Raw genomic sequence first — 461,373 nt, 5'->3', positions numbered from 1 at the left:
GTATTATAGCCAAAAAGATAAAGAATGTGTTTGTAAATAACACATCCAGCCAGAGCTTGAACTTCTTAACCCGAGCTTTAACTTGCTTAATATCCGGAGCTCATGTTATCAGAACTCATTGGATCAAACTTTATAGCCCGATCGTATACGATCTCTGAGTAGGCTGGCCCGGTTTTTGTAGTGTTTTCCATATAGAGTCTCCAGGCAATGAAAAGAGGCTTATCCAGTTCTATACCATAAGCTCCTTGACCATAAGGAACTTCGTAGCAGTATTGATCATCCTCACTGCAGTTCCTGGCGAGCTTGTAAACATACAGGTATTTCGCATTGGGATTGTCAGGGAGATACTCCTCAGCAGACCCGCTGAAATCCTCATCAGTGATTGCTCTGACACCGTTCCACCCATCAGCTCCGTATATTACGAAGTTCGAGTACGTCGCCTTTCCTGTAGCTGCATGGTTTACTCCATAGACAATTATGAACTCATCTGTATCGTTTCCCAGAGTAATTCCAGGGTCTCTCAGGAAAGGATAGTACTGCGATGTGTCAAAGAAAGGAGGTGTAGGCGAAGAGATACTCTGGTTTGCTGTCCAGAGATAGCACGCGTCGTTAGCTGGACCCAGGACATTTATACCTCTCTGGATAGCATCAGTCCCTATAGGAACTGTCTGACTGGTTGGAAGCTCTGTGGCATTTGATTCGTTATACTTGTCAAGAATCGCAATCCTTAGCTCTTCGAGATCATCCATGAGGTCAAACTCTGTTTGCCCGGTTCCGCGGACCCTTAGCTCTGGATAATCATACGGGTCAAGCTGAGTAGTGTTATTGGGAGTAATCCGGAAAACAGTACCGGTTGAATTATTGATGTAATTCTCACCAGCCTGGGTGTCATTGAACAGGGCCGGGCGGATAAATGAGGCAAATGTATCTGAATCATTCTCCACGCCCATGTTCAGTATGACAGAGGGAAGAACCTGGGTATTAATTATATTGTCCAAATATCCTGCAGACTGGGCAGCATCCCGGATGCGCTGGTCAATGCCTCTGTCAGCAGTAATGATTATTATTGTAGTTTGATTGAAAGGATTTCCAGACGACCCATTTGGAGTTCCTTCGGTTTTGATAACAAGGTTATTAATCGTATCTGCTAAGGTAGCAAAGATCCATCTTCTCTCGTTCCCAATTGTCCTGTGTATCACAAAATTTTCGTAGCTGAAGTACCTGCACTCCGGAGGGGTCCTTCCCACGAAAACAACGGCTTCATCAGGACCAAGGTTCCAGAAAGGAGTTGTATTCTCTTTTACTCCAAGCGTGCTGGTTATTTCAGAAATCTGTTCGTCTACTTCATAACCAAGCGCCGGTGGAACATAATATATCAGATATTTTGTAGTGGGATTGTTTCCGTATGCAGAAGGCAATACTCCTTCCTCAAATAGCCTGAGAAAATCAAAAAACCCCAAGTCACCTTCCTGTACGGTGAACCCATCCTGTTCTAAAGCCTGTTGAAAAGCCTCTGTGTCATTTACCTCTGTGTCATTTGTTTCCATATTCTGTGCAAGGGCAGTTCCTGTTAACAGTATAAAAGAAATGCCAATTATTATAGCTATTATATATTTTTTCATATATAACCCCCAAGTTAATTTTTAATTAAATATATTAAAAACTTTGGTGGAGCGTTAATTAAACTTGGATAGTTTATCTGTTGGTTGTTCAAATGATTCCCTACTCTCATCCTGTTTTGATTTGCTCCTTTTCATTAATAATAGTGTCATAGAAATACCCAAAATATAAACAAAACTTTAAAGTCTATCTTTCATGTCATAGTCCAGAAATTGCGATCTCAACCACTCCAAAAGACAAAATTATTTTCCAATGATTTCAACATGAAAAATTCGGAGTAACTATGGATATGATGTCCCATCCAGCAAACAACAGATATTTCGTTCCTGCCTTATGTCTTGTTTATTTAGGAGACAAAAACGTAGTAGATAAAAACAAAGTACGGCTCTGGCATTATAGCCAAAAAAACAAGGAATGTGTTTGCAGTAACACATTCAGCCAGAACTTAAACTTGCTTAATATTAGGAGCTCATGTTACCAGAATCATTTGCGTCGAACTTTATAGCCCGATCATATACGATTTCTGAGTAGGCTGGCCCGGTTTTTGTAGAATTCTCCAAGTAAATCCTGAAACCAATAAAAAGCGGCTGATCAAGCTCTATGCCACGAGCTCCCTGACCATAAGGAACTTCGTAGCAGTACTGATCATCCTCACTGCAGTTTCTGGCGAGCTTGTATACATACAGGTATTCCGCGTTTGGATTATCAGGAAGATATTCCTCAGCAGATCCACTGAAATCCGCATCAGAGATCGCTCTAACTCCATTCCATGTATCTGCTCCGTATATTGCGAAATTCGAGTACATCGCCTTTCCTGTAGCTACATGGTTGACCCCATAGACGATTATGAATTCGTCGGAATCATTGCCCAGAGTAATTGCCGGGTCTCGCAGGAATGGATAGTACTGCGAGGTGTCAAAGAAAGGAGGTGTCGGCGAAGAGATAGTCTGGTTTGCTGTCCAGAGATAGGCTGCATCGTTATTGGGACCCAGGACATTTATACCTCTCTGGATAGCATCAGTCCCTACCGGAGCCCACACACTGATTGGGAGCTCTGTTGCATTCGATGCGTTATATTCTTCGAGAATCGCAATCCTTAATTCTTCGAGATCATCCATGAGGTCAAACTCTGTTTCCCCTGTTCCGCGGACTCTTAGCTCCGGATAATCATATGGGTCAAGTTCCGTAGTGTTGTTGGGAGTAATCCGGAAAATAGTTGCAGGTGTATTATTGATGTAATTCTCTTCAGCCTGCGTGTCATTGAATAGAGCTGGGCGGATAAATGAGGCAAATGTATCGGAATCATTCTCCGAGCCCATGTTCAGTATGACCGAGGGCAGCACCTGGGTGTTAATTGTATTGTTCGAGTATCCTGCAGATTGTGCAGCAGCCCGGATGCGTTGATCAATGCCTCTGTCAGCAGTAATGATTATCACCGCGGTTTGATTGAAAGGATTTCCAGGCTGACCATCTGGAGTCCCTTCAGTTTTAATAACCAGATTATTAATCGGATCGGCTAAGTTAGCAAAGATCCATCTCCTCTCGTTCCCAACTGTCCTGTGTATTACGTAATTATCGTAGCTGAAGTACCTGCATTCCGGAGGTGTTCTTCCCACGAAAACAACAGCTTCATCAGGACCAAGGTTCCAGAAAGGAGTTGTGTTCCCACCTATTCCAAGAATACCTGTTAATCTAGAAATACGTTCATCTACTTCATAGCCAGGTGCTGGCGGAACAAAATATATCAGATATTTCGTGGTTGGATTGTTTCCATACGCAGAAGGCAATATTCCTTCCTCTAATAACCTGATTGTATCAAAAAACCCCAGGTCACCTTCCTGTACAGTGAACCCATCCTGTTCTAAAGCCTGTTGAAAAGCCTCTGTGTTATTTACCTCTGTGTCATTTGCTTCCATATCCTGTGCAAGGGCAGTTCCTGTTAACATTATGAACAAAACGGCAAGTAGTATAACCAGCAAATAATTTTTCATATCCTATTCCCCCTGTCATCTAATTTATTCTCGCAAAGAATTACATTTAAAAAAGAAGAATGCACTTAAAAAGAGAGAATCTCTCTCAATGTCTTCCAAGACTGTATGCTTTTGATCTCCTCAAAAATGAAATGTAATTCTTTATAATCGATACTATAATTATCAATAAATATATTAGAAACCTTGGTGGAACGTCAACTAAACTTGGATAGTTAATCTGTTAATTGTTCAAATGATTCCTTATTCTCATCCTGTTTTCACCTGTTCTTACTTCGTTAAAATAAAGTATAGAAATACCCAAAACAACTAAAAATTTTTAAGCATATTTCTCATATTATACCCCAGACAACCAATAATAAATACTGCTTTCTAATACCCCTGGCAACTCCACGCTCGACGAAGGAGAGCGGCCTTTCCGTAAAAGCTGCAAAAAAGGTGAATTTCTTGAATTTTAGAAGAAGACCCTATTAGAAGAGCCCTAAAAACCAGTTAAAACCTGAAAATTATTCATTTTAATGTTCTAAATAGCAATAGTATAATAAAATAAGGCTCTGGTATTATAGCCAAAAAGATAAAGAATGTGTTTGTAAATAACACATCCAGCCAGAGCTTGAATTTCTTAACCAAAGCTTGAACTTGCTTAATATTAGGAGCTCATGTTACCAGAATTCATTGGATCAAACTTTATAGCCCGATCGTACACTATCTCTGAGTAGGCTGGCCCGGTTTTTGTAGTGTTTTCCATATAGAGTCTCCATCCAATGAAAAGAGGTTGATCCAGCTCTATGCCACGAGCTCCCTGACCATAAGGAACTTCATAGCAGTATTGATCATCCTCACCGCAGTTCCTGGCGAGCTTGTAAACATACAGGTATTTAGCATTAGGATTGTCAGGAAGATATTCCTCAGCAGATCCACTGAAATCTGCGTCTGTGATTGCTCTAACGCCGTTCCATGTATCTGCTCCGTATATTGCGAAGTTTGAGTACGTCGCCTTTCCTGTGGCTACATGGTTTACTCCATAGACAATTATGAATTCATTGGTATCATTGCCCAGTGTAATTTCTGGATCTTGCAGGAATGGATAGTACTGCGAGGTGTCAAAGAAAGGAGGCGTAGGCGAAGAGGCTGTCTGGTTTGCTGACCAAAGATAGGCTGCATCGTTGGTAGGACCTACTCCATTGATTCCTCTCTGAATAGCATCACTCCCTACAGGAACTGCCTGACTGGTCGGAAGCTCTGTTGCATTCGATGCGTTATATTCTTCGAGAATCGCAATCCTTAATTCTTCGAGATCATCCATGAGGTCAAACTCTGTTTGCCCGGTTCCACGTACCCTCAGTTCCGGATAATCATACGGGTCAAGCTCAGTAGTGTTGTTTGGAGTAATCCTGAAAACAGTTGCAGGTGTATTATTGATGTAATTCTCTTCAGCCTGCGTGTCATTGAATAGAGCTGGGCGGACAAATGAGGCAAATGTATCGGAATCATTCTCCAGGCCCATATTCAGCATGACTGAGGGAAGCACCTGGGTGTTAATTATATTGTCCGAATACCCTGCAGATTGGGCAGCATCCCGAATACTTTGATCAATACCTTTGTCAGCCGTGATGATTATTACCGTAGTCTGGTTGAAAGGATTTCCAGGCTCCCCATCTGGAGTTCCTTCGGTTTTGATAACAAGGTTGTTCACCGTATCTGCTATGTTAGCAAAGAGCCATCTCCTCTCGTCCCCAATTGTCCTGTGCATAATGAAGTTATCGTAGCTGAAGTACCTGCATTCCGGCGGTGTTCTTCCTACAAAAACAACAGCTTCATCAGGACGAAGGTTCCAGAAGGGAGTTAGGTTCCCGCTCACTCCAAGCGTGCTGGTTATTTGAGAAATTCGTTCTTCTACTTCATAACCAGGTGCTGGTGGAACAAAATATATCAGATATTTCGTGGTTGGATTGTTTCCATACGCAGAAGGCAATACTCCTTCTTCCAATAACCTGAGTAAATCAAAGTAAGCCAGTTCACCTTCCTGTACGGTGAACCCATCCTGCTCTAAAGCCTGTTGAAAAGCCTCCGATTCATTTGTTTCATTCTGTGCAGTTTCATTCTGTGCAAGGGCAGTTCCCGTTATCATTGTGAACAAAACGGCAAGTAGTATAACTACTAAATAATTTTTCATATACTATATCCCCCTGTCATCTAATTTATTCTCGCAAAGAATTGCACTTAAAAAAGAAGAATTACATTAAAAAAGGAAGTATCTCTTCAACATCTTCCAAGACATTACGTTTTTAATTCTTCCTAAAAATTAAGTGTAAATCTTTGCAATCGATACTATAATTATCATTAAATATATTAGAAACCTCGGTGGAACGTTAACTAAATTTATATGGTAAATTTGATAACAGTCTGCATGATTTATTACAATAGCAGCAGATTGTAAATACTACTTTTCATGACCCCAGGCAACCTCACGCTCGACGAAGGAGAGCGGCCTTTTCCACGAAGTTTGCAAAAAAGCAGAAATTCTTGTATATTATCAAATGATGCTGAAAAAAAGTTGAATTCAGAAAATTGTTCTTTTTAATCGTTTGAAATAAAAAGATTTATTTTCTAACGCCTTCAATACCAAAAAGATATTGGAGGAGTTTATGGATCTGGTAGCCCTTGCCCAGCAAGCGACAGATATTCTCGTTCCCGCCTTATCTGCCCTGTGTATTGCAGGAAAACCTGCATCAGATAGAGGCAAGGAAGTCCTTGTAGATATGATCTATGAAAAAGCATTTGAAAAACTCGGTTCAGAGGGTGGAAAAAGAGCACAGGCTATACTGGAGAAAATAAGTCCAAGAATGAGTGAATCCTTTGAAAAAGCACTCACAAAAGTTTCCAGAGACTCCGAAGACCCAAAAGCAAAGGAAGAGCTTCAGCAGGAAATCCTGAAACTACTTAGAGAAAATCCAGAGCTTGCCAGGGAAATCGAATTTACTATAAATCTCAATGTGGAAAATGTTGATCAATTCGCAGTAGGAAATTACAATAATTTCTTCAACTTTGAAACGCCTTCCGGTGACGAATTCATCAAGATAATTGAATACCTTGACCAAAAAAGAAAAGAAGCGGTGAATCAGGAAATCCTGACTCGTTATAATCCTTCAACGCTACCGAAGTATCCAAACCGATTAAAAGAGTTCGTTACCGAAAACCGTTCAGAAGAATTAATAAAAGCCCTTACATACCTCGAAAATCACCAAATTTTACTAATCAGTGGAGTTGGTGGTGTTGGCAAGTCTACTTTAGCAAGAGCTCTTGTAGATCTCAGACCCGTAAACGTTCCTGAACCTTTCTGGTTCAGCTTCTATGATAATCAGGATGCAAAACTGGGTGATATTCTTGAAAAAATCGCCGCTTACATGAATGCTCCTGAAATTGTATCATTTAAAGCCGAAAGAAGAGAACCAGGAAAAACTGATGTCGACAAACTTACTGGCGAACTTCATAGAAGGAGCGAAATCTGGCTCATTTTCGATGACCTTAGCACCATTCTTGAAGATCAACATTTTGCAGACAAAGGAATTGAACTTATCTTTTCATCCCTGCGATACAACACCCATAACGCAAAAGTCATCGTAACAAGCCGGATTCTGCCAATACTTGAAAATGGAGAAAGTCTTATTGATAGGATAGAGGATGAGGAAAAGCAGCACCTCAACGGTTTAAGAAAGGACTTTGCAGTTGACTACCTTGCCGGCAATGGACTTGACAAAGTGGAACCCGAAAAGCTGGAAGAACTGGCAACAGGTGTTGATGGTCATCCCCTTGCTTTAAAGTTACTTGTGGAGCTGGTAAAGGAATTCGGTGTGAAGGATACGCTCGAAGACCTGAGCATGTATCAGGAAAGTAAAGATGATACCATCAAAAAGGCAAGGAAATTATTTGACAAACTGGCAGGTGAAGAAAAAGAGCTTCTTGAGCGTGTCTCGGTTTATCGTGGATCTGTGGGTCTTGAAGGGCTCAAGGAAGTGTTTACGGAAAACACTCCAAAAAATGCCGTCAGGAAGCTTATCGATAAATCCCTTCTCGAAACCAACCACAATAGTAGTTACTGGCTCCACCCCCTTGTTCAGGAATTTTCCTACGATGATCTTGAAAATAAAAAAGAAGCTCATATGCTTGCAGTAAAATATTATCTTTTATTCTCACTACCAAAAAATCCAACCAAGAAAGAATATATTCGGTCAGCTATCGAAGCTCATTACCACGCTTGCAAAGCAGAAGAGTACGATCTGGCAGCAAATATCATATGGATGTATAATCTCCCCGATCTCCTAGACCTATGGGGAAATTCAAGAACCCTGATCGAAATTTACGAAAAATTATTACCAAAAGACCACTTCAAAGATGAAACGCTTCTCAATAATAGATCGATTCACGGATTTATTCTTGGAAACCTGGGGAGCGCACACAGTAATCTGGGAGAGCCGAGAAAAGCAATTAAATATTCTGAACAGGCACTGAAGTTTGTAAGAGAAACTGGAAACAAACGCGAAGAAGGCGTAGCCCTTGTAAATATAGGGAACGAATACTGTCATCTGGGCAAGCCAAAAAAAACCATTGAATACTATGAACAAGCTTTAAAAATTTTAAGAGGGGTAGAAGACCGGCGAGCAGAAGGAAATTTGCTTGGAAATTTGGGAAACGCACACAGTGATTTAAGAGAATCAAGAAAAGCAATTGAGTATTACGAACAAGCTCTTAGAATTGCTAAAGAAACAGAGGACAGACGCGCAGAAGGATATTTGCTTGGAAATTTAGGGAACGCATATAACGATCTAGGAGAAACTAGAACAGCAATTGAATATTTTGAACAAGCAATTAGTATTTTGAGAGAAATGGGGGCTAGGCGCGGAGAAGAAAACCACCTTGGAAATCTGGGGAACGCCTACCGTCGTCTGGGTAAGCCCAGAAAAGCAATTGAATATTACGAGAAAGCACTGAATATTTCAAGAGAAATTGGAGATCAACGTGGAGAAGGGAATCACCTTGGAAGATTGGGAGTAGTATACAGTGATTTGAGAGAGCAAAGAAAAGCAATTGATTTCTTGAAGCAATCCCTAGCTATAGGAAAAACGATTGAAGATCCAAGAATAATTAGGCTTTGCGAGAAGAAATTGAAGGAACTTGAAGGGGCTGAAGGTTGATTTTTATTTTCTGTTCTAATTTTATGGGAAAAGCCGTTTGCGAAGCAAACGGGGACGTTGCCTGGGGAATATACAAATTGGAAACCCGACCATGAAGTGAAAAGCAAGAAGCAATAACTTTTCGCTAAGGATACAGTAGTCAACAAGTATTTTATTTCAAACCCAATAGCTAAGAAATTGATTTGCAGAACCGCAATCCAAGTAACAAAAATTTCTGTAAAAGTCACAAGTAAAATCAAAAACCCCAAAACCAATAAACTATTAAATAAGCAGCCACAAACCTTACCTGCAATTTTTACCGAACCTTAATTTCTTAACAATCATATTTTTGCTCAGATAGTAAAGGTGTAACTATGCCCCATATAATGGAATTACTTGGAAAAACAAGAGTCGTCGTAAAAGATGGAAAAGTTATCGAAGTAGGAGAGCCTGAAGTCAAATGGTGCCCCCTCTTTGCCAAGATACGCGGGATCCAGAAGATCACCCCTGAAGAAGTAAAGAAGAATATGGAATTCAGGATCAGCGATTTCGGGATGTTTACGGACAAGCGTCGGCTGGAACTCGAGGATTTTGTAGGGTTTGGAGCATCTGAAGTTATGATGACAGGCCTGAGCAGAGGTTTACTTGACACAACCGTAACCGCCTGTGAAGGCGCAGGAACTGTTATTTCCAATAACCCAACCCTTGTTCAGGGCATGGGCGGCAGGATGTCCGGTCTGGTCGAAACCGAGCCCATTGAAGGCATTATAAACGGGATTGCCGAACGTGGCGGAATTGTGCTTGACCCCTCAACTGCCGTAATGGATCCGGTTGCAGGAGTGAAAAAGGCAGCCGAACTCGGATACAAAAAGATTGCAGTAACCGCGGCTTTCGGTGAAACAGCAAAAGAGTTACGGAAGCTTGAAGCCGAACTCGGGCTTGATTTGATAGTAATTGGAGTACATGTTACAGGTTTAGACAGGGAAGAAGCCCTGGTACTTGTTGAAAACTCGGACATCGTGACCAGCTGCGCTTCAAAGCCCATCAGGGATCTTGTAAAGCCCCTTGCTCAGGTTGGAACTGCTGTACCGCTTTTCGCCCTTACTCAGAAAGGAAAGGAACTTGTGATCGAAAGAGCAAAGGATATCAAGAGCCCACTCCTGATCAATACCATGAAGCTGCCTGTGCTTCCTGAAGAAAAACAGCCCAGAGATCTGAAATAAAAACGGCGCCAAAACCGTTATTACTTTTTTTCTTTTCTTTACCTTTCTTACATTTTTTAGTTTTTTCTTTTTCCATTCTTCTATTTTTTAGTTTTTTTCTTTTTCCTTTCTTCTATTTTTTAATTTTCTCCTTCTTCCTCTCTTTTTGTCAACAAAAAATTCATACGCAGCATTTTCTACGATAAGGTTATATTTTTTAGAATTTATGAATGTTCTATTTCTGAAAAAGTATTGCTTAAAGTTCCAGGGAAGATGAAATGACTGCCGTATTAAATGACAGAGAGCCTAAAAACATAACTCTTGAAGAGAGAATTATCACCGAAAAAAACAAGCTTTTACTCTTCATAAAAGAAAGGAATGATTACATCAGGAATCTGCCTGAAATTGAAAAAAAAGCATTTATTGAGTCAATACAGAAGGTAAAGGAAAGTAAAGACAAAATAGAGAGGTTGCTGGTGAAGAAGGACATCAAAAGAGGCATTGACGACCTTCTTTTTTCTTTTGAAGACCTTCCTCTTTTCGGAAAAGAATACTGGTTCATGAAATTCACAGCCGATGACGGGTCCAGGCGCCAGTTTTTTGTCACTTTCGGCAGGAGCGCAGGGGATACTGAAGTCAATGGCAGATATGTAGAGAATAGCAGGATAATAGACGATAAAACAGATGGGTATTTTGTCTCCTGGGCATATGATGAGAAAAAGCTAAAACTCACTGATGATCTGGGAGTCATTGAAGTGAAAGATGACAGGGTGACCTGCTCCAACAAAGATCTGAAAGCGAATTTTTATGGGTCGTTTCCTAAATATATGCTTGATATTTCAAGCAGCGGCAAAAAAATCTGCTATTTAGATATAAGGGAGCCGGAGAATAGTAATTACAATTCAGAGGTGGCTGAAAACTTCAGAGGCTTATTCGGTTATAGGCTCGCTAGCCTGTATTTCGATTTCGAGGGTGTGCTGCTTGATAAGAATTTCTCCGGAAAGTGCTATGCACAGAAAGTAATTGTCGTCGGACCTTTTATCCCCTGGAAATGGTCGAGAATCATTTTCATGAACGGGTCGATTCTAACCTACTATATCCCGAATATCGAGATTGGAGGATTAGAATACGAGATACGCAATTTCATGGAATTCTATGACACAGAAAACAAAAAGATGCACAACTTCAAGAAGGCAAAAGTGTACGAGTACCCGTCAGAAAAAGGGGATAAAAGATGGGTTATTACCGCTGAAGAAGGCAAAGTATTCATGGTCATGAAGAGCTATTGCAAGGAGTCTTTCAGTTTTATGAATAACTTTAATTTCAGTTATATAGAGAACCTTGTCGATGTCGTTGATTTCCAGATCGAGACCGATGATAAAGTTATAACATTAAAGGAAACCGGTAGTGGATTGGGCATGGTTGAAGATACATCAGGATTCGGAATATGATTTAATAGAATTCTGCTTTTTTCGCGGATTTGAGCATATCAGGTGCTGAGTATACAGGCTCCTGAAGTCCATTTTTTTCGGGCTTAAGGAAAAGATAACTATTTATAGGGATCGGGGCTCAGGTAAGGTTACACCCGCTACACCCACCCGCTGAGACTGCTGCTTTCTCTGGCTCAACCATATAATATTTCTATTATCATTTTTTTATATAACGAAAAAAGCCGCATACTACTTTCTTACTATACTCTGTTTCCTGAGTAAATTTGAGATTCCATTTTGGGGCAAAGAAATCTATACTGATCTAATTTTTTTGCATTAGATCAGATTACTTCTAAGACAGGGCCCTTAAGGTTAAAGTGCGAATTATTAAGGCAGGAATCACAATATTAAGTAATACGATTTCTTCAAGTCTTGGAAGGTGTGTTTCAATATGCCTCATATAATGGAATTAATGGGGAAAGCCAGGGTAGTCGTAAAAGACGGAAAGGTCGTTGAAGTTGGAGCTCCGGAAGTAGAATGGTGCCCTCTCTTTGTCAAGCTGCGCGGAGTCCAGAAAATGACCCCGGAAGAAATTAGGAAAAACATGGAGTCTCGGATCAGCGAGTTAGGGATGTTTACGGAAAACCGCAAGCTTGAATTTGAGACAACTGTTGTTGCTTTTGGCGCCTCAGAAATAATGATGAGCGGCCTCAACAGCGGTTTCCTTGATACAACCGTCACCGCCTGCGACGGCGCAGGAACAGTGATCTCCAGCAACCCGGCTCTCGTCCAGGGAATCGGAGGCAGGATGTCAGGCCTGGTCGAAACTGAGCCGATAGATGCGGTCATCAAAGGTATCGAAGAGCGCGGAGGAACCGTACTCGACCCCTCAACCGCATCCATCGACCCTGCAGGCGGGGTAAAAAAGGCCGCAGAAATTGGCTACAGGAAAATCGCAGTTACAGTTGCAGATGCCGGAACCTCCAAAAAAGTCAGGGAAATCGAATCCGAACTCGGGCTCGACCTGCTCATCATTGCAGTACACGTAACAGGTGTCAGCCGGGAAGAAGCTCAGGGGCTGCTGGATAACGCGGATATTGTTATCAGCTGCGCTTCCAAACATATCAGGGAACTTGCAAAGCCTCTTGTACAGGTGGCAGCTGCGATCCCTCTCTTTGCTCTCACGCAGAAAGGAAAGGAACTTGTGATTGAAAGGGCAAAGGATATCGAAAGCCCGATTTTGATCAATACCATGAAACTTCCGGTTTTGCCGGAGCATAAGCAGCCGAGAGAATTAATTTAAGGGCAGTAACCTGCTCTTTTTACTTATTCGTTGTAAGAAACATCTTAAACGTAAAGAATATTTAGAGCGTATTCAGGGTGTAAAATCAACCTTCATCCCATTTATTTCAACTTTCATCCCATTTATTTCAACCTTCACCCTTGACAGAGGAAAGGAAGAGATATTGATTAAAAGGTTAACTACCAGGATTCTGGTTTCTTATCTACTCTTTATGAAAAAAAGAGACGAATTTTGATTGAAATGGACAAAACAGATAAAAATCCATTTCTGATTAATTTACCGGGTTTTCCGAACTGCTTATTTCTGGCAGCCCGGGTCCCGGAGATTTGATTTGAGAGCAGCAACTTATCATTTATTATTTCTTATTCCGTTTTTTAGTCATTATTCCGTTTTTTAGTCATTATTCCGTTTTTTAGTAATTATTCCGTTTTTTAGTCATTATTCCGTTTTTTAGTCATTATTCCGTTTTTTAGTAATTATTCCGTTTTTTAGTCATTATTCCGTTTTTTAGTAATTATTCCGTTTTTTAGTAATTATTCCGTTTTTTAGTCATTATTCCGTTTTTTAGTCACGATTGAGCTCTTAATGTTACAAATTTGCTGTATTTTCCAATTTTAGAAAGTCTTGAATCTTGATAAGCTGCTGCTGAGAGGGTTGGCTTTCAGGTAGTGATTGGTCTGTTTTTACTGCCTTGCACCTTTGGACGGTTTGCGTTCATATTTTTCGTCCTTCTTTGCATAGATTGCTGGTGATGGAGCTTTTGCCTGGGGTTTCCCATGTGCTGCTCCTGCCTTCTGGGTATCACCGATTGTCTTTGTCATAAATAAACACCTCTATATTTTATATTTTAGATAAGTGCTTAATTATTCAAGAAACTTTTATAGAGTCAACTTATTAAACTATAATTGAACTTACCATTTATAATTGATCTATAATAAATTTAAGAGCAGCAGCTTATCTTTTATTAATTCTTATTCCGTTTTTCAGTCACGATTGAGCTCTTAATTTTACRAATTCACTGARTTTCCCAGTTTTTGGAAGTCTTGAATCTTGATAAGTTGCTGCTGAGAGGGTTGGCTTTCAGGTAGTGATTGGTCTGTATTTACTTCTTTRCACCCTTGGACGATTTGCTATCAGCTTTTGCGTCCTTTTTTGCAGATTTTTCCGGTGCTGGAGCTTTTGCCTGGGTTTTTCCACTAGCGGCTCCTGATTTTTGAGTATCACTTATTGTCTTTGCCATAAATAAACACTTCTTTACTTATATTTTTATATAAGTGTTTCATCTCATAGAATTATTTATCAAATATAACTGAACTTACCAATCTATAGTCTATTTACGATGGATTTAAGAGCAGCAACTTATAATTTATTATTTCCTTATCCCGTTTTTTATTTATTATTCCGTTTTTTATTTATTATTCCGTTTTTTATTTATTATTCCGTTTTTTATTTATTATTCCGTTTTTTATTTATTATTCCGTTTTTCAGTCACGATTGAGCTCTTAATTTTACGAATTCACTGAGTTTCCCAGTTTTTGGAAGTCTTGAATCTTGATAAGTTGCTGCTGAGAGGGTTGGCTTTCAGGTAGTGATTGGTCTGTATTTACTTCTTTACACCCTTGGACGATTTGCTATCAGCTTTTGCGTCCTTTTTTGCAGATTTTTCCGGTGCTGAAGCTTTTGCTGGTGTTTTTCCACAAGCAGCTCCTGACTTTTGAGTATCACTGATTGTTTTTGCCATAAGACACCTCTGATTTAATATATTATATAAGTAGCAATTATACTCTTTTAAATATATATATTAGTTTCTAACCCAAATGTTCACTTATTCAAAAAACTTGTATATGATCAACCTATCAAACTATAATTGAACTTACTAATCTCTAATCAATTTACGATGGTGACACTATACACTCAAATAATCTTATCCCAAAATGTTGGTTCTTCAGTCACTTTTACTTCGGCCCTGTCCATATATCTTCTTCAGGTGCATTTGAGAACAAACAGAAGCAAACTATGTTACTGTAATAAGCACTGCCTTTACAAAACAAAGTATTTTAATGAATCATTGAATTAATTTGATGTAAGAAGCCTGGTGAAGAGTGAACTTTATCTTTTTCCTTCCAACTTTCCAACTACTCCAGAGAAATCAAGTTCAGTTTCAGATTTTTCTTTTTCCTGCGTTTTTTTCTCAACTTTTTCTACCCTTCTATCGATTAAATACTCTCCAATTGGTGTGACAAAACCAACAAGAATTCCGAGCCCCAGAAAAATATAGACTACAGTAAAAAGCTTTCCGACATCGGTTTTAGGTGTAAAGTCTCCATATCCCACAGTTGCCAGCGTAATAACTGAAAAATAGAAAGAATCAAGCCAGCCCCAGCCCTCAACAGAATGATAGAAAAGAGTGCCCGTAGAAAGGGTTAGTACAACAAGATACAGTAGGGATCGGAACTTAGGGTCCTTAAGTAGTGTCCTTAACGCCTTTAAAAGCATTACTATCGTAAAAAGAAATGGTATCGTAGCCTTTCCCCCTGACTGCTTAAACTACCTAAATCTCTTTCCCCTTATTCTAAATAAAAGAGGTTGTAGAACCCTTTCTCCTTCATATGTTTCCTTTAAGGCTTAAAAAGACATCTATGAAGGAGATAAAACCGTGTTAATAGGAAAGAATCAAGCTTGAAGGTAATAAACACATGGTTTGAAGTAATAGATTCATGGTTTGAGGAAATAAACCCATGAGTTATTCCATTGTAGAATAAATCATGGGTATCCGAAACTGCTGGCCCTTAAAAACACAGGCAATCATTGCGATCCCACTTCCTGAAACCTTTCCCGAGAAGATACAGGGCAACAGGAATCAGCAACAGGTCTACAAGCGCATAGTATGTTCCAAACATGGACAGGATTATGTTAAGCATAAGGAGCGGCATAACTGAGAGCGTATAAAGAGCAAAGTTCTTTCCGTTGTAGAGGTTAATTGAAGGGGAAAGCCCTGTAAGGTAAACAAGTACCGAAACCATGTAAAGTGAGATCGTGAGGAAAAGCAACAGGGACGGGATCAGGGACAGAGGGTCTTTTTGAAGGGCGAGCAGTGCAAGAATTACCAGTGGGACCAGGTTAAGGATAAGATAGCTGTTCAATTTACTCTTTATCATGTCAGAGACCTTCAGGGGGAGAAAGGCATAGGAAGCAAAAATATCATACTCGGTGAGCCAGTTATACATTGAAGATGAAAGCACTCCCAGCACCAGGGCAAAAAGTGTAAGTGTGTTCAAAGCCGGTATAACCCTCCCGAGAGCGGACAGCAGTATCCAGACTAGCAAAAGAGGCAGCACGAAAGAGAAAATAACTTTCCCGATCCCTCCTTCACTTCTTTTAAGGTCAAGGGAATCTTTCGCAACAAAGGCCGCGTACCTGTACGGACCCAGATACCTGCAAAGCTTTGAAAAGGAGTTGGAAAAGCTCTTCTGTGCCTGAGGGAAGTCAATTTTCAGGAAAATAAGCGACATAGCGGAAGGAGCAAGGATCAGAACACCGGAAAGCAGGAGCTGATTTTCGGAAGGGACAAGGAAAAAGGAGAGGCTTGGCAGGGCATAAAGAGTGTCCTGGCTCAGGTTTCCGGAAGTATGGAGCAGGAGAAGAGAAGCAGCAAACAGACAGAAAAGAGAAATCTTTCCTGAGTGAGCGTAAATGGTAGACAGGAAGAATACTGCAGAAATTCCTATCATAAAAGAAATAGAAAGAGTAAGAAGAAGAGTTAGAATGGTTGAAGGAACACCGAAATTACCTGCAGGAACAAAAACTGCAGCAAGGGCAAAGCCTGCAACAAAGGGCAGGATGTAAAGGACAAAATAGTACACAATATCCTTTCCAAGGAAGTTAGCAAAGATAAACCTTTCAGAAACAGGGAGCACTCTTGAAGAATATGCAATCAGACTTGCCTGCCCGAAGCGGCGGTTCATTAATTCGCGGCCCATAAGCCCGAAAGCACCCACCATGCCCCCCACAAGCAGGAAAAGGTAATGCATCCCGAGAGCTATCTGTGCATCAGTAATGATCTCCCTGAACACAGGCAGGACCAGGCTTACAAAAAATGTAAACAGGAAAATGAAGACCGGAAATAAGGCAAAACCACTGTGCCCGAAGAGACTTGAATGCATCCGCCACTCTTCTTTAATCATACTTTTGAAAATGTCAAACATAAAATCCCTTCAGTCAATTGTTTTTATACTCACCGTTTTTCTTACTTGCTATTTTTTACGCTTACTTTTATGCTTGCTTTTTCCACAACTGTTTTTGCTCACACAGGTGACTGTCTTCTAATAAATTCTGTTCTTACATCCCTGAGCAGTATTACAGGTAGCAACAGATAGGTATTAGAGAACAGACAATATGTTACAGGATATTATAAAATTTAATTAAGTTGCTATTTATATAATTAATACCATAATTGTTCATGTAATAAGAATAATAATTACAATTTACATACCGAGTTATATAATAATAACAATAATAACGATAATAGTAATAATAACTTATATGCTAGGTCATATAAGTATTCATATAATTATTCATATAATCATTCATATAATTATTTACATAAATATATAAATGACTATTTTATGGGCCTCCCAATAAAATATTATATAAAGTATTATCAGGCTATTGCCGAGACTCTTTTTAAAGTTCCCTCCAGCATATCTTTTGAAATTCCTTTTCGTTTGCTGACAAGCTCCAGGAAAAACTCTTCAAAATTTTTACCCTGAAGCACGGGGTCGTCAAGGCGGCCTTTATAAACCAGCTTTCCTCTGTAAATTATTCCTATACTTGTACAGATTTCTTTTGCAATTTCAAGGATATGCGTGGAAATGAAAACAGTCCCCCCATTCCTCACATAATCCTGCAAGAAGTCCTTAACCTTTCTTTGCATTACAGGATCAAGATTGATAAGTGGCTCGTCGATAATGGCAAGTTCAGGCTCGTGTAAAAAAGCCTGGGCAAACATGAGTTTCTGCCTTGTACCCCTTGAAAGGTCTTTGCATAGTGAATTTTTCTGGTCCCCAAAATCGAAGAATTCGAACCATTTCTCGCAGACTTTTTCATAATGTTCCATTTTTCGAATCTTTGCAACAAAATGCAGATACTCTTCTGCAGTCAGAAAACTTGGGGGGGTTTCCTGTTCCGGAATAACGCCTACAAGCTCCCTGACCCTCAGAGGATCTTCGAGTACATTTATGCCGTGCACTTTAAGGGTACCGGAGGTTGGCTTTATTTGCCCTGTAAGCATTTTGATCATAGTTGTTTTTCCGGAGCCATTTGGGCCCAGGAGACCAAAAAGCTCACCTTTCCCGATAGAAAGGTCTACGCCGTCTACTGCTTTCGTTTGTCCGTAAGATTTAGAAAGACCCTTTACCTCAATCATATTTTCAGGCTCCTTCAAAGTGGTAATTCAGGTTCTTCAAAGTCGTAATGCTCCAACAGTCAAATAACTCTTATCAAATACTCTTAATATATTTTTAAACCTTTCTATGTTCCGGAGTACTATGAGAAATCTCCCGGCATTTTTAATCCTGTACTCAAAAGTCCTTATTTTAGTCCTTATTTCATAAGAGTGTTTGAACTATACAGGCATAAAGGAATATTAATCTTCATAATATATATTTACTAGTTCCCTATAAGACTCTTTAATAATTATTTTGTATACAATGTATATAGGGATTGCGAGTACCATGCCGAGGGGGCCCAGGAGCTTGGAGGCGGCAAGTGTTAAAACCACACTTAAAAGCGGGTTAATATTCACTTTTTCCGAGATCATGAATGGAATGAGGTAAAGGTTGTCAATTAGCTGGGCAATAATAACCGTTATCACTGCAAGGAGAGCTGTCATCGGACTGGCGATATAACCCACGATAACAGGAGGGATTGCCCCCAGAAGAGGGCCAATATAAGGAATAATATTTAGAAAACCTGCCAGGATGCCCAGGAAAAGCCACCCGTCAATACCTGCCAGATAAAACCCTATACAGCAAATCAGACCGATAATAGCAGACTCAAGCATTTTAGCACTGAAGAAATCCTCAAGCTCACGGCCTATACTTTTTAAGGCCCTGACAATTCCATCCGCATGTTCAGGAGGAGCGTAGTACTGAATGTAGTTCCCTATTTTATTATGGTGCTTGAAGTATACACCAAACATGAGAGGAATTATCAATATGCCGGTAAAAAAATAATAAGATGCCTTCGAAACAAGATCGGCAATCCCTGAAAAAATAGTATTTCCTATTTTTTGCAGATCCTGAGGTTTAATAACTCCGGAATCCACAAGTTTTGAAAGCTCGGACTCGTGTTCTGAAAAAAGGGCTGAAGCTCCGCTTGCGTAGTCCTGCTGTATGCTGAAATCCCCTATAAGGACTCCAAGGCTCTGGACCTGACTGCCCAGAAGAAACAGGAAAGCAAGCCCTGCACCTGTAAGCAGGATTAGACTCACTACCTTCGATTGCAGTTCGGAAACCTGTTCATGCACCTGTTGAATGCTTTTATAACTTTTTCCGTAATCAAGATAAGGATTGCACCTGCTATGAGGACTATGAAAATGTCCTCAAAATAGAAAAGTATTGCAAAAAAAAACGTGAAAAGTATAGTTGTTAATGCCGGAAACTGCCATATGTTCCTGTTGGTACTGAGAGGCATGTAATCCTACCTTTAAAATCTTACCTGGTTATTGTCAATAAGAAGTTTTTAGTGTCCAGATAGTTCCTTAAAAATATAAATAGTAGCTCCTTTCAGTCCGTTAAAATTGAAAAAATAAGAGATTCTGAACTACTTCTGCATCGACAGGGAAAAAAGAATCTTAAGAGTCTGATATCTTCCGTTCCTCTATTTTCAGGCCCTTTTCCGTTCCTCTATTTTCAGGCCCTTACCCTTTCCCCATAGAAACGTTCTGAAGCAAAGTTATTACTTCCAGGAGTCAGGGAATTCAGTTCACTGGCGGTTTCACTTAAAGAAAGCATAAAGTCTGCCCTTATCCTTAAAATTAGCTTTTCTGGCTGGATGCAGCAAAAAAGGGTTGGTTCGCCTTCGATTATCCTGATGTAGCCTTTTTTCTCCATTCCTCTAAGGGTTCCATAGATCTTGGGTCTCGGAACTCCAGCATTTTCAGCAATTTCACTGGCTTTTGCCTGCCTCAGGCAGATAAGTGATGCATAAATTTTGGCTTCGTTGCCTGTAAAACCCAGTTTCTGAAGGTTCTCAACAAGCTTAAGAGTCATTAGGGTTTCCTCCGTCTTTCACGCGCTAAAATGTGATCTATCTGGTATTCTTCATAATTTAACGGCTTAATTGACCAATAATTTCACATAGCCAGTAATTTTCCAGAATCAGATCGCAGCCGCCTTATTCAGGCAGTCCGGCTGAAATCAATTTTCCGCAGGATTTTTACCATGGTCTCGAGGCTATGCATATAATCCTCAACGTCCTTATTATCCACAAACTGAAGGATTTCATCAGCCATTTCAGTGGTAATCCGGTTTAAACAATTATAATAATCAAGCCCTTTTTCGGTAAGGGAAACGAGCACCTTTCTCCTGTCACCAGGGTCGGTCTTCCTGAACACAACCCCTTTCTTTTCAAGGTCGTCAACCATCCTCGTTAAACTGCTCTTTTCCATTCCTGTGTATTTTCCAAGAGTAGAAGGCATAATTTCTCCTTCTGTCCCTATGATTTTAATTACCATTGGCTGGTTCTTGCTCAGTTCCCTGAACTTGCCTGCAATTTTTTTCTGAAAGGTCTGCTCAAAAATCAGGTTATCGAGAGCATCTCTTTCCATTGACAGAAGGATTATTTTACTCAATGTTGCCTCATCCATTTCTTTAATCATCCCTTTTTGCGGATCTTTCGGATCCTTCTGAGCCCTTTCCCTAAAAAACTGGCCCATAATTTTTAGAATTATAATGAATTATCATGATATACGTTGAATTTTCAATTATACTAAATTGAATAATTGACATTTGTATGGTTGATAACTCAACTAATATCTGATGGCATATAAATATTCCGATACTTTCTCAAACTAAGCTTAAAAATAATATTTTATTCTTGTTCTTTCTTCCTCTTTCTGGAAAAGATCTTGCGCCTGCATCGAGTATGACAAGAGCAAGGGAGTAAGCCTGGGCTTAATTAAGAAATCCTGTCTGATTAATACCGGATGCAATTATATCTCATTTGGAGATACGAATCTGTATCTGCCCAGCTCCCAAACATGTCATTCAGGGAAAAGAGAAATAGGGGAGAGAGAGCCTGAGTCGTATTTTTTCCAGGGACCTGTGTGCTCTTAGTAAAGTCCCATAGATCAAGTAACCTTGAGTTCATGCTATTTTTCTCTCTCCAGACCGTACAATTTTATCCAGATCCTGCTTACTCATGTATTGATAGGTCCGGTCAGATGCTTTTTCCTTAAATCCTGTAATCTCTCAAAAATTCCCAGCTTCTTTCCCCGATAACTGTCCATCAGGACGATAAGAGGCGGGAAGATCACAAAGGTTACAACCATTGCGAGGAGGACATCTATTACCGTAATCAGTCCGAAACTACTCATCATCGGGAATGGCGAAGCGATCAGGGCTGAAAACCCAAATACAGTTGTAGCTCCCGAAGCAATAAGAGCTGTGCCTGTAGTAGACGAGGCCTGATATATGGCATTCACAGGACTCATTCCGGCATCCCTTTCCTCAAAATAACGCTCCATCATCAGAATTGAATATTCGGACCCGACTCCAAGAATCAGAGAGCCCATAACTGCAGTCATAGGGTTGTATGCAATATTCAGGGCCGACATTACAAGACCTGACCAGCCGATTACGACCAGCATGGGGATAATGGGAGAAAGAGCCTTTACGATATCCCTGTAAACAATCAGGAGGCCCACAAATACAAGGAGAACCCCGAGCAGGGTCATCTGACTTCGGCCTGTTGTAAGCCCGGAAACCATATCAATGGTAACTACCGAGCTGCCTGTAACCGTAACAGAAACTCCAGGAGGCGGCTGCATCCACTGGACGTCTGTCAGGACAATATCTCGAAGCTCCTCAATTCCCGTAATTTCAAGATCTGCCATAGCAGTCCCGATGTCCAGGTTAATATGAAGCAACTGGTTTCCTTCGATGTATTCCTGCTTTTGACTTTCCGGAATTTCATTGTATATTGCCTGTATTTCTCCAGAGGTCGCGGGGATTGTCCCGCCGTTTCGTTCCTTTACGAGGTCCACTATGCTTGAAGCACTGTAAATATGCCCTCTGTTTTCAACTTCATGCTGGGAAAACTCATCCATCCATTCCAGCAGTTCCGGATTACTTGCATCATCGACTTTCAGGATAATATTAAGGTGGTCTCCGGATCCCGACAGGAGACTCTGCATGTTTTTGTAGTTGATAAGGGAAGGCATGTCCTGTGGAATCATAGAGTTAGTATCAGTCTGGATGGGAATTGACTGATCAGCATAAAGCCCGGCACAGCAGGTCAAGAAGGAAATTACAAGAATCAAGGTAGAATATTTGAGGGTAAGACCTGTGAGTTTTTTCAGAATATTTTCAATTGCTCCGGGTCCATTTTTGCCGTTTTTACCTGCTTTACCCTTTTCTTCCCCTTTCTTCTTAAACAGCCCATAAGGATTTTTTCTGGAGATCCAGTCAAAACTGTAAAGAGTAACCAGCCCGAAAAAGAGCGAAGAAAGGTAACACATGATAACACCGATGAGCAGGAGTTTTCCGAAGTCCTGGATCATGGGGACAACTGAAGTAAAAAGCGCAACAAAACCAAGCGCTGTCATTATAAGGGCAACCAGTACGGCAGGTGCGGTGTTCTTGATCGTAGAGACAAGGGCCTGCGAAGAAGTATTGCCTCTCTGGATTTCCTCTTCCATTCGGTTGTGGAACTGGATGGAATAATCAATTCCGAGACCGATCAGTATCGGAAAAGCTGCCATGGAAACCATTGTCATTGGCACGTCGAGGTATCCCATGACCCCAAAAGTAAAAAGGACTCCAAGCAACACAACAGGAAGCGGAAGCAGTCCCCATCTGACATGCTTGAAAACAAGGAGAAGGACGACTACCATAAGGATTCCGGCGATCCCGAGCAGCATGCCCATACTTGTTCCCATTTCACTTTCAATGTCAAGCACCAGCGAAGGCCTGCCTGTGAGAGTCAATTTGTAGCCAGGGGGAAATTCAGATTCTTTTAATGAGATTTCTATATTATTGATAATGTCTTTCTGCTGCTGGCTCGTACTGCTTCCTTCGATCTGGATAACTGTGAGCATGTGGGTCTCATCAATCACCAGGCTCTCGAAATATTCCGGGTAACTCTCCATCATCTCCCGGACCTCCCGGTCAGAATCCGGAACATTTGACCTTCCGGACTCAGCATAGTTAATTTGCTTCAGGATGGATGCAGCGCTTGAAACCTTGGTGACTCCGGGAACCATCATAGCTTGCTGCTCCAGCCTGTCGGAGGCTTTTGCGAGGGCTTCGGTTTTCACATCATTTCCCTCGACCATCAAAACGATGCTCTCTGTACTGAAGGTGTTCAGGAAAAGGTGGTTATAGTCCTTATACAGCTGCGAATCCTTCGACACCTGAGTCTCGGTTCCGGATGCCATTTCGATGTATTGGGCTCCCTGCAAGGATAGCAGAACCAGCATAAGTACGACAGCCAGTATGACTGCACGGTTGTTCAGAACAAAAAGTCCTAGTTTTTCAAAGATGTTTTTTATAAGGAATCCCCCTTAGGAGACTTGTTTTTAGTTGAGTCTGTTTTTCAATCAAGTTTTCAATCAAGTTTGTTTTTCATCCACTTCATTTTATATTACTCAGGACAGCCACGGGACAAACATTACCAAAGCAGCAGCTAACAGGCATTGGTTTTGCTGCAAAATATCCTGAGCAGAACCTGAAAAAATGCGCTGAATTCTTTTTAACACTTCATCCCCAGTCCTGCAGATTCTCCTGAAGACAGGGCTTCATTTTAAGGCTTAAAGCATGGAGTCCACAGAAGGTTTCATCCAGAGAAAGCAAAAAATTAGCTCTGATTCTTGAGATCAGTTCCTCCGGACGTATGCAACTGAAATGAATCGGTTCCCCTTCAGTTATCTGTACGTATCCTTTCTCTTCCATCCCTCTCAAAACTTTGTACACCTTGGGTCTGGGAACCCCGCTTGTTTCATAGATTTCCCTTGCAGTTGCCGTTTTCATACAAACAAGGGTGGCATAGATCTTGGCCTCATTTTCCGTAAAGCCAAGTTTCTGAAGGTTATTGATCAATTTCAGGGTCATGCTTTTTCCTCAGGAAAAAAAGCTAAAAATGAAAGTCCTATATTGATTCGACGTTAATTCCGGTTATTATTGACTCCGGGGCTTCGAGACTTCCGGCTCCCTGCTTATTTTCTACTTTCCATTACAGAATCGATTTTTCTCAGGACTCGCAGCATTGTTTCAAGACCTTTTTCGAAATCCCTCAAATCCTGCTCTTCAACCAACCCAAGGATTTCGGTAGCCATCTCCTCAGATTTTCTATTAAGGAAATCATAACACCGCTCTCCTTTTTCGGTCAGGGAAATAAGGACTTTTCTCCGGTCTTCAGGATCGTTTTTTCTCCTGACAAATCCTTTCTCTTCCAGGGAATCCACCATTCGTGAAAGGCTACTCCTGTCCATTCCCACATACGTTCCGATAGTAGAAGGCATGATTTCCTTTACCAATCCAATTATCATGATAACGAGAGGCTGGTTTTTGTTAAGTTCCTTGAGTTCGGAGTTTTGAGAGGCGGCTACTTTTTGAAAAAACCGATCTTCAAATAATTTATTGTGAAGCGTTCGGAATTCAAGATCCATTAGCCTCACTTTTTTAGCGCATTCAGGGTCCATGTTTCCTCCAGGGATTTACGAGCAAGAACTGGTGATAATTTAGTATAAATGAAATTTCAATTGTAAAGATACAGACAGTTAGAATTCTGACTGATGCAAAATCAACAAACGTATGGTATTCGAGATGATGCAATACTATTTAAAAATATCCGTCAACAAAATTTGCCTGCTTATTCCGGAATTTATCCTGAAATTGAAAAGTTTTCTGAAAATTCTACCGCAGTTAGTTTCACTCGCTTCGCTCGCTCGAGGAGACTAATTATGGACAATTAACGTTATTTTTCTCTTCGCTCAAGAATCAAATTATAGATTTTTTTTACCCGTACAACGTTACACTGTACCAGGTCGTTTTTGTTACGCTTGACGCAGGAAAGCTGTCTTTTCAAAGAGAAGAAAAAAAGAAGAGAAAAACCCTGAAAGTAAAAACGATGAGAACGCTTTTGAGTTAGAAAGAAAGAAAAACAGATCAAGAAGACATAAATTTCGGTCTCATCTCTCTTTCAAATATGTTTTTCTTTCTTTTTTTGCAGGACTGCCAGACAAACTGGCGGAGGCGTTGATACATACCTGAAATTAAGAGTGCCTGAAATTAAGAGCTGGTTTTCGGTGTTAAGAAAAGCATCCTCTGATCTTAGGGGCATTTATTCAGCATATTGTTTCTCTTAATTTCGGTATTGGTTTGCAGATTGTTTTTTACCAGACTGGCAGGCCGGCCCAGAGCCGGTGCGGTGCAGGGAGAGAAAAAAGATAGATTTTCTTCTGGATTCAGGAAGAGATCAAATAGCTAATCAAGGATCATCAATGTGAAGAAAGCTTGAAGAACAATTTTTTTTCCTTTCATACAGCCTTTGAATTTTTTGAAACTATATTGAGTAAGCTTTTTGAAATATCGGACAAAACATAATTGCAAGCCTTAAAATAGAATCAGGCTAAAGACTTAGAAAATAGGCCGAAAACAGCCTTCGAAAAACTCTTTTACCCCGGAACTACTTCATAACTTAAACCATCTTGTAACTTAAATTATCTCACAACTGGAAAGATCTCATGTCTAGTGAACTACTCCTCCCTGTCCAATCCGGCAAACCGGATCGTCTGAGGGAGGGGCTTCCTTGAGACTACTCAGCCTAAAAACAATATCTGAGCGATCCTCTTCCTTCATCCCCCTCTCTAATGAGAGCGAGTCCAGAGGCTCTACCCTGCGTTCCGCAGGTGAAGAAAAATCAAAGTGGAAGATATGAGTGTGATGATGCTTGAGATGCACAACGGCTTGCGGCTTTCCCCGCCTTGTTCCCGATCCCTTCGGGAGTTGTCACATCCTGTTTGCCCACTTCCTAGCTTGGTTCTCGCTTCAGATTGGGGTGACAATGCAACAAGAACTATATGGTTTCAAGGAAGAATAAATTTATCAGATTCAATAAAAACAGAAGGTGTGGAAGTTGACGGCTTTCATCCCCCACCTGCCACTTCCGGTAAACCGGAAGTGTCGAGGAAGGGAACTTCCCGCCTTATAGTTAAAAACAAAAAAGAAAAAATTAAAAACAAAAAAAGATAAAATTAAAAAGAGAAAGTAAGAGCCTTTTCAGGCTCATTTTTAAAAGAGCAATTTTTTTCCCGATTCTCTAAAGTTAAACTCCTTTGTCTCCAGATTAAGTCCCTACTATAGCATTTCGGGTGTCTTCAGAAAGCTTAAGATCAGTGGTGGAAGATACCCTGTGGGCAGACAGCGATTTCTGGACATGAAGCACATCAACTCCCCCTGACAAACATGCTTCCGAACTCACACGCCCACAACTCCGGCAATAGTAGAAAACATTCGAACCCATTACCTGGCGTTTTAGCCTGGTCTCACATACACTGCAAAACTTATGAATACTGGAATTTTCCATTGAAACTCCTCATCCATAAATCATGATTGAATCGAGCCTTGCAGTGCCTATTTTTGTCCAGTACTTACAAATATTACAATACTGGGTCTTGCCGTCTAAGCTCAATTTTAGTTTGGCATGGCATTTTGGACATATTTTTAGATGTTTCGTGAATAAACCCCCTTGAATATCCATTTTTAAACCTCAGTTTTAAGTGGTAAAAAGCCCGACAAAACCGATGAGTTTCCCTGACAGTACCTTAAAACGACCTGATATAGGATACCCCGCAATACAGAGAAAGCAGTCGACCTCTAACCCCTGAAGTTAACAATTTAAAAGCCTTTTTCGACCTTTATACTGAAATTAATCGAATTCCCCCGGACAGAGCCTCAGATAAAGGCGTTTTAAGCTAACTGAACATGTACTGCTTAAAAATTAGATCTGCCCGATCTCGCTGCATCAATGCTACAACAAGTAATCAAATATATTATTCCTGAAAGGATATAAGTTTTGGCTCGAAAACAATTATTGTTATATGTGATTAGAAGGCAAAAGGATGCCATTAGAAGAAATACTATAAAAAGAGAGCAGAAACAGATAGAGAAAAGAAGGCAAGTACTGAACTGCTTACACTGGTTGAATGAATGATAAATCCAATGTTGATTGGATAAAAAACTTCAGTTAAACGTATGTTAAATTCAATAGTTATCGAATTAAGATATCTGTCGAATAATCACTGAAAGAATATGATTAAATAAAGAAAGATTTTGATCGGGCATCAACTGGAAGAGATTAATAAAAATATTAAGTTAACAGGACAAAGATGTCGGTTTAATGGTTAGTGAAATCGATATTAGTGAAATCAATGTTAGTGAAATCAATGTTAGTGAAATCAATGTTAGTGAAATCAATATTAGTGAAAGCAATATTAGTGAAAGCAATATTAGTGAAAGCAATATTAGTGAAAGCAATATTAGTGAAATGAATATTAACTAAACTGATCTGGAACAGATAAAGATGCTGATGAAAAAGAGCGGCTACCGGTGTAATGAAGATTTGCGTCACAGGACCCTTTATAAATATCCATAAGGCTGCCTATAAAAAGAGTTTCAAGCGAAATATATAAATACCATTATCGCTTTAGGAATGTTCGCGACAGGGTAAGTAAAAAAGAACACACCCGATCATATAAGCCGCTTTAACTCAGTTGGTAGAGTGTCTGGCTGTTAACCAGAATGTCGTAGGTTCGAGCCCTGCAAGCGGCGTAAGACTTTTGCATATTTCACAGCGTTTTTTCAGGAAAAATAGAAACACTTGCAAAAAGTTTATTATTAAAGCCGTACTAAAACTACTAAGCGTTATAGAAACCAGAACGGGCCTGTAGCTCAGTCAGGTTAGAGCGCTCGGCTCATAACCGAGCGGTCACCGGTTCAAATCCGGTCAGGCCCATAAAATTTACCCATAAAATTTATATCCTAAGAATCTCCTGTATGAGAAGGTTCAAAGGTAAAAAATCGAAAATGGAACATTATTCCAATCAGAAAGCCGCTTTAACTCAGTTGGTAGAGTGTCTGGCTGTTAACCAGAATGTCGTAGGTTCGAGCCCTGCAAGCGGCGTAGAAAATCGGACTTTTTTTTAATATTTTGTTTTTAATATCTATTTCCTTGAATATTATAATTCTTTCATTAGTTGTTCTTTCATTATTATATCTGGAGCTTTGGATTCTATTTCTTCATACTCAAACCGGTGATTGTCTGGATTTTTAATTTTTCCGAAATGCTTAATAATCCATAATCGAATAGTTTTTTCATACTAAGCAGTAAGGATTGGGAGATATCAGGAAGTTTTGAACAGGGGAGAATTCCTGATGTAACATGCCATTAGTCTAACTGAGAAAATTATTAAATATAGTGGGAAAGAATAAAGTAAATAAATCATTTCCGGTGAATAAAGTAAATGAATGACTTCTGATGAATAAAGTAAATAAATCATTTCCGGTGAATAAAGTAAATAAATCATTTCCGGTGAATAAAGTAAATGAATGACTTCTGATGAATAAAGTAAATAAATCACTTCTGGCATTACTACTATCTTCTAACTAAATTATTCTGATACTACTCTAACATCCAGTTGACTGCTACTCAATCAGACTGAGGTTTATACACATGGTTTCAATTAACAAAGAGGACGTAATCGTACCTTTAGATGTCCCGAAAACAATGCGCGAGACATACACGAAAAACTACATGGAAATTACAAAGGGCAGCGGAAGGCTGATGCTTTTTGCTGGAGACCAGAAAGTTGAACATTTAAATGACGACTTTTTCGGAGAGGGAGTCCCTGAAGATGACGCAGACCCTGAACACCTGTTCAGGATTGCGTCTCAGTCAAAAATAGGGGTTTTTGCAACCCAGCTCGGGCTGATTGCCCGCTACGGTATGGACTACAGGGATATACCCTACCTTATAAAAGTAAACTCCAAAACCCACCTGGTTGAGACCGCGCAGGCTGATCCTTTTAGCAACCTCTGGTATGATGTTGACCAGGTAGCTGAGTTTAAGGAAAACAGCGGGCTCAATATACTTGGCGTTGGGTATACAATCTACCTTGGCAGCGAGTTTGAAGCCGAGATGCTCGTGCAGGCTGCCCAGGTAATTTATGATGCCCACCAGCATGGAATGTTATCTGTACTCTGGATCTACCCCCGCGGAACTGCCGTAAAAGATGAAAAAGACCCTCACCTGATTGCAGGGGCAACAGGAGTAGGAGCCTGCCTCGGGACTGACTTTGTAAAGGTTAATTACCCGAAAAAGGAAGGGGCAAAATCTGCAGAGATTTTCAAGGAAGCCGTCAAAGCAGCCGGACGCACCAGAGTAGTTTGCGCTGGCGGTACGAGTGACGAAGCCGAAACCTTCCTTAAAAAGCTCTATGACCAGATTCATATCTCCGGAGCCGAGGGGAACGCAACCGGAAGAAATATCCACCAGAAACCCCTGGCTGAAGCTGTTCGCATGTGTAACGCTGTCTACGCCATAACCGTTGAAGACTCAAGCGTTGAGGAAGCCCTGAAAATTTATAAAGGTGAATAAGCAGGCGTAGAGACCTACAAAACTGTACGCAAAAACTAAAGAATCCTGTAACACGGACAGGCAACAGGAATAAAACTCTTCCATCCGGGACCGATAAAAGGGGGCAACCGGAGCGCTCAGAGAATAACCAAGAAAAAATAAAAGCGGCATCGAATAAAGAATCAAATATCAAGGCAGTGTAAATATGCAAATCCCGGACCATAAGACGAAGATCGTCTGCACAATAGGGCCTGCCTCCTCTTCGGAGGAGATTCTCAGGCAGCTTATGCTTGCGGGCATGAACGTGGCAAGGATAAACTTTTCCCATGGAGACTTCGAGAGCCATGCCAGGGTTATCCGAAGCGTACGTAAGGTCGCAGAAGAACTGGACAGGACAATTGCAATCCTTGCCGACCTGCCTGGCCCGAAGATCCGTATAGGCAAGCTAGAGAAAGAACCTATTATGCTCCATAAGGGAAATCTGATAACCCTTACTGTTGACGACTCACCGGGAAACGAGGAGCGTATTCCTGTCAACTACAAACAGCTCCCTGAAAGCGTATCTCCCGGAAGCCTCATTTACCTGAGTGACGGGTTCATCCAGCTCCGCTGCTTGGAGATCTCGGGAAACGATGTTCTTTGCGAAATTATGATAGGGGGAGAGCTCTATTCCCATAAAGGGTTAAACCTGCCAGGAGCGAAAATTTTCCTTGACCCAGTGACCGAAAAGGACTTCAAAATCCTTGAGTTTGCCCTTGATGAGGAAATAGATATGTTCAGCATCTCTTTTGTAGAAAGTGCCGAAGATATCCGAAAGGTCAGGAATTTTGCTGCGTCCAGGGGAAAGCAGGTATACATAGTCTCAAAAATAGAACGCAGGCAGGCTGTAGAAAATATTGAGGAAATTCTTGAAGAAACCGATGCCCTTATGGTCGCAAGAGGAGACCTGGGAGTCGAGATTCCCATCCAGGAAGTCCCTTCAGTCCAGAAAGAACTTATCCAGGGGTCAAAGCTCCTGGGAGTTCCTGTAATTACCGCAACCCATATGCTGGCTTCCATGACCGACAATATAAGGCCTACACGAGCCGAAGCCACAGATGTTGCAAATGCCATCCTTGATGGGACGGATGCTGTCATGCTCTCGGAAGAAACCGCAGTTGGGAATTATCCTGTGGAAGCCGTTGAGATGATGGCAAAGATTGCAAAGACCACTGAAAACTGGCGTTCCCGGACGAAATGGGGGATCGATACAATGATCAAAGCCATAACTTCCAGAAAAATGTCAGTTGACGAAGTGATCACCCTCCAGGTCTATGAAGCTCTGCAGAAACTGCCTGTAGCAGCCGTACTGACCCCTACAAGGAGTGGGGCAACCCCCCGCAGGATCTCACGCTTTAACCCCGACCCATGGATCCTGGCTTTCAGCCGTGTCCCCAAAACCTGCAGGTTCCTTTCCCTATCCTACGGCGTTTATCCGGTTATTGTGAAGGAAACAATTGAAAGCTGGGAAAATGAGACCATCGAAAAAACAAAAGAACTGGGATTTGCAGAAAGCGGAGATATTGTAATTTTAACCCAGGGGCCCGCTTCCGGAAAAGCCGGAGGCACAAATATGCTCAAGATTCTCACCCTTGACTGATGCTCAAGATCCTGACTAACCTTGACTGAATTTATGATCGGGCAGATAACTTCAAAAAACTGAAATCAGGCTTAAAAACTGCAATTATCCGGAAAATTCTTTCCTGTATTAGAAAACGGATGTGAACACTATTTTTATAATATAATAACAATACAAATATAATGGCAATAGATTTAGATACCATGTGTGTTTTTTACATTCAGAATAATTTACCTTATGTTATGAGGTTTCATTTATGAAACGAAAGGATCCAGCAACAAAAAATCAGAAGTATCTGGCTATCTTCCTGGCCGTAACAATGTTTCTCTCTGCCTTTTTGATATTTTTCACGGCCGATTCGAAAACAGATAACAATGACGTCCCCACTTCAGAAACTGGAGAAGAACTTATTACAGTCCCGTTTTCCCAGGTCCAGGGCAAACATGTCCAGCACGAGTTTAACTCTATTATTGACGGATTGGAAATGTCGCCTGACGGAGTAACGAGTGCAGTTTATGTTGACCTCCAAAAAACAGAAGGAACCCCCTTAGAAACAGTCTTCGGAAACAGGCAGACTATGAATGTTTCCTTCTCTTACGGCGCTGATGTCACGAAGAGATACGGTGCAAGTTATGGCAATGAAAGCGGCTTTGAGCTGCACCAGATTCCGGAGCAAAAAATTAGCATGCCCCTTGATACGCAGGTAATGCCATATCAGGGATATCAGATCCTTGACCGAACAAACAGTACCTACAACATCTGGAACGTTGTCGGAAGCCCTGCAATAATAGGTCCCATCCAGAGTGTGGTGAGCGTAATCGGTATTCTTGAAGGAAATGAAACATCTACTAACGAATATGACCAGATTCTGAGCCAGGCGGACCCTGAAGGAAGCATCTATCAGGAAGTAGCCAAAAGAACAAATTCCACTACTGATATGCCCGCCGAACAATACTACAGAGACCTCAAAAAGCTGGATGACGGAAGTTACACGCAGACATCTGTCTACCTTAACCCGGATCCTGAAGTAAATGAAAAAATCACAGCTTACCAAACAAACTCGAGTGAACGTGGGGTTACCTACAACGTAACTACCCTGGATAATATTACCAAACTGGTAATAAGCTCAGACTTCGAGAGCCTGTACAATGAAAGTATCCTGCTTTCAATATAAGCAGGTAAACTTTCTTCTTTAATTTTTTATTTTTATTTTCTATTTTTTCTGGCATCCTCAGGCTTTCTTTTCCGCACATACAGGATTGAAACCGGCCTGCGACTAAGGGATACCAAAAATCATGGAAAGAATATTCCCAGGCTGAGAAACACCTCCTTCACTAGGAGACTATTTTTTTGATCCGCGTTTAGAGGACTTTTGGGAAGATCGCTCTCCTTGATTGAGCAACTGTACCAATATTTAAAAATTAGTCCTCTTGAGCGAAACGGAGTGGAGCGAAAAGGACGCGTACTCCCGAGGCGCAATTCGGGCGAGGTGCAATTCGGGCGAGGTGCAATTCGGGAAGGACAGCAAAAGTAGGTTGAATAAATATAGAAAGAGAACGTGATTAAATAAAAGTGAAAAATGAGGTGAGGCTCTGGGACTTTCCAGCTTACTTGAAAGGATTTTCCTGAAAAAGATAGATGGCAAGAACTCCCATGACTGGTTTGAGCAGGGGGCAAAAGAAAAAGACCCTCCAAAAAAGGTAAAATACTTCAGAAATACCGTAAAGCTAAAACCGGAGTTCGTAGGCGGCTGGACCGTGCTTGGGAATGCTTATGCCGATATGGGAGACTATGAAAAGGCTATGGAATGTTACAACCATGCCCTTTCGATCTGCCCGCGATATAGAGAAGCAAAGTATAACAAGAAGAATCTGGAGAAAAAAATGGGAGAAGCCGCGTTAAAAACAGGAACATAAAAGAGGCACGAAATCCAGAAAAATCAGCCTCCATGAGGAAGCGATAAGATGAACTGAAAATGAAAAATCAAAGACCAGCTTATTTGCAATTTCCACAGTAAAACGGCAGGAAAAAAACTCTTTTTTCAGTATGATTGTTTCTGTTTTTTTCAAACAGGGAAACAATGAACATCACTACATCAATTAACATCACTACATATTTCTATCGACCCGGCGTATATTCAATGGGAAGTGATGCCATTGGCTTTTCTGGATAAACTGTTCAAGAAGAAAATCGAAGGAAAAACAGTAGAAGAGTGGTACGGGCTTGCAGTAGCAGAAACTGACCCGGAAAAGAAAATCGAGTATTTCGATAAGGTCCTTGCGTTAAAACCTGACTTTGCAGGAGCCTGGAACCTCAGAGGGCTTGAATTTGTGGTTCTGAAAAGGTATGAAGAAGCCATTGCCTCTTTTGACAAAGCCCTTGAAATAAGGCCCGGCTATCCGGAAGCAAGGTACAATAAAGAAGATGCCGAAACCGAATTAAGAAAGATCAGGGCAGCAGAAAATCCGGTTGAAGAAAATAAAGAAGGATCATCAGAGACATAAAAGGGCAAGGAAGAAAAAAACAAAAGGAAAGGGAACAAAAGGAAAGGGAACAAAAAGAAAGGGAACAAAAAGAAAGGGAACAAAAAGAAAGGGAACAAAAGGAAAGGGAACAAAAGGAAGAAGAAACAAAAGGAGAATGGGCAGAAAGTTAAAAACAAAAAGAGATTCGGACAGGTAAATTTTGCCTGACCGCCGGGACCACGTATTTGCGAGAAAACACATCTATTTCTTCCCACGGCTCAAGGCCTGAAGCCCGAGTTTTACAGGTCCGGGAAGTTTTCCGCACTGCATGACTTTCATCTGTTCAGGGGAAATAAACTTGAAAGCAGCATTCATGAGGGCATCGGATTTCATAATGCCGTCCATTATCTGCCTTGCCTGTACCGAAGTTTCAAGAGCTGAACCGAACTGAGCTCTCCAGCGCCTGTCATATTCTTCAAGCTTGCATTTTCCGGCTGCAAATTCAGCTGCAGTTTCCCCTGCAATTTTTCCGGCAATCATGGCAGGAGGGATTCCCCCTCCGTTTGTTGCGATAATGTGCCCGGCAGCGTCCCCTACAATAAGAGAATCTTCAGTTGCAGTTTTTGCAGGGGCTCCGTTGACAGGGATGATTCCTGCAATAACATTCATGATGACGCTGTTTTTCAGTTTTGAACTTGCCATAGGATGATCCTTCATGAAACGGTGCAGATACTCTTTTGCAGAAACCCCTTTTTCAGCCATTCCGTTTCTGATTCCGATTCCTACATTTGCCCGGTCCCCGCCCTCGGGAAAAATCCATGCATAACCACCTGGGACATAATCTTTTCCGAAATACATCTCAAGGGCATCAGGGTCGATATCAACGTTCCTGACCTGGTATTCAATGGCAACAGAGGTTTCCTTTAATTCGGGTTTCATGGCAAGACCTTTTGATTTTGCGACCAGGGAGTTTGGGCCGTCAGCTCCGATAACTGCTTTTGCCTTGATTTTGTGCTTCCCGAAAATTCCCGAGGTCTCAACAGTTGTGCCCTCCACTTTTGTCACACGCGTTTTTATCATAAGTTCAGCCCCTGCCCCTGCCGCCTGCTCAGCAAGGAACTGATCATACCTGCGCCGGTCAAGAACAGCCCCTTTTACAGCAAATTCTTTTACATTGCAGTTTGGAGGAATAATGCGCTGGGTCTTGATCGTCTGCAGCATACAGGAGTCAGGATATATTATAAGCGCTTCAGGCAGGTCAGCATCGGGTAAAAGAGCCTTAACCTCCGAGGCGTCCGGGAGAAAACCTGCACACTGAATCGGGTTTCCGATTTCCCTTTTTTTGTCAAGGAGAAGGACGGAGGCTCCACCCCTTGCAGCATACAGGGCAGCAGTGGAACCTGCAGGGCCTGCGCCCACCACTATGAGGTCATAAGAGGCTTCTGGAATCATGAAAGGGTCTTCCTGTTGTTTATTTTTGCCTCTGCAATTTACTGAGGAATTGTTTATTAATCCTTTCCTGAATCCAAGAATTATAAAGATAATTACAGGAAATATTCGATTTATGGAAAAATTTAAATATTATAAGATAGTACAACGGTTACCGGCTTCCGGTAGCTGATGAGAAACAAATAAAGGAGAAAGGTAAAATGAGACAAATAGCAATTTATGGAAAGGGCGGTATCGGAAAATCAACTACCACGCAGAATCTTACTGCAGCCCTTTCAACTATGGGAAACAAAATTCTTCTTGTAGGATGCGACCCGAAAGCAGACTCTACCAGAATGTTGCTTGGCGGCCTGAACCAGAAGACCGTACTTGATACTCTTAGAAGTGAAGGAGACGAAGGAGTCCACCTTGAAACTGTGGTACAGCCAGGTTTTGGCGGCATAAAATGTGTTGAGTCCGGAGGGCCAGAACCAGGTGTAGGATGTGCAGGTAGAGGTATTATTACTTCCATCGGATTGCTCGAGAATCTGGGGGCATACACCGAAGATCTTGATTATGTATTCTACGACGTGCTTGGTGACGTCGTCTGCGGAGGCTTTGCCATGCCTATCCGCGAAGGGAAAGCCAAGGAAATCTACATCGTGGCCAGTGGAGAACTGATGGCCATCTATGCAGCAAACAACATCTGCAAAGGGCTTGCCAAGTTTGCCAAAGGTGGAGCCCGCCTGGGGGGCATTATCTGCAACAGCAGGAATGTAGACGGAGAACGAGAACTCCTTGAGGCATTCGCAAAGAAACTGGGAAGCCAGTTGATCCACTTCGTGCCCAGGGACAACATTGTCCAGAGGGCGGAGATCAACAGAAAGACCGTAATTCACTTCGACTCTGAATGCAACCAGGCCAAAGAGTACCTGACCCTTGCCAATAATGTCCAGAACAATACCAACCTCGTTGTCCCGACCCCTCTCCCTATGGAAGAATTGGAAGCTATGATGGTGGAATTCGGAATTGTTGAGCTGTAACTGTCAAAATGGTAACTGCTGAAACAAATAGAGGAGCTGAAAAAGATGCAAATGATAAGAGCAATCATCAGGCCGGGAATGGAGTCAAAGGTTGTAGAGAGCCTTGAAAAAGAGGGCTGCATTTCCCTTACAAAAATGGAAGTCTTCGGGCGAGGGAAACAGAAAGGGATCCACATTGCGGATGTGCACTACGACGAACTGCAGAAGACCCTGCTCCTGATGGTAGTCGAAGACGAACACAAGGACAAAGTCATACAGACCATAATGGAATCTGCCAGGACCGGGAAGTATGGGGACGGAAGGATCTTCGTAAACCCGGTCGAAGAAGCCTACACCATAAGGACTGGAAAGCCCGGACTTTAAACCGGATTTTCGGAGGAAAAATTCCGTGAAAGAGATTACGGCAATAATCAGGATGAACAGGGTTCAGAAAACCAAAGATGTCCTGCTGGAGTGCGGCTTTCCTTCTTTTACCGTAAGAAGAGTCATGGGCCGCGGAAAGCAAAAAGGGCTTTGCTTTGAGTTTAACCCGCCCCTGCCTGACCCGGAAAAGGAAGCTGAAACCTGCATCCGTTTCATTCCAAAACGCATGTTCACAATCGTTGTCGACGACTCAAGTGTAAACGAAGTAGTTCAAAAAATCATTGAGGTAAACCAGACCGGGCATGTAGGAGACGGAAAGATTTTCGTGACAAACATTGGCGAAGCTCTCCGCATCCGGACCGGAGAAAGCGGAGATGTGACCGTTAACAAGGAGCTGGTATAAATGGGAGCGGAAATAGGTTCGGGAATTGAAGACAAACAGCAGCTTATCGATGACATGCTGAAGGTGCTCCCGGAAAAGGCTGCGAGGAACAGGAGAAAACATATAGTTGTCAGGGACTGTTCCGCCGAACAGCACATCGAAGCCGATGACAAGGTAATCCCGGGAATCATTACAAACCGCGGGTGCGCTTTTGCCGGTTCAAAAGGTGTGGTTTTCGGACCGATCAAAGATATGGTACACCTCGTCCACGGCCCGATAGGCTGCGCATACTTTACCTGGGGAACCAGGAGAAACTTTGCAAAAGCAGAGGAGGGTGGAGATAACTTCATGAACTACTGCGTATGCACGGACATGAAGGAAACCGATATCGTCTTTGGAGGAGAAAAGAAGCTCAAAAAAGCCATTGACGAAGTTATGAAAATCTTCAAGCCCAAAGCAATCAGTATCTCTGCCACCTGCCCTGTAGGACTTATAGGAGACGACATCGAAGCTGTTGCCAGGGAAGCCGAAAAAGAGTATGGAATCAAAATTATCCCTTCCAGATGTGAAGGATACAGAGGAGTAAGCCAGTCAGCAGGACACCACATTGCCAGCAATGCTCTGATGGAAAACCTGATAGGAACCGAGGAACTGGAAAACCCTACTCCCTTTGACATTAATATCTTCGGGGAATACAACATAGGCGGAGATCTCTGGGAAATCCAGCCAATCCTTGAAAAAATCGGGTACCGGATCGTTTCAAGCCTGACAGGAGACGGCTCGTTCCATAAAATTGCACAGGCTCACAGGGCAAAGCTCAGTATCCTGCTCTGCCACCGTTCCATCAACTACACGAACCAGATGATGGAAGAAAAATACGGGATTCCCTGGTTGAAGGTCAATTACGTAGGCACGAAGATGACCGCCAAATCCCTCCGGAAAATGGCACAGTTCTTTGAGAACCCGGATCTTACCCGGAAGACTGAGGAAATCATTGCCGAAGAAACCGCAAATTATGCGGATGAGATCGAGAGGTACAAAAAGAAACTGAAGGGGAAAACCGCTTTCATCTACTCCGGAGGTTCCAGGAGCCATCACTATACTAATCTCTTCGAAGAACTGGGCATGAAAGTAGTTGTTGCAGGCTACCAGTTCGCCCACAGAGACGACTACGAGGGCAGGCAGATCATCCCTCAGATGAAGGGAAACGCTCTTGGATCAATTCTCGAAGATGTGCACTACGAAAGGGACGAAAATGTCGAGCCCGCAATCAGCCCGGAACGGATTGAAGAGCTGAAACAGAAGCTTGGACTTATGGAATATGAGGGGCTATTCCCCGAAATGAAAGATGGAACCATTGTCATTGACGACCTCAACCACCACGAAACCGAATTCCTCTTAAGAACCCTTAAACCCGACATCTTCTGTTCAGGGATCAAGGACAAGTACTGGGCCCAGAAACTCGGGGTCCCCTCAAGGCAGATCCATTCGTATGACTACAGCGGCCGCTACACTGGCTTTTCCGGGGTTGTGAACTTCGCACGGGACATAGATATGGCTATGCACAGTCCCACCTGGAGATTCATACGTCCGCCATGGAAAGGAGAAGAAGCAGAGTAAGGAGGGAGAAAAAAATGTTAGATTACACCCCATGTGAAGAAGTAACTAGAGAAGCAGTAACTATCAACCCTGCAAAAATCTGCCAGCCAATCGGCGCAGTCTATGCTGCCCTTGGTGTGCACAACTGCATGCCGCACAGTCACGGATCACAGGGCTGCCTCTCATACCTGCGCATGTGCCTGAGCAGGCACTACCGTGAAAACTCGGTTGGAACGACCAGCAGTTTCTCTGAAGGAACCGCTGTTTTCGGAGGAGCAGCAAACCTCAAGGAAGCCCTCGAAAACCTGACTACAATCTACAAACCCGAAGTAATTGCTATCCACACCACCTGTGTAGCAGAAACCATAGGCGACGACGTAAACACCATCGTAGAAGACGTCCGGATGGAAGAGCTTATAGACCCGTCCATAAAGATCTGTGCAGCCTCCACTCCAAGTTATGTGGGCACCCATATTACTGGCTATGACAACATGGTAAAGTCCTTTGTGACTACTTTTGCCAGAAAAAGCAAGCCGAACGGGAAACTCAATATCATCCCTGGCTTTGTGGAACCTGCTGATATCCGGGAAATGAAACGCATACTCTCAATCATGGGGATCTCAGGTATAGTCTTCCCGGACACGACTGATGTCTTTGACGCTCCTCTCACCGGAGAACAGGGCATGTACCCGAAAGGTGGGACTCCGATAGGGGATATAGAAGATTCCGCAAACTCCGTGGGAACAATCGCTCCCTGCAGGATGGCAGGAGGGTCTGCAGCAAAGGTCCTGGAAAGCCGCTACAAAGTCCCGGCAAAAATAGGGCCCACCCCAATAGGGATAAGAAACACTGACCGTTTCATCATGAATGCAGCAAAACTTGCCAGTGTGGCGATTCCCCCCGAACTTGAAGACGAGAGGGGAAGATTGGTTGACATGATGACTGATGCCCACCCCCACTACCATGGAAAAAAGGTAGCCATTTACGGGGACCCGGACATAATCTCAGGGCTTACGAGCCTTGTGCTGGAAATGGGTATGGAGCCGGGTGTTGTCCTCACCGGGACCCAGAATTCAGAGTTTGAAAAAGAAGTAGAAGGACTAATAGGTTCCGAGTACCCGGACGCCGATATTATTTCGGGAGGGGACCTCTTCATGCTCCACCAGATCATCAAGCGAAAGCCCGTGGACCTCCTAATCGGCAACACATATGGGAAATTCATATCAAGGGCAGAGGATGTGCCCCTGGTCAGGGTAGGCTTCCCGATCATGGACCGGGCAAACCTGCATTATTTCCCGATCATGGGGTACGCCGGAGCTGCACGACTGGTGGAGCGCATAGGAAATACCTTGCTTGACAGGAAAGACAGAGATGCGCCAGACTGGCTACTCGAGACCATTCAGTAAGGAGCCTGGCTTTAAGATAACTGATTCCCGGAAAAACAAGAAGTTTAAGCTGAAAAGTAAGACTGGGAAGTTAAAACCTGGAAATTAAAACCTGAAAGTTAAAACTGATAATTTAAAAACGGGAGAAGTGGAAAACCGCCGCTGCAAACCTGGAAACAGAAGCAGAGGGGAGTGAAAGAGATGATTGAGAAAACCGGGATAGTGGATACTCTCGAAGAAAGGCAACCATACATTACCAGAAAGCAGGAAAAGGGACAGATAATCCCCCTTGCCTGTGACAATAACTCCCTTGCAGGAGCCATAAGCCAGAGGGCCTGTGTTTATTCTGGAGCCAGGGTTGTCTTAAACCCCGTAACCGACGCCGTCCATCTGGTCCACGGCCCTATTGGCTGCGCAGGTTATACCTGGGATATCCGGGGCGCAAAGTCCAGCGGGATTGAAACGAACCGCAGCAGTTTCAGCACGGACATGAAAGAGATCGATATCATATTCGGAGGAGAGAAAAAACTCTCAAACGCGATCGACGAACTGGTGGGCATCTACTGCCCCCCGGTGATCTTCGTGTATTCCACATGCATTGTAGGAATTATCGGAGATGACCTTGATTCCGTATGCAAAATAGCAAGCAAGAAGCATAATATCCCGGTACTCCCAGTAAAATCCGAAGGATTCAAAGGCAACAAATCCGACGGATACAAAGCCGCCTGCGACGCTTTAAAGCAACTAATCAAAAGACCTGAGAAAGATAAGGCTGCAGAAAAGAAACCCGGAGTAAACCCTGGATTAAAAAAACCGAGGATCAACATCCTCGGGGACTTCAATGTTGCAGGAGATGTCTGGCTCGTAAAACCTCTCTTTGAGCAGATGGGAATCGAAGTCATAGTTTCCATGACCGGAGATTCGACTGCAAAATCCATCTCAAGAGCTGCAGAAGCTGACCTTAACCTGGTACAGTGCAGCGGGTCAATGACTTACCTTGCAAAATGGATGCAGCAAGAGTATGGGATTCCATATTTAACCGTGAGTTTCTTCGGAATCGAAGACATCTCCATAGCCCTGCGAAAGACTGCGGAATACTTTGGTTCAGAAGAAATGAAAAAGACAGCAGGAGAAATGCTGGAGACCGAAACGAACCGGATAATGCCTGAAATTTCCCGGGTTCGAGAGAGAGTCAAAGGGAAAAAGGCAGCCATCTACATGGGAGGACCTGCAAAAGCCCTCACACTTATCAAAGGCTTTGCAGAGCTTGGCATGGAAGTGGTTATCATCGGGACCCAGACCGGGAAAAAGGAAGACTACGAGCAGATCAGTTATTCTGTCCGGGACGGAACGGTCATTGTAGATGACGCAAACCCCCTGGAACTTGCCGAACTGCTCGTGAAACAGAAAACCGACCTGATGGTTGCAGGTGTAAAAGAGAGGTTTATCGCGTACAAGTTGGGTGTTGCTTTCTGCGACTTCAACCACGACAGAGTGGTGGAGTTCGAAGGCTTTGACGGCTTTGTAAACTTCGCGAAGGAAGTGGATGCCTCTATCAACAGCCCCGTATGGAAAGCTGTCAGGCAGCGGATTTTGAAACCCGAAGCAGTGAAATCAGAAAGGTCAGCAGGAAAAGAAAATATAAAAAATATTTTCGGAGAGCCATGCGCAAAAGAATGTAAAGACATGGCTGTGGACCCTGAGTTTTTGCGCCAGAATGAGGATACTGCAGTTGAGAGTCAGGTATGAGGAGGCATTGAAATGACGAAAAGAAACTATGCTACTGTGAACCCCTGTGTCATGTGCCAGCCCATGGGAAGTGCTCTTGCTTTCAAGGGAATTGAAAATACCATGGTCCTCTACCACGGCTCCCAGGGCTGCAGCACCTACATGCGCCTGCACCTCGCCCACCACTTCAGGGAACCTGTGGACATTGCATCAAGCTCTCTCAGTGAAAAAGGGGCTGTCTACGGAGGCAGGGAAAACCTGAAAAAAGGACTGAGAAACGTTATCAACAGGTATAGCCCGAAGGTAATAGGTATTGCAACCACCTGCCTTGCCGAAACAATTGGGGATGATGTCCCTGCGATTATAAGGGAATTTAAAGAAGAGGAAGGGATCGGAGATGATCTTGAAAAAGATATTATAATCGTTCCGGTTTCCACTCCCAGTTATGGGGAAAGCCATGTAAGCGGGTACATAAAAGCCCTTGATGCAGTTGTCAGGAAATTTGCGGAAAGTCCGGAAAGTCCGGAAGGTCCGGAAAAACCGAAAATCCCTGAAGACATCGAAATCATGGATTACATGGAAAACATGGAAATTATAGAGTATACGGAAATCCTGGAAAAAGAAAAGGCAGAGGAAAACTCCCAGGAAGCAAAAAATCCTGATATGAAAGAAATTCTGAATAGGAAACTCAACCTTATCCCTGTCGAGAGCATTTCCCCGGCTGACGTGAGGGAACTGAAAGAAATCCTTGCAGAAACTGCAGGAGATTACATTATCCTGCCAGACATTTCCGAGACTTTTGATGCACCCCTGAGAGAAGAGCTCCCTAAAATTGCCCCCGGTGGCACCAGGCTTTCCGAGATTGCAGATATGCCGAACAGCCGGGCAACTCTTGGCCTGGGTGTTGTCAGCACGAATCTGGCACTGAAATATCTGGAGGAATCTCACTGCGTTCCAGGGCACAGTGTTCCAATCCCGATTGGGCTTCTGAACACTGACAGATTCTTTACGGAACTGATCGGCATCATTGGCTGTCCAATCCCTGAGAAATACCAGAAAGAAAGGGGCAGGCTCCTTGATGCCATGGTGGATATGCACAAGTACCTTTACGGGGTAAAAGCGGCTGTCTACGGAGACCCCGACACTGTATTTAGCCTGACTACTTTCATGCTGGAACTCGGAATGAACCCGGTGCTTGTAGCAACGGGAAGTAAAAGCCGGGACTTTGGAAAGAGAATAAAGCAAATCTTCGAAGAGATCAGGCCGGAACTACAACCTGTGATTCTGGACGGGATTGACTTTGACAGCCTCAACGATGCAGTCAGCGAATGCAGCCCTGAAATCCTTATAGGAAACTCAAACGGGAGATACATTGCCAAGGCACGCGACATCCCCCTTGTAAGGGTTGGCCTGCCAATCCACGACAGGATAGGCGCACAGCGCATCCTTACTGTCGGATACAGGGGAGCCCTGGAACTTCTGGACAGGATCACCAACACCATCCTTGAAGCTACGGATACTTTCACCGTACCTGTACAGGTAGAGCCAGCGGCATATGCAGGCCAGGGAGAAAAAGATGAATGTATAGAGGGAGCTCAATGAGCGAAAGTAAAGCAAAAAAACTGGTACTTCCGGCTCTTGCAGCAATTCTCTGTCTCTTCATATTTGCCTTAATTGCAGTTTCCCCCGGAGCAGAAGATCAGCCGACAACAATTACTGTTTCGGCTGCTGCAAGCCTCACTGAAGCTTTTACTGACATTGCCAGAGAGTTTGAAGCAGATCATCCGGGTACAAAGGTAGAACTGAACCTTGCAGGTTCGGGAACGCTTAGGACGCAAATCGAATCCGGAGCTCCTGTTGATATATTTGCTTCGGCTTCTGAGAGTGACATGAACCTCCTCTCTGAGAAAGGTCTAATTGAAGAAAGCTCAAGAAAAGACTTTGCAGCAAATACTCTTGTAATAGTTATGCCTGAAAAAACCGGCTCTGAAATTCCGAAGACTTTAGAAGATCTGGCTGCAGGGAACATAGAAAAAATCGCGATAGGAAACCCTGAAACTGCACCGATAGGGAAGTATACGAAACAGGCACTGCAAACAGCAGGAGTCTGGGATGAAGTTGAAAGTAAAGCCATCTTTGCAGATACAGTGAAACAGGTGCTGACATATGTAGAAACCGGAGAAGCCGATGCAGGTTTCGTATACGAGACAGATGCTGAAAACGGGAAGAAAAAGCTTTACGAGATAGCATTTACAGTTCCGGTCAGTGAACCGATTTCCTATCCCGTAGCAGTGATAAAAGACTCAAAGAATAAAGAAAAAGCCCAGGAATTCGTTGATTTCGTTACCGGAGCCAGAGGACAGGAGATTCTGGCAGAGTACGGCTTCAAAGAGCCATAAATACAGAAATTAGAAAATCAGAATCATAGGTTTAAGAAAATCATAGGCTGAAGATTCCCGGAAGGATGAAAAAGGAAAGGATCATATTCAGATTTTCAACAGAACAAAACCAGAAAATTGGGAAGGGATTTGATGGAAACGCTTCAGGTGGTCATGAGCCCGCTTATGCTTACTCTCAAAATTGCTGCAGTTTCAACTTTCTTTGTGGCATTTCTGGGAATTCTGATCGCCTACGTGCTGGCAAAAAAAGAGTTTACCGGAAAATGGCTGGCTGACGTGCTTGTTACCCTTCCCCTGGTTCTGCCTCCAACCGTGACCGGGTATATCCTGGTTATTTTGCTTGGAAAAAAAGGGATCCTTGGAAGTGTCTTTACCAAACTCACGGGCAGTGGGATACTTTTTACATGGCAGGCAGCAGTTATTGCAGCTTTTATCGTATCCTTACCCCTGATGGTGAAGACTGCTTCGTCTTCAATAGGAGCAGTGGATAGAAGCGTCGAGGAAGCTGCCTGTATCCTCGGCAGGAGTGAACTCGAAACCGCACTCTTCATAACCCTCCCCCTTGCAAAAAAAGGAATTGTTGCAGGCTGCGTCCTGAGTTTTGCAAGAGCAGTAGGGGAATTCGGAGCAACCCTTATGGTTGCGGGGAATATACCGGGAAAAACGAGTACAATGCCTCTTTCCATATATGGGGCGTACCAGACCGGGAACAGTGAACTTGCGGATCTGCTGGTAATTATCCTGGTTGTGATTTCCCTCGGTACGATTGCGGTTACGAGCAGGTTAGGTGAACGATAAAAGTCGAGAGTGAAAACAAAAGTAAAAGAGAGCGTGAAAGCGAGAGCATGTAACGGGAATAGAACAGAAAAAGGATAAAAGCAGGTGAGATCAGGAATGACTGTTGAAGTTGATATTGAAAAGAAATTCTATGGAAGAAAACATGGGAAAAAGGCGGAAAATCCCAGCTTTTCAATGCACTGCAGCTTTGATGCCAGTTCCGATTTTATGGTCCTTTTCGGTTGTTCGGGGTCAGGAAAAACCACAGCTCTCCGCTGCATTGCAGGACTTGAGAACCCTGATTCAGGATCTATCAGGATTAACGGTACCATCTACTTCGACAGCAAGAAAAAGATAAATCTGCCTCCCCAAAAAAGAAAAATCGGGTACATGTTCCAGGAAAACGCCCTATTTCCACACATGAATGTACGGCAAAACATTGAATTCGGGTTAAAAGGCCTGAGCTCCATGGAAAAGAAGGAGAGAGTTAACGAGATGCTGGACCTTGTTGGAATTGAAGAGTTTGAGTTTGCCTATCCGGACGAACTCTCTGGAGGCCAGAAACAGAAAGTTGCTCTTGCCCGGGCTCTTGCACCCGACCCGGAGATCCTGCTTCTGGACGAGCCATTCTCATCCCTGGATACCGTTGTTCGCCTGAAACTGAGAAAAGAACTGCGTACGATCCGGAAAAGGCTTGGAATTCCTGTAATTTTCATTACGCATGACCCTGTAGAAGCCTTTACCATGGCTGACGGGATGGTTGTTTTTGATTGTGGCAGGGTGCAGCAGATGGGTTCCCCTGAGGATGTGTTTTATCATCCGAAAAGCCGTTACGTTGCAGAACTCGTTGGCTTTTCAAACCTCTTTGATGATGCTGTGGTAGAAGGTCACGGCAAGGGAGACGAATGCACTTTCCTCTGGACTCTTGGCACTGAGATTACCGCCCCTTATATAGAACGCATGGCAGGAGACAAAGTTAGCTGGGGCATCAGGCCCGAAAATATCGAGCTTGTGGACAGAAGGAATGTACATAACATTCAGAAGGAAGACCGGAAAAACCTGTTCGACGGCGTGATAATGAACGTGGTAAACAAAGGCACCAGCCGGATCATGTCTCTCATACTTAAGGAAAGCGAAGATGTCCTGAAAGTAGAGGTTGCAAACCACGTCTTTGACTCATTAAAAATAGAGACCGGAGACGAGTGCATGGTCAGGCTAAGGACTTCGGATATGATTGTTTTCTAACCCGAATTGCGCCTCGGGAGTACGCGTCCTTTTCGCTTCGCTCCCCGAATTGCGCCTCGGGAGTACGCGTCCTTTTCGCTTCGCTCCCCGAATTGCGCCTCGGGAGTACGCGTCCTTTTCGCTTCGCTCCCCGAATTGCGCCTCGGGAGTACGCGTCCTTTTCGCTTCGCTCAAGAGGACTAATTTATGTAGGACTTACGCACTTGAGATCCGAAATCAAACACAATAGACATTGTAGTTAACTCTAGTATTTAGACAGTTAAAGGTTTAAAGCTATTGATTTCTCGTTTCAACCGCGTAAGTCCTATTATGGAAGAATTAATTAAAAACCATAACTCCGCCATCTATAGGGAATAAGTAATTCCAATTCATAAATTTCCAATGTCAATCGCCTCTAATATGAAAACTTTGGTTTATTATTTACATTCTCTAATAGGGAATATATCATTTTGAAAAAAATGAATTGCAATATGTCTCTCGATTCGGAATATGAGGCCAATATTCAATACTTATTCCCTAACTCATCGGAGTTAAGGTTAAAAAATAAATTCCCCAGACAGACAAGATGCCCAGGGGTAATTTCTGCTGGTCAATATTGTTGAGTGGTCTGGTTCAGGTCTTCAATGTAGGTTCCTGCCCCGAGCCACCAGGTCTCGTCTACTTTCTGGACGTAGCTCATTTTTGGTTCAAGGGTCATGTTGCGGGCAGGGTTGTAGTAATGGTAGAAGAGGAAACCTCCTCCCTGCTGCGCGAGGAAAATCTCGACCTTTGTATAATTAACACCGTAGGGATCCTGGAGACCGGAAAGGTCAGTTCCAATCAGCTGGGGCTGATAGGGGAGCGCCAGAGTCGTTCCGTTATAATCGAAGGCATAGACATAGAGATTGCCACGGACGAAAGTCCCGTTCAGGTCATTGAATTCCGCAATCGACGTGTCCTTTCCACTCGTATTGGCATACTCAATCGCCTCCCCGACAAAGGATTTCAGGCTCTCTCTAACTTCGGGATCCATCCCTACTCTAACGATAGGCGAGTCCTCCTGCGAATCGTAGATGCCAGCCCCGAGGATCCAGCTCTGGTTCACCATCATTACATAGCTGAGTTTCTGTTTGACTGTGAAATTATCTGCAGGATCTGCATAGAGATACCGGACGAAGCCTCCACCGGACTGTGCAGTGGTGACCAGGTTCTGGATGTATGAGGTGCCATTCGCGTCGGTGGCGTTCCACCGATTTGTCCCGAGAGTCTCGGACTGGAAGGGCAGAGCCAGCGTGGTGCCGTTTATGTCGTATGCGAAGATATAGAGTTCGCCGTCGACAAACTGGCCGGTCTGGTTGTTGAACTCACGAAGAGCAGCTTCCTGTCCGTTTACGTGCGCATATTCGAAGGCTTTCTCGACGAATGCAACGAGCTCCTCAGGAGATGCAGTGGAATTGTTAGCCAGTGTTACTTCAGACTGGTTCTGGCATCTCTTGTAATTGCCGCTGCATACAATGTAGGAGTTCCCATCGCTTCCCTGGGTTAACCTGTAGTAAGTGGTCTTATAGTACAGATTCGTCTGGACAGGATGCATATAGATGTAATCCACCCAGCCAGTCCCATTCTTCAGCGCTCCTTCTAAAATTTCGTCACGGAACGGTTTACCAGTAACATCTGTCTTGCCCTTGAAGTTCTTACCGACAACCTGAATGTTGTCTGCATGAGCAACTATGGTCAAATTCACATCGTATACGAAGACGTAGAGACTCGGATCCTCATGATCCCTATACGGCGCTTCGCCTGCGTTGATGCGCCGGAACGTATCGGAGGTATTATTCTCGATTGCTGCGGCGGTTGTGTTTACAAGCTCTACCACCGCGTCATCAGTGAATGTCTGCCCTGTGCATCCAACCCCGAGATTCCGGTAGATAATCCGCTCATAATCGCTGACTTCCTGCTCGTCCTTCTGACCTCTCACCGTCTCGAGTGCCTGCTGGAAAGCGCCGACCATTGTGTCCGGGACATCCTTACTGAAAATATAGTAGAAGTCACTCTCACTCAGAGTATACACGATCTCATAGGCATTGGGATCCGCTGCAGTCTGCAGCATCTGATGCCTTCCGGCGAGATCTCCCGTTGCCCACATGTCGATCTGACCTTCTTCCAGCATCCTGAGGAGGTCTTCGGGTTTCTGGCCGTTGACGATTTGCGGTGCATTCACGCCATGGCTGGTGAGAAGGTCATTTTCGATGGAGGCCTGTACCACACCGATCCTGTACTGATTGAGATCCTCAGGAGAGGATATTGTAATATTACTGCTCATCGGCGCATAGATAACGAAACTGGCACTGGTAAAAGGTCCTGCCCACTTATAGAGGAGCTCACGTTCTGGTGTGCGGACAATGGAGAAAAGCACCGTACTGGTATTGTTTTGCGCTGTCTGGAAACCTTCTGCCAGGGGGACAATGCGAACATCTGCCCGTGAGCGGTTCACACCGATGTTTTTGAAGACTGCTTCGAGTACCTCGACAGAGATACCGGTGACGTTCCCGTCCTCCTGGTAATTGAAGGGAGCCCATTCTTCGGTCAGGTAATTGAGCTGGGCAAGGCCGACAGATGGAATATGCTTCCCGAGGATCCGCTCATGCGTGCTGATGCCCGCTGCATCTTTTTCCTGTTTGGCGGCATCGAGTGCCCGCTGGAAGGACTGGATGACTGAATCGGGAACGTCTTTATTAAAGGCATAGTAGAGGTCCTGGTTCTCTAATTGATACACAACAGTGTAGGAGTAATAGTTCCCTGTTACCTCTTCGGTGAAATACCTGCCTGCATCCTCAGGACATGCCCAGAGGTCGATCTCACCGTTCTCTAGTCCGGCGATGTTTGCGGACACGTTACTTTCGGGAATGATCTGACTCTGGTTCACCCCAATATTGAGCAGTTGCTGAGTCGCTACATCATTGGCGATCACTCCGATGCGGTACTCCTTCAGATGTTCAGGGCTCTCTATTGTGATCCCACGGTCTCGCTTTGCAAACAGAACGTATCTATCAGAATAAACAGGTCCAACCCACTTGAATAACTGCTCCCGTTCGGGAGTCCTTGCTGTAACGAAGAGAACCGTATTATTCCGGGTGAGAGCAGCCTGATATCCCTCATTCCAGGGAACAAGGTTTATCTCCTCCCGTGCTACTTTCTTCCCCATCTTTTCGGTGACCGCTTCAAGGAGATCAACTGAGATACCTTTCAGCGTACCGTTTTCCATGTAGTTATAGGGCGGTAGCTGTTCTGTATAGTATGTCAGGTCGGCCGACATTGTGGTGTTGTTCATGTCTGCAGATGCAGCTTCAGATTCCTCAAGGCATCCGGTAGCTGAAAGCAGCGCTCCAAGCATCACTGTAATAAGAACAAGATACATATATCGTAAAGATAGCGACATGAGAAAAGTCTACTATCAACATATAAATACCGATACTAAATACTGATACTCATCACCATTTGCAAAAGAACGCCCTTTTGAGGGGATACATGGCTAAGATTGGAGTGTGCAATATCCCGCGAACAGGCACTCTTTTTTAAATATCTATCATATTATATACATTCGGGCTTATGTATTTTGGCATGTCAATCGATATTATCCTTGGAAAACTGATGTAAAAAGCGATTGAGCAGACGAAAGGCTTTGCCGAGCGGAACGCCAGGGGGGAGGAGATCATCCGGGCATTGGGCAGCAAGTTTCTTGCCAATTATTATACACTTGGCCGGTACGATTTTGTGATCATCATTGACCTCCCATCGGAAGAAGCAATGGTAAAGCTCCTGCTTGAAGTAGGGAAATGGGGTACGATAAGTACGGAGACCCTGACCGGAATGCCGCCAGAGCTGATGATCGAGTGGCAGCGGGGATATGATAGGAGCTCGGAAATTTGAAAGTTATAGAGTGAAAGGATCTTAAGAGGACAAAAAGAAGATAGATTAAAAACAATTCCATTGATCATTGGTTAAGATATTTTATCACCTTTATAAAATCGATTTTATGGCAGAAATTGGCCTCAAATTTTAACATATTTACCTGAAATCGATATCCTGCTCCAGTTCAAACACCCTTTAAATTTTGGACATTTATCCTGTGAATGGATGCAATCTATTATGATTCCTCACTTAACCGAAGACGCATGAAAACAATTCTAATCCGTAAATTTATTTACCATATCGGGTCATCCATTTATTCACCATATCGGATCATCCATTTATTCACCATATCGGGTCGTTCTTATCACGCTCGACGAAGGAGAGCGGCCTTCCCCTCAAAAAAGAAAAAGAGAAGAGGAAAATAAGAATTATTTCTGAGCCGATCCCAAAACTCAGAACCATTTCTCTAAATTGCGAATTTAGAGTAATCAATCGAGTTTTTGATCGCGAAAAACAGTTCTGAGATTCTTATTGATTTAGAGTAAACCTGGTTTTGGGATGAGCTCCTTATTACTGCTCTCTTATTACTGTTTTTTAAGCCTTTTCTCTTCTTTTTACTTCTTTTCTCCTTCAACTTTTTCTTCCATATTTCTTCCTTCTTTTTGGGAATGACCACCAGATAAGCTGACGGGGACATTTATGTAATCCATGTATCTGAGATCAGTTTTCGGTTTCAAAATAATGGTTCAAAGAAAATGTTTCTCAGGGAAAGTTGAGCATGTTTAAATATCTATTTTTAACTGCATAAAAGGTCTCTTTATTCTGACTCTTACAACCTTATTCGTGTTACTAAATCGGTTTTGTTACATCCCATACTCGCAGTATTTCCCATTAAAAAAAGAGAAAACAGAGCTAAAAAATTGGCGTGTGTGCTGATATAAATGCAGATTGAAATGAGATTTCGGAGTAAGGGAGAATAGTCCTGATCAAATAGAGTTTATCGAAACCGGCAGCTCGTGTAATGCAATAGGTTTACTCTTGAAGCCAGACTTTTAAAAATAACACTCTGACATTTCAAGAAACAAAGTTTCTATAAATATATATTATTCAGCCGCCGTATCCCCCCATAAATAATCAAGTTGGTTCATTTATCACAGTTGGCAAATAATAAAGGAAGAGTAAGAGGAAAAAACATGAAAACGAATTTTTTATCTATTCTACTAATGCTTGTTGCCACCATTACAATAATAGCCATACCAGCAAGTGCAGGAGAGGTAACCATAACCTTCGATGAAGGTCGGTTAGATGCAGGCGACGAAATCGGTAGTACTTATTCGGACCTGGGAGTAATATTCTCACCGGGAGCAAAAATTATTGATACCAAATTTGGGTCAGGAGAAGACTTAGGATTCTGGAATCCAAATAATCATATTACTACAATATATTTTTCACCTGCTGTAAAGTCGGTTTCAATAGAGTTTGAGGACGCGATTATAGGTAATATGGACGCACTTCTTGTAAATGGAGAAAAACTTTCCACATCTAAATGGAATTGGCTTATCACAACAAATACACTAAGAATTGAAAGTAAGACTGAAAACATACAGAAAATCGAAATCTCAGACGGCAGTCAATGTATAAATTTGATCAAATTCGATAACCTGCGTTATAACCAGATCCCTGAATTTCCTACTGTTGCATTTCCGATTGCTGCAGTGATTGGTATGATGTTTATATTCCAGCGCAGGAAAAACTAAACTTTTGAGATGGATTGAAGGAAAGTCAGCGCCATATTCATTTGTCTGACAGTCTTTAGATCCATTTTTTAGATTATTTTTCCTGATTTATCTTCTTTTACACGGTTTTAGTCTCTTTTTACGGCTTTCAGGACAACTGCTCCTTCCAGATTTTCCGTTTCCACACTAAAACCTACGTCCTCAAAAAGCTCTTTCCATTCAGCTTCCGAGAGTTGCGGCCCGTGATGGTGTTGATGTGCCAGCGGCTCAACTGCAGTTAATGACCCGCCTTTTTTCAGCACTCTCTTAATCTCAAAAAGCGCGAACTTAATATCTTCAAGGTGGTGAAGCATGAAAAAGCAGCTAGCAGCATCCACCGATCCCCTTTCAAAGGGAAGGGCATATGCACTCCCTGTCCTGAACTCAACATTTTCAATGCCGAGGACTTCGGCATTCATCTGTGCCTGACCTGTGAGTGAATCATGGAGGTCAATGCCATAAACCTGTGAATCCGGGTTATTCTTTGCAATCTCCAGAGTAAGGCTCCCGAAACCGCTGCCGATATCAAGGAGGGTATCTCCCTTTATTCCCGGGAGCACGGCAGGAAGCACCTGTGCTCTTACACGAGCCATGCGGTCTTCAGGGAATTCCGCCTTTTTTGCCTTTTCTGCGTCTATTGATATAAAAGGAAGGATAGCATAGACTTTAGAGCCGTTAACAGCCATCAAGCCCCGCACATAAGCACCGCAGGTCTCAGCTATGACCAGTTCTACAACGGAAACTCCGACATCCCTGCAAAAGCGCAGGTTCCACTCTTCCCTTTTTTCAGGAAATCGGATATTCAGGGGCGTGTGCACTACAATATAATGTGAATAGTCCGGGCTGAAATATGCTGATACGGACTCGGGTTCGTTAAGGCGGATTTCGCTTATGCTTTCCCTGAAAAGGGCGAGAATTTGCAGGGCAGTTTCATCTGCTTCATTTCTTACGCTTCCGATTTCTCCAAACATATCCCTGAATTTGTTTTCAGAGAATAAAAGCTCTCTTATGGGAAGCTGATAAGAAAACGGCATGTTGCAGGCGAGGAACATGTATCGGGCCTGTCTTTTTTCAGATTTATTTCGAGTTTATTCAATTTATAACCTGGTTTAATCGAGATTAATAGAGTTTAATTCTACATACTTTGAAAGTTCCTTCTCCAAACTATGTAAATATTTAATATCAATTACGACATAGTTAAATAGTATCAAACCGGATAAAAGATACCTGTTGGTGGTCGCGATGAAATATGTAATTGCAATAATAAGGCCTGAAAGGCTTGATGCTGTCAAACGAGAGCTTCAGAGAGTTGAAGTCAACAGATTGACAGTATCGTCCGTTTCCGGTTATGGTGCTCAAAAGGGGCATCTGGAAATCTACAGAGCAATGGAGTTTGAAGCAAATCTTCTTGAGAAAATCAAGCTCGAAATTGCAGTAAATGATGAATTCCTTCAGCCAACGATTGAAGCAATTAAAACGGGAGCAAAGGGCAATGACGGGTATATCGGAAGCGGCAAGATATTCGTGCTCCCACTTGAGGATGTTATAAGAATCCGCACAGACGAAAGCGGATCTGCTGCTATTTGAGGTGGACAAGAATGACTATTGTAGCAGCAGATACCGTATGGGTGTTGATTTCATCTGCACTCGTTTTATTAATGCTTCCAGGGCTCGCACTATTTTACGGCGGGCTGGTTCAGCGTAAGAATGTCCTGAGCAGTATGATGCACTCATTTGTTGCAATGGGCGTAATGGCTCTCGAATGGGTGATAATAGGCTACTCGCTTGCTTTTGGAGAAGGCAACGGGTTTATAGGCGGCCTCGATCACATATTCCTGCGGGGAATTGACCCTTACTCGGTAACAGGTACAATCCCCACATATGCATTTGTTGCATTTCAGGGAATGTTTGCAATAATCACGCCTGCCCTAATTTCAGGGGCCATTGTAGGGCGTGTCAAGTTTAAGTCATATATCGCGTTCATTGCACTCTGGGGACTTATTGTCTATGCACCTGTCTGCCACTGGGTCTGGGGCGGCGGATTCCTTACAGGGGAAGCTCTTGACTTTGCAGGCGGTACAGTTGTCCATGTAATATCAGGCATTTCCTCCCTTGCAATTTTGCTTTTCCTTGGCAAAAGGAGAGGTTACGGAATAGACTCGATAAAACCGCATAATGTTACTCTTACTCTCCTAGGGACCGGGCTTCTCTGGTTCGGATGGTTTGGGTTCAATGCTGGCTCGTCCCTTGCTGCAAATGAGATCGCAGCCCTTGCATTCATCACAACACTCATAGCTCCTGCAGCTGCAGGGTTTGTCTGGATGGCACTGGAATGGAGCCATTTAGGGCGTCCTACTGCCCTCGGGTTTGCAACAGGCATCCTGGCAGGGCTCGTTGCAATAACACCGGCTGCAGGTTTTGTTACCCCTATGGCAGCAATCCCGATAGGTGCGGTTACAAGCTTCATCTGCTACCAGGCCGTAATGCTCAAAGCAAGATTCGGTTATGATGACTCCCTTGATGCTTTTGGGGTTCACGGAGTAGGTGGAATAACGGGAGCGATTTTAACAGGCGTATTTGCAAGTGTCGGGTCTACCGGGCTCCTCCTCGGTAACTCCGAGCAGCTGCTGCTCCAGATAGAAGGCGTTGTCATCACACTTCTCTACGCAAGTGTCTGCACCCTTATCATCGGGTTTGTACTCCATAAGACGATAGGCCTCAAAGTTACTGAAAGTGAGGAAAATATCGGGCTTGACCGGACACAGCATGGTGAAGCAGCATATAACATTTAAGTACAGGTAAATATTTGAGTGCAGGTAAACCCACCTGTACCTTTCTAATTTATTCTGTGCTACGGATAGAAAGAGATCAACTTTCCAAACTAACACGCCTTCTCTGAAAATAATACATTCACCATGGAAAACTAATACATCTTTCTGAAACTAATACATCTTTTCTGAAATTAATACATCTTTTCTGAAACTAATACATCTTTTCAGAAAAGAATACTTTTTCTCTGAAACGAATACTTTTTCTCTAAAACGAACACATCTTTCCTGAAATTGATATATTCTTTACAGTCAATTTTTTCCCGAATTTCACCCGGTCTTTTTCTGTCTTTTCAGTATTGTTCAGCTCTTTCGGGGTCAGTTATTCTTTGAGATTTATTTTAATACTTTTATTTTTATTTGTAAAAGTAGAAAATATTAAGTAGAATAAAGTCGGAAGAAGGTAAGAGATTTGAGGCTTCCTAGTTATCATATAAAAAAGATGGGATGAAAAGATGTTAAATACTGGTTCAACAGGTTTTATGCTGCTTGCGACAAGTCTTGTGATGCTTATGACCCCTGGTCTGGCATTCTTTTACGGAGGGCTTGCCTGTAAACGAAATATTTTAGGAATTATGATGCAGAGTTTTGTTTCTCTCGGGCTGACAACTGTTTTATGGTTTTTTGTCGGGTATTCTCTGTGTTTCAGTGGAGGAGAAGGTGCAATTTTAGGAAACCTGGACAAAATGTTCTTGAATGGGATTGCTCCTACTGATATGTTTGGAAATGCGGGATTCCCTGAACTCGTTTTCGTGGCTTACCAGATGATGTTTGCAATCATTACCCCGGCTCTGATTACAGGAGCATTTGCAAACAGGATTACTTTTAAGGCCTACATTATTTTCCTTGTCGTCTGGCAGCTCTTTGTTTACTATCCTTTTGTCCATATGATCTGGGGAGGCGGCCTGCTCGCAGAAATGGGAGTTATTGACTTTGCAGGCGGGATCGTGGTTCATGCGACAGCAGGATTCGCAGCTCTTGCCTCAGTCTTTTTCGTAGGCTCAAGGAAGTATAAAGATTCGAAGCCAAACAACATTCCCTTAATGGCTATCGGAACTGCACTGTTATGGTTTGGCTGGTACGGATTTAATGCTGGCAGTGAACTCAATGTGGATGGAATTACCGCACTTGCATTCCTCAACAGCGATATAGCAGCTTCTTTTGCGGCTATTACCTGGATGATAATAGAATGGTTAAGGGAAGCAAAACCAAAATTTGTGGGGCTTATGACAGGAGCTGTTGCAGGTCTTGCGACCATTACCCCTGCAGCAGGTCTTGTTTCCTTACATGTGGCTGCATTAATGGGCATCATCGGAGCTACTGTCTGTTACTTTGCGGTTCATATCAAAAACAGGATGGAATGGGATGAYGCCCTTGATGTCTGGGGCGTTCACGGAATCGGAGGAGTAACAGGGACAATTCTCCTTGGAATCTTTGCATCAACGGTTATAAATCCGGCAGGYGCTGACGGGCTGCTTTACGGTGGCACTGCATTCTTCATCAAAGAAGTTGTGGTTGTTGCAGGTGCTTCGGTCTATGCATTTGTATTTACATACATCATGCTGATGCTCATAAATGTAATAACTCCGGTCAAGGTTTCAGATGAAGAAGAGCTTGCGGGTCTGGATATATCTATGCACGGTGAATGTGCCTACGATGCGATTCACTGATAAAATCCCTTAAAATCGCAAAAATGAATATCTTAAATGAAAATGAATATCTTTATCCATAGTAAACGGACTTACAAAACAGATTTCTCTAAACAAGAGTTCTTTAAGAAGAAGTTCTTTTCAGCAGGTTTGCTTGATTAAGAGAAAGGAGTTAGGATAAACCCTGGCCCTTACATTTTTCCGTTTTTTTCCCATTTTAATAGTCTGCAGCCTATCTTATTTTTCTGGAAACCGATGATCGAAGAATTATCGTATCAGTCTTTTTTGAGATTGAGATTCGGGATTTTTAAAAAGTGGATTACAGAATTAATAAGAAGAATCGAACTTCATTTTTGAGAAAAAATCTGCCTGATAGCGACGAGTATCAGGAAAAAAGTGTGGGATTAAATTTAAAATTCTTGCAGACGCTCCTCTGTATACGGCACCGGAAAAATTGACCGTGACCGTGATCAAAAATGAGGAAGAAGCCGGCAACTTTAAAAATACGAAGTTTTAAATGAAAGTTTTATGAAAAAAATTTAGTAAAAGAAATGAAAATCCTCACCTACTTTAAGCCAATACATTTTTCAACTACAAGTTGTTTCGAGCATTTTATCGGCCCCTTTTCCGCCTTTTCGGTACTGATATAGCCTTATTTCTTAACCCTTTTTACCGGAAAACCTGTTTTGAGATTAAATTTTGCATCAAAAGAGTGAAAAGAGTTAAATAAAAGGAGCTAGGAAAAAGGTAGCGTGTATGAGGCTTCCGAGTTATTGTATAAAAAAGATGGGATGAAAAAATGTTAAATACTGGTTCAACAGGTTTTATGCTGCTTGCGACAAGTCTTGTGATGCTTATGACCCCTGGTCTGGCATTCTTTTACGGAGGGCTTGCCTGTAAACGAAACATTTTAGGAATTATGATGCAGAGTTTTGTTTCTCTGGGAATAACAACTATTTTATGGTTTTTTGTCGGGTATTCTCTGTGCTTCAGTGGAGGAGAAGGCGCAATTATAGGAGACCTGGACAAGATGTTCTTGCATGGGATTACTCCGCTTACTCCATTTAAAAACGCGGGATTCCCGGAACTCGTTTTCGTGGCCTACCAGATGATGTTTGCAATCATTACCCCGGCTCTGATTACAGGAGCATTCGCAAACCGGGTTACTTTTAAGGCTTATCTTATTTTTCTGGTCGTCTGGCAGCTTTTTGTTTACTATCCTTTTGCCCATATGGTGTGGGGAGATGGCCTGCTTGCAGAAATGGGGATTCTTGACTTTGCAGGCGGAATAGTTGTTCACGCGACAGCAGGAGCTGCAGCCCTTGCCTCAGTCTTTTTCGTAGGCTCAAGGAAATATAAAGAATCAAAACCAAACAGCATTCCCTTAATGGCTATCGGAACTGCACTGTTATGGTTTGGCTGGTACGGCTTTAATGCTGGCAGTGAACTCAATGTGGATGGAATTACCGCACTTGCATTCCTGAACAGTGATATTGCAGCTTCTTTTGCAGCAATCACCTGGCTAATAATAGAATGGTACAGAGAAAGAAAGCCAAAATTTGTAGGATTCATGACAGGAGCAGTTGCAGGTCTTGCAACAATTACTCCTGCAGCAGGCCTTGTTAGTATGCCTGTGGCTGCGTTAATGGGTATTATTGGAGCTATTACCTGCTATCTTGCGGTTCATATCAAAAACAGGATGGAATGGGATGATGCCCTTGATGTCTGGGGCGTTCACGGAATCGGAGGAGTAACAGGGACAATTCTCCTTGGAATCTTTGCATCAACGGTTATAAATCCGGCAGGCGCTGACGGGCTGCTTTACGGTGGCACTGCATTCTTCATCAAAGAAGTTGTGGTTGTTGTAATTACTTCAATCTACGCATTTGTATTTACATACATTATGCTGATGCTCATAAATGTAATAACCCCTGTAAAGGTTTCGGATGAGGAAGAGCTTGCAGGTCTGGATATCTCAATCCACGGCGAATGTGCCTATGATACGGGAGTTTTCTGAAAAAAATCTTGTATTGGCAGGTTTATTTTATTAAGCAAAAGTTTGGCTAAGTTAAGGGGTCAGGGCAAACCTCAGCCCCTCTTTTTTCAGTCTCAACTGCCTTCTGGCTTAACTGCACCACTGACTTAACTGCCGCATGTATATCTTTTTCACAGGAACTGGCACTAAGAGACTTTCGTATCAAGCTTTTTTGATATCAGGCTTCCGGCTTTTTAAGAAGTGAAGTACATAATAATTACAAGAATTAGAATTAGAATCAAAATCAGAATTAGAATTAGAATCAAAATCAGAATTAGAAATAATTAGAGTTGCATGGATTTAATTTGATTTTTAGGAAATGTATTCTGAAATCAATAAAACATCATAAAGTTAGGGGTTAATATTTCAGGATTCTTAAAGGTGTTGAAGATGCCGGGAAACCCAAATGAGATAAAGCTAGTAAATAATGCTATGTCCAATGCTACTAGAAGGAAAATTATGAACTTCCTTGTAGATGGCGATAGAACAGTCGAGGAAATCGGAGCTGCAGCTGGGAAAGCTATGCTCGACTTCCATCTTAAGCTCCTGCAGCAGGCGGGCCTTATAGAGCTAAAGGAAGAAACTGCAGGCTTGACCGAATATGGCAGGAACTTCCTGAAAGGTAAAGAGGAAAAAAACCAGGGAAAGAGTGCAGACCTTTTACAGGCTAAACCTGTAGAGATTACAGAGGTCAGGCAGCTTTTGCCCTGCATAGCAGATTCTTCGAAGTTCAGGATAATTGCAAACATGGCTCCGCCGCTGGGAGGAGTTCTCAAGGTCCTGGAACCTATTTTCTCCAGAGGCAGGTATTCGGATGGGATAGGCGCTCTTATAATACAGCAAAATGAGGTCATTACTACCATATACGGCACTGGAAAAGTTACCATGACCATGATCAAAAGCGAGGAAGAGGCTAGAGATAGACTGGAGAACCTGAAGAGCACTCTCAATGAAGCAATCGCAAAAGGCGTTGCTCCGGCCCCGCGGGAAAAAATCAGGGTCGAACCCATGGAGATCTACAAATACCTGCCCCAGACCAACTGCGGAAAGTGCAGCGAGCAAAGCTGTTACACCTTTGCAATAAAGCTCATGGGAGGGGAGGTCACCCTGGACAAATGCACACCTCTCAAAGAACCGGGCTATTCAACCAATTTCGAGCACCTGCAGGTCCTGAGTGCGTATATTTGAACAGAATGCATTGAGCTGCAGTTAGTTAAAAAACGTTACTTTAACCAGGAGTCTTTGAAGACATTAACCATAGTACTCGCTGACAGTCCTTATATTTCCGAATACGCTGAAATTACCTGAAAATGCAAAGAGCGCATTTAAACAGCAACAAGTTATGTACCTGTATATAGTGCTATTTCAAAAAGATCAGAATTTATTCTGTTTTAGCAGCACAGGCAAATTTTATCCGGGATCGTTGAGAAAGGGACTGTAATCAGGACCGGGGAATGGCATATTGCTGTAAAAGGTTGCAAAAGGTTGCCTGGCAGAAATAGCTTCACCAGGTGTTAAGGATGCCGGAAAACCCCAATGAGACAAAGCTCGTAAACTTTGCGATGGCCAATAGTACCCGACGGAAGATAATTAACTTCCTGGAGAATGGTTCTAGAAGTACCGGAGAAATAGGAGAGATAATCGGGGAGGCTACACTTGACTTTCACCTCAGGATTTTGCAACAGGCAGGTCTGGCTGAGTTAGAAGAAGAGACTGTGAAGTTGAGTGAATACGGCAAGAAATTTCTGAAGAATAAAACAGGAAAAGCTGAGGAGAGAACAGCAGACTTTTCTCAGGCAAGGCCAGTGGAGATTGTTGAAATCAGGCAGCTTTCGCCCTGTATAGTAGATTCCTCAAAACTCAGGGCGAGTGCAAACATGGTCCCACCTCCGGGTGGAATCCTGAAACTGCTTGAGCCTCTTTTTCCCAGAAGTAATTATTCGGATGGAAAAAATAGCCTGATAATTCAAAAAGGAGAAATTATTACAACTATCTACGGTAGTGGAAAAATCTCCATCAGGATGATTAAAAACGAGAATGAAGCTAAAGAAGAGCTTGAAAGCCTGAAGAGCACCATCAATGCGGCTATTGCAAAAGGTGTAGCCCCAGCTCCCAGGAAGAAGGTTAGGGTTGAGCTCATGGAGCTCTACAAATACCTGCCCCAGACCAACTGTGGCAAGTGCGGCGAACAGGGGTGTTACAGCTTTGCCATCAAGCTTATGGCCAGACAGATCGCTCTGGACAGGTGTACGCTCCTTAAAGAACCGGAGTACGCAAATAATCAGGAGCAACTACAGGTTTTGGCCGATTACATCTGAGCCCTATTAATTAACATAGTTTATTCGGAGGAAATTTTGAAGACGCTTACCATAGTGCTTACTGACGGCCCTTATATTTCCGAATACGCTGAAATTGCCTGTAAAATAGCCGAAAGCGCACTTAAACAATATCAGGTGAATATATTCCTGTACATGGACGCAGTGCATATCCCCAAAAAGAGTCAGAACCCGTCCTTTTTTACCAGCGCAGGCGAACTTTTCACAGGACTTGCAGAGAAAGGAGCTGTGATCAGGGCCTGTGCACGGTGTGCTGCTGCTAGAGGTTATATTGCAGAAGAAGAGACAGCGAACGGAAATAACTGCGAAGATTATATACCCGGAATAAAAATTTCCAGTCTCTACGAACTTTCAGAGATGCTGAGTAAAAGCGATAGAGTAATCTCGCTATAAAAATAAATTAAGATAAGCTCGTCAAAATGGGTTTAGACCAATGAGATCGGTTTTCTATTTGCTGGATACTGCCCCATACGGCAGTGAAAAAGCCTTCGGAGCACTGAATGCGGCTGCAGTAAGTCTTACAAGGATGCATGTGACTCTCGGCCTTTATGGAGATGGAGTTTATCTTGTAGTTGCAGGCCAGGACAGCAAAAAGCTTGGAGTACCAAACCTTTCAGATATTCTCTATTCATATGGGGAGTTAAGAGTACTTGTGCATGAACCCTCGCTGGTTGATAGGGGCCTTTTTGAGGAGACCCTGATAGAGACCGTGGAACTTGTTGATGAAGAGGACTTTCTCGAAGCAATGGAAAGCTCGGACTGCGTTATTCCGATTTAAAGTGACCTGTTAAATCGGCAGTACTAAAAATTGGCAGCTATCAAGAAGAAACAGACACGGAGAATAATATGGAGCAAGAAGAATATGATATATTCCTGCTGACAAAACCTCCCTTCAGTCCGAGATCGGAGATATGCCTCAAACTTGCTGCTCGCTCCGAAAATTCCAGAATTTACCTTGCAGGAGACGGGGTCTACCATCTGTTTTCCGGAATAGAGAGACTGACGGGCTGCGAGATTTATGCCTGCCAGGAAGATCTCGAGGCAAGAGCAATAAGGGACAGAGAAAAAGTTACAGTTCCAGACAACTTTTACGCTGCTTTTATAGAGGATGTAATGGAACACTGCAGGAATATGTATACATTTTAAACAAAAGTTAGCAGATAAAAATACTAATAATAAAGGGTCACCGGACAGGACGGTACTATATGACCGAAAAGCTCTCACCTGAAATTATTAAGGAATTAGAACGAGTGAGCCGGCTGCATGAGCAGGCAGTCTGTGACCACGAAAAATGCAGGGAATTTAGCGAAAAGCTATCCGACCTTCTGGTCAGGCTCGAGGATATGAAATTTTATAAGACAGCGGATAGGCTGATGAGCGTCCTTATAAACTGTAGCCCAAAAGAGGCTTCCCATTGCGAAAAAGCAACGCTTGTAGGGGAAATGATAAAAGATGTAGCAAAAGAGGCACAGATGGCAGCAGGTAAATGAGGATTGAAATCTGGACTGAAACAAATATTTACCCTCGATTTAAGCTTTCAGGACAAGCGTGTCAGTTCAGTTTTCTTCCCGCAGATTTAACGTGGGATATAGAACATTACAAAAACGCCCACAAGTGCAATCAATGCCCCTATAATTTCATATCTGTCAGGTTTCTTCTTATCGACAAGAAAGCCCCAGATCAGAGAGGAAATAATAAAAATTCCTCCGTATGCGGCATAGACCCTGCCGAAATGTGCAGGCTGAAGAGTTGGGATAATTCCGTAGATAGCCAGTATCAGCCCGCCCAGAAGCCCGAATACTGCTCCTTTATTTTCTCTTAACCACAACCAGACAAGATATCCGCCGCCGATTTCAAACAGGGCAGCCAGGAAAAACAGGGCAAGGGAAATTCCCGGGTCGATCATAAAGCCTCCTCCTTTCTTGGCCAGTAATAGATAATCGAGACTCCGATAAGAATGATCAGGGCGCCTATCAGATCATAGGTATCAGGGGGCGTTTTGTCGAAAATCCAGCCCCATAAAAGAGACACGACAACAAAAATGCCTCCGTAGGTCGCATATATCCTGTGGAAGTATGATGGCTGGAAAGTGGGTACGACACCATATAGAAACAGGACTGCTGCCCCAAGAAATGCAAAAACCAATTCTCTGCCTTCACGCAGCCATAACCACATAAGATATCCGCCTCCGATTTCAAAAACACCTGCAAGGATAAACAGGAGAATAGTATACAGAAAGCATCTTTTTCGGGATATGCATGCGGATTCGACTTTAATTTTCATGTCTTAAAAATTGTGAATAATATATATAAACAAACTCATAAGCGAAAGCTCCCTGCAGAGTATGAACAGAATCGCTGGAGTTCCAGAAAGAGATTATAAAGATTGCAAGCTGGAGAGTAAATACACGCCGGAAAAATTGTTTCAAATATATTTGAAATAGGAAATTTTATATAGGTTCTTTCAAATACATTTGAAATAACAGGAAAAATCTGGAAAATATCCCTGGTGGAAAAATGACTCTTGATTATATCACTTATCTCATATCAGTAGGGCTTCAGTCAGTACAGGAATACATGGCGCTCCATGTGCTCATGTGCCTTGTACCTGCTTTTTTTCTGGCAGGCGCAATAGCTTCCCTCTTTTCCAAAGAATCGGTGCTGAAGTTCTTCGGAGCGGACGCCCCCAAATATGTCTCGTATACGGTAGCTGCTGTTTCGGGCTGCCTCCTTGCAGTTTGCAGCTGTACGGTGCTCCCCCTCTTTGCAGGAATATATAAACGGGGGGCAGGTATAGGTCCTGCAACCACGTTCTTATTCTCCGCTCCCGCCATCAATATCCTTGCAATTGTCTATACGGCAAAAATCCTGGGATACGACCTTGGAATAGCCCGCGCCTTTACAGCAATTACTCTTTCCGTTCTTGTTGGTCTGATGATGTCCTTTGCGTATGAAGGGAAAGTAACCGAACGCAAGTCCATAAAGACTTTCGGAGAAGAAGAGCACAGGCACAACGTCGAACTATTTGTTTTGCTAATTGCAGTCCTTGTAGCGCCAGAATTGATGTCCTCCTGGGGCTGGAAGTATACAACTCAGCTGCTTGCCTGGGCTCCCATGATAGGGCTTACAGCATTCCTGTCTTTCAAATGGTTCTCAAAAGAAGAACTTGAAAGCTGGATGGGAGAAACCTGGTTCCTGATAAAACAGATCACACCCCTGCTTCTGCTGGGAGTTTTCTTTGCAGGAATTGCAGTTGTCGTACTCCCAAAAGAATACGTAGCAGCTCTTGTAGGAGGAAATTCCCTGAATTCAAACTTTATTTCCTCAGTAGCCGGAGCTCTCATGTATTTCTCCACCTTAACGGAAGTGCCAATCATCAAAGCCCTTACGCTGCTCGGAATGGGAGAAGGACCTTCCCTTGCCATGCTCCTTGCAGGTCCGGCACTTAGCCTGCCGAATATGATAGTTATCAACAGGATAATGGGAGCAAAAAAAGGCATGACTTATATCTTCCTGGTAGTATTGATTGCAACCGTTTCGGGGTATATATTCGGAGCCATGTTTGTGTGAAATAGAAACCGAATCAAATCCAATCAAATATAATCAAATCTAATCAAATATAATCAAATTTAATCAAATATAATCAAATTTAGTCGAATCAAATCCAATCAAATCCAATCAAATCCAATTAAATCAAATAAAAGTAATATCATAAATAATTTCAAAAAGCTTACATCTAAACGTATCGCAATAAATGACTAAAGAGAATTAAACAGCAGGTGAAAAAGTGAAAATCGAAATACTGGGTTCAGGCTGTTCTAAATGCAACAAAACAAAAGAACTTGCCGAAAAAGCCGTAAAGGAAACAGGCGTGGATGCGGAAATTGTCAAGGTAGAAGATTTTGACAAAATTCTGGAGTACGGAGTCATGATTACCCCTGCCCTCGTTATTGACGGAGACGTCAAAGTCGCAGGTAAGGTCCCAAGCGTGGAAGATATCAAGAAATGGATCACAAAATAAGTTAAAATGGATCACCAGATGAGCTAATTATTAAAAATAGAAGGAGAAAAAAATGGCAGACGAAACTAAATGTTCATGCGGTTCGGCAAATGTAGCGATTTTCCCCTGCGTAGGGGCAGCGAATGTTGGACAGCTCTCAAACAAAGTTGCAATTGAACTCGAAAAGCAGGGGATTGGAAACCTGATGTGCACAGTCGGGATCGGAGCCAGAGCTCCGGGGCTCATGAAGTCTGCGGAAGCTTCTGACAGGATTATTACAATTGACGGCTGCCCTGTAAACTGTGCAACAAAAACTCTTGAACTTGCAGGTTTCAAGATTGACCGCCAGATAGTGGTTTCCGAATTAGGAATTAAGAAAACCAAGGACAGAGATCCAAAGGACGAAGAAGTCGCCGAGGTTATGGGAAAAGTTATGGAGATCCTGCAATCCGAATGATCTCCACTCTATTTTTATTTAAGTATTTCACTCTAATTTCCCTCTAATTCTTATTATACTGTTTTAACTGTTAATCAAATTTACAATCAGTTTTTAATCCATTTTCAGCTTTCTAATTATCTTTCAAGCTGTTTAATTATCTTTCGAGCTTTTCAATTTTTTGAGGTCCTTAACTGATTTTTTAAGGCCCTATTTAATTCCATGTAATTAAAAACTGGAAAGGTATATATTCTCATATATCAAGATATATTGATATGAGTGAAGAAGAAAATTTACAGCTCTTCAAAGCCCTCAGCGAAGAAACCAGATACAAAATAATAAAAGTCCTGCTGGACGGGGAGAAATGTGCCTGTGAAATCCCGGAATTGATCGGCAAAACTCAGTCCAATACCTCGATGCACCTGGCAAAACTGCAGGACTGGGGCATTGTCAAGGCGAGAAAGGACGGAAAGATGAGACTTTATTCCATAGATGACGAAAAAGTCCGGAAGATTTTGAGAATAGCAGAAGAATAAATCCTTTTAAGTCCTTTTTTTCAGCTGCAATCTTGATATTCCGGAAACTCCGGAATAAAATCCCATAAATCTCCACAGAGTAGAAACATAAAGATTTAATAACGGCAGCAATCGCAGCCGCTTTCACATGAGGGAAGGATGTTCTGGTTGCCCCTTTCTACTTCCCAGCATTCAAAGCAGAGTTTTACCGTACCAATTTCTCTGTGCTTAACTTTGAGCAGCGAATTTTCATCCTTTCCACAGATAGAGCATTTTACCATGTTAGAATCCTCTTTTAAAGTATTTTTCCGGGAAATTCATGAAGACCTTTCCACCCTTTTTCGGCAAACTTTCTGACTGCTTTCTGAACAGATATATTTTCCAGACCTATTTTGAGTTTCTGCTGCACCGGGTACCAAACCCGGAATCAAATATCTTATGAAAATGCCTCCTGAGACAAAATCTCCTGTAAATAGAAAAGTTTATATCAAAACAATATCATATCAATATATATTGATATAATGTTTAGTAATATATTCAGCAGATTGAGTATCCATAAATCGTAAGAATCTAATAGAAAAGAAGGAGCAAATAATGGCTGACATCTTCTATCCTCTCCAACTGATTGCTGACAAAATAACCTATGGAGTTTTCGGGATTGCACCCGATACTAACCTTGCAGCCAGTGTTAACTTTATAATTTATGATGTAATGAAAATTTTCGTCCTGCTGGCTGTAATGATTTTTGCTATCTCTTATATAAGGACGTATATAACACCGGAAAAGACAAGAAAAGTGCTCGGAGGGAAAAAAGGTCTTCGATACCACTTTGTGGCTTCCCTGATAGGGACTGTTTCGCCATTCTGTTCGTGTTCGTCCGTACCTCTCTTCATAGGGTTTGTTGAAGCAGGTGTTCCTCTTGGGGTCACTTTTTCTTTCCTGATCACGTCTCCTCTGGTAAATGAGGCAGCAGTTGCCGTACTCTGGGCAACTCTGGGCTTCAAGGCAACAGCACTCTATGTGGTGTCAGGTATTGTACTGGGCGTACTTGGCGGCTATCTGATAGGTATCCTGAAGCTTGAAAAGTATGTAGAAGAATTCGTCTATAAAATAAAGGTGGGCCAGAAAGCTTCGGAGCCTGAGAAACTCAATGTCAGAGAAAGAGTAGGTATCGCCTTTGAAGGCGTAAAAGAAATCGTGGAAAAGGTATGGATCTACGTGATCATAGGAGTCAGCATAGGAGGGCTCTTCCACGGATATGCGCCTGAAGGAATTCTTGAAAGGTATGCAGGTGAAGATAACCTGCTTGCAGTGCCGATTGCCGTCCTTGTTGGCGTACCTCTTTACTCCAATGTTATGGGTATGATCCCTATAATAGAAAGCCTGATTGGAAAGGGACTTCCGATAGGGACTTCTCTGGCATTCCTGATGTCGGTTACTGCCGTGTCCCTGCCTGAGATGATTATCCTCAAAAAAGTGCTGAAAAAAGAATTGATCGCAATCTTTGTCTCGATCGTCGCCGTATCAATTATTTTTACAGGATACCTGTTTAATTTGCTGCTGTGACCCGTACTGCAAAGCGGCAATAAAATCAGTATAAGAACAGAGAAAGGATAGAGGAGATAAAAATAGAGGAGATAAAAATAGAGGAGATAAAAATAGAGGAGATAAAAATGAAAATTGAAATTCTTGGAACCGGATGTGCAAAATGTAAGAAAACAAAAGAAATCATCGAGAAAGTCCTTGCTGAAACGGGTAAGAAAGCTGAAGTCGTTAAAGTGGAGAACTTTGAAACGATCCTTAACTATGGCGTGATGATCACTCCTGCAGTCGTGGTTAATGGAGAGGTTAAACTTGCAGGCAAGGTTCCGGATGAAAAAGAAGTAAGGAAATGGATAGCCTGACTTTTTAACGTATCAAAGGCATCTTTTGGATTATTTTTCCTTCTTCTTTATTCTAGCCTTTTTATTCCGATTTTCAGAGTCCCTTTGTCCCGGTTGTTTTTTTATCCGGCTATTATCTTTATCCGAGATCCATTTATCCTGTTATATGTTATTTCTTTTCTTATCCCGGTATTTTTTATCCCGTTTTCGATTATTCCTTATTTTTTATCCTATATTCTTTTATTTTAGATCCTGTCAACGCTTCTACCTGCTTTTTGCCCGAAAACAGAGTGTCTGCATGGCTTGTGTCTGCATGGCTTATTTATACTGACAGAAGGATACTTAAAAATAGGTTGAAGGAAAGTAGGTTTGAAGGGGACGCCAAAATGAGCTTTAAAGGGACAGTTTAGTGAAAGCGCTAACATTGTATCCTGAGATAGGGGGCACCAGATTGATTGAAACAGTACTTGTTCCTGCGGACTTTACAATAGAAACGGAAGATTTGCTCGGCTGCATAGGGGAACTTAAAAACGCCGGCCTGAAGAAAGTTATCCTGCTGCATGTGGTGGACATACATAAGAGCCAGGGGCTTGCCCCTATGTTTGAACGAAATGCAGAGAAGAGAATTGAAGATTATGCAGGCTTTGCCAGGGAACTTGAAATTGAAACCGAAACCCTGGTGATAGTAGGAGATATAAGAAAGACAATTGCAGAGGTTGCAGACCGAAAAGATGTTGATGCGATAATAATGGGAGCCACAACTAAAGGATTCATAAAGGGAAAGCTCCTCGGAAGAACTACGGAATACATAGCACGCAGTTCAAAGAAAATACTTCTGGTTGAAAAGTACGACGCTCTGAAAGAAGGAAAAGAAGTTTATGAGAAGGCATGCAGGGCAACTTTCTCCAAAGTCCTTGTGCCTCTCGACTTTTCAAAAGAGGCAATGAAAGCGGTAGAACAGCTTCAAGAGTTTGAAGGGATAGTAAAAGAGGTTCTGCTTCTGCATGTAATAGATGATATAAAAGATATGGACCTGGTGGATGAACAGAGAGCAGAGGCAAAAGAAAAGCTCAGGAGAATAAAGGAACGGCTTGCAGGCATAAAGAGCCAGTTCCTCGTCGTTGAAGGAATTCCATCAGATGAGATAGTAAAATTTGCCAGCATAGAAGATGCCACCCTGATCATGCTGACTGCCCGTGGGAAAGGGACTTTGATGGACCTGCTGCTCGGGAGCACGGCAGAAAGCGTACTCCGAAAAACCACAAAGCCCGTGCTGATTATCCCTGCAAGCAAAGAGTTTGAGGGAGAAGATTGGGATGAGGGGGAAGAATATGCCTGAGGGCGATGAAGAAAGGGAGCTGGATTTTTTTAGTAAATATCTTTCTTTATGGGTCGCAATCTGCATTATTCTCGGAACCGTAATAGGCTATCTATTTCCAGGTTTTGCGGGAACCCTTGGGGGTATTGAGATTGCAAACGTCTCGATCCCGGTGGCTGTTGTACTTTTGATCATGATGTACCCCATTATGCTTAAAATTAATTTTGAAGAAATCCTGAAAGTTGAAGCAAATCTTAAACCCCTCCTCCTTACACTGGTTGTAAACTGGGCAATCAAGCCCTTTACAATGGCTTTTGTTGCATGGCTTTTTATGCGCGTATTCTTCGAATCACTGATCCCTGCCGACCTTCAGGCGCAATATATTGCAGGCATGATCCTGCTGGGCCTTGCCCCCTGTACGGCTATGGTGCTTGTCTGGACATATCTTGCAAGAGCCAATATTAATTATGCTTTGATTCAGGTCTCGGTAAATGACCTTATTATTCTGGTCCTTTTTGCTCCGCTGGGAAAGTTCCTCCTGGGGGTCACAACTGATTTTCCGGTTCCTCTTATGACAATCTTCGTCTCTGTCCTGTTTTATGTGGCAATTCCTCTCGGCCTTGCTGTGCTGACAAGGCAGGTTGTGATAAGGAAAAAAGGTGTTACCTGGTTTGAAAATAACCTCATCCGAAAAACTCAATGGATCACTCCTGCCGGACTTTTAATAACTCTGGTTCTGATTTTTATATTCCAGGGAAATAACATTATAAATTACCCCCTCCACATCCTTCTGATCGCAATTCCCCTCGTACTGCAGACTTACCTGATCTTCGCGATCGGGTACGCAGGAGCAAAATACCTGAGAATCCCCTACAGAGAAGCTGCGCCTTCAACTTTTATAGGTGCCAGTAATTTCTTTGAACTGGCAGTGGCAGTAGCCTTAATCCTTTTCGGAATGGAATCCGGGGCTGCTCTTGCAACCGTTGTTGGAGTGCTTGTAGAAGTGCCTGTTATGCTTTCCCTTGTGAAAATTATGGACAGGAAAAGGGAAAAATTCAGGTTCTGATCGAAAAAAAGAGAAAACAAGAAGCAATACGGAAACGAGCAGAAAGCAAAAAAGTACAAAGGGAAAAGTGGAAAGGGAAGAGTATAAAGGGAAAAGTACAAAGGGAAAAGTGGAAAGGGAAGAGTATAAAGGGAAAAGTACAAAGGGAAAAGTGGAAAGGGAAGAGTATAAAGGGAAAAGTACAAAGGGAAAAGTGGAAAGGGAAAAGTACAAAGGGAAAAGTACAAAGGGGAAAAGTAGAAAGGGAAAAGTGGAAAGGGAAAAGTACAAAGAGGAAAGTAGAAAAAACTGTAAAGTTAGCTGATGAGTTCGAATTCAAAGCTTCAGCTCTTTATTCAGTTTCCGCAGCAGCACCCTTTCTCTGTTTCGGATTTCTGTTCTTCCTTTTTCTCTTTTTCCGGCACCTCAGGCTTTTTCTCTCCAAAGACAATGTCATAAACGTTTTCGCCGTAGATGTTTGTCCAGCCTAACTGAGAACCTCCGGCTATAAACATAGCAACAGCGATTGATTCGGCAATTTCTTTCTTGCTTGCCCCGTGAGCAACAGCCCTCTGGGAATGTACATCAACACAGAACTGACAGCGCATAAGGACTGAGGAGGCAATTGCTATAAGTTCCTTGGTCTTGCGGTCAAGTTCTCCACCTTCAAAGATAGAATCTCTCAGTTTTCCGAATGCTTCAGCAGTATCAGGAAGTATTTCGTTCATGAATGGCATTTTATTCCTCCACTTAATTCTACAATCTTAGTTTATAAAATACAGAAAGTCACATATCAAGTTTCATTGATATTCAAAACATCAATATTAAAAGAAAGATAATAAAAAAGAAATAGAAAAAAGTCCTTGTAGAATACTCAGGGAAAATTTTAGAGCTCATCCCAAAACAAATTTTATTCTAAAATCCTTAAAGTTTCAGAACTATTTTCCACGATCAGAAGCTTGATTGATTATTCGGAATTTGAAATTCAGAGGTGCGATTTTGAGTTTTGAGGTCAGCTCTTAAAGAATCTCGAAATCCACGATAAAAGAAGAAATCGTAAGCGAATAATAGATAAAGGTGACAGATTGACCGAAATTACAGTAAATTCTACGATCTGCGGTTTTACCCATAAAATTAAGGGGAGCATGAAAGGCGACAAGATTATTGTAGATATCGAAACCCCATGTGAAAAAATAAAAAAGCTTTCGCATATGGAAATTCCCATGATGGAAACTCTGGATATCAAGAATAATTATGTGATTGATAGAGCACAGAAAGCCCAGTGTTCCTCAAACTGCCTGGTGCCCTGTGCTGTACTTAACCTCTGCAAGCTGGAAAGTGGTTTTATGGCAAGGTCTCTTGCAAAAAAAGCGGGTAGCATCAGTATCGAATTCAATAGTGTCTGAAATTGTATATCAATATCAACTTCGCTTACTTTGGAAGATAATCTTTTTAATTGGATAGGATTTTGTATATTAATATCAACTTCGTTTACTTTGGAAGATAATCTTTTTAATTGGATAGGATTTGAGGACTGGTTGCTTTGCAAACCACTTTCCAGTTTTTATAATTTCTACATTACGGCATACTTTGGGTTTGTAGAAGCTGAGTAACAGCATTTTTTAACACCTTACCCTGTTCCTACCCTGTTCAAAATCAAGTAATTTCTCATGTTGCTCTTTGCACTTCGATCTTGGGAATACTATTATTGTTTCATAATATGTGCTTACTGCATATTCTTTTCCTTTTTAATCCGAAGTCCTGGAACTCAGAGAGAAATAATATAACCAATATTTTAGACCGTATAGTTTGGTCTTTGAGTTTTCATGTTTTGACTTCTTCAACTTTAAAGTTACTTCCAACGATTTTCTCCATCATGTATCCTACGAGTATAAACAGCGGCAGTGCTATTAGTGTCCTTAAAACCGTAAATTTTATCCCCAGATAACCTATCTCTATCCCAAGCATAGGTAACTTCATGGATGAAAAAGCTCCTAAATAAATGAAAATGTTTCTTACAGATGCACCTTTTTTGCATAAAATATACGCAACCGGGAATGCCCCATAAAGCGGCCCTGCCTGAAGCATTGCCAGCAAGATAACTAAAAAAATGCCTTTAACTCCGGATTCTTTACCTATATGCTTCTCAAGCGCTTCTTTTGGAACCCAAACATCAAAGAGTCCGATTATTATGAACAGGAAGGGAATAAATGAAATCATTTCTAAAAAGAATTCATTAAAATTGGAGTATATAACAAGACCTGGCTTAAATCCTATGAAATATGAACCTATAGAAAAGATAACAAACAGTATAACCCATATATAGTTTTTCAGGTATTTCTTCACATTAACCAGCCCATAAAAATGCCTATTATTATTGCCGCAATTAGATTCAAAAAGTTCCTCAGTATTGCGGCTTTCTTGCCAAAATATTTTATTTCAAGAGGCAATGTGACAACTCCTACCATCATCATTGTAGTCATAAAAACTGCAACGACAGCATAAGTTGCACCCTGCTGAAGTAAAGTAGCAGCCAGGGGATATGAGATAAAACCTGGTATCAGAGTAATTGACCCGATAAATGCAGCTATCCCAAAACCATACCACCCAGAATTAGCTCCAAGATAACGCACAATTAAAGGTTCAGGGATGAAGAAAAGCATTATGCTTATAAGAATTAAAATATTGAGGAACGGATGAAGAATATTGAAGAGCATTCTTCCGCCCTTCTTCAGACCAAGAAATGTCTTTTCTCTATCTAAAACGAAGGATAAAAGTAAACTTACCCCGGTCAACAATCCAAAGATAAATGTATTGCTAAACACCATTTTTCTCCGACCATCTGGGAATGTACATGATTTTCCGCCAGGAAACGAGAAACGACTTCATGATATTGAGATGTGTTGATAAATCCGTAAATTAGCTTTTTCAGGCTCGAAATTTCAATTCCATTTCAGTTTTCATAACGATATCCGCCTCGTTTTCCGGTTCTTCAGATCTTTCCTCCCAAAAAATAGGCCCATACATGTTTCTACCATACATGTCTATCCAGCAGAACCGTGAACCTCCGGATGTCCTAAGGACTTCAGGAAGCATACCGTTCTGTATATACACAAAATTTTTCTTATCCTTATGTTCCCGTTTAATAGTAAAGTGGGCTCCGATTATCTCTCATTTGTCTAAAATTCAAGGCATTCCTTTCTATTGCTGGTTTTTGACTAAAATATTTATTTTCAAAAAGCAATGCGATAATTCCTACCACCAGTACAGCAGTTATAAAAACTTCAATAAGAGTATATGTTATGCCTGGCTTAAGTAAAGTACAGGTAATGGGATGTAATAAGAAAACGGGTAGCTGGGTAATTGATCCAGAAAGTGCAGATGTTCCAAAACCATACCAGCAAGAATTGGCTCCAAGATAACATACAGCTAAGGAGTTAGGGACGAAGAAAAGTATTATTTTTATAAGGATTAAAATATTGAAGAAATGAAAAAGAGCTTTAAAGAGCTTTTTTTTGACTTTATTTAAGCTAAGAGGTATCTTATCTCTCTCCGAAACAAAAAATCGAAATAAACTTCCCCCTTTCAAAGACCAAAATATAAAAGTGTTACTAAACATTACTCTTCTCCGATTGTTTGGAAATTGCCCGGATTTTGCTCTTTGATGCATAACTTCTATTATTATTTCAAATAAATTTGAAATAACATATATAAAGCTTTCTATTTCAAATCAATTTGAAATAAGCTACTTAAACTTCCAGATATGAAAAAGGATGCAGGAATATGACATAATTCTTTATGGGTCAGTTGTGCACAAGTTATTATGTTTATGCAAAGTGTTCAAACAGGAAATTGTTCAAATATATAATAGGTATGGTCGTTTTCGACCCGGAATGTAATCGATTTGTCCTGCTCTATTGTATAATGGAGAAATTTATCTGATGTGCTATCGCAGACCCGAGTATACTCTCCAGATCTTATATTTACATTTACCAGGGCATAAGAGCTGTTTGTATGCGCCTTAAACATAGTAGAGTTCTCAGTATATTGCAGGATGTCAAAAATAGCCTCACAGGTATTGCGATTTATTTGGCCGTAATCATAAAAAGAGACTATGGATGCGTTGTTAGAATTGTAATTGTCCACCCAGCTTCGGAATTTTGAACTGCTAATTGAGTATTTTATGGCTGGCTCCAGATCAAGTTCATGGGTGAAAGCCGGATACACCATGCCTGCCCTGGATGCCGGTTCCCACCATGCCCAGGTATCGTCATCCAGGTTCCCAACATCTTTTTCCGCATGAATTCCCGAGTCCCCGTTTCTCCAGAACATCCCCAGGTTCTCATACGCGTAAATGGCATGCGCAACATTGTCCCTGTTTCTCATGGAGCACCAGCTTGTTGGTTTTCGCCCGATTTTCTCATGAACATACAGATATCCCTCATCCATTACTTTATAAGCCTGCTCAGGAGGAAGGTTATTCAATTCTTCAGAATAGTGCACCCCTGCATCCCAGGAATCATTGAAAACCAGACTGCGCAGGTATTCAAGATCGGGCTCACTGCACTGTTCAAGAAGCTCGATATCAAACCAGATTGTTCCTCTGTTATTTTTGCTGTTAAGATAACGTATACCCTGCTCGGTTGTATTTCGAACATGAGGACCATCAAGTCCGAAAGGAACTAACCTGCCATCTCCAATTGCGGTTATGAATTTTCGGTCTGCTCTCTGGCTGATATTGTTTACATTGACATCAATGTACGTTCCTTTTCCAGTGATAAAAGCTGTGAACTTGATATACCCGTTTGAAAAATCAACATATGGCAGTCTCTGCCTCTCAGAATTATAAAAAGGAGTCAATATATATTTACCATCTTTCGTAGAGATGGTATTTGTCTTGTTGCATCCATCAAATGTAATTTCAAAATCCAATTTCTCTGCGGCATTCCCGATGTGTATGGAGTCAAAACCGAGATCTCCAGAAGAGTTTTCAAAATAACTTTTTAAAATAACCTTCTTGTTTATTTCCTGAATTATCAGTTTTGAACCCGGGCTGTTAAGTTCAACAAAACTATGGTTATCATCCGTATTTACATCCATTGAGATCTGGTAGGTACATTTAACCATTGGCGTAAGCCCGCAGATGTAGAGGGATCCGGCCTGTCTTGGCTGCCCACGATAGTGAATAAGTGGAAGAGAAGCGGTTTCGCAGAACCTGTGAGCATCTGAAATCTCCATTAAATTTCCGGAGTGCCTGTGTATTCCAGAACTGACAGAACCAACGATAGTATCTGCAACCGGAAGTAAACTGCAAGGAGATAAACAGGGGCTTCGTGTAGTTTTATATTTTAGCCCTTTTGAAATACTGCTATTAAAAAGAATCTGCGGCCTCAGTGTCCCATAAATTGTTGAATATAGCCGATCATAAATCTTGCTCCCCTGAAGTTTTGCAATGAAAATATTATTCGGAATACTGCTGGTTTTAGAGTAATCCTGCGAAAACAGGGTGATGAAACCCTGATTAATATTTTCAGGGCTTTCCGGATTAACTGTGCCAGGGGAAACGTCAATTCCTCCAATGCAGAATAACTGGATAATAGCTGGGAAGAAATGCCTCAAACGACCGAAAGAACTGTGCTAATTGATACACCGCTGTACTCATGATATTATTGCATGGTACTTGTATTCGTAATACATGGACTGTACGTACTCCATATCAAAACCATGTTTATTTGCAATACTTTCTATTGTACAGGGCTTGTGAGTATATCCTAGAATATCTTTTGGGCGATTTTTCAAGATTGCTGATATAATGGTGAGAACTTCAAAACCTATTTTGCGAAAGATTTTCCAGCATCCGGCATCTCGTGAGAATAGCCCTATTTTCCATAATGGATATAAGCGAGGATCAAGTACGTCAAAAAAGACTATTTTACCCCCTTTATTTAGATGCCTTGACGCATTGGCAATAAATTTGTCAATTTCTTCATCTGTGAGGTACTGAATCACCCCAGCTGCAGTTATCCGGTCAAAGGAGGAATCAAGCTTCTCCCAGACAGTTTTATCGTCAGCAAGGATTAAATCTATATTTCCATGATTTCTTTCCCGGATTTTTTTACTTGCTTCATCAAGCATTGATGCGGAGAAATCGACTCCTACAAGTTTTTCATATTCCGGTGCATAATAAACCAGGAGCTCTCCGGCACCGCAACCAAAGTCAAGAAGTGTTTTGCCCCCATCCAGATGAAAGAGTTTTTCTTTAGCTTCTTTGAAAAGGAATTGCTCAGCTGAAGACCTGTGACCTCCGCTTCTCCTATTTGCAAAGAATTCTTCCCAGACATTTTTTGGTTTTGACATTTCATACCCCTGAGTCTTAATTATAATACTTTTCTCCATACGACCAGGGCTTTACACGGATAATTTAGTTGGTGTTTAAGCTCGCTGATTTTTTCTCCAAGAGAAGAGAATAGTTAATTTCACTCATTTGCACATAAATACTTATAGATTTCGGACTAAATATCCTTTTTCCTATATTATTAAATTTTTATAACTTTATTGCTTTCACCCTTTGTTTTTAAAAATCGCAACCGCTGAAGCTCGATTGATATGAAACTGGAGAGATACTTGAATGTGACTAATTTTGCTCTCGAGCGTACGATATCCAGAGTTATTTCAAAGGTATTTGAAATAAGCTATATAAAAATTTCGCTATAAAATATGTTTGGAAGATATGGCTGAACATTCAATTAAAAAAATAGGAGATCACTTAAAACATTCAGCAGATCACTTAAAATATTCAGCAGATAACTGAATATTTTATGTATCTATTTCAGTAAGAGGAAACTGAATAATTTTATGGACCCATTTCATGTAGAGGGAAGATAGACTGAAAATGACAAACAATGGAAATGACAAACAATGGAAATGGCAAACAATGGAAATGGCAAACAATGGAAATAGCAAACAATGGAAATGAAACCGCAAGCGCATTTTTCCTCAAATACTTGTTAGCGGCATGGTCCTGAATTTTATTCATTCATTCCTTGGATAGAGGCATAATTCTTGTAAAACTACTTTTTGAATCCGGCATCTTTATATTTCATATCGATGTACTTAAATATAAGCATACTATGATTTGTTTTAAATTGAGGTGTACGTAAATGGGAAAATTAGGGAAAAACTTGCTTGGAAAGCTTGTTGGAAGCGATAAAAGTTGCTGTTGTTGCGGCCCTTCTATAGTAAGCGTCAAAAAAATAATGGTTGATGGCAAAGATATGGATATTGCCGGGATGGACGAGGAGCTTGAAAAATATCGTGCTGCTGGCAAGGCTCCAGAGGATATAAACAGCGAAGAACTTATGCGAAACCTTGCAAAAATAAATGAGATTTCAGAAGAAGAAATGGAAAAATTTAAAGTTGCAGTGCTGAAAGAATATAAAATATACTGGCAGGAGAAGAAAGTGTAGACATATCGATATAAATGGATATGAAATATTGCCACATCCTGATAAGAATATGGTTATGAGGTATCAGAGATGAACATTAAATGCTCAATCTGCGGAAAAGAAGACTCGTTATTCCGGGCTAATCATAGGGACCTGGGAGCCATAAAACTATGTGCAGGATGCTGGTCGAAAGAACATAGCAAGGAGAAGTTGCTTCCTTTAGAAGATAAAGGCAGCTGCTGCAGATGAATCAATAGGAACCGAAAGGAAATAAGATGTAAACAGGAGATCAGGTGTGGATAAAAGAAAGAGTGAAGTGGAAATAGAAAGATTGAAGCGTTTTATTTTTGATCGGGATCAGTTAGAGGTAAGGACGCAGAGACTCAGTTCTCTGGTAAATGGGCTTGATGAAGAGGCATTACATTCGGAATCCAGGATCTTTAAAGCCCTTGCGGATATAAATCGACTCAAGATTGTAAAATTATTGAAAGAAGGAGAACTCTGCGCCTGTGAAATAACGGTTGCCCTTTCCAATTCTCAATCCACTGTTTCCCACCATCTGTCTGTATTGAGAAATGTAGGCCTGATCAAAGAACGAAAAGAGGGAAAATGGTCTTACTTTCGCCTGTCGGATGGAGCAGTTATTGAGATGCTTAACCAGGCAAGGTTGCTTACTGAGGAGTAAAACTCTGGTAAAGTTCCCTTTTTAGAAGTAAAATTCGGAGAATTCGAGGGCAGAATTGAGCCCTTTGAAAACGGTTTAATTTTTAGAGGTGTCGGGTTCCGGAGAAAATCAGAATAATTTGGTTTCCAATAGCTGAAGCTTTGGGTGATTTCAAGGAAAAATAAATTTTGCAGGAAGATCAAGATGTTCTGGAATAATTTAATTGTAGCGGCCAATTTCTTCGTTGAAATCGCCGTAGAGCTTATTGTTTTATTTATAGGGATAACCTTTCTGGTGGGGCTGATCCAGGAGTATGTGCCGGAAGAAACCATAAAAAAAGCTATGGGAGGGAGGCACAAAGTAATAGGCAGCATATTTGGGGCAGGATTTGGTGCTCTCACCCCCTTCTGTTCCTGTTCAACCATACCGCTTCTCCTGGGAATGCTCAAGGCTGGTGTGCCTTTTGCTGCAGCAATGGCATTTCTGTTCTCATCGCCCTTGTTAAACCCGGTGATAATATCCCTGTTTATCATTTTACTGGGCTGGAAGATAGCTGCTCTCTATTTTGCCATTACCTTCGTGGCTACAATTGTTATTGGCCTCTTGCTTGACGGGCTTGGCTTCTCAAGTCAGGTTAAGTCGGTGGCCGTTGTACGAAACAGTTGTGATTGTAAACAGGCAACAGACGCGAAATCAAGAGTACAGAGGGCTGTAAAATTCGCATTTAGCCTGTTCCGTCAGCTAGTGCCTTATCTCCTTCTTGGAGCAGGTATCGGCGCATTTATTCACGGATTTGTACCCACGGATATTATCACCCGCCTTGCCGGACCGAACAATCCTCTGGCAATTCCTGTGGCTGCAATTGTCGGCATTCCCATCTATATCCGGGCAGAGACCATGATTCCCATTGGACTTGCACTCATTGAAAAGGGAATGAGCGTGGGAGCCGTCCTGGCATTGATAATTGGCGGCGCAGGAGCCAGCATACCCGAGTTGGCCCTTCTTTCAGCCATCTTCAAAAAAGGGCTGCTGGCAGCCTTCGTGGCGACAGTCTTCACCATAGCCATAGCTACGGGATATCTTGCAAATCTGCTGATACTATGAAAGCTGTCAAAAAAGAGCCAGGAATAGTTCAGGCAAACCCGGAAACCTAACATCATCTCCCAAAAATCCGGTAGACCCGGTCTTTATCTCATCTCTGACCTGCTGGAAGACCTTGAACTGGTTCCCCCTCAAACCCACACTGTGGCAGGGTCCCTGAAACTTCTGTTAGTTACTTCTCTTGCTTTGGAAGACTTGGTAGGAAGCTCTTGATGCATATTGCAAATAGCACAGGTTGAACTTCTCTTCTGTGCTACTTTTTCCTCTGTGTTACTTAGTGTTCAGGATGAAGTTTCACGTTTTCGAAGTAAAGGTCTCAGAAACTACTGAAGTGATTCTGATAGACCATAAAAAAGCCGACTGCCAGAATTATAAGGCCTGCAGCTTTTTTTAAGGGAAAACTGTGTTTTGAGAATCTCTGAAGCCTTGTGGAAGAAAAGTTTGCAGAATAAGCAACAAAAAGCATTGGAATAGAAAAGCCAATGGAATAGATAAAGAGCATCAGCGCTCCATACGTAACTTTACCTGAAACTGCGACCATTGTCAGGATAGACCCAAGTACTGAACCCACACACGGAAGCCAGACAATCCCTAGAGAAAGACCAAGCAAAAAGCCCCCGAAAAGCCCCTCCTTTTTGGAATTTGCAAGTGAAGAAAAATTTCCAAAAACATTGAAAATATTGAGGTCAAAGAGCAGTGAAATACCCATTGTGATCAGAAGAGCTTCGGCAAAGATATAAAGTAGATCGAGATAAGCCGTGAGTGTTGCTCCGAAAAGGGAGGTGATGATTCCCATGCTGGTAAAGGAAAGAGACAGCCCCAATACAATTGCAAAGGGCCTGAACTTTCCTTTTTCAGTTGAATAAGCAAAAACTGCCGGAATTACGGGAAGGATGCAGGGGGAGAGGACGCTGACAACCCCTGCAAAGAAAGCAGCAACCGGTAGAAAGTCGGAAAACATAGGTTTACTCCTCTATATTTCTGGATTCGATAGCTTTCTCAAGAGTCTCTGAAAGGGTTTCTTTATCAGCAACACCCAGGAACCTTGCACTCGCTCTCTCCGAACTTTTGCTTCCGTCCTGCCGTATGTACATGTACTTACCGTCCTCAATGCCTGTAATAATACAGGTATCCGGAATGACTCTTACTCCGAACCGTGCTGCAAATTCAGGGTGCTCTTTGACATCAATAATCATGATTGAAGCAGACTCCTTATACAGAGGAAGAAGCTCCGAAAGTACCTGTTCCTGCTTTTGACAGGGAATGCAGCTTTTAGACCCAAGTTTCAGCACAACAGGGCCTTTTGTAAGGGCTTCATCAATCTGGCTCAGATTCGTAACCTCAATCAACCCTGTTTCACTGCCGGAATCATCAACATCCGCGCAACCTGAGCTGAAAAGAAGAAAACAAAAAATCACCAGAAAGAAAAGCGATTTTTTCAAAAAGAGCGGAAACCAAAAAGAAAGACGTTTTTTAGTCTGTATATTATCTAATAGCTTCATTGTAATTCTCCAAAAGCCTTCAGGTTTTTAAGTAAGAAACAGTAAATGAAATATTTAAGATTAAAATGTTAATAAAGTTAATGTTAACAGTGTTATAAATATCTTGTCCGAGTTGCACATACACCACACATATGCAAAATAATCTAAAAGGTTAATATCAATTCAATGACGTTGTAAATAATGTTGTGACTTAAAAATTATGTAATTATCAGGGTATTCTGGCACCATTCATCCAAGAAAGTTTTCCTGGTTCTACCAATTGAATTCAGGATTTGTGATAATAAAGAACTGCAAGGTAGACATCAAGAAATCTTGATATGAGATCAATAAAGGACTCACAGTTAGAGAAAAAATCAAAATATAAATAATAATATGTTTGATATCAAACAAAATTGATATGAAAATCCTTATTTAGAAGCTTAACTTCTTTTATTTATGAGCTATTGCTGCCCTGCGGACCCCGAGAAAAAAAAGGAATGGGAAGAGAAAATGCTCCAGGAAATAGATTTTCTGGACAACGATATTAAAAAAGCCAGCGAAATATTCAGTGCTCTCGGGCATCCGATAAGATTAAAAATTGCTTATTTTCTCTCACAGAGAGAACACTGTGTCTGCGAGCTGATATTCAAATTAAACGAGAGGCAAAACCTTGTTTCCCATCACCTGTCTATCTTAAAAAACTGCGGAATCATCGAAGCCTATAACAGCTCAAAATGGCGGTTTTACAGACTGAACCCTGAATTTGCAGGTATTTTGAAGACTATATCTCAGATGCAAAATAAAAAGTCCGAATAAAAAAACCCTATCCTAAAAGCCCTTTTTTAATTCGCAGCTACTCCATGCTTTCCACCAGTTTACCTGATGATTCTTTAAAGAAGCAAAAAGAGCACGAAAGCAAGTGTTTTTATTCTTACCAGCAGTTTGTTCGCAGCTTTTATTTTTTAATTTTTCTCTTCTGTTTTGCAGCTCATTTTTTCTCTTCTTTTTTACGGGAAAGACTGCTCTTCTTCGTCGAGCGTGATAAGAACGACCCGATATAGCGAATAAGGCCGGGCGGATCAGAAACATTTGTAATTGAATTGTTCTTAATTTAGAGTCTATCCGAAAAGCCCTACTGCTCTAAACATTGTTATGCGGAAATGAGCACAGAAGCATAATCCTATTTTTTCTTATCATATTCTCGTAGTTGTGTCCAATTTTTCGTTTTGTTTTTACAGCACATTAGCTTGTATTGCGATTATTTTACTTTTCGGATAGGTTCTTAGTCCTCTTGAGCGAAACGGAGTGGAGCGAAAAGGACGCGTACTCCCGAGGCACAATTCGGGCGAGGCGCAATTCGGGTAAGCGCATTTTGGAAAATAAAATCTGTGATTTTATAAATTAGTCTGCTTGAGCGAGCGAAGCGAGTGAAACAGACCTCGTGCTCCCGAAGCGAAACTCGGGAAGCGAAACTCGGGAAGCGAAGCTCGGGCTGCTCCGCACTTGGCTTTTACTCCTCACAGCAACAGGAGCAGTCCTCTTCATCTTTATCTTTTTCAAAAATCTTGTCGTATATATTTTCACCATATATATTAGTCCAGCCGAGCTGCGATCCGGCAGCAACGAAGGTGGCAACTGCGATTGCTTCGGCAATTTCTTCCTTTGCAGCTCCTGCAGCAACTGCTCTCTGGGAATGTACATCAACACAGAACTGGCAGCGCATAAGGACTGAAGAGGCAACAGCGATTAGTTCTTTTGTTTTGATATCAAGGAAACTGTCCTTGAAAATAGAATTTCTCATCTGTCCGAAAGCTTCAGCGGTTTCAGGTAACATTTCATTTAAAAATGGCACTTAAATTCCTCCGGGTTAGTGAAAACGGAATAAATATATTCAAAACACGTAACATGTCTCAGTTACCAATCAGGGCTCAGCGCCCGGGCTTTCTGCATAGAGTAGTATTCCAGCGCATTTCACCGCTACGGGATTCGGACTTATGCGTGTATAGAAGGTCTTCGTCATCGTCAGGAGTATTTGTAGGGGTATTCTTTTCAGAATTTTCGTCCTCTGCCAGAGTGTCCTTTTTGTCTTCCATTATCCAGTCTCCTTAGCTCGATAGTTTTTAAGCAATGCTTAACTTCTGCTTAGTAAATATTGAAAATAAGACTTTAAAAACACGTGGGCGGGTATCAAAAATAATTGATGTAAAGAAACACCAAGTGGTGTATGATTTAAATATCAGGTAAAGCCTGTGAATAAAAAGTCAGGAAGATTAAAACGTGTCTCCGAGCTTTTTCAAACCCAGAGCCTGCACGCAGGGCGGGTCCAGCCCATCGGGATATCAGCTTCCAGTCTTCCGGTTTTGTCACAAATCCTGTTTTCAAGCCTGCCTTCAATATTAAAACCGAGTTTTTTATAGAATTCGATAGCTCTCTTATTGCTTTCCCTTGCGATAAGTTCGACCCTCATGATCTCAGGGTGCTTTGATTCCGTTTCCCTCAAAAGGGTTCTGAAGAGAATTTTACCTATCCCTTTTCCCTGATAGTCAGGATGCACTGCAATTGTCAGGTCGCTGAAGATATGTGCAAAAACCTTTATGCCGGGATTATAAGTATGGACCTCACCAATGAGAACTTCGGGATTTTCGGGATCCTCAATTGTCAGAATAATACCTGATTCAAGGCTTTTTTCAATGAAGTTCCTGACATATGCTTCCGTAACCTCATCGGCTTCCCTTGCGATTCCGCCCGAACGGGATGCAACAGTTCTGTAAAGGGCTGCAACTTTGTGCAGGTCCGAAGGTTTGCCTTCTCTGACAGCGTATTGTATTTCCATTTTATTCCGACCCCCTATTCTAAGAAAAAAATCCGTGTGCCAGTATTAAAGTATATCCGTACAGCACATTGAGAGAGCCTGGAGACACGTCGAATGATGAGTAAACCGGAAAGAGAAACAAAGAAGAAGAGGATTCAGGACATGGAAGTGACCATATCACGAAAATAACTAATATATAAACTGCATTATATATGTGCATATCAGGCTTTACTTGCGTCATTTATCACTTTTGAAAAAAGGGGAATTTGCTATGCCTATAATGACCATTATCGGGTGCAGGATTTTTGAAGACGAAGTCGTACACCTCATCGAAAAAGAATCCGGACTTGACAGGGTTATAGTTCTTAAGAACGAAAACAATGCAGGACTTATCAGGAAACTGGAAGAAAACGGGAATTCCTATATTGTTCTTCCAATTGAAGAAATCCGTAGAGTATTAGAAAGAAAAGAGAGAAATGAAGAGAGAAAAGGAGAAAAAAGGGAGGAAAGCAGCGGTTTAACCCTTGTCGTTAACCTGCTGGAGTTTGCACTTGATGGTTTTCCGGACAGATTGCGAGAAGCAGTCTATGAAACCATTGAAGATATGAAAAAGTACTCTGACGCAGTACTGCTCTTATACGGCCTTTGTGGAAATGTGCTCGGAAGCATTGAAAAAGATTTTGAAGCTTCAGGCTTTCCGGTCTTTATCCTGACCGATAGGGGAGGAGAAATTGTAGATGATTGTGTGGGAGCCGTGCTTGGGGGCAGGGGAGCTTTTCTTTCGAAACTGAAGTCAGAGGGAACTGGCACCTATTTTCTAACGCCCGTGGGAGCAGCTTACTGGAAAGAGATGCTGGTCGCATCAAGGATCACACCTGATCCGGAAAATATTGAAATGACAAAAATGGTTTTTGACTATTCAGGCTACAAAAATGTCGCTAAAGTGGATACAGGGCTTCATTACGAAAAAGAGTTCGAAACTAAAGTAAGAGAATTTGCAGAAAGTTTCGGGTTTGAGATTGTGGATATGGAAGGCAGTCCGGATCTGATTGAAAGGTGCTATGAAAGGGCTAGGGAAGAAGTCCTTAGAGGAAAAAAGAGAGGAAATGAGGAGGGAGATGCTCCGTAAGGCATCCAGAAGCTTCTCCGATAAAGAGTAATTATGGAAAAAAATAATCGTAGCAGAAAGAATTAGTTAACCTTTTATTATTTCCTTTCACACCTATTATTCCGGAAAGATTAGAAACAGGTAAAAGAGAAAGTGAAATAGTAGAGGATATGGAATAATAGAGAATGTGAATAATAGAGAATGTGAATAATAGAGAAGTGTAAGTAATAGAGAAAATGAACAATAAAGAATATGAAATAATAGAGAAGAGTAAGTAACAGAGAAAATAAACAACAGAGAAAGTGAATAGTATAATAAATAGCAGGAGATGACCCTTGTAGATGGATACCTCTTCTTTTAACTCCGGCTCCGAAACGAACTATGACAAGCAGTGGGCTTTTGAGATTGCATATTTTATCCAGCACACGGGCACAATTCTGCAGAATCTGGGAAGTTTTTTGAACACCGGGGACTATGTTGAAGCCCGGGTACTGGCTGCAGAGATGAAACAGAGAGCAGAGTATGAAAAAACTCTCCAGCCCGATTTCAGGACTTCGGATTATTTTGTACAGGCTCGCAGGCTGTTTAACAGCTTTCTGGATGAGTGCGTAAATTTTGCAGAACTCCTGAGGGTCACAACCATCCAGGAAGAAACAGGATGCGAAGAGCTGCTGGACAAACCTGAGCAGATCAGAAATTCCATAGACAGGTTGAACCTTTTAAAGGAAATGCTGACAGACGAGCTTCATCTTAAGGGCTGGTACTGAGTCAGCCGTGACCTGTAAGAATTAGTATATTTAAAAGACAACAGGTTTTTTATTCTGGACCTGGAAACTTTCAATCGCGAATTTCCCCTGATTTCAAAGCTTCTTCTGAGAGATTACTGCCCGAAAGGTAGCAAAGAATTATATACAGGAAAGGGGTGTAGTGTGTATCCACTGGAGTAAAAGACCACTGTCTAATTACTCATTTGCCTGTATCACGGGGAAGAATTCAAAAGTGTCCGGAACTTATCCAAGAAAGCCATTTTTTTGCTGTATAAGTTTATGAATATTAATTCTGAATTTCCCTGGTTTTAGGCAACTTTTCGCAGTCCCGGGGAGATCAACCATTTATACGGCATGTTTACCTGTTTTTAGCGGTATCATGTACCTGTGTTGATAAGTGGACTTTTCCGTAAAGGAAACTGCCGGGCATGCTGCAGACAGTATGCAAACAGCAGGTCTGCAATCTGCAAGACCTGTAGAAAAAATAATTGTAAATTATAGAGTGAGTATATGGAAAAATTAGCAAAATTTAAGGCGCTTGGGCTCTCGGACAGTACATTGAAAGCCCTCAAAAAGAAAGGGTTTGAAGAACCAACCCCGATTCAGGAAAAGGTCATCCCGCTTTTTTTGAAAGGAGAATCTGATATTATAGGGCAGGCTCAAACAGGCACAGGAAAAACGACAGCCTTTGGAGCCCCCATTATAGAAAAAATTCCTGAGAAATCAGGACACGTTCAGGCAATAATCCTGACCCCTACAAGGGAACTCGCAATCCAGGTTTCAGAAGAGCTTAACTCCATAAAAGGAGATAAAAAGCTATTCATCGTCCCTATATACGGCGGGCAGTCCATGACACAGCAGCTTCGCGTGCTGAAAACCGGTGTGGACATTGTTGTAGGGACTCCGGGAAGGGTCATTGACCACATAGAAAGAAAGAGCCTCAATCTCGAACATATTTCGTATTTCGTACTTGATGAAGCCGACGAAATGTTGAACATGGGCTTTATTGACGACATAAAGGAAATCTTAAAGGCAACAGGGCCGAATAAAAGGATGCTTTTCTTTTCAGCCACAATGCCAAAGGCAATCCTTGGAATCGTCAAGAAGTACATGCAGAACTACGAGCATATTACAATTGAGAAAGAAGAGCTTACTGCAACCCTGACCGAACAGATCTATTTTGAAGTTCAGGAAAGCGATAAGTTTGAAGCTCTCAGCAGAATCATCGATATCGAAGACGAATTCTACGGGCTCGTTTTCTGCCGGACAAAAACCGACACCAGCCAGCTTGCCCAGAAACTCAGCGATAGAGGTTATTTAGCCGATGCCCTGCATGGAGACCTCTCCCAGCAGGAGCGGGAGAAAATCCTGAATAAGTTCAGGAAGCAGAAAATAAATATTCTCGCAGCAACCGATGTTGCAGCAAGAGGCATCGATATCATGGACCTGACCCATGTCATCAACTATTCCCTGCCCCAGGACCCTGAGTCCTATGTGCACAGAATCGGAAGGACAGGAAGGGCAGGCAAACAGGGAACTGCTATCACTTTTGTTACATCCACGGAGTTCAGGCGGCTTACCTACATAAAAAAGACTTCAAAGTCCGAAATGAAAAAGGGACGCCTCCCCGAAATAAAAGATGTAATAAAAGCCAAAAGGACGAGAGTAAAAGCCGAACTTGAAGATACTATAAAGACAGAAGAATATGGCGACTGCCTTGAGATGAGCGAAAAACTTCTTGAGGAGTACCCTGCAGAGAAAATTCTGGCTGCTCTTTTGAAATACGCTTTCAAGGAAAAGTTCGACGAGAGCATGTACACGGAGATTTCCGGCGGCAGCTCCTATGTTGACAAAAAAGGCAAAACCAGGCTATTCATAGCCATGGGAAAAGTCGACGGTATGAGCCCGGAGAAACTGGCATATTTCATCCAGGAAGAACTCGGGGACAGCGAACTGATAATAAGGGACGCAGAGATTTTCCCGCACTTCTCCTTCATATCCATACCCTTTGCCCAGGCTGAAGCCCTGCTCGAAATCTTCAAAAACAAGAGAAGAGGAAGTAAACCCTTCGTGGAACTTGCCCAGAAATCCAGGGGAAGAAGCTCCGGCAGTCCAAATAACGGAAGCAGCAGAAGCGGTGGAAGCAGAAGCGGTGGAAGCAGCGGAAGCAGCGGAAGTGGTGGAAGTAGGCCCAGAAGCGAAAGCAGGCCAAGAAGTACGAAAAAATAATTACTTCCTTTTTTAAATTTTACTTTTTCAGGGTTCCCGAGGCTGCAAAGCTTCAGGGAGTCCGGCAAATTTCGGGTGTATATTTCATAATCCTGATCTTTATTTTTAGATAAGTTTTTTTCTTTGACCGGTAGTTGTTTTGTTTTGTTTTGTTTTGTTTTGTTTTGTTTTGTTTTGTTTTGTTTTGTTTTGTTTTGTTTTGTTTTGTTTTGTTTTGTTTTGTTTTGTTTTGTAGTGAGCCGCTTGAAGTTACAAAATAGATTCTTAATGTTTTCACCAGTGGATTTGTCCCGTTAACAAATAAATGAAGTTCCGCATAGCAAATGGATAGTATTATTTAATGCAGTAAAAACCAGCCTGCATGTAAGAGTACCAGAACAACTCCACGGTCTTGAACCCTGTTTCTCTCAGCAGTTTCAAATGTTCTTCGACAGTTAGGGGGAAATACTCCGTATCGAAGCGTTCAAGATGTTTCTCTATCTCTTCCTCGTTCCTCCCGCGGGCTAACTGAAAATTGCCCCAGTATCGTTTTCCTATGGTGACACCCTCTTCCGTTAGTGGCCTGATATTCTCGAAAGTAATGTAGATTCCATCGTCCTTAAGCAGATCATAACATACTCTGGTGGCTTTTGTCCTGTTTTCGCGGTTAAGATAGTGATGGCACTGTATAGCAGTAATGACGTCTGGTTTTTCCTCAAATTTATGAGAGAATTCCTGGGTAGGGGAAGCTTTCAGAAATTCCAGCCTTCCGGCAGGGCAGGAGGATAGTTTTTGCTTTGCCTGCTCCAGCATTCCTTCCGAAGGGTCAAGTAAAAGGAATTTTGTAGAGGGAAACTCCCTGATAGCTTTGTTGATCAGGGAGCCCGTTCCGCATCCGGTATCCATCCATACATTCGGGCTTGAGGGAAGCGATTTGACAAGGCTTATAGTTTCCTGATGAAAGGACGAATAGTAAGGGAGAACATCAGAGATCCGAGCATCGTAATCCTCAGGAAGATGAGGAGTAGCGTTCTGGGTAGGTTTTGTAAAAGTCATAGCAGTAAATTCCTTATAATTCATCTTAAACTCATTATTTAATTGAAGGCTATTCTATTTTTAGGACGTGAAGTAATAATGGTTTTCCTTAAAAGAACACCATCCACTACACCCAAACCCCAATTCAAGCCTCAGAAATCATATAATAATAGAATTTACGCTTATTCAATAAAAAAGTAAAATAATAATCGCATAACCGCTTCAGGTTTCAAGCAATCCAAAAGAAAAATTGAAAAATAAATTTAAAAACTCATTTTTCAAATTGAATTGTCACCTTTGTAAAGCCTTCCGTGCGTTGAGCAAATTCTCTGTAAGCATCAGGCGCTTCTTCTATGGAAATCTTGTGGCTTACTATAAAGCTGGGCTTTGCCACTCCTGCAATTATCATGTCTCTGAGCATAACAATGGTCTTCTTCACCGGAGTCTGGCCTGTCCCAACGGTTAAGCCTTTTTCCCAGAGCTGTCCAAAAGGCAGAATGTACTCTCCTTTCTTGGCACGTTCATTGTAAGCTCCAGGGTCATCCGCCGTATAAACCCCGATAATTCCAAGGTGGCCTGTGGGATTGACTAACCTCACCAGGTCGCTTATCACCTGGGTTGGGTTCTCTCTTGAAGGGTCACTCCTGTCCCTAGCCTGATAGCCGACTGCATCTATGCCGCACATGACTCCTTTCATTTTCTCCTCACCTGGTAACAACGACTGCACAATTGAAGGGTTTCCGGCCCTTAACATCTGTATCATGGTTACCGGGTCACTCTTGGCAATATCAATGTCGGCACCTATACTCTTAGCAAGGTTCTCTACACTGGACACTATTCCCTGTAGCTTTTCCTCGCCTGGCAAGATAGTATCCACGGCTGAGTGCTGAGATCTTAACGCCTCAATCATGGCTACCGGGTCACTCAGGGTAAAATCGATAGGTATAGCACCTATACTCTTCGCCAGCTTCAACCTCTCAGGTATATAATCGACCACAAATACCTGGCCTGCCCCCTGCAGCAACGCGGAATAAGCTGCGAGCAAACCTACGGGTCCCGCCCCGAAAACCGCTACAGGCAATCCGGGCTGCACCATGGCAAGCTGTGTGGCGAAAAAGCCTGTGGGGAAGACATCAGCCAGCATGACAAAATCATCCTCCCATTTATCTCCAGGCGAGCCAGGAAGTTTGGTGCAATTGAGGTCGGCAAACGGCACTCTCAGCAACTCAGCCTGTGCCCCTTTATACGGGCCCATTTTGGCATATCCGAAAGCTCCACCCGCATTTTCGGGATTAACAGTCAGGCAGGCGCTGGTAAACCCCCTGATACAGTTTATACAATGCCCACAGGAGATGTTGAAAGTGACGACCACCCGGTCTCCTTTCTTAAAGGAGGACACAGCATCTCCCACTTCCTCTATGACTCCAAGAGGCTCGTGCCCCAGCACTTTACCCGGCTTTTCAATAGTTCTTCCCTGATACATATGAAGGTCGCTTCCGCAAATACCACTTGAGGTAATCCTGACTATAGCATCTGCAGGATGCTCTATCTTTGGATTTTCTACCTCTTCCACAGCAACCTTATTCGGTCCCCTATAAACAACAGCTCTTATAAAATCACCCCGATCTGATAAGGGTCCTCTGCCTGTAAAGGTTTTCTACTAACTTTTTACACCTGTTCTTCAAATACAGAGTAACCTTTACTATAATAGCTATTTTTATAATAGTTACATTATAAAAAGTGTCTGAAGTTATATATCTGTTGCAGAATTTAATTTAAGGGTCTTAAAATACAGTATGTGTTTAACAAGCAGTAATTATCCAGACCTTATTCCTGGCCAGGTTCTTTAACTGCTCCTTACAGGCTCTTTAAGTGCTCCCCATACAGTAACAAAGGAGGCAAGAAAATCATAGAATTTTAAAGCTTCTTCTTTAAATCCCTGTAAGTTTGCAGGGAGTATGACGGATTCTTAAAAAGAAAAAATGGATGAAAAAGATAAGCTATCAAAGATAGCACATTTTTTACACCCTAAAAGACTCAACCCATTCAGGCCTTTCAGGAGGATCATTTGCCAGCATTTCTCTCCACTCTTCATCAGTCAATCTTTCCCCCGAGGGCTGCCAGAATTCATAATAACTCATTACAGGCCCTGCTCCGAGCACGATCCTTCCGTCAGGCTGTTTATACGCTACTATTATCAGGTCCAGTTTCCCGGTCCCTTCTTCCAGAACTTCGCCGGAAGACGTATAAACATCTGCAACCAGAATGGAGCTCTGGGACTTTATATCCACGTTCTCAAGCATTGGAGAAATGTTCTGGCCAAAATTTCTGATAAACTCATACTCTTCATCTGTCAGCTCTTTGTTTTCAAGTTCTTTAATCGAGATTTAGAGCAGTTTTTCAAGTGTATTTTCAAGAGTTGTGAAATCCTTATCCGACTTTTCATCAAGCACTTCCATTTCAGCTAGCCCGGTATGTGCCATTTTAGTAAGGGCAAGCATTCTGGCATAGAACTCAGGTACTGGCTCAACATATCCCTGAACAGGCTTTTCTTCCGGAATACGGGGAGCACCCATGAAGTAGGTCTGCTTTGCATAGAGGATAGTATCATGCCTGAGTTCAGTCCATGAGGCAAGAGCTGTGTTAAGCTGCTTATCTTCCCAGGCTTCGGTCTGCATAAAGGTAGGATAACCTTCTGGATAACTTACAAGGAGAGGCTTTAAAGCATACAATTGAGACCAGTAGAGGTTTTTGTTCCAATCATCTTCATCAAAAGCTCCAAACTCATTTTCCAGAGAGAGGTAGCGGCTTTTGTATTCTTCATTTTCAGAAATACCCAAGTTTTTCAGGTATTCTTTAGCTCGTTCAGAACCAAGGAGATCCATGATATTCAGGGCAGGAGGATTGAGTCTCTGGAGAATATAAGAATCCGGTACATAGCGCTGACCCATAAACCTGAATCCTTTTGTGGCTTCAAGTGTCTTGTTTTCAGTTTCTGAGTCTGCCGGAATTATTTCCCCTGTTCCGCCGTAGAGTTTCGGGCCTTCATATCTTTCCAATTCTGTTTTCAGCGCTGTAAGATTATTGTTATCGAAACTTATTTCTTCTCTATTATTCCCAAAAACGGTATCCAGAGCTGTTGCATATTCATAGAGTCCAAGGTCATCGGAAAAACCGACATAGAAAGCTGTTACGTTGTAGATCCGGTCCCATCTATCCCGAAGGTTTTTGTCCTTATCAAAATGATCAGAAATCAAAAGAGCCTGTATGGTCTGAATTTTAGCTTCCTTTTCCAGACCTTCTGCAGCTAATTCTTCTACCGTTGATTCTTCTGCAGTGATCACGTCTGACTGAAGGAGCATACTTATTCTACCGTGCCACATCATGGCCTTGAAGTAATTCTTCAAGATTTCCGAGTGAGTGTAGTGTCCTCTGGGCACATACTGAGAATAGTCTTCCTCATAACTGAAAATTGGAGAGGCTGCAAAGCCTTCGTGAGCTTCTATCAAGCGTATTTCGGCTTCTACATCATCTTTTACGAATGAAGGAACTTCGACACTATATTGTTTCATATCCCGAGGATCGAAGGGTATAACTTTTTCTGGATTTTCCCATGACTGCTCTGTTTGTTCGGGTTTCGGCTGGAGAAGACTCAAAGCAACGGCAAAGTAGACAACATTTTTTCTTGCAGCTTCTGTTATTTCTTCAGAATCATTGTCCTTCACTGACATGTTATAATCATCTATTGAGGCTTCAAGCAGAGCTTTGTCAAGATTCCAGAGTTCATCGTAAAACTCCTCTTCTTCTACCCGTTTTAAGGTCTCGTCAAACTGGATATGGTAAAGATGAAGAAGAGAATCTGATGTGATAAAAATAGGAACATCAGCTACTTTCAGATCCCTGTAAGTATAATTTACCAGTATCTGCCCTGTTGTGCGTAGGTTTTCGGTATTTCCATTTTCAATTACAACAAATCCATTTTTGAATAATAAATTCTTGCTTTTGTTCGTCAGAGAAATTTTCTGGGTGAAATTGTCATAATTTGCAATTTCGGAGGCCTGTAGAGGTAAAGAATAAGGGGAAACAATTGCTTCGAACTGCAGGCTTTTTTTACTGTAATATTCGGAAAAAGAGTTTTGCTTTTCAAGTTCAAGGGTAGTATTGGTCTTTTCTGAGAAGTTTTCCCCAAGAGCAGTTTCTACTGTAGTATTGGATGAACTGCCCTGATTGTCTGTTACTTCGTCCAGTTTGGCTTCTTTTATTGGTTCACTACTGCTGCCAATACAGCCGGATCCAGATATAAGTGCCGTCACCAGCAGGAAAATAACTATCAATGCCCTTATTTTCAAGTAAAATACCTCACATCTTGATTCAAGCAAGAAAACTCAGAAAGAACTAAAAAATTAAAGTTCCCCGGAAAGCAGGATCAAGCAAGCCTTAAGTACACTCAAAACTGGCATAACCCTGCCTCAGGAGTATGGAGTTCAGGCGAGTTTGGAAAGTATATTTGAACTCCATAATTAACTTTTGATATACTCTATATAAGTTTTCTAGCCAGATCGTCAAACTGACAGTTTTTCATGTTTCTCCAGAGCTCACAATTGCTCCTTGATCTTTGATTGTTTGAGACCCTGGACAGAAAGCATATATATGTCCACAACTGCAGTCGGTATTTTTTTTCACACTGAAAAAATAGAAATCTTCGGAATTTACAGCCCTTTAATCCGATTTAACACAAAATCACAAAATACTCTACTTTGCGATGAGTTCTGGTTATATATTTTGTTTGCAGGCGAATTATTAAATTAGAAAAAGAGTTACTGTCCCCGTATCCTGCACCAGGGCATACTCGGGACTAATAAAAGTAGTCAGACTCGATCTGGAGTGATCATTTCAGTATAATACAGGTGCTGCCATACAGATGCTGCTGGTTATTTACGAAACCCACCGAAGAATTCCTGCAGATCCTTTGCGTATAATTCAGGCACTTCCCAAGCAGCAAAGTGGCCACCAAGGGGCATTTCCGTAAAATGCTTCAGATTCACATTGCGTTCAGCCCATTCGCGTGGCAGTGGAGCATCCAGTGGCATGTGTGCGACAGCCGCAGGGACACTGCTGCGTTTCCCCCGGTCTGGTGATGGCATCGCATGAGCCATTTCATAATATACACGAATAGAGGAATTGATGGTCTCGGTTACCCAGTAGATCATAATATTGGTAAGCAGTTCATCTCTGGTGAAACGCTCCTCGATATCTATAGAAGCCCTTGCGTTCATGAAACTTAATATCCACGCCGCCAGACCTACCGGGGAGTCGTTCAGGCCGTAAGCAAGACTTTGCGGCTTTGTAGATTGGACCATATTGAAGGCTCCTTCTTCCATCCACCATTTTTGAATGAAACTCGCAAATTCCTGTTCTGCCGGAGATAGGGTAGAGAAATCGGTACTGCTGTCCGGATATCCGACATCAGTCAGGTGGATAGCAATTAACAGGTCAGGATAGTTAAGTGCCAGAGATCTGGTAATAAGTGTGCCGTAGTCACCGCCAGCGGCTGCAAATGTTTCGTATCCGAGTACTTCGGTCATGAGTTTTACCCACAAATCTGCAACAGCATCTTCTGTCATTGCCTTGTGGTCTGAAAAGCCATATCCTGGAATTGAAGGTACAATTACATCAAAGGAACTGTTCGGATCGCCCCCATAACTTGCAGGGTCGGTCAGCATAGGAATAACCTTATGGAACCGATAGAACGAATCAGGCCAGCCATGAGTGAGGATAATCGGGATCGGTGCCGGACCTTTCCCTCGCTCGTAAATAAAATGGATGCCTGTGCCATCAACCTTAGCACGGAATTGATTAAACCGATTGAGATCTGTCTCCTGAGCACGCCAGTCGTACTTATTTTGCCAGTAATCTACCAGACCTTTAAGGTAGTCCAGGTTTGTACCATAATCCCAGCCAGCGCCTTCGACTTCATCCGGCCAGCGAGTTCCTGCGAGCCGCTCCTTAAGATCCTGAAGTACAGCCTGTGGAATATCTATGTGAAACGGTTGAATTGACATATTCCTCCTAGACTTTTACTTAATGCATTACTGTGATTTCCTGATAACAATCGTCACCCGTTACTTGGATGGCTGACGATAAGTTCGGAAGAATGCTCGCATATCCTCTGCCATGAGCTCTGGAAATTCCATTGCTGCAAAGTGGCCGCCGTGAGCCAACACCGTCCAGCGCTGAATGTTCTTCAAGTTGCGCTCAGCAAATTCACGTGGAGGTACCGGGTCTATATCTTTAGGGGGAAGAGCGAGTCCTATCGGCACGTAAACCTGCTGATCCGGCTTGAGCGAAGGCGATATCCACTCCTCGCGGTAACTGATTGCGCGAACTGAAGGGCCGCTTACCCAGTAGAACATGATGTTGGTCAATAGTTCGTCCTTCGTGAAGATCTTTTCAAGATCACCATCACAGTCGCTCCAGGAACGGAACTTCTCAATTATCCAGGCGGCATAACCGACAGGCGAATCGTTCAAAGCGTATGCGAGAGTTTGCGGCTTTGTCCCTTGCAGCATTGCGTAAGCACCCTCTTGAAAGCCCACAGTTTGCAGCGTCTCAAGATACTGCTTCTCCGCCTCGGAAAGATTAGAAAAGTTGGCCTGCGTAATGGAAAAGCCAAGATCGGTAAGATGGAGGCCAATGATAGACTCGGGATGATGTACACCCAGCAGTTGAGAAATCGGACTTCCGCCGTCCCCACCCCCTGCAGCAAAATGTTCATAACCTAGCTCTTCAGTCATCAACCGCCAGCACAACTCAGCAATCTGCTTCAGCAGCTGCTTTCTCGGTGCTTTCGATACATCTGAATAGCCGCCAATTAGCGAAGGTAAGATTACATCAAAAGAATCATAGAGGTCACCTCCGTATTTTGCTGGATCTGTGAGCATTGGAATCAGCTTGAGATAGCGGCAGATCGAGTCTGGCCAGCCATGGAAGAGGATAATTGGCATTGGGTTAGGACCCTTACCATGTTCGTAGATGAAGTGGATTTCCTTACCATTTATTTCAGCTTTGAACTGCGCAAATTTATTCAGTTCTGCTTCCTGTTCGCGCCAATTGTACCTGTGCTGCCAATGGTCGACAAGTTCCTTCATATAATCCAGGTTTGTGCCATAGTCCCAGCCAGCGCCTTCGACTTCATCCGGCCAGCGAGTTCGTGCAAGACGTTCCTTGAGATCCTGAAGTACAGCCTGTGGAACATTTATTTGAAATGGTTGAATTGACATACACCCCTACACCTTTTGAAATCCATTTTTAGAAAATATATTCAAGATCCTGAATAATAAGCTTTCAGTTCCCTTTTTATAAAGATGAGCTTTGCAGTTCCTGCGAAAAATGCATTCTGAGCCAGTGCCGAAGTTTCAATTCCTGTTTTAATGGGCCTTGATTATGAATCAGTAAAAGATGGACTGAGTATAATTAAAAAAATATGGTAAGCTTTTGTGCTCTCTTTGAAGTTTACTTACCCTCGTGAATAACTTTATGCAATTCTTGTAAAATGAGCTAGAAGAAATGATTCAACTTAAAACATTATTGATATCTTTAACAACCCACTGAATAGAAGAGCCGTAAGATGCTATCTGTGTGTATCCACATGGAGTCACTTCCAAGGTTTGTCCAATTGGCTTTAGAGGTAAACTCTACTGCTTATGAATGGAAAGACGAAATTAAATCTGGTTTTTCAGGCGGGTCTTCTCCAGTATTTCCCTCCATCTCCCCATCATTCTAAGATAATTAACGGGTCCTTAAAAGTAACGATTCCTTAAAAGAGTACATCCAATTTTTATCTAAATCAATTTTATCTGACAATCCAGTTTTAAATCCGAATTTACCTGAATTTTGCAGGATAGAGATAAAAAGTCATGATAAAAATCGCTTTTAATCTCTGATTTGATGTTCACAGTGATAAGCAATTCCTTTTATCTGATGTTCGGTATACCTAACCCACAATCAGTTTTAACCAAGCTAAACTATTGCACTGAAGTATCGGATTGCAATAAACCCAAAAACAAAAATAAATACAAAAAGGAGTCATTTTCTTATGCATTATAGCCTTGGAATTGATGCGGGAGGCACCTACACCGATGCAGTGCTCGTAAGGGACTCGGACGGAGAAATTGTAGACTCAAATAAAGCCCTTACTACCTATCCTGACCCCCTCGCCGGCATTAAAAACGTAATTGATGGCCTTAATTCGGAGTATCTCGAAAACGTAAAACTTGTATCGGTTTCCACCACGCTGTCCACAAATACCATACTTGAAGGGACAGGTTTTCCAGTAGCCCTGATTCTAATAGGGGATCACCCTCTTGAAAAGGAACTTCCAGCAGAGCATGTGCTCTTTGCCAGAGGAGGGCACAACCACAACGGAGAAGAAGTCTCTCCTCTTGACCTGGAAGCCATTGAAAAATTTGCCCTGAGCGTAAAAGACAAAGTATCAGCTTTTGCCATATCCTCCTATTTCAGCACACGCAACCCTGAACACGAGCTTAAAGCAAGAGACTGCGTACTGAAACTTGCAGGGCTGCCTGCGGTTTGCGGACATGAGCTCTCGCAGGAACTGGGAGCCTACGAAAGGGCAGTTACAGCTTTTCTCAATGCACAGCTGATTCCTGTAACCAGGCAGTTTGTAAAGTCCATTATTGCAGATATGATGGAAAGGGGGATTAACGCAAGGCTACTTATGCTCAAATGCGACGGTTCAGTTATAGGGATAAGGGATGCTCTGCAAAAACCAATAGAAACAATCTTTTCAGGCCCTGCGGCAAGCCTTGTAGGGGCTTCTTATCTTTCAGGGCTGAAGACATGCGCGGTTGTGGATGTAGGGGGAACAAGTACCGATATATCCTCAATCTGCATGGGGGTCCCTGACCTGAGCGACGAAGGAGCTATTGTTGGAGGCTGGAAGACAAGGGTCCGGGCAATCAGAATGGAAACAACAGCTACAGGCGGAGATAGCCATGTCTGGACCATGAACAGAGAGCTCCATCTGGGACCAAGAAGAGTTGTGCCCCTCGCAGTGGCTGCAGTGCAGTACCCGGATTTTCTAAATAACCTCAAAAGGACACAAATGCCCGCCAGAGAAGACCTTGGTGAAAATATCCAGCCCACAAAGTTTTTTGTCAGGTCAGGCTACACTGCAGGCGAACTCAGCAAAGCAGAAGCCGAAGTTCTGGAAGCTATCGGAGAAGAGCCTGTTTCCGTAAACGAAATCAAAGCCCTTATCAGAAAGGACCTTCACCCTCAGACTCTGGACTCCCTCATCAAAAAACGCCTCGTCCAGGCAATTGGCTTTACCCCCACCGATGCTCTGCACGTGCTCGGGGAATATACAGTCTGGAATGAAGAAGCTTCCAGAATAGGTGCCGAAAGGCTTGCAAGGCTCATGCGAATGACACCCGGAGAGTTCTGTACCTCCGTAAAAAAGAGAGTCGCAAGGAACATGGCGCTTCACCTTCTCTCATATATCCTGCAGGGAGTACCGTACGCAGCCATTGAAAAAATCCTGGACGGGAACTATCCTGCAAAATTCAAGCTGGGAATCCCCGTTGTCCTGCTAGGAGGCCCTGTGCGAGCACACAGGAAAGAACTGGAAGAGTTAATAGATGCTGAAATTCTCGTTCCTGAACATGCAGAGGTGGGAAACGCAGTAGGAGCTCTTGCAGGAAAAGGTATCAAAAGAGTGGAAATTTTGATCAGGCCTGCAAGTCTGATGTCTCCGGATAAAGATTTCCTTGTCTTTGCACCAGGAGGCAGGATGAGGTTCGATCTCTATGTAGAAGCCCTGAATGCCGCAATCGAGCTTGGGAAAAGACTTGTTACGGACTATATGAGAGACTGTGGCCTCAGCGGAAACCAAATTGAGATTTCTATTGAGAAAAAGACTATCTCGCCTGAAGGCTGGAACCACCCCCCTATGGAGACAAATCTGCTCGTAATGGGAGTGGGAATGAGGGGGCTGCCTGCCTGAAACAAATCTTTCAAATCTCAGGCCTTTTTCTTTCTTATTTTGAAGACCGGCAGATTAGAACCAGTGGACAGTGATTAGTAGGCAAGAATTAGTGGCAAGGATTAGTAGGCAAGAATTAGTAGGCAAGAATTAGTAGACAGGGGTCAGTAGATCCAAACATTTTCTAAAATGTAGGTTTCAGCTTTTAAGCGATGGGTTAAAAAAATATATAGTATAATATCCTTAACTAAATAGAAGACAGAGCCTGTTACTAGAAAGGAAATAAATATGAGGATCCTGCTGATAGCCGATATCCACGCAAACCTTGAAGCCCTCCAGACAGTTCTTGGTGTTCCGCACGATAGAGCAATCTGTCTGGGAGATATAGTGGACTACGGGCCTGACCCTGACAAATGCATAGATCTTCTGCAAAAAAAGAACATCCCAACCATCAGGGGCAACCATGATAACGCTGTTGCCTTTAAGGTAGACTGCCAGTGCGGATATAAGTACAAGCATCTCTCAATTGCAACGCGGGAATACACATGGGAAGTTCTCGATAAATCACAGATGGAATACCTGAAGAAACTCCCGCTTCTGATCAGAGAGGAAATTGACGGGAAAAAGCTTTACCTGACCCATGCAAGCCCACGCTCTATGTTCGAATACATAAGACCCGAAACTTCGGATGAAGAAATTATGGAAATGATTAAAGAAGCGGCAAAACCTTTAGATGCGGACTTTCTTGCTATCGGGCACTCCCATATTCCAATGAACAGGAAAATCGGTGACCTTACAATTCTAAATCCGGGCTCCGTGGGCCAGCCAAGAGATAGGGATACTCGGGCAGGCTGTGCTGTTTTCGATACCGAAACAGGAGAGACGAAATTCTTACGTCTGGAGTATGACATTGATGCAGTCTGCACAAAAATTGAAGAACGGATGCATCATGCAGAGGAACTGACAGGCATTCTCAGACGGGGTTATTGAGGGTAAACAGGCCCGCATAAATAGAAAAACTCGGACTGAGTAAAAAGTTCAGATTGAGTAAAAAATTCAGAAACTTATGGGATTCAGGCCTCTTTTATAGCCCTAACAATTTTTTCTATGTACTCGGGTTTCACATCCGATGGTCTGGTTTTTTCAATCCCGAGTTCGGTAACCGTAAGATAAACTTCGGCCTGAATACCGGCTTCATCAAGCTTTTTTGTAGCGCACCTGTCCGTACAGCCGTTAAGAGCCAGAATTTTGAAGCCTTCGGATAACGCATCTTCAACAGCAAATGTCCCTTTTAGCGCAGCTGCAGCCCTGTAAAGGTCAGGCCTCCTGAAAGCAAGGGTTGACGCTGCCTGCATGGTGAGCTTCCCGGTATTTGACAGGCCAGAACAGGCAAAAATGAGAGTACTTCTCCTTTTTTCAGAAGGAGTCTTCGCCTCGTTGATGCTGCCTGGCAGGGATTTTTTTTGTTCTAGAGGTTCTTTTTGCTCTTTTCCTTTCGATTCCATTGTTATTACAACCTTTAGGGGGAATTGTTTCAAAATATATTGAAATAAAAATAGGTCATTCACCTTTATAGGGTTGATGTTTTGATTAATAACAAAAACACCAGCCGACTTACCTGAATTGCGTCTCGCCCGAATTGCGTCTCGCCCGAATTGCGCCTCGGGAGTACGCGTCCTTTTCGCTCCGCTTTGCTTCGCTCAAGAGGACTGATATATGATTGATTGCAGTGAGTTTAGCTCGAAAGGACTAATTTATAAAGTTTTCTGAGCCTTACAACCTTATTTGCTGTACCGGGTCGTTCCTGTTACGCTCGACGCAAGAGAATAGTTTTTTCAGACAAAAGGAAGAGAAATGAATGGGAAAAGCTAGAAAGTAAAAATTACAGAAAAAGACCATCGGTAAGAATAGCATTCGCTTTTCTTTTGACGGGCAACATGAGAAGCTGGCGGAGGCGCTTTTTATTGCCAGCCAATCAGGTACGGCGGTAGCGCGAAAAAAGCTAAAAAATCTTAAAGGAGCCGGGAGCCGTCAGTTAATCTCAAGTTCAGTAATCTCAACGTTCAGGTTTGCAATCTCAAGGGTTGCAACCGTAACTTTTCCTGACAGCACTCCTGAACATTCCCCTGGATTTATCACCGGAGTCCCGTCTATCATTTTGACGCCCGGGTCGTGAGTATGACCCCTGACCACAACATCGAAATCCCCTGACCTTGCAAGGGCTTTGACCAGCGACTCATTTGTCCCGTGCAGGAGGGCAATATGCAGTCCGTCAATTGTCAGGTCCCCAAAATCCCCGCAGGAGACAGCCCCTATTTCTTCAAACCATTTTGTGAGGGTCACTTTATCCCCATCATTGTTCCCGAAGACAAAATAGAGTTTTGGATTTAGTTCTTTAAAGGCTCTTACCGTGAAAGGAGAGATGATATCCCCTGCGTGCAGCACCGCTTTTACCTGTTTTTTGTTGAAGAACTCCACAGCTTTCCGAATAGCTGCAAGGTTATCGTGCGAATCCGAAACAATTCCTATCAAGTAATCCCACCTCCTATAATATTAGATCATCTGAATATTTAATACTGCCCCGGGGTTCTCAGAAAAGGGAACTCTCCAGCCAGAAAGGCAGCTATTTTTAAATATAAGTTACGGGTATTATCTGAGTAGTCTCTGAAGAATACCACAGGAACCCTGGTAGAATAGTAGAACAGGAAAATGTTCCATAAAATTAGAGTTAGTGAGTTAGGAAATGAAAGCTATAACCCTCCTGAGCAGCGGGCTTGATTCGATTGCAGCTCTTGCGATTGCAGCCGAGAGCCTGGAAATTGAGATGGCAATTACCTTTGATTACGGGCAGCGGGCAGGACAGCGGGAAATCGAATATTCCCGAAAAGTTTGCGAACATTATGGAATCGAACACCGGGTAATCAAACTTGACTGGCTTGCAGGGATAACACACACATCTCTCGTAAACAGGGACGAAGATGTTCCTTCCCTGTCTTTTGAAGACATTGATGAAACTGCACCTGCCGCAATTACCGAAGCATCTGCAAAAGCTGTCTGGGTCCCTAACAGGAATGGGGTCATGTTGAATATTGCAGGAAGCTTTGCCGAAAGCAGCGGCTGTGATTACCTGATTGTTGGCTTTAATGGAGAAGAAGCCGGGACCTTCCCTGACAATTCCCTGGACTATGTACGGGCAATGGACCGCGCCTTTTCTTATTCGACTCAGAACGGAGTGAGAGTGCTGGCTCCCCTGATCAAGCTGGAAAAAACAGAAATTGTAAGAAAGGCTCTTGAAGTAAAAGCTCCCCTCGAGTACAGCTGGAGCTGCTACCATGGTGAAGAAACTCCCTGTGGAGAGTGCGAAAGCTGCGTTCGCAGGGTAAGGGCATTCAAAAACGCAGGCGCAAAAGACCCGCTTCTGGAAAGGTGTGGAATCTAAATCTCAAAAATCCACCGATCAAAAAGCTGCAAAGTCCTCCACTTAATACAATGCATCACAGAAAGAGTTACAGAGCGATTTTCATGAAGTGTATCATCTTACCCGAAAAATATGACTATGACGGGAGCCAGATTTCTTCCCTCTGGGCATACAACAGCTTCGGAGTGCAGGAAGACTCGATTATTATTTTCAGAGGGGCATGTGACGTAAAAATCGAGCACATGATTGACCTTGAAGACCGCAGGGCAAACGAGTCTATCTGGTCCGAAGACATGGTGAGTTTCATTATCGAACATTTCGATTCTACTGACCTGAAACTGGTCTATGCGCGTCAGCGTCTTTTTACCGCGCTTGTAAGGGAACACCTTGCCGGATTGGGAATCTCCACCTCAAGGAAAGGAGATGACCTTTTCCTCGAAGGAAAAAAACTGACCGTTTCAATTGCCAGCACCTCGGCTGTTTCGCAGAAGATCCACTTCGGCATCAATGTTTCCCATGAAATCTACGGAAACCTGAGAGAAGCCGGAATAGGGGACAATGAAGGCATTGTTCGATTCATGAAGGAAATCGGGGAAACCTATGTAAGGGAATTTGAGGACATAGAAAAGGACCTCAGAAAATCCCGGCCTCTCGGAGTGGTATGAATGTCTTCTTCAGACAAAGAGTCCGCTCAAGTAAAAGAGATATTCTGCTCTGTGCAGGGAGAAGGCCCGTACGTTGGCACAAGGCAGGCTTTTGTCCGATTTTCAGGCTGCAACCTCAATTGCAACTACTGTGATACGAACTTTGCAAACCCAGGGACCTGCGATTATGAAAAAGTAGAAGGAAGCGGCATTTTTGAAAAAGTTCCGAACCCCATAAGTGTCGAAAAGCTGGCATCTATGCTGCAGCCTTTTAATAAGCTCCATTCCATTTCCCTGACAGGAGGAGAGCCTCTTCTGCATGCAGATTTCATAGAGAAACTGGACCTTCCCGTACCTCTGTACCTGGAATCAAATATGACCCTGCCTGAGCAGGCAAGGAAATTGCGTGAGAATATCGCATATGTTTCCGGGGATTTTAAACTCCCGGAAGCCATTCGAGACATTTGCCCTGAGACCCGGGAAGTACATGTGGAAAATACAATCGAATGCTTTAAACTCCTGAGAAAAAACAGCTCAAGAGACTGTTTTTGCAAGGTGGTAGTGGGCAGGGACACAATGCCCGACTCCGTGGTTCTGGCTGCCGAAGCAATAGCTTCCTATGTATCCTGTATAATCCTCCAGCCAGAAACACCTCTGGGTAGTGCCATAAGGACTCCAAGGTTTACGCAGGCATCCATACAGACTATTTTAAAGCTACAGAAAAAACTGCTTGAGCTGACCGACACGCGCATTATTCCGCAGACCCACAGGATGTGGGGTTGCTTATAACCGTAAAAGAGGATTCTAGAAAAGGTCCGACGAAGGGTCCGATTAAGCGTAAAATAATAGTCAAAAGTGGAATAACAGTCAACAGACGAAATAAGAATCGATAGACAGCGTAGTTAAATGGCAGGAGCAGTAAGATCAAAAAGGGATGAATAAAATGAAAAATATGAGATTGGGAATTATTGATTACATCGACAGCGCCCATTATCTTCCAGGGCACGGAAAATGCGGAAGAGTACATGGCCATACATATAAAATTGAGGTAGTGGTAGAAGGGGAAGTCAGGGAAAACGGGATGGTAATTGATTTTTATGACCTTAAAAAAGGCATTAAGGAAACCCTTCAAGAATATGACCATACCCTGTTAAACGAACTCATAGAGTTCCCAAGTTCCGAGCATCTTTGCCAGAGTATACATTCCCGCCTTCTGGAGAGGTTTGGCTTTCCTCTTCTGGTAAGAGTCTGGGAAGGGGAAGGCAAGTGGTGTGAGATGGACAATTTTTCGGATTGAAAAAGCGGAATACCACCTCGGATTCTACAGCGATTCTAAAATGTTTCTAAGGGATTAGAATAAGTTTCAAAGATGTCCCGAAATGGTTCTCATTGATTCCACAATATTCCACAATATATATCAAGGGGCGGTATCATAGGTGCTTTAGACATTTAGACATCTTAAAATCCCCTTTACTGAGATCTTACTTCACTTTTAAATTCCGAACGGAGGAGAATAATTTGCCAGAAGAAAACCAATCTATAAACAAGAACAACAACGGTTCCATACTTGGAGAGGAGCTCCTGAGAAAGATTTCCGAGCACCCCTGTTACGACAAGAACGCCCAGCATAAATACGGGAGAATCCACCTGGCTGTGGCCCCAAAATGTAATATCCAGTGCAACTTTTGCGTCCGGGAATTCGACTGCGTAAACGAGAGTCGGCCAGGAGTTACCAGTAAGGTTCTGACTCCGGAGGAAGCACTTGAAAAGACAAAGCAGATCCTGGCAGAATATCCTTTTATCAAGGTCGTTGCAATCGCAGGACCTGGCGATCCTCTGGCCAATGATGAAACTTTTGAGACCTTTGAACTTATAAGAAAAGAGTTTCCCGAAGTAACTCTTTGCATGAGCACAAATGGGCTCCTGCTACCCGAAAAACTGCAGGACATGTTGCGTGTGGGAGTCTCCACATTAACGGTCACGGTAAACGCAATAGATCCCGAAATTCAGGCGAAAATCGTGAACCACATAGTATACCACGGAAAGGTTTACAGGGGAGTTGAAGCTGCAGAGATCCAGATTAAAAACCAGCTTGATGGGATAAAGGCAGCCATTGATGCAGGAATTGTCGTCAAGGTCAACACTGTGCTTACCCCGGGCATCAATGACAAACACGTGGTCGAGATTGCCAGAAAACTCAATGAACTTGGGGTTTACATTATGAACGTTATGCCCCTGATCAACCAGGGAGCTTTTGCAGATATCGAACCTCCGACAGCCGAAGAGAGGAAAGCCGTTCAGGAAGCCTGTGAGCCTTACGTTATGCAGATGCGCCACTGCAGACAGTGCAGAGCCGATGCTTACGGGCTCCTTGCCCAGGACATGTCGCAGATGAGCGAAGAGCGCAGAAAGGTTATAAAAATCCAGACAAAAGAAGATATGGAAAAAGCAAGAGAGATTCTGGAAAAGAACGGAAAAGAAGAGTCCTGTGAATAAACTTATTTTTTTCAGTTCCGGGTTAAAAATAGTTCTGACATCCGGAGCCAAAAAGGCGGAGTTAAAGAACTCCGCTTCTCAGACTTATTTTTAAAAGCGTTACTCGAGGGTGATTGCTCCATTCGGGCAGGCATCTTCACATGCACCGCAGTCAAGGCATTCATCTTCGTCTACAACTGCAATATCATCGTCACTGAGGGAAATTGCAGCTGCAGGGCATTCATCTATACAGCTTCCACAGCCTGTGCAGGCATCTGCATCGATTTTTGCTACCATGTTTTTCACTCCTTATTTCATCAAATTGAGACTTTTATAGACTTGGAATTATATTAGGTTGACATATTAGGAGATAATAATTTAATAAAAAGCTGTCGCTTCCATTTCCCGGAACAAAGAAAAAAACAGATAAAGGATGACCTGAATTACATACCGATCATAATACCTCTCATTGACCAGCTATTAAGAAAAATGGAGAGGTCAAGCTTATTGAATATGTCAAGCTTATCGAATAGGTAAAGCTTATCGAATAGGTAAAGCTTATCGAATAGGCAAAGCTTGTTGCAAAAGTAAAGCTTATTGAATAGGTTAAGTTTGTTGCAAAGGTAAGACTTATTGAATATTCAAGGATTATTGAGTAGATCAGTTTATAAATGCGGCAATTGTTACCGTCAGCTCACAATTAATTTATCTATACCTTACCATTGACCTGCAATAAGTTTATCATTAGCTACCAGTACTTTGCCATTAGTTTCTGTAACTTATCGCAACTCTGACGTTAGATCATCATTTTATTGCTGTCTTATTATTAGTTTGCTTATTGTGATCATACCGTTAATTTATTGTTTAACCAGCAGTTATACAATTTAAAAACAAACAGGAAGCCTTTGATTGAACCTTGAAGAACTAGCAGAAAGGATAAAGAACTTCGAAGGGGTTACCCGAAAAAGACAGATTGAGGATATAGTTTCTATCTTCGAAGCCGTCCGTCCTGAATATGGGAACGCTATCGTTGATTTTGGGGATGACGCCGCAGTTATTGATATAGGAGGAGATGACGTAATCCTCTTTGCAGCAGACGGAATCTGGGGGCGGCTGCTGGATGCAAGCCCCTGGTGGGCGGGTTACGGGGCTGTGGTTGTAAACATAAATGACATTGCAGCCATGGGTGGAAAACCCCTTGCCATGGTGGATATTGCCTCTGCAAATTCTCCTAAAGCCTGCAGGGAACTGATGGAAGGGCTGGCTGAAGGAGTAAGGAAATTCGGAGTTCCTGTAGTTGGGGGACATGTCCATCCTGATACGCAATATAATTCTCTTTCCGTTGCTATCATAGGGATTGTCAAAAAAGACTGCGTGATCAGAAGCGATACCGCAAACCCCGGAGACCTGGTAATTGCAGCCTATGATATGGATGGTAAAATCGGTCCGAATTCCCCTTACAGCTGGGACACGACTTCTTTTAAAGAACCTTCAGTGATAAGGGAAAGCTACCTTGTAACCCAGGAAATAGCAAAGAGAAAGCTTGCAACCGCGGGCAAGGACATAAGCAATCCCGGGCTCATAGGAACTCTCGGAATGCTTTGCGAGACGAGCAGGGTAGGAGCCTCAGTGAATCTGGAGAAAGTTCCCAGACCGGTGGATGTGGACTTTGAGCAGTGGCTGAAAGTGCACCCGGGAACAGGCTACGTATTCACTGCAGACCCGAAAAAAGCAGAAGAGTGCGTAAGTGTTTTTGAAGCGGCAGGGCTCACAGCTGCAGTTATAGGAAAAATCGAAGAAGGACCAAAACTCGATATACACGATCAAACAGGCAGGATAACTGTTTTTGACTTTTCAAAAGATAGTATTACAGGCATCGGTTCCGAATAATCGTGACTTTACCGCATCTTCAGGATTTATTTCAAAGAAAAAGATATTTTTTGCTGAAAAGTGGTTATTTCACTTATTCAGCACATGTTATTTAGAGCCTATCCGAAAAGTCAGTAATGCATGTTGAAAAGTCACAATAGGTCCATAATGTCAGAGTATCCGTTCCGGTTTTGCATATTGCATATTGTAAAAGTTATAGCAGGTAACCACTTTTCGGATAGGCTCTTAGCACATGTTATTTAGCACATGTTATTTAGCACATGCTCCTATTGCTTTTATTCCCATCTGACCTGGCCCGCGCAGGCTTACTTGCCTTCGACCCAGGCCTTCATTTCCTTATAGAGAAATTCTTCAGCAGCCTGAACCTTTTCAAGAGGACCGCGAAGAGCGAGAATTTCTCTTTCCTCACTGTTTGCAATACCAACGGGCATCTTCCGCGTTACGGGCTCAAGAGCAAATTCTTCCACAAGATCGTAAATTATGGACACAACCGTACCAGGGGGGATCAGCAGATCATAGAGCTCTTCATGTTCCAGATTTGTACCTATCCCAGCAGCTTCATTCTGCTTTTTGGCAATTAAATCTTCAAGATTGAGTGTTTTGTGCATCAAGGGTCACCTTCTTCTTTTATTGATTACAGTTGCTGACTACTATTTACCAGACAGTAAACTGATTCTAATCAGATTAAATCGAATTAATTTTATCTAAATGTATTGAAGCAATTGATCGAATGTATCAGAATAATTCAAAAATTTTTAAAATCCTTTTGTATGATCCAGAGTACTGACGTCCAGTCATATCTCTTTTTTGTATGAACCTATGATAAGTATAATCATATTTATGGTTGCTTCTTGTGAGTTGTACCTGCAGTTGTAAAAACCAAAGCAGAAGTGAGGGGCAGAAAGCATGTACGTACTGACAGCGGCTCTCAAGTATTATTTCGTCCAGTCAAGGTATTTTTAGAAAAATCCGACAATTATAGATTAGAGCTATTTATAATTAAGCTATTAAACTGAGTATCAATGTTTTAAACCCGGTACATCTGTTTTTCCTCGGAATAGACTGTTTTTGAACCGGATCTTTGAACCAGAGCTTTGAACTGGATCATATTTTTGGCTTAAAACCTGATTAAGATATAGCTGCAGCATTAATTACAGCAAATTAATTTTACAGCAAACTGATTATAGCAAACTAATTGTAGTAAACGAATTATAGAAGACAGAAAACAAGTGTTCTTAAGGAATAATAAATTAATAAATATGAAGCAAAAGTGCGGAGAGAGGAGGCCCTGGAAATTAATTCATTTTCCCGGATCATTTATTCCGACTGCTCCGGATTATCAATGCAGCTCCCGGGCAAAACGGCTCTGAGCAAACTTTATCTGAGATGAAAATATCTTATAAGAGGATAGCAATGCAGAAATATAAGTTAAAACGCGGCTTTAAACCCGAGCCTGACAGAATCTTCCAGGTAATGCAGGATAGCTTCCCTGGCGAAATCACCCAGAACGGAGGACGTTTTGAGACATCATATGGGGCAATGTCCAGGATAACAGTCTGGATAGAAAACAAAATGCTCTATGTGGACACGGTTTCCGATGTAACTGTAAAGGACGACGCAATAATCCTGCAGACCAATAAGGCTTACCGGGATTTTCTCCTCAATGCCACCGGCTACACGGCAAAAGAGCGGTTGAAGCAGGCTAAAAAAGAAGTCGGAGAGGAATAATCTCCTGACTGCTCATTCTTATTTTACATAAAACAACATCCTGCAGCCCTTACCTGGAGGTATCGTTCTGGAAGCAGATTTCCTTGAAAAACTGAAAAGCCTTGAAATTCCCACATGCCTCCGGGTCTGCTGTGGGACCGACGGTTCTGTAACCTTTCTCCTTGAGATCATGACCCGAAAAACTGTAAACGTAAAAACCGAGTCTCAATACATAGTCAAAGCCGATAAAGAAATGGCTGACCTTCTCGGAGTGGAAGAGGGCAGCGACGTAAACAACAGGACAGTCCGGCTCTCTGCAGGAAATACAGTATTTGTCCAGGCAAGGTCGCTCTCCCCCCTCGAACGCATGCCTGCAACCATGAAAGAACAGCTAATGCGTGCAGACATCCCCATAGGCAGGATCCTGCGCAGCCACAACCTCGAGACAAGGCGCGACATGGGAGAACTCAAAGTCCTTAAAGGAGAAAACACCTTTGACGGAATCCCGGTCCTTTCCCGCTCCTATAAAATTGTGCATGACAACCAGGTCCTGATGTGGATCAATGAACGCTTTCCCATCGATGAGCGCTGGAAGCTCTAATAGACCTGAGTTCCTGACCTGAAGTCCAAACATGAAGTCCTAAAAAATAAATGTCAAGAAACCGGCAATTTTCTCTGCCATTTCTCCGAATTTTTTAGGATAAAACCCCATATTTTTAGCCTGTAACCGGATTTTTCCCGGAATGCAGCCAGATCAGTCGAAACCTTTATATCTCTGGTGTGATATTTTGGAGATGCTCTTACAGCAACAGTGCCTTGGTGGCTTAGGGGTATAGCGCGTCCTTGGTAAGGACGAGGTCGCGGGTTCAAATCCCGCCCGAGGCTTTTTTCTTTTTTGTTTAAAGCCCACTTATTCACTGGAAGAAGTGGTACAGTAAATGTGGATATTTATAATTACAGTTTTTAGAAGAGGCTAGAATCGCTAAGTAAGGCACCGATTTCTGACAAGAACAAGAAATTGATCTTAGATTTTGCTGATAACTGTTTTACCGAGCGATTAGATCAACATCGTATTTTGAAATATATTTCAGTCCTGAAAATCATTGCTTTGAAACTTCAGCTTGACCTTGACAAAGTTGAAAAAAGAGATCTTTTTATATATATCTCTGAATTGGAAAGGTCAGATAAAAGTCAATGGCTAAAACATGACTATAAGGTAGCTTTAAAAAAATTCTATAAAAGATACCGCAAGTAAGAAAATCCTGAGCTTACACGATGGATTAAGACCACCTAAAGAAGAAAGATTAGAAGCTTCCATAGAAGATGTTGACTGAATTAGATGTTTTGAAGTTGATAGAAGTGCTGAGCATGAAAGAGATCGGGCAATAATTGCTTTGTAAGGGGACATCGGAGCAAGAATTGGAGAAATTGGAGAAATTGGCACTCTACATATCAAACATGTTTCTTTCGATAAACACGGAGCAATTAGAAGCGTCAAGGGAAAGACGGGATATAAGCGAGTCAGAGCAGTTGGAGTGTAGGATACTTGAAAGCCTGGATTGAAGTACATCCAGAAGGATACTATCCAGATGCTCCTCTATGGGTTACACTGAAAAGTAAAGAAAATTCGTTGAAACCAATGCAATATGGGGCAATAAAATGAAGCTACAACGAATAGCCAAGAAAGCAGGGATTAACAAAAAGATCCATCCTTACTTGTTCCGACACTTTCGCTGCACCTACATGGACAATTACTTGACAGAAGCTCAGATGAACATATATTTTGGCTGGACTCAGGGCTCAGATATGCTAGGAGTATACGTTCATTTGTCAGGCAGGGATGTAGATGACGTTTTAAAAGCTAATGAAGTCAGCGAAAAAGATACATTAACCATAAACTCCGTGCAAAAGGGACGAACTAAAGAGAAAGTTAAACGATTGCATCTTTGGGCACACTATAATTGAAAATAGTGTTCCTGGTTTAAACTTATTGAATTCTTTCTGGTCATGATACGCAAAAGACTTTTGGTCTATTTCTGATCTCAGGGACATATAGCTTCTATTTTTCAAAATCAACGATTTAAAGTGATCTATTCTCTTTTCTGATTTTCAGATTTGCAATACTCTAATCTCTGTATTGGGACAGTACATTTATTATTTCGAAGGCTACGGGGCATACCCATGGGTTTGGTAAATTTGTCGTATGTTTTGAATAAGTAGCTTTTGATATAGCAAATCTATATTTAGATTTATAAAAGATTATATTGTAGCTGTTAATCAGCCTTTGTTAAGCGTAGTGATTACTTCTTGGCTCCGGTTAACTCGCGTTAAATATCTGTTCTGGAGATGTAATCTTGTATATTTAGTTCAGACTATCATTGTTTATCTAATTATATATAAATAAGGTATTGTTGTTCTAGTTGTATATAAATAAGGAGTAGAAATTGCCCTTTAGTTTACACTTTGAAGTTTTAGGTGTGGATAAGGTGTAATTTCTGAAAAAAGGATGAATTTAAATGGAAGAAATTGGTGAAATCACTTTAATTGAAGATATTGACTTTGAGTCGTATTTTCAATGATGGTTTCTTTGTATCTGATTCCCTCACTTATGTTAGTATCATTTGAAATTCTCACGTTTTTGTTTGTACTTATATTCCTTTCAACCCTATCCATTTCTTTAGGCAAATACTCTAAAATTAAAGGACTATAAAAGCCAAGCTTTAAAGAAAAGATTTAAAGGCCATCAATGAATAATCTTTGTTGATATTTTTATGACTTTTAGAGAGAGTGAAAGATTATTAAGGGGAAATAAATGAAAGATAAAGAAGAATCATATTCAATAGCTTTAACTGCAATAGCCTTCTTTTTTATTTTCTTAATTTCTTTGTTACCTATTGCATCGGCGACTAGTTCTCAAAATTCCTCCCCTATGGCTCAACATGCATACGTTACAAACTACGATAGCAATGCTGTCTCTGTGATTGACACTGTAACAAATACTATTACGACTGTAGTGAATGTAGGAGCCTATCCTTGGGGGGTTGCAATAAACCCAGAAGGGACGAAGGTATATGTGGCAAAAGCTGATGGGAATGTTTCTGTAATAGACACAGTTACAAATAATGTTACAGCCACAGTGGAAGTTGGGTCCAGTCCTTACGGAATTGCAGTCAGCCCGGATGGAACAAAGGTATACGTGACGAACAATGGCAACCTTAAATTTCCTGGCAAGACCGTTTCTGTAATTGACACAGCAAACAATACTGTTACAGCTACGATAAATGTAGGAAACTGGCCTTGTGGAGTTGCAGTCAGCCCTGATGGAACAAAGGTATATGTAACGAATTCGAGTAGCCCTGAAGTTCTCAACAATTCTGTCTCTGTGATTGATACTGCTACAAACACTGTTATATCTACAGTGAATGTAGGATCCTATCCTACAGGAATTACAGTAAATCCAGAAGGAACAAGGGTATATGTAACTAAAGGTAGTAGCAACACTGTCTCTGTAATTGACATAGCAACAAACAAGATTACAGCTACAGTGGACGTAGGAATCATTCCCTTGGGAGTTGCAGTCAGCCCAGATGGAAAAAAAGTATATGTAACTAATCTCGGTAGCAACAATATTTCTGTGCTTGACACAGCTGCAAACAACGTCACAACCACTGTAAATGTAGGTATCAGACCTATAGGTGTTTCAGTCACTCCTGATGGAAAAAAAGTATATGTGGCGAATTCCGATAGCAACACTATTTCTGTAATTGACACAGCTACAAACACTGTTACCGCCACAGTACCTGTAGAAGGCAGGCCTATTTCTTTTGGGCAGTTTATAAGCTATGTCCCAGTAACAGAAATACTCCCTGCAGCTGTGCCTAACTCGAATGTTACCAGCGGCTATATCCCTCTTTGCGTCCAGTTCACTGACCTTTCCCAGAACATAATCTCAAGGATCTGGGATGTTGGCAACGACGGAACTATTGAATCCACTGATGCGAGCTTTGTTTATGAGTTTAGTTCCAAAGGAACTTATCCAGTGAGGCTCACCGTAACCACTGAAAGCGGCAGTTCCTCTGAAGTAATAACAATAAGTGCACTGAGAAAGAGCAGCAGCGGCAGCAGTGGAGGTGCTGGTGGTTCACCTGAGCCTCAAAAGAACGTTGAAGTAAAGGAACTTTCCCAGGTCTTCATTACAAATGACAAGCCCATAAAGTTTGATTTCACAAGGAACGCAACCTCTGTCATATATGTGAGCTTTGACTCAAAGAAGACGGTTGGCAGGACAACAACCATTGTTGAGATGCTGAAAAACAAATCCACGCTTACCCCGAACTCCCCCGAAGGTGGAGTATACAATTATCTCAATATCTGGGTTGGCAACAGCGGATATGCAACTGAAAAGAATATAGAAAACACAGTTGTTTGTTTCAAGGTTGAGAAATCCTGGGTACAGGATAAACACATTGACCAGTCTTCTATCGCTCTGAACAGGTTTAACGATAACAAGTGGAATGAGCTACCAACCAGTCTTTCAGATGAGGATAACCAGTATCTGTATTTCACAGCACAAACCCCTGGATTATCTCCTTTTGCAATAACAGGTAAGACAATAGTAGAAAAAGCTGACACTGAAATACCGCCTGAATTTGATACTAAAGATATTGAGAACAATGGAAGTTCAACGATAAACGTTGAGCAGGAACCAGAAAAGGAACAGAGTACAAGAATGCCTAGCTTTGAAATTGTTTATGGGATATTAGGGCTGCTTGGATCATTCCTGTATAGAAGAAGATAAAGCAGGCTAATCGTAATTGGGAGTCGCTGATCAAATCTAGCTAACCAAGATAAATATGCCCGCTTGCCAGATTTGAAAATTATTTTTTAACAATGATTCGCCTGTATAGTCTGGTTTGGCATCTCCTTTAGGATTGTCTTATAAAAGGTTCTGTGTTTCAAGTGTAATTCTCAAGACAACTCATGCGAATAGGTCTTTATGAACACATTATATCACTGCCAAGGGAAACACCACCTGTATAAGGACTAGAATGTGTGAAAGTTAAGGCATGATAAAAAGATCTTAAAGGCATTTACTGAACTATATTTTGCTTTTTACACTTTCTTTCATCAAGAACACTTAGAACACTTGTAATGGGAGGGGGTAAATACAGAGAAAGAGAAAATAAGAAATAAATTATTTCTTCCTCCCCTCCCTCTGAATTATATAGACTCTCCTAATTAAAAGCGTTCCATCTGTTGAGAAAAATAACGAAAAGAGCTAGAAAAAAGAGAAGAATATGAACAGATTTGAAAAATCAGTTCTGTTTTTTCCATGTATATAGTATTGTCTCAGGCACTTGACCCTGATTTTTGCCCAGGAATTAAAAAAAATTAAGGGCAAAATAAGGAACAAAGTTTAGAGACAGGGATTTCCGTTTAGTCTCTTTCTTTCTCCTCTTCAAGGTTCATAAACTCATCATAACATGTGATACAGATATATTTATCTTCGGGGCATGTTTCTTTAGAGTCCAACCTGGGACCGCCAGGTTTTGTGGTTCCTACCTTTAAGATATAGAAATGCTCACCGAATTCGACGGGCTGCCCACATCTCGAACATAAGAAGGGTGGATTCTCAACCGAATCAGCTGCACACTCAACGCATATCAGATCGGACTTATCCCCGTGAACATCCTTGAATTTTATTGGTTTCATATCCTGGCTGGTATCGACGACCAGCACATCTTCCAGCAGTTCCCGACCACAGATATTGCAAAATTCCTTCATTTTGTCGCTTCCCTTCATTATGTCGCCTCTATTCTTCAGAGTATTTCTCACAAATCCAGTACCAAGCCTGCAAGAGGTTTTATTATTCCCGTTTTTCACTTAGTTTTATTCCCCTTTTCGGCCCTTATATAATTTATATCGGGCTAGATATTTAAAAATATTGTTATTTTAACGTGTTGTCACTTGATTTAGTATTCTCACACCAGAGATTTCCTTTCGCCCTGCAGAGAATTATATAAGGAACTTTATGAGGAGAGTTTTGAATATTGAAGGTCCCTAATACATTAAATTTACTAGAAATTACAATAAATAAAAGAAGACATTAAACACTAAGTTTCTGTAGTTTTACTGGAAAACTACTTCCTGGTAGCTTAGAGGTATAGTGCGCCCCTGATAAGGACGAGGTCTTAGGTTCAAATCCTGCCCGAGGCTCTTTTCACTCTCAGTTTCAGAATGGGCACATAAATTAAATATTTCTGCACGTTTGGAATCTATGAAATGTGCAGTAGAAAACATGATAGAATTCATAGGAGATCCTTGGAGTAAAGGAGAATAAAAAATGACGGATGATAAACACACGATTTTAATTTATTATCATGATGATAATGACGGACTCTGCTCAGCCGCTGTCGCTGCGAATTACTATGACCGGGATGAATTTGCCATAAAGTTTGTTCCAATAAATTACGGCAAAGAGTCGTGGAATGAGGAAGAAATAAGGGCAGCCGAAAAAGTATGGCTTGTTGATTTTGCAAGTGACAGAATGGATGAATTCGTAAAAGCCTGCGGGTCTAAACTGATATGGATAGACCATCATAAGACCGCTATGGAGAAATTTCCGGACCTGTGGAATTCAAGTAATATTCCGGGAATCAGATCCATTGAAAAAGCAGCCTGTGTACTTACATGGGAGTTTACGCATCCTGAATATGTTCCGCCTCCTGCAGCTGTTGCTTATATTGGTGATAAAGATATATGGAAGTTTGAATACATTGAGACCAGGGCTTTCAGTGCAGGTTTCAGTCTGATGGTGAAAAACCCTGATGATAGCGCATGGGACGCGCTTCTTGGTTCCAGTTCCGAATACGAAGATATTGTAAATAGAATGGTATCTATCGGTGAATTACTCCTAGAAGCTCAAAATTACAAGCTTCAGAAAGCCTTCGAACGTGGGGTAGATTGCACTTTTCATAACTGGAAAGCCAGGCTTGTGAACACTACCGGGAACATCTCCGAGCTTGGAGAATTCATTTACAAGAAGCCCGAATATGATATTGCTATTATGTGGCAGGCTGTAGAGGATATGGTAGTATTCAGCCTGAGGTCTGATTCAGGGAATCCCGACTCACCTGATTGTGCCGAAATTGCTCAGCAATACGGCGGTGGAGGGCACAAGAATGCTGCTGGATTCCAGAAAAAGAATATGGATTTTCCACGTTTGCTTTTTTGTTAGATCTAAAAACGAGAAATAAACTCGTTATATCTGATTTAAAAACCTTTATCATTTTTAGTTTCAGTGGCTGGCTCTACGACCAATTTTCCTCTACCCGATGAACGGGAAAGTCTCATTAGAGTTAAAAGCTGAAAGAGATTAAGGATTAAAATAATTTAACCATATTTTGAAAAAAACTGTATTATGAAAGAAAGTGGAATTTGAAGCAAAAATAGAAAATTGGAGCAAAAAATAGGACGTATAATTTGAAAAAATCGTTTTTGTTTCTTATTTTTGGCTTTTTGAGATCAATTTAGTAAATGTGATATAACTAGTATCTCCGGAATACTATCTAAATAATATTAGTCTAATGAGATAACTATTTATAACAAGTATATGTACCTTATATTAAGGCACAATCAAAAAAGAACACAACAGTGGGGAAAAAACATGAAAATAAGAGTAGTTAGTTCCAGAGAAGAAATCTTTACACTTAATCCGAATGAGCGTCTTGTTCACCTGGCTTTCAGGCCTTCGAACAAGGACATCTTTGGACTGGTTGAAACATGCCCCAAGATTGAGGTAATCCAGTTACCTAAATCTTACATGCGCACGGTCTCAAAGTCCATAGAGATATTCCTCCAGATGCAGAGAGTCCAGCTTCTTGAAGGGGATGTCTGGGGACACAGAAAGGACATTAACGAATATTACGCAATTCCATATTCAGTGATTGAAAAAATAAAGGATATGAAAATCGAAGGTAAAGCCACTGAGGAGATTGAGAAAAAGGTTTCAAGGGAAAGCAAACTGAACCCTGGAATGGTCGCTTATATCCTGACAAAAGAAACTCCTGTCTGAACAAACAGAGAAAATTAAATTAGAAGGTGTTTAATGGAGATTAGATAGGATAGAAATGGGTTGATCTTTCATGTCTAATCTCCATCAATTTCCAGCTTAAATCTTGATCGCTCTTTTTCCGACCATATATCTTTCTCCGGAATCCCGGAATATAAGTTATTGAAACTTTTCTCCTCGAAGACAGTTTTAGACGACTGACATACATTGTAGTTGCTTAGAACCTGACAGACTCAAACTGTAAATCGATACAAATTTAAAACCAAATCAAGGAGAAACAGAAAGTATCTCCCTCGCATAGTAATGTTTATTGTAATTTAAAGACGATTAATCGTATATGGCAGATATCGCGGGTAGAAGAGACTTACGAGAAGCTGATCTTAAAGGTGCTGACCTTCGAGGAATTGACTTTCAAGGAGCTAATCTTGAAAAGGCTAACCTTATAGAAGCTAACCTCAGCGAAGCTAACTTTAAGGGCGCTAACCTTAAAGGGGCTGACCTTTTTGAAGCCAACCTTGAAGAAGCTCACCTTGAAGAGGCTCACCTTATATGGGCTGACCTCAGATGGACTAACTTTAAAACAGCTTACCTTGAAAAGACTCATCTTGAAGGGACTAAACTTGAAGGGGCGAATTTTGAAAAGGCTAATCTTAAAGAGGCAAACCTTGAGGGGGCTAACCTTATAAAGGCTAATCTTAAAGGAGCGAATCTCGAAGGAGCAAGCCTTAAAGGAGTGAATCTTGAAGGAGCTAACCTTGAAGGGGCAAACCTTGAGGCGGCTTTCCTTGGAGATGCTTACGGTTTATCATTTGACCAGCTTTCTAAAGTGAAAACACTCTATGATGCAAAATTAGACGAAAGACTCCTCATGCCATTAAAAGAGAAGTATCCTGCCCTTTTTGAAAAACCAGATTAATTGAATGATCAGATATTACCGAAAACATCATTATGTTTTTTTATTTCCTTATTCTCCAAAAGCAGCCTAATGTTTAAGCTGTTATTTTCCTTCTCCCGGGTCAGCGCTTGAATCTGGGCTGTTTGCTTTGCATACCCTCGTTTAGGTTCTTAATCTAAAGTGGAAACTAGCATCAGACAGTTTCAATAATAATAATAATAATAATAATAATAATAATAATAATAATAATTCTGAAAAGAGTGTATGCCGATTGGCCTCCAGATGATAAATGAGACATCAATCGGCAAAGGTGCAGAATATTTAGGTATTTAGACGATATTTAAAATAAGCTTCTCATCTATATTAGAGCTTTCAGGATAAATAACATTATAAACTGATAATTTTCAAAGAACCTATAATACTTGAAGAGCCTATATTGACCGGAGATCTACAATATATAAGTCATGAAATAGAACAGGTATAGAAAGTGCCCAGATCTTTGTGGGTAGGTTCACCCGAAGCTTATCTTTTTTACAAACCAATTAAACCCTCTATAATTTGCATGAAGAGTTTTTATATTTCTAAAGCTAGCTCATAATAAAACAAGGAGTCGCCTGTCCCTCTTACATACAAGGAAAGATTATCATGGAAATATCACGGAAAATCAATAAAATCAAAATAGCCTATTTTTCCGGGACAGGAAGTACAGCCCGGGTTGCTGATGCCCTTGAAAGGGAGTTTACCGCGCACGGTATATCTGTTATAAAGCTTGAGATAAGGGCAGGAAATATTGTTTCCGGTGATAAAGAGGATCTGTTGATACTTCTATTTGCTGTTCATGCGTTTAATGCCCCAAAGATTGTATATAAGTGGATTGACAGCCTGTGCAGTAACAATAACAGGCCAGTTCACGCTGCCGTGATATCTGTTTCCGGGGGCGGGGAAATGACACCAAACACAGCCTGCCGCGTAAGTTCTATACGCAAACTGGAAAGAAAGAACTGCAAAGTTGTTTATGAAAAAATGGTAGTAATGCCTTCAAACTGGTTTGTTAAAACAGATGACAGGTTAGCTATCAGACTGCTTGAGATCCTGCCATCAAAGGCTAAGCGTATCGCTGACGACCTTCTGGCAGGGGTTGTATACAGAACCAGGCCGAAGCTCATAGGCCGCATATTCTCCAGGGTAGGGGAAATGGAAAAAACGGGAACAAAGTTCTTTGGGCAGAAAATCAGGGTAAATGAGAACTGCAATGGCTGCGGCTGGTGTGAAAAGAAATGTCCTGCAAATAACATCAGCATATTGGACAACAGACCGATTTTTGGTAGGGAATGCTTCCTTTGTTTGAAGTGCATCTATGGATGTCCCAATAAAGCCCTTAAGGCGGGAACATTCAAATTCATCATCCTGAAAGAGGGATACGATCTCAAAGCTATCGAAAAGAGAATGAAAGGCATTAAACCAGCTCCTGTAGAGAATCTAGCTAAAGGATATCTATGGAAAGGGGTAAAGGAATACTTGCTTGAAGATTGACTTCTAGCACGCTCCGTCCATCTGAAGTTTGAATTTTTTCTGCAAACTGAGGGGGCATAACCAGAAGCAAGATCGTTTATCTCTATATTTGACAGTATTTATGGCTGGCACTCGGAGAGATGACCAACAAGGAATTTACTATATAATCGCTTTGTCAGTTAACGAGATCAAAGCTGAAATAGAAAGACTGCAGACGAAAAAGGAATTCTTTCGTTTTCTGAGTAAAAGAAAAATCTGTTTTGAAACAAGATAGAAAGATAAAGGCTGTCAAAATGAAACACAACAACCCTGCTGAAAGCAGATAAATGTAGAACTTTATGTTTGCTTTGAAATTTTTAATATCGCGATATAATTTTTTATGGAACAATTTTTGATAGAATTAATTTAAAATAATTTATGTTATTATTATATGCTGGAGTTGGGAAGTAAGGTGGGGTATAATCTACCACATAAAGAATCACCTGGAGGGCGCTGATCCTTTCTTCGGATCAATTTGCTTGGGGGAGCAAAATATTCGAAGAGGCTGTATTGGGGGATACAGTACGGATGCAGTCCCTCTGGGTTTCTTCTTACTATTCTTAATCTATTCTGTTTTCAATTCTCTTTTTCAGTCCTTTTTTAGTCCTTTTTTAGTCCTTTTTCAATTCTCTTTTTCAATCCTATGAATGTAATTTAAATTTTTCGAGTTTTATCTAAGATTCTTTTTTATTAGTACCTTGGACTCAAGACTCACGTTTAAGTAGGTATTTAAATAAACCTGTTTTTTATTACGCAACGTTATATAATGTATAGGTTTTTATGCATCGGAATTAATAAATATCGATAGTAGCATATAATACTGATAAGTTTTTCTGTTTGCCAGTATAAGAGTATGGAAACCCTTCTTCATAAAAGAGAATTCATAAGCACCTGCGGACTTGAAAATCGATTAAAATATTTCATAATAACTTATTTATAAAAAAAAGTGCTGCCAGATGACGATAATAAAGAAGTAAAAAGCTTAAAAATTGTATTGGGGAGAAAAATTGGCAGGTAGCGAGACAGGGAACCAGGTTTCAGGTGGAGAACAGGAAATGGTTTTACGATCAATTTTCCGATTATTTTCCGATTATTTTCCGATTAATTACCGATTAATTACCGGGTCTGAGAAGCCAGAGAGATACAAAAAAACAGACACAAAAAGATTTATGAGAAATTGCTCACCGAATATTGAATTGGATTTAATCTGTATTTAATGGTCGAAGAAGGTGTAGAATGGGAGAAAGCCTGAGAAAATCCGGTATTGACGTTATTGGAGATGTGCCCTGGGGAACGCACTTCTGCCAGTTCTACCAGACAAGAGAAGATCTGGTGGGTATACTTGTTCCCTATTTCAAAGCAGGGTTGGAAAATAATGAATTCTGTATTTGGGTTACATCACAAGTCCAGGATATAGAAGAGGCAAAAGAAGACCTGAAAAGAGCTATTCCTGCAATCGATGCTTACATGGAAAAAGGGCAAATCGAGATTATTCCTTATACGGATTGGTACCTGACAGAGGTTACTTTCGATCCGGAGAGAGTCTTAAACAGCTGGGTCGAAAAACTCAACAGTGCCATGGAAGATAGCTATGAGGGTTTGAGGTTCGGAAATACTTTATGGCTGGAAAAAGAGAACTGGCACGGCTTCGCGGGCTATGAGAAAGAAGCAGACAATATAATCGGCAACCATCGTATAATAGCTCTATGCACCTATTCCCTCGACAGGTGCAAAGCAACTGAGATCATCGATGCGGCCATCAACCATCAGTTCTCTTTAATCAAAAGGGAAGGAAAGTGGGAGCAAATAGAGAGTCCCAGGCTCAAAAAGGCGGAAGAGACAGTTTTTCAGGCTTCAAAAGAAGCAGAAGCTAATTTAAAAGAAGCACATGACAACTTAGAAAAACTGGTTGAAGAGCGAACGGTGCAGCTTGAGAAAGCTTATAAAGCGTTGAAAGAAAGTGAAGAAGGACTTGCGGAAGCCCAAAAAATGGCTCATATAGGGAGCTGGACCTGGAATATCGCAACAGGTGAACTACAATGGTCAGATGAAGTTTATTGCATTTTCGGACGTGGACCTCAGGAATTCGGATCAACTTACAATTCTTTTTTGAAGTATGTACACCCTGAAGACAGGGACTATGTCATTGATGCCATTAAGAAAGGGTTAAGTGAAGAGCCGCAGAGCATTGATTATAGGATTCTCCTGCCTGATGGAGAGGAACGTACTGTCCATACACAGGCCGAAATTATTCTCGATGAAAACAACATCCCTGTTAGAGCAAAGGGAATAGTTCAGGATATTACCGAGCGCAGGAAGACAGAAGAGGCGCTGAGGTTATCAAACATTTATAACCGCCGTCTGGTTGAAGCTAGTCTTGACCCCCTTGTAACCATCGGGCTTGACGGCAAGATAGCGGATACGAATGTAGCTACGGAATTGATCACCGGATATTCAAGGGACGAGCTGATCGGGACTCGTTCTTCGGATTATTTCACTGAGCCTGAAAAAGTCATTAAAGCGTATAAACAGGTGCTCGTGCAGGGAGAAATCCGGGATTACCCTCTTGAAATCCAGCACAGGGATGGGTATATAACGCCCGTTCTGGTTAATGCTTCAGTATATAAAGACGAAAATGGGAAGGTTAGAGGGGTTTTTGCATCTGTACACGATATTACTGAACGTAAGAAAGCAGAAGAGAAAATCCAGATGCTGGCGAATGTTGTGGAATCATCGGACGATGCTATTATAACCAAGTCTCTTGATGGCATGATTACAAGCTGGAACAGGGGAGCGGAGCAAATTTACGGTTATTCTGCTGAAGAAGTCCTGGGAAAAAACGTATCGATAATTGAGCCGGAGAATCTTAAAGGGGAAACAAAACAGTTAGCTGAAAAGATTGAACAGGGAGAAAAGATCCACCACTCAGAAACTTTGAGGTTAAAAAAAGACGGTACAATAATAAATATTTCGATAACTCTCTCTCCGGTTTTTGACGTGTCTGGAGAACTTATTGCCGTTTCAACGATTGCCAGGAATACTACCGAGCGCAGGAAGGCAGAAGAGGCACTCAGGCTATCAAATATCTATAACCGCAGCCTGATTGAAGCCAGCTTGGATCCTTTAGTAACCATAGGGCCTGATGGCAAGATCACAGATGTAAATGCAGCTACGGAATTGATCACCGGATATTCAAGAGACGAACTGATCGGAACGGACTTTTCGGACTATTTCACAGAACCTGAAGAAGCCAGTAAAGGGTATCAACAGGTGTTCGTGGAGGGAGAGGTCCGGGACTACCCTCTTGAAATCCAGCACAGGGACGGGCATATAACTCCTGTTTTGTATAATGCTTCGGTTTATAAAGACGAAAGTGGAAAGGTCATAGGGGTTTTTGCTGCTGCACGGGACATTACTGAGCTTAAGAAAACAGAAGAAGTGTTAAAACAAAAAATGGGAGAGCTTGCCCGTAAAAGAGAAATTCATCATCGGATCAAAAATAACCTGCAGGTAATTTCCTCCTTGCTCGCCCTCCAGGCTGAAAAATTAGGCAGTAAAGAATATATAAAGCGCTCGGAAATTCTCGAAGCTTTTCGAGAAAGCCAGGATAGGGTGGCATCCATCGCTCTTATCCATGAAGAATTGCACGAGGGCGGAGAAAGTGATACCCTGAGCTTTTCACCGTATATTGAAAGACTTGTTGAGAACCTTTTCCATATATACAGGTTTGAAAACGTCGACATCAGATTGAAAACAGATATGGAAGAGGATGTGTTCTTTGATATGGATACTGCGGTCCCGTTAGGGATAATTGTTAATGAACTTGTGTCCAATTCCCTGAAACATGCTTTTTCCGGCAGAAAAGAAGGAGAAATCCAGATAAAGCTTCACAGGCAGGAAGTTTCCAGGAGTAAAAGAAGTAGCTATGGCAGCCGCAGAGAAAGAGATATCAAGAGAACTGAGTTTACCCTAATAGTTTTGGATAACGGGGTTGGCATTCCAGAAGCAGTCGATTTTGAAAACTCAGATACCCTTGGATTGCAACTGGTAAGTATACTGGTAGAACAGCTGGACGGAGAGCTTGAATTGAAAAGAGATAACGGAACGGAGTTCACAATCAGAATCAGTGTAAGAGGTAATTCGTGACTCCAGAAATTAACTCCAGAAATTAACTCCAGAAATTAACTCCAGAAATTAACTCCAGAAATTAACTCCAGAAATTAAGGGCCCAGAAGTAAAGCGATATAAATGGCTACACAGAATGTTTTTAAAAAATAACCCCCTATACCTAAAATGGGGGAAATAAATGCCATATAAAAGTAATTCTGAACTGCCGGAGACCGTTAAGGAAAACCTGCCTGAACACGGTCAGGATATCTACAGAGAAGCATTCAACAGCGCCTGGGAAGAATACAAAGACCCTTCCGAAAGGAAAGGGGATGCTTCAAGGGAAGAAACTGCACACAAGGTCGCCTGGAGCGCAGTCAAAAAGAAGTATGAGAAAGACTCTAAAGGGAACTGGGTAGAGAAGGACTGAATTTTTGATTTCCGGAACCTGACATTTTTATTTCTTTTAGATTTTTTTCCGTCCGGATTTTTTCCTGCGGTTCTTTTTCTTTGAGATTATTTTTTTAAGAATTAGAATCTTTTAAAAACTAGTGCTTCGATTCCAAATAAATTCCTTATTTAATGGGAAAATTGGTGACTATTGATATATTCAAACTTCAACTTTTGTGAACATACTTCGGAATCACAATACTAGAGTCTTTAAGAACTGGAACTTTTTAAGAATTGAAGTTTTTAATAAGAAAAAATAAAAATGAAAAACTAGAATTCGTATCATTTGTATATATCGTGTTTTCAGGATTATGATCTTCGATCATACTCGATTTTATCCACCTCAGGAACACTGGTAATTGCAATAATGTTCTGTACCGCAAGCGTGCCGGTAATTACTACATCCGGACCTTCCTGAATATCTTTAATCTTAAGCCCGTTCCCTTCCAGGGCAACTGTTACTTTTTCAAGAATAGCATCTTGTTCCAGAAGGACTCTAACTTTGACACGCTCTTCAGATCCCAGTTCAAGCTTATTTTTGACTATTGAAGTCAATTCAGCAGAAAGTTTCGATGAAGTCAATTGTATCCCCCATATTCATTTTAATTGCTTTACCATAAATATCTGGCTATCCTTCATCCTGCTGTACTGAAAGTGACATGCCTGCAAGTAAAAATCAGGTTTATTTATAAGAACAGGGAGAGAAGAGCTGAAGACGACGAGCTGTTTATGTCGTATTTAAACTACATACCTATTCTCGAAAAAAGGAATCGCTCAAATAAATGTATATTCTAAGAAAAGGTATATCCCCAAAACAATCTAACCTAGCTTTATATTAAGCAAGATATTTATTTAAATACAGAAAGAAATGAGCTTTAGAAGGGGCAGGAACTTAAAGAAGATGGATGGATACCAGATGACATTAGGGAAAAAAATGAAAATATCGCCCTATGAAATAATACTCTGGGTAGCATTAGCCGGTCTGCTCTATATAATCAGCCGGAGCAACTACCTTCTCTTCCATACTCTGGCAGAATTATTCAGTATATATGTAGCGTACGTCGTCTTTCTCATAGTATCGAAATCAAAAACCCGCCTGGAAAACAGGTATCTTATACTCATAGGAGTTGCTTATTTCTTTGTTGCGAACCTGGATCTGCTCCATACATTTGCATACAAAGGAATGGGGATTTTTCCTCAGTTTGATTCAAACCTTCCCACCCAGCTCTGGATAGCCGCAAGGTACATGGAAAGTATCTCCCTGCTCGTAGCTCCACTGCTGTTAAAAGATTACAAGGCAGAAAATAAAACAGGAGATACAGGAGCAAGAGAAAAAAACAGGTTCTTCTGGCAAACTTTTCTCATATATACAGTAGTTATGGCTGGTTGTATTCTCTCAATCTTTATTATCGGAAACTTTCCCGATTCTTATATTGAAGGTTCCGGACTTACTCCTTTTAAGATTGTAAGTGAATATGTTATATCACTAATTCTCTTCTGTTCACTTATTCTTTTATACACAAAACGAGATCGGTTCGAAACCCATGTTTTCAGGCTGGTAGAAGCATCAATAATTGTCACAATCCTCGGAGAACTCGCTTTTACTCTGTATGTAGATGTATATGGGTTTTTCAACCTTCTGGGGCACTACTTTAAAATTCTTTCTTTTTACCTGATTTACACAGCTATAATTGAGACAGGATTTGAGGCACCTTACAGCCTTCTGTTCAGGGAGCTTAAAAAGAGTGAGGAGGCATTCAAGCAGAGAACAATTTTCCTCGAGGATGACCAGGGCAGGATCTACAATATGCTCGGTGTAAAGATAGCTGATTCCAAAGGCATACAGGAGCTGGAAAAGAATCAGATGCTGGAAAGAGATCGGATAAAACAAAAAAACTACAACTCGCTCATGTATAATATAAAAGGGTTTATAGGGTTCAGGCTTGACAGGAACTTTGTGCCCTTGTTCATAGAAGGAGAAATCGAAGAAATTACAGGCTATAGTAAGGAAAATCTCCTTTCCGGCAAGGTTAGATGGGAAGAAATAGTAGTGCCTGAAGATCTGCACATTATTCTTGAAAGCATGAAAAGGTTTACCTCTAACCCGGACCTTTCTACCGAAATTGAGTACAGGATACGCAGAAAAGATGGAGAAGTAAAATGGGTAAGCGTAATACTGCAAAAGCTTCCGGCAAATTCCGGATTGTCTGGAGAAATGCAGGGTCTCATTCGCGACATTACAGAGCGTAGAAGAGCGGAAGAGGTACTGAAAAAAATAGATGAGGCACGCATAAAAGAAATTCATCACAGGATTAAGAATAATCTGCAGGTGATCTCTTCCCTGCTCAGCCTTGAAGCTGAAAGGTTCAGCGACAAAAAAATGCTTGAAGCCTTCAGGGAAAGCCAGAACCGTGTTACCTCCATGGCTCTTATCCATGAAGAGCTGTATAAAGGAAACGAAATCGATACCCTTGATTTTGCAGCTTATCTCCAAAAACTGACTGCAGACCTGCTTGGTTCATACTCCGTACAGAAAGATAATATTAACCTCAAACTGGACCTTGAGAAAGTTTATCTTGATATGGACACCGCAATACCCCTGGGCATAATTGTTAACGAACTTGTTTCCAACTCCCTGAAGCATGCTTTTCCCGAAGGGACCGAAGGCGAGATCCGTATAAGCCTTTACAAAGTGGATAGTTTTGCCTTAAATATCCGGAGTTCAGGACTGGATAAGGAATGCGTAGATGAGAGGAATCTGCGATTCATATTGAGCGTAGCTGATAACGGGAAGGGAATTCCGGAAGGTGTAGACTTCAAAAATGCAGGGTCTCTCGGGCTCCAGCTGGTAAATATTCTTGTTGATCAGATTGACGGATGCGTAGGGATTAGAAGAGATCAGGGGACAGAGTTTACAGTCCTGTTCGGAGGCTCAAAAAAGTGAATAACCGTCTGGAAATAAAAATCAGTTAAAATATCCTGAAAAGGAGAAAAGCCTGTAGGTTAAAAAAGCCTGTGACTTAAAAAAGCCTGTAGACTTAAAATCCTGTAAGCTTTATTCAGGCAAAAATTAAGCACAGGATCACAGGTTCTTCGGCCTGAAATAATATTTTGATGAGATTGAATATTTGGCAGCGGGGGAGTTACTGCTGAAAATCGCAAATCTAAGAATTTTTTTATATTTTTTCCAGACCAGGGGTTTGGAAGCGGTAAAAGAGTAATTTCACTCAAAATAGACACCGGAAAACAGACATAGGAAAATAGAAAAAGGGATTAATATTGTAAACAACACCTTAACGTATCTAAAAAGAGGTTTGCAGGACTTTAAGAGGTTTACAGCGTTTTAGAGAGTTTTTCAGAACATTCTGTTAAACAAAGTTTACAGCATCAGCTTCGAAAAACTTGTACACTTTCGCATAACGGAGAACCTCAAGATAAAAGTGCCACAGAATTGCGTTTTACAGGTAGTTTTAGCAAGAAAGAAAAACTGAAAAACGAGTCATAATATAAAGTTACAAAACAACGAAAATAAAAAAGTAATTAAAAATAAAAAGTAATAAAAATAAAAAAGTAACAAAACTTTAAAAGTAATAAAGCTGTAAGAAGCTAAACTTAAAAAGTAACACAAATAAAAAAATAATAAAAATTACGAAGCAATAAAAATTAAAAGAAAATAAAATGGGAAGAGCCTGAAAATAATTTTCAGAGGCTCATGCAGTAACATCCTTTCTGAGGATGTATGCAACCATTTCAGGGTTCAGTTTGCTCTCCCTTGAGACTTTTTCTTCGATAGCCTCAGTGGATTTGCCTTCAATTTTCAGTTCCTTTATCTCCTCAATTATAGAGGAAGGAATACGGTAATATTCGTTAATGTCTTTCCTGTGACCCCAGACATCTCCTTCGATGAGCTGGATGCGCTGCATTTCAAGGAACATCTCTATGGACTTTGAGACCGTGCGCCTGTATGATTTGGGTAACTGGATTACCTCAATCTTGGGGCAGTTCTCAACCAGGGAAAAAATGTCCTTGTTCGAAGGCCTGAAGGCCAGGTGAACTATTCTTTCGTTTGGATTTAATGTAAAGATTTCTTCTCTAGAACTCACAACCCTAATTTTCAAAGTTTGTCCTCCCGATCTATTGATTTTTTTTCATTTGATAGTAAAAAATTCTTCATTAAATATTTTTCTATAATTACATGATTTATTTAGAGAGAACTAGTATTTACATTCTTTCTTTTATTTTCGTGTTTATCATAGAAACATAACGTAAACCAGTATGATGAGCGCCATTTTATTTAACATATTAAAAAAAGCCCAACCAGACCGTCTGAAAAGTATGATAAATAAAATCAACAAAAAATCAGGATATTATCAAAACAATATTTGTTTTGTCGCAGGTCAGGGCATTTCCAATATTTTGTTATGTAGCTAGATAAAGTCCAGGTTAAACCTGGTGTTTTAATAAATTTTTCTTTGGGTCTCTCTTTTGATGAAGTTCTCAATACAGATTCACCTTCAAGATTGAACATATTTACCTCTGTGAACTTTAGTATAAACTCATCCGGATTATATGTGCCCAACTATCCAATTATACATCTAATTCCTAATGATTAATTTTCAGCTAAGATTTTAACGAACTCTAAACGTTAGCAAACTCTAAAACTGTAGCGAATTCTAAAACTGTAGCGAATTCTAAAACTGTAGCGAATTCTAAAACTGTAGCGAATTCTAAAACTGTAGCGAACTCTGAAACTGTAGCGAACTCTCGTGACTCAGGATATGTCCCAGAACCGAATTTTCCTGTGTTTGTGTGGGTTTCCTTTTTTGCGAGTAAAAAAGAAAGAATCTGGAGAGAGTTAAAATCCTGAGAGCCTATCGATTTTTCCAGGGGATCGGATTCAGATTTATTATCAATAAAACAATCTTTAATAAAGTTATCTATTTAGTGTAATAATACAGAAGAGCTATCTTATCAGAAAGAGATACAAGAAGACCTGTAGAACCGAGAAAAAGATACAGAGCAAGAGAATTACTTAGAGAGCTGATCCCAAAACTCAAACCATATCACGAAATCTCAAATTTAGAGATAATCAGTCGAGCTCCTGAGTAGGAAAATGGTTCTGAAACTCTTATTGATGTGATAGAAAACTGGTTTTGGGATGAGCTCAGAAAGAATATACCTGAGCATGTAGTAACTGAAAAGATGACTTCATAATTAAAAAATAATCTCGTAACTAAGAAAAATATCTTGATAACCGAAAAAAACCTGGGAACTGAGGGAATAACCTGGAACTGAGAGAATACCTGGGACTAAGGGAATAATCCAGAATCTGGAAGAAAACAGAGCCCGAAATAATTAATCAACGAACCTGAATGTGAGAAAAATATACTTAAAATAGTGTGGTACTGCTTCGGGAAGGATTGAAACGCTTCACCGAAGAAAACCAGAACTTTTTTCAGTCAAATTGAAAAACTTCAAGACAGCATGGGCACAACAAATTTGGCGACTCCATACAGAAGTAACAGAAGCAAAAGCTGAATGAAGATCACGTCAAGATAGTAACTTTTGGACTTCAGTCCTTTTGGCCTGTCCTGCTCATTAGCCGGATCTTGTTTTCTTTTTTTTGCGTTATTGTCGCCTATCTGAGATTTCATTCCTTCCGTCACTTGAGACCACCTTTAATCCGATTTACAATCATTTTTTAGTATTAATAACCTTACTCTGATATTCATTTCCTCTGCAATCAACCCGGGACCATTAATGGCACGATGAAAACGTAGACTATATACAGGATCGCAATAAACAAAATATGCATAAAAACCAGGTCCAGTACCCAGGCTTTTACCCTGATATTAACCAAATATGTTTTCCCTCCGATTGAATTATCCTGTAAGTGTCTAGAACTTCCTCTCGCAAGCAAAGGCTGATAGAATTTTAAAGGTATTTCAGCCAATCGGCGGCACTATCAATAGCACAGAGGTAGTAAAAGGCCTTTAAAGCATGACTTGAGTGAAATTACATCCAGGTAAATAAGCATTTGTATTGATAAATTGAAATAATTTCTCCTGAACACTTAGCTTTAAACTGATATCATTGTTCAGCCCAAAACCAGATGATACGCATTAAGCTGATTTTGTTTATTCGGTTTTATTGAATGATTTCAAAGCAGGGCTTTAATTTCAGCTCTGTAATTTTACCTACCCAGGAGTTTATTAATATAAATTGATAACTAAAAAAATCCTGTATAGATGGATGTAGCTAGATTAATTATTCTTTGTGAAGCAACTATATAACAGCTTCGATTATGTCGAAGAAGCTAAGAAGTAAATTAATGAATAATCATTATAAAAATACTATCGATACGGTTTCAAAATTTGAGAGTTATAAAGGTAAAAAAGAAGAATAAGAATTATGAACTTATTTCTCTCATTTTAATCCTTCCTTTTCATCCTTATTTCACTTAGAGAACCTTTTGTAATACGCTGAAATATTCAGCAGAGCATATGAGGCTCCGAACTAAAACACCAAACTAAGCTTCAAACTAAAACTCCAAACTAAGCTTCACACTAAAACTCCAAACTAAGCTTCAAACTAAAACTCCTTACTAATAATTCCCTTAAAACTAATTAACTGGCGTGCCGGAAAGTACATTATATCCCCTGCCGGCCGTTTACTCCTACTTACCACTTAATAAATTTCTGAGAGAATAACATAACTTTTATTAAATGTTATACATATTATACTCCAGAAACTAAGACTGTTATGAGGCCCATGCATGGAAGACCCTGTTGTTGCAAAAATAAAAAACCAGTTCATGAAAGAAGGAAATCCAGCAAAGATTCCACTTATGAGCGGGAAGCAGTTTTTCGAAGCCCGAGTTGAAGAGGATGGAATCTACGTTGATAACCTGAAAAACCAGCCATTTCTACAATGGGAGATATTTTCCGAAACTATTAATTTTCTGCAGAAAAATGGAGGTCAGGCAAAAAAAGGAAACGCAACAGGCTGCAGGCTGGGAGATCCGAACCTTGACCTGAGTACCGTGGAAGGGTATATTGCCAGTAAAGTCTATGGCTGCAAGGAAGGAGATACTGTACTGAAAAGGATTACGCCGATAGCTTCCATCCTTGCCTGGGCTGAGATCTGTGAAAACTCAAGAGGACAGGTCTGCCTTATTTCGGAAAAAAAAGAACTTCAAACTTTAGAGTCCAAAAAAACTCATTTTGAGACCGATAATTCCGAAATGGCTATTCTTGAGGCAGATATTCCGGAAAAAAATCTTCCTGGAATAAATCTCAATGAGACAGGCCTTTTTGAAGAAGATATCCCTGAAGAAGATATTCCTGAAGAAGATGTTCCTGAAAAGGATATCCTTGAAGAAGATGCTCCTGATAAAGGCTTCTCTGAAAAAGACTTCTCTGGAAAAAGGATTTCTTTTACTCCGGCAGTAGAAGAAATTAGAGAAAAAGACGAGATAAGTTCTCTTTATACCCAGGTCGCAGGCAGTGATACCGGGTTAAATAGCCTGGAAATAAAACTTTCAGAAAGCCTGCAAAAAATAAAGGAAATTGAGGAACAGTTTGCAGGCAGGGACAGAGAAAACAGCAGGTTACAGGAAGAACTTGAAATAAAAACCGAAAAAATAGATGGCCTTAAAAAGTCTCTATCGGATTCGGAAGAAATCATAAAAAATCTTGAAGAAAGCCTCGCAGGCAAAGCAGTTGAACTCAAAGAATTTGAAAAGCTTATCTCCGAAAAGGGAGATGAACTGGAAGAGTTTGAGAAGGAAATATCTGAAAAGAAAGAAAATATAAGAAACTTTGAGAACTGCCTTTCTAAAAGAGATGAAACTATAAAAGACCTGGAGAATCAGTTAGTTCAAAAAGATGAAGCAATAAAAAGGCTTGAAGGTCGGATTACTAAAAACAATAGCATTATTGAAGAACTTGGAACCAGACTGAACGAAAAAGAAGAGATTGTAAGCTTTTTTGAAGCAGAGCTTCAGGAAAAGAACACAAAGCTTCAAGAATTTCTTGAAGAACTTGCAGATAAGGATACGGAAATAGAAAAACTTCAGTCAAAGCTGAGTGAAGAAGAAAACGAGAGAAATAGCCTTGATAGGGCACTGGAAGTAAAAGCTGAAGAAATAAGGGCACTTCAAGAAAAGTTCCTGGCAAAAGAAAGGGCTATGGAAAAACTTGAAGAAAGCATTTCAGTGAAGGACAGGGACCTTAACACTCTTGCCGGAGAGGTTATTGCAAAGAGTGGAGAAGTAAAGAGAATTGAAGAAAAGCTCACCGGAAAAGAGAGAAAGATAAACACAATAGAAGCCATGCTTGCCTCAAGCGAAGAAAAAGTCAGAAAGCTTGAAAAGCAACTCTCTGGATATGTAGGGGAGGAGAAACTTGCAGGGCAGCTCAGGGAAAAAAACGAGCTAATAAGACAGATCAAAGGAACACTTGTAAGCAAAGAGGAAGAAGTTTCCAGGCTTAATGACGAAAATAGGAAGTATAGGATGCAGCAGAAATTTGAAGCTGAAGGGTTAAGACAGATAGAAGAACAGAAAGCCTCAAGGAAATGGTGGAAACGCCTGTAAACCGGAAATAAAATGGTCTCCTTATACAAAACACTTATTGAAAATCTCTCTAAACCTTGTTCAGTTCAGGCCTTTCCGGGAATGTAGTAAGAAAAGAACTATGAAGCAGATGAAGAACCATATCAGGGCTGATTTTCCTGAGGCTTGTTATCTCACCGATTATCTCTTCTTCAGTCCGACCCTGAACTTCCAGTTCCTTTATCTTTTCAAGCACATAAGACGGTATTACAAAATAGTTGTTAAGGTCATGCCAGTGCCCGCTCACATCTCCCTTTACCAGGTGAATTCCTGAAGATGCAAGGTACATTTTAATAAATTTTGAGAGCCCCTCATAGGAAGATGCGGGAAGCTGAAGTATTTCAATTCCGGGACAGGTCTTGACCAGACTGAAGAGATCCCTGTCCGAGGGCCGAAAAGCAAGATGTACTGCCTTTTCCTCGTGTTCCAGGCTAAGGATTTCATCCCTGCTGGTTACCACTCTAATCCGTATACTACCTAGCCCCATTTATGCTCCCACTCCTATGTAAGCACGGATCATTTATTTAATTTTGTATTTCTGTTTTTCGGATCAAATTTCAGTATGTTGAATGAGTATGCTCCAGATAAGGAACATCAGAAGTGGCGAAAGTTAATTTTAGATCCCGGGACTTAAGTGCTTCCAGCATCATCGAGCTCTTTTGAATATGTTCCAAGCCCAGCTGCTACAGCCTGCCCAAAGGAAATGCAGCCGTCTCCACACGGAACACTGCGGTGCGTAAGAAATTCAAAACCTGCTTCCTTCACAGTTCCTGCAATGCATGAAGTAATATGATCATTATAAGCAACCCCTCCACTCAGGCCTATCTTCTCAAAACCGTTTTTCGCAGCAAGGGAGATGGCAATTTCTGAGATTCCTTTTGCAAGGTTCTCTTCAACTGCAAACGCAAGGTCAGCAGGGGAATACTTTCCACCGGAAAGCTCATAAACCCCCAGAAGGAGCTCAGTCGTATCAAGCACAGAGGTTCTGGACTGTCCCCAATTTCTAAAAACCAGAGGGAGGTCTGGTCGATGAATACTTTTCTTTGCTGCAGATTCAAGCTTCATTGCAGGCTCTCCTTCATAAGTCCTCACTTTGCATATCCCTAGAAGCGCCGCAGCCGCATCCAGCACTCTCCCTGCGCTGCTACTCGTGGTAACATTTATTTTTCTTTGAAGCTGCTGCATAACTGTAGAAAACTCCTGTTTTTCCAGGGGGAAGTAGAGAGGCAGTTTTTTCAGTTCTTCTTCTCCAAGCCTCCCTGACAGCATGCCCAGGACCATGCGGGAAGGAGTTTTTACGGCAAGGTCTCCCCCTGGCATAGGTTGGGGAAGCAGATGTCCCAGGCGCTCGTATCCGAAATAGGATGAACCCAGAAGTTCCCCTCCCCAGACTGTCCCGTCTCTGCCGTACCCGGCTCCGTCAAGGGCAATTCCCAGGACCCGGGAGTCAACTGGCAGGGAATTATCAGCCATAAGGGCTAGGATATGGGCGTAGTGGTGCTGGATCCGAAGTGTTTTTTCTCCACCTTTGCTCAGTGCAAATCGGGTTGTATTAAAAGCGGGATGCAGGTCACAACCCCAATTGAGAGGCTCTATACCCGTAAGTCGGATCAGGTGCTCGAAAACTTCAGAGTGATACCTGAAGGTCTCCACATGATTGGTGTTTCCTATGTACTGAGAGATGTAAGCCAGCTTTCCTTTTGCCAGAGTTACCGTCGAGTTCATTTCAGCCCCCACTCCTGCAGAAGCTTCGACTTCAAAAGGCAGCTCTACAGGTTCGGGAACAAAACCTCTGGAACGCCGAATAAAGGCTTTCTGTCCGTTTACAACCCGGATAACCGTATCGTCGTTTCTGTTTGCAATAACCCTGTTGTGCAGCAGGTGAAAATCCACAATCCCTTTAAGTTTTTCAAGCGCTTCTTCATTTTCGACAATCATGGGCCGTCCCGGAAGATTTGCAGAGGTCATAACGTATACAGAATCCGGCATGAGGTCAAAAAGCAGGTTCTGTGTGCCTGTATAGGGTAGCATGACCCCTATGTTGTGCAGACCGGGAGAAACTGATCCTGCCAGTTTGAAGTCTTTTAATCCGGGAAGCACGGTTATGGGGCGGCGGGGAGATATGAGGCATTTCCTGCCTGAATCTCCGGGTTCTGCAAAAGACTCTACAACCTCGGTATCTTTTGCCATGACCGCAAAAGGCTGCTCCGGACGACCCAACCGTCTTCGAAGTTCCTGTACGGGCTTTTCTTTTCGGGCATCGCAGGCGATATGAAAGCCCCCGAAACCCTTGACCGAAAGAATTGAACCCTGCTGGAGAAGGTCAGAAGCTGTTAAAATTGCTTCATAACTCTTTGCGAGCACTTTCCCACGAGAGTCCGAAAGCCAGAGTTCGGGTCCGCATTTCGGGCAACAGACAGGCTGGGCATGATGCCTCCTGTTGAGAGGATCGGTATATTCAATATCACATTCCTTGCAGAGAGGAAAATCTGCCATGCTTGTATTTTCGCGGTCATAGGGAAGCGTACGGACGGTAGTATAGCGAGGGCCGCAGTTTGTACAGACAGTAAAAGGATAATGGTAGTACCTGGAAGAGGGATCAAAGATCTCCAGCCTGCACTCCTCACAGATAGCCGTATCCGGAGGAATTATAGAGTTTTCAAAAGCCCCGGGTTCGCTGTGTATGATAATAAATTTTGAATAACCGAAAAAAGAGACAGTGCTGACTTTAATTTCTTTAAGTCTGGCAAGTGGAGGCTTTTTTTCAGGAAGGTCGGAAAGGAAATTTTGAATATTTATCTCGTATCCCTCTATAAGGATCTCCACGTGATTTCCAAGATTTTTCACGTACCCTGAAAGCCTGTGGGCTTTTGCAAGCTGGTATACAAATGGGCGAAAGCCGACACCCTGCACCGTGCCGGTCACATGAAGAAGTCTGGCTTCGTTTTGCATGAGGAAATTAGGATTGATATTCGTCGTTAAAATAGCTTTCTAACGTTAATCAGACCAGAGGAAGATAAAAAATAAACAGAAAAGAAAATATGCTGTGCCGAACTCAAAAAATAATTGTCCTGAAGTTCAGGTCAAGGTAAAATTCGGAAAGATCGTTCTTAACATAATGATGAACCCTAAAACCATCATTAAAAGGGAGATCCGCCAGGCTGCCTGCAGCAGGCGGGCCTGGTTTTCGGGTTCACCTAATTTAGTTATTGCTCTTTCAACCAGATTCGGTCGATCCTTACACGCTGCCATATTCAAATCAAGTTAATTATTTCATTCTCGCCTTGACTCTCTTCAGCCGGAAAGTATTCTCCCTTTCCATCTCCTCAAGGACGAAGCGGATGTACTTCATGGTTGCAATGAGCTCGGGAATTACTTTGAATTCGAGAGCGTTCACACGCCTCTTTGTCTTCTCGATCTCATTAAGGAGCCTTTTCATTGTTGTTTCAAGCTCAGCGGCGGTTATGATCTTTTCTACCAGGTCCTCATAGGCTTCTGCAGTCTCATCGATGTATGAGTTTGTACCGATGATACCGTATCCCCTCTCATAGAGGGATTTGCGGACTCCGGTAGAGCTGATCTTTGGCACCACAACACCCATGATGTTATGCCCTGAAAGCTGGATTTCGGGGGATCGCTTTGCTGTAAAAGCAGTTGATCTGACTGCAACCATTCCATTCACAGCACAGGCGAGATTGATTTTTCCCCTGCCGTTTTCATAAGCAGCGTCCAGCTCAGTTCTGACGTTCCTTGCCTCATTAAGGATCTTAAAGAACTCAAGAATAAGACCGTCTCTTTTCATCTTAAGGAGCTTGTGCCCGCTTTCAGAGAGCTTGATTTTCTTCTTGAGCTCGATTAGCTCCGACCGAGTTGGTTTTACGTCTTGAGCCATGATAATCACTGAGCCTTTTTATGTGCAGGATGGTATTTCTGGATGTACTTGTTGTCAATCCTACCCAGCTGGTTCATTGGCAGGTGCGCAAGAATGCCCCATCCGATGTCCAGGGTATCTGCAATTGTCCTGTTTTCGTTTTTGCCCTGTGTAACGAATTTCTGTTCGAAGAGGTCAGCAAATTCAAGGAACTTGACGTCTCTCTCAGACAGAGCTTCTTTACCGACGATAGCCACGAGACCTCTCAGGTCACGACCTTCTGCATAACCTGCGTACATCTGGTCAGAAACGGCTTTGTGGTCTTCTCTTGTCTTGCCTGCTCCAATACCGGAGTTCATCAGCCTCGACAGGGATGGCAGCACATTGATTGGCGGGTAGATACCTTTCCTGTGCAGTTCTCTGGCAACCACGATCTGGCCTTCGGTAATATACCCGGAAAGGTCAGGAATCGGGTGGGTAATATCGTCACCAGGCATCGAAAGAATCGGAATCTGGGTAACGGATCCCTTGGCTCCCTTGACAATACCAGCACGCTCGTAGAGTGTTGCAAGATCAGTGTACATGTAACCCGGATACCCACGACGGCCAGGCACTTCATTACGGGCGGCACCCATCTGACGGAGAGCTTCTGCATAGTTAGTTATGTCAGTCAGGATGACGAGAACGTGCATGCCGTGCTCATATGCCAGATACTCGGCTGCTGTCAGGGCCAGACGTGGGGTGGTGAGACGCTCAACAGCAGGGTCGTCTGCCAGGTTAAGGAACACAACTGCCCTTTCCAGAGCGCCTGTCTTTTCAAAGTCGCTCATGAAATACTGGGCTTCTTCATTGGTGATACCCATTGCAGCAAAAACCACTGCGAACTCTGCTTCGGATCCGGGCACAGAAGCCTGCCTTGCAATCTGCAGGGCAATTTCGTTGTGTGGGAGACCTGATGCTGAGAAGATAGGCAGTTTCTGTCCACGGACCAGGGTGTTTGTTCCGTCGATTGTGGAGATGCCAGTCTGGATGAAATCCTTTGGAGGCAACCTGGCGTATGGGTTCATTGCAGCCCCATTGATATCCAGCATTTGGTCTGGCACAATCCTTGGCCCACCATCCAGAGGGTCACCGGCACCTGAAAGGATCCTGCCGAGAAGGTCAATGGATGCGGGAAGCTTCAGGGTTTCCCCTGTAAAGACTACACCACAATCCTTGTCCAGACCGCCAGTACCTTCAAAAATCTGGATAACCACTAGGTCTGTTGAAGAGTCCAGCACCTCGCCTCTGCGGGTAGTTCCGTCAGGCAGGTTGATAGTAACGATTTCTTTATAACCTACAGGCTCTGTTTTCTGGATAAAGACAAGAGGCCCTGCAATCTGAGTGATTGTCTTATACTCTTTTACCATATTACCTACCTCTCAGGGATGCAAACTCCTTATCCATCTTTGCTAGGACTGCGTTCATAGAAGCATCGAAGTTCTCCTCAAACTTAACCTTAGGAAGCTCATCCTTAGATGACATCTTGACAATTTCCGAAACCAGAACACCCGATTTCAAAGCTTCCTGTGCATCGTCTCCGAACTTCATGATTGCCTTCATGATTTTGTACTGTTCAGAGAACGGGCTGTAAGTATCTATTGGATGGAATGCATTCTGCTGCAGGAAAATTTCCCTGATCATACGGGTAATTTCAAGCAAGAGCTGCTGATCGTCTGGAAGAGCGTCGGAACCTACAAGCTGTACAATCTCCTGCAGTTCGGATTCTCTCTGGAGCATTTCCATTGCTCTTTCCCTCATAGACACGTAGTCAGGAGCCACATTATCAGTAAACCAGCCGTCGAGATCTTCCTTGTACAGACTGTAACTGTTCAGCCAGTTGATAGCTGGGAAGTGCCGCCTCTGAGACAACTTGGCATCGAGAGCCCAGAACACTTTCACGATACGCAGGGTATTTTGCGTGACAGGCTCTGAGAAGTCACCGCCAGGAGGAGATACTGCGCCAATAACAGTAATGGAACCTGTTTCACCGCAAAGGGATTGTGCAACACCGGAACGTTCGTAGAATTCGGCGAGCCTTGCAGACAGGTATGCCGGATAACCTTCTTCACCAGGCATTTCTTCCAGACGGGAGGAAATTTCTCTCATTGCTTCTGCCCACCTTGAGGTGGAGTCTGCCATGAGGGAAACGTCTAATCCCATGTCACGGTAGTATTCCGCAATGGTGATCCCTGTGTATACAGATGCTTCTCTTGCAGCCACAGGCATGTTTGAAGTGTTAGCAATAAGAACAGTACGCTCCATGAGTGGCCTTCCGGTCTGCGGGTCTTCGAGTTCGGGGAAGTCGTGCAGAACATCTGCCATCTCGTTTCCTCGTTCACCACAACCTATGTAGACCACAATTTCGGTGTCACTCCACTTTGCAAGCTGCTGCTGGGTAACAGTCTTTCCGGATCCGAAAGGCCCGGGGATTGCAGCTGTTCCGCCTTTTGCTACAGGGAAAAGTCCGTCGAGGATTCTCTGTCCTGTAACCAGAGGCTTTGTGGGCAGTAGCTTTTTCGCCACAGGTCTGGGTCTTCTGACAGGCCACCTGTGCATCAGTTGCAGCTCGGTCCCGTTAGTCAGAGTACAGACAGTGTCTACAACAGTGAAGTTTCCGCTCTTAATTTCGGAGATTGTACCTGAGACATCCGGGGGCACCATGATTTTGTGTTCAATATTCACGGTTTCCTGAACAACTCCGATTGTTTCTCCACCTTTTACAAAGTCGCCTTTCTTGACGATGGGTTTGAATTCCCAGATTCTTTTGTGATCAAGTCCGTCTGCACTGACACCTCTCTGGATGAAGCTGCCCATCTTCTCAAGCAGAACGTGCAGAGGCCTTTGAACTCCATCATAAATACTGGAAAGAAGACCCGGACCAAGTTCCACAGACAGAGACATTCCTGTAGTTGCACAGGGCTCCCCTGGCTTGACGCCTGCGGTCTCTTCGTATACCTGGATGATGGTTTTTGGCCCTACTATCTGGATGACTTCACCCATTAAACCTTCATTACCGACTTTGACCAGGTCATACATTTTTGCCTGCAAGCCGATGGCGGTGACGACAGGCCCAGCCACACGATAAATTTCACCTTTTACTTCCACAAATCAACACCTACCGCTTGTTTTATTTTTTCTCTTAAACTCATTGAGCCTGTCCCGCTGCCTCCCAGGGCTACTACTGTGGGCTGGACAGACTCATTCAAGTTTTTCCTTAAACTTTCCGGCAGATTACCAATGTCATCATTATGCATTACAAGAATCCCGATACTCTTATCTTCAAACACCGATTTTACCGCGGACTCGGTGGTTGGGTTATCAGTAGTTTCATAAACTTTTCTGATACCAGCCAGCCTGAAGCCCGTGACAAACTCGCTCTTTCCGATCACTGCCAATTCCATTAGATAACCACCAACTGGTCTTTAATTAGCGTATCATCGAGGCTAGCCTCCTTGCCTCTGAAAATGATCCGGAGGTTGCTGACCTCGTTATTTTTATGGATAATATAGTCCATAATAGGTACAATTGAGATCGGAGATACATGCGAGTAAGTGGTTGCAGATTCAAGATAGTATCTTATGAGCCTGCTTTCAACAATAGTCAGAGAAGCCGTCTCCAGACCCGCGACACTTGAAATTGCATCCCAGTACTGAGTTTTTCGAAGTTCATCGATAAACTGTTCATAGGGAAGCGATGCCAGTTTCTCGGGCTTAAGCTCCAGGCCACCTTCGATCATAAGGGGCATGATATCATCAGACTTCTCGACTCCTGCTTTTTTGAGCCTGAAGAGGTTACTCAGGTTCTTGACATCGACTTCGAGTTTGATGAACCTGGCAAAGAGCTTACGGTCCTTGGATCTTGGTTTTCCGATTGCGGCAAACAGGCTTGAATAATACATCTTGTCAAGCTCGTTTTCTATATACGCCAGGTTAGTTCCGTCAAACTCCTGCAGCAGGGGATAGTAGTCAGTCTCTTTCAGGGTATCAATGACTTCCTGATATGTGGCCTTGGCTGCAAGTTCTGACAGGAAGGTATAAGTAAACTCCCCGGCAGAAATAAGAGACTCGAGGATGTCCTCAACGGATGCATTGTAAATTTTCCCGCGGAGAAGTGTTTTTACATTCCAGATGTCATATCTTCGAAGATATGCAGTGATCAGGTAATTCAATTCTCCTGAGGTGATCCTGAGCAACTTATCATAGGTGAGCGCAAGATTTCTGTTTAATGCATGTTCTGCCAGATCGCCACCGCTGTATTTCATTGCCAGTTCGTCAACGTCGTTTTTGTATTCAGACTCTTGGATAAAGCGGGTGATTTCATCAATACCCATATTGAGAAGCCGCGGATATGTTTCTTTAGGAAGCAGCTTACTCTTCATCGCACGGACACGGGTTACGGCATAAGCATAGTTAGAAGTGCCTTTTTTCTTCTTATCGGATTTTCGGTAGGGGTTTTTTCCCCAGAGTCTCTCCAAAAGCCGCATCGAAAATCACCCGTATAAAATATCAGATATCTGCTTCAATGAACGCTCATACACGTTTTTCAGGATTGAATCATATGTGAAGTCTAACCTGATTGTCCTGTCTTCGTTTTCAATAACAACGCCGCCGATAGAGTCTATGTTACCAGCATAAGTTAATGAAGATAATTTCCTGACGGTCTCTTCTGAAGCCTTAGAAGAATAAATTCTAGCACCGCTAGCCTCATACTTGTTAATAATATGCTTCAGCAGCTCTTCTTTTTTGGACGCCGGCATTGACTTGATGCTTTCAACTGTCTGGCTATAAACGCTATCTAGAAGTTCCTTGCGCTTGTTAAGCGTAATTCTTTTTACTTCCAGGTTTGCACTTGATATAACCTGCTGGTGCAGCTTTTGGAGGTCCTCTTCCACCTTGGCAAGGCTGTCCCCGAGCATCTTCTTCTGTACTTCTTTAGCCTCATTTGTGATCTCGGAGGCCTTCGCATCGGCTTCGGTTTTTATACGTGAAACCTCGGCTCTTGCACCCTCCTGGATATCTTTTATAACGATCTCTAGTCCCATGCTTACACCTCCAAATAAATTTAGAGCAAAAAAGTGCTCTAAAGCTTAGAGCAGAAACTCTAAGCTGCTTAGAGTGCAACGATACCTAAGGGGAAACTTAGAGCACATAACCACTCCAACTCCGCCTGGCAAGGAAAAAACACCCAGAGAAGCTCGGAGTGATGCTCTAAGAAATTTAAGAGCGAGATGCGCTCTTAAATTTAAGCAGAATTGATAAGCAATGCAACGACAAGACCGAAGATAACGATGGTTTCAGGAATGACAGTAAGGATAAGACCCTTACCGAATAACCCTTCGTTTTCTGCCATAGCGCCGATTGCTGCGGTACCGATTTCCTTTTCAGCCCATGCAGATGCAAGCCCAGTTACTGTGATTGCGAGTGCTGCACCGAGTGCTTTCATTCCGTCTGCGTCCAGGAAAGGTCCACCAACTAATTCTTCTCCTACCATGTTTTTATTCCTCCGTGTATTTTCTTATGTATCCGAATGGGTTGTACTTTCTGCCCCCGCCTTCGTAGAATTTTCCGAAGAACTCTACGTACTGCAACCTGAGTGCGTGCAGCCCGGGAGCGATGATACTCAAGACAGTGTTAAGAGCATGTCCGAGTATAAACACAAGTATTGCAGCTACTGCTAAGAAACCGATCTTGGAGTGATCAGACCAGATCATTTCAAAAGCAATATCATTGACCGTTGAAGCGATGTAAATCGAAGACAGACCGACTGCGATAATACGGGCATACGACAATGCATTACCCATAAGAGATGGCAACTCAATCGGACCTTTGATACCTTCACCCATGGTGAGCATCACAATTCCGAGAACAAGAATTCCAGCACCGACGTAAGCCAGTCCCGAATTGCCGCCAAGGTAGCCGATAGCTGCAACGAGTGCACCGAGCTGAATAACAAGCCAACTGCCTTTTTCAAGAACCGCATGCTTCATTCCGTGGTGCCTGGAGATGTTTGCAAATCCGAGCAGGAACCCGAGATTAAGTTGAAGCAGTCCTATTGTGACAGTTGCTGCAATCATAGTCATTACCATGTGAGTCCTGTGGACAGGGAACGTAAATTCCTCGCCTCCGAGCCCTTCAAACAGAACAATAGTTTCCCAGCCAGGAATCAGGCCCGGAACTACACCGTGCGCAGTATGAAGACTCGCTAACGAGAACCCTAAGAACTCGCCATAAATAATTCCGAATATAAATGTTGATATCTGACAATAGATCAGAATGTCCATGAGAGGCTTCACTGCATCTGACTTTACTGCCTTTTTGACAGCCAGTGCAATTGCTCCCAATATCAGTGCATATCCGATGTCTCCGAGAATCAGCCCATACATCAGTGGGAAAGTAATTAAGATCACTGAGGATGGATCGAGTTCAGTATACTTGGGCCTGGAATACAGGTCCATGATCTGCTGCATCGGCGCTGCAATTTTTGAGTTGTTGTACTCAACAGGGACATGCTCCTCTTCCTCTTCATCAATTTCGAGGCTTGTGACGTATGCCTTGCCATTAGTGGCACTGTTGACTGCACTGACAACTTTGTCATAATCCTCGGTTGGAGTCCAGCCTTCGATTATGAATGCGTTTGCAGATGTAGCTATTCTTAGAGGCAATTCTGCCTTCTGACTCTCGATGCTCAAGATCTCGTCACTGGCAAGGATGAAATCGGCATACTTGGCTTTCAAGGATTCGATGTCAACCCTTAAGGACTCGATCTTTCTGGTGACTTCGGCTTCTTTCTGTTCGATAAATCTTAACAGCTCGCTTGGGACACCACCTCTTTCCGGAACTCTGAGTTCTCTGAATCCAAGATCCTGAAGTACTTCGTAAACTCTGTCGGCATCGCTTTTGGCTACAAACAATACGACCGCTTTTGATTGAGGGTCATAGTACAGTTCATAAGCTTTGGTGATGCTTGAAATCTGACTTCCATCCAGGCTTCCTTTTACCATACCTGCGAAAACCTTAAGGCTCTCGTAGCCACGGTAATCATCGAAATCAAGATTGATGGACAGATAAGGCAGGATCTCCCTCTTCTGGGAATCCAGGTCTTTCAACTCATTATCAAGCTGAGCAATTGATTCTGTTTTGGTTGCAATTGCCCTGTCCAGCTCATTCAGCTTCGAATCAAGGTCGCGCAGAACAGAGTCAGTTTTCTGAACTACCGGTTCTTTTTTTACAATCCCCAAATAATTGGCGATAGAACGGATCTTCACAAGCTTTTTCGAGACTTCTTCTGCGTTTTTCAATGGCTTGCTGATCTTAAAACCAGACTCGTCTTCGACAAAATCTTCAATATGAAAGAGATTCGTATCATGCAATGAATCGATGGTTTCTTTTAGAATGCTTTTATGCCCGACAATGACGGCCCTTGTCATCTCTTTAGGTCTACTCATTAAGGACCGCCCTCTCAAACTCCTGTACTAGGTAATTGACGGATTTGTCGATATTAGCTTGAGCTTTTTGGGACATGGCTAATGCGTTTTTTTCACCATCGTTGACGATCTTATCTCTTTCCTCCAGGATCTTTTCTTCACCTACTTTAAAAGAGTCTTGTGCAGCTTTATGTGCATCGGTTTCGGCCTGCCTCAGGATTTCCCTGGCTTCAGCCCGAGCATCGGAGATGCGCTTGTTTTTGGAATCAATGGCATCGTCAACCATTGATTTAGCGCTCTCTTCCGCTTTTTTTATTTCGGATAAGATTTCATTTTTAGCCATGTGAATCTCCGTCTCTCAAAATTTAATATATAAATTAATAATTAAAAATCCCTACTCCAATGGAGGTAGTTAACAAATCCTTCGCGAAAGAACTATATAACAGCTTCGGTTTTGTCGAAGAAGAGAGGAATAATTATAATGATTATTAGTTACATATCAAATTGGAAGGGAATTTTTAAGAAATTTAGTAATATAAATAGCAAAATATATGGTTTAAATCCAAAAGATTAAATATAACAGTAAAAAATAATTAAATAGAAACAGTAGAATATAATTAATTGGTAAAAAATACTGACTCTTACCTGCATAAAAGGATAATAAAGCCATAAAAATAACTATTTCACATTAATGTTTTAATAGATGGTTTGAAGGTCATTTTAAAATAAATGTGAATTTACAGCTTTGATTTAAGACTTTGTAAAATAAATTACATGCCAGTATTAGCCTTAAAACACAGACAGCATTGCTTTTAGAAGTAGGAGATTTAAAGCGATTTTAAAAAAGAAAAAAATGAATTTATTCAGGGTGAGAGATAGAACAATTTTTTAAAATAGAAAATGTATTTTCGAGTAATGTAAACCATTTTTCACAAAGGCAAACAAGTTATTTTTAGAGGTGTATGGATCTCATTTAAATAGAGATTTTATTCAGAATATGTATACAAAACTCAGGGAATGAAAAATTACTGCTCGGAGACAGGGAATAAAAGAGAGTAATTCCAGAGAAAGATTCGAAATAAAGCTTTTATTATTCGACAAAAGTTTAGAAAGAAAATGAATAAATAATAATTGAAAAATTCCCATCAAACCTTAAAACATAGAGAAAATACTGCAGAAAAATATGAAGACAAAAGAGAAAAAAGAGGGAGTAATGTAAAAAAAATCCAAAAAAAAGAGATCCTGAAAAAGCAGGAAAGCCGAAGTAAGTAAAATTTCCTTTTAAAGCGAGAAAGGAAATTACTTAAGCCTATAAGGGATCCTGGCTCCTTTGGGGATAGTATGTATATACTCCTTCCGGAAGTCAGGGTTTCGCATCATACAGTAAGCTGCGTCATCCTTCTTGTAGGCATTATGCTTCCCCATGCGTTTCCAGATAGTTTCAAGGGGCTCTTCGCAGATATTGCCAAAAGAGAGTGGGGTATATGCACAGGGCATAACCTCTCCATCCGAAGCGGCATGCATCCAGCGCCTGCCGGCAAAGCATCCGAAAAGTTCAGGACCCATAAAATAAGGAAAAGCTGTTACCCTTGGGCCTTCGGGTTTGCTGTTCATAGCTTTCTGGAATGTCTGAAGCCTGGATACATCCTTCTCGCTTATTACCTCATCCTCATGTTCAAGCCAGCGCCCTACTGCAATGATCTCATAGATAGACATTTCCGACATTTCCAGATCGGCTGCAAGGGAATAGAACTCCTCAAGATCGTCGATATTATGCGGAGAAACAACCACAAACGCGTCAGTAAGGATTCCTGCAGCGCCTGCATTTTTTATTCCGTCAACCGCATCCCGGTATGCGCCGCTCCGGCCCCTGATACGGTCATGCTCAGCTTCAAAGGGACTGTCCAGGCTGATCCTGGCAGCGTACAGGCCTGCATCTTTAAGTGCTCTTGCCCGCTCTTCGGATAGCTTGAAGCCAGAAGTAAAACAAGTGGCAATTGCCTTTGTCTTGTCTACCCTGGATACCATCTCAACGAGATCGTTTCTGAGCATCGTCTCTCCGCCGTCAAAGGAAATCAGATAGGCTCCGAGGTCAAGGCTCTGGTCCACAGCATTACAGATCTCATCAAGGGTCAGTTCCTTTTCAGGTTTGATATCGGCTGCTCCGCAGTGAATACACCGGTTTGGGCAGCGGGCAGTAATACCTATTGAAAATTGGTCAGGAACCCGCTTCTTCCTTATGGCTGCAATTTCAGCGCTTATGGCCCGGCTGAAAACAGGACCCGGGATAGGAGGAATCCAGGTAGAAAAAATAATCTCGTCTTCACTTATTGAAATGGGTTTTTCTTCCGCAAAGATGTTGTTTATACGTTTCAGAAAAGGTTTTGCAAGCTGGGAAAGAGGGCCCTCTGCATCGAGAACCAGTTTTTCATTTTCTGTGCTGGCATTTACCTTAATCACCGGACTATCATATACTCGCATGGATACACCTGATAAAGTTAGTGGCAAAAGCTGGAACTTTTTAAGTTTGAATTAAGAAACTGAATTATATCATTTTTGGCATTATATAAATAGAAGTTCGGCAAAATCAATTCATTTTTCAGGAAAAGTGAGATTTAGTCAGACATTCTCAAGCATGTCAACGGTAATATAATCGGTTATCTGAAAAAGTTTGTTCCTTGCCGGACATTCTCGGAATGTCCCCAGGGTTTCTTTTGCGGCACTAACGTGCAGCTTTACAGAATCCATAGACTTCTTTAAGGCTTCTTCCTTTGACATGTTTCTCATGTAGATGTGCGGCAGGGTTTCAGATGTGAATTTAGACTCTTTACCCTCGACCACTTCAAGAAACTCAAGGATATCGTCAACAATCTGGTATGCGGTTCCGAGAGCATTACCGAAAAAGCTAAAACGTTCTGCAAGCGTCTCATCAGCTCCTCCCGTATAAGCCCCGATGGATGCACTGATTGCGAATAAAGAAGCCGTTTTCTTATAGATGCATTTGAAATAATCGCTCTCTCCGAAGTTATCATCATCAAGCCTCAGGTCAAGGACTTCCCCTTCAGCCATATCCATTCCCGCCTTTCCGAAATCTCGAACTACCTTTTCCCCATAAGGAGAAATGAATGCAATTGATTTTGCAATAAGATAGTCTCCACAGAGCAACGCTCTGGAAGGCCCGAATTTCTCAGGGGCAGAAGGCATATTTCTCCGGATAAGCCCCTGGTCCAGCAAGTCATCGTGAATTAAGGAAGCCGAGTGCATCATTTCAACGGCAAGGGCTGCATTAAGACTCCGGGAATATGAGCCTGAACAGATCTCACTGACCAGAAGGAGGATAATTGGTCGAATTCGTTTTCCACCGGAATGACAGACATGCCCAACCATTTTTTTTAAGCCGGAGTCCTCTATTCGGGCAATTGAGTCCTCGATCCCGGCTTCTACATATCTGTATTCTTCCCATTCTTCAATATTCATCAATATTACTCCGTATACTTTGACGGGCATCCGGTAACTATCTTATTTGCCTCAAACGTAGATTCGGAAATCATTGTTCCGGTGATGGTCACCTGTTTTCCTTCGGCAAGATTGGGAGGGAGATCTCCTACATAATTCACATGTATCTTAAGGTTTTCATCATTTTCGTCTTTCAGTTCAAATGACGTTATGCCAGGAGATTTTTCAAGGCTTCCATCCTCTACAATTCCCATGGCATTTATAATCTGGCCGGTATAACCCTGAGGGTCAGAGAGAAGCTCGGATACCGCAAGGTATCCGTCTGAAGAGTCAACTCCATATAACCCTATAAGGAACACACCAGCAATAAAAGCAACTGCAAGCAATGATTTCTTTTTTTTATTCATACTAAAACCCCGTATAACTCGATCATTACATTAACCTTTTGTTGAACTCTGCATAATTCTTAAGTAATGAAAGGAGGTACACAAATATGAGTACCCAGCTGATTGCAAATGCCAGAATAAAGGGTTCCATTTATATCACGTCTTTGCACTATCAGTTTCTTCAACTCACCTTTGAAGCCAGGGCAGTTTAAGAGAAGAAAGCTAGTTTTGAGAACTTATGTCTAGCCCTATATAAGAGTATATATTCCTTATCAGAGAAATAAGATTCCTGAAAGAAAAACAGGAAAAAAGTCAAAGTTTTACTCTAACAGTAAAAATAATAATATTGATTTTACTCTTAAGAGGAGAATATTATTTTTGCAGTAAAAGCATGATATCTGCAAATTTATAAATCAGAATCTTTGCAAAGCAGATACATCGAAATTAAGCGTTTTTCGTTCAAGATGTAGCAAAAAGAGATGAATTTAACCAGAAACTCTGCTTCTATTAAGGATAAAAATATTATATAGTTAAAGATATATTTGGTTGAATTTACTCTGAAGTATTAGTATTAAAAATCCAATTTTACAGCAGGCAGGGTTGACAATAAAATAAAACTGCGTGTATAAAATTAAGATATATAATAATCATGATAATTCGGCAGGCACTTTACATGATTCAATATCATTAACCTGGATTTGCGGGTTTGAAACCTTAAACGAAGTAATTCAGCAAAATATGGTTGAGTTAATGGACAAAAGCTTCTATTTGAACGAAGAACTGTAAAAATGTTGAAGTGAATAGACAGAAAAATAAAAAATTGGTATGATTAAAGGCTGGATATATTAAAAAGGCCAGATATCTACTTTTGACTTTATTTGTAGTTGTCCTCTTTTCCGAAAATACCTGATTGCTACCTTTTAATGGTGTATTTTCAGACATAATGATATGTTGTCATAACTTATCCACTGCTTTTATTGCTATATTGACCCAAAAATGATGCAATCTCCTTTATCTACAGAATGGTCGATAGCCTACCTTTATTTATCTATTCAATTTCATCTGGATCTCAGTTTATCTGGATCTCAGTTTATCTGGATCTCAGTTTATCTGGATCTCAGTTTATCTGGATCTCAGTTTATCTGGATCTCAGTTTATCTGGATCTCAGTTTATCTGGATCTCAGTTTATCTGGATCTCAGTTCATCTGGATCTCAGTTTATTGTATCTAAATTTATCTGAAGAAATTACCAGACAGGATAGGGAAGACATAGGAATGTTTGGATTGAAAGATGGCTTACGGATTTAAACATAAATCAGGAGTTTTTTTGTCGACGACAGGGAAGTTACAGCCCTGCATTATGCAGAAGAAAGATCCAGAGAGCTATTTTCTAATGTTCGGAATAGTCAACCATATCAACCAATTAACCAGAACTACAGATAGTCAAGAAGAGAATAATGAGAGCTAACCTTGAAGATTTCATAAATACCGGAGAAAATTATAGTAAGGGAAAAAGGGAAATATATCACAGTAACACATGATATTATAAAAAAATATCAAATGTCAAGCGAAAACGTTATATTTAACAAATACCTCTAGATGTGTTGCAGTTTGCGTTGATGGTCTAGTGGCTATGACTTGGGCCTTCCAAGCCCAAAACCCGGGTTCGAATCCCGGTCGGCGCATTTAACCTTTTTCAAAGATTTTTAATTCTCCTTTCTCTATTTTACCACTAAAAAAGACAACAATATTGCGAGGGTTGCCCAGCCAGGTCAAAGGCGATGGGCTTAGGACCCATTTTCGTAGGAATTCGTGCGTTCGAATCGCACCCCTCGCATTTCTTTTTAAATAATGTTTATTTTAACTTTCTGTTCTGCATTTTTGTAAATGCTTATTCAATGAAATAAAATCAGTTTGATAAAGATTTTCAATCTCAAGAGAAGCATTTATAAAGTATATAGTTAAGCATTTATTTATATGATAAATATTAATATAATTGTTTAAATTGGGGGTAAATCCATAAAACATATGGAAGGTGAAAGGGTATGAGGGCGAGTGCCAGTAATATACAGGATGTATTAAAAGATGTACAGTTTCCAGCGAGAAAGGAGGAAATCATAGAGCAGGCTAGAAAACAGAATGCTCCTAGCGAGATAATAGAAAATCTACAACAGCTTCCCGATCAGACGTATAAGTCAGCGGAATCTGTTATGGACCCTCTTCAGAAAGGAATTGGCGGTGTAACGAAGGGAGTATCCGAATCAGTCGGTTCTATTCTGGGAGGAGTTGGCGGTGTGACGAAAGAAGTATCCGAATCAGTTGGCTCCCTTCAAAAAGGAACTGGCGATGTGACTAAGGGGGTCTCCGAATCAACAGGTTCCCTTCAGAAAGGAGTTAGCGATGTGACGAAGGGTGTATCCGAGTCATCCGGTTCTGTTCTGACAGGAGATATATTGAAAGGTATGAAGTTTCCAGTGAGAAAAGAGCAAATTTTACAATACGTTAGAGGACAGAATGTCACTAACGACGTAATTGAAGATCTGCAAAGGCTTCCGGACAGGGAATACGAGTCAGCCGAATCTGTTATGAAAGCATTGGAAGCATCCGGCAAGCAGTCCAGCCAACAGGCTGGTGGAGGCGGAGGAGGAAAGAGTCAGGGCTTTGGCGGAACCGGTACTGGTGGATCAGGAGGAGGAGGCCCTTCGACTGGAGGAAGCAGCCAATCTTTCGGAGGAAGAGGAGGAAAATAAATCCCTTTATCTGCGTATGAGTACGCAGGAACCGTTAGATATCAAGTGACAAGAGGATTAAGTTTCAGCTCATTATGTTTCAATGCATCAGATTTCAGAGAGTTAAATCTCAATTATACTGAATATTCAGTATGAGAAATATCAGTATTATAATTAATGTCGACTAAAACTCAAGAATGAAAAATGATCGGATTTACCCCTGATCAACTTAAAACAAAAACCTGTAGAATCTAGCAGCTTTGTAATTTCGCTTTTATATATTTAATTCGTTTTTATGGGTTTTAACTTGAATCCTGCAAGGGTTTTTAATTTCTAGATTTTTAATTTATGTTTACTCCGGTTAGTTCCGAGTTAATCCTGCTCTTTTCAGTGAACCTTTATGGATTTGGTTTCCATTTACTCGAGACCCTGGCCGAATATTTCCGGATAAACGGATCAGGGCTGTTGAAGAGGTTGATCAAAAATCTCGTCTTCGCTCTCCTCAAGGGATTCCAGAGCGCCCCCTAAAAGTCCGGACTTTATCAGCATTTTTTCTATATAAAGCCAGAAAAACCCGAGTATGAAGCCTATAATTGAGCCTACAAACACATCCGAAGGGAAATGAACTCCGATAAATATCCGGCTCAAACTTACCGTAAAAGCAAATGCCCAGACTAAAAGTTTAAACTTTCCTGCTCTTGGATGCAAAAACATAGCCAAAGCAAAGGACATAAGAGAATGCCCGCTCGGCATCGAGTATCCTGTGGCACAGGCAACAAAACGAATAGCTTCAGGTCTTGGGACTGCAAAAGCAGGCTTAAGAGCCATTGCTAAAGCCCATGACGAGACAAGTAAGGCAAGGAAAAGTATTGTTTCCTGCCTGCCCCTGTAATAAAAGAGAGTGGCAAGGATAAGGAAAAGAAAATAATCGAATTGGAGGCTTACAAATAACATAAGAGGGTCAAGAAAGGAGAAAGAATTCAGGAGTGTCAGAACATAGTAATCAAACTGAGAGACCATTGACAAGCAGGATCACTTCTTATCTTTGCCGGGTGCCGGGCTAAAACCGATTACCTTACAAGTTAGGTTTAATCAATTAGATTACTTTCGGATATCAAACTATTTATTATTGATATAATTTCCATATTTTGCATATCCGGATTTTCTCTTACAGATACTTTCTTGCTAGATACCTCTCCGGGTTTGAATGCTCGACAAGTTTTCCGTTTTCCAGCAGGGATACCGAACCGTGACCGCAGCAAACAAGGCATCTTTTGCCCTTCTTTACAAGTTCGTTATCAAGTTCCACTATAAGGGAAATGAGAGCATTTCGTTCCTCTCTTGCAAGGCTGCTGTCCACATTCACCGATGTCATGAGGTAATCAGCCAGGATATTATATTCAGTCCTCTCCGGGCTCAGGCTCCTGAAGTTGATCACTGAATCCTGAGGGAAGACAAGCCCTTCTTCAGGACACAGGTAAAAGATTCCCCCATGCATATGTCCCCCAAGACCCTCAAGAGCTTCAAATTCAAGGTCTCCTATCCTGAAGCGAGCAATAATAGGAAAAGCGCTTCTTCTCTTAGTATCTTCATCCTTAGCTGAGATATCCGGGAAAAGGATTACATTTGAAGGAGGAGTGAACCTTGAAAAGAGGTTAATCATTTTTGTATAAACCTCTTCCAGAATACATCCCTGATTGCTGGACCCATAAGCTCTGCTGGTTTCCCTTGTGATTTTAAGGGTTTCCTCATTGAGGAAAGAGGGAACGGAAAAATAGCCTGCAGCCCCACAATGGTCAGCATCTGCATGAGTAATGTAGATCCTTTTAAGCAGGCTAAGATCCCCAAGCCCGTATTGCTGGAGCATATTTACGACATCCGGCTGGTATATGCCATAGCCCGTATCGATCATTACTCTTTCTTCAGGAGTGTCGAAAAGATAGATATTTCCCCCGCAGGGAAGCTGGAAGCAAAAAAGTTCAATGCCGTCCTTTATCCTAACCCTCTGCACATCGGCATAAAAATCTTCTCCGGATGTCCGGCTAAGTGTGTCTCCAACCTTAAGGATATTCTCAAAGACTTCAACAGGGTCTTTCCGCAGGTTAGAGAGTTCCTGAGCGATATGATTCATGTCGTGCAGGAATTTCATTAAAAAGGCATCTTCTGCATTTCCGACATAGTTCCTCAGCTTCTGGGCAAGCCTGAGATAAAAAACCGTATTATCGAGTTTCTCTCCTGTTGTGTCATACTCAACAATCTCAAGCCTGTACTTTGATTTGAGCTGGTTCAGGAGAGCATCAATAAGGCTGGCATTTTCAATATTCAGGCTCACAACAAGTCTTTCAGAATGTTGCCCCCGGTCGTCGAAATCAAGGAAAGTTATATTTGCCTCTGAAGAGGTGATATGGTTCAGGAAATCAAATAAGGCTCCAGGGCAGTTAGGAAGATAGACATTGAACTTAAGAAAAGCTACAGGCTGCAAAGAGGTCTGGAGGTAACCTATTCTTTCCAGTTCCTCACGGATTTTTTCATAAGCCTTTGAAGCAGTTGCCACCTCAAAAAAGACGATATTCCTGTCGATTCTCCGGTCATACTGGATTCGGTTGATATTCCCTTCATACCGCGTTATAATCTCGGCTGCCCTGTGCAGTGCTCCGGGCTTATCAGGCATGCAGGCAATAAAAGAGAATTGTTCCATGAAACATCCCCTGAGCAGACAAAAAACGTTTTTTTAAACTTATAAAATCCTGCCTTACTTTAAAGCTTTCCTGTTTTCGTGAAAGGGAAAGGAAAAAAAAGAAAAGAAAGTAAAATACAGTAAAATAAGTAAAATAAAGTAAAACAAAATAGGAAATTCAGCACTCAAGCAAGACAGGAAACAGTCCAAGAGCTTCGAAAGCTCCCGTAACCTCAGAAAGAGGATTCTTTTCCCGGTAAAAAAGATGAGATCTGCAAGAACAATCCGTGCACCCGAATCCTTTAGCAGAATCTCCTCCAAGCCTGCGGGCCAGTTCACACTCAAGCCGGGAAGAAGTGCGGGCACAAACTGCCCACGCCAGTTTAAATGAAGAGTTCAGGTGGAGGTAATCCACGTGCCATCTGGGATCCTTATCTCTTTTCAAAGAAAGGTCAATATGCCTTTTTACTCTCTTCATGCCCCCTGATCCGAGCGCTGAGCCTGTGTAGATATGAAAACCTTCAGAAAACGAAAAAGTGCCCTTTTTTCCTACTTCAATTATACAATCCCTGTTTTCAAACACCAGACAGTAAACACCTTTTTCGGAAAAGTCCATTTTTAAGACCTCAAAATCTCAGGACTTTATTTCATCCCGGAAACCAGAAAATATTTCTCAAGCAGAGGATCCACCATTTGCTCCAGTATTTCTTTACCATTCAATGACTTAATCCAGAAGGAAGGCACTGCTTTAATTCCAAGCCTTGTCCCAAGAATTCCGCCTGCAACACTGCCTACTGAATCCGAATCTCCAGTTATATTTACAGCAGTCTGGACTACTTTTTTATAGTTATCAGGATAACGCAGGATGCAGAAATAAGCAAGAGCAAAAGTCTCATCCGCATACCAGCCCTGTCCGATTTTCGGGAGAGCTTCTTCGTCACTCAAATTACTATGAGCAAGGTCATAAGAGCCTTTGAGAGCTTCCGTAAACTCATCAGAAATTCCTTCCGTTACCCTGAGAAGAGGTAGAAACATATCTTCCGGAGCTACTCCATCAAGAGCCAATTTTACGGAGTATGCTCCTGCAACCGAAGAAGCGTCTGCAGTAGGATGGGTATGAGTTATTTTTCCGGAAATCGAAGCCGCTTTAATCAGTTTTTCAGGATCATTTTGGAAAATGAAGCCAAGAATTCCAACCCGCATGAGGCTTCCACAGGTTTTCGAATTTAGTCCGGATTCAGTCCAGTGAATTCCATCTTTAAGACTCAAAGCCGCACCCTTTGTAGTTGCTCCTGCCCCCAGGTCAGGCTCGTCCAGCCAGAGGATAAGTTCTTCTGCAATTCTATCCATAAGCTCGGGCAGTTCAAGTTCAACTCCATGCAGGATCCCTCTGGCAAGTACAAGCATCAACTGAGTGTCATCGGTCCAGAAAGCATCAGGAGCTAATTCGAGAATTCCCTGTTCTCCGTATTTCTCTTTTATCTGCTCAAGGGTCAGGAGCTCTACGGGGCGGCCGAGGGCGTCAGCACAGGCTGTGCCGAAGAGGTAGCCTCGGAGTTTGCTTTTGAGATCAGGAGCAGCTTGCATATTTCTTGTACTCATTATTTCAATTCCAAAATTCAAAAGAGAAATGTAACTATTATGTATGACTAGGTTTACTTATAGAGCTTATCCCAAAACTCAAAATTTGCTTCTATAGTCTCATATTTTAAACAGCCAAGAGATTCTGATTATGAAAGCAATCCTGAATAATTCTGAGAATTGGGATTAAAACTGATTTTGGATAAGCTCATATGTTGTATAGTAGAACTTACGCAGTTGAACAATAACAGCAGCATGAAGTACCAAATTTTCTAAAACATATTATTCATGTAAAGAGCTCATGCTTGTTCTTATGTATCAAGTGCGATTTTGTTCTTTGGCTGAAAGTGTTCTTAAGTATTTTCATTTTATGGGCATGTTATTTGAGGAACATCATGTGCGTTTTTTGGAATGATTTTTCTTAGGTCGTCTAGACCTACACAGAGAGGTAGATTGTCATTAACCTGTTCTTCTACCGTTGACTGGATCTTGGGAGTAATGACAGGGTCTATTTTTTCTTTAAGAAGAGCTAAAATGGCCTTTGAAATTTCTTGCTGGTACGGTATCTCAGTATGTATATTTTTGTTCTTCCATTCCAGTGTAAAGTGATCTACAAAAGATTCAGAATAAGAAATCTGGAACTTGGTTATTTTGATACACTCCAAAGCTAATTTCTTATCATTAATATGGGCAAATAATGAGATATAGGCATTATTTGACTCAACGTTTTTTGCATGTATAATGGCTGAATACTTTAACTCACTCGGTAATGGTATTGAAATCCCATTACATTCTATTTTTTCCACATTACCTTTTACGTTGCATTGAATTTCAGAACCTAGCTCCGCATCAATTTGTACATTTCCGACTATAAAGGAGCCTTCAAGCTTTTTAGGGCAGTTGGTGATATTTGCTTTTTCTATGCTCATAATTTCGAAGCGTGAAATTGATAGTGAATGAAGACCTTTAAGACATGAAAAGTTATAGTTCACAGTAGCCGTGCACTCATTAGAAATTTTCACTGAGTCTTTACCAGAACCCGCGTCCTTCATCGGGTCGAGTCCTAATTGTTTAATATAATCTGGTATAATTCTATTGATGCCTACGATGTTAATTTCAATAAATTCGTTTAAAAGATCAATAATTGGGTTCTCAGATACCATAATTAGTTTACACCTCTCATTTTGTTATGTTTAAGACTTACGCACCTGAAGTACAAAACTAGGCACAATCGGTGTTGTAACTGAATTAAGGATTTGGAAAGTTGAGGGCCTAATGCTATCGATTTTTCAGTTTAACTGCGTAAGTCTTATTTAGTACTTCAATACGCAAGTCCTACTAAATACAAACGGAGAGCAATTATGACTTAACTTCAGATGCATATTAGTACGTTAGAGATCATAGTTAAAAATTGATTTTTAACAAAATATAGCTAGCTGTTGACTATTTGCTTCTAAAGATAAGTCCTACAATTGTACAGTAGACTCCGATTCAATAATCTATAGAAGCTTCGAAAGTTGTATCCTTTTTTATACTCCAGTAAACATCAACATGTATAGTATCTGTACCCCAACCCTTAGAGTATTTGACTGTCCTTTTATCACCTTTTTTTAATCCGGATTCATCAAAGTGTACTTTTTTTATGACTACCCGCCAGCTACCTTCGTCTGGAGCCGTGATAGTTCCAGTAACATCACGGCTTAGAGGGAAAGGAACAGGTACGGGTTTATCTATTGATCCATGACCATTTATTACATGTATCAAGATTGGAATCGAGCCATTTGATATCAATTCATCTTGCAATACATTTCCTAGTTTTCTCATCTGCTCTTCGTTTATTCCTGTTCTTTCCATGACAATTTGATCAAAATTTGTCAATTTTTCACCTTCTTATTTAATCAACTTTATCAATACTATACTAAATTGGGAGAAAAAATCCATGTGCTATTTACTCTGTTGAGCTGAAAAAACAATATCATTAAACTTGAAACAATATAAAATACTGAACCAATAGTAACATGAATTTGCTTGATTTAGTATTCCAAGTGCACAAGTCTGAGTATATTATTTTCACTTCAACTGCGTAAGTCCCACAGCAATTTTTTGCTGTGAACAAAGCTAAATAAAATACGCAGGTAAAAATAGGTTATCCAGATAACGTATGTGCACACTGCGCATGATTTGTTTGACGCGTAGATAGAAAAAGTGAAAGATTAATCCCACAGTAATTCTTTACTGTTAGCTGTGCTAGAATAAAATACGTAAGTAAAAATAGGTAATACGGATAATATACGTTTAGTATGCGTACAATACGTTTGATATGCGCATGAGAAATTAATGAATTCAAAAAGAGAATGGAACTACTGGATGTATTTTTTTGAACACCCACCGCATTTCCACTACAATCTCGCAGAGACACTGGGAATTATTAAAAAAACATGCCGAAAAATACGAAACACAGCAAAAAGCCCTGGAGTTTGCATTAGAAAGTCTGGAAAAGAGCTCAAAACAGATTCAGGAATTAACCCTTGAAGAGAAATATTGGATGCGCCTTAGAAGGGCAAAATCACTGGTTATCATTGAAAAGACTGCATTTAAATATCTAATAGAAACCACTGATATCGAGTTCCTAGATAAACTTTTTAGCCAAAACAAAACGATAGAATATACAATTGAGCTTTACTTTCAAAAGTCTCTTGAGGAATGCAGCCTAAATGAAGTTATAGACGGTCTAGTTATTAATCTTAACATAACTAACTGGGTTGATACTATAGAATATACAGATAACGGAGGCTATTATAAGCTTATAATCACGCATGGTCTTGGTTTTGCATTTTCGAAATTACTTGCAACTTCAATTGAAAACATGTTCAAAACTTATGGAGTCAAGGCAGAGAGTGTCGTTTCAGTAAAAACCATTTTCATGAAAATACTTAAAAATTAGCAACTTGTAACCTGAACTTCACCTATATTTGATAACCTATCACTGATTCATTCTTTTGATGTCGTTTTTTACCGGAATTAAATATTTTCCTCTTTTTAGATGTTGATGTCTATGCGCCTGATATAGATAAAATAAAAAGATGTCTGTTTAGATTTAGATGTTCAGATGTTTAGATTTTTAAAATTTAACGCAATTAATCCCTGAGTTACTGTAAAAGTTCTAAACATACAGCATAAAAGAATTATGAAAAAAGGTGTAAAAAGGAAAAGTGCTCCGATGGGGATTTGAACCCCAGTCGCAGGAGTGAGAGTCCTGAATGATTGGCCGAGCTACACTATCGGAGCACGCTGTCAATATGCTCTGCCACTAAGGCAGCATACCTTCAAGTGATTTATAAAATATAAACCTTTCGACTGATATTTAAAAAAATATTAAAACTGCCAGGCAGACCTGTGCCTTACCCGGCGAGGGCAGGAGGGAGATAGCCCCTCAGCCCGGAATAAAATCCCTTTGTTTCGGTTTCGATCCGGTTGAGATCCGGTTGAGATCCGGTTTCGATTCCGTTTGAGCTTTAGCAGGGTTAGACGAACATAGCCTGCGGAATTGTCGGCTCCTTCACGTTTACGACCTTGTCGTAAGCTTTGAGGAAATCTGCCATAGCTATCTGTTTCCCACGCCTGCGCAGGACAAAAATTCCGGCTTCTTTGACAATTACGTTTATATCTGCCCCGCTTCTTCCTGACAGGACCTTTGCAAGCTTCTCAAAGTCCACGTCATCGGCAAGTTTCATCTTGCGAGTGTGGATTTTCAGGATCTCGATTCTGCCCTTATCATCGGGAAGCGGAACTTCAATTGACCTGTCAAACCTGCCAGGTCTGAGAAGGGCAGGGTCAAGCAGGTCAATCCTGTTTGTTGCCGCAACCACTTTTACATTGCCTTTCGGATCAAAACCATCCATTTCGGCAAGGAGCTGAAGCATTGTCCTGTTTACTTCTGCAGAGCCGCTTGTCCCATCGTAGGTCCTCATGCTGCCCACTGCATCGATTTCGTCTATGAAAAGAATGCTTGGGGACTTGTCCCTTGCAAGCTGGAAGATGTCCTTAACGAGCCTTGAGCCTTCCCCGACGAACTTCTGGACAAGGTCAGAGCCTGACATCCGGATGAAGGTGGCTTTTGCCTGAGAGGCTATGGCTTTTGCAATAAGGGTTTTTCCCGTACCTGGAGCGCCGTGAAGCAGAACACCGGATGGAGGTTCAATTCCCAGGTCCTCGAAAAGCTCGGGCTCTGTAAGAGGAAGTTCTACACTTTCACGGACTTCCTGAAGCACCTCATCCAGCCCGCCAATCATGCTGTAGTCTACACCCGGAGAGTTTATAAGCTCCATAACCTGAGCTCTCACATCGGCAGCCCTGCTCACTATGGAGATGATTGAATAAGCCCCGTTTACAGCAACCCTCATTCCGGGCTCTATTTTTCCAAGGCATTCTTCAGGGATCTGCGTGAGGACTTCCTGGTTGTTTCCGTGCTGCCTGATAAGGGCAATTTCCCCATTTACCTCGAGAATAGTTGCAATGAAAAGCGGAGGTTCAGTGAGCTGTTCCAGATGGGCTTTTAATTTATTAATCTCCTGAAGGTGCCTGCCTGTGGCTACACTGGCTTCAAGGAGCCGTGCCTTCATATTTTCGTTCTGGACCTTGAGTATCTCTATCTCGGTTAAGAGAGACTTCACATCCTCAGGACTGATCTCCCCGCACTCAAGCTCAAACTCTACCCTGGATTTGATATCTTCCAGGGATGATCTTATGGCACTGTCTTCTGACATTTGAAAACACCTGTTTTATCGAATAAAATTGATTTGAATATCTGGTTTCAGGTTAATCGAGTTCTAAATGTGTGTTATCTGGTTGATTTGGTTGATTTGAAGACCAAAGGTCTACGAATAAATCGGTTTGCAGGTAATATTCTGTGGCTAACAGGGTTTTAGTAACTACCCTGAGAACTTAGCAATTACCCTGCAGATCTCGTCCGGATATACAATTCTTCCGGGAGATGCTTCCGTTACCTTCAGGGCTTTTACAAAAAAGCAAAAGCCTGAAAACTGGCCAGAACGGAACAATACTTATCATGACTATTGCCCTTCAAAGGGCAATTGCATGTTACCCGGTACAGGACAATTTATACATATGCTTTTTACAGGATAGTTTACATCAAAGGTTAAAATGCAATCGAAGAGGTTCTTATCGTGTTCACAGTATATATAAGATGCCGGAAATAATTATGCATACATAAATATAAAAAGGATATATATAAGTTCCTGCAATACCTGTAGCCCATTGCCGACCCCTGTTAAATTGCTTCTTAATACTCACTTAATATACATCAGCTTTTTTGTTTCAGACACTCTATAATTCTTCCGATTAATTATACATAACTGTCATTTTTCAATGTCACGGCATTTCTCCCTGAAAGATCCAGAATTTAAGAAGCAGAGGCAAAATATAATGATATTTTTATACGACTCTGCCCCGGGGTAAGAACGATATAAAAACATTCCGATATAAAGATGCAGAATCCCGGGCTGAAAAGTGGCAGCCTGGCACAAATAGATAAATAAGATCCGGAACTTCAACGTATTAGAGAGTATCCCTCTCTATTTTGTGCATAGTTCCTCAATAGAGAGAATAAAAAGTATAAACTCGTCTACATACCTAAAAAATTCAAAGGATAGATTTAATAATAAAAGCATAATATCATTCCACATGCGTGCATCAGAAGATTTTCTAAGAGTAGGCGCAACAGTCACATTTATTGGCTTTATTATAGTATTGTTAGGTATTGTTCTCACAATGTTACAGCATCCCGCAAGTACTCAAATGGGTGGACTGATCATGCTCGGGCCTATCCCGATAGTATTCGGCTCTGCCCCCGAAATTACAACAAATATGCTTGGGCTTGGGTTATTAATAACGATTCTTTATCTATTCCTGTGGAAGACGAAACGTTGACTGGGAACTTACTTGTTTTAACTGGAATTTTCATTATACTCTTCGGGTTTTTAATACTTATAATCGGGACAGCCATAGGCATGCGCGAGAATTCTAAACCTGGAGAAGGATATTCAAAAACAAGAGGGAGGTTCGGAAAAGAAGCTAATTCAGGAGATCCTTTCGGTTTTGAAGGAACCGATGATAAAGATTCTCGCACAGGAAAAGTCGGATCAAGGATAAGGGGTGGAGGAGTAATTATGCTCGGCCCGATTCCGATTATCTTCGGAAGCGATGGAGAAAGTGCAAAGACAGCAACGATCCTTGCGATAATCCTGATGATTCTCAGTCTGCTTATTTTCAGAGGTATAATACTCTAATTTGCCTGCATTTGAATTCAAATATTTATCTGTCCTGTTTCAAAGCTAACCTGTTTTCAAAGTTAACCTGTTATCAAAGGTGCAGAGTGCGAACTTCCCACTGTCGAGCTGACACCCTCCGAGGAAGAGGACTTCTTACTGTGCCTTCTTCCTTCATATCTAATACTCCCTGACCCTTATCCTGCCACTTTGTAGTGTAGCTGTTGCCTCACGATATGAGAAAAATCACGTCATGAATTGTTTCGATGTGTCCGGCCTAATTATTATACTTTAGATCTGCGGCTGGTCCCACAATAAGGATTAGACAACTTAGAAAATTATGATACTTCCCGGTTGAAGGGATAGTTTCAGGATTTGGGGAGTTTGCCGCCAGTTAATTTCAGAAAAAGGAGTCAGGGCACTTAAATGGCATACGGACTTAGAAAATAACACATTGAGGGATTTCGGGTTGAAAATGCCCGGAACCGAAGCCAAATATACCGGACAAAACCTTATTAAGGTTAAGCCCGATTCAGGGCTTATGTTTACGATAATCACAGGCGCGCAGTTCGGTGACGAGGGAAAAGGCAAGATTGTCGACCTTCTTGCAAAAGACTATGATATTGTTGCCCGTTTCCAGGGTGGGAACAACGCAGGCCATACAGTAAGGGTAGGAGATGAGGTCTACAAACTGCACCTGATCCCCTCAGGCATCCTGCTTGATGCCAGAGTCCTGATCGGGCCTGGGGTTGTCCTTAACCCTGAAGTTTTAGCTGAAGAAGCAGAAATGTTTGAGAAGCATGGGATAAAAGTAGATTCAGAAAAACTCGGAGTAGACGCAAAAACCAGCATCATAATGCCTTACCATATCGAACTGGACGGGCTTAGAGAAGCTGCAAGGGAAACAAAAATAGGAACCACCAGGCGCGGAATCGGCTATGCCTATATTGATAAGGTAGCAAGAGACGAGATCCGCATGGCTGAACTTGCAGACAGGGAACGTTTCCTGAAAAGGCTTGAAGAGCTTGCTCCTCAGAAAGAAAAAGAAATCGAGGCAATGGGCGGGGACCCGAAGATCGTCAGAGACCCGGTCCTCATAGAAAGATACCTTGAACTGGGAAAAAAATTTGCTGCCTATATTACGGATGTTTCACGGGAAATCAATCAGGCTCTCGATGATGGGAAAAATGTAATGGCCGAAGCCGCTCAGGGCACCCATCTTGACGTTATCCATGGAACCCAGAAATTCGTAACCTCTTCTTCTACAATTGCAGGCTCTGCATGTGCCAACCTGGGAGTAGGGCCTACGAGGGTCGACAGTGTTATCGCCATAGTAAAAGCCTACATAACGAGAGTTGGAGAAGGGCCGCTTCCAACAGAACTTACCGGAGAGCTGGGAGAAAGGATACAGAAAGCCGGAGGAGAGTTCGGAACAACCACAGGCAGAGGCAGGAGATGCGGCTGGTTTGATCTTCCGCTCCTTAAAAAGGCTATTGCCCTTAACGGATATACGGAAATTTCCCTCACCAAACTGGACGTGCTTACAGGCCTTGACACTATAAGGATCTGCGTAGGATACAAATATAAAGGAGAGAGCCTGGACTATCCTCCGGAACTTACAGAAGACCTCGGGGACTGCAGTCCTGTATATGAAGACCTTCCTGGCTGGAAATCCGACCTGACAGAAGTGAAAGCTTATGGAGAGCTTCCCGAAAATGCCAGAAACTATGTCAGAAGGCTTGAAGAACTTATGAAAGTTCCTGTCAATTATATATCTGTAGGCCCGGGAAGAGCACAAACATTTAAAAAAGAATAATATAATTCAGTAAACTTGCCCCGGCAAATTACCGAAAAATGTATATATCAACCAATACGTTTATCAACCCCATTTTCCAGTTTAGACTAAATTCATATTAACCGGCATTATCGGGCCTTCTGGCCCAAATTTTAAGAGTCCGTAGCCAGCTTAAAGACCAGCAATGGACATCTCGGAAGAGCAGAAGAGTTACCTCTTTTCGAGAACAAGAGTTACATTCCTGACAGATTCGGGGGAAGAATCGGCGCTATCTCCCGAATCTGCAAAACTAACGTAATTTGCATAAGGAGGAGAGCATGACAACAGTATTCGATGTCCCTGCAATGGAAATGATCGAAAAGCTTGCAGGTATTCTTAAAGAAAATGAAAAGATCGTTCCCCCTGAATGGGCAGGGAACGTGAAAACCGGAGTTCACAAAGAACTTCCCCCGACCAATGAAGACTGGTGGTACATCAGGTGCGCAGCAGTCCTGAGAAAGATCTATACCGACGGACCAATCGGAATCGAGAGACTCCGATCCGTATATGGAGGAAAGAAGGACAAAGGTGTCCAGCCCTCCAGCAAGGCAAAGGGCAGCGGTTCTATTGCCAGAAAGACAGTACAGCAGCTTGAGGCTGCAGGCTTCCTGCAGAAGGTAAAGAATGGAAGGGCAGTATCGGCAAAAGGGCGTTCCATGATGGATAACGCAGCACACGAACTTAAGCAGGAACTGTTAGAAAAGATTCCTGAACTTGCAAAGTACTGAAAGAGAAAATCCTTCAGAAAGGTGTCTGAGAAATTCGGATTCCCTTTCATATATTATTAATCATATTCCAGAAAACCGGTTTTTTCGGTGATTGCCATGGCTAATATGGATGATGAACTCGAAGAAATCCGAAAAAGACGACTTGCAGAAGTCCAGAGGCAGCAGGCACAGCAACAGCCGTCTGATATGCAGGCGGCGTACCAGCAAGAGCAGGCAAGAGCTGAAATGGAAGCTCAGAAGCAGGCTATACTGAGGCAAATTCTCACTCCCGAAGCAAGGGAACGCCTGACAACTCTGAAGATGTCAAGGCCGGCCCTTGGGGAACAGCTTGAGATGCAGCTGATCTCGCTTGCCCAGAGTGGAAGGCTCCAGTCTCAAATCGATGACGAGCAGCTGAAAACGCTCCTGATGCGGATGCAACCAAAGAAACGCAAGACGTCCATAACCCGGGTTTAAGCACAATGAAAGTCTCGGTCCTCTTTAGTGGAGGTAAGGACAGTTCACTCTCTGCCCTTTTGCTGGAGCCGTTTTTTGAGGTCGAACTCGTAACCTGTAACTTCGGATTGCTCCCTACAGGAGAAATCGCAGCAAAAACTGCTAAGGAGTTACATTTTCCACACAGGGTCCTTTCTCTTGAGCAAGAAATCCTGGAGAAGGCATACGAGATGGTACTGAAAGAAGGGTTTCCGAAAAGCGCCATCAATTATATCCACGAAAGAGCTGTCGAATCTCTTGCTCTGGATCCGGCAGTTAAACTGATTGCCGACGGAACAAGGCGAGATGACAGGGTTCCGGTGCTTTCGATCTCACAGGTAAGAAGCATTGAAGACCGACTGGGAGTTCAGTATTTCTGCCCCCTTAAAGGATACGGCAAAAAAGTTGTGGATTCTCTTGTCGGATGTTACCTGAATGTTGAACAGGGTCCGAGTGAGAGTACCCAGAAAGCGGATTATGAAACAGAACTAAGGGAGTTAATCCGGCAAAGACAGGGAGAGGAGAAAATCAGGGAACTGTTTCCTGTTCATTTCCAGTCCCATGTGCTTTCAAGGAAGAAATTTCCCTGAAAAAAGAAGCAGATACGTTTGAAAACTGAAAGCCTCCCTGAAAGGGAAAAGTCTGGAATAAAGATTTATACAATAATCGAGTTATATTCAACCCCTATACTGCTGCAGATTAACCACAGACTATCATAGAATTTATAGTATATGGTTTACAGGCCTGCCGATTCATTCCGGCATGACAGAGCCGCAATTACATAAGGGTTGAAATCACGATCAGCTAATTTACCGGATATAACTAATTAATAGAATCAAATTACTTAAGTCAACAGGTGTGGTCCACTTGAGTCATAACATGAAAGGACAGAAGAAGCGTCTTGCAAAGGCGCACAAACAGAATACGCGAGTCCCGGTGTGGGTTATTGTGAAAACTAACCGGAAGGTAGTGAGTCATCCCAGGCGCAGGCACTGGAGAAGAAGAAGTCTGGATGTAAAATAAGCGAGGATGGTGGGAAAAAATGGCAGACGACATGGTTAAAGAACAGATCTATACTATTCCCCTCAGAGAGACAAGAAAGGTCCCTTCATGGAAAAGAGCCAACAGGGCAGTTATTGAAATAAGGGGTTTTCTCGTAAGGCACATGAAAACCGAATTGACGCAGGTTAAGCTGGACAAATCCATCAATGAACGTCTCTGGGAAAAAGGCTGTGAAAAGCCGCCTCTCTCAATCCGGGTACGGGCTGTGAAATTCGCAGATGGTGAAGTACAGGCAGAACTTGCTCAGTAAATACACCAGATAAAGCGAAAAGTCAAAGAATATGATTCGAACAGTGGATATCTACGATACCCCGATAATCGGGGTTTTTGCAACCTGCACCGAGGATGTTGTCCTCGTTCCCCCTCTGACAAAACCGGAGGTCTGCGCTATACTCGAAGAAGCGCTGGGCGTAAGGGTCGTCGAGACTCTTATAAATGGAAGCCTTGTAGTGGGAGCCCTTTCCAGAGGCAACTCAAACGGTTTTCTGCTTCCATACGGATCCGATGCCGAAGAGATGCAGAAGCTCACCGGCGTTCCTGCGGGAACTCTTCCGGACAGACTGAATGCAGTAGGAAACATTGTGCTTGCAAACGATTCCGCCGCCCTTGTTCACCCCGAACTGTCAGATATGGCTCTGGAAGCCATTGCCAAGACCCTTAAGGTGGACGTTTACAGGGGAACAATTGCCGGGATTAAGAATGTAGGGATGGCAGGAGTCGTTACAAATAAAGGACTTCTGGTGCACCCTAAAGTCACAGCTTCGGAAAGAGAAACTCTGGAAAAGATCTTCGGACTTCCGGTAAACATAGGAACTACTAACTTCGGAACCCAGATGCTTGGTTCAGGCCTGCTCGCGAACTCAAAGAGCTTTGTAGCAGGCTCTGAAACAACAGGGCCGGAACTCGGGAGAATCGAAGACGCCCTTGGGTTCCTGGAATGAGCTCATATCATCCATCTGTTCCAGAACAAAGTTACAGCAAGAGAGTGGTAATGATGAAGAGTTTTATTGTTAAAGGCAAATTTAAAGCAGGAAATACCTGGGAAAACTTCACAAAGAAGATCGAAAGCCAGAACGAAAAGAATGCAACCGATAAGACATACTCGATCTTCGGAAGCAAGCACCGCGTTAAAAGAGGCCAGGTCCAGATCGAAAGCATAATAGCTGAGGAGTGAAGGATATGGCAGAAGTCAGTGAAGAGATCAGGAATCTGGCAGCCAGGCATCAGGAGTTCCAGAGGCAGGCTGAAGCGCTCAGGCAGGAGATGAGCATGGTACAGGCTTCCATTTCCAGCTGCGATCAGACCATTGTAACAATAAATGAGTTGAAAGCAGCTTCGGAAGCAGGCAAAACTGCGGAAACGATGGTTCCGGTAGGTTTTGGTTCTTATGTTTATGCTGAAGTCAAGAACGCAGACCGAGTGATTGTTAATCTCGGTGCAGGCTTCAGTGCAGAGGAAACTGCAGAGGAAGCTATCGAAACTCTGAACCGCCGCAAAGAGCAGCTTACGAAAATCTTTGAACAGATGAATGCTTCACTGACTAGACTCGCACAGGGTATGCAGGCCCTTGAAGCAGAAGCTGCAAAACTTCAACCTGGCCAGGCCTGAAAAAGTCCTGGCTCAGGAAAAAGTTAACGGATTCGAGAACTCAGAAACCGCATTAAAAAATCGAAGAGTATTTAAGAATAAATAAATATATCATTAACTTAAATAAATATATCATTAACTTAAATAAGTATATCATTAACTTAAATAAKTATATCATTAACTTAAATAAWTATATCATTAACTTAAATAAATATATCATTAACTTAAATAAATATATCATTAACTTAAATAAATATATCATTAACTTGAATAATTTCAAATTTCATTAATTTCATTAACTCTAATTACCTAACTGATAATTGCTTACTGATTTCAATTACTACATTAAACCTCAATTACCTATTTTTTACGGAATCTTTTCGGGATGGATCCTGTGTTCAACAAATTTAAAGAGAAACTTGGGAGTTTTAAGAAGGCACTCAGCAAAACGATCGATGAAAAGGCAGTAGAAGTCGAACCAGTAATTGTTGAGCAGGTGCCTGAAAGCGAAGAAAGCCTTGAAGAGGAAATTGAACCGATAATTGAAGAGGAAACCATCGAGGCTGCCCTGAAAGAAGAAAGCCCCGGAGCCGAAACTGGAACAACTGTTTCTCAGGAAATCGCCCGTGTTTCAGTAGAGGATGTGAAGAAAGTTGAATACAGGAAAAAAGTTGAAAGCAGAAAAAAGGCTGAAGAGAAAAAAGTAGAAGAGGAAAAATCTCCCGAAGAGAAAAAGTCTTTTTTCAAAAAGGTCATCCCGAAAGTAGGGTTTGCTCAGAAAGCTAAAGCTCTCGTGTTTAACAGGGAAGTATATCTGGATGCTAAAGACCTGGAAGAGCCCCTCTGGGAACTCGAAATGGGCCTTCTGGAAAGTGATCTTGCCCTGTCGGTTTCCGAGGCTGTTGTCGAGTCCGTGAAAGACCAGCTTACAGGTACTACAAAAAGGATTGGAAGTAATACCGGAGAGATAGTTGAGGCAGCTCTGAAGAAAGCAATCCTTGATATTGTATCTGCTAATACCTTTGATTTTGATGATTATGTAAGGAACCGGCAAAAACCGGTTCATATAGTCTTTGTAGGGATTAACGGAACCGGAAAAACAACATCCATTTCAAAGATGACGCATAGACTGCTTAAATCTGGTTATTCCGTAATTCTTGCTGCAGGAGACACGTTCAGGGCAGGCGCTATTGACCAGCTGGGGATTCATGCAAGCAGACTTGGGGTAAAGATGATCAAGCATCAGGCCGGAGCCGACCCCGCAGCTGTTATTTATGATGCTGTCCAGTATGCAAAAGCACATAAAATAGATTTTGTGCTCTCTGATACGGCAGGCCGCATGCACACAAACATGAACCTTATGGCCCAGATGGAGAAAATCTGCAGGGTTAGTTCTCCGGACCTTATTATCTTCGTGGATGAAGCCGTAGCTGGAAACGATGCAGTAGAAAGAGCTTCTCAGTTTAATGATGCTGTCCCGATTGACGGGTCCATCCTTACAAAAATCGACGCCGATGCCAAAGGAGGAGCTGCCATATCAATTGCCTACATTACAGGCAAACCGATTCTCTTTTTCGGGATAGGCCAGGGCTACGAAGACCTTAAAAAATTCGATCCCGAATGGTTTGTGGACCAGCTTTTCAACCAGTAAAAATCCTCAAGTTTCGGGAATTAGAATCCAGGCAGTCAGCCATCAGTAAACTGGAAGCTACCGGTAAACAGAAAAATAGAAAAATTCCCGAAATCTTTTCCGGGATTTTAACTTGCAAAAAAAGTATTGCAGAAGTAATACTGCAGGTTTGTTTAGAAAGGTAGAGTCATTTCAGTAACCTGAAAGCTCCTGGATTTTAAGGCTCTTCGGGAATTATGATCCAGGCTATAACATAGCCAACTATTCCAATCCCTTGCAGAGAAAGGAGGACCCATAAAAGCCTTATAAGCGTAGGGTCTACACCAAGGTATTCGCCTATGCCCCCACATACACCGGCAATAATCCTGCTTCTCTTTGACCTGTACAGTTTCTTCATTATAACTACCTCCACTCCAGGAAAACACCCGGGGTTACCTGAAAGATATCCGACCGTCTAATTTACCGGGTTCCGTTTAATTATACCGGATTTTATATGATTTTCCCCATATAATGGATTGATTATATACGATTTATAAGTAACTCACCAGTTTGCTGAGTTTGTCGAAGTCATCGAGATTTCAGGCTTTAAACTTAACCTGTGAATCAAGAAAGACTTTCTATCAACGTTCTATCAGATACTTACCCACTCACTCATTATCTCTTCAGAGAACAGGTTTTCACCGATAGCCCGCACGTATACCCTGAAAGTCTCTCCCCCAGGCACTCTGAGCCCTTTTGCAGCAAATTGATAAGCTCCTTCCGGTTCGACTTTAACAGGATCACTTTCTATCTGATCCCATACCCTATTCTCGTCATCAGCCTGAAGGGCAACATAAACGGTGGTATTTTCAGCTATTTCGGAACCTACGTTTCTCAAAGTGACATTAACATCCACGACCCCTTCTTTTTGCGAGTACTCGCACTGGGCTTTGAAATCAAGATTTACAAGGGGTCTTCTGTACACAGGGATGACCTGAACTGGATCGTCCTTGTACTCTACAGGCATCTCTCCTATCTGCCAGTTGCTCCCCGTAGTTTCCAGATAGTAGTAACGATTGTTTTTATATTCGAAACCCCTGCCCTCCTGTTTGGAGTCACATCTTATTCCGAGAGCCATATGCTCCGGGAGTTCGAGGAGGACGACATCGTATCCCATCTCCTGCAGGATTGCTACGGAAAGGATGGAGGTATCCTCACAGTCCCCCCCATTATCATAAAGGGTCTCATAAGGAAAACGAGGGTACTGGTCATATCCGGAACTTGCAAAGTCTGATGTGTAGTTCAGTGACTGGATAAAAGAAACACAAAGACCCGGCACCTTGTTTTCTTCAAGTCCGTACTCCTTTGAAAGGGAAAAGAGAGTATCTGCAATACTTTTAATCAACCAGTCATCATACGGATCAGAGGCAAAAAGGTCATAATCCCTTTTGCGCGTCCTTGACTTGTAAGCATCATAGAGCTTATCGTCAAGCAGTAAAGTAAGATGCCATCGGTAGCCTTCATAGTTCCATGAGTAGGTTCTGGAAGATTCCCCTGGTGCTATTGACTCTTCCGTGACCAGACTATCAGAAATCTCAATATTTTCATTTTCTGCTTCCAGCAGGCTCTTCTGAATTCCTTCGTTGCCAGAATCCCCGGAGACCTCAGAAAAAGGCCAGAAGAAAAGAACCCCGGCCAGATAAACGAGTAAGAAAAGAAAAATCAGTTTAATTCTAGCTTTCATACTTAGCGCCCACCCACAAATACCTTAATAAAGTCCTATTTCCAGAGATCTTCTCTTAAGTGGGACTCTATCGGATCCACTTCCATCAGATCTTCAGGATATGGTTCGAAAAAGGTCTGATGCATAAGGTAGCTATTCTCAAAACGTATGATCCATGACCTGATTGTGTTTATTGCAGGACAGAGAGAAGCCCTTCCTTCCCTGTACTTCTCAACCCAGTCCAAAAATAGGGTTTTCTCACCGCTCGAAAGTTTATCCGAAAAATGCCCGAATGCATGCATTAACACATTGATGATGGAGGTGTATCTTGGAGCACTGGAGAGAGCACTGTACAGATGTTTCTCATAGTCGGAAGCCAGCTCTTTGAAAGGCTTGCCCTCTCTGTTTGCAGCAATCTCGCCTAATTTACGGAGTTCTGCCTGATTATAAGCCATGAGAAGCAGTTTGTTCTCCGTGTGGAAACTTATCAGATCTTTCATATTACCTTCGGACTTTACCTTCCGAAAAGCTGCCAGTGTAAAGAGTTTTGTGAGAAAATGTTCTTTTATCCGGGCATTGCGGAGCCTACCTTCGTCCTCAATAGCAAGGAAAGAGTACCTTTCCAGAACCGCACCCCCAAAATATCCCGACGTTTTTCCAACTGCCCCTTTTCCCTCAACAGACGGGTAAACCTTCACATCCTTGAGCCCGCAGGAGGGAGACCTGAACTTCATTATGAAACCGTCCACATCTTCTATAGAGTCAAGGAAACAGGTACAGAAAGTTTTCATTTTCTCAGTGACATCCTTCCCGCTCGAGGGCTGAACAAGTCTGTTTTCTCCTCTGTCAAGGATTATCCTCACCGGATTTCTTGGGACTCCAAGCCCTATTTCTACTTCTGCACAGACAGGCAGGAAATCAACGTACTTCTTAAGTTTTGCCACAACATGACTGCTAATCATATCTCCGTTATATCGGCAGTGATCGAACTCAAGGCACCTGCTAACGACAACCTTCGGCCGAGAAAACTCTCTCATTTAACCCCCATACAAAAAGGAGTTGCTTGCATAAATTGCTTTCCAGACAAAAAAGAGCATGAGACATATTCAGAAGATAAGTGGAAATATTATAAAAAGAGATTATAAAAGCAGTATTTCCAGAAAAGGGGGCTTTTTCCCGTTATTGGTAAGAGATATATAACAACGGGAAATAATAGTTAGGTAGTTTATGGGGACGATTAAGGGAATAGATAGTACTTTTCAGGATTAAGTACCGGTAGCCTGAAATTGCGCTTTTGATAACGTAAAAAGATTGCAACCTAAAGTATGAGGTGAGAACATAATAGAAGCAACATCCGAGCAGATACACATGCCTCTCATTGGAGAGGATGCCCCTTCGTTTACTGCAGTGACAACACAGGGAACAATCAATTTCCCGGATGATTATAAAGGGAAATGGGTTATTCTATTCAGCCATCCTGCAGACTTTACTCCCGTATGCACTACAGAATTTATGACCTTTGCCAGTATGCAGGACGAGTTCAGGGAAATGAACACTGAACTTATAGGTCTCTCCATAGACAGCGTCTTTTCCCATATTGCCTGGCTGAAGCGAATAGAAGAGAAAATCGAATATAAAGGGATGAAAAATCTCGAGATCAAATTCCCGGTGATAGAAGACCTGAAGATGGATGTCGCGAAGAAATACGGCATGATCCAGCCAAAAGCCTCGACCACGCAGGCTGTAAGAGCCGTATTTATTATTGATCCTGAGGCAAAAGTCAGGACAATACTCTACTATCCGCAGTCAACCGGAAGGAATATGCAGGAGATCAAGAGAATTGTGATTGCTCTGCAGAAAAATGCGGCTGAAAAAGTCGCAACCCCGGCTAACTGGCAGCCAGGAGATGACGTAATCATTCCGGCTCCGAATACAATGGAAGGAGTGAAAGAAAGGCTTGGGAAGGAAGAAGAAGGCAGGTGCTGCCTTGATTGGTTTATCTGCCTGAAAAAAGATAGCAAAAAATAACTTAAAAACAGTAAAAAACGTTATTTTATTTTTTAGATAGGGGTTTTATTTTAGATAGGGGTTTTATCTTTCATATAGGAGCCTCGCAGAGAGCAGGTTTTCGGGCTATATTCAGTAGGCTATTCCCACCTGCCTCTTTCAGAGTCGAGAAAGAGGGTATTCCCGCCTTATGTAAAAGAATTTGAAGAGGAACCTCTTACCCCCATAAGAGATCCCCCATGGCGAAAGGAGAAGGTCCAGGACTCCATTTCGCCATAATTCATCGCAATTTATGTTCAGCTCGTTCTCGTCTCAGTTTTACAGTTATCATGATTCCAAGTTCACTGACGCATGTAGCTATGAATGGAAAATTCATAACTCCAGGAACCTGAATATTGATACACTGAGATAAGAGTATCTTCAGAACTGAAACCCAGGCATGCAATATGAAGTATAACCCCCATTAACCTCAGTTATGCATGCTTAGCTTAATTGTCAGGTAGAAAGTAATATTGAAACCACTGATATATAAAATTTATCTGTATCTATAATAATTGATCATTAACTATTTGAAAAAAATTAGAGAAAAATAGCAGAAAGAATGCCAGAAAGCAGAAAAAAGAAAAATTTGTCTCGAAAACCCAATTTTATCTTAAGAAATTTACGCTTTGAAAACTTATAAAAAAGAAGCAGAATGAATGAAAAAAAGAAGCAGAATAAATGAAAAAAGAAATAGAATGAGTGAAAATTAAGAGAAGGAAAGAAGCTGATTTTATTTCTTCCCAAGTTCCTTGGAGCGTTCACTTGCTTTTATGACAGCATTCATAAAGGCAGCTCTTATTCCGGCTTCTTCGAGGGCGTGAATCCCCTGAATAGTAGTTCCGGCGGGAGATGTAACCATATCTTTGAGTTCTCCGGGGTGCATGCCTGTTTCAAGTGCCATTTTTGCGGCTCCCAGTACAGTCTGAGCTGCAAGGGTAAGGGCACTTTTCCTGTCCATCCCCTCAAGAACCGCCCCGTCAGCCATAGCCTCTATGACCGGAAAAATGAAAGCAGGACCGCTTCCCGAAAGCCCTGTAACGGCGTCCATCAGAGATTCCGGCACCTGGACTGCTGTGCCAACCGCAGAAAAAATCTCAAGGGCAGCTTTCTGGTCTTCGGGAGTTGCGTTCTTTCCAGGGGAAATTCCCGAGGCCGCCTCTGAGACTGTGGCTGCTATATTTGGCATAACGCGCACAACCCTCGTGCCTTCGAGAAGAGCATCCTCGTAAGTGGAAAGAGGTACTCCTGCAGCAATTGATATCAAGAGTTTTTCTGAGGTTATTTCATTTTTCAGATTTGAAAGCACCGAGCCAAGGGTCTGGGGTTTTACCGCAAGAATAAGAATATCCGATTCCCGGACAATAACAGCATTATCGGTCGATATCCGGATTCCCAGCTTTGCCTGTAGCTCTTTTAAAAAAGGCTCGTATACATCGCTTGCACCTATATTTTCGGGTTTTACAATTCCGGCTTTAATGATGCCCTGCATGAGAGCAGAACCCATTTTTCCTGCCCCGATGAATCCTATTTTTCTATCTGTCATATGTAAAATCTCCTTATTTCCAGAAAAGTAACTGTAAATAAACTATAAGTTTGAAAGAGAATGCTTCAGAAACCCATTTGCGGAGGTTAATTTCAAACGCATCTGCATGCGTTACCTGTCGAAGCTCCAGAGAACCCGATATTACCGTTCAAACTCTCAAAATCGGCATACTTGTTTTCAGGACTGATACTTGTTTTCAGGACTGATACTTGTTTTCAGGACTGATACTTGTTTCCAGGACTGATGCTTGATTCCAGAATTAATACTGTGATTCTGAAATATATTCACAAAACTTCATTTTTGAATTCATTCATTACTAATTTCTTGTTAAATAATGAATTATTTTGGAATCGAAGCGACAGAGGCAATCCGGGAACTCTTCTTGAGTCCGATAGGTTCAGTTTAACTCTTCCAATATGCCAATGTTTTCTTTTTTTATAACGTTGTTATAATTATTATAGCCCAGAATGCTTTCAATCTGGTCTGTATGAGTTCCTTTTATTTTGATTAGTTCTTCAGAGGTATAGTCTGTTATCCCTTTTGCAAAGATTTTGCCTTCACATTCGAGTTTTACAACATCCCCTCTATCAAATGTCCCTTCAACGTCCACAACGCCTGCCGGGAGCAGACTGTTTTTCCTGAGAACCGCAGCTTTTGCCCCTGAGTCCACGCGGACAATACCGGAAGCCCGGGCAAGAATAATCCAGCGAGCACGGTTTTTCTGAATATGCCTCTCAGCGAGAAAAAGAGTTCCTATTTCTTCTCCGGAGACAATCTTCAGAATAACATCCCCTACATCACTATTTGCAATCACGACATAGCAGCCTGCCATGCTGCAGATCTTTGCAGCTTTTATCTTTGTCCGCATCCCTCCTACGCCCTTGAAACTTGTAGGGTCACCCCCGTAACTTTCGATTTCAGGTGTGATCTTTTTTATAAGAGTCAGAAGTTTTGCATCACTATGCGTTTTTGGGTTCCTGTCAAAGAGACCGTCAATATCCGAAAGGATGATCAGTAGGTCAGCATCAATTTTGCTTGCAACCATTGCAGAGAGTTTGTCATTGTCCCCGAAGATTGCTTCAATCTCGTTTGTACAGGTACAGTCATTTTCGTTTATTATCGGGACGACACCATATTCCAGAAGGGTCGAGATGCTGTTTCTCAGGTTAAGATAGGTTATTCTATCGGAGTAGAATTCATAGGTGAGAAGCATCTGAGCTACTTTCATCCCGTATCTGGAAAAAGCCCTGCTCCAGTCCTGCATCAGTATGCTCTGCCCAACAGCTGCAGCTGCCTGCCTTATAGGGATTTCACGAGGTTTAGGGGCTATGCCCAGCTCGTTAAGTCCGACACCTATTGCTCCCGAACTTACAAGGATTACTTCTTTTCCCTGTTTCCGAAGCTCAGATACCTGAGCAGCTATGCTTTCCATGAAGGCCGGGTCAATGTTGCAGTTTTCCTTTGTGTGGTCGCAGCCCTTTCTGGTGATCGAAGAAGTTCCAATTTTAATAACGATTTTATTAACATCACGGAAGAATTGTTCTCTATCTATCAATGGAAGTGCCTCTTAATGTTATTTGGAAGGCGACTGCAGTTGATCTCAGCCGCATCCAGGATTTCCGGTTTTTGCACTTAACCTGCGTGGTATTTCAATTCAAATATATAAACATATCATAAATATTCAAGGATGTATTAATTTACATCCTCGAACTTAAGGTCAAGCTTCCTGTGGGTATAGGGTTTTGCGTTTTCTCCTGCATAGTCTGCAACAACCTGGCCTTTACCCATGAGGATATACTTGTAAATCAGCAGCCCTTCCATGCCAACAGGTCCACGGGAGTGGATCTTATTCGTACTAATCCCTACCTCGGCGCCTTTTCCATAGCGGTAACCGTCTGCAAAACGTGTTGAGGCATTAACCATAACGCTTGAAGAATCAACAAGCCCTATGAATTCTTTTCTCCGCGAAGCATTTTCCGTAATTATCCCATCCGTGTGATGGGAGCCGAAGGTATTTATGTGGTCAATTGCCTCCTTTATCGTATCTACGAGTTTTATTGAAAGGATAAGGTCGTTATATTCAAGGCTCCAGTCCTCTTCAGCGGCTCTTGAGAGAGGAGAAAGCCCCTTTTCTGTAAGTCGGGAATAGCTGTCCTTGTCACAGCGCAGTTCCACTCCTGCCCCGAGATACATTTCTGCCATCTTCGGCAGGAAAGCATCTGCAATCCCGCGGTTTACAAGAAGAGTTTCAATGGCGTTACATACTGCAGGGTACTGGACCTTAGCATCAAAGCAGACCTTCCAGGCTGTGCTCAGGTCTGCAAACTCGTCCACGTAGATATGGCAGATCCCGCTCGTGTGCCCGAGTACCGGGATTTTTGTATTATCCTGAATGAACTTGACAAACTCATTGGAGCCTCTTGGGATCAGGAGGTCGACATATGCATCAAGGCTCAAAAGACTCATGATCTCTTCTCTGGTTTCCATTAGCTGGAAGGCGCCTTTCGGCATACCCTCTGTAGATTCTATGGCTCTTACAAGAATATCAAAAATAATGCGGTTTGACTCCCTTGCTTCACTCCCGCCTTTAAAAATAGTTGCATTCCCGCTCTTCAGACAGAGTGACATCACTTGAGGCACTACGTCTGGCCGGGATTCGAAAATTACTCCTATCAGACCTATAGGGCAGCTTATCTGATAGAGGATCAAATCGTCATCCAGCTCGAGTGTGGAAAGGGTATCTCCTACAGGATCCTTGAGCTTTATTACATCCCTGATTCCTGCGATCATCCCGTCAACCTTTGAGTCAGTGACCTTAAGCCTGTCCACAAGTGCCTGGGTAAGCTTTCCTGCTGTTTTTAGTCCGGCTGCATACTCAATGTCCTTTAAATTCGCCTCAAGGATAACTTTTCTTTCCCTGTCCAGGGCTTTTGCCATGGCCTCAAGTGCCCTGTTTTTTATCTCTTCACTTACACTGGAAAGCTCAATTGAAGCTTTTTTTGCCGTAACCACTTTAGTTTCAATATCTTCAGCCATATATTCACCGTCTTTATGTAATAACCTTGAACACTTCAACCGGATAGATTGATATCAAATAGACAGACATCCAATAGACTGATGTCCAATAGTTGATGTCCAATAGAATGATAACAGGTTCTTAAACCGAATCCGATCTATCTAGCCAGCTACGGGATCAAAGATTCACATAATATTTAGCTAACCGGGATATTAAGAAGAAGGACTCAGTCCACAGAATATTTGAGTTTTTTCATACACATAGATGAAAAAAGAACACAGAGAGTCCTATGATAAATATTTTTGTATACTGTTTCGGTATATGATATGGTAAGGTTCTAAATAAAAGATACCATTTGGTGAAGTAGTTTTTGTTTTTTTGATAAAATAGGATCAGTTAAATTTATATATATTAGTATTTTTATACAAGTCAAAATGATATTTAGTAAGTATATAAAAATATATAAGGCTGAAGAGCTCGTTTATTTAATAGTTAACACTGATAAAAACTTCATTCAGGCTGAGACCGGAAATAAAAAATCTAGTTTACAAGATTTAAAAAAAATAGTATTATATTATTAAAAGAAAAAAATATTATTTAAAAAACGCAATTAAAATAAGGCTTAAAGTAAAGTTATCTTGTGGAGGAAATATTATTTCAAAACGAATATATATACGATGCATATAACTATAGAATATGCGGCTTCATTTCATGGAGATGCATACTAAATCTTGAAAAAAGAGATTCTGGAATACCCCTGTAATTTTTGAGCATATTCTGCATAAGAAAGAAGGCGGACAAAATACTACGGCCCCGGAAATGGTCATTTTTAGCATTATTAATATGATGAGGATGCCGCATTCGCCCGGAATAAATCATGGTCGTCTACTAAGCCGTTTCATACACAAAGTTTATTATAGGGGCAGATCCATATCGAAATGGGGATAACTTCAGTAGATTGGTGGTGTGTAAAAAATGAAATCATTCGCATTAGTCCGGACAGACGACTCGGATAAAGTAAAAATAGCATTACATGACCTAGAACGATACGGACATATTCAATTTTCAGCTACTCCTAAATGTATAGAACCTAACTATGCTGATGAGCTTCTTGTAAGTGTAATGGGCGTATCACTCAAGTCAAAATGCAACTCTGCAGCCCTTGTAGAGTTGAATAACCACGCTGGAGCAGCTATAAGCAGGTTGAAGAAGATTCACCCCCCTGCGCATATAATTATTATCAGTCCAAGGCATAAAATGTTTGAAGAGCTGGCTGGCAAATTTCAAAAGTATCCGGAGTTCGACAGAACATTCAATCATCAAAAGAACCCGCAAAGTATGGATATGATTCAGGAAAAAGGAGAATCGTCCAATCCAATGCATAAGGAATAAGGCTTCCTCTTTTTTAAACTGTAATAAGTATTAACTTTTACTACCTTTTTCTCTCAAACATACCGGGAAAAAGGGAACTCTATTTTTAGAGATTAAAAAACCTCAATTTATCTAATTAGACTAATTACCTGTTCTAATTGTTAATTGTCAAATCTAGCATTTGTTTCATATTCCTGATTTTATCTAATTAGACTAATTACCTGTTCTAATTGTTAATTGTCAAATCTAGCATTTGTTTCATATTCCTGATCAAAAGATGAGCCTGTTTTTGACCTGAGTTTGGAAACGTAAGTGTACAGGCTTTCTATGTCTTTGATTTCTTTCTGTGTTATTAGCTTCAGTTTATTTCGGATCTGAAGTTCAGGCTTTACCCCAAAACTTCCGAAATATTCTGAAAGTTTGGCGGCAAGCAGGTCACCTCTCCGATCCCAGTCTGTCAGTATAATGACCTCACAGCCAAGCCTCGCTATCCTCTCAGAAAAATTAAAAAGAGAGTGCCGGGTTGCAAGTTCGAAGCTGCCTTCAATGCCAAGCCGCTTCATGGAAAGAATATCCCTTTTTCCTTCAACAATAATTACTGCTCCCCTTTCAGAGTGTTCTGAAAGTTCTAAGAGCAATTCTTCAATCCTTTCCAGTCTTTTTCGGTAGATTTCAAGATCAGTCACGTTATTCTGCAACCTTTTTCGTTAAACAGGAGATATAGTCAGAGGATTACTCTTTGAGTCCGAAGATTATTCTTTGCAATTGTGTCTTTATTCGGCCTTTATTCGGCCTTTATTTATTTAAGCGGGCTCCAAAAACAGAAACAGCCTGTTGATAGGAGACCCCTTTTATCAGTAAGGACTTTTTGCTGCTTGTGGCTCCGTTGCTTATCAGAATATCCGAACTGCTAATCCCGAAGAGTTCGGCAAGGCTCTCAATAAGTTGTTCATTTGCCTTTCCTTTCTGGGCGTTTTTAGTCAGCTTTACTTCAATTCTCCTGCGCCATTCATTATAGCCGCTTGGAACGGAAAGCGACCTGGAACCCGGAGTGACTTCGATATCAATCATAACACCGGAATCCAGAGCTTTTATTGCCTCTTCGAAGGACATGTGTGTCATCTTTTTGAAGATATAATATAAAGCAGTAACGAAGTAACCGCAACAACTGGCAATGAGAATCATCAAATTAACAAAAATAGCCGGAAACTAATAAGCTGTGAATTAGGGGCTGACAAAATCAGAGTCAGCTAATAAAGCGTGCATTTTGGATCACTATAAAAGTTATTGTAAGCTATTTTTTATGAAAAATAGATTTGTGTAGAATAGTGCTGTGGCCCGGACGCACTAACTCCGAAAGATCATCCTCTGGTTTTCCGCAGTCCCTTTCAGTTACCCTCGTGCCGGGCAGTGTCACACTATCGATGTATCGCATTGGGGTTGTCTGTACACTCACAGTTAGGATTTACCATTATCTCGTGCAAGGACCTATACAATGCGACTGGCAGTTATATATAATTACTAACTTATAAATATGCCGGTAAAAAGGACATCGTTATGTGCAAATATAATTAAAAGAATCCGTTTAAAACATAAGAAAAAAGATTCTGGATGCCCGGAACAGAGAAAGATGTCAAGATAGTATAAAAGGGGCTTAAGGAAAAGTTATATATGATGTATATGTTTGGTCTTCCATTAACTGAGCACAGGCGTTTGATGATCAGCAGAGGTGCGTATATATGTACGGCACTGAACAGATAATTTCCGGAACAATTATTGCAGGTCCCGAACTGGATCCCATAGAGGGGTACATTTGTGTAAAAAACGGGATTATCACGGAAGTTGGAGAAGAGCGTACATATTCTGCAAATATAATAGCTCCCTGTTTTGTCAATGCCCACACCCATCTAGGAGATTCAGTTTGCAAAGACCCTCCACTGGGAAATGCTTCCGGTTTTCGGGTTCAGAGAGACCTTGACTCTCTGGTAAAGCCGCCGGATGGATTGAAACACAGAATCCTCAGGGAAACTTCCTATAAAATACTTATCGAGTACATTAGAAAGTCCCTATTAGACATGATTGAGACAGGAACCTGTGCTTTTGCGGATTTTAGAGAAGGAGGAGTTGTAGGAGTTGCAGCCCTCAATAAAGCTCTTGAGGGACTTGAACTGCACTCCCTTGTATTTGGTAGACCTACAGAACCCGAGCTACCGTTGGGGGTGGTGCTTGCCGAAGTAAGAAGAGTTTTATTGCACTCCGATGGACTTGGAATAAGCGGAGCAAACGATCTCGATATGGAACTCTTGCAGGAGATTACAGCCTGCACACGAAATATAAAAAAGCTCTTTGCAATCCATGCAGGGGAAAAGAACAGAAGTGACATTGAAAAAGCCCTATCTCTGGAGCCCGACCTGTTGATTCATCTGACACAAGCCACAAAAAAAGATCTTGATGAAGTAGCTCAGACAGAAATTCCAGTTGTTGTCTGCCCGAGGTCGAACTTCGTAACAGGAGCAGGCATGGCACCAATAGCTGAAATGCTTGAGGCTGGAATCCGGGTAGCAGCAGGTACAGACAACGTAATGTTAAACTCTGTAAATATGTTTGCTGAAATGGAGTTTATGTCCAAAGTATTTTCGATCGAAGATAGGCAAGTATTTAAAATTTGCACACTTAATGGTTCTTTTGTAATGGGGCCTGGTTCCACGGGTTCTATAGAAAAGGGGAATAAAGCTAATTTGATGATCTTGAACGGGAGTTCAAACAATCTGGCAGGGATAAAGGACCCTATAAGTGGAATCACAAAGAGGGCAAGGCCCGACGATATATTAGCGGTGCTTCATTCGTAAAGAAAATGGAGAGCAAGACATGACGAGCGAGTTTTACCGGAATATAGTAATTGCAACAGACGGATCCGAGAATACCCAGAGGGCAATTTCTTACGGAATTGAGATTGCAAAACTCAGTGGGGCTATAGTTCATGCACTTTATGTAGTGGACACATCTTCTTTTTCTTCAATACCGATGAGCTCGGACGGCGGCTGGGAAGCAATGTTCGAAATCCTTAGAAAGGAGGGGGAGAGAGCTGTTTCTGCCGTGAAGTATCAGGGAGAGGCTGCAGGAGTAGAGATAAGAGAGGTTGTATGGGAAGGGAACCCGAGTAACGTGATTATCGAGTTCTCAGAAAATAACAATATTGACCTGGTAGTTATGGGGACACTTGGAAAAACCGGGCTTGACAGGTTCCTTCTGGGAAGCGTTGCAGAAAAAGTGGTCAGAAGCTCAACCGTTCCGGTAATGGTTGTCCGGAGTGGAGAAACAAGCTGATAGTGCCATCAACTTGAAGCCTTTTGAAGAAGAAGCGATATAAGAAAAAATCCAGGATTCAGAGGACAACACAGGTGTAGATCAAATGCCAAAAAACATCTTCATAGAAGATATCATGGTAAGGGACGTCGCATGCGCGACCTTGCCTGGTTCCAGGGACGAGGTTCTTAAAATTCTTAAGAACAAACACATCTCGGGAGTGCCGGTACTCAAAGATTCCAAAGTAGTTGGAATCGTGACCAGGACAAACCTTTTACAAAACCCTGAAGAAGAACAGCTTGCCCTTCTTATGACACGAGATCCGATAACCATATCCCCTGGATCGGACCTGCAGACTGCCGCACGCCTGCTCCTGCAGCACGGCATCAGAAGGCTTCCTGTGGTTGATAATGGAAAGCTCGTGGGACTTGTTACGGTTGCAGACGTCGTGGGCACAATTGCGGATATGAATATTGATATTCCGATCAAGGACTATGTGGAAACGGAAGTAGTTGCAATTTATAGTGAAACACCTCTGCCGGTCGTAGCGAGGATTATGGAGCTTGCCGGTGTTAAGGCTGTGCCTGTACTCGATGCTGCCCTGGAACTCATAGGGATCATTTCGGACAGGGACGTCATCTCTGCGAGTATTATTGAAGACAGTGTGGAGATGTCGGACATGTCCGCAGGTCAGGACGACGATGCCTGGACCTGGGAATCCATGCGAGATACCATGAGCATTTATTACAGTGTGTCCAGAATTAAGGTCCCCAATATGATCGGAAGCGATATCATGATCCGGGAACCGATCACAGCTACTTATATTGCATCAGTCAGCGACTGCGCAAGAAAAATGAAGCGTAACAGGATCGACCAGATACCGATCATTAATTCAAACCGCAAGCTTCAGGGCCTCTTAAGAGACCACGACCTCCTGAAGCCACTGATAGACTTTGAATAAAATAGCTTAAATGTCTGACTGAAATCAGTTTTGAGCCGGGCCAGAAATAGTTCAAACCCCTGCTCAAACTTATCTCAGTCAAAAAATAGAAGTAGACTGAAAAAAAGCCTGAAGGAAATAGACTTGAAGCCAGGTGCCAGGTCTATTCCAGAATTCCAGTGCGGAAAGACGCTTTAAAATAGAGCACCTCAATTTTTCTCAACTTAATACTTTTTTCAGGAGCCATAAAATGAACAGGCCCTTTATTTTTATAAACTCTGCTATGTCAGCTGACGGCAAGCTCTCAACAAAAGAGAGAAAGCAGGTAAAGATCTCCGGAAGACTAGATTTTGAGAGAGTGGATGAGCTCAGAGCTCAGGCAGATGCGATCATGGTAGGGATAGGAACCGTACTTGCCGATGACCCAAGTCTCACTGTAAAATCTCCTGAAAGGAAAGCCGCAAGAAAAGCTGCCGGAAAAAGCGAAAATCCGGTAAGAATTATCGTGGATAGTGTCGCAAGAACTCCTCTAGATGCTGATTTATTCAAGAAAGGAGAAGGGCTCAGGATAATTGCTGTTTCAAATTCAGCCCCCGCAGAAAAAATCAAAAGTCTGGAAGAAAAAGCTCTGGTCCTTAAAACAGGAGACCTTAAAGTTGACCTTACAGAGCTTACGGCAAAATTAAAGGAAATGGGCATAAACACACTCATGGTCGAAGGAGGTGCGACCCTTAACTGGGGCATGCTTTCCGCAGACCTTGTTGATGAGATATATACTTTCGTTGGAAACCTTATCATAGGAGGAAAAACAGCCCCGACTTTTACGGACGGGGAAGGTTTTACAGAAGCCGAACTTCTTGGGCTTGAATTGCTTTCGGCTGAAAAAATAGAGGACGGAATACTTCTTAAATGGAAGGTTAAAGGGAAAAGGAATTAGACTCTCCTCTTCTAACTTATTTTAGCAAAATATCATTTTTAATCTTATTAAGTGAAAAATTAATTTTGTTTACAGCAGAACACTTCATAAAAGTAGATAAACAACTGATGTAAACAACTGATATAAACAACTGATATAAACAACTGGTAGATAAACAGCTGGTCCGTCCAGTGAATTGAGGAAATCTGTCAGTTTTACCTATCTGCCTCAACGGGTATATTTCTGACCATGTGAGTTGTGATCTGACTCAATAGAGTACATTTTTGACTCCAGGTTACATGTTTGACTCTGCCGGTTACCTTTTTGATCCAGACCTGAGCTTTTGCATTTCAAACCCGCCTCTGCAGTATACGAAAACTTCCAGCTCGCATTTCCCTTTAAGAAATTCCCGCATTCTGCGGTCATAGATCTTCTGGACATGTTTAAGACCATTCTTCCTGAAATGAGCCTGTAAAGCTTCGAGAAAACCAATCATCTGTTTGAGATAAGCTTCTTCATAAGCCCTGGTCTCCTGTGAAATTGCTTCGCAGGTTGAATCGTCGAGTTCTGAATGATAACTCCCGTGCTCGTTTAAGCCGCTTATCTGCCGCCAGTCTACTTTTCCGGTTTCATCGGCTTCCCTGTGAAGCATATGGGGATATACTCTGCAGATTGAAGGGCGGCTTCCATAGATCCTGCACTTTTTGTTTTCCAGGAAAATACAGGAGCCGTCAGGCTTTGTTTTCAGGGCATAGCCTGAAACATAGAACCTGCCGTTCTGGTCGCAAAATTCGTAATAGGGAGCAGGAGTGACGGCATCCGGATCTATTTGCTGTATAATTTCAAGATCTGAATCAAGCAGGAACACATGGTCATTAAACTCTTTAGTACAGCAGCGGGCACAGAGTTCACACCTGAATCCCAGTTCTTTGATTATGCCGACAAACTCAGAGTCCGGGAAGCTTATTAAATCCCCAAGTTCCTCTCGCGCGTCGGCAAGCCTGATTTCAATAGGATTGTTTTTTACGGAAATCACCTTTTCAAAAGAAATACTGAATATTTGTCCTGCTATTCGTCTATCCTGCTATTCATCCTGTTTATAGCACCATCTGAGTAACTGTACAGTTCCACATGGATTTATATGCATTTTCCAGAGGTAGAATTATTTATATCTTACGCATATCTGTTACATTTTATGCCTGGATTTTGGGCTATGTCCGTAACATTTAATTACTAGCATTTCTCTTTATGATAAACTCAAGGCTTGATGAAACTTATAATTTCTTACTTTCAGGCTTCAAGGAATATCAAGTATTCCGATTAAGATTATTGACAGATTATCGATTTGACACATTATCGAATCAAAATACCTCTATTGCTAAAACACTGCTGAGGAAAAAAATCCGCGGCAAACAGCAGTGGTCAGCAATAAGGCAAATATGGTATGTGAATAAATCACCTGTAAATTAAAGCAAATACAGAATAAATTCAAATCAAAATCAACGAGGAATGATAATGGGCAAAACCGGCAGCATTGATTGGGTAAAGGTAAAAGGCAGAAAAGGCAGAGTAATTAAGGTCCCGAAATCGAAAGCTCAGAAAGCACACCCAGGACCTTCACAGCGCTTCACCTCTTCAGGTCACAAGAGGCGCTTCATAAGAAGATCTGCAAAAGCCCTTGTAAAGTAATTTTAAGGGCTTTTCTATTTTTACCTTTTTTTTAGTTATATTTTTTAGCTATTTGCCAGCCTTTTTTACGTGAATTAAAGGAGCTAGTTTACTCCAAGCAATACCGACCTCGAATCTCCAGAACCCTATTTTAATTGATGTTTTTAAATTCACTGCTTCTAATAGCTGATGCTTCATAAAAAGAACAAATTAAAAGTAATAACTTAAGCAGACAGAAAAACTTGAAATAACCATTTAAAATATTCTTCATCTGATCTTCTTCATCTGAACCTTCTTCATCTGAACCTTCTTCATCTGACCTTCTTCGCCTGCCGGAGGAATAATTTCAAGATCAAAACCTGAGAGCAAGATACGCAATGCTTACCCCCATGAGGCAGAGAATAACATTTAGAAAGATATTGAGAAAAAATGAGATGTTTTGCCCTTCTTCGAGCAGCTTGAAAGTTTCATAGGCAAAGGTTGAAAAAGTTGTGAAGGAGCCGAGAATTCCTATGTTCACCAGATAGACCATTGATTCGGGCTCAGAGGAAAAAGTAAGGAGAGCAAGCACCATACTGCCCAGAAAATTTACTATAAGGGTTCCTGCCGGAATATTCCGGATTTTTGGTATACGGCTTGAGACAGTATAGCGGAGAGACGCCCCTATAAAGCCGCCCGTACCTATCAAAAAGAGCTCACCAAGGCTTGAAACGGGAAACATGATCAGGTCTCCCTGTTCGAGAGGGCTTTTATAACGCTCCTGCCAAAGAATACGCCCGTAAGGGTCAGAAAGAGATTGGCACTGATGTTTCCAAGGGCAGGAATAAAAGGCATGCTGAAAGACTGGACTGCAAATGTAGAGAAGGTCGTAAATGCTCCCATAAACCCGGTCCCGAATGCGATCTTTCCTTTAGGGCCTATGAATCCCAGGTACTCAGTGTCATACATTATCATGCCCAGCATGAAACTCCCTAGTACGTTTACAGACAGGATGCCAAGCTGCCCTTCCACAAGCTCGCAGAGTAAAAATCGGCAAACTGCTCCCAGAAAGCCGCCAGCTCCTATTAGAAAAATCTTGTCCATTTCTTTATCTGGAGAGGGCATTTTCTTCACTTATATTGTTAGTAAAAAATGGAGTAAAGGACGGTTACGTTGTTCCTTCTACCTCCTGTTAGTATAAAGTTTTATTCATTTCCAGAGAGCGAAAAAATAAAAAGAGTTAGCCGAATTCGTCTCTGTTTATCTGTTTTATTGATGAGGAAGACAATTATTCGATAAGGAAGACATCTACTTCCTGTCCTTCCTCATAGCCTTCCACATGCTCAGGAACGAGTACATAACCGTCAGCCTTTGCAACCGAACTAAGAACTCCTGCCCCAGCCCCCATAAGCGGGCGCACCCTGTCCCCTTCAAAGACAACGCGGATGAAGTTGACGTACCCTATTTTCGAACTTATTTTTGCAGCCAGGCGCTTTCGAAGGACAATTTCCGGCATTTCAGGTATCGAGCCCAGTTTTCGGATTCCAGGGCGGACAAAGAAATAAAGGGCAACAAGACCGGCAACAGGGTAGCCTGGAAGACAAACCACTGGAGTTTTACTTATCACACCAAGGGCTGCAGGTTTTCCAGGGCTGAGACCGATGCCGTGAACAAGCAGTTTTCCCAGGGACTCCACAACTCCCGGAGCATGGTCTCTTTTACCGACCGAAGTCCCACCTGAGAGGAGGATCATGTCAGCGTCAAGGTTTGCCTCTACTGCTTCTTTTATGCTCTCAGGGCGATCAGGCACGATCCCTGTGCATCTGGGAATCCCACCCCACCGGTTCACATAAAGGGCAGCCATAAGCCCATTGGTTTCAATTACCATCCCAGGAGGGGGAACTTCGTCAGCTTTCTCACGGCTTACCAGCTCGTCTCCTGTAGGGATAATTGCAACCACAGGTTTTCGAAAAACACTCACCCTGTCAAGCCCGAGGGATGCAAGGACTGCAGCATCACAGGGACGAAGGAGATGCCCCTCTTCAAAAACCAGATCTTCTTTTTTTATGTCCTCTCCAACCTGCCCGACGTTCCTTCCAGGATAAACCTGAGCCCTTATCTCAACCATATCCCCGGTTGTAACAGTGTCCTCAACCATTACAACCGCATTAGCCCCGTCAGGCAGGGCAGCTCCGGTATGAACCCACATAGAAGTTCCTTCCTCTATACTGTCAGAAAGCTGTAAGAGCACGGGATTTGCAGGAGAGGAGCCCTGCGTATCAGATGCCCTTACAGCGTATCCGTCCATTGCAGCACGCCTGTAATGAGGGACGTCCCTCCCGGAAACTACAGACTCTGCAAGTACCCTGCCCGCACAGGCTTCAAGTGGCACCTCATCGGTATGCCTGAGAGGGGAAATGCTTTCAAGGAAAAGCTGTAAAGCTTCATCAACTGAAGTGCGTTCTTTGAATATCCTGCCCATATCCTCGCCCCTGGAAAAAATCATCCCCCGGAAACAGGAGGCAGAACTCCAATTTCATCCGAGTCCTTAAGGAAAGTGTCAAGCCCTTCAAGGTGCCGGACATTATTTCCGTTGATCAGGACATTAATAGAGCCGCAAAGGACCGGGCTTTCATCCTTTTCATCTAACTTTTCAAAAATAAGGTTTTTTAACTCAGGATATCTCTCAGTGAGGGATAAAAGGACATCGATAACCTTTTCTCCGGAAAGCAGGAGTTCAGGTGTGCCTGCTGCCTCACGCAGATTTGCAAATAACTTAACCTTTACTTCAGCCATGAGGAAGACTATTTCATCCTACTCCTTAAATATACCTATGCCTCATAAGAAGCAGTCATCACCGGAAGGTTTGGGAAACAATGCAGCAAAGTCCAGATAACGAAACCGCAAATTCATCGGGGCTCCCGGATAAAAAGTACTGGCTTCTCGGGTTTCTGATTGTGTTTTTTGCCCTGACGCTCAGGCTATTTAAGCTTGGGGAGAGGGTTTTCCATCATGATGAAAGCGTACATGCCAGTTTTACCCTCAAACTGCTCGAACACGGAGAGTACAGTTATAATCCAGCCTACCATGGTCCTTTTCTCTTTCATTCTACTGCAGCCATCTTCCATTTTCTGGGAGTAAATGATGCAACAGCCCGCCTGGTTCCTGTCTTTTTCGGAGTTGCAACTCTTCTTTTGCTCTTCTTGCTGAGAAAAGAACTGGGAAAAAACGGAGTGCTCTGGTCAATGTTTCTGCTTGCATTTTCTCCAGGCATGGTATACTTCTCAAGGTTCTTCAGAAATGATATGATAATTATATTCTGTACCCTGGCTATTGTTGCAGGCGCATTCCGCTATCTCGACAATATTCACAGCTCAAAGCGATACCCTTACGTCATCCTGGCAGCATCGTCTCTTGCCCTTGCCGTGTCTTCAAAAGAAAATGCCTATCTTATCATCCTCATTTTCGGGGCTTACGCCGGACTGGGCTTACTATACTGGATTTATTCAGACTGGAAAAAAGAAGGAGTGGGGCTGCAGAAGACTCTTCTCCGTAAAATTTCAGCTCTTTTACCTTACCTTCCTGAGCTCCTTCTTTCAGGAGCATTGTCTGTTTTTATCATATTGTTTTTTTACTCCAGCTTTTTCAGGAACGATGTATCCCTGTTTTCAATCGTGGAAAGAGCTTTTAACCACTGGATGGAAATGCACAGGATAGAGAGGATAGGAGGTCCTTTTTACTATTATCTCCCCATTCTTTTTAGATATGAGATTCCGGTTATACTCTTTGGGACTGCGGGCTTTATCCATTTTCTGGAAAATAAAGGGCGAAGTAAAGGACAGAATTATTCATTTTTCCTTTTCCTCTGTTACTGGGCACTTACCAGCCTGCTGCTCTATTCTTATCTGCAGGAAAAAGTCCCCTGGCTTGTCGTACATATCATCCTGCCTTTCGGACTCCTTGCAGGAGCTCTCCTTGGAGAGGTATTTTCCCGAGATACTGAAGGCGGAAAACCGAAACAGGCAAATTATTCTGGCAAAACCAGCACATTACTGGCAGGAATTCTGGCGCTCACTCTGCTGATCTTTATAGGTCAGTGCATTTCAGTAAACTACTACCGCAGTATGGAACCGACTGAACTGATCACATACACGCAGGCCTCTCCAGAGATTCGCGAGCTCATGGAAAAGATAGAGGGATTCGACCGAAGGCCTGAAACCCTGAGGCTTTACGTGGTCGATCCGAATCAACTGTACTGGCCCCTGCCCTGGTACCTGCGAGACTATGAGAAAATAGGGTACTCTTCAAAACTACCCGAGAGCAGTAAATATGATGCTATAATCGTGCCCATATCCTATGATATGTACAGGGAAATCCCTGAAGAAGAATATTCCTCTTACAACTTTACTCTGCGCCCGGGAAGAGATTTCACCCTCTATTATAAGAACAAACTTGAAAAAACCGAATAATCCTTTTCCAGGCAGCGAAACTGAAATTCTGGGTTTTTTATATAAATAAAGATTCACATAGTAAGTGTAGGAACAGAAAGAATCAGGATATAAAGATAGCTGTAGTTGGGGTGTTCATGCTGGTAAAGAGTTTTACACAGGGAAAAAACTCTGGGAAAAACGGCATCGATAATGCAGAACCTGAAAAAAGTTTCCGAAAAGGAGACGAACTTTCTGAAGCTTCTCAGGAATCTTCTCAAAACTCAGAAGCATTTTTCGAATCAATCGTTAAGGGATCTGAAGGCTGCCTCTGGATGACGATTGAAGAGCTTATGACCAGAGACCTGGTAACAGTAAATGAAGATGCACCTGTTGAAGAAGTATTCTCACTTTTTGCAAAACATCCTTACCATACCCTGCCAGTAGTTAATAATAAAGGGGAGCTTGCAGGCATTATTGACCTGGACATCATTCTTGAGATTCTACTTTTGTGCCTGATGCCCAGAGAGAAACACACGCCTTTTACAGCTAGAAGGTCTCTGGGAGAAAATGCAAAAGAAATCATGATTAAGCATCCTGTGACAATCTCTCTGAAATCCACACTGAAGGATGCCTCTGATCTTATGATGAAGCACAGGTTTGACCATATATGTGTCAATGATGATGGAAAACTTGTAGGGATCATATCCAAGAGAGACCTAGTAAAAGAGATTTGCAGAAGAAGAAAAAAAGAAGGCTCTAAGGAAAAAGAGGACTGATAAAGGAGAATTAGAAAAAGGAGGTAAAGAAGGGAGTTAAAGAAATAAAGGCTAAGAGGGAAGTAAAAGGAAGTGAAAGACGCCTCCGAAGAGTCTTAAGTAACAGACAATTTAGACAGGGTTGAGATAAGAAAAAGTAAGGGGGTTACAGCCATAAGTGCTCTGTTTCAAATATTATTTCTTATTTTCAGCGTGAAAATACTGGGTGAGGCAGCAGAGAGAATTGGTGTCCCCTCAGTTATGGGAGAGATTCTGGCTGGAATATCATTTGGAGTACTTTTTCTTGACATAGAGACCGAAGTAATTGCCTTCTTTGCCGAACTCGGTTCGATTTTTCTTCTTTTCACTGCAGGATATAAAGAGGTTAACTTCAAGGAACTGAAATCCGCATCATTAACTGCCCTTGTTCCTACGCTTTCCCAGATTATTTTTGCCTTTGCTTTCGGTTTTTTACTCGGAAGGATTTTTAATTTTACTTTTCTTCAGAGCCTTTTTATGGCGGTTGCTTTCAGCCCGACAAGTATAGGGGTGGTGATCAGGACCCTCATAGACCTGAATTATCTTTCCAGCAAGCCAGGTACAGTAATGCTCTCCTCGGCGATCCTGGATGATATAATAGGGATTTTTTTGCTCTCTGTAGTGGTCACCTTTGCCCGCTTCAACCGTGCGCCTTCAATTCTGGGTATTCTTACGATTGCAGGAAAAATTCTGCTTTTTCTGCTGATTATGTATATTCTCGGAAAATACTTATTTCCCAGGATTTTTGGCTATGCTCAGAAAATGCATGCAAAAGAAACAGTATTTTCCCTTGTGGTCATGGTAGCCCTTTTTTCTGCCTATCTTGCAGAGTTTTTTGAGCTTCATGCAACAATAGGAGCATTCATAGGAGGAATATTAATCTCGGAAATCCCCCTTGCCAAGCTCCAGGATGTGCAGAGCAAAGTAGAAGGGCTAGCTTATGGAATTTTGATCCCACTCTTTTTCGCATTCATAGGCTTTTCAATTGACCTGTACACCCTGGGAAATACAGGCCTCTTTGCTCTCGTGGTCATCTTCCTCGCCCTCTCAGGAAAGCTAATAGGGGGTTTTATAGGATCAAAAGCTATAGGTTTTGATTTTTACGAGAGCTTTATTTTCGGGGTAGGAGTCATGCCCAGAGCAGGGGTAGAACTTGTCGTGCTAACCATAGGCAGGGACCTGGGGATCATTAATCAGGAAATATTTTCGGCGGTAGTGCTTATGGTGGTTATATCCATTCTGATTTCACCTTCAGCGTTGAAATTTGCAATTCAAACTGAAAGAAAAAATAAAACAGATAGAGAAATAAGTGTGGAATAAGGACACAACTATCCAAAATGGAAAGGAAATAGGGTATGCTATTAAGACTTAGAGCCGGAAAAGATACCCCATTTTATACATATTCCTTTTGATCAGCGCTCTTCCTAGAGTTCAGGTACTTTATAATCTCCACCGAAATGAGTGTGGTGGAAGCTAAAGCCAGTATGACTCCCCACTCAGAAAGTGAAAGGGGAACTGTCCTGAAAGCAAATTGGAGGAACGGGACGTAAATCACCATCAACTGCAGGACCACTGTGGTCAGGACCGCATAGACCAGAGCTTTGTTTGTAAAAAGCCCCAGAGAAAAAACTGAATACTTATCAGAACGCCAGTTAAATGCATTGAACATCTCTGAAAAGACCACGAGTGTAAAGACCATAGTCTGCAGTTTCGAAATAGAAAAACCATTATCCAGGGACCAGACTAAAAGTATCAGTGCCTGAGAGGCGATAAGCCCTCCCAATCCCAGCCCGGCAACGATTTCACGGCGGGTGATAAGCCCTTCCTTAACGTTCCTTGGCTTCTGTTTCATAAGCCCCCTGTCAGGAGGTTCAACAGAAAGAGCCATCGGAGGGAGACCATCCGTTATCAGGTTAATCCACAGGATCTGTACGGCAAGCAGAGGAAGGATCTGCCAGCCTAGAATTACTATGAGGACAATAAGGACTTCTCCTATATGGGCTGTAAGTCCGTAGGTGATGAAATTCTTAATGTTCTTAAATATATTTCGTCCTTCTTCAACCGCTGAGACAATGGACGCAAAGTTATCATCGGTCAGGATCATGCTTGAGGCTTCTTTGCTGACGTCAGTGCCTGTAATGCCCATTGCTATGCCCATATCAGCAGCTTTCAGGGCAGGCGCATCATTAACCCCGTCTCCGGTCATTGCTACAACATAACCCTTCTTCTTAAGAGCTTTTACCACCCTCAGTTTATGAGCAGGATAAACCCGAGCGTAAACCGAGACCTTTTCAACTCTTGCCTCAAATTCGCTCTCGTCAAGGCTGTCAAGTTCCGAACCAGTAAGAGTAAGGTCGTTTTCTTTCAAAATCCCGAGTTCTCTTGCAATTGCAGCTGCTGTAACCTTATGGTCTCCAGTTATCATTACAGTCTTTATGCCGGCATCCTCACAGGTTTTGATTGCAGCTTTCGCTTCTTCTCTTGGAGGGTCTCTCATGCCAATTAACCCTGAAAAGACCATGTCTCCTTCGACCTTTTCTGCAGGAATTTCCCCGGAAGAGACTTTTTCTGGAGAAAAACCTTCATCAAACGAACGGAAAGAAAGGGCCATAACCCGCAGAGCCTGATTAGCTAGTTCTTTAACCTGCTCGGAGATCTCCTGCTTCTGTTCTGGAGTTAAATCTTTTATTTCACCGTTGAGAAGAATCTTTGTACATGAGCCAAGAATTACCTCAGGAGCTCCTTTTGAGAAAGCCACGAGCTCGGAATCCAGAAAGTTGCCCGGACCGTCTTCCAGCTTATTGAAGGTTGTCATTCTCTTACTTTCGGAAGAGAAAGGGATTTCCGCAAGTCTCGGATACTTTCGATCAAGTTCGGATTTTTCAAGTCCAGCCTTTGCCGCAGCGACTACTAGAGCTGCTTCTGTCGGATCCCCTGTAATTTTCCATCTATCTTCTTCTTTATAAAGATTTGAATCGTTGCACAGAGCAGCCCCGAGTAAAAGTACTCGAAGATTCTTATCATCCTCCGGTACTTCTGAATCCTCTTTTTCTGAATCCCCTTTTTCTGAACTGCCTTTTAGAAATTTCCCCTCAGGATTATACCCGACTCCCGTTACCTTGAGAACCGTCCCATTAACATATATCCCCTCAACCGTCATTTTGTTCTGAGTGAGCGTGCCTGTCTTGTCGGTACAGATAATATCCGTAGCACCCAGGGTTTCTACTGAAGGCAGTTTTCTTATAAGGGCATGCCTTTTGACCATGCGCCTTATCCCGAGCCCTAGCCCTACTGTGACGACTGCAGGAAGGGCTTCAGGAATAGCGGCAACTGCGAGCGCAACGCCCCAGAGAAACATGTCGATAGGGGGAAAGCCGGAAAAGACGCCGAGCACTGCAACAAAAGCTACGATTACAAGAGTTGCCGCGCCAATCCACCTGCCGAATTTATCAAGGCTTTCCTGCAGAGGGGTTCTGGACCTTTCGATTGTCCCGAGAAGCCCGGCAAGCTCTCCAAAAGAAGTTTTCATGCCTGTTGTCGTTACAACAGCTTTTCCTCTTCCATAGGCAACTGCAGTCCCTGCATAGACCATATTTTTTCTGTCAGCCTCAGGAGTGTCAGCAGGTAGAGCATCGGGAGTTTTCTGGACAGGCACAGATTCCCCTGTGAGCGAGGACTCATCGACTTTGATGTTATACTCTTTAATTACCCTGGCATCTGCAGGGATGCGGTCTCCGGTCTGAAGCAGAAGAATATCACCGGGAACCAGTTCTGTTGATGGGATCTTTTTTTCAGCCCCATTCCTTATTACTACTGCTTCCGGAGATGTCAAGGACTTAAGAAGTTCGATCGCTTTTTCAGCCCTGTACTCCTGCACAAAACCTAGAATTCCAGCAAGAAAAACAGTAAATAAAATCACTACTGCATCAATGGCCTCACCGAGTATAGCCGACACAATGGAAGCAATTATCAGGATAGCAATTAAAATACTTTTGAATTGTGATAGAAGAAGTCGAAAGATAGGGACTTTTTCTTTTTCTTTAAGTTCATTTTTTCCATATTCTTCCAGTCTCTTTTCGACTTCTCCGGAGTCCAGGCCTTTTTCTGATGTCCTGAGCTTCTCAAAAACCGAGCTAATTTCCTGATCGTAGTACAACCCTTACCCTCACTTCTTTTTAATGAGACATCTCTGAACTTAGCATGTCCTGTGCTTTAATATGAATGAGTTTAATGTATATATAGCGGTTAGACACATCGATATGCAAAGGGGTTTTTATGTAATTTGCAATTCTACAAAATATTTTCCTGGAAAAAAATGTTAAATCTATCTATTTCTCTATATAGAAATCACATATTGTAAATACCAATTATCAGGGATTAAAATACCAATTATCAGGGCTTAGTTTAAAAAAATTTAAGGAACGGAAGGAAAAAGTATAGCATGAAAATAGTAATAATCGGAAGCGGGCTTGCAGGTTTGTCAGCAGGTTACAGACTCTGTAAATCTAACGAAGTAATCGTTTTTGAAAGAGATCCGGATATTGGGGGAATGGCAGCAAGCTACTGTCTGGAACACTCCGGAAAAAAATATTTTATTGAAAGGTACTACCATCATATATTCAGAAGTGATTCCGAACTTCTTACCCTTATAAAAGAACTCGGGCTCGAAAAGCAGATGCTGTGGCTGGAAGCAAAAAACGCCTATTTCGTGGACGGTAAAAACTACCCTATGAATACACCTTTTGAGATCCTGCATTTTAAACCTCTTTCCACGCTTGACCTGGTAAAGCTTGGCCTGCTGGTCTTCAGGATCAGACTGATAAAAGATACAACTCCTTATGACAGGATAAAGGCAAAGGACTGGATTCTCGATACTGCAGGAAAATCCGTGTACGAAAACTTTTTTGCTCCTCTTATGAAAAGTAAATTCGGAGACAATGCCGACAGTGTTTCTGCTGCATGGCTTATCGGAAGGGTGAAAATAAGGTCTGATAGGGGAAAAGAAGGAGAGAAACTGGGGTACATGCGAGGAGGGTTTAATTCCCTCGTAGAAGCCCTGGCAGGGGAAATAACTGCAAACGGAGGAGAAATTAGAACAGGCAGGGAAGTAACGGAAATTGTGATTAAAGACAATGCCGTACAGGGAGTGGTAACTGGTGGGGAATTCATCGCCTGCGACGCAATTATTTCAACTGTAGAACCAGTGGTATTGGATGCAATCACCGGAGGCAAGCTTGGAGCTCTGCATGAAACCCTAAGGGATATCCGTTATCAAGGAACAGCATGTGCTCTGATAGGACTTGACATAAGGCTCATGAAAAATGGAAATTACTGGTTGAACATAAAAGCAGATGTGCCTTTTGGAGCCGTAATCGAACATACTAATTACGTGCCTTTTGAAGATTATGGAGAACACCTTGTGTACATAACATCTTACTTCCAGAACGAAAAGAGCAATCTCTGGACACAAAAAGAAGAAGATGTTATAGAATCCTATATGAAAGGGCTTGAAAGAATGTTTCCCGAATTCTCAAGAAGTAGAGTTCACTGGACAAAGCTCTACCGTAGAATAGATACTGCTCCCGTATACGAACAGGGTTATCTTGAAAAAGTACTTCCTTTTGCTGCAGGTCCTTACGGACTCTACCTTGCAGGAATGTTCTCTTCAACCAATTACCCGGAAAGGAGCATGAACGGCTCGGTGAAAGCAGGGTTTGAATCGGCGGAGCTACTCATGAAAGAAAAAGAAATTAAAAATAAATAACAAGAAACTAAAACCCGGTAAAAAAGAAAGTAAAAAGCAGCAGGTGGAGTGAGTAACTTATGAGAAGCTGGAAAATAACAGAGAAGTAAAATGACCAGAAAAACAAGCAGAAAAGTGGTTTCGGGATCAAGAAAAGTATTCCCAACCCAGGCATACTTTCTATAGCATCAACTTTTCTTAATATTATTGGCTATACTGTTGTTTTTTCACGCTTTACTTGCGGGCCGGTTGTATACCAGCACGGCGAAAGGATAAAAATAGGAGAATCTCTTTTCGAGTACGCTGAATAATATTAATTGATTTATTGGGGACCATTCAGGCTTAAATATAAAATCTGAAAAATAAAGTTATGTATATTAATGAGAATATTTAACTCAAAACAATCCCTTCGGACGAACTATTATATAGCCTAAGGGATGATATTATACTGTCTGTGCCTGCAGAATTTCTTTCTGCAAGGCTACCTGTCTTACCGGGTCTGTCACTCTTGGGGATTTGAAAGTGGCAGATAAAGGAGAGGCAGAGAAAACTTAAAAAATGTTCAGAATTTCGCCGTAAAAAGGCTTTTTGGGGGCGCACAGGTCATACCCGCAAGGGTTGGCATAGGGCAACATATATGTTTTCCATTAAGCCCGATCTCTCAAAAAATAACCCGGATGCTGAAAAGAAGCTGCCTGAGCTTCCGGGAAGGGGTATTGGTGGCATAAAAATAAAAGGAGTGGTAAAAGATGTTATTCATGGACGTTAGTACCTGGGATCCTTCGAATCGTGATAGAATCCTTGAACACTTTAAGAAACTTGAAATTCCCGAAGGAATTGATGTTATCAACCAGTGGGTTGACCTTTCCGGAAACCGTTATTACATTCTTTACGAAGCAGAAAGTGCCGAGGCTTACGGAGCCTTCAACCTGCCATGGTCCGATGTCTGCGTGATTGACAGCGTCCCCGTAATGGAAGCTTCCGAATTCATGCAGCTTCTGCCCAAGTACAAAAAGTAAGCTGCAAAGATAAAACATCAGTTTACTTATCAGTTTACTTAAAAACTCGGTGAGCCGGCTGATGGAGGCTCATCGAAAATCTTTATTTTATGGCTTTCAAACGAAAGAACTTATAGATTTTGCTCGATTAAATTCTGTTTTATTAAACTCTGTTTACCAGGTTCTGTTTACCAGATTCTGTTCACCAGATTCTGTTTTTGCCTAGTCTGTAAGGTATTTAGTCTTCAACCTTTTAGCATCAAAGTCTTAACAAAGGATTTTAACAGCCAGCTCCGGTATTCAGGTTTTTAACATTATGGTTTTGGTTTCCAGATATTCGGAAAGAGCATCAGGCCCATTCTCTCTTCCAAAACCGCTTTCTTTAACTCCTCCGAAAGGAACTTCGGGAGCTACCTTCAGGTGCTGGTTAACCCATATAATCCCTGCATTTAATTGCTCACATCCCATCCGTGCCCGGTCTAAATCTTTTGTCCAGATAGATGCACCAAGCCCGTAACTGCTATTGTTAGCTTCTTCTATTGCTTCATCCAGATTTTTTACCGTGACTACAGGCAGTAAAGGACCAAAGACTTCTTCTTTTAAAAGCCTCGAGTCTCCGGGAACTTCTGAGACGAGAGTGGGTTCAAAGAAGTACCCTTTATCAGAATCTTTGAAATCAGGAACTTTTCCACCGGTAATTATCCTGCCTTCATCCTTCTCCTCAATTTCGTCTATAAGCCCTTTCAGATACTCCATCTGACGGAGGTTGTTAAGAGGTCCCATATCGGTACTTTTATCCAGCCCATTTCCGACTCTTAAGCTCCGGACGCCTGCTTCGAGTTTTTTTATGAATTCTTCAGCAATGGATTCAAAAATATACAGCCTCTTGACAGCCGTGCAGGTCTGACCACAATTGTAAAATCTCCCCCGGAGGGCTCCTGCAACTGCACTTTCGAGATTGGCATCATCACACACAAGCATGGGGTCACTTCCACCCAGCTCAAGAGTAACCCTTTTCATCCCGCCGGCTGCAAGTTCGGCTACTCGTTTTCCTGTTCTGGCTTCTCCCGTAAAAGATATTTTTTTTACATAGGGATTGCGGATAAGGCTCTCTCCTGCAGTCTCGCCAGGACCTGTGATCACATTAAGCACACCTTCAGGCAAGCCGGCTTCGGTCAGGATAGAAGCCAGAGTAAGGTTCGTAAGCGGAGTGTTGCTTGACGGCTTTAACACAAAAGTATTGCCTGAAATCAAAGCCGGGACAATTTTCCAGCCCATAATCAGGGCAGGCATGTTCCAGGGAATTATTGCTGCGCAGACTCCGAGGGGGTTTTTAACGGTAAAAGCATACCCATTTCCCGGGACAGGAATAAAATCTCCTCGCTGATTGCTTGAAAGCCCGCAGTAGTATTCAAGCACATGTGCAAATCCTTCTATTTCGTTCCTGGCTTCTGCAAGAGGTTTTCCCTGTTCCTGTGTAAGCAGGGCAGCAAGCTCCTCCTTTCTCTGCCTGACAATCCCTGCAGCCCTGTAAAAAACCACACCTCTATGCTGCGGAGATGTGGAGGCCCAGCCTTGAAAAGCTGATACTGCAGCTTCTACCGCAAGAGCAACATCATCTTCCGTACCTCTCGGAACCTGCTCGATAAGTTCACCTGTTGCAGGGTTTTTAACATCAAAAAACTCGCTTCCGGAAGCTCCTGCAGCTTTTCCGTTAATCTGCATTTTCATGGTTACCATTATTTACAAAGGCCTATTTTAAAAATGTGTTATAACAAACGTATTATGAATTTGTTTAAATAATTTGAAAGATTGATTCGAAAAATAAAACAGAAAGGAAAAGAAAAAGAAGTTCGCGCTCGACAGAAATATAAGCATATTAACAAAATATATATTATCAGAATATGTCTCTCCTGACAGATTTAAAAAAACGGAAATAATACATGTGGGGACATATTTAAAAAACCTCCTGAGGGTTTACTGGATCATAAAAGCTGTTCCGGATTAGAGTGGGGTCACCGGATGCGCTTTGTACGGAAAACTCAGGGACATAATTTTGTGCAGAATGCAACGTACGGAAAATACGTTAGTATCGCAGTTAAATGAAATTTCCAGCGGTGTAATTTGAGGAGGGTACGAATTACAACCGTGGTTTGAAGAGCGTGCTTCAGGTTTGAAGTTTGGGGTTTCAGTTTAAAGCATATCTAAGGAACTGCATTTTGCCAGAAAACTGAAGAGTGAACTTCAATTGAAAGACTGCGCTTTACACGTAGGGGAAGGGGAAAGTGTTAGAATATTTACATATAATTTTATGGTTTTTCCTTATAGAAGCCCTGGGCTTTATTTCGATTCCGCTCACTAAAAGTGCAGGAAGCAGGCTTGCTGACGGAGGATATTCTGTAGCCAGGATCCTTGGAATTATACTTGTCACCTATCTTTCCTGGGTTTTTTCGTATATACTGGGTTTCAGCCGTACTACGGTCCTGATCGCATTCATTGTGCTTTGCCTTATATCTATTGTCCTTTACCGAAAACAGAGGTTTTTCCCGAGCAAGAAAATTTTGATCATGAATGAATTAGTGTTCGCTTCAGGTTTCTTTTTTTTCTTGCTCGTACGCATTTACCTGCCCGAGATATACAGACACGAGAAGTTTATGGATTTTGCATTTTTAAACGCAGTGGTAAAAACAACTTCGTTCCCTCCCCCGGATCCCTGGTTTGCAGGCGGGCTCATGGATTTTTATTACTATTTCGGGTATCTTTCTGTAGCAGTCATTGGAAAACTCGGTGCCGTCAAACCCTCTATACTTTTTAACCTGGCAATTGCACTGACCTTTGCCCTGTCCCTGAATGCCTTCTTCGGTCTCGGGTACAATCTCACACATGGAAAAATTAAATACGGCCTCCTAACTGCAGGCTTCGGAATGCTGCTCGGAAACCTGCAGGGGCTTATAGAATTCATATCCATGTATATCCATCATGAACCAATCTCAAGAGGGTACTACTGGAGCAGCTCAAGAGTCATCCCTTTTACAATAAATGAATTCCCATACTTCAGCTTCATACACGGAGACCTGCATTCTCATATGCTTGCAATCCCGTTCCAGTTGCTTATACTTGTCTTTCTCCTGAATATTTATTTCAGGAAAAATGGTAGCTCAATATTTGAAAACAGCCTGGCACTTCTTATATTTTCAGTTTCCCTCGGCTTTTTATTTCCATTCAATTCCTGGGATTTCCCTGTATATTTCGGTCTGACACTTTTTGTTATTTTTGCGTTTTATTACGGAAATTATAGATATAATAGAAATTTATTCGGTGCTGTTGCAAGATTTTCCAATTCAATCATTCTTATTTCTATCTTCAGTTTCCTGCCCTATTTGCCTTTTTATTTGTTTTTTAATCCCCAGGCAGCAGGAGGACTTGATTTTGTTGTGCCGGAATTCAGGACAGAGGTCAATAAATTCCTGATCCTTTTCGGACTTTTCCTGTTTCTGGTCTTCTCTTTCCTTGTAACCCGCCTGGACTCTGGAAAAAAATTAGGATTTTTTGCCCTCTGGATTGGGGTCTCAGCAATGCTCTCGGAAGCATATGCTATTCCACTGCTTACGATCTTTTTACCCCTACTTTCTCTTTCTTTGTTTATCTTTCTGAAGGACCTCCCAGAAAGGAGCGCAGCAGGATTTGTGTCTCTTCTGATAGCGACAGCTGCCTTTATCGCCTTACTCTGCGAAGTTATTTTCCTTGACGACCCCATATCAGGGGAGTTTGCCCGTATGAACACGGTTTTCAAATTTTACATGCATTTATGGATTTTTCTTGCTATTGCAGCCTCTTATTCGTACTACGAATTTAGTTTTCGTTACCCGGGTAAGTTTGGAAACAGAACATCTTTGAAAGGAGCTGTAAAAAAAGCATGGGTAGCTGTACTTGTGCTCCTTGTCATTTCCTGTGCCTTTTTTCCTGTAGTATCAACCTTCACGAGGATAAAAGATATGGATGCTATGCCTTCCCTTGACGGAATGGAATACATGAAAGAACTGGACAGGGGAGACTACAATGCCATACTGTGGATGCAGGAGAATATCGAAGGATCTCCGATAATTCTTGAGGCTTCTGAGGATGATAGCAGTTACAGTTACACATCCCGGGTTTCTGCAAATACCGGGCTTCCCACAGTTGTCGGGTGGGCAAGGCATGAGCGGTTCTGGGGAAGAGACCATGCAGAAGTCAGAGAGAGGATAGAAGATGTTCGCTCGATTTATTCATCTGGCAGTGAAAGGGAAGCTCTTGAGCTCATGAATAAATATAACATAAGTTATGTATATATCGGTCAGCTTGAACGGCAGATATATCAGGTAAACCTGGATAAATTCGAAAACGAAACCTATTTTGAACCGGTTTATCAGGGCTCAGTCACAATATATAAATTAAAGAAAGGTCCGTAAAAAGGAGATATAATTGTCTGTTTTCAGAGAGAAAGCTGGTTCAGGCAAAAAAATTGCAGTTTAGACAAATATATCATTTATTTCAATATCTAAACATTGTTTCATAAATACTTTTCATAAATACGCTTCAAAACAGATTTCACAAATGCATTTTATAAATATGGAATTATTCGAGTTTATAAAATTTATATGAAATTGCAATCAGCATAAAACTCAATTAATATTATAAACATCAAGAGGTCGTTCGTATAACCAGCGTCTCGGTAGTTCTGCCCGCTTACAACGAAGCAGCCAGGATAGAAAATACAGTCTCGATAACAGCAGAGACTCTTTCAAAGATAACCAATTCTTTTGAGATCATCATAGCAGAGGACGGAAGCACGGACGGTACGGACCGGATAGCTTCAAGGCTTTCGGAACAGTACTCTTATGTCAAACACCTGCATTCCGATGAACGACAGGGGAGAGGAAGAGCTCTGAACAGAGCTTTTAAGGCAGCCTCAGGAGAGGTGCTCTGCTATATTGATGTTGATCTTGCAACAGATATGAGTTATCTGGAAAAACTGGTCAGAGCTGTAAGTACGGATGGCTATGATTTTGCCACCGGTTCGAGAATAATGCCCGAAAGCGATGCAAAAAGGCCTTTTAAACGGGAGTTTGCAAGCAGAGGATACAACTCCATGGTCAGGTTTCTTTTGCATTCAAAACTTTATGACCACCAGTGCGGTTTTAAGGCATTCAGGAGAGGTCCTCTTTTTGGATTGCTCGATGAAATTGAGAACCAGCACTGGTTCTGGGATACAGAATTGCTGGTAAGAGCCCAGCACCGCGGATACAGCGTTCTTGAGTTCCCTGTGTACTGGAGGCACGGAGGGTCAAGCAAGGTCAATTTTGCAAAGGATATTGTTGGAATGGGATCAGAGATTTTCCGCCTCTGGTGGGAGCTCTTCTTCCCGAGCTTAGTTTCAGGGAAAGGAAAAATATTTATAACAGCCTTTCTTGCACTTCTGATTCTCGCACTTGCTGCGACCTTTCTGGGTGCATCCGATGTTCTGGAAAATATAAAACAGGTGTCTATGGGCACCCTGGGTCTTGCTTCTCTTGTTTATTGTGTCTCATGGCCGCTCAGGGGAGTCCGTTTCCAGCAGATCCTTAACAGGCTCGGAAATCATTATGGGCTTGGGTTTCTTACAGGAAGTATTTTCATCAGCCAATCTGCAAACGTAATCCTTCCTGCACGAATCGGAGATCTTAGCAGGATGTATATCCTGAAGAAAAGTAAAGACCTTGCCTTTACAACAAGCCTTTCCTCTCTGACCGTGGAAAGGGTCTTTGACATAATTGCAATCACTTTCATTGCCATACTTGCTTCTTCAGGTGTAGCTGCCAGGTTAGAACTTGCTTCCTGGATGGAATCCCTGATCAAGTTATCAGGGATTGCAGTCATCCTCTTCTTTGCAGCCCTTTTTGCGTTATCTTATAGGGAGAGCCACAGGAAAAAAGTAAGTAGAGAAAAGGCTTCTGCAAGTTCTTCCGGTGAACCATTTAATAAAATAAAGGAATTCGCATCCACCTTTATCCACCAGATGAGCGTTGTTACGGTCCGTCCTGGAGCGTTTATCGCAGTGGTTGCATCCTCCCTTCTTATATGGGCTATGGATATCTTCACCTGTTTTCTGGTTTTGAAAGCATTTCCGACAGCCGGGATAGATATGTCTTCGCCATTCACGATATCCCTGATCTTCCTGGCAGTGGCCCTGGGAAATATTGCAAAAACTTTTCCGATCACTCCCGGAGCTATAGGGACTTATGAAGTTGCCCTTACTGCAGTTTTCGGGCTTGGAGGTATCAGACCGGAACTGGGATTTACGGTCGCTGTACTTGATCACATAATAAAGAACTCAATTACATTGCTTGGAGGAGGGCTTGCCCTATCTGGCCTCGGGCTCAGATGGAGAGAGGTTCTTTCAACGAATACCGAGACTTTAAAAGGAATGTAATAGCCTGAAAAGAAAAAGCCTGAAAAGAAAAAGCCTGAAAAGAAAAACCAGCAAAAAAATTGCAGATAAAATTTTTCAAGGCTGAAAAGTAAGGAAGCTTAAATTCCGTCCCGAAGCTTTGGGCTGCAATAAAAACAGGGTAATTTAGAAATGAAAAAGAAGTTAATTTAAAATTGGAAAAATGAATAAACGCAATCTTTAACCAGAGAGTTAAATTGACAGCCGCATGCTTTGCCTTAATCTATGAGCAATTAGTTTTTGGATGAGCTCTATGTTAAGTGCAAAAAAGGTACGAGTGGAAGAAATGTCTGAGAAAAAAATAATAGAAGTCCGGGATGCTTATTCTCTTCCGGAAGATGTGCTTGAAGCTGTTCATAAGGCACTGAATGAAGACTTTGAAGAGATCGTCAGTCTGTTTAAAGTTCTTGCAGATCCAACCCGCCTCAGGATTCTTAAAGCCCTAGAAATCCAGAGCCTCTGTGTCTGTGTCCTTGTAGAAGCTACGGACCAGAAGCATTCTGCACTTTCTTACCACCTCAAACTTTTAAAGGAAGCAGGGCTCGTGGACTCAAGGAGAGAGCGCAGTTTCCAGATATATTACCTTACGGAATTCGGAAACCTTCTTCTGAAACACATTGAAAGGCACTTTGAAAAAAGATAATTGAAGAAATTGAGAGAGTGTTTACTATTTAACAAATCTGAAGTCTCTCAATAACCTAAAGTAACAACGTTTGTATGTAGATTCGTATCCCTGAAGGATAAGATAAGAGGATTACATTTTATCGTTTGAGGCTACGGTAGTAAGTTTTGAGAATTTTACTCCTTTAAGGGACATAATAGCTTCGGCAAGCTCTTTAATTTCTTCGCCGTCCCCATCGAGAACAATTACTTCAAAACAGTTATCGTGGTCGAGGTGGATATGCACGGAGGACTTAATCAGGTGAGAGTAGTTGTGCTGTATATCTGCAAGTGCATTTGAAAGTCCGCGTTTCGTGTGGTCGTAAATAACAGCGACAGTCCCGACACGATGGCCTTTAATGTCACCCATCCACTCGTAGTAGGAAATATAACTCCTGATGGCGTCCCTTATGCCTTCCGAGCGAGAAGAGTAACCTCTTTTTTCTATAATCTCATCAAATTTACCAAGAAGAGTGTCGGGAAGGGAGACCCCTATCCTCATAAGTTCTGTTTCCATCGTATCACCAATTAATTTGCATTTTATCCGAAAGATAATACATTAAGTTATTGTGAGTATTACTATATATGTTTTATTCACTTGACCATTAATATAAAAGAGTTGTGCTCATATGTTAATTCATCCTTCAGTATATTAATGTTTGGGAACTATAAAACTTAGCATATATGAAAGGGTCAAAGTGTCCATAAACCAATAAGAGAGACAAAAATAAATAAAAAATAAAAATAAAAGGAAAAGGATCCAAAAGGAATAAATAAGCAGAATATTTAAAAGAAAATGATTAAGTGGAGAAAAAAAACTAAGTTAACAGGACTAAAAAAGAATCAAAAACGAAGAAAATAGAGAAGTCATTGAATAAATAATTTTATTATCCATTAAATGCCGGTACCACTTTCCTTATAACAACTGATACCGTTTTTCTTTCAATACCAGCAGTTTCCCCTATACAATTGGAGCTGGTCATCATCCTTTGTATTTATAACTCGGTCCGATCTTTCCAGTCATCGTCTGTCCACAAGCCTCTTCGGCCTTCCCTTAATTTTGTACAGCTCAAGCCCTCTGGGACCCGTAAAGTTAAAGAGGATCTTGAAGGTGCCGTCTTCATAAGCCCGGGAAAGAGGATATTTATATTTAAGGAAAGAGCGGCTGAAATTTTCCATTATAAAATCTCTGTCACAGGCATCGGGATTTTCGCATTCAATACTAACTCTCAAGACGGTTTCTTCCTCATCTTCTCCGCCGTAGAGAAAAGCTTCATACTCTCCTGTCAGGTAGTCCATATTTCCACTCTGGAACACACCCCTTTCCACATCAACGCGGTTAAAAGGAGTCCCTTCAACCCAGACTGTTTCTGCCTCTCTCTGCGGAGTGAGTATTTTCATGTGGGTCCTTCCACAGGAGCATGTTTTGCGCGTAAGGACAACAGTAGTATCATCGGTATCATAGTTTAGGAGAAGATTCCCTGCCTTTGCCCCAACAGGCAGAAGCGTGCTCAGGATAACTCTTCCGCATTCCCCGTCAGGCACAAAGTCCTTCAGGTGCGGGTCGTAAACATCAAGATGAACAAAATCTTCAGGGACGTGCAGTCCGGAGATTTCATTGCATTCCCCGCACATCGTCCCTTCCGTACTCCCGTAGGTGTTATAAACAGGGCAGCCCCAGATTTCCGAGAGATAGTTTCTAGACTCTTCAGCAAAGGCTTCACCTCCAACAACCAGTTTGTTTACGCCTGACTGCTGGGGGTCAATCCCTTCAGCCTGCATTCTGCGGGCAAGGTTAAGAAGTTTGAACACGCTGCCCACTATGCCTGTCGGCCTGTAAGTTTCAATAACACGCAGGGGAAAGGTACACTTACCTTCAGGGATAATGCTCATGCCTACATGCCTGGCTGCAAGGGTCATGGTGTTTGCCCCCACATTCATGCCGTAGGATGCACAGACAACTACCCTATCTCCGGGCCCGAAGCCCTGAGACCTGAATATCCGGGCGTATTTTTCCGCATAGCGCTCCCAGTCCTCCCATGTCAGAAAAAAGCTTTTGGGAGTACCACTGGTGCCACTGGTCTCATGAATAGTGAAGACATCTCCCCAGCCTACACTCCGGAACATAAAATCCTTCATCTCAGGAGGCTGGTTTTCCCGGATTGTTTTCCCGGATATGATAGGAAGTTCAAGAAGGTCCTCGTGGGTTTTGATATCTCCCGGGCTTACTCCGTGTTTTTCAAACCATTTCCTGTAAAAAGGGGAATTTTCAGCTGCATATTTTATCGTATACCGTACCCGTTCCTCAATGAGAGCGTCGAGTTCTCCCCTATCCATGGCCTCTATTTCTGGATTAAAGTAAGGTTTTGAGCTATCCATATGAAACACCTTGCCTGAAGCCTTTAATTGTGTAAAAACCTATCAACCTTATAAAGACCTGCTAACCGTATAAAAAGTTGTTATTTATGGGTTTCGAATATGAATTTGGTTTTCAAGAATGAAACAGTTTTGGGCAGGCATACAGCTATGAGCAGGTTTCCACTTATGGAGAGAACCTATAGACGGCTCTGCCTGGTTAGAAAGGGAAAAAATAAAAGATTTATACATTTAATGATAAATTTTGAGATATATTTAGACTTATTCGTCCTTAAAAGGTACAAGGTATACGCCATCTGCCCGTTTTTGCCCTTTTAAAAGCTCGCAGTGCCTCAGGAGAGCAAACTGGTTTTCGGTTTCCAGTGGGGATATGCCAAATTTTTCTGCAATTTCATCCTTTTTTGCCCCACCCCGGGAGACAACGAACTCATAAATGGCTTTTTGCAATTCAGTCAAGCCTTCAGTCCCTTCAAGCCCGGCTTCTTCTCTGAATATTTTTTTAGAACGAACCGCCCATGGATTGCATGCCTGAATTTTGTGGTGACCTTCTATATAACAATCTTCACAAAAAACCTTGCCTTCTTCTTCGATACTGTCTTCCCCTGCCAGTTCACGCCCGCAGACTGCACACGCAACAGGGCTGACTATTTCTTCTGCCATCTTTATCACTCCAGAGTTTCAGATATCCAGTTCATCCAAAATTTTGAGAACAACTACTGACCCGTAAGCTACAGCAGGCCCGCCTGCCATCAGTATTGCTGTACTTACAGCCTCAAGAATCTCTTCACGGGTTGCTCCCAGTCTTACAGCCTCAGGAACATGCTTCCAGAGGCAGTACTCACAGCGCAGGGCAACTGCAATCCCTACCATCATCAGCTCTTTTGTCCGGGCACTTAAAGCTCCGTCCTTGATAACTTCCGAATGAAGCCCCATAAGAGCATTCATGACTCCCGGAAGTTGTCCGGCCATTGCTTCCATCCTTTCATTCATATCGATTTTTTCTGTCAACCTTTCACCGCCTGAGCGCATCAAGCTACATAAACAATTTAAGAGTCAAAAGGCACCATGTACATTTCTTCTCCCATTTTTCTCCATTTTAAAAGCTCACAATGCCTCAGTATTGCAAGCTGATTCCTGGTTTCCTGCAGCGTGAGCTTGAAGAGTTTCGAGACCTTTTCGGGTGTAGCCCCTCCTTCTTCCAGGATAAAATTATAGATTTCTTTTTGCAGTTCGGTCAGGCCTTCGGTCCCTTCAAACCCATGCTGTTTTCTAAAAAGTTTTTTAGAACGTACTGCCACAGGATCTGCAAACTTTATTTTCTGGTGCCCTTCCAGATAACAGTCCTCGCATATTGCTCTCCCGTTTTCTTTGACGTATTCGTTTCCGGGAATTTCTTCGCCGCAACCCGGACAGATTACAAAATACTGTATATCCGGGTCAAGTTCGCGGTTGCCGGATTTATTCGTTTTTATCAGACCGTGAAAATCCATATACCCTACGATTTCGTAAACTGTTGATCTGGATAATCCGTATCCGGACTTCGCTTTTTTAATCACATCCCGTATATGAAATCCCCGGTCCAGATGGGCTTCTTTTATGCATTCAAGGACCCATATTTCCTCTTCGTCCAGCACCAGATTCATTGAAATCCCTTTAGATTCTTAACCAATCCAGAAGTAGCATTTTGAAAACGAACTGCCCTAATGCCTGATGTACTTGAAGAGATATGACATTTTTATAACACTTGATATTTTAATACCTCAACTGGTGAGGAGTTCTTGAGCAACCCTTTCAGAATATGCTTTTCTTGTCTCTTTATACATTTTGCTTTACTTCTCTCTCTATAAATGACTTCTTTATATAAAAAGATACCGATAACTATAAGTACAAAAATTCCTTTCTAGCCATTTGAAATAAAGAATGTAAAAGTCTCAGGTAAAGTTGAGAATATCCGGGGAAAAATCCGAGATTATATTATTTTTCCTGGGCACCCGGTCCACAACTAGGATTCCTCTCTCACCCTATGAAACTACTCACATGGGATTAGATTACTGCAATTCAAATCGTTGTATGTATTTCCTCTTGTCTGTTCTTTTTCCAGCATTATCAAGAAGAAATTCCTGAAGGAGCAAAGCCCTGTACAGGAAAAATCGAACGCGAACTTTCATAACCGGTGAGTTTTTTGAAACTTACGGTCAGACTCTGCACTCGCACCCTCTTTCCTTGAGAATCCGGACCTGTTCTTCATAAGTATTTACAAACTCATCCTGCATAGCTTTCCCTGTCGCAAGAGCAGGGTCAAGCGGAGTATGGTGCTTATAACCCCTTTCAGTCATCTCCTTTACCAGGGATTCATGCCTCAGGTAGAGAGCTTTTAGTTTCCCTTTCCAGCGCAGGGTCTCAGGATGGTGAGAATAAGCCTTTTTGTTATTGGTTATTATGGACCACAGGGCATGTAGTTCACGATGCTCCCCTAACAGATGGTTCCGACACATTTTCTCAGGAGGAATATCCCAGATTCTCATAAGATGAACTTTGAATGCATTTCAGAAAGGGTTTTCGGCAGGGAATTTTAATCAATCAAGCCTGAAATTAACTTTAAACCAGAACGTAAGTCCGGGATTTTGTTTCTGATTCTAGATTCGGATACCTATTTACTGACAGCAAGTGAAAATATAGTCTATGAAACGGTGGATATTAAGATATTCTGCCTTACTGTTTATTTTAGTGGCAGGGACGTATTTTTTGCTTACTCCTGCGCTTGCTCATGTTCCTGTTTTCGAAGGGGGAGGAAAAAGCCCTGAAACAGCGACTCCTATTGAAGATCCTGCAAAGTCCAGGGTCCTTTACGGGCAGCTATCAGGAGAAGACCCCCGGTACTACAGTTTTGAGGTAGAAAAAGGGGAAAGAATCGTATTAGGGCTGATTGTCCCTGTACAGGCTGAGAGCCGGCTTTTTACTCCGGACCTGATTCTTATAGGACCCGGGCTACCTGACGAAGGAGAGGTGCCTCAAAAAGAAGAAGTGCCTGAAGGATACGGAACAAAGGTATTTTCGGGAGAAAGAACTGAAAGTGCAACGTACGAAGGATTTACCCCGAGCGCCTTCTATTCCCTCGCCCGGGCAGACTTCCAGGCCCCGGAAAGCGGCATATACTATGCAGCAGTAAGTTCCATTGACAGAGGGGGCAATTATGGAGTTATTCTGGGATACAGGGAAAGTTTTTCTCTTATCGAGTGGCTGTTAATTCCCCTGAACCAGATAAGGATCTACCGTTGGGAAGGACAGAGCCTGCTTTATATATTATTCCCTCTCGGAATGACGCTTGCAGCCGGAGTACTGGCAATTTTACTTAAAAAGGAAACTGCAACCGGATTCAATCCGGCGCGCTGGTCAGGAACTTTTGCAGGCCTTTTCTTTCTGGGTACAGGCCTATCATATATATTCCAGATGCTAATTTCATTGAGCAGGAGTTCATACTCTTCCGAAATAGTCATTACTGTCTTTCTAGCCCTTGCCAGCATAGGGCTTGGAATTACAGCCCTGATTCTGAGTCTGAAAGATGAAGGATATGGCGTAAAACCCATAAGAAAGCAGTTTTACTTTTTTGGCTTAGGGCTTGCAGGGCTTTTACTCTGGGCAGGCTGGCTAATAGGACCGATCCTGGCATTTGAAGCGGCAGTCCTGCCCTGGAGAAGAAAAAGATGAGACCAGAGCAGGGAAAATGAACGATGAGCAAAACAAAAGATATAATAGAAATAAAGTAAGAATAATAATACATTAAAAATATAACTTGTATGATAAGATTAAGTTCTATAATTTTTAAATATTTATTTTGCAACCGCATATAATGCGGCACGGACTTACCAGGGGGAAAAGATATGGCAAAGACATCACTAGAACCAGGACAAATTGCACCTGATTTTTGCCTTCCGGACCAGGAAGGGAATCGGACATGCCTTGAAAACCTCAGAGGAAAATGGGTAGTCCTGTACTTTTATCCGAGAGACAATACTCCGGGCTGCAGCCTGGAAGCCAAGAATTTCAGCTGCCTGAAAAAAGATATCGAAGCCGAAAATGCAGTAATTCTGGGAGTCAGCAGGGATAGTGAGGAATCCCACAGAAAATTTATAGAAAAGAAAGAGCTTAAAATAAAACTTCTTTCCGACGAGCAGGCGGAAGTTCACGAAAAATATGATGTCCTGCACCCCAAGCACTTCAGGGGCAAGGATGTTATAAGCGCTGTTCGGACAACTTTCCTTATCAATCCGGAAGGAAAAATCGTACGGGTCTGGGATAACGTAAGAGCTTCAGGGCATGCTGAAAAGGTACTTTCTGAATTGAAAACTCAAAAAGAGAAATGAAATGAGAAATAAGTTAATAAAAGTAAATATCAGTAAAATCATATGTATTGAAATTTGTTAATATCTATAAAACCTGATATTTAGTTACAATCGAAAAACTAGTGCTTGATTCCAAAATGAATTCCTAATTTAATAAAAAAATTCGTGATTCTTGAATGGATTCAAAAGTCAAGTTTTGTGAGTATATTTAGGAATTAATGGGAAAATTGGTGACCATTGGATATATTCAAACTTCAACTTTTGTGAACATACTTCGGAATCGCAATACTAGATAAGAATAAAGATAAAAAGAAATAAGAATAAAATTTATAAAAAGAAAAAAAATAACCTTCTGTTAATTTTATATTCAGCTTTCTGAAATAAATACAGCTGATTAAGGCCCCTTTTACAGTATTACATCGGAAAGGAGCTTTTCAATCTTTTTTCACTTAGTGACGTGTTGTGGTATCTCGAGTGTGGTATGTATCAGCTCTTGTAGCGAAATAAATCGTATAAAGCGCTGCAAGACCAACAAGTATGTAGATAATTCTCGAAAGAGCACTTCCTTCCCCAAAGAGAGCAGCTACGAGGTTAAAATCTAAGAGCCCTATGAGCCCCCAGTTTAATCCACCCACTATAACAAGTATAAGTGCAATCAAGTCTACTGGATTTCTTACTGCCATATATATCACTCCCATTGTGATTTATTACATTATATTTATAAGAAGAGGAAATATAAAAACCTCAATATTAAAATTGGATGTACTTGTATTTATATGTGACTAACATAAAAATTAGAGCCTTCTAGAGAAATAGAAAAATAGAGAAACAGAGAAATAGAAAATAAGAAACTAACCGTTATTTTGGAACAGGAATTTTTTATTTTTCAGGCACTCTTCTAACAGGAGATTTTGAGATAATCCAAGTAATTCATAGATGTATTACTTTCAGTTATAAGGTCGTTTTGTGTTAGACGGTTGTTCTAGTCCTTGGGGAAATAATAAAACTCCTTCATATCAGATAACTTCCTGAAGCATCAGAGAATATAGTGAGTCTTTAAATTCTAATCTTATACTCTAGTTTCTCAAAAATGTTTATAAAAAGCAGCGTTGGATTTTGAATATTATCTTAAAAAATAATGTATGATAAGCCTGTCCTCTCGTCGAATCTGGTGGGCGGGTTTCTCACCTCCGCCCAGGTTAATAATCCCTTCATGCAAGCCTACGGGCGAGTGTCAGAGAGCATAAAATACACCAGATACTAAATATATAGAGACTACATAAAAAATTAAGTTCACAAATACTTTACCAGCTTTATAGTCGGAATTAGCTTGATACTCGTTTTCATATAGCTCAACGTATAATCTGTAAGCTATTGATTTTCGATTCCAATTATCAATTAACACACAAAATACTCCTACTAATATAATAAGAAAGCTAGCTTCTGTTGCTAAATTAACAACCGCTGGATAACTCTTTATTAGTAAGAAAGGAAGTATAATGCCGTCAAGACCTATGAGGAACTTATAATAATTATCCATGCCGTCAAGACCTATAAGGAACTTATAATAATCATCCAAAGAAAAGTAATGCTGATTCATGCTTGTACACCGTATAAAATCCTTTAGTAATATTAAAACATTAAGATAAATATTAATCTAATGCTTTAATGCGAATTTTATCTACCTGCTGAGTGTTAGGTTTGAAGGCTAGTCTATCGAGAGAAATAGATACATTTTAAGCTCTGCTTCTGGAAGCAGGCGAAACACTTCAATAATCTGGGAAAAAAGCAAATTTAAGCTTTAGTAAGCCTATATACATATCGATAGAAGTTAAAATCTTAGTATACAACATAAACAAAAAACTGGTAGAAGTTATTTAAATAAAATTGGGAGTTTTTACAGAGCTGAATATTTTGCAATATATAATTTAACGTCGAATTTCCTTTTGCAGCCCTCATAACTCATGTATCTGATTTTTCCTGTCACATCTCTCTCCCTCCAGGCCCGGTCATGGACGCCTCCGAGGCTCCAGGCAATTCCAGCATAACCATTGGGGTCTCTTCCGTCCAGTTCGTATCTGTCGTTGAGGCAGATTGCAATTTCAAGGGCTTTTTCGGGGGACTCGCTCCATTCCAGAATTTTTTTTGCCCAGTACATGCGCATATAGCTGTGCATCTTCCCGGTACGGAGAAGTTCTATCTGGCTTGCATTCCAGAGGGGATCATGTGTTTTTCCTGCTTCGAATTCTTCGAGGGTGTAGATATACTTTCTCCAGTCATCCCGGTGGGCATTCAGGGACTTCTTTGCCCAGTCAGGAAAGCTCTCAAATCTATTATATCCGGGATTGTAATAACAGAAGTTGTCTGCAATCTCCTTCCATACAAGGATCTCGTCCAGGAAAGCTTTCTTTGATTCAGGGTCGCTTTTTGTCTTTTCCACCTCAAGCACGACCCTCTGTGCAGAGATCTGCCCGAAATGAAGATAAGGGGAAAGGTTCGAGAGCCCATCCTTTGCTGGATCATTCCGCAGCGTACGGTAAGAGTCAAGTTTCTCTGCGAGAAAACTCTCCATTACCTTTCTTGCAGCTTTTTCCCCGGGCTCGAAATGTTCAGGCTCAAAGAGGGAATCATTACTTTTGCCAGAGATTCTCTCAGGAAGAAGGGCTTTAATTCCGGTTTCCCTTGTGTTTGATAAAACTTCCAGCATGCCGTTGCCTGATAGGATTTCAGCTGATTCGGAATTTGGCTCAAGCCCAGGAAATTCTTCAAAAAACTCGGAGAGGCGACCATAGAGTTTCGGGCGAAAAGTATGTGCAGCGTACTCCTGCTTTGGAGAAGCTTCCCAGCATGGGACGACGTTATGGGCATCAACCTCAAAAAATGGGATTTCGATATCAGTAATAATTTTTTCTACCCATTCAGCTTTTACACGAAGTGGACTGAAATCAGTGACAAGAGCCCCAATACCGTACTCTCTTACAAATTCAGGTATTTTTTGCCCGGGGTCTCCTCGCAGAAAAACGAAAGGAATCCTTTTCCGGGAAAGGGCACCCTCAAATTCCTGTAGCCCTTTGAGCATAAATTCATAATGCCTTCTTCCAGCACCCAAAAACTCTTTTGTCAAGCAGAAAATCACGACTACAGGTACATCAGTCTCCTGTGCTATTGCCCTCGCAAACAGTAGAGCCCAGTTGTCCTCAACTCTCTGGTCACGGCTCGTCCAGTAAGCAGTAGGTCCATCACCTGATTTTCCGGATTTGAGAATTCGGATGCGTTTCGGGTTCATAACCTATTTTGGATCTCTGGTGTATATAGAACTAACAATTAAATAATAAAAATGAAGATTGTGTTTAAAAAGAAATTCCTGTTAAAAATGTTTCGGGATTCATATCTTAGCGAACAGTGACTAACAGTGACTGAAAAAGATAAACTAACTCAAAAGGAATCAAAGCTGTTTCAAAAAAGATTAGAACTCAAAGATCTGCCCGTCATACCCCAGAGGTAAAAACATCGATTCGATGTGATGCGGACGGAAGAGATGGCTGAGATGGGTCAGGACGACTTCTTTTGCATTGAGCTTTTGCGCAAGTGCCATAGCCTCTTCCGAGTTCATGTGTTTCTTGATGTGGATGTGCGGAGGAACTATGGCGTCCGCAATAAGAAGATCAGGATCCTTCATTAATTCCAGGCTTTTTTCAGGGATATTCGGGCTCGTATCCCCGGTGACTACAACCTTGACAGTATCCGCATCACTGATAATGACTCCGGCAGGGGTTTCTACCGGCGGATGGTAAACCTTAAAAAGGGTGAATTGAAGCCCGATTAATTCGAAGGGATCATAGAGTTTTACGTGGTGATACCTGGGTTTCAGAAAAGAAACATACTGGTCTATGTAATCCAGGGTTTCTCGAACCCCATATACATCAACTCTGTTTTGAACACGGTAGAACTCCCCGAAACCTGCATAATGATCGTAGTGCCCATGTGTCCAGATTACCCCGTCTATGCCCGAAAGCCCTTGCCTGAGGAACTGCTGTCTGAGGTCAGGGCTCGTATCAATAAGAATTTTACCCTGATCAGACTCCACAAGGATAGAAAAGCGAAGGCGCTGACTTTTTCCACCTTCGCGGGCGTCAGCGCATGTCGGGCAGTTACATCCAATTTTGGGAGTCCCGACAGCATCACCGGTTCCGAGCAGCGTTAGCCTCATGAAGAACTCTTCCCTTTGTAGTCATCGGACTTGAGATCTGCCCTTTCGTCAAAAGACTTTACTGCTTCCAGCAGGTCCTGCTGGGTGAGTACCTTGCGTTCTTCCAGAAGAGCACTCAAAACAGCTTCCCTGATAACCATGCGCAGGTCAGAACCCGAATAACCTTCTGTCAGTGCTGCAATCTCTGCCGTATCAAAGTCTCCCTGTATATGCCGGGTAACAATATCCAGGATACTTTTACGCATATCAAGATCAGGCAATGGGAAGTGAACTATTTCGTCAAAACGTCTCCACGCTGCACTGTCAAGCATTCGAGGGTGATTTGTCGCAGCGATCAGAAGGACTCCGTGCTCTACCAGGCTGATTTCATCTATAGCTTTCAGGAGAGTATTAACTGCCCTCTTGATTGCAGCATTTTCATCTGAAGTCCTGGCTTTTGCAACAAAGTCCAGTTCATCTATGAAAAGAATGCAGGGATTCAATTTTTTTGCAAGCAGGAAAACACGATCTATGTTTTTTGCGGTCTCGCCAAGGTACTGGTCCGTAATCATTGAGAGCTTGACCTCAACAAAGGGAATGGAGAGTTGTTCTGAAAGTGCACGGGCAACTGAGGTCTTTCCAGTACCCGGAGGCCCGACAAACAGTAGCTTTCCAATATCATGCAGCCCGATCTCGCGCAGGTATTCCCTGTGCTGGATGGCTTTCATAATCTTTTCAATTTCGTCTTCCTGCTCTTTGGTGAGCACAAGGTCTCTGACTTTCTGTTTGACATCTTCAGGAGCGATGATGACAACGAGCTTGAGCATTTCTTCGCTCTTGTCTTCTTTCCTGATTTCAGCTATCAGGGATTCTATCCATTCCCTGTCAACTTCCTTTGGCCTGAGCTTTGCTTTTGCAGTTGCATAGTTTGCAGCCTCATCCTTCCTGATTTCTCCGAAATAATAAGCGAGAACAGGATTATTTTCGATCCTCTCCTGAGAATCTTCCTGTTTTTCGAGCCATTCCGCGGCAAGTTCAAATGCGCTCAGGCGGAGTTCAAAGTGAGACCTGTCAATAGTTATGAAAGGTACGTTCCTTACACTTTTTTCGATATCTTTGATCCCATATAGTTTTTCGATCCTGACAAATGAAGCTATTATGGGTTTTGGAACTGTTTTTTCTGCGCTGCTCCAATAACTTTTTCGAATGTTTTTTGGAAGATCATTAACATCCAGTTCTGGATAGCGATTATAGATCTCTGCGGTCAACAGCAGCTCTACTATGTCTAGTATAATTCCTGACATGTTTTTTTACCTATTGAGTACTTAGATTAGACCACTATCAGGTGATGTGCGCCCAAAGCGGAAAGTTCTTAAATCTTTGCTTGAGTTGCTAAACCTAGTAATGGGCTTTCTTTAAAGATATAATTTACGAAGCAGAAGGCAGACCTCCGTTGAAGGATTGAAAGCCGGCACGAGTGATAGCTTTATCTAGCAGAAAGACTTTATCATTTACTCCGTCTCTTCATGAAATCCAGAGTACGTTCAGGAAAAATATATAATCTGTAAACGTTTCAGGTTTCAGGGAGTATCTTTACGGATTCAGGAAGCGAGCAACTCACTTCCGCAAGCATACAGTTTCGGAGAATACCCGTTTCTGGAATGCCCCAAGCATTATTAAATAACTCGTATATTAAAACTACTGTTACTCCGGAACAGTCTTTCTGGAAATCTCTCTATCAAAGGAAATCCAGAATAATCCCTAGAGAGGACCATTGCATGAAAAGAGAACAGCTCTATTCAGGGAAAGCAAAAACCATCTATAAGACAGATGATCCCGATACCTTTATCGCCGAATTCCGAAACAGCCTTACTGCATTCAATGGGGAAAAGAAAGGCGAAATGGAATTGAAGGGTTACTACAACGCCCAGATCTCAAAGAAAATCTTCGAGATGCTGGAAGCCAGCGGAATCAAGACTCATTTTGTCAGTATGCTTTCCGACATTGATATGCTTGTAAGGAAAGTGGAAATCATTAAGATTGAGGTCATTGTCAGGAATATTGCCGCAGGCTCAATTACAAAGAAATACCCTATGAAAGAAGGTACTATTTTCGAGTTCCCGGTTATCGTCTTTGATTTCAAAAGCGATGAATACGGAGATCCCATGCTGAATGACGATATTGCCCTTGCGCTTGGCATTGCAACACGCGAGGAACTTGCCACACTCCGGAAACTTGCACTCAGGATCAATGAACTGCTTGTGCCTTACCTTGACGAGAAAGGAATCCTGCTTCCCGACTTCAAGCTTGAGTTTGGAAGAAGGGATGGAGAAATAATCCTTGCCGACGAGATTTCCTGCGACACCTGCCGCTTCTGGGATAAGAAAACCGGACAGTCCATGGACAAAGATGTATTCAGGTTTGACAAAGGCGATATTTCCAAAGCTTATGAGGATGTTGCCCGGCGCATTGTACCTGAAATCTTTGAGTAAGCCTGCTGCAATCCAGAAGTTTGAATAAACCTTACATAATCCGGAAGCTTGAATGAGCCTGAAAAGGTTTTCAACGTCTTCCGTATGAATTTTTACATCGGAAAAATGGTTTTTTAACTGCCCTATTTTATAACTGCCCTATTTTTTAACCGTTCTATTTTTTAACTGCTTTATTTTTTAACTGCTTTATTTTCATTTTGAACTTAATTATATATTAAAAAATGAATCAAGCGTAGTCTGGAAGCGGAAGTCAGAAAGCATTTTTGCCTGCTGCATCCATTCTGCTTTTGGTGTATTTACCCTGCCCGAAAGGTCCGAAACTGCTGCTTCCAGGGAACCAAAGGTTTCAGGAGGATTTTGAAGAGCTTTTCTCATGCCTTCCCGAACTACCCAGACCCCAAGAGGAGCCCAGTAATCGGGAGTTATTTCCCTCAGTACAAAGACCGAAGCCTGTCTTTTGATTTCTGTCAGGTACTCGAGCACAGGAAGCCTTGCTGCATAATAACCCCCTGCAAGAGGGGAATATCCTTTCTTTCCGTCAAGACCTTCGCTGTCCTCACCGATCCAGCTTGATTCCCCTGACCAGACGGTTTTTGGGAGCCAGACCTCAATAAGTTCAAAGGAATAAGCCCGCGGAAGGATGAGAACTTCAAAATGGTTTCCGAAATGGGTCCCGCTGAAAAGCTTGATGTCAGAGACCCAGGGAAAATCCATTATACGGTCTGCAAGTTCCTTTCCAGCCATGTCGTCCACGGCTGTGATAGACCAGCGAGTAGGCACTAGTTTACGCTCTTTTCCGAGCAGGCCTATGGAAAAGAGACGTGTAATGTGCTCGGTAGAAATGTCGCTTTTTAAGAGTTCATTAATGGCATCTTTTGCAAGAGCATCGGTATCGTAGACCAGATAGTCCACTTTTTTCGGGACATCGGGGTTTTCGGCAAGCTCAAAGTTTTTCACAAGCCCGGAGGGGCCCATAGGCGTAAGGACTGCATCGAATTTGAGTTCCTGTTTGGGGGTTTTAAAAAACCAGGCTTCAGTGTCCACCGGCTTTCTGGAGAGAGCCAGTTCCTGAGCCTTTAGCAGGAGGGGATTCTCTTTGCTCCGTGCATCTTTTATATGAAGGTTTGTGTTTGCCCTAACCATACGGGAACGCATGGAGATGATATCCTCTATCTGCATGTTTCCCCATGCTGAAGGGTCTTCGAAAAGCAAAGCTTCGTCTTCCTTTGCTAAGGGAGGAATCATGGGACCTGCCGAAACCCTCGGGTAACCGTAGCTTCCGACAAAAAGAGCCGGGGGAGATGCCCCAAATACAGAATCTCCTGAGATTACAGGAGAAATTGATTGCAAGGATTTAAATTTTTCAAGAATTGGGCAGCGAGGACGCCCGCAAAGTCCTTTTCCCTTGCACTTGATACACAACGTGTCTCTCACTTTAGATTCATATCCTTGCAGATAATGCAAGCTTTAGCTTCAGGAGCGTTTCTGTACAGCCAGCCGGACTTCTGAACAAAACAGCATATGCCGCACATACCTTTTACCTTTTCCTGAGAGGATAAACCCCCGTTCAGGAGGACTGATGCAAATTTTCGGATTTCACTCTGGGTCTCATCAGAGAAATCGATCTCAGCTCCGCGTTTTTCACTCACATACTGGGATACCGCAGCTCTTGAAAGCTCAAGGATATCTGCTACATCCTGCTGCGTGCATCCATGCTCGAAAATCATTGCCCGTGAAAGTTCAGCCCTGATTGCAGGCAAGACTTTCTGTACCATAATTTCGCATGTTGTTTTCATTGGAGACCAACACTTGCATAGATAAATATATGAAAACGCACTTTTTGTATAGTTTTCCGGGAAGGAACTCATGTTCCAGTCAATACACCGGAAAGAAGGGGCATACTGTCGAAAAACTGGCAAAAAGATACGTACAACTCCGAATCTATAAACTTACAATCCTGTTCTCAGGTTCGGTTGTTCCGATGGGGGACGGATTCAGAGTTTAGTTTTTAATTTGCTCAGCAGAGAAACCCTTTTCCATGAGGACTTCTTTCATGCGGGTCAGGTGATTGCCCTGGAGTTCGACAGTGTTTCCTTTTACTGTACCTCCGCATGCAAACTTTGATTTAAGGTAAGTGGACAGTTCATGAAGGTCAATCTCACTTGCATCGAAACCTTCTACAACAGTAACTTCCTTTCCATATCTTCTTCTGTTAACTTTCACAGTTATTCTCTGTTGCTCTTTTGCAACTTCTTCGCAAATGCAAAGTTCTTTTGGAAGCCCGCATACCGGGCACATTCCGCTGCTCATTTGTTAGTATGTCCTCCAAATTTGTAATCATTGTATATGTAATTTACATCCGAAAATATCTGAATAGATATAAAGTACTTATCAATGATGATATTAAAGCCTAATGGTATTTTTCAGGCACTTTATACTGAATTTCGCTATAAGCAAGAAATCCTCAATAATATAAAAAGCCAACCAGAGTTTTGTATTTATTTATTTTTTGAATTATAAGTAAATAACCTTATAAAGATTAAGTACTTTTCACACATTTGAATTAATATAATTTAACAGGTTTGTAGAAAGTATGGAGACCGCCGACAAAACATCTGAAAAACTCGGGCACAGGCAGCTTCAAGAAGCAGGAATTCCGAAAAAACCCGGATTATACCTTAAAGAATAAAACCCCGAAAATTTGTGCTTTTGGCAGAAAAAGCATTTTTCAGCCAGCAAAAAGCTAAATATATCTTGAACCCCATCTTTTTATGTAACCTATATAATTACATATTTATGAACTATTGATATATAAATATAACTATATAATAATGTCCGGAAAAAAACAAGCATATCCGGGAGGTACCCTATGAACGAGTTAATAGGTTTTGTGAACGGAAATAGCATAAGGCAAAAAGTGCTCTCTCTGCTCGCCTCAAAAGGGGAAATGGAAGGAAAACGCATCTCTAAAACTCTTCGGGTAGTATACCCTACCATAGCAAAGACTCTTGAGGAACTTGAAGAAAAAGATCTGATCGCAAAAAAAGAAGAGGTTTACTTCCTGACCGAAACCGGAACTAAGATAGAAAAAATGGTTCAGCAAATCTGAATTATAAATTAATTCATGCTTTTTTTATTTTAAATTTAATTTTTAAAGTAAGCCTTTTGGTTCTAATCCCTTTTCTAAAGCCTTTTAGCCCCATTATCTTTTCTATAAGCCCTTTTGACTCTATTCTCATATCATTTTGTGTACTATATCAGCCTGAGAATAAGATATCCTGTGTAAAAATGAATCCTATCCTGAAAATCCAGGAAATCTGTAGACAAAGCGTTTACAGATGCTTGTTCCGAAAGAAAGTTTCCTCTAAGGCTTAAAGAAATATTTATCTAATCCCTGTTCCTTTAAGTCCGCATAGTCTATTAACGCTACATTGAAACGCTACATTGAAAACCCTAAAAGTTAGGGAAATTACAAGAGAAACTAAGCTTCGGCATCCAAATGAGGCTTAAGAATCAGAGGCAAGGCAATGTTACCTGAAGAAGACCTGAAGATCATTAAAAAAGAACTTGGGCGCGAGCCTACCCTGGTAGAGCAGGGCTGTTTTTTAAATCTGTGGAGTGAACACTGTTCCTACCGCTCAAGCGCCCCTCTCCTAAAGACCTTCACAACCACGGGCGAAAACGTTCTTATCGGTCCTGGAGACGATGCTGCGATCATTAAATTCGAAGATGGATATGTGCTTGCTATAGGCATGGAAAGCCACAACCACCCTTCATATGTAGACCCGTATAATGGGGCAGCTACCGGTGTGGGAGGCATAGTAAGAGATATTATATCCATGGGAGCCCGTCCGATAGCCCTTATGGACCCGCTCTATTTCGGGCCTCTGGACACCCCTAAAAACCTTTTCCTTTTCGAGCAGATTATTAAAGGAATCGCAGGGTACGGGAACTGCATAGGAGTGCCTGTGGTCAAGGGAGAAACTTTTTTTGATAGAAGATATAGTGGAAACCCGCTGGTAAACGTTGTTGCAGTCGGACTCTGCAAAGAAGAGAACGTTACCACCTCTCGCTCCCAAAAAGCCGGAAACAAGCTCATTCTTGCGGGTTCAAGCACAGGAAAAGACGGGCTTGGAGGAGCTTCCTTTGCTTCCAGAGACCTTTCCGAATCAGCTGAAGCTGAAGACCGCCCAAGCGTTCAGGTAGGAGACCCATATACCGAAAAGCTTGCTATAGAAATGACCCTGGAAGCCATAGAAAAAGGATATGTAAAATCCTGCAAAGACCTTGGCGCTGCAGGGCTTGGAGGAGCAAGCTCGGAACTGGCTGCAAAGGGAGGACTGGGAGCCCGTATTATTGCAGATGCGGTTCCGCAGCGCGAACCTAACATGAACGCCTATGAGATCCTGCTCGCAGAGTCCCAGGAGCGCATGCTCTTTGAAGTAGCTCCTGAAGACGTCGATGCAGTAATTGCCCTGGTACAGAAGTATGACCTGAATGGGGCTGTGATCGGATACCTTACAGAAGAGCCCAATTATACAGTTGAGTTCAGAGGAGAAATCGTTGCCGACATTCCAATAGGTTTCCTGACAGGGGGGGCCCCGACATGCGAAAAGCCCTCTGAAGCCCCAACTCGAAGGGAAGAGGACAGAAAACCGGAAACTCCAGAAGACCTGAAAGTGGCTTTCCTGAAAGTCCTGTCCTCCTACAACATTGCCTCAAAAGAATGGATTTACAGGCAGTATGACCATGAGGTTCAGTTAAGGACCGTTGTCAAGCCCGGAGAAGACTCCGGAGTGCTGAGGGTTACAAATACAAAAGGGATTGCACTTTCCTGCGGCTGCCAGCCCAGAGCCACACTGCTTGACCCTTACACAGGCGGAAAGACTGCAATTATCGAAAACGCCATGAATCTTGCAGTAAAAGGTGCAGAAGGACTGGCTATTGTAAACTGCCTTAACTTTGGAAATCCCGAGCGCCCTGAAACTTACTGGCAGTTCAAAAATGCCGTACTCGGGCTCGGAGACGAAGCTAGAAGGCTTTCAATCCCGGTCGTTGGAGGAAACGTTTCTCTATATAACGAGAGCGATGAGCTCAAAACTGCAATACCTCCCACTCCCTCAATAGGAATGATAGGGAAAGTGGATCTCGAAACTCCTCTCCCCTCAAGTTTCTTTACGAATGCGGGAGACAGCATTATACTTGTAGGAGAGACAACGCCTGAAATGGGAGGCTCCGAATACTATGCCTGCATAGGGTCTGGCAATGCCGGAAAAGTCCCTGCAGTCCCGGAGAACGCCCCTGGCGTTATAAAAGCCATAATTGAAGCTGTTAAAAGCGGAAAACTGAGCTCCGCACACGATCTTTCCCTCGGAGGGATCGGAGCAGGGCTTGCAAGGATGTGCAAAACCCTGGGTGGAAAGGTAGACCTCAGCGAAGTTGCCGGTGAGATTGGAGCAGATGAATTTCTGTTTTCAGAAGCTCCTGCAAGGGCACTGATTGCTACAGCCGAACCCGAGGCTGTGCAGGAAATTCTTAAAGGTGTGCCCCATACCGTAATCGGGAAGGCTGGAGGCGAAACCCTTGAAATCAAAGGCAAAGACTTCGAAGTTTCCCTCTCTTTAGAAGAAATCAAAGAGGCATACGGCAGCCTTACCAGATTTATGATGGGATGATTAAATTCATCCCCTGATTCTTTTTAGCCCGGCGTATTTTTTAACTCGCTACAGACTATTTTTCAGCCGTTGACCTTTACTCTTTTTATTTCGCCCGCTATTTTTATACTTTTATTGATTCTGTTGTTTTTACCCAGTTACTTTTAATATGTTATTGATAGACTGCTTTCCGGCTTTTCACATTAATCTTCAACTTTTTTTCAGAGCTATTCTTTTAAGAGCTGTGCTCAAGAGAACTAAATAAGGAGGTACAGCAGTAATTGAGTTCAAGAGGGTTAAATTACAACTATTTCGGGCCTATCTCTGATCTGCACAACCGTATCAGCTATTCCGTGTCGTTTTTGTCACACCCGAATTGCGTCTCGCCCGAATTGCGTCTCGCCCGAATTGCGCCTCGGGAGTACGCGGTCCTTTTCGCTACGCTCAAGAGGACTAAAAAGACAAAACAACAAACCTCGACTCATACAACCTTATTCGTGATACTGAACCATTCTTATTACGCTCGACGAAGGGGAGTAGCCTCGAAGACAAAAAGGAAGAAAAAAATATAAAATAGACAAATGGTAATCTACACCTGCGTTACTGCTTTTTACTGCCTTTCCGAGTTTCTTCCTTCAACTTCATTCTTCCTCTACCCAGGGAGAAGGCCACCGGACAAGCTGGTGGGGGCGTTTATATTTACCTGCGAATTTAAGACCAATTTTCGGGATAAGGGAAAATTATTACCTGGGACAGGAGGATGTTTCTTTAATATATTGTCTCTCTTAATTGCATTACTGGTTTACCGATTGTTTATTCTTACCTGACAGGCTGACCCCAATCTCATGCGGCGCAGGGAGAGAAAACTGAAAGATTCCTTTAAGAATTCCGGAAATAGATGAAAACAATTAACCAGAGGCCAGCTTTTTGAGTATGACCAAGAATTCCATTACAGGCAAAAGGCTGAGAGAAACAATAGTTTTTAGTAGGTTTCCGCACAAGACTATTTTGTTATGAAAGCCGTTTGCATGTGTGTGGGAGTGCATCTGCCTTACAGTCCAAAATGGTACTGGCCTGTAGAGGGTTTTTCCGGGGTGCCTGAAATGGACCGGTATTTTGATCGGAATCAGATTTTTTCAAGACTCTTAAAAAGTGGCAGAGAACTTTTGCGCCTTAATGACCTTTTTATGGAATCAATTGAGAGAGGGGGAAGTTACACTTTTGACCTTTCAGGTCCTTTCCTGGAACAGTGCAGGTGGGACCCTGAACTTCTTGAGTCTTTCAGGGAGCTTGCAGAAAGCAGAAAGGTAGAGTTTACAGGAAGCTGCAGTTACCATTCCCTTAGCTCTCTTTATCCTGACCTTTCCTGGTTTAGAGAAGAAGTAACAATTTACAGGGAAATGCTCAAGGAATTATTAGGAGTAAACCCAGGGACTTTTGTGAATACGGAACTACTGTATACGGAGAGAGTGGGAAATATACTTGCGAATATGGGTTTCAGGTGCCTTATTGCCGAAGGGTCAAGAAACATTCTGGACGGATACGATCCCGTCCGCGTTTTTGAAAATGACCTTCCTATCCTTCTCAGGCACATAAATCTCAGTGAAGACCTTGAACTGCGTTTTTCGGAAAAAAGCTGGGAAGGCTATCCCCTAATCCCGGAAAAATTTGCAGACTGGATTGCAGGCATTGAAGGGGATGTACTTACCCTTTATCTAAATTACACAAGCCTTTGCCTTCACCACAGGAGCAAGAGCATGATAGCCGAATTTATACGGGCTTTTCCGGAAGCACTGAAGAACCGGGGCATTGAGATGATCACACCTTCGGAAGCAGTAAGCAGGTTCATCCCTTTGAGGCTTCCAACCCTTGGGACCGAACAGACAATCCGCTACGGAATGCACAATGCTGTCGGAAACCATGCTCAGCAGCTCTACCTAAGGGAGCTTGTAAGAGTAGGGGAAGAACTTACGGAAATTAAAGAAAAGAAGAACTATCAAAAGCTGAAACGGGTTTTCGGTTACCTTCAGCAAAGTGAAATCCTTTTTTCAATGGGCCCGGGAAACGCACGTGAAGGACATGAGAGAGCTGTAAACTACTATTCCATTCTTTCGGATTTAAGAAGATCCGTTCTGGAGGAAGGGGCATGACTTCCCTTTGCATGTACTTTCAGGTGCATCAGCCTTTCAGGCTGCGCAGGTTCTGGCCTGATGACAGGTCTGGCTTCTTTCGATACTTTGATGAAAGAAGCAACAGAGAAATTTTCGAAAGAGTAGCCCAGAAATGCTATCTCCCTGCAAACAGGGCTCTTCTGGAGTCACTTGACGAATATAAAGGAGAATTCAGGTTTTCACTTTCGATTACCGGTACACTGCTTGAACAGTGCGAATTCTGGGGAAAAGAGGTGCTGGAGAGCTTCCGTCAACTTGTAGAAACAGGAGCTGTGGAGCTTCTGGACGAGACCTTTTACCATTCCCTTTCAAGCCTTTTTGATGACAAAACAGAATTTATCGAAGAAGTTAAGGAACATAAACAAATTGTTTCCGATCTCCTCGGAGTTAAACCTCAGGTATTCCGAAACACAGAACTGCTCTATAACAATACTGTAGCAAAGATCGCTTCCGAGCTGGGTTATAAGGCAATTCTCACGGAAGGTGCGGACCATATGCTTGAGGAGAGATCTCCTAACGTCCTTTATAAGGCAAAAGACTCAGGGTTACCCATTCTCTTCAGGAACTACAAACTGAGCGACGATATAGGATATCGTTTCTCTGCAAGATGGTGGGAAGGCTATCCTCTGACTGCGGAAAAATGGGCTTCATGGGCTTCAGGGGTTAAAGAGGACTGCGTTAATATCTTTATGGACTATGAAACTTTTGGAGAGCATCAGTGGAGAGAAACCGGGATTTTTGATTTTATGGAAAAACTACCTGCAGAAGTCCTTAAAAAAGGCCTGGAATTCAGTACTCCTGTAGAGGTTGCCAGAAAATATTCACCTGTAGCTGAGATCGATGTTGGAGACTTTTCAACGATTTCCTGGGCTGATATGGAGCGCGACACCAGCGCATGGCTTGGAAACGATATGCAAAGACGTTGTTTTGAAGAAATAAAACTGCTTGAGCCTTTTGTGAAAAAGACAGGAGACCCTGAAATCCTGCGTATATGGAAGCACCTTTTAACTTCGGACCATTACTACTACATGTGCACCAAGTGGCTCGGGGACGGAGACGTGCATTCTTATTTCAGTGTTCATTCCACTCCTTTCGAGGCAGCAGTGAATTTCATGGCTGTACTTATGGACTTCAAAGCCCAGGTATTCAGAAAACTCAGCACAATGGCTTAAGGAAATATATGCGTACAGAATATGCGTACAGATCAACTGGAGTTTGAGTTATATGGTTAGGGACTTATGCATGTTTGCAGGATTCAACGAAGATTCGCGAATTGTATGGTTCAAGATTACATATTCAAAAGAGCCTGGCTCTTTATCTATAATAACTGATTTTCTTGAAAAAGAAAATGCGTTCATCACTTTCGGGCATATCGACAATATTACACAAAAAACAGGAGAATACTCAATATTTACAGAGCTTAAGAAAGATGTTGATATGGGGGAGCTTGCCCGGAAAATCGAAGAACTGGAAGTTGTGAGTACAGTGGAACATGGGGTTTCGGAATTCGGGATGATTTACTCCGTTGACTTCCCCCTGAACGTCATAGGAGTCAGGGGAGTTATGGCAAGGGCACTCACTATTGTCGACATAATAAAAACCCTTAACCAGAGTGTGCCACATGCCGAAGGGCTTCTTACCCTATCCGGACTACGGGGAGGTACCCATGCCGCAAAATATTTCAAGAGCATTATGCCCATTAATGACAGCAACTTCGCAAGCATGCTTGCAGAACTCTACAGAGCTGTGGGCTGGGGAATCCTGGAAATTGACTGCAACCCCGAAACCTATGAAGGAAAAATTATTGTAAAAGAGTCGTTTATAGCCGATGTTTACGGTGGATCGGACCAGCCGGTATGTGCCTTCATGAGCGGCTATTTTGCGGGTTACCTGACCGAGTATTTCGGGAAGAATATAAGTGTGAGGGAAGTCAGCTGTAAAGCCACCGGGAAGAATGTCTGCGAACACATAATCTCCCTGGCTCCCTCCAGTCCAAATCAGGAACACCAGCTCAGAGGGGAGATCAGGTGATCAGACAACCTAACGCCATTCTGGGAAATAATGAGCTGCTCGTAACAATGGGAAAAAGAGGGGAAATCTTAGGGTTATTTTATCCCCGCAGAGACCATGCCCAGCATGTAGAAGAATCCGTTGCCTGCATCTACACAGGAGAAAGACTTCTCTGGACAAACGACAATGACTGGCACTCAATTCAAAACTACATAGAGGATACCAATATCGTATCCACAAAACTTTACCACGATTCCGGGATAAGGATCTCGATTCTTGACCTTGTGCACCCCGACGTTCCTGTCCTTATCCGCAGGTTTAAGGTGCAGTCCCAGCAGAAGATGTCCGGGAAATTTTTCTACTACTCGAACTTCGATGTGGGGGAAACCTCCAAGAAAAACTCAGGTTTTTGCGATACGGAAGCTCGCCTGCTTGCACAGTACTGGCAAAATTACTATATAGGAATCTATGCCCTGCCGGAGTTTACGGAATGGCAGGTTGGAAAGGCAATGGATACTATATGGTGGACAAACTCCAAGTACGATATGGAAGACGGAAAGCTGCAGCGGAATAAAGAAGACATAGGAAATATCAACAACGCTGCTGGCTGGGACCTTGAACTGGAAGCTGATGGGGCAAATGAGTTTGTCATCTTTATAGGAGCTGCATCTTCCCGGAGCCTTCTGTATAAGAGGATGCATGAGTTATCCAAACTGCCTCTTGAGCACATCTTTGAAAAAACTCGGGAACACTGGGTGATGTGGCTAGCAAAAAAGCACGTGCTTAAAATGCCAGGAATCGAGGGATACGACAACCTTCGCCAGGAACTATTCAATGCTTATAACCGTGCTCTCCTTATGCTTTACCTTCTTAATGACCATGAATACGGATCTTTTGTAGCTGCCCCGGAGTTTGATTCCAATTTTGAGAAATGCGGAGGATACGGATTTTGCTGGAACAGAGATACTTCGGAGTTAGTGCTTGCCCTTAAGCACTCCGGATATCCCGAATATTGTGACAGGTTTTTCAAGTGGTGTATCCGGACCCAGCTGCCTGACGGCTCCTGGTTCCAGCGTTACTGGCTCAATGGGGACATAGCCCCTTCCTGGGGAAATTTTGATTATTCAACCCAGATAGACGAGACCGGAGCCACGCTTCATGCCATGGATGTATATTACAGGATTCTTGAAAGTCTTAAAAAGGTTGAGTTCCTGGAGGAAGTCTGGGTCTCCGTACTCAGGGCTGCCGAGTATCTGATGAAGAGGACAAAGTCCGGGCTGCATGAAAGCTGTATGGACCTGTGGGAGACTTATTACGGAGTTTTCACGTACACCAATGCCTCGATCTATGCAGGGCTTATGGGCGCTTCTCATCTTGCAGAAGAAAACGGTGAGTCTGGCATGGCAAGGCGCTGGAAGAAAAGAGCTGAGTTTATCAAGCAAGCTACAATTGACCGTTTCTGGCTTCAGGAGGGCTATTTTGCGAAAGGTATTATTAATGAAAAACTGGATAAAACAATTGATGCAAGTGTCCTGGGCGCCTATATACCCTTTGGAATGCTCTCCCCGAAAGACCCTGTAGAAAGGGATATGATCCTTTTCCTGATAGAAAACATCCAGAAAAAGCTCTCAATTCCTATCAATACGGGTTACGGAATCAAACGCTATGAAAATGATACTTACATCGACGGAAATCCCTGGGTAGTAACCACTCTCTGGCTTTCAGAAGCTATGTTTGCTTTTGTCCTTGATCTCCCCAATGGAAAAGAGGGACCATATGCAGACGAGGTGAAAAAATTGACCAGTGAAGGGATTAAGTGCCTGAGATGGGCTCTTGCCGGAGCAACAAGCACAGGGCTTCTCCCTGAACAGGTAGATAAATCTACAGGCAAACCAGCCTGGGCAATTCCTTTAGGCTGGAGCGGTTCCCTCATTCTTGACAACATCCTCCTTCTTGATAAGATCTGCAGAAAAAACGCGGGAAGCCATGAATAATGCTGAAGGGGAAAAAATAAGTACCGAAGAGAAGATGTGAGTGGGAAAAGAAAGTGAGGGAGCTCGTTGCTCACTTTAAAAGATAAAGATTAGCTCGTAAGGTCTTTTCTCAAGGTAGTTTACGAACTGCCAGCTTTCTCATCGAATTTCCGCATATCGAAAAGCAACCTTGAGAAATTTACCCTGCCCATACGGACAATTCCCGGTTCAATCTAAGCTCCCCTGTATTCCTTCAGTTCCACGACCCTGTAAATTTGTCAAAGATTTTTCGGGGTAATCCACAAATTCAAACTTATCTGATTTCTTCGGCCCCGTGAAGATAAGGCCTGAGGACTTCTGGGATCTCCACGCTGCCGTCCTCACGCTGGTAGTTCTCCAGTATTGCAACTACAGTCCTGCCGACAGCAAGGCCTGAGCCGTTAAGTGTGTGGACAAACTGCGGGCCTTCAGGAGTTCTGAAGCGGATATTGGCTCTCCTTGCCTGGAAGTTCTCGAAATTCGAGCACGAGGATATCTCCCGGTACTTTTCCTGTGCGGGCACCCATACTTCGAGGTCGTAAGTCCTAGCAGCCGAGAACCCAAGGTCGCCAGTGCAGAGGCTTACTACACGGTACGGCAATTTAAGGAGTTTGAGGATCTCTTCAGCGTCGAGGGTGAGTTTTTCCAGTTCTTCATAGGATGTTTCCGGCTTTACGAACTTGACAAGCTCAACCTTATTGAACTGATGCTGGCGGATAATGCCTCTAGTGTCCTGACCGTGTTTTCCTGCCTCACGCCTGAAGCAGGCAGTGTATGCTGTAAGAAACACAGGCAGCTTTTCCATATACTCGTCCATAAAGAGGTTGGTCACCGGAACTTCCGCAGTAGGTGCGAGATAGAAGCCGTCTGCGCACACGTACATATCATCTTTGAACTTTGGCAACTGCCCTGTGCCGGTCATAGCTTTTTCATTTATAAGCACAGGCGGGAAAACTTCGAGATAACCCTGGTCAGTGTGCACATCAAGCATGAAGTTTATGAGCGCTCTTTCAAGTTTTGCGCCCATGCCTTTATAAACTGTAAAGCCCTGACCTGCTATCTTTGCCCCTCTCTCAAAATCGAGTATATCCAGTGCCTCTCCTATCTCCCAGTGAGGTTTTGGAGTGAACGTAAATTTTCTTGGCTCTCCAACTATCCTCACAACCGGATTGTCATTTTCATCCTTGCCTATCGGCGTCGTCTCAGATGGGATATTGGGGATACTCAGCATTATTTCATTTATTTTTGACTTATAATCACGTATCTTATCATCGATTTCTTTAATACGATCATTGATGCCCTGCATTTCGTTTATCTTGGGTAAGGCATCCTTATTTTCCTTCTTAAGCTGCGCTATCTCGCGGGTGACCAAATTTCGCTTATGCTTCAGGCCATCACCCTCGGCAATACATTCCCTCCAGGCCACGTCATATTCAAGAAGGCTATCTATAAGTTCGGTGCCCATATTTCTGTTAATAAGAGCACGCCCAACTATGTCGGGGTTGTTACGTACAAATTTGAGTTCCAGCATGTTAAGCCCGAGATATCCTGCATGTTAGCTAATATATATTTTGCTATTTTCAGGCTGCAAGCCTATTATAAGAAGCAGTAAACCGGAAAAAATAAAGAAAATAAATAATGGAAAAAGGAAAGAGAGGGAGTTCGTTAATTAACTTAGACAGGAAAGAATTTTCCCATAAGGGTTTTCCTCAAAGTAATTGACAAACTGCCCGGTTTCCTCATTGGAATCCCCGGATTCCGAACCGAGAAGTAACCTTGAAAGGCTTGCCTTGTTCATATACACAACTTTTGGCTCGCCCTGAATATCTCCCAGTTCCGCGGCCTTATCAATTGCATCATAGAGATTTCCAAAGTTGTCAACAAGCCCGAGCTCCTTTGCTCTGGTTCCTGTATATACGCGACCGTCGGCAAGGTCTTTTACCTCACTCCGGCTCATATTGCGCCCTTCTGCAACCTGAGTTACAAAGTCTTCGTAGCTGTCCATGACAACGGTATCAGCATATTCTTTCTCTTCGTCCGTAAGCCCCCTCCAAGACCCTCCCATATCTTTGAACTCACCGGACTTTGAAATGTAATAATCTATACCTTCCTTTTCGTAGTAAGAAGATAGATTCTCAAAGGTCCAGATAACTCCTATAGATCCCGTACTTGTAGAGGGGTTTGCGTAGATGTAATCTGCTGGTGCAGAGATATAATATGCAGCGCTGGCTGCCAGGTCTCCCATGGAAACAACAACAGGGATACCCTGTTCCTGTGCTTTCTCGATCTCTATTGCAATCTCCTGGGCGGCTGCAGGAGACCCTCCAGCACTATTTACCCTGAGTACAATTGCCCGGACTTCTTTATCCGCTACAGCTCTGTGAATATTCTCAGAAATCTCTTCCGAGGTTGCATAACCGAGCCCTGCAGGAACATTTCCGGTGAGCATGGAGCCCTGCACATAAATTACTGCTATCTTCTCGGAAGTCCCGAAATTTCCTCCGAAACCGAGACCATAAAAGATAGCAGCCATACTAACCGCAATAACAGTAATCAGAGCCAGTAAGACCAAAATATAGGACATACCGCTATGCTTCTTTTTCTTCAAGGAAGGAGAAGAGCCCGAATTCATGCTTAAACTCTCTTTTTCAATCGTTTTCTTATCAGAATCCCGGAAAGGGGGCTCCGGAACATCCTTAATTACCGAACCCTGTATCTCAGGAGCAAAATTGGGGCCTGAGGAATTTTCCCTGATAGTACTGGCTGAATTGTCCCCATCAGGGAGGATAATTTCTTTTTTAGTGTAAGCACTATTTTTAGAAAGGTCATCTCCAGGTGCTTCTTCCGGGCTCGTGTTTTTAGAATCCGTACCTTCTGAATTTACATTTTCATCATTCATGTCTGACAGAACCGCATTTCTTGGGTTTGTTTTCTGATTTTCGGTCTATGCTACTTTACTGCTGAAAACTCCAGTTAATGGGGCAGGCAAATTCTCCTGGTAGAAGACTTGCCAGAAATATGTTTTTAAGAAGCCCGCAAATAAAAGTGTCAATTCAACAGGTCTGAATTGTCAGAGCAACTATTTATGTTTCTCTGCATTCTACCCTTCTTTATATAGGATTATCAACTATTCCTCAAATAAGTTACCTTGTAAACACAATAAGCGAAATATATTTCAGAATTGCAGTCATCCAGAATGGATACACTTATAAAAATATATGGAGATAAGAATGTCAGACTCATCCAGTAAACCCGTACTTGTCACCTGTGGCCTGCCTTATGCCAACGGCAAGGCTCATATCGGGCATCTCCGGACCTATGTGCCCGCCGATATTTTTGCCCGTTCCCTGCGGAAGGAAGGAAGGGAGGTCACTTTTGTTTGTGGCTCGGATACTCATGGCACCCCCATTGTAGTAAACGCCGAGGAGCTCGGGATCACCCCTAAAGAACTTGTAGAGATTTATCATAAACACTTTGACGAAACTTTCAAGCAGCTGGGAGTTTACTTTGATGCTTTTGGGACAACTGATGACCCTGAAAATCATCACCGGACTCTTGACATTGTAAACAGGCTGATTGAAAAAGATTATGTATATCCGAAAATTATAGAAATCGCTTACTGCCCAAAATGCAACCGTTTCCTTCCTGACCGTTATGTGGAAGGAGCCTGCCCTCACTGCGGAGAAACTGCCAGAGGCGATGAATGCGACCAGGGCTGCGGAAAACATCTGGAACCCGGAGAGCTTTATAACCCTGTATGTACTATTTGCGGAGGGCCTGCAGAGTACCGCCAGCAGGAACACTTCTTTTTCAAGCTTTCCGAATTCAGCGACTACCTGATGAATTATCTCTCAAATGACCTTGGGGGGACCGCCAATGCCATCAACTACGCACTTGGCTGGGTAAAGCAGGGGCTTACGGACTGGTGCATCACAAGGAACCTTGAATGGGGAGTTAAATTCCCTGGGCATGAAGACCTTGTGGTTTACGTCTGGGTGGACGCCCCTATAGGATACATGGCTTTCACCGAGGAATGGGCTGCGCAGGCAGGGGATTCCTGGGAAAAATTCTGGAAAGGGGACGGGGAAATAATCCACTTCATTGGAGGAGACATCACTTACCACCACTGTATCTTCTGGCCTGCCATGCTTAAAGGCGCAGACTATTCAGTGCCTACAGCCGTTGTAGCTTCAGGCATGGTCAAAATAGAAGACAGGAAATTTTCCAAGACCAGAGGCTATGTTGTCTGGGTAGGGGAAGATTACCTTGACCACGGTTTCTCTCCGGATCTCCTCAGGTACTACCTGGCAAGCTACACCTCCCATACAAAGGAACTGAACTTCTCCTGGCGAGTGCTTCAGGAAAAAATCAACACCGAACTGGTGGCTGTATTCGGAAATTTCCTGTACAGGACTATGCTCTTTGCTTTCAAGAACTATGGAGAAGTCCCTGAAGGGAATCTCGAACCTGAAGTAAGAGCAGAAATAGAAAAGGCTCTAAAAGAGATAAAAGCGGCAATGGCTGAGTATGAGTTTAAAAAAGCTGTTGATTCTGCCATGACTCTTGCGTCTTTCGGGAACACTTATTTCCAGTCCCACGAGCCCTGGAGCCTTATAAAGGAAGACAGAGCAGCTTGCGGACGTGTTCTCTACAACTGCCTCCACCTGGCAAAAGCCCTGACGATTATATTTGAACCCGTTATTCCGAAGACTATGGAAACAGCCTGGAAAGGGCTCGGGCAGGAAACTGATGTGCATGCCGCGCAGTATGAAGAAGCCCTCGTGCCCCTGAAGGTAGGCACAAAACTTGCAAAGCCTGAGATCCTCTTTACCAAGCTCGAAGATGACAGGATAGGAGAGATGGAAGAAATTGCAAACCAGCGTGTAAAAGCCGCAAATGCAAAGAAAAATGCAGCAAAGGGAGGAGAAAAGGAGCCTTCGAAGTCCGAAGGAATGGGACCTGCGGAAGAGGTAAAACCAGCCGAAAAAGCCGGAAAGGCCTTAAAAGCCGAAGAAGTAGAGGAAAAAGAAGTCCTTCCCCTGATAGATTATGAAGATTTTGCAAAGCTTGACATAAGGGTGGGAAAGGTCCTCCTTGCAGAGCCCATAAAGAAGTCAAAAAAGCTCCTGCGTGTTGAGGTTGATATAGGTGAAGCAAAACCAAGGCAGCTTGTTGCAGGCATGGCTTCCTATTATGCCCCCGAAGAGCTTATCGGGAAAAATGTAGTCATACTCGCCAACCTGAAACCTGTAAAACTCTGCGGAGTTGAGTCAAACGGCATGATGCTCGCAGCTGATGACTGCGAAGCGATCGTAGCAGCCCTGATGCCGGATAAAGAGATAAAGTCAGGTTCCAGAATAAGGTAAATTTAAAAAGATAAAAAAGTAAAAAGTAAAATGTGAAAGTTAGATATCTTGTCTTCGTGCCCGTACGTATATATTGCGGGCATGAAAGACAATCGTACGGACTGATCAGACCACTACTTCCTGCCTTAAGACCATAAGCCTTTTCTGTCCGTCAATTACTTTTAAAACAATTTTATCCCCTGCAGTTATATTATCGAGTTTGCCAATATTTTCAGGATACCTGGGAGTCAGGTAAAGGCTTAATGTGTCCCCAGCAGTTATGGTTGTGCCGTACAAATGGGAAATATTCAGTTCGAAACTATCTCCTTTGACTTCTACAAGGACTTTTGTATCATTCTGAAAGGTAAATGGCTCTCCACCGTTGTGTTCAAGCTTTATCAGGTTTCCCTCAAGTTCTCCACCATCGAGCCTGCCGCCCATTCCAAGACCTGTTGAATATGACTGTAAAATTCCTGTAATACTACTGGAACCTATAGCATATGCAAAAATAATAGTTAAGAGAGTTAATAAAGCGACCCCAACAACCGGTGAAACAGCTCTTTTGTTGTTTAAAATCTCTGCCGCACTCATTTTCCACTCCAAATCCAAAATAATCTATGGAATATTAGCAGCTCCCCGTATATAAAATATGAGAGTGTGGAATAGTAGAAAATTAAGATTGTTGAATATATAGACTGGACACAATAAAGAAAAAGATGAATAGAAAAGAGAACTAAGAGAGAAGAAGACAGATAAGAAAGGGGAGGAGGATAAGAAAAGAAGAATAAGAGTATAAAACGAAAAGATTTCAGAACAGTTACTCTTTCTAGTTAAGGGCTTTCAGTTCTTCTTTTCGAATACCATTTCAAGATAAGAAGTGCGGATAGAATCTTTTTCATCGACTCCAAACCGAGATAAAAATTTAAATAATTGGTCCCTTGAACTTTCGAGATCTTTTTCGTCACTAACATTAATCTCTACTTCCAGGAACTCCCCGAGTCCTTCGACTGCATCAAGACAGATAGTAATCCCTCCTGCGCTGAAGATTTCTCTTTTTTTGCGGACTACACCAGCTTCCGAGAACCCCAGAGCTTGAAAAATTTTTGCTGTTGTAGCCTCATCTACAGGAGTTTCGAGCTCTTCTCTGGTTTTGGAGACTTTATCGAGTTTAGGACCTTTATAGGTCAGCACAGCCTGGCCGCCCAGAGAACGGATCCTGAGAGCCTCATCCGTCTTTGCAAAATCCCGGTATGGGGCTGCAAAATAGGTATCTGACTGTTCTTCAATTCCAATTTTATTTGCCCCAATTTCCTCAAGGAGAGGGCGGATCTTTGAGTGATCCGCTCTTACCTTGACTTCCACTTCAATCATAGTTTAATACATCTCCAATTCGATCCGGAAGGCCCGGAAAAATCCTCACTTTAACGAATTATTATCGGAATCCAGAAGAATCCGGACCCTTTCAGGCATCTGCAGGGACGAACTTGGTACCGTAGTAAATCATACCGCGTTCACCGTCTTCCCCGAGCTTACGGAAAACGGGTTTTACCCTCATTCCGATATGCATTTTTTCGGGTTCACCAACTACCTGGGATGTCAGACTGGGCCCTTCATCCAGCTTGATGATTGCAAGTGTATAGGGAGACTGGTTTTCAAAACCTTCCGCAGCCGTGTGAATCAAAGTATAGCTTACGATTTCGCCGGTGCCTTTGAATTTGAAAGATTCGAGTTCACCCGTACGCCTGCAGTTTACGCAAACATTACGAGGTGGATAGAAATATTCCCCACATTCCTTGCAGCGAGTTCCTTCAAGGTTGTACCTGCTGCCGAGGTTTCTCCAGAATCTTGGAACAGAAGACATCGAATATCACCTCTCCCTCGAGAAAATATGTACTACTGCAGTCGCTCCTGACCCTCCTACATTATGGGTCATTCCATACTTAGCTCCTGCTACCTGGCGCTTGCCTGCATCCCCACGAAGCTGGGTTACAATCTCCACAGCCTGCTTTACGCCTGTTGCTCCCACGGGATGTCCGCAGGCTTTCAGGCCGCCGGATGTGTTTACAGGGATCCGACCCCCAATTGCTGTTTCTCCATTTGCGGTGACAATTCCACCTTTTCCTTTCTCTGCAAATCCCAGGTCTTCAATTGCACAGATCTCGGCAATGGTGAAGCAGTCGTGGACCTCGACCAAGTCGATGTCTTCAGGCTTCAATTTTGCCATGGAGTATGCCCTCTTTGCAGCCACCACAGTTGCATCCAGAGTTGTGATATCCCTTCTGTCATGCAGGGCAATTGTGTCACTTGCCTGTGCTGTTGCCTTAATGTAAATGGGTGTGTCAGTATACTTGTGGGCAACATCTGCAGGAGCCAGAACAAGTGCAGATGCCCCATCTGTTATTGGGGAACAGTCAAAGATATGTAAGGGATCAGCTACCATTATTGATTTCAGTACATCATCTACGGTAATTTTGTTCTTGTACTGAGCAATGGGATTGAAACACCCATTTTTATGGTTTTTTACGGCTACTTCTGCAAGCTGTTCGCTTGTACTCCCATACCTGTGCATGTGCAGTTTTGCGATCATTGCATAAAGCCCGGGGAATGTTGCTCCTGCCATGCCTTCCCATTCCCGGTCAGCAGCTGCTGCAAGAGCTGAAGATGCTTCTTCAGACCCGACATCAGTCATCTTTTCTGCCCCAGCTGCAACCACAATGTCGCTGTATCCTGAAGCGACAGTTATTATAGCCTGGCGCAGGGCAAGCCCTCCTGATGCACAGGCAGCTTCCACTCTAGTAGCCGGAACATGGAGGTTCCTTGAAAGCCCTGAATAGTCCGCGATAAGGGCACCTATATGCTCCTGGTCAACAAAGCGGCCTCCACTCATGTTTCCAATGTAAAGGGCATCTATATCTTTTCCGCTTACGCCTGCATCTTCGATTGCTCCGATTCCGGCTTCTACGACTATGTCTCTAAGGGAGCGCTCCCAGAGTTCCCCGAATTTTGTATTTTTTACTCCGATAATTGCTACGTCTCTCATGTATTCACCCCGTTTTCAAGCCAGGCGGATTTTACCTTTATGTCTGGCATACCTTGCATAGTCGATGTATATAGGATCCTTGATAAGTTCGGAAACCGTTGGAGCCCTGTTTCGGATTTCCTCAATCCTGTCAGTAACTATTATGCTGAAAGCATCGGACCCTGCTCCGGACCCGAAGGCAGTTGCGAAAATCCGATCCCCGGGCTTTGCCTGGTCAAGGGTTGCAGCGATTCCCATAAGACAGGAACCCGAATAGGTATTGCCTATTTTTGGAACAACAAGTCCCGGAGTAATCTGGGCTTTTGTGAACCCCAGCATCTTTGCAGCCTTGCTAGGGAACTTCCCGTTTGGCTGGTGGAAGACCGCATAATCATAATCTTCAGGCTTTGTCCCGAGTTTTTTAAGAAGACCATTTGCACCGTTTGTCACGTGCTTGAAGTACCCGGGCTCTCCCGTAAAACGTCCTCCATGTTCAGGGTAAGGCATTCCTTCCCTTCTCCAGAAGTCAGGAGTATCGGTTGTAAAAGAGTACGTATCTTCAATGATTGCGGCAAGCTCGGATTCTTTTCTCCCGATGAGGCAGGCGACTCCTCCTGCTGCGGCAGTGTACTCCAGGGCATCACTGGGGGCTCCCTGAGAAACGTCTGCTCCTATAGCCATGCCAAGGTCAATCATTCCGGAACCCACCAGCCCCATACATGCCTGTACTGCGGCTGTTCCCGCCTTACATGCAAACTCAAAGTCTGCTGCAGTCATTTCGGGGGTTGCGCTGATCGCCTGGGCTACGATAGTGCTTGTTGGCTTTACAGCGTAGGGATGACTTTCTGAACCTGTGTATACCGCCCCGATTCTGGAGGGATCAACGCCGCTTCTTGCCATTGCATATCTTGCAGCTTCCACTGCAATCGTTGCTGCGTCTTCGTCGACATCAGGTACGGATTTTTCATACACCATGAGGCCATTTTTGAGAGCCTCTGCGTCATCACCCCAGAGCCGGGCAATCTCTTCAATTTTTATACGGTATCTCGGAACATATGCACCGTAAGATACAATTCCAATAGTCATTTGTTCACCTGTTTTTGAGTGTTTAGGGCATCTTTCAGGGGGTCATTCCCTTGCAGAGTATTGACTGTATTTTTTCAGTAACTGCACAATCTGATCGAGATCCATTGTAGTTGCGACCAGGGGGACACGGTCTACTTCCGCCATCTTGACTGCAACAGGTTCGACATCTTCTTTACGGAGCCCGTGGAGCACAACAGCTCCGGGTTTCAGGTTGGTGACCCGGATAGCTACCAGAGGGGACTTTCCGGTAGTAACCTTTGTAAAGATCATGGCTCTGTCCGTACTCCAGCCATAGAGCTTCTGGAATTCGTGGGAAGAAAGTTCCAGGACCGCCCGCTGGCTGTCGATGACAGAAAAACCATATAGAGGCCTCTCAGCTCCTTTATAGACAACATCGCCTTCAATAAGGTTAACCAGTTTAGCAAGCTGTATCGGGAGAGTATACTCATAGGTTGAGTAGATGGATTTTGAGTTGCTTTCGGCGTTAAGTATCGATTCGTAGGTGTGAATCTTTTTGCCTCCCCGCTCAATATCTACTTCAAGCAGGGATTCCACAATCTTCCGGACTATCATCGTCCCCGGAGACTTTCGCCTCCCGCTTTCATAATCGCTGATAACAGAAGGAGAAACCTTAAGGTAATTTGCAATATCGGTCTGGGATATCTCAAAATTTAATCTCCACTTTTTCAGTGACTCTCCGGGTTTTTCAGAGAGTGTGATATCTCCAGCCATTTTTTCTGCCAGGCGGTTGCGCAGATTTTCTGAGGAATCGTTGGATGTCATGACTTACTTAATCTAAGAGGAAGCATTACCATATATATCTAACGAATGCGAGTTCGGCAATTGTCGCATAGGTTTAACTATCAGATAAGAGCGAGATCTTCCCCAAAAAATTTATAAGAGATGTGAAAGAAATTGGAATGTAATGCCTGCAGATTCACGGAACCCCGAGATAAGCGTTTCTGACCTTCTTCTGTATATCAACTGCCCGCGGCGCGTATACTTTGTCAGCCGTGGATTTGAACTGCTTCCGGAAATAAACGCTTCACGGCTCGAGAGAATGCTCCTGAAAGAGCTCTCCCTGAATTATCCTGAAATTGTGAAAAAGTGTTCGTTAAACGCCGATACCCTTTGTAAAGAACTTGAATCTGCCCTTAATCAGGCATGTGAAGACCTCCCACTAATGTTTCCGAGGGAATTTGCACGCATAGAGGAAGGAATACTGGAAGAAGCGAACGCGCGGGCAAGAGCTAAAATTCCGGAAATTGCAGCTAACCTTCTCAGAGGACTTGAAGAATATGGAAAAGACCCTATGCTTGCGGCACTTACACCTGTTAAAACCGAGCCATTTCTTTTATCGGAAAAACTTAATCTGAAGGGTGTTCCGTCCAAGCTTGTCTGTTTCGAGGGCATGAATGTTCCCTCGATTATAAAACCGGGAAACTGTCCTGTTCAGGGGGTGTGGGCATCTGACCGGATGCACGTCACATCACTTGCCCTTCTGCTTGAAGCCGAGTTCGGAGGGGAAGTCCCCTTCGCCTTTGTCGAGTATGTAAGTTTCGGGCTGCTCCGAAAAGTAGTGATCCGAAGTTCGGACCGCAGAGAGGTATTAAAAATCTGCAGGCGTGTGGAGAAAATAAAAGCCGGATTCATGCCTGAGAAAACGGAAGAAAAGTTCTGTACGGAATGCACTTTTTCAGAGAACTGTGTTTCGAATCCATCCCTTATGTCCAAATTTTTCTAAACCGGGAATAGACGGAAAAAGTTACAGCACAATAAAAAAGGCAAAAACCGGAAGAAAGTAAACTACCGGGGTAATAGAAGATAAATCTCAAAGGCACTAATGAAGAGGCTAAAAACGAACCTGTTGCTCTGTAATGAGTTGTAAGGACTTTTTTCGAATTTGACTGAACAGTTCGTATCTTCCTTAAAACAACATCTCTCATTTTTTGAGTCAAAGAATGCACTTGCATTGGATATGAGTATATAAGTTTTCTATCCAAGGTTTCAAACAATTCGTCCTATTAAATAATACATCTGGAAAAAGAAATCATAAATCCAGCGTCCTTTCAGATTGTTTGATAGAATGGACAGAAAACTTATAAGGATTTAGGTAAGAGGAATTTATGGAGTTCAAATAAACTTTCCACAACTACCAGTAAATATGGTCTATTGGGATGAATAAAATTCAGATGGTAGTCTGGGTACTATCATCGATTCCAAGTTATGGTAATAAAACTGCATTTTGAAATCAACGCTAGTCAATGAGTTTCCCATAAAAGAACCACAAATGAACATGAATAAACACAAGCTGAAACTATCTGTGGTCGTCTATATTTACCATGGTTTGATGAGGATAACGGAATCGGGGACACTGGAATTATTAACTTTTTTCGTATGAAAAAAGGTAGCGATAAATCTTTAGAGGTAATAAATGATAACTAACAAAAAATTAGATTTAATAGTCTTAGTTACAATATTCCTGATTTTACTTTTAATTCTCGTTTTATCCACGGCATCTGCAGCTACTGCACAAAATGTTTCCACCACAATCGCCGAAACTCGGATCACCAATAGCGGATCAGCAGGCAGCCCTGCTATCTATGGTAACTGGATAGTATGGGAGGATTACAGAAATGGAAACGCCGATATCTACATGTATGATCTATCCACTCAAAAAGAAACTCAGATAACAACAAACGAATCCATGCAATGGTGTCCTGATATCTATGGAAATCGTATAGTATGGGAGGAGCATGAGCGAGGTGGAAACGACGATATCTACATGTATGATCTCCCTACTTTTTCGGAAACTCAGATAACCACCAATAACTCAACTCAAAATCTTCCTGCTATCTACGGAGACATAATTGTGTGGCAGGATCGTCGCAATGAAGACGGAGATATTTACATGTACGATATCTCAACTTCAAAAGAAACCAAAATTACTACCAGTAAATCCGAACAGTGGGGAAGACCTGCTATTTATGGAGATAGAATAGTATGGACAGATAGCAGCAACGGATACGATATTTACATGTATGATCTCTCCACTTCCAGGGAGACGCAGATAACCACTAATGGATTAGGTCAGGAGTATCCTGCTATCTACGAGGACAGAATAGTTTGGGTAGATTGGCGCAATAGAAACTCCGATATTTATATGTATAATCTTTCTACTTCCAAAGAAACTCGGATCAGCACCAGTGGATTAGCATTCAATCCTGCTATCTATGGTAACTGGATAGTATGGCAGGATTCCAGAAACGGAAACAGAAACATATATTACAAAAATGGAAACAGGGATATCTACGTTTACGATTTATCCACTCAAAAAGAGACTCAGGTCACAACCAGTAAATCAGATCAGATAAATCCATCTATTTATGGGAACAGAATAGTATGGGAGGATTATTGCAATGGCGATGAAAGCCCTGATATCTACATGTGTACTCTCAATTCAAGTCCCCTTATAGTCTCTTTCTCTACGTCTTCCACATATGAAAACAAATCTCTGAAAGTCTGTTTTACTGACAATACTGCAGGCGAACCTGCTGCATGGGAGTGGAATTTTGGGGACGGAACTAACTCAACCGAACAGAATCCTGAGCATATATATTCAACAGAAGGGAACTACACAGTAACACTTACAGCAAGTAATGGAAATGGAACAGACACGAATATAAGCGAGATAAAAGTACAAAGTGCTCTCCCAACAACCCCAGGTGGATTCAATTTTTTTATTTTTTTAAGTATTATATCATACCTCTTCAAAAGGTCAACCTGAGCTAACATCTATTTTCACCGAATCATCAAACAATCAAGAATAAGAAGTAACTGTAGACTCGAAACAATTGAGCTGATCCCAAAACTCAGAGTACGTCACAAAGTCTTGACATGAAATGTAGAAAAAGACATTTTTTTCTCAAGATAGTGGTAATTAAAACCCAAACTCCACAAAATACACCCAAGAGGCATGACTGGCAATGTCTAATAAACTACGCAGAGAAGATATCCTCATAAGAGTTTTTGGAATAACTGTATTTGCGATATTAATACTGGTGGGCGTCGCGGTTGCAGCTCCATTTGCATATGTGACAAGTATAGGAATCGACACTGGCACTGTTTTTGTAATTGACACAGCAACTAACAATCTTACAGCCGTGGTGCCTATAGAAGGCTGGGCTGGACAAGCAGCAATCAATCCTGCAGGAACAAAGGTATATGTGACGGACTCATCAGGATTCAGCACCACTGTCTCTGTAATTGACACAGCGACAAATAAGGTTGATGCAGTAGTGGATGTAGGAGGCTATCCTTTGGGAGTTGCAGTTAACCCTAAAGGATCAAGGGTTTATGTGACGGTCCGTGACAGCCCCACTATTTCCGTGATTAACACAGTAATTGGCACATCTACAAACACTGTAATGGACCCGGTTAATGTGGGGATGATTTCTTCTGAAGTTGCATTTACACCGGATGGGAAAAAAATCTATGCTACAAATAATCGAAACAACACTACTTCTGTAATTGATGTGGCTACAAAAAAAGTTACAGCTATTGTACCTGTAGGAGATTATCCTACTGATATTGCAGTTAGCTCTGATGGAAATAAGGTTTATGTGATTAATTCAGGCAGTAACAATGTTTCTGTAATTGACACAGCTACAAACAATGTTACCGGAAGTGTACCTGTAGGAGACGGCCCCAGTGATATTGCAGTCAGTCCTGATGGAAAAAAGGCATATGTGACAAATTGGCAAAGTAACAATGTTTCTATAATTAACACAGCAACAAATACTGTTACAGCCACAGTGCCTGTAGGATTAACTCCTTTTGGAGTTGCAGTCACCCCAGATGGAAAAAAAGTATATGTGGCAAACTCTGCCGTATACTCCGGTGACTACGAAGCTAATGTCTCGGTAATTGACACAGCCATAAACACTGTTACAGCGACTGTGAATACAGGAAAATATGCTATGAACTGTCCTGTTGGAGTTGTCATTGGACCTTTTAGAAGTTCTGACATGACTGATCAAAGAATAAAGGCAACCTACAATGAAACTGACCAGAGTACAATGGAGACTTTAAACGCAACTGAAGACAAAGGAGTTGAAGAAACTAACTTATCATCATCTGAAGAAAAAAACGCTGTCGAACTCAATAATTCAACCAATAATAATTCTGAATCTAATAAAGGTGGTAGATCAGGTGGAGATAAATCAAGCAAAAATAACTCTACTCCAGGTTTTGGATTATTGGGAAGCTTGACCTGCCTTTATGGAGGATGGAAACTCAGGAAGGAGGAAGTGCCAAAATAGGTTTTGCTGTCGTTACTTATCGAACTGAAATTCTTATTGGATTAATTCTAGAATGGTTTTACTAAACGTGGTGGATATTACATAGGAGTGGATTTATTATGAAGAAATCAAGTTATCGAATATTGTTTATCGCTTGCTTTGCCTTTTTTTTTATTTTGAATTTTCTAAATGTGATTGGTCAACCTGATTTATCAATTATAATAGCAATAATTATTGCGGCTTTAATGGAATCTCTTATTCCTTATTTAATTATAATTCTGATTATACATATCATAAATCGTGACAGCAGACCATATTGAATTACTCCATAGAATTTACGCACCCTAGATAAAAATCAAATACAACAAACATCAGGGTTTAACTTCACATTTTAGACATTTGACAGTTTAATGCTACTTTTTTCATTTAAAATGCGGAAGTCCTATCCCAGTTGCAAAATCAATTTGATTTTAAGACAGGCTCTCAGGAAAAGCCAAAGCCTTTTAAAGGTGAACCTCTCTCAATCTGCGTGACATGTCCAGACCAGCATACCTTGGCAAAATGCTCCTGCACTGGTGCGATGCCTGCAATGTGCCTGTGCTCGGAAAACAGTGTGGGTGCGGCAATAGAACAAAAAAAGTTGAGGTAACTCCTCCAGGGGATATTCGCCCGGCTTTTGATTACGATATAAGGCGGATAAATTCCGTTTCTGACAAACAATTTAATGCTCCTCTTATCCCCGAAGGTCACCTTGTGGTGCTTAATAAAGCTCCTTATGAAGACCGGATGGATGAAATCATAGTGGATGGAGAAGTCCTTGCATCTATCAGGTTCGAAATAGAAAACTGCACATGGGTTCTTCTCCCCAGGCTTGAAGGAGCCCGGCGGCTTTTCCAGGGAAGGGAAAGGAAAGAGCTGAAAAAATGGGTGGTTATCGAGCAGGAAATTATGCCTTTTATCCTGAAAAAAGGGGCAAGTGTCCTGGCTCCCGGAGTCCTTGATGCAGACCCTGAGATCGAAAAAGAGGACGAGGTTGTTGTCCTTATCCCTTCAGGAGAGGTAGTTTGCTGCGGGAGAGCACGGCTGACAGGAAAGGAGATGCTTGAAGAAAAGCGCGGGAACGCGGTAAAGCCGCGCTGGAGTGCGGAGCCCGAAGCTGCAAAAACCCTCGAACCGGGAAGAAACTGGGATGATGCCGTAAAAGCCAATGAGAAAATTCTTGACTCTATGATAGAAGACGCTCATGCTTTCATAAGAAACGTTTCCGGGAGTATGGACCTGAAAGTCAGCGTATCCTATTCCGGAGGCAAGGACAGCCTTGCAGTGCTGCAACTTGTGGATGAAACTCTGGACGATTATGAATTGATGTTTGCAGATACAGGGCTTGAGTTTCCGGAAACTCTTGAAAACGTCAGAAAGGTTGCAGAATATTATGGAAAAACCCTGAGGACAGCGAGCGCAGGAGATTCCTTCTGGGAATCCATAGGAGTTTTCGGGCCTCCGACAATGGACACGCGCTGGTGCTGCAAGATATGCAAACTTGGACCTATTACCAGGTTGATTGATGAAAACTATGAAGGAGGCTGCCTGAGCTTCATAGGGCAACGCCAGTACGAATCCCATGCTCGGTCCATCAGTAAGAGGGTCTGGAAAAACCCCTGGGTAGGAAACCAGGTTGGGGCATCTCCCATACAGGAATGGACAGCCCTGCACATCTGGCTCTACCTCTTCAGGACAGAGGCTCCCTATAATCCTGCTTATGAAAAAGGGTATGACCGAATGGGATGCTGGCTCTGTCCTTCTTCGTCCCTATCCGACTTTTTCCAGCTTGAGGAAAGCCATCCTGAACTTGCAAAAAAGCTCAATTCTCACCTTCAGGCTTATGCAGAGAAGATGGGGCTTTCTCCTGAATGGGTGAAGTACGGCTTATGGCGCTATAAGCGCTACCCGAAGGTACTGCAGGAACTTGCGGACAAAAAGGAGATTTCCCTGCTCCCTTCTCAGGATGCCCCAAAAGAACTCCAATTTGAAGTCGCCACAGGATACAGACCCTGCAAAGCAGGAGGAATTTCTGCGGATGGAAGTTTCGGGCAGGCAATAGATATAGGAGGAACTCTGGAAGAAAGTGGCATGCTTTCCCCTGCAGGTAAGGTCTCCTTCATAGAAGGGGCTGCTTCTGTTGCCATGGGTGAATCAAGAGCCCAGGTTTTTGCTTCAGGAAATGTGAACGGAAGAAGTGAAAACGAAAAAACACTAAAAAAGCTAATGCGTATGGTCGAGTTCTCAGTGCGGAGAGCTGTTCTCTGCCAGGGATGTGGAGTCTGTGTAGGGCACTGCAAGCACAGCGCAATTGAAATGAAAGGAAAAAGAGCCTGGATAAGGGATAGCTGCACCCACTGCGGAGCCTGTATAGAAGTCTGCCCGCTTGTGAAATTTATGTGAATATTATTCGTGTTAGATGTTCAGTATCCGGTGTTAGAGTTCCAGTATCCGTCATTAAACGCTCAGGTTGTCCACAAACAATAGCCTGATATTATTACGGGCAGCCTGACCGGCATCTCCAGTTTATTTCTTGTGCAGTGCCGCTGACCCAGGTTTTTTTCTATATGTGCAGAGCTGTAGCCGGCCAGCTAACTAGAGAAAAAATGACCCTGGGTAAACCTGCATTCTTTTTGAGATGGACAGAATACTGTAGAGAACTACCCCCGAATAGAGGAACTATTTTTATCTATATGTTTATGGAAATGTTTCCGTCAGTTCGTCTGGCACCCATCGAAAAAAAGGAAGAAATAAGAGAGTTACTAAGAGACGAAACATGGAAAACATGACTGGAGGACAAGGAAAAACTACCAGTTTTTTTAATTAGTCCTCTCGAGAGAAACGAAGTGGAGCAAAAAGGACCTCGTGCTGTTGCACTTGCAGTGCAACTCTCAGGAAATCCCTGATTTCCTGTGATCCCGAAGCGAAAATTGGGAAGCGAAAATAGAAAACAAAAGTGAGTCCAAGGCAAGGCAGGGCGGATTGGACTTTTGCCAGAGAAGGCGACCTTGCCAGAGCTCCAGGCTCCATAGCCTGTAAAAATTATTATTCGGCATCAATATTGATCTCAAAACAGCTTGCTATCTGGTTACCCCTCCGGTATGTGCCTGTTATCTTTTGACTGCCCTGGCAAGTTACCTGAATATCCCACACACGGTATCCCCCGCTGCCGGTCTTTTCCTCATCTTCAGGGACAAACCTGTCCCTCGTCACCTGTAGCCCGTTACTGGTCGCGATATCCCAGCTAAATCCGCTGACTGGATTTTCCGGAAACTGGATTGTAAACGGTTTTTTAATCATATCGTCCCTCTCCTAACCGTCCTTATGCAGCCGTCCTTCCCTACCCACTCTATGAATTCTTTTCGCCTTTTTGAGCGAATTTGAATAAAGTGCCATTTTGAAGAAACCCGCATGCAGAAATGATCCACATAAAAAAATAGCATGGCTCAAAAAATGGGGGTAGAAATTCAGGTTATGGAAGCAATTTCGGAATATTAGCCATACTATTATTACATTTCTTGTGTGATAAATTTTATGAAAAAATTATCTCATGGGTTAACAAAAAAGAAGGTATGCTCAATAAAATGAGAGTAACTAAGGCATATCTTAATTATATACTGAGTATAAATATAAATCTGGTAATGAGCGAGAATCCTGTTTATAGGTTTAACCGGGTAAACATAACTTTCCAGCACATGTAAGATCGGGACATGTAAAATAGGGCAAACATAAAACCTGACCGCGCAAAAACGAATGTAAGCAAAAACTAGTGCAAGACAACATACCCTTAAACTATGCAAAAACACATCATTTAGACTCAGTAATCAAAAAGGCTTTTCTGGCCCTTTCTTTTCTGGAGTCCTCCTACCCTTACTCCCACGCGTCTGAGCTTTGTCCTGTTTTCTGAAAGGAATTCGCCCAGGATTTCCCTGGTTACACCAAGAAGGGCTCCCTTTGAAGAAACCTGGTGACTGAGTGTGCGACTCTTTGTATACATCTTGAAGTTTGAGTTTATGGCCGTAAGGGTTACAACCCTGAAGGAGAGTTCCCTTGAGTCCAGTTTTTCAATAACGTCCCCTGCCAGCTTATCCAGTAGCGGAAAGATAAGTTCCTTATCCAGAGTATCTTCAGGCAATGTCGCAATTCTTCCGATCTGTTCTGACCCATCCCTTTCTTTAAGGAGAGTGTCATCAATTCCTGCAGCAGCATGTTTAAGCCATGTACCCCTGGATCTTCCGAAGGTGGAAATGAGTTCGATAACATCGTGATTTGCAAGGTCCTTTATTGTAATTACACCCATTTCCTGTAATTTTCTTGCAGTTACATCCCCGATCCCCCAGAGTTTGGACACATTCAGCGGCCAGAGAAAATTATCCAGATCCTGAGGACTCACAACCGTAACCCCATCAGGTTTTTTTGCGGAGGAAGCCATCTTGGCAATTAGCTTATTTGGTCCTATTCCTATAGAGCAGGTCAATTTCTCTTTTTCTTTTATTTCTCCTTTTATCTTCATCCCGAGCTCAAAAGCTAGGTTAAAATCTCCACCTGTTCTGTCGGTTATTTCAAGGAAAGCCTCATCAACACTTATCTGTTCAAAAGAATCTCCGTTTTCTCCAGGGTCTGCATAGCTGCGGAGAATTCCCATAATCCTATCAGAAACCGAAGTGTAAAACGGCTTCCTGACAGGCAGGAAAACGGCTTCCGGATTAAGTTTCTTTGCCCTTGAGCAGGGCATTCCTGACCGGATTCCGAATTCTCGGGCAATGTAATTACATGTGCTTACAGATCCACTGAGCTCGCTTCGCCCTGAAAGCATGCAGACTACAACTGCTTTTCCGCGGAGTTCAGGGTTTTCCCGTTCCTCGACGGCTGCAAAAAAGTAATCCATATCTATATGAAGAATGACCCGATGCATCACCGTAAAAGACGCGGGGAAGATTTGTATAATTATCTCTCAAGCTTATTTGCCTTTCAGGATTTAAAGTCGAAGAGAAAAGGAAAGTAAAAGGAAGGTAAAAGGAAGGTAAAAGAAAGGAAAAGGAGGCATAAACAAAAAAGTGCTGACCTGAAGCATTGACCCGAAATTTAAAGCACTACCCTGAAATAGAATAAAGCAATGAGCATAAACTGCAAATCGGGAAGTACAAACCATAACACATAAAAAAGATAACTTCATTAGCTGTAACACTATTTTTTAAAAATTATATAAAGGTAAGCAGTGGTCTCCGTACAGGACGTTTTCAGTTATGAGCAAATCAAACCCCCCAAGGAATCCCGGAGGAGAAGCAGATATTCCGGAGCAAATAAAGGGCAAAAAAAACCCTGAAACCGGGAGAAATCCGGAAAAAGCAGGCAATCCCTCAGAAAGAATCGACACCCCTATCCTTGAAGTAAGAGATCTATGCCACAGATACCCACACCTGGAATCAAATGCCCTTGATAAGATAAACTTGAAGGTACACAGTGGAGAAAGAGTTGCAGTGCTTGGGGCTAACGGAGCAGGAAAGTCTACCCTTTTTAAACACCTTAACGGGATTCTGCGCCCCCTTTCCGGGGAAGTCCTGGTAAAGGGAGAAAAGATTACTAAAAAGAATGTGCGGATGTGCAGGGAAACGGTAGGAATAGTTTTTCAGGATCCTGATGACCAGGTGCTTGCCCCGAGTGTTGAAGAAGATATAGCTTTTGGACCAATCAATATGGGCCTGTCCAGAGAGGAAGTAGAAACAAGGGTAGAGGAAGCCCTTGAAATGGTAGGACTTAAGGGTTTTGAAGAAAGAGCCCCGCACCACCTGAGTGGAGGACAGAAAAAACTCGTGGCAATTGCAGGAATCCTTGCCATGCGCCCGGAAGTTATTGTGCTTGACGAACCCACAGCAGGACTTGACCCTTTGAGTTCAGCCCGAATTCTGGAACTTATCATGAAAATGAATAGGGAACTCGGGATCACCATGCTTCTTTCAACCCATGATGTGGATGTTGTCCCTTATTTTGCTGAAAGGGTTTTCGTACTCCACCACGGAAAACTTGAGGCTGACGGAAGCCCCGAAGAGATATTCAATGACCCCGAACTCCTCAGAAAAGCCCACTTAAGGCTGCCCAGGATTGCAGAGGTCTTCGAAATGCTGAAACAGAAAGGCGTCGATGTAAGCATACAGATAACAGCCGAAACTGCCAGGGACGAGATCCTGCGGATTATAGGCTCCGCGCATCAGAAGGCAGGAATAAAATAAAAACCTGAAAATTTTTCACAGGACATTTTCAGGAGAGCTTTTGATGGTAACACTTACTGATATCGAGCGTGAATCATACAAAAATAGCCCGATACACAGGCTTGACCCAAGGGTAAAACTGCTCTTTGCGCTTGCCGTGATCCTTTACGTAGTTAGCCTGCCCCGCATCCATGAAGAAAATATAACTCGTCTTCTTGCAGTTGAGGCTTATCTTCTGCTTCTTGTGCTTGCTGCCAGACTGGACTTAAGGTACTTTATCCTGCGCATTCTTGCAATCTTACCCTTAGGAATTGGAATTGCCCTGATCCAGCCTTTCTTGAAGCCTTCTTTTGTGGAGAATTACACTCTTTATCCTCTGGATCTTCCTTTAGGGCTCAGCATAACATATGAGGGAATTGCCTTCGGGACTTCACTTCTCGTAAAGTTCCTTGTCTGCGTAACATCAGTCGTACTTCTTTCATCTACCACGAAGTTGAGGGATATGGTCTCAGCAGCTGATAGGATAGGTTTTCCGAGGGAATTTACCCTGCTGCTTAGCATGATGGTACGCTACCTTTTTCTTTTCTGGTCTGTCCTGAAAAGAATAAAAATTGCACAACAAACCCGCCTCTTTAACATATGGAACAAAAATGTGACAAGAAAGTGGATTATAAAACAGATAGGGTACAGCATCAGTTCAATCTTCGTACGGTCTTACGAGCAGGGAGAAAAAACCTATATAAGTATGCTCTGCAGAGGATACGGAAGTGGATATGAAAAAGCATATTATAAAGGAAAAATCAAAGCTCAGGATATTTTCTTTTTGCTATTCAGCGCAGGATGCATCGTTTATATTCATTATTTTATCTGAAAAGCCGTATATTGCCTGAAAATTTATGAAACCTTCTTTCTCGGGTAAATTCCGTTCTTAAAATATAAATCATTCTATTATTTAATACTAAAAACCTGTACCTGCATACTCGTTTCAGTGCAGAAAGAAATCGACGGACATGCAATTTGACGTATATATAAATACATAAATAACGAATTTGATTAAACCGAATATTTATCGGACAAAGTAATATCAAAACGTATATATGTAATACTGGACAATCAGGTATTATCAAGAAATTCTTTAGAATAATCATTGGGAACGTTATTAGATATTTAAAGAAGCAGGGTTAACTTCTGAGAAATGATCAAAGACGTTCATTTTAAGAATACTCATATCCCCTTCAGGAATGTTTTTCCGTGCCAGAACGGGGATTCCTGTTTAGAAATTCAGAAGACAAGAAATGGGGTTAAAAAGAGGAAAATGAATGCATATACCTGATTCGTTTATACCGCTTGACCAGGCAGTAATTTACTGGGTTATTGCCCTTCCTTTCATTATAATGTCAATGAGATGGGCAAGAAAAGAGCTCGATGAGATGAAAGTACCGATCCTCGCTGCCCTTGCAGCAGGGATATTTGCTATCCAAGCCATGAACATCCCCATAGGTATGGGGACAAGTGGGCACATGGTCGGGGCAGCCCTTGTGGCAATTGTTTTCGGAAGTCCCTGGGCAGGAGTTCTTGTACTCACGCTCGTGCTGCTTGTGCAGGGTTTTGCCTTTGCTGACGGTGGGATCACTACAATGGGTGCGAATATCCTGAATATGGGGGTTGTTTCCGGTTTTGTAGGGTATTATACTTACGCTGTGCTCCGCAGGAGCTTGAGCATAAACATTGCAGCCTTCGGAGGCGCCTGGCTCGGGCTTTTCATCTCGTCAATTGTCTGCGCAGTTCAGATGTGGATTGCAGGTACTTTCCCTCTGGTTCCGGGGCTTATGGCAATGGGAACCTTCCACCTGATAATTGGTTTCATAGGAGAAGGACTGATTACCTCAATAGCAATAACGGCTATTGCAAAATCCCGTCCTGATCTCCTGGAAGAAAACAGTCTGGAAGCCAGAAAAGAGAGAGTAGAAATGGAGGCAATGGCGTGAGCGGGAAAAATATGAAGTTTTTGTATGCAGGAATTGCAATTGCTCTCTTGGTCTCGGTACTTGCCCCTTTTCTTGCCTCTCCGAACCCTGACGGGCTGGAAAGTGCTGCTCTGGGCGTGATCGATGAATCAAAACTGTCCGAGCTTGAAGAAATGGAACCTGCAATAAGTTCTCCGATGACTGACTATTCAATAGAGGGAATGGGAAAAAGCGGGGAAATTATGGCGATTGCCATAGGAACTATAGCGGTACTGGCAATCAGTTTCGGGCTGGGAAAGGTTTTCAATAAAAAAGCCTGACAAAAAATTGTATTTCCTTTTTGAAAAGCCGTTTATCTTCCAGATCATGGAAGAAACGGCTGCCCCATAAGTATTCTCATGAATTAAGTATCTCAGCATGACTCGTTCCAAATAATCAGGACTCTTTCCAGATTTTCCTTTATTAGTAATACTTTAGTGTCCCTGAAAAATTTCCATTGCTTACTCACCAATAAAGATAATGCTGGAGGGACACAGCTCTTTTACAACACAAACCTGACACCTGGGTTTTCTTGCCTGGCAAACCTTCCTCCCGTGATAGATGAAGGTCATGGAAATCGAATCAAGGTCTTCTTTTCGGGCAAGTGGTATGAGGTCCTGTTCGATTTTTACCGGGTCCGAGTGCCTGGTAAAGCCCAGCCTTCCAGAGACTCTTTTTACGTGGGTATCCACGGCGATGCCCTCTATCACTCCAAAAGCTCGGGCAAGCACTATATTCGCTGTTTTTCTCCCGACTCCGGGCAGAGTCACCAGTTCTTTCATTGTCTGCGGGACTTCGCCCCCATATAGCTCGACAAGCAGCTGCGCGGCAGCTTTGATATTTTTTGCTTTGCTTTTGTAAAACCCCGTAGAATAAATATCCGCTTCAAGTTCTCTGAGGTCTGCACCTGCATAATCTTCGGCAGTCCTGTATTTTTTGAACAAATATTCAGTTACTCTGTTAATCTGGACATCCGTTGACTGAGCGGAAAGGACAGTCGCTATAAGGAGTTCCAGCGAATTGCTGTAGTTAAGAGAAGGTTTTGCGCCCGGATACTCTTCCTTTAAAAGGACCCAGACCCGGTCAAAATTATGTCTGTTGTCAGGAATATAATATTCCTGCAAGGGCTCATTAGAAGTCAACTTTCCCGATTTTTTTTCAGGCATCAAAAGAACTCCATTAACATTTCGATTTTCCCGGCCTCAATGTCCCAACCATAATATCAGGATTTTTAAAGGCGTTTAACCTCTTTACATAACTATTTTTATTACACATTTCAGGATCATTTTCCGATAGGATAATTTCAGATAAGCTATCCATACAGCCGATTTTTACAGCATATAACGGATATCAGAACATACTGTTGGATACGTAAACACCATTTTCCTTATGTCCGATGCCCGGAGACCAAGTCGCATTGCCATAGCAAAGATATTGATAGCCTCTTCGGCATTCGGACCCAGAATGTGGGCTCCTGCTATACGGTCTTTTGTTTCATCGATAATTACCTTTGAGGCTGCAAACTCCAGTCCTGCTCTTCTTGTGGTGTTCCATTTACTGCGGTCACGGAAAATTACCCTGTATTTACTATTTTCTTTTGCTTCACTAATTCCAACGGAAGCAAGGACAGGAATGGTAAAAACTGCACTGGGAATGCCTGTATAATCAGCTTCAGCCCCACTTCCATCGAGAATATTAGCTGCGGCAACCTCGCCCTGAAGTGTTGCTACCGGAGTAAGCTGCATGCCTTCGGCAGTACAGTCTCCGCCCGCATAAACGCGAGGATTTGATGTTCTCATCTGCTTATCAACTATAATACCTTTTTTTCCAGCTTCAACTCCGGCATTCTCAAGCCGTAGATCTTCGAAATCAGGAATTCTGCCTGCCCCATTTACCACCATATCTGCATTGAAAGTCTGAATTTCGGACTGCTTTTCGGTCTTGTACTCAGCACTGACCAGAAATCCGTTATTCCCTTTTTCAACAGCTACTACCGGCCTGTTTGTAAGAATCCTGATGCCTGCAGCCTCGGAAGCCTTGACAAGCATATTCACCAGATCGAAATCAAACCCTCCCAGAAGCTTTTCGCTTCTATGCAGGATTAAAACTTCAGACCCAACTCGCCTTGCAATGTGTGCAAACTCTAAGGAGATATATCCGCCCCCGACAAAAATGATCTTTCCAGGAAACTTCTCTATTTCCATGAACTCTTCACTTGTTGTCATGTATTCCTCACCAGAGATGCTCAGTTTCCTCGGCTTTGACCCTGTCGCAAGGAAAATATACTTCCCTTTGAGTTTATCTTTCCCGACAAGCACGGTGTTTTCATTCTCAAAATGAGCTCTCCCGCGATACATATCAATTCCCATATCTGCGAACATTTTTTCAGCTTCACGGGGATAGCCCTCAGTAAACGTTCTCTTAAATTCAATAAGTGAAGGCCAGTAAACCAGTAAAGGCTTCTCTGTCCCTGCACCTTTGCCTATAAGCCTGTTGTTCAAGTCTGTGGCTTCGGATACCCCTGCAAGAACCTTTTTAGGGTCGCATCCTCTAAGGGGGCATGTGCCTCCGTACTCCCTTGAATCAATAATGGCAAATTTCAATCCTGAGGACTTTGCCCTGCCTGCTAGAGTTCTGCCTGCAGTACCTGTCCCGATGATTATAATATCGTATTTATTTTCCATCGATTCCCCAACCTTTTTACCTGTTTCTCAAAAAAATGGGCTTAAAAAGATGATTAAAAAATAAGTTCAAACATTCAAGGGCAGACGTAAGAAGTAACTTTGAGCAATATCACCATCCTGTACCCCTTATCATTTCTATTTCCAAGCAATAAGAATTCTACCTGAACTTTTTTTCAGAAAGATGTTCCTCATATAAAGATGGCAGAGGGCAATAGTTAAAAAATACCAAAAACTTAAAGAACTAGAAATCCAAGAGATTCATGTTAAACGTTAACAGAAATGTTGCATTTAAGGAGTTAAATTCTGATTTTTTCAATAAAAAGGTCATCTTTCCAATAAAATAATGTGTAAACCATAAGTTTTATAGCTAATAATTTTTAAACCAAGTATATTGGTGATTTTTTGGTAAAAAGGGCACTGCTCAGCGTATCAGACAAGACAGGAATTGCGGAATTTGCACGCGGGCTTGAAGCACTTGGCGTGAAGATCATATCAACAGGCGGGACTGCGAAAATCCTTCGCGACGCCGGCGTCGAGGTTACTGATGTCACGGAAGTCACAGGCTATCCGGAGATGATGGGGGGAAGAGTTAAAACTCTCCACCCGAGAATTCATGGCGGGCTCCTATGCCTGCGGAACAGTAAGGAACAGATGGAGGAGGCTGCGAAAGAAGATATCTCTCTTATCGATCTGATAGCCGTAAACCTGTACCCCTTTGAAGTAACGGTTTCCAGAGAGGATGTGGAGCTTGAAGAAGCCATTGAAAATATAGATATCGGAGGCCCGACCCTTCTCCGCTCTGCAGCCAAGAATTATCGTTCTGTAACAGTATTATCTGACCCTTCAGACTATGGACATGTCCTTAAAGAACTGCGTTCAAGTGGAGTCATATCCGACAAAACCCGAGCTGCTCTTGCAGTCAAAGCTTTCAGGCATACGGCTGATTACGACGCAGCTATTGATACCTATCTGAGCAAGACCCTGCTTGGAGAAGAGGTGCTCCGCCTGAAATTTGCCGATGGCGTGAAACTTCGCTATGGAGAAAACTGGCATCAGAAAGCATATTTTTATAAAGAGTCTAAGATCGAAGGCCCCAGCCTGGCAAAAGCAGTCCAGCTGCATGGAAAAGAGCTTTCCTACAATAACTATGTAGATGCAGACAATGCCCTCCAGACGGTCAAAGAACTCGGAAATTCGTCCCCTGCCGTAGCAATTGTAAAACACAACAACCCATGCGGACTTGCTACTGGAGAAACACTCCTGCAAGCACTTCAGGCTGCCTGGGATGGGGATCCGATTTCGGCTTACGGAAGCATAATATGTACAAACGAGACTTTTGACCTCGAATCTGCAACTTTTCTGAATGGGAAATTCATAGAAATCATCCTTGCCCCTGACTTTAAGCCTGATGCCCTGGAGTACCTGAAAAATAAAAGTGAAAACCTGAGGCTTCTGAAACTTCCGGAACTCAGAGAGGTTTTCGGAACGGAATACACATACAAATACGTGGTCGGAGGCATGCTTAAGCAGAGTCGTGATATAGGGATCTATGAAAAATGGGAGTCTGTTACTGAAATTCCCTATCCTGAAGACAAACGCGCCCTCTCGGAGTTCTGCCTTAAAGCCTGCAAAGCCACAAAATCCAATGCTGTGATCCTCGCGTATGAATACGAACCGGGATATTTCATGGTACTGGGAATGGGAGCGGGGCAGCCTAACAGAGTGGACTCGATCCGTAAACTGGCAGCCACAAAGGCAGTTGAAAACCTGAGGGTAATTTATGAGCGGGAACCGCTTGCTTCATCCTTTGAAGAGTACTGCCAGAAGATTATGTCAGAATGTGTAATGGCGTCGGATGCTTTCTTCCCCTTCGATGACAGCGTAATCCATGCATCAGAAAATAACATACGCTACATTGTTTCCCCCGGCGGTTCAATCAGAGATAGTGAAGTTATTGCTACTGCAAACAGACTTGAAGTTGCCCTGGTTTTTACAGGCATGCGGCATTTTCTTCATTAAAAAATCAAAAGATAAAGGTTCGATGTAAAAACAAAGAAGGACCCAATGTATTGAACCTGATCTTAATGTAAAAGCTCGAGTACCCCTGCACCCGGGGGCAGGGTACATTCTCATTTTAAACTTATTTTTCAGAGCTTCAGGGTTAGAAGACGAAAGATTTCCCAGAGGCGAGAGTTTTAAAATTCCTTGGCTAAGTGCATATGTCTATTTGATTACCGCGTACTTCAAAAAATTTATTAATGCACCTGGCTTATTATTTAATTCACTATCGGATCTAACTATTTTGATTAAGAAACTCATCAAAAGCCAATCTTAAATATCAATTTTTTACCCATGATTTTCAACCTGCATTCCGGATAAGCAGTTCTAAAACGTATATTAGTAGAATAATTTTATATCATTGTCATAAACTATTTTTTCATTAAGTTAGGAATATTTTTCCAGTAAGATATTCTGCGTTTTCGAAAGACCGGTACATAAAATATCTAAATACCAGAAAAAATTATTAAGAATTAAGTATACTCTTGAAAAAGATAATATATATTGAATTCGTATACCATTCTAGCAACATTATATCATTCTGATATAACTGCCACCTCAATTCAATATAAAAGATGAAAAAAATTAAAAAAACCAAATTATCTTCACCTTAAATAAAAACCGGAGAACTTACCTTTTCGCAACAACTCTTAAATTACTCCAGAAACAGTATGAAAAAATATGGGCTGATAAATGTGAAATCAACTGGACTTTTAAGCATCCTAACCTTTTCTGAAAAACGAAAAGATATTTTATTTTTACTTCAGGAGAGCCCAAAAACCCTTTCGGAGATCAAGGACTATTTCGATGTAAGATCACCGGAGATTCTACCTCGCCTGAAAGAAATGGAAAATTCGAATTTAATTGTCAGACAGGAAGGAATGTATCGGTTGACTTCCCTGGGAAAAGTTTCAGCCATATATTACAAACCTTTCCTTGACACTCTGGCAGCTATAGAAGCAAACGAAGACTTCTGGAAAGACCATGACCTTATAGCGGTTCCGGATATGTTGCTAAACAGAATACAGGAGCTAAAGGAGTGCAGAGTTGTAAAGGACGAGCATGAACATATTTATGACTCCCATAAGGCGTTCATGGAAAATGTCCTGACTTCCGGCCGTTTTATGGGCTTTTCATCAATTTTCCTCCCCAGCTATCCGCCGATGTTTCTTGAGATGGCCCGCAGGAATATTCCGATCTCCATAATTGTTACACCAAATGTCTTTTTTAAAATAAAAAGCGAGCATAACGCAGAAATAGAAGAATTTCTTAAGTATAAACACACAAGTTTCCACGTCTACGACAGCGCAAAGGTAGCTTTCGTCGTAACAGACAGGTTTATGTCACTCTCACTCTTTTTCAAAAACGGAACCTTTGACCCGAGAAGTGACCTTGTAGGTTTTGATTCTTCATCAATTAAATGGGGAGAAGACCTTTTTAAGCATTATAAAGAAAGTGCAGTTGAAATAAGGAGTCTGTAAATCGAAAGGTTGCAATGACCTAAGGTTGCAATGACCTAAGGTTGCAATGACCTAAGGTTGCAATGACCTGAGGTTGCAATGACCTGAGGTTGCAGTTATTCGGAGGGTATGAAGATGAAAGAGCTGGAAATCGAATTGTAAGTGTAGCTGAAGATGCTCGATCTTCAGTCTAACCTGTTTAAAACGTGATTAACCAGGTTTTTTACTTTCCTTACTACTTTTTGTTAGAATTAAAAAATAAACATCAAGCTCCGGATGTATTATCATATCAAGTTTTTTATTAGACTAAGTTTTTTCATAGTTTTTTTAGAATTTTGTAAAATTAGGTCTTATGCAATTAAAGCACCTGCAATCATCCTGAGTCCAAGAATAGAAGTGGATTCTCCGTCTACAAGAACGGTCCTTTCAAGTGTTTGAGAAGAAAGTTTCTCATCTTCTGAGCTTGTAAAATTCTGGATGCATATCAGTCCGCAAATGAAACTGTAGAGAACTATAAGGGGTTCGAAAGCAAGGACTCCGTGGATAAGGGCAATCCCAAGCACCAGGTGGGAGAGCAGGTGCATGGAAGTAAGAAGATTGCGAGTTTTCCTTGTCCCCAGGCTTACGGGAAGAGTCTTGATACCTGCAAGAGTATCTCCTTTAACATCCTTGAAATCATAAATGGCGGAGTTGATGAAGAGTTTTACTCCGAAGAAAATAAAAACCAGAACAATAGGGACCAGATTTCCACACCCACTACCTGCAAGTCCTGCAATAAAAAGGCCCCATGTAAGCCCGACAACAATATTCTTAATTCCAAGCCCTCCTTTGAGCTTCAGAGCGAACTTGCCGATTTTAATGCCTTTACTGTACAGATAGCCAGTTATGAAAGGTACGAAAGCAAGTGCAAACATTCCTTCTTTCGCCAGTATGCAAGTTCCTAGAATAAAAGCCAGTAGTGAAACCACGAGTCCGACTTTTTTATTCGAGCCATTCAATTCCTTCCGGTTTACAGTATCTTCTTCGGAATCAAAAGCTCTGTCAAGTGTATAAACTGTGTAAATAATTAGACCGCCTGCAACACAGGTCAGTATACTTGATTGAATGTGAAGTAGTAGAAATGCGAGGTGTATTCGTAGCGCACCAGAAAATGCAACTAAAATAGAACTTTTCAGCAGTTCGAGAGTGGCATTTTCCTCATCACACTTAGGAAAAGTCGTTCGACGGTGCTTGAAAATGTGACCAAAACATCCAGAAAATACATTGGAGCTCATGAAACTAATACAGTTTGACTTTTAAATATTATTAATTCAATATAATATAGACAGATCAGTATAATAGATAAGGAACTGAACAAATTGTATATCATTGAACTAACCATTAAGAGAATAAACTACCAATTATATTTATACAGAAAAAATATAATTCCATTACTTAGTAAAAAAGACGCGGAGACGTTATTGTGGGTACTTAAATGCGCATATAAATATGTAATTCTAGAGGATCAAAACTGTACTCTGAGTGGCGACGGTGAATTTAGAAAGAATATTTAAGCTTCATGAAAACAAAAATGACCCAAAATGAAGTTGTCACCGGGTTGACAACTGTCATAACGATTACATTCCAAATTTTTGTATAACTTCAGATTCTGAGTAGTACGGGAATGAATTTCGGGATCTTTATGAAGGCTCTCTGTCTCTCGTTTCTTTGAGCAAACGCCAGAGCTCGGGGAGAAAACCAGACAAAATAGACAAAAATAGACAACAGTAGGCAAAAATAGGCAAAAACAAAGACAAAAAGGATATGGCTGAATTTACCTTCCTTTTTTTACAGGGGATAAAACCCTTGCCTGAACCTTAGATGCAGAAGTCTTCAAGGAGGAGGCACGTGAAAGAATGATATAAGTCTGTTTCGCAAACTATTTTTAACAATTATAATCGCCTATCAAAATTATACCTGAGAGGGCATGTTAGAAGAGCCATTAAAATTAAAACAGGAATGTAAAAACTGATTATATAGCGAAACGAGATTTATAAGATAAGCAACATAGTTAAAAAAGGGGATATAAGCGGGTAAACTCAGTTCTATAGAGAATAGTCAGGACGTCTATAGGTCGAAGACTGAAAATTACCCTTTACGAAGCGGATTTCCTGCGTTCAACGGATGCAGTTGTTTTTAAACACGCAGAGATCACATCTGGGAAAACCATCAATTTGTATCTTTATTCCTGAGCAGAAAAAGACCTTAACCTGTGATTAGAATGGATAATTGAGGTAGATCTGCCAGAAAGCAAATTATTGAGAAAAGAGATTTAAGAGAGGTGACAAGCATGTTCTCATCAGATCCAGATATTCCTGAAGGGGACGGGGAGCAGCAAGCTCTGGAAGAAAAGAAAGGGAACAGCCTATCCCGAAGAAGACCTTCTGAGCCGGATACTTCGGATAGCAGTGTTAAAACTACCACTCCTTGGCATTCTCTGGAAAGTGAAGAGATATTAAGAAAGCTTGCCACTTCTTCCAGGGGGCTTGACCCTGAAGAAGCAGCTATCAGACTTCAGGAATATGGAAAAAATACCCTGCCTGCAAGGAAGCCTCCGGGAATTGTAGAAATTGTCCTTCATCAGTTTAAAAGCCCTTTAATTTACATCCTCCTAATAGCAGGAATAATCTCAGTTCTTCTGGACGATCTCAGAGATGCAGGATTTATTTTCCTTGTAGTAATAATCAATGCGGTAATCGGCACTATCCAGGAGTGGAAAGCGGAGCAGAGTGCGTCACAGCTGCAAACCATCTTAAAAATTATGTCCAGGGCCAGGAGAGGAGGAGCCGAGATTAAAATTTCGGCTGAAGAGATAGTCCCCGGGGATATTGTCCTGCTTGAATCTGGTAGCCGTATCCCTGCTGACCTCCGTATTCTCCGTGCTACAAACCTTACTATTGACGAATCACTCCTTACCGGTGAATCCGCTGCTGTGCAGAAGGTAGTAGGCATACTCAAAGAAGATACTCCCGTGAGTGATCGGTACAATATGGCATATGCCGGAAGCACTGTAATTACAGGGCGCGGCTGTGGAATTGTAACTGCGACAGGAAGCCGAACCGAAGTTGGTATGATTGCACGTGCAGTTACAGAGACGGTGTCGGCAAAACCACCTCTTCTTATACGGATGGAAGATTTTGCCCAGAAAATAGGAATTCTTGTGATAGCTGCAAGCGGTGTGATGAGCGCAGTTGCCCTTTCACAGGGTACCGCGCCTATAGAGGTTTTTTTCCTTGCTGTAGCCCTTGTAGTGTCGGCTATTCCTGAAGGGCTGCCTGTAGGGGTCACAGTTGCACTTTCGATTGCATCTACCAGGATGGCTAAGCGCAATGTGATTGTCCGCACGCTCTCTGCAGTGGAAAGCCTCGGGAGCTGCACCACGATAGCAACCGATAAGACCGGAACTCTTACTGTCAACCAGCAGACTGCAAGAATGGTCCTGCTGCCCCCAGGAGATTATTTTGAGGTCTCGGGAGAAGGGTATACCTCTGCAGGTGATGTAAAGCAGAAGAATGGAGGTTCTCCTGATGCAGAAGATATGGAGAAACTTCGAAAGCTTGCACTGGCTGCCACGATCTGCAATGAAGGAACCCTCTTTAAGGAGGGCGAAAAATGGACCCATCATGGAGATGCTATAGATGTCGCTTTTCTTGCGCTTGCATTTAAGCTGGGAATCAATCCGGAAGATGTCAGAAAAGAATTAAAAGTAGTGGCTGAAGTTCCCTTCGAATCCGAGAGAATGTATGCGGCTGTATATTATCAGGAGGATAAAAGCGGACCCATCAGGGTAGCTGTTAAAGGAGCTATGGAAGCTGTTCTTCCATACTGTACAAATATGAATGTATCGGAAGGCACGGTTCCGATTGATCCGGTTGCCCTGAACCGGGAACTGAACTCCCTGATGGAAAAAGGGTATCGCGCTCTCGTGGTCGCCGAGGGTTCCGTATCAGGGAAAGTGGGCGAAGAGTCTGAACTCGAATCGGTAAAACCGGAACTCACATTTCTCGGCATTACGGGATTCATGGACCCGCTGAGACCCGATGTCAATGAGGCAGTCCAGACCTGTAAAAAGGCTGGAATTGATGTGATAATGATTACCGGAGACCATCCTAAAACTGCACTTGCAATAGCCAGTGAACTTGGGATTGCCCATTCGAAAGAAGAAATGATCACAGGTAGAGAGATAGAAGAGCTTGGAGACCCCGAACTCCCCACTTTTATTGCTACCCTTGAACAGGCAAGAGTTTTTGCAAGGGTAACACCAGTGCAGAAAATGCAGATTGTAGATGCACTTGTCCGCAGGGGTCATTATGTTGCTGTCACAGGGGACGGGGTCAATGACGCCCCCGCGCTCAGGCGGGCGAATATTGGCGTGGCGATGGGATCAGGAACCGATGTGGCTAAAGACACGTCATCCATGATTGTAACCGATGATACATTCTCTTCGATTGTTGCAGGAGTAGAGGAGGGGAGAATTGCTTATGATAACATCAGAAAGGTTACTCTCCTTCTTATTTCGACCGGACTTGCAGAAGTAATTCTTTTCATACTGGCGCTTTTTGCGGGCTTATCAATACCACTGCTTGCAGTGCAGCTACTCTGGCTCAACCTGGTTACAAATGGAATTCAGGGAGTAGCACTGGCCTTTGAGTCAGGGGAGCCCGGAGTCATGGGAAGGAAACCGAGAAAGCCCGAAGAAGGGATTTTTAATGACCTGATGGTAAAAGAGACCCTGATTTCAGGGGTAACTATTGGGATCATAGCGTTTGCAGCCTGGGCATGGTTACTTGGAGAAGGATACGAAGAAAACGGGGCAAGAAACCTCCTGCTTCTATTGATGGTTCTCTTTGAAAATTTCCATGTATTTAATTGCCGTTCTGAATATCGCTCCGCATTCAAGGTGCCTATCAGGAACAATTATTTTCTGGTTATTGGCGTTGTCATGATGCAGGGACTTCATATTTTTGCAATGCAGATACCTTTCATGCAGGAACTTCTCAGTATAAGCCCTGTTTCATTTGATAGCTGGTTCCGCTTTTTCATAATTGCCGCCATTGTTATCGTTGTAATGGAAATCTTTAAAAAGATAAGGACTGCTCGTGATAAAGATATCACAACATAATCAAGTCTGAAAGCGTAATAATCATATCTGAAAGTGTAATAATCATGTCTGAATAACGAAAAATAGCCAGAAAAGCTCTTACAGGAAGCCTGTGCAGAAGGGCTTCCTGTAAAAAATAGCATATGGGCAGATCCTCCAGAGATAGCTGAAAAATTGCCGAAATATATTTCCTTCAAGGGGAAGAGGATTTCCACCACATCTTCACCCGTATGCTCCAGCCCTTCTGTACAAGAGTCCCGTTCTCTTCTTCAAGCACTTCCAGAAGGTAGGACCTGAGAATTTCTTCCTGATCAGGTGAAAATGCAGCGTATTGAGGCTTAAAATGCCCAAGAGCTTCTTCAAGGCTTTCAAAACGGTTTTTATGCTCAAAAGGGAAGACCTTTACATTCGGATAGATCCCCATATCGTAAAGTACGTTGTAAAGGATGTTTGCCTTTGGGCCCTGCCTGTACTCACACCCGTGCAGGATAGGCCAGAGTTTTTGAGAGTGTATATCCCAGGATGTATCTCCTGCAAACCAGTAAAGATAAACATATCCTGAAGATACGTCAATCATTTTTTGGATTGAAGCCCGGATATCTTTCATTCCCAGAGAGTAAGATGCAAACACAACATCATAAGGGGGGCAGAGGTCAGATTCTGCATCAACAGATTCCCAGTCTTTATAGACGCAGTTGATATTCCTGATCCCATAAGTTTCGATATTTTGTTTCAGAATCTCCATCATCCCTTCTGCAGGCTCGACTGCTGTTACATGCGCGACCTTCTCAGCAAGAGGAACTGCCAGGCTTCCAGGGCCCGCCCCAATGTCAAGGACTCGGGACTCGGGGGTAAGAACCATTCCGGCCAGGGTTTTTTCAATTCTGTTCTTATTTTCCTGAGACATCTCCCAGAAACGTTTTGCGTTCTCTTTGTTTTTCCACATATTTGCGCAATCAGTACTCAGCTGCGCTTTACTCTGCAACTCCAGTCTTTCTTTCCAGAGTTCATTCCAGTCGATTTTAACATCCATCCTGCTTCCTCTTTCATTTTGCAAGATCTCTACCTCGGTGATACGAAAAAAGATATGAGTATTAAGAGATAAGTATTTTACTAAAAGATTACATAAAAGAATGAGAAATGATGCTCTGTTTTAAAGAACTGTCGGGACTAATAATAGTGACAAAAATAGGCAAAATAGACAATAAAGACAATAAAGACAATAAAGACAGGCATTAAAGCAACTGATCAATAGATAATAAAACGGTTAACAAAAAAAGATGATTAAATAGACGATGGAAAACAAAAGAATATAAAGATTTAACAGCAAAAAAAACTGGGCTAAAAAGCCCAAAATAAGTACTTCTGGAAACGCAAGCGAGTTTTCAGAGAGGAACTATCTTTTTCCCATACGCTTCGTTCAGTACCTGACCAAGAGCCGTATAGATTGCGGCAAGTCCTGTAAAGATCCCTTCAAAACCTGCAACTCTCAGTATTGCTGCACTGCCAAGATAGTTTCCGGCGGCCAGCAAGAAGAACAGGATTGCGAGGGCAAGGAAAACAACAGACAGAGCCTTTGTGCCTTTCAATGTGCCTACGAACATGAAAAGGGTGAAAAGTCCCCACATGAAGAGGTATGCAGCAAAGGCTACAGTGGCCGGTGCCAGGGCCATGTAACTCTCCGAAAATTTCGGGAGCAGAACAATTCCAACCAGAGTCAGCCAGAACAAACCGTATGAGGTAAAAGCCGTAGTTCCAAAAGTATTACCTTTCTTCCATTCCATAATCCCGGCAATGATCTGAGCTAAGCCACCATAAAAGAAGCCCATGGAAAGAATCATTGCATCCATTGGGTAAAAGCCGGCATTGTGTATGTTCAAAAGCACAGTTGTCATTCCGAAACCCATCAAACCTAGAGGAGCAGGATTTGCGGTTAAATCCCTTATTTTTATATCACTAATACTCATAACATCTCTAACTTCTTGACTCATTAATTCAATCCTCCTTCCCGTTAATCGGAGATTTATCCTAGAACTTCCAATAAAAATTACGTAGAGACACTCTGCCGTTTTTAACGTCTCTTTTTTACCTTTTGGAGAAGTATGTAATTATTAATACTTATATTTACGGACAGTAGATAAATTTTCAATACATCATAAATATATAATACGCTGTTTTCATACGAAGCTTCTAGAGAAGCTTAGTACAGAATATTGTGTAGTTTCATGACAAGCTATTTATGAGCAGGTGCGGAATTCCCTTCATATGACTCAGGCAAGAAGACCTCTTATGCTTATGATCCTAGATGGCTGGGGCTACAGGGAAGCTGAAGAAGGAAACGCTATCCTGGCAGCCAGAACCCCGAACCTCGACCGCCTGCTGGAAGAATATCCCTGGTGCTTTTTAGAGTCCTCGGGAGAAGCCGTAGGTCTGCCGGAAGGCCAGATGGGAAACTCTGAAGTCGGGCACCTGAATATAGGGGCAGGAAGAGTTGTTTACCAGGACCTCACAAGAATAAACCTCTCAATCAGGACTGGAGACTTTTTCAAAAACCCTGTTTTGCTGAATGCAATTTCAAACGCCAAAGCCAATAATTCAAGCCTGCACCTTATGGGGCTAGTCTCTTACGGAGGCGTTCACAGTTACATGACCCACCTCTACGCCCTTATCAAACTTGCAAAAGAGGAAGGGCTTAAAAAAGTTTATATACATGTTTTTCTGGACGGGAGGGATGTACCACCTAAAGCCGCTCTTGCAGACGTCAAGGAGCTTGATGCTTTTTGTAAGGAGAACGAAAGTGCCAGAATTGCGACAGTATCAGGGCGCTATTACGCAATGGACAGAGATAAACGCTGGGAGAGGACAAAGCTTGCGTATGATGCCCTGACGCTTGGAGTCGCCCCATATACATCCCAGGATGCCGAAACTGCGGTTCTTGAATCCTACAATAGAGGAGAAAACGATGAGTTTGTAAAACCCACTATAGTTACTGACCCTGAAGGAAAACCCGAAGCAGTCATAAAAGATAATGATTCAGTAATTTTCTTTAATTTCAGGCCTGATAGGGCAAGGCAACTCACCTGGGCTTTTGTAAAAGACGACTTTGAAGGTTTCACAAGGGAAAAACGCCCGAAAGTTCACTATGTATGTATGGCACAGTATGATGAAACTCTGGATTTGCCCATCGTTTTCCCACCTGAAGAATTAACAGACGTGCTTGGCAAAGTATTGAGCAATCATGGACTTGTCCAGCTTCGAATTGCTGAGACCGAGAAATATGCCCATGTGACCTTTTTCCTGAATGGCGGACAGGAAAAATGTTACGATGGAGAAGACCGTTGCCTGATTCCCTCGCCGAAGATTGCCACCTATGATCTCAAACCTGAGATGAGTGCATATGAAGTTACGGATGAGGTAGTCAGGAGGATTCAGTCAGGAAAGTATGATGTAATTGTACTTAACTTTGCAAACATGGATATGGTAGGGCACACAGGATTTTTTGAGGCTACTGTACAGGCGGTAGAGACTGTGGATAGCTGCGTGGGAAGGATTACAGAGGCTCTGAAAAAAGCAGGGGGCGTAGCACTTATAACTGCAGACCATGGAAATGCCGAACAGATGGAAAACCCAAATACAGGAGAGCCACATACGGCTCATACTTCAAACTCTGTAAGGTGCATTTACGTAGGAAACGGCGAAGTAAAAGCCCTTGAGGATGGAAAACTGTCTGACCTTGCTCCCACTCTCCTGGACCTTCTTAGGGTCCCTAAACCCGAAGAGATGACAGGCAGATCATTAATTGTAAGATAAAGACTGCAAATAAAAGTAAGTGACAATAGTAAGGAAAGGAAGCACTGATTTTCTTCAGTGCTCTTAGAATTTTCAGTAACTTCTCTTTTCGTATTTATTATTCTTTTTTAAGTTTCAGTTTCCTGTTTGGTGAAATCTTGCTCATCTTGCTCCCTTCTTGCGGCTTTTTATTTTTTCTAATTTAACTTGGTTTCTTCTCCTGTTCATAGCATTCTTAGCTCTTTACGGAGTTTTCGGTACCAGTACATATCAGAAAGACTTACCGAGCAGGATTTTTTTTAAAAGGTTAAATATGAGCAATTACAATAGAAAATAAAGATAAAGAGGATATTATAAAATTTTCAAATGTCCTGGGATTGACTACACATGATCAAAATAACTACTCCTTGCCGAATTCATATGACTCTTATTGATATGAATGGAGAAATCGGAAGAGTCGATGGAGGTGCAGGACTGACCCTTTCCTCTCCTAATATAAGGATTACGGCAGAAGAAGCCGAGGAGGTCAGTATCGAAGGTCTGCAAGGTTTTGCTGATCGAATGAAAAAAGCTGCAAAAACCCTGCTTCCTGAAGGGAAAGGAATCAGAATCAATGTACAGGAAGTGTACCCAGCCCATGTGGGTTTCGGATCAGGAACTCAATCTTCCCTGGCGGCGGCAGCAGCTGTGAATGAACTCTATGGGCTTGGAAAAAACGTCAGAGAACTTGCACTTACAGTAAAAAGAGGAGGAACTTCAGGCATAGGGGTAACTGCTTTTGAGAAAGGAGGATTTATAGTTGACGGAGGGCACAAATTCAAAGATAAAGGTGGTTTTATGCCATCGGCTGCCAGCAGGGTGCCGCCCGGACCTGTACTTTTCAGGGAAGATTTTCCTGACTGGGATATAGTCATTGCAATCCCAAATGAGAAAGGCATGCACGACCAGGAAGAAATCGATGTGTTTAAGGAATTCTGCCCCCTTCCGATAGAAGAGGTTAGGGAAGTTGCACACATGGTACTCATGAAAATGATGCCTGCAGTGATAGAAGGAGATATCGAAAGCTTCGGAGCTGCAGTAAACCATGTCCAGACGGTGGGTTTTAACAAAAGGGAGAGTACGATCTGGCCCGGCTTCGTGAAGAACATTGCCTCTTTGATGCGCAGCCGGAGTTACGGAGCCGGAGTAAGTTCATTTGGGCCCGTAGTTTATGCTTTTGTGGATAACAGAGAAGAAGGCAGGCAGCTTCAAACAGAAGTCCAGAAAATGCTTGACGAATCGGTGGGCGGAGTCACAATGATGATTCGAGCCAAAAATAGCGGAGCAGAGGTATCTAAAACCTGAGTGCAAGGAATCTAAAGTGTGAACTACCCCTCCCTAAAGCTCTGGCCTGATGGCTCAAGCTTTTGAGGGAGGTGCTTCCTGCTTCATTCTCCAGGAAGCTGGAAAGAAAAATGGTGATCCTTTTTGCTTTTTCTTTGAGGGTAACCGAATCCGAAATTGAAAAAGTTTGTGAAAGCTTTATTTAGATTTCGGCTTGCTTGCTGAAGTGCCCCGGCATTAATCTCTTTTAGCCAGGGATATATTTCTTTTAGAACTAACAAGTGATTATTAAGATCAAATTCAGAAATACTTATTCTACACTTTTTATATAATGTAGATTTAATATTTAGAAGTCTGTTATAGACGAAACGAGTACTACCGAAGTGTTTTTCCATAAGAACTTTTTGTTCTTTGTTAGGGTAAATCCTGTATCGGTTTCCTCGTTTCATTAGCATTATATATGTTTTGAAAATATGTTAAGATTAACAGATTTACTATCGGCAGGATTTCAGAAAGTTGACGGCTTCCATCCCCCACCTGTTCGATCCGGTAAACCGGATCTTCTGAGGAGGGGGTCTTCTCGCCTTACGAGATAAATGAGAGAATTTTGATGTATTTAAGTATTGAAAAACTCCAGCTCAGTGGAATCAGAAGGAGGAAAATCGGGTTCGTGTTCAGGAAGCCGATGGAAAATCTCTCCGGACGCTCCCAGAGGGTCTACATGCACAACTGCATTTGACAGGTAAGTCAGGCCGTGCAGCATGCTGTGCCTTACGTTTACCGCGATCTCATGCCCCTCCTTAACAGAGAGCCCGGAATCTACTGCTATATTCACTTCAGCATAAAGCCGGTGCCCTAACCAGCGTACTCTTACCTCTGTAATATCCTTTACATCACTTACCTGGTTGACTACCTGCCGGATATCGTCAACAATTTGAGGGTCAACCCCGTCCAGCATGCGGGAAAAAACGGATTTGCCTGCATCCCATACTATGTGGAGAATTGCAACTGTGATAAAAAGCCCGATTATCGGGTCTGCAAGAGGGTAACCTAGCCAGACACCAAGGGCTCCGAAGAGTACGGCAAGGCTAGTGAACCCATCCGCACGTGCATGGTATCCATCAGCAACGAGGGCAGCACTTCCTATTTCTTTCCCGACTCTGATCCTGAACTTTGCCACAAACTCATTCCCGAGAAAGCCAATAATTGAAGCTGCAGCTACAGCCCATAAAAAATCAACAGGCTGTGGTGAGAGAAGCCTGGAAACCGATTCATAAGCTGCAACTGCAGCACTGAGAAAAATAAGGAAAACAATCAATAGACCTGCAAGGTCTTCTGCCCTGCCATAGCCGTAAGTAAAACTCTTACTGGGTTTTTTTCTGGAGAGCAGGAAAGCAAAACCCAGGGGAATTGCAGTTGCGGCATCCCCGAAGTTGTGAATGGTATCGGCAAGAAGGGCTACACTTCCCGAAACCCATACGACAAGAATTTGAAAAAGCGCAGTTATCATCAGGCAGATAAAAGACCATTTGACAGCATGGAGCCCTCTATTCGTGGAAAGGAGTTCAGGGTCTACAGTTCCGTGAACATGAGAATATAATCGTTCTTCTCCTGAATGATCCGGTTCAGTCTTTGTCAGCCTCATACCTGCCTGTACATCTCCTGCGAGGGACTTTCAGAGGGGACGGACTCCATATAAAGAAAAAATTAAAGAAAGGATCTTTTAAATGGGAATAATTCCCGAACCCTTAAAATCCTTTAGAACCATTGGTCAAGGGTCTTCTGCCTGGCACCTGAAGCCGCTTTAAGGCGTTCTGCAGCTTTTTCCACCCTCTCTACAGAGAAATCGTTTTCCTCGCAAAGGAATTTTATGAGTTTTTCTGGATCAGGCTTGCCCCATTTAATCTCGTAGTCATCCGTGACATCAGGATGGGTAAAAAGTCCTTTTATACTGTCCAGTCCTTCGATTTCAACCCCTTTTTCCCTGAGGACGGTATGGATATCCCCATGCTTTTTAATCAGTTTAAGGGCTGTTTTTGGACCCACTTTTTCCAGTCCTTTGTTATAATCCGTACCCACGCAGATTGCGACATCGATAAGCTGGTCCCTGTTGATTCCCAGAGCCCTGAGGGTTTCATCCAGCTCAATTATCTCAAGTTCAACATCAACATACGTATTCTTTCCGGGAAGCTTACGTTTTCCTGTAACAGTCATGTTGCGGACGACGCTCGGAGCTCCGAAAAGGAAAGAATCATAGTCCTGGGAAGCAACGCAATCGGCATCCTTTTTAAGGACCATATGAGCAGCCTGCGCCTCCCCTTCACATGGAGCCTGTATCCAGGGAATGCCCATTATACTGAGGAGGTATTTGGAATCTTCAACAATATCCTGGTCAACCTTTGAAGAAGCCTGAGCATACTTATAAGCGGCCTCGAGATTTCCTTCTACCTTTGCATTTTCCCATTTTTCCCGTGAAGATTCTCTAACTTCTTTTCTTCGGTTCAGGGTTCCGGATTTCAGGTCAGGGGGCTTGCCATCAAAAACGAAAACAGGTTTGATGCCAGCTTCAACCAGACTTGCTGTCCGGTAAAGCAGACCAGATAGGTGGGAGGTAACTTTCCCGCTGGAATTAACCAGAGGGCTTCCATCCCTCTGGCGGATAATGCTCAAAAACTGGTGAAGAGTGTTAAATGCATCAACTGCAACCACCCGGTTTGTGAGGTCAGAAAGCTCTATTTTTCTTTTCTGGAGCAAATCTCCTATATCTGTACCCATATTTTCCCTCAGGTAATGGAATCCTTTTAAGCCTCAGTGATTTTCGACTTTTTTTCTTTTATCTTTAATCTTTTTATCGCCCAGATAATCACCGTCTCCAGGTAAGTCTGTCCGGAGATGCCCTTTGCTACAAATATCTCTATTACTGGACAATAGGCTTTATGTATACTGAAGTTTTACGCTTACTCTCCCAGATTAACGCGCTTTTGAAGTGGAGGGAAGAAAAGAAGTTATCAGGAAGTTACTCATGATAACCTTCGCAGGTTCGCTCATATTGAAGTTAAGGCGAAAATCCTCCGCTTAGAATGCTATAAATCCCTATAGGCAGAGAGTCGCAAACGGAAGGTTGCTTTTCCAGATATTTCCACGTAAGATATTTTCACGTGAGATATTTTCACGTATTAAGTACACCGGGCCTGATCCTGCCCTGACTAGACTAAAAAAATTCTCCGGAAATTTACAAGGGGAATCAGACTAACTGCAAGTTCCGAAAATTAGTCTCTGGACCTCAGGGCAAAACTTTACATCAGATCAGGCAGAATGTTCGCTTTCTATTTCAGCCAACGGCCGGGCTTTTCAAAATCTGTAATTTCTTTTAGGCGAACTCTGGCCAGAAGCAAAAAAGAGCTGCGATAAGAAGAATTACGTTAAATCCAGTTTTATGGAATTTACACCCAAATTCAGCTCGCTCTGAATGCCAGTCCAAGCTATTCAGGAGAAAAGGGGAATATTCAAAAACCTAAGAGTTTTGTCGGCATATGTCGAAGTCTGAAGATGTCAGGCTGTAAGATCAAGTCGGACGTCAATAACAGAATCTTCATTTGCTTCTATCTTAGATATTGTCAACAGATTTCCTTTTCTTTCCAGAAGCGTCGCCTTTGTGACCTGGACCTGGTGACCATCGATTTGTTTTTTGTTATTATTCTTATGGATAACCAGAAGCTTCTGGCCCATCTCAGCTCCTTCTCCTATTTTGGACACGATATTTCGTATGACCTGCTCAAAATCAGAATAGATCAAAATTTCCGACTTATTTGCAACCTTTTTGATAATGCCAATCGGTTCCAGATTGAGGTGCATATTAGCTTTCCTTCTTTACCTGTTTACACAAGGTAATCAATATACTAACTCTGAGTAATAATAACTTACGATACACTATATCAATTTGAATATATTTATAAATGTCTGGATTCCAGATATTCCCCTTTACTACAGAACATCGGGTATATATACTTTGCCAAATTGTAGAGCTTGCGCCCGAAAATGACAGGATAGATAACAATAGGTAGAAACAAAATAACATAAGTTATTAAATATGTATTAGATAGTAATAAAAAATTTAATTTGACTGGAATATAAGTTAGAATCTCTTTCACAAAACCTGTATATGAACTTTTCTTTTAAATGATATATGTTCAGATAAAGATTTGCCCAACATGCCAAAATAACTACATATGTAATGCATATTGTCCAGCTTTAACAGAGATTCAAAAACAAAAACAATTAAAAATTTACAAAAAATCGTTGATTAACGATAAACAGAAAAAACATTCGTGAAAAAAGAAGAGAACATGAAGAAAAGATAATTTGAAGATAAAGCACAGGAAGAAAAAAGATGCTCTGAGGAAAGTCAAAGAAAATACTGTGAAAAGAAAAAGCAGGATAAAAAAGAAAAAAGGTTTTACAGAGGAAAGCAAATTTAAGAAACATAGAAAAGGAAAATCTGCAAGATAAATTGAAAAGATCTGGGAAAATAGAAAAAGGATACGGTAAAAGTTAAATTTACCCTTAAAAAGACAACAATATACCGGCAGGAAAGATGAAAAAATAGATCATTTAGCAAAAACAAATTACAGACGTCAAAAGAAGACTAAACGTATTTATCCCTTAAAGAAAAATAAGTTTACGAGCAGAAATCAATGATATTTTCTGCGGTTAAACTCATATACTGCATTATCAACTTTACTTGATAGCTCATTCATCCGTTCTTCAATTTTCGTATCCGAACTTTCCATATTAACCCGGAGGGCACGATCCCTTGCCTCTATCTTGTCTTCAAAATCCTGAAGCTTGTTGTTAATAGAGATGAGCATGAGAGATAACGTCCCTGCCAGAATCATTATAGATAGGATAATTAAAGGGTCAATGAAAGGGTTTGTGGGCTTGTATGTGAACCTTCTAAGCCATTCAAAGGATAGAAGGAAAGAGGACAGAACCATCACAACAAGGAATACTGTATCTCTGGTCTCCATTGTATACCTCTAACTTAGTTATGGAAATTTCTCCTTATGCAGTCACAAATCTAGTGTAAAAACACAAATTCCTTAATACCGGGATGAAAATTATTAGGTGGAGATAATTCCATTAAAGTATTTACTGTTTTTCTATTTTTACTGCATTTCCATATTTGTTATTATCCGATACCTGCTTATTTTTTATACAGTTATTCTATATAATTTTTTGCATAAACTATTTATGTATCTTTTATCCCGAATTTGTATTTTCCTATATCCCTATTAAAAAGCCAAACAACACATAAAAAGGAATTACCAGGACTCTGGTCAGATAAACTAACAGAATCTGAGGAAGTGTTGCAACATAAAAATTCAGTAAAAATTGAAAAATCCAGGCTAAAATTACAGAAAAAGTATGGGTAAAGTAAACAATTGGTGAAAAAGTATGGGTAAGGTAAACAATTGGCGAAATAGATTATATATTAAGGGACATAAAAATTGAGACAGAGGGTAGAGTAAATATATAAAGGAGTAGAAAAGGCATAGTGTCAAGAAATAAGGAGTTTAGTACTTGAGTTCCAGCGAACATTCACTTAAAGATTATTTACCGATTCTTTCCATGGCAGGGTTAATCCTGATAGTACAGGTTCTTGCCCTACTTCTTTCAATGCCAATGGAAATTAATGAAATGCAGGCTTTTGAAGACCCTACACAGGTTTCCAATTCGATTTATTATCTCGGGATGATCCTGGTTTTTACGCTTTTTGTCCTGATAGCGATAAAGAAAAACATGAAATGGATTATCAGCTTACTCATATATCTCGCTATAGTCAGTACTCTTTACTATGTATTTTTCGCACTTTTCACCCTGATCCCCTCCTTCGCAGGCTTTGAGAATCCAGCCTCACTCCTGATTTCTGCAGGATTGACAGTACTGCTTTACAAATACCCGGAATGGTACGTAATCGATATTCTGGGAGTCTGCATAGCAGGTGGAGTCAGTGCCCTGATAGGAATTTCCCTTTCCGTTATCCCTGTTGTAGTCCTTCTGATACTGCTTGCAGTCTATGATGCTATCTCGGTATATAAGACAAAACATATGATAACCATGGCAGAAGGTGTCATGGACCTTAAACTTCCCATTCTTTTCATAATCCCAAAACATCCCGGTTATTCATTTGTTAAAGAAAGTTTTAAAGAAGGGGAAAAACGTGAAGCCTTTTTTATGGGTCTTGGAGATGCAGTCATGCCCACTCTGCTGGTAGTTTCCGCAAATGTATTCATGGAAAATGGAGGATTTTCATACCCTGTACTCGGGGCAATGCTGGGGACTCTTGCAGGGCATGTATTTCTGTCTATCCTAGTAATGAGAGGAAAACCCCAGGCAGGGCTGCCCTTCCTGAATTCCGGAGCAATTCTCGGGTTTTTTGCCGGAGTCCTGCTTTCGGGAGTATCAATCCTATGAGAGGAAATGTAAACAGAAGTTTAACTTTCCTACTTCATTTATTTTTATAAATATTCGTTTCTTGGCTATTTTTCCGGGCTTTCACAAAGATTTTTTTATTTTATAGATTAATCAATTGACATGGCCAAACGAATTGCAGTGGTCTTTGACAGTGCCGGAACTCTTCTTCATATGTACAGAGTTGCAAAAGAATCCAGTACTGGAAATATTCTTGAAAATATAGAGAGCACTGCCATTGTCGCGAAGAAAAACGGTTGCGGCCTTGTAGCCCTCAATACCGAGAAAGAAGTAATCATGTGCTCAAGAAGGGATATGTCTTTATTTGAGTTTATAAGGGAATACAGAGTTTCAATAGGTATAAGCTGTTCAAAAGGACAGTTTACCCCGGATGTTGCATGTGAGATCATAAGAGGGGCTTCTCCACTCATGGGGGATATGCATGATGTGCTCGAAGCAGTTACATCCCGCTGCCCTGACAGCATTTATCTTGCGGCAGGTCTGATAGTGGACTCAGAGGCAAGGAAAATACCCTATGTGCTCAGCACGGGAGGGCAGGTATTTGGTAAGACGCTGCAGACCATCCAGCTACTCCAGGCCATGGAGATTGATATATATATAGCATCCGGGGATAGAATGCCCGCCCTCGCACAACTTGCGCAGCTCATAAATATTCCCCTGGAAAGAGTCTTTGCAATTGCGGATCCCTTTATGAAGGAGAAAGTGGTGCTTGAACTCAAAAGCAAGTATGAGAAAGTAATTATGGTAGGGGATGGAATTAACGATATCCTGGCGCTCAGGGCAGCAGATATAGGTATAATGACAATCCAGCAGGGGGATGAAAGGCCCGAAGAACTCAGGGAAGCAGCAGATGTGGTGCTCGATGATATAATAAAAGTTGTGGATGTGGTAAAAGGATTATAACGAGCAAAAATCCAGTGAATTTGCCAACTGATGCTGTTTATTGATGTTAACAGTGACAAAATAATGCGTTATGTTTATGTAATGTTTACTCTTATCTAGTTGTTGCCCATATGTGTGAAATTTATTGATTATGTTAATTCAAGATTCCACTTTGAAGTGATTACTTTTCACTCTTGAGCGATACATCCAGGAAGGCGCAAGAAAGCCACCAGAATTAATTTGCAGCTCATAATTTGCGGAGGAAAATGCATGCCAGTATTTATAGAAATTAAAAACCTAACTGTCGACTTCGACGGTCTCAAGGCCCTGAAAAATGTAAATTTAAGTATCAACGAAGGGGAAGTCGTTGGAATTCTGGGAAAAAGCGGATCCGGTAAAACAATCCTTATGCATGTGTTGCGCGGGACCGAATCTTTTGAGAATATCTCAGGAGAAGTAATCTATCATCTGGCCCGTTGCGAGAAATGCGGATATATAGAACGTCCAAGCAGGATAGGTCAGAAATGCCCGGTATGCGGCGAGAACCTCGAGGCGTTCGAGGCTGATTTTATAAAACTTTCTCTTTACGACCCGGTAAGGAAGGACATAGCTAAACGTATTGCAATCATGCTCCAGAGAACCTTTGCCCTCTATGGGGACGAAAGAGTTCTGGTAAACGTCATAAACTCCCTGAATGAAATCGGGTATAAGGGAGAAGATGCCATGAAGAAAGCGGTTGAACTCCTCGAAGAAGTAAACCTGAGTCACCGTATGATGCATGTGGCAAGGGAACTTTCCGGTGGAGAAAAACAGAGAGTTGTGCTTGCAAGGCAGCTTGTAAGAAACCCCCTCCTCCTGTTAGCTGACGAGCCTACTGGTACCCTTGACCCCATGACTGCAAAACTGGTTCACGAAGCTGTTATAAAGGCTGTTAAAAGCTACAACATGAGCATGGTTCTTACCTCTCACTGGCCTGAAGTAATTGAAAAACTGGCGGATAAGGCAATACTGCTTGAAAACGGAGAGGTTGTCCAGGAAGGAAATCCACTTGAGGTTTCTGCAATCTTTATGCAAAGTGCATCCATGGTCAGGCAGGAAAAGAACGCTCTGGTAGGGGAGCCTATTATCCGTGTAAGGGACCTGTCAAAGAGATATATCTCAGTAGACAGGGGCGTGGTAAGAGCTGTGGACAAAATCTCTTTTGACGTAAAGGAAGGAGAAATCTTCGGACTTGTCGGGGTAAGCGGAGCAGGCAAGACTACAACCTCAAAAATCCTCATGGGGATTTTACCACCAACCTCGGGAGAAGTCGAAGTCCGCATCGGAGACGAGTGGATTGATATGACGAAATTAGGGGTTGAAAACAAAGGCAGGGCAACGAAATATATGGGATTCCTGCACCAGGAATACGGGCTTTATACCCACAGCTCAGTAATAGACAACCTTACAGAATCCATCAGCCTGGACCTTCCATTCGAACTTGGGGTTAGAAAAGCCATAATAACGCTCAAAGCTGCAGGGTTTGAAGAGAACAAGGCAAAAGCTATTTTACCCAAAATGACTGATGAAATGAGTGAAGGGGAGCGGCATAGAATTGCACTCGCGCAGGTTCTGATCAAAGAACCGAGAATTGTCATCATGGACGAACCAACAGGGACTATGGACCCTATCACAAAAATCTCGGTAACAAATTCCATCCTCAAAGCCAGAGAAGAGATAGGAGAGACCTTTGTTATTGTCTCCCACGACATGGATTTTGTGAATGAGATCTGCGACCGTGTTGTGCTTATGCGTGACGGAAAGATTGTAGATATAGGTGAGCCGAAGAACGTACTTGTTCATCTTACAGAAGAAGAGAAGATCAAAGCTGCAGAAGAAATATAAATATGCTGCCACCTCTTAGTATCGAAAAATACTAAAATGAGGTGCCGATTACGAGTAATGAGATCAGCGTAGAGGTGAACGGGCAGGGTTACATTCTGCCTGCAGGCTCTACCCTTGGAGACGCCCTTAAAGTTTCCAGAGCCCCCTACATAGCCGGTGCAGCAGTTGGAATTCTTAAAAAAGCTGCTGAGAAGAGGACAGAAGAAGTCACCGAATACGCTATCAATACACCCAAAGGGGAGCTGAGGATAGAAATCAAAGACCCTGAATCATCCTCTGGAAAACTATGGGCTGAACATTATAAAGAGTACGAAGGAAAAAGTATTCACTGGGCGAGTCCTGAAGCTGTGGCTTTCGGTCCCTTTGAAGCCGACATAAAACCTTCACGTGAAACAGGGAGTTTTGAAGCTTTTGATGTCCTGTTCGGGGCAGGAGGATTTGACTCCCATAACACTCATCTTATCCTGTCAAGAAGAAGGCATACTGCGGAATATGGAGCTCCCGCAGAGGGGGTTTTTGCAGCAGTTGTAACCGGGAGAAAAATCATCTTCAAACTTTCGAGAGAAGATTCCATCCTGAGCATAGACCCGGTCATAGAATGGGAACAGCTTGCAGAGAAAACGTGCACCACTGACCTTTCGGTTCCACTCGAAGATGAGGACAGTATATTCACTTATTTTGAGGTGGAACTTTCCAGAAATGCCCCCGTAGGGGCAGAACACTTCTATGCCCTTACCCGTGAAGGAACTTTTAATGTAGATGTGGTTACCAGCTCTTTTATTTCGGACGACATCCTGAGAGAAGTGCCTGTTCCTTATGAAAATTTTGAGGCAAGAAGAGAAGGTACCATTTCGATGAGGACAGTCGGATATGGGACAGGCAGAACCTACATCTCCAGAGAGGAAAGGCCCTCAAGCCTGGTGCATTCGGTCGTAGGGCAGGTAACAAAAGGCCTTGAACTTATCAAACTTGCGGAGAAGGGACAGAAACTGTCAGTAGAGAGCCTTCCTCCTCAGATTATTTTGCTTGGGCACAGCTTTGAAGAGGCCGAGCCAGTACTTTCTTCCATAGGTGTTGAACTGATAAGAGACGGGTACACAGGAAAAGATTCAGTGATTGTCAGGCAAGACCCTCCTACAACCCTGGAAATTCTTGGAGAAGCAAAGGTAACTGCCTATGCAGTGTCCAGGGCAAAACTCATTGAGGTTGAGCTTTACCCTGAGAGAGCTCCAAAATCTGTAGATTTTTTCCGCCACTCTCTTGAACTCAAAACAAAAACCGTCGGAAAACTCCCTGTCCATATGATATATGATGACACTTACCTTTTCAAAACAGAAGAGAAGGTAGTAAAGTACAAAGAGGTTCTTCCTGAAAACACGCCAACTGGTAAGGTACTGGCAGGGGAAATAGGGATCACAAATCAGGCAGCAAAAAGGATGGGGACCATAGGAGTGAGACTTGTAGATGACGACCTTTTCGGTCCCACCGGAGAAAAGTTATCTTCAACGAATATTATCGGCAGGATAGTCGAGCCTGAGAGGCTCAAGGAAATCAAAGAAGGAGATTCGATATATATCATTGAAGCTGCACGCAGGAGAATTGATGACCAGGAGAACCAAGAATAAGGGAATTGATAATTATTAAAATATAAAAAAAATAGGATAAATTAAATAAGTAATGCAATAATAAAATAATACATAAGCGAAGTAAGTATTTTATGCTTGATAATGATGCTTGGTAATGCTTGAGCGGATTCACATATTGAATTTATTGAAGGTGAAGTCTCCCGAGGCTAAGGAGAGACAGAAAATGACAGAAATAAAAAAAGAAGAGATTACAAAATACATTGTAATCAGTTCGGATAAGGTGCTGCCTGCAGATGCAGCCATGAAAATTTATGAATCAGAGTTTCCGGTTACGGTAAAGGAGACCTGCTTTGGACTGATTGTAACAGGACCGAAAGAGGATGTCACGGCAGTGGTCGAAAATATCCGGCAGCTGGATAAAAACCATATTTTTGTAAAAGATAGGGGATTCCCTGCAGGCGATGAAAGGCGCTGCCGGGCGAGCCGGGGAGGAGGTCCGAGACCGGGGTTCCATTTCCTGAGGGAAGAAGTGCAGATGCTTCCTGCCATAGGGGCTGCACTTGACGAACTTGAAGCAAATGAGTCTGTAAAAAAGAAGCAAGGGGAAAAATGCAGGCTTAAAGTTTCGGATCTGGAGAAAATTATTGAGGCGGAACTTTCGAGGTGAATTTTTTGGCAAAGGTTTTCATTTACCCTGTAAACAGTCTTATTCTGGCTGACCTTGTGGAGCGTTTCGGGCACAAACCACTTACTATGATGAACCAGATACGAGAAAAAGTTACAAATATCAGCCTGGATTCTCCTCCAATCAACATTACTCCCGAAGACCCAAAACTGGGGCTTCGCTATGCCGCAGTTGAAGTACCTGCCGGAGTAAGAGGCAGGATGGCTCTTATAGGTCCCCTTATCGAAGAAACCGAAGCTGCAATCATAGTTGAAAACCCACCTACAAACTTCGGCTGCGTGGGCTGTAACAGAACAAACGAACTGATGAAGTACCTGATCCGCTCGAAAGGGGTCCCGGTTCTGGAGGTAAAGTATCCGGAAACTGACGAGGAAGCCCGGGATTTCGTAAACAGAATCGCAGCATTTCTGGAATCATTACCTGAAGAAAAGTCGGAAGAAAACGAAAAGGGAGAAGAAAAAGAACCGGCAGAAAAGGAGGACGAAAAATGAGTGCCGAAGAATCTGGAATTGTCAAGATTGCTCTTGTATCCTGCGGATCTGAATATTCCGGGGTTCAACCAGAGTTTGAAGCTGCTGCAGCCAAAGTGAATGCGAAATTCGTTTATCCTGAAATTGACATCGCATCTATTGATACAATCGGCAGGGACTTCGGACTTGAAGTTGCAAGCGGAGACCTCAGGCTCATGATGGCACGGGCAAAAGCTGTTGTTGAAGGTACAACACATGTAGATGGGGTCTTTATTACGACCTGCTTCCGCTGTGCAGAAGGAGCTATTGTTCGAAACGAGGTCAGAAGGTACATTCATAAGCATTCCGAGATTCCTGTGATCAGCTATTCATTTACCGAACGGACAAGCGCAGGCACACTGCTTACCCGTCTTGAAGCCCTGACCACAATTGCCAGGCGCAGGCATCTCCTTGCCAGAGAGGTTCAGACCGGACTGACTGCAGGAATCGATTCGGGGTCTACAACCACAAAAGCTGTGGTTATGAGAGATAACAAAATCATAGGCAAAGGCTGGGTGCCCACAACAAAAGTCCTTGAAAGCGCTGAAGAAGCATACTCCCAAGCTCTTAAAGAAGCCGGAGTAAACAGAGAAGAAATTCAGGCTCTTGGAACTACAGGATACGGACGTTTCCTTATAGGAAACCACTTTAATGCCCAACTTATCCAGGAAGAGATTACCGTCAACTCAAAAGGAGCTGTCTACCTTGCAGGCAGGCAAAAAGGCTCTGCAACGGTTATTGATATCGGAGGCATGGACAACAAGGCGATCTCAGTAGAAGATGGGATTCCTGGCATGTTCACAATGGGAGGGATCTGTGCTGGAGCTTCGGGACGTTTCTTTGAAATGATCTCAAAGCGCCTCGGTGTGGATATTACGGAACTCGGAGCTCTGGCAGTAAAAGGCATGCAGGAAAACGTATCCATGAACAGCTACTGTATAGTCTTCGGGATTCAGTCCCTTGTAAACTCCCTTGCCAAAGGAGCCACTCCGGAAGATGTCGCAGCTGCAGCCTGTTACAGTGTGGTAGAACAGATCTACGAGCAGCAGTTGCAGGAAGTGGACGTAAAAGAGCCTCTAATCCTTGTAGGTGGGTCTTCTCTTATCGAGGGGGTCCCAAAAGCTCTCGGAAAGCTTCTTAAGATCGACGTCCTTGTACCTGAAAATTCCCATTTGATAGGAGCAGTAGGGGCAGCGCTTCTTGCTTCCGGCTACGTGGAGGAGTGAGGTCAAAATGGATTCGCTTGAGACCTTTGTTGTCGAGTCAGCAATTGATTCGGAGCAGGAGTTTTACAGGAAGATTATCGAGGACAACCTTGCAAGTCTCAAGCTTGCCCCTGCAGTAGGACGGATCAAGGTAGTGTTGAGACCGGAAGATTCTCTCTTCCAGATGGTAATCATTCTCAGAGATGTTGGCACCAGGGTTACGACAATCGATATTGCTGATGTGGAAGCAAAACCTGTCGCCGGTGAAGTAATGATCTCGATCAAAAAAGAGCAGTATATTCCGGAACTGCTCGGAAAACTATGGGAACGCTACGGAAAAGCGAACATCAGCCAGCCGGACCGCTGGACTGTAGCCATAATCACGGATAAACCAGCAGAAGAAGCTGCTTTTATTAGAGAGATGATGGTTGCGGATCCCAGACACAGGCTTCACGAAAACCTCGTGGATTTCGCAATCCGGGCTACTCCCGAAGGTTTCAGGGTCCGATATCATCTATATAAAGATAATCGCTTTGTTTTTGTAGCATCTGAGGAAGCGTTGAAACACGAGTGGATCGAAGAAGCAGGAGTAATGCTCGACGAACTGACGGAAGGAGGGAAAAAATAAGATGGCCGTACTCCGACCTTATCTATACACCGGCGGGGTCCATAAGCATGGGCTTTTAATCGAACTGATGGAAGACCTTGGAGGCTACATAATCCAGAAAGTAGTTACAGGGACCGAAGTCAATCTTATAATGCTTGTCCCCGAAAAAGATATTCATATTGTAAAACAGCTCTCAGACGAGTTGCTCGGTGTTCTGATAGAAGCGCCCCTTACAGGTGTGGAAATTGCAGTTGTCTCGCCTACTCTTGCCTCTCATCATCTTCCTCACTCAGCCTGTGATGTAGCAGAATATCTCCGCCACCCCGGCGCCAACACAAATATGATAGGGCTTGCAAGAGGAATGGGACGAAGGGTATCCCTGTCCATGGACTATGAAAGGAGACTGATTAACGAACACGATATTGCAGTTTTCACTTTCGGGTCTTTCAGCGACTGCATTACAAGAAAGAAACCGAAGCTTTTTGAAGGCATCGAGGTACCCATTGTAGTTACCGGAGGACCTGTTGACCTGAAAACAGAAGAGATTCCCGGAGCAGACCTTTACATCGGAAATATCGGAAGAGTTTCTCACAGGTTAAGAAGAACAGAGGAAATTAACGCACTTGACAGACTCAACGAAGGGGTTTCGAAGATTGCGGATAATATACGCAAACAGCAAGCAAAAGATCCTCTTGCAGTGCTTCCTGCGCGAGCCATGAAGGAGATCGAAAATCAGGTCCCTGAAATCCACAGGGTACTCTCTCCTGCTCCTCTAACCCTCCAACTTGATGGGATCAGGGTCAAACTGCCATACGATGAATTCCATGAAAAAATTGAAAAGATGGAGTTTGATGAAGGAGTAAACCTTTCCGAGCTCGCAAATATTTTCCGATCAAAAATGAAAAATTATATATTGATAAAAATCAAATCTAAGTCTGACGTTGGTTTTGCAATTTGACCCGGATTCTGTTGAGTTAAAATTTATCCACTTTACATTTTTACTGGGTTTGTGCCTTTTCACTTATCCTTAAAACTGTAAAGCCCAACCCGGAAAACGGTGTCTAACCCGGTTTCCACGTTAATGTATGCTGGTGGTTTCTTATGGAACTTGAGGATATTGTGGAAATTTTAAAAAGCGACCCCGAGAAAGTCATCCCGGAGCTCCTGGATGATGTCCGGAAGCAGTATGGAGAAGTCCCTTACATTATGAATTTTATGAAGGATCTCCCTGAGATCTTCATCCCGAAGACCCTGTATGACAACTCCATAATGCGAGAGTTCAAAAATCTCGATCAGGAAACCGTGGAACTTATTTCCATCGGTGTGGCTTCTGCCCTTCGCTGCGAGCACTGTCTGAAAATGCATTTAAGGATAGCAAAAAGAAAAGGAATCACAAAAGAAAAAATATTTTCAGCAATTATGATAGGAGCATCCCTGTCGAATGCAGCAGTACTTGCAGAAAGTACAAGGGCTCTTGCCTCCGAATTCCCTGATGAAAACGAGAAAAATAAAAAAGAGGAAAGCGAAGAAAAGGAACATTGCTGTGATCCTGATTGCGAGGTCTGTAATATCGCCGGGGCAAATATAAAGTAAGTAGAAACAAAGCCCTGGAAATTGAATGCCTGCATGCCCGTTATAAAAGTCAAATTTAAAAGACTTAATTTTCAAATATACTTCTGGTTTGTGAATTAAAAATCAGTTTGTAAATAAACTCCGGATAATCTATTAAAAAAGGGATTTCTGAGTTAAGGTTCTTATAACCTTAAAACCTATTTTTAGACAGATATTTTTGGTTTTAAATTAACCTGTCTATAGACGTTATAAAAAATCAAGCAGAACTTAAAGGGTACGCGTGTACAGCAGGTCTACCTGATATAAATAATAGCTTAAAGGAAATTAATTACTGATACGGGGGCTCATTTGCATTAATCAAAAAAATAAGCATGTAATAATTATATCCTTCGTTTTATTGCTAATAGTATTTTCTTTACCCACCGTTTCCACAGTATCCGGGGCAGAGGCAGAGAAGATTCTTGATAACCCCTGGAGCCATTCTCCTATTACGGTGTATATAGACGACAAAAATACACCTGTCCATTACAGCCCCACCTACTACGAACAGATAGAAAAGGCTCTCGAATACTGGGAAGACGGAGGAAACGGTAACCTCGCATACAGTCCTGTTTTTGAGATTGTTGATTCCGAAGAAGCTGATATAAGAATAAGATGGGTAGAAAATCTGGAAAGCGTTGAAGGTGCTCCTTCAGGAGTGGCAGGTTATGCAAAACCCAGGATATCCGGAGACCGTTTCGTTGAAGTGGATATAGTCCTCGAGGTTGGGAACTACCAGGGCAGGGGTTGGCGCCAGTACGGAGATGCAACAATGCTTACCATTTCAAAGCATGAACTGGGGCATGCCCTTGGTCTCGGGCACAGCAATGACCGGGGAGATATAATGTACCCCGAGTACGAACTGAGGGATAATGTAAATCCAATATTGCTGAGCAAGTATGGAGCCGTGCTTCGTGCGGCAGGTTTTATAGCTCTTGCAGTTCTCCTGTTCCTTGGCGTAAGCTGGCAATACAGCCGGAAAAAAAGAAAAAAACTTGAAGATGAGTGTTTCAAAGATGAATGTTTCAAATGAGAAAGGACAAATAAACAGATTTCCGAATCAAATCGGAGGTTCGTAAGGTTTTTTGTTTTCGAGTGAAAACCTTCCGAAAAAAATCCTGAAATAAACAGGGAGCGTATCCATATTGAGAATATGTTCAAGGGAAAACCAGGCATAGTCCATGTGTTCATAGCTTAATTTAATGTCAGCTATAACATATCCCCCATCAAATACAACAGCAATGACTTTTTTTTCAGGAAGCTCAAAGTTTACCTCCCCTGCAATTTCCCCTGGAATGATTGAAATTCCCGTTTCCTCCCAGACCTCACGTATAACTGCCTCTTTAAGCGACTCTTCCGGGTTCACCTTCCCGCCCGGGAGATCCCATTTCCCAGGATTGGTACGAGAGTTTTCCGAGCGCCTGAGCAGCAGGAATTCACCTTTCTCATTCCGGAGAATGGCATATACTGAAATAATGTAAGATTTCTCCAGATTCATGTAATATTATCTAAGATTTCTCTGTCTTAAAGTCTGGCTCTTTCAAGATTTTCACGGTACAAGTCCTTATTAAAAATAGTATCAACCGGAGATTTAACGGTAAATTTCACGAAAAATAATTACAAAGAGTGAATGAAGACTGAAGGGAAAAAGACAAACTAAGGAAAATGAAGAAGGAAAGAAAAAGATTCGAACTTAAAACTTGTTCAAACATCAAAATAAGTCTGAAAAGAGGTAGAAAAAAAAGGTAGAAAAAGGGATTGATATGGTTGGCTGGACAGAAAAAACAGTATATGTAAATCTTAGCTCCGAATCAGTTACTGTTAAGAGTACCGATAAAGAGTTAATTCGCAAGTATATAGGCGGCAGAGGTCTTGGGGTAAAACTACTTTCCGAGCTTGTAGGACCTGATATTGACCCTCTTGGCCCCGAAAACCACCTCATCTTTACATCCGGACCGCTTACAGGTCTTGTGCCCATGTCCGCAGGAGCAGTCGTCACATCAAAGTCCCCCCTCACAGGCACAGTGTTCAGCTGGAACGCGGGCGGAGGCTTTGGGAGAGAACTGAAAAAAGCCGGTATTGATGCTCTGGTCATTACCGGAAAGGCAAAAAGACCTTTTTACGTGGAAATTAGAGAAGAAAACGCTGAAATTGTGCCTGCAGAAGGGCTCTGGGGAAAAAACACAGAAGAATGTACAAAAGCCCTCAAAAATAAAGGAAGTGTAGCCTGCATAGGCAGGGCAGGAGAAAAGCAGGTCCTCATCTCTTCTATTGTGGTTGATTCCATTCATAGCGGAAGGGGGGGCCTGGGAGCGGTGGCCGGCTCAAAGATGTTAAAAGCAGTGGTTGTAAAAGGGGAAAAAGAGCTTTTACCAGCCAGCCCTGAAGAGTTCAAAGAGCTTGAAACAAAGATGCTGAAGCTTTTTGAAGCAAACCCCGTGCTCTCCAAGGGGCTTACGAACTACGGTACGCCTGCATTTGTAAAACTTCTGGATTACATGGATCTCATTCCCTGCAAAAACTTTTCAGGAAGGGGAACTCCTTTCGCAGACCTGTTCTCAGGGGAGTATATAAAAGCCAGCTTCGATCTTGAAAAGGAAAGCTGCCCCACCTGCCCCCTGGGATGCAAACGGAGGATAAAGAAAACAGGCCAGATCCTTCCGGACTATGATTCTCTGTGGGCTTTTGGGTTTAACCTTGAAAACCCCGACTTTCAGTCCGTGCTCCTGGCAGACAGAATTTGCAAAGATTACGGGCTTGACCCTATCTCTGCAGGTTCTGTATTCGGAGCCTGTGTGGAACTTAAATCTGGAAAAATCGAATCCAGAGAACTTGAAACCCTGCTTGAAGAAATGGGTAAAGGGAGTGAACCCGGAAAAGGAGCCAGAAAATATTTTTCAGCCCGGAAGAGGGAAGATCTCAGTATGGATGTAAAAGGTCTTGAGCTTTCAGGTTTTGACCCGAGGAAAATAAAAGGACAGGCTCTTGCTTACGCAACCTCCTGTCACGGCGGGGATTACCTTACAGCCTTTATGGTCGGACCCGAAGTGCTTGGAAAACCTCTTCTCCTTAACCGTTTCAGCCTCAACGGGAAAGCTGGAATTCTGCAGGTCTTTGAAAACCTGACTGCTGTGCTGGATTCACTTGTGCTCTGTCCATTTTCGGTTTTTGCAGTCAGTGAAGAACTCTGTTCTGCCCTCTTACATTCCGGAACCGGGATGGAAATATCACCTGCAGAACTCCTGAAAGCCGGAGAAAGAATCTGGAACCTGGAGAGAATTTACAATCTGAAGGCAGGTTTCACATGGGAAGACGATATGCTTCCGGGAAGGCTGTTTAAAGCCGCCAACAAAGAAAAAGGAGACGGAATTTCCAGGCAGGAGTTTGAGGCTGCTCTCCAAGAGTATTACCGTTATCGTGGCTGGGATAAAGAGGGAGTGCCCCTTCAGGGAAAACTGAGAGAATCTGGACTCAGCTTTTAAAGAAGAATCAAGGAATGCACAGAGATTTTTACATGTATTGCAAGCTCAACAGAAATAGAATTAAGATGGAATTATTTTGAATAGCCAGATTTGCTCTTTGATCCCGAATATTTCATTTAAATTTAAGAGATTATCCCATTATTTCAGAAGGTTTTCTCAAAAATAACGCCCGGGAAAACAAAATCTCGCATAAGCGTTATATACTCTAGGATAATTAACCGTATTAGTTCTCTACCTGTGATATTGTGCATGTATTCAGGTAGTAATTACGTTCCAGCTTTTCTATACAGAGCAATTAAGCAAAGTATGGATAAAAGGTAGACAGGCTTAAAAATTAGAAAAGCCATCTTATACCACTTCACCAAGATTGGCAATGGAAAATTTTCCAGCAAATCCGGTATGACGCTTACAACTTATTGATACACATATCTAAACGTAAGGGAGAATTATTATGAAACAGCAGGTTGAAGTTAAGGAGCTCAAAGAAGGAAAGTACATGATCGTTGACGACGAAGCATGCATCATAAAAAGCATTACAAAATCCAAACCAGGGAAGCATGGATCTGCAAAGGCAAGAATAGACGTAATTGGTCTCTTTGACGGCCAGAAGCGCTCCTACATTGGTTCTGTTGCAAACAAAGTATATATCCCGATCGTGGAAAGAAAGAATGCGCAGATAATTTCAATTACCGGAAACATTGCCCAGCTTATGGACATGGGAGACTTCTCAACCTTTGAGATTGTAATCCCTGAGGAATACAAGGACAGGGTAAAAGAAGGTGAAGAGGTAGCTTATATTACAGCCCTCGGAAAGGTAAAACTTGACATCAGGACATGATCTTAAAAAGCAGGCAAAAACTCAGGTTAATGCAGCCTGAGTTCTCTTTTTTAAGTAAATAATTTACATAGGTAAGAATATGTTTTTACCCAATTCCTTTATAGATGCTCTCGCAGACTATGAATCTGCACGCTATGTTATTTTCGGCGTACCCTTTGATAACACCTCCTCGTACCGCGCAGGTAGTCGCTGGGCTCCGGATGCTATGAGGCAGGTTTCTGCAAATTTTGAGAGTTATAACCCGACTTTCGACATCGACCTTGTGGACCTTCCGATTTATGATGCAGGGAACCTTGAAACATCAGCCTCGGTTGATGAGACTCTGAAGGATCTCTACGAAGAGGTAAAGGGATTATTGAACGATGGAAAGTTTCCTATCATGCTTGGAGGCGAACACTCCCTGACTTATTCTACGGTTAAGGCATGTGCCGAGTTTGCAGGAGATGATTTCGGAGTCCTTGTCCTTGATGCCCATTTCGACCTCAGGCAGGAGTACAGGGGATTCAAGCATAACCATGCCTGCGTATCCAGGAATATTCTTAATAGTGTCACAAAGAATCTGGTTTCTATAGGTATAAGAAGCGGCCCGGAAGAAGAATGGGTTTTTGCCAGGGAAAATAACCTGAAATACTATACGGCAGATGATGTCGAATCCATAGGTATGGTCGAAGTCCTCAAAGAAGTCATTGAATGGCTGGACTGCAGCCAGCTGTATCTTTCTCTGGACATGGATGCCATAGACCCGGCTTACGCCCCAGGTCTCGGCACACCAGAACCTTTCGGCCTCAGCGCCAGGGATGTCAGAACTGCAATAAGGACTCTTGCTCCTTTCTCAATAGCTTTCGACATTATGGAAATTGCCCCTGAATATGATTCAGGACAGACAGCCATGCTCGGGGCAAAACTTATGAGAGAGTTCATTGCATCTAATGCAAAAAGCTGCGTTAAAACGTAAGTGCAAAAAGAGCATGAGATATAAAGCACAGGTGCAGAGAAAGTATTTACCATAAAATGTAAGCCATTAAAATAGAGATATTTAGATATGCAAAACTTTACGGGCGGTTGTTGCTGATAAAGCAGTTTCAGCTTTTTATAAAAAATTGATGGGAAAGGCGAAGTTCCCACTTCGGGCTTTCCATTATTCTACTACTTTATAAAAGTTCTTTGTTCAAAAAATATCTTATTCGATTACACTCTTTTAGTTCTGATCACACTCGCCAGATAGCTATTATTTTATCAATTGAAATGTGTGTGTATTTTCCGTCCTTTCCAAGAGTGAGTACATTGTCTGCGCAGGCTTCCACCTTTCCGCTAAAAATGTCAGGACCCCCGCAGTAAACGTCTATAACTTCGCCGAGCTGATGTTCCACTATAAAAGGCTGCATTTCTTGCCCTTTTGGGTGTTTTTTATATAGGACTTACGCGGTTGAAACGAGAAATCAATAGCTTTAAACCTTTAACTGTCTAAAAACTGGAGTTAACTACAATGCCTATTGTGTTTGATTTCGGATCTCAAGTGCGTAAGTCCTATTATAATCAAATTTCATTCTGCTGAGTAAGGGTCAGCTTTTGTCCTCTGTGTGAGAATAAAAGTTTAAACTTATCCCCAGTCCAGAGACTTGTCCAGTGTGACAGGGCTTGGGAAAGGATCAGTAATGCCCTTCTCCACCTCCAGATTCCCCCGTTAATGTAATGATTTTAAAACATAAAATCTGGGTTTACTGAGCCCACATAGCTATAATCTTATCGATGGCTATATGTGTAAGTTTTCCTTCATTATCGAGAGTGAGTACGTTATCTGCACAGGCTTTTACGATTCCCCTGAAAATATCCGGTCCGCCACAGTAAACATCTACGGCACTGTTAAGGTAATGTTCCACTATAAAAGATTGCATCATATTTTTGCTCCTGCTGGTCTTCTTGGTTCTGGTAGCTATTTTTGTTTGTTGCCTATTACCTGTCTATTATTTCTTTATATATACCGGTTTTCAAACCGGTATATTAGAAACAGACATCTATGTTTAACTACCTGCTTATTCCTTATAAATTTATTTAAAAACAGATATTGATTTTCCTGATGCAGTGGCTTTAAGTACCAAATAAGAAAATTAGCTTACACGCTGAAATCACACTCCTTTACCAGATAGTGGTTTTACTGGAAATAAAATCATAATTAGATGATCTTTTACTTCAGGTTTATTTGCGCGGGAGAGCCAGGGAAAGCTAAGTTTATCTGGAAGAAATATTTTGAAGTCTGCTTTTATGCAAAAAAGAACAAGAATTCAAGCAATTCCTGAGAAAATATTTTTTACTACCCCTTTAAGAAACCAGCATTCCAAACTCGGAATCAAAATTGCGCTGGCGCACCCCGTTGCTTGCAGCGGAGTATTCGAGTGAAATAAAAGCCACATATGATTTTATTCCCACATCAAACGTCAGAGGAGTTATTTTTCATTAAACAGTATTCGACATCGGTTATTTGATTTTGTTATAATAATGAAATATTTCATTATATAGTAAAGAAATTAAATGATTAGATTTTTTCAGGGCAGCTCTCAATTCCCCCCGTCCTCATAGAGAAAGATATTTTCAATGCTTACATTAAAAAGTCTGGCAATCTTGAACGCAAGGTCAAGAGAGGGATCATACTTTCCTTTCTCAATAGCGTTTATTGTCTGCCTTGTTACCCCTACCTTCTCAGCCAAGCTTTCCTGGGTAAGGTCATGCATTGCCCTGTAAACTTTAATATTGTTTTTCATTTCAGCCACCATATTCCCTGTTATAATATTTGTAAAACAGGGAGTAAAGCACAAGAACCCCGCAGCTTGCATATGCCATGAAGAAACCAAGATCAATGTATCCGGGATAGGCATCTCTCATTGCTATCAGGAATGCTCCCCCAAGGGCAAGCCCAAGCGCAACTATCTGGAGAGTAATGCGCGAAGCCTTCTGACTAACCTGGTGAATCCTTTCATCTTCGACTACGCCTTCCAGCCTGCTTTTTAGATTGTACATAGCTGCCATACCTGCAAGTACGACACCTACTGCAAGCGCCGGATTTCCTATAGAGACTGAAAAACCTACGACAGCCCCCATGACCACTGTAATCAGCAGAGAAATAATTCTAAACTGTTTCTGTTTCATCTGAGAATCTTCCTACATATTTTTTCGGTCTTAATCATCATCAATTTCATCCCTCAAACTTCAGCTCAAGTATGCTTTTAAAGACACATAGTCACCAATATCATACAAAATGTAATTACTTTTTTACATTAAGTAGAATATCATATACATTATTTATAGATGTCGGAATGAGAAGAGAAAAATAAAAAGCATTTAAAAAATATAATTTGAAATACGGTTAATTGGGACATTCAGTTTTCCGAAGAGAAACAAATGAAATAAAAATAGGCACGATATATTAAATAAAAATACAAAGTAAGGTCAAAAAATAGGCGTTAAAGAAGTAATTAACTAAAAAAGTTTTAGATATTTCATATCTTACTGATATAGCTTTAAAAACAACACATAAAATCACAAGACAGATAGAACCTGATAAGAAATGTTGAAGCAAGAGACTCAAGAATAAAATGTTCAAAGTATAAAAGATAAAAATTCTAATAAGAACTGTGTAAAATAATTTATATATGAGAGAGACACTATTAATATTATGGCAGATCGTTTTTTAAGAAATGTTGAAATTATATTTTGTATTTGCCTCGTTATAATTATTTTGCTTTCCTGCTGTCAGCAGCCTGTATAAAAATACAGGACTTTTCACATTTCCCTCCCATGAGGCTCGACATCCTCTAGGTACATTCCTGATATTCAATATTCGGATCCTATTTTTTTCCTGCTTAATTTTTATTCAGCGGTACATACGGCTTAAAGGCTCGATTATTATAATTACAATGGTTTTTTTTTCGTAATCAACTCTATAAAGCAATCTTAAATGCCTGGATCGCAACCTGAAAAGTTTTTCCTGACTTTCAATTACTCTTTTTGCTCCCCGAGGGATAGGATCAAGGGCAAGCTCTTCAAAGATTTCCCTGGCCCGTGAATGAGTAATTTCATCTGCAGATCTCAAAAAATCTTGAGATTGAGTATCAAGAGAAACTTCAAACATTTTAGAGCCTCAGTTAGTAAAAATTATTAAAAACTATTAGAAGTCTTTAAATTTTATGAGCTTTCCATTCTTCTCGTTCTCAAAGCTCTTAGAAACGATCTCTTTTTCTTCTGCGGTGAGTAGGGTATCTATATCTACCATATGTTCCTTTATTTCTCCAAGTTGTTTTTTGATAAAGTTAAGTTCTTCAAGGAGCCTGTTCTCAATGTTCTCTCTACTCATGAGAATCACCGTGTCTTATACTTATTAGATTATTGTATGAATTACTATTAAAAGTCCGCCAAAAAATACATATTTGAAACTAGACTCATAAGACATGAATATCTGAAAATCTATTTTCCCGATGTTTGCAACAAACGCATGATGACAGAAAGATATCACATTATCTATGAATGTCGGGCTTATGACTCAAGATTCTTCTGTGACATGTTCTGGATTTCACAGAAATAGCGAGAAATACCAAACACTTTCTCTATAGGAACCACAAATCCTACACCTGTTCCAGGCTCATCAAGTTTTACCGCCTCGGTAACGGAATTCAGGACAGAGTCTGCTATTCTTGATTCGACGATAGTAAACACGATTTCTTTCTCAGGTTCGATCATCAAGCCAAGGATACTCTTATTTTCATGTATACCTGTACCGCGCCCAAATAAAATTGTTCCTCCCTGGGCACCAGCCTTTCTGGAAGCCTTAATGACATCATCGCCCCACCCTTTTTTTACAATTGTTACTATTAGTACAAAATCTCCTTCATTTGACATTATTTCTACCTCCATTAAATCTTATATAGACACCCAGAAGCATAACAAAGATAATAGGTGCAAGTGCTATCATTGCGATCAGGCCGAAACCATCTACAATAGGATTTCCGCCTTCCTGCACCGAGGCCACTCCGACAGCCATTGACATGAGAAATGTCACAGCCATGGGGCCTGTTGCAACTCCTCCGGAATCAAATGCAATCGCTATAAAGTCCTTGTCGCAAAACCATAACAAAACAAGGACAAACAGATAACCGGGAACTATTACATAATGGAAAGGAATTCCATAAACAAGTTTCGCCATCGCAATAGAGACAAATACAGCAACTCCGGAAGAAAGTGTGTAGAGCATAAGTTTCGAACTGATATAACCGCTCGAAGACTCTTCAATCTGGTAGCACAATACTCTTACGGCGGGTTCTGCGAAGGTAGCAAGAAACCCAAGGACAAAACCTATCGGGATTAACAGGCTTTTTTTGTCAGAGCTACCAAAAAATTCGCCTATTTCCCTTCCCACAGGGAAAAAGCCATTATAAACCCCGTGTAGAAATAAGATCATTCCGATTGCAGTAAAAAGCATTCCTGTAAAGAGCTTAATCAACTGTGATGAGGGCAACTTCAGATACAAACGCTGGAATATGATAAAAAATAACACCAGAGGGACAAGTGCCTGGATAACCTCGAGAGATACAAGCAATATCCCCCCTGTACTCCCCGAGCTCATGAGGACAGTACCCCCAGTAACATTATACTGATTATGGGACCTATCGAGGCGAAACCTATGAGCCCGAAACCTTCTGAAAGTTGAGACCTATCCTGCAATACTGAAGCTGTCCCGATCCCGAGGGCCATAATTACAGGCACTGTCATAGGCCCGGTGGTCACACCCCCGGCATCAAAGGAAATAGCAAGGTATTCCCGAGGTGTAAAAAATGACAGCACGATTATAATTAGATAACTTATTGCAAACAGATACTTTATCGGGACTCCGTAGATTATCCTGAGAATGGAAAAAGTCACAAAGAACCCCACTCCAAAAGCTATTGATATGATGAGTAAATTGCGGTCTATGCTGTCCTCTGAAACTGAATCAATCATGCTGCTCAGAACTCTTACATCAGGTTCCGCAACGGTTGTAAGAAAAGAGAGTAAAAATGCTATTGCTGCAATAAACATCAGCGAACCGTGTTTTGGCAAATTAGCTCCAATTGCCTCGCCTATTGGCAGCATCCCCAGTTTGACACCCATAAGGAAAAAAGTCATTCCCACTATGACCATTACTGTGCCGGTCAAAAAGGATGTGAAATGGCCCAGATTTGAACCGACAAATACCAGCATGATTACTACCACTGCCAGTGTTAAAGGCAATACCGCCTGAATAACTTCAAGAAAGATTTCTTTAAAATCCCTCATCATAAGAGTTTTCCACCAGATGGATAATGCGAGATATCACTCACAGTACCATTAAAGTTATTTAAAAGTAATTTCCAACAAGACATAATCGAAACCTTATCTGCCCAAATGTGCATTGAAAATTTCAGTTTATAGCCCAGCAAATTCATGAAATATAAAATATTAATAATTTTACATATTATAAGTAAATATTCATGAATTTGAAGTTTTAAGTATTTCACTAAAATTGTTTATTTTTTAATAATATCCGGTAAAAAGTCTCATTTTGTCAAATGTATATCTGAGATTAATATTATCCTATTCGAAATAATATTATATAGGTATTTTTATTGGTAGTATTGATAGATAGCTAAAGAATGAGTAATGTATTAAGGTTTACATACAGGAAGTACAGAATCAAGCATAATAGCCTGAAATACTCATCACTACACACCCTTTCATTACTCTACACCCTTAATTTTTAAGAATTAGCGAAGGGAAGCCTCTTTTGAAATTAAAAAAATATAAAGAGGAAAAGTTTATCCCACTTCGTCTTCAAAAAGCCTTTTAACTTCGTCAAGCTTTTCCGGTGGGCTTATTACAAGCAGGATATCATCCGCAAGTATCTCGGTTTCAGCCTGCAGCCCGGAAATCAGTTTATGATGCCTGGAGATTGCAAGTATGGAAACTCCGTATTTTTTTCGAATATTTAGCTCTCCAATTGTTTTTCCTGTTCCTCTGGAAAGCTTACCAACTCGGATACTCCTGATTTCTACATCTGCAAAATCAAGTGCAAGGTCACAGAACTTTTTCCGCGGAATATCAGGGCTGCGGAGCATCCTGTAATGGTCGGAGCGCAGGGTAGAACCCAGGTAATTGATTTCACTGCTGGGAACCAGATACTTGTGGAGTACTCTTGTGAAAAGCTCTATTGAGCTTTCAAACTCATCCGAAATAACCTCATCCGCTCCGGCAGCATAAAACTTATCCAGTTCACTCAAGAAATGTGTTCTGGCAATGATATGAACTTCCGGGTTCAGCCTCCGGGCAGCTTCAATAATTCTTCTGGCGCTGGCAGGGTCTCCTGCGGTCACAACAACTGATTTTGCGGTCAGGAGACCTGCATGTTCAAGCACAGATTTCTGAGCAGCATCTCCATAGAAGATATGTTCTCCGTTCTGTTTTTCCTGCCTGACAGTCTCAGGATTGATTTCAATTATCTGGTAGGGAATTGAGGATGACTTTGCAGCTGCCGCGACATTTCTTCCATTTACTCCGAAACCTATGATAATCACATGGTTTTCAAGCATTTCTTGAGATGATGAGTGTTCCTTAAAACTTCTGTACCATCCGGCTTTTAATATTGAAGGGAAGGGGAGCGCCTGGGCAAAAGTTGTAGTCCGGTGTCCCATACCTATTATGAAAGGGGTAAGTGCCATGGAAAGCACAGCTACATCAAGGAATTCCTGATAGATTTCCGAAGATATCAACCCGTTTGTAAGACCTACTTTTGCAAGAATAAGAGAGAATTCCCCGATTTGAGACAGGGAAAGGCCAACCAGAATCATTGTATGCATAGGAAAACCTATAAGGAAAGTACTCAGGGAGTTTGCCGCAGTCTTCAGGACCAGTACCGCCAGAGTAGCAGTCAGGATCAGAGGAAGATGGTCTTTTAAGAAATTCAGATCGAGCATCATACCTATTGAAATAAAAAAAATGCTCATGAACATATCCCTGAAGGGAATTAAGTTTCCAAGAGCCTGGATTGAATATTCGGACTCTGAGATGATCAGGCCGGCAAGAAAAGCCCCGAGAGCCAGAGAAAGACCGACAATAGAAGTCAGCCAAGCAACTGAGAGCCCTATTGCTACAACGCTCAGGAGAAAAAGCTCATTATTACGTGTCTTTGCTACCTGAAACATGATAAAAGGAACTGCATACCTGGCGCTAAGGATGGTAAACAGTACGAGCCCAAGTCCCTGCAGTAAAAGCTCTAAAAAGGATTTTTCCGTCCCCGGAGTTCCTGCGAGAAGAGGGATTAATAGAATTATCACTACTGCGGCGACGTCCTGAAAAATCAGTATCCCGAGGGAAGTACGCCCGTGAAGGCTGTAAATCTCCCCTTTTTCCTGCAGTAATTTAAGGACAATTGCGGTGCTGCTCAAAGCAACCAGAAGCCCGATGAAAATCGCAGTTTCCCTGGAACTTCCAAGAAAGAGGAAAATAAAAGCAACAGCTAGAGTGGTTATAGAAAGCTGTAGCCCTCCCCCAAAGAGTACGATCCTGCGAAGCTGGAGGAGTTCCCGCAGGGAAAATTCTATTCCGATAGTAAAGAGCAGGAGCACGACTCCTATTTCGGCCAGTATTTCGATATTATGCATATCGTGAATCAATCTCAATCCGAAAGGGCCGGCAAGGATGCCTGCAAGCAAAAAACCTACCAGCGGCGCTATCTTCATCTTTGAAAAAGTAAAAACTACAGGAATGGAAAGCGCGAAAATGATTAGAAGGTCGGTTAAAAGGTCTGTTGCCATCAATATATATTTAACTTTCAAATGATATAAATTTCATTATACAATCTGTTATCGAAATACTGAAAAATCGAAACGCTGAGAAACTGACTGAAAAAGAAGGTTTATTTAAAGTCTCATAGAAAGATTTTTCTCTAATTATGAAATTGATGTTCACCCCATATTTTAATTATATCTATTTTAAAGGCTCAGAAATAGAATTAAAAGAATTAAAATCTTTTTTTCCAGACCTACAATGTTCAGAAATGACTAAATAAGGAATTATCTGAACTCAGAGACATTATAAAAGAATAAAGGAATCAGACAGGGTTAAAACTGAAAAAACTGGATTTAAAGGAGTATTTTTGGAGCATTATTACACAATAAAAGAAATATTATAGCTCCTTTAGGCAAAAAAGTATTTATCAAATGCATTTAATCTTAACATTGACCAATTAAAGACGTATTTTCTTCAAATGAGCTGGAAAGGGTAGAATTTAATTCACTGAACAGAATCCAATTTTTCTTACATTCTGGATATCCTGTATTCTGGTCATTTATCCTTAACTTTTCTTCCAGCTTTCACGAGGTTTAAACGTGAGATCCAAGATAAGAAGCTGTTTTAATGAATCTGATGAAGAATTTTCAGACTGGAAGTGGCAGTATAGAAATAGAATCACCACTGTTGAAGAACTCGAGAAACTGATTCCGCTTTCGAACTCGGAAAAGAAGGATATAAAGAAAGCGCTTGAAGTTTTTCCGATGGCTATCTCTCCTTATTATGCTTCTCTTATTGACCCGGAAGACCCGGAGTGCCCTATCCGGCTGCAAGCTGTGCCGCAGTCAGTCGAGCTTCAAACGTCTTCATGGGAACTTGAAGACCCTCTCTGTGAGGACCAGGATTCACCATCGGAAGAAAGCTGTATAACGCACAGGTACCCGGACAGGGTTCTTTTCCTTATTTCAAACCGCTGCGGAATGTACTGCAGGCACTGCACCCGCAAGCGCAGGGTTGGCAACAGAGAATATGACTATTCTGAAAAAGCAATCAGGGAAGGGATCGAGTATGTCAGGACGCGTCCTGAAGTAAGGGATGTCCTGCTTTCGGGAGGAGATGCCCTTCTTGTATCGGATGAAAGGCTGGACTGGCTTTTAGGGGAACTTTTTAGCATTCCTCACGTAGAGATTGTAAGGTTAGGTACAAGAGCGCCTGTCACCCTGCCCCAGCGCATAACCCCGGAACTGTGCGAAATCCTTGGAAAATACCCTTCGGTCTGGCTCAATACCCACTTTAACCACCCAAAAGAGATCACCACCGAAGCTAAAAAGGCAATGGATATGCTTTCCCGTACCGGAATTCCTCTGGGCAACCAGTCCGTACTCCTCAGGGGAGTAAACGACTGCCCAACGGTAATCAAAAACCTCTGCCACGAGCTCCTCAGAATAAGGACCAAGCCCTACTATCTCTACCAGTGCGACCTTTCCTTCGGGCTGGAACATTTCAGAACCTCGGTTGCAAGGGGCATAGAGATCATAGAGATGCTCAGAGGGCATACCTCGGGGCTTGCTGTCCCTACCTTTGTTGTCGATGCCCCCGGTGGGGGAGGAAAAATCCCTGTAGGACCCAATTACCTGATCTCAAATTCGGATACAGGAGTTACCCTCAGGAACTACGAAGGGGTAATCTGCTTTTACCCCGAGCCTGCAGAGTACTCCGGGAAATGCCAGCAAAATTGTTCAATCTGCGATAAACATCCCGGGCTTAAAAGTGATACAGGCCTTGCAAAACTCTATGACGAAGAAAACGAGATCATATCCCTCGAACCTGAAAACCTGGAAAGAAAACAGCGTTTCTGAAGGCAAAAGCCAGAAAAAACCGGTGTTCTGGAAATAAAAACAAATTTAAAACTTTAAGGAGAGGTCGCTACGGAAAAAAACAGTCCCTTAACGCTTGAAACTAAAGAAGAACTCCCGGACTACTGGAAAAAAGTAGAGCTGAAGGTACTTGAATCAAGGGCTGAAATTGTATTTGATTATTACAATAGAAGAATAAGAGTCATGGATTTTACCGGGCCTTTTGAAGAAATCTCCGGAACCCTCGAAGCCCTTGCCAAAGCAGAAGAATTGGGAAAAATAATCGTATATACCCCGCCGGAAAAAAGGCATGGGCCTGAAACCTGCGGATATATGGAAGAAGGGATCATAAGAGGATATTACACCAGAAAAGACTGCCATATTTTCTCAAGTTATCCTGTTTTCTCATGTTACCCTCAAAACTCCAGGAGGATTTCCTTCCATGAGGAAAAAGAAGAACAGATAGTCAAAAATTGCCTGAGAAAGGACAGAAAGGCCGGAAAACTCCCACAAAAACCGGTGGATTCCAGGAGAAATGGAAGCTGGAAAAAACAGAAAGAGAAAATCCCATTTCCAGAAGATTACACGCTCAGGCCCGCAGTCCAGGCTGACGCCTCTGCAATGGCAAGCATTTACTGTCAGGGATTTCAATTTTACCCCACTCCCCTTCACATGGAAAGCTACCTGCTCAAAACCATGTATTCCAATGTCCTTTATCTCCTTGTGGAAAAGCAAGGGAAAATCGTGAGTCTTGCCTCGGCAGAAATGGATTCTGAAAACGGGAGTGCTGAAATAACCGACTGCCTGACAGTTCCTTCAGAAAGGGGAAAAGGTCTTATAAAAGAGCTTATCGTAGCTCTGGAAAAAGAACTTTCAGCCAGAAATTTCTTGAGCGCCTATACTCTCTGCAGGGCTTCATCTTACGGCATAAACACAGCCTTTGCCTCCCTGGGTTATGCTTACACAGGCAGGCTCGTGAATAACTGCAGGATAGGAAGAGGGTTTGAGGATATGAATATCTGGTGCAAGATGCTGAAATGAATGCCCCTGAAAAATAAAAGAATAAATATCTGACCAAACAGGACAAATGTGTCCGTTTTTCAGATATGATTAGTAACTCTCCCTTACTAGAAACCGAGCTAAAATCGGACTTAAGGAAAAATGCTGATTTGCTGTTGAAGCTGCTCTACGGTTTTCTTCGCAGCTTCTTCAGCCAGATGCTCTCTATAAGCTTTTAAAGACACAATCCCTTTTGTGGAATCCTGCAATTCCATATCCCCGCGTATCAGCTTTTCCCCTTTCTGGGAGCCCGCGTTTTCAAAGACCACAGTTACATTTCCTTCTTTGAATTGTTCAAAATATTTTGTGTCTTCTCCCGTGGAGGTATAGAAGAACAGGATATTCAGGTCCGAAGAGGCGTAAACAGGCGTATAGATCCCTCCGTGTTTACTGATATTCACGAAGAGGACTTGAGAATCATACTTTTCCTCGACCGCATCTGTAACTAATACTTCCATGCCTGCTTTTTCCAGTTCAGCTCCAAGGCTTTCCCGGAGGGATTTCGAGACAGGATCTTCACTTTCTACATAGAGGTAGATCCTGCCCGGGAAGTCAATTTGGGGGTCGCCTGTGGAGTAGGCACTTATCACGGAATTAGTTCGGGTCTCACTCTGCGCCGCCTTAAAGTCCAGGACATAAAAGGAAGAAAGGACAACCGCAAGGATGAGCACGCAAAGGGAGATTTTCTTCATTGCTGTGTTTTCTGCCATCTTCCTCAAAATTAGATGTTTATCTTTAAAAAGAAACTGTATTGGCGGGAATTCTGGGTTTACACAGGGAGATAAAGTCTTCAAATGAGAATTCGGCTAATAGAGGGAACCAGAGCCTTAAAATGAGAAGTACGGAAAATCGTGTTAAAAAAGGAAATGGGAATTCCAGATTTGAAATTTCCTGACGGATAGCCTGGAATCCCGAAATTCAGATAAACACGACGAACAACACGTAGGACATCGTCATCATTGCAAGGGATTGCTTGAGTCCTGAAGCTATACTTCCCGAACCCATTTTTCCTGCAACCATCCCTGAGCCGAAGCCCTGCAGAAGAGCTGCATGGAAGAAGAGGAGGGTATATTCCTTCAGGTCGAAGCCTCCCATGGACATTGCCGGGTTGCTGGAACCATCAAGTGCAGGAAGGAAGAACGCAGCAAGCACATATACTATGATCAGGAAGACGCCGAAGGTCACGAAGATGATAAAGACATAGATAAACATCTCTGCAGAGCGCTCTTTTTTAAGGTATTTCTCAATATCTGCATCATCCGCAACTGTGCTGATAATCTGGTTAATATCCCCTGTGGATTCGCTTGCTTTGGCTATAAGGCTCAGGCTGCGCCGGGTCATGTTGGTCTGTACCCTGGCTTCAAAACGTTTCAGGGCTTCTACCAGGTTTGAGTTCCATCGGATGTCCGCAACCGTACATTTTATTTCGGATTTCAGTCTACCCATATTTGACTGGGCTGTGATAGCAATAGCATCGGCAAGCAGAATTCCTGTCCCGTTGATACTTGCAAGCCTTTTTAGAAACTCCGGGACCTGATCCTCAATCTGCCTGACCCTCCGAACTTCGAGTTCGTGGAAGATGATGTAAGGGATGAAAAGGACAAGAAGGGTTACATAGATATAGTCATCAAGGGTAGATGCCGTGTCAACAAACCCTCCATAGTACGGTCTGTGTTCCAGGAAAGCAGAAACAAAGTACCCAAGCGCAACTGGAGCGCTTATTACAAAAGCATATGCTGGCCTGTCAAGCATAGTCCTTATAGGGTGCAGGAGCACCCTTTTGACCCTGGATATCTTTTCAAAGAACTCCATCTTCTGAAGCAGTTCCTCGTCTTTTTCTGTTACTGGTTTTACCCTGACATCACTGAAAGAATCCTTCTTGATTCCGGAGATTTGCTCCTCAGGCATCTTTTCCGCATCTCCTGTAAGCATATCCAGGAAAACAAGGAAGATCATTGTCCCGAAGGGAATTGCTCCGTATACAAGGATATAGAGCTGGGTGGGTCCCCCATTATCGATCATATTCATGACCACGAGGATAACCATAAGGAACAGAGGGCCCACAACGAATACAGTAATATAAACCTCTGCCAGAAGCCCGAGAGTCTCGAGGAAACGCTTTTGTTCCTTATTGGCATTGGCTTTATAGACGTCAGTCTTATTTTTCAGGTAAAGAGTAACGTCTCCTCCGCTTGAGACTATTGAAATCAAGCCGTCTACAAGATCTTTGAACTGTTCGGAAGGCGTTCTGTCGGCTGCATCCCATAGGGCATCCTTAAGGTCTTTTCCGAAATATTCTATATCCCTTATAATGTTTCCGAACTCCCTTGAGGCAGTCCCGTAGAGGTGAGAATACTTCGAAAGCGACTTCATGTTATCAAAGATAGTCATGCCCCCGCCCCTTTGCATAACATAGAGAAAAGCTGTTGCATGGGGCATTGCTGCATTGATAGCCCGTTTCCTGCTATCAGCTTTCATGGGGGGGTATGTCATAATAAGCCCGTAAGTGAGAGCACCGATCATCGAGAAAAAGAGGAGACCCCCTATAGCTGTAAGAATAAAGGAAAGGTGCGCTTCAATAAATGTAGGGGTCTCAACTACCCTGGTTACTCTGTAAGAAATGCCAAATGTCGAGACAATACTTTCCGGGGTGATACCCCTGAAAATCCTCCCCCCTATAAGTAAACCTGCAAGTCCGCCAAAGACTCCTACAAGCAAAGAAAATAATATTGCAGTTGAGACATACTGTTCCACAGGCAATGGAATATGAGCCTGGCGAAGCTTTATCTTTAACAGGGAAAAACGTTCCTCTTTCTCAAGGATTTTTTCTCCGAAAATCCTGAATGCCAGGGTATTTATAGCGTTCATGGATACCCCCATTAACTATGATGCAGTACCATATCCCGCAAGGTATCGTTTCCAACCGCTTCCATTACAAGCTGTGGGTTTGTGGCATACATATGCACTATCAGGGAAACACTCACGTAATCACGGATCTGTTTTGCTGTCAGGTAGGCAAGGATCTGTTCCCGGTTTTTAAATTCAATAAAGAGCTTATCGGGTTTCCATCCCCTGGCCTTCATAATCTCATTGAGCACATAGGAATCCCCAGCCCGCTTGAAGTTGTCATGCACCGGCTCCCAGCGGTAAAACTCATTGATCCTGAGACTTCCTGACCTCGCATCGAGCCCTGTAATCTCTACAATTGTATTGGTTCTTCTTACCCTGGTCTCATTGACATAGGTCTGTATCTGGATACTGATGATTCCAAGTGCCTGCATCATTACGTGTGGGACATTGATTGGTTCGTTTTCAAGCCTGTTAACCACCGTTTGCACATCGCTCGCATGCATTGTTGAATAGGTAGTGTGCCCTGTTGACATTGCCTGGAAAAGAGTAAGAGCCTCCTTTCCTCGGACCTCACCCACAATGATATATTCCGGGCGTTGCCTGAGGGCTGCTTTCAGGAGTTCGTACATTGACACCTCTCCGGTACCACCTACAGTGAACGATTTCCTGGTTGCTCCTGCGATCCAGTTTTCATGATGGAGCATGATTTCCCTGGTATCTTCAATGGACACTACCTTTGACAGCCTTGGAATGAAAAGAGAAATCGAGTTCATAAGGGAGGTCTTTCCTGAGGCAGTACCTCCTGCCAAAAGTACACTGATGTTGTTTTCAATGGCAATCCAGTAGTAAGCCATCATCTCGATGCTGCATGTCCCATACCTGATAAGATCAATCGGGGTTATGGGATCTCCTTTGAATTTACGGATAGTGAAGGAACTGCCCCTTGTTGTGATCTCTTTTCCAAAGGTTGCCTGCATCCTTGAACCGTCAGGGAGAGTTGCGTCTACAATCGGTTCTCCTATAGAGATGTGCTTGCCGCTCCTCTGGCAAAGCTTGACAACTAGAGAGTCCAGTTCTTTTTCCCCAAAATGAATGTTTGTCTCGATGTTGTTGTGTTTTCTGTGGTAGAGATAAATAGGAATCTCAATACCTGAACAGGAAATATCTTCGATATTCGGATCCAGAACAAGCGGGTTTATCCTTTCGTACCCGATGAAATTTCTCCTGAGGAAATACATTATTTTGTGAATTGAGGAAACTTCCAGGGTACTGTAATACTGATCTAAAAGCCTCATGCCTCTATTAATGAGAATGATGTCTTTCTCCTGCCCTGATGTAATATCTTCCTGGGTAAGGACATCTTCCAAATTGTCCCGGACCCTCTCAAGAACAGCTTTTTCATAAGTAGTGAGAGTCGGTTCAACAGCATAATAATGTTTCATCTCCATATTTTCAATTATGCTGATAAAGGCGTAAGGCTCTTCTACCCAGTAACGTTCAATTTCAGTGAATCCTGCAGGAATTTCATACTCAAGAAGAGGACCACAGGTTTCAGGATCATAGGGGGGAAGAATGCGGATCTCCTCATCCTTCAGACTCCGGACGATTTCTGTGAACTTCTTTTTTGCTCCTTCAGGGGTTTTTACTTCATTGAAGAACTCTTTAAGCTTGTCACTTAATTTTTCGCCTTCTTTGACCCCAGCTATATCGCGACTCAAATCCTTCATATTGCCTAAGAATCCGGGCTTTTTCTTAATTTTCGCTTTTTGGGGAGCTTTTTTAATTTTACCTGAAGTTCTTACTTTTTTATCCTCTTTTGTCTTCTGAGAGCCCTTTAGTTCTTCAGCTCCATCTTTATGACCTGTAATTTCTTCACTGTTAGACCCGGCTGCAGGGGGGAAAATACCTTTGTTTTCAGTTTCGAGGATAAGTTCAACTTTCTTTTCAGGAGCCACTTCTGTAGAAATAGTGGGTTTTGATTCTAGAGTAACTTCTGCAGAAACGGAAGTTTTCAGTTCAAGACTCGAACTTGTTTCAAGAGAGATGGTTTTTTGAATTTCAGATTCGTCTACAAACAGAGGAGTTTCCGATACGCATTTATTTACCATGTCTTCCTCATCCTCAGTTTCGGGAGAAAAACTAGTAAACTTTACGGTTTCGAGTACAGGTTTGGTTTTCCTGCTTTCAATCTTAATTTTCAGGTCAGGAAGGCCGGCATCCCCGCTTTCTGTACTTTCATTCCCTGTAATACCAGTGCCTGAAGCTTCCTGAAGAATATTTACTATATCCCTGTTGTCGTTATCAACTTCAAGGCTGTTAGTGTTAGCTATATTTTGAGCATCTTCATAAGAAGTCCTTTTAACAGGCACCTGTAGAAGACAGGATTTCCCTGCCAGAACATACTTTCCCTCACCTTTACGCATATTCATGTCTGGTTTTTCGGAGTCATCCGGAGATTTCTCTTTTTTGGAAACCATAGAAGCTCACCCCACCAAGGATTTTCCCCTCACAAAGGAGTTATCAGTATTAAATAATTAATTAAGTTGATTATAATCTTTGTGTATAAGAGTTAATAACTTTTTAATATTAATAGTAATATCACTAATACTTTTGTGTATTTCGATAAAGCATTATTTCACCTAATTTAGAGAAATAAAAGTAAATAACCGGAGTATTGATTTTTTACTCAAATAAGAAATGTAGTTCAATAGTATTAATCTTTCCATTAATCAGTTATATATAGTAAAAATTATTTTTATGAATTAATTAGAAAATATAATTAAATGATTTAATAAGTAATTGTTTAGTAATTGTTTACAGCTTGAAACACAAAAATGGATATATAAAAAGGATAGGAAATCAAAATGATGAAAAAGAAATAAGAGAAAATAAAAATAGACAAAAAAAGTAGTGAAAAATGAACAAGAAAAGATAAAAAAGCAGAAAAAAGTGAAAGAGAAAAAAAGGAAAAAACAATGAAATTAGAGAAAATGTAGATTGTTTAAAGGAGCTTAATACCTGACGAAGTTATTTCAAACCTTATCGGATTCAGACTGAGGCATGTCCTTCGCATTTTAGGAATCCTTATATAACGTTCGATATTTCCGGTATACGGATTTTCGTCCACCATAAGCCGAAGGGAGCCGCTCACTGAGTATTCAGCAAGGTTATGAGTCATCTTGCACGCGGTATCGTCCATGACAAACATTGCTGTGCAGTCTCCCCTTGTACTCAGGATAAAGTTCAGGGCATCAAACTGATCCCGGAAGTCCTGAATAGAAAGCCTGAGAGTAAAAACTCCGATATTATCAATGACTACGATATCGGTTCCTTCAGGCACATACTCTGAAAGTGTAGGCAGCTCAATTTCCAGACCTTCAGGGGTAAACCCGAATTTGGAAGTCTGAACTTTCTCTGAACGACTTTGAAAAGACCTCTCAATTGCAAGCTGGCCGTTTTCAAAATATTTAGTAAGCCCGAGGCCAAGCATTTCAGATAGATCAAGAATATCCTCTGGAAGTTCTTCTGTTGCGACCAGGACGCATTTTTTTCCATCAAGACATGCCCTGTGCAGAAAATGAATGGTAAAAGTAGTCTTGCCAGTTCCTGTGTCCCCGGTGATAAGAAGAACTCTGCCTGCCAGGTATCCGCCGCCAATCCTTTCGTCAAGTTCAGGTATTCCTGATGATATCCGTTTCATTGTTCTAACTCGATTCATTTCTGTACGTTAAAGCCCTAAACCCCTTGAATTATGAGAATGATAAGGAGACATAAACGGAACTTTTACTTACAGGGTATAAGACGAGATCTTATATAAAATTTACATACAGAAGAGTTATGAAAAAATAGGGATAAAAACAAAAGATAATACGAAGAGAAAGATCTTAGAAAAAAAGAAACGACGAGAGGGGGACTCGAACCCCCGGGATGCAGGGCATCACGGGATTAGCAATCCCGCGCCATACCGGGCTTGGCTATCTCGTCATATCGAACTTTAGAAACGCGTCCCCTAAAATGCATTTCATATATTTAACCTTTTCCGGAGAAAAACTTCAAAGAAATTCGCCCAGAAGATTGCAGTTATAATATAAAACCAGGTTTTGGAAAGAAATTTAATAATGTGCTTAGTGATGAGCACACCGCAGGTCGTTGTATCTCGGAGACTCCAGTAGACTGGTATCTCTTCTCCACCCCGCAACCCCGCAAGCGACGGTTGCCCACGGTAAGTCTGCTCCCTTCCGGGCCTCGACCGGTTTCCGCGGTTAGGGTATGAGAACCTGTTTTCCAGCAAGTCCGCATACCTGCACCATCCAAGCAGGACGGGGCTTCTCAGTTGAGATTCCAGGCTGGGATCTCTTTGACGCATCTTCCTTTGGCTTCGTCCCCCGCATATCGGCGATTTCGGGTTACAGGTAACGCCGGGCTACCCGGACTAGCTCATCAGCTATACAAAGACATTTGTCACTTATAAAACTATCCCTCCCGATGTGCATTTTAGATCTCCTGCAAAAAACACAGTATAGGCCCGAAAAGAAGAAAAAAACAATATCAGTGAAATATTCCTTGAGACTATGCATCCGGGAAAAACCAGCAGAAATGAGCACTTTTTTTACAAAGTCCATATTAAAAATGAGTTTTAAGAGCCAGAAAAAGAATGAGGAGGAAATCCACCAGACTTCAAAATATATATAACAATGAATAAAACGCCTTATTTATTTATATGTCGTTTTTCAAAGTAGTAAATACATAAAATAGATACATGAAATTTCAAACGGCTTGCAGTATGTCAAAACACCCGGCAAAATAAAAAAATGAGGGGAGTTTATATGAGATATGGAGTTGCAATTGACCTGGGAACAAGCGGGTATCGAGCTCAGAAGGTAGACCTTGATACAAAGGAAATCAAAAGGACAGTAATAACATTGAGAAATCCCCTTCCCGGAGCGAATGTGATGGACCACATGGACTTCGCAATTCACTACGGGCAGGAACTTGCGCACGGGCTTTCCGTAAATGCGGTAAAAAACCTGCTCCAGACCCTTGATGTGCAAAGCGGAGAACTTGACAGACTTTCAATCTGCGGAAACCCTATCCAGTTATCTATTTTTCAGGGAATCAGTATTGAAGATCTGGCTTATGCAGGAGAACGGAAGAAAAAGAAGTACAATATACAGGAACAGAATAGAAATGCAAGAATAATATCCAGCAGCGAAATTTCAGGGCTTGAGGAATTTAACTGCGAAGTTGTAGTCCCTCCTGCAATAAAACATGAAGTAGGAGCCGATGCCCTTGCTCTTATAACCAAATCAGGAATGCTTAATAGCGATAAGATTTCGATTGCAACGGACTACGGAACAAATGCCGAGATGGCGCTCAAAGTGAAAGATATTATTTATACAGGCTCGGCAGCTGCAGGACCGGCTCTTGAAGGGCAGCAGATAAAGCATGGGACCCTTGCTTCCCCCTTTGCAATTTCGGATTTTGAATTTGAGGACGGGGCATTGAGGAATTATGTATTGAACGAAGAAATGAAACCTGATCCTGGAGATCTTGTTGACCCTAAAACCGGAGAAATTCTTGAAGAAGGGCAGATCAAAGCAAAAGGAATTACAGGCACAGGAGTTATTGCCCTTATAGAAAAAGCTCTGGGGCACGGCCTGGTTGAACTTCCAAGAATCAAAACTCCGGACGAACTAATTCATCTCCAGAACAAAATAACGTTCTCAGAAAGAGACCTTAAAGAAGCCGGAAAAGCCATTGGTGCGATAAGGGCAGGGCACATTACTCTCTGTGCAGCTGCAGGTATCGAATTGACAGATATTGACACAGCATATATGGCAGGCGCTGCCGGCACGTATATGGACGCGGAAAAAGCCCAGAAAATTGGCTTGATCCCTTACTCTACAGGAAAAATTGCCCAGCTCGGGAATACTTCTCTTGCAGTTGCAAGGGAAATCCTTCTTTCGGAAGAAAGACTGTGGGAACTTCAGGACATTGCAAACCAGATAATAGGCACTCATATAATGTTTGCGACTGCTCCGGAGTTCCGGGACGTCTATGTCCTTGAGCTTGCATACTGGGAAGAGGGAATGCCCTTTAAGATGTTTAAGAAATATCTTAAAAAGAAAGGGCTTCCATCACTCGACGACCCCATAAGTAACCCTGTGGTGGATAAGCGCGTGGAAAGAGATATTCCCGTGCTTGGCGAAGAAGGCCTGTACGTGCTCGAAAGAGTCGGGACCTATATGACCATGGTCGTTGATTGCCCTGAATGCAGAAAATGCATAAAGGTCTGCCCCAATGAAGCCATTACAATTGACGAGGAAAACAGGGTTATGATAAGTACTGACCTCTGCGAAGGCGCACACTGCCAGAAATGCATAAGAGCCTGTCCGCCCGACAAATTTAACTGGGAGAACCTTGAGGTTTTCAAACCACCACAGCCGCAAAAGTAAAATGAGCCTGATTGTTACTTAACCGGCACTCAGGTGACTGTGACAAAGAAAAAACAGCAATCTGAAACTGCAAATGTATCTTATTGAGAGTAATGCCGAGGAGCGAGTCTGTCCCAATATATTTAAAAGTGCGTCCAGCATTACTCAGGTTTTTACATAAAAGATTTAAGAAACTTTCCGGAGCAAGAAACAGTTAAGGAATCCAAGTAAAAATGAGAAGTAACTTTTAGCAAAAAGGAAGTTTTGGACGGTTGTGTGCAGAATAAACACAAATTATATAAATAACCTCATCATAAGGATTATTGAGGCATCTAATCCACTTTCACACCATAAATCATCTACCACATCTAGCCCAAATAGATATTTAAGTTAAGCAACGCCGTTTTTTAGATGCCTCAATACCACATAAAACAAAGTTAACTGGGATAGATAATCATCATATATAAACTTTTATATTCAATTTTTAAAATAAAAATTAGATTAGCGACCTTATTCAGAAGAAGTGAATTTCACACAGAATAAAGCATTAAAACTTCCGAAAGTTCAAAAGCTTTAATAACTCTAGAAAAAGTGCATCTTTTTTATTCAAGCTTATTCAGGTCAGGGCATCAAAAGCATTATTATTCATAGACAATTTATACATTTCTCTATTAAATTCAGTTATACAGAGATTCTGACCGGAAATTGAAGGAAATAGCCAGACCGAAAAAAATATCCAGGTTCGGCCCGTACGGCCTGTAATTTGAATAATACCTTAAGGCTGATATTTTAAATAAAACACAGTCTAGTTGAAGAAAATAAAGAAGACGGCAAAAATAGGCAATGGGAGGGCGAATCATTTAGAAAGAGTAAGAAGTAAAACTAGCACAAATTTTATAAACAACCTCTACGTAGGAGTTAATGAGGCATCTAATCCACTTTCACACCGTAAATCATCTACCACATCTAGCCCAAATAGATATTTAAGTTACGCAACGCCTATTTTTTAGATGCCTCAATCACCCAATTTGGATGAAACCTTTGATAAAGTCTTCTTATAGGGATAGAATTCATCAGATATAAATATTTATATTTAACCCTGACTATAATTGTACAAAGTAATTAATACATTTCTATTCCTTACAAAATGATTACGTTTTTTTCTACAGGTCCCTTACGTAAGAGTATGTTTGGGTTGTAAATACTGCACTGTTCACAAAAGAAAGTGATCTTATAGATATAGTATCCAGGAAGTACAGGTGAAAAACCTCAAGTACACTACCTTATTTTCAGAAGAAATAGAAGAAGAGGAAAAAGAAAAAAGAGGAGGAAGTCAAAGGGAATAAGCTTCACGAAGTTTTATAACAAGCGCTTCAACCTGTTCCACTGCTGTTCCGATATACTTATCAGGGTTTACAAGGTTCTCAATATCTTCTGCACTCAGGTACCTTGAAACAGAAGGAGCATCCAGAAGCACCTGTTTGAAATGCTGCCCTGTATCATGGGATCTCATCGCTGCAGTCCTGACGAGTTCATGAGCTTCCTGTCTGCCTACGCCTCTTTTTGCAAGTTCTATCATTACAGCTTCACCCATATTCAGACCTCTCAATAGATCCAGGTTCCTGCGGATATTTTCGGGATAGAACCTGAGATTTTCAAGCACACTTATCCCAAGTTTAAAGATATGGTCCGTAAGCACACAGGCTTCCGGGAAAACAACTCTCTCACAGGAAGAATTTGTAAGATCCCGCTCGTCCCAGAGGGTATTATTAAGAAGTTCAGGTTCAATCATTGCCCTTACTATTCGTGCAAGCCCGCATATCTGCTCGGACTTTATAGGGTTGCGCTTGTGAGGCATGGTAGATGAACCTACCTGCTTTTTCCCGAAGCTTTCTTCAATCTCAGCAATTTCACTGCGCTGAAGAGTCCTGATTTCGATGCCGATCTTGTCCAGAGTAGTGACCGCATTTGCCATCCACATAACAAACTCGGCGTGCCTGTCCCTCTGAATTATCTGATTGGAGACATCCACAGTCCCGATACCGAGATGCTGCATGGTAAGTTTCTGGATAAGAATTCCGGATTTTCCAAAGGCTGCCTGGGTCCCGACAGCTCCGGTCATCTGACCTACGGTAGCTCTCGGAGTCAGCTCGTAAAGGCGGTCAAGATGTCTTGAAATCTCGGAAGCCCAGATTGCAAAACGGAGCCCATAGGTTGTGGGAACTCCTATCTGCCCATGTGTCCTTCCGCAGCAAACGGTGTTCTTGTGGGCTTCCGCCTGGTTTACCAGAACCTTGAGCAGGATTTTGAGCTTATCTTCAAGGATATCGATTGCGTCCTTTATCTGGAGAGCTGTTGCCGTGTCAAGGATATCATTTGAAGTGGCTCCGAAATGGACCCACTTTCCTGCATCATCTCTGCACTGCTCAGAAATAGCAACAACAACAGCCATCATATCGTGATGTATCTCGGCTTCGATTTCATCAACTCTGTCAGCCTTTACTGAAGTAACACATTCGGAGATGACTTCAGCCGCTTCTGCGGGGATAAGTCCCATATCCGCTTCTGCCCGGGCAAGGGCTGCCTCGGTCTGTAAGATCTTAGCAAGTCTGTTTTCCTGACTCCATACATGTTTCATTTCTGCTGTACCGTATCGGTATTCTATAGGATGAATAGCCACATAAATCACCTTACTGGAATCGGGAATTTAATTTAATCCCGGGTCTATTTTAAACCTTAAATCAATCTTAGTTTTTAATAGTCTGGATTTAATATGTTTTGCCAAAAATTACTCTTAGACTAAGATTATTCTTTAGCTTAGATTGCCTTTAACTTAAATTACCTTTAGCCTAAAATATCCTTAGCCGAAATGATTTTTGACACTATACGGTTTCACTATTAACTTTCAAATCCTCAATATCAGCCTGCTATCCGGCAGTGCAATATACATTTAATACATTTACCAGAACTGCCAGTATTAATGATATCATTACTGTCAAATAGAGTAACCTGTCAAATAGAGTAACCTGTCAAATAGAGTAACACTACTGTTCCGCAGATGATAACTTCAGCCTGGGATACGGAATAAACAACAGAACCAATAAATAAACTTTGAGTCTACAGGATAGAAAAGAAATCAGGATATATGAGAAAAAAAGAGTTACAAACTCAGCAGGTAGTGTAATTTCTTGATGAAAAACATTATATGCCTTAACATCCTTTAAGCGGGCTATATACCGTATTGATAATAAAAAATAATAGCAGGTGACAAAAATGGCTCGTTTTCCAGAAGCAGAAGAAAGATTATTAAACAAAAAGATCTGCATGAAGTGTAATGCCAGGAACGCTGTAAGGGCAACTCGCTGCAGAAAATGCGGCTACGGTGCTCTTCGTGTGAAATCCAAGGAATCCAAGGGAGCATGATCTTTTTTGCAGGTGGAAGCACACCTCCAGAAAATTATTGAACAGGACGGAAAAGTTCATCTTACCCTTATCGACCCGGCGTCCCAGACGCCTGAGCGAGCCGCCGAAATTGCTCTTGCAGCAGTTGAAGGAGGCACCGACGCCATCATGATAGGGGGCTCAACCGGAGCGTCGGGAACCCTATTAGATGAAACTGTAGTAAAGATTAAAGAAAAGGTAAATGTCCCCATCATCCTTTTCCCGGGAAGTTCAGCCGGACTCAGCGGATATGCAGATGCAGTATTCTTCATGAGCCTCCTGAATTCCAGAGATATAGGATATGTGATTACAAACCAGGTGCTTGGAGCTCCGCTTGTATACCGAAGCCAGATTGAGCCAATCTCCATGGCATACCTTGTGGTCGAACCCGGCGGCACTGTTGGCTGGGTGGGGGATGCAAAACTGATCCCCAGGAAGAAACCTGAAATTGCTGCGGTCTATGCCCTTGCAGGCAAATACCTTGGCATGCACTATACTTACCTGGAAGCAGGATCCGGAGCCGATTTACCTGTCAACCCCGAAATGATAGGGGCTGTCAAAAAAGTACTCGGAGAAAACAAGCTTATTGTTGGCGGCGGGATCAGAGATGCAAAGACTGCAAAGCTCTGTGCTTCTGCAGGTGCGGATATGATCGTCACCGGCACAATTGTTGAAGAAGTAAAGGACGTTACTGCAAAAGTGGCTGAGATTGTATTAGCCATAAAAAAATGAACTCCTGACAAAGGAATTCAAGGTGTGCTGCCTGCTTTTCAGCAATCAAAAATATTCATTTCACTATTTTATTTATATTTATTTTTAGAGTTTCAGTTTAAAGAGCTTTAGCTCTATCGATTTTCTGTCCTCCTGGCTGATTAGGAGATAATATTCGTAAATTCAATCATGGTGCATCAGGTATAACAAATGACCCACCACAGACACCGGGGTGCGTTTCTGAATAAAGATCAAAACCAGCAGATGAACGTAAGAGAGGAAGTCTACGAACAAATCATCGATACAGGATTTCATTTTACTGTAATCCATAAATACCGAAACATTTTATTTCAGAAACTGTTTTCACACTTAGAACTATACTGATACTCAAATTTATAGAATACAAAACAGCATCAATTTACAGGCAGCCGATTGTAATAAATAGTTTCAGAGGTAATAATTGACTCCTGTTTTAATTATCTTCTACTAATACGGACGGATCTGAGATGCAACTGTTGAGAACAGGCAAATGCTGCAGGAAGAAAGACATCGAATATGTGAAATCCGTTCGGGACCCAGCGTCAATTTGCTATCAACACTAAGAGGTATGATTATGATTAGAATTTCCAATCTGGTAAAAGATTATGAGGTACATTCCGAAAAAATAAGGGTACTGGACCATATCGACCTCACGGTGGAGGACGGGGAGATCCTCGGAATTACAGGTAGAAGCGGAAGCGGAAAATCGACTCTGTTACGGATTATCCGTGGAGTTGAACCCTTCGAGGAGGGGACTGTGGAAGTGGATGGAGAAACTGTAACCCCTGATTCAGGGATTGAAGGAGAAAACTTCCTGAAAAGCGTAACCGCGATACACCTCCAGCGAAATTTTGGGCTCTGGAACGGGCCTGCAATAGAAAACATCATAAGGAAACTGAATTACCTCAGAGTAGGCAATGAAGCCATTCCGCACAACGAAACTGAAGATTATGATAACCTCTTTGTTGAGGCAATGGAGTACATGAAGCTTGTAGGTCTGGAACACAAAGCCCTTCACTCCACCAATCTCCTGAGCGGCGGGGAAAAGCAAAGGGTTGTAATGGCAAGACAGCTTGCTGCAAAACCGAAAGTTCTCCTCCTGGACGAGCCCGTAACAATGACGGGACCGGATACGAAGCAGGAAGTCCTTGATGTGATAAAGGGCCTGAAAGAGAGATTGAATATCCCGATTATAGTAGTCTCTCACCTTCCTGAAATCCACGCATATCTTGCAGACAGGCTTATCTTCCTCGAAAACGGAAAAATCGCAGCCGATGGAGAACCTGCCCGGGTACTTAAAAACTTCCTGAGAGACATGAAATCCAGAGAAGAACTCTCAGAACATGGAAATAAAGAAATCTGTATTAAAGTAAAGGAGATTTCAAAGCGTTATTCCCTTATCCGGATGGGGGAAGTCCTCAATATTAAAGACTTCTCTCTGGATGTTTACAAAGGAGAAATTCTGGCATTTATCGGTCCTTCAGGAGCCGGAAAAACAACCATTATGAAATTGATTGAAGGACTGATCAAGCCGAAAAGCGGGTCTGTTGAGTATCTATGCAATGGGGACTGGGTGGATGTTACCGAATATAGCAAGAAACGCATGGAACTGAGGCGGATTATGAGCGTTATGAACCAGGAATTCTCAATGTCCGTGAATTCCACTGTAAGAGACCAGATACGCTTCAGGCTGAGCATGAAAAAACAGGGTGCAATTGAATACGCGAGAAACAAAGCTAGGGAAATGGGACTTTCGGATGAAACTCTGGATACTATCTACCGCTTGCCCGATATGCCTGAAGAGGAAAAGACTAACGCACTCAGGGAGCTGAACCTCAGTGACACAATCTACTTCGAACTGTTCCCTGCAATTCCGGTAACTGATGTAGAGACTTATGCAAAGCCGGTCTTCGAAGCTCTTGACCTGCCAATGGAAGTACTTGACAAAACTCCCTACCAGATAAGCGGAGGAGAACATGTCAGAGCTTTTATTGCCCTGAGCCTTGCAACCTCGCCTGAATACCTTATGCTTGATGAGCCTTTCGGAGACCTTGACCCTGTAACCCTCAGGGACGTGACGAACTCATTAAAAAGGATCAATGAACGTTTCGGCACTACCATCGTACTTGTGAGCCACCACATGGACTTTGTCCGGGAAGTTGCCCATCGGGCTGTATTGATAGAAAATGGAGCCCTTGTAATGGATGGAAAGCCAGTTGAAGTCTGCCAGGAACTGATAAACAGAAGTAATGCACCTTACATGGAACACAACCTGGAAGACCTCATTGAAGGTAGCCTGGAAAACGAGTAATATGAGAGTCTGTTTCATGAGAGTCTGCTCCAGGCTCTTTATTCTTATTTAATTTTAGCATTTTGTTTAGTTAGTACCAGCAGAGTTCAGCTACTGCAGACTACTAAAGAATCCGGAGAGGGAAAAGAATACTCGTTTTATTTTTCTCCTTTTTGATATTCTTTAATTAGCCGATCCCATTCTTCGTTTCCGAACTTTATGTACAGGCTCGGAGGCACAATTGGTTTCTCAAGGTCTTTAATTGTTTTTTCTGAAAGCGCCTGATTTTCGACGATTTCTTTGCCAGCGGACCTGAGCAGCTTTTTGTATTTTCCGATCAGAGGCTTTAACATAATATTATTTGTGCCCCTGAAAATTTCCCCTTCTCCCCTGTAGATTTCTGCAATCAGTTCGGTGTGAAAAGTTCTTGCCAGCCGCCTGAAAAAAAGGCGTCCTACATCGAAATTTGTCTGTCCTGGCAGCCCGGCGTTTGAAACCACAACGAATTTCGGATACGTCTCGTAACGTTTAACGTGCCTGTACTCGCCCATTCCGTCCTCCTCAAATTGAGGGAGAAGGAATGGAGCAAGCCTCTCTATAAAATTTTTCATTACGGAAGGAACGTTATCAAAATATACAGGACATGCAAAGACTACGATATCCGAAGCCATAAACATTGGAAGCAAATCATCCATATCGTCACGGATAGTACATATTCCGGGAGTCTTGAGCCAGCACTCAAATTTTCCCCTGCAACGTCTTATATTTTTCTCGGCAAGAATGATATTTTCAGTTTCTGCCCCTGCTTCTTCTGCCCCTTTCAGAAATTCCTCGACCATAATAAGGGTGTTTCCTTCCCTGCCTTTATGGCTCCCGCTGAATACTGTTATTTTCATACAACAACCCCCTGTATTCCATGAAAACTAAATGTGATGAGCTGAAGAAAAGACGGCTCAAAACAACCTGAAGCAGGTCTAAGACCGTTTATCGACATCTGCAAAGAGAGCCATCCTTCTACCTATCAGTTTCGTTTCTGTCTTCATTAATGTTTTCGCGGAATTTTTTTCCCGCACACCATGCTTTACCCAGATGTTCTCCGATTCCCCAGTAGTTATTGTCGTACATTGAAAAAACGATAGGTTTGACCTTTTCTATATCAGGAACTCCGTTACAAAGGTATTGTTCTTCTGCATAGCTTTCCACAATCTCGCCAATAAAAACTTCATTGGTCCCTCCGAAATCAAGAGTATCCACGAGCCTGCACTCAAGGTTTACAGGGCACTTCCGGATCATGGGAGCTTTTTCGAGCTTTCCGTAGAAAGTTTTGAAGATGTCGGATTTGTCTACTTTTTTTCCGGAAACTATGCCGCAGTAATCCGTAGCCTCAACCATATCTCTAGAAGGAATATTCACGCTGAAGCAATTGTTTTCTTTAATTCCTTCATTTGTATAGTGCATTTTGCCCAGGGTAACTGCGATCATTGGAGGACTTGCCTGCACAATTCCGCAAAAAGCAACTGTCAGGTAGTTTGGCTTTCCATTCACATCGGCACCCACAAGAATAGTGGGCATAGGATAAAGGAAATTCCTGGCACCAATGGCTATTTTTTCTCCGGTTTCCACCCTTTACCTCCACAATGCTGTATAAACAAAAATCTGGGTTTACATTACATAATGTCCTTTCTACTAACCCGGGAAGGATAAATTAAGAAATTTGCTATTGTAAATCCGTTATTGTAGAAGTATTCCCCCGATCTTTAATTAGCGTTCCGGTTTCTGCTGTGATATAGACTAAGATATAATTGCACCGAATATAAATGCCTGCGTAGATGGGAGCATAAAAGGTTTGAGAAAAAATACTAACCCTGAAACAAGACAAAATGGGAGGAAAGAAATAAAGAAAAAGAAAACTTCTGGACTATAAAAACTCAAGCTCCCTGCCCTCCTTTTTACTCATGCCTCAGTGCATCCACAGGAGCCAGTTTTGCTGCTTTGTTTGCCGGATAAACCCCTGCAGCAACCCCTACAATAACTGCAACGAGAATCCCGACCTCGAAAACATAATGAGGGTACAGGAATGGCAAATCAAGAGCAGTTGTGATGGCATAGGCCCCCACAATTCCAACCGCTAATCCCAGAAGTCCTCCAAACAGGCTGAGAATAATAGACTCGATAATAAAGAGAATAAGGATATCAGTACTTGAGAAGCCAAGTGCCTTCATAATCCCTATTTCCCTAGTGCGCTCAGTAACTGTAACAAGCATTATATTCATTATTCCTATCGAGCCTACAAGCAGGGAGATGAGGGCCACTGCAACAAGGAAATTCCTCAGAGTATCAGCAAGCTGGTTTGTCTGCTCAAGGACGTCTGCCTGATTAAAAATGCGGTAGGGTTTTGAGTCCTCATCATCAAGATCCCTTGAAGATACTCCAAAGTTCCGGGCAAGCCGCTTGTCCACTTCGTCCGAGGTTTCTACCACATCCTCAATGTTGTCAGACATGGCAAAAAAGGCTGAAAAATCATCTTCTTCAAGCATCTGGTTGATGGTTGAAACAGGGATAAAGATGGTCACGTCTCTATCGATTCCCCCTCCGACAAACGAAGTGTTCAGGCTTTCAATGATGCCTTTAACCTTGAACGTTCGGGTTACTGTCCTGCCTCCTTCCAGGCGCAGGGTAATGTCTATTGAACTGCGGGAAGAAATGTTCCTGTCGAATTTCTCATTTGCAACCTTAGATCCGATGGCTGCGGAAAAAGCATCCTGGTCGCTTATGAAACTACCACTTTCCATAATAATGTTAGCGGTATTCTCATAGTCCCCGGTTACTCCTGCAATGTCAATATTTTTTGTTTGAGAGAAGTAGGTCACTTCCCCTAGTTGCTGTTTTATTGGAGAAACTCCGCTGATCCCGGGAGTTTTTTCTATTAATTGAAGCTCATTGTTGTAAAAAAGGTTAGGTTCCTGGCTGTAAACAATAATAAAGTTGGAACCCTGGGCATTAATTTCTTCTTCAAAAAAAACATTAAAACTTTCCCCAAGGGAGACATTTGCAACCACTGCAGCAATCCCTATGATAATACCAAGAGTTGTCAGACCTGAGCGGAGCTTTGCACTCGCGATACTTCCAAGGGATATACCGATAGCTTGCCTTACCTTCAGCATACGACCTCCCATTCAAAAAATCCGGGCTGCTTAAACTCTATCTGAAGCTTCAAGCAGGCATGAAAACGTTAAAGTTCTTTTACCTCTTAAGGAGGCTTTACCTTCAAACAATCCGATGATTATTAATTTTCTATAAAAACCAATAGATATTGGTTTACAAATATATAATAGACCATTACAAGAAATGGGAAGGTTCCTTCGGGTATTCTGCTGTAATAGAGGTGTAGAAGCTGAACTAACTTTAAAACATTATAAATTAGCACATTTCTTATATATGCTGATGTTATATGATAGAAAATATAAGCATAAGTATGAAATGTAGAAAGTTAAGAAGAAATAAAAGATAGAAATTAAATGTTGCCCTGAAATTTAGAAACATTTCCCAAACACTTTAAACGGGATTCAGAGCAATAGAAGTTATCCTATATACCTCCACAGCCTCTGCTTCATGCCCCATTAAAACCGGACTGCGCGCTGAGAATGCGCTTATTGTAAACACATGGAGGGGGAAAAATTTGATAAAAAATACTGACGAATACCCCGAACTCTTTTCAAGCATTCCACAGAGCTCCCAGCTCTCCGCCGTATACGACAATAGCGAAGAACTGACAGAACTACTTGTTGCCTATTTTAAGCAGGGAATTGACAGGGAAGAGCATTGCATCTGGATCGTCCCGGATTCGCTGGCAGCCGAAAGAGCAAAGAGTGAACTTGAGAAAACAGGATTGGATGTTGGAAAATATATCACTTCATCTCAATTAGAGATTATGCCGGTAGGCACACTTTCAGAAAGTATCCTCCTGTTTGAATCAGCATTAAAAGAACTCATGGAGGGGAGGGGTGGAAAAGCTATTTCCGAAGGATTTTCTGGATTCAGAATAAATCTCGATTTTAATACAGCTGGGAGCTCCTTCAATCCCTTCCTTGAAAGATTAGAAAAAAACCTTGAAGAAATTGATCAGGATAGTAGAAGAAACCTCACTTTTCTCTATAGTTTCCCGCTTGGAGGATTATCGGGCAGCACACTTCTTGAGCTCGTGGAGAAAAGGGGCGTTCTCTTTAAAAGAAAAGACAAATGGGAATATCTGGTGAACACATGCGATGTAAATGGACAAAAAGAGCTTGAAACAACCCTTCTCAAAGCAAAAAAAGATGCTGAAGCCACAAACAGGGTAAAGAACAGTTTCATAATGAATATGAGCCATGAGCTTCGAACTCCCCTTAATTCAGTAATAGGCTTCTCTGACCTGTTGATGGAAGGAGCTTTTGGGCCCATGAATACAAAACAATCAAAGTATGTTAACAATATCCTGATAAGCGGGAAAAACCTGCTTGAAATTATTAATAACCTGCTTGACATCTCAAGACTTGAAGCTGGTGAAACGACCCTCAAGTACGAGGATGTGGACGTTGCAAGCCTCATAGGAGAGGTGAGAGTGAGCCTCCTGTCACCTGCTTCGGTTAAGAAAATTACTGTTGAACTGAACATAGACTCATCCGTAGGGAATGTTAAGGCTGATATTACAAAATTCCGGCAGATCCTGTACAACCTGGTCAGCAACGCCATAAAGTTTACTCCAGCGAGAGGAAAAGTAATTATCAGTGCCTGCAAAAAAGACGGGGACCTTGAAATTAAGGTTTCGGATAATGGAATAGGGCTTTCAAAGGAGAGCTACGAAAAAATATTTATGCCCTTTACTCAGGCTGATTCTTCCGCAGCCCGCGGGTACGGTGGAGCCGGCCTTGGTTTATATATTGTGAGGAATTTCGTAGATCTTCACGGCGGAAAGATCTGGGTTGACTCAGAGGTAGGAAAAGGAAGTACATTCACCTTCACCCTTCCGCTAGAATAGGAAAAACCATCCATCTCAGAAAATAAAATGAAGAAAATAAACTCTTCTCTTAAAGGAAAAAGATCCAAGAAAACTAACTCTGCACCTGAACCAGGAAACTGAAACTGGAAAACCAGCTACAGAGAAAGGAAACTAAATTGAAAAGAAACTAAATTAAAAAAGGGAACTAAATTAAAAAAGAAAGCTGAAATTAAGAACTAACTAAAGTTAAGAAGTCTTTCAAAAAGAAGCCAGATCCGGCTGGATATGCCTGACCAAGAAAACCAGTAAGCTCCAGAGGCTGCTGGATTACTGTAACAGCCTCTGGCTCATTACAGAGGCTGTAAACGCAGTATGAAGTCTGTTACTGCCTATCTTCCAATGAATATAGAAAAGCCTGTTTGAACTCCTACTTATAGAGATTCAAAGCTCTTAAAAGGCACGGTTTTGGAATTACTCCAGGCTTTTCGGAATACTCATTTGTTTTTCCGCTGTTTTTTTCTATAAATCAGTGCACCGGTAGCAGCCAGGACGACAAGCAGGATGCCAATTAAAATCAGACCTGAACTGGTCCCCTGGTTTTCCTCAACCTGTTGAATACGAAGGTTGCTTACCAGATTTTCGTGTTTGTTTATGCCGTTGCCATAATTTGCAGAAAGGCTAAGATTAATCGGTTCAGAGGTTTCCCCTATGTTTTCTGAAGATGGATCTGTCACAGCATCAAACTCTATTGTGAAAAGCTCATCAGCATCCATGGGCCCGATAAAATATTCGGCAGGGTAAAATTCCACCCCATCGGCTTCAGGTCTTATGCTGACAGAATTAAGTTCATTTGGGTGGGTATTTGCTACGTCAAACTCGAGTGTAGCTTCGCCGTTTACCAGCCTGAGGGCCTTTGAAGGAATAACCTTTACATTCGAGGAATCAACTTCAAGAGGGATATTCTTCCGGCTGTTGTAATCAAAAGAATTGCCCTCGATTGCAAGTTCAAGGTTATGACTCCCTTCACTTGAATCCTCAGAAACCATAACGTTAAATGTGAGTTTAATGCTATCTCCGGGACCAAGTAGCCCCATCTCTCCGTAAGGGGCATCAAGAACAATTACTCCATCAGACAACGGCCTCAAAACCGCAGCCTGAATTCTCGCATTGGTATCATAGTCTTTTCCATCGATAGTCACTGTAGGCGCAGTTGCTGTATTGCTGAGAGTTACTGTAACAGTACCTCTATCTCCGGGCATGAAAGCTTCAGGGTTAGAGACTACCTCTTTGAGTTCCAGAGTACCTTTACTGTCAAAGGTTTCAGTACCTATCCTTATATCAAAAGTTTTCTCACTCCATGGGCTGTTTTTATCGGTCCTTGTACGAATGTCAATTGACCTTATTCCCTTCTGAGCATTCTTGTCCACGAAAAGGTGAAACTCTTTGGATGCAAATTTGTCGGGAGCAAGAGCCCCGATATTCTGTACTGCGTTTGTCTGAGAATCAAGGGAAAAGGGATAGTTAGGGACTATTTCAATGTCAACATTATCTGCCCGGTCTCTACCTACATTTTCTACCTGAACTGTCATGTCCAGATACTCTCCTATCTTTGCAGGGTAAGGGTTTGTTTCAACTATTGTAACTTTCAGATTTGCACTGGTAGTTGCCGCAGATGCAGGTACCGCAAAAATAGATGAAACTAAAAGCAGAAAAATAACAACAAAAGTAATTGGGGTTTCCGGTATTTTCATTCTAACTCATCCTGATTGACTAAATTTGGAAATTAATTGTTAAGGGTGTTCTGGATTACTCGGGGCTATTCAGAGTATCCCGGACTATTCGGTGTATTGGATTATTTAGAGAATTGGATTGTTCAGACAATTGGATTGTTCAGACAATTGGATTGTTCAGACAATTGGATTGTTCAGACAATTGGATTGTTCAGACAATTGGATTGTTCAGACAATTGGATTGTTCAGACAATTGGATTGTTCAGACAATTGGATTATCCTATATACGGAATGTTCAGAACTAGCCCAGATTACTCCGAATTGCTCTGGACTATTCCGTCTTTTACGAGCACTACCCTATCAGCATATTTTGCAATCTCAGGATCATGAGTAATCATTATGATTGTCCTGCCACCTTCGTTAAGCCTGGTAAACATACCAAGAATTTCACAACCTGTTTTAGAGTCCAGATTTCCTGTGGGCTCATCCGCAAGGAGGATTGCCGGGTCATTGATAAGAGCTCTGGCAATAGCGACCCTTTGAGATTGCCCTCCAGAAAGTTCACCGGGTTTATGGTTCATGCGATCCTCAAGCCCCACCATTTTAAGAAGGTCTTTTGCCCTTTTGCGCGTATCCACACCTTCTCTTGTGTTAGCGTAGGTGGGCAGTTCTACGTTTTCAAGAGCAGTAAGCCTTGGAATCAGGTTAAAGGTCTGGAAAACAAAGCCGATCTCAAGCCCTCTGAGCCTAGCGACCTCCTTATCAGATAGTTTATTGATATCAAGTCCTTTAATTATGATCTTCCCTTCTGTAGGCCTGTCAAGAAAACCTATGAGGTTCATAAGTGTACTTTTTCCTGATCCTGAAGGACCCATTATAGCAAGAAATTCTCCTTCCCTTACTGTCAGGTTGATATCGCTGAGAATAGGGACTTCCGTGTCTCCCAGAATGTAACTCTTTTTGACATTGATAACTTCTATTACAGGGGCTCCTTTATTCAGATTTTCTTTTCTGATACCACTGTCCGGGCGACCGGAATGGGGCAGTTCACATTTAAAGGGCCCTTCGTCTGAAGTTTCATCAGAGACAAAGAGGCTTTCTTCAGGAGATAACTCTTCTTCAGTTCCACTATTTCTGTCTACTTCCGGGTTCGAATCTCCGGGAGAAGAAATTTTACGATCAAATATTGTGGGCTCCATGTCCACTCCGCCATTTGTTCAAACTTTGAAAGTATTATCCTATTGAGATGATGTACAATATCAGCATTTCTTACTCTTAAGTGTTTGTCATCTACATTATATAATAAGAAAAATTCACAAAAGAATTAGTTCTCTTGATTCATATTTTCAAGTTTAGATATCATTTCTTCAAGTAAGATATCAAGCTTGAGCATATCTTTATGGTACCGTTTAAGGATTTCAATTTTTTTCTGCTGAACCTCACTGAGGTCTTCATTTCGATAGTGCTCGATCATATGAGGGATTTCAGTAATTACAGGTTGAATTTCGCCTGCCTGTGTCCTGATCAATTGTCCGATAGCGACCCTTAATACATCCTTGTCTGCCCTTACATAGATTTTCCTTGTTCCGGGCTTTGTCCTTTTCACAATAAAGCCTGAGGGCTCAAGCTGACGGACCTTGTTGCTTACCGAAGCCAGAGAATAACCGGTCTCCTCAGCAAGTTCTTTAATTGAAACCTCTCCAGGTTCGATAAAAAGCCTGGCAACTATAGTTGAAGTGAGGCTGTCCATTCCGTAGGCTTTGCCAACCCGTTGATAAAAATTAATGAACTCCCTATCAATCTGATCCATAATCATTCAATCGTTTACTACTTTTAGTATTTTGTAAAAATAATGTAAATAGAAGTTACTTAAAGTTATTCTAACCCGTTAATTCTTAATTGGGCTGGCTAAAAAAGATAACTGAAAAAACTGCGGAATGAAAAGAGCTGAAGGACGCTGAAAAAAGAAAAATGCTAAAGAATAAGGGTCGTTTCTTTAAACTTGAAGACCCTTACTCATACCTTAAAGCATCTACAGGATTCATGCTTGCAGCTTTTCTTGCGGGATACAGTCCTGCACCTACACCTACAAGGACCGAAACCAGAATTCCGATTTCAATTAGCATGAAAGGAAATACTGGGGGAAGTTTGAGAGCCTCTTCAAGAATGTAGGCTCCAAAACCGCCTATTGCAGTACCCACCAGACCTCCTAAGAAGCTGACCATTACGGATTCCAGTAAAAAAAGGGATTGGATATTAGAACTGCTGTAACCTACAGACTTCATTATACCAATTTCCCTTGTGCGTTCGGTAACTGTTACGAGCATAATATTCATTATTCCTATCGAACCCACGAACAGTGAAACTAAAGCAAGGACCAGCAGGAAAGAACTCAAAGCTTTTCCTAATGCTCCAGTCTCTTCAAGAACATCTGCCTGATTAAAAACGGTATAAGGTTTTGCGTCTTCATCATCGAGATCCCTATCAGGGATTCCGAAGTTCCGAGCAAGCCGCTTATCCACATTATCCGAAATATCGCGAATATTCTCAGAACTTTCTGCCATAGCGAAGAAAGTCCCGTAATCCTGTTCCCCGGCCATTTCATTCATGGTCGAAATAGGAATATAAATTATCATATCTGTACTGCCATCTCCCCCGACAATGGTTTCTTTTGAATCCTCCAGAATCCCTTTTACTTTGAAACTTTTTCTTACGAGTGTACCATTCTCCTGCCGGAATGCAATATCAACAGTACTTCTATGCGAAATACTCCTGCCAAATTCCTTTTTTGCAAGGTCATACCCAAGAACAGCAGAGTAAATATCCTTATCAGTCAGGAAACTCCCATCTTCCATCTTAATTCCCTGGATTTCCTGAAAGTCCCCATTCACACCTACGATACTCACGCTTTTAGTATCTGAAAGATAACTAATCTCTCCGGATATTGTTTTTCTGGGAGAAACTCCGGAGATTCCTGGAGTATTTTCAATTATTTCAAGCTCACTTTGATAAAAAAGGTTTGGCTGGTCACTATACGCAATTATAAAATTTGAGCCCACAGAGGTGACCTCATCGGTAAAAAACTGGTTAAAGCTGGCACCAAGAGATGCATTTATGACTACCGCTGCAACACCTATCACAATTCCCAGTGTTGTGAGCACAGATCGAAGCTTGGAACTGCGTATGCTCCCAGAAGCAATACGGGCTGCTTGCACAAATTGTATCATATTTTACCCCCATAAATATGATAATTTAGTAAACCCTTATCCACTCATTATTTTTTCCTTCTGTACAGTAGGAAGGCTGCAGGGATAAATATAGCAATTACACCCGCAATTGCAACTGTAGAGTTTGTCTCAGAAGGCATGGAATCAGTTTCAAGATTCAGGTTACCTGCAACGTTTTCATGCCTGTTAATCCCATTGTTGTAGCTTGCAGTAACAGACATATTTGTATATCCCGAAGCTTCCTTACCGGCATCCGAGGAATTGTCAGTCATTGCATCAAACTCTATTGTGAAAAGTTCGTCAGGATCCATAGGTCCGATGAAGTATTCGACAGGATAAAACTTTACACCTTCAGCTTCAGGTTTTATACTGACAGAGTTGAGCTCATTAGGGTGAGTATTTGCTACATCAAATTCTACGGTTGCTTTCCCATCTACCAACCTTAGTGGTTTTGAAGGAATTACCTTTATATTCGAAGAATCAACTTCAAGGGGAATGCTCTTCCGGCTATTGTAGTCAAAGGAGTTTCCCTCGATTGTAAGCTCAAAATTATGAACTCCTTCCCTCGCATCCTCTTCAACCTCAACATTAAAGGTTAATTTGATACTATCCCCTGGGCCCAGAAGCCCCATTTCATAATATGGAGCGTCCAGAACCGTTATTCCATTAGATAGAGGCCTCAAAACAGCAGCTTGTATCCTCGCATTGGTATCGTAATCTTTCCCATCGATAGAAACAGTAGGATTTGTTGCTGTATTTCTAAGAGTTACTGTTACAGTACCCTTATCTCCAGGCATAAAGACTTCGGGAGACGAGATTATTTCTGCAAGCTCAACAGTGCCTTTGCTGTCAAAGGTTTCAGTACCTATCCTTATATCGAAAGTTTTTTCACTCCATGGACTGCTTTTATCGGCTCTTGTACGGATATCAATTGATCGGACTCCTTTTTGAGCATCCTTGTCAACATATAGATAGAACTCCTTTGTAGCAGTCCTGCCAGGATTAAGAGCTCCGATGTTCTGTACAGTATTTGCCTCTGACAGAGAGAAAGGATACTTAGGAACTATTTCGATGTCAACGTTACCGGCTTTGTCCCCTCCGATATTTTCCACCTGTAAGTTCAGAGTCAGATATTCTCCTATCTTTGCAGGATAAGGATTTGTTTCGACGATCGTTACTTTCAAGTTTGCACTCCCTACAGCTGCAGAAGCCGGAAACGCAAAAACGGAGGCAATCAGAATTAAAGAAAAAAAGGCTGCAATAATACGCTCTTTAATTAATTTCATTCATTCCCCACCTAAGTTATACTGAATTACTCCATCTTTTACCAGGACAACCCTATCAGCATATTTTGCGATCTCAGGGTCGTGTGTAACTATTACTATTGTTCTTCCCTCGTTGTTCAAATCCATGAATATTCGCAGGATTTCAGAGCCTGTTTTAGAGTCCAAGTTTCCAGTTGGTTCATCAGCAAGGAGGATCGAAGGATCGTTAATGAGTGCCCGTGCAATTGAGACTCTCTGGGATTGACCTCCAGAAAGCTCCCCCGGTCTGTGATGCATACGGTCCTGCAGTCCCATAAGTGTCAGAAGTTCCTTTGCACGCTTTTGTGGATCGGTGCTCCTCGAATTGGCGAAAGTAGGGAGCAAAACGTTCTCAAAAGCGGTTAGGCGAGAAACAAGGTTGAAAGTCTGAAAAACGAAACCTATTTCAAGCCCCCGGAGGCGGGCAAGTTCTTCATCCGACATTTTGTGCAGATTATTCCCCCTTATAAGGACCTGCCCCCCCGTAGGTCGGTCAAGGCAGCCTATAAGGTTCATAAGAGTACTTTTTCCGGAGCCTGATGGGCCCATAATCGCCAGGAATTCTCCCATTTCGATTGTAAGGTTAATACCTGAGAGTACTGGAACCTCCATGTCTCCAAGTACATAACTTTTCCTTACATTAGAAACCTCAACAATAGGTAACCTATTGTCAGGTAAACTATCTTTATTAATGTTCATATCCCCCTCCCCATTTTTACTGAGACATGATCAGAAGAAATTACATTGAATAATCTCAATTGTTTTTATCCCTTATGTAAGAAAATACATTTTAACCTATGCTCTCTAAATTATTTCTTAATTATAGAATTTCAAGTTCAATTGATGTCGATTTATAGTTACCTGTGCAGGCTTTTAAAACTTAACTTTGAAAGCGAGCACTAGCTACACTGTTTTGGACTCTTGAATAGACCCTTAAGCTTCAGACACGATTTTTACCTAAAATTGTCATGCACAAAATAAGCATAATTTGGACAGTATAAACCAAAGTTGGAGATTATTTTAGGAAACACAAAGCTTTAGCAGAAAATTTATGCTTTTATCCTAAGAACTGACTTTTTTATTTTAAACTGCTTTCTCTCATGTATCGGCTGATAAACGTAATAGAAAAAATAGGAAAAACATAGCCTCTGAACTAATCTGTTCGAAGAAGTTATTCATCAAACCGTGGCAAGCATCCAAACATTTAGATAGAGGTTAAAACCGGAGTGAAACATTAGGCATCTACCGAATTAAAAATATATATTCCGTCATACAGGTATTTACCTCTAAATAATTAAGAACTATAATTCGTAAGGAGATGTAATTCTGTCCAATTTATATAATCTGATAAATATAGCTAGATATAGCCACTGCCGGTTAGAATCTTAAACTGTAGATCCCAAGAAGAAAAGAAATTCCCATTAATAATCTTTCTAAGTGGCTGAAAGAGTAACAAGCTTTGGAGGCTTGGTAAAGAAGGCTGCAAACAAAAGTTTCAGAAAAGTGTACTCAAAGGCATGTACACAAGCACCGTGTGGAAAGAATATAAATTCCAATGAAATGTGGAGGGAATAAACATGATCCTGACATTCAACTTTAGCCAGTTCTTTGCATTCCTGACTAATATCAACTTTGCAATTAAGTTATTCTAAATAGGCTACTGAGGCCGAAAGCCTGGAAATATAGTTAGCCGTGAAAAGTGAACAAAAATATAGAGTGGAGGGAACTGATATGTACTTCAGCCTTATCTATAAAACTGTCAAAGTAACCTACGAGTCAACATTCCTCAAGCTGTTTTACAGCTTCTAATTGAGCTGTAAAGAGGAAACTGCCGGGCTACAGGGAGCATTTATATTTATGATACTCTGATAAGCTCGATTGCAGAAGACGGGTGTATAACGGGGGACGAACAAAATACAGGAAAAGAGTGGAGGGAACTGATATGTACTTCAGCCTTATCTATAAAACTATCTCATATAGCTATGAGTCAACTTTCCTCAAGTTAGTTTACTGCTTCTAATTGAGCTGTAAGGAGGAAACTGCTGGGCTACAGGGAGCGTATATGATCCTGATAAGCTCATTGCAGAAGACAGGTGCATAACGGGGTATGAACAAAATACAGGAAAAGAGTGGAGGGAACTGATATGTACTTCAGCCTTATCTATAAAACTGTCAAAGTAACCTACGAGTCAACATTCCTCAAGCTGTTTTACTGCTTCTAATTAAGCAGCAATACTAACGAAAAATCAAAATATACATATTAAGTTGCCTGCTTTTCAGGCAACTTTATCTTTACGAAGTAAGTATTTAAGTATAACTTTTTTACATTTTCCATATATTATAAATATTTGCCTTATTTAACTGCATTTTTTTAATTTATGAGATGGCTTTTACTGTTTTAATATACTCTTCGAAATATAAGAGAAGTAACCGTCACAAATTTGAGATTACATAAAAAACATTAATTTCAGAGAGGAACAGGATATTTTTTAGAGGTAATATTTCCCTGACAGAGACTATGCTAAAGGAATTAAAGGATTTAATGAAAAAAACAGAACGCATAGACAGCACAGTTGCTTGACTTAATGAAATATTCTGTATCAAAATACTTAAAGATTACTATTTGTAAGGAGTACTTGTTCTTTACATTATATATAAATTCGTAATACACCTGTATATTGATACTCCTTCAATGATTAAAAGTGGAACTTGCAACCTCAAAAAGAAGATGGCGTCTAAATATATTCATTCGCTGCATACAAAGATCCTAGATATCGAATTTAAAAACCTTAGAAACTTTAAGTTTTTTAGCTGGATGTCTCTGCAATTATTTGGTTTCTAGTATAGTTCCAATATAAAGTTCTGGGAGTATAAAAGCGCGAGAGGGGGTTGGCGAAAAGAAGTTGTATAAACTGAAATATTAAAAAATTGAACTCAATGTCAGTTTAAGAGCAACCCGAAGTAAGTTAAGAGCTAATCTCAAAACAAATTTGTTCCTTTGAACCAGGAGCTTAGAGAACCAATCAAGTTTCGGATAATGAAAAATGATCATGAAAAAACTATAATTTCAGAATAAGATAGGTTTGAGATCAGCTTCTAAGGAAAAATGGCTTTGAACGAGAAAGAACAGCATTAAGGAGTGGAGGGAAGTATAATGTTTTTCTACTTGAGCTATACAAAGATAACTTTCTATATACAGATAATACAGTTAAAAATAATACAGATTGGCGGCTATGGAGTCCTTAACAGGTAAGTGCCTGTTTAGATGTTTACTGATCGGTCTTTGAACAATGAAATAGTACAGTCTCAAAGTACCTGCTCAACAGGTGATCCAATCTGAGAGAAATTGTTTGGAAGGGAAAGTGAAAAAGTAAGAACTTCAGCCGGAATAAATCTACCATATATGATGATGTTCCTCCTGAGCTTAGTTAATTCGATCTGGAGATTTATTCCGGTTGAAAGTCAAAATCTTGAGGATTTTTGACAAATCAATAAAGGAATCAGGAAAAATATAAAAATTTAAGCTTCTTAAATCTTATTTATTTGAAAAACAGGCTTTTTTTCCGAAAAGTGTTTTCAGATGATCCCTGGTCAATTGATTAGATGTTTCAAAATGTCCGAGAACGGCATCCCAGGTTATTTCTTTCTGCTTCGCACAAATTTGCAGTCGACCGCTAAAGAAAAAAGCAATATCTAGCCTGTTAAATACCACCTAACACGAGTATTACGTACGAACACGAGTATTATGTAAAAACACTCCTGCCGGAGAAAACTTTCCCTGGTTCTTGTAAATTATTTAATCCAGAAATTATAAAGTACCGCTGCCAGACAAATTGTAATGTATCCAAAAAATATAAAGAAACAAAAAAAGTAACTATTCAACCAGGGTAAAACAATATCTTTAGCCGTCTTATTTAATGTTTAATGAACAGGTTATGGGAACTTAGATTCTTTGACTAATTGCTATTAATTGTCTTTTTCAGGTTTTCGGACTGGCCATTACATGTTTAGACAATTCTAGATCAGCATCTATAGACTGATTTCAGATACACTGAATAGTTACCAAAAAGATTGATAGGAAGCTTTTTTTGGGTAGTATTTAACTCTAATTTTTGTACCCGGAACTATTTTTCGTTCATATCAGTATTTGCCTTTTTTCTGCTTTTTTATTCTGAACCGGAGTATAGTTAAAATAAAAGGGAAATAAAAAGAGCATTACAGGGATTACCATACAGGAAGCTATTGCTAGATTTCTTAGAGCCTGTCTTAAAATTAAATAATTCTTATAACCCGATTGGTCGTCATGCCAGAACGATCTAGAAGACTTTATCCTGGTGAATTATCCGATAAAGGACAGGAACTAATTAAGCCTTATTTCCGGAATCCCAGAATGAATCGAGGTAGAAAGCGCGTTCATTCCTATCGAGAAATATTGAATGCAATCTTTTATTTGTTACGTTCTGGTTGTGCCTGGCGAATGTTACCCCCCGAATTTCCACCATGGAAAATGTCTACCACTATTTCCGTCTTTGGTGACTTAAAGGAACCCGGGAACGTATAAATGCTTCACTGAGAACTAAACTGAGAATTGCATATGAAAGAGAAACAAAGCCAAATGCAGCGATTTTAGATAGCCAGTCAGTTAAAACCACAGAAACACCAGGAATACGCGGCTATCATGCTGCCAAGAAAGTAAAAGGGAGAAAACGCCGCATTCTGGTGGATACAATAGGATTACTGTTAATGGTTATAGTTCATGCAGCAAATATTCAGGATCGAGATGGGGCTAAAATTATTATGGAACAAGTTACTGGAAGATTTTCTCGGTTGAAGTTAATTTGGGCTGATGCTGGTTACTCGGATAAACTGGTTGATTGGGTCAATGTAATGTGTGGATGGGTACTGGAAATAGTTAAGCGCGACGATGTCAAAGGCKTTAAAGTACTTCCTCACAGATGGATTGTAGAGCGGACATTTGCRTGGCTGGGTCGATATMGMCTTTGAGTAAAGATTACGAAGGTTTGACAGAATCAAGTCAAGCATTGGTATATGCTGCAATTAATACAACATATATGATTAAAAGACTGGCTCGTATCAAAACGTTAACCGAATAAGAAAAATATAATATTCAGACACGCTCTAAGAAAACCGAATACTCTCATCTAAAAAAACGAAAATCAGAGGTTACTTCGAAATGAGAAACGCATGAGTCCGACTATATAATTTCGAAATTTTTTTTCGAAAAATAGATATTACGGGCTATCATGCCCGTATTTAAGACTGCCTTCTTTGCAGACAGTGTTGTGATTCAAAATGAAAAGCGAGGAAAAAGGAAATCCTATCAGTATTTTACACATCTACTTTATTGAACCTCCATAGTGACGTGGCTAACATTGCGAGGGCGAAGAACAGAAGACCCAGGAAAGACACGATAATATCCGCTGGCGTATACATATAATGAATACCCATTACAGAGAAGTTATTCCCTAAAGCAAAGTAGCGGATTCCGTCTGCCAGAAGTGTCAGCGGGTTGAACATTGAGAGAAACCTGAGGACAGCAGGGAAGGCATCAACGGGATATAATGCATTGCTTACGAAGAACAGGGGCATGCTGAGCAGGGTAAGAATCGACTGCATTCCTTCAGGGTTCTCAATGGTAATAGCAATAGAACCTGAGAGGAAGAGGAATCCCAGAGTGAAAACTGCTACAAGTAAAAAGATGCCTATGATTGCGAAAACAGTTTCAGTTAGTGTATACCCCAAAAAGAAATCCATTCCAATCAGTTTCCCGAATCCTATTATCATGGATGTTTGAATAAACGCCTTTGTTACGCCGGAAAGCCCGACACCCAGAATAATATGAGCTCTGGGGACTGGACTTGCGAGAGTTTCCCTCAGCAAGCTAAATTTTTTGTCAAACATAAGAGAAGTTCCCCCAAAAAGGCTACTAAACAGCACATCCATGGCAATTATTCCGGCGCCCATATAGGAAAGGTAAGTAACATTCTGGACTCCTTCGATGGGTGGGACAAGAGAAGTCAGTTGATCAAAACTCTCTGACATTGCGAGCCCGAAAAATGCAAGCCACATCACAGGCTGAATCAATGAAGTTATGAGCATTGATTTGAACCTGAAAAATTTCAGCATATCTCTCCAGTATATGGCACGAAATTCAAAATTCATTCGGAGACCCCCGCTGTTTCCATTCCTTCGTATTTTTCCTGTGGTTCTCCTTCCCTCAAGTCATGTCCGGTATAGTGGACAAAAACATCATCCATTGAAGGCTTTTTGATATTTACGGTTGTAATCTCCACTCCTGCCTTTCTGATCCTTTCTATAATCTGAGGAAGTACGTGAGTAACATCTTCCCCGATCATCACTCGAAGAGATTTTGTATCTTCTGTTACGGTTTTTACCGAGCTGATCGCCCTTAAAACCTCTGCAGCAGCTTTATTATCACTGGTTTCCAGATAAATGAGGTCTTTACCGAGTTTATTCTTCAATTCATTTGCAGTTCCGGTTACGATTATTTTTCCATGGTCAATTATGCTTATCCTATCACTGAGCTGATCAGCTTCTTCCATATAGTGGGTTGTCAGGAATATCGTAGTGCCTTCTCTCTTAATCTCTCTCAAATACTCCCACATCCTCATTCGGGTCTGGATGTCAAAACCTATTGTTGGCTCATCCAGGAAAAGGACTGCAGGTTTTGTCATTAATCCCCTTGCAAGCTCAAGCCTTCGCTTCATACCACCGCTCAGATCTTTTGCGAGGGTATCCCTTTTATTTTCCAGCTCTGTTAGCTTTAAAAGCTCTTCGATGCGGTTTTTTCGGTCTTTTTTTGGCATTGAGTAAATCTTACCATGATATTCCAGATTCTCACAAACAGTCATTTCATGGTCAAGGCAAAGCATCTGAAAGACAATGCCTATTGATTTTCTTACAGATTTTGATTCCTTTGCCACATCATACCCATTAACTCTGGCCTCCCCTTTCTGGATCTTCCGAAGCGTTGTAAGAATATTAATCACAGTGCTCTTGCCCGCTCCGTTTGGGCCGAGAAATGAGAATATTTCCCCCTCTTTTACAGTAAAACTGATATTATCAACGGCTTTTACAGAGCCATATGAGTGCTCAAGATTATTTACCTCTATGACATTTGCGGTCACCTGTAAATCAACCCCCTTTTTCCCTTACCTACAAAACGTACTCCATCACCCGATTGAACCCCAATTTCGAATGACAGGATGTTAAGGATATTCGCTGAAACAATTAAGTTCGGATAAATATCTAGATAGTTTTACACAAGTAGTTGTGCCTCAGAAGGCTTATATAATTAGGAAATAAAGGTTCTGAACTAACCTCTCATAGGCTCATTGTTTTCCGTTTTCAGTGCACATGAGACATTTAAGATCCTGCTTAATCTTTCTTTTTTCATGGATTGAATGCCGGATAACTTTCCCGAGTTTGTTTTTTTGAAAATAACTTTTACATAACCATGTTTGCTCAACAGGGACCATAAATAAGAAGGAGATATCTTTATATAAGATCAGGGTTGGCGAAAGCCGTTACTCTTCTTTTGGAACAACTGAGAAATTCTGGATATTTTAATTAGAATAAACTTTGAAAAACTGCTCTTAAAAAATCCGATGACAATAACTTAAGGGTTTATGAAAGTTCCGAAAAAGGCGAGACTGAAATTCCATTGTATCCTTACAGGGATATACTTCCTGTCTATATTGATTTGCTTTTTGTCCGCGTAGTGACCTACTTCTATTAACGTCTAATCTTTTGTAGCCATCAGGCACTTAAAATTATGCAGAAGCTTAATTTTAGTATTAAAATGCCCGGCCATAAGCCTGCGTATCAATCTAATATAGACCAGAAAAACCAAACATTGCCATATTTTTAAATTATATAACTAATCATCTCGTTTTTTAACAAGCAAAAAAATAAATCGAATATATGAGCGCAATTTATATATATTATTAGGTAGACAAGCACTTACCGGTTGCCTATAGAAAAGAAGGAGGCAAAAGAGCAGTATGTTGAAAAATGTACAAAAAATAGGAAGATTACTGATAATTACCTGTATGATATTTATTGCGCTATCCTCACCAGCATTTGCTGCAACGGTAGAGGAAAATGCAGAAGCTATTGAAGGATTGCAAACTGCACTCACATTCGTATGGCTGCTTGTGGCAAGTGGACTGGTATTCTTTATGCATGCTGGTTTCTCTCTGGTAGAAACCGGGCTTACGAGAAGTAAAAACACGGCTAATATCCTGATGAAAAACTTCATGACGGTAATTCTCGGGATCCTGGTTTACTGGGCCGTAGGCTGGGGAGTGATGTATGGAGCTGATGCAGCGGGACTTATAGGAACGGACCAGTTCTTTCTTGCAGGTGCGGACAACGCAATGTGGAACTCCTGGTTCTTCCAGATGGTTTTCGCAGCCACTGGAGCTACCATAGTTTCGGGAGCAATGGCTGAGAGGACTAATTTCAAGGCATACCTTGTATATTGTGTCATGATGGTAGCTGTAATTTACCCTGTGTATGGGCACTGGGTATGGAGCGGAGCTGACTTTGCCCTCCTGAGCGGAGCCGAAAGCCCGATAGTAAAGGCAATCGGAGTGGCTCATCACGATTTCGCAGGCTCTGGAGTTGTGCACTCTATTGGAGGATATTCAGCTCTTGCAGGTGTACTTCTCGTGGGCGCAAGGATAGGCAAATTCAGAAATGGAAAAGCTGTGCCGATTCCTGGTCACAACCTGACCTTTGCCTTCCTGGGAACTCTTATTCTTGCCCTCGGGTGGATAGGATTCAACGGTGGAAGTACCCTTAGCGGAAACGACGCTTACATGAACCTTGTCATAGTCAACACCTTCCTGGCAGGTGCTGCCGGCGCAGTTGTGACCATGGCTATCACCTGGATGAAGACCGGAAAGCCAGATCCCTCGCTGAGTGCAAACGGGCTTCTAGGCGGACTTGTAGCAATCACTGCACCCTGTGGCTCCGTTTCTAACTGGGCTGCCCTGTTGATCGGTGCAATTGCCGGAGTAATTATCTATGCGGGAGTCATGTTCAATGAGAACAAACTGAAGCTTGATGACCCTGTAGGTGCGATTGCTGTACATGGATACTGTGGAAGCTGGGGACTGATCTCTGTCGGGCTTTTCTCGATAGGTATCGGAAACGGCATCCTTGCAGATGCTTCGTACGCTGCCGCAGTTCCCGGACTCTTCTACGGAGGAGGGGTAAGCCTCCTGCTAATACAGTTTGTGGCAGTAATAGCGACCATTGTCTGGGGCTTTGGGCTCTCATTCGTAATCTTCAAGATCCTGGATGCAGTAATAGGGCTCAGGGTTAGCGAAGAAGAAGAAATCATGGGTCTGGATATTTGCGAGCACGGAATCAGAGCATACCCTGAATACCTGATGAGGGAGGAATAAAATGACCAAAATGTGCAAGATAGAAGCAATCATAAAGCCCCTGAAACTGCATCAGGTAAAGGATGCCCTGGAAGAGGCCGGATTTCCAAGCCTGACAGTTATTGATGTTAAAGGGCGTGGCCAGCAAAAAGGGATTGTGCAGCAATGGAGAGGTAAAAAATATTGTGTGGATCTTCTTCCAAAAACCAAAGTAGAAGTAGTTGTATCGGAAGATAAGGTCGAAGAAATCATACAATTGATCCAGAGCACAGCCTATACTGGAGAAATAGGGGATGGAAAAATCTTCGTAATCCCTATTGAAACAGTAGTCAGAATAAGAACGGGAGAAAGGAATGGAGATGCCCTTTAACCGGGTACCTCTTTTGTTCCTTTTTAACTTCTTTCTTTTCTAATCTTAACTCATAATTAAATACGGAAAAGATTCACGGAATAAGGCAAGGTACCATAATGACCGAACTAAAATCAGAAACTCCGACCTTCGAGATTTCCCGAGGATACGGCATGCCCGTTATCAATCTGTATTTCTGGGTAGGACTGGTTTCCGCAATCCTGCTGAGGAGTATAATTATAGCTGACCACTATAGCATTTTCTGGGGGAAGGCAATATGGTATCTTGGAGTCACAGGTTATTTATGGTTCTTCACACACAGGTACCATATCGCGAAGCGAAGGTTTAGTGTAGTTAAAGACCTGAATCTACTTGAAAAGGTAAGGACCAGACAGAAACTTTCAGAAAAAGAACTTGAAGGAATGGAATATCTTCTCTGGAGCCTTTCCGTCTCAAAAGAGCGTGCAAATTACTATGTAATCTCAGTGTTCTCAGTAATAGCAATTGCCCTGTCCCTGATCCTTGACCTGGGAATCCTGAAACTTTGAAGAAGATTCCCCTTATACAGGAACCTTTTAATATTTTTTTCTTTGAATGCTTTTTTATTTGTATTACACGTTTTGTTTTATACAGTTTAGTTATACAGTTTAGTTATACAGTTTAGTTATACAGTTTAGTTATACAGTTTAGTTATACAGTTTAGTTATACAGTTTAGTTATACAGTTTAGTTATACAGTTTGTTTTTACATAAATATGAATTTCTTTGAGCTTAATTGATGATAAAGATCAAAAACATATCATTCCCTGTATACACGCTGTTTTCGATTCTGAATATAGTGAAATAAATAGATAAGATACATATAAATATCTTAGTTAGCGATTTTATTTGGGGGAATGTTATGGCTGACATTTTGAGGTTATCACCGGCTATTTGCGCGTATCCAGACGACACATATGAAAATTTGAAGATAGAAGTAGTTCTTCCAGGAGTGGAAAAGGAAAATATTTCATTCAAGGTTGTGGAAGACGGCTTTTATGTAAAGGCTACCAAAGAAGGGGTTGAGTATGCAGACAGTTATGCAGTATGCTGTCCGATAAGTCCGGAAAAAGCTACTGCAACCTACTCAAATGGTGTACTGAAGGTCACTGTGCCTTATCAGCAGCCTTTTGAAAGTGCAGTGGACGTGAAGATTGAATAAGTGGATATTTGAGACAATAGGTTGAATAATTTATCTCAGAGGGGGGAACATTAATGAAAAGTCCCGTGCCCAGGATAATAAAAACCCCGATTATAGCTATGTATCACGATGATAAACATGAGAGCCTTACCATAGAGGTTGAACTTCCGGACGTTATGGACGAGCATATAACGCTTGTGGTGCATGAAAATAGTTTCTATATTAAAGCCTACAGTGAAACTGTTGAATACCTGGGATCTTTTTTCCTGGACGGGCCCGTAGACCCGGAAGAGGCTATTGCAGTAAACAATAATGGAATGCTCACGATAAAAGTCCCTTACAAAGAAGGCTTTGTTTGCGCAAGATATGTTCCGATAGATTAAAAAATTGAAGATAGCAAAAAGCGCCGTACAGAGAGAAAAAACCAGGAAAGACTTAGTTTTATATCCAATTAATTTTTATTATATTTAATTTGAATAGAAAGAAGACTATTTTGATCAATTTTTACTGCGAGAGGAGATACTATGAAAATTGTTAAGTGCGGCGATCTGGGGTTCAAATGCAACTTTATGGCTGCTGGTAATGAGCTTGAAGAAGTCGAAAAAGCTATGTTTGACCATATAGAAAAAGAACACAAAGAAGAACTTGAAAAGATGTCCGAAGATGATATTCACCATCTCAAGCATCGTGTATCAACCCTTCTAGGAAGAAGTTGCGGTTGTGGCGCCCTCCATACTGATTCCCCTTAACTCAAAGTTTACCCGGATTTTCCGGGTATAGTCTTTTTTCAGAGCTCTTTCATAAATGCAGGTTCAGTCAATAATAGAACTTAGAACTTCAGGACAGCCATCGCTCTATACTGAAGAATTCAATTTTTGTGTGAAATATTATTGGTGGAAATATAATATTCATGTATTGAGAACCCATATCTGATAATTAAGCAGCGCGGCAAAACTGACCCAGAGGATATAAGGGATAAGGAGCATGGAAGCTTTTTTTGAGACTTTCCAGAACTGTATGGACGTCAATAAAATTGCAAACCAGAGCACAAGAATCTCAAGAAAGGCATAATAAGGAGCTTTCAATCCGAAGAACAACAAAGACCAGAGTATATTAAGGCCCAGCTGTAATCCGAAAAGGAAGATACCTACTTTGACTTCTCTCTGTTGCAGTCCCTTTTCCCATACAAGATAAAGGGAGATTCCCATAAAAGTGTAAAGAGTAGTCCAGACAGGGAAAAATACCCAGGACGGAGGATTGAAAGCGGGTTTTTCAAGCAAAATATACCAGCTTTCAAGAGAAGAAGATGTAAATATGGAACCAATTGCTCCCGCTAACTGACAGATTATTACGGATACCAGAAGCCTGAACAGATTTACTTTCTGAAACATATAAGACCTCACAAATATATTGCATTTCAAGGCTCATTAATTTTAAGATTAGAAAAAAGCTTTAACTTCCTGTTCCCAGGTGTTAAAGCATTTTGGCAAATCTGCCAGAAAAAAGAATTAAATTTTAAGCTCCATTGAGAAATCTATCCCTTCTGGAATGAGTTTTATATATAGGATGTTGAAATATATGTAGTGAAGTGGGGATGAATTATAGAAATAATTTTAGAACCTGTTTAGTCCTGTCTAGAGTTTTGAGCGTATCCTATGCCATACAAAATATAGAAAACTATATATAATATTAGGTAGGTAAATGGTTACCTAATGCCTAGTGAGGATGAAATCAAATGGTGCAGATGAAAAAGTGTACGACTAAAGAAGACGTGTTAGAGGCTGTAAAAGAGCGAGACGTAAAGTTTATCCGGACTCAGTTTACGGATACACTCGGCATCATCAAAAGCTGGGCAATTCCCGCAGAACAACTGGAAGAAGCTTTTGAAAACGGCGTAATGTTTGACGGATCTTCGATCCAGGGTTTTACAAGGATTGAAGAGTCTGACATGAAACTCGTGCTTGATCCTTCTACATTCAGGATTCTTCCCTGGAGGCCTGCAACCGGCGCAGTCGCCAGGATTCTTGGAGACGTATACCTTCCTGATGGAAACCCCTTCAAAGGAGACCCGAGGTACGTCCTGAAGAGCGCAATCAAAGAAGCCGAAAAAATGGGCTTCTCGATGAACGTAGGACCGGAACTTGAATTTTTCCTTTTTAAGCTTGATGCAAACGGAAACCCTACAACCGAACTTACTGACCAGGGCGGATACTTCGACTTCGCACCCCTTGACCGTGCACAGGATGTACGCAGAGACATTGACTATGCCCTGGAACATATGGGATTCAAGATAGAGGCATCTCATCATGAAGTAGCACCTTCCCAACATGAGATCGACTTCAGATTCGGCGATGTACTCAGCACGGCAGACAATGTCGTGACTTTCAAATACGTAGTAAAATCCATTGCATATCACAAGGGGTACTACGCTTCCTTCATGCCAAAGCCCCTTTTCGGAGTAAACGGCTCAGGAATGCACAGCAACCAATCCCTTTTCAAGGATGGAGAAAATGCCTTCCATGACCCTGACACCCCCACCAAACTTTCCCAGGACGCAATGTATTATATTGGCGGACTCTTAAAGCACATAAGAGAGTTTGCAGCTGTTACAAACCCTGTAGTAAACTCCTACAAGAGGATCGTTCCCGGATATGAAGCTCCGGTTTACATCACCTGGTCTGCAACGAACAGGAGTTCCCTGATCCGTATTCCTGCTACCCGGGGTAACGGGACAAGAGTCGAACTCAGATGTCCGGACCCGGCATGTAACCCCTACCTTGCCTTTGCCCTCATGCTCAGAGCTGGTCTTGATGGGATTAAAAACAAGATCGACCCTGGAGAGCCCACCAACGTAAACATCTTCCACCTTACGGAAAAAGAACGCGAAGAAAGAGGAATTCGCTCCCTTCCTGCAGATCTCAAGGAAGCAACGGATGAGATGAAAGGCAGTGCATTCGTAAAAGAAGTTCTCGGAGACCATGTATTCGGCCACTATCTCTGTGCGAAAGAGATGGAATGGAATGAATACAAAGCAATGGTTCATCCCTGGGAACTTGCCAGATACCTCCCTATGTTGTAAGGATAATCATTCTGAAGTGATACAGTAAGCCGGAAAATATTAATGAAACTAAGAACAGAACTCGAAATCAGAAGGCACACCCTGTCCGGCAGGTGTGCTTATATTTCTAAAAAATCAGTCTGACTAAGAAATGGAGAGATTTTCTCTTTGTAAGAGGAATATATTTCATCTAGATAAATAATTATTCTACTTTCTTCAGAAAAGTCGGACCGAAAAAGGATTTCAGTATAAAAATGCTTTCCTCAAGAAATTTAGAATTTCAGTTCAACCTTTTCAAGTTTGATTTTTACTTTTTTGGTAGGCCGCAGTATCTAAAAGTTCTTTTAAGCAAAAAAAGCTGGTAATTCTGAGTAGGGGATCATTGCAAACTGCTTACGGGTCTAAACAATATGAATAATATTACGTAGGAAGAAAGAAAACTAAGCGGTTAAAACGTCATGCTTTGCAGTATTATTGTAAACAGACCTGGCCCTGAAAAAAGAAACATATATATATTGTCAAATAGGTACTAAATTACTTACTTCCCTTAGCGGCGACCCTCTCAATTTAGTTAGGATAAGTAAAAGCAGAGGCAGGAAAGCTATCACGAATCCGCATTAATTATATAATAAGCATTAGATTAATTAAAGTAAAATATCCCCGTAACTTACGAAAACTTATAAAATATCCCCTGAAATCCAGTTTATCGAGCTGGCAAATTTTTTGACTATTTCTCAAAAATGAGCCGCAGAAATCTTCGGGGAAATTACTGGCAAAAGTATTTACATCACGTTCATTTCTATCCATTTCTAGAGTGATCAAAATGTGTGGAATAATAGGCTTTATAGATCGAACAAAGTCCAGAATGGACGGGTCGAGCATAAAAGCCGCCCTCAGTCTCATGAATGAAAGAGGCAGTGGAGACGGGGCAGGCTATGCAGCATATGGGATTTACCCCGAATATGCAGACTATTATGCTCTTCATGTTTTCTTTGACAACCTGGCAGAACCAAAAAGGAAGGTTGATGAACTCCTCCAGCAGTGGGGAGAAATTGTTCACCAGGAAGAAATCCCGACTACCCCACAGCCGGGAATTAGAAAAGTCCATACCCCCTGGAGATACTTCTTCAAGCCCTCAAAAGACCTGATGGCAGGGAGAATGAATTCTGAAAACGACGTTGTCACGTATATTGTCATGGAAGTAAACGCCAATGTAAAAGGCGCGACAATCTTTTCCTCGGGAAAAAATATGGGGGTCTTCAAGGCTTCCGGCTGGCCTGAGGATGTAGCAAACTTCTACAGAATTGAGGACTACAAGGGCTATATCTGGCTTGCTCACAACCGCTACCCGACAAACTCTCCGGGCTGGTGGGGAGGAGCTCACCCCTTCAACCTGCTTAACTGGTCAGTAGTGCACAACGGAGAAATCACCTCATATGGCACAAACCAGCGCTATGTCGAAGGATACGGATACAAATGCACTGCACTTACTGACACAGAGGTTGTAGCTTACCTATTTGACCTGCTCGGAAGGCAGCATGAACTCTCCCACGAGATGGTTGTCCGGGCTCTTGCCCCTCCGTTCTGGGACGATATAGACAGGATGCCTGAAAAGGAAGCCGACTTAAATAAGGCAGTCCGCCTGACCTATGGGTCTGCCCTTATGAACGGGCCTTTTGCGATTGTTGTTGGCACGGATGACGGTATTGTGGGTTTCACTGACAGGATTAAACTACGTCCCCTTGTGGTTGGAGAAAACGGAAGCAAACTCTACATTTCCAGCGAAGAAGCCGCAATAAGGACCCTCGACCCCGAAGTAAAGAATGTTTACACTCCCAGGGCAGGAGAACCCATTATAGGGAGGTTTATCGAATGACGCTCGGAAGTGTACCCCCAAAATTTAAGGTCAGCATTGACCGCGACCAGTGCATGGACTGCGGACGCTGCATTGAAAACTGTTCCTATGGAGTATACAGGAGAGAAGGCGACAAAATCCTGATAGAATCCAGGAAATGTACTGCATGTCTCCGCTGTGTTTCCATGTGCCCGAGGGACGCAATTAATCTTACGGAAAAACCCGTCGACTATCGCAGCCACCCAGTCTGGACGAGAGAAGCAAGAGAAGATATAATCAACCAGGCACGCAGCGGAAAGATCATCCTTTCAGGGATGGGAAACGCCAGAGATCTTCCAATTATCTATGACCGCCTTCTCCTTGATGCCTGCCAGGTCACAAACCCTAGCATTGACCCCCTGAGAGAGCCTATGGAACTCAGGACTTACATAGGAAAGAAACCGGCAAAACTCAAATTTAGAAAAACCGAGAGCGGAGACGTAGAACTGGAAACAAAGCTGGCTCCCAATCTGAAACTCGACACTCCTATCATGATCGGGCACATGAGTTTCGGAGCAATCAGCCTTAACTCCCAGCTCAGCATGGCAAAAGCTGTAGCTGAAACCGGAACATTCATGGGGACAGGAGAAGGCGGACTGCACAAGGATTTATATCCCTACCAGGACCGCATGATTGTCCAGGTCGCTTCAGGCCGCTTCGGTGTGAATATTGACTATCTGGAAAGGGGCGCTGCAATAGAAATCAAGATCGGACAGGGAGCAAAACCTGGAATCGGAGGGCACCTCCCCGGAGAAAAGGTAAACGAAGAAGTCTCAAAGACCCGTATGATTCCTCTTGGCAGCGATGCGATCAGCCCTGCTCCTCATCATGATATTTACAGCATTGAAGACCTTGTTCAGCTTATCAGGAGCCTGAAAGAAGCAACCGAATGGAAGAAGCCGGTCTTTGTGAAGATTGCAGCAGTGCACAATGTGGCCCCCATCGCCGCAGGCATTGCCAGATCCTCTGCAGACGCAGTGGTCATTGACGGGTTCCGTGGAGGGACTGGAGCAGCCCCGAAAGTCTTCAGGGACCATGTGGGAATCCCCATAGAAGCTGCAATCGCAAGTGTTGACCAGAAACTCAGGGAGCAGGGAGTAAGGAACGAGATCTCCATTATTGCAAGTGGCGGGATAAGGAACAGCGCCGACCTTGCCAAGTCTATTGCGCTCGGAGCGGATGCAGTTTATATAGGAACTGCAGCTCTGGTTGCTCTGGGATGCAGGGTCTGTGGCAATTGCTACAGAAACCTTTGCCCCTGGGGTATTGCTACCCAGCGTCCTGATCTTGTGAGCAGGCTTGACCCAGAGGCTGGAGCAGCACAGGTTTCAAACCTGATACACGGCTGGACCCTGGAACTCAGCGAACTTATGGGTGCTGCAGGTATCAACAGCATTGAAAGCCTGCGTGGAAACAGGGACCGCCTGCGCGGATACATGCTGGATGAAGGAATGCTTAAAATCCTGGACGTACTGCCAGCGGGGGCCTGAACATGAAGACTGTAAGAATCGATGCTAAAGGCATGCACTACACCCCCTTAAACCAGAAAATAAGGGCCGCAGTTGAGGACGGAGCAGAAGAGATTGTCATCGACAACGTGCTCGGACAGCGCTTTATAGGGGATGGATTAAGAGGCAATGCCCGCATCATAATCAACGGGGTTCCCGGAGGAGACCTGGGGATGTTTATGAGCGGACCCACCTGCATAGTAAACGGGAACGCCGAACACGCCCCCGGAAACACTATGGACAGTGGCATGCTCGTTATTCACGGGAGTGCAGGAGATGCAGTCGCCCACAGTATGAGGGGTGGCAAGGTCTTTGTAAGGAACAACATCGGCTACCGCGGCGGCATCCACATGAAGCAGTATGAAGTGGAAGCAAGGCCCGTACTTGTCGTAGGGGGCTCAGCCCACTCCTTCCTTGGAGAATACATGGCAGGAGGCCTCGTGCTGGTACTCGGCATCGGCAAAGATAAGGCCATGACTGACAGGGGCATAGGAAGCGGAATCCACGGTGGAGAAATTATCATCCGTGGGGAAGTGGACGACTACCTGCTCGGAGTCGGAGCCAAGAAATTTGAGTTTACGGAAGCTGACCTGGAACGTATAGCTCCAATCGTAAAGAGCTTCTGTGAGCAGTTCGGGTATGACCCCGCAGAGTTCCTGGACACCAATTACACAAGGATCGGACCTGCAAGCAGCCGGCCTTTTGCAAGCAAATACGTCTGGGAGTGATCAGAAATGGCAGAAATGAAACCAATCAGCAAAAATTACCTTGACCTCAAATCAAAAGTCTGGGACGAAGGCCTTTGCTCAGGCTGCGGGGCCTGCATTGCAGTCTGCCCTGCTGACGCCCTGTACTTTGAAACCGGCGGCGATTCCACACACCCGAAGAGCAACAACTACTGTAAAGCCGCTGTTGATGACGTGCCCTGCGGAGCCTGCTACGAGGTTTGCCCGAGGCTTGATGAACAGCCTTCAAGCCTGCTTGGAGACTATCTGAAGATCACTGCCGGAAAAGCCGAGTTCGATATCCCAAGAAAGCAGAGCGGAGGAGCTGTTACTGCAATCCTTGCAAACGCCCTCGATACCGGCCTTGTAGATGCTGTGGTTACAGTCACCGAAGACCCCTGGACCCTTAAGCCCCACTCCATGGTGATCACCAGAAGTGAAGCCCTTATCGGCCAGGCAGGAAGTCGCTACAATTGGTGGGTCCCTCTTGTCTCTTCTCTAAAGGAAGCAGTCATAAACAAGAAATATCGGAACATTGCAGTTGTCGGAGTGCCCTGTGTAGTCCAGGCAGTTCGCAAGATGCTTGAGACCGATCACCAGCTCGTGCGCCCGTACAAGAATTCCATCCGTTTCGTGCTTGGGCTCTTCTGTACCGAAAACTTCGATTACGAAAAGCTTATCGCAGGCAAGCTGAAAAGCGAGTACGCACTCGAACCCATGAAAGTCTGCCGCATTGACGTCAAGGGCAAGCTCGAAATTACCTTAAATGACGGGACACAGTATGTGATCCCCCTTGCCGAACTTGAGGACACAGTCCGCCCAGGCTGTGGGGTCTGTACAGACTTTACCGCTCTTAAAGCAGACGTCTCAGCAGGCTCGGTAGGAAGTCCTGACGGCTACACCACCCTGATTGTCCGCACTCTTGTCGGACAGCACATCCTTGACAGCGCAGTTGCCAATGGCAAACTGAGCGTAGGCGGGGAAGTCAGCCTTGGGATCATCGAAAAGCTTGCAAAGAAAAAAATGGCAAGGAAACAGGAATAATTGTACAAAACAGTTTTAGATGGGGTCTAACTCCATCTTTTCTCTTTCTAATTTTGTACTTTTTTGATTACCTAGTTATGCTCTTTAATTTCTAAGAGGAATTATGCACAGGACTTTTTTACAGTCATTGTAATCAAAATACAGGAATCAATCCCGGATTATCCCCCGTAATGCACTCTCCCCCTTCAGCAGTTACTATGAAGGTATTTTCAATTCCGACCATACCGATATTTTCAATTCCCCTTTTGGGTTCCAGGGCAAATACCATTCCTTCCTGCAGGGGCTCATCAAACCCTTCGGCAATTACGGGAGTTTCATCGATCAACAGGCCAACTGCATGCCCGAGGAATCTTACTTTACGGTTCCCAAAACCCATGAAATTTTGCAGAAATTCCTTATCAAGCCCGTTTATTATGGTATTGTAGATCTCCGAGGGAGAGATGCCGGGTTTTAACATTGATGCAGCTTCGTTCTGTACAGCCACGCATTTATTATGGGCATCTATGGCATATTGCGGAAGGGAAGACCCAAACATGTATGTTGTAGTTTTATCCGTATGGTACCCATCAACTCCGCACCCGACGTCAACGAAGACGAAGTCTCCTTTTTTCAGTTTCCGGCCACGGCTCCCGAGCACGGGTGCTGCAGGGCTTAGACCGAGCTTTCCGCCGGGCCCGTTAAAATAAGTCGGATAAATAGAGCTTTCCCCAAAACAGACATTTCCCAGAATCATCTCAGTATCGAACATGCCAAAACGGCATGCCCCATGATGCCCTTCCTTTACCAGAACCGAAAACAGTTCAGTTGACAGGTCAGCCTCACTCATTCCCTCACGCAGCATATCCGGCACAAGATCTTCAAGCACATGCTTGTGAATACGACCGGCTTCTCGCAGCAGGGACAGCTCATATTCGCTTTTTACTGCTCTAACAGCGCAAATCTGGGCATCAGCGGATTCAACGTTCTTAAAAGGGAAGTATTTTTGAAACCGCTGGTACAGAGCCAGAGGAACTACTTCGGTTTCCAGATATACCGTATCCGGAAGCTTCCCTACCTTACTTATGCCCCCTGCAGCATCACGGAAGCTGTTCATAGGTTCTATACTGGAAAATAGTGATTCGTCCAGAGCCCTTTCATAGCTGCGGCGCACCCAGAATGTTGCTTCTTCATTCTTCGGGATGATCAGCATTCCATCCTGCATGGTGCCGGTAAAGTAATAAAGGTTGATTTTGCTGAAGATGACAGCTATCTCCCAATCGGGATTTGAGATATCCATCCTTTTTCTGAAGCATTTCATGCGGTTTTTCAGTTCGGTTAAAGGTACTTTTTTAATCATGAGAATCCCTGTACTAAGTTTGTCTGCACTCGGTTATGGAAGTATAACCCGTTAATAACCCGTTAATAGCCCGTTAATAGCCCGTTAGATAAATCAAATAAAAACTTGTAAGAGATGTACAAAGATGTACAAAGATGTTACTGTTTTTCATAGTGTTTCATAGTAGTATTAAGGAGGTAAAAACAAACTAACAATTTAACTATACCTTGATTTAATGAAATTACTTTTGATTTGATGAGAGTATGCACGGATTTAATGAAACTATACTCTGATTTTTTTTAAAAACAGAAAAAATAATTAGAAGGGAGACAAATTAAAAGGAAACAAAAAGTAAAATAAACAGAAACGAAATAAAATAAGGTTTTTTAAAAGGGGTTATCATGCTTGGGAAATATGAAGATCTTGTTGAAAAGGCATCAGAAATGGGAATCCAAGCTTATTTTCTGAAGGCAGGGGATATCCCGGTTGAGAATCGTATTGCTCTTAAGTGCGCTTACGGATGCAAAGGCTATGGAAAAAGATTGAGTTGCCCTCCATATATCATGTCAGTTGATGAATTCAGGAAGGTTATAGGAGAGTATAATAGCGCACTTCTTCTTGTAGACGAATGTGATACATCAGAAATTCAGGATGTCCTTGAAGCCTGGTCAGGGCTTCGGAAGGATTCTTTTTATAAGATGTTCGAGCTTGAGCAGGAAGCTTTTAGGGAAGGCTTTACCTTTGCACATCTCCTGAGACCTGGCTCCTGTAACGAATGCGAGGTCTGCAATCTTGAAAAATGCGTAAAGCCGGAAATGAGGCGTTTTGCACCTGAGGCTGTTGGAATAAATATCCAGGAGGCAATGAAAGAAGCAGGGCTTGTACTTGAGTTCTGCAAGCCGGAAAAAGTCGCATGCGTAGGGATTTTGCTAATAGAGTGAAGATCTGATCTGAATGAGCCGGAGACGGAATCTCCAATAAAAATTAAACCCCTGGGGTTACCCGGGGTATTCCATCAGGAATCACTTTACTTTCCCCTGCAGGGTAGTTTTGCCAGATAGGATATCTGTTCAAGGGGCATGGAAAGTTTTAGAGTAAACATTCCTTTTGCTTCCGCAGGTGGGACTCCGGACTTTTCTGACAACAAACCAGTATCTGTATAAGGATTTTCAAGAATGTGGACTGTACGGCTGTTGACTGAACCATGGCCGAAGATAGTGTCATAACCCGGCTCTCCAAGGTCTTCAGCTGAAGAACACAGGATCCTGCGAATATCACTGCCGTTCTTTTCGGGGCACATGCTCCAGATAAGAGCCCCGATCCCTGCAACAGAGGGGGCAGAAGCGCTTGTACCCCTAAAAAAACTGCCAGCTCCGTTTGTACCTGAAACTCTCACACTACCTGGTCCGCTGAGGTCAATCTTGTTCCTCAATTCGTATTCTGGATAATAGATACTTACAGGGCCACGGGAAGAGTAAGGCGCAATACTCTGGTTTTCCGAATCTCCGGAATCAACAGCCCCAACACAGACAACACCCGGAACAGCAGGATGCCCGAAGACAGAGTCCTCCTCAACCAGATTGTCAGGATGAACCTTTACAGAGGAGTTCGGGTAAATATAAACTTCCAGTACTCTATCTTCTCCTGAATGTTTTTTTACTGAGATGCCTAGTGTTTTTACAGCTTCTCCCGTGTTGGTGTATTTGAGATATTCAAGAGGGGTACCTGTGCCACTCTGAGTTTTTTCACTTGCATCAATTTCTTTTCCGTTGCAACAGTCATAGAGAAAAAGGTCGTAATCGTTTTCGGAACAGTTCCACGGGTCATTCCACTGGAGAACCACAGTCACTTTTTCACCTGGCGGGACATCCATGCAAATATTTCTGAAAGTGCTGGTTCCGGAACTAAAATCGTGCCAGCCTGATCCGTTGTCAAAAAACATGCCCTGATAGTGTCGGCCTGCATCATTCCCTGCTGCGCTCACATAAAGAATATCCTGGCTTTCTATTACTTCTTTGATATGGGAAGCTACGATTCCATCTTCGAAAAAAGGTTCATCAGGCCAGCCTACATCATCGCATATAATTCGGCAGCCTTCGGCAATGAGGGCGTCAACAGCCCGGTTAAATTCAAGCTTGTTGCTACCTGCACTATGGAAGTACAGTTCTGCACCGGGAGAGGTTTTATGGACTATTTCGAGCATTACAGTCCCCTCGTCTCCTTTTCCCGGAGAAAGGATATGCACATCTTCAGGAAGAATTCCAGATGTCGTAGCTTCAGATATATCTTCCACCCCATCGGAGATTATCCCTATTTTAATTCCGTTTCCTGTTACACCGTCCGGTTTCCAGAACTCTTCCGAAGAAGAGAAAAAAGTTGCCTTTTCTCTCCGGTCCACCTTTCTAATAACAGGAGGAATATCCTGCTGGACTGAGCGTACTTCTGTGAGAGAAGACAGTTCCTCAAATGATTCCGTGTTAACACGGACTGAGGCAATGCTGGAGGTTCCATCCCATTCTTCAACCATAGTATATGAGTCCGGCAATTCTGCATCTTTACCTGGAAAAAGATAGACATATGCGGTTATGTTCTCTTCTACCACTTCTTTGTAAATTCTGCCTGAATATGCTTCCAGTGGTCCCGGAAGAGATGAAGAGGAGAGCAATACTGTGGAGCCGGATGAAATCAGTTTGGAAGATAATAGACCAGAAGTTACCTGTTCAAATCCGACAAATCCAATCTCATCATGTATTATAAAAATTAAAGGAGAAAGTATACCTGTAAAGACTAAGGCTAATATTAACAGGTGCAATACTCTTATGGTGTAACTCCCCAGGTACACAACCCTCCGACGTTGCTTATATAGTAAGTTAAGAATGCAAACAGGATACAGCTATATCCGAAGTAATTCCTGCAGCAATACACAAACAGAATTAACTTATTTAAACATATGTGGAAATACATTATAAATATTTCCATGAGCTTTTTGCAGGGAAGAGAAATTAGAAGAAAAAAGAAACGTAATCTAGTAAGGACATAATCTTCAAAAATAGGATAAAAACAGGGACTGACTTGATAAATTTAATTATAGATAACATTAAGTATTATAATTAAATGATTGAAGACAGAAGATATATTAACTTCCGGACATATGTTATGGGAAGTCACAGCAAACTGGAGGTCTTGTTCAAATTGAATTCTAAAAAGCTGAAGATAGCTGTTCTTGGAGGAACCGGCAACATAGGAGAAGGAATGGTGCTGAGGCTTGCCCTTCAAAACCTTATGCCTGATGGTGTGAAGAATGAAATAATTATCGGGTCCAGATCCCTGGAAACTGCAGATGAGGCTGCAAAAAAAGCTTTATCAGAGCTTGAAAATTTCGGATTTGACACATCACAGATAATAATTACCGGCATGAGCAACCTTAATGCTACACAGGCAGCCGAAGTGATAATACTTACAATTCGTTTTGACCATGTTTTGCCTTTGCTGGAAGAGATAAAAGGAGCCCTTGAAAATAAAATCATTATTTCACCTGTGGTTCCGATGATAAAAGAAGGAAGCCTTATGGCATACAGACCTCCGGAAGAAGGCTCGGCAGCTCTTGCCATCCAGAAAAATGTCCCGGAGTCCGCCAGAGTTGTTGCAGCTTTCCATAACATCCCTGCAGGAAAACTCAAAGATGTTGTTAAATGTAAAGCCGTACATGATGCTCTTGTATGTAGCGACGATGCCGAAGCAAAGAAACTCGTAATGGAGCTCACACGGCATATGGGATGCCTCAAACCCCTGGATGGCGGCCCTCTTAAACAGGCAAACACAATGGAATCTCTGACACCGCTGCTGATCAATCTCGCAAAACTGAATGGGCTTAAAGATCTTGGAATAAACTTCTCCTGAGAAATAAAATCGAGAAAAAGCCTGAAGAATATATCAGGGCGAAGGCTGCACGGAAAAAATAAAATCTGTCTGAGGATGTGGAGTTTACGACAAATAACTTCTTTTTTATATAAGCTCAGACATATAACAAGGTATCAAAGATTTCAAAGGAGCATAAAAAGATGTAACCTTTACAATGGACGTGGAACCAGACCTGAAAGGTGAGATTAAAGAATGAGGTCATAATCACTCCAAAAGAGACATGCTACTTTTGTTTTCGAGCTCGTCTCAAAACCGATTCCATTCCCGTATAAATAAGAGTTCAGAACTATTTCCAGTGCCAGAAACCTGATTGATTATCTAAATTCGTCATCCAGGAAAGTAATTTTTAAATTTTAGGATAGACTTTTCAATAACTACCCAACAAGAATTCAGAACCTGTGTTTCATCTCTCATTCCGGCTTTTAACCCTGAATAGATTTAGTTTGTGTTAAATATCATGAGAGTAATACGAACATATAGCAGAGAAAGCAGAGAAATTATCGGAAGGGGATCAGCGAAAGAGGAAATTGCCGAAAAAGTGGCTAAAAATACTTGCTGAAAAAACCTGAAAAGAATATTTTGCTTGAGATCTCCGGAAATAATCCGGTTGATAGGCATATTCATCCTGAAAATTATCCTGAGAATTATCTTGAAAATCAGAGATTCTGTCCGGAGTGCAGGGTTTATTAAGATCTATTTCTTTCGGTAATATTTGCTTTTCTAAAACGGAAGAATCAATATTAAAACCAGACTCAAAACCAGACAGTGAAACTGTATGAGTGAAGAACTGCTAAAAGTGTTAAAGGCGGCAGGACTTGATGTACTTTCCTGCATGCACTGCGGCACATGCACAGGAAGCTGTCCTTCGGGACGGCATACCGGGCTCAACACCCGAAGAATAATTCGAGATGCACGCAAGAACAGAGCTACTGTTCTTTCAGATGACGCCCTGTGGCTCTGTACAACCTGTTACACATGCCAGGAGCGCTGCCCTCGCGGAATACCAATTACTGATGCCCTGCTTGAACTCAGGAGACTCGCAGTCAGGGAAGGGTTTATGCGCCCCGAACACCGCCGTGTTTCGGAAATGGTGCTGGAGTGCGGGCATGCAGTCCCCCTCGATGAAGAAACAAAGAAAAAAAGAGAGGAACTGGGGCTGGACCCGATACCTGAAACCGTCCAGAAATATCCGGAAGCTCTGGAAGGTCTGAGAACTCTTCTCAAAACCTGCAAATTTGACGAGCTGGTGGCTGAAAAATAAGGAGGCAGAAAATCATGGAAAAACTATCGCTATTTCTTGGCTGCATTGTGCCCAACCGTTACCCCGGAATCGAGAAAGCAACGAAACTCTGCCTGCAGAAACTTGAAGTAGATGTATCCGACCTGCCAGGAGCCTCCTGCTGCCCTGCTCCGGGAGTGTTCAAGTCTTTTGACAAAGCGACCTGGCTTGCCCTTGCTAGCCGAAACATCGTCCTCTCGGAAAGAATGGGGAGAGATATCCTTACGGTTTGCAATGGTTGCTACGGGTCCCTGGCAGACGCTAATATGGAACTTAAAAAAGACCCGGAGATGAAAGCCTGCACAAACACCTGCCTGAAAGAGATAGGTATGGAGTATAAGGGAACTGCAGAAGTAAGGCACATAATCGAGTTTCTTTACAGGGAATTCGGGCCTGAAAAACTCAAAAGCTTCCTCACAACTCCCCTTGACCTGAAAGTAGCCCTTCATTACGGATGCCATCTTATCAAGCCCTCAAAAGACAGAAACCTCGGAGAGACGGAAGCTCCGGTCTTCTTTGATGAGCTGGTTGAAGCTACCGGTGCAAAAAGTGTGGACTATACCGACAAAATGATGTGCTGCGGAGCAGGCGGAGGAGTCCGTTCAGGATACGCTGCCGAATCCCTGGAGATGCTCGAACATAAGCTTGCATGTATCCGGAATGCAGGAGTAGACTGTATTATCAATGCTTGCCCCTTCTGCCATCTTCAGTTTGACAGGGGACAGCTTGCAGTCAATGAAAGGTTCGGAACTGACTACTCTATCCCGGTTCTCCATTACTCCCAGCTCCTTGGCCTTGCTCTAGGTTTTTCCCCGGATGAACTGGGAATAGAACAGAATGCAGTCCAGAATATCGAGTTTCTTGCGAAAATCTATGAGATCAGTGCAGGTTTAAGGTAAAAATAGCTGAAAAATACGTAAAATGCATGAAAAAGAGGTTTAAAGGCAGAACGAATGAAAAAGGAGTTCAAGGTAAAAAGGTCAAGAATATTTTTGAAACCAGGAACTCAGTCTCTCCTCAAGGTGACGTTTCCTCAAAGCCTTACTCCAGACCTTCTTACCTTTTTGCCTGCATGTACCAGAGGCATTTCTGCCTCCATTTGCAGGCCCCGCATACCTCTTCGAGATCCGAAGCTCTGTTAAGTTTTGAATTTATGAGCCTGAAGGCTTCTTCTGCCTTCAAAACAGTTCCGTCATCTATTTTTAATTTCTCCAGGACAGCCAGATCCATCTGTCTTATTCTGAGGGAGAGGGCAGATTCCTGAATGGTGCACTCCCTTTTGCTGGGGCAGGAAATACAGATTGCATCACACACAGTTACAAGCTTGAGAAGCCTGGAAGGAAGAGCTTCGAGATCCGAAATCACAGCCCGCATATTTGCAACAAAAGCCGGACTGTACCCATACCCCTGGAACCCCTGAATACAACAGAGATGATGAGCCCTGATTTTTAAGAGTTCGGAATCTGGTTTATAGTCGGTTTCAAATCTGCATTTGGATTTTTCGGACATATATTTCTCCGGAGCTTAAAATTACAAAAATTAAAGAATTCTTTCTAAAAGCTCATTCAATAAAATCAATTTCTGAATCCCCGAGATAGGGTAGTTCCAGAAGAGGAAGTGCTATAGAAGGTGCTTCCGAGTGTTCCGCAAAGAGAATATCGTAGCCTGTTCTAAGTCCCAGAGTAATATTCAGATCAGTGCAGTCATTGTTAAGGAGGAGAGCCTGCCCTACAGGATTGCAGGCAGCTTCAAGCTCCAGACTACCGGTTTTTCTGATACCGAGACTTTCTTTTTCGAGGCTGCAAACTTTGCAACAAACTGAAAATACTTCAAAATACCTTGAAAGGATGTCATAGACCAGTCTTGCTTCCCTCTCATGTTCTATACAGAAAGCAATTCCGATCTTGCTGTACCCAAGCCTCTTTGAGTAAATTACAATCTCTTCCAATTTTGTCCTTTTTGCAGGATCCGACTCAAGCCAGGCAGAAATTTGGATCGATTTAAGATCATCGCCGGTATACTCAAGTTTCGATTTGATAACAGAACAGTTTTTGCCTATCAGGCATTCCTTATTCCTGCACAACGCGCACTGCACACTTTTTCTCCCCGGGGTTTTTAGGACGAATAGGCATTATAAACATAAATAAACTTTGCATGTATAAATATTTACATGAAATAAATAAATGAACGGGTAGAATTCATGATAAGGAAAATAGATAAAAAAACTCAATGAGAAAAACAAAGAAATCTCATTTAAGAAATAATAAAAATTAAAAACTCTAAAGGGTTATTTCTGCCTCGCTTTCGGCAGAGGGCCTTCATAAAGTTTTTCAAGGGCATTGACAATTTCTTCCAATTTGTTGAAAGGGATCCCTATAAGCATTTCATCGTTTTCAATGTCAGTGGCTTTTCTGCACCCGAAGCAGCCTAAAGAAACATTTATTTCCCCTGTCAGGCTCGGCAGGATAGTTGTGTCGGCGCAGGTTGCCTGAAAAGCTGCACTGCTAAAGTTAACTCTTCCGCCTTTGTGGTAGGTACTTGCAGGGATAATCCAGTAAACAGTTTCGGGTCTGTCTACAAGAATAACTACATCGGGTTCGACCTTTGCATCCTTCAAAGGCCCCACAACGGTTGCAAGTCTGCTTTCAGGCTCAAATGCCGGACGCTTTGCTATCATTCCAGCTGCAGCCTCCACACTATTGAACATTCCCAGGTTATGATGGAATTCTCCTGATGCTACCTTTTCAGGCGTAGGAATAATCCCTAGGCTTGAGGCTCCTACCACGCAGGCATGCTTATCTGCAGGCATTATGAAGGACTCCCCTTTCCTGGCTTTCATAATAGACTGGCAGTGCCTGAGGTTTTTTTCGGGCTCTTGGTACCCTTCAGGCACAGGCTCTCCTTTTTTAACAACTTTCACTGCCACCGGTTCGTACTTAAGGTCAAGGAATTTGACCAGTTTCTCTGCAAGCTGAGTATAATCCATTTTATTCCCTCACCAACTATTTGTTGAACTTATTACTTAATTACTACTTAATTTATCAATTATTTGAAATAATAATAAAAGGATAGACTAATTATTAGTTAACAACTGCTATCTCAGTTAACAGTTGCTATATTATTTAACTTTTTAATTCTTCAGTTAATATTCGACAAATTTAAAGCTCCCTCGTATCGAGGGCTTCCGAGCACATTTTTTCTTTGAAAGTATCTGAAAGCCTCATTTCGAGCTCTTCCCAGAGATTACGGACAGTATTTGCAAATTCCACAGCTTCGGAGCCTCCGGAGTGGGCGGCATATTCAATCACGGTTTCTTCCTTCATCATTGCCTCTGTAGTTACATCCGCATAAGGTAAGCGGGCAAGAAGAGGAATTCCGGTTTCCCTACAAAAAGCCTCAATTTCAAGGCTTTTTTTCTCGTTGATATCATACTTGTTAATGCAGGCAACGGTTGGGATTCTGAAATGTTTGGTAAGCTCGACTGCCCGTTTCAGGTCGTGGAGTCCGGAAACAGTGGGTTCGCTAAGCACAAGGACAAGGTCGGTTCCGGTAATTGCTGCCATAACCGGGCAGCCGGTACCGGGAGGGCCGTCAATAAGAACGAGTTTGCAGGAATATCTATCTGCAAGTTCTAAGGCCTTCTTTCTGACCAGGTTCACAAGTTTTCCACTTGTTTCCTCTCCGGTGCCCAGTTTTGCATGAGCCATTGGCCCGAAACGGGTCATGGAGGAAACTGCCTGTCCGGAGATTCTCGGCGTCAAAGACACCGCATTTTCAGGACAGGCGACAGTACAGACTGCACAACCTTCGCAGCTATACGGATTTATCGTGAAGTTTTCAAGGACTGCTCCGAATCTGCATATCTCCAGGCAGATGCCACAACCGGTACAGAGCTTCGGGTCAATAGAAGCAAGTTCCAGTCCCAGACAATCTTCTTTTTTAAGTACCTCGGGCTTAAGGAGGAGAGGCAGGTCAGATGCGTCAACGTCACAGTCTGCAAGTACAGCATTTTTAGAGAGAGACGAAAAGGCAGCTGTAAGAGTGGTCTTTCCGCACCCACCTTTTCCGCTAATTATAGCCAGCTGCCTCATTATACCCCCGTGTTTTTGCAGGCCAGTGCTTTTATCGTTTCGAACATATCTTCGAACTTTTTTTTCCATTCGGGCATTTCCTTAACAAAAGGAGTGCCTTCTGAATAGAGCCTGGCAATCATTTTATCATTCGGAATGCGGAGTAGAATAGGAATCCCTTCAGCTCTGCAAAACTCTTCAACTCTTGAATCTCCAAGCCCGTCCCGGTTGAGAACAACTCCCACAGGGACCTTAAGAGCCCTTGCAGCTTCCAGGGCAAGAAGAAAGTCGTGGAAACCGAATGGAGTAGACTCGGTTACAAGCACACAGTAATCTGCATACCCCATAACTGAAAGGACAGGACATGCCGTTCCAGGAGGGGAATCAAAGATTACAGGTCTGTTTTCATCGATATGACGCTGAAGTGACCTGATAACAGGAGTCGCCATAGCTTCCCCTATGTTAAGTGTGCCACAGATAAATGTGAGGGAGCTCTCAGGGGACGCTTTTTCGATCATACCTATAGGCCTGGGCTTTTCTTTTAGGGCTCCTGCTAGACAGACAAAGCTGCATCCACCGCATCCGTGGCAGAGGGCAGGAAAGGAAAGAATTTTATTGGGAAGGGCAGCCAGAGCGTTATACTTACAGAAACTAGAACAGTTCCTGCAGAGAGTACACATGTCAGGATTGATTTCCGGAACCAGACAGATTACTTCTTCTACAGGCTCCAGTTCAAACTCCAGAAACAGGTTGCAATTAGGCTCTTCCACATCACAGTCAAAAAGCTGGACCTCTTCAATAGCAAGGGCAAGGTTTACTGCAACTGTGGTTTTCCCTGTACCGCCTTTACCGCTAGCAATTGCAATTTTCATAAGCTGCGCCTTCCCACCTGTACACAAACTGAGGAAACAATCATCAGTGATGGTGATCGTGTTCTGCACAGGTGTTTTCGGCACTGGCACTGCGGAGCTGCCCTGCTTTCCATGCATCTATCGTATCCTGGACCTTACCTCCGGCACCTACAAAAACATTGATTCCATAAGACTCAAACATCTTGACAGCTTTGTACCCCAGTCCTGCACAGAGCATAACTTCCACCCCATTCTTATAGAGGAATTCAGGCGGCAGGTCCACTCCACCCATATGCTCGCTGGTATTAGGGATCACCGAAACTTCTCTACTATCGGTATCCAGGATTGTATAAGTGGGAGCTTTTCCGAAATGTTGTTCTACAGTCCCTTCCATGCCGTTGTTATCTTTTGTGGGTATACATACTTTCATACAGCTCACCTTTAATTTTTCAGATTTTCAATAAAATATTTTTACAAAATTTTTAGTATTATTTGAGATTCTTGCTCTTAATTCGGACCTTTAAATCAACTCTTTTTTATACCGCTATGAGTAGAAGCATTCGGACTCTCAAGGACAGCGAGTTTTCCGGCCTGATACTCTCGAAGGGCAAAGGCTACTGTACCTCTGATTCCAGAGCAGGTTTCAATACCTGCTTCGGATAGTATGGAGAAAGAGTTCGGCCCCACACTTCCCGTCAAGAGAGTGTTTACTCCTGCACCCGCAATTGCTTCTGCTGCCCGGATCCCTGCACCACCGGAGGCTTCCGAACCGGGATTTTTGATTGATGTTACTGACCCTATGTCCGGATCAATAATCACGAAATAATTGCATCTTCCGAATTGAGGGTCCACTTCAGAATCAGGATCCTTTCCACAGGCGCTTATGCAGATTTTCATATTTCATGCTCCAATATAAAATCCGCTGACTCTCAAACTATACATTTCTCTGTAAAATTTCCAAATAAAGCGGAGGCAAATAAGTCCCGCACAAACGCAGAGAAGTCAGAGATATAGAAAGTACAATTTCACTCATATGTACATAAATATTTATAGTTTTCTATTTGAAAAGAGAAATTGTTATATATTTATTCCACAATGTGCATAAGTAACCTATGAAAAAATGCAGAGGAAGACCAAAATGTCCGAGGCGCGTCGAGCAAACCCCTGATGTCACATATTTCAAGCCCCGAGGGGTTCCACTGTCAGACCTTGAAGTGGTGTCCCTCACGGTAGAAGAGCTTGAAGCCCTCAGGCTTGTGGATATTGAAGGTTTAAGACAGGAGGACGCAGCCAGCAGGGTAGGGATATCAAGGAGAGCATTCTGGGAAGATTTGAAAGCCGCCAGAATGAAAGTAGCTCTTGCCCTGAGCAAAGGAAAAGCAATCGAAATAAAAGGCGGTAACTATATCAGGGCTGAGAGTACTGACACTAGAGAAGATGCTGACGCATAAAAGAGACATCTGAAAACGGGGAAAGACTGAAAATGCGGAAATTTTACACAGGCGATAAAAATGACAGATAAGGTTCAATCACTGGAAAGCCTATCGAAGAAGCCCGAGGAACCAAAAATCGTAGTCAACCTCAGGCGCATCAAACGTAAGATCATGGTAATGAGCGGGAAAGGCGGAGTAGGGAAAAGTACAGTTGCCGCAAATCTCGCTGTAGGGCTTGCCCTCCGCGGGCACAGGGTAGGTCTTCTGGACTGTGATATCCATGGCCCGACTATCCCTACTATCTTCGGGCTGGAGTCCGCAAGACCTGAGGTAAATGAAGAAGGAATTCTCCCAATTCAGGTGCTTCCCAACCTCTCAATAATGTCTATTGGTTTCCTGCTCGAAAACAAAGACTCGCCAATAATCTGGAGAGGACCGGCCAAAATGGGAGCAATTAAGCAGTTCCTGGAAGAGGTTTTCTGGGGGACACTTGACTTTCTAATTATCGACCTTCCTCCGGGAACGGGAGACGAGCCCCTGAGTGTGGCACAGCTTATCCCCAATTGTGATGGTTCCGTGCTTGTCACAACCCCTCAGGATGTAGCCCTTATCAGTGTCCGGAAATCAATCACATTCTCTGAAAAACTAAATGTGCCTGTGATAGGACTTGTAGACAACATGCATGGGCTGATCTGTCCTCACTGCAATAAACCTATAGATGTGTTCGGAAGCGGAGGCGTTGAAAAAGCCTCAAAAGACTTTAACGTCCCCATACTTGCCAGACTTCCCATAGAACCCAAAATTGCAGAAATGGAAGACAAGGGCACGGTCGTTCAAGACCAGCTTAAACACAGCACGGAGTGGCAGAAGAATTTTGAAAATGTCGTGACCGCCGTAGAAAAAATCCTTAAGGAAGAATAAGTCAGAGTAAAAAGTAAAAAGTTTACACAGCCCATAGCCATTTAAACTTTTTTATCAGAATTGCATTCCCCTATCGGAACCAATTCTTTTACTCTCTTCTCCTTTTCCGGACTTATTTTATCATTTCTTTCCCATATTTATTTTCCACTCCTACCGCAGGTCTCTAATATAGTTATTGATTCTTATTCTATAGAATCCCTTAAATTGGGAAGTTTACAGATAGCTATTACCTTTGTTTACGGTAAATTATTTGTGTATTATGGAGAATTCTATTGCAGAATTCAAGCTTTCATAATCGGTAAAAACAAAATTATTTGAGATAGAGAGAATTATTAATACAGAAAACCTAAAGAACTACAAAATGAAAAATTAACGTTGAGAACATGAAAAAATTAATTATCTTACTAATCCTGCTTGTATCTGTACTCTTTACGGCAGGCTGTACTGAAAACCCGGAAAATTCTGCAATTGCTCAGGAAACCCAGGAAGAAAGTGTTGTTGTAAATTTAACCGATCTGGAACAGATAAACACATCCGTTCAGGAAGGTCCTGTCTTTGTGAAACTCGGATCCGAGGGGTGCTATGCCTGTAGGGAGATGGAACCTATCCTGAGTGACCTGGCAGCAAAATACGGAGGACAAGTCACGGTCATGTCTGCAGATCTAGTCCAGAGCCCTCAAATTGAAGCTTATTTCGGAGCATACTATATCCCTGATTCCTTTGTAGTCGTGGGCATTGAAAACGGAAAATATGTCTACATGCAGAGAGACGGAAATATTACCACGGACAGAACTCAAGCAAGAGTTCAGGGACTCATTGAAAAGCAGGTGTATGAAGAGCTCATTAAAAGATCCATTCTTTATTATGAAAATGTAAATGCAGAGTAAAAAAATGGTCTTACCAGAAAACTAATTTCAAGCTCCCTTTATCAGCTGAAAAACTCAGGTTTTCGGCAGATTCTGGACTCAAAGCCGAATTTCGGAATTAAAAAAACAGCATCGTTAAAAACTAGACAGAAAAACATCGAATCAAAACCATGTATTATGAAGCCATTTCCCCCCTGGCTGCATTTAGTGCAGGAGTGCTCAGCGTCCTGTCTCCATGCATCCTACCCCTTCTTCCTGCAGTCCTTGCAAGTTCAGCAGGAAAAGGAAAGTTAAGACCCCTTGCTATAGTGCTTGGAGTTTCGATATCCTTTACCCTTATGGGAGTTGTGACCTCAGCCTTTGGAGCAGCTTTTCAGGCATACATAGGTCAGCTGAAGATCCTGGCAGAGCTTCTTATAATCACAATGGGTCTTGCAATACTCTTTGATATAAGCCTGTTCAATGCCTTTGCAAAATTCCCCCTTCTTGCAGACATGAAAGGTAAGGGACCGATCTCAGGCCTTCTGTTAGGACTTTCCCTCGGCGTGCTCTGGATCCCCTGTGTGGGACCGATCCTTGCCTCAATCCTGACCATGGTAGCCCTGGAAGGAAACGCTGCTACCGGTGCACTAACCCTCTCCATTTATTCTGCGGGGTTTGCGGTACCCATGCTACTGCTCGCATACTCAGCTCACCTCTCCACTTCGAAAATAAAGCTCATATCAAAGTATGACGTAGCCTTCAAAAAGGGAGCCGGAATAGTGCTTATCCTTGTAGGGCTTTCAATGGTCTACCAGAACCACTTCTGGTGGCTATTTTAAGTTTTTTGTAAATAAGTGTATATTTGAAACACAATTTGAAACATAAATTGGGAAGGAAACAGTAAATTAGACCTGTTTCTTCTCACACCACTTCTGCGATTTCCATGAAAATAGGAACAATTTCGCCCGACTTATAGTCCTTACCGTACAACCATATGTCGACTAAAGTATGACTATGCGGAATCTCCATCTTAACTGCATTTGTAATCTGTTTATCCATAGTTACCTTAAACGTATAATCTCTTTTTTCCCGGTGGAACCGTAGACTTAAAGGGCGGGCTTGTGAAAAATCGCCTTCAGATTCAAGACTGTATGACTCGTTTATTATTGATTTGTTGTGTTGATCAAATACTTCAACTGCCACTTCATGACCATTAACATCATGGTTGTGTATTATGAAAAGCGGCGCTGCAGGCCCCCTAAACATACAAGGGAGAGAGATATAGAAAACTAAAACGGTTATCAGGATAATGATACCTGAAAGAACCAGTTTCTTAGAATTATTGCCCAATTAGATTTCACTCCGGAATAATGTAAAAAAAAGAATACATGCGTTACTTCTTATAATTTATTCTTGATCTTATAATAAAATGAAAATTCCCCAGAAGCCGATATATTGCACCAGCGTATGCCCCCACAGTACGCTTTCAGGCAGGGTAAAACCAAAAAGCCAGCCGATAGCAAACATACTGAACGGTACGCCAAACATTTCCAAGTGTAAACGCAACAATAAACTCCACGTAAACCCCTGAAGGCTTTACCTGGCTCTTTCTATAGAACGGCACAAATAACAAGAATATACCGTAAATAATTATCCAGAGGGCAGCCATCCACCACATTCCGAAATGGACCAGACATCTTCTGTAACCATCTTAATCACCTTTTTTGTTTTCAACAGGTTGCAACATCATATTACATGATATAAATAGTAAAATAGATAGAACGTTCTCGTAATCTTTGGAGAAAAGAGCATATTTACGGTATCAATTATACCGGCACATCTTCTTTTTCCCTTTCTTTTCCATGATTCTGGCATATCAGCTATGTTATTGATAATGCGGTACCATAATAATGAAATATCAATTATTGGCTCTCTGTCATTAACTAAAAAAAGAGTCGGCGAATCTATTATATTACGAAGAAAAAAAGAGAAAAGAGTGAAAGGAGTTTTTCAGCCCTTGCCTTTTATCAGTCGAACACAAGGCCTGCATCAACTGATAAGGATTTAGAAGCTTTCCAAGTCCTTTAAAAACAAGATAATGAGCTTATTTTTCCACACTCATAGAAGCAGAGTTGAAACTGACCATGCGGGCATAATACTCAGATCCAAGGTCACTGCCATTTATTGACCCTGTGACTGACGCTCTTCTGGAGAGCGAATTCTCAGCACTCTTGAATAAGTAGTCTCCATCTCTTGAGACGTACCTGGAGCTGCCCTTTGAAACATCACCAATGCCGGTCCAATCGGCTTTAACGGTCAAAGCACCCTCAGTTATATAATATTCTCCCGTTTCATCGTAATACCACTCATATAGCTCAATCTCGACTTCGGATAGGCTTGCAGAATTAAGTTTTTTATCGATATTGAAAACATCATCCTCTGTACACATATATCCGTACTTATCGGACGATTCACCTGTCATTTCGTTATACGTCCATACTGAAACATAAATATCAGTCTCATCATCTGTTTCAGTTACAGATAGATAGGTATAGGTAGTTACATTACCATTCGTTTCAGTCCAATCTGCATATGCATAAGCACCATTATATCGCGTCATTGATTTAGATTCCAGCGCATCTACACTCATAGCCGTTGAAAACAAGACTATGAGGGCAAATAGTATTGTGCATGATTTTCTCATATTATTCCTCGATCATCTAGAAATTTAGACAATATATGAACGTTTTTTATTTTTTTATTTCCATTGTTTACACATAATATCTAACTAGTTTTTATTTAGACAAGTATAATTACTCGTGTATGTATAAAAAGACTGTGTAAGAATATTTATGGACAAGAATACAACCAAAAAAAAGAATTAAGAAAAATAAAAAAGGAGTTCAGATCAGATTGTTTAAACGCTGAACTTGACGCTCAATTTCAACTAAGATGCTGATCTGATAAAACTAGAAAGCTCTATAAAGTTAATAATAAAATTTTTGGAAACTGTGATCTGTTTTATTTCTTCATCTCCATAGAGGTAGACTTGAAACTCACAAGCTCTGCGAAGCAATTTTCTCCTGCATCAAGGTTATCTATACTCGCCGTGGCTGTAGCCTCTCTATAACTGGAACTGTCACTACTCTTTATTATGCAGTCACCGGATTTAGAAATAAACTTTGAACTGCCCTTTAGAGTTTCGCCTTTGCCAGCCCAATTAGCTTTGACAGTTATAATTTCCGTTTCATAATTCTCCAGATCAGAGACCTCTATATCAACTGCAGAAAGACGCGCTGAATTGAGGTTCCCGGCTGCATGGAAAACATTATTCCGGGTAAATATGTATCCCGATTTATAAGAACCGCCACCTGTCATCGTATCAAAGGTCGAGATTGATAGGAAAACAAAAGTCCCGACAGGCGTCTTGATTGCAACCAGATCGGTAGAAGTAATTGTATCCTCATCCATATCGGTCCAGCCTGCAAGCGCACACATACCACTCTGACGGGCTATTGCCTTATATTCCAGTGCTGCTGCGCTGGTGGCCACTGAAAATAAAAGAATAAGAGCAAGCATTAATGCACAAATTTTTTTCACTTTCTCTCCCCAAATATATTCTATATTTAACCCAAATTATTAAGAGTATTAAATAAAAACTACGACTATAAATGAAATATTATGTCTATTAATTATATAGTAAATTATTGAAAGATATAATAAAGATTAAGAAAAAATATTCAGAATCTGAGTGAATCAAGAGAGAAATACGAGAATAACAGACTTTGAAAAAGCTGAGATGAAAGAAATAGATGTAACAGAAAAAATCTGATCGAGAATAAAATTCAAGGAAGAAAAAATGAAAAGGACTGATGAATATGGTAAAAAAATTAACGAGTTGAAACAAAAATAAATAAAATAAAAACTGAAAGTGAAGAGCAGGCAGAAAAACAAAAAATAGGCTGAAATAAAAATAAAATTAAAAGAAGAAAGCAGAAATATTATTCTTCACTTTCTCTTATATTATTCTTCACTTTCTCTTGCGATTGCCACGAGCTCATTTACACAGGCAACTGCCATCGGGGTCCCTCCACGGGTTCCGACACAACTGATTGAGGGGATGGGAATTTTCAGGTTTCGGACCATTTCCCTGGATTCGGCCGCGTTAACAAAACCAACAGGAAGCCCGATTATAAGGGCAGGCCTTACACCTTTTTCGATCAGCTTGCAGACCATGATGAGGGCAGAAGGCGCATTTCCGATTGCGATGATGCTTCCATCCAGCCTGTCTCTGGCAGCCAGAAAACCTGCCGATGTCCTGGTTATCCCGTACTCATTAGCAATTGCAGCATCCGGGTCTTCGTCAAGCACGCAGATGATTTCGGATTTATGCCCGGCTCTTGTGATCCCGGCTTTTACCATGTTAATATCAACAAAGATAGGGGCGCCTTTTTTAATTGCTTCGACACCTGCAGGTATGGGGTCATGCATAAAACGCAGGATATCTGCAACCGAGAGGTCTCCGGTAGCAATTACACAGCGCTGGCGGAAACGATCCTCGGGTGTGGAATTTCCGACAATTTCCCGGATCATTGTCCGGCTTTTCATGTAAATGGCTTTTGCCTCTTCAGTCCTTGCTCCCGAGTCATTACAGATCTTTACAAGCTCGGGATCTACTTCCACTGTAAGCTCGGTAAACTCTTCAAGGTTTTCAAGATTTCCTGCGTTTTCATTCGCTCTTTTTTCAGTAGTCATACTTCCTTTGATACCCCCTGGGTGTTATGATGATATCTTTTTTAGGAGACTTCCAGATCCTGGACTCTCCATTGCCTACGAGAATGACGGTGCTCATGTCCACCCAGTCCTCATGTTCCATGACTTCCCCCAGGGTTGTCACGATCTGGTCCTCCCCCTCACCTCTCATGGCATTCTTGACAAGCCCCACAGGCACGGAATCAGTCTTGTACTTACGGATGATTTCGATTGCCCTTGCAAAATTGGACTGTCTTTTGCGGCTTTTTGGGTTGTAGAGCCCTATCACGAAATCAGCGTCTGCAGCCATATGAAGCCGCTTTTCGATAACTTCCCAGGGAGTTAAGAGATCGCTTAAACTGATTACCGCAAAGTCCGTCACCACAGGTGCACCGAGGATGCTTGCCCCGGCAAGGACTGCTGTGACCCCGGGCAGGATTTCGATGTCCACGTCAAGGTTTTCGTGTTCAGCAACCTCCAGCACGATACCTGCCATGCCGTAGACGTTGGTGTCGCCCCCACTGATCATGACCACGTTTGCGGTTTTTGCAAGTTCCACGGCTTTCCGGGCTCTTTCAACCTCTTTTCCCATAAAACTTCGGATTACCTCCTGGGTGCCGAGAAGGCTTTCCATCTGGTCCAGATAGGTACTGTTCCCAAGAACATAATCGGCATTGAGGATTACATCCCGAGCTTTGAGGGTCAACTGTTCCACGGAGCCCGGCCCGATCCCTACAACGTAGAGCTTTCCGCCGGATGCCTTATCTTGCGATTGCGATTGTGACTCTGCCATAGACTTTCTTCCTGCAAATCAATTCGTTTTTTTCCGATAGGGCCAGCGCCGCAGGCTCTGCAACCCCTTTTAACCCAAAGCGTGAAGCTTGGGACAAGGAAGGGGGGTTGTAGCTGTTCAGCACTTCATCCGGCAAAAACTTAACCGGAATGCCGAGCATTTCACCTGCTTCCAGCAGACCTTGCTCATTTTCTTTGAGTTTCGCAGAAGCAAAAGCCGTAATCTCTTTAAGACTCAGGCCGCACTCATCAAGCGCCTGTTTTACGGCTTCAAGGACTTCTTCTTTTGTAATGCCCCTGCGAGTTCCGATTCCGACAATCATCAGTAATCTGTTATCCACTGCTTTTTTATGCAGTTTCTTCATTTAATCGGTTAATAAGCGTTAATTGTTAGCTGTTTCCGGCGCTGTTATCCTCTGCTTCAGCACGTTTTTTTCTAACAAGTACGGAAACATCCTCGTCCACAATAACAATCCTGGGCCCCTTAATCTCAAGAACCTCTACCTGCTGGTCAAGGAGGGCACAGTTTACAGCGATTGTGGATTCTTTATTGAAGACCTCGCAGCCGAACCTGTCAGCAATTCCCTCAACAGAGGGTTTACCGTGAACCTCAGTTGCTGTGGTGAGCACAGGAACTGCGCCTAATTCCGCAATCTTTCGGGAGATTTCATTTGCCCCGTGATGCCCTCCAAGGAGAGGAATTGCGAAATTAAGGTTTGAGTCCACAACGACCACTGCAGGGTCTGACCACTTATTATCTAGAAGTGGAGCAATATCCCTTACAACGATGCCAGTAGCAAAAACTGCAACGATTGCCCCGTAGTTTTCAAACGCTTTCCTGAACACACCCTTTTCATAGAGCAGAAGGTCAGCTTCAAGATGCTCCGCTATCCTTGATGCAATTTCTCTATTCCTTTCAAAGGTAATTACAGCGGTTCCTGGGCTACTCCGTATAGGTAGGACCTCCTGTAGTTTTTAGGGTCAACAACCCCACCGATGATTATCATTGCCGAGCGTGTAATCCCTGCATCTTTCACCTTATCTGCGATATCTTCTACAGTCCCTGTAATGACCTCTTCATCCTCCCAGGACGCGTGGAAAACAACTGCAACAGGCGTATCTTTGGGGCAGCGGACTTTTTCCATAATTTCCCTGATCTTCTGCGTGCCAAGGAAAATTGCCATGGTGGTATTATAAGCGGAAAGCTCGGAGATGAGGTCTTTTTCCAGGGTTTTTCCTGCAGGCCGGGTAATAATTAGAGTATCAGAAACACCATTGAGGGTTAGCTGAGTACCAAGAGCAGCTGCACTTGCAAAGACAGACGAGACGCCTGCTACCCTCTCAACTTCAATCTCGTATTTTCTCAGCTCTTCCATCTGCTCTATAACAGATCCGTAAAGAGAGGGGTCTCCGCTGTGAAGGCGTACTACGAACTTCCCTGCTTCCACGGCATCGACAATTATTTTCGTGGTCTCATCAAGGGTAAGCCCGTAGCTATCAACTGTCTTTCCCTTTGTGTAATTAAGGACTTCGGGGTTTACAAGGGAGCCCGCATACATAACAAGATCCGCTTTTTCAAGCATCTCACGCCCCAGTACGGTAATTAGTTTGGGGTTTCCGGGACCTGCTCCTACAAAATACACTTTTCTTTCCATCTGACCATTCCCTTTGCTACTGTAACTGGTTCAAAGTTATATGCTGAAATTCAAGCTCGTAATATTTAGAATTGTATTGAGTAGTTTAAGTATTAAAAAATTCATTCAGTTAGAAGATTATTTAGCTGGAGTATCCGTCCAGTCGACTTCACTTCTTTCCGTAGATGATACTGAAATAGTTCCCTTTTTCAGGGATATCTTCTTTCTTACCGATAATCAGTTCATTGTCCGAAAAGAGTCTCTCTGCAAAAATAAACTCATTATATCCTTCAGCTTCGAGCTGTTCCATAATCTTTCTCGGCTGTGTGGCTTTAAGGTGAATTTTATACCCGATTTCAGAGCCGTCGCTTACTTCAAAGGAACTTTCGACTGCCACATTAGTCCTCGCAGCAAAAGATGTAATAGAACTTATTCCCGGCACTGTGGAGGTTTCAACATCCGGGTAGTGTCTGTTCATTACCTTTTTCAGATGGGTGAATGTGGAGAAAAAGTTAGGGTCACCTATAAGCCCGAAAGCCACTGTCCCTTTTCTTGCTTCTTCTGCCACCCTGTCTGCATTTTCTTTCCAGAGAGCGTTCAGGACTTCGATATCCCTTATCATGGGAAACTCGAGAATTTCGGCATCTGCGTAAGGGGCTACAAGGTCTTTTGCCAGGCGTCCTGGAACATATACCTTGTCACTGTTTTTCAAAACATTCACTGCTTTCAGGGTCAGAAGTTCAGGGTCTCCGGGACCAAGTCCTACTCCTATTAACATATTATCGCTCCATAAATGTACAGGTAGATATAAAGCATGATTTCATTAAACTAATGGTAACTTAGCCTGATGATAAAAGGATAATTTTCAGGCTTGCTTTTTTCCGACAACTATGTACACAGGATTTTCGGGTTTGAACATAGTCTCTCCGGCAATCGGGGCACTTCTTGAGACCGCCACATGGACTACCTCATCAAAAATTCCCAATCTCTTCATAACCTCGATCGTCCTGACAACGGTTTCGATACGGACAGCATTTACCACAATGCTTCGTGCCTTTTTTTCAACAAGTTTCTCAAGCACGGAGTCAATGTTTTTTGTCCCACCAACAAAAGCGCAGTCAACAGAATCAATAGGCCCTCCGGCGCTCAGAAGATCCGAGGCTTCACCAGCTAAGATATTGGTGTTTTTGATCTTAAAATTCTTAAAGTTCGTCTCCGTGGCAAGAAGGGCTTCTTTACGGGCATCGATTGCATAGATCGTCAGGTTCCGGGCAACTCGGGCTGCTTCAATAGAGACCGATCCCGTACCGCAGCCTACATCTGCGAACCGGTCCCCATCCTGAAGTCCGAGTTTGGAGAGGGACACTGCAATTATTTCCGGTTTAGTCGGACCGCCGCTAACACTTACTATTTCGGACATGTTCTACCTCGGGAAAAGTAAAGCAAATATATCGATGTAAATTAAATATATGGCGATATAATTTGGAAATTATATTAAATCTGGAATTGATAACCAGAGCTGACAAGATACGATTTTTATAAGGTTCAAACCATATGCAGATGCATATAGAGAGACAGTTATAAATTCAACATTTCAGATTTACCCGATTATAAATATAACTTGTTATAGATATACCTTATTATCGACAAGAAGGGCAGTAAAGGAAAGTAAACTTTAACGGAAGACCAGAAGCAAAAGGAAAAAACAGGCAAAAAAGTTTGTACCACATGTAAGCCGAACTTTAAAGAGAATCCTTCAAAACTTAAATAGGAGCTCTTCGATGTGAGTGTTTTTCTTAAGTGGTATTTTCTTAAGAGGGTATTTTTCTCAAGCAATTATTCTTCAAATGGCGTTGAAAATAAATTTTGAAGAGGGGAAGAAATAAAAATTTTCTTCAATTTGCTGCAACTTCAAAACATTTTTATAATTACAAAGTTAAGAACATGTATAGATATTTTAAAAGAAAGGGATTTTAACTAGGATAGCATATAATAGTTAAGTTTCCAACGCCCCTGATAAAATGTTTTTTGAAGAAAGGTTAAAACGCTCTTTGAAGTAAAAAACGATGGTTATTCCCCGAAATAAATGTTTTTTAAACAGGAAACGGAACATTTTCGGTTTATTTTCTGTTTAATATCTGATTTTCCGATCTGCATACATAACAGTATCTTTTTGACAGGAAAAACCCCAGCAGTGTAAGCCCGCTCTCTCGATGCAGGGCTCTGCCGCCTGAAGGAAAAAGGAGGACAATAGATGAAAATTTACGAATCATATGAGGATCTGCCCAAACTGAAGTTGCCTTATGGAAACGAGGTCTTCATAAGTGACAGCACTATTCGCGACGGCTCCCAGATGCCGGGAATAGTTTTGAGCAGAGAACACAAAGTTCAAATCTATGAATACCTGCACGAGATAGGGATTGAGAAACTTGAAGCTTTTGTATTCAATAAAAGAGACAGGGACGCTGTTGAACTTATGTTTGACAGGGGATATGAGTGCCCTGAAATAACAGGCTGGGCAAGGGCTTCAAGAGCTGATATCGACAAAATTCTGGAAGTTGATGGGCTTGAAGAGACCGGGATTTTGATGTCTGTCTCGGATACGCACATTCATTCAAAGATGAGGCTTCCAGGCAGAGAAGAAGCTGAAGACAAATATCTTGATGCCCTTCAGTATGCAGTGGACCACGGGCTTCGTACAAGAGCTCATCTGGAAGATATGACAAGAGCTGACAATTATGGCTTTGTTTTCCCCCTGGTAAAACGGATTATGGAGATCGATCCTGACTGCATTATAAGAGTTTGCGATACAGTTGGGTATGGAATGCCGTTCATGAATATTGACGAGCCTTACGGGATTCCGAAAATTATCCAGCACCTCAAGAAAGAGATTGGGGTAAAGAACATAGAAACCCATATACATGATGATTACGGATTCGGGTCAGCAAGTTCGATTACAGGTTTCTGGCATGGAGCCAACTGGACAAGTGTGACCTTCCTGGGCATAGGAGAACGGGCAGGAAACAGCGAGATGGAAAAAATTCTGCTCTTTCTGGCAGACAGGATTGAAGGTTTTGACAAATACAACCTTGAACCTATTACCCGCTTTGCAGAGTTTATGGAAAAGGAACTTGGGCTCAGAGTCCCGAGAAACAAAGCTGTTGTCGGGAAAAATATCTTTGCCCATGAGTCAGGCATACATGCTGCAGGCGTCCTGAAAAACCCCTTTAACTATGAACCCTACCCCCCTGAACTGGTGGGAGGTACCAGGCTTCTCCTCATAGGTGACTCTTCAGGCCTTGAGGTGATACGTTACAAGGTCCAGGAAACCTTAAACAACCTCCTTGATGTTGAAACCATAGTTGAAAAAGACGACCGGAGACTGCTTAAGATCCAGAAAGAGATCCAGAAGCTCTACGATAAGGAAGAAAGGGTTTCCTGCATCTCAGATGAGGAGCTCCTCGCTTACGTTGAGAAATATTTCCTCTACCAGCCAATCTGCGACCCGGCACGTACAGGCGGAAGAAAACTCAAAAACAAAGGAAAAATCCAGGAATCGACAGAAGAGACAGAAGAGAAGGATTAGAGTTGAGAAAGAGAGAAGAAGATACAGGGTAAAAGCAAACGATCAAGAGCGAAAGGGTAAAGGATCAATAAAAGACAAAAAAAAAAAGAATGAAATAAAATGATATAAGATTCTCTAAATCTTACATCAGTTTTATTAATTCTTATATCAGCCTAATTAAACTTTATATCAGCCTAATTAAACTTTATATCAGCCTAATTAAACTTTATATCAGCCTAATTAAACTTTATATCAGCCTAATTAAACTTTATATCAGTTATTACCACTTATTTTACTCAGGCAGTATTTAGATTCTTTAAACCTTATTTCAGTATTTTTTCTGTGTGTCTTGCGATCTCGTCTGTCATCTGACTGAGTTTTGCGCTGCCTCCGAGGTCATAGGTTACATACCTGCCTTCGGAAATAACACGTTCAGTTGCTCTGAATATGGCTTCGGACTTTTCCTTTTCACCAAGATAATCCAGCATCCAAGCTCCTGCAAGTACGGTTGCAACAGGATTTACTTTATCCTGGCCTGCATACTTCGGGGCTGAGCCGTGAGCCGGTTCAAACATTGCAAAGTTGTCCCCTATATTTGCAGAATAAATGAGTCCGATACTACCAACGAGGGCTGAGCACTCCTCACTGATTACATCCATGAAGAGGTTAGTGGAAAGGAGAACTTTTTTGTTGAAGATCTGGGGGTTTTTGATAAGCTGCTGGGCTATATTATCAATATGATAGGGCCAGACCTCAATTTTCGGGTAGTCCTGTGCAACCTTTTCGACTTCTTCCAGGAAAGAGCCGCAGGTCATTTTCAGGATATTGCTTTTATGGATGGGCACAACAGTGTCGTAACCTCTACTTCTGGCTTCCTCAAAGGCGTAGCGGGCAATTTTACTGGAAGCTGTGCGGGTAATCTTCCTGATCGCAATGGATACATCGTCTGTGAGCTGGATTTCCTCTCCTATGTAGAGACCTTCTGTCCCTTCACGCACACAGACCATCTCAACGTCTCCGAGGGGTGCACTTGAGTTAGGGAAGGTCTTTATTGGCCTGACATTTGCATAGAGATCGTACTTTCTCCTGATAGATACAGCCACACTTCTCGGGGAACCAATTCCGCCAGGGGTTGTTGTCGGGCCCTTAAAACAGGCATCAGAGCTGTCAAGAATCTGCCAGGTCTCATCAGGGACAAGGGAATTGCCTCCGTGCTGCTCCCACCAGCCTGCTCCGGCCTCACACATTACGAATTCGATATCAGTACCAGCGGCTTCTGCGACTTTAAGCATCGCATCCACGAGTTCGGGGCCTACCCCATCACCTTTGATTACTGCTGCGGTTTTAGTCATGTTATCACCAGATCTGTAAAGTTCATGTTATCTGTAAGGTTCGTGTTAAAAGAACCGTAGCTATTGAAAAGCTAAAAAAGGGGGAACTTTTCGAAGAATTTGGTAAGTATAATTGAATCTCGCCGCGTACTCAACGTAAGGCTCATATTTCAACTTTTGGGTAATAATAGTATAGAATATACATCCCGAAAATAGATACGGGCTCGCAGAATATAATCCTGCCCTCGCGCTCTACGAAGAAAAGTATGGTGTTCAAATTAAACAGTTAACTGTACATTCAATTAGTATTCAAATCATAATATTCAATCCGGAACCTTTCATAAAGATCCCAGATATGTAGGATTTATGTTACTGAATAGAGAGTTTTGAAGAAGCTTTCAGGAAATATTTGAGGAATAAACATGCCTGCAAAAATTCCGATTACCGATAACCATATGCATATAGATCCAAGAGCCAGAGGGCTTGAGGCAGTAAAAGAGTTTCAGAAATCTGGCGGGACGCATATAATCCTGGTCACCAAACCCAGCTGGTCCCTTGGGGTTACGGTCAGGAAACCCGAGGATTATCTTGCGGTCTTTGACGAAACAGTGGAAATCGCATCAAAAATCCGCGAGATTGGAGTCAGGGCTTTTCCGGTCCTTGGGGTCCACCCTGCTGAAATTTCAAAGCTTACGGAATACATGGAATTATCAGAAGCTGCAGAAACCATGAAAAAAGGGCTTGAGCTTGCTGCAGGATATGTGGAACAAGGTCTTGCAGTAGGAATAAAATCAGGACGCCCGCACTACCCTGTACCCTCAGATTTCTGGACAGCCTCGAATGAGATAATGGAATATGCATTTTCTCTCGGAAAAGAACAGGACTGCGCAGTCCAGCTCCATACCGAAAATGTGGGAGAGACCGAACTTCGCGATATAGCAGGAAGGGCAAAAAAAACAGGAATAAAAATGCACAGGGTAGTCAAACATTATTCTCCCCCGCTCGTAAATACATGTGAAGAACTCGGGATTTTTCCAGGGGTCATATCTGTTAAAGGGGCAATCGAGCAGGCGCTTGAAGAGGGGTCCCGCTTTATGATGGAAACTGACTATATCGATGACCCTGACAGACCGGGCGCGGTACTTGGCCCGAAGACAATCCCGAAAAGGACCCTAAAACTGATGGAAATATATGGAGAAGAACCTTTCTGGATTATCCACAAGGAGAATCCGGAAAAGGTTTACGATATAGAAGTCGAGCTTTAACGCAACTCAGAAGAGTCGGTCCTGGAAAAAAGAAGTTCTGAAAAACGAGAAGAAGCCTGGAAAGAGATTTAGAGACAAACTCTAGAGATTAACTTTATAGACGATTATTAAAACTGCAGTTAAAAGATAAATTAGGCGCACTGCCATAAGTTAAGATGGATTATTAAAAGTATCGTTAAAAGGCAGATTAAGATGGATTATTAAAAGTACAATAAAAAATAGATTAAGGTTGATTAAAAAGCAGAGGGCAAAACAATTTCAAGAAACCTAAAGGAAAACCTATTCGAATGAAAACTCTATCCGTCAGTTGTTTCCGGAAGGAAAAACCTGCCGGAAACAGTTGTGCTTGCTGGAACAAAACCTCAATTTAAAACTTTACAGTTAAAACTCATAACTTATTTGCGTTTTATTTTAACTATATCGCCAAGAGTAGTGTCTTTCTTCATGTGAGAGACTTCCTGCCCTGCGGCATCCAGGCGTTCTGTAAGTTTGATATTAAGGGTGTGTTCCAGTTTCTTTCTAACGGAATCTTCGGGTACTATTTCTCTTCTCTCTATCTTTTTGATAAGAGATGCTTTCTCTTTGATGTTTTCAGCCAGATCCTCCTGAGACCAGCCTCTAGTTGCTCTGGCGTCCCGGATAATCTGATCGTAGTTGTCCAGAAGTTCATCTTTCAAAATATCGAAGAAATCCTTCTTTGGCCTCTTTTCAGTTCGTGGTACCGTACGAACTACCGGAGAGACTTTCCTTGATACGGGAGTCCGCTTGTCAACGGGCTTACCGTACGGTGCACATTTTTGGCAGACCTGGAGTTCGCTGTTGTCGATTGTAACGCATATAGGCGTTCCGCGGATCTCTGCACCACATATTTCGCACTGCATATTGATCACTTCGAAAACGCTATATACGGTATGAACTTAAATAATATTCGGAGCTCCATGACGGAAAGTACCAAAAGTAAGGATGAAAGCATGCGCAGTCACCTTGTGAAGCCCGGATCTGTGTATGACGGAATCGAGCCTGGAGAGCTGGGGGAGTCAACTGAAAGCGTCCAGGACCGAGTGAGGCAACTTGAAAGCCGCAACAGTTTTCTGGAAGAGCAGTGTAGCCAGATAGAGTCCGAAAAACGCTATTTGGAGAACCAGAAGATCAAGTATGAGAGAGAAATACGAAAGCTGCAGTCAGAGCTCGACCGCATGAAGACCTCTCCATTGATCATTGGTACGGTTATTGATGTGATAAAAAATGATCGTATAATTGTCCGTAGCAGTAACGGGCCTCAGTTTCTGGTTAACGTCTCACAATACATTGACGAGAAAAAACTGCTGCCAGGGGCAAAAGTTGCCTTGAACCAGCATACACTTGCCATTGCAGAGGTTATTCCTTCCACGGAAGAGCCTTTTGTTGCTGCAATGGAGGTTATCGAAAGTGTTGAAGTGGATTATGACCAGATAGGCGGTCTCGATGAGCAGATTCAGGAACTTCAGGAAGCAGTCGAACTTCCGCTAATTGATCCTGAACGCTTTGCCCGGATAGGAATTGAGCCCCCGAAAGGAGTACTACTCTACGGGCTTCCGGGAACAGGTAAAACCCTGCTCGCAAAAGCCGTAGCCCATAGAACCAATGCGACATTTATCAGAGTCGTAGGTTCCGAACTTGTACAGAAGTACATAGGGGACGGCTCCAAGCTGGTCAGGGAAATATTCGAGATGGCACGGAAAAAAGCTCCCAGTATCATCTTCATCGATGAACTGGATTCGATAGCTGCAAGGCGTTTAAACGAGACAACTGGCGCAGATAGAGAAGTTCAGAGAACTTTGATGCAGCTTCTTGCAGAAATGGATGGCTTTGACAAGAGAAAGAACATCCGGATTATTGCAGCAACAAACAGACCGGACGTCCTTGACCCGGCAATTCTCAGGCCAGGCCGTTTTGACAGGCTTGTCCATGTTCCTATGCCCGGAATAGAAGCCAGAGGAAAGATCCTCAAAATCCATTGTGAAAGGATGACTCTTGCGGGAGACATCGACTTTAAGAAGCTCGCAAAAGCTACCGAAGGGATGAGCGGAGCAGACCTGAAGGCAATTGCCACTGAAGCAGGCATGTTCGCGGTCAGAAAAGATAAGGAACTCGTTGAGATGGGAGATTTCCTCGAAGCAGTAGACAAAGTATCTATAGCTGCGGATACGCAGAAGATGATGCCTGTCGCCCCTCCTGAGACGACAATGTTCGTGTAAAATCCGGTAAGCTACAAAAGCCCCCCTTCAGGGGCTCCCGTTTTTACCGGAGAAATCCCTGTTTCCTTTTGATTTATGCTGGAAGCGACTTCATGGGAAACCGGCAAACTATTTTTTATAATTCGTACATAAAGATACCTGTGAGTTCAGATTTTCATATCAAACCCGAAATCCGAATTCTGGCCATAGATGATTCTGCGCTTCTTAACGAGAAAATAATGATAGTAGGAACTGTTTTCAGAGGAGGAGACTGGATAGACGGAGTCCTGCGATCCGAAATAACAAAAGACGGGCTTGATGCCACCGTGGTGATGGTCACGATGATAAAGAACAGCAGGCATTACGGTCAGATCAGAATTATCATGCTTGATGGGATTACTTACGGAGGCTTCAATGTTGTCGATATAGAGGAGCTTTACAGGGAGACAGGACTTCCTGTTATTGTAGTTATGCGCTCCTATCCGGACTTTGACAAGATTCGATCTGCTCTAAGGCATTTTTCCGATGGAGATGTGCGCTGGGAGATAATAAAAAAAGCTGGCAAAATAGAGAAGCTGGTCACGGAAAATAACAGGACTCCGATTTATATTCAGAAAGCAGGAATCGGGGCAAAAAGCGCAGAAAAGATAGTCCGCCTTACTTCAATAAGAAGTAATATTCCGGAGCCTCTCAGGGTTGCTCATCTAATTGCAACAGGCATCATTTTAGGGGAGTCAAGAGGAAAAGCATAACTGAGAAAATAACCTGTTTTACCGGACTCCAGGAGGAGGACCGGGCAGGTAGCCTACAGACTGTTGGGCAGATTTCTGAGCAGATTTCTGAACAGAGATTGAGTATAAACAAGCTCCGGGAAGGATATAGAATCAAGGAGAAGCATGGAAAAATCAGGAAAAAAGGGAAAGGTAAAAATACAGGAACCAGCCTCAAAAAAATATAAAAAATAAAAAAATATACATTTGAAGCAAAAAAATTTAAAGAGATCCAGCCGAAAGAAAAAACTGGCCCGGATAATACCGGAGAGCAATAGATAATAATATCAAACAGGATGATAGAGTAACATTAATAAAATTCTTAAACATATACAGTGTAAATTCAAAAACTGGAAAAGGAAAACTATTAAATTGGAAACTGTATATGTGATGGTTAAAATAATTTGATCCTTGATGTAATATACTTGTTTCTAATACAATCCGTTAATGATCACCCCAGCAGAATGGAGGAAAACAGTAGCATGAGATCCATTGTGGAAGAAGCCCTTGCTCGATCTGCCCTGGAAGGACGTGCCGGGCAGGGAGAGTATTCAAATTCAGATTACTCTAATGAAAACTTAGAAGTAGATGCTGAACTTGAAGAAATACTGAGAAGCCTTAAAACAACCATCAAAGTAGTAGGTTGTGGCGGCGGCGGTTCAAATAGCATCCAGCGCATGATGGGTGAAGGTATCCAGGGAGCAGACCTTGTTGCTCTGAACACTGACGCTCAGCACCTTCTTCATATACGCTCCGGCAAAAAAATTCTCATCGGTAGGAAGAAAACCCGAGGACTTGGAGCCGGCAGCCTCCCCCAGATAGGAGAAGACGCTGCAATCGAGAGTATTGATGAGATTAACAAAATCGTCCAGGGCTCAGATATGGTTTTTATCACCGCGGGCCTTGGAGGAGGAACCGGAACCGGATCTGCACCTGTAGTGGCTGAGGCAGCCAGAGATGCAGGAGCCCTTACAATTGCAGTCGTAACCCTTCCGTTCAGCGTGGAAGGGCATGTCAGAAGGACAAATGCCGAAGCCGGTCTCGAGCGTCTGAGAGACGTTGCCGACACAGTTATCGTTGTCCCCAATGACAAGCTGATTGAAGTTGTCCCAAGACTTCCGCTTCAGGCTGCCTTTAAGGTCTCGGATGAAGTTCTTATGAGAGCAGTAAAGGGCATAACCGAACTGATTACAAAGCCCGGACTTGTCAACCTTGACTTTGCAGATATAAGAACTGTTATGCAAAACGGAGGTGTTGCCATGATAGGGCTTGGAGAGGCAGACGGCGAGAATAAAGCTGTTGAGTCTGTCCAGAAAGCTCTGCGCAGCCCTCTCCTTGACGTGGATATATCAGGTGCGACCTCTGCTCTTGTTAATGTGGTTGGAGGCCCTGACATGACCATTTCGGAAGCTGAGTGTGTGGTTCAGGAAGTCTACAGCCGCATAGACAGCAACGCCCGCCTGATATGGGGTGCCCAGATTGACCCTGACCTCGAACAGACAGTGCGTACCATGATCGTGGTCACAGGAGTTACTTCTGCCCAGATTTACGGTCATGGAAGCGATAAGAACATTACATATAAATACGGAATTGACTTCGTAGAGTGATCAAATCAGGAACGAAACAGTAAAAATGGATAAAAACGTTCGGTTGGAATAAATACTGTTTTCCTCCTCTGAAAGGAAAAAGAAGGAACGTAGGAATATAAATCCAATCGAAAACTATTTTTATGGTAAATGCAGTATGATGCCGATACAATTCGGCATCAAAAAAGGAAAATTTATACTGACACGATTAAAGGTACTATGTGAGCACCAATCCTGCGTTTAAACTTTTGGATGTGTTAAAGATTGTGCCAGTGATATCTTCATATAATAGGAATTAATAATATAATCCGCTCGTCCTTCCTGAGAAGTAAAATCCGATGTTCTGCGATAGAAAAGCAAATATCGGAGATACAATATACAAAGGAAGAGCCGCGCGCAAAACTCCAGATAAAAATAAATATGTATATAAAAACCTGGATGTGAATTAATTGGTAGAATCCACATTTGAACCGAGTATAACCACAAAAAGCGTTGGTCAGGCAATCCGGGCACACCTGCGGGTCCTGAAACTTACGAAAAAACCGTCCAGGGAAGAGTTCTTGACCATTGCCAAAGTTGCAGGTGCCGGCATTCTGGCTGTGGGCGCAATTGGTTTTATTATCTATGTACTGCTGACAATGTTGCCCCAGTGGGTGGCCCAATGAGTGAGGATTCCCAGATATTCGTAATCAAAACCACAGCAAACCAGGAAAGGTCAGTAGCAACGGCCCTTGCAAGGATTTCTAAGAAGGAGAAACTGGACATACGGGCAATCCTGGCTCCTGATGAGCTCAAAGGATACGTCCTTGTCGAGGCCCCGAAATCCGGAATTGTTGAACTGGCAATCCAGACAATTCCGCATGCAAGAGCCATTGTCAAAGGGAGTTCTTCAATCTCTGAAATAGAACATTTCCTTAAACCCAAGCCAATAGTGACCGGAATTAAAGAAGGGGCTATAATTGAGGTCACCTCCGGACCCTTCAAAGGAGAGAAAGCCCGGGTTAAAAGGGTTGACGAAGGGCATGAGGAAATTACTGTGGAACTCTTCGATGCTGTGGTTCCGATCCCCATCACGATTCGCGGCGATACCGTACGGGTACTCAAAAAAGACAACGATTAAGCCAGAGATCGTATGGGAAATACCGAAAATTCCAGCTTATTAATAAACAAAAATCACCAGTACTCAGAGTGGATTGATACAAATCTACAAAATTTATACTTATAAAAACCGGTGAGACTCAGATGACAAGTATTGTTGAAGCACTTGTCCCCGGAGGAAAAGCGAATCCCGGACCACCATTAGGTCCGGCACTTGGTCCGCTCGGGGTCAATATAAAAGAAGTGGTCGAAAAGATCAATGAAAAAACAAGGGACTATAATGGAATGCAGGTCCCTGTGAAGATAATTGTTGACGACAAGAAAAACGTCGAGATCGAGGTAGGCACCCCTCCGACCGCATCCCTGGTCATGAAAGAGCTTGGGATTCAGAAAGGGTCAGGAACTGCAGGAAGCGAGGTTGTTGGTAACCTCACCATCCCGCAGGTTGCAAAGATCGCCCGTATGAAGAAGGAAGATGTACTTTCTTATGACCTCAAAGCTACAATGAAAGAGGTAATGGGAACCTGTGTCCCTATGGGCGTGAATGTAGAGGGAATGAAGGCCAAGGACTGCCAGAAAGCACTCGATGAAGGCAAATTTGATGATTTGCTTGCAGGCGAGGAGTGGTAAGCCTTCTTCTTCATTTACCTTTTAATTCGGGTTCTGTTTACACACCAATAGTTTTAAATTGGATACCACTAATAGCACAAGAGCCTTGAACAGTGTTTCTACTGGAATAGCTTACAAGAAGTTATTGGTGGCTTACTGTTAAGATTACAGAACCCGGATGGGAGCCCCTACGACCACCGTAGTAAGCCGGAACGGCTGTCTGGACATTAAGTTCAAACACTACGGGGAGGAACAAGATGGTAGAAAAGAATATACTGGAAGCTGTCAAGAAAGTTATTGAGGAGTCGCCAAAACGCAATTTCTCGGAAAGCGTGGACCTGGCGATTAACTTAAAGAATCTTGACATGAACCAACCAAAGAACAGAGTCGATGAAGAAGTAATTCTTCCGCACGGGCTCGGAAAAGAGCTGAAGATCGGCGTTTTTGCAAAGGGTGACGTTGGCCTGAGAGCAAAAGCTGCCGGTGCTGCGTATGTTATTTCTGACGTTGAGCTCGAAGAGCTGGTAGCTGACAAAAACAGAGCCAGAACTCTTGCAAACGAATGTGACCTTTTTATTGCTGAAACTCAGTTCATGCCGATAATCGGTAAGAACCTTGGTATTGTTCTGGGACCCAGAGGCAAAATGCCTATCCCGCTCATGCCGAACAAAGATATAGGCGAACTGATCCAGAGTAAGCAAAATGCGGTCAGGCTCAGGTCAAAAGACAAACTTACCTTCCATGTGGCTGTCGGCAGAAGGACTATGAATCCTGATGATCTTGCCGAGAATATTGAAACTATTATGGCCAGGCTTGAGCGTGTCCTCGATAAGGGCAAGCACAACCTCAGAACGGTCTATGTCACGACAACCATGGGAAAATCAGAGAGGGTGGTGTAAATGGCAGAAGAAAGGCATCACACCGAGCACATCCCCCAGTGGAAAAAGGATGAAATCGAAAACATAAAGGAACTCATCCAATCCCACAAAGTTTTCGGGATGGTCGGGATCGAAGGCATCCTCGCAACTAAGATCCAGAAGATTCGCCGGGACCTTAAGGACGTTGCGGTGCTCAAAGTCTCCAGGAACACCCTCACAGAGCGGGCTTTAGACCAGCTCGGGGAAACCATTCCCGAGATGAACAAATATCTTGACAAGCAGACTGCTCTGGTATTTACCAATGAAAGTCCCTTCAAGCTTTACAAATTGCTCGAACAGACAAAGACTCCTTCTCCAATCAAAGGAGGCGCAATAGCTCCTGCGGACATAATTGTCCAGAAAGGGCCCACCAGTTTCCCGCCTGGTCCGATTCTTGGCGAATTCCAGAGCGCAGGAATTCCTGCCTCAATCGAAGCCGGAAAGGTAGCAATAAAGGAAACTAAAGTTGTCTGTAAAGCAGGCGAGGCAGTCCCGCAGAAGCTCGCCACCATGCTCTCAAAGCTGGAAATATACCCACTCATTATAGGGCTTGATCTTAGAGCCGCCTACGATGAAGGGACAATTTACGAGCCGGAACTCCTTGCAGTTGACGAAAGCAAATACTTCTCTGACATTATCAGTGCAGTTCAGAACGCTTTCAACCTTTCAGTCAACACCGCATACCCGACAAGTGCAACAATCGGCACCCTGCTGGCAAAAGCCTATGCAGAATCAAAGAACCTCGGTGTCAATGCTGTTATCCTTGAACCGGGAGTCATGGATGCCCTGCTGGCAAAAGCACACATCCAGATGACATCTGTTGCGTCCAAAGCCGCAGACAAGGATGAAAATGCTGTGGATGAAGACCTGAGGGAAGTTCTCGGGGCAGCCGCAAGCGCAGCAGCAGCTGCAGTATCAGCTCCGGCAGCAGCAGAAGAAGAAAAGAAGGAAGAAGAACCTGAAGAGGAAGAAGAGGACCATGCCGAAGAAGACGGAATGGCCGGACTCGGTGCCCTTTTCGGATAAACAGATTTACAATTTACGATAATATAAAATTAGGTGATTAACGATGGAATACATATATGCAGCTCTCTTATTGCACAACGCTGGTAAAGCAATTACCGAAGAAGCAATCACTGCCGTTCTTCAGGCAGCAGGTATCGAAGTAAACGAAGCCAGGGCAAAGGCCCTTGTTGCAGCCCTTGACGGTGTAGACATCGAAGAAGCAATTGCAAAGGCAGCATTCGCAGCCCCTGCAGCAGCCCCTGCAGCAGCAGCCCCTGCAGCAGCAGAAGCTCCTGTCGAGGAGCCAGAAGAGGAAGAAGATGACACCTCTGAAGAAGATGGGATGGCCGGTCTCGGCGCCCTCTTCGGATAATTTCAATACCTAAGCTCGCCTCAGGGCGAGCACCCTTTTTTTTGAGACCCGATACATTGCAACAATAGTAAGTAAGTATATTAAGTCCGGTTTTTTCTCAACTGCTTCGAGAGTTATCTTAAGGAATGTTTTTCGGGAATGTTTTTCGGAAATGCTTTTCAGGAATGTTTTTCGGGAATGTTTTTCGGGAATGTTTTTCGGGAATGTTTTTCGGAAATGCTTTTCAGGAATGAAATCTCCATACAATTTTTCGTGGTCGATTTAGGGATTATCTTTTGGACCAATTTAGATTATTTCTATATCTCTGGAGAGTTTTCACCTCTGAATCTCCTGTTCCGGCCTATCTTACAAAAAAGTTATAATAAAAAAGCTCATGAATAGAGCGAATTAATCTTGCATGAAAAAAATCCTGTTGTAAAAAACAAAAGAGATTGCTATGTCCCGATTTGACCCCATCCTTGCTTCAAGAGCCCTCTGGCAGATAAGAATCAAAAAGCGCCCGTTTGTCCTTTCTCACGGCGTAAATGCCAGTTGCAACATGCGCTGCAGGTTCTGTGAATACTGGAAAGAAACCGGGAAGGAACCCTCAAGAGAGGAGGTTTTCAGGTTGCTCGATGATGCGAAAAAATTCGGGATCGGAGTATATAATGCCTGGACTACGGAACCCCTCCTCAGAAAGGATCTGCCCCTGATAATGGCTCACGCAAAGAAACTCGGGATGGTTACATCTATGGTTACAAATGGAAAGCTGCTCTATGAAAGAGCGGAAGAGCTTGAGGACGTAGATTACCTTTCGGTTTCAGTAGACGGGATAAAAAGCTATAAAGAAATTCGGAAGATGGATTTCGAAACCCTGCTGAAAGGCTTAAGAAAAGCCATTGAGATCAGGAAACTCCAGAAACAGAAAAATCCGATCCTGATGAACTGTGTACTCACAGGGAAAAATCTGGATGATATTGAAACCCTTATTTTGCTTGCAGAAAAACTGGGTGTAAAAGTATCATTTGAGCCTGTACATGAGTTTCCCGGAATCAGCAAAGATATCTGGAACGAAATAGGGATCCGTAATAAGGAAAAATTCCGCAACACAGTTGACCGCATAATCGAGCTCAAAGGACAGGGCTACCCTATAATTAACTCCAAGACCTACCTGAGAATGGTCAGGGACGGAAAAATGGATTACAAATGCCGGGCGAGCGGCGTTATTATCAATGTCACGCACGACGGCACTGCCGAGACCTGCAGGGTACATCAGGAAGCTCTCGGGAATGTGATGAAGGACGGCTTTGAGAAAGTCTGGAAAGATTCCGAACGGCGCAGAAAGGAAATAGTAGAGAACTGTGCAGGCTGCCTCTTTTTCGGGTATACGGAAAACAGTTTAATGCAGAGCTTCAACCCTGAAGTTTTGATGCATTATGAATGGATGTGAAAGCCGAGTTGTGAAGTCAAATTGTAGCTCTGTGACCTGAGTTTTACTTCCAGAGTTTCGCTTCGTTCAAAAGGACTAATTAGTGGGAAGTAATCTTTTGCTTCGCTTGAAAAGGTTTATTTAACTTTTTTGTATATTTTTTGTTAATTAGCACCATTCAAGTACCGTTCGATAGAGTGAGCTCTAATATTAAGGTTTATTGATGGATAACTGCACTTGAACCGGACTATATGATACGCTCGGGAGGGAAGCTTTTCTGACAATATCCCGGATAAGGTAACACATATATGCATCTCGAAAGTATACTAAATGGAGTTATTTTTCTAATTATTATAAAAATAGAGGGGCAATGTGGGGAGTGTTATGAACGGTACAGAGTCTACCCTGTCAATGGAAACAGATGTCGTATGCAAGATGAAATTAAACAGAGAGGACGTAAAGTTCACGAGTGAATACGAGGGAAAGACTTACTATTTCTGTTCTCTTTCATGCAAAAAGAAATTCGATGAAGATCCGGAAAAGTACATAAGCTTCTATCATCCGGGGAGGTGAAACAGGTGAAAATCGTTATTTCGGATCCTGTATTCCTGCCAGGAGAGTATAGAAAAAGGCTTGAGGCTCTGGGAGATCTCGAGGTTTTTGACAGCATGCCATCTTCCAATGAGGAATTTATCTCCAGGGTAGAGGATGCGGACATAGTTATGGTCGGCAGGCACGGTTTTTCTAAAAAAGAGTTTCATGCTTCCCGGAACCTCAGGATGGTTTCGGTATGGCAAACCGGGTATGACCATATAGACATTAAAACAGCAACTGAAAACGGCATAATTGTATCCAATGTCCCTGATTATGCTTTTGATTCGGTTGCTGAGATGGTTTTTGCCCTGGCGCTCAATCTCATGAGGAAAGTGCATACTGCAGACAGCAAGCTGAGAGAAGGGGATTTTGACTGGAGGGATTACATAGGGAACCAGCTTATGGGAAAGACAATGGGAGTGGTAGGTACTGGCAGTATAGGGGAGAGGGTTATCCAGATAGCGCATGGGTTTAACATGAATATACTTTCCGTAACCGGGCATCCAAGTGAGGAAAAAGCGAGAAAGCTGGGAGTGAGGTTTGTCGACCTGGATACACTGCTTACCGAATCCGATGTAGTGACTCTGCATGTGCCTCTAACCCCATCCACGGAAAAAATGATAGGTGCAAAAGAGCTTGCAAAAATGAAAAAGAGCGCAATTCTAATAAATACTGCACGAGGCAAGGTAATTGATGAAACTGCACTTGTAGAAGCCCTGGAAAAGAAGAAAATAAGAGGTGCCGGTCTTGATGTTTTTGAAAAGGAGCCGCTCCCTCCTGACGACCCTCTTATCAGGCTGGAAAATGCTGTACTTACACCTCACATAGCTTTCCTTTCGGAAGAATCCCTTGAAGAGTGTACACACGTTTGCGTGGAAAACATAGAAAGGTTCGTAGCCGGAAGACCCCAGAATATTGTAAACCCCGAAGTGCTTGCAGAGTCCAGGCTGCCTTAATGTCTAATATCAACCTTGTCGATGATGGTTTAGTAAAAAATTATATTCACAGCACTAAAAAGCTTTTAAAAGGACTGCTCTGTTTAGAGACTTCCGCAGGGTTCGCACGTTCCTTCTTTATTTTTGCTTATACAGATTCCTTCTTTATTTTTGCTTATACACATTCCTCCTTTATTTTTGCTTATCCAGCGTTTTTAGAGCTTCGGCTACAGCCCACTTTACCTCCGGATCCGGATCATTAAGATTTTTAACGAGGGGACCTGTTGCCTTTATATCTCCGATTTTTCCCAGAGCTTCGGCTGCATACCGCCTGACCCAGGGGTTGCTGTCATCGAGAAGCTCAAGAAGAGGATCGACTGCCTCACAGCTGCCTATCTCTCCAAGAGCATAGATAGAAGTGATCCTGATTTCGGAATCCTTTTGCTGCAGCATTTTTATGAGGGGTGCTGCTGCTTTCCCGGCTCTAAGGACTCCCAGAGAATACGCGGCGGCATTTCTTACTCCAGAACTTTTGTCTTCCAGGCACCTGAGAAGCGGCTCAACCGCCTGAAGGTCACCCAGATTCCCAAGGGCTTCAGCAGCATGTTTTCGAAGCTCGGAATCCGTATCCATCAATCGGGGGATAAGCATAACAGCTGCCCTTTTGCCCCCTATTTTCCCAAGAGCCAGAGCCACCTGGCTACGGAACTCTACAGGGCTGTCGTCAAGCTTTTCAATAAGCTCTTCTTCTGCTCTTTCATCACCCAGGACTCCCAGTGCCCTGGCTGCGGCCAGCCTGACTTCAGGGACTTTATCATCCAGGCTTTTGAGAAGAGGCCCGGTCGATCTTCTGTCATGGAGGTTTCCCAGAGCCTCTATAATACGGATTCTTACTGCAGGGTCTTTATCTGCCAGTTGTTTAATTAGAGGCTCTAGGGCATCCTCGCTTCCTCCCAGGATAAGGGCTTTGACTGCAGCAATTCTCACCGCAGAATTGCGGTCCTCAAGAAGCCCGATAAGTGCCTTTTCACTCCTTTTTTCTCTTACCTGTCCCAGAGCTTCGGCAGCAATTACCCTGACCTCAGGGCTCTCATCATCTAGCGCTTGAATACAGAATTCAATGTCCCTGCTATTTTGCTTTATAACGTTTTCAGAGCGCGGCCCTTCCTGCCCATTAAGAAGACCTGAAATATAAATCAATTTTTCCGATGAAGTCTTCAGACCCGAAACATCGCTTAGCAAGTTCATAGAGGAATAGACAATAGCTATCAGTGACGCTACCATGGAAAAGAGGGAAAAAAACAGCAGAATTTTCATTTTAGTCTCAGAAAAAGCACCCAGGCTAAAAACGATCAGCATCAACCCATTAAAATAAATCGTGCCTGCTGCCGTATAGGATACGATCTTCAGGGTGGGCTTTATACGGTTGGCAATAGAATTGATATTTTCCCTGTTGTTCTGCAGGGACAAAATGAAAATAGCAATAAATACGGCATATAACGCAGCTGTAGATTGCATCACTGCAGAGGGAAGCCAGAAGGTATTTGAAGAGCTTCCACCGGCCGTGCCCATGCTTTCGCTCTCGAAAAGCGTGAAAAAACTCAAAATAGCCAGAGAAGAGAAAAAAAGCAATTCGAGTTTGTAAGTTCTCAGGTCGACAAATCTCATTCTTAACAGGCAGATTGTATTCGAAGAGTTATATAAAAATTCCGGCATTTAACGGGCCATGCCTGGAGCTGGAAAGAGTAAACAATGTTTCATAGATATTTAGAGAACCCTTATTGCCACAGGACTCCCGCTTTTGAGCCCGAACTGCAGAGCTGCGCTTCCCTTATTAACTGCAATTTCAAGAAAGCCATGGCTGCCTATAAGTGCGAGTGCCTCTTCCTTCCCGACAAAACCATAAGTCCTGACAAAGGAAATTTTCCTGCCGTTTACTTCCACCTGTGAGCCGAAATTACGGAACTTCAGGACTGCATCTTCCGGAATATTCGTAATTACATTTCCGAAGCTGTCAGCAAAAACGACTTCTCCTACAAGAAATGACCCGTCAATTCCGAAATTTTCGAAATCAAGGTCCACAAAATCCGACACCTTATGCCCGACAGCCTCGATCGGCATACCTTTTGAGAGCCTGGCTCCCACAGGTGCGAAAATATCCCTGCCGTGGAAGGTTGCCGAGATCCCCGACTTAAGCATTATTTCCTTATTTGTGATTTCGTACACTTCCATATTCCCAAGGCGGCGGGCTGCAGGGATCATGAGCCCGTTGTCAGGACCCACGAAGAACTGCTCTTCGCCTTCACGGCCGGCTTTTAAGGCAAGGGCACGGCGAGAAGTCCCAACCCCAGGATCGACAATTCCCAGATGCACACTCTTGGCCGAGAAATACAGGATAAGTGAATACAGGGCAAAAGCGCCTTCCCTGATTCCTCCCTGCTTGATAGAATGAGTTATATCAACTATCTGTACTTCAGGATTGATTCCAAGGATCACGGCTTTCATGGCTGCGGGATAGAGATCTCCAAAATCCGTAGTAAGAGAAATAATAGACATAAATATCACTCAGCTTTTTTTGTATTTCATATTATGCAAATTTGATAAAATATATCAAGATGTGAAAAAGTCAGGTAAGCATTGTAAATTAATAGGAGAGTATAGGTCGTTGATATAAAATGAAGCATGCAAGAGTAGTATTGATATTAGTTTTGATAATCCTGGCTATTTTTACATCGGGATGTGAGGAAGGACTGAGTGCAGAAACCCTAAACCCTAAAGAGGATTCTCTCTCCGAAAAACTTAGCCTTGAAGAAGCCAGACAACAGGCCAGCTTTGAAATCATCACTCCAGAGTACCTGCCTGAAGGATATGCTTTCAATTATTCGATGGTATACGATAGCAGTGCTGTAACCCCTGAAGGTCAGGATTCCAGAATAGTTATCCTTAATTATCAAAAGAGGAATGAAAGCTTCCAGATAAAGGAAACAGTTTACGAAAGGAAATTGGGGCTTGGGGGAGCTGAAATAACAATCTATCCAGACAAGCCTGAAGAAAATAGTCTCATAAAATTGGCTGAAAAGATAAGTATCAATGGAAGGGATGGAAAATACCTGGAAGCACGAGGAGATCTGAAGGTACTGCAGTGGGAACTTGAAGGAGTTGAAATAACTCTGAAGGGATCTCTTGAAAAAACCGAAATGCTGAAAATTGCGGAATCCATACAGAAACCCTTTACTGAGTTCTACATCCTGGGGCCTGAAGGTACTGCTGAGAACTATCCTACAGAATACATGCTCGAGGAAATCGGTACCGTAATAGTGGGAATTATAAATCATGAGCAGAAGCCCGTGAATTATACAATGGAAGTCAGGCTCGAAGAGACATCTCTGCCTTTGCCGGAGGATTGGAAAAATGTATTTATCGAAAACAACGAGACCCTGGAAAGAGCAATTAATATAACTCCTCCCTTCGAAGGAACAAGTATGAAACTTGAATTTTTGCTTTATAATAAGGACAAAAAAGACATGTTCGAAGGGAATATCAGCGTGCCTTACAGAGACCTTCATTTATGGATAAATGTAAAGCAGAATCTCCTGGAGAACAGTTCAACCCCGTTAACGGAGTTATAAGCAACTGGGCTGAAATTAAACAGTGAGTCCACTTTCCCAGGAAAAGCTGAATGATTAGAAATCTCTAAATCCATAGAAAAAGGAGAAGAATTTAGCCTGTTTCAGCGAGACTTGAGAGCACATGGTCCGGTCGCACATTTCCCGCAGGCAAGCTGGTTAAGTTCGGGGAAAGCTTTTGCGTTTTCCTGAAGCAGCCTGAAACACTTTTCCTTGTCAAGCCCTTTTATAGTAAGAGCTCCAGCCGGACACCTATCCACACAGACAAGGCATTTCTCTCCTTTTTTGTAGCGGCAGAATTCTTCTGTCGGGCGTTGAGTGGGAGGAATCTTTGCGGAAATCAATATTGTTCCAAAGCGGCCTGCACACCCAGCCTTTGTGATCAGCATATGGTGAACCCCAAACGTGCCCAGGCCAGCAGCGTAGGCTGCGCTCTTGTGGGACCATGAAACGTCGAAACCCTTACTTTTATAATCGAAAATAATCGAAGGTGCGACTGCCTTTATACCCTCTTTTGCCAGCTCAGCCTTCAATTTTTCGTTGATTTCTCCAATCAGGCGGTCTGTTTCGCCTTTAGCCAGAATCCATTCCCCTACAGGCTCCCGGGATCTCCAGTTCAGCTTCACAAGTTCTTTTTCAAACGGCAGAAAGAAAGAGACAACAGTTTTTGCTTCGGGAAAGATCTCTTCAGGATGCAGGTTGTGAGGGCTAATGATTTTCTTCATTTCATCAAAAATTGGATCGCGGGCTGAAGCGTAGCCTACGAGAGGCTCACGATATCGAGTTTCAGTGCCGGGATTTGCGGCGCTTTCTTTGATAATATTCTCGATCTTATTTTTGAGCTCCATAATGGTTCTCCTGAAAATCTATCTTTTTGACAGATGTTAAATAGATTAAAAAACATAACAAAATGGGACTTATAATGATGATAGGGGTTACTGAAATAATGGCTACTCTTATGGTAATATTCTATCTTATAGTCGCATTGCTGTTTTTGAAAATGGTATATAAATGGAATAAATCGAAGAAAAATTGATTCATTCACAGAGAACTAAACAGCATTCACAGAGAATTGAGATAGAATCTTTGTGTTTTTCCTATTTCAAATTATTTTCTTCAAGTTTTAATAAGAATTCTTTTACATCCAGCCCGCTTGCATAGCCGGTAAGTTTTCCATTTGCCCCGATAACCCTGTGGCATGGCACTATTATTGCGATCGGATTCCGGTTGTTTGCAAGCCCCACAGCCCGGGAAGCCTTCGGGTTTCCAATGGAGACGGCTATATCTTTGTAAGTCCGGGTCTCTCCATAAGGGATTTCGCACAAAGCCTTCCATACAGATTTTTGAAACTCCGTACCTTCTGGGGCCAGCTTTACATTAAAAGATTTGAGCTTCCCGGAAAAATAAGCTTCAAGCTGCCTGGAAGCTTCCCGGAAAAATTCTTTATTTTCTACCCAGTCATCAGGAATTTTTACATTCTCTTTGCCTTTCAGGAAGATAAGGTGCTTCAGCCCTTCTTCATCTCCTGCGAGAAGAATGGGGCAAATAGGGTGTTCAACTATGTAATAATACATTTTTTGTCTTCTCCTGCCGGTTACAGGTAGTTCTATCGCTTATGGTAGAAATGTTTATTCAATATATCTTCAGCAGGCAACTCTCATGACCGGGAAGAACATGAAGCACTACAAAAGGAAAAAAGCTTTTCACGGGAGCAAAGATAAGCGAAAAAGAGGAAGGTGGAGGCAGGGGCAGTTAAATATCCAGAACGCCCTCAAAAGCCCCGGATTTTCAATTCACTGAGCCTTCCAGTTAATCATTTTTGCAGTGGCATATTCCAGAAAGATCCCGAGTAAATATTAAGGATTTCTGCGGCAGACTCAAATTTAGGTCCGTTCCTCTCCTTTTCAAGCTCCTCAAGCTGCTGGATCCTCAACTCCACGACGTCCATGGCATCTTCAAAGAGCTGCCTGTTGATTTCGATCCCGAAGTATTTTTTCAGTTTTTCCTCGGGAGTCAGCGTTGAGCCTGCAGAGAGGTAGGCTATGTAGTTTTCATTGAAAGCCTCCGGGTCTTCCCTGTACTGCTTGAAGAGGGCGAGAGTTATTGCTTTCGAAACTGCGTAGTTGAAGGTGTAGTAGTTATTTGCCAGATAGATGTGGTTGATGTTGGTCCATTCTGCAGAGTCTTCGGCATAGTATTCGATGGAGTCGCTCCTGTAATCTTTATATAATTCAGTCCAGAGGGCATTGAGTTCTGCTCCGCTGACAATTCCGTTTTCATCGCTTTTTTCAGCGCAGAGCTGGTGGGCCTTATGCTCGAATTCCGTGATCATAGGCTGGAAAGCGAAATAGTTCTGATATTCACCTATATGCTGGGAGAGCACTGCAACAGCGGGATCACTATCGGAGTTTTCGATCACATAGTCGACAAAGAGTTCTTCGTTGAAAGTGGAAGGAATCTCCATCTCGTAAATCTGACCTGTGCAGTAAAGATAATCAACAGAATTGCCCATCAGGTAGGAATTAATCCCATGCCCCAGTTCATGCGTGAGGGTCTTCTGGTCCGAAATCAGACCGTTATAGTTCATGAAGATCAGAGCTGGGGCATGCAGGGCACAGAGTTTGTAACAGTAACCGCCGGGCTGCTTCCCATTTTCGGGATCAGGATACACGTCTATGAAATTCCCTGTAACCATCTCCAGAAAGATATCATTGAAGCGTGGGTCCATTCCGGCATAGGACTTCTGGATACCTTTCAGAGCATCCACATAAGCATACTCTTCTCCCGGTTCTTCAGTTAACTCCAGCAAGAGGTCATAGGGTTTCAGGGTTTCAAGCTCGAGCTTTGTTTTCCTGAAATCGTTGTAGCCTTCAAATATGTCTTTTCGTTCCTTGAAGACCGAATTCATCCCGTCAACCTGAGAATCAGTCAGATAAAGGCGGTAAAGGCATTTTTCGTAAGAGTCAGTATATTTCAACTCCTTTGCGGCAAGGTCATCAAGCCGGGCTTTTTCAAAATAGAGGGTCGCCATCGAGTCCGATTCGTCAATCAGATGGTAAAACCTCTGATCATAACATCTCTTCCTGTTTTCCTGGCTCTGGTCTGTTGAAAGCAGAGTATAGAAGGACTGGGAGTTGACTGCATATTCTTCTTCGCTCTCGAGGGTTATATTCCCTGCCCTTGTGACATTGTTCGTAATCTTAGAAAATGCCTCGGTCTGGAGTTTCATGCGCTGGTTCTCTATATCTGCAAGGTATGCGGCCTGGGCCTCGTCCTCTGGACTGTGTTCTGCAAACCTGATATAGGCAGCTTCGAAATAGGGCCGGTACTCTTCAAGCTCGGGCTCCTCGGAAAAGAGCTGCTCCCATTCATCCGTTGTCCCTTTTCATAAAACTTTACCTCGATTTGTATGTAAACAGGCTCATTCCCACTTCCGGGAGGAGCAAGTCCAAACTTCCCAAAAAATATAGTAAAATATATATAGAAATTTAAGAGGTAGAATAAAAAGCTGCCGGTTTTTAATGGACAAAAGTTTTAAAAAAAGTATTAATAATTTTAGCCAGCAAAATATCCCAATGAATGCACATAGATTTCGCAATTAAGACAAATGATTGTTAACTTATTCCGGAAGAGTTATATTAAAAAAGGGTTAAACTTCTGAGCACGCTTCTGAAAACATAAATTCAGGTAAAAAAACGAAGAAAAAGATAAAGGAAAAGTTAGAAGACGGAGAAAATGAAAACAAAGACATTACTGCCCGTACTTATTGTCGCATTTATTGCAACGACACTTGCCTTATTTAACTCGGGCTGCGGGGAAAAACTCACTGTAGAAAAGGAACTTACAGTAGAAGAAATTACAGAACAGATACAGCAAAAAGAGGGCAATATCAAAGATTACTCATGTATAATACACCTGAACTTATTTTTTGAAGGAGAAAACCTGGAAAGGGAATTTGAGGTTATGTCCAAGAACCCTGGCATGTACAGAATTCTAACAAAAAAGCCGGGAAAAGATCCTGAAAAAGTAGAGATCTCGGACGGGGAGTACATGTGGACCTATTACCCCTGGAAAAACACCACCATAAAAGTAAAACTGCCTGAAACTTCCGGATCCGAAGAAAAAGAATCTGCAGAGAAAGAGTCTGGAGAAAAAAGTGATACAGGGTTCATTAAAGACCTCCTGAATAAAAGTGGTGTATCCCTTCTCGGGACAGAAGAGATAGACGGCAGACCCGCATACCTGCTGGTGAAGAACTCCGACGAAAATGGATGGGAAGAAAGAGAGGAAGATAAAGAAGAAGGGGGAGAGGGAGAAGTAGAGGGAGAAGGTGGATCTCTTTCAGGATATAGGGAAAAATTCTGGATAGATGAAGAGACAGGCACACTTCTCCGGTATGAGACATATGACAGCAGCGAAAACCTGACAGTAAAATACGAAATACGAGACCTGAAAATCAACACGGGCATCTCGGACTCCGAATTTGAATTCGAAGTTCCGGAAGGGGTAACTGTAGAAACAAGGGAGTTTGGGAAATCATATCCTCCTGAAAACCTGACAGGCCCTGATGGAGACGAACAGATTGCTTTAGGTTTCATCATGGATCTTTGCCCCTGAGTGGGATGGGAGGGATTCAACCGCCAGGAAAGAAGTTTGGAAAAAACCCGAAAATAGAGTGGTGAAGGAAATGACAGACAGGAAAACACTTACAACACTTACATTACTGGTTCTGCTGATTCCGGTCCTCTTCGCATCGGGCTGTACGGAAAAAGAACCGAGTGCCGAGGAGATTGCAACCCGGATGCTGGAGAAACAGAACAGCATTGAAGATTATTCGTACACAATGCACATGACCTACTATATAGGGGAGCAGGTCGTGGAAAACGAATTTAAGACAATGTACAAAAAACCACACATGATAAAAAACTTCATTGAAGAGCCGGGAAAGGAAGAAGAGACGCTCGTGCTCTCGGATGGGGAATTCAGGTGGACCTATGCCCCGGGGACAAACACAGTCATGAAAACAAAGATCCCCGATACCCAGGAACTAACCGAGAACGACTATCTCTCACTCATAAAAATTGCCCTTAATGATACGAGTCTATCCCTGCTCGAAACAGAGGAAGTTGAAGGAAGGAAAGCTTACCTGCTAGAGGGGACTCCGAAAGAAACAGGAGAACAGGCCTCTGAATACAGCATAAAAGTCTGGATAGACAAAGAAACCTGGATGTTCCTCGGATATGAAATGTACGATGGCAATGAAACACTGACTTCAAGAGTAGAAATCCGGGACCTTAAAGTAAACACCGGGATTCCTGATTCCGAGTTTGTATTTAAAATTCCGGAAGGGACAACCGTAAAGACCATGGATCCCGGAGATACCGAACTTCCTGAAGAGTTAAGCCTCGAAGAAGCTGAGGAACGTGTCGGATTTGAAATCCTGGTCCCGGAGTACTTGCCAGAAGGTTATGAGTTCAGCTATGCTACAGCCTACAATACCAGTGAAACGGCCCCTGAAGGACAGGCTGCCGAAACGGTCGTCCTGACCTACAAAGAGGGAGAAGAAAATATGGTGATCACGGAAACCGTATATGAAGGTCAGGCCCCGGATGCTGCAATCATGAATTCTGCAGAAGACGTTTCGATCAACGGGAAAGAAGGAAAGTATCTTACCCTAGGGGACATGAAAGTGTTGAAGTGGGAGCTTGGAAATGTTGACCTGAGTCTGAGAGGAGTACTTGATAAGGCCGAAGTGCTGAAAATTGCGGAATCAATTTCGGAAAAAGCATAAATCCTGCTATGCCAAGCAAATTCGCGGCAAAAAACACAGGAAAAAGCACAGAATAAACCCAGAAAGTAAAAGACAAAAAATGAGGATGAAAGAAAAGGTGAGAAAGTAAAGCCCTGGGGCCTTACTTTACTTTTTTGAAGTTTATTTTGCGAGGTTGTAGCTCTGGTTGACGATCTTCAGGGCGCAGTAATTGCCACACATTGTGCATGCGTCGGTGTCTTCGGGTGCCCTGCTGTTCCTGACTGCTCTTGCATGTTCGGGGTCGATTGCAAGGGAGTACATCTTTTCCCAGTCGAGTTCCCTTCTTGCTCTGCCCATGTCGAGATCCCACTGTCTTGCTCTTTCGGGGTACTTTATCATGTCGCCGACGTGAGCTGCAATCCTGGAGGTCTTGACTCCGGTGATAACGTCTTCGAGGTTAGGGAGTGCAAGGTGCTCTGCAGGAGTTACATAGCAGAGGAAGTCACAGCCGCATGATGCGGATACGGAGGCGCCGATTGCAGTTACGATGTGGTCGTAGCCGGGGGCGATGTCGGTAACAAGAGGTCCGAGCATGTAGAAGGGCTTGTGGCCGCTCATTTCTTTCATGAGCTTTACGTTGGTTTCGATCTGATCGAGGGGGACATGACCAGGACCTTCAACAATGACCTGAAGGCCCTGCTTGTGTGCCCTGTCAGCCATCTCGGAGTTGATAATGAGCTCCTGGATCTGGGCGCGGTCGGTTGCGTCATGGACTGCACCTGCACGCATGCCGTTTCCTGTGGAGAGGACGACTTCGTGTTCCTTGAGGATCTCAACGAGGTAGTCAAAGTTTGCGAAAAGAGGGTTTTCCTTTTCGTTGTGGAGCATCCAGGAACTCATGAAGGCGCCGCCACGGGAGCAAAGTCCACCGTATCTGCCGTGGGCTTTAAGCCTGTCAAGAGTAATATTGTTAATTCCAGTGTGGATTGCCATGAAGTTGGTTCCGAGCTTTGCCTGGGCTTCTGTTGCGTTGAAGAGCTCGTCTTCTGTCATGTGCACAATTGAACCATACTTTCTTGCAGCTTCAATGAAAGCCTGGTAGAGAGGAACTGAGCCTACTGAAAGGGAGATGCTGTCAATGACTTTTTTCCTGATTGCAAGGAAATCTCCGCCGGTCCCGAGCTCCATAAGGGTGTCAGCACCTGCTTTTTCTGCAGCTATTGCCTTCTGAACTTCCATCTCTGGGTCCACAATGTCCGAGGATACACCAATGGAGGCATTAACCTTGGTCCTGAGCCCTTCTCCGATACCGCAGATCTTGACCTGCCTGTAAGGAGATGTTGGAATAACGATTCTTCCGGCTGCAACACCACGGCGGACAAATTCAGGGTCAAGCCCTTCGTCCTTTGCGACAATCTTCATCTCTTCAGTGATAATTCCTTTTTGTGCATCTTCCACAATTGTCATCTTTATTACCTCAAGCTTTCATTTATTTGTAAGATTAGTCTGTAAGAATATAATGCAAGATTCATGTGTAAGTAAAGGGATTGTGAGTTAGATCATAAAAGGCAATTAATTATATATAACACTATTTAAAAAATTAACTTTAACCATAATCAACTTTACTTTACTTGCGTGCCCATTGATGTCGAAAATATAAAGTTTGCGATTAAAATAATTCTTTTATAAAGAAGCCTCAAAGCAATGTTGAGTAAAACGCAAGTAAACTTGTGTTGGAGGAAGAATAATTCTGAAAGAATAAAGAAAGAAATAACAAAATAGAAGAAAATGGAATATAAATAGAATAAGACAGAAAAAAAAATCAAATGAATTGAAATTCAGAGAAAGAGAAATACAGGAAAATAGCTGAAAAGATATCTGAGAAAAGCTAAGAACTAACCTGGAAACTGAGAGATCTCCTGATTATTTTCTCTGCTTATTATTTCTAATTATTTTCTCTGCTTATTGGTTCTAATTATATCTCTGCTTATTATTTCTAATTATTTTCTCTGCTTATTTTTTTCCTGGATCAAGCTGACTGTTTGCCTGTGGAGAGTAACTATAAGGTCGCTGAGCATTCCGAAGATAAACATCTGAAGTCCGAATATAATAAACAGGGTCGTGAGAACTGAAAGGAGAATATGGGTGATATTCCGGAACCACTCGACTACCACATAGGTTCCTGTAAACAGGCCTGCAATAATAAAGATAAAACCTATAATCCCGAAATAAAACATAGGATTATGCACTTTTGCAAGCCTGTAGATAGTAGAACCTATTCTTATTCCGTCTTTTACCGGATTTAACTTGGTTACTCCTTTTTCACTTCTGGGAAGATAAGTAATCGGCACCTCTTCGACTATTTGTTTTTTCAGGACGCACTCAACAGAGATTTCGGTTTCTATTTCAAAACCTGTCTTGTTAAGTTCCAATTCTCTAATACTATCGAGCGTAAACGCGCGGTAACCTGAAAGAATATCTCTTAACTGTACCCCATAAGCAATATCAAAAAGTAAGTTTATCAAGCGGTTGCCCATCAGGTTTAGTTTTGTAAACGCCCCTGGGGAATATTTTTCCAGTCGGTTACCTATAACATGGTCGGCTTTTCCTGACAGAACTGGCTCAAGAAGAGAAGGAGCTTCTTTTGCAAGGTAAGTCCCATCCCCGTCGACCAATACTACATAGGGGCTCTCGATAAGTTCGAAAGCCTGGATCATTGCCTGTCCTTTGCCCTTTCCGGTCTGCAGGACAACTCTTGCGCCTTCTGCCTCTGCAATTTGCGCTGTTCCATCCCTGCTGTTTCCATCGATTAGCAGAATATTGGAAAACCCTTCTCTCTTGAAATCTTTAATGAGCTCCCCTATAGTTGAAGCTTCGTTAAGGGTAGGAATAAGGATGCAAACATCTGCACTGTTCACGTTTCACACATATCCTTTGCCGGAGCCTCTACGCTTACCGCAGAATCCGTTTTTATTTTAGGTATTCTATCCGTATCCCTTCCGCAGGAGGCAGATTAAAATGGATACACCAGATTAAAAGGGTTGAGGGTTTTATAAAAGCCCCATGTTATCGAGCTGCTGACGAACAACTTCCACGCCCCTCTCACAGTCTTCGGGGGTTTTTCCGCCTGTGACTACCAGTTTACCGGAACTGAAAATAAGCACAACTACTTTAGGGTCATCGATCCTGTATACAAGACCGGGAAACTGCTCGGGTTCGTATTCGATATTCTCAAGCCCAAGCCCGATTGCAATTGCATTGAGGTTAAGGATAGTGCGCAGATCTGCTGAGGCAACTATGTTCTGGACAGTAATTTGCGGGTTTTCTATTGTCTCGATCCCTATACCGTTCAGCTTTTTTGCCATATTGCCAATAACTGTGTGCACATCAGCAACGTTTTTTGCTCCCGTACAGACAACCTTTCCGGAAGTAAAGACCAGGAAAGCGGCTTTAGGGTCAGAAACCCTGTAGACGAGCCCCGGAAACTTCTGCTTGTTGTACTCGGCGCCTTCGAACTTGGATTCAATCACAGTTAAATCAAACTCTTCAGCGAGTTTGGTGGATGCGACCACGTTTTCAATTTTAATGCTAGATTCGCTCATTAGTCAACCCTCAGTATATAAAGCAAAAAGTAATATCCTCTAACCAGTATATAAAGCTATAGTTAAATGCCTCGCATAGTATATAAATGCTATATATATAGAATATAAATACGACAGAAAAGCTTAAATTGTGGGCGCCAGTGTTTTCAAAAAAAGTAAGAAAGATTAGAGGCATCCGCGCTGGCTTTTTGGAGCCTCAATCTTCGAAATTATTCAAACCTTCAAGGATAGAATCGTATTTTTTGCAGACCCTCTCAAGAAGGTCGCCCTCTACAGTGCGGTGGGTGGGCACCAGAATTTTAGCTCCTTTCCCTATGCTCACTCCCTCACCTGAAGTCCCATAATCAGGAGCAACAAGGACGCCGTCTGTAGAAATTCTTATATTTAGGTCATTTACGAGCCTCGAAACCATCTCAGTTGCAGGTCTTACCTTCCTCTCAACGAGGAAAGCCGAAGATACATATTTTTCCCGGGTATCCCTGATTTTCTGAAGAGTGTTTGCTACCATTTTAGGGTCCACTTCATCGGAAAGTTCTTCAGAGATTAGAGAGATTGCTTCGATAAGGTCTTCAAAGGTTGTTGAACGCACCTCGAGGATTTCTCCATCGCAGTGTTGCCTCACGGTATCAAGATAGCCGGCAGAGACCACAAGCACGTCGGCCTCAAGCAGGCGGGATATTTCTTCCTTAGAAGGACGATAGGCATTCGCAACAAAATAGTCTTTAATTCCGCACATTCCCATAAGGGACTCATACATTGGAGTCACAGCAATGGTCTTTTTTCCGACCCACAGGTTGATCTCACTCTGTTCTCCCTGCACCCTTAACAGCTCAATGATTTTCTCCTTTATGGCTTCAGGATCGTTCCTTTTGAGCCCGAAATAATCTGCAAACAGCGGGGTTGTGGAAAGCTGCCTGCTTCTCCCGCTGGGCACAGACTCAACAAATCCTCTTTCAATCAGGTCTTTTATATGGTCATAGGCTCCACTGCCCCTCATTTCGATCAGATCGGACTGGAGCAGGGGCTGATGATAGGCAACCATGGAAAGGGTCCGGAGCTTAGGGGCTGAAAGTTCTTTTGGGGCAACCTCCCGCATGAGTTCTGAATACTCTGGCTTGACCTGCATGACGTAACGTTCTCCAAGGTCCAGAATTTCAATGCCTGACCCCCGGGAAGAGTAAGCCTCCGTCAGCTCCTGTACTGCCGAGAAGACATTCTTTTTTGGCTTTCCGGTAATTTTCATAAGTTTTTCAAGGCTTACTGCCCTGCCCGCAGCAAAAAGAGCCGCTTCGATAATTTCAAGCTCACTCATAAGTTTCACGACCAGAAAAAAGGATAAGGTTATTCTTCAGTTAAGTTAACGTGTTTCTTCAGGAAAGTCCGCATCTATATGCTCCGGCTCAAAGGAAAGAACCTCAGGATATCCGGTTTCGTCAGGCTCTCCATCTGTGTACTCAACCGGAGGTTTACTGCCTGTGAACCTTTCTCTCCGGGAAAAGTCAGGCTCTGAAATATCTTCTGTTAAACCCTGTTTCATCTGGTGGAAAAGAAGCGGATTGCCCTCAGTGGAAAAACCGGATTCTTCTCCAGGATAAATATACAGTTCCCCGAAAAGTTCATTCTGGAAAAGCCAGATTTTTCTGCTCGAAGCAAGAAAGAGGAGAGAAAGGTAATCCATTATCTGGTCTTCGCTCAGTTGAAGAAAGTCAGAAAACTCCACAACAGGCTGCTTCATAAATAGCTCAACGAGCCTTGCCCAGATAAGTGCCAGCCTCGATATGATAGCCTCGTCATGGGCAATCCCGAGCACATCTCCGGTAGTCAGGGGATCATGCTTAATATCAGGTTCTTCTGCAGCCAGACGAGCTTTCTTTTCATTTTTCCTTGAAAGTGTCTTTTCAGCTTTTTTAAGTTCCAGAATAAGTTCGTTCAGTGTGACCGGTCTTGTAGAAAGGCGGCGTACAGGAAGCTTTGGGATAGGAAACTCGTCCGGCTCAGGGAGGTCATTATCAAAAAACCCAGAATCAAAGTCATCTTCTTCCTCTTCCCCTGTCCCGAGAATTACTGAAGACTTCATGCGGAGGAGGATAGCTGAATAAAGGAGAGTCCTTGAAGAAATCCTCAGGTCCATTTTCTGAAACTCTTCTATCCTGTGTAGAAAAGTATCAGTTAACTGCACAATATCAATATCCCAGGGATTGATCTTCCCGTCTTTTGCAAGTTCGACCATAATGCCCAGAGGTTCATAGGTATCAAATTCTGAGAGGTCAAGAAGAGCCCAATCGACGCCGAGGTATGAGAGAGTGGTCGGAAGCCCGAAAATTTCGGGGTTTGAAAAAAGAGAATCCTTTTCCCCGGATTCACGAACGTCAGGGGAAGGAAGTCCGGAAATGTCGAGTGCCGAGTTATCTATAAGTTCAGCCATTAAGCTTCACTCCGGTTATACTTGTGATATTATTCTCCTGCATGGTAACCCCGATCGTCCGGTTTGCAGCCTGGATCATGGGTTTTCTTAAAGAAACAACGATAAACTGGACTTTTGATCCTGAAACTTTAACGTGCCTTGAAACTCTTTCTACATTCCAGCCGTCAAGAAACATGTCAATCTCGTCAAAGGCATAGAAAGGAGCAGGGCGGTATTGCTGGATTGAAAAAATAAAGGCAAGTGCTGTAAGACTCTTTTCTCCTCCGGACATGGCTTCTATACGCTGGAGAGTTTTTTCTTTCGGCTGAGCCCGAAGAGTCATCCCTCCGGCAAAGGGGTCATCAGGGTTTTCCAGAAGAAGTTCCCCCATGCCATCGGAAAGTTCGTAGAAAATCTCTTTGAAATTGGCATTTATGCTTGTATAAGCCTCCATAAAGGTATCCCGCTTGAGCTGCTCGTACTGGTCAATGCGTTCAAGGAGCTGTTCCCTTTCGGTAAAGAGAGTATCGCGTTTGCCCTGCAGGTCTGAAAGCCTGAGTTCTACTTCGTTATATTCATCGATTGCCCGCATATTTACAGGCTCAAGCCTGCGCATGGCTTCTTCGATTGCCTGGATCCTCATGTAAACGGTTTCGTAACTCGGGACCTCGGAGGTCTCTTCTATGCCCCTTCTCTGTATCTCTTCAAGAAGCTGCTTTTCCTGGTCAAAAAGTGCGCTTCTCGTAGCTGTGAGCGTAAGTACCTGCTGTTTTGCCTTTTCAAGGGTGGTTGCAGCAATACTGACCCTTCGCTTTACTGCATTGTGTTCGGCCTGAACATTTTCCCTTTCTTTCTGGAGCCCTATAAGCTCGTCGGAAAGTTGAATTTCTCGTTTCTGTTTTTCCTCAAGCTGCGCCTCGAGTTCTGCAATCTTTGCCTTAAGAGAATCCACTCTCTCACGCCTTGAAGATTTCTTTTCATCAAGTTCCCTGATAAGCTCCTTGGCTTCGGCAATTTTCTGTTCCGCATATTCCTTTTCGAGCTGCAAGGCATTCAGGCTGGCTTCAGTATCCCTGATCCTGCCTTCAAGCCTGCGGATTTCCTCATCCACAAAATCGGCTTTTTTATTTATCTCGGGTAGAGGAGAATCAGCAAGTTTTGTCTCAAGTTCGGCAACCTGAACCTCGAGTTCAGCTGCAGCGCCTTCTTTCTCAGTCTTTTCCGCAATTACCCTGTCCATTTCAGCCCTGAGATCTGCCCTGGACTCTTCAATTGCCCGCAGGTCTGCCTGTTTAGCCTCAAGGAGTTCTGCAAGTTTGGTTTCCCTGCCAGAAATCTCCTGAAGTTCGAGCTCTTTTCTGGAGATAGTAGCCTCACAGTCGCGGATCTTTCTGCTCAACTCAAAAACATGGCTTTCAATTCTGTCCTGTTTACTGATCGCTGCAGTCCGGCTTGCATCAAGGGATTTTATTTCCCCTGCAAGCTCGAGAAGTTTGTCTTTTTCCGCGGCAGCAAAAGAAATCCCCGATTTTGAAGAAAGGGAACCTCCGACCATTGCCCCGCTCTTTTCAAGGAGTTCACCTTCGAGGGTGACCATTCTTGCTTTTCCCATGAGGCGGCGGGCACTGGCGAGATCTTCCATAACAAGAGTATCCTGGAAAACATACCAGAAAGCAGGCTCGAAATCCGGATCGAATTCAATAAGATCGATTGCGTACCCTATTATTCCGTTTTCATAATTGAGGCTCTCAAGCCTTCTGGAATCCTTCATTTTGTTAAGCGGAAGGAAAGTAGCCCGCCCGCCTTTTCTCCGCTTCAGGAATTCGATCGCCTCTGCAGCATCACGATCATTATCCACAACGACTGCCTGCATTCTGTTCCCTGCAGCAACCTCAAGGGCAGCCGCATAACTGCGATCAACTTTTCCGAGCTGCGCAATGGTCCCGTGAATTCCGAATAGCTCGTTTTGCCGGGAAGCCCCGATAACCATCTCCACAGCCCTTGAATACCCTCCACCCTGTTCCGAAGCCCGGACCCTTGCTTCAGCGATTGCATATTCCTGCTGGAGACCGTGAAGTCTGCTCTCAAGTTTCCTTATATCTTCTTTGATCCTGAAATGGCTGCTTTCGATATCGTCACGGTCTTTTATTAGGGAGTCGAGATTTTTAGTAAGTCTTTCAATCTCGTACTGGACAGAAAGGGTATCGCTGTCAGAGGCAGTGACTGCAGATTCTGCATCCCGTATCTGGTTTTCAATATCCCGCAGTTCCGATGACTTTCTTCTGAGAGTATCGAGAAGCCTGTCTTCATTACGGATAAGCTCGTTCTTTTCGTTTTTAACACCCTCGAGCTTCTTGCGGGCAGCCATAAGCTCGTCTCTTGTTGCTGCAAACTTTGCATCCACATCCGCAATCCTGCTCTGAAGCAGCATACGCTCGGTTTTTCTTTCGGACAGCTCAGCAGAAATGCTTTCTTTTCTCACATTCTCAGTTTCTATTTTCTCTTCGAGCTCCCCGACCTTGCCTTTTATGGAATCAATATCAACAAATGCCTTTCTACGCTTTGCATCAGCTTCTTCAAGTTCGGATTCCGAAAGCTCAATGCTATCCACACATCGGGAAATTTCCCCTTTTATTTCTTCGATTTCCCTTTTGACCTGCAGCTGTTCATCTTCCCCTTTTTTCCGGATTTCAAGCGAAATTGTTTCAAGGGCCTGTTCAAGAGCTTCTAATTCCTTTACCCTTTCATCCAGCAGTACCTGGACTTTTTCAAAGTGCTCTTCCTTGCCTGCAAGTTCTTTGTCCACATTTTCCAGTTCTGTTCTGGCATCCTTGAGCTTGGAAAGAAGGACATAGCCTTCAAATTTAATTTTTTCAGTCTTCAGAGACTGATATTTCAGTGCCTGGTCTCGTTCCCCTGCAAGTTTTTCAAGCTGGGTACGTACTTCTTCAAGGATGATGTCCACGCGTTCGACCTGCTGCCTGACGATTTCCAGCTCCCCGAGCGCCTTTTGCTTGCGCTCATCAAATTCCGCAACCCCGGCAATTTCATCAATAATCTTTCGTCTCTCTACAGAAGTCATGGAAATGATCTGCGTGACATCTCCCTGCATTACCACATTGTAACCTTCAGGCGTTACCCCTGCCTTTGCAAGCTGGGAATGGATTTCTCCCAAGCTTACGGCTTTTCCGTTAAAGTAAAAATAGCTGTAGTATGCGTTTTTTGTCCGCCTGACCTTTCTTGAGATTTCAACCTCATCAAGCTCTAATGGCATCTTGCGATCAGTATTGTCAAAACGGATCGTAACCTGGGCAAAATCAGGCTTTTTTGCCTCGTCACCATTGTAAATAAGGTCCGTGAGTTTTTCAGCCCTGAGGGTCCTTGAGCTCGACAGCCCGAGTGCAAAGAGGATCCCGTCTATAATATTTGACTTCCCACTACCATTAGGACCGGAAATAGTGGTGAAGTCATTGTAAAAGGAGATCTTCACTTTTTTTCCGAAGGACTTGAAATTAACGAACTCAATCTCTTTTATGTACACAGAATGCCTCTGAGTTATTGCGTTTTTGGGGAAATTTCCGTTTTTTCAGCCTCATTACGCCCGGGAGTCTTTCCGGTTACAGGTTATAATCTCCGCATCATCATTATCCCGAAGATCCACGGATTCATCGATTAAACGCTTTTTTTGAGCCTTTTCAGCGATTATATACTCGCACTTATAATCTTCATCAGGTCGAGCTCTTACAGGTTCTGCCTTTACATGAGATTGGTATCTCAAAGGAGACTGGTGCCTCGCAGAAGATGGCTGTCTTGGAGGAAATGATTGTCCCCCAGGAGCCTCTCTTACTGTAGTTGGTTGCCTCAGATTGCTTCTAAGCCGTTTTCGGTCTCCGCTCTCGGCGATAATATATTCACACTTTGTTTCGACAGGTTCCTGTTCGTCGAGTTCTCTGGGCTCAACCTCTCTTATTTTCAGCTGAACTTTTGCATTTGTGCCTGGCAGGGATGCAGGAGCTTCCCTGAAATCAATCAGCTCGGGTGCGGAAGGGTTCTCTTTCCTGTACTCAAGTTTACGTTTTGGCTTTCTGGAAAGAGGGGGGAGGTCAAGCGGGTCTTCGAGGACGGGAATGGAAACAGGGGGAGGAGAGTAAGAAATGGTGTTTTGCATGCATCCCAGAGCTCCGGAAAGTTTTTCAACGTCTGCTTCCAATTTTTTTATAAGCATTTTCTGGTCAAGCAGTTCCCTGACGAGTCCGTCCTGAATTCCTGCCATTTCTTTGAGCCGCCGGTCAATTGTTCCTGATTCATATTCTCTGCCAGAACTTAATTCAGCTCGCAATTCACCAAGAATCGAAGCCTTCATTGATGCAAAATCAGGGAGTTCCATCAATTCGGTCCTGATTTCGGAAAGGATCTGGTCCTTAAAAGAATCCAGATCAGAATTGTTTTCCATTTCGGTCTGCAGTTCATTGAGAACCGAAATCTTGATTGATTTTTTGAGAGTCTCGAGCTCTTCATAGGTTATTGACAGTCGCCTTTTAAGCGGTGTATTGTGCACATCCCTCTGTCCAGTTCTCATGAAAATACCTCTGATAATAAATAGGGTCCCGGGTTTCCTTATGTCTGAAGTTCTTATTAGAATGGAGAGTCGGTATAATATAATTAAATTGATTTGATCATACAAATTTAAATAATGTGTATAAAGTAGATGTAATCTTACTTTATATATATATGGTAATCGATAGTATTCAGCGGGCTCTAAATCACTCTAAATTATATTATAATAAGATAACTTTATTAATCTTTCTGAAAACGGCTGCAGAAACCATATAGCAGAACAGAAGAAATTGCATAAAATATAAAATTTCCGAAGGGAGAAGTTTTAAAGCCAAAGAAGACTGAAAACAGGAGAGATAGACCGAAAATGCTCTTGAAAAAATGGATCTTTTTCCTTGGATCTTCCTGTAAAGAATTGTTTGACTGCTAAAATGCCCACCTTCTGAACAGATTTCACTATCGGTAGATCTCATTTTCGAGCATAGAATAATATCATTCAAGATTTAAGTGAGTTCCTTGAAGAAAATAACTTTATTGAAGAGAAAAGAAGCAGAAAAGTAGGATAAATATTTTTCTATATACTCTATACGAAAAATGTTAAATAGGTATATCAGGTGCAAATCCATTTCCCGGAAGGATGAATAAAACGGAAGGCTGGGTAAAGTGAAACTACAGGAATAAGCGGCAATATAAAAGTTAGAGATAAAGTCCAGAATACGGGATACAATTAATAATTTCATGTAAGCAAGAAAGAGCCTTCAGTCCAGGGTTTTTACAAAATAGAGAATGAAACCCAAGAATTAACTCTAAAACGAAAGGAGTTAAAGAGTTGGATTTCAACAGGGGTCGGAAATTTTATAGAGGAAAGTGTTACTGAATGGACGGAATAGATTCATCGAAATTGAGAAGTACACTCTGCCTCTCCTGAATTTTAGGGGATGTACTGCAGTCCATCTCAAGAGCACTCTCGTTAACAATAGAACCGTGGGTTCCTGTGCTTACAAGGAAAAGTTGAACCTCTTCATCTTCCGGCTCTCGAAAATGGTCCATTTCGAAAATATCCATAATAACACTGAGCACGTTTTTGTGTAAGTGATCGGTAATCCGAGTCATCGGCAATAAACACGATGCATGAAGTATTAATAATTTACGATAACATGAGAATAGAAGAGAAAGAAGTAAAAGAGTTTAGTAATATATAAAAATTGTGCTCCGTATATAAAAGCCCACATTCCTGAGAATAAACATGAAAACCGATGAAAGATACTGGCTGTTTTTTGATCCTTTGATTAATAGCATAAATTGAGCAACTTTTCCTTAAAATATCGCTTTTCACTCTATTTAATGGAATTATGCGTCTAGCGTACAAGAAAGAAATGACTCATTATAGCGGATATGGTTGTACGGGTTAGAGATGCCTGCACTATTCCTATTGAGCAAAGCTCACTGATATAACCCATAAATTAGTCCTCTTGAGCGGAGCGAAAAGGACCTCGTGCTGTTGCACTTGCAGTGCAACTCCCAGAAATCTCCGATTTCCTGTGATCCCGAAGCGGAACTCGGGAAGCGAAACTCGGGAATTAAAGAAAAAGAGGCCCGAAAATCCGGATTAAAATGCCTGCCACAAGAGCAAGGAATATGGTGAAAATAACAATCATAGCCGTGTCCTTTGTTCCAAGCTCATGCTTGAGTACTGCAATAGTTGCCACGCACGGGACATAAATGGTTGTTATAATTGCAAACTGGTACATCTGAAGTGGAGTCATTACAGCTGCAAAGTTGGCTGTACCTGCAAGTACTGCAAGGATCTGGAGAGCCATTTCCTTTCTGAGAATTCCAAAGACCAGAGCTGTTGCAGCAAAAGCCGGAAGGCCCAGAAGCCCTACAGATACGGGTTCTACAAAATCCTGGAAAATAGAGAGAATACCAAGGGCATCGGCAATTCCCAGGAACGCACTCCCTGTAAGCAGCAGTGGGAAAGCGATATATAAAAACTCACGGCTTTTCATCCAGGTCTTCCTGAGAGTGGATTTCAGCTCAGGTTTTCGAAGGGGAGTCATTTCCATAATAAAGCCGCTTCTCTGGCCCGGGAGAGTTCTTCCGAGAACCCAGCCCATTGCTGCAATGATGAGGATTTCGAGTACATAGATAGAGACAGCGGGCCAGAAACCAACAAAGGTCCCTACAAGTCCCAGGATGATAACTGTCCTTGCGGAACAGGGAATAAGAGAGATGAGAAGTGAAGCTATCCGTTTCTCCCTCCGGGTGCCAAGGGCATGTACTGCCATTATTGCAGGGACATTGCAGCCAAAACCCAGAACCAGAGGGATGACAGCTCTCCCATGAAGCCCGAGCTTATGCGTCAGGTTGTCCAGGAGAAAAGCTGCCCTGGTCAGGTAGCCTGAGTCCTCGAATATGGAAAGGATGGCATAGAAAACTGCAATATACGGGATTGCAATTGCAAACCCGGCTTCCACACCCCGCAAAGTATAAAGAATCAGGTTTCTGAAAATAGGTGCCATGCCAAGAGTCATTGCTTCCACTGGCTGGATCACATAAGGCTCAAAAAGATCGTTCACGATCCAGGTTTCAAGAAAGCCCCCTACCCTGAAGACGAGAAGAAATGTAAGGAGCAGCGCAGATATTAGAACTACAATCCCGAAGTTAGGAGAGGTAAGAACTCTATCTACCCTATCACGAAACCTTTTTTTCGGCTCGAACGCTGAGACTACTCTATCCACGATATGCCCGGATTCTCCGTACAGGTCTCTTGCGACGGTATCGGGAACTGAAATTCCGTGCTCGATCTCAAGGTTCTGCCTGAAGCGCCTGGCAGAAGAGAGAATTGCGTTGGCTTCAGGCGGCATACAGCAGAGTTCCACAAACTCGGCGTCATTCAGCAGAGCTGCAATTTTAACACTTTGAGAGGTATCCGGAAAAGAATGGTCAAGACCGGACAGAGCCTGGCGGATCCACTGGCTGTACCTTACCCTGTGGTGCTCCTGGACTTTTCCTTGTTCTTCTAGAGCTATAAGCACTACCTCATCAAGCCCTACTCCCCAGGTTGCAACAGTGGGGACTACAGGCAGGCCCAGGAGGTCTGAAAGTTTATCCGCATCGATAAGAATTCCGAGCTCTGCTGCCAGATCCACCTGATTTAAGGCAATAACCATAGGTATATCGAGTTCCAGCAGCTGCAAGGTCAGGTAAAGGTTTCTCTCAAGCCTGCTCGCATCAAGGACATTGATAATGACATCCGGCCCATCTTCAATCAGAAATCTCTTGGTTACCTTTTCATCTTCGTTTGCAACCCCAAGGGAATATATCCCTGGCAGGTCAACAACTTCAATAGTCCTGCCTCTGGCTTTTACACTTCCTCTTTTAAGTGCAACCGTGGTTCCCGGGTAATTGGAAACCTCAACACCAACCCCTGTAAGCCTGCTAAAAAAAACGCTTTTTCCAACGCTAGGGTTGCCTATGAAAGCCAGTGTCACATCATAAGGAGAATTCTTTTTATCTCCATTGCTTGAATTACAGCATGAGCTGGAAATCTTTATCACTTCTCCGTTAATTGCGCTCCATGCCAGTTACGTGCGATTTATCCTTTTTTACGCACTTTTGCCTCTAGGAGTGATGAAAATTTTCTTAGCTATATCTCTTCCGAGAGCAATCTCAGACCCAACAGCCATGACTGAGATACATCCTTGTTTTTGCTTGCGCCTGACTTCAATGTCCTCTCCTGTAAGGATACCAAGAGAGGTTAAACGCTCTTTTGTCTCCCTAGGAAGTGTTACCCTGGCAATCGTGCCTGAACTTCCTTCGTTCATTTCATCGAGAGGAATGAAGCATTCCTCACGCTTCAGGTTATTTTTATCGATGTTTATAGGGTGCCCGTCAGGACAGTACTCCGGGCTTCCCAGAAAATCATAAAGTCTCTCAAGTACTGAGTCCGATACCGCATGCTCAAGCTCGCAGGCTTCCCTGTGAGCTTCCTTCCGGTCAAAATCAAGGACTTCAGCCAGGAATGTCTCAAGCACCTGGTGTTTCCTTTTGATCCGGACAGCTTCCTCAGCCCCTTTTTCGGTCAATTCAACCCCTTGATAAGGCTTATACTCAACGAACCCCATAGAATGCAACTTTTTGATCATTTCCGTCACACTGGGTGAAGATACGTTCAGCTCTTCTGCAATTTGTTTGGTTTTTGCAGGGCTCTGGTTTTTCGTAATAAGGTAAAGAATAGTTTCTAAGTACTCTTCAAGTCGATCCGTATGCATTAACACCATCCCGCCAGCACATGTCCGAAATATTCCAGGTAAGATAATTAGGACAACCTAAAAAACATAATCACTGAATAAATAGCTTTTGGTTTTTGCCTGTTTAAATAAATTCGGATTGAAAAAAGTTTCAAAATCGGGATTTATCACCTGATATTTGGCAGAAAAAAATAAAATAAGAAATTAAGGAGCCGTGAAAAGTAAGACTTCCTGAGGGTTCCGGGAATATCTCAGGCATTGATAGGTTTAGTTTTGATAGATTTGAGAACTGCAATTTCATTACAGTCCGGAAATTTGGGGCACCTGATACATCCAGACCAGATTTTCCTGGGAAGGCTGTTTTTATCCACGATATTAAATCCCATGGTTTCAAAAAAACCAGGCACATAAGTAAGAGCAAAGACTTCCTTCATGCCGAGGTCTTCCGCGTCCTCAAGACAGGCTGAGACAAGCTTTGTACCCACTCCTTTTCTTGCACAATCGGGCTTAACTGCGAGAGCAAGGATTTCTGCAAGGTCTTCCCATACAATATGCAGGGCACAGCATCCAACAACTTCTCCTTCGATCTCACAGACATAATAGTCCCTGATGTTCTCGTACATCTCACTCAGGGAGCGAGCAAGCATAAGCTCATCCTTAGAGTAATTGTTGATGATTTGCTTCATCTCGACAACATCACTTATCCTGGCTTTTCTGATCAATTCCTGTTTCCTCTTAAGCGGCAGTTATGTTTTTTAATAGAAGTTATGCGTATTATAAGCATTTACTATATTGCAGCTAATAATTGTATTTCTAAATAAGAAATTTATCCATAATTTGCATAACAGGTTACTCCCATATTTTTGCCTTTGCTCTTATTCTGTATCTTCTCTTATTCGGCATATTCTTCTCCTATTCTGTATTTTCGTCTCCTATTCTGTATTTTCTCTTATCTGCAATACCCGGGCGCTGATGTTTAACAGGTTTCTAATTAAGCCTCTTTTCTTGCTCTGCTCTTCCTTTCTGGTTATCTGCTTTTTCGTTCCCCTGAAGAGAATCTGTTTTTTACGGACGCCGTGCAGAAATGTCCAGAAAACAAAAGCATAAACTGATAACCTGCTGATGAAAAGACACTGGATTTACAGGCGGGGCTTTTTATAGGAAATAAGTTTCCAAAAGTAGATCAGTAAAACAGAAGAAAAAAACAATGAAAATGGAATAAAGGTGAAGTAAGGCATGGAAGAAGAAGCAAACGCAAAATAAGACAGGAAAAAGAAAAAAAGGAAAAAAATGAGACCGGAAGAAGAAAAAAAGGAAAAAAGAAGCCAGAAAAAGGAAACAAAGGTAAAAGGAAACAGAGGTAAAAGGAAACAGAGGTAAAAGGAAACAGAGGTAAAAGGAAACAGAGGTAAAAGGAAACAGAGGTAAAAGGAAACAGAGGTAAAACAGAAAATAGATAAAAATGGAATTTAGCGGGCGCGAAGGGATTTGAACCCCCGATTTACAGCTTAGGAGGCTGCCGCCATATCCGGGCTAGGCCACGCGCCCACAATGATCTCCCGAAAATACAGCATGTAACTGTATGCTAAAACTGCATTTCAGGTGAAGTATCCATAATACCGGCATAAGATATATATTTAATTATCGCTCCGAAGCACAGAAAGTCTGCGAGCGTGATCATAACAGATGCTTCCGGAAAGTTTTAAATCTAATGTAAACCATGTAATTTCGATTGGTTAACAATACGCTTATGATTATAGTTACATCGCCCGTAGAGGTTAGCTGAAAAAAGAGTTAACAATACACTCTGTACTATGATTATACCCATTAGAATTACCGAATTTACTGAATTCACATTCATAAATTTCCAAAAATTAATTAATATTTACCTGACGCTTTTTCAGGCGGGAGAACTCAAGTAAATAATAAAAATGTAAGAAGCTGACAGAAAGCAGGGTAAAGAGATAAAATTAACAAAAAAGGAAAAAATATGCATATAAGACATGATCATTCTCACCCCGTCCATACTCCCGAGCTCCGGAAAATGGTCTTTGCTTCCCTCTTTGCAGCCCTGACTGCTGCAGGAGCTTACATACAGATCCCCATACCCTTTTCACCTGTTCCGGTCACACTGCAGGTATTCTTTGTCCTACTTGCAGGAAGCATGTTGAAAAGTAAATGGGGAAGCCTGAGCATGATTGTATATACCCTGCTTGGCATTGCAGGTCTTCCGGTCTTTGCGGGAGGCAGTTCCGGAATAGGAGTGCTTTTTGGGCCTACCGGAGGATACATTTTCGGTTTTATACTGGCGGCTTACCTTACAGGGAAGCTTTCCGAAAGGGCGGAAAGTGCCGGAAAATCAGGGCTTGCGGTCAATGCCCTTAATATGAGCACAGGAATTCTGGTCATATATACCCTCGGAGTTTTCCAGTTGATGCTGGTAGCTGAAATCGAACCCTGGAAAGCCCTTGCCCTCGGAGCCATTCCCTTCCTGCCAGGAGAAATAATAAAAACTTCAGTTGCCGCATATATCGCTTCAACCCATGAATTCTAAATCAGGCATGAGCTCTAACTCCTGATGGACTCTAAAGTTCTGGTGATCCTAAGCTCGGTGGATCCTAAGCTCTGGTGGATTCTAAAGCTCTGGTAGATTCTAAAGCTCTGATAAGTTCTAAAGCTCTGAGTAATCCCCTATTCACAGAAAAGCCGAGCGATTAAATTTTCCTGTAATTTAAAAAGAAAAAATAGAATTCGATTCAGCATGATAAGGCTCGAAAACGTAAGTTACAGCTACCCTGATGGAACCCCTGCCCTAAGAAACATAAATATGGGAATAAAAAAAGGGGAATATATAGGGATAATAGGCAAAAACGGAAGCGGGAAATCAACCCTTGCCCTCCACCTTAACGGTCTCCTGAGACCTCAAAAAGGAAAGGTTATGGTTAGAGGCATGAATACCGGAGATTTTTCAAAGCTCCAGGTAATAAGGAAAATTGTTGGCATCGTGTTTCAGAACCCTGAGACTCAGTTTGTTGGTAGGACCGTAGAAGAAGACCTGGCCTTCGGGCCTGAAAACCTTTGCCTTCCTCCTTTGGAAATCCGGAGGCGTATAGATAGAGCCCTTGCTGAGATAGAGCTTGAGAAATACAGGTACCACTCTCCGAAAGCCCTGAGTGGGGGACAGGGACAGTGCGTGGCTCTTGCAGGAGTCCTGGCCATGGAGCCCGAATGTCTTGTTTTTGATGAAGTAACCTCTATGCTTGACCCTGAATCGGGAAAAAATGTCCTTGAACGCGTAAAAAGGCTGCATGAAAAAGGAAAAACCGTTGTACATATCACACATAACCTTGAAGAACTTCATGCTGCAGACCGGATTATCGTAATAGACAGAGGGAGGATATTGCTTGAAGGAAAACCAGAGAACGTACTCTCAGACCCTTCTCTCCTGGACCTCGGGCTCACTCCGCCTTCCTTGATAGAACTTGCAGAGCACCTGAAAAAACATGGAGTTGTAATCCCCTGGGATAAAACTTCTTCCCCTTCAAGCTTTGCGGAGGAAATATGCCGATTATTCTTGAAAACATAAGTTTTTTCTACTCGAGAAATACCCCTCTTGAAACTGCAGCCTTACAAAATGTTAATCTGCGTATCGAAAAAGGGGAATTCGTCGGGATCCTGGGAGAAAAAGGTGCAGGAAAATCCACCCTTATAAAACTGTTTAACGGGCTTTTGTGCCCGGATTCAGGAAAAGTAACCGTTGATGGACTTGCTCCTTCTTCAAAAGAGGTTAAAAGCAGGATAGGGATGGTCTTTCAGCAGGCTGCAGACCAGCTTTTTTGCAGGACAGTATATGAAGAGATAGCATTCGGACCTCTAAATTTCGGATACTCCAGAAAAGAAACTGAAGAAAGGGTATTTGAAGCTCTTGAAGCAGTTTCTTTCGACCGCACAATGCTATCTCGAGACCCTTTCAGCCTTAGCGGGGGAGAAATGCAGAGAGTTGCCCTCGCGGGTGCTCTTGCCCTGAGGCCGGACTACCTTGTACTGGACGAGCCCATAACCGGGCTCGACCCTTCAGGGAAAAAAGAAATTCTGGACACTCTTAAAAAGATGAAGGACCAGGGAACTGCAGTTATAACGGTGACCCACAATCTGAAAGGGTTTTTCCCCCTGCTGGAAAGAATAGTGCTTCTACGGGAAGGTAGGATAAGTTTTGAGGGAAGCAGGGAAGAATACCTTGAGACCGAAAATGTGCTTCTTCCTCCGATAGCGTCCATGATAAGAGAACTCAGGTCAAGAGGAATGCCAGTGAACCCTGCCATATTTACGGTTGAGGAAGCTCTTAAAGAGATATTGAGAGTAAAATCAATGATTGAAAAAGAAAACTCTGAAAAATAACCTGAAAGCAGTCCAAAGTAGTCCAAAGTAGCCCAAAGTAGCCCAAAGTAGCCCAAAGTAGCCCAAATTGGAATAAAATAGCCCAGGAAACCTAAAGTAACATAAATCAATCTGAGATCGCCTCAAAAAGCATATAAAGAAAAGAAAAGAAAAGAAAAGAAATGGGAGAACAAGAATAAGAATGCAAGAACCTGTCTTCAGTTACATACCCGGGAAATCCTTTCTACATACGCTTGATCCCAGGACAAAACTTACAGCTGTGATGCTGCTGGGCATTCTGGCTTTCAGGACTGAAAGTTTTTTCGGGATAGGAATCCTCTTTGCCTTTTTTGTTGCCCTTACTTCATTTTCCGGGCTGCCTGCAAGAGTATTTCTCAGGGCAGTAAGACCGATGGTCCTATTCATTATATTCATCTTTCTTGCACAATTATTTTTTACCGAAGGAAAAGTGCTGACTTCTTTCTGGATTCTGCATCCCAGCCTAGAAGGGCTTCAAAACGGGTTCAGACTTTCTGCACGGTTTATACTTCTCCTGCTTTTTGCCGCCCTTATGACAGCCAGTACTGACCCTTCTGCAATCACTTGCGGGATAGAGAGGATGCTGCGCCCGCTGCCACTTCGCTGGCTGGGTGTGAACTCCTTTGAGCTTGCGACAATGATGAACCTCTCGATAGCTTTTCTTCCACTTCTCTTTGAAAGGGTTGAGAGGACAAAAGCTGCTCAGGCTTCAAGGGGCATGTATTTCGGGAAAAATCCTTTTCACTCAGTTCCTGCCCTTGCGATTCCCCTGATAAGAGGAGTGATAAGGGACGCTGAAGAACTCGCCCTGGCAATGGAAAGCAGAGGATATCAGGGAACTCGTAGGACCTCAATGCATGAGCTTTTAATGCAGAGAAGGGACTGGATATCCCTTTTAGCCCTGGTATTGTTTGCAGCCCTCCTCCTGAGATTTTGAAGAAGGAATAAAATTGTGTGCGGCCACCCCGCCCTAAAAAAAGCTATTCGACAATTAATTTGAAAATATACGGGCGCATAACACCATCCCAACAAAGTATATATGATAACATTTATTACTACGTTAGTAACACCGAAAACTCCGGGATGGAGGCAGGTTGAGGTTGAAACATGGAATCAGATGCCATTGACTGGAACGAGATCTGGAAAGAGACGTTGGAAAAACAGTTAAAATCAAACAGGAATGTGGATTGTGCGACCATATGGTACAGTAAGGAAAACGCCAGGCGCTTCTGGAGGATGTTCCAGGATGATAAGGCAAGGGCAATAACCGAAAAGAGAATAGAAGGCATGAAACTCTCCTCCGACTCCAGGGTTCTCGATATAGGAGCCGGGCCCGGGACCCTTGCAATTCCGATTGCACAGCGAGTAGCCCATGTAACCGCTGTAGAGCCTTCGGAAGGCATGGTGAGTGTTATGAGGGACAACATCAATGAGTACGGAATCGAAAACATCGACTGTGTGCACAAAGACTGGGAAGCCGTTGATGTTGAATCCGACATTTCCGCTCCTTATGACGTGGTTTTTGCTTCATACTCCCTGGGCATGAAAGACATACGCGCATCGGTTCGTAAGATGGTGGACGTTTCTTCGAAGTACGTTTACCTCTACTGGTTTGCAGGGGAAACTTCCTGGGACATGCATTCCCGGAAACTCTGGCCACTTCTTCACGGGAGTGAGTACCAGCCAGCCCCTAAGTGTGACGTTCTCTATAATGTGCTCTATGACATGGGAATCTACCCGAACATAAGCGTTTTTCCCTTCGAGCACATCCACAGGTATGCAACCCTTGAAGAAGCTGTTAAGGATTTCAAGTCATACTACAATGCAAGCTCCGATACCCAGGAAGCCATCCTCAGGGACTACTTTGAAGACGTGCTAGAGGAAGATGACGGGGCCCTTATTCAGAGAGGGTGGTCCACAAGGGTAAAGATGTGGTGGAAAAAACCAAACTAAACCGATCGGGACCTTAAAGGGCCGCTGTATTGTCGAAAAATAACGAATTAATCAAGTACTGCCCAAAGTGCCCAGATACTGCTCAAAACATCTCTTTTACTCTTCGCCTCATTTCGCCATTTCAGGCCGGAGCAGTTTTTAGAAAGAGATTAATATATGAACAGTTGTTCATATATTCATGCAAGATAAGTGTGAACGAGTGAGCCCTAAGCATATCGAGGTCCTGCTACAGAAGGTTCCGGACACAGAAATAATTAAAAGGATGTCTGCAGTCTTTCAAGCGCTTCAATCGGATACCAGGCTGAAAATCCTTTTTTTACTCAGGCAAAAAGAGATGTGCGTTTGTGAACTTGAGCAGGCTCTTGAAGTCACACAATCAGCGGTTTCTCATGGGCTTCGGACCCTCAGGCAGCTTGACCTTGTTAGGGTCAGGCGGGAAGGAAAATTTACAGTTTACTATATCGCAGACGAACATGTACGCATGCTCATCGAGATGTGCCTTGAACATGTGGAGGAGAAAAAGTGATTTCTGAAATCTTCAGCCCTTTTCCTGCCCTTCTTTTGGGTATCCTGCTCTCCTCCTGGGAAATCTTTGTAGAAGCTGCCCCTTACCTAATTTTTGGTTTCGGGATCGCCGGAATCCTCAATACCCTTGTTCCGGACCAGAAAATTGTAGACTATCTTGGAACATCAGCAGGAAAAGTCCGTTCTGTAGTCAATGCCTCCCTTGCAGGACTTCCCCTTCCCCTTTGCTCGTGCGGAGTGATCCCCGCAGCCATGTCTATAAGGAAAAGGGGGGCAAATAGAGGTGCAACTCTATCCTTCCTGATCTCAACTCCTCAGACCGGAGTGGACTCTATTGTAATCACCTACGCTCTACTTGACCCCTTAATGACTGTTTTTCGTCCACTTGCAACCCTTGCAACTGCAATTCTTGCAGGGCTCGCAGACAACCTGCTGATAGGAGAAGAGCCGGAAAAAAAAGAGAGCAAAAAACAGGGAAAAACCGGGAAAAAAGCAGAAATCCTTGCAGCCTCAGCTCTTGTGGGAGTATCGGCAGCCGGAAACAAATGCAACTCCCCTCCCTGTAACTGCAGTACAAATGAGATGCCAGGAATAGAAAAAAAGGAATATTCTGCCATAAATACAGTACCCTTAAAAGTCCGACCCATGCAATTGAAGACTGGATCTGGAGAAGGAGCCCGATCTCTCATACTTTCACCCACAATGTGCATGCCTGAAAACAAAGCCACCTCATGCGGCTGCGGGCACTGTGAGCAGGAGAAAAATGAAACATTGCCTGCCGGGAAGCTCAAAAAATCCGTAAAAGAAAAGTTCCTGGACAGTTTGACATACGCCTACATAGAGCTTCCCGGAGACATTTCAAAGTGGATGCTAATCGGGATTCTGTTTGCAGGGATAATTTCCTATGCCGTTCCCGAAACCCTGATCCAGGAATACCTTGGAGGGGGGATCGGGTCAATGCTGGTCATGCTTGTAGTGGGCATTCCACTTTACATCTGCGCTACAGCCTCGACTCCTCTTGCCGCAAGCCTCGTAGCCAAAGGAATGAGCCCTGGAACGGCTTTTGTTTTCCTTCTTGCAGGGCCTGCAACCAATGCGGCAACCATAACTATGGTCGCCCGGTTTCTTGGAAAACGTTCCGCAGCCCTTTATCTGGGAGTAATCTCTATCTGCGCACTTGGAGCGGGAATCCTTCTCGACTGGCTTTACCTTAAGCTGGGAATAAGCGCAACTGCAACCCTTGGAAGCGCAGGAGAACTGCTTCCTGAAAGCATTAAGATCGGTTTTGCGGTCTTCCTGCTCCCTCTAATGTTATACGGAATCTTCCGCAGGGGTCAGAAATGCAGCTGCACGGAATGCCATTGAAAGGAAGATAGATAACAGGAAGAAATCAGGCAGAAATCAAAGAAAAAATAATAAAAAGAGTAAGATAGATACCAGAAATATAAATCCTTATAGATAGAATAATCAACATGCAGGAAAATCCAGACTTCCAGGAAAAAAAAGAACCGAAAGAGAGCAATTTCAAGGCCCCAGGAGAACTTGAAACTGGCTATACAGAGAAATCATGGGAAAAACCTGAGAAAACAATGGAAGAAAAAGGCACCACCATAGATCCTGTATACCAGGAAAGAAAAGAACCAAAGGCAAGTGACTTCAATATTTCAGGAAAAGTTGAAACCGGCTATACAGAGAAATCATGGGAAAAGCCTGAGAAAACAATGGAAGGAGCAGGAGAAGAAGCTAGAATAGGTATAGGGATAGGAATCGGGGAAGAAACCCGAGAAGAGAAAAGCACGGTTTATAAAAAGGAAAAGCGCCTGACAAGAAGTAAAACTAATCGTATGCTCTTTGGAGTCTGCGGTGGGCTCGGGAAATACTTCGGGATTGACCCAACCCTTGTAAGACTTGGCTTTGTCCTCCTTGCTCTGCTAGACGGGATAGGGATCGTTATATACATTATTCTGACAATAATCATGCCCCAGGAAGATAGCGTCAAATAATACCCGAAACCCAGAGGTCACAGTTAGAGAAAAGAAGATCCCAAATCAGTGAACGAGATAGGGCTTGTGAGAGATTATACCGGGTATTTCCATGTATTCAGCACCCCGGTAGACTGCTTTTTTATTTGATTTCTATTTTTATTTAATTTCAATTTTTTCAACTTTCAAACCTGTTTTTAAATTTCTGCTATATTAAAAGTCTTGTAACGCAAGTTTCCGTAAAAAGCTCCAGCGATAATGGAAACCTGTTGTCAAAAAAAGAAAAATAGAATTAAAAACGAGTGAGAGTTTCAATAAAAGCATAAAAACATCAGGAAGAAAGAAAAACCAGGAAAAAAGTTGAGGTTTATTTACTCAGGATTAACCAAAAGTAATCAAAAGGAATAAAGCGGGCTCGAAGGGATTTGAACCCCCGACGTCTGGGTTAGAAGCCCAGCGCTATATCCTGGCTAAGCCACGAGCCCTGTTTGCTTTTCTACTGCGGAATACGAAATGCGCCTTCTAGAATAAAAGCCTTTTGTATGAACGTGTTAATTCGAGCGGTATAAAATCTTAAAATATTTATGTGGAAGCGGAATTGTAATATATATTCAGTATCTACCCGCTTTAATTGGAATGTTTCTTAAGAACCTCAGTATGGTGACTCTCCCGGAGTTCTAAGTTCCTTTAAGAGCTTTGCATAGAGTTTACATACTGCTAAAGAGTGAAAAAGTTAAATGGGCTACTGGCTTGTAGGTTAAAGATTGTACTGGGCCGAAAGCTCCAGTTAAATACCTATAGGTAATAAAAACCAAAAAGGATGATTTGCAAATGAGTGAGTTACTGATTTATTTAGACGGGAAATTTGTCCCGAAAGCCGAAGCCAAGGTTTCGGTTTATGACCACGGCTTCCTCTATGGAGACGGCGTGTTCGAAGGCATAAGGGCATATAACGGGCGTGTTTTTAAATTAAAGGAACACGTTGACAGGCTTTATGACTCAGCAAAAGCAATTGCAATGGACATACCTATCACAAGGGAAGAAATGTCCGAGATAATCCTTGAGACTCTCAGGAAAAACGACCTTAAAGACGCTTACATCCGCCCTATCGTGTCAAGAGGGATCGGCGACCTCGGGCTTGACCCCCGCAAGTGTGAAAAGCCAACTATTGTTGTTATCGCTCAGGGATGGGGAGCCATGTACGGTGACCTTTATGAAGTCGGGCTCACAGGAGTCAGTGTCTGTGTCCGCAGAAACGCGCCTGATGCCCTGTCCCCTAACATCAAGTCCCTGAACTATCTCAACAATATCCTTGCAAAGATTGAAGCCAATGAGAAAGGAGGAGACGAAGCCGTCTTCCTTGACCAGAACGGCTTTGTGTGCGAAGGCTCGGGAGACAATATCTTTATCGTCAAAAACAACCAGGTCTTTACCCCACACACAATAAGCAACCTGAAGGGCATCACAAGAGCTACAGCCATCGAGCTTCTGGACGATATGGGATACAAAGTCATCGAATCAAATCTCGGCCTGTTTGACCTCTATACAGCAGATGAAATCTTTGTCACCGGAACTGCAGCCGAGTCTGCTCCCGTTACCAAACTTGACGGAAGACTCATAGGTACAGGCAAACCGGGATCCCTTACAATGAAAATGGTTGAAGCCTTTGATAGAATAACCAAGACCACTGGAACACCCATTTATAAATAAAGAGCTACTCAACAACAGAGAGGGACTCTGAAGATAAAAGCAAAAACTGCGGGAGTTTTCCCGCCAGAATCTTTTTTCGACAAGGACTTTTTCGACGAGGATCTTTTTCAGCCAATATTTTCATCTATTTTTCGTTCAATAACTTCAGTCGATATTTTCTCAATAATTTCAGTCGATATTTTCAGCTATTCTTTTCAACCGTCCTACACCTTATCCTTAAGAGCCAGAACTTTTTAGCTGCAAGAGCAATTAAGCATGCAACGACAGATTGATGTGTACCAAGAAATCCTATTAAGGTAAAAAATCCAACTGAAAACCGATAAGACTTCGGATTTGATTCTCATGAAACGAAAAGAATTTCGGGAACTTGTCTCTGTGGAGGAGGCGCGGAGAATAATAAACAGCCTTCAGGTCCGTCCTGAAAAAGAAAGCTCAACCCTTGAAAATGCTTACGGAAAGATCCTTGCAGAGGATATAGTCACCGAAATTAATGTCCCACCTTTCGCGAGATCTGTGATGGACGGCTATGCAGTCAGGGCAGAAGATACTTACGCCTGCAGTGAGACAGAGCCTGTAAAGCTGGGACTACTTGGAAATATCCCCGCAGGTTCGGATGCGAAATTCACAATCGCGACAGGGGAAGCTGTGGAGATCGCGACAGGAGCCCCGATTCCCGAGGGAGCTGATGCTGTGGTCATGGTCGAGTATACCTCTGAAGAAAAAGGAACAGCATTTGTCTTCAGGCCTGTAACCGTGGGTGAGAATATCATGAAAGCAGGCTCTGACATCCTTAAAGGAGAAAGGGTGTTGCGCAGGGGAAGGAGGCTGGGCACAAGAGAAATCGGAGTCCTGGCTTCCGTAGGAAAAAAAGAAATTCCCGTACTCAGGTTGCCTGTTGGGATAATTTCGACTGGAGACGAACTCGTCCGTCCGGGTGAGATACTGACTTCGGGGAAAGTATATGACGCAAACTCTTACACTCTGTACGCAGGAGTCCAGGAATGCGGAGCTTTTCCGCTGCTTTATGGAGTTGTAAAGGACGACGAAAAGGAGATGAGAAAGGCACTTGAAACTGCGGTTTCTGAGTGTGCCCTTGTCCTGACTTCGGGCAGCACGTCTTCCGGGGCAGGGGATGTGATGTATCGGTTAATAGACGAGACAGGAGAGACCCTTGCTCACGGGATCAACATAAAGCCTGGAAAACCAGTGGTTATTGGCGTCATAAAAGGTATCCCTATTATAGGGCTTCCCGGAAACCCCACATCTGCTTTAATGATCTTCAACGAATTTGTGGCATCTCTTCTGAGAAAATCCCTGGGAGCAGAGGCAGGAGTCAGAAAAACGGAAAACGGAATAATGGGTACAGATCTCCGTTCTGAAGGGAGGCAACAGCTTCTTCCCGTAGGAATAGTGAGGGGAATGGTTTATCCTGCAGACCGGGGCTCAGGCGCCATAACCTCTCTTTCCGGAGCAGACGGCTTTATAGAAATCCCGCCGGAAACAGAATTTATAGAAGCAGGAACTTCAGTGGAAGTAACCCTTTTTGGCGAGGTTGAAAAGCCGGATTTGCTTATAGCAGGAGGTTTCTGCCCCGGACTTGACGTTCTGGAAGACCTCAGCGGGCTTCGGTTCAGGACACTTTACACCAGCTCAACCGGGGGTTTCAGTGCAATCGCCGCAAAGACCACAGATATTGCAGGCGTGAACATGCCCTCCAGGAGTACAGAAGGGCAGGATGGCACCCTCCCGAATGAACTCCTATATAATGTCCCCACAATAGAGGCAATGAGGCTTGCAGGCGTTGTACTTTTCAAAGGGTACAGGAGGGAAATGGGGCTCCTTGTAGGGCACAAAATCCCGGTTTCCGGACTTAAAGATCTACCAGGTAAACGTCTGATCAACCGGAACAGGGGTTCGGGTACAAGGGCTCTTCTTGAGCTGAAAATTTCAGAGTTCGCAGCTAAAAATGGAATTAGCAAAAAAGAATTTGCGGACTCAATACAAGGGTACGTTTCCGGAGCGAAATCTGAAGTTGCTGTCTGTGAGGCTGTTCTTTCAGGAAAAGCGGATGCTGGAGTGGGCATAAGGAATTGTGCAGAAAGAAATAATGACCTGAAATTCATAAAACTCGCAGAAGAAGAGTATGATTTCTTGATTCGAAAAGAGGTTCTGGATACTCCAGAAGTCAAAAAATTCCTTCAAACTCTTAGTTCTGCAGAATTTGCCTCAAGACTTCCGGCAGGACTGCAGATATATGAGAGAACCGGGGAGATATTACCTTTTGAGTAAAGCGCATGATCTGGATATTAGCCTGAATATGTCGAATCAATAAGGTTTAAATATTATTATACTTATTAAGAGATATAAATTATAACGCATATCTCACAAATTATAAAGCATATCTCACGACTTCAAGATAAGTCAGCAAAATCATTTCTTAGAATAGAATCGGTCCATCTCAGTGAAGTCGTTCAGGGTAATGAAATCATTCCATAGGTATATATATTTCATCCAACTATTCAGGATAAAATATCCAGATAACGGATCTGTTTTGGATCAAAAAAGGTTTGTAGAGACCGGATGGATACGGTTTCTTTTTTCAAATAATATGAAAATCATTTCTTCAGTCCCGAAGTCGGCAGGTTCCAGATGAGCAGCATACAGGAGCAAATACAGGAAGTAGAAGACGAAATTCGAAAGACCGTTTACAACAAGGCAACTTCTCACCACATAGGCAGGCTGAAAGCCAAGATGGCCCGCATGCGGGACGAAATTGAGAAGAAAGCCTCCTCAAAAAGTGGAGGAGATGGTTACTCGGTCAAGAAATCGGGAGACGGTACCGTAACTCTCGTAGGCTTCCCTTCGGTAGGTAAATCCACGCTTCTGAATAAAGTCACGGGCGCAAAATCAGAGGTAGCTGCATACGAATTCACCACCCTTACTGTAGTGCCTGGCGTGCTTGAGCACAAAGGCGCAACAATTCAGTTCCTTGACGTGCCCGGGCTCGTTAAAGGCGCATCCTCAGGGCGCGGACGCGGGAAAGAAGTAATTTCGGTCATAAGAAACTCCGATATGGTTATCTTTCTGCTCGATGTTTTCCAGCCAAAGCACTATGAAGTGCTTATGGACGAACTTTACCAGGCAGGAATCCGTGTGGATGAGGCCCCACCTGATGTCACAATCAAGAGAAGGGACAGGGGTGGAGTAGAGATAAACTCAACCGTTGATCTTGACCTCGATGAAGAGACCATCAAAGCCGTGCTGGACGAATATAAAATTCACAATGCCCACGTCCTTATTAGGGAAAATATCACTGTGGACCAGCTTATCGATGTAGTCCTGGACAACCGGAGTTATGTCAGCTCTTTGATCGTGGTCAATAAAGTGGACCTTGGATATCCTCAGCTAATAGAAGAATGCCGGAAAATGTACCCGAACTCAATTTTTATCTCAGCCCATAAAGGTACCAATATCGAGGCTCTCAAGGACGCTATTTACGACTGTTTGGGCTTTATTAGGGTCTACCTTAAGCCTCAGGGAGAGCCAGCAGATATGGAAGAGCCCCTTATAGTTATGAGCGGGACAAACATAGGCCAGATTTGCGACCGCCTGCACCGCGATTTCCGCAGGAAGTTCCGTTATGCACAGATCTGGGGTCCGTCTGCAAAACACCCAGGGCAGAGAGTAGGGCTTGACCACACTATGCAGGATGAAGATATCCTCACGGTAATAATCCAGAAGTAAAATCATCCAGAGTAAATTAGCCAGAAGTAAAATTGTGTTTGGAATAAAAGGGAAAGCGAAAGAGTAGAAAAAGAAGAAATCAATCTTTCGCATCCCATAGTTTTGACTGCAGTTTTTTCAGTACAATTCTTTTTTAATCTAACCTTTCTTTAACCGATCTTTTTGGTTTTACTTTTGATTTTATGCACTCTTAAAGAGCCTGTATTGTTTCAGAACTGCTGGAAAAAACAGTTCTCTTTCTGTCGTTTTCTGACTCGATAGAGCCTTTAGCTTCGACTTCCTCTTCGAATTCCGCAGCACACTCAGCCGGGCTTTTCCTTGAGGATTGTTCAAGGACTTTCTTTTGAAGCTCAGCTTTTCCTCCGGGTCCGATACTATATCTCTTCTTTGCAGCCTCAATAACTGCTGCCAGCATGCCTGAGTAAGAGATACTGGCATAAGCTGCCATTTTTGCAAGGTGCCCGTCCCAGCACCAGCCTGGGTTCGGATTTACTTCAAGCAGTTTTGGCCTGCCTTCGGCATCGAGTCTCCAGTCAAAGCGGGCATAGTCACGGCATCCCAGTCTTGCAAAGAGAGCGAGGCAGAACCCCACAACTTCGTTCTCCGTATTTTCAGGGAGCCCCGCAGGCACGGATTTGATCTTCCAGTACGGGGAATCAGGGAGCCATTTAGCCTCATACCCACAGATCCTGGGAAGTTCTTCCGGGACTGCAGAGTAATCTTCTTCCGTGATAGGCAGAACAGTACACGCAGGCGGATTTCCAATGATACCGACACTGATGTCTTTTCCCGGAAGGAACTCTTCCAGCAGGAAAAGCTTATCTGACCCTATTTTTTCCCGCGTTGATTTCATGATATCTAGTATTTCTTCCTTGCTGTGGACTTTGCTTTTCTGCGTGATCCCGAAACTTGAATCCCCTGAATTGGGTTTTACGAGCAGGGGGAAAGAGAGGGAAAGCCTTGAAACGTCAGAATCCCCGGTAACGAGAAATCCTTTTGCCACAGGAATCTGCATTTCACGGGCAACTCCCCTTACAAGAGACTTATCATAGCAGAAGGCAAGGCACTGAGGACCTGCACCTGTGTAAGGGATATTAAGCTGCTCAAGCATGGCAGGAACATGAAGCTCTTTTATAGGGTCGTTATAAAAGCCTTCATCACATAAGTTAAGTACAAGGTCAGTTTTTCCTGCTCTCTTTTTAAGGTCTTCGAAAAGGGTTTCGTGCCTGTCCAGGAAAGTGAATTTCATATAAGGAATCTCGGCAAGCGCCTTTTTCATATTATCAACGGTTTCGAAATCATCATCATCAAATACACAGGCAGGCTTGACCTGGTCTTCCTTTCTCGGGTCTCCGAGCACTACGACAACATTAAGAGGTTTTTTACTTTCAGTAGTTTGAAGAGGAGAAACCAGTGAAGGCCAGGCTTTCTCTACTGTTGCTGAAAGCAGAATTCTCTGTTCCATCATTCCTGCGTCCTGGGTACCTGTTGATACAGGGCTAAAAGTTGTGTGAAAAGTCGGGCTGCTAAAACCTGATGCCGTAAGCAGTTCAAAAAGACTTTCCCTGTTGTACAGCCTCTCAGCATAAAACTGGTCTGCGATTATTCCTCTATCAATGCGGCTTATAACCTCCCTGCAGATCAGACGTTCGCCATCAGAAGAAAGGGCTCTTTCCCTGCACACAAAGTACTTCCTGTCCAGCCATTCCCATGATCTTGGCTGGAAATTCTTTTTCATATGGTCCCCGTCTACAGCATCAATAAAGACCCTGCCTCCAGGCTTCAGTACCCTGAAAACCTCCTCAAGCACTTTTCGGTCTTGCAAAGTGGAATCAAAGTATCCAAAGCTGTTTCCAAGAATGGTGACCACAGAGAAAGTATCAGATGGGTAAGGCAATTTTCTTGCATCCCCTTCCCTGAACCTGACCTGCAGATTTTCCTTCTGAGCCCTTGTTCTTGCTTTCCGGATAAGGTACTGAGACCTGTCATAGCCTTCAACGTTTGAAAATCCCCTCCTTGCCAGTTCAAGGACATGCCTGCCCTGTCCACAGCAAAGGTCAAGAACCGTGTCCTCAGGATCAAGTCCTAGAATAGAGACAACAAGATCTGCCTCTTTCCTTGTAACTTCCATATCATCCAGGAGATCGGCATCGGTCTTGAGATAAAGGGAATTAAAAAGAGTCTGCCACCAGTCAGACCGAACATAAGGTTCAAGGTCTTCAACAGGCCCGAGGGTTTTCATCTGTACGGTACCTTTAGCGCGTTTGCGCCTGTTATTTGAATCAGCGGTATTCTGAGTCATGATATGATATCTTCCAGAAAAAAGTGTATGTGCTTTCAGTATATCAAGTTTATCGGAGGGTTAACCTGAGAAATCTATTAAAGGAGAAATAGGTTTTAAAACGGCATTTGAGGTTATAATCGTTCTTTTAGCTTTATTTAAGCAAATATTATTGCTTTTAGGCTTTAAAGGAATATAAAATAAACAATCGCATCTAAAAATGATATTAGGAGTCCAATTCTGGCGAATTCTATAAAAGAAAACGTTTCACCTTCTTTTTCTGCATTCTGGAGGATTATGACATTGCTAGCTGCCCCCAGGATAAGGAGATTCCCTGCAATTGTACTTCCAGCAGCAAGTGCCATCAACTGTTCTTGAGAAACTGCACTCCCCATTGCAGGAAGGTAGAGCGCAACAAAGGGAACATTAGAAATAAGCTGGCTGAGTCCTATGCTAAGTGCCAGGATCATAGGAACCGAGCCTAACTGCGGAGACATTCTGCTGAGAAGCTCCTGGCAGGTCCCGGAAATCCAGACACTTTCCATCAGCACGAACATCGAAACGAAAAAGATCAGAGTTGTCCAGTCAATATTCTTTACAACTTCAGTGCACCTTTTGCTTAGAAGTATAGGAGAAGCTGAGAGCAGGGCAATCCAGCTCAAACTGAAGTCCCAGGCAGGCAAAAACTCTACAAGAAAGATCTTACAGGTGATGAGAGCCAGCAGAAGGAAAAGAGCCTTTTTTGAAATTCCTGCAAGTTCAGGGTCGGAAATAACCTCCTTAGAATGAACCAGAGCTGATTTCCCGAATTCCCGGCTGAAAAAGAGCCTGAGTACGACGTAAGCAAGTACAAGGTTTATAAGAGTTGGCAGAGCCAGAGAGCGCAAAAATGTCACAAACGGGGAGTCCAGATTTCCGTCAATTGCAATCAGGAGATTCTGGGGGTTTCCAATAGGGCTCATGACGCTGCCTGTGGTAATTCCGAAAGCCAGGGCAAAGAGCATGAGTTTCGAAGATACGCCGTATTTCCTGGAAAAACGCAGAACCATTGGAGTGCCCATAATGGCAAGGGTGTCGTTCATAAGGACTGCAGAAAGGAGCCCGGTAGAAAAAACCACAAGCAAAACTAGCTGATCCGTATTTTTAGCCCTTGAAACAATCTTGCTCCCAAGACAGGCAAGATATCCGCTCCTGTTAAGCGCTTCGCCCACACAAAAAGCCCCGAACAGAAAAAGGAGCACATCCATGTTAATTGCCCGGAGAGCCTCCTGGGGCGAGATCTCTCCAAGCAGCAGTACAGAGAAAGCCCCAAGGGTCATAACCTGCCAGATCTGGAGCCTCAAAGACCCTACCTGCCTCAGAGCGGTCAGTAGGAGAACACCAAGGAGGATAAGCACCGAAAGGTCGGGCGAAGACACAAAAGAGGTTATTAAAGACTCTGCTACCATAAATCCTGCAAGCCTGTTAACGTAAGTTTCGAGATTCTATTAATATAAACTTCGGATGTGATATGTTCGCAAGTATAAATTTCCTGCGCTCGCATATGCTACCTCCTGAATAACGGCTGGTGAGAGTAAAATAGAATAAAGGGATACGAAACGCTTAAAATGGACTGAATAATATTTCAGGATATGACGATATGGTTTCCTTTTTCTGCGACCATCTAGAAGGAAGAGAATTCCTATGTTTCAATCTGCCCGGAAGCGGATGTAATTTGTAAAGGAAAAACTGTTGAAGAAGCCATTGAAAACCTGAAAAAAGAGGTAGAAAAAATTCTGGGAGAAGAACTGTCCAGTGGATTTTCGAAAATTGTTTATTACTAACTTTTTTGTTACTAACTTCTGCAAGAGGACCAAATGATGAAAATTAGAAAATTAATACCCAAAAATATAAGGCAGCAGATATCTGAGGGAGCCAAAAAAGGAAAAAAGAAAGGAAATCTTACCAATAAACTAATAAACTTGTAACAGTTCCTCCCATGCCATTAATTGTTCCCTGTCTGAACAGATACTTTCCACTCAAAGGCTGACCAATTACCACATCCAGTTGCTTATCCTGAAGTGTCGCTCCTCCAGGCACACCCGTACAATCTATATACACAGTTCCCTTGTCAGTCGTTTCAAAAACGTTGAACGCGTGATTAGCTCCGATTGCACCGACCCAACCGGCTTTTATACCCGCAGCTTCTGAATTGTCATGAAGGGCTTTTGCAAAGTCACTGCAAACATATGTTGAAGTATAGGGTAGTTCATCGGTCTTGTCAGCTTCCAAAAACATTAAGAGCTGGTCATAGGTAGGGTTTACTGCATTGTTATAGTTTGTAAGGGTTAGGACTTGCCCATTTCCTCCAACTGTGCAAGTATTATCTCTACATAACTCAATAGTAGTTGTTCCGGTTGCATCTGTTGGGGTGACAGGGGGGACGGCATTTTCAGAATCGGCGTTTCCAGAATCGGCGTTTCCAGAATCGGCGTTTCCAGAATCAGCGTTTCCAGAATCAGTGTTTCCAGAGTCAGTAGATCCAGAGTCGCTAGGTCCTTCAGAATTACAATCATTGCAGTTCCAGTCTGGATACTGGTTATAATTTCCAGATTCAGTACTTTCTCCAGAGTTACAATTTTTGCAATTCCAGTCTGAATACTGATTATAATCCCATTCACAATTAGTATAATGCTTATAGCAGTATTTTCCAGAATGGTACGAACAGGCAGCAGAAGCCGCCGAAGCGGTCAGCAACAGAATTATAGAAATACTTAAAAGTTTTATTAGGGGTTTTATATTTAACTTTTTCATAAAAATTCCTCAAACTGAGAGCAGATTTTTAAGAGCGGATTCAATTCAAATCATACTCAGGGTTAAGGTCTCAGACTTAAAGAGGAAGCCAACTGTATTTGAATATTTCGCATATAAAATGCGTATTGGACAATATGTAATGCTGGGAAATGAAACTATATAACCTTATTTTATAATATTTAACCCTTCTTTTGCAGTAGCTGACTTATGACAAAATATCCGTCTATATCCTTACATGCGTACCTTCTTAAAATTAAAACCTGAAAAAAAGAGTTGAAAAAAAGATTTGGGAAAAGAGCTGTCCCAGGAATTTTAGAAAATCGGATATTACTGAACAGTGGACTTTTAGTGAGCAACTTGACTTTTACTGAGCAACTGGACTTTTACTGAATAACTGGATTTTTATGATGTTACGGTATTTTCGGAGAAAAGTTCTAAAATCAAAAGCCCTGAAAGAAGACTTCAAATTCCTGCTTTTACTGCATCCCAGAGCATTTCCATCTTTTCAAGCGGGGTATTCAACGGGATTTCGCAGCCTGTTGCCAGGATAAAGCCTTTTTCCGGCGCAACCGAGAGACAGCTTTTTATTTCATGCTCGATCTCAGCTCTGGAACCGGTGAGAGGGGCATCAGGAATGATATTTCCCATAAGGCAGATGCCGGCATCGGAGAATTCTTTAAACTCCCTGAAGCAATGCCTCGGACCGCATCCGATGTTGTTGTGGTTATGGAGCTTTTTGCATTCAACCCTGTACTTTTTTCCGAGCAGCCTGACATCCCCGAAGGCAAAGTTAAGGGCATGGGGTCCAAGTTTCATTTCCAGGTCATAGAAGGCACCAGCTGCGCAATTGTGAGAGATTACGTATCCTCCTTCAGCTTTTATGTGGTCATAAAGTCTCTTCGTGTAGGGTAGCATAAATTCCTCAGCCATTTGCGGGCTGAAAAGGTCGGCAGTACTTTCTCCATTTTCGACAAAAATGCCGTCAACACCGGCTTCGAGCAGAGAATCGGCAAACAGGATGCAGCTTTCCGTGAGTTTTTCCAGCAGGGCGTGGAAGCTGTCTCTATCCTTTAACATATCAATGCAGAGCCTGCTTCCTCCCATGACCTGAGACGCAAGCATCAGGGGAGACATAGTTGCGCCTGTGATAAAGGCTTCATCCCCGATTTCCTTCTTGAGAATCTCAACTGACCCGGCAATGGTCTTTACTCGCTCGGACTTCTCGATATTCGCTGGATTTATCAGTTCATGCTCAGCCGCAGATTTAAGAGCATATTTCGCAACCGCAGGATACGCATTTTCTTTTATGTTTACCTTTGTCCCGAGCGCCTCAGCTTCCACCAGAAGGCAACCCCAGGGGGACATCACATTGTCGTGGTGGTACATCTCCCTTGCAAGGATCTGCGCTCTTGCAATTCCCTCTGCAGAACAGTAGGCATCTTTGAGGCTTGAACCCATACGCTCCAGTACCGCATGCCCTGCTCCGAACCAGAGATAGCCATACGGGACCCGATCAACATCTTTTCTTTCGAGTGCGTTGATAAAACGCTCCCTTGAAGTCATTTCCGCTTCCACAAATGAGATCTCCTTTTTTAAGTTTCCAGATATCACTATAAAAGTACTTTTATAAATACAAGCCCCGGAAGTTTGAGATGAAGAAGGATATTTTTTCGGGCCTGACCATATTTGGAACTCAAACCCGCGTAGACATTTAGGATTGAGATTTTAAAAAAGGATTAACAAAGTCACAGTCCTCATCGAAGCCACAATCTTTATTGATGTATGAGAACACAAGTTAAACTTTCATCTATCCAAAAAACAATTAATTGCAAAATATTTAACACAAACATTGCAATATCACAAAAAGATAGCAGGTATGATATGGCAAGTGTGAAAGATATGGCAGGTATGAAAGATATGACAGATATGACAGAAATGACAGAAACGTTTACATTTTCTGCAATGGTGCAAAAGAAGAACGAGCGATACGTATCCTCATGCCTGGAGCTGGAGATATCAAGTCAGGGAAAAACAATTGAAGAAGCAGTTTCAAATCTGAAAGAAGCAGTTGAACTTTACATCGAAAGAGAGGACATTACCCTTCCAGTCAAACGCCCGTTTCTGACAACCTTTAGAGTGACAGGAAATAAGACCCAGAGCAAAAGAAGTACAATAAAGAAAAAAGTACAGTAAAGAAGTACAGTAAAGAAAATATCTTAAGAAGAAGCCCAGAGGCACTATTATCCTTATTTACAGTGTCCCCCAACACAGCAGCCCTGAAGATATGCTCCCCCAAGCATATTGATCCAGAGCAGGATCAACGGCCCCCAAGCATTTCTTTTTTATTTTATACCTTACTCACTCACTTCCCAACTCCACGAATATAACATTATACCATTACTATTTCAAATTAATTACCCAAAATTTTGTATTTAAACAAAAATTAATTTTACGTTGAAAATTTCAAAGAAATAATAAGAAATTAAGCAAAAATTAATAAAAATATAGAAAGAAATAAAGAAAAATTAGGAAGGAAAGCGTAGTATAGACGGAATAAGAAAAAGCCCGAAAGCGCTATGTTCTGACTGTAGCCCCCGATACAGTTGTTCCAGAGATACGCTCCCCCAAGCATATCGGTCCGGAACAGGATCAATGGCTTTCGGGCAATTCTTTTACTTACTCATTCATACCCATTACTCACTCGTTCTCTCGGTTCACTCCACGTTGCAAATATATAATTGACTCTTAATTATTTTAAATTAATTATACCAAAAATTGCCCGCTAGCGAAATATATTCCCACTCAAAATATTTTAGGGCTCGAAAATGATTTAACACTAAATACGCTTTAATTGCAGTAATTTTCAAGAAAAAACGTGAGGAAAAGGAAAAGCAAGTAGAACTGAACTTCGTTTTCAAACCTATAGTCCTCCTCGAAGTTTGAATCCAGCGGGATATTCTTTAAAATAGTTCCAGACAGTCCGTTATCTGGAGCCCATAAAAGCTGCTCAAAAACAAATTAAAGAAAGTTTGGGCTAATTATTGTAAAAACTGTTGTAAAATAACCAATAATCGAAAAAAGCCCTATCTATTAAAAAAGAATGATAGAAAAGCAAGTAGAAATTAAAAAAGCAGTAGAAAAAAGGATAGAAAACGTTAAGAAAAAGCCCAGAGGCACTGCATCGTTCACTGTGTCCCCCAACACAGTCTCTTCGAATATTATGCTCCCCCAAGCATTGCTTCGAAGAAGGGATCAGTTTTCTCCGGGCGATTTCATAGTTGGTAGATTATGTTGATAGATACCCCATTTTACTTCCCAATTATTATTTCCCAACTCCAGCATATAATAATAAGATAAATTATTTTAAATTAATTATATCAAAAATTGTTCTGTAAAAAATTATATCGTCACGCTAAAAGTTTTAATACCAGCATAAATTATATCCAAACTCCAATTTTTAATCAGAATACTCAGAAAAAGCACGCTGCAAGAATTGCGCAATAAGACTGAAGAGAAAGACGAAGGAGAAAAAGAGCATTAAAAATATTAAAACAAATCGAAGTAATTAAAAATTGAATATAAATAAAATGGAAAAATGCAAAAAATAGAAAATCATATGTAAGAAGAAGCCCGGTGTCACTTTATCCCTTACTGTGTCCCCCAACCCAGTAGCTCTGAAAATATGTTCCCATCAAACATACTGCCAGAGCAGGACAGGTAACTCCGGGCGATTCTTTCACAATCCGCTAATACTTCGCTATTCGGTCATACCTATTTCTTCCAGCTCCATCATATAGTAATAATGTAAATTACTTTAAATTAATTATACAAAAAATTCTTTTCAAACAAAAAATATTGTCATGTAAAAAGTTTCAAAGCTAGTATACGACTTTATATATAAATTAATATTTGGCCTGAAAATACCGCAAAAAAGTCCTGAGATGGCACAAAAATTAAGTACATGAATTAAGCTATAAGTAAAAGCTTGAATGTGCAGTCCTGTAGGGTAGTGGTCAATCCTTCGGGCCTTTGGAGCCCGGGACAGCGGTTCGAATCCGCTCAGGACTATAATTACTATTTTAATAGCTCTATTTTTTATAATTAATTTAGTTAAAGCGTTTCCAGAAAAACAAAAAACAGACACTTTCTATCCGGCAATACGTATCAAATTCGATTTGATCCGCGGCACGAGGTCGCAACAATAAGCAGTTACGATCCCGTATTTTCAAGAGATTTGCAGTCAGTGGAGTTATTGAAACCAGTATTATTGAAGCCAGCATTATTGCTCAAAATTCTGCAGAGTTCATTTACTTCAATGATGTAGCGTACAAATTTATGTAGAAACAGACCCGGCGGAGTTTAAAGCCTTCAAAGTTCGTTTCAGGAGATTTCCAGGCTAATTTTACCGATCTAACGACCTGTAGAACGGTCAAACATCTTCGAAAGGTGTTTTTTGCAACTTTCTACAAGTTAATTTTTTTAATATATGAAAGGTATAGTTTAACACATTTGAGGATGCAAAATGGACGAAACAGTGAAAATCAACAGACGGAAAAGAAGAAAAAAAATAATAATTTCCAGCTTGGCTTTGATTTTTTTAATCGCAGTTATAATTCTCTTCCTAGCAGCTAAACCTTCAGATAGGGCAGTTTATATAACTACCAATGGTAGTGGAGATTTTAACTGTGATGGCATCGATGATCAGGTTGAAATAAATAAAGCTCTTGCTTACGTGGCAAAAAACTCTCAGTTCACAACTGTTCATCTGGAAGGGAACACTACATACGTAATCTCAGACAGCGTTCTTATTGGAAACAATACAATCCTGGAAGGGGATCCTACAGCTGTAATCAAACTTGAAGATGAAGCAGATTGGCCAGCAGACAAGCCTATGATTACTCAAATGGACAGTTCTGGAAATCAGGATATTACTATAAGAGGTTTTGAGATAGACGGAAATCATGACGGCAATGCAGAAAAGAAGAGAGGCGCAGGATATCATAATCTGATTCATTTCCTTAATTCCGAAAATATACAGGCACATGATCTGTACATGCATGACAGCCATGGAGACGGGTTAAAAGTTACAAGCTGTTCAAATATTCGGTTCTACAATAACACAATATATAAACTCGGGCATGATGCTCTCTATGTCATCTATTCTTCAAATGTGGAAGCCTGGAACAATAGAATAACATGCAGAACAAATAGCGGTTTGAGAATTTATAATTCTAACCATGCAAAATTTTACAACAACACCATTAACTCCGAGGGGGAAGGAGGAGCAGGAATTCAAGTCCAGAAAGAAGGCTCGTCAACTGTTATGGACGATATCGAAATATTCAACAACCTGCTTTACGAGACCAATGCTGCAGGTATCTGGATCACAGGTTACGGGTCCAAGTATTCAAAAGACACTGCAAAAGGGATATACATCCATAATAACAGGTTTTACAAAACCGGCACTAATCAGGGTGCTGATTGGGCAGGGGGCGTAGTGCTTAATGGGTTCCAAAACACCCTCATAGAAAATAACTTATTCGACGGATGCTACGGTGCAGCTATTGCCCACAAAAGAGTTAAAGCATTTTCAGCCCCTGAGTCAGGATATACGACTGTTGTAAAAAATAACATAATAATTAATACACAGCCCAGCCACACAGCCGGAAAAGGATATGCCATATTTAATAAGTTGAATAACACCCATTCATTTATCCTGGAAAACAACTGTCTTTCAAATAACGCCGGTGGAAATTATTTATATGCAAATTCCACATCCGACGTTGACGTTGATAATGGATACGTTGAGCAGGTAAGTAAGAATGAATCTATGAGGAAAAAATTCCCATGGAATAAAGCATTGTCTGCAGGACCTCAGTGATCTTAATAAGGTTGGTTCTAAGGTAAATTCCCATAAAATAAGCAAAAATTCCTGACCATTTCTTATTTTATCTCCTGTACGAGGCTGCAGCTGCTTACTGTTGCGGCCCAATTGCATTTTTTAAGGGCGTTGAAGGTTCATTGATTTTAAGATTTTCGTGCGCAGGCCTATCATCGACTGGGTAAGAAAGGATTTAACTCCCTATTTCAGCCAGATCCTTTCGCATTTTTCTCCTCAGCATCTTTTCAGATATCCAGCCAATAGCATTGTAAACGGGATTTACCGGCACATCCACGTAATATTTTGCTTCCGGACTGAGCCAGCCTTTTTCTTTCCAGTATGCATAATCTGAAGGAGAACTCTGGCCAAGTTCGCCAAAACTTGCCTTCTGAGCACGAAAAACGAATATATCTTTAAGCCCTGGAGAGCGGCGCTCTTTCTGAAAGGAATTATAAAACACAAATGAAGCTTTCTCAAGTTTCTGATTATTCTCCTGCTCTTTCTTTCTGGAAATTGGCCCTGGAGGAGTTACTATGCCAACACGATAAGATACTTCGAAACTCCATATACTGGCTACCAGTTTCAGGTAATCGAGAACTTCCTTAAGGCCCAGAGCTCCGGTGGTGGAGAGAAGAAGGGCTTTTTTATCGAAAAAGCGTGGACGATGAAAAATATAGGAGAAACGGTCGATGAAATTCTTCATGAGTGCGGAAACATTCATGCCGTATACGGGCGTAGCAAAAATTACTCCGTCGGCAGCATTCATTTTCTGTTCAATATCAGGGGCATCATCTTTACATGGACAATGATCCTCTCCTTTTATAAAACAGACAAAACAGCCACGACATTGAGACAGAGTGGCATCTTTGAGCATCAGATACTCGAATTCAACACTACCCATAGAATGCATGAACTCTTCTATTTTTTGTACAGCTCGATAAGTATTACCTTTTCGAGGACTTCCCATAATTACCAGGATTTTCATAATCTGGATACATTCCTTCTATTCTTACTAAAATAATGGTCAAATGATGTCGTTTCCTGAACCCGAACAGATATCATCATCTTACGGACAACCCCAAATTTGAGAAATTTCAGTTATATTTCAGTTATATATAAAGAACAACTATATGTTCTCTGAAAAATATAGTATAAAAGGTTGGGCATTGATTTTCAGATCGATATTTATTCCTGCTGAAATGCTTCCGGTTTTTAATTGCAAGAAATGTCAGAATCTTTCTGGGGGTGAAAGAATTACTTCTTTAATATCCGAAGATGCGGGGCCTGAAGAGCTTGAGGCAATAGCGGTGGCAGTGCATTCTCTGGTTGGGCTTCCGACTACCATCCGCAGTTTAAATCGAAAGGGGCTTCGCCTGGAAAATGGGAAAATAATTGATAGGGACTATACAGGTCCGGTACTCGAAGAGGTGCTCAGGACCGGCACGACTGTGCATGGAGTCCCGAAAGGGGGAACATACCTTGGCAGGAATGTGGTTGTTTCTCCTATTTTCTCGGAGGACGGGAAGGTTATTGCGGCGATAGGAATAGTAGATCTATTATCTATCCTAAAGATGCAGGAAATAATCAGGACCGTAGTAAACAACAGCCCTGCAGTTGTTTTCCTGTGGAAAAACCAGAAGAAATGGCCTTTAGAGTTTGTTTCGGAAAACGTCGTTCAGTTCGGATATACTGTGGAGGACTTTATTTCAGGGAATATCCTTTATGGAGATGTTATCCATCCCGAGGACCTGAAAAGAGTTGAGGAAGAGCTTGATAAGCGCATCCGGAAAGGTGAAGTTGACCTCAATACGGAATACAGGATATTCACAAAAGCCGGAGACCTGCGCTGGGTCAATGAAAGGGCATTCATCCAGCGAAATGAAGAAGGGGAGATAACCCACTTACAGGGACTTGTCCTTGATGTAACCGAACGAAAAGAGAAAGAAGAAGCTCTCAGGGAATCTTTTGAAGTGCAGAGGCTTCTGAGGACTATAATAAACAACAGCCAGGCAATAGCCTTTCTGTGGGAAAATAAAGAAAACCTGCCTGCAGAATATGTTTCGGAGAACGTTGTCCAGTTCGGGTATACTGCAGAAGATTTCACATCAGGAAAAATAATGTACGGAAGTATAATTCACGAAGATGACGTTGGCAAGGTTAATGAAACCCTTGAACGAAACATCGCAGAAGGCCAGGATTCCTTCGGAATTGAGTACAGGATTTTCACAGGAGACGGAAAAATGCTCTGGGTGGATGAGAGAGTCTTTACCCAGAGAAACGCAGAAGGCAAAGCAACTCACCTTCAGGGCCTCGTTGTAGATATTACCGAAAGAAAAGAGGCCCAGAAAATGCTTGAAATCCAGAGAGAACTGGGAATGAAGCTTAACACTACCTGGAGTCTACATGCTATTCTTAACCTGGTACTTGATGCATGCCTGCAGATAAACGGGATAGATACCGGAGGCATTTATATTAAGGACGAGCTCCTGGACCAGATAAACCTTGTTGCATCCCGCGGGATTTCTCCTGAGTTTAAAGAAAAGGTTTCAAGATATAAGGCAGATTCAAACGAGGCAAAACAGATCTGGATTGAAAAGCCCATCTACTCAATGGACTTTTACTCCGAAAATATGACTGAAGCGGTAAGGAGAGAGGGAATTACAGCAGTTGCGGTAATTCCTCTTAAATATAGTAACGAAATTATAGGGAGTCTGAATTTTGCCTCCCATACGCTGGATAAGATCCCATGGAGTATCCGCAACTTCCTTGAAAGCATAGCTCTCCAGGTGGTAAACCATATAGCTCCGGTCTGTATCCAGGCAGACCTATCGTAAGTTTTAACCTTCTCCCGAAATCCTCACAAAAAATCAATAGAGGTGCGGCTGGAATAAAGTCTACTGAAAATCCAGGGTTTCTCAAAAGCCAGAACCTGAAACCAATTAATAAAAATAGAGCCCAGCGAGTAGAATTAGGAATTTGTGCAATATTAAAAAACCATGATTAAGGAAGAATATGTTTATAATGGGAAAAATTCATGCGAAAAAAACCTGTTAATGCGGAAAATGACCATGATAGGTCGAGAACGTCTGCTTAGTAGGAAAGTTGTTATAAAAAAGGTTCTCGAATTAAAATATCTCAGGTAAAAGTCAGGTGGTTCACAAGGATCCTGTATCAATGAAGTATATTACGGGATCAGCTTTCAGACTGTCCTGAATTTGCTTCATTTTACATCTCACGTGCTAATGAAGTAGATTTCGGGATCAGTTTTCAGGCTGTCCTGAATTTGCTCCATTATTACATCTCACGTGCCAATGAAGTAGATTTCGGGATCAGTTTTCAGGCTGTCCTGAATTTGCTCCATTTTACAGTACTTCCCTTATGAACCAATTAATACTATGTAAGTTATAATATAAAATACCAGCGATAGAATTATAGATTATTTAAACAGTTAATTGATTTGATAATCTAGTGCCTTTATTCACCTGTAAAATCGATTTCATTTACCTCCAGTATTTAACAAAATATTTACCTCCAGTATTAGTAGATTACCTGATAGATCACCTCACAGGAAGCAGATGGGTTAAGGATAGGGAGTCCAGCACTTAATCCATTAAATTCAATTAAAGCCTTGACATGCCAGCCTAACCCAGCGTATTTCTTCTTTATCTACCTTTTTTCCTTTTACCTGCCCCCTGCCCGGACATTTTTCAGGATTTCGTTTACCCCTGGCCTTTTTCCATACATAAGCAGGTAAACCCTGAATAGCCTGCTCGACAGTACGATTACTGCGTGTATCGAAACAAAAAGAATGAATAGACTTGCTGCGATCTGGTAGAGAGGCACTTCCGAAGCTCCGATTCTGGAAAGCATGGCCACCGGAGATGTAAAAGGGAAAAGAGACAGGAAGATTGCAAGGGAGCTGTCAGGTTTCGTAAGGATGAACTGCATGAAAACAAGAGGAAACGCGGCAGCAAATGTGAAGATCCCCGCGACCTGCTGGCTTTCCTGGAGTGAGCCTGTTACTGCCCCGATTCCCGCCATCATGCTGGCAAAGAAGAGGAAACCGAGCAGGAAATAGATAAGAGAAATAAAAAGAAGCATGGGCTCTATTTTTACTGGAAGAGCATATCCACCTCCGAAAACGACTACTGAAAGCCACACGACAATCTGCAGAAGGCCGATTGCACCAAGACCCAGTACTTTGCCGGTAAGAAGTTCTGAAGGAGTTACAGAAGAAAGAAGAACCTCCATAATCCTGTTTTCCTTTTCCTCAGCAACCCCACGGAGAAGATAGCCTGATGCTGAAAAAATGCTGAAAAATAGAAGGAAAGCCATAAGGAAAGGAAGACCGAAATTGGTCAGGATCTCAGCTATGCCCTGCTCTGATGATTCTCCATTATCTCCGACATTATACAGCTTCATGTTGACCGGATTTTTGACCCTCTGAAGCACGGGCTCATCCACGCTGCCTTTCAGGAGGGAATCGATCGCTATATTTGAGAGTTCAGTCGAGAGTTCGGCCCCCGGAACTGGCGTTCCCTTTTCTGAGGTATAGAGTTCAATTACGCCGGTCTCAAGGAAATCTTCAGGGACTATAAGATAGGAAGAGATCTGTCCGGACTGCAGGGCTTTCCTGGCTTCAGAGCTTTCTTCGTATTTTACAAACTCTATAGTTGATGCCTTTGCCCCCAGAGGTCCTACAGAAAAACCTTCACTGGTGGAGAACTCCGGAAAATCAAAGGAATCGGTCATGTCGATATAGCCTATACTCTGGTCTTCTGCAGGAGTGGTACCGGCAAGTAAGGGAGGAATAAAAGCAATTCCGGCAAGGATGAGGGGAAAAGCAAAGGTCATGAAGAGAAACTCTTTACGCTTTATGGTTTTCAGGAACTCGTACCTGGCAACAATTAAGGTTTTTCCGGATAATTTACTCACCAGAAGCACTCTCCACAGTTTCAATAAAAATCTCATTCAAGGAAGGGAATGCCTGCTCAAACCTCAGGATTTCGGCTCTTCGTATAAGCTCTTGAAGAACTGCCTGTGCACTTATGCCTTCCTCAGGAAAGATCTCAACTGATCTGTCATGCTCCGTAATTTTTCTGATGCCTTGAATTTCTCTAATGAGGTTCAGACTCCTTTTTTCGGCAAACTCCACATGCAGGGAGTTTTTTCCGTGTTCCTTTCGTATCCCTGAAACGGTGCCGTAAAGCACTCGCTGGCCTTTATTGAGCATAAGGATCCTGTCGCATAGTTTTTGTGCCTGTTCCATCATGTGTGTAGAAAGGATAACAGTCCTGCCTTCATTTCTGTACTCAAGAATTTTGTCTTCAACGGTTTTTGTACTCACCGGATCAAGCCCGGAAAAAGGCTCGTCAAGAATAATAAGTTCAGGGTCATGGATAATTGAAGAAAGGAACTGAATTTTTTGCTGCATCCCTTTTGAAAGCTCTTCTACTCTTTTTTCCCTGTGTTCATACAGTTCCAGGGATTTAAGAAGAGACTCTGCACTCGCATGAGCCTTTTTTTTAGGGACATTTTTAAGCTGTGCGAGGTAGATAAGCATGTCCAGAAGCTTCGTTTTCCTGTACAGCCCCCTTTCTTCAGGAAGGTAGCCTATCCTGTCTTTTGCAGCAGAACCCAGAGAACCCCCAAAAACCCGGATTTCTCCCGAGTCCGGTTTTATGATATCGAGAAGCAGTCTTATAAGGGTCGTTTTTCCAGCCCCGTTTGGGCCCAGCAACCCGAAGATCTCCCCCTTCTCGACTGAAAAAGAGATATCTCTGATAACATTTTTTTCTGCGAAAGACTTTGATACGCCTTCAAATTCCAGAGCATGCATCCAGATTAAATATATTCCAATATAGAATAAGTTTATTGAATATTTAATTAGGGTTAATAAGCGACTTTAATTTGAGCTAATAAATGATTTTAATTTGGGGGAACAGATGACATGCTACCCAGACTGGTTATACACAACACCATAAGTCTCGACGGCTCGACTACCGGTTTTACTGCAAACCTTGATGTCCACTATGGAATCCTGGGCAGTTACGAGCCCGATGCCATGATAGTCGGCTCAAATACCGCAAAGACGGGAACACAATTTTTTTGCGAAAAGATCCCTCCGGAAGATGAATTGGACTTTAAAAAACCTGAAATCCAACCCGGTGACTCGCGGGCGTACTGGATGATCGCTGATTCACGGGGAATTCTCGAGGGGCTGATGCATGTATTCAGGCGTTCCGAGTACAGTAAAGATGTAATTGTTCTTGTATCGGAGAAGACTCCTGAATCTTACATCAATTACCTCAGGGAAAGAAATTATGATATTATCCGGGCAGGAGCAGAACGGGTCGATGTCAAGCAAGCACTTGAAATTGCAAATGAACGGTATGGTTTTAAACTCGTAGTCTCGGACAGCGGAGGAATTCTGAACGGTATTTTACTCGAACAGGGACTTGTCGAGGAAATTAGCATGGTCCTGACTCCGGAGATTGTGGGGAAAAATGGGACAAACCTTTTCAGAGACATTGAGAAAAACGGGATCCAGCTTGAACTTCTAAGGAATGAAGTCGTGGAGAAAAAATACGTGCATCTGGTTTACAGGGTTTTAAAAGGATAATAATAACAGAAATCATTCTACGAAAGTTACTTTACATCTTGCAATATATTCTGTAGAGATATTCTGTAGAGAAATTCTGTAAAGATATTCTGTAGAGATTTCTATAGGAGATATTCTGTAGAGATTTCTATAGAGACATTCTGTAGAGATAATTCATACATTCTGATCGCAACTGAAGATAGTTTTGACTATGCCGCAGATAGGGTAATAACCTGCTTCATTTTCTGAATTTTTAGACCTATATTAATTTTCTGTAAAGTTTTGGACTTAAAAGTAATTCTGTTGAGAGCATACCAGGTCGCGTAAGGTTATTATAGTACTGACCATTCCAGTCCTCCTGTAATAAGTGTCAGATATCAGGGATTCCCTCTGGAGAAACAAAAGAGCAAATTTTTTTAATATGCTTGAAGTCCTGATTCTTTACCTTTATAAAAATATATATCATGAATAATTATTATTAATCCGTACAATAAACTTTATAATGTAAACCTATATAATATTAGAAAGTATCAGGCAAAAACGTCCCCGGGGAGAGCAACCCCGGGATGAAAATTACGGTGGAATGTCAATACGAATTACAGAACTAAACCTAGCATCTCATATACAGAGGATAATTTCGAAAGTTTCGCTTTAAGCGAGGCAGGAGCTGGAAAGCCAGAACTCTCTGCCAGGACTGAGAAACTGTTTTCAGCTTTTCTATTAGTTGCCGGATTACGGTTTGAGGAGTGAATACATTGCTCGAAGTCTTAATGTACGGTGCAATTGCCGCCCTTATATCCGGAACTGTCCTCCCTCTCCTGTACCGCAGTAAAAACACAAGAAAGGCTTCCTTTGGCCTTTCTCTCATCTCATCAGTCCTGCTTCTGGGATTTGCAGGTGCAATCCTCTACACTGGAAAAGAGCCTGTATTTCCAGCCATAAGATATCTTCCTGGACTGGACTTTACCCTTGCTGCAGACCGGTTAGCAGCCGGATTTATCCTGTTAATTGCAGCAGTTGTTCCCGGAGTTTCAATATATTCAATCGAATATGTGGAACATGCTAAAAGCGAAGCCAGGAAAAACCTGCAGGCAGCCCTGACAAATCTCTTCATCCTTGCCATGCTTATGGTTGTACTTGCAGGCAATATGGTAGGCTTCCTGATTTTCTGGGAAATAATGTCCCTTTCTTCGCTCCTGCTTGTGCTTCATGATTATTCTTCTGAGGAAAATAAGAAAGCCGGCTTTTTCTACTTTGTGATGACAAACATCAGCACGGCTTTTCTCTTCCTGGGCTTCATAATCCTCTTCAGGCTGACAGGCTCTGCCGAATTCGGACCTCTTGAATACTCTGCAAGTGAGCTGGCTCTCCCTTTCCTCTTTCTTTTTATTGGCTTCGGGGTCAAGGCAGGGCTTGTTCCTTTCCACAAGTGGCTGCCCTATGCTCACCCTGCAGCTCCATCAAGTGTCTCGGCACTGATGTCCGGAGTCATGCTGAAGGTTGCAGTCTACGGCTTCCTGCGTTTCCTTCTCTCTGTTTCCACGCCTGAACTCTGGTGGGGAGTACTTATCATTACAGCAGGCAGCCTTTCAGCCCTTTTCGGAGTAATTTATGCCCTCAAGGAAAACGACATAAAAAGGCTCCTTGCCTACAGCAGCATTGAAAACATAGGAATTATTTTCACAGGAATCGGGCTGTATGTTATATTCAGGGTCGAAGGGCTTGAATCCCTCGCACTGTTAAGCCTTGCTGGATCCTGTTTCCATGCCTTTAACCATGCCCTCTTCAAAAGCCTGCTCTTCCTCTGCGCAGGATCAATAGTCCATGCTACAGGCACACGGAAAATCGAAGCCTTCGGAGGGCTTGTAAAAAGCATGCCTGCAACCTCTGCGCTCTTTATGGTAGGCTCGGTCTCGATTGCAGCCCTGCCGCCAACAAACGGTTTTGCCGGCGAACTCCTGCTCTACCAGGCTTTCTTCCAGTCTTTTGCAGTAACTAACCCTCTGCTCACCGTGTTTCTAATAATTGCCCTCTCAAGCTTTGCCCTTACAGGAGCGCTGGCAGCTGCCCTTTTCGTAAAACTTTTCGGGATTACCTGTCTTGCCATGCCGCGCTCGGAAAAGAGCAGTCTTGCCAAAGAGGTCCCAAAACACATGTTGATAGGGCCCGCAATACCTGCAGCCCTCTGTATACTTGGAGGGCTTTTCTCAAAGCAGCTACTTTCTCTTGCAGGCTGGGAGATTGAGTTTCCGGACCTGCTTTTGCTGGGGCTTCTGCTCGGGTTAATATACGCAGCCCTATTCCTGATAATCCGTTCAAAAGAAACAAGCCCTGCCAGGATTAGCGAGACATGGGGATGCGGAATCCCTACCCTTGCTCCTTACATGGAATACAGCTCTGCAGGCTTTTCCGAACCTCTAGTGATGATCTTTAAAAACATTTACAGGACAAAGATCGTGCACAGGGCTGAGTATTTCGACAGGCAGGAAAGCCTCTTTAGAAACGGAAATGTGGAAATACGCCTACTTCGTTTCTTTGAAGAGTACCTTTACATTCCTCCTGCACGGGCAATCGAGAGCTTTTCAAAATATGTCTCAAAACTGCAGAACGGAAAACTTGATAGTTACGTCCTCTACGCCTTTCTGGCAGTCATTGTATTGATCATAGCAACAGGAGGCTTTGTATGAACATATCGTTCCTGCTCTTTGCCCTCTTAAATCCTCTCTTTGCCCTGCTGGCGGCTCCCCTGTACATGGCCTTGATCCGGAAAGTAAAGGCATACGCCCAGGGAAGAAGGGGTCCGAAGCTCTTTCAGGTTTACTACGATTTAAGAAAACTGATGCAAAAGGAAGCAGTATATTCCCCTACATCCTCCTGGATAATGCGGTTTACGCCTTACCTGAACCTTTCAACTCTGCTAGTTTGCTCCCTTTTCGTACCTCTTGTCTTTGTACCGGAACCTGCAGGAGGGCTTGGGAACATCATTGTCTTCCTGTACCTTCTGGCGCTTGAAAGGTTCTTTACCGCCCTTGGAGGGCTTGATGCAGGAAGCGCTTTCGGAGGCATGGGTAGTTCAAGGTCAATGAGCCTTGCAGCTGTAATTGAACCTACAATGGTAATTTCTTTTGCAGCTCTTGCCTTTGTCCTGAAAAGCCTGAACCTGCACCAGATGTTCGCACTTACTGCAGGCACGGTACTTCCTATCAGTCCTACCCTTGTCCTGGTCTCGATCTCTCTCTTCATTATTCTAATAGTGGAAACCGGCAGGCTCCCTGTAGACAACCCGGCGACACATCTCGAACTTACTATGATTAATGAGGCAATGATCCTTGAACAGACAGGAAAGAACCTTGCTCTGCTCGAACTTGCCCACGCCCTTAAACAGTTCCTGCTGATGGGGATATTGATTAACACAATCCTTCCGGTAGGGCTCAGTACCGAGATAGATGCCGGAAAAATTGCGGTTTCAGCTCTTCTCTTCCTCCTGAAGGCAGGGCTGCTCGCAATAATAATCGGGCTCTTTGAATCAGCCCTTGCAAAGATGAGGCTCTTCAGGCTTCCTGCATTTTATGTGATGGCATTTTTCTTTTCAGCCCTTACCATCCTTATCGAGGTGTTTGCATGATTGACCCTCTCTTCCTTGAAGGAATAATAAAGATCCTTTTCGTTTTTGTCCTTATCAGCGCAGGGCTGATCATCTCAACCCGTAACCTGAGTTCGGTCCTCACCACATATACAATCCAGTCTTTTCTGCTGGCTGCAGTTTCATTTCTCCTCTACCTGATAGACGGAAAAAGTCAGCTTCTGCTGCTGGCAGGCCTGACCCTGGCAAGTAAAGTGATTCTGATTCCTTACTTTATCTCCAGAATAGAAGAGAAAATTAAAATCGGAAGAGACCTTCACTTTGCATATCTTGAGCCAACGCCCTCTCTTTTGCTGAGCATAGGCCTTATCCTTCTCTCTTACACCTTTCTTTCAAAGGTCTTCGAAGGCCTGCCTCTAACGAAACTATTCTTCTTCGGGGCTGTAATAGGGCTTTCCCTGACCCTGATGGGCATGCTTGTGATGTTCAGCAGAAAAAAGGTCGTCACAAAAGCGCTTGGCTACCTCAGTATGGAAAACGGAGTCCTGATGTTCGGCCTCTTTGTGACCGAGCTTCCCTTTATCATCGAAGTCCTGATTATAATCGATCTTGTCATCCTGGTTATGCTGACCACTATTCTGGCTGTAGGGATGGATTCGAGCATTGAGGAGTACAGGCAGAAGTTCCGAAAACTGCAGGTCTGGACAGGAGTTGAATCCCAGTGATCCGGTACTACCTGTTAATAATGGGGATATTCCTGGCACTCGGTCTTATTCCAAAGTCTCACAGGCTCATGAATGCGCTTGCCGCAGGAAACGGAATGTTGCACCTTATTATGAGCTGCGTCGCCCTGCTCACTTTTGACCTGCCTGGAAGGCTCGGAGAATCTCTCTATCTGGATCACCTTAATCTTTACGTGGAACTGATAACGGCGCTGGGATTCTCTGCTGCAGCCTTCTATGCAAAAGGGTATACTGACAGCCTTATGGAAGCCGGAGAACTTGACCCCAAGAACCTGAAGACCTTCTATCTTGCCTTCAATCTCCTGCTTGTCACAGCCACTGTTGCGCTCTTCTCAGATAACCTGGCACTCTTCTGGATATTTGCAGAACTTACAACGGTCTGCGCTGCCATGCTTGTTGCAATTCTCTCGGCAAGGGAAAATATCGATGCCGCCTTAAAGTACGTCTTCATAGTCTCCGGAGCCATGCTCTTTGCTTTCCTGGGGCTGATTTTCCTCTTCACCCTCTCGGAACAGACCCTCGGAGAGGGCACCCTCAACTGGACAGAACTGGCAGTTCATGCTTCCGAGTTTTCTCCTGCCCTTCTCCTTGCAAGCTTCACATTCATGTTCATAGGCTTCGGGGCAAAAGCAGGGGTAGCTCCTTTCCACACCTGGCTCCCGGACGCCTATGCGAGGGCACCTTCGGTAAGTGCAATTCTTTCGGGTCTAATGCAGAACCTGGGAATCTATGGCATTATCAGGATGTATGCCCTGCTCAGAGAGAGCAGTGCAGCCCCACAGGCATCTTCTATCCTGATTGCAGCAGGGGTTTTTTCAATTGCTCTTGCTTCATTCAGCATGCTCCAGCAGAGGAATTTAAAGAGGTTGATCGCTTTTTCAAGTGTCGAGCACATGGGCCTTCTCCTCATAGGAATAGGGATAGGAACTCCTCTTGCCCTTTTCTGGACTCTTTTTTACATGCTCGTCCATGTCCTGGTAAAGGAAACCCTGCTGTTTTCCGCAGGCATCCTGCACAGGCAATACAGAAGCAACATGCGTGAAGATATGAAGGATGTCTTTAAACTCCAGCCCAGGGCAGCCTGGGGCCTGATCCTTGGGAGCATTGCAATCGTAGGAATGCCACCTTTTCCCCTCTTTCCGGCAAAATTTTTCATCCTGCTGGAAAGCGCGGCAATTTCTCCCTACCTGACCCTTATAGTGCTGCTAACGCTCATCCTTGCAGCTGCGTCCTTTGCAAACTTCCTGTTGAAAGCCTTCTCAAAAGTGACTGTAGAGGAGGAAGAGAACGAAGAAGAGGACCACAGGCAAATAACCAGGACTCTTGCAGGAACAGGAGAAATTGAACTGGAAAACGTCATCGTGAAAGCAGGTCGTGAAAAAGACAGACTTCCGGGACAATATATGGTAAGAAATGGAATGAGGGTTCCAGCAATTTTCATGCTGGCTCTTGCCCTTGCCCTTGGCTTTTATTTCCCGGATTCATTGAGGGATCTGCTTAATGCGATAATTCTTGAACTCGGGTATGTTTAAGGGAGGGGCAGTGCATATGGATATTAAAATAAATAAGGATGCAACGGATTTGCTTTCAATGGTTTCGAGCATAGCAGGAGAGGAGCCCGAACTGCTCAATGCCCGTGAAAACGAGATATACCTGAAGGTTTCGGAAACCGGGTTTAAGGATATCTCTCCTTCGCTTGCGGAAAGAAAGTTCAGCCTGATAGGGCTCTTCTGCGCAGAAGACTTTGAGAAAAAGGAGGGTTTTACCCTCTTTTATGTTTTCAAACAGGCAGGCCGGGCACCTGCCCTTGTACTTGTCCGGGAGGCAGTGAGAGGAAAAAAGGTTACCTCAGTTGCAGAAATATTCCCATCAGCCTCCTGGTTTGAGAGGGAAGTAAGGGACGGATTCGGGCTTGATTTTACAGGTGCATTTGATACCAGAAGGCTCTTTTTGCACGAGTGCTATCCTGAAGGCTTCCATCCCCTGCAAAAGGCTTTCAAAAACGGGCCGATCCGTCCGACTGAAACATCTGGCAGGGAATACAAATTCAGGCAAGTCAAAGGTGAGGGTGTATACCAGATCCCTGTAGGGCCTGTGCATGCCGGAATAATTGAGCCCGGGCATTTCAGGTTCAGTGTTATAGGAGAGCCTATATTCAGCCTGGAAATCCGGCTTTTTTATAAGCACAGGGGAATAGAGAAACTGGTTGAAGGAAAAAAACCCTCAGAATGTGTCGCTCTTGCTGAAGCCGTGAGCGGAGACGAGAGTATGGCAAATGCAACAGGGTTCTGTATGGCAGTGGAACAGGTTTGCGGAATAAACATACCTGAAAGGGCAGAACGTCTGCGGGCAATAATGCTTGAGCTCGAACGCACCTATTCCCTGCTGGGAGACCTTGCCGGAATGGCTGTAGATGTGGGTTTCGCTCTTGTGGCAAGCCCTTTCTTTATGCTAAGAGAAGAAGTGCTCAGGCAAAACGAAAAACTGACAGGGTCAAGGTTCCTGCGCGGAATGACCATTCCCGGAGGATTGAAAAAAGATGTCCCGGATTCCCTTCTGAAAGACCTTCCTGCCTTCCTTGAGAAGTTTTCCAGGGCATTCGAGTCTGCTTATGACAGGGCAATTTCTTCATCTTCACTGATCGACAGGTTTGCGACTACAGGCATAATAAAAAAGGAACTTGTATCTCCGCTTAACCTTACAGGCCCTCTTGCAAGGGCTTCAGGCTATCCTGCCGACACACGGCTTGACAGGCCCTATGGAGCTTACAGGGACTTTGCTCCGGAACCTTCGGTAAGAAAAAGAGGAGATGTCCTTTCCCGTTTTGAGGTGAAAGCTGATGAGATCCGTGCATCTGCAGGCCTGATCCTGCGCCTCGCAGAAAACTTTCAACAGGGCCCCGTATTTGCTGAAAGCGCAGAATATGATGGATACGCCGGGCAGAGTTCAGGAGAAATCAGCGGCTCTGGCGCCACAGGATACTCTCTTGCCCTCGTAGAAGCTCCAAGGGGACAGAACCTGCACTGGATCTATCTGAAAAACGGGCTTGTTGACCGCTATAAAATAAGAACCGCATCTTTCTGTAACTGGCAGGCTATAGAACATGCAGTTATAGGGAATATTGTTCCTGATTTCCCCCTGATAAACAAAAGCCTTAACCTTTCATATGCAGGAACTGACCTTTGAACTCGGAGAACTAAAGAAACATATTGAGGTATGATTATGGTAAACCCTCTTTCCCTCTTCCTCCGCCCGAAAGTTACGGAGACCTTTGAATTCCGGGATGAAGAATTGGAAGCCCTTGGAGCAGAAATAAAAAAAGAGATCCCGAAAGTTTTCGGGCACAGCCTTGCCATCCGCGAACTGGACTCAGGCAGTGACAACTCCACAGAGATTGAGATCTCAAACCTCGGAAACCCTCATTATGATGTTGAAAGATTCGGAATCTCTTTCGTAGCATCCCCGAGGCATGCTGATGTCCTCCTTGTTACAGGAGCAGTCACCCTGAACATGGCTGAAGCAGTGAAAAAAACCTATGAAGCCATGCCCTCCCCAAAGTTTGTAGTAGCAGTAGGAGACGATGCCTGTGACGGCGGGATCTTTAAAGGTTCTTACGCCGTACTGGGTGGGGTTGATAAAATCCTGCCCGTGGATCTGAAAATTCCCGGGAACCCGCCATCTCCGAAAGAAATCCTGCAAGGGATTTTTGCCCTTGTCAAGAAAGCCAGAAATTAACCAGAGAATTCCTTCTGCCCCAGGCAGGAGGTTTTTTTCCTTTTATCCAAAATTACCTATCTTTGCTCCAGTCCTGTTTCCTGAAGAGACTTTATCTGCCGGGACAGGCTTGTTATCCAGTACTTACTATATCTGCACCGATATTTTTTAAATACCTGAAAGATATTCAGAATAGTAGGCTCTCGACGTAGCTGATTTTCGTGAAATCCGTGAGAATAAATTTCCTCTGAGGCAGTGATAGCGGTGGATCAGGGAGATTTACATGAGATCTGATTTTTATTGCAGTATCGTATCTTAATATTTCTTACAGGACTGCTTTTAAAGGCGCAGGAGCATCCCTATTAAAAATAAAAAGTACAATGCAGAGTTAAGCGGCCGGATAAGGCTAAATATCTTTGCTATAAAAAAAATTAGCACTAAAAATATCAATTATGTACTGACTGCGGGCGAGAAGGTTTAAAACGAGAAATAAGCAAAAGATGGAACCCGAAAAGCGAGAAGAAGATTTAAAAAGACCATATTTGGAAATCCGGATAAAAAGTAAAGGAAAATGAGTTAAAAGATCCATTAAAAACAGAAAGGAAATTGGGTAAAAAAGGAAGGGAAAGGAGCTTAACTTTAAGAAAGTAAGTAATTTTTGGAAAAAAATATAAGCAATCAACGGAAAAGTAGCGCATGAGTGTTGCACTAAGTCCCCTTTACGGTTTTCTCCTGGGAGAAAGAAAGGACTTTTGCCAATAAAAGTTGCTTCCTGAAAAGGAATGAAGGAGAAACCCCTCCGTCATACTTAAGAAGCTTCTAGGGGAGATGGAATAAAATGAAAATATCACTTATTGACCTGGCGTTCCTATCTGAAAAAAGGAAAGACGTATTGCTCCTTCTGGAAGAAGGGCCCAAGACAGGCGACGAAATAAAAACAGCCCTTAACGTGAATTCGACTTCAATTATGCCCCAGATAAAGAAGTTAAAGGAAGGGCGCCTGATAGTACAGGATGACAGAAATACCTACAGGCTCTCGGATATGGGAGAAATAGTTGTCGAGAAGATGGAGCCTCTTCTGGATACGGTTAGAGTTTTTGAGGAAAACTATGATTACTGGATTAACCATGATTTTACCGCAATCCCTGAACACCTTCTTAACAGGATAGACGAACTCGGAAATTACTTCATGCTTGAGGCCGACCTTAACCGGCTTTTTGAAGTCCCTGAAGACTTCAAAAATAACCTGCTCGAGTCAAAACATATAAAAATGTTTCTTTCATACTTCAATCCTCTCCATATTGAAATATACTCCGAGCTCGTAAGAAAAGGAGCGGAGATGTGCCTTATCCTGACAGAGCCGGTCTTTGATAGAATGAAAAAAGACTATTTTGAAGACCTGAAGACTCTCGTGGAATCAAAAAATACGACAATCTACATCTGTGATAGGAACGTAACCCTTAAAGACGTCGTAACAGAACGTTTCTGTTCACTTGTACTCTTTGATAAAAAAGGAAAGTTTGACCATCAGCGGTTGATGAGCTTTGATGAAAGTGCACTTAAATGGTGTGAAGAGCTTTTTCTATATTATAAAGATACATCCAGACTCCTGGAGACAATATAATTGTCCACAGAATATTATCCTTTAAAATAGAAGCAGCATCTGTTCGAAACATAAGACTGAAGCCGGAACTAGACGAAAAATCAAATCGGGACTGAAAACTGGATTGGGAAAAACATCTCGGCTCGAAACAAAAAATGTCTTTCCGGCTACAATAATCTGTCAACCTCAGTTTACTTCTGTCAACGTTAGTTTACTTTTCCTGAGATTCTCCACTTTCCGGGTTTTAAATCAAATCTCTGGACTACAAATACCATCTCAGGCTGCAAACATCTAATCAAATTGTTTTTATGGCATCTTTTGATAACCTATCAGCTTTTTGATGACTTTTAATGTCTGTAGTTTAGACTACATTTTCAAGTTGTGGTTTATCTTTCTTCGTTTTATTCTCCCAAATATTTATCAATAAGGGACCTGAACCTGTGGATATCTATGGGTTTTGAGATATAATCCACGCATCCCATTTCGATAAAATGTTCTTCACTTCCCTTCATAGCATGGGCTGTGACAGCTATAACAGGAATATCTGCAGTCGCAGGGTTCTTTTTTATCCTGTCCAGAACCTCAAGCCCGTCCATTTTAGGAAGCTGCATATCGAGGAGGATAATATCGAACTTTTTCTCAGCAAGGCGTTCAAGAGCCTTTATCCCGTCCTCGGCTTCGGTTACACTATGTCCGTAAAACTCCAGGAGGTCCAGGATCAGTTCCATATTCATGGGGTTATCTTCGACAATAAGAATTTCTTTCATCATCACGCCTCTTCAGCATAGCTAATTGTTTTATCCTATTAATTAATTCTTTTCTTCCGAAAGTACCCTTCTTCATAATAGAAATAAGACGTCCCTTAAGTTCACCGTTCAGTTCTTCAATATTCTTCTCAGTAAATTCTCCTGCAGTGCATACAATTAAAGGAATATCTTTTGTTTGTTCAGCATTCCTCAGGCGGGAAATTACTTCAAATCCGCTTATTTCCGGCATTAGCAGGTCGAGGATAAGGATATCTGGTTGCTGTTCGGAAAAGAGCCTGTCCAGACCCTCCTGCCCATTATAAGCTTTTATCACCTCAAAACCTTCAGGTTCAATCATTGAACTCAACAATTCCACTGCATTCTCATCGTCGTCAATGATAAGGATTCTTGGCTCTTCGAACCTGAACTTACCTGTGATTTCTCTTAAGGAGTCCAGCAGTTCGACTCTTTTTACGGGCTTCGTAAAAGAATAAGCTGCCCCAAGGGCAATTCCCAGCTCGTTATTATCTGTCACGGAAATAATGAGTACGGGAATGCGGGCTGTGTCAGGGTCACTCTTCAGCTGTCTCAGGACATGCCAGCCATTAATATCAGGAAGAAAAACATCGAGAGTAATAACATCGGGTTTCAGTTTCTTTGCAACGTTCAAAACATCTTTTCCTCGATATAAAGAGGCTGTACTGTATCCCTCTTCCTTGAGAATAACTGAAATCAGTTCATTGGAATTTCTGTCATCATCAACCACAAGAACAAGATTCTGCGCTTCAATAATTTTTTCAGGAAGGCGGATTTCAGGAAGCTCAATTTCATCCTGCAGTTCTTCTGCATACTCTTTCACGGAAAGGGCAGCCGCTTTACTCATTTCAAACTCTATCATTACATCATCAAGGTCGTTAGTATCGGCTTTTCGGGCTTCAGACGGTCTGGTAAGGGGGACGGTGAACGTAAAAATACTGCCTTTTTCAAGTTCGCTTTCAACCCAGATATCTCCCTGGTGTAGATTTACAATTTTCTTCACGAGGGCGAGCCCGAGCCCTGTCCCACAGTACTCCCTTGCAGATGACGCGTCGATCTGAGTAAAGGGCTGGAACAGTTTTTTCTGGTCTTCAGAAGAAATACCTATCCCCGTATCCGTTACTGAAAAAATAGCCCGCTTTCCGCTTTTTTTGCAGTGGACAGATACCATGCCTCCTTCCGGAGTGAACTTAATTGCATTGCTAACAAGATTATAAAGGATCTGGATAAGGCGGCTTCTGTCGGCTTGAAGGTCTGTACAATCCGGTTCTACCTTAAAGCCTATTTTAAGAGATTTTACCTGGGCAAGAGGAGAAAGAGTAGCCTTTACCTCTTCGAAAATCGAGCCAACAGAAAACTCACTGTAATGTAGCTCCATTTTTCCGGCTTCTACTTTTGAGAGGTCAAGAATATCGTTTATAAGTCCAAGAAGATGTTTTCCGCTGACAGAGATGTTATTAACGTACTTCAGCTGTTTTCCATTAAGTTCCCCAAAAACTCTCTCAAGCAGGATATCCGAAAAACCGATGATGGAATTCAGAGGTGTCCGCAGTTCATGGCTCATATTGGCGAGGAACTCACTCTTTGTACAGCTAGCAGCCTCAGCTTCCAGTTTTGCCTGAAGGAGCTTTTCTTCGGAACGTTTGTGTGATGTAATATCGAGCCCTGTTTGCAGGATACCGGTTGCTTTCCCATCTTCATCCTTTATCAGATTTGCACAGATCATCCAGACTTTTCCATCCGGAGTAACTAACTCCCCTAACTCCTCGTTTCCGGACTCAAGCACCTTTCGTGCGAGAGACTTTCCAGAAACAGCATCGGACATTAGAGAGAACTCCTCATATTTCTGCCCAATAATGTTTTCAAGCTTAAGACCGGCATGGTTCAGAGAAGCTCTGTTTGCCCAGACTATTTTCAGCTCAAGGTCCATAAAGATTACAAGCTCGTTGAGAGAATCGAGAATTACCTTTTTCTCATGTTCCTGAGCTTTAAACGTATCAGAATTTATTCTCAGACGATCAAGCATCTGATTTATTCCTTCAGTTAACCTTGAAAGCTCATCATCCCCATCCATAATACAATGAGCCGAGTAATCTTCATCTTTTCCTACTTTCTCTACAAAATTGTCAATAGCAACAATTCGGGATACGACTTCCCTGTCAAGAAGGAATTTACAGCCTGCTCCGACTATGAGTCCTGAAAACAGGAGGAAGATTACGATATACCTGAGAGACTTTCTGCCTTCGATGTAGATGCTCCTGTCAGCATCCGTCCAAACCATAACAGTCGGATTTCCATTAATGTCTTCGTGGATAAAATAACCTGCTAACCTGTCCCCATCTACCGTATGTGTGTAACTCTCGTTTCTATTTTCTAAAAAGGCTTGCTGGAAATCAGGAGGTACGTTATCTGGACTGTAGAGCAGAACCGGATTTCCAGTAATTTTCTGAACTGACTCAACAAAACCGGCGTCCAGATTCTTCCCCAGGATAATTGTTCCTATCATTTCCCTGTTGTCTGATGCAGCAGATACGGGTCGGCAGGAAAAAATTGCAGGTTCTTTGTTCAGCAAGAGCATCCCATTTAAATGACTCGTTCCCTCCTTGCAGAGAAGACTTCTATCACTGATTTTCTGATCGATATCGGAAATTATTGAGGCATTGGAAGCATTACTGGCATTTATTGAATCCGAAACCTGGGAGTATATTATGTCCCCGGAGCTATTGACAAAAAAAATGAAGTCGCATCCGCTCAGGGTAAAAAGATCGGTAAGTAGAGTCCCGCCAAGGTCTTCCGGGTTCTCGCTTAGCATAAAAGCCCTGATATCTTCCCTTAAAGAAAGGGCAGAATTTGTCTCATCCAGCTGTACAATCTGGAAATCAATTACGTTATGTACACTTTCCACATTGCTGATCGCCTCTCTTTCCTCAAGGTCGGAAAAACTCGAGTAGAGGATATTCTGAGATGCAAAAATGACAACCGAAGTAAGAAGGGCAAAAATTATGTAGATAATAACAAAAATTTTTTTGCTCACATTCATATTCTGAACTCTGGGGGGGTTGAAACTGATTAGGAGGTTTATACACTAATTACAACAGGCAGGCTTAAGTTTGTTTATATATAAACACATTCTACATACATAGTATAAAAGTTTATCCAGAAGCAACATTTAATAGGATAAATAAGACTCTATTATCCAGAAAAGGCAATTAAAAAGTATATTACAGAAAATATCTTAATGAGAGTCAAAAAACAGAACTTGCCAAAGTTTTACCTGCTACATAATTTACCTTCATAATCTCAGAAATTATACGTCAGCCTTCTCTTCCAGCCTGTTCTTTTTCTTCCAACCCATTATTAAAGCTGCACTTTCAGCTAGTTTTGGGTTCACCGTAATTTATCTTCGAACCAGTAGTCGGATCACCATTTAAAGGATCACCATTTAAAGGATCACCATTTAAAGGATCACCATTTAAAGGATCACCATTTAAAGGATCACCATTTAAAGGATCACCATTTAAAGGATCACCATTTAAAGGATCACCATTTAAAGGATCACCATTTAAAGGATCACCATTTAAAGAATCTAGCCGCCCAGTTCACATTTTTTCTCAGGAGATATTTCCTCAGTTCATCAACCCCGAGGAGGAAAACTGCAAAAGGAACGGCGAGCAGCATATACTTTAGATCAATGGGTGCTGTATTAAATATCAGATTAGCAAAAGGATTCCAGATAATGATGGCAAGAATGAGTAACTCACTTGCAATTCCCAGAAGAACGACGCGGTTGCTGAATAAGCCCATTGAGAAGACAGACTGGAACCGGGTTCTTGAAGCAAACACATTGGCGATCTGGCAGATGACCACGGCTGAGAAGAAAGCGGTTACTGCCTGCATATAAAGAGGATTGGTGTTTGCAAGCTGCTCTCCGAAAGCCCAGCCTCCTTCAGAAAGTACGGCAAAATAACAGAAGAAGCCTGCAGCAGCCTGTATTGGCCCTTTTACTCCGTAGGCTGTCAAAAGTACCTGAGAGGTTAATAACTTTTCATCCCTTGGCCTGGGAGGCCTCTTCATAATATCTCCCTCTCCCCTTTCCACTCCCAGAGCAATAGCAGGAAGGATATCAGTTCCAAGGTCAATAGCCAGTATAAGCTGGACAGGCATAGGGAGGGGAATAGAAAGGAGAACAAAAGCTATGAATGGCAGGATCTCGGGGATATTGCTTGTAAGTATGTAAACAATAAACTTTTTTATATTATCAAAGACAGTTCTGCCTTCTTCCACAGCATTTACTATCGTAGCAAAATTGTCATCCAGCAATACCATATCTGCAGCGTCACGTGCCACATCCGTGCCGCTGCCCATAGCGACCCCCATGTCGGCATTCTTGATAGCGGGAGCATCATTAACCCCATCTCCTGTCATGGTAACAATCTCTCCTTCTGCCTGGAAGAGCTGTACAATTTTCAACTTTTGTACAGGAGAGGTTCGGGCAAAAACAATGCTCGGGTTTTTAAGCCGTGAAGAGAGCTCTGTGCGGGAGAGAGATTTCAGCTCGTCTCCGGTAATAATCTCAGGTTTCCCTGGACCTGCAAGTCCTACATCCCTGGCAATTGATTCTGCGGTAACCGGATGGTCACCTGTGATCATGACAACCTTGATCCCGGCTGCGTGGCATTTTGCAATAGCTTCCCTGGCTTCAGGGCGCGGAGGGTCTACAATCCCGATGAAACCCAGGAAAATAAAATCTCCGGTATACTCTTTCTGCTCTTCCGCCTGCCTGAACGCAAGGGCAATTACCCGTTCTCCCTTCTCTGCCAGCCTGAGGTGCCTGTCCAGAAGTTCTTTTTGCTCTGTTTCGTCAAGTTTTCGGATCTCTCCGGACTCCATGACTGACCCGCACATCTCCACAACCACTTCAGGAGCGCCCTTAAGATATACCTCAAGTTTGCCTTCGGGACTTTGGCAGACTACTTCCATGCGCCGAGTAAGGGAATCGAAAGGAAATTCCTCCAGCCTCGGATACTCTTGCTGGAGTTTTTTTACATCTACGAAACCGTTTGCAAAAACAAGAAGCGCCCCTTCTGTCGGGTCGCCAGTGTATCCTGGAGGCGCTTCATAAAGTTTTGCGTTATTGCACAGCCCTGCAACCCTTATGAAAACTTGAGGAACTTTTTCTGGATTCCACCCGGGATTTCCTGTTACAGGAAATCCTTTTACGCCGGAGTCAGCGACTTCCTCAGAGCCAGTAATCTTATCTTTAAGACCTTTTTTTGTACTTTCTTTTACATCCTGTCCCGTAAAACCTTCTTGAGGGATGGAAGGTTTTTCAGACTCCAGACTCTCAAACCCTATGATAAGAGAATTTACTGCCATCCTGTTCTGAGTCAGGGTCCCGGTTTTGTCCGTACAGATCACAGTAGTCGAGCCGAGAGTTTCTACAGACTCAAGCTGCTTTATAAGGGCATTCCGGGATGCCATCCTTCTTGATGCAAGGCTGAGGGCAAGTGTAACTGTGGGCAAAAGCCCTTCGGGAACATTGGCAACAATGATTCCTATGGCAAAGATAAGGCTTGCAAGAAAAACATCCTGGATAAAAAATGCAAGCAGGAAAAAAGTAATTCCAAGAAAAATCGCAATTGCTGAAATAATCTTTATGAAATGGTTGAGTTCTTTTCGGATAGGGGTATCCACGGATACTGTCTGTTCTGTAAGCGTTGCCAGGCTTCCAATCTGGGTATCCTTTCCGGTTCCGAAAATAACGGCTTTACCGTTCCCGCTCTGTACAAGAGTTCCGGAAAAGACCATGTTCCGGCACTCCAGCAAATTTGAATGAGTACATTCAAGAGAACGCAGCTGCGGTTCCGATTCTCCTGTCAGAGTTGAATTATCTACTTTAAGGGTATTGGTTTCAATCAAACGCCCGTCTGCAGGAACCTTATCTCCCTCTTCGAGAAGTATAACATCCCCTACCACAAGCTCCGAAGCCAGAGAGTCCCTTACCTTTCCGTCCCTCAGGACTTTTGAATGGGGAGGTAGAAGCTGTCGGAAGCTTTCCATGGTCTTTGCAGCCTGGTACTCCTGAACAAATGTGAAAGTCCCGTTAAGGACAACGACCCCGACGAGAGCAATCCCTATATAAAGATTCCCCTGACCAGGATCAAGGTATTCGCCAAGGAAAGATAGAATAGCTCCTACAGTCAGCAGGATGGAGAAAAAGTTTCGGAACTGCCGGATATATCTTTTAAGTATGCTTTCCTTTCCGGCTTCTTCGAGGACATTTGGTCCGCATTCGCGGAGTCTTAGGGTAGCTTCCTGCTCACTTAGCCCGTTTTCTGTTACTTCCAACCTCTGTAGAAACTCAGTAAGGGAAATTAGATGTTCATTGCCCTGTGGAGAGCATAATCTAGTTTTGTTCCCAGCCGATTCCTTTTCCATCGAACCCCTTATAGTTCAATGTGGCACAAGAATAAGAAACTTAACGTTGCGAGTCTACTAATTCTTTAAAACAAGTCCAGAACAGTCAATTACCTGAGGCTGATCTTAATAGAATTTCTACCTGGAATCTCTACCGGCTCCAGATAACCGGATAACCGAGGAAACAAAAGACGGAAACAAAAGACGGAAAACGAAGGCTGAAAAGGCATTTAAGAAGATAAGAAGTCGGATAATGAGGTCAAAATTTATTACTCTATTTATCAAAGAAAAGGTAAAAAAAAATTCCTGGCAATTAGCTTTTATAATTTGTTAACTAAAAAAATATCCGTACCCCGGCTCAATTGAAAGGCTCGAGGATTGTTTTTACTGCCTTTATTCTCGCTCCTGCTCAGGTGAGACAAACAGGGTGATTCAGAAAGCATTATCTGTTCCCATTTATCAGGAAATGTTGCAATTTTTAATATGTTTCGAACTCTGGATACTCTAGTCCGGAGTGTGAAACATTTTGGATTGAAAAGGTCTATATAATATTGTCAAGTAGACAATTGAATTGTAATAAAAATAAATATAATCGGATAAAAGTAAAAAAAAGGTATGACCGATATGAGCGAATTCACACTTAAAACAAGACTTTTAGCTGCCCTTGAAGGCAAGCCCGTTGACAAAGTACCTGTTTGTTCCGTGACCCAGACCGGCATTGTAGAACTCATGGACGAAGTAGGAGCTCCCTGGCCTGAATCCCACACGAACCCTGAACTTATGGCAAAACTGGCACTCGCCAACCACGAGCTCAGCGGACTTGAAGCTGTAAGAGTTCCCTACTGCCTTACCGTCCTTGTCGAAGCCATGGGCTGTGAAATTAACATGGGTACCAAGAACAGGCAGCCCTCTGTTACCGGTCACCCCTACCCTAAAGACCTCGAAGGCGCAGCAATCCCTGCAGACCTCCTGCAGAGAGGCAGAATTCCAGCAGTACTTGAAGCAATCAAGATCATCAGGGAAAAAGTAGGTCCTGACGTGCCAATCATTGGCGGTATGGAAGGCCCTATCACAGTCGCTTCCGACATTATAAGTGTAAAATCCTTCATGAAATGGTCCATCAAAAAAATTGACCTCTTTGAACAGGCTCTGGACCTCGCAACTGAAGCTTCAATTATGTACGCAAACGCAATGGTCGAAGCAGGTGCAGATATTATTGCCATTGCAGACCCTGTCGCCTCTCCTGACCTCATGAGCCCTGACTCCTTCAAGCAGTACCTCCAGTCAAGGCTGCAGAAGTTCTCCTCCAGCGTGAACTCTGTGACCGTCCTCCACATCTGCGGAAATGTGAACGCAATCCTCAGCTACATGGCAGACTGCGGCTTTGAAGGCCTCAGCGTTGAAGAAAAGATCGGCAGCGTTAAGAAGGCAAAGGAAGTTATCGGAACCAGAGCAAGGTTAGTAGGAAACGTTTCCAGCCCCTTCACTCTGCTGCCCGGACCTGTTGACAAGATCAAAGCCGACTCCAAGCAGGCTCTTGCAGACGGCATCGATGTACTCGCACCAGGCTGTGGAATTGCACCCATGACCCCACTCGAGAACATAAAAGCCATGGTCGCAGCAAGAGACGAATTCTACGCCTGAAAAGGCACGAAATTTCTTTATTTTTTACGGGAAAATTCCGGAGCTCTAAAACAATTAGAACTTCGGAATGTTCTGTCCCGATTCACATTTTTTTAACTTTGCCAGGAGGGACCCTCATGATTGAGGATATCCGGAGCATGGCCTTAACAGGCTGTTATCTCAGGAGGCTCTATCCGGGCAAATAGTTCGGTAAAACTCATCTGGACAGCTTATTCATCATAAAACTTATTGAAATTTATTAAAGACAATAAACGCTGAGATACTTAGTTGAATAGTCTTAAACTTTTTTGGAGGAGGTTAAGATATGAGAACAGCAGTTGCAATTGACCTGGGAACCAGCGGTTTCAGGGCCCAGAAAATTGACCTGGAAAGCGGCGAGATTAAGAAAACCGTGATAACTCTCCGGAACCCTCTGCCGGGGGCAAACGTAATGGATCACCTTGACTTTGCAATCCATTACGGGCTTGACAAAGCTCATGGACTCTCGGCAACCGCGGTCAAAAATATCATTGTGGAACTCGGAGTAAAACCCGAAGAGATGGAAAAGTTCTCAATCTGTGGAAACCCTATCCAGCTTTCTATCTTTCAGGGAATTCCCATTGAAGACCTGGCATATGCAGGCGAGCGTAAGAAACAGAAGTATCACATTGAAGAGCAAAATAGAGATGCTCGAATAGTACCCCTGACCGAAATAGAGGGTTTTGAGGAATTTAAGAACTGTAAACTGTTTGTGCCCCCGGCAATAAAGCACGAAGTCGGTGCCGATGCACTTGCACTTATTGTAAAGGCAGGCATGATCGAGAGTAATGAGATTGCGATCGCGACGGACTACGGGACAAATGCCGAAATGGCCCTGAAATCAAACGGGATTATTTACACCGGATCGGCTGCTGCCGGGCCAGCTCTCGAAGGTCAGGAAATTGAATACGGATCCATTGCATCCCCGCATACCATCTGCGATGTCGAATTTGAAGGAGAGAACCTGCGCTGTTACGTTCTGGACAGGGAAATGAAAACAGCCATGGGGGACCTTGTAAACCCTAAGACAGGGGAAATAGTGGAAAAGGGAGACGTCACTGCAAAAGGTATTACGGGTACAGGAGTTATCGCCCTTATCGAAGCCGGGATGAGGAACAAGCTGATAGTCCTGCCAAAAATTCAGACTCCTGAGAAGATCATTCACCTCCAGGACGGAATTAAGTTTACGGAAAAAGACCTTATTGCAGCCGGAAGAGCTATAGGTGCACTCCGAGCAGGGCACATTACGCTCTGTGCAGCTGCAGGCATTGAGATGGAAGACCTCAAGATAGCTCATATGTCAGGAGCTGCCGGGACTTACATGGATGCCTCAAAAGCCCACCACGTAGGGATGAACCAATATAACGCAAACAATGTCTCCCATTAAGGGAACACATCTCTTACGGTT

Annotated in this window: 403 protein-coding genes, 11 tRNA genes, 1 other RNA gene and 3 pseudogenes; 219 read left to right on the top strand and 199 right to left on the bottom strand. The window is 42.6% G+C overall.

The window, feature by feature from the left end; all coding sequences use genetic code 11:
* Window positions 1–86: 86 nt before the first annotated feature.
* From FXV91_RS03110 to FXV91_RS03100, 3 genes are all read right to left on the bottom strand, one after another.
* The gene (locus FXV91_RS03110; protein ID WP_229388221.1) at window positions 87–1,622 is read right to left on the bottom strand and encodes a hypothetical protein; all 1,536 of its coding nucleotides are present in this window, start codon (window positions 1,620–1,622) and stop codon (window positions 87–89) included.
* 459 nt (window positions 1,623–2,081) lie between these two features.
* Window positions 2,082–3,611 (bottom strand): hypothetical protein, encoded by a 1,530-nt coding sequence (locus FXV91_RS03105; RefSeq protein WP_229388219.1) that lies wholly within the window; start codon window positions 3,609–3,611, stop codon window positions 2,082–2,084.
* Window positions 3,612–4,257: 646 nt separating this feature from the next.
* Entirely contained in the window at window positions 4,258–5,784 is a 1,527-nt protein-coding gene (locus FXV91_RS03100) for a hypothetical protein (RefSeq protein ID WP_229388217.1), read from the bottom strand.
* A gap of 586 nt (window positions 5,785–6,370) precedes the next feature.
* Between FXV91_RS03100 and FXV91_RS03095 the strand changes: the two genes are divergently transcribed.
* From FXV91_RS03095 to FXV91_RS03080, 4 genes are all read left to right on the top strand, one after another.
* Window positions 6,371–8,803, top strand: coding sequence for a tetratricopeptide repeat protein (locus tag FXV91_RS03095; RefSeq protein WP_229388215.1), 2,433 nt, complete (start codon window positions 6,371–6,373; stop codon window positions 8,801–8,803).
* A gap of 353 nt (window positions 8,804–9,156) precedes the next feature.
* Complete coding sequence (locus tag FXV91_RS03090; RefSeq protein WP_229388213.1) at window positions 9,157–10,005, top strand: methanogenesis marker 8 protein; 849 nt, start codon at window positions 9,157–9,159, stop codon at window positions 10,003–10,005.
* Window positions 10,006–10,262: 257 nt separating this feature from the next.
* Window positions 10,263–11,435, top strand: coding sequence for a hypothetical protein (locus tag FXV91_RS03085; RefSeq protein ID WP_229388211.1), 1,173 nt, complete (start codon window positions 10,263–10,265; stop codon window positions 11,433–11,435).
* 430 nt (window positions 11,436–11,865) lie between these two features.
* The gene (locus FXV91_RS03080; RefSeq protein ID WP_229388209.1) at window positions 11,866–12,717 is read left to right on the top strand and encodes a methanogenesis marker 8 protein; all 852 of its coding nucleotides are present in this window, start codon (window positions 11,866–11,868) and stop codon (window positions 12,715–12,717) included.
* A gap of 683 nt (window positions 12,718–13,400) precedes the next feature.
* Here the strand turns inward: FXV91_RS03080 and FXV91_RS03075 are convergent.
* From FXV91_RS03075 to FXV91_RS03020, 12 genes are all read right to left on the bottom strand, one after another.
* Complete coding sequence (locus FXV91_RS03075) at window positions 13,401–13,538, bottom strand: hypothetical protein (protein ID WP_229388207.1); 138 nt, start codon at window positions 13,536–13,538, stop codon at window positions 13,401–13,403.
* 281 nt (window positions 13,539–13,819) lie between these two features.
* Window positions 13,820–13,957 (bottom strand): hypothetical protein, encoded by a 138-nt coding sequence (locus FXV91_RS03070; protein WP_229388205.1) that lies wholly within the window; start codon window positions 13,955–13,957, stop codon window positions 13,820–13,822.
* Window positions 13,958–14,320: 363 nt separating this feature from the next.
* Entirely contained in the window at window positions 14,321–14,458 is a 138-nt protein-coding gene (locus tag FXV91_RS03065; RefSeq protein WP_229388203.1) for a hypothetical protein, read from the bottom strand.
* Between the two features lie 368 nt (window positions 14,459–14,826).
* Window positions 14,827–15,213: a potassium channel family protein gene (locus FXV91_RS03060; RefSeq protein ID WP_229388201.1), complete on the bottom strand. Its 387-nt coding sequence runs from the start codon at window positions 15,211–15,213 to the stop codon at window positions 14,827–14,829.
* A 293-nt stretch (window positions 15,214–15,506) separates the two neighbouring features.
* Window positions 15,507–16,922 carry a hypothetical protein gene (locus tag FXV91_RS03055; RefSeq protein ID WP_229388199.1) on the bottom strand — a complete coding sequence of 472 codons (1,416 nt, stop codon included), beginning with the start codon at window positions 16,920–16,922 and terminating at the stop codon, window positions 15,507–15,509.
* A 455-nt stretch (window positions 16,923–17,377) separates the two neighbouring features.
* Entirely contained in the window at window positions 17,378–18,142 is a 765-nt protein-coding gene (locus FXV91_RS03050; protein WP_229388197.1) for an ABC transporter ATP-binding protein, read from the bottom strand.
* 219 nt (window positions 18,143–18,361) lie between these two features.
* Window positions 18,362–19,243 carry an AI-2E family transporter gene (locus tag FXV91_RS03045; protein ID WP_229388195.1) on the bottom strand — a complete coding sequence of 294 codons (882 nt, stop codon included), beginning with the start codon at window positions 19,241–19,243 and terminating at the stop codon, window positions 18,362–18,364.
* A 385-nt stretch (window positions 19,244–19,628) separates the two neighbouring features.
* Complete coding sequence (locus tag FXV91_RS03040) at window positions 19,629–19,988, bottom strand: helix-turn-helix domain-containing protein (RefSeq protein WP_229388193.1); 360 nt, start codon at window positions 19,986–19,988, stop codon at window positions 19,629–19,631.
* A gap of 128 nt (window positions 19,989–20,116) precedes the next feature.
* Window positions 20,117–20,596 carry a MarR family transcriptional regulator gene (locus FXV91_RS03035; RefSeq protein WP_229388595.1) on the bottom strand — a complete coding sequence of 160 codons (480 nt, stop codon included), beginning with the start codon at window positions 20,594–20,596 and terminating at the stop codon, window positions 20,117–20,119.
* Between the two features lie 540 nt (window positions 20,597–21,136).
* Complete coding sequence (locus FXV91_RS03030; protein ID WP_229388191.1) at window positions 21,137–23,416, bottom strand: hydrophobe/amphiphile efflux-3 (HAE3) family transporter; 2,280 nt, start codon at window positions 23,414–23,416, stop codon at window positions 21,137–21,139.
* 280 nt (window positions 23,417–23,696) lie between these two features.
* The gene (locus FXV91_RS03025) at window positions 23,697–24,047 is read right to left on the bottom strand and encodes a TrmB family transcriptional regulator (RefSeq protein ID WP_229388189.1); all 351 of its coding nucleotides are present in this window, start codon (window positions 24,045–24,047) and stop codon (window positions 23,697–23,699) included.
* Between the two features lie 104 nt (window positions 24,048–24,151).
* Complete coding sequence (locus FXV91_RS03020; protein ID WP_229388188.1) at window positions 24,152–24,637, bottom strand: MarR family transcriptional regulator; 486 nt, start codon at window positions 24,635–24,637, stop codon at window positions 24,152–24,154.
* Between the two features lie 1,109 nt (window positions 24,638–25,746).
* Here FXV91_RS03020 and FXV91_RS19625 point away from each other — a divergent pair.
* Both FXV91_RS19625 and FXV91_RS03015 read left to right on the top strand, forming a co-directional pair.
* A complete protein-coding gene (locus tag FXV91_RS19625) occupies window positions 25,747–25,875 on the top strand; it encodes a hypothetical protein (RefSeq protein ID WP_255679860.1) in 129 nt (42 codons plus the stop codon).
* A gap of 98 nt (window positions 25,876–25,973) precedes the next feature.
* Window positions 25,974–26,189 (top strand): hypothetical protein, encoded by a 216-nt coding sequence (locus FXV91_RS03015; protein ID WP_229388186.1) that lies wholly within the window; start codon window positions 25,974–25,976, stop codon window positions 26,187–26,189.
* Window positions 26,190–26,283: 94 nt separating this feature from the next.
* Here the strand turns inward: FXV91_RS03015 and FXV91_RS03010 are convergent, their stop codons facing one another.
* Window positions 26,284–26,523: a hypothetical protein gene (locus tag FXV91_RS03010; RefSeq protein ID WP_229388184.1), complete on the bottom strand. Its 240-nt coding sequence runs from the start codon at window positions 26,521–26,523 to the stop codon at window positions 26,284–26,286.
* Between the two features lie 1,171 nt (window positions 26,524–27,694).
* On the opposite strand from FXV91_RS03010, the gene FXV91_RS03005 reads away from it, so the two are divergent.
* The 9 genes from FXV91_RS03005 to FXV91_RS02965 all read left to right on the top strand — a co-directional run bounded on the left by FXV91_RS03005 (window position 27,695) and on the right by FXV91_RS02965 (window position 33,871).
* Window positions 27,695–27,767, top strand: a tRNA-Asn gene (locus tag FXV91_RS03005).
* Between the two features lie 109 nt (window positions 27,768–27,876).
* Window positions 27,877–27,951, top strand: a tRNA-Ile gene (locus FXV91_RS03000).
* Between the two features lie 95 nt (window positions 27,952–28,046).
* A tRNA-Asn gene (locus FXV91_RS02995) sits at window positions 28,047–28,119 on the top strand.
* Between the two features lie 549 nt (window positions 28,120–28,668).
* Window positions 28,669–29,592 carry an aldolase gene (locus FXV91_RS02990; RefSeq protein WP_229388182.1) on the top strand — a complete coding sequence of 308 codons (924 nt, stop codon included), beginning with the start codon at window positions 28,669–28,671 and terminating at the stop codon, window positions 29,590–29,592.
* Between the two features lie 184 nt (window positions 29,593–29,776).
* Window positions 29,777–31,210, top strand: a complete 1,434-nt coding sequence (pyk, locus tag FXV91_RS02985; protein WP_229388180.1) for a pyruvate kinase — start codon at window positions 29,777–29,779, stop codon at window positions 31,208–31,210.
* Between the two features lie 235 nt (window positions 31,211–31,445).
* Window positions 31,446–32,363, top strand: a complete 918-nt coding sequence (locus tag FXV91_RS02980) for a hypothetical protein (protein ID WP_229388178.1) — start codon at window positions 31,446–31,448, stop codon at window positions 32,361–32,363.
* Between the two features lie 583 nt (window positions 32,364–32,946).
* Window positions 32,947–33,105, top strand: coding sequence for a tetratricopeptide repeat protein (locus FXV91_RS20135; protein ID WP_229388176.1), 159 nt, complete (start codon window positions 32,947–32,949; stop codon window positions 33,103–33,105).
* Window positions 33,106–33,345: 240 nt separating this feature from the next.
* A complete protein-coding gene (locus FXV91_RS02970) occupies window positions 33,346–33,693 on the top strand; it encodes a tetratricopeptide repeat protein (protein ID WP_229388174.1) in 348 nt (115 codons plus the stop codon).
* Window positions 33,659–33,871: a hypothetical protein gene (locus tag FXV91_RS02965; RefSeq protein WP_229388172.1), complete on the top strand. Its 213-nt coding sequence runs from the start codon at window positions 33,659–33,661 to the stop codon at window positions 33,869–33,871. Before FXV91_RS02970 ends, FXV91_RS02965 begins: the two co-directional genes overlap by 35 nt.
* 44 nt (window positions 33,872–33,915) lie before the next feature.
* On the opposite strand, the gene FXV91_RS02960 is transcribed toward FXV91_RS02965, so the two are convergent.
* Window positions 33,916–35,106, bottom strand: a complete 1,191-nt coding sequence (locus FXV91_RS02960) for a geranylgeranyl reductase family protein (RefSeq protein ID WP_229388170.1) — start codon at window positions 35,104–35,106, stop codon at window positions 33,916–33,918.
* Between the two features lie 197 nt (window positions 35,107–35,303).
* Between FXV91_RS02960 and nifH the strand changes: the two genes are divergently transcribed.
* The 10 genes from nifH to FXV91_RS02910 all read left to right on the top strand — a co-directional run bounded on the left by nifH (window position 35,304) and on the right by FXV91_RS02910 (window position 46,003).
* Window positions 35,304–36,125, top strand: a complete 822-nt coding sequence (nifH, locus tag FXV91_RS02955) for a nitrogenase iron protein (RefSeq protein ID WP_229388168.1) — start codon at window positions 35,304–35,306, stop codon at window positions 36,123–36,125.
* Window positions 36,126–36,170: 45 nt separating this feature from the next.
* The gene (locus FXV91_RS02950; RefSeq protein WP_229388167.1) at window positions 36,171–36,488 is read left to right on the top strand and encodes a P-II family nitrogen regulator; all 318 of its coding nucleotides are present in this window, start codon (window positions 36,171–36,173) and stop codon (window positions 36,486–36,488) included.
* Window positions 36,489–36,513: 25 nt separating this feature from the next.
* Window positions 36,514–36,891 carry a P-II family nitrogen regulator gene (locus FXV91_RS02945; RefSeq protein WP_229388165.1) on the top strand — a complete coding sequence of 126 codons (378 nt, stop codon included), beginning with the start codon at window positions 36,514–36,516 and terminating at the stop codon, window positions 36,889–36,891.
* Complete coding sequence (gene nifD / locus FXV91_RS02940; RefSeq protein ID WP_229388163.1) at window positions 36,892–38,490, top strand: nitrogenase molybdenum-iron protein alpha chain; 1,599 nt, start codon at window positions 36,892–36,894, stop codon at window positions 38,488–38,490. It begins immediately after the preceding gene.
* A 14-nt stretch (window positions 38,491–38,504) separates the two neighbouring features.
* Entirely contained in the window at window positions 38,505–39,875 is a 1,371-nt protein-coding gene (gene nifK, locus FXV91_RS02935; protein ID WP_229388161.1) for a nitrogenase molybdenum-iron protein subunit beta, read from the top strand.
* A 180-nt stretch (window positions 39,876–40,055) separates the two neighbouring features.
* Window positions 40,056–41,603: a nitrogenase iron-molybdenum cofactor biosynthesis protein NifE gene (nifE, locus tag FXV91_RS02930; RefSeq protein ID WP_229388159.1), complete on the top strand. Its 1,548-nt coding sequence runs from the start codon at window positions 40,056–40,058 to the stop codon at window positions 41,601–41,603.
* A 12-nt stretch (window positions 41,604–41,615) separates the two neighbouring features.
* A complete protein-coding gene (locus tag FXV91_RS02925) occupies window positions 41,616–43,184 on the top strand; it encodes a nitrogenase component 1 (protein WP_229388157.1) in 1,569 nt (522 codons plus the stop codon).
* Window positions 43,181–43,981: a molybdate ABC transporter substrate-binding protein gene (modA, locus tag FXV91_RS02920; protein ID WP_229388156.1), complete on the top strand. Its 801-nt coding sequence runs from the start codon at window positions 43,181–43,183 to the stop codon at window positions 43,979–43,981. Before FXV91_RS02925 ends, modA begins: the two co-directional genes overlap by 4 nt.
* Before the next feature lie 132 nt (window positions 43,982–44,113).
* Window positions 44,114–44,779, top strand: coding sequence for a molybdate ABC transporter permease subunit (gene modB, locus FXV91_RS02915; RefSeq protein WP_229388154.1), 666 nt, complete (start codon window positions 44,114–44,116; stop codon window positions 44,777–44,779).
* 96 nt (window positions 44,780–44,875) lie between these two features.
* Window positions 44,876–46,003 carry an ABC transporter ATP-binding protein gene (locus FXV91_RS02910; protein ID WP_229388152.1) on the top strand — a complete coding sequence of 376 codons (1,128 nt, stop codon included), beginning with the start codon at window positions 44,876–44,878 and terminating at the stop codon, window positions 46,001–46,003.
* Here FXV91_RS02910 and FXV91_RS02905 read toward each other — a convergent pair.
* Both FXV91_RS02905 and FXV91_RS02900 read right to left on the bottom strand, forming a co-directional pair.
* Window positions 45,974–46,177 carry a hypothetical protein gene (locus tag FXV91_RS02905; RefSeq protein WP_229388150.1) on the bottom strand — a complete coding sequence of 68 codons (204 nt, stop codon included), beginning with the start codon at window positions 46,175–46,177 and terminating at the stop codon, window positions 45,974–45,976. The two genes, FXV91_RS02910 and FXV91_RS02905, sit on opposite strands and share 30 nt — an antisense overlap.
* Window positions 46,178–46,592: 415 nt before the next feature.
* On the bottom strand, window positions 46,593–49,400 hold the full coding sequence (locus tag FXV91_RS02900; protein WP_229388148.1) for a cache domain-containing protein: 2,808 nt from the start codon (window positions 49,398–49,400) through the stop codon (window positions 46,593–46,595).
* Between the two features lie 245 nt (window positions 49,401–49,645).
* Here FXV91_RS02900 and FXV91_RS02895 point away from each other — a divergent pair, with 245 nt between their 5' ends.
* Window positions 49,646–49,912 carry a GYD domain-containing protein gene (locus FXV91_RS02895; protein WP_345945467.1) on the top strand — a complete coding sequence of 89 codons (267 nt, stop codon included), beginning with the start codon at window positions 49,646–49,648 and terminating at the stop codon, window positions 49,910–49,912.
* A gap of 448 nt (window positions 49,913–50,360) precedes the next feature.
* Here the strand turns inward: FXV91_RS02895 and FXV91_RS02890 are convergent, their stop codons facing one another.
* Window positions 50,361–50,591 (bottom strand): hypothetical protein, encoded by a 231-nt coding sequence (locus tag FXV91_RS02890; RefSeq protein WP_229388144.1) that lies wholly within the window; start codon window positions 50,589–50,591, stop codon window positions 50,361–50,363.
* Between the two features lie 460 nt (window positions 50,592–51,051).
* On the opposite strand from FXV91_RS02890, the gene FXV91_RS02885 reads away from it, so the two are divergent.
* Window positions 51,052–51,651 (top strand): PEF-CTERM sorting domain-containing protein, encoded by a 600-nt coding sequence (locus tag FXV91_RS02885; protein WP_229388142.1) that lies wholly within the window; start codon window positions 51,052–51,054, stop codon window positions 51,649–51,651.
* A 107-nt stretch (window positions 51,652–51,758) separates the two neighbouring features.
* On the opposite strand, the gene FXV91_RS02880 is transcribed toward FXV91_RS02885, so the two are convergent.
* Complete coding sequence (locus tag FXV91_RS02880; RefSeq protein WP_229388140.1) at window positions 51,759–52,640, bottom strand: class I SAM-dependent methyltransferase; 882 nt, start codon at window positions 52,638–52,640, stop codon at window positions 51,759–51,761.
* Window positions 52,641–52,911: 271 nt separating this feature from the next.
* Between FXV91_RS02880 and FXV91_RS02875 the strand changes: the two genes are divergently transcribed.
* The 10 genes from FXV91_RS02875 (at window position 52,912) to FXV91_RS02830 (ending at window position 62,007) form a co-directional block, all read left to right on the top strand.
* Window positions 52,912–53,256 (top strand): P-II family nitrogen regulator, encoded by a 345-nt coding sequence (locus FXV91_RS02875; RefSeq protein WP_229388138.1) that lies wholly within the window; start codon window positions 52,912–52,914, stop codon window positions 53,254–53,256.
* Between the two features lie 11 nt (window positions 53,257–53,267).
* Window positions 53,268–54,461, top strand: a complete 1,194-nt coding sequence (locus FXV91_RS02870; protein ID WP_229388136.1) for an ammonium transporter — start codon at window positions 53,268–53,270, stop codon at window positions 54,459–54,461.
* 491 nt (window positions 54,462–54,952) lie between these two features.
* Window positions 54,953–56,167, top strand: a complete 1,215-nt coding sequence (locus tag FXV91_RS02865) for an ammonium transporter (RefSeq protein WP_229388134.1) — start codon at window positions 54,953–54,955, stop codon at window positions 56,165–56,167.
* A 778-nt stretch (window positions 56,168–56,945) separates the two neighbouring features.
* Complete coding sequence (locus FXV91_RS02860) at window positions 56,946–58,163, top strand: ammonium transporter (protein ID WP_229388132.1); 1,218 nt, start codon at window positions 56,946–56,948, stop codon at window positions 58,161–58,163.
* Between the two features lie 408 nt (window positions 58,164–58,571).
* Window positions 58,572–59,369, top strand: a complete 798-nt coding sequence (locus tag FXV91_RS02855; protein WP_229388130.1) for a (Fe-S)-binding protein — start codon at window positions 58,572–58,574, stop codon at window positions 59,367–59,369.
* Window positions 59,370–59,701: 332 nt separating this feature from the next.
* The gene (locus FXV91_RS02850) at window positions 59,702–60,499 is read left to right on the top strand and encodes a (Fe-S)-binding protein (protein ID WP_229388128.1); all 798 of its coding nucleotides are present in this window, start codon (window positions 59,702–59,704) and stop codon (window positions 60,497–60,499) included.
* A 36-nt stretch (window positions 60,500–60,535) separates the two neighbouring features.
* Complete coding sequence (locus tag FXV91_RS02845; protein WP_229388126.1) at window positions 60,536–60,910, top strand: DsrE family protein; 375 nt, start codon at window positions 60,536–60,538, stop codon at window positions 60,908–60,910.
* 40 nt (window positions 60,911–60,950) lie between these two features.
* Window positions 60,951–61,295: a DsrE family protein gene (locus FXV91_RS02840; protein WP_229388124.1), complete on the top strand. Its 345-nt coding sequence runs from the start codon at window positions 60,951–60,953 to the stop codon at window positions 61,293–61,295.
* A 68-nt stretch (window positions 61,296–61,363) separates the two neighbouring features.
* Window positions 61,364–61,663 carry a sulfurtransferase complex subunit TusB gene (gene tusB, locus FXV91_RS02835; RefSeq protein WP_229388122.1) on the top strand — a complete coding sequence of 100 codons (300 nt, stop codon included), beginning with the start codon at window positions 61,364–61,366 and terminating at the stop codon, window positions 61,661–61,663.
* A gap of 59 nt (window positions 61,664–61,722) precedes the next feature.
* Window positions 61,723–62,007: a hypothetical protein gene (locus tag FXV91_RS02830; protein WP_229388120.1), complete on the top strand. Its 285-nt coding sequence runs from the start codon at window positions 61,723–61,725 to the stop codon at window positions 62,005–62,007.
* A gap of 86 nt (window positions 62,008–62,093) precedes the next feature.
* Here the strand turns inward: FXV91_RS02830 and FXV91_RS02825 are convergent, their stop codons facing one another.
* Together FXV91_RS02825 and FXV91_RS02820 are read right to left on the bottom strand one after the other, a co-directional pair.
* A complete protein-coding gene (locus FXV91_RS02825) occupies window positions 62,094–62,423 on the bottom strand; it encodes a YnfA family protein (protein ID WP_229388118.1) in 330 nt (109 codons plus the stop codon).
* Entirely contained in the window at window positions 62,420–62,800 is a 381-nt protein-coding gene (locus FXV91_RS02820) for a YnfA family protein (protein ID WP_229388116.1), read from the bottom strand. The genes FXV91_RS02825 and FXV91_RS02820 overlap by 4 nt, the downstream gene beginning before the upstream one ends.
* 233 nt (window positions 62,801–63,033) lie before the next feature.
* On the opposite strand from FXV91_RS02820, the gene FXV91_RS02815 reads away from it, so the two are divergent.
* From FXV91_RS02815 to FXV91_RS02800, 4 genes are all read left to right on the top strand, one after another.
* Entirely contained in the window at window positions 63,034–64,086 is a 1,053-nt protein-coding gene (locus FXV91_RS02815; protein ID WP_229388114.1) for a permease, read from the top strand.
* A gap of 217 nt (window positions 64,087–64,303) precedes the next feature.
* Window positions 64,304–64,537 (top strand): thioredoxin family protein, encoded by a 234-nt coding sequence (locus tag FXV91_RS02810; RefSeq protein WP_229388112.1) that lies wholly within the window; start codon window positions 64,304–64,306, stop codon window positions 64,535–64,537.
* A 52-nt stretch (window positions 64,538–64,589) separates the two neighbouring features.
* A complete protein-coding gene (locus FXV91_RS02805) occupies window positions 64,590–64,973 on the top strand; it encodes a putative zinc-binding protein (RefSeq protein ID WP_229388110.1) in 384 nt (127 codons plus the stop codon).
* 254 nt (window positions 64,974–65,227) lie between these two features.
* Complete coding sequence (locus FXV91_RS02800; protein WP_229388108.1) at window positions 65,228–65,488, top strand: metalloregulator ArsR/SmtB family transcription factor; 261 nt, start codon at window positions 65,228–65,230, stop codon at window positions 65,486–65,488.
* Window positions 65,489–65,583: 95 nt separating this feature from the next.
* On the opposite strand, the gene FXV91_RS02795 is transcribed toward FXV91_RS02800, so the two are convergent.
* Complete coding sequence (locus FXV91_RS02795; protein ID WP_229388106.1) at window positions 65,584–65,748, bottom strand: hypothetical protein; 165 nt, start codon at window positions 65,746–65,748, stop codon at window positions 65,584–65,586.
* A gap of 313 nt (window positions 65,749–66,061) precedes the next feature.
* Between FXV91_RS02795 and FXV91_RS02790 the strand changes: the two genes are divergently transcribed.
* From FXV91_RS02790 to FXV91_RS02770, 5 genes are all read left to right on the top strand, one after another.
* The gene (locus FXV91_RS02790) at window positions 66,062–67,033 is read left to right on the top strand and encodes a permease (protein ID WP_229388104.1); all 972 of its coding nucleotides are present in this window, start codon (window positions 66,062–66,064) and stop codon (window positions 67,031–67,033) included.
* A gap of 107 nt (window positions 67,034–67,140) precedes the next feature.
* A complete protein-coding gene (locus FXV91_RS02785; protein WP_229388102.1) occupies window positions 67,141–67,371 on the top strand; it encodes a thioredoxin family protein in 231 nt (76 codons plus the stop codon).
* Window positions 67,372–67,801: 430 nt separating this feature from the next.
* Complete coding sequence (locus FXV91_RS02780) at window positions 67,802–68,689, top strand: universal stress protein (protein ID WP_229388100.1); 888 nt, start codon at window positions 67,802–67,804, stop codon at window positions 68,687–68,689.
* Complete coding sequence (gene arsB / locus FXV91_RS02775) at window positions 68,667–69,734, top strand: ACR3 family arsenite efflux transporter (RefSeq protein WP_275948896.1); 1,068 nt, start codon at window positions 68,667–68,669, stop codon at window positions 69,732–69,734. Before FXV91_RS02780 ends, arsB begins: the two co-directional genes overlap by 23 nt.
* 67 nt (window positions 69,735–69,801) lie before the next feature.
* On the top strand, window positions 69,802–70,038 hold the full coding sequence (locus tag FXV91_RS02770) for a hypothetical protein (RefSeq protein ID WP_229388098.1): 237 nt from the start codon (window positions 69,802–69,804) through the stop codon (window positions 70,036–70,038).
* Window positions 70,039–70,069: 31 nt separating this feature from the next.
* On the opposite strand, the gene FXV91_RS02765 is transcribed toward FXV91_RS02770, so the two are convergent.
* A complete protein-coding gene (locus FXV91_RS02765) occupies window positions 70,070–70,450 on the bottom strand; it encodes a carboxymuconolactone decarboxylase family protein (RefSeq protein ID WP_229388096.1) in 381 nt (126 codons plus the stop codon).
* Between the two features lie 348 nt (window positions 70,451–70,798).
* Between FXV91_RS02765 and FXV91_RS02760 the strand changes: the two genes are divergently transcribed.
* Complete coding sequence (locus FXV91_RS02760; RefSeq protein WP_229388094.1) at window positions 70,799–71,119, top strand: hypothetical protein; 321 nt, start codon at window positions 70,799–70,801, stop codon at window positions 71,117–71,119.
* Between the two features lie 418 nt (window positions 71,120–71,537).
* Here the strand turns inward: FXV91_RS02760 and FXV91_RS02755 are convergent, their stop codons facing one another.
* The 5 genes from FXV91_RS02755 to FXV91_RS02735 all read right to left on the bottom strand — a co-directional run bounded on the left by FXV91_RS02755 (window position 71,538) and on the right by FXV91_RS02735 (window position 76,070).
* On the bottom strand, window positions 71,538–72,059 hold the full coding sequence (locus tag FXV91_RS02755; protein WP_229388092.1) for a permease: 522 nt from the start codon (window positions 72,057–72,059) through the stop codon (window positions 71,538–71,540).
* Window positions 72,056–72,508, bottom strand: coding sequence for a permease (locus FXV91_RS02750; RefSeq protein WP_229388090.1), 453 nt, complete (start codon window positions 72,506–72,508; stop codon window positions 72,056–72,058). The genes FXV91_RS02755 and FXV91_RS02750 overlap by 4 nt, the downstream gene beginning before the upstream one ends.
* Before the next feature lie 347 nt (window positions 72,509–72,855).
* Entirely contained in the window at window positions 72,856–73,332 is a 477-nt protein-coding gene (locus FXV91_RS02745) for a permease (protein WP_229388088.1), read from the bottom strand.
* A 221-nt stretch (window positions 73,333–73,553) separates the two neighbouring features.
* Window positions 73,554–75,332 carry a hypothetical protein gene (locus FXV91_RS02740; protein WP_229388086.1) on the bottom strand — a complete coding sequence of 593 codons (1,779 nt, stop codon included), beginning with the start codon at window positions 75,330–75,332 and terminating at the stop codon, window positions 73,554–73,556.
* A 39-nt stretch (window positions 75,333–75,371) separates the two neighbouring features.
* Window positions 75,372–76,070, bottom strand: coding sequence for a methyltransferase domain-containing protein (locus FXV91_RS02735; RefSeq protein WP_229388084.1), 699 nt, complete (start codon window positions 76,068–76,070; stop codon window positions 75,372–75,374).
* A gap of 803 nt (window positions 76,071–76,873) precedes the next feature.
* Here FXV91_RS02735 and FXV91_RS02730 point away from each other — a divergent pair.
* The 4 genes from FXV91_RS02730 to FXV91_RS02715 all read left to right on the top strand — a co-directional run bounded on the left by FXV91_RS02730 (window position 76,874) and on the right by FXV91_RS02715 (window position 78,926).
* Window positions 76,874–77,179 carry a hypothetical protein gene (locus FXV91_RS02730; protein ID WP_229388083.1) on the top strand — a complete coding sequence of 102 codons (306 nt, stop codon included), beginning with the start codon at window positions 76,874–76,876 and terminating at the stop codon, window positions 77,177–77,179.
* Window positions 77,180–77,248: 69 nt separating this feature from the next.
* On the top strand, window positions 77,249–77,407 hold the full coding sequence (locus FXV91_RS02725) for a hypothetical protein (RefSeq protein WP_229388081.1): 159 nt from the start codon (window positions 77,249–77,251) through the stop codon (window positions 77,405–77,407).
* A gap of 46 nt (window positions 77,408–77,453) precedes the next feature.
* Window positions 77,454–77,843, top strand: a complete 390-nt coding sequence (locus tag FXV91_RS02720) for a metalloregulator ArsR/SmtB family transcription factor (protein WP_229388079.1) — start codon at window positions 77,454–77,456, stop codon at window positions 77,841–77,843.
* 144 nt (window positions 77,844–77,987) lie between these two features.
* Window positions 77,988–78,926, top strand: coding sequence for a permease (locus FXV91_RS02715; protein WP_229388077.1), 939 nt, complete (start codon window positions 77,988–77,990; stop codon window positions 78,924–78,926).
* 313 nt (window positions 78,927–79,239) lie between these two features.
* On the opposite strand, the gene FXV91_RS02710 is transcribed toward FXV91_RS02715, so the two are convergent.
* Both FXV91_RS02710 and FXV91_RS02705 read right to left on the bottom strand, forming a co-directional pair.
* Window positions 79,240–79,884 carry a cytochrome c biogenesis CcdA family protein gene (locus tag FXV91_RS02710; RefSeq protein WP_229388075.1) on the bottom strand — a complete coding sequence of 215 codons (645 nt, stop codon included), beginning with the start codon at window positions 79,882–79,884 and terminating at the stop codon, window positions 79,240–79,242.
* 4 nt (window positions 79,885–79,888) lie between these two features.
* Window positions 79,889–80,365, bottom strand: coding sequence for a thioredoxin family protein (locus FXV91_RS02705; protein ID WP_229388073.1), 477 nt, complete (start codon window positions 80,363–80,365; stop codon window positions 79,889–79,891).
* 495 nt (window positions 80,366–80,860) lie between these two features.
* Here FXV91_RS02705 and FXV91_RS02700 point away from each other — a divergent pair, with 495 nt between their 5' ends.
* Complete coding sequence (locus FXV91_RS02700) at window positions 80,861–81,220, top strand: metalloregulator ArsR/SmtB family transcription factor (RefSeq protein WP_229388071.1); 360 nt, start codon at window positions 80,861–80,863, stop codon at window positions 81,218–81,220.
* Window positions 81,221–81,914: 694 nt separating this feature from the next.
* On the opposite strand, the gene FXV91_RS02695 is transcribed toward FXV91_RS02700, so the two are convergent.
* From FXV91_RS02695 to FXV91_RS02685, 3 genes are all read right to left on the bottom strand, one after another.
* Window positions 81,915–82,256 carry a carboxymuconolactone decarboxylase family protein gene (locus tag FXV91_RS02695; protein ID WP_229388069.1) on the bottom strand — a complete coding sequence of 114 codons (342 nt, stop codon included), beginning with the start codon at window positions 82,254–82,256 and terminating at the stop codon, window positions 81,915–81,917.
* A gap of 76 nt (window positions 82,257–82,332) precedes the next feature.
* Window positions 82,333–82,497, bottom strand: a complete 165-nt coding sequence (locus FXV91_RS02690; RefSeq protein WP_229388067.1) for a hypothetical protein — start codon at window positions 82,495–82,497, stop codon at window positions 82,333–82,335.
* Window positions 82,498–82,697: 200 nt separating this feature from the next.
* Window positions 82,698–83,237: an N-acetyltransferase gene (locus FXV91_RS02685; protein ID WP_229388065.1), complete on the bottom strand. Its 540-nt coding sequence runs from the start codon at window positions 83,235–83,237 to the stop codon at window positions 82,698–82,700.
* A 250-nt stretch (window positions 83,238–83,487) separates the two neighbouring features.
* On the opposite strand from FXV91_RS02685, the gene FXV91_RS02680 reads away from it, so the two are divergent.
* The 3 genes from FXV91_RS02680 to FXV91_RS02670 all read left to right on the top strand — a co-directional run bounded on the left by FXV91_RS02680 (window position 83,488) and on the right by FXV91_RS02670 (window position 87,320).
* Complete coding sequence (locus FXV91_RS02680) at window positions 83,488–84,345, top strand: DUF1638 domain-containing protein (protein ID WP_229388063.1); 858 nt, start codon at window positions 83,488–83,490, stop codon at window positions 84,343–84,345.
* Between the two features lie 320 nt (window positions 84,346–84,665).
* A complete protein-coding gene (locus FXV91_RS02675) occupies window positions 84,666–85,091 on the top strand; it encodes a hypothetical protein (RefSeq protein ID WP_229388061.1) in 426 nt (141 codons plus the stop codon).
* Window positions 85,092–85,601: 510 nt separating this feature from the next.
* A complete protein-coding gene (locus FXV91_RS02670; RefSeq protein WP_229388059.1) occupies window positions 85,602–87,320 on the top strand; it encodes a DEAD/DEAH box helicase in 1,719 nt (572 codons plus the stop codon).
* A gap of 333 nt (window positions 87,321–87,653) precedes the next feature.
* Here the strand turns inward: FXV91_RS02670 and FXV91_RS02665 are convergent, their stop codons facing one another.
* The 5 genes and pseudogenes from FXV91_RS02665 to FXV91_RS02645 all read right to left on the bottom strand — a co-directional run bounded on the left by FXV91_RS02665 (window position 87,654) and on the right by FXV91_RS02645 (window position 95,614).
* A complete protein-coding gene (locus tag FXV91_RS02665; protein ID WP_229388057.1) occupies window positions 87,654–88,355 on the bottom strand; it encodes a class I SAM-dependent methyltransferase in 702 nt (233 codons plus the stop codon).
* Between the two features lie 250 nt (window positions 88,356–88,605).
* Window positions 88,606–89,907, bottom strand: coding sequence for a glutathione-independent formaldehyde dehydrogenase (locus tag FXV91_RS02660; RefSeq protein WP_345945460.1), 1,302 nt, complete (start codon window positions 89,905–89,907; stop codon window positions 88,606–88,608).
* Between the two features lie 448 nt (window positions 89,908–90,355).
* A pseudogene (locus FXV91_RS02655) lies at window positions 90,356–92,581 on the bottom strand (DUF3160 domain-containing protein).
* Window positions 92,582–93,265: 684 nt separating this feature from the next.
* Window positions 93,266–94,396 carry an epoxide hydrolase family protein gene (locus FXV91_RS02650; RefSeq protein ID WP_229388055.1) on the bottom strand — a complete coding sequence of 377 codons (1,131 nt, stop codon included), beginning with the start codon at window positions 94,394–94,396 and terminating at the stop codon, window positions 93,266–93,268.
* A 60-nt stretch (window positions 94,397–94,456) separates the two neighbouring features.
* Entirely contained in the window at window positions 94,457–95,614 is a 1,158-nt protein-coding gene (locus tag FXV91_RS02645) for an epoxide hydrolase family protein (RefSeq protein WP_229388053.1), read from the bottom strand.
* An 815-nt stretch (window positions 95,615–96,429) separates the two neighbouring features.
* On the opposite strand from FXV91_RS02645, the gene FXV91_RS02640 reads away from it, so the two are divergent.
* Entirely contained in the window at window positions 96,430–98,358 is a 1,929-nt protein-coding gene (locus FXV91_RS02640; RefSeq protein ID WP_229388051.1) for a hydantoinase/oxoprolinase family protein, read from the top strand.
* Window positions 98,359–98,625: 267 nt separating this feature from the next.
* A complete protein-coding gene (locus tag FXV91_RS02635; RefSeq protein WP_229388049.1) occupies window positions 98,626–99,327 on the top strand; it encodes a metallophosphoesterase family protein in 702 nt (233 codons plus the stop codon).
* An 83-nt stretch (window positions 99,328–99,410) separates the two neighbouring features.
* Here FXV91_RS02635 and FXV91_RS02630 read toward each other — a convergent pair whose 3' ends face one another.
* Window positions 99,411–99,842, bottom strand: coding sequence for a putative zinc-binding protein (locus tag FXV91_RS02630; protein ID WP_229388047.1), 432 nt, complete (start codon window positions 99,840–99,842; stop codon window positions 99,411–99,413).
* Between the two features lie 526 nt (window positions 99,843–100,368).
* The gene (locus FXV91_RS02625; protein WP_229388045.1) at window positions 100,369–100,869 is read right to left on the bottom strand and encodes a metallophosphoesterase; all 501 of its coding nucleotides are present in this window, start codon (window positions 100,867–100,869) and stop codon (window positions 100,369–100,371) included.
* Window positions 100,870–101,080: 211 nt separating this feature from the next.
* Here FXV91_RS02625 and queC point away from each other — a divergent pair, with 211 nt between their 5' ends.
* From queC to nifB, 5 genes are all read left to right on the top strand, one after another.
* Window positions 101,081–101,776, top strand: coding sequence for a 7-cyano-7-deazaguanine synthase QueC (gene queC, locus FXV91_RS02620; protein ID WP_229388043.1), 696 nt, complete (start codon window positions 101,081–101,083; stop codon window positions 101,774–101,776).
* Between the two features lie 83 nt (window positions 101,777–101,859).
* The gene (locus FXV91_RS02615) at window positions 101,860–102,420 is read left to right on the top strand and encodes a DUF366 family protein (protein ID WP_229388041.1); all 561 of its coding nucleotides are present in this window, start codon (window positions 101,860–101,862) and stop codon (window positions 102,418–102,420) included.
* The gene (locus tag FXV91_RS02610) at window positions 102,421–103,188 is read left to right on the top strand and encodes a 7-carboxy-7-deazaguanine synthase QueE (RefSeq protein WP_229388039.1); all 768 of its coding nucleotides are present in this window, start codon (window positions 102,421–102,423) and stop codon (window positions 103,186–103,188) included. It begins immediately after the preceding gene.
* 154 nt (window positions 103,189–103,342) lie between these two features.
* Entirely contained in the window at window positions 103,343–103,696 is a 354-nt protein-coding gene (queD, locus tag FXV91_RS02605; RefSeq protein WP_229388037.1) for a 6-carboxytetrahydropterin synthase QueD, read from the top strand.
* A gap of 221 nt (window positions 103,697–103,917) precedes the next feature.
* Window positions 103,918–104,895, top strand: coding sequence for a nitrogenase cofactor biosynthesis protein NifB (gene nifB, locus FXV91_RS02600; protein WP_229388035.1), 978 nt, complete (start codon window positions 103,918–103,920; stop codon window positions 104,893–104,895).
* 99 nt (window positions 104,896–104,994) lie between these two features.
* On the opposite strand, the gene FXV91_RS02595 is transcribed toward nifB, so the two are convergent.
* Complete coding sequence (locus tag FXV91_RS02595) at window positions 104,995–105,171, bottom strand: 4Fe-4S binding protein (protein WP_011024079.1); 177 nt, start codon at window positions 105,169–105,171, stop codon at window positions 104,995–104,997.
* Between the two features lie 612 nt (window positions 105,172–105,783).
* On the opposite strand from FXV91_RS02595, the gene FXV91_RS02590 reads away from it, so the two are divergent.
* Entirely contained in the window at window positions 105,784–106,764 is a 981-nt protein-coding gene (locus tag FXV91_RS02590; protein ID WP_229388033.1) for a methanogenesis marker 2 protein, read from the top strand.
* 305 nt (window positions 106,765–107,069) lie between these two features.
* On the opposite strand, the gene FXV91_RS02585 is transcribed toward FXV91_RS02590, so the two are convergent.
* Window positions 107,070–107,372: a hypothetical protein gene (locus tag FXV91_RS02585; RefSeq protein WP_229388031.1), complete on the bottom strand. Its 303-nt coding sequence runs from the start codon at window positions 107,370–107,372 to the stop codon at window positions 107,070–107,072.
* An 805-nt stretch (window positions 107,373–108,177) separates the two neighbouring features.
* On the opposite strand from FXV91_RS02585, the gene FXV91_RS02580 reads away from it, so the two are divergent.
* The 4 genes from FXV91_RS02580 (at window position 108,178) to FXV91_RS02565 (ending at window position 113,269) form a co-directional block, all read left to right on the top strand.
* Complete coding sequence (locus tag FXV91_RS02580) at window positions 108,178–108,492, top strand: DUF5611 family protein (protein WP_229388028.1); 315 nt, start codon at window positions 108,178–108,180, stop codon at window positions 108,490–108,492.
* Between the two features lie 37 nt (window positions 108,493–108,529).
* Complete coding sequence (locus tag FXV91_RS02575; protein WP_345945466.1) at window positions 108,530–109,072, top strand: chorismate pyruvate-lyase family protein; 543 nt, start codon at window positions 108,530–108,532, stop codon at window positions 109,070–109,072.
* A 212-nt stretch (window positions 109,073–109,284) separates the two neighbouring features.
* Window positions 109,285–109,356: transfer RNA gene (locus FXV91_RS02570), tRNA-Thr, on the top strand.
* A gap of 1,927 nt (window positions 109,357–111,283) precedes the next feature.
* Window positions 111,284–113,269 carry a PGF-pre-PGF domain-containing protein gene (locus FXV91_RS02565; protein WP_229388026.1) on the top strand — a complete coding sequence of 662 codons (1,986 nt, stop codon included), beginning with the start codon at window positions 111,284–111,286 and terminating at the stop codon, window positions 113,267–113,269.
* A 638-nt stretch (window positions 113,270–113,907) separates the two neighbouring features.
* Here FXV91_RS02565 and FXV91_RS02560 read toward each other — a convergent pair.
* On the bottom strand, window positions 113,908–114,273 hold the full coding sequence (locus FXV91_RS02560; RefSeq protein ID WP_229388587.1) for a hypothetical protein: 366 nt from the start codon (window positions 114,271–114,273) through the stop codon (window positions 113,908–113,910).
* A gap of 541 nt (window positions 114,274–114,814) precedes the next feature.
* Between FXV91_RS02560 and FXV91_RS02555 the strand changes: the two genes are divergently transcribed.
* The 6 genes from FXV91_RS02555 to chaB all read left to right on the top strand — a co-directional run bounded on the left by FXV91_RS02555 (window position 114,815) and on the right by chaB (window position 123,525).
* Window positions 114,815–115,708 carry a DHH family phosphoesterase gene (locus FXV91_RS02555; RefSeq protein ID WP_229388024.1) on the top strand — a complete coding sequence of 298 codons (894 nt, stop codon included), beginning with the start codon at window positions 114,815–114,817 and terminating at the stop codon, window positions 115,706–115,708.
* Window positions 115,709–116,137: 429 nt separating this feature from the next.
* Window positions 116,138–116,545, top strand: coding sequence for a DUF1699 family protein (locus tag FXV91_RS02550; protein WP_229388022.1), 408 nt, complete (start codon window positions 116,138–116,140; stop codon window positions 116,543–116,545).
* A gap of 334 nt (window positions 116,546–116,879) precedes the next feature.
* Window positions 116,880–117,458, top strand: a complete 579-nt coding sequence (locus FXV91_RS02545; protein WP_229388020.1) for a pentapeptide repeat-containing protein — start codon at window positions 116,880–116,882, stop codon at window positions 117,456–117,458.
* A 624-nt stretch (window positions 117,459–118,082) separates the two neighbouring features.
* The gene (locus FXV91_RS02540; protein ID WP_229388018.1) at window positions 118,083–118,970 is read left to right on the top strand and encodes an EFR1 family ferrodoxin; all 888 of its coding nucleotides are present in this window, start codon (window positions 118,083–118,085) and stop codon (window positions 118,968–118,970) included.
* A gap of 1,254 nt (window positions 118,971–120,224) precedes the next feature.
* Window positions 120,225–123,134, top strand: coding sequence for a PAS domain S-box protein (locus tag FXV91_RS02535; RefSeq protein ID WP_229388016.1), 2,910 nt, complete (start codon window positions 120,225–120,227; stop codon window positions 123,132–123,134).
* A gap of 160 nt (window positions 123,135–123,294) precedes the next feature.
* Window positions 123,295–123,525 (top strand): putative cation transport regulator ChaB, encoded by a 231-nt coding sequence (chaB, locus tag FXV91_RS02530; protein WP_229388014.1) that lies wholly within the window; start codon window positions 123,295–123,297, stop codon window positions 123,523–123,525.
* A 329-nt stretch (window positions 123,526–123,854) separates the two neighbouring features.
* Here chaB and FXV91_RS02525 read toward each other — a convergent pair whose 3' ends face one another.
* Window positions 123,855–124,127 (bottom strand): hypothetical protein, encoded by a 273-nt coding sequence (locus tag FXV91_RS02525; RefSeq protein ID WP_229388012.1) that lies wholly within the window; start codon window positions 124,125–124,127, stop codon window positions 123,855–123,857.
* A gap of 334 nt (window positions 124,128–124,461) precedes the next feature.
* On the opposite strand from FXV91_RS02525, the gene FXV91_RS02520 reads away from it, so the two are divergent.
* Window positions 124,462–126,489 (top strand): MASE3 domain-containing protein, encoded by a 2,028-nt coding sequence (locus FXV91_RS02520; protein WP_229388010.1) that lies wholly within the window; start codon window positions 124,462–124,464, stop codon window positions 126,487–126,489.
* Between the two features lie 766 nt (window positions 126,490–127,255).
* On the opposite strand, the gene FXV91_RS02515 is transcribed toward FXV91_RS02520, so the two are convergent.
* Window positions 127,256–127,663: a DUF1699 family protein gene (locus FXV91_RS02515; protein ID WP_011024057.1), complete on the bottom strand. Its 408-nt coding sequence runs from the start codon at window positions 127,661–127,663 to the stop codon at window positions 127,256–127,258.
* 1,356 nt (window positions 127,664–129,019) lie between these two features.
* Window positions 129,020–129,211, bottom strand: a complete 192-nt coding sequence (locus FXV91_RS02510; RefSeq protein ID WP_229388008.1) for a hypothetical protein — start codon at window positions 129,209–129,211, stop codon at window positions 129,020–129,022.
* Window positions 129,212–130,320: 1,109 nt separating this feature from the next.
* Between FXV91_RS02510 and FXV91_RS02505 the strand changes: the two genes are divergently transcribed.
* Entirely contained in the window at window positions 130,321–132,141 is a 1,821-nt protein-coding gene (locus FXV91_RS02505) for a chromosome segregation ATPase (protein WP_229388006.1), read from the top strand.
* 49 nt (window positions 132,142–132,190) lie between these two features.
* On the opposite strand, the gene FXV91_RS02500 is transcribed toward FXV91_RS02505, so the two are convergent.
* Window positions 132,191–132,646, bottom strand: coding sequence for a DUF1699 family protein (locus FXV91_RS02500; protein WP_229388004.1), 456 nt, complete (start codon window positions 132,644–132,646; stop codon window positions 132,191–132,193).
* Between the two features lie 143 nt (window positions 132,647–132,789).
* On the bottom strand, window positions 132,790–135,111 hold the full coding sequence (gene hypF, locus FXV91_RS02495; RefSeq protein ID WP_229388001.1) for a carbamoyltransferase HypF: 2,322 nt from the start codon (window positions 135,109–135,111) through the stop codon (window positions 132,790–132,792).
* 94 nt (window positions 135,112–135,205) lie between these two features.
* Between hypF and FXV91_RS02490 the strand changes: the two genes are divergently transcribed.
* Window positions 135,206–135,427: a hypothetical protein gene (locus tag FXV91_RS02490; RefSeq protein WP_229388611.1), complete on the top strand. Its 222-nt coding sequence runs from the start codon at window positions 135,206–135,208 to the stop codon at window positions 135,425–135,427.
* Here FXV91_RS02490 and FXV91_RS02485 read toward each other — a convergent pair whose 3' ends face one another.
* The 12 genes from FXV91_RS02485 to FXV91_RS02430 all read right to left on the bottom strand — a co-directional run bounded on the left by FXV91_RS02485 (window position 135,428) and on the right by FXV91_RS02430 (window position 147,358).
* Window positions 135,428–136,054 (bottom strand): V-type ATP synthase subunit D, encoded by a 627-nt coding sequence (locus tag FXV91_RS02485; protein WP_229388585.1) that lies wholly within the window; start codon window positions 136,052–136,054, stop codon window positions 135,428–135,430.
* 2 nt (window positions 136,055–136,056) lie between these two features.
* Window positions 136,057–137,439: an ATP synthase subunit B gene (locus FXV91_RS02480; RefSeq protein ID WP_229387999.1), complete on the bottom strand. Its 1,383-nt coding sequence runs from the start codon at window positions 137,437–137,439 to the stop codon at window positions 136,057–136,059.
* A 1-nt stretch (window position 137,440) separates the two neighbouring features.
* Window positions 137,441–139,177: an ATP synthase subunit A gene (locus FXV91_RS02475; protein WP_229387997.1), complete on the bottom strand. Its 1,737-nt coding sequence runs from the start codon at window positions 139,175–139,177 to the stop codon at window positions 137,441–137,443.
* Window positions 139,168–139,473 (bottom strand): V-type ATP synthase subunit F, encoded by a 306-nt coding sequence (locus FXV91_RS02470; RefSeq protein WP_229387995.1) that lies wholly within the window; start codon window positions 139,471–139,473, stop codon window positions 139,168–139,170. The genes FXV91_RS02475 and FXV91_RS02470 overlap by 10 nt, the downstream gene beginning before the upstream one ends.
* Window positions 139,473–140,555 carry a V-type ATP synthase subunit C gene (locus FXV91_RS02465; protein ID WP_229387993.1) on the bottom strand — a complete coding sequence of 361 codons (1,083 nt, stop codon included), beginning with the start codon at window positions 140,553–140,555 and terminating at the stop codon, window positions 139,473–139,475. Before FXV91_RS02465 ends, FXV91_RS02470 begins: the two co-directional genes overlap by 1 nt.
* A 6-nt stretch (window positions 140,556–140,561) precedes the next feature.
* Window positions 140,562–141,113 (bottom strand): V-type ATP synthase subunit E, encoded by a 552-nt coding sequence (locus FXV91_RS02460; protein ID WP_229387991.1) that lies wholly within the window; start codon window positions 141,111–141,113, stop codon window positions 140,562–140,564.
* Window positions 141,114–141,313: 200 nt separating this feature from the next.
* Window positions 141,314–141,562 (bottom strand): ATP synthase, encoded by a 249-nt coding sequence (locus tag FXV91_RS02455; protein ID WP_048137321.1) that lies wholly within the window; start codon window positions 141,560–141,562, stop codon window positions 141,314–141,316.
* A gap of 4 nt (window positions 141,563–141,566) precedes the next feature.
* Complete coding sequence (locus FXV91_RS02450; protein WP_229387989.1) at window positions 141,567–143,516, bottom strand: V-type ATP synthase subunit I; 1,950 nt, start codon at window positions 143,514–143,516, stop codon at window positions 141,567–141,569.
* Complete coding sequence (gene ahaH / locus FXV91_RS02445) at window positions 143,509–143,838, bottom strand: ATP synthase archaeal subunit H (RefSeq protein WP_229387987.1); 330 nt, start codon at window positions 143,836–143,838, stop codon at window positions 143,509–143,511. Before ahaH ends, FXV91_RS02450 begins: the two co-directional genes overlap by 8 nt.
* 956 nt (window positions 143,839–144,794) lie before the next feature.
* A complete protein-coding gene (locus FXV91_RS02440; protein ID WP_229387985.1) occupies window positions 144,795–145,976 on the bottom strand; it encodes a radical SAM protein in 1,182 nt (393 codons plus the stop codon).
* Between the two features lie 138 nt (window positions 145,977–146,114).
* A complete protein-coding gene (locus FXV91_RS02435; RefSeq protein WP_229387983.1) occupies window positions 146,115–147,002 on the bottom strand; it encodes a geranylfarnesyl diphosphate synthase in 888 nt (295 codons plus the stop codon).
* A complete protein-coding gene (locus tag FXV91_RS02430; RefSeq protein ID WP_229387981.1) occupies window positions 146,978–147,358 on the bottom strand; it encodes a cytochrome c maturation protein CcmE in 381 nt (126 codons plus the stop codon). The genes FXV91_RS02435 and FXV91_RS02430 overlap by 25 nt, the downstream gene beginning before the upstream one ends.
* Window positions 147,359–148,950: 1,592 nt before the next feature.
* On the opposite strand from FXV91_RS02430, the gene FXV91_RS02425 reads away from it, so the two are divergent.
* From FXV91_RS02425 to FXV91_RS02415, 3 genes are all read left to right on the top strand, one after another.
* Window positions 148,951–149,022 (top strand) — tRNA-Gly (locus FXV91_RS02425).
* A gap of 67 nt (window positions 149,023–149,089) precedes the next feature.
* Window positions 149,090–149,174: transfer RNA gene (locus FXV91_RS02420), tRNA-Leu, on the top strand.
* Window positions 149,175–149,382: 208 nt separating this feature from the next.
* Complete coding sequence (locus FXV91_RS02415; RefSeq protein ID WP_229387979.1) at window positions 149,383–150,087, top strand: DUF2795 domain-containing protein; 705 nt, start codon at window positions 149,383–149,385, stop codon at window positions 150,085–150,087.
* Window positions 150,088–150,522: 435 nt separating this feature from the next.
* Here the strand turns inward: FXV91_RS02415 and FXV91_RS02410 are convergent, their stop codons facing one another.
* From FXV91_RS02410 to FXV91_RS02385, 6 genes are all read right to left on the bottom strand, one after another.
* A complete protein-coding gene (locus FXV91_RS02410) occupies window positions 150,523–151,086 on the bottom strand; it encodes a phosphatase PAP2 family protein (protein WP_229388583.1) in 564 nt (187 codons plus the stop codon).
* A gap of 148 nt (window positions 151,087–151,234) precedes the next feature.
* Window positions 151,235–152,764 carry an MBL fold metallo-hydrolase gene (locus FXV91_RS02405; protein ID WP_229387977.1) on the bottom strand — a complete coding sequence of 510 codons (1,530 nt, stop codon included), beginning with the start codon at window positions 152,762–152,764 and terminating at the stop codon, window positions 151,235–151,237.
* Window positions 152,765–152,921: 157 nt separating this feature from the next.
* On the bottom strand, window positions 152,922–153,359 hold the full coding sequence (locus FXV91_RS02400; protein WP_229387975.1) for a GIY-YIG nuclease family protein: 438 nt from the start codon (window positions 153,357–153,359) through the stop codon (window positions 152,922–152,924).
* A 26-nt stretch (window positions 153,360–153,385) separates the two neighbouring features.
* On the bottom strand, window positions 153,386–154,345 hold the full coding sequence (locus FXV91_RS02395) for an ADP-ribosylglycohydrolase family protein (protein ID WP_229387973.1): 960 nt from the start codon (window positions 154,343–154,345) through the stop codon (window positions 153,386–153,388).
* A 347-nt stretch (window positions 154,346–154,692) separates the two neighbouring features.
* Window positions 154,693–155,487: a hypothetical protein gene (locus FXV91_RS02390; protein ID WP_229387971.1), complete on the bottom strand. Its 795-nt coding sequence runs from the start codon at window positions 155,485–155,487 to the stop codon at window positions 154,693–154,695.
* A gap of 328 nt (window positions 155,488–155,815) precedes the next feature.
* A complete protein-coding gene (locus FXV91_RS02385) occupies window positions 155,816–156,178 on the bottom strand; it encodes a hypothetical protein (protein ID WP_229387969.1) in 363 nt (120 codons plus the stop codon).
* A 523-nt stretch (window positions 156,179–156,701) separates the two neighbouring features.
* On the opposite strand from FXV91_RS02385, the gene FXV91_RS02380 reads away from it, so the two are divergent.
* A complete protein-coding gene (locus FXV91_RS02380; RefSeq protein ID WP_229387967.1) occupies window positions 156,702–157,268 on the top strand; it encodes a hypothetical protein in 567 nt (188 codons plus the stop codon).
* A gap of 269 nt (window positions 157,269–157,537) precedes the next feature.
* Here the strand turns inward: FXV91_RS02380 and FXV91_RS02375 are convergent.
* Window positions 157,538–157,612, bottom strand: a tRNA-Glu gene (locus FXV91_RS02375).
* Between the two features lie 236 nt (window positions 157,613–157,848).
* Window positions 157,849–159,090: a proteasome-activating nucleotidase gene (locus tag FXV91_RS02370; RefSeq protein ID WP_229387965.1), complete on the bottom strand. Its 1,242-nt coding sequence runs from the start codon at window positions 159,088–159,090 to the stop codon at window positions 157,849–157,851.
* A gap of 1,051 nt (window positions 159,091–160,141) precedes the next feature.
* On the opposite strand from FXV91_RS02370, the gene FXV91_RS02365 reads away from it, so the two are divergent.
* From FXV91_RS02365 to ftsY, 12 genes are all read left to right on the top strand, one after another.
* On the top strand, window positions 160,142–160,273 hold the full coding sequence (locus tag FXV91_RS02365; RefSeq protein ID WP_229387963.1) for a DUF131 domain-containing protein: 132 nt from the start codon (window positions 160,142–160,144) through the stop codon (window positions 160,271–160,273).
* The gene (locus FXV91_RS02360; protein WP_229387961.1) at window positions 160,270–160,632 is read left to right on the top strand and encodes a DUF131 domain-containing protein; all 363 of its coding nucleotides are present in this window, start codon (window positions 160,270–160,272) and stop codon (window positions 160,630–160,632) included. The genes FXV91_RS02365 and FXV91_RS02360 overlap by 4 nt, the downstream gene beginning before the upstream one ends.
* A 520-nt stretch (window positions 160,633–161,152) precedes the next feature.
* Window positions 161,153–162,427 (top strand): adenylosuccinate synthase, encoded by a 1,275-nt coding sequence (locus FXV91_RS02355; protein ID WP_229388581.1) that lies wholly within the window; start codon window positions 161,153–161,155, stop codon window positions 162,425–162,427.
* A 296-nt stretch (window positions 162,428–162,723) separates the two neighbouring features.
* Window positions 162,724–163,173 (top strand): 30S ribosomal protein S19e, encoded by a 450-nt coding sequence (locus FXV91_RS02350; RefSeq protein ID WP_229387959.1) that lies wholly within the window; start codon window positions 162,724–162,726, stop codon window positions 163,171–163,173.
* Window positions 163,174–163,260: 87 nt separating this feature from the next.
* Window positions 163,261–163,629 carry a DNA-binding protein gene (locus FXV91_RS02345; protein ID WP_229387958.1) on the top strand — a complete coding sequence of 123 codons (369 nt, stop codon included), beginning with the start codon at window positions 163,261–163,263 and terminating at the stop codon, window positions 163,627–163,629.
* 5 nt (window positions 163,630–163,634) lie between these two features.
* Window positions 163,635–164,237, top strand: a complete 603-nt coding sequence (locus FXV91_RS02340) for an alpha hydrolase (protein WP_229387956.1) — start codon at window positions 163,635–163,637, stop codon at window positions 164,235–164,237.
* 277 nt (window positions 164,238–164,514) lie between these two features.
* Window positions 164,515–164,670 (top strand): 50S ribosomal protein L39e, encoded by a 156-nt coding sequence (locus tag FXV91_RS02335; protein WP_011024005.1) that lies wholly within the window; start codon window positions 164,515–164,517, stop codon window positions 164,668–164,670.
* A 19-nt stretch (window positions 164,671–164,689) separates the two neighbouring features.
* Complete coding sequence (locus FXV91_RS02330; protein ID WP_229387954.1) at window positions 164,690–164,959, top strand: 50S ribosomal protein L31e; 270 nt, start codon at window positions 164,690–164,692, stop codon at window positions 164,957–164,959.
* A 31-nt stretch (window positions 164,960–164,990) separates the two neighbouring features.
* Entirely contained in the window at window positions 164,991–165,650 is a 660-nt protein-coding gene (locus FXV91_RS02325; protein ID WP_229387952.1) for a translation initiation factor IF-6, read from the top strand.
* Window positions 165,647–165,883: a 50S ribosomal protein L18Ae gene (gene rpl18a / locus FXV91_RS02320; RefSeq protein WP_255679853.1), complete on the top strand. Its 237-nt coding sequence runs from the start codon at window positions 165,647–165,649 to the stop codon at window positions 165,881–165,883. The genes FXV91_RS02325 and rpl18a overlap by 4 nt, the downstream gene beginning before the upstream one ends.
* Before the next feature lie 5 nt (window positions 165,884–165,888).
* The gene (gene pfdA, locus FXV91_RS02315; RefSeq protein WP_229387950.1) at window positions 165,889–166,317 is read left to right on the top strand and encodes a prefoldin subunit alpha; all 429 of its coding nucleotides are present in this window, start codon (window positions 165,889–165,891) and stop codon (window positions 166,315–166,317) included.
* A 373-nt stretch (window positions 166,318–166,690) separates the two neighbouring features.
* Window positions 166,691–167,947: a signal recognition particle-docking protein FtsY gene (gene ftsY, locus FXV91_RS02310; protein ID WP_229387948.1), complete on the top strand. Its 1,257-nt coding sequence runs from the start codon at window positions 166,691–166,693 to the stop codon at window positions 167,945–167,947.
* A gap of 196 nt (window positions 167,948–168,143) precedes the next feature.
* Here ftsY and FXV91_RS02305 read toward each other — a convergent pair whose 3' ends face one another.
* The 3 genes from FXV91_RS02305 to FXV91_RS02295 all read right to left on the bottom strand — a co-directional run bounded on the left by FXV91_RS02305 (window position 168,144) and on the right by FXV91_RS02295 (window position 170,665).
* Complete coding sequence (locus FXV91_RS02305) at window positions 168,144–168,323, bottom strand: PspC domain-containing protein (RefSeq protein WP_229387946.1); 180 nt, start codon at window positions 168,321–168,323, stop codon at window positions 168,144–168,146.
* A 234-nt stretch (window positions 168,324–168,557) separates the two neighbouring features.
* Window positions 168,558–169,649: a hypothetical protein gene (locus tag FXV91_RS02300; protein WP_229387944.1), complete on the bottom strand. Its 1,092-nt coding sequence runs from the start codon at window positions 169,647–169,649 to the stop codon at window positions 168,558–168,560.
* A gap of 35 nt (window positions 169,650–169,684) precedes the next feature.
* Window positions 169,685–170,665, bottom strand: coding sequence for a DUF523 and DUF1722 domain-containing protein (locus FXV91_RS02295; protein ID WP_229387942.1), 981 nt, complete (start codon window positions 170,663–170,665; stop codon window positions 169,685–169,687).
* Between the two features lie 325 nt (window positions 170,666–170,990).
* Here FXV91_RS02295 and FXV91_RS02290 point away from each other — a divergent pair, with 325 nt between their 5' ends.
* Window positions 170,991–171,656: a peroxiredoxin gene (locus FXV91_RS02290; protein WP_322225304.1), complete on the top strand. Its 666-nt coding sequence runs from the start codon at window positions 170,991–170,993 to the stop codon at window positions 171,654–171,656.
* A gap of 751 nt (window positions 171,657–172,407) precedes the next feature.
* Here FXV91_RS02290 and proC read toward each other — a convergent pair.
* The 3 genes from proC to FXV91_RS02275 all read right to left on the bottom strand — a co-directional run bounded on the left by proC (window position 172,408) and on the right by FXV91_RS02275 (window position 176,256).
* Window positions 172,408–173,220, bottom strand: a complete 813-nt coding sequence (gene proC, locus FXV91_RS02285) for a pyrroline-5-carboxylate reductase (RefSeq protein ID WP_229387938.1) — start codon at window positions 173,218–173,220, stop codon at window positions 172,408–172,410.
* 397 nt (window positions 173,221–173,617) lie between these two features.
* Window positions 173,618–174,775, bottom strand: coding sequence for a glutamate 5-kinase (proB, locus tag FXV91_RS02280; RefSeq protein ID WP_229387936.1), 1,158 nt, complete (start codon window positions 174,773–174,775; stop codon window positions 173,618–173,620).
* Between the two features lie 137 nt (window positions 174,776–174,912).
* Window positions 174,913–176,256 carry a glutamate-5-semialdehyde dehydrogenase gene (locus tag FXV91_RS02275; RefSeq protein WP_229387934.1) on the bottom strand — a complete coding sequence of 448 codons (1,344 nt, stop codon included), beginning with the start codon at window positions 176,254–176,256 and terminating at the stop codon, window positions 174,913–174,915.
* Window positions 176,257–177,211: 955 nt separating this feature from the next.
* On the opposite strand from FXV91_RS02275, the gene FXV91_RS02270 reads away from it, so the two are divergent.
* Window positions 177,212–177,628, top strand: coding sequence for a DUF356 domain-containing protein (locus FXV91_RS02270; RefSeq protein ID WP_229387932.1), 417 nt, complete (start codon window positions 177,212–177,214; stop codon window positions 177,626–177,628).
* Window positions 177,629–177,840: 212 nt separating this feature from the next.
* On the opposite strand, the gene FXV91_RS02265 is transcribed toward FXV91_RS02270, so the two are convergent.
* A complete protein-coding gene (locus FXV91_RS02265) occupies window positions 177,841–178,293 on the bottom strand; it encodes a toprim domain-containing protein (RefSeq protein WP_229387930.1) in 453 nt (150 codons plus the stop codon).
* Between the two features lie 109 nt (window positions 178,294–178,402).
* Window positions 178,403–178,729, bottom strand: coding sequence for a DUF167 domain-containing protein (locus FXV91_RS02260; protein WP_229388577.1), 327 nt, complete (start codon window positions 178,727–178,729; stop codon window positions 178,403–178,405).
* 617 nt (window positions 178,730–179,346) lie between these two features.
* Here FXV91_RS02260 and FXV91_RS02255 point away from each other — a divergent pair.
* From FXV91_RS02255 to FXV91_RS02240, 4 genes are all read left to right on the top strand, one after another.
* A complete protein-coding gene (locus FXV91_RS02255; RefSeq protein ID WP_229387928.1) occupies window positions 179,347–180,456 on the top strand; it encodes an amidohydrolase family protein in 1,110 nt (369 codons plus the stop codon).
* A gap of 19 nt (window positions 180,457–180,475) precedes the next feature.
* On the top strand, window positions 180,476–180,934 hold the full coding sequence (locus tag FXV91_RS02250) for a universal stress protein (protein ID WP_229387926.1): 459 nt from the start codon (window positions 180,476–180,478) through the stop codon (window positions 180,932–180,934).
* 85 nt (window positions 180,935–181,019) lie between these two features.
* Window positions 181,020–181,874, top strand: coding sequence for a CBS domain-containing protein (locus tag FXV91_RS02245; RefSeq protein ID WP_229387923.1), 855 nt, complete (start codon window positions 181,020–181,022; stop codon window positions 181,872–181,874).
* Window positions 181,875–182,103: 229 nt separating this feature from the next.
* Window positions 182,104–182,790, top strand: a complete 687-nt coding sequence (locus FXV91_RS02240) for a 2,5-diamino-6-(ribosylamino)-4(3H)-pyrimidinone 5'-phosphate reductase (protein WP_229387921.1) — start codon at window positions 182,104–182,106, stop codon at window positions 182,788–182,790.
* Window positions 182,791–183,085: 295 nt separating this feature from the next.
* Here FXV91_RS02240 and FXV91_RS02235 read toward each other — a convergent pair whose 3' ends face one another.
* The gene (locus FXV91_RS02235) at window positions 183,086–183,805 is read right to left on the bottom strand and encodes a YkgJ family cysteine cluster protein (RefSeq protein ID WP_229387919.1); all 720 of its coding nucleotides are present in this window, start codon (window positions 183,803–183,805) and stop codon (window positions 183,086–183,088) included.
* Window positions 183,806–184,284: 479 nt separating this feature from the next.
* On the opposite strand from FXV91_RS02235, the gene FXV91_RS02230 reads away from it, so the two are divergent.
* Window positions 184,285–184,458 carry a DUF5350 domain-containing protein gene (locus FXV91_RS02230; protein ID WP_162197436.1) on the top strand — a complete coding sequence of 58 codons (174 nt, stop codon included), beginning with the start codon at window positions 184,285–184,287 and terminating at the stop codon, window positions 184,456–184,458.
* A 331-nt stretch (window positions 184,459–184,789) separates the two neighbouring features.
* On the opposite strand, the gene crcB (FXV91_RS02225) is transcribed toward FXV91_RS02230, so the two are convergent.
* The 4 genes from crcB (FXV91_RS02225) to FXV91_RS02210 form a co-directional block, all read right to left on the bottom strand.
* Complete coding sequence (gene crcB / locus FXV91_RS02225) at window positions 184,790–185,158, bottom strand: fluoride efflux transporter CrcB (RefSeq protein ID WP_229387917.1); 369 nt, start codon at window positions 185,156–185,158, stop codon at window positions 184,790–184,792.
* Between the two features lie 2 nt (window positions 185,159–185,160).
* Window positions 185,161–185,541, bottom strand: a complete 381-nt coding sequence (gene crcB / locus FXV91_RS02220; protein WP_229387915.1) for a fluoride efflux transporter CrcB — start codon at window positions 185,539–185,541, stop codon at window positions 185,161–185,163.
* A gap of 163 nt (window positions 185,542–185,704) precedes the next feature.
* Entirely contained in the window at window positions 185,705–186,898 is a 1,194-nt protein-coding gene (gene glp / locus FXV91_RS02215; RefSeq protein WP_229387912.1) for a gephyrin-like molybdotransferase Glp, read from the bottom strand.
* Window positions 186,899–186,918: 20 nt separating this feature from the next.
* Window positions 186,919–187,212, bottom strand: a complete 294-nt coding sequence (locus FXV91_RS02210) for a ubiquitin-like small modifier protein 1 (protein ID WP_229387910.1) — start codon at window positions 187,210–187,212, stop codon at window positions 186,919–186,921.
* Between the two features lie 80 nt (window positions 187,213–187,292).
* Here FXV91_RS02210 and FXV91_RS02205 point away from each other — a divergent pair, with 80 nt between their 5' ends.
* The 3 genes from FXV91_RS02205 to FXV91_RS02195 all read left to right on the top strand — a co-directional run bounded on the left by FXV91_RS02205 (window position 187,293) and on the right by FXV91_RS02195 (window position 190,960).
* Entirely contained in the window at window positions 187,293–188,885 is a 1,593-nt protein-coding gene (locus FXV91_RS02205) for a flippase activity-associated protein Agl23 (protein ID WP_229387908.1), read from the top strand.
* A 116-nt stretch (window positions 188,886–189,001) separates the two neighbouring features.
* On the top strand, window positions 189,002–189,622 hold the full coding sequence (locus FXV91_RS02200; protein WP_229387905.1) for a CBS domain-containing protein: 621 nt from the start codon (window positions 189,002–189,004) through the stop codon (window positions 189,620–189,622).
* Window positions 189,623–189,775: 153 nt separating this feature from the next.
* Window positions 189,776–190,960 carry a cation:proton antiporter gene (locus FXV91_RS02195; protein WP_345945465.1) on the top strand — a complete coding sequence of 395 codons (1,185 nt, stop codon included), beginning with the start codon at window positions 189,776–189,778 and terminating at the stop codon, window positions 190,958–190,960.
* 73 nt (window positions 190,961–191,033) lie between these two features.
* Here the strand turns inward: FXV91_RS02195 and FXV91_RS02190 are convergent, their stop codons facing one another.
* On the bottom strand, window positions 191,034–193,796 hold the full coding sequence (locus tag FXV91_RS02190; protein WP_229387900.1) for a cation-translocating P-type ATPase: 2,763 nt from the start codon (window positions 193,794–193,796) through the stop codon (window positions 191,034–191,036).
* A gap of 285 nt (window positions 193,797–194,081) precedes the next feature.
* On the opposite strand from FXV91_RS02190, the gene FXV91_RS02185 reads away from it, so the two are divergent.
* The 3 genes from FXV91_RS02185 to FXV91_RS02180 all read left to right on the top strand — a co-directional run bounded on the left by FXV91_RS02185 (window position 194,082) and on the right by FXV91_RS02180 (window position 196,402).
* The gene (locus FXV91_RS02185; RefSeq protein WP_229387897.1) at window positions 194,082–195,404 is read left to right on the top strand and encodes an NAD(P)/FAD-dependent oxidoreductase; all 1,323 of its coding nucleotides are present in this window, start codon (window positions 194,082–194,084) and stop codon (window positions 195,402–195,404) included.
* Between the two features lie 616 nt (window positions 195,405–196,020).
* Entirely contained in the window at window positions 196,021–196,152 is a 132-nt protein-coding gene (locus FXV91_RS19615) for a hypothetical protein (protein WP_255679848.1), read from the top strand.
* Complete coding sequence (locus FXV91_RS02180) at window positions 196,133–196,402, top strand: DUF3303 family protein (protein ID WP_229387894.1); 270 nt, start codon at window positions 196,133–196,135, stop codon at window positions 196,400–196,402. Before FXV91_RS19615 ends, FXV91_RS02180 begins: the two co-directional genes overlap by 20 nt.
* A 279-nt stretch (window positions 196,403–196,681) precedes the next feature.
* Here FXV91_RS02180 and FXV91_RS02175 read toward each other — a convergent pair whose 3' ends face one another.
* Window positions 196,682–198,121 carry an aldehyde dehydrogenase family protein gene (locus tag FXV91_RS02175; protein WP_229387891.1) on the bottom strand — a complete coding sequence of 480 codons (1,440 nt, stop codon included), beginning with the start codon at window positions 198,119–198,121 and terminating at the stop codon, window positions 196,682–196,684.
* A gap of 545 nt (window positions 198,122–198,666) precedes the next feature.
* Between FXV91_RS02175 and FXV91_RS02170 the strand changes: the two genes are divergently transcribed.
* The 3 genes from FXV91_RS02170 to FXV91_RS02160 all read left to right on the top strand — a co-directional run bounded on the left by FXV91_RS02170 (window position 198,667) and on the right by FXV91_RS02160 (window position 203,490).
* Window positions 198,667–200,829, top strand: a complete 2,163-nt coding sequence (locus FXV91_RS02170) for a DUF2298 domain-containing protein (protein ID WP_229387888.1) — start codon at window positions 198,667–198,669, stop codon at window positions 200,827–200,829.
* 248 nt (window positions 200,830–201,077) lie between these two features.
* Window positions 201,078–202,829, top strand: coding sequence for a flippase-like domain-containing protein (locus FXV91_RS02165; protein WP_229388575.1), 1,752 nt, complete (start codon window positions 201,078–201,080; stop codon window positions 202,827–202,829).
* Between the two features lie 304 nt (window positions 202,830–203,133).
* On the top strand, window positions 203,134–203,490 hold the full coding sequence (locus tag FXV91_RS02160) for a metalloregulator ArsR/SmtB family transcription factor (RefSeq protein ID WP_229387886.1): 357 nt from the start codon (window positions 203,134–203,136) through the stop codon (window positions 203,488–203,490).
* Between the two features lie 111 nt (window positions 203,491–203,601).
* Here the strand turns inward: FXV91_RS02160 and nikR are convergent, their stop codons facing one another.
* From nikR to FXV91_RS02130, 6 genes are all read right to left on the bottom strand, one after another.
* Window positions 203,602–204,024 carry a nickel-responsive transcriptional regulator NikR gene (gene nikR / locus FXV91_RS02155; protein WP_229387884.1) on the bottom strand — a complete coding sequence of 141 codons (423 nt, stop codon included), beginning with the start codon at window positions 204,022–204,024 and terminating at the stop codon, window positions 203,602–203,604.
* Between the two features lie 503 nt (window positions 204,025–204,527).
* Entirely contained in the window at window positions 204,528–205,886 is a 1,359-nt protein-coding gene (ftsA, locus tag FXV91_RS02150) for a coenzyme F390 synthetase (RefSeq protein ID WP_229387882.1), read from the bottom strand.
* 258 nt (window positions 205,887–206,144) lie between these two features.
* A complete protein-coding gene (locus FXV91_RS02145; RefSeq protein WP_229387880.1) occupies window positions 206,145–206,543 on the bottom strand; it encodes an LIM domain-containing protein in 399 nt (132 codons plus the stop codon).
* An 18-nt stretch (window positions 206,544–206,561) separates the two neighbouring features.
* Window positions 206,562–206,891 (bottom strand): carboxymuconolactone decarboxylase family protein, encoded by a 330-nt coding sequence (locus FXV91_RS02140; RefSeq protein ID WP_229387878.1) that lies wholly within the window; start codon window positions 206,889–206,891, stop codon window positions 206,562–206,564.
* Between the two features lie 38 nt (window positions 206,892–206,929).
* Window positions 206,930–207,526, bottom strand: coding sequence for a hypothetical protein (locus tag FXV91_RS02135; RefSeq protein WP_229387876.1), 597 nt, complete (start codon window positions 207,524–207,526; stop codon window positions 206,930–206,932).
* A 552-nt stretch (window positions 207,527–208,078) separates the two neighbouring features.
* Entirely contained in the window at window positions 208,079–208,408 is a 330-nt protein-coding gene (locus FXV91_RS02130; protein WP_229387874.1) for a pyrimidine dimer DNA glycosylase/endonuclease V, read from the bottom strand.
* Between the two features lie 220 nt (window positions 208,409–208,628).
* Here FXV91_RS02130 and FXV91_RS02125 point away from each other — a divergent pair, with 220 nt between their 5' ends.
* Both FXV91_RS02125 and FXV91_RS02120 read left to right on the top strand, forming a co-directional pair.
* Window positions 208,629–209,591 carry a hypothetical protein gene (locus FXV91_RS02125; RefSeq protein WP_229387872.1) on the top strand — a complete coding sequence of 321 codons (963 nt, stop codon included), beginning with the start codon at window positions 208,629–208,631 and terminating at the stop codon, window positions 209,589–209,591.
* Window positions 209,592–209,764: 173 nt separating this feature from the next.
* Window positions 209,765–210,247, top strand: a complete 483-nt coding sequence (locus FXV91_RS02120; RefSeq protein WP_229387869.1) for a peroxiredoxin — start codon at window positions 209,765–209,767, stop codon at window positions 210,245–210,247.
* A gap of 428 nt (window positions 210,248–210,675) precedes the next feature.
* Here the strand turns inward: FXV91_RS02120 and FXV91_RS02115 are convergent, their stop codons facing one another.
* From FXV91_RS02115 to FXV91_RS02095, 5 genes are all read right to left on the bottom strand, one after another.
* Window positions 210,676–210,909, bottom strand: a complete 234-nt coding sequence (locus FXV91_RS02115; RefSeq protein ID WP_229387866.1) for a DUF378 domain-containing protein — start codon at window positions 210,907–210,909, stop codon at window positions 210,676–210,678.
* A gap of 551 nt (window positions 210,910–211,460) precedes the next feature.
* On the bottom strand, window positions 211,461–211,826 hold the full coding sequence (locus FXV91_RS02110) for a hypothetical protein (protein WP_229387864.1): 366 nt from the start codon (window positions 211,824–211,826) through the stop codon (window positions 211,461–211,463).
* A 297-nt stretch (window positions 211,827–212,123) separates the two neighbouring features.
* A complete protein-coding gene (locus tag FXV91_RS02105; RefSeq protein WP_229387862.1) occupies window positions 212,124–213,512 on the bottom strand; it encodes a deoxyribodipyrimidine photo-lyase in 1,389 nt (462 codons plus the stop codon).
* 180 nt (window positions 213,513–213,692) lie between these two features.
* The gene (locus FXV91_RS02100; RefSeq protein WP_229387860.1) at window positions 213,693–214,436 is read right to left on the bottom strand and encodes an MBL fold metallo-hydrolase; all 744 of its coding nucleotides are present in this window, start codon (window positions 214,434–214,436) and stop codon (window positions 213,693–213,695) included.
* The gene (locus tag FXV91_RS02095; RefSeq protein WP_229387858.1) at window positions 214,433–215,719 is read right to left on the bottom strand and encodes an ATP-binding protein; all 1,287 of its coding nucleotides are present in this window, start codon (window positions 215,717–215,719) and stop codon (window positions 214,433–214,435) included. Before FXV91_RS02095 ends, FXV91_RS02100 begins: the two co-directional genes overlap by 4 nt.
* 474 nt (window positions 215,720–216,193) lie before the next feature.
* Between FXV91_RS02095 and purC the strand changes: the two genes are divergently transcribed.
* The gene (gene purC, locus FXV91_RS02090; RefSeq protein WP_229387856.1) at window positions 216,194–216,907 is read left to right on the top strand and encodes a phosphoribosylaminoimidazolesuccinocarboxamide synthase; all 714 of its coding nucleotides are present in this window, start codon (window positions 216,194–216,196) and stop codon (window positions 216,905–216,907) included.
* 207 nt (window positions 216,908–217,114) lie between these two features.
* Here purC and FXV91_RS02085 read toward each other — a convergent pair whose 3' ends face one another.
* The 3 genes from FXV91_RS02085 to yciH all read right to left on the bottom strand — a co-directional run bounded on the left by FXV91_RS02085 (window position 217,115) and on the right by yciH (window position 219,217).
* Window positions 217,115–218,341, bottom strand: coding sequence for an Nre family DNA repair protein (locus FXV91_RS02085; protein WP_229387853.1), 1,227 nt, complete (start codon window positions 218,339–218,341; stop codon window positions 217,115–217,117).
* A complete protein-coding gene (locus FXV91_RS02080; RefSeq protein ID WP_229387851.1) occupies window positions 218,338–218,703 on the bottom strand; it encodes a transcriptional regulator in 366 nt (121 codons plus the stop codon). Before FXV91_RS02080 ends, FXV91_RS02085 begins: the two co-directional genes overlap by 4 nt.
* Before the next feature lie 205 nt (window positions 218,704–218,908).
* Window positions 218,909–219,217, bottom strand: coding sequence for a stress response translation initiation inhibitor YciH (gene yciH / locus FXV91_RS02075; RefSeq protein WP_011032808.1), 309 nt, complete (start codon window positions 219,215–219,217; stop codon window positions 218,909–218,911).
* Between the two features lie 559 nt (window positions 219,218–219,776).
* Between yciH and FXV91_RS02070 the strand changes: the two genes are divergently transcribed.
* From FXV91_RS02070 to FXV91_RS02045, 6 genes are all read left to right on the top strand, one after another.
* The gene (locus FXV91_RS02070) at window positions 219,777–220,016 is read left to right on the top strand and encodes a helix-turn-helix domain-containing protein (protein WP_229387849.1); all 240 of its coding nucleotides are present in this window, start codon (window positions 219,777–219,779) and stop codon (window positions 220,014–220,016) included.
* 418 nt (window positions 220,017–220,434) lie between these two features.
* Entirely contained in the window at window positions 220,435–222,582 is a 2,148-nt protein-coding gene (gene purL, locus FXV91_RS02065; RefSeq protein ID WP_229387846.1) for a phosphoribosylformylglycinamidine synthase subunit PurL, read from the top strand.
* Window positions 222,583–223,574: 992 nt separating this feature from the next.
* On the top strand, window positions 223,575–224,711 hold the full coding sequence (locus tag FXV91_RS02060) for a glycoside hydrolase family 57 protein (RefSeq protein ID WP_229387843.1): 1,137 nt from the start codon (window positions 223,575–223,577) through the stop codon (window positions 224,709–224,711).
* Window positions 224,708–225,904 (top strand): glycoside hydrolase family 57 protein, encoded by a 1,197-nt coding sequence (locus tag FXV91_RS02055; protein ID WP_229387841.1) that lies wholly within the window; start codon window positions 224,708–224,710, stop codon window positions 225,902–225,904. Before FXV91_RS02060 ends, FXV91_RS02055 begins: the two co-directional genes overlap by 4 nt.
* A gap of 52 nt (window positions 225,905–225,956) precedes the next feature.
* Window positions 225,957–226,763, top strand: coding sequence for a V4R domain-containing protein (locus FXV91_RS02050; protein ID WP_229387839.1), 807 nt, complete (start codon window positions 225,957–225,959; stop codon window positions 226,761–226,763).
* On the top strand, window positions 226,760–228,736 hold the full coding sequence (locus FXV91_RS02045) for a glycoside hydrolase family 15 protein (RefSeq protein ID WP_229387837.1): 1,977 nt from the start codon (window positions 226,760–226,762) through the stop codon (window positions 228,734–228,736). The genes FXV91_RS02050 and FXV91_RS02045 overlap by 4 nt, the downstream gene beginning before the upstream one ends.
* A gap of 292 nt (window positions 228,737–229,028) precedes the next feature.
* Here the strand turns inward: FXV91_RS02045 and serS are convergent, their stop codons facing one another.
* Window positions 229,029–230,285: a serine--tRNA ligase gene (gene serS, locus FXV91_RS02040; protein WP_229387835.1), complete on the bottom strand. Its 1,257-nt coding sequence runs from the start codon at window positions 230,283–230,285 to the stop codon at window positions 229,029–229,031.
* Window positions 230,286–230,423: 138 nt separating this feature from the next.
* Entirely contained in the window at window positions 230,424–231,653 is a 1,230-nt protein-coding gene (sppA, locus tag FXV91_RS02035) for a signal peptide peptidase SppA (protein ID WP_229387833.1), read from the bottom strand.
* A 331-nt stretch (window positions 231,654–231,984) separates the two neighbouring features.
* Here sppA and metG point away from each other — a divergent pair, with 331 nt between their 5' ends.
* Window positions 231,985–234,120, top strand: a complete 2,136-nt coding sequence (gene metG, locus FXV91_RS02030; RefSeq protein WP_229387831.1) for a methionine--tRNA ligase — start codon at window positions 231,985–231,987, stop codon at window positions 234,118–234,120.
* A 105-nt stretch (window positions 234,121–234,225) separates the two neighbouring features.
* On the opposite strand, the gene FXV91_RS02025 is transcribed toward metG, so the two are convergent.
* From FXV91_RS02025 to FXV91_RS02000, 6 genes are all read right to left on the bottom strand, one after another.
* On the bottom strand, window positions 234,226–234,690 hold the full coding sequence (locus tag FXV91_RS02025) for a type IV pilin N-terminal domain-containing protein (protein ID WP_229387829.1): 465 nt from the start codon (window positions 234,688–234,690) through the stop codon (window positions 234,226–234,228).
* Window positions 234,691–234,939: 249 nt separating this feature from the next.
* The gene (cyaB, locus tag FXV91_RS02020) at window positions 234,940–235,470 is read right to left on the bottom strand and encodes a class IV adenylate cyclase (RefSeq protein WP_229387827.1); all 531 of its coding nucleotides are present in this window, start codon (window positions 235,468–235,470) and stop codon (window positions 234,940–234,942) included.
* Window positions 235,471–235,561: 91 nt separating this feature from the next.
* Window positions 235,562–235,960, bottom strand: a complete 399-nt coding sequence (locus FXV91_RS02015) for a Zn-ribbon domain-containing OB-fold protein (RefSeq protein WP_229387825.1) — start codon at window positions 235,958–235,960, stop codon at window positions 235,562–235,564.
* A 6-nt stretch (window positions 235,961–235,966) separates the two neighbouring features.
* Window positions 235,967–237,139, bottom strand: a complete 1,173-nt coding sequence (locus tag FXV91_RS02010; protein WP_229387823.1) for a thiolase domain-containing protein — start codon at window positions 237,137–237,139, stop codon at window positions 235,967–235,969.
* A gap of 15 nt (window positions 237,140–237,154) precedes the next feature.
* The gene (locus FXV91_RS02005; RefSeq protein ID WP_229387821.1) at window positions 237,155–238,204 is read right to left on the bottom strand and encodes a hydroxymethylglutaryl-CoA synthase; all 1,050 of its coding nucleotides are present in this window, start codon (window positions 238,202–238,204) and stop codon (window positions 237,155–237,157) included.
* Between the two features lie 42 nt (window positions 238,205–238,246).
* Window positions 238,247–238,987, bottom strand: coding sequence for a helix-turn-helix domain-containing protein (locus tag FXV91_RS02000; protein WP_229387819.1), 741 nt, complete (start codon window positions 238,985–238,987; stop codon window positions 238,247–238,249).
* A gap of 142 nt (window positions 238,988–239,129) precedes the next feature.
* Here FXV91_RS02000 and FXV91_RS01995 point away from each other — a divergent pair, with 142 nt between their 5' ends.
* From FXV91_RS01995 to FXV91_RS01980, 4 genes are all read left to right on the top strand, one after another.
* Entirely contained in the window at window positions 239,130–239,948 is an 819-nt protein-coding gene (locus FXV91_RS01995) for a Dna2/Cas4 domain-containing protein (protein WP_229387817.1), read from the top strand.
* Between the two features lie 690 nt (window positions 239,949–240,638).
* Window positions 240,639–241,991 (top strand): PKD domain-containing protein, encoded by a 1,353-nt coding sequence (locus FXV91_RS01990; RefSeq protein WP_229387815.1) that lies wholly within the window; start codon window positions 240,639–240,641, stop codon window positions 241,989–241,991.
* Window positions 241,992–242,190: 199 nt separating this feature from the next.
* Window positions 242,191–243,525: a YncE family protein gene (locus FXV91_RS01985; RefSeq protein WP_229387813.1), complete on the top strand. Its 1,335-nt coding sequence runs from the start codon at window positions 242,191–242,193 to the stop codon at window positions 243,523–243,525.
* A 513-nt stretch (window positions 243,526–244,038) separates the two neighbouring features.
* On the top strand, window positions 244,039–245,946 hold the full coding sequence (locus FXV91_RS01980; RefSeq protein ID WP_229387811.1) for a phosphoadenosine phosphosulfate reductase family protein: 1,908 nt from the start codon (window positions 244,039–244,041) through the stop codon (window positions 245,944–245,946).
* Window positions 245,947–246,588: 642 nt separating this feature from the next.
* On the opposite strand, the gene FXV91_RS01975 is transcribed toward FXV91_RS01980, so the two are convergent.
* Window positions 246,589–246,843, bottom strand: coding sequence for a protease inhibitor I42 family protein (locus FXV91_RS01975; RefSeq protein ID WP_229387809.1), 255 nt, complete (start codon window positions 246,841–246,843; stop codon window positions 246,589–246,591).
* A gap of 517 nt (window positions 246,844–247,360) precedes the next feature.
* Window positions 247,361–248,458, bottom strand: a complete 1,098-nt coding sequence (gene dinB / locus FXV91_RS01970; RefSeq protein WP_229387807.1) for a DNA polymerase IV — start codon at window positions 248,456–248,458, stop codon at window positions 247,361–247,363.
* A gap of 331 nt (window positions 248,459–248,789) precedes the next feature.
* On the opposite strand from dinB, the gene FXV91_RS01965 reads away from it, so the two are divergent.
* The 4 genes from FXV91_RS01965 (at window position 248,790) to FXV91_RS01950 (ending at window position 252,039) form a co-directional block, all read left to right on the top strand.
* Window positions 248,790–249,773: an ATP-binding cassette domain-containing protein gene (locus FXV91_RS01965; RefSeq protein ID WP_229387805.1), complete on the top strand. Its 984-nt coding sequence runs from the start codon at window positions 248,790–248,792 to the stop codon at window positions 249,771–249,773.
* Between the two features lie 43 nt (window positions 249,774–249,816).
* Window positions 249,817–250,623 (top strand): cobalt ECF transporter T component CbiQ, encoded by an 807-nt coding sequence (cbiQ, locus tag FXV91_RS01960; RefSeq protein ID WP_229387803.1) that lies wholly within the window; start codon window positions 249,817–249,819, stop codon window positions 250,621–250,623.
* 448 nt (window positions 250,624–251,071) lie between these two features.
* Window positions 251,072–251,740, top strand: a complete 669-nt coding sequence (gene cbiM, locus FXV91_RS01955; protein ID WP_229387801.1) for a cobalt transporter CbiM — start codon at window positions 251,072–251,074, stop codon at window positions 251,738–251,740.
* Entirely contained in the window at window positions 251,737–252,039 is a 303-nt protein-coding gene (locus FXV91_RS01950) for a PDGLE domain-containing protein (RefSeq protein ID WP_229387799.1), read from the top strand. Before cbiM ends, FXV91_RS01950 begins: the two co-directional genes overlap by 4 nt.
* 180 nt (window positions 252,040–252,219) lie before the next feature.
* On the opposite strand, the gene nth is transcribed toward FXV91_RS01950, so the two are convergent.
* Window positions 252,220–252,924 (bottom strand): endonuclease III, encoded by a 705-nt coding sequence (gene nth / locus FXV91_RS01945; protein ID WP_229387797.1) that lies wholly within the window; start codon window positions 252,922–252,924, stop codon window positions 252,220–252,222.
* A gap of 165 nt (window positions 252,925–253,089) precedes the next feature.
* Window positions 253,090–254,442 (bottom strand): NAD(P)/FAD-dependent oxidoreductase, encoded by a 1,353-nt coding sequence (locus FXV91_RS01940; RefSeq protein ID WP_229387795.1) that lies wholly within the window; start codon window positions 254,440–254,442, stop codon window positions 253,090–253,092.
* A 402-nt stretch (window positions 254,443–254,844) separates the two neighbouring features.
* On the opposite strand from FXV91_RS01940, the gene purH reads away from it, so the two are divergent.
* Window positions 254,845–256,461, top strand: coding sequence for a bifunctional phosphoribosylaminoimidazolecarboxamide formyltransferase/IMP cyclohydrolase (gene purH / locus FXV91_RS01935; protein ID WP_229387793.1), 1,617 nt, complete (start codon window positions 254,845–254,847; stop codon window positions 256,459–256,461).
* A 734-nt stretch (window positions 256,462–257,195) separates the two neighbouring features.
* Window positions 257,196–257,981, top strand: a complete 786-nt coding sequence (locus tag FXV91_RS01930; RefSeq protein ID WP_229387791.1) for a winged helix-turn-helix domain-containing protein — start codon at window positions 257,196–257,198, stop codon at window positions 257,979–257,981.
* A gap of 329 nt (window positions 257,982–258,310) precedes the next feature.
* Here the strand turns inward: FXV91_RS01930 and FXV91_RS01925 are convergent, their stop codons facing one another.
* Window positions 258,311–259,234 (bottom strand): UbiA family prenyltransferase, encoded by a 924-nt coding sequence (locus FXV91_RS01925; protein WP_229387789.1) that lies wholly within the window; start codon window positions 259,232–259,234, stop codon window positions 258,311–258,313.
* A gap of 1,055 nt (window positions 259,235–260,289) precedes the next feature.
* Here FXV91_RS01925 and FXV91_RS01920 point away from each other — a divergent pair.
* Entirely contained in the window at window positions 260,290–263,121 is a 2,832-nt protein-coding gene (locus FXV91_RS01920) for an HAD-IC family P-type ATPase (RefSeq protein ID WP_229387787.1), read from the top strand.
* A 172-nt stretch (window positions 263,122–263,293) separates the two neighbouring features.
* Here the strand turns inward: FXV91_RS01920 and FXV91_RS01915 are convergent, their stop codons facing one another.
* Window positions 263,294–264,133 carry a class I SAM-dependent methyltransferase gene (locus tag FXV91_RS01915; RefSeq protein ID WP_229387785.1) on the bottom strand — a complete coding sequence of 280 codons (840 nt, stop codon included), beginning with the start codon at window positions 264,131–264,133 and terminating at the stop codon, window positions 263,294–263,296.
* Window positions 264,134–264,485: 352 nt separating this feature from the next.
* The gene (locus FXV91_RS01910) at window positions 264,486–265,091 is read right to left on the bottom strand and encodes an acetate uptake transporter (protein WP_229387783.1); all 606 of its coding nucleotides are present in this window, start codon (window positions 265,089–265,091) and stop codon (window positions 264,486–264,488) included.
* Between the two features lie 274 nt (window positions 265,092–265,365).
* Here FXV91_RS01910 and gpmI point away from each other — a divergent pair, with 274 nt between their 5' ends.
* The gene (gene gpmI, locus FXV91_RS01905; RefSeq protein ID WP_229387781.1) at window positions 265,366–266,910 is read left to right on the top strand and encodes a 2,3-bisphosphoglycerate-independent phosphoglycerate mutase; all 1,545 of its coding nucleotides are present in this window, start codon (window positions 265,366–265,368) and stop codon (window positions 266,908–266,910) included.
* Between the two features lie 366 nt (window positions 266,911–267,276).
* Window positions 267,277–268,233 (top strand): beta-ribofuranosylaminobenzene 5'-phosphate synthase, encoded by a 957-nt coding sequence (locus FXV91_RS01900; protein WP_229387779.1) that lies wholly within the window; start codon window positions 267,277–267,279, stop codon window positions 268,231–268,233.
* Window positions 268,234–268,316: 83 nt separating this feature from the next.
* Here FXV91_RS01900 and FXV91_RS01895 read toward each other — a convergent pair whose 3' ends face one another.
* The 4 genes from FXV91_RS01895 to FXV91_RS01880 all read right to left on the bottom strand — a co-directional run bounded on the left by FXV91_RS01895 (window position 268,317) and on the right by FXV91_RS01880 (window position 272,067).
* Window positions 268,317–268,661, bottom strand: a complete 345-nt coding sequence (locus tag FXV91_RS01895) for a helix-turn-helix domain-containing protein (RefSeq protein WP_255679844.1) — start codon at window positions 268,659–268,661, stop codon at window positions 268,317–268,319.
* Window positions 268,662–268,828: 167 nt separating this feature from the next.
* Window positions 268,829–269,857, bottom strand: a complete 1,029-nt coding sequence (locus FXV91_RS01890) for a cation diffusion facilitator family transporter (protein ID WP_229387777.1) — start codon at window positions 269,855–269,857, stop codon at window positions 268,829–268,831.
* A 113-nt stretch (window positions 269,858–269,970) separates the two neighbouring features.
* On the bottom strand, window positions 269,971–270,987 hold the full coding sequence (fen, locus tag FXV91_RS01885) for a flap endonuclease-1 (protein ID WP_229387776.1): 1,017 nt from the start codon (window positions 270,985–270,987) through the stop codon (window positions 269,971–269,973).
* Window positions 270,988–271,764: 777 nt separating this feature from the next.
* Window positions 271,765–272,067: a hypothetical protein gene (locus FXV91_RS01880; RefSeq protein ID WP_229387774.1), complete on the bottom strand. Its 303-nt coding sequence runs from the start codon at window positions 272,065–272,067 to the stop codon at window positions 271,765–271,767.
* A 507-nt stretch (window positions 272,068–272,574) separates the two neighbouring features.
* Between FXV91_RS01880 and FXV91_RS01875 the strand changes: the two genes are divergently transcribed.
* Window positions 272,575–272,721, top strand: coding sequence for a hypothetical protein (locus FXV91_RS01875; protein ID WP_229387771.1), 147 nt, complete (start codon window positions 272,575–272,577; stop codon window positions 272,719–272,721).
* 182 nt (window positions 272,722–272,903) lie between these two features.
* On the opposite strand, the gene FXV91_RS01870 is transcribed toward FXV91_RS01875, so the two are convergent.
* A complete protein-coding gene (locus FXV91_RS01870) occupies window positions 272,904–273,239 on the bottom strand; it encodes a hypothetical protein (protein ID WP_229387769.1) in 336 nt (111 codons plus the stop codon).
* A 553-nt stretch (window positions 273,240–273,792) separates the two neighbouring features.
* Between FXV91_RS01870 and FXV91_RS01865 the strand changes: the two genes are divergently transcribed.
* From FXV91_RS01865 to FXV91_RS01815, 11 genes are all read left to right on the top strand, one after another.
* Entirely contained in the window at window positions 273,793–274,686 is an 894-nt protein-coding gene (locus tag FXV91_RS01865; RefSeq protein ID WP_229387767.1) for a presenilin family intramembrane aspartyl protease PSH, read from the top strand.
* Between the two features lie 120 nt (window positions 274,687–274,806).
* On the top strand, window positions 274,807–275,607 hold the full coding sequence (locus FXV91_RS01860; RefSeq protein WP_255679842.1) for an HAD family hydrolase: 801 nt from the start codon (window positions 274,807–274,809) through the stop codon (window positions 275,605–275,607).
* A gap of 249 nt (window positions 275,608–275,856) precedes the next feature.
* Window positions 275,857–277,470 carry a methyl coenzyme M reductase system, component A2 gene (atwA, locus tag FXV91_RS01855; RefSeq protein WP_229387765.1) on the top strand — a complete coding sequence of 538 codons (1,614 nt, stop codon included), beginning with the start codon at window positions 275,857–275,859 and terminating at the stop codon, window positions 277,468–277,470.
* A gap of 41 nt (window positions 277,471–277,511) precedes the next feature.
* Window positions 277,512–279,095, top strand: coding sequence for a methanogenesis marker 3 protein (locus FXV91_RS01850; RefSeq protein WP_229387763.1), 1,584 nt, complete (start codon window positions 277,512–277,514; stop codon window positions 279,093–279,095).
* Window positions 279,096–279,279: 184 nt separating this feature from the next.
* Window positions 279,280–279,723, top strand: coding sequence for a methanogenesis marker 6 protein (locus tag FXV91_RS01845; protein WP_229387761.1), 444 nt, complete (start codon window positions 279,280–279,282; stop codon window positions 279,721–279,723).
* 5 nt (window positions 279,724–279,728) lie between these two features.
* On the top strand, window positions 279,729–280,232 hold the full coding sequence (locus tag FXV91_RS01840; RefSeq protein ID WP_229387759.1) for a methanogenesis marker 5 protein: 504 nt from the start codon (window positions 279,729–279,731) through the stop codon (window positions 280,230–280,232).
* Window positions 280,229–281,476, top strand: a complete 1,248-nt coding sequence (locus FXV91_RS01835) for a methanogenesis marker 15 protein (RefSeq protein ID WP_229387757.1) — start codon at window positions 280,229–280,231, stop codon at window positions 281,474–281,476. Before FXV91_RS01840 ends, FXV91_RS01835 begins: the two co-directional genes overlap by 4 nt.
* 7 nt (window positions 281,477–281,483) lie before the next feature.
* Window positions 281,484–282,083, top strand: coding sequence for a methanogenesis marker 17 protein (locus tag FXV91_RS01830; RefSeq protein WP_229387755.1), 600 nt, complete (start codon window positions 281,484–281,486; stop codon window positions 282,081–282,083).
* Between the two features lies 1 nt (window position 282,084).
* Complete coding sequence (locus tag FXV91_RS01825) at window positions 282,085–283,020, top strand: methanogenesis marker 7 protein (protein ID WP_229387753.1); 936 nt, start codon at window positions 282,085–282,087, stop codon at window positions 283,018–283,020.
* A 143-nt stretch (window positions 283,021–283,163) separates the two neighbouring features.
* Window positions 283,164–283,655, top strand: coding sequence for a carboxymuconolactone decarboxylase family protein (locus FXV91_RS01820; RefSeq protein ID WP_229387751.1), 492 nt, complete (start codon window positions 283,164–283,166; stop codon window positions 283,653–283,655).
* Window positions 283,656–284,031: 376 nt separating this feature from the next.
* Window positions 284,032–284,706, top strand: a complete 675-nt coding sequence (locus tag FXV91_RS01815; protein WP_229387749.1) for a matrixin family metalloprotease — start codon at window positions 284,032–284,034, stop codon at window positions 284,704–284,706.
* Window positions 284,707–284,733: 27 nt separating this feature from the next.
* On the opposite strand, the gene FXV91_RS01810 is transcribed toward FXV91_RS01815, so the two are convergent.
* The gene (locus FXV91_RS01810) at window positions 284,734–285,171 is read right to left on the bottom strand and encodes an NUDIX domain-containing protein (protein WP_229387747.1); all 438 of its coding nucleotides are present in this window, start codon (window positions 285,169–285,171) and stop codon (window positions 284,734–284,736) included.
* Between the two features lie 265 nt (window positions 285,172–285,436).
* On the opposite strand from FXV91_RS01810, the gene FXV91_RS01805 reads away from it, so the two are divergent.
* The 3 genes from FXV91_RS01805 (at window position 285,437) to speB (ending at window position 288,948) form a co-directional block, all read left to right on the top strand.
* Window positions 285,437–287,155 (top strand): aldehyde ferredoxin oxidoreductase family protein, encoded by a 1,719-nt coding sequence (locus FXV91_RS01805; protein WP_229387745.1) that lies wholly within the window; start codon window positions 285,437–285,439, stop codon window positions 287,153–287,155.
* Window positions 287,156–287,606: 451 nt separating this feature from the next.
* Window positions 287,607–287,993: a translation initiation factor IF-5A gene (locus FXV91_RS01800; protein WP_229387743.1), complete on the top strand. Its 387-nt coding sequence runs from the start codon at window positions 287,607–287,609 to the stop codon at window positions 287,991–287,993.
* Window positions 287,994–288,072: 79 nt separating this feature from the next.
* Window positions 288,073–288,948, top strand: coding sequence for an agmatinase (speB, locus tag FXV91_RS01795; RefSeq protein ID WP_229387741.1), 876 nt, complete (start codon window positions 288,073–288,075; stop codon window positions 288,946–288,948).
* Between the two features lie 253 nt (window positions 288,949–289,201).
* Here the strand turns inward: speB and FXV91_RS01790 are convergent, their stop codons facing one another.
* The 10 genes from FXV91_RS01790 to FXV91_RS01745 form a co-directional block, all read right to left on the bottom strand.
* On the bottom strand, window positions 289,202–289,378 hold the full coding sequence (locus FXV91_RS01790) for an MM0924 family protein (protein ID WP_229387739.1): 177 nt from the start codon (window positions 289,376–289,378) through the stop codon (window positions 289,202–289,204).
* Window positions 289,379–289,711: 333 nt separating this feature from the next.
* Complete coding sequence (locus FXV91_RS01785; RefSeq protein WP_229387737.1) at window positions 289,712–289,891, bottom strand: MM0924 family protein; 180 nt, start codon at window positions 289,889–289,891, stop codon at window positions 289,712–289,714.
* Window positions 289,892–290,548: 657 nt separating this feature from the next.
* Window positions 290,549–290,752: a helix-turn-helix transcriptional regulator gene (locus FXV91_RS01780; protein ID WP_229387735.1), complete on the bottom strand. Its 204-nt coding sequence runs from the start codon at window positions 290,750–290,752 to the stop codon at window positions 290,549–290,551.
* Between the two features lies 1 nt (window position 290,753).
* Window positions 290,754–291,137, bottom strand: coding sequence for a DUF2178 domain-containing protein (locus FXV91_RS01775; RefSeq protein ID WP_229387733.1), 384 nt, complete (start codon window positions 291,135–291,137; stop codon window positions 290,754–290,756).
* A 724-nt stretch (window positions 291,138–291,861) separates the two neighbouring features.
* Window positions 291,862–292,119 carry a type II toxin-antitoxin system RelE/ParE family toxin gene (locus FXV91_RS01770; protein ID WP_229387731.1) on the bottom strand — a complete coding sequence of 86 codons (258 nt, stop codon included), beginning with the start codon at window positions 292,117–292,119 and terminating at the stop codon, window positions 291,862–291,864.
* 36 nt (window positions 292,120–292,155) lie between these two features.
* A complete protein-coding gene (locus FXV91_RS01765; RefSeq protein ID WP_229387730.1) occupies window positions 292,156–292,341 on the bottom strand; it encodes a hypothetical protein in 186 nt (61 codons plus the stop codon).
* 179 nt (window positions 292,342–292,520) lie between these two features.
* Entirely contained in the window at window positions 292,521–292,883 is a 363-nt protein-coding gene (locus tag FXV91_RS01760) for a P-II family nitrogen regulator (RefSeq protein ID WP_229387728.1), read from the bottom strand.
* Entirely contained in the window at window positions 292,873–293,607 is a 735-nt protein-coding gene (locus FXV91_RS01755) for a DUF1538 domain-containing protein (RefSeq protein WP_229387718.1), read from the bottom strand. Before FXV91_RS01755 ends, FXV91_RS01760 begins: the two co-directional genes overlap by 11 nt.
* Complete coding sequence (locus FXV91_RS01750; protein ID WP_229387716.1) at window positions 293,604–294,299, bottom strand: DUF1538 domain-containing protein; 696 nt, start codon at window positions 294,297–294,299, stop codon at window positions 293,604–293,606. Before FXV91_RS01750 ends, FXV91_RS01755 begins: the two co-directional genes overlap by 4 nt.
* Before the next feature lie 515 nt (window positions 294,300–294,814).
* The gene (locus FXV91_RS01745) at window positions 294,815–296,809 is read right to left on the bottom strand and encodes a cation:proton antiporter (protein WP_229387714.1); all 1,995 of its coding nucleotides are present in this window, start codon (window positions 296,807–296,809) and stop codon (window positions 294,815–294,817) included.
* A gap of 573 nt (window positions 296,810–297,382) precedes the next feature.
* On the opposite strand from FXV91_RS01745, the gene ablA reads away from it, so the two are divergent.
* Together ablA and ablB are read left to right on the top strand one after the other, a co-directional pair.
* Entirely contained in the window at window positions 297,383–298,642 is a 1,260-nt protein-coding gene (ablA, locus tag FXV91_RS01740) for a lysine 2,3-aminomutase (RefSeq protein ID WP_229387712.1), read from the top strand.
* 138 nt (window positions 298,643–298,780) lie between these two features.
* Entirely contained in the window at window positions 298,781–299,680 is a 900-nt protein-coding gene (gene ablB, locus FXV91_RS01735; RefSeq protein WP_255679887.1) for a putative beta-lysine N-acetyltransferase, read from the top strand.
* Window positions 299,681–299,790: 110 nt separating this feature from the next.
* Here ablB and FXV91_RS01730 read toward each other — a convergent pair whose 3' ends face one another.
* The 6 genes from FXV91_RS01730 to ffs all read right to left on the bottom strand — a co-directional run bounded on the left by FXV91_RS01730 (window position 299,791) and on the right by ffs (window position 306,991).
* A complete protein-coding gene (locus FXV91_RS01730; RefSeq protein WP_229387708.1) occupies window positions 299,791–300,408 on the bottom strand; it encodes a hypothetical protein in 618 nt (205 codons plus the stop codon).
* Window positions 300,409–300,616: 208 nt separating this feature from the next.
* Window positions 300,617–302,566, bottom strand: a complete 1,950-nt coding sequence (locus FXV91_RS01725) for a type II secretion system F family protein (RefSeq protein ID WP_229387707.1) — start codon at window positions 302,564–302,566, stop codon at window positions 300,617–300,619.
* An 11-nt stretch (window positions 302,567–302,577) separates the two neighbouring features.
* Window positions 302,578–305,025: a type II/IV secretion system ATPase subunit gene (locus FXV91_RS01720; RefSeq protein WP_229387705.1), complete on the bottom strand. Its 2,448-nt coding sequence runs from the start codon at window positions 305,023–305,025 to the stop codon at window positions 302,578–302,580.
* Between the two features lie 524 nt (window positions 305,026–305,549).
* Entirely contained in the window at window positions 305,550–306,248 is a 699-nt protein-coding gene (locus tag FXV91_RS01715; protein ID WP_229387703.1) for an RAD55 family ATPase, read from the bottom strand.
* 199 nt (window positions 306,249–306,447) lie between these two features.
* Window positions 306,448–306,532: transfer RNA gene (locus FXV91_RS01710), tRNA-Ser, on the bottom strand.
* A gap of 144 nt (window positions 306,533–306,676) precedes the next feature.
* Window positions 306,677–306,991: signal recognition particle sRNA (gene ffs, locus FXV91_RS01705), an RNA gene on the bottom strand.
* Between the two features lie 383 nt (window positions 306,992–307,374).
* Between ffs and FXV91_RS01700 the strand changes: the two genes are divergently transcribed.
* Entirely contained in the window at window positions 307,375–309,003 is a 1,629-nt protein-coding gene (locus tag FXV91_RS01700; protein WP_229387701.1) for a methylamine methyltransferase corrinoid protein reductive activase, read from the top strand.
* A 1,312-nt stretch (window positions 309,004–310,315) separates the two neighbouring features.
* Here the strand turns inward: FXV91_RS01700 and purB are convergent.
* Window positions 310,316–311,662: an adenylosuccinate lyase gene (gene purB / locus FXV91_RS01695; RefSeq protein ID WP_229387699.1), complete on the bottom strand. Its 1,347-nt coding sequence runs from the start codon at window positions 311,660–311,662 to the stop codon at window positions 310,316–310,318.
* Between the two features lie 593 nt (window positions 311,663–312,255).
* On the opposite strand from purB, the gene FXV91_RS01690 reads away from it, so the two are divergent.
* From FXV91_RS01690 to FXV91_RS01680, 3 genes are all read left to right on the top strand, one after another.
* The gene (locus tag FXV91_RS01690) at window positions 312,256–312,405 is read left to right on the top strand and encodes a 50S ribosomal protein L40e (protein ID WP_229387697.1); all 150 of its coding nucleotides are present in this window, start codon (window positions 312,256–312,258) and stop codon (window positions 312,403–312,405) included.
* Window positions 312,406–312,411: 6 nt separating this feature from the next.
* Complete coding sequence (locus tag FXV91_RS01685; RefSeq protein WP_229387695.1) at window positions 312,412–313,155, top strand: geranylgeranylglyceryl/heptaprenylglyceryl phosphate synthase; 744 nt, start codon at window positions 312,412–312,414, stop codon at window positions 313,153–313,155.
* Window positions 313,156–313,747: 592 nt separating this feature from the next.
* Window positions 313,748–315,484 (top strand): ABC transporter ATP-binding protein, encoded by a 1,737-nt coding sequence (locus tag FXV91_RS01680; RefSeq protein ID WP_229387694.1) that lies wholly within the window; start codon window positions 313,748–313,750, stop codon window positions 315,482–315,484.
* 137 nt (window positions 315,485–315,621) lie between these two features.
* On the opposite strand, the gene FXV91_RS01675 is transcribed toward FXV91_RS01680, so the two are convergent.
* The 3 genes from FXV91_RS01675 to FXV91_RS01665 all read right to left on the bottom strand — a co-directional run bounded on the left by FXV91_RS01675 (window position 315,622) and on the right by FXV91_RS01665 (window position 318,627).
* On the bottom strand, window positions 315,622–316,359 hold the full coding sequence (locus tag FXV91_RS01675) for a flavodoxin family protein (RefSeq protein WP_229387692.1): 738 nt from the start codon (window positions 316,357–316,359) through the stop codon (window positions 315,622–315,624).
* A 118-nt stretch (window positions 316,360–316,477) separates the two neighbouring features.
* Complete coding sequence (locus FXV91_RS01670) at window positions 316,478–317,086, bottom strand: flavin reductase family protein (protein ID WP_229387690.1); 609 nt, start codon at window positions 317,084–317,086, stop codon at window positions 316,478–316,480.
* 326 nt (window positions 317,087–317,412) lie between these two features.
* Window positions 317,413–318,627: an ABC transporter permease gene (locus tag FXV91_RS01665; protein WP_229387688.1), complete on the bottom strand. Its 1,215-nt coding sequence runs from the start codon at window positions 318,625–318,627 to the stop codon at window positions 317,413–317,415.
* A gap of 515 nt (window positions 318,628–319,142) precedes the next feature.
* Between FXV91_RS01665 and FXV91_RS01660 the strand changes: the two genes are divergently transcribed.
* A complete protein-coding gene (locus tag FXV91_RS01660) occupies window positions 319,143–320,480 on the top strand; it encodes an MEDS domain-containing protein (RefSeq protein WP_229387686.1) in 1,338 nt (445 codons plus the stop codon).
* Window positions 320,481–320,935: 455 nt separating this feature from the next.
* Here the strand turns inward: FXV91_RS01660 and FXV91_RS01655 are convergent, their stop codons facing one another.
* From FXV91_RS01655 to FXV91_RS01630, 6 genes are all read right to left on the bottom strand, one after another.
* Window positions 320,936–322,192 carry a COG1361 S-layer family protein gene (locus tag FXV91_RS01655; RefSeq protein ID WP_229387684.1) on the bottom strand — a complete coding sequence of 419 codons (1,257 nt, stop codon included), beginning with the start codon at window positions 322,190–322,192 and terminating at the stop codon, window positions 320,936–320,938.
* 290 nt (window positions 322,193–322,482) lie between these two features.
* A complete protein-coding gene (locus FXV91_RS01650) occupies window positions 322,483–323,370 on the bottom strand; it encodes an ABC transporter ATP-binding protein (protein ID WP_345945459.1) in 888 nt (295 codons plus the stop codon).
* A 125-nt stretch (window positions 323,371–323,495) separates the two neighbouring features.
* Entirely contained in the window at window positions 323,496–323,981 is a 486-nt protein-coding gene (locus FXV91_RS01645) for an HTH domain-containing protein (protein ID WP_229387682.1), read from the bottom strand.
* Between the two features lie 202 nt (window positions 323,982–324,183).
* A complete protein-coding gene (locus FXV91_RS01640) occupies window positions 324,184–325,398 on the bottom strand; it encodes an ABC transporter permease (protein ID WP_229387680.1) in 1,215 nt (404 codons plus the stop codon).
* A gap of 47 nt (window positions 325,399–325,445) precedes the next feature.
* Window positions 325,446–326,684 carry a COG1361 S-layer family protein gene (locus FXV91_RS01635; RefSeq protein WP_229387678.1) on the bottom strand — a complete coding sequence of 413 codons (1,239 nt, stop codon included), beginning with the start codon at window positions 326,682–326,684 and terminating at the stop codon, window positions 325,446–325,448.
* Window positions 326,685–327,401 (bottom strand): ABC transporter ATP-binding protein, encoded by a 717-nt coding sequence (locus FXV91_RS01630; RefSeq protein ID WP_255679841.1) that lies wholly within the window; start codon window positions 327,399–327,401, stop codon window positions 326,685–326,687.
* A 2,647-nt stretch (window positions 327,402–330,048) separates the two neighbouring features.
* On the opposite strand from FXV91_RS01630, the gene FXV91_RS01625 reads away from it, so the two are divergent.
* Both FXV91_RS01625 and FXV91_RS01620 read left to right on the top strand, forming a co-directional pair.
* A complete protein-coding gene (locus tag FXV91_RS01625) occupies window positions 330,049–330,186 on the top strand; it encodes a hypothetical protein (protein WP_229387677.1) in 138 nt (45 codons plus the stop codon).
* An 819-nt stretch (window positions 330,187–331,005) separates the two neighbouring features.
* A pseudogene (locus FXV91_RS01620) lies at window positions 331,006–331,816 on the top strand (IS5 family transposase).
* Between the two features lie 235 nt (window positions 331,817–332,051).
* Here the strand turns inward: FXV91_RS01620 and FXV91_RS01615 are convergent.
* Window positions 332,052–332,885, bottom strand: coding sequence for an ABC transporter permease (locus FXV91_RS01615; protein ID WP_229387675.1), 834 nt, complete (start codon window positions 332,883–332,885; stop codon window positions 332,052–332,054).
* Window positions 332,882–333,871: an ATP-binding cassette domain-containing protein gene (locus tag FXV91_RS01610; RefSeq protein ID WP_229387673.1), complete on the bottom strand. Its 990-nt coding sequence runs from the start codon at window positions 333,869–333,871 to the stop codon at window positions 332,882–332,884. The genes FXV91_RS01615 and FXV91_RS01610 overlap by 4 nt, the downstream gene beginning before the upstream one ends.
* Before the next feature lie 876 nt (window positions 333,872–334,747).
* Here FXV91_RS01610 and FXV91_RS01605 point away from each other — a divergent pair.
* From FXV91_RS01605 to FXV91_RS01580, 6 genes are all read left to right on the top strand, one after another.
* A complete protein-coding gene (locus FXV91_RS01605) occupies window positions 334,748–336,157 on the top strand; it encodes an ammonium transporter (RefSeq protein ID WP_229387671.1) in 1,410 nt (469 codons plus the stop codon).
* A 10-nt stretch (window positions 336,158–336,167) separates the two neighbouring features.
* Window positions 336,168–336,506: a P-II family nitrogen regulator gene (locus FXV91_RS01600; protein WP_229388565.1), complete on the top strand. Its 339-nt coding sequence runs from the start codon at window positions 336,168–336,170 to the stop codon at window positions 336,504–336,506.
* 98 nt (window positions 336,507–336,604) lie between these two features.
* Complete coding sequence (locus tag FXV91_RS01595; protein WP_229387669.1) at window positions 336,605–337,033, top strand: hypothetical protein; 429 nt, start codon at window positions 336,605–336,607, stop codon at window positions 337,031–337,033.
* 352 nt (window positions 337,034–337,385) lie between these two features.
* Window positions 337,386–337,685: an Hsp20 family protein gene (locus tag FXV91_RS01590; protein WP_229387667.1), complete on the top strand. Its 300-nt coding sequence runs from the start codon at window positions 337,386–337,388 to the stop codon at window positions 337,683–337,685.
* A gap of 53 nt (window positions 337,686–337,738) precedes the next feature.
* Complete coding sequence (locus FXV91_RS01585; RefSeq protein WP_229387665.1) at window positions 337,739–338,047, top strand: Hsp20/alpha crystallin family protein; 309 nt, start codon at window positions 337,739–337,741, stop codon at window positions 338,045–338,047.
* 141 nt (window positions 338,048–338,188) lie between these two features.
* The gene (locus FXV91_RS01580; RefSeq protein ID WP_229387663.1) at window positions 338,189–338,413 is read left to right on the top strand and encodes a DUF1059 domain-containing protein; all 225 of its coding nucleotides are present in this window, start codon (window positions 338,189–338,191) and stop codon (window positions 338,411–338,413) included.
* A 159-nt stretch (window positions 338,414–338,572) separates the two neighbouring features.
* Here FXV91_RS01580 and FXV91_RS01575 read toward each other — a convergent pair whose 3' ends face one another.
* Window positions 338,573–339,055, bottom strand: a complete 483-nt coding sequence (locus FXV91_RS01575) for a TspO/MBR family protein (RefSeq protein ID WP_229387661.1) — start codon at window positions 339,053–339,055, stop codon at window positions 338,573–338,575.
* A 344-nt stretch (window positions 339,056–339,399) separates the two neighbouring features.
* On the opposite strand from FXV91_RS01575, the gene glnA reads away from it, so the two are divergent.
* The 5 genes from glnA to FXV91_RS01550 all read left to right on the top strand — a co-directional run bounded on the left by glnA (window position 339,400) and on the right by FXV91_RS01550 (window position 345,893).
* On the top strand, window positions 339,400–340,743 hold the full coding sequence (gene glnA, locus FXV91_RS01570; RefSeq protein WP_229387659.1) for a type I glutamate--ammonia ligase: 1,344 nt from the start codon (window positions 339,400–339,402) through the stop codon (window positions 340,741–340,743).
* Between the two features lie 802 nt (window positions 340,744–341,545).
* Window positions 341,546–342,598, top strand: a complete 1,053-nt coding sequence (locus FXV91_RS01565; protein WP_229387658.1) for a glutamine amidotransferase family protein — start codon at window positions 341,546–341,548, stop codon at window positions 342,596–342,598.
* Entirely contained in the window at window positions 342,595–344,106 is a 1,512-nt protein-coding gene (locus FXV91_RS01560; protein WP_229387656.1) for a glutamate synthase-related protein, read from the top strand. Before FXV91_RS01565 ends, FXV91_RS01560 begins: the two co-directional genes overlap by 4 nt.
* A 2-nt stretch (window positions 344,107–344,108) precedes the next feature.
* Window positions 344,109–344,852, top strand: a complete 744-nt coding sequence (locus FXV91_RS01555) for a hypothetical protein (RefSeq protein ID WP_229387654.1) — start codon at window positions 344,109–344,111, stop codon at window positions 344,850–344,852.
* A gap of 6 nt (window positions 344,853–344,858) precedes the next feature.
* Window positions 344,859–345,893 carry a Coenzyme F420 hydrogenase/dehydrogenase, beta subunit C-terminal domain gene (locus tag FXV91_RS01550; protein WP_229387652.1) on the top strand — a complete coding sequence of 345 codons (1,035 nt, stop codon included), beginning with the start codon at window positions 344,859–344,861 and terminating at the stop codon, window positions 345,891–345,893.
* A gap of 133 nt (window positions 345,894–346,026) precedes the next feature.
* On the opposite strand, the gene FXV91_RS01545 is transcribed toward FXV91_RS01550, so the two are convergent.
* Window positions 346,027–347,229 (bottom strand): Xaa-Pro peptidase family protein, encoded by a 1,203-nt coding sequence (locus tag FXV91_RS01545; RefSeq protein ID WP_229387650.1) that lies wholly within the window; start codon window positions 347,227–347,229, stop codon window positions 346,027–346,029.
* A gap of 380 nt (window positions 347,230–347,609) precedes the next feature.
* On the opposite strand from FXV91_RS01545, the gene FXV91_RS01540 reads away from it, so the two are divergent.
* Entirely contained in the window at window positions 347,610–348,149 is a 540-nt protein-coding gene (locus FXV91_RS01540) for a DUF2284 domain-containing protein (protein WP_229387648.1), read from the top strand.
* A gap of 86 nt (window positions 348,150–348,235) precedes the next feature.
* Here FXV91_RS01540 and FXV91_RS01535 read toward each other — a convergent pair whose 3' ends face one another.
* Window positions 348,236–349,873, bottom strand: a complete 1,638-nt coding sequence (locus FXV91_RS01535; RefSeq protein ID WP_229387646.1) for a S8 family serine peptidase — start codon at window positions 349,871–349,873, stop codon at window positions 348,236–348,238.
* A 527-nt stretch (window positions 349,874–350,400) separates the two neighbouring features.
* Here FXV91_RS01535 and npdG point away from each other — a divergent pair.
* From npdG to hdrB, 3 genes are all read left to right on the top strand, one after another.
* Window positions 350,401–351,108 carry an NADPH-dependent F420 reductase gene (gene npdG, locus FXV91_RS01530; RefSeq protein ID WP_229387645.1) on the top strand — a complete coding sequence of 236 codons (708 nt, stop codon included), beginning with the start codon at window positions 350,401–350,403 and terminating at the stop codon, window positions 351,106–351,108.
* Window positions 351,109–351,904: 796 nt separating this feature from the next.
* Window positions 351,905–352,390 (top strand): CoB--CoM heterodisulfide reductase subunit C, encoded by a 486-nt coding sequence (gene hdrC / locus FXV91_RS01525; protein ID WP_229387643.1) that lies wholly within the window; start codon window positions 351,905–351,907, stop codon window positions 352,388–352,390.
* 14 nt (window positions 352,391–352,404) lie between these two features.
* Window positions 352,405–353,307, top strand: a complete 903-nt coding sequence (gene hdrB / locus FXV91_RS01520; RefSeq protein ID WP_229387641.1) for a CoB--CoM heterodisulfide reductase subunit B — start codon at window positions 352,405–352,407, stop codon at window positions 353,305–353,307.
* 157 nt (window positions 353,308–353,464) lie between these two features.
* Here hdrB and FXV91_RS01515 read toward each other — a convergent pair whose 3' ends face one another.
* The 7 genes from FXV91_RS01515 to FXV91_RS01485 form a co-directional block, all read right to left on the bottom strand.
* Window positions 353,465–353,917 carry a DUF1284 domain-containing protein gene (locus FXV91_RS01515; RefSeq protein WP_229387639.1) on the bottom strand — a complete coding sequence of 151 codons (453 nt, stop codon included), beginning with the start codon at window positions 353,915–353,917 and terminating at the stop codon, window positions 353,465–353,467.
* A gap of 52 nt (window positions 353,918–353,969) precedes the next feature.
* Window positions 353,970–354,503: a DUF1847 domain-containing protein gene (locus FXV91_RS01510; protein ID WP_229387637.1), complete on the bottom strand. Its 534-nt coding sequence runs from the start codon at window positions 354,501–354,503 to the stop codon at window positions 353,970–353,972.
* A 192-nt stretch (window positions 354,504–354,695) separates the two neighbouring features.
* Window positions 354,696–355,394 carry a DUF169 domain-containing protein gene (locus FXV91_RS01505; RefSeq protein ID WP_229387635.1) on the bottom strand — a complete coding sequence of 233 codons (699 nt, stop codon included), beginning with the start codon at window positions 355,392–355,394 and terminating at the stop codon, window positions 354,696–354,698.
* Window positions 355,395–355,566: 172 nt separating this feature from the next.
* Window positions 355,567–356,499, bottom strand: a complete 933-nt coding sequence (locus FXV91_RS01500) for a 4Fe-4S binding protein (protein ID WP_229387633.1) — start codon at window positions 356,497–356,499, stop codon at window positions 355,567–355,569.
* Window positions 356,499–357,350, bottom strand: a complete 852-nt coding sequence (locus FXV91_RS01495) for an ATP-binding protein (RefSeq protein ID WP_229388563.1) — start codon at window positions 357,348–357,350, stop codon at window positions 356,499–356,501. The genes FXV91_RS01500 and FXV91_RS01495 overlap by 1 nt, the downstream gene beginning before the upstream one ends.
* A gap of 43 nt (window positions 357,351–357,393) precedes the next feature.
* Complete coding sequence (locus FXV91_RS01490; protein WP_229387631.1) at window positions 357,394–357,759, bottom strand: NifB/NifX family molybdenum-iron cluster-binding protein; 366 nt, start codon at window positions 357,757–357,759, stop codon at window positions 357,394–357,396.
* Between the two features lie 95 nt (window positions 357,760–357,854).
* Window positions 357,855–358,226, bottom strand: a complete 372-nt coding sequence (locus FXV91_RS01485; RefSeq protein WP_229387629.1) for a NifB/NifX family molybdenum-iron cluster-binding protein — start codon at window positions 358,224–358,226, stop codon at window positions 357,855–357,857.
* Between the two features lie 215 nt (window positions 358,227–358,441).
* On the opposite strand from FXV91_RS01485, the gene FXV91_RS01480 reads away from it, so the two are divergent.
* The 4 genes from FXV91_RS01480 to FXV91_RS01465 all read left to right on the top strand — a co-directional run bounded on the left by FXV91_RS01480 (window position 358,442) and on the right by FXV91_RS01465 (window position 361,370).
* Window positions 358,442–358,780 (top strand): DUF134 domain-containing protein, encoded by a 339-nt coding sequence (locus FXV91_RS01480; RefSeq protein WP_229387627.1) that lies wholly within the window; start codon window positions 358,442–358,444, stop codon window positions 358,778–358,780.
* Window positions 358,781–358,840: 60 nt separating this feature from the next.
* Window positions 358,841–359,683, top strand: coding sequence for an Mrp/NBP35 family ATP-binding protein (locus FXV91_RS01475; RefSeq protein WP_229387625.1), 843 nt, complete (start codon window positions 358,841–358,843; stop codon window positions 359,681–359,683).
* 383 nt (window positions 359,684–360,066) lie between these two features.
* A complete protein-coding gene (locus FXV91_RS01470) occupies window positions 360,067–360,570 on the top strand; it encodes a thioredoxin family protein (protein WP_229387623.1) in 504 nt (167 codons plus the stop codon).
* Between the two features lie 149 nt (window positions 360,571–360,719).
* Window positions 360,720–361,370 (top strand): cytochrome c biogenesis CcdA family protein, encoded by a 651-nt coding sequence (locus tag FXV91_RS01465; protein WP_229387621.1) that lies wholly within the window; start codon window positions 360,720–360,722, stop codon window positions 361,368–361,370.
* Between the two features lie 82 nt (window positions 361,371–361,452).
* On the opposite strand, the gene FXV91_RS01460 is transcribed toward FXV91_RS01465, so the two are convergent.
* The 10 genes from FXV91_RS01460 to cbiT all read right to left on the bottom strand — a co-directional run bounded on the left by FXV91_RS01460 (window position 361,453) and on the right by cbiT (window position 369,129).
* Window positions 361,453–361,881: a hypothetical protein gene (locus tag FXV91_RS01460; RefSeq protein ID WP_229387619.1), complete on the bottom strand. Its 429-nt coding sequence runs from the start codon at window positions 361,879–361,881 to the stop codon at window positions 361,453–361,455.
* A 754-nt stretch (window positions 361,882–362,635) separates the two neighbouring features.
* On the bottom strand, window positions 362,636–363,181 hold the full coding sequence (locus tag FXV91_RS01455) for a hypothetical protein (protein WP_229387617.1): 546 nt from the start codon (window positions 363,179–363,181) through the stop codon (window positions 362,636–362,638).
* Window positions 363,182–363,552: 371 nt separating this feature from the next.
* Complete coding sequence (locus tag FXV91_RS01450; protein WP_229387615.1) at window positions 363,553–364,131, bottom strand: hypothetical protein; 579 nt, start codon at window positions 364,129–364,131, stop codon at window positions 363,553–363,555.
* A gap of 423 nt (window positions 364,132–364,554) precedes the next feature.
* Window positions 364,555–365,286, bottom strand: a complete 732-nt coding sequence (locus FXV91_RS01445; protein WP_229387613.1) for a precorrin-8X methylmutase — start codon at window positions 365,284–365,286, stop codon at window positions 364,555–364,557.
* On the bottom strand, window positions 365,276–366,076 hold the full coding sequence (gene cobJ / locus FXV91_RS01440) for a precorrin-3B C(17)-methyltransferase (protein ID WP_229387611.1): 801 nt from the start codon (window positions 366,074–366,076) through the stop codon (window positions 365,276–365,278). Before cobJ ends, FXV91_RS01445 begins: the two co-directional genes overlap by 11 nt.
* Complete coding sequence (locus FXV91_RS01435; RefSeq protein ID WP_229387609.1) at window positions 366,045–366,440, bottom strand: cobalamin biosynthesis protein; 396 nt, start codon at window positions 366,438–366,440, stop codon at window positions 366,045–366,047. Before FXV91_RS01435 ends, cobJ begins: the two co-directional genes overlap by 32 nt.
* 25 nt (window positions 366,441–366,465) lie before the next feature.
* Entirely contained in the window at window positions 366,466–366,921 is a 456-nt protein-coding gene (locus tag FXV91_RS01430) for a cobalamin biosynthesis protein CbiG (RefSeq protein ID WP_229387607.1), read from the bottom strand.
* An 80-nt stretch (window positions 366,922–367,001) separates the two neighbouring features.
* A complete protein-coding gene (locus tag FXV91_RS01425) occupies window positions 367,002–367,730 on the bottom strand; it encodes a cobalt-precorrin-4/precorrin-4 C(11)-methyltransferase (RefSeq protein WP_229387605.1) in 729 nt (242 codons plus the stop codon).
* Window positions 367,731–367,878: 148 nt separating this feature from the next.
* A complete protein-coding gene (locus tag FXV91_RS01420; protein ID WP_229387603.1) occupies window positions 367,879–368,487 on the bottom strand; it encodes a cobalt-factor II C(20)-methyltransferase in 609 nt (202 codons plus the stop codon).
* An 87-nt stretch (window positions 368,488–368,574) separates the two neighbouring features.
* A complete protein-coding gene (gene cbiT, locus FXV91_RS01415) occupies window positions 368,575–369,129 on the bottom strand; it encodes a precorrin-6Y C5,15-methyltransferase (decarboxylating) subunit CbiT (RefSeq protein ID WP_229387601.1) in 555 nt (184 codons plus the stop codon).
* Between the two features lie 834 nt (window positions 369,130–369,963).
* On the opposite strand from cbiT, the gene FXV91_RS01410 reads away from it, so the two are divergent.
* Window positions 369,964–371,295, top strand: a complete 1,332-nt coding sequence (locus FXV91_RS01410; RefSeq protein ID WP_229387599.1) for an isopropylmalate synthase — start codon at window positions 369,964–369,966, stop codon at window positions 371,293–371,295.
* A 302-nt stretch (window positions 371,296–371,597) separates the two neighbouring features.
* On the opposite strand, the gene FXV91_RS01405 is transcribed toward FXV91_RS01410, so the two are convergent.
* A complete protein-coding gene (locus tag FXV91_RS01405) occupies window positions 371,598–372,626 on the bottom strand; it encodes an isocitrate/isopropylmalate dehydrogenase family protein (RefSeq protein ID WP_229387597.1) in 1,029 nt (342 codons plus the stop codon).
* A gap of 401 nt (window positions 372,627–373,027) precedes the next feature.
* Between FXV91_RS01405 and FXV91_RS01400 the strand changes: the two genes are divergently transcribed.
* Window positions 373,028–373,870 carry a TatD family hydrolase gene (locus FXV91_RS01400; protein WP_229387595.1) on the top strand — a complete coding sequence of 281 codons (843 nt, stop codon included), beginning with the start codon at window positions 373,028–373,030 and terminating at the stop codon, window positions 373,868–373,870.
* Window positions 373,871–374,265: 395 nt separating this feature from the next.
* Here FXV91_RS01400 and FXV91_RS01395 read toward each other — a convergent pair whose 3' ends face one another.
* A complete protein-coding gene (locus FXV91_RS01395) occupies window positions 374,266–374,751 on the bottom strand; it encodes a multiprotein bridging factor aMBF1 (RefSeq protein ID WP_229387593.1) in 486 nt (161 codons plus the stop codon).
* A gap of 57 nt (window positions 374,752–374,808) precedes the next feature.
* On the opposite strand from FXV91_RS01395, the gene FXV91_RS01390 reads away from it, so the two are divergent.
* The 9 genes from FXV91_RS01390 to rpl12p all read left to right on the top strand — a co-directional run bounded on the left by FXV91_RS01390 (window position 374,809) and on the right by rpl12p (window position 382,444).
* The gene (locus FXV91_RS01390) at window positions 374,809–376,107 is read left to right on the top strand and encodes a proteasome-activating nucleotidase (RefSeq protein WP_275948894.1); all 1,299 of its coding nucleotides are present in this window, start codon (window positions 374,809–374,811) and stop codon (window positions 376,105–376,107) included.
* Between the two features lie 140 nt (window positions 376,108–376,247).
* Window positions 376,248–376,838 carry a DUF99 family protein gene (locus FXV91_RS01385; RefSeq protein WP_229387591.1) on the top strand — a complete coding sequence of 197 codons (591 nt, stop codon included), beginning with the start codon at window positions 376,248–376,250 and terminating at the stop codon, window positions 376,836–376,838.
* A 500-nt stretch (window positions 376,839–377,338) separates the two neighbouring features.
* Entirely contained in the window at window positions 377,339–378,463 is a 1,125-nt protein-coding gene (gene ftsZ, locus FXV91_RS01380) for a cell division protein FtsZ (protein WP_229387589.1), read from the top strand.
* A gap of 428 nt (window positions 378,464–378,891) precedes the next feature.
* Window positions 378,892–379,107: a protein translocase SEC61 complex subunit gamma gene (locus FXV91_RS01375; protein WP_229387587.1), complete on the top strand. Its 216-nt coding sequence runs from the start codon at window positions 378,892–378,894 to the stop codon at window positions 379,105–379,107.
* The gene (locus FXV91_RS01370; RefSeq protein ID WP_229387585.1) at window positions 379,104–379,562 is read left to right on the top strand and encodes a transcription elongation factor Spt5; all 459 of its coding nucleotides are present in this window, start codon (window positions 379,104–379,106) and stop codon (window positions 379,560–379,562) included. Before FXV91_RS01375 ends, FXV91_RS01370 begins: the two co-directional genes overlap by 4 nt.
* A gap of 122 nt (window positions 379,563–379,684) precedes the next feature.
* Window positions 379,685–380,170, top strand: coding sequence for a 50S ribosomal protein L11 (locus FXV91_RS01365; protein ID WP_048128084.1), 486 nt, complete (start codon window positions 379,685–379,687; stop codon window positions 380,168–380,170).
* Window positions 380,171–380,406: 236 nt separating this feature from the next.
* The gene (locus tag FXV91_RS01360; RefSeq protein ID WP_229387583.1) at window positions 380,407–381,048 is read left to right on the top strand and encodes a 50S ribosomal protein L1; all 642 of its coding nucleotides are present in this window, start codon (window positions 380,407–380,409) and stop codon (window positions 381,046–381,048) included.
* A complete protein-coding gene (locus tag FXV91_RS01355) occupies window positions 381,049–382,092 on the top strand; it encodes a 50S ribosomal protein L10 (protein WP_229387581.1) in 1,044 nt (347 codons plus the stop codon).
* A gap of 43 nt (window positions 382,093–382,135) precedes the next feature.
* Window positions 382,136–382,444 carry a 50S ribosomal protein P1 gene (rpl12p, locus tag FXV91_RS01350; RefSeq protein ID WP_229387579.1) on the top strand — a complete coding sequence of 103 codons (309 nt, stop codon included), beginning with the start codon at window positions 382,136–382,138 and terminating at the stop codon, window positions 382,442–382,444.
* A gap of 9 nt (window positions 382,445–382,453) precedes the next feature.
* Here rpl12p and FXV91_RS01345 read toward each other — a convergent pair whose 3' ends face one another.
* Window positions 382,454–382,690, bottom strand: a complete 237-nt coding sequence (locus tag FXV91_RS01345; protein ID WP_229387577.1) for a hypothetical protein — start codon at window positions 382,688–382,690, stop codon at window positions 382,454–382,456.
* Between the two features lie 190 nt (window positions 382,691–382,880).
* Between FXV91_RS01345 and FXV91_RS01340 the strand changes: the two genes are divergently transcribed.
* From FXV91_RS01340 to FXV91_RS01330, 3 genes are all read left to right on the top strand, one after another.
* Window positions 382,881–383,873 carry a radical SAM protein gene (locus tag FXV91_RS01340; RefSeq protein WP_229387575.1) on the top strand — a complete coding sequence of 331 codons (993 nt, stop codon included), beginning with the start codon at window positions 382,881–382,883 and terminating at the stop codon, window positions 383,871–383,873.
* 363 nt (window positions 383,874–384,236) lie between these two features.
* A complete protein-coding gene (locus FXV91_RS01335; RefSeq protein WP_229387573.1) occupies window positions 384,237–384,425 on the top strand; it encodes a YHS domain-containing protein in 189 nt (62 codons plus the stop codon).
* A gap of 5 nt (window positions 384,426–384,430) precedes the next feature.
* Window positions 384,431–385,402, top strand: coding sequence for a 2-hydroxyacid dehydrogenase (locus FXV91_RS01330; protein ID WP_229387571.1), 972 nt, complete (start codon window positions 384,431–384,433; stop codon window positions 385,400–385,402).
* Window positions 385,403–385,573: 171 nt separating this feature from the next.
* Here FXV91_RS01330 and FXV91_RS01325 read toward each other — a convergent pair whose 3' ends face one another.
* Complete coding sequence (locus FXV91_RS01325) at window positions 385,574–386,851, bottom strand: HEAT repeat domain-containing protein (protein WP_229387569.1); 1,278 nt, start codon at window positions 386,849–386,851, stop codon at window positions 385,574–385,576.
* A gap of 1 nt (window position 386,852) precedes the next feature.
* Between FXV91_RS01325 and FXV91_RS01320 the strand changes: the two genes are divergently transcribed.
* Complete coding sequence (locus FXV91_RS01320) at window positions 386,853–387,026, top strand: hypothetical protein (RefSeq protein WP_229387567.1); 174 nt, start codon at window positions 386,853–386,855, stop codon at window positions 387,024–387,026.
* A 122-nt stretch (window positions 387,027–387,148) separates the two neighbouring features.
* Here the strand turns inward: FXV91_RS01320 and FXV91_RS01315 are convergent, their stop codons facing one another.
* A complete protein-coding gene (locus FXV91_RS01315) occupies window positions 387,149–387,937 on the bottom strand; it encodes an S-adenosyl-l-methionine hydroxide adenosyltransferase family protein (protein WP_229387565.1) in 789 nt (262 codons plus the stop codon).
* 119 nt (window positions 387,938–388,056) lie between these two features.
* Here FXV91_RS01315 and FXV91_RS01310 point away from each other — a divergent pair, with 119 nt between their 5' ends.
* The gene (locus FXV91_RS01310; protein ID WP_229387563.1) at window positions 388,057–389,010 is read left to right on the top strand and encodes a DUF1616 domain-containing protein; all 954 of its coding nucleotides are present in this window, start codon (window positions 388,057–388,059) and stop codon (window positions 389,008–389,010) included.
* Window positions 389,011–389,111: 101 nt separating this feature from the next.
* Here the strand turns inward: FXV91_RS01310 and FXV91_RS01305 are convergent, their stop codons facing one another.
* Both FXV91_RS01305 and FXV91_RS01300 read right to left on the bottom strand, forming a co-directional pair.
* The gene (locus FXV91_RS01305) at window positions 389,112–389,855 is read right to left on the bottom strand and encodes an epoxyqueuosine reductase (RefSeq protein ID WP_229387561.1); all 744 of its coding nucleotides are present in this window, start codon (window positions 389,853–389,855) and stop codon (window positions 389,112–389,114) included.
* A gap of 249 nt (window positions 389,856–390,104) precedes the next feature.
* Entirely contained in the window at window positions 390,105–390,581 is a 477-nt protein-coding gene (locus tag FXV91_RS01300) for a methylated-DNA--[protein]-cysteine S-methyltransferase (RefSeq protein ID WP_229387559.1), read from the bottom strand.
* A gap of 85 nt (window positions 390,582–390,666) precedes the next feature.
* Here FXV91_RS01300 and FXV91_RS01295 point away from each other — a divergent pair, with 85 nt between their 5' ends.
* Complete coding sequence (locus FXV91_RS01295; protein WP_229387557.1) at window positions 390,667–390,807, top strand: hypothetical protein; 141 nt, start codon at window positions 390,667–390,669, stop codon at window positions 390,805–390,807.
* A 13-nt stretch (window positions 390,808–390,820) separates the two neighbouring features.
* Here FXV91_RS01295 and FXV91_RS01290 read toward each other — a convergent pair whose 3' ends face one another.
* Window positions 390,821–392,236, bottom strand: coding sequence for a M3 family metallopeptidase (locus FXV91_RS01290; RefSeq protein ID WP_229387555.1), 1,416 nt, complete (start codon window positions 392,234–392,236; stop codon window positions 390,821–390,823).
* 506 nt (window positions 392,237–392,742) lie between these two features.
* Between FXV91_RS01290 and FXV91_RS01285 the strand changes: the two genes are divergently transcribed.
* Window positions 392,743–393,624, top strand: a complete 882-nt coding sequence (locus tag FXV91_RS01285; RefSeq protein ID WP_229387553.1) for an outer membrane lipoprotein carrier protein LolA — start codon at window positions 392,743–392,745, stop codon at window positions 393,622–393,624.
* Between the two features lie 70 nt (window positions 393,625–393,694).
* The gene (locus tag FXV91_RS01280) at window positions 393,695–394,798 is read left to right on the top strand and encodes an outer membrane lipoprotein-sorting protein (protein ID WP_229387551.1); all 1,104 of its coding nucleotides are present in this window, start codon (window positions 393,695–393,697) and stop codon (window positions 394,796–394,798) included.
* Window positions 394,799–394,939: 141 nt separating this feature from the next.
* On the opposite strand, the gene thiC is transcribed toward FXV91_RS01280, so the two are convergent.
* From thiC to FXV91_RS01220, 12 genes are all read right to left on the bottom strand, one after another.
* Window positions 394,940–396,226: a phosphomethylpyrimidine synthase ThiC gene (gene thiC / locus FXV91_RS01275; RefSeq protein WP_229387549.1), complete on the bottom strand. Its 1,287-nt coding sequence runs from the start codon at window positions 396,224–396,226 to the stop codon at window positions 394,940–394,942.
* Window positions 396,227–396,759: 533 nt separating this feature from the next.
* Window positions 396,760–397,677, bottom strand: a complete 918-nt coding sequence (gene aglJ, locus FXV91_RS01270; RefSeq protein WP_229387547.1) for an S-layer glycoprotein N-glycosyltransferase AglJ — start codon at window positions 397,675–397,677, stop codon at window positions 396,760–396,762.
* Between the two features lie 132 nt (window positions 397,678–397,809).
* Window positions 397,810–398,361, bottom strand: coding sequence for a TATA-box-binding protein (locus FXV91_RS01265; protein ID WP_229387545.1), 552 nt, complete (start codon window positions 398,359–398,361; stop codon window positions 397,810–397,812).
* A gap of 196 nt (window positions 398,362–398,557) precedes the next feature.
* A complete protein-coding gene (gene scpB, locus FXV91_RS01260; RefSeq protein ID WP_229387543.1) occupies window positions 398,558–399,673 on the bottom strand; it encodes an SMC-Scp complex subunit ScpB in 1,116 nt (371 codons plus the stop codon).
* A 45-nt stretch (window positions 399,674–399,718) separates the two neighbouring features.
* Window positions 399,719–400,786: a ScpA family protein gene (locus FXV91_RS01255; protein ID WP_229387541.1), complete on the bottom strand. Its 1,068-nt coding sequence runs from the start codon at window positions 400,784–400,786 to the stop codon at window positions 399,719–399,721.
* Complete coding sequence (gene smc / locus FXV91_RS01250) at window positions 400,779–404,306, bottom strand: chromosome segregation protein SMC (protein WP_229387539.1); 3,528 nt, start codon at window positions 404,304–404,306, stop codon at window positions 400,779–400,781. The genes FXV91_RS01255 and smc overlap by 8 nt, the downstream gene beginning before the upstream one ends.
* Window positions 404,307–404,360: 54 nt before the next feature.
* Window positions 404,361–405,344: a hypothetical protein gene (locus FXV91_RS01245; RefSeq protein ID WP_229387537.1), complete on the bottom strand. Its 984-nt coding sequence runs from the start codon at window positions 405,342–405,344 to the stop codon at window positions 404,361–404,363.
* An 848-nt stretch (window positions 405,345–406,192) separates the two neighbouring features.
* Complete coding sequence (locus FXV91_RS01240) at window positions 406,193–406,435, bottom strand: hypothetical protein (RefSeq protein WP_229387535.1); 243 nt, start codon at window positions 406,433–406,435, stop codon at window positions 406,193–406,195.
* Window positions 406,436–406,902: 467 nt separating this feature from the next.
* A complete protein-coding gene (feoB, locus tag FXV91_RS01235) occupies window positions 406,903–408,882 on the bottom strand; it encodes a ferrous iron transport protein B (protein WP_229387533.1) in 1,980 nt (659 codons plus the stop codon).
* A 48-nt stretch (window positions 408,883–408,930) separates the two neighbouring features.
* A complete protein-coding gene (locus tag FXV91_RS01230; protein WP_229387531.1) occupies window positions 408,931–409,596 on the bottom strand; it encodes a metal-dependent transcriptional regulator in 666 nt (221 codons plus the stop codon).
* Between the two features lie 230 nt (window positions 409,597–409,826).
* Window positions 409,827–410,297, bottom strand: coding sequence for an N-acetyltransferase (locus FXV91_RS01225; protein WP_229387529.1), 471 nt, complete (start codon window positions 410,295–410,297; stop codon window positions 409,827–409,829).
* Window positions 410,298–411,048: 751 nt separating this feature from the next.
* Window positions 411,049–411,123, bottom strand: a tRNA-Arg gene (locus FXV91_RS01220).
* A 442-nt stretch (window positions 411,124–411,565) separates the two neighbouring features.
* Here FXV91_RS01220 and FXV91_RS01215 point away from each other — a divergent pair.
* The 8 genes from FXV91_RS01215 (at window position 411,566) to FXV91_RS01180 (ending at window position 418,472) form a co-directional block, all read left to right on the top strand.
* Entirely contained in the window at window positions 411,566–412,129 is a 564-nt protein-coding gene (locus FXV91_RS01215) for a biotin transporter BioY (RefSeq protein ID WP_229387527.1), read from the top strand.
* Between the two features lie 207 nt (window positions 412,130–412,336).
* On the top strand, window positions 412,337–413,161 hold the full coding sequence (locus tag FXV91_RS01210; protein ID WP_229387525.1) for an energy-coupling factor transporter ATPase: 825 nt from the start codon (window positions 412,337–412,339) through the stop codon (window positions 413,159–413,161).
* Window positions 413,137–413,973: an ATP-binding cassette domain-containing protein gene (locus tag FXV91_RS01205; RefSeq protein WP_229387523.1), complete on the top strand. Its 837-nt coding sequence runs from the start codon at window positions 413,137–413,139 to the stop codon at window positions 413,971–413,973. The genes FXV91_RS01210 and FXV91_RS01205 overlap by 25 nt, the downstream gene beginning before the upstream one ends.
* Before the next feature lie 181 nt (window positions 413,974–414,154).
* Window positions 414,155–414,928: an energy-coupling factor transporter transmembrane protein EcfT gene (locus FXV91_RS01200; RefSeq protein WP_229387521.1), complete on the top strand. Its 774-nt coding sequence runs from the start codon at window positions 414,155–414,157 to the stop codon at window positions 414,926–414,928.
* A gap of 170 nt (window positions 414,929–415,098) precedes the next feature.
* Entirely contained in the window at window positions 415,099–415,944 is an 846-nt protein-coding gene (locus tag FXV91_RS01195) for a class I SAM-dependent methyltransferase (protein ID WP_229387520.1), read from the top strand.
* Between the two features lie 178 nt (window positions 415,945–416,122).
* A complete protein-coding gene (locus tag FXV91_RS01190) occupies window positions 416,123–416,470 on the top strand; it encodes a metalloregulator ArsR/SmtB family transcription factor (protein WP_229387518.1) in 348 nt (115 codons plus the stop codon).
* Entirely contained in the window at window positions 416,467–417,834 is a 1,368-nt protein-coding gene (locus tag FXV91_RS01185) for an SO_0444 family Cu/Zn efflux transporter (RefSeq protein WP_229387516.1), read from the top strand. Before FXV91_RS01190 ends, FXV91_RS01185 begins: the two co-directional genes overlap by 4 nt.
* Window positions 417,835–417,941: 107 nt before the next feature.
* Window positions 417,942–418,472, top strand: coding sequence for a PspC domain-containing protein (locus FXV91_RS01180; RefSeq protein ID WP_229387514.1), 531 nt, complete (start codon window positions 417,942–417,944; stop codon window positions 418,470–418,472).
* Window positions 418,473–418,861: 389 nt separating this feature from the next.
* On the opposite strand, the gene FXV91_RS01175 is transcribed toward FXV91_RS01180, so the two are convergent.
* A tRNA-Arg gene (locus tag FXV91_RS01175) sits at window positions 418,862–418,936 on the bottom strand.
* Between the two features lie 346 nt (window positions 418,937–419,282).
* On the opposite strand from FXV91_RS01175, the gene ilvE reads away from it, so the two are divergent.
* The 3 genes from ilvE to FXV91_RS01160 all read left to right on the top strand — a co-directional run bounded on the left by ilvE (window position 419,283) and on the right by FXV91_RS01160 (window position 423,905).
* Window positions 419,283–420,161 carry a branched-chain-amino-acid transaminase gene (ilvE, locus tag FXV91_RS01170; RefSeq protein ID WP_229387512.1) on the top strand — a complete coding sequence of 293 codons (879 nt, stop codon included), beginning with the start codon at window positions 419,283–419,285 and terminating at the stop codon, window positions 420,159–420,161.
* A 342-nt stretch (window positions 420,162–420,503) separates the two neighbouring features.
* Window positions 420,504–422,450, top strand: coding sequence for a molybdopterin biosynthesis protein (locus FXV91_RS01165; RefSeq protein ID WP_229387510.1), 1,947 nt, complete (start codon window positions 420,504–420,506; stop codon window positions 422,448–422,450).
* Window positions 422,451–422,810: 360 nt separating this feature from the next.
* Window positions 422,811–423,905: a GTP-binding protein gene (locus FXV91_RS01160; RefSeq protein WP_229387508.1), complete on the top strand. Its 1,095-nt coding sequence runs from the start codon at window positions 422,811–422,813 to the stop codon at window positions 423,903–423,905.
* A 190-nt stretch (window positions 423,906–424,095) separates the two neighbouring features.
* On the opposite strand, the gene FXV91_RS01155 is transcribed toward FXV91_RS01160, so the two are convergent.
* The 4 genes from FXV91_RS01155 to FXV91_RS01140 all read right to left on the bottom strand — a co-directional run bounded on the left by FXV91_RS01155 (window position 424,096) and on the right by FXV91_RS01140 (window position 430,554).
* Window positions 424,096–426,207: a methyltransferase domain-containing protein gene (locus tag FXV91_RS01155; RefSeq protein ID WP_229387506.1), complete on the bottom strand. Its 2,112-nt coding sequence runs from the start codon at window positions 426,205–426,207 to the stop codon at window positions 424,096–424,098.
* A gap of 164 nt (window positions 426,208–426,371) precedes the next feature.
* Window positions 426,372–427,634 (bottom strand): anion transporter, encoded by a 1,263-nt coding sequence (locus tag FXV91_RS01150; protein ID WP_229387504.1) that lies wholly within the window; start codon window positions 427,632–427,634, stop codon window positions 426,372–426,374.
* A gap of 493 nt (window positions 427,635–428,127) precedes the next feature.
* A complete protein-coding gene (locus tag FXV91_RS01145) occupies window positions 428,128–428,979 on the bottom strand; it encodes a hypothetical protein (RefSeq protein WP_229387502.1) in 852 nt (283 codons plus the stop codon).
* Window positions 428,980–429,441: 462 nt separating this feature from the next.
* The gene (locus tag FXV91_RS01140; protein WP_229387500.1) at window positions 429,442–430,554 is read right to left on the bottom strand and encodes a uroporphyrinogen decarboxylase family protein; all 1,113 of its coding nucleotides are present in this window, start codon (window positions 430,552–430,554) and stop codon (window positions 429,442–429,444) included.
* Window positions 430,555–430,860: 306 nt separating this feature from the next.
* Between FXV91_RS01140 and FXV91_RS01135 the strand changes: the two genes are divergently transcribed.
* From FXV91_RS01135 to FXV91_RS01120, 4 genes are all read left to right on the top strand, one after another.
* Complete coding sequence (locus tag FXV91_RS01135) at window positions 430,861–431,172, top strand: type II toxin-antitoxin system HicB family antitoxin (RefSeq protein WP_345945458.1); 312 nt, start codon at window positions 430,861–430,863, stop codon at window positions 431,170–431,172.
* Window positions 431,173–432,079: 907 nt separating this feature from the next.
* Window positions 432,080–432,274, top strand: a complete 195-nt coding sequence (locus FXV91_RS01130) for a hypothetical protein (RefSeq protein ID WP_229387498.1) — start codon at window positions 432,080–432,082, stop codon at window positions 432,272–432,274.
* Between the two features lie 700 nt (window positions 432,275–432,974).
* Window positions 432,975–433,047 (top strand) — tRNA-Gln (locus FXV91_RS01125).
* Between the two features lie 466 nt (window positions 433,048–433,513).
* A complete protein-coding gene (locus tag FXV91_RS01120) occupies window positions 433,514–434,860 on the top strand; it encodes a right-handed parallel beta-helix repeat-containing protein (RefSeq protein ID WP_229387496.1) in 1,347 nt (448 codons plus the stop codon).
* 193 nt (window positions 434,861–435,053) lie between these two features.
* On the opposite strand, the gene FXV91_RS01115 is transcribed toward FXV91_RS01120, so the two are convergent.
* Window positions 435,054–435,845, bottom strand: coding sequence for a flavodoxin family protein (locus tag FXV91_RS01115; protein ID WP_229387494.1), 792 nt, complete (start codon window positions 435,843–435,845; stop codon window positions 435,054–435,056).
* Window positions 435,846–436,059: 214 nt separating this feature from the next.
* Here FXV91_RS01115 and FXV91_RS01110 point away from each other — a divergent pair, with 214 nt between their 5' ends.
* Window positions 436,060–437,694: a PAS domain-containing protein gene (locus FXV91_RS01110; protein ID WP_229387492.1), complete on the top strand. Its 1,635-nt coding sequence runs from the start codon at window positions 436,060–436,062 to the stop codon at window positions 437,692–437,694.
* Window positions 437,695–438,541: 847 nt separating this feature from the next.
* On the opposite strand, the gene FXV91_RS01105 is transcribed toward FXV91_RS01110, so the two are convergent.
* Window positions 438,542–439,795, bottom strand: coding sequence for an ABC transporter permease (locus FXV91_RS01105; protein ID WP_229387490.1), 1,254 nt, complete (start codon window positions 439,793–439,795; stop codon window positions 438,542–438,544).
* Window positions 439,788–440,699, bottom strand: a complete 912-nt coding sequence (locus tag FXV91_RS01100) for an ABC transporter ATP-binding protein (RefSeq protein ID WP_229387488.1) — start codon at window positions 440,697–440,699, stop codon at window positions 439,788–439,790. Before FXV91_RS01100 ends, FXV91_RS01105 begins: the two co-directional genes overlap by 8 nt.
* A 111-nt stretch (window positions 440,700–440,810) precedes the next feature.
* On the opposite strand from FXV91_RS01100, the gene FXV91_RS01095 reads away from it, so the two are divergent.
* From FXV91_RS01095 to FXV91_RS01060, 8 genes are all read left to right on the top strand, one after another.
* The gene (locus FXV91_RS01095) at window positions 440,811–441,482 is read left to right on the top strand and encodes a RibD family protein (protein ID WP_229387486.1); all 672 of its coding nucleotides are present in this window, start codon (window positions 440,811–440,813) and stop codon (window positions 441,480–441,482) included.
* A gap of 725 nt (window positions 441,483–442,207) precedes the next feature.
* Window positions 442,208–444,148 (top strand): proton-conducting transporter membrane subunit, encoded by a 1,941-nt coding sequence (locus FXV91_RS01090; protein ID WP_229387484.1) that lies wholly within the window; start codon window positions 442,208–442,210, stop codon window positions 444,146–444,148.
* Entirely contained in the window at window positions 444,145–445,086 is a 942-nt protein-coding gene (locus tag FXV91_RS01085; protein WP_229387482.1) for a respiratory chain complex I subunit 1 family protein, read from the top strand. The genes FXV91_RS01090 and FXV91_RS01085 overlap by 4 nt, the downstream gene beginning before the upstream one ends.
* The gene (locus FXV91_RS01080; RefSeq protein ID WP_229387480.1) at window positions 445,083–445,769 is read left to right on the top strand and encodes a hydrogenase subunit; all 687 of its coding nucleotides are present in this window, start codon (window positions 445,083–445,085) and stop codon (window positions 445,767–445,769) included. Before FXV91_RS01085 ends, FXV91_RS01080 begins: the two co-directional genes overlap by 4 nt.
* Entirely contained in the window at window positions 445,766–447,319 is a 1,554-nt protein-coding gene (locus tag FXV91_RS01075) for a proton-conducting transporter membrane subunit (protein ID WP_229387479.1), read from the top strand. Before FXV91_RS01080 ends, FXV91_RS01075 begins: the two co-directional genes overlap by 4 nt.
* Window positions 447,320–447,335: 16 nt before the next feature.
* Complete coding sequence (locus FXV91_RS01070; RefSeq protein WP_229387477.1) at window positions 447,336–448,973, top strand: NADH-quinone oxidoreductase subunit C; 1,638 nt, start codon at window positions 447,336–447,338, stop codon at window positions 448,971–448,973.
* Window positions 448,974–449,009: 36 nt separating this feature from the next.
* Window positions 449,010–449,522 (top strand): NADH-quinone oxidoreductase subunit B family protein, encoded by a 513-nt coding sequence (locus FXV91_RS01065; RefSeq protein WP_229387475.1) that lies wholly within the window; start codon window positions 449,010–449,012, stop codon window positions 449,520–449,522.
* A gap of 817 nt (window positions 449,523–450,339) precedes the next feature.
* Entirely contained in the window at window positions 450,340–451,125 is a 786-nt protein-coding gene (locus FXV91_RS01060) for a winged helix-turn-helix domain-containing protein (RefSeq protein WP_229387473.1), read from the top strand.
* A gap of 380 nt (window positions 451,126–451,505) precedes the next feature.
* On the opposite strand, the gene FXV91_RS01055 is transcribed toward FXV91_RS01060, so the two are convergent.
* The 3 genes from FXV91_RS01055 to FXV91_RS01045 form a co-directional block, all read right to left on the bottom strand.
* A complete protein-coding gene (locus FXV91_RS01055; RefSeq protein ID WP_275948897.1) occupies window positions 451,506–451,871 on the bottom strand; it encodes a response regulator in 366 nt (121 codons plus the stop codon).
* Window positions 451,843–454,926, bottom strand: a complete 3,084-nt coding sequence (locus FXV91_RS01050) for a response regulator (protein WP_229387469.1) — start codon at window positions 454,924–454,926, stop codon at window positions 451,843–451,845. The genes FXV91_RS01055 and FXV91_RS01050 overlap by 29 nt, the downstream gene beginning before the upstream one ends.
* 530 nt (window positions 454,927–455,456) lie before the next feature.
* Window positions 455,457–458,324 carry a cation-transporting P-type ATPase gene (locus tag FXV91_RS01045; protein WP_229387467.1) on the bottom strand — a complete coding sequence of 956 codons (2,868 nt, stop codon included), beginning with the start codon at window positions 458,322–458,324 and terminating at the stop codon, window positions 455,457–455,459.
* Window positions 458,325–458,927: 603 nt separating this feature from the next.
* On the opposite strand from FXV91_RS01045, the gene mtaA reads away from it, so the two are divergent.
* A complete protein-coding gene (mtaA, locus tag FXV91_RS01040) occupies window positions 458,928–459,947 on the top strand; it encodes a methylcobamide:CoM methyltransferase MtaA (RefSeq protein ID WP_229388557.1) in 1,020 nt (339 codons plus the stop codon).
* A 304-nt stretch (window positions 459,948–460,251) separates the two neighbouring features.
* Window positions 460,252–461,349: pseudogene (locus FXV91_RS01035) on the top strand (methylamine methyltransferase corrinoid protein reductive activase); the annotation flags it as partial.
* Window positions 461,350–461,373: the final 24 nt, after the last annotated feature.

Origin of the sequence: Methanosarcina sp. DH2 (genome assembly GCF_020804225.1) — an archaeon.
Lineage (GTDB): Archaea > Halobacteriota > Methanosarcinia > Methanosarcinales > Methanosarcinaceae > Methanosarcina.
This window is presented reverse-complemented; position numbering and strand designations above follow the sequence as displayed.

Excerpts from the sequence above, each read along its gene's own strand:
- FXV91_RS03110 (WP_229388221.1), bottom strand. The coding sequence starts at position 1,622 with ATGAAAAAATATATAATAGCTATAATAATTGGCATTTCTTTTATACTG.
- FXV91_RS03105 (WP_229388219.1), bottom strand. The coding sequence starts at position 3,611 with ATGAAAAATTATTTGCTGGTTATACTACTTGCCGTTTTGTTCATAATG.
- FXV91_RS03100 (WP_229388217.1), bottom strand. The coding sequence starts at position 5,784 with ATGAAAAATTATTTAGTAGTTATACTACTTGCCGTTTTGTTCACAATG.
- FXV91_RS03095 (WP_229388215.1), top strand. The coding sequence starts at position 6,371 with ATGATCTATGAAAAAGCATTTGAAAAACTCGGTTCAGAGGGTGGAAAA.
- FXV91_RS03090 (WP_229388213.1), top strand. The coding sequence starts at position 9,157 with ATGCCCCATATAATGGAATTACTTGGAAAAACAAGAGTCGTCGTAAAA.
- FXV91_RS03085 (WP_229388211.1), top strand. The coding sequence starts at position 10,263 with ATGACTGCCGTATTAAATGACAGAGAGCCTAAAAACATAACTCTTGAA.
- FXV91_RS03080 (WP_229388209.1), top strand. The coding sequence starts at position 11,866 with ATGCCTCATATAATGGAATTAATGGGGAAAGCCAGGGTAGTCGTAAAA.
- FXV91_RS03075 (WP_229388207.1), bottom strand. The coding sequence starts at position 13,538 with ATGACAAAGACAATCGGTGATACCCAGAAGGCAGGAGCAGCACATGGG.
- FXV91_RS03065 (WP_229388203.1), bottom strand. The coding sequence starts at position 14,458 with ATGGCAAAAACAATCAGTGATACTCAAAAGTCAGGAGCTGCTTGTGGA.
- FXV91_RS03060 (WP_229388201.1), bottom strand. The coding sequence starts at position 15,213 with ATGCTTTTAAAGGCGTTAAGGACACTACTTAAGGACCCTAAGTTCCGA.
- FXV91_RS03055 (WP_229388199.1), bottom strand. The coding sequence starts at position 16,922 with ATGTTTGACATTTTCAAAAGTATGATTAAAGAAGAGTGGCGGATGCAT.
- FXV91_RS03050 (WP_229388197.1), bottom strand. The coding sequence starts at position 18,142 with ATGATTGAGGTAAAGGGTCTTTCTAAATCTTACGGACAAACGAAAGCA.
- FXV91_RS03040 (WP_229388193.1), bottom strand. The coding sequence starts at position 19,988 with ATGACTCTTAAGCTTGTTGAGAACCTTCAGAAACTGGGTTTTACAGGC.
- FXV91_RS03035 (WP_229388595.1), bottom strand. The coding sequence starts at position 20,596 with ATGATTAAAGAAATGGATGAGGCAACATTGAGTAAAATAATCCTTCTG.
- FXV91_RS03030 (WP_229388191.1), bottom strand. The coding sequence starts at position 23,416 with ATGCTGGTTCTGCTATCCTTGCAGGGAGCCCAATACATCGAAATGGCA.
- FXV91_RS03025 (WP_229388189.1), bottom strand. The coding sequence starts at position 24,047 with ATGACCCTGAAATTGATCAATAACCTTCAGAAACTTGGCTTTACGGAA.
- FXV91_RS03020 (WP_229388188.1), bottom strand. The coding sequence starts at position 24,637 with ATGGACCCTGAATGCGCTAAAAAAGTGAGGCTAATGGATCTTGAATTC.
- FXV91_RS03010 (WP_229388184.1), bottom strand. The coding sequence starts at position 26,523 with ATGGAAAATTCCAGTATTCATAAGTTTTGCAGTGTATGTGAGACCAGG.
- FXV91_RS02990 (WP_229388182.1), top strand. The coding sequence starts at position 28,669 with ATGGTTTCAATTAACAAAGAGGACGTAATCGTACCTTTAGATGTCCCG.
- pyk (WP_229388180.1), top strand. The coding sequence starts at position 29,777 with ATGCAAATCCCGGACCATAAGACGAAGATCGTCTGCACAATAGGGCCT.
- FXV91_RS02980 (WP_229388178.1), top strand. The coding sequence starts at position 31,446 with ATGAAACGAAAGGATCCAGCAACAAAAAATCAGAAGTATCTGGCTATC.
- FXV91_RS02960 (WP_229388170.1), bottom strand. The coding sequence starts at position 35,106 with ATGATTCCAGAAGCCTCTTATGACCTCATAGTGGTGGGCGCAGGCCCT.
- nifH (WP_229388168.1), top strand. The coding sequence starts at position 35,304 with ATGAGACAAATAGCAATTTATGGAAAGGGCGGTATCGGAAAATCAACT.
- FXV91_RS02950 (WP_229388167.1), top strand. The coding sequence starts at position 36,171 with ATGCAAATGATAAGAGCAATCATCAGGCCGGGAATGGAGTCAAAGGTT.
- nifD (WP_229388163.1), top strand. The coding sequence starts at position 36,892 with ATGGGAGCGGAAATAGGTTCGGGAATTGAAGACAAACAGCAGCTTATC.
- nifK (WP_229388161.1), top strand. The coding sequence starts at position 38,505 with ATGTTAGATTACACCCCATGTGAAGAAGTAACTAGAGAAGCAGTAACT.
- nifE (WP_229388159.1), top strand. The coding sequence starts at position 40,056 with ATGATTGAGAAAACCGGGATAGTGGATACTCTCGAAGAAAGGCAACCA.
- FXV91_RS02925 (WP_229388157.1), top strand. The coding sequence starts at position 41,616 with ATGACGAAAAGAAACTATGCTACTGTGAACCCCTGTGTCATGTGCCAG.
- modA (WP_229388156.1), top strand. The coding sequence starts at position 43,181 with ATGAGCGAAAGTAAAGCAAAAAAACTGGTACTTCCGGCTCTTGCAGCA.
- modB (WP_229388154.1), top strand. The coding sequence starts at position 44,114 with ATGGAAACGCTTCAGGTGGTCATGAGCCCGCTTATGCTTACTCTCAAA.
- FXV91_RS02910 (WP_229388152.1), top strand. The coding sequence starts at position 44,876 with ATGACTGTTGAAGTTGATATTGAAAAGAAATTCTATGGAAGAAAACAT.
- FXV91_RS02900 (WP_229388148.1), bottom strand. The coding sequence starts at position 49,400 with ATGTATCTTGTTCTTATTACAGTGATGCTTGGAGCGCTGCTTTCAGCT.
- FXV91_RS02890 (WP_229388144.1), bottom strand. The coding sequence starts at position 50,591 with ATGTCCCCGTCAGCTTATCTGGTGGTCATTCCCAAAAAGAAGGAAGAA.
- FXV91_RS02880 (WP_229388140.1), bottom strand. The coding sequence starts at position 52,640 with ATGTTTGGAGAAATCGGAAGCGTAAGAAATGAAGCAGATGAAACTGCC.
- FXV91_RS02875 (WP_229388138.1), top strand. The coding sequence starts at position 52,912 with ATGAAATATGTAATTGCAATAATAAGGCCTGAAAGGCTTGATGCTGTC.
- FXV91_RS02870 (WP_229388136.1), top strand. The coding sequence starts at position 53,268 with ATGACTATTGTAGCAGCAGATACCGTATGGGTGTTGATTTCATCTGCA.
- FXV91_RS02860 (WP_229388132.1), top strand. The coding sequence starts at position 56,946 with ATGTTAAATACTGGTTCAACAGGTTTTATGCTGCTTGCGACAAGTCTT.
- FXV91_RS02855 (WP_229388130.1), top strand. The coding sequence starts at position 58,572 with ATGCCGGGAAACCCAAATGAGATAAAGCTAGTAAATAATGCTATGTCC.
- FXV91_RS02850 (WP_229388128.1), top strand. The coding sequence starts at position 59,702 with ATGCCGGAAAACCCCAATGAGACAAAGCTCGTAAACTTTGCGATGGCC.
- FXV91_RS02840 (WP_229388124.1), top strand. The coding sequence starts at position 60,951 with ATGAGATCGGTTTTCTATTTGCTGGATACTGCCCCATACGGCAGTGAA.
- tusB (WP_229388122.1), top strand. The coding sequence starts at position 61,364 with ATGGAGCAAGAAGAATATGATATATTCCTGCTGACAAAACCTCCCTTC.
- FXV91_RS02830 (WP_229388120.1), top strand. The coding sequence starts at position 61,723 with ATGACCGAAAAGCTCTCACCTGAAATTATTAAGGAATTAGAACGAGTG.
- FXV91_RS02825 (WP_229388118.1), bottom strand. The coding sequence starts at position 62,423 with ATGATCGACCCGGGAATTTCCCTTGCCCTGTTTTTCCTGGCTGCCCTG.
- FXV91_RS02820 (WP_229388116.1), bottom strand. The coding sequence starts at position 62,800 with ATGAAAATTAAAGTCGAATCCGCATGCATATCCCGAAAAAGATGCTTT.
- FXV91_RS02815 (WP_229388114.1), top strand. The coding sequence starts at position 63,034 with ATGACTCTTGATTATATCACTTATCTCATATCAGTAGGGCTTCAGTCA.
- FXV91_RS02805 (WP_229388110.1), top strand. The coding sequence starts at position 64,590 with ATGGCAGACGAAACTAAATGTTCATGCGGTTCGGCAAATGTAGCGATT.
- FXV91_RS02800 (WP_229388108.1), top strand. The coding sequence starts at position 65,228 with ATGAGTGAAGAAGAAAATTTACAGCTCTTCAAAGCCCTCAGCGAAGAA.
- FXV91_RS02795 (WP_229388106.1), bottom strand. The coding sequence starts at position 65,748 with ATGGTAAAATGCTCTATCTGTGGAAAGGATGAAAATTCGCTGCTCAAA.
- FXV91_RS02790 (WP_229388104.1), top strand. The coding sequence starts at position 66,062 with ATGGCTGACATCTTCTATCCTCTCCAACTGATTGCTGACAAAATAACC.
- FXV91_RS02785 (WP_229388102.1), top strand. The coding sequence starts at position 67,141 with ATGAAAATTGAAATTCTTGGAACCGGATGTGCAAAATGTAAGAAAACA.
- arsB (WP_275948896.1), top strand. The coding sequence starts at position 68,667 with ATGAGGGGGAAGAATATGCCTGAGGGCGATGAAGAAAGGGAGCTGGAT.
- FXV91_RS02765 (WP_229388096.1), bottom strand. The coding sequence starts at position 70,450 with ATGCCATTCATGAACGAAATACTTCCTGATACTGCTGAAGCATTCGGA.
- FXV91_RS02745 (WP_229388088.1), bottom strand. The coding sequence starts at position 73,332 with ATGTTTAGTAACACTTTTATATTTTGGTCTTTGAAAGGGGGAAGTTTA.
- FXV91_RS02735 (WP_229388084.1), bottom strand. The coding sequence starts at position 76,070 with ATGTCAAAACCAAAAAATGTCTGGGAAGAATTCTTTGCAAATAGGAGA.
- FXV91_RS02730 (WP_229388083.1), top strand. The coding sequence starts at position 76,874 with ATGGGAAAATTAGGGAAAAACTTGCTTGGAAAGCTTGTTGGAAGCGAT.
- FXV91_RS02725 (WP_229388081.1), top strand. The coding sequence starts at position 77,249 with ATGAACATTAAATGCTCAATCTGCGGAAAAGAAGACTCGTTATTCCGG.
- FXV91_RS02710 (WP_229388075.1), bottom strand. The coding sequence starts at position 79,884 with ATGTTTTCCGACTTTCTACCGGTTGCTGCTTTCTTTGCAGGGGTTGTC.
- FXV91_RS02700 (WP_229388071.1), top strand. The coding sequence starts at position 80,861 with ATGAGCTATTGCTGCCCTGCGGACCCCGAGAAAAAAAAGGAATGGGAA.
- FXV91_RS02690 (WP_229388067.1), bottom strand. The coding sequence starts at position 82,497 with ATGGAAGACAAAAAGGACACTCTGGCAGAGGACGAAAATTCTGAAAAG.
- FXV91_RS02685 (WP_229388065.1), bottom strand. The coding sequence starts at position 83,237 with ATGGAAATACAATACGCTGTCAGAGAAGGCAAACCTTCGGACCTGCAC.
- FXV91_RS02680 (WP_229388063.1), top strand. The coding sequence starts at position 83,488 with ATGCCTATAATGACCATTATCGGGTGCAGGATTTTTGAAGACGAAGTC.
- FXV91_RS02675 (WP_229388061.1), top strand. The coding sequence starts at position 84,666 with ATGGATACCTCTTCTTTTAACTCCGGCTCCGAAACGAACTATGACAAG.
- FXV91_RS02670 (WP_229388059.1), top strand. The coding sequence starts at position 85,602 with ATGGAAAAATTAGCAAAATTTAAGGCGCTTGGGCTCTCGGACAGTACA.
- FXV91_RS02665 (WP_229388057.1), bottom strand. The coding sequence starts at position 88,355 with ATGACTTTTACAAAACCTACCCAGAACGCTACTCCTCATCTTCCTGAG.
- FXV91_RS02650 (WP_229388055.1), bottom strand. The coding sequence starts at position 94,396 with ATGTCAATTCAACCGTTTCACATAGATATTCCACAGGCTGTACTTCAG.
- FXV91_RS02645 (WP_229388053.1), bottom strand. The coding sequence starts at position 95,614 with ATGTCAATTCAACCATTTCAAATAAATGTTCCACAGGCTGTACTTCAG.
- FXV91_RS02640 (WP_229388051.1), top strand. The coding sequence starts at position 96,430 with ATGCATTATAGCCTTGGAATTGATGCGGGAGGCACCTACACCGATGCA.
- FXV91_RS02635 (WP_229388049.1), top strand. The coding sequence starts at position 98,626 with ATGAGGATCCTGCTGATAGCCGATATCCACGCAAACCTTGAAGCCCTC.
- FXV91_RS02630 (WP_229388047.1), bottom strand. The coding sequence starts at position 99,842 with ATGGAATCGAAAGGAAAAGAGCAAAAAGAACCTCTAGAACAAAAAAAA.
- queC (WP_229388043.1), top strand. The coding sequence starts at position 101,081 with ATGAAAGCTATAACCCTCCTGAGCAGCGGGCTTGATTCGATTGCAGCT.
- FXV91_RS02615 (WP_229388041.1), top strand. The coding sequence starts at position 101,860 with ATGAAGTGTATCATCTTACCCGAAAAATATGACTATGACGGGAGCCAG.
- FXV91_RS02610 (WP_229388039.1), top strand. The coding sequence starts at position 102,421 with ATGTCTTCTTCAGACAAAGAGTCCGCTCAAGTAAAAGAGATATTCTGC.
- queD (WP_229388037.1), top strand. The coding sequence starts at position 103,343 with ATGAAAAATATGAGATTGGGAATTATTGATTACATCGACAGCGCCCAT.
- FXV91_RS02595 (WP_011024079.1), bottom strand. The coding sequence starts at position 105,171 with ATGGTAGCAAAAATCGATGCAGATGCCTGCACAGGCTGTGGAAGCTGT.
- FXV91_RS02585 (WP_229388031.1), bottom strand. The coding sequence starts at position 107,372 with ATGCACAAAACACTCAATCTTGAAGATTTAATTGCCAAAAAGCAGAAT.
- FXV91_RS02580 (WP_229388028.1), top strand. The coding sequence starts at position 108,178 with ATGCAGAAATATAAGTTAAAACGCGGCTTTAAACCCGAGCCTGACAGA.
- FXV91_RS02565 (WP_229388026.1), top strand. The coding sequence starts at position 111,284 with ATGAAAGATAAAGAAGAATCATATTCAATAGCTTTAACTGCAATAGCC.
- FXV91_RS02560 (WP_229388587.1), bottom strand. The coding sequence starts at position 114,273 with ATGAAGGGAAGCGACAAAATGAAGGAATTTTGCAATATCTGTGGTCGG.
- FXV91_RS02555 (WP_229388024.1), top strand. The coding sequence starts at position 114,815 with ATGACGGATGATAAACACACGATTTTAATTTATTATCATGATGATAAT.
- FXV91_RS02550 (WP_229388022.1), top strand. The coding sequence starts at position 116,138 with ATGAAAATAAGAGTAGTTAGTTCCAGAGAAGAAATCTTTACACTTAAT.
- FXV91_RS02545 (WP_229388020.1), top strand. The coding sequence starts at position 116,880 with ATGGCAGATATCGCGGGTAGAAGAGACTTACGAGAAGCTGATCTTAAA.
- FXV91_RS02540 (WP_229388018.1), top strand. The coding sequence starts at position 118,083 with ATGGAAATATCACGGAAAATCAATAAAATCAAAATAGCCTATTTTTCC.
- FXV91_RS02535 (WP_229388016.1), top strand. The coding sequence starts at position 120,225 with ATGGGAGAAAGCCTGAGAAAATCCGGTATTGACGTTATTGGAGATGTG.
- chaB (WP_229388014.1), top strand. The coding sequence starts at position 123,295 with ATGCCATATAAAAGTAATTCTGAACTGCCGGAGACCGTTAAGGAAAAC.
- FXV91_RS02520 (WP_229388010.1), top strand. The coding sequence starts at position 124,462 with ATGACATTAGGGAAAAAAATGAAAATATCGCCCTATGAAATAATACTC.
- FXV91_RS02505 (WP_229388006.1), top strand. The coding sequence starts at position 130,321 with ATGGAAGACCCTGTTGTTGCAAAAATAAAAAACCAGTTCATGAAAGAA.
- FXV91_RS02500 (WP_229388004.1), bottom strand. The coding sequence starts at position 132,646 with ATGGGGCTAGGTAGTATACGGATTAGAGTGGTAACCAGCAGGGATGAA.
- hypF (WP_229388001.1), bottom strand. The coding sequence starts at position 135,111 with ATGCAAAACGAAGCCAGACTTCTTCATGTGACCGGCACGGTGCAGGGT.
- FXV91_RS02480 (WP_229387999.1), bottom strand. The coding sequence starts at position 137,439 with ATGGTAAAAGAGTATAAGACAATCACTCAGATTGCAGGGCCTCTTGTC.
- FXV91_RS02470 (WP_229387995.1), bottom strand. The coding sequence starts at position 139,473 with ATGGAATTGGCAGTGATCGGAAAGAGCGAGTTTGTCACGGGCTTCAGG.
- FXV91_RS02465 (WP_229387993.1), bottom strand. The coding sequence starts at position 140,555 with ATGCGGCTTTTGGAGAGACTCTGGGGAAAAAACCCCTACCGAAAATCC.
- FXV91_RS02460 (WP_229387991.1), bottom strand. The coding sequence starts at position 141,113 with ATGGGACTAGAGATCGTTATAAAAGATATCCAGGAGGGTGCAAGAGCC.
- FXV91_RS02455 (WP_048137321.1), bottom strand. The coding sequence starts at position 141,562 with ATGGTAGGAGAAGAATTAGTTGGTGGACCTTTCCTGGACGCAGACGGA.
- FXV91_RS02450 (WP_229387989.1), bottom strand. The coding sequence starts at position 143,516 with ATGAGTAGACCTAAAGAGATGACAAGGGCCGTCATTGTCGGGCATAAA.
- ahaH (WP_229387987.1), bottom strand. The coding sequence starts at position 143,838 with ATGGCTAAAAATGAAATCTTATCCGAAATAAAAAAAGCGGAAGAGAGC.
- FXV91_RS02440 (WP_229387985.1), bottom strand. The coding sequence starts at position 145,976 with ATGCGAGTATATGATAGTCCGGTGATTAAGGTAAATGCCAGCACAGAA.
- FXV91_RS02435 (WP_229387983.1), bottom strand. The coding sequence starts at position 147,002 with ATGCCCGTCAAAGTATACGGAGTAATATTGATGAATATTGAAGAATGG.
- FXV91_RS02430 (WP_229387981.1), bottom strand. The coding sequence starts at position 147,358 with ATGAATAAAAAAAAGAAATCATTGCTTGCAGTTGCTTTTATTGCTGGT.
- FXV91_RS02415 (WP_229387979.1), top strand. The coding sequence starts at position 149,383 with ATGAGGGCGAGTGCCAGTAATATACAGGATGTATTAAAAGATGTACAG.
- FXV91_RS02410 (WP_229388583.1), bottom strand. The coding sequence starts at position 151,086 with ATGGTCTCTCAGTTTGATTACTATGTTCTGACACTCCTGAATTCTTTC.
- FXV91_RS02405 (WP_229387977.1), bottom strand. The coding sequence starts at position 152,764 with ATGGAACAATTCTCTTTTATTGCCTGCATGCCTGATAAGCCCGGAGCA.
- FXV91_RS02400 (WP_229387975.1), bottom strand. The coding sequence starts at position 153,359 with ATGGACTTTTCCGAAAAAGGTGTTTACTGTCTGGTGTTTGAAAACAGG.
- FXV91_RS02395 (WP_229387973.1), bottom strand. The coding sequence starts at position 154,345 with ATGAGTACAAGAAATATGCAAGCTGCTCCTGATCTCAAAAGCAAACTC.
- FXV91_RS02390 (WP_229387971.1), bottom strand. The coding sequence starts at position 155,487 with ATGGTATCTGAGAACCCAATTATTGATCTTTTAAACGAATTTATTGAA.
- FXV91_RS02385 (WP_229387969.1), bottom strand. The coding sequence starts at position 156,178 with ATGGAAAGAACAGGAATAAACGAAGAGCAGATGAGAAAACTAGGAAAT.
- FXV91_RS02370 (WP_229387965.1), bottom strand. The coding sequence starts at position 159,090 with ATGTCAGAAGACAGTGCCATAAGATCATCCCTGGAAGATATCAAATCC.
- FXV91_RS02365 (WP_229387963.1), top strand. The coding sequence starts at position 160,142 with ATGGGTGGACTGATCATGCTCGGGCCTATCCCGATAGTATTCGGCTCT.
- FXV91_RS02355 (WP_229388581.1), top strand. The coding sequence starts at position 161,153 with ATGTTTACGATAATCACAGGCGCGCAGTTCGGTGACGAGGGAAAAGGC.
- FXV91_RS02350 (WP_229387959.1), top strand. The coding sequence starts at position 162,724 with ATGACAACAGTATTCGATGTCCCTGCAATGGAAATGATCGAAAAGCTT.
- FXV91_RS02340 (WP_229387956.1), top strand. The coding sequence starts at position 163,635 with ATGAAAGTCTCGGTCCTCTTTAGTGGAGGTAAGGACAGTTCACTCTCT.
- FXV91_RS02330 (WP_229387954.1), top strand. The coding sequence starts at position 164,690 with ATGGCAGACGACATGGTTAAAGAACAGATCTATACTATTCCCCTCAGA.
- FXV91_RS02325 (WP_229387952.1), top strand. The coding sequence starts at position 164,991 with ATGATTCGAACAGTGGATATCTACGATACCCCGATAATCGGGGTTTTT.
- rpl18a (WP_255679853.1), top strand. The coding sequence starts at position 165,647 with ATGAGCTCATATCATCCATCTGTTCCAGAACAAAGTTACAGCAAGAGA.
- pfdA (WP_229387950.1), top strand. The coding sequence starts at position 165,889 with ATGGCAGAAGTCAGTGAAGAGATCAGGAATCTGGCAGCCAGGCATCAG.
- FXV91_RS02305 (WP_229387946.1), bottom strand. The coding sequence starts at position 168,323 with ATGAAGAAACTGTACAGGTCAAAGAGAAGCAGGATTATTGCCGGTGTA.
- FXV91_RS02300 (WP_229387944.1), bottom strand. The coding sequence starts at position 169,649 with ATGAAAGCTAGAATTAAACTGATTTTTCTTTTCTTACTCGTTTATCTG.
- FXV91_RS02295 (WP_229387942.1), bottom strand. The coding sequence starts at position 170,665 with ATGAGAGAGTTTTCTCGGCCGAAGGTTGTCGTTAGCAGGTGCCTTGAG.
- proC (WP_229387938.1), bottom strand. The coding sequence starts at position 173,220 with ATGACAGATAGAAAAATAGGATTCATCGGGGCAGGAAAAATGGGTTCT.
- FXV91_RS02275 (WP_229387934.1), bottom strand. The coding sequence starts at position 176,256 with ATGGCTGAAGATATTGAAACTAAAGTGGTTACGGCAAAAAAAGCTTCA.
- FXV91_RS02270 (WP_229387932.1), top strand. The coding sequence starts at position 177,212 with ATGAAATCATTCGCATTAGTCCGGACAGACGACTCGGATAAAGTAAAA.
- FXV91_RS02260 (WP_229388577.1), bottom strand. The coding sequence starts at position 178,729 with ATGACACACATGTCCTTCGAAGAGGCAATAAAAGCTCTGGATTCCGGT.
- FXV91_RS02255 (WP_229387928.1), top strand. The coding sequence starts at position 179,347 with ATGTACGGCACTGAACAGATAATTTCCGGAACAATTATTGCAGGTCCC.
- FXV91_RS02250 (WP_229387926.1), top strand. The coding sequence starts at position 180,476 with ATGACGAGCGAGTTTTACCGGAATATAGTAATTGCAACAGACGGATCC.
- FXV91_RS02245 (WP_229387923.1), top strand. The coding sequence starts at position 181,020 with ATGCCAAAAAACATCTTCATAGAAGATATCATGGTAAGGGACGTCGCA.
- FXV91_RS02240 (WP_229387921.1), top strand. The coding sequence starts at position 182,104 with ATGAACAGGCCCTTTATTTTTATAAACTCTGCTATGTCAGCTGACGGC.
- FXV91_RS02230 (WP_162197436.1), top strand. The coding sequence starts at position 184,285 with ATGGGCAAAACCGGCAGCATTGATTGGGTAAAGGTAAAAGGCAGAAAA.
- crcB (WP_229387917.1), bottom strand. The coding sequence starts at position 185,158 with ATGTTTCCCGTTTCAAGCCTTGGTGAGCTCTTTTTGATAGGTACGGGC.
- crcB (WP_229387915.1), bottom strand. The coding sequence starts at position 185,541 with ATGCCCTCTCCAGATAAAGAAATGGACAAGATTTTTCTAATAGGAGCT.
- glp (WP_229387912.1), bottom strand. The coding sequence starts at position 186,898 with ATGGGCAGGATATTCAAAGAACGCACTTCAGTTGATGAAGCTTTACAG.
- FXV91_RS02210 (WP_229387910.1), bottom strand. The coding sequence starts at position 187,212 with ATGGCTGAAGTAAAGGTTAAGTTATTTGCAAATCTGCGTGAGGCAGCA.
- FXV91_RS02205 (WP_229387908.1), top strand. The coding sequence starts at position 187,293 with ATGCAGCAAAGTCCAGATAACGAAACCGCAAATTCATCGGGGCTCCCG.
- FXV91_RS02200 (WP_229387905.1), top strand. The coding sequence starts at position 189,002 with ATGCTGGTAAAGAGTTTTACACAGGGAAAAAACTCTGGGAAAAACGGC.
- FXV91_RS02185 (WP_229387897.1), top strand. The coding sequence starts at position 194,082 with ATGAAAATAGTAATAATCGGAAGCGGGCTTGCAGGTTTGTCAGCAGGT.
- FXV91_RS19615 (WP_255679848.1), top strand. The coding sequence starts at position 196,021 with ATGTTTTCCATTAAGCCCGATCTCTCAAAAAATAACCCGGATGCTGAA.
- FXV91_RS02180 (WP_229387894.1), top strand. The coding sequence starts at position 196,133 with ATGTTATTCATGGACGTTAGTACCTGGGATCCTTCGAATCGTGATAGA.
- FXV91_RS02175 (WP_229387891.1), bottom strand. The coding sequence starts at position 198,121 with ATGGTAACCATGAAAATGCAGATTAACGGAAAAGCTGCAGGAGCTTCC.
- FXV91_RS02160 (WP_229387886.1), top strand. The coding sequence starts at position 203,134 with ATGTCTGAGAAAAAAATAATAGAAGTCCGGGATGCTTATTCTCTTCCG.
- nikR (WP_229387884.1), bottom strand. The coding sequence starts at position 204,024 with ATGGAAACAGAACTTATGAGGATAGGGGTCTCCCTTCCCGACACTCTT.
- ftsA (WP_229387882.1), bottom strand. The coding sequence starts at position 205,886 with ATGGATAGCTCAAAACCTTACTTTAATCCAGAAATAGAGGCCATGGAT.
- FXV91_RS02145 (WP_229387880.1), bottom strand. The coding sequence starts at position 206,543 with ATGGCAGAAGAAATAGTCAGCCCTGTTGCGTGTGCAGTCTGCGGGCGT.
- FXV91_RS02135 (WP_229387876.1), bottom strand. The coding sequence starts at position 207,526 with ATGAATCTGGTGCTGGACGAAGAGGAAATATGGGTCCTTGAATGCATA.
- FXV91_RS02130 (WP_229387874.1), bottom strand. The coding sequence starts at position 208,408 with ATGAGAATCTGGGATATTCCTCCTGAGAAAATGTGTCGGAACCATCTG.
- FXV91_RS02120 (WP_229387869.1), top strand. The coding sequence starts at position 209,765 with ATGGCAAAGACATCACTAGAACCAGGACAAATTGCACCTGATTTTTGC.
- FXV91_RS02115 (WP_229387866.1), bottom strand. The coding sequence starts at position 210,909 with ATGGCAGTAAGAAATCCAGTAGACTTGATTGCACTTATACTTGTTATA.
- FXV91_RS02110 (WP_229387864.1), bottom strand. The coding sequence starts at position 211,826 with ATGAATCAGCATTACTTTTCTTTGGATGATTATTATAAGTTCCTTATA.
- FXV91_RS02105 (WP_229387862.1), bottom strand. The coding sequence starts at position 213,512 with ATGAACCCGAAACGCATCCGAATTCTCAAATCCGGAAAATCAGGTGAT.
- FXV91_RS02100 (WP_229387860.1), bottom strand. The coding sequence starts at position 214,436 with ATGAGGCTAACGCTGCTCGGAACCGGTGATGCTGTCGGGACTCCCAAA.
- FXV91_RS02095 (WP_229387858.1), bottom strand. The coding sequence starts at position 215,719 with ATGTCAGGAATTATACTAGACATAGTAGAGCTGCTGTTGACCGCAGAG.
- purC (WP_229387856.1), top strand. The coding sequence starts at position 216,194 with ATGAAAAGAGAACAGCTCTATTCAGGGAAAGCAAAAACCATCTATAAG.
- FXV91_RS02080 (WP_229387851.1), bottom strand. The coding sequence starts at position 218,703 with ATGAAAACAACATGCGAAATTATGGTACAGAAAGTCTTGCCTGCAATC.
- yciH (WP_011032808.1), bottom strand. The coding sequence starts at position 219,217 with ATGAGCAGCGGAATGTGCCCGGTATGCGGGCTTCCAAAAGAACTTTGC.
- FXV91_RS02070 (WP_229387849.1), top strand. The coding sequence starts at position 219,777 with ATGAACGAGTTAATAGGTTTTGTGAACGGAAATAGCATAAGGCAAAAA.
- purL (WP_229387846.1), top strand. The coding sequence starts at position 220,435 with ATGTTACCTGAAGAAGACCTGAAGATCATTAAAAAAGAACTTGGGCGC.
- FXV91_RS02060 (WP_229387843.1), top strand. The coding sequence starts at position 223,575 with ATGAAAGCCGTTTGCATGTGTGTGGGAGTGCATCTGCCTTACAGTCCA.
- FXV91_RS02055 (WP_229387841.1), top strand. The coding sequence starts at position 224,708 with ATGACTTCCCTTTGCATGTACTTTCAGGTGCATCAGCCTTTCAGGCTG.
- FXV91_RS02050 (WP_229387839.1), top strand. The coding sequence starts at position 225,957 with ATGGTTAGGGACTTATGCATGTTTGCAGGATTCAACGAAGATTCGCGA.
- serS (WP_229387835.1), bottom strand. The coding sequence starts at position 230,285 with ATGCTGGAACTCAAATTTGTACGTAACAACCCCGACATAGTTGGGCGT.
- sppA (WP_229387833.1), bottom strand. The coding sequence starts at position 231,653 with ATGAATGATGAAAATGTAAATTCAGAAGGTACGGATTCTAAAAACACG.
- metG (WP_229387831.1), top strand. The coding sequence starts at position 231,985 with ATGTCAGACTCATCCAGTAAACCCGTACTTGTCACCTGTGGCCTGCCT.
- FXV91_RS02025 (WP_229387829.1), bottom strand. The coding sequence starts at position 234,690 with ATGAGTGCGGCAGAGATTTTAAACAACAAAAGAGCTGTTTCACCGGTT.
- cyaB (WP_229387827.1), bottom strand. The coding sequence starts at position 235,470 with ATGATTGAAGTGGAAGTCAAGGTAAGAGCGGATCACTCAAAGATCCGC.
- FXV91_RS02015 (WP_229387825.1), bottom strand. The coding sequence starts at position 235,960 with ATGTCTTCTGTTCCAAGATTCTGGAGAAACCTCGGCAGCAGGTACAAC.
- FXV91_RS02010 (WP_229387823.1), bottom strand. The coding sequence starts at position 237,139 with ATGAGAGACGTAGCAATTATCGGAGTAAAAAATACAAAATTCGGGGAA.
- FXV91_RS02005 (WP_229387821.1), bottom strand. The coding sequence starts at position 238,204 with ATGACTATTGGAATTGTATCTTACGGTGCATATGTTCCGAGATACCGT.
- FXV91_RS02000 (WP_229387819.1), bottom strand. The coding sequence starts at position 238,987 with ATGACATCCAACGATTCCTCAGAAAATCTGCGCAACCGCCTGGCAGAA.
- FXV91_RS01995 (WP_229387817.1), top strand. The coding sequence starts at position 239,130 with ATGCCTGCAGATTCACGGAACCCCGAGATAAGCGTTTCTGACCTTCTT.
- FXV91_RS01990 (WP_229387815.1), top strand. The coding sequence starts at position 240,639 with ATGATAACTAACAAAAAATTAGATTTAATAGTCTTAGTTACAATATTC.
- FXV91_RS01985 (WP_229387813.1), top strand. The coding sequence starts at position 242,191 with ATGTCTAATAAACTACGCAGAGAAGATATCCTCATAAGAGTTTTTGGA.
- FXV91_RS01980 (WP_229387811.1), top strand. The coding sequence starts at position 244,039 with ATGTCCAGACCAGCATACCTTGGCAAAATGCTCCTGCACTGGTGCGAT.
- FXV91_RS01975 (WP_229387809.1), bottom strand. The coding sequence starts at position 246,843 with ATGATTAAAAAACCGTTTACAATCCAGTTTCCGGAAAATCCAGTCAGC.
- dinB (WP_229387807.1), bottom strand. The coding sequence starts at position 248,458 with ATGCATCGGGTCATTCTTCATATAGATATGGATTACTTTTTTGCAGCC.
- FXV91_RS01965 (WP_229387805.1), top strand. The coding sequence starts at position 248,790 with ATGAGCAAATCAAACCCCCCAAGGAATCCCGGAGGAGAAGCAGATATT.
- cbiQ (WP_229387803.1), top strand. The coding sequence starts at position 249,817 with ATGGTAACACTTACTGATATCGAGCGTGAATCATACAAAAATAGCCCG.
- cbiM (WP_229387801.1), top strand. The coding sequence starts at position 251,072 with ATGCATATACCTGATTCGTTTATACCGCTTGACCAGGCAGTAATTTAC.
- nth (WP_229387797.1), bottom strand. The coding sequence starts at position 252,924 with ATGCCTGAAAAAAAATCGGGAAAGTTGACTTCTAATGAGCCCTTGCAG.
- FXV91_RS01940 (WP_229387795.1), bottom strand. The coding sequence starts at position 254,442 with ATGGAAAATAAATACGATATTATAATCATCGGGACAGGTACTGCAGGC.
- FXV91_RS01925 (WP_229387789.1), bottom strand. The coding sequence starts at position 259,234 with ATGAGCTCCAATGTATTTTCTGGATGTTTTGGTCACATTTTCAAGCAC.
- FXV91_RS01920 (WP_229387787.1), top strand. The coding sequence starts at position 260,290 with ATGTTCTCATCAGATCCAGATATTCCTGAAGGGGACGGGGAGCAGCAA.
- FXV91_RS01915 (WP_229387785.1), bottom strand. The coding sequence starts at position 264,133 with ATGGATGTTAAAATCGACTGGAATGAACTCTGGAAAGAAAGACTGGAG.
- FXV91_RS01910 (WP_229387783.1), bottom strand. The coding sequence starts at position 265,091 with ATGAGTCAAGAAGTTAGAGATGTTATGAGTATTAGTGATATAAAAATA.
- gpmI (WP_229387781.1), top strand. The coding sequence starts at position 265,366 with ATGACTCAGGCAAGAAGACCTCTTATGCTTATGATCCTAGATGGCTGG.
- FXV91_RS01900 (WP_229387779.1), top strand. The coding sequence starts at position 267,277 with ATGATCAAAATAACTACTCCTTGCCGAATTCATATGACTCTTATTGAT.
- FXV91_RS01895 (WP_255679844.1), bottom strand. The coding sequence starts at position 268,661 with ATGAAACGAGGAAACCGATACAGGATTTACCCTAACAAAGAACAAAAA.
- FXV91_RS01890 (WP_229387777.1), bottom strand. The coding sequence starts at position 269,857 with ATGAGGCTGACAAAGACTGAACCGGATCATTCAGGAGAAGAACGATTA.
- fen (WP_229387776.1), bottom strand. The coding sequence starts at position 270,987 with ATGGGTACAGATATAGGAGATTTGCTCCAGAAAAGAAAAATAGAGCTT.
- FXV91_RS01880 (WP_229387774.1), bottom strand. The coding sequence starts at position 272,067 with ATGCACCTCAATCTGGAACCGATTGGCATTATCAAAAAGGTTGCAAAT.
- FXV91_RS01870 (WP_229387769.1), bottom strand. The coding sequence starts at position 273,239 with ATGGAGACCAGAGATACAGTATTCCTTGTTGTGATGGTTCTGTCCTCT.
- FXV91_RS01860 (WP_255679842.1), top strand. The coding sequence starts at position 274,807 with ATGGCCAAACGAATTGCAGTGGTCTTTGACAGTGCCGGAACTCTTCTT.
- atwA (WP_229387765.1), top strand. The coding sequence starts at position 275,857 with ATGCCAGTATTTATAGAAATTAAAAACCTAACTGTCGACTTCGACGGT.
- FXV91_RS01845 (WP_229387761.1), top strand. The coding sequence starts at position 279,280 with ATGACAGAAATAAAAAAAGAAGAGATTACAAAATACATTGTAATCAGT.
- FXV91_RS01835 (WP_229387757.1), top strand. The coding sequence starts at position 280,229 with ATGAGTGCCGAAGAATCTGGAATTGTCAAGATTGCTCTTGTATCCTGC.
- FXV91_RS01830 (WP_229387755.1), top strand. The coding sequence starts at position 281,484 with ATGGATTCGCTTGAGACCTTTGTTGTCGAGTCAGCAATTGATTCGGAG.
- FXV91_RS01825 (WP_229387753.1), top strand. The coding sequence starts at position 282,085 with ATGGCCGTACTCCGACCTTATCTATACACCGGCGGGGTCCATAAGCAT.
- FXV91_RS01820 (WP_229387751.1), top strand. The coding sequence starts at position 283,164 with ATGGAACTTGAGGATATTGTGGAAATTTTAAAAAGCGACCCCGAGAAA.
- FXV91_RS01810 (WP_229387747.1), bottom strand. The coding sequence starts at position 285,171 with ATGAATCTGGAGAAATCTTACATTATTTCAGTATATGCCATTCTCCGG.
- FXV91_RS01805 (WP_229387745.1), top strand. The coding sequence starts at position 285,437 with ATGGTTGGCTGGACAGAAAAAACAGTATATGTAAATCTTAGCTCCGAA.
- FXV91_RS01800 (WP_229387743.1), top strand. The coding sequence starts at position 287,607 with ATGAAACAGCAGGTTGAAGTTAAGGAGCTCAAAGAAGGAAAGTACATG.
- speB (WP_229387741.1), top strand. The coding sequence starts at position 288,073 with ATGTTTTTACCCAATTCCTTTATAGATGCTCTCGCAGACTATGAATCT.
- FXV91_RS01790 (WP_229387739.1), bottom strand. The coding sequence starts at position 289,378 with ATGCAGCCTTTTATAGTGGAACATCAGCTCGGCGAAGTTATAGACGTT.
- FXV91_RS01785 (WP_229387737.1), bottom strand. The coding sequence starts at position 289,891 with ATGATGCAATCTTTTATAGTGGAACATTACCTTAACAGTGCCGTAGAT.
- FXV91_RS01780 (WP_229387735.1), bottom strand. The coding sequence starts at position 290,752 with ATGAAAAACAATATTAAAGTTTACAGGGCAATGCATGACCTTACCCAG.
- FXV91_RS01775 (WP_229387733.1), bottom strand. The coding sequence starts at position 291,137 with ATGAAACAGAAACAGTTTAGAATTATTTCTCTGCTGATTACAGTGGTC.
- FXV91_RS01770 (WP_229387731.1), bottom strand. The coding sequence starts at position 292,119 with ATGTTTGAAGTTTCTCTTGATACTCAATCTCAAGATTTTTTGAGATCT.
- FXV91_RS01765 (WP_229387730.1), bottom strand. The coding sequence starts at position 292,341 with ATGAGTAGAGAGAACATTGAGAACAGGCTCCTTGAAGAACTTAACTTT.
- FXV91_RS01760 (WP_229387728.1), bottom strand. The coding sequence starts at position 292,883 with ATGTCAAATGAAGGAGATTTTGTACTAATAGTAACAATTGTAAAAAAA.
- FXV91_RS01755 (WP_229387718.1), bottom strand. The coding sequence starts at position 293,607 with ATGAGCTCGGGGAGTACAGGGGGGATATTGCTTGTATCTCTCGAGGTT.
- FXV91_RS01750 (WP_229387716.1), bottom strand. The coding sequence starts at position 294,299 with ATGATGAGGGATTTTAAAGAAATCTTTCTTGAAGTTATTCAGGCGGTA.
- FXV91_RS01745 (WP_229387714.1), bottom strand. The coding sequence starts at position 296,809 with ATGGCAACAGACCTTTTAACCGACCTTCTAATCATTTTCGCGCTTTCC.
- FXV91_RS01730 (WP_229387708.1), bottom strand. The coding sequence starts at position 300,408 with ATGGCAGAAAACACAGCAATGAAGAAAATCTCCCTTTGCGTGCTCATC.
- FXV91_RS01725 (WP_229387707.1), bottom strand. The coding sequence starts at position 302,566 with ATGAACGCTATAAATACCCTGGCATTCAGGATTTTCGGAGAAAAAATC.
- FXV91_RS01720 (WP_229387705.1), bottom strand. The coding sequence starts at position 305,025 with ATGGTTTCCAAAAAAGAGAAATCTCCGGATGACTCCGAAAAACCAGAC.
- FXV91_RS01715 (WP_229387703.1), bottom strand. The coding sequence starts at position 306,248 with ATGAAACGGATATCATCAGGAATACCTGAACTTGACGAAAGGATTGGC.
- FXV91_RS01700 (WP_229387701.1), top strand. The coding sequence starts at position 307,375 with ATGAGATATGGAGTTGCAATTGACCTGGGAACAAGCGGGTATCGAGCT.
- FXV91_RS01690 (WP_229387697.1), top strand. The coding sequence starts at position 312,256 with ATGGCTCGTTTTCCAGAAGCAGAAGAAAGATTATTAAACAAAAAGATC.
- FXV91_RS01680 (WP_229387694.1), top strand. The coding sequence starts at position 313,748 with ATGATTAGAATTTCCAATCTGGTAAAAGATTATGAGGTACATTCCGAA.
- FXV91_RS01675 (WP_229387692.1), bottom strand. The coding sequence starts at position 316,359 with ATGAAAATAACAGTATTCAGCGGGAGCCATAAAGGCAGGGAAGGAAAC.
- FXV91_RS01665 (WP_229387688.1), bottom strand. The coding sequence starts at position 318,627 with ATGCTGAAGGTAAGGCAAGCTATCGGTATATCCCTTGGAAGTATCGCG.
- FXV91_RS01655 (WP_229387684.1), bottom strand. The coding sequence starts at position 322,192 with ATGAAAATACCGGAAACCCCAATTACTTTTGTTGTTATTTTTCTGCTT.
- FXV91_RS01650 (WP_345945459.1), bottom strand. The coding sequence starts at position 323,370 with ATGGAGCCCACAATATTTGATCGTAAAATTTCTTCTCCCGGAGATTCG.
- FXV91_RS01645 (WP_229387682.1), bottom strand. The coding sequence starts at position 323,981 with ATGGATCAGATTGATAGGGAGTTCATTAATTTTTATCAACGGGTTGGC.
- FXV91_RS01640 (WP_229387680.1), bottom strand. The coding sequence starts at position 325,398 with ATGATACAATTTGTGCAAGCAGCCCGTATTGCTTCTGGGAGCATACGC.
- FXV91_RS01635 (WP_229387678.1), bottom strand. The coding sequence starts at position 326,684 with ATGAAATTAATTAAAGAGCGTATTATTGCAGCCTTTTTTTCTTTAATT.
- FXV91_RS01630 (WP_255679841.1), bottom strand. The coding sequence starts at position 327,401 with ATGAACATTAATAAAGATAGTTTACCTGACAATAGGTTACCTATTGTT.
- FXV91_RS01615 (WP_229387675.1), bottom strand. The coding sequence starts at position 332,885 with ATGAATTTTGAATTTCGTGCCATATACTGGAGAGATATGCTGAAATTT.
- FXV91_RS01605 (WP_229387671.1), top strand. The coding sequence starts at position 334,748 with ATGTTGAAAAATGTACAAAAAATAGGAAGATTACTGATAATTACCTGT.
- FXV91_RS01600 (WP_229388565.1), top strand. The coding sequence starts at position 336,168 with ATGTGCAAGATAGAAGCAATCATAAAGCCCCTGAAACTGCATCAGGTA.
- FXV91_RS01595 (WP_229387669.1), top strand. The coding sequence starts at position 336,605 with ATGACCGAACTAAAATCAGAAACTCCGACCTTCGAGATTTCCCGAGGA.
- FXV91_RS01590 (WP_229387667.1), top strand. The coding sequence starts at position 337,386 with ATGGCTGACATTTTGAGGTTATCACCGGCTATTTGCGCGTATCCAGAC.
- FXV91_RS01585 (WP_229387665.1), top strand. The coding sequence starts at position 337,739 with ATGAAAAGTCCCGTGCCCAGGATAATAAAAACCCCGATTATAGCTATG.
- FXV91_RS01580 (WP_229387663.1), top strand. The coding sequence starts at position 338,189 with ATGAAAATTGTTAAGTGCGGCGATCTGGGGTTCAAATGCAACTTTATG.
- FXV91_RS01575 (WP_229387661.1), bottom strand. The coding sequence starts at position 339,055 with ATGTTTCAGAAAGTAAATCTGTTCAGGCTTCTGGTATCCGTAATAATC.
- glnA (WP_229387659.1), top strand. The coding sequence starts at position 339,400 with ATGGTGCAGATGAAAAAGTGTACGACTAAAGAAGACGTGTTAGAGGCT.
- FXV91_RS01565 (WP_229387658.1), top strand. The coding sequence starts at position 341,546 with ATGTGTGGAATAATAGGCTTTATAGATCGAACAAAGTCCAGAATGGAC.
- FXV91_RS01560 (WP_229387656.1), top strand. The coding sequence starts at position 342,595 with ATGACGCTCGGAAGTGTACCCCCAAAATTTAAGGTCAGCATTGACCGC.
- FXV91_RS01555 (WP_229387654.1), top strand. The coding sequence starts at position 344,109 with ATGAAGACTGTAAGAATCGATGCTAAAGGCATGCACTACACCCCCTTA.
- FXV91_RS01550 (WP_229387652.1), top strand. The coding sequence starts at position 344,859 with ATGGCAGAAATGAAACCAATCAGCAAAAATTACCTTGACCTCAAATCA.
- FXV91_RS01545 (WP_229387650.1), bottom strand. The coding sequence starts at position 347,229 with ATGATTAAAAAAGTACCTTTAACCGAACTGAAAAACCGCATGAAATGC.
- FXV91_RS01540 (WP_229387648.1), top strand. The coding sequence starts at position 347,610 with ATGCTTGGGAAATATGAAGATCTTGTTGAAAAGGCATCAGAAATGGGA.
- hdrC (WP_229387643.1), top strand. The coding sequence starts at position 351,905 with ATGAGTGAAGAACTGCTAAAAGTGTTAAAGGCGGCAGGACTTGATGTA.
- hdrB (WP_229387641.1), top strand. The coding sequence starts at position 352,405 with ATGGAAAAACTATCGCTATTTCTTGGCTGCATTGTGCCCAACCGTTAC.
- FXV91_RS01515 (WP_229387639.1), bottom strand. The coding sequence starts at position 353,917 with ATGTCCGAAAAATCCAAATGCAGATTTGAAACCGACTATAAACCAGAT.
- FXV91_RS01505 (WP_229387635.1), bottom strand. The coding sequence starts at position 355,394 with ATGGATTATACTCAGCTTGCAGAGAAACTGGTCAAATTCCTTGACCTT.
- FXV91_RS01500 (WP_229387633.1), bottom strand. The coding sequence starts at position 356,499 with ATGAGGCAGCTGGCTATAATTAGCGGAAAAGGTGGGTGCGGAAAGACC.
- FXV91_RS01495 (WP_229388563.1), bottom strand. The coding sequence starts at position 357,350 with ATGAAAATTGCAATTGCTAGCGGTAAAGGCGGTACAGGGAAAACCACA.
- FXV91_RS01490 (WP_229387631.1), bottom strand. The coding sequence starts at position 357,759 with ATGAAAGTATGTATACCCACAAAAGATAACAACGGCATGGAAGGGACT.
- FXV91_RS01485 (WP_229387629.1), bottom strand. The coding sequence starts at position 358,226 with ATGAAAATCTGCATAAGCGCCTGTGGAAAGGATCCTGATTCTGAAGTG.
- FXV91_RS01480 (WP_229387627.1), top strand. The coding sequence starts at position 358,442 with ATGAAAAAATGCAGAGGAAGACCAAAATGTCCGAGGCGCGTCGAGCAA.
- FXV91_RS01475 (WP_229387625.1), top strand. The coding sequence starts at position 358,841 with ATGACAGATAAGGTTCAATCACTGGAAAGCCTATCGAAGAAGCCCGAG.
- FXV91_RS01470 (WP_229387623.1), top strand. The coding sequence starts at position 360,067 with ATGAAAAAATTAATTATCTTACTAATCCTGCTTGTATCTGTACTCTTT.
- FXV91_RS01465 (WP_229387621.1), top strand. The coding sequence starts at position 360,720 with ATGTATTATGAAGCCATTTCCCCCCTGGCTGCATTTAGTGCAGGAGTG.
- FXV91_RS01455 (WP_229387617.1), bottom strand. The coding sequence starts at position 363,181 with ATGAGTGTAGATGCGCTGGAATCTAAATCAATGACGCGATATAATGGT.
- FXV91_RS01445 (WP_229387613.1), bottom strand. The coding sequence starts at position 365,286 with ATGACTACTGAAAAAAGAGCGAATGAAAACGCAGGAAATCTTGAAAAC.
- cobJ (WP_229387611.1), bottom strand. The coding sequence starts at position 366,076 with ATGGCAGAGTCACAATCGCAATCGCAAGATAAGGCATCCGGCGGAAAG.
- FXV91_RS01435 (WP_229387609.1), bottom strand. The coding sequence starts at position 366,440 with ATGAAGAAACTGCATAAAAAAGCAGTGGATAACAGATTACTGATGATT.
- FXV91_RS01425 (WP_229387605.1), bottom strand. The coding sequence starts at position 367,730 with ATGGAAAGAAAAGTGTATTTTGTAGGAGCAGGTCCCGGAAACCCCAAA.
- FXV91_RS01420 (WP_229387603.1), bottom strand. The coding sequence starts at position 368,487 with ATGTTAATAGGAGTAGGACTTGGTCCCGGAGACCCTGAACTTCTGACC.
- cbiT (WP_229387601.1), bottom strand. The coding sequence starts at position 369,129 with ATGTCCGAAATAGTAAGTGTTAGCGGCGGTCCGACTAAACCGGAAATA.
- FXV91_RS01410 (WP_229387599.1), top strand. The coding sequence starts at position 369,964 with ATGAAAATTTACGAATCATATGAGGATCTGCCCAAACTGAAGTTGCCT.
- FXV91_RS01405 (WP_229387597.1), bottom strand. The coding sequence starts at position 372,626 with ATGACTAAAACCGCAGCAGTAATCAAAGGTGATGGGGTAGGCCCCGAA.
- FXV91_RS01400 (WP_229387595.1), top strand. The coding sequence starts at position 373,028 with ATGCCTGCAAAAATTCCGATTACCGATAACCATATGCATATAGATCCA.
- FXV91_RS01395 (WP_229387593.1), bottom strand. The coding sequence starts at position 374,751 with ATGCAGTGCGAAATATGTGGTGCAGAGATCCGCGGAACGCCTATATGC.
- FXV91_RS01390 (WP_275948894.1), top strand. The coding sequence starts at position 374,809 with ATGACGGAAAGTACCAAAAGTAAGGATGAAAGCATGCGCAGTCACCTT.
- ftsZ (WP_229387589.1), top strand. The coding sequence starts at position 377,339 with ATGAGATCCATTGTGGAAGAAGCCCTTGCTCGATCTGCCCTGGAAGGA.
- FXV91_RS01370 (WP_229387585.1), top strand. The coding sequence starts at position 379,104 with ATGAGTGAGGATTCCCAGATATTCGTAATCAAAACCACAGCAAACCAG.
- FXV91_RS01365 (WP_048128084.1), top strand. The coding sequence starts at position 379,685 with ATGACAAGTATTGTTGAAGCACTTGTCCCCGGAGGAAAAGCGAATCCC.
- FXV91_RS01360 (WP_229387583.1), top strand. The coding sequence starts at position 380,407 with ATGGTAGAAAAGAATATACTGGAAGCTGTCAAGAAAGTTATTGAGGAG.
- FXV91_RS01355 (WP_229387581.1), top strand. The coding sequence starts at position 381,049 with ATGGCAGAAGAAAGGCATCACACCGAGCACATCCCCCAGTGGAAAAAG.
- rpl12p (WP_229387579.1), top strand. The coding sequence starts at position 382,136 with ATGGAATACATATATGCAGCTCTCTTATTGCACAACGCTGGTAAAGCA.
- FXV91_RS01340 (WP_229387575.1), top strand. The coding sequence starts at position 382,881 with ATGTCCCGATTTGACCCCATCCTTGCTTCAAGAGCCCTCTGGCAGATA.
- FXV91_RS01335 (WP_229387573.1), top strand. The coding sequence starts at position 384,237 with ATGAACGGTACAGAGTCTACCCTGTCAATGGAAACAGATGTCGTATGC.
- FXV91_RS01320 (WP_229387567.1), top strand. The coding sequence starts at position 386,853 with ATGAAAATAGCAATAAATACGGCATATAACGCAGCTGTAGATTGCATC.
- FXV91_RS01315 (WP_229387565.1), bottom strand. The coding sequence starts at position 387,937 with ATGTCTATTATTTCTCTTACTACGGATTTTGGAGATCTCTATCCCGCA.
- FXV91_RS01310 (WP_229387563.1), top strand. The coding sequence starts at position 388,057 with ATGAAGCATGCAAGAGTAGTATTGATATTAGTTTTGATAATCCTGGCT.
- FXV91_RS01305 (WP_229387561.1), bottom strand. The coding sequence starts at position 389,855 with ATGGAGCTCAAAAATAAGATCGAGAATATTATCAAAGAAAGCGCCGCA.
- FXV91_RS01300 (WP_229387559.1), bottom strand. The coding sequence starts at position 390,581 with ATGTATTATTACATAGTTGAACACCCTATTTGCCCCATTCTTCTCGCA.
- FXV91_RS01295 (WP_229387557.1), top strand. The coding sequence starts at position 390,667 with ATGACCGGGAAGAACATGAAGCACTACAAAAGGAAAAAAGCTTTTCAC.
- FXV91_RS01290 (WP_229387555.1), bottom strand. The coding sequence starts at position 392,236 with ATGAAACTCCAGACCGAGGCATTTTCTAAGATTACGAACAATGTCACA.
- FXV91_RS01285 (WP_229387553.1), top strand. The coding sequence starts at position 392,743 with ATGAAAACAAAGACATTACTGCCCGTACTTATTGTCGCATTTATTGCA.
- FXV91_RS01280 (WP_229387551.1), top strand. The coding sequence starts at position 393,695 with ATGACAGACAGGAAAACACTTACAACACTTACATTACTGGTTCTGCTG.
- thiC (WP_229387549.1), bottom strand. The coding sequence starts at position 396,226 with ATGACAATTGTGGAAGATGCACAAAAAGGAATTATCACTGAAGAGATG.
- FXV91_RS01265 (WP_229387545.1), bottom strand. The coding sequence starts at position 398,361 with ATGAGCGAATCTAGCATTAAAATTGAAAACGTGGTCGCATCCACCAAA.
- scpB (WP_229387543.1), bottom strand. The coding sequence starts at position 399,673 with ATGAGTGAGCTTGAAATTATCGAAGCGGCTCTTTTTGCTGCGGGCAGG.
- FXV91_RS01255 (WP_229387541.1), bottom strand. The coding sequence starts at position 400,786 with ATGGCTGAACTTATAGATAACTCGGCACTCGACATTTCCGGACTTCCT.
- FXV91_RS01245 (WP_229387537.1), bottom strand. The coding sequence starts at position 405,344 with ATGAGAACTGGACAGAGGGATGTGCACAATACACCGCTTAAAAGGCGA.
- FXV91_RS01240 (WP_229387535.1), bottom strand. The coding sequence starts at position 406,435 with ATGACTCGGATTACCGATCACTTACACAAAAACGTGCTCAGTGTTATT.
- FXV91_RS01230 (WP_229387531.1), bottom strand. The coding sequence starts at position 409,596 with ATGCATACGGATCGACTTGAAGAGTACTTAGAAACTATTCTTTACCTT.
- FXV91_RS01215 (WP_229387527.1), top strand. The coding sequence starts at position 411,566 with ATGCATATAAGACATGATCATTCTCACCCCGTCCATACTCCCGAGCTC.
- FXV91_RS01210 (WP_229387525.1), top strand. The coding sequence starts at position 412,337 with ATGATAAGGCTCGAAAACGTAAGTTACAGCTACCCTGATGGAACCCCT.
- FXV91_RS01205 (WP_229387523.1), top strand. The coding sequence starts at position 413,137 with ATGCCGATTATTCTTGAAAACATAAGTTTTTTCTACTCGAGAAATACC.
- FXV91_RS01200 (WP_229387521.1), top strand. The coding sequence starts at position 414,155 with ATGCAAGAACCTGTCTTCAGTTACATACCCGGGAAATCCTTTCTACAT.
- FXV91_RS01195 (WP_229387520.1), top strand. The coding sequence starts at position 415,099 with ATGGAATCAGATGCCATTGACTGGAACGAGATCTGGAAAGAGACGTTG.
- FXV91_RS01190 (WP_229387518.1), top strand. The coding sequence starts at position 416,123 with ATGCAAGATAAGTGTGAACGAGTGAGCCCTAAGCATATCGAGGTCCTG.
- FXV91_RS01180 (WP_229387514.1), top strand. The coding sequence starts at position 417,942 with ATGCAGGAAAATCCAGACTTCCAGGAAAAAAAAGAACCGAAAGAGAGC.
- ilvE (WP_229387512.1), top strand. The coding sequence starts at position 419,283 with ATGAGTGAGTTACTGATTTATTTAGACGGGAAATTTGTCCCGAAAGCC.
- FXV91_RS01165 (WP_229387510.1), top strand. The coding sequence starts at position 420,504 with ATGAAACGAAAAGAATTTCGGGAACTTGTCTCTGTGGAGGAGGCGCGG.
- FXV91_RS01160 (WP_229387508.1), top strand. The coding sequence starts at position 422,811 with ATGAGCAGCATACAGGAGCAAATACAGGAAGTAGAAGACGAAATTCGA.
- FXV91_RS01155 (WP_229387506.1), bottom strand. The coding sequence starts at position 426,207 with ATGACTCAGAATACCGCTGATTCAAATAACAGGCGCAAACGCGCTAAA.
- FXV91_RS01150 (WP_229387504.1), bottom strand. The coding sequence starts at position 427,634 with ATGGTAGCAGAGTCTTTAATAACCTCTTTTGTGTCTTCGCCCGACCTT.
- FXV91_RS01145 (WP_229387502.1), bottom strand. The coding sequence starts at position 428,979 with ATGAAAAAGTTAAATATAAAACCCCTAATAAAACTTTTAAGTATTTCT.
- FXV91_RS01135 (WP_345945458.1), top strand. The coding sequence starts at position 430,861 with ATGGCAAGTGTGAAAGATATGGCAGGTATGAAAGATATGACAGATATG.
- FXV91_RS01130 (WP_229387498.1), top strand. The coding sequence starts at position 432,080 with ATGATAGAAAAGCAAGTAGAAATTAAAAAAGCAGTAGAAAAAAGGATA.
- FXV91_RS01115 (WP_229387494.1), bottom strand. The coding sequence starts at position 435,845 with ATGAAAATCCTGGTAATTATGGGAAGTCCTCGAAAAGGTAATACTTAT.
- FXV91_RS01110 (WP_229387492.1), top strand. The coding sequence starts at position 436,060 with ATGCTTCCGGTTTTTAATTGCAAGAAATGTCAGAATCTTTCTGGGGGT.
- FXV91_RS01100 (WP_229387488.1), bottom strand. The coding sequence starts at position 440,699 with ATGCATGCTCTGGAATTTGAAGGCGTATCAAAGTCTTTCGCAGAAAAA.
- FXV91_RS01095 (WP_229387486.1), top strand. The coding sequence starts at position 440,811 with ATGCTACCCAGACTGGTTATACACAACACCATAAGTCTCGACGGCTCG.
- FXV91_RS01085 (WP_229387482.1), top strand. The coding sequence starts at position 444,145 with ATGAACATATCGTTCCTGCTCTTTGCCCTCTTAAATCCTCTCTTTGCC.
- FXV91_RS01080 (WP_229387480.1), top strand. The coding sequence starts at position 445,083 with ATGATTGACCCTCTCTTCCTTGAAGGAATAATAAAGATCCTTTTCGTT.
- FXV91_RS01070 (WP_229387477.1), top strand. The coding sequence starts at position 447,336 with ATGGATATTAAAATAAATAAGGATGCAACGGATTTGCTTTCAATGGTT.
- FXV91_RS01065 (WP_229387475.1), top strand. The coding sequence starts at position 449,010 with ATGGTAAACCCTCTTTCCCTCTTCCTCCGCCCGAAAGTTACGGAGACC.
- FXV91_RS01060 (WP_229387473.1), top strand. The coding sequence starts at position 450,340 with ATGAAAATATCACTTATTGACCTGGCGTTCCTATCTGAAAAAAGGAAA.
- FXV91_RS01055 (WP_275948897.1), bottom strand. The coding sequence starts at position 451,871 with ATGAAAGAAATTCTTATTGTCGAAGATAACCCCATGAATATGGAACTG.
- FXV91_RS01050 (WP_229387469.1), bottom strand. The coding sequence starts at position 454,926 with ATGAATGTGAGCAAAAAAATTTTTGTTATTATCTACATAATTTTTGCC.
- FXV91_RS01045 (WP_229387467.1), bottom strand. The coding sequence starts at position 458,324 with ATGGAAAAGGAATCGGCTGGGAACAAAACTAGATTATGCTCTCCACAG.
- mtaA (WP_229388557.1), top strand. The coding sequence starts at position 458,928 with ATGAGCGAATTCACACTTAAAACAAGACTTTTAGCTGCCCTTGAAGGC.